Source organism: Paraburkholderia sediminicola (assembly GCF_046026855.1).
GTDB classification, from domain to species: domain Bacteria; phylum Pseudomonadota; class Gammaproteobacteria; order Burkholderiales; family Burkholderiaceae; genus Paraburkholderia; species Paraburkholderia sediminicola_A.
Map to the genome: position 1 here is coordinate 1 of NZ_JAQQET010000002.1, position 385,831 is coordinate 385,831.

The window sequence follows — 385,831 nt, forward strand, 5'->3', positions numbered from 1 at the left end:
CGGTTCGTCGGATTCACTGGTTTGTATCTGGTTCATGACTGGTATACCAGCATGGCAAAAACTGTCTTGCAAGGATTTTTTCAATATTTGCTCCGGGTCGTGTGGATCAGCGACGACCCGGCACCAAGCAGCAGTGCGGTTGCAACCAGCATTGCTGTGGGCGCATCTTGATTCCGAATTACGTCGGAGCAACGCTGTGGCGGAACACTTACGCCGACACGGCGACATTGCGGACCTTACTGCGTCGGAGGCTCGGCCGTGGGGTCCGGGAACTTCGTGCCGAAATGCGGCAAGAAGAAGGCAATGGATGTTGGTTTCGGCTTTGCACAATGGTCAGAGGCCGGCACAGACTATCGGCAAATCGTGTCCCAGTCTGCCAGGTCGCGGGAAGGCTCCCGCTGAGCTACCAGGCATGGCAGAGCGCTTCTGTCACAATAGCGCTCTGCCGTTTCGCTGGCGTACCGGCAGCAACGCCCCACTACTGACCTTCTCGTCAATGCGCATCTTCGGAATCAGCCTTTACGTCATCATCGCCCTGTTCTTTGCGGTGCATGCCGTGCGCAACCAGCAGAACATGTACTGGTTGCTGATCCTGTTTCTTTTCCCTGGCCTTGGCAGTGCTGTCTACTTCTTTGTCATTTACTTGCCCTCACTACGCCAGTCGCGTGGGGCAAGGGCGGCAACGAGGGCCATCTCGCAGCTTGTCGATCCCAACCGAGCGGTGCGCGAGGCGCGCACGGATTTCGATCGCGCGCCGACCGTCGCGCATCGCATGCGGTTGGCTGCAGCACTGCTCGATGCAGGAAATACCGCCGAAGCCCTGGAGCATTACCAAGCGGCGACCAGCGGGCCGTTCTCATCCGATCCGGCTTTACTCCAAGGGCTCGCGCGTGCGCAGTTTGCCAACGGCAATGCTTCGGCCACGCAGGACGCGCTGGAAAAACTGTTCGCCGCCCATCCTCTCACCCGCCGGCAGCCGGAGCCTGCGTTGCTGTATGCACGCGCCTTGGCCGCGATTGGCGCGCCAGGCACACGCGCCGCGTTCGAGATTGCGCTCGCGAGCGCAAGCGACGCTGCACCGCGTTGCCTGTACGCCGATTGGCTAGCGGCACAGCCCGACGAGGCCGACCGCCAGCGTGCGCGCGAACTTTACGCTGAGATTGTGCAGGATGCCAGGCATTGGCCACGCCACGCCCGCGAACATAACAGCGAGTGGCTGCAACGGGCCCAGGCCGCCCTAAGCCGATAATCCACGGGCGACCGCTGCAGAGCGGCAGACCTTGGCTGCGGGGCCAATCCGGGCCGAAGTCTGCCGAAGGCCGCATTGATCCGGGCGGATTCGAAACGACCGGGTCATACGGTCTGCGCGCAAGCCGCTGTTCGCGGTACATCGCAAACGTCAAGGAACGGACGACCGCTATCTGGCATTGCCACGTGGGGCAGCAGCCGGCCAGGAGCGGACCATCGACCCTAAGGCGAGGATCGTGTCACCATAGACCAACCGGTCGGCGCGATTAAGGCAACTCTGGGCGGCTATTTTTGAGTGGAAATACTCGTACGATTGCAGGCACATTCAACTTGGGCAATCGTCTATTCCGGGAAGGAACCGATGGTTTGGCCCTTCCCGAGGCCGCGTTGAGCGAGTGAACATGCGGGCGCCCTATGCAATTGTCCGAACGACACCGCCGTCGACACGCAATGAAGTGCCTGTTGTCGCCGACGCCTGCTCCGAGCAGACATAGACGACCAGGTTTGCGACTTCTTCGGTTGTCGCGAAGCGATTGAGGAGCGTGGTCGGGCGATTCGTTTTCAGGAACTGCTGCTCGGCTTCCTCACGCGTAATGCCTTGCGCATCTGCGTTCGCCTGCGCCCAACCACCCATGATCTCCGAATTCGTCGGACCAGGGAGAACCGAATTAACGGTGACCCCCGTTCCGCCGACCACCTCGGCCAAGCCCCTCGCAATGGCGAGTTGAGCGGTCTTGGTCGTGGCGTAGTCGATCATGTCCTTGGGGATGGCAAGCGCGGACTCGCTACTGATGAAGACGACGCGCCCCCAGCCGCGCTTTGTCATGTTTGGCACATAGTGGCGGGAGGCGCGAATACCGCTCATGACGTTAAGTTCGAAGAGATCGATCCACTCGCTGTCCTCAATTTCGAAGAAGGACTTCGGACGCCCAGTACCCACATTGTTGACGAGAATGTCCGCATCCGGCGCCTGCGCAAACAAGTCCGCCGCGCCTTTCGGGGTCGCAAGATCTGCGATGACGCCGGTAAACTCCGCCTTTGGCAAGAGTTCGCGAAGCTCCCGAAGCGCCGTGGAGACGCGCTTCTCTGTGCGGCCGTTGATCACGACCGCGGCGCCTGCACGCCCCAGCCCTTCTGCAATGGCTCGGCCGATACCTGCTGTAGACCCAGTAACGACGGCCTTGCGGCCAGTGAGATCAATATTCATGACACCATTCCTTCAGCCGTGGAGAGAGCTGCATTGTGAGTGATGTCGGAACCAATGATAATAGCCAAATTTTCCATAATATTAATTCCCAGGGGGAATGAAAGTGGATCGATTCCACGAATTAAACGCCTTCATAGCTGTGGTTGAAGCCGGCGGTTTTACAGCTGCCGCGCATCGAACCGGCGATTCACAGTCGGCAATCAGTAAGGCTATCGGCGCGCTCGAGAGGCGCCTCGGCGTGGTGTTATTTAACCGAAGTACGCGCCGCGTGACCCTGACGGATCAGGGGCAGAGATACTACGATCGGGCAAAACCGCTGCTTGACGAGATGGATGACGCCGACAGCGAGCTGACCAGCAGTACGCATAAAGTCTCGGGTTTGATCAGGATTGCTGCATCAGGTACTTTTGGCCGTCTTCATATTTTGCCGCTTATTCCCGACCTGCTATCACTCAATCCTGGCCTTCAGGTGGATCTCATTCTCTCGGACTTCGTGCGAGATATGGTGGAAGATGGGATTGATCTGGCGATCCGAGTGGGGCCCGTGAACGATCCTGACGCGATCGTCAGGCGCGTGGCCAGCACTCCTCTCGTCTGCGTCGGATCCCGTCGCTACTTCGAGCAACGCGGAATGCCAAAGACTCCTGTCGAGCTCGTTGATCACAATTGCCTTTTATATCGCGGCTTGACGGAGTCAACGCATTGGCCTTTTGTAGGGCCAGAAGGTCGATTTAGCGTGTCCGTGCGCGGAAATCTCACGTCCAACAGTATCGAAACGATCCGGGCTGGTGTTCTAGCCGGTGTGGGAATCGGCCTGTTTGCGAAGATCTCTCTTGCCGATGATCTCCGACATCCGGACGTCATCACCGTTCTCGACGAATTTATAGGCGACGCCAGAGACATAAGCCTCATCTGGCCAAGACGCCGGTTTGTACCGGCGCGTGTGCGACAAGTCACCGATTTTTTCGCAGAGGCTATACCGCGGCGTATTTAGTTGCCCGAACTTAGGAAAAATGGTCAGCGATGGCGGAGGGGGATCAGTCAAGTGGACTTCCTATTGATCGCGCGAGCCATGAAAGCTCAAGAAGCAGAGCACGAACACGGTCCAGTCCCCTGAAACATGGTTGGTATCGCGAAAATCGACGGTCTCTTCAGGGTCGACCCGAGACGGTCATCATCTGGCTGAGTACGGCCAGGAGCGGTCATCCCGTCTCGCTGTCTGATGGTCATTCCAACGTCGGCTCCGTCCTCGGAAGCCGCCGTTCACGTCGCACTGGTATAGGTAACAAAATCGAGAAAACCGTGTCTGATTGCCAATTGCCTGGGGAATTTGCTCCTCAAACGGGGCACTGCGATCAACGTATCGGGAAAGTCTCAGTCCGCTTTTACCGTATCGAGAAAAGCTCGCAGTTCGCGCTGCATAGTCGGTGCATCCAGAATGATACTTCCGCCATGTCCGGCGAACACACCACTGAAGCTTTCGTGAACGAGTCGCTCGAGGGAGCGAAGTTGGGTGGACCAGTCGTACCAGCAGGCGTCTCGAAAGGCATGCAGAGCGTGCCTACTGAAATCCCAATACAGTGAGTCTCCAGAGAAAAGGGCGTGGCTGATGAGGAACATGACGCTTCCCCGCGTGTGTCCCGCCATCGGAATGACCCGAACGCCCGGCAACATCTCATGCGCCAGATCACCCGTGATTACGTCAGTGACGAACGGAGCGCCATCGGCGTCGTTTGCATGGATCCAGACGCGGGCGCCAAAGCGCTTCGCATAGATGCCCGCGTCCGCGACATCGTCGCGGTGGGTCAGCAAGATATGATCCAATCCTCCGGCTTCGGCGATCCAGCGCTCGAGGTGGCCGGACCAGCGCGGCCCGTCGATCATCAGACGCAGGCCGCCTGCAAGCGTGATGTAGCTGTGAGCACCGTACGAAGAGCGGGCGTTATACCCGAGCCTCCACACGCCGGGAGCCAGAGCTTGCGGGAAGAGGCCTGTCGGCATCTTCAAACCTTTTGGCGGCCGAACGGCAGCCACCGGACAGATGAGGACGCCTCGCCACGCATCTTCTATTTCTTGTTCACTGGCAGGCTGGTGAGCAAACGCCGAAGCGCCGTTTCGCTCGATGAACAGATTGGGAGCGGCCGTTCGAACCGCGCCGCAGTTGAAGCAAGCTGCGCTTACGTGCCAATGATCGTCGACATCACCTTTGTCCTCCGCCATAGCGCGCTCCCGGCTGATATTTGGGTAGACGGTTCAAAGATAGCATCTTTGCGCTATTGAGAATTGAGGTGCGTTTAGTTTGCCCTCGCGACGACACGCGTTCTGGATTCGCTCCACCAGCAGCGCGGTTCTTGCTAACGCCGATACCCCATCAAGCACCGCCATGGCCGTTTGAATGACCGCTGGACCTCGGGACCGGTCCGGTGCCAACACCAGCGCGTTGGGCCGCTATATCGGGTCGATTGCTGCTCTAGACGCGGCCGAGGGAGCAATGCATCTTACGAGGCTTCATCACATAAGTTTTTCGCACCAATCGACGATAAAACGATTCTCACCGCAATCTGCTTGATCCGCCTATTTCTCGAACGCCGAGAACTGCTCATCGACCTGGTTGTCGAGTAAAAAATCCCTATGTCCGCCGAACATTGATTCGCTCTGCCGTTAGCGATACCCTTAAATCGTTCGTGATCGTCGAATGCTAGTCAACTCGGAGACAACCGTATCGTGAAGCGAGCGTGGGCTTTCTCCTGCATCCTCGCCTTGAGCGCTATCCTCGGCGGATGCGGCAAGGACGGGTCGCGAAACGCTACTCAGGAACCGGGCGCATCCGCGAGCCAGGCACCGGTTCAGCTCGGGCAGGCCGCGAGCGGCACACCCGCCGCATCGGGCGCGCAGGAGCGGAGCGCGCCGGCCGCCGTCACTAAGGCGCAGTTGCCGGGGGAAGCAGCCGAAACCCTGCGTCTGATCAAAGCAGGCGGCCCTTTCCCTTTTGGCGAGGACGGTGTCTTGTTCCGCAACAGCGCAGTATTGCTGCCGCAGCATCCGCGCGGCTATTACCACGCATACACAGTTCGCACGCCTGGCTCGGCGGATCGCGCGCAGCGCCGCATCGTATGTGGTGGACCGCGCAGGCAGACCGGCGACTGCTACTACACAGACGATTACTACGCCAGTTTCAAACGCATTGCACAATAACTTGAACCAATTAAAAACGCCCCAGGCCTCCTATAAAGCAGACGCCGGGGCGTTGTGTTTTCAGAAGGCCTGCCGCGATGGCACGATCAGTGGCGTTTGCCCTAGCCGCAACCTGCCATCTGCTGCGATGGTGTCGTGAGCGACAGGTAAGAGGCTTCCGACGGACCTATCACGGTTGGCCATCGAACGGCAGGAAATGCCGTTCGATGGCAGTCGACCCGCGCGAGCGAATGTCCGTTGGACATTGGAAACAGCCGTTGCTCTCGCGGTGGCCCGAAGGACGGCAAGGGGTCGCGTGCTGTCCGTGGCGCCCCCTGAGATCCGATGGCCAATGCTATTTGCATGAGACAGAGGGCGGCGACGAGCGGTCAACGGACGATGGTTTTTGGCGTTGCCACAATGGTCAGGGGCCGGCACAGACTATCGGCGGAACGTCCAGCCGGCCAACCGCATGAGAGTTGGGTTCGGAATATATACGGACGGGCTCGACACAGCTAGATGGCAGTAAACGCTGCTTTATGCGAGAGCAATCAGTTGGCATACTCCCCGAGCATGCGAACCCGTCAGCAGTGAGCGTATCTATTGCAGATGACATTGGCATCCCGACCTCTACCCGCCCCATAATTCCTATCGGACAGAAGTTGCAGCGATGCATTCGATGTGCGAACCGATGAGCATATGCTGGCCGACTGCCGCATCCAGTGTGTATGCTCCGAAAAGCATCGCAGTGAAACAGTCGCCAGCAATAAAAGAAAACCGTAGCACTCACACTCTTGGGAGATTGGCATGCTTTCCTTCATTGGTACTGTGATTGTAGGGCTGGTCGTCGGATTGATTGCGCGGGCGGTGAAGCCCGGAGACGACAGCATGGGCCTCATTATGACCATCATCCTCGGCATTGCCGGCTCGCTGATTGCCGGCTATGTCGGGCGTGCGCTGGGCTGGTATCAACCAGGCCAGGCGGCGGGCTGGGTCGCGTCGGTAATTGGCGCGATCGTCCTGCTGATCATTTACGGACTGGTGCGCCGGCGGAGTTAATCTGCGTACCGTGACACGCCTACGGTGGCGATAGAAAAGTGGCGCACTCGCATGAAAGTAGACCCGGTACTTTAATCGGCTCAAAGATATTCGCCATCTGATTGAAGTTCGCTGGCATTCCCTTCTGGGACTGAAACGCGACGTTCGCGCGATCGTCACGGCTGGACGGCACGGGTCGCCTACTGCCGATCGCTACCTTGCGAGAATCGGGCGAAGCATGCCGCTTGCATTGGGCGGTATCCGCCAGTTTCGGACGGTCATGAAGCCCCACCAGCAGCTGCGCTGAAGTGGCATTTTCGCGCAAGAATTCAGCTTCCTTCTCACGGATTTCGTATGAGCCTACCTGCAGATAGCTTCTACGACGATATGGCCTCTTCCTATCATTTGATTTTCGATGATTGGGAGCAGGCAATAGAGCGTCAACGGGCGATCTTGGCGCGACTTTTACCATCGCCTGACAGGATCGGTACGGTTCTTGATTGCGCGTGTGGGATTGGAACGCAAGCACTAGGTCTTGCCCGTGCAGGCTACGATGTCGAAGGGACAGACTTATCGAAATTGGAAATCGAGCGGGCGTCTCGGGAGGCTGTAAAACGGAATCTCAAGATTCAATTTCGTGTTGACGATATGCGGCTGCTTGCCACGTGCGAAGCGCACCGGTACGGGGCGATCGTCGCTTTCGACAACGCCATTCCACATCTTGATAGCGACGAGGACGTGGCTCGCGCGTTTGCTGCAATGCGCAGGAGCCTGCGACGCGGCGGCCAGATATTTATCAGTTTGCGTGACTACAGCGCGCTGATGGTCCAACGGCCCAGTGTGATGCCCCCCGCAATGTTCATGGACAACGGCCTTCGCCGTATTGTCCATCAGATCTGGGACTGGCACGACGACCGACGTTATTCCGTTCACCTCCACATCACTCGCCAGACAAGCGATCTCGACTGGCAGTCAAAGCATTTTGTCGGTCGTTATCGGGCTATCACGCCTGACGAGATAGCGTCTCATGCCTCGAAAGCCGGACTCGATAACGTTCGCGTTCTCTCGCCGGCTGCCACCGGTTATTACTAACCAATCGTCACAGCCTCAACGGCCTAGCCGTCTTTGTGTTTGCTTAGTGCGGGAATTTCGTGCCGGCCGTGATTTAAGGTCAACCGGGAGCGGTCATCGGACCTGCGTGTTGCACGAGATGAATGGCCGAAACGGGTCAAACCGAGCCGATCAGCGTAGGGCCGGGTTCGGCCACGAGCGGACCTTCGACAATCACATCAAGATCGTCGACAATTCGCATGCTCGACGTGAGCGCGAAGTTTGAGCGCTCGTTAGCCGCGGGGGCAGACGTCGACGCTGCAACCTTCCTGGCGTTTATGAAAGCTACCCGTCTGGCCTTCGCTTCGGCTTTATTCTGCATGGTAGGAGTTGGTACGGCAGCCGAGCCTTCACCCTCGATCACACTCGAGGGAACCTTGGAGATCGGAGAGTTTTATGGGCCGCCCAACTACGGCGAGAAGCCAGGTGGCGACCGCATCGAATCTTCGCTGTATCTGCAGTTGCCCGCTACGCCTACCACACAGCTTTCCGATTCTGCGGCATTGGCCACGTTTGGCCCCGACGCACAGAGGACGTATTTCGTTCAAGTCGTTGTTCACGATTCAGAACGGGCTGCGGCCGAAAAAGCGATTGGTCACAGGGTGCAAATCGTAGGCGATCCGCTTGAACCTACGACAGGTCACCACCGATTACCCTTGCTGATAGATGTGAAATCGCTCAAGCCAATTGACGCGTGGAATTGGTAGCGCTTTCGGTTGAGGGTCGCGAGTGCCCCCCTCGAAGCAGTGCATGTAATTCGAATGAGGCATCACCCGGCCAAAATGCGACGTTCACGCATGCAAGTAGAATCGTCAACAATCGGCTGAACACGCCCGATGGCCCTTCCAATTTCGCGAGGTATACCGATGAAGGTAGCAATTGCTTATATTGAGGAGCCGCCGTTCGGCTGGACGGACGCGGGAGGTATGGCTACTGGCGCCGACATTGATCTTGCCGACGCGGTTCTTCGTGCGATCGGTGTCACCCAGATCGAGCATAACCGAACGACGTTCAGTGAACTGCTGTCCGGAGTCGAAGCCGGCCGGTGGGATATGAACGTTCCGCTCTTCGTTACGCCTGAACGCGCTAACCTGGTTGCGTTCAGTGTGCCCGTGTGGGCGATAGGAGACGGGTTTCTGGTTCGCGCTGGAAACCCGAGAGCGCTCGACAGTTATGCGTCATTGGCCGAACAACACGATGCGCGCCTCGGCGTCATTGCCGGGCAGATACAGCATGACTCAGCAAAAACGTCAGGCATAGGTGAGCACCAGATTTCCGTTTTCGCGGACCAGGCCGAAGCTATCGAAGCGGTTCGTTCGGGGGAGATCGATGCGTATGCAAGCACCGCACTGGGAAATCGCATATTGGCGGATCGAATCGGCGGTTCGGTGCTAGAAGCTGTTGAGCACCAGCTGGGAACGAATGGCAAGCAACAAAAACTCCCATTCGGAGCATTTTCCTTTAACAGAAGAAACAGCGATCTGCGCAATGCAGTCAACGCGCAACTTCGTTTGTATCTCGGCTCACCAAATCATCGTGCTCGCATGGCACGATTTGGCCTGACGCATAACGAGATCAATCCCGCGCTCGACCAGTAAGCAGGGGATGACCTTCGGCCACTTTGCGTCATTGGGGTCAACGACCAAGATCGTCGACGATTACCATCGAGTTCTTTCAATCCGCCTGTTCCTGACGGAATAGATGCGAAAAATGGGGGAGACGCATGCCGACGAACGACACAGTTGCACTCATCGTAGATCCCGATTTCGGCTCTCGTATTCAAGAAGTGGCGGCGAGAATGCGACACACATGGGTCGTTGCTACTCCTGCGAATATTGCCGCTGCCGGGCAAATCTGGAAAGCCTCTCCGAACTGGCCTGGCCTCAACATGGAGGGTGGCGTTACCACGTTCATTCAATATGGGGCGGATCGAGAAAGCTGGTGCGAGGTGATTCTCGATTCCGTAGATGATCACCACAACTGTCACTCACACGATCCGAGCTATCCGCACCTTGCGGCCGATGCGCCCTTGTACCCGCGTCGTCGCCGCGACCGATCGGATGAATCCATACTGGCTTCCTTTACGCGCGGTAACCTGATTCCTGCATCAAGTTCGTCAAGTACGGGCGAGCGCTGCTTCACTGCTTCGCCTCCATTGGCTGGCCAAGCACGAATTGGCCGCCCTGGAAGCGTTGTGCGGGATCGTCGCGCGAGTCGCCAGGTGCGGTCGCGGGGAAACGCTCCGCGAACTTCGCAGCGCTGTCGCGCGGGTTGAAACCGAGGAAGCTGGCTTTCGTGTTGTCCCACCACTTGACCGGATTGTTCGACGCGCCGTACACGACCACGTGCCCGACGCAGTGCGTGAACAGCGAGCAGCGCACCAGTTCAATAAAGTCGCGATAGCTCAGATACGTGACAAGCATGCGCGGGTTCTTCGGCTCTTCGAACGACGAGCCGATTCGCAGGCACACCGTTTCGATGCCGAAACGATCGTAGTAATAGCGCGAGAGCGCTTCGCCGAAGCACTTGGTCACGCCGTAGAGACTGTCCGGGCGCTGCGGTGCATCGGCGTCGAGCATTTCTGTGACCGGATGAAAACCGATCGCATGATTGGAGCTCGCGAACACGACGCGCTTCACGCCGTGCTTGCGCGCTGCCTCATACACGTTGTATGTGCCGGCAATGTTCGCTCCGAGCAGATCCTCGAACGGGGCGTCGACGGAGATACCGCCGAGATGCACGATCGCATCGACGCCCTCGACAAGTTGCATCACCGCCGGCCGGTCCGCCAGATCGACGACGCTCGTTTCCTCGTGCGGCGCAGGTTCGTCGAGCTTCGCGATGTCGCTCACGCGCACGACATCGGCCCAATTGGCGAGCGCGCCGCGCAGCTGGCGGCCCAGGTTGCCGGCGGCGCCGGTAAGAAGCAGACGCCGGAACGGCTTGAACGACGGTACGACTGTTTGGTTCATAAAAAACTCCTGAAAAATGACTGGTGGAAAACGTTTTCTAAACGAGAACGATGGAGGAGATTCAGCATCAATTTCCCGATACGCGGCTATCAGACGGCGATTACGCCAAATGGCATTCGCCCGCCTGACCGCGCTTTCTGCGACAATCGGTAAACAAAAGAGAAAACGTTACCTTTCGCATGAAAAAACTTTCCCCAACTATTCGCGACGTCGCTGCAGCTGCCGGCGTGTCGGTCGCCACGGTGTCGAAGTACATGAACGGTGCGCAGCGCTTCTCCGCACCGGTCGAGGCGCGCCTGAAGGCTGCGATCGAGGAACTCGGCTACCGCTCGAATCCGCTGGCGCGATCAATGATCACCGGCCGCTCCCGCACCATTGGGCTGACCATTCTTGACATCAGCAATCCGCACTTCACGAACGTCGTGAAAGGCGCCAACCGCGTCGCGCTGCGGCACGACTACACGCTGCTGCTCGTCGACACCGACGAAAACCAGACGCGTGAGCGCACGCTGATCGAAGCGCTCGCGCAGCGGGTCGACGGCCTGATCGTCAGTTCGCGGATGCCCGACAATGACGCGCAGTGGTTGCTCGATCTCGGCAAGCCAGTCGTGCTGTTGAGACGTAGCGACGCGCTGCAGATCCCGAGCGTCGGCATCGACAACCGGCTCGCAACCTACATGCTCGCGCGGCATCTGCTCAACCTCGGGCATCGTCACATCGCCTACCTCGGTTTTGGGAAGGCACGCATCAACGACGAGCGCATTCGCGGCGCGCGCGAATGTCTGGAGGAGGCGGGCCTCACGCTCGACGTGTACGACGCTCACGCGCCGACGGCGCAGGCAGGCGAGGACGCGTGCTCGCGCGTGATGCTCGGTCCGCGCAGGCCGCAGGCGGTGATCTGCTACAACGACCTGATCGCGCTCGGCTTCATGAAAGAGGCGGCGTCGCTCGGCATCAAGGTGCCGCAGGATCTCTCGGTGACTGGCGTCGACAACGTCCCGTACGGCGAGTACGCAGCGCCCGCGCTCACGACCGTCGATATCCAGAGCGAGAAGATGGGCGAGCTCGCGATGCAAAAGCTTATCGACGCGCTCGCGGGCCATGCGGAGGCTGGGCATTCGACGTTCGAGCCGAGGCTCATCGTCCGTGAGTCGACAGCGGCCCGCGGCTGACGCGCCTCGCGCTTTCACGCGTCAAGCTTCGCGGGCGTCATGCGCGGCGTCAGCATCTGCATGACGGCAAGCGCGACGAGATAGGCGAGCGCGCCGATCGCGAACAGTACCCAGTAGTGGCCCGTGCGTTGCAGGACCTGTCCGATCACTTCCGAGAACAGCACCGCGCCGATCGAACCCGCCATCCCGCCGATCCCCACAACCGCGCCCAGCGCGCGCTTCGGAAAGAGATCGGACGCCGTGGTGAAAAGATTCGCGGACCAGCCTTGATGTGCGGCTGCGGCCAGTCCGACGATCGCGACGGCACCCCAAAGATTATCGACCTGTGAGACGAACGCGATCGGCAGCACGCAGCACGCGCAGATCAACATCGCCGTCTTGCGCGCGGTGTTCACGCTCCATCCGGAACGCAAGAGCGCCGAAGAGAGCCAGCCGCCGCCGATGCTGCCGACGGTCGTCATCGCATAGATGCAGACGAGCGGCAGGCCGATGTGCTGCATGTCCATGCCGCGCGACTCGTTAAGCCACTTCGGTAGCCAGAACAGATAGAACCACCACACCGGGTCCGTCAGGAACTTGCCGATCAGGAACGCCCACGTCTCGCGCTTTCTGATCAACGCGCCCCAGCCCGGCGCGCGGGCGTTCACGTTGACGGCATCGAGCGCCTCGACTTCGTCCTGTCCGTCCTCCACCGAACTCGTGTCTGCGGACCGGTAGAGCACGAGCCATACGGCCAGCCAGACGAGGCCCACCGCCCCGATGATCACGAACGCCGCGCGCCAGCCGAACGCCAGCGCAAGCGGCGGGATGATTGCGGGCGCGAACACTGCACCGATATTCGCGCCAGAGTTGAAGATGCCGGTCGCAAGCGCACGCTCGCGCGGCGGGAACCATTCTGCCGTCGTCTTGATGGCGGCCGGGAAGTTACCGCCCTCGCCGATGCCGAGCAGCGCACGCACCATGGCAAAGCCGGCCACCGAGCCGACCGCCGCATGCAACACCGCAGCCGCGCTCCAGATCAGCATTGCAAGCGCGTATGAAATGCGCGTGCCCAGCCAGTCGACGATCCGGCCGAAGCACAGAAGGCCGACCGCGTAGAACGCCGAGAAGGCGATCACGATGCGGCCGTACTGCACCTGGGTCCAGCCAATGTCGTGCTGCAGCACCGGCGCGAGCAGACCGAGAATCTGGCGGTCCATGTAGTTGATTACGGTGGCGAAGAAAAGCAGCGCGCAGACCGTCCAGCGGTAACCGCTGGCAGCGGTGCGTGCGCGTCTGATGACGGCGGTTTGCATGTGAGTCTCCGTTGCGCGGCGGCGCTCGTCGCGTCGCGCTATATGTCATTGAAGGCGGGGAGCACCGAGGTCGCTACGCGCGCCGAAGCAGGTGTGCTACATCACGAGCACGTCAATGTAGGAAAACGTTTTTCTAGAATAGAAGTATTGTTACTCTCTGTCTAGTCCTTAGTTTACCTAGTCTTGCGCACTGTGACTCAGTGATGGGACCATTTAGCCCCGAAGTCGAGTTAATCGTTTTCGTTCTCATGCGCAGCGGCCTCGGCAGATCGGGACGGCGCGGAGATCAGGCGGACTGGCGGGGCACGGTTGGGTCGTGTCGGCGCGAACAGATTGAAACGACGGCGAGCGGATTTTTCTTAGGGTTTTTACTGGCTTCCGTCGAGCCAATGCCTGACGAACAGCCGGACACGCTTGTGAAGTTGCTAGTTTCAGCATCGATCCACTTACAATCAGGAGACAAAAAATGCATTCGTCAAGAAAATCATCCGTTATTTTTGCGGCCAGTACACTGACGTTCCTTCTCGTCAGTGCTTGCGGAGGCGGCCTGGATGATGGTCCGAAAAATCCAGTTTCTTCTGCGTCCACCGTGTCTCTTCACGGAATAGTTTATGGAGCGACGGATACGAGCGTCCCGTCAGGAGCAGGCGTATCCATAACCATGATGGGGCAGATGAGAGCGCTCTTCGATCTCATCAAGAAAGCGCCTGATTTCACACAAGTGGTGATGGATCTGGGCGACGGCAGCCCGGTCCATGTGCTCGATACCAATACGGGCGATAAATTTCTGCCTGGCAAACTGGCGCTCGGCCTGTCGTACATATTGATCGATATGAAAGCGAAAGGGGATCCGAAATATGCGGATTACCTCGCGACGTATCAGAAAATAACGACCGCCATGATGGCGCAGACGAGCAGCGCCAACTACACGTACGCAAATACATCCTGGGGCGAGTACTACTACCTCGTTGCGCTCAATAATTTCAAAGCGCACGGCATGCTTAACGAAGTCTTCAGTGACGCAATGCTAGCTACGCTGCAAAATCGCCTGACCTTCTGTGACATGTTCGGCGCGGATGCGAGCGGCACGAAGAACACGTGCCCCGCCACAGGTGTGCCGGTCAACGTTGCATCGCTCAATACGGCACAGAATTACTATGCCGTCTCTTACGGTATCGCAGGGCTGAGACAGAAACTCGGATGGAGCAATCCGGCTTTCTTTTCCGCCACCGACCCGGCTGTGGCATCGATGGGCGCGCGCGACGCGCTGCTGTACACGCTCACGAATCACATTAGAAAGGACTCGTCCGGCGGCTTTTCCGACGAGGCCTCGAACACCCATACAACCTATTATGATCAGGCACGCTTCGATCGGTACAGCACGTTGCTAATTGGCGAAGTCGTTGAGCGAACGTTCGAAATGGGCAATGAGGCCAATCTCACGCCCGAATTGAAATCCTATCTGCGCAAGTCAGTCGATCTCATTCTTCCGCAGCTCAACGCAGACGGCCAGGGTTTCAACTATGGCAGGTCCATCGGGCCGTACGGGGACTCAGCCTTTATGGAAATCCTGACTGCTGCTGCAAATGCTGGCGTACTGTCCGCTCAGGAAATGGAGGTGGCCTATTCGTTCATCTACAAGGCGGCCTATCGTTTCGACACGTTCTGGTACGACCCGACCTTGCCGACTCCGTCCGTGAACATGTGGGTCAAGGGCCGCGGCACCGACGCGTATCGCGGCAAGCCCCGCGTGATGGGCGAGAACTTCAGCCTGCTGCACCAGTACATGTATGTGAACGCGTGGTGGGACAAGCTCGGTTTCAACGGCAAAGCGCCGATGTCCGATTCCGACCTGCAAGCGTGGCTGAATACAAAGCCGCATTACACGCTCACCTGGTACAACTTGCCCACCGATACCGCGCATCCGTATAGCGCCGCGCTCATCACCGTGCGCGACGGCAAGCGGGTCATCAATCTGAATCTGAGCCAGGCACCCGACTACAATTCGTACACGCCCTATTACCCGACGCCGTTCTCCGACAACCTGATTTATGGCACAACGGATCTGGGCTATGCGTTGCTGATTCCGCAAGTTTCATATAACGGGAAAACCTACATTCCGGTCACGTATTATAAGAACCTGAATGTTCAGGAAAACAACGGCCAGGTGGTCGTCTCTTTCGACACGACCAAGTTCCGGCAGGCCGTTAAGAATGCAACCTATGCCACGGATATCGACCTGCAGGTCCACACGGTTCTAACGTTTGGTCAAGGCACACTGACGCGAGCCGATACGCTGAGTTCTGGGACGTTGACCGGCGCCATCGCGGTCGAGACGGACTTCACGTCCTTTGCGGATTTCCAGAACACCATGAATAGCGATGGTTTCTCGGTTAAGTACGCCAATAGTAATGCCACCAGTTATGGCACGACGGGTTTTGACGGTTGCGTCCTGTCTAACTTCGAAATGGCGGCCGGGGTAACCAATCCGTTGTCGACCACTCCGATCGGGCAGCTGCATTCGAACTTTGCCTGTACGACACGCCCCTTCGCGCTCAACGCGGGAAGTAATCGTACGTTCAGCTGGACTCTGAAGTACGCCGGTTCGAATTGATCCTATGAAGTGCGCCGGCCTTTTAAGGGCCGGCGTTGCCTCGCAAAGCTCGAAGAAGGACTGTTCGTTACTCAAAAGCGGTCAGCGGTTCGATCGGTTGGTGCGGGGCGACAAGAGGCGGTCATGCCTGCCCGGGACAACGGCCCCTCACGTCAAACCGCTAGAATCTGGCATCGGCACCCTTCAAGTGCGCACACCTCCCCCTCAATCCCGACCTTCACGCCATGGCCCGCATTCAGCTGCAGTTTCCCGAAGACCAGTTTTACTACTCGACGCATCTCACGGTGCGCGTCACCGACATCAACGGCGCGAACCACCTCGCGAACGATTCGATGATCTCGATGATTTCCGAAGCCCGCGCACGCTTCCTGTTCGACGCCGGCATCGAGGACATGAAGGACGTGCACACGAGCATCATCGTGACCGATCTCGCCACGACCTATCGCGCTGAAGCCTACGCGCGAGACCAACTGTGCTTCGAAGTCGGCATCATGGATTTCAACAAGTATGGCGGCGACATCATCTTCCGCATCACGCGGCCGGTAGATGGCGCGCTTATCGCGATGGCGAAGTCGGGTTTCGTGTTCTTCAACTACGAGATGAAAAAGGTCGTGCCGATGCCGCAGGCGTTCCGCGGCAAGTTTCCGAACGTGAACACCGTCGACTGACGTTTCCGGTTCGCTCCGGTGTGGCTGGAGGGTCGGTCATAGATAAGGTTGCGCAAGAGAATAAAATCAGGACCTGGTCGAGTTCAGCCTTTGATCAGTTTCGCCGTGATACCGCCAATCAGGGTATTGAAAGCAAACACATTGCCTCTCAAAACCACATGAAAACGTTCATATCGGCCGTTCTGTTGTGCCTATCTACGACAATCGCGCACGCCGCGGGATTAAAGTTCGTTCAGATTCCGCCGGATGCCAACGGCCCGGCGTTAAGAGCGATAGTGTGGACGCCGTGCGCAGAGCCTGCCCAAGAGGTACCGATCGGGCCATATGTTCTGAAGGGGCGGCGCGACTGTCCGACCGTTGGCGAAAAGCTTCCCCTGGTTGTCATTTCACATGGCCATGGCGGATCGTTCCTTGGCCACCATGACCTTGCCGAGACGCTTGCCGACGCGGGCTTTGTCGTCGCAGCAATCAATCATCCAGGCGATACATTCTCTGATTCGAGTCGCGCGGGCGAGATGTCCGAGTTCGTCGAGCGACCGACCGACATAAAACGTCTTATCGATTACATGTTGAACGCTGCGCCCGACGCGGCCAGAATCGATCCGGAACGGATAGGGTTTTTTGGCTTTTCGCGTGGCGGCTACACGGGCCTGGTGTTGGCCGGCGGCAACCCGGATTTCCTGCACGCCGATGTTCCATGCACGGACCCGAAAGCTCCGATTTGCGAACAGATCCGACGTCGAGAGGTATCCGCCGATCCCTTGACTCATGACGCGCGGATCAAAGCCTTTGTCCTGGCGGACCCGCTCAATGTATTCCCAACCTCGGAGAGCCTGAAGAATGTGAAAGCGCCCATTCAGCTTTGGGCGTCTCAGTTCGGCGGCGATGGCGTGCTGCCCCGCAACGCTCCCGCACTCGCCAACGCCCTTCCTCACCGACCTGAATATCATCTTGTTTCCAACGCAGCGCATTTTGCCTTTCTTGCGCCATGCTCCGCGACAATGAAGAACGATGCGCCCGGGCTCTGCGTAGATGCGAACGGCTTCGATCGCACAGCCTTTCACAAGCAGCTTGACGAAATGGCGCTTACGTTTTTTCAAGCGAATGTTCGGTAGATCCCAACGTGGCCCGCGCTGACCGCGCGTGTCGGATAAGTCCACTCGGCGCACTGCTTCGGGCTCAGCGCTGCCTGCTTCGCTGGTTTGACGTTTGCGCTGCCGGCGCGCTCGCATGCCGCAAGCGTAACGGCAGGCTTCGTTGATACGCGTCCGATCCGTACCAGGCGCGCGCGGCGGCGAGATCAGATTGCCATGCCGTCCGTTTCCGCGAATGGAGATCGCAAGACAATCGCGTCATCACGTTCAGGGCCAGTGGTAACCATTGACACCGGAATGCCGACTTCCTGCTGAATCGCTTCAATCAGCGCCACGGCCTGGCGGGGCAACTCGCCATAAGACCGGATGCCCCGGGTCGAACCGTCCCAGCCATCAAAGCGCTTGAGAACCGGCTGCAGCCGCTGCTGCTCGGCGTGGGTAGACGGCATGTAGTCGATGCGCTTCCCATCAAGCTCGTAGCCTACACATACGTAGATCGAATCGAAGCCGTCGAGTACATCCAGCTTGGTCAGCGCTAGCAGGTTGATGCCGGCGACCTTGGTGCTCTGCCGCAATTGCACAGTGTCCAGCCAACCGCAGCGACGCGGGCGGCCGGTATTGACGCCATACTCGCCGCCGCGCTGCCGGAGCACGTCACCGAGTGTTCCGTCCACTTCGGACGTGAACGGGCCTTCGCCAACACGCGTTGCATAGACCTTGCTGACGCCAAGTACCTGCCCAAGGTGCGAGGGGGCGATGCCGGTGCCACTGGCCGCGCCAGCGGCGACGGTGCTCGACGACGTCACATAGGGATAGCTACCCCAGTCCACGTCAAGCATCACGGCTTGCGAGCCTTCGAATACCGTGTGCTTGCCCGATGAATGGGCGTGGTCGAGCTGTTCCCAGACGCGTCCCATGAACGGCAGGATTCTTGGCGCCATGGCAAGCAGGTCGTTCAGCATCCCGTCTCGCTGGAAAGCTTCCAGACCGAGGCCGCGGAACCACGCGTTATGGTACTCAAGCAGTACATCGAGCTTTTGAGCGAGCAGTTCCGGTTCAGCAAGGTCGCAGACGCGCAAGCCTCGGCGCCCAACCTTGTCTTCGTATGCCGGACCGATACCGCGTAGCGTGGTGCCGATCGGCTTGGCCCGCAAGCGTTCCTGAGCGGCGTCGATCGCGCGATGGACCGGTAGGACAAGCGTGGCCGTCTCAGCGATCTGCAGCACCTCCGGCGTTACGCGGATGCCCAGCGCGGCCATGCGGTCAATCTCCGCAAGCAGCGCCTCAGGGTCAAGGGCGACGCCGTTGCCGATCAGACCAAGCTTGCCGCGCACGATCCCGCTGGGAAGCAGCGCCAGTTTGTAGGTCTGACCATTCACCACAAGCGTGTGGCCGGCGTTGTGGCCACCGTTGTAGCGGGCAACGATGTCCGCTTTCTCGGCAAGCCAATCCACAATCCGGCCTTTTCCCTCATCGCCCCACTGCGCGCCAACCACAACAACATTCGACATACGGTAATCTTCCTGGTGACTTTATCGAACAGATCGAAAACCAGATCTGCTGCCAACCAACTCAATATAATGGTCGACGGTGATCGCGAAAATCGATATAAACTCATCATAATTGTCAGGAAAACTCACATAGAGATTCGCCGCATGCCACGTCGTCTGCCACCGTTGAACGCACTGCGCGTGTTTGAAGCCGCCGCCCGGGTCGAGAGCTTTTCAGCCGCAGCCGACGAGCTTTGCGTCACTCACGGGGCCGTGAGCCGGCAGGTGGGACAACTGGAAGCCTGGCTTGGACACGACCTGTTTGAACGCCGCGGCCGAAGGGTCGTACTGACCGCGCCGGGGCGCGCTTACTTGTCGGAGATATCGGCGGCGCTCGACCGCATCGCGCTGGCCACCAATGAACAGCTCCGGGTCACGCGACAGCAGATCATCCGAGTCAATGCACCGACTACTTTCGCGTTGCGATGGCTACTGCCGCAGCTCTCCAACTTCCAACTGACCAATCCGGCGGTGGAAGTCCGGCTGACTACTTCGGATGAACCGATCGAAAAGCTCCGCGACGAATGCGACGTGGCGATTCGCGGCAGTGAGCAGAAACCGGCAGGGTATGTAGTCAACGAATTTCTTTCGGAAGTCCGGCTGCCGGTGTGCTCGCCCAAGGTGTTGGAATCTCATCCGATACACCATGTCTCGGACCTGACGCATCACACCCTGCTGCACACGGCGACCTATCCCGGCCTTTGGGCCGAATGGCTGGCGGCGTGCGGCAACCCTCGGCTGGCCGCACGCAATTCCCAGCAACTGGACCACTTTTATTTGACCCTGCAGGCCGCCATTGATGGCCTGGGTATTGCGATGGGCCCGACCGCGCTTGTGGCGCTCGATGTCAAGGAGGGTCGGCTCGTGTTTCCGTTCGACGGGCCGGCTCTGCCGGCATGGCGCTACTGCAGCTACGTCCACAATGCACGCCTTGGGGATCCCGCCATCAATATCTTTCTGATGTGGTTGCGCGAGCTGGGGCAGCGTTTCTCACGCAATGCGTAGTGAATGGAACCAGTCTATGGACGACCTCGTAGAAATCGCTTCCGACTAAATCCCGTTTTTCCTGACCGAACTAGCGCGGAGATCTCGCTCTATGCCGCGTTAATCGACAGCTATCAAGTGGCGGCCCTCCTGCCGCTACTCACCAGGGAACAACTCTTCCCAGGTAGTCCAGATAATGCAGCCCGGAGCGCCCTTCATAAGCCTCTATCGTGCTCAGCAAGTTCGGGATGCTTTCCTCGATACTCAGACGCGCGTCAGGACCGCCCATGTCCGTCTTGACCCATCCAGGCGCCATCAACAGCAAGGTTTTCGGATCGTCCTGATGACGCGCCGCAAAGCTGCGCATGAACATGTTGAGAGCCGCCTTACTGCCCCGGTAGACCTCGTAATTGCCGTTAGTGTTGTTGGTGAGACTACCCTGCCCGGACGACATGACACCGATCGTTCCGGTCAGCCGCACAAGGTCCTGGAACGCCTCGATGATCCTCATCGGGCTCAACGCGTTCGTCACCATGACGCGCACAAATTCATCGGTCGAGACATCGGCGATCGTTTCACGATCGTCGTTTTTTACGCCGGCATTCACAAAAAGCACATCCACTCGTCGATCTTCAAGACGATCGTGTAACGCAGCGACCTGGTCGGGAATCGTGATATCGACTGCTTCAACTTCCAGCGCACCCTGGGTGCTTTCCGAGAGTTGGCGCAGCTTTTCTGTTGAGCCCTCCCTCCCAGTGGCAATCACTCGCCAGCCACGCTTGAGGTATTCCTCGACCATGGCGAATCCGAGCCCGCGGGATGCACCGATGAGGAAGACGGTTTTCTGCGAAGAGTTGTCGTTCATTAGTAGCTCCCTGTAGTGAGACCCGTGTGAAACCGATAGAACGTGGATTTGAAGTACCACGCGACCGGTCACGAGTCGATACATGGAATATATCGATGACCGAGACATGGCGGAAGACGCAGCAGTTGCACTTATAACCTGCACCAAACGCCATGTATTGACCGATGATGCTACGATCAGGCATGCCCGAACCCGATCTGAATTTACTCATTGCGCTCGACGTATTGCTTGCCGATGGCAGCGTAGCCGGTGCTGCGCGTCGCCTGGGGCTGAGTGCCTCCGCAATGAGCCGAACCCTCACCCGGCTTCGCGAAGCAACTGGTGACCCGTTACTGGTTCGAGCAGGACGTCGTATGGTGCTGACACCCCATGCGGAGGCACTGCGTCAACGCACGCCCAATGCGGTTCATGAGGCACGTGCCGTACTGCGTCCCTCAACAACGGAACCGGATTTTTCAACGTTGCAGCGGACCTTTACCATTCGCGCCAACGACGGTTTTGTGGAAGCCTTCGGCGCTTCACTGATCGCTGCGGCGACCGCGGCCGCGCCGCTCGTGCGTCTGCGTTTTGCGCCCAAGCTTGAGAAGACGGCGGCGTATCTGCGCGAGGGCTCCGCTGATCTTGAGATCGGTGTATTGGGCGAAATGGGTCCGGAAGTCCGCGTGCAGGCACTATTCCGGGACCGCTTTCTTGGTGTGGTCAGACAGGGCCACCCGCTCGCCATGGAGCGCGAGGTGACGGCCGAACGGTACATCGCGTTCGGCCATGTCGTCGCCTCACGACGCGGTCGCACAAGCGGACCGGTTGATGAGGCGCTGGCCGCTTTAGGACTGGAGCGAACGATTGTCGCCGTCGTTCCAGGTTTTCCCGCCGCGCTCGCGGTGGCGCGAGCCTCCGACTTGATCGCGCTGGTGCCGGCATCGCTTCTGGGCAAGCAGCCTGAACAGCAAGCATCGCCTGCATCCGCCACCACGTACTACGCCTTCGAGCTTCCCGTGACGACCGGGGAAATCACGGTGTCGCAGATGTGGCATCCTCGTTTAGAAGTCGATCCTGTGCATCGTTGGCTCCGGCAACTGACGCTAGCTGTATGTCGGGAACGGCTGTGAAGGCTTAGTGCGGCCTTCGGCTTAAGCAAGCGCTCAGACAGAAATCGAAACAACTTCCGTGAATACCAGCTTGCCGGGAATATCGAGGAATCCAAACCAATTCCCGAATCACGTCCCGGTTCCGGAAGCCTGATCCTCGATGTCCTCGGCGAATTTCTGCAGCAGACGCACAAGGTCATCGATTTCTTTCTGATCCCATCGGATGAACAACGCCCGGCCCAGCCGGTCGCGTGCTGCATCCACTGCGTCAGTCATCGCCTTGCCCTTCGGCGTAACGACAGCTTGCCGAACGCGACCGTCCTCGATGCCCGCTTGCCGCTCGACCAAGCGGTGGCTCTCAAGTTTCGCCACCTGCCGACTGACCGTGGTGTGATCACGCCCCACCCTGCCGGCGAGATCGACCACGCCAATGGGTCCCAACCGCTCAACGATAACCAGCAGCGGGAACAAGGCGCGATCGAGCGAAATGCCCGCTTCCCGGACCATTTTCTCGTCCAGTTCGGGGCGGTTCATCACGCTGACGATGCTGATCAACGCCAGATGCAATTCCCGAATACGCTCGGATATGCGTGTATCTTGCACATTTTTTCTGGGTGGCATACCATCCCTCCTATTGCGTGCATATTACACATATTGAGGTGGGTGATGGCGAAAAATTCGGCTGTAGACGTACTGATCTGCGGGGCGGGTGCCGCCGGCCTGACTCTTGCCATTGAGCTGGCGCGGCGAGGCGTATCGTTCCGCCTGCTGGACAAGATGGACGGCCCCTTCCGGGGCTCGCGCGGCAAGGGCATCCAGCCGCGAACGCAGGAGATCTTCGAGGATATCGGCATCATCGACCGTGTGGTCGCGGCGGGGGGCATGTATCCGCCGCAACGCGAGTATCGCGAGGACGGCAGCTACACCGAGTCAGACGTCGTAGAACAGGCATCAGCAACGCCGGCTGAACCCTATCGCCTGCCGCTGCTCGTTCCTCAGTTTCTAACCGAGTCGGTCATGCGCGAGCGTCTCGCTGAGCTCGGCCATCGGGTGGAGTATGGATGCGAGCTGGCCGGCGTAGAACAGGGAAAAGACGGTGTAGCGGCGCGGATTGCTGCTCAGACAGGCGAACAGATCATTCAAGCTCGCTATCTGGTCGGCGCTGATGGCGGTCGCAGCTTTGTGCGCACGGCACTCGGGATTGACTTTCCAGGCAAGACACTTGGTGTGCGTGCCGTCGTGGCCGATATCTTCCTGACGGGACTAAAGCGTGACGCCTGGCATCGCTTCAACGAGGGTTCGATGGAGCAGCAACTTGCGCTATGCCCGCTCGCAGGAACAGAACTTTTCCAGCTACAAGCTCCCATTCCACTAGAAGGCGACGTCGATCTCTCCGCTGCGGGTCTCGCGACCATGGTGGCCGAACGCACCAGCCGCGACAATATCCACGTCCACTCGGTATCCTGGGCATCTGCCTACACCATGAATGCACGCCTCGCCGATCGCTACCGTGACGGCCGCGTGTTTCTCGTTGGCGACGCCGCGCACATTCATCCGCCAACGGGTGGCCAGGGGCTCAACACCAGCGTCCAGGATGCATACAATCTCGGCTGGAAGCTGGCAGCGGTGATCGCCGGTGCCCCTGATGGGCTTCTTGATAGCTACGAGGAAGAACGCAGGCCCGTCGCGGCCGACATACTCGGTCTTTCCACCAAGCTTCTCGACGCCATGAAGCGGGGGGAGCTTCGGCGCGGCCGCGAAGTTCAGCAACTCGACATCGGCTACCCCGAGTCCTCGCTCGCGATGGAGTGTCCTGAACGCTCTACCGGCCTGCTCGCGGGCGACCGTGCGCCTGATGCGCCGATTCGTCGCGCGGCCGGCCAGTCAGCACGTATCTTCGAGTTGCTCAAGGGCACTCACTGGACTCTGCTCGGCTACGAAGTCGAGCGCGATCTGGTCGCACCGCGCGCAGGCCTGCACATCCATACCTTTGGTGCACGCGGCGATGTCATTGACGAGGGCGGTCATTTCCGTGACGCCTACGCGCTAAAGTCCGGCGATTGGGTGCTCGTGCGTCCCGACGGCTATGTCGGTGCGATCGTCGCGACTGAGCAGATAACGTCGCTGGAGAATTACTTCCGCATGGTGGGCCAAGGCTAAAGAACAGCCGTAGTCGGCTGCTTTGCGCCGAGACGATCCCTTGGAATCGTTACAATGGCCCTCATGAATCACCCTCTCCATAGCATCGAATTTCAGACATGCTGACCTCCTATTTCTGGAGCGGCGACGCTATCCGCAGTCGGCGCGTGAGCGACATCGTGCTATCTGGCACGGTAGACGTGCCTGTGCCCCCCGCACGTCTGCTTGCAGATTGGGAAAGGGAAATAGCGTCGCACATGGTCCTGGAGCCCGGTGACGTCGAACCCATGCCTTTGCCGCGAGCGCGGGCGCGCTGGCCGGACTACACGCGCTGCGTGCAGGCAATGTCCGATTGGACTGGCGCGCTTGGACTTCCCGCGGTACTTGCCGCCAGCGACGTCGCCCTCATGGCCTGCCGCGGCGCGAGGTACCACCATGACGGTGCGCAATATGGCAGTGCGGCCTTTTGCAATCTCTTCATGAGCGAGGACAAGGGGCTGGACTTGCATTTTCCCTCTTTGGGTCGGCGCATTCCTTTGACTCGGGGAACGGCGGTGATATTCGATACTGGCCAGCCCCATGGCGTCATTCAGCGCGGCAGCAGCGGTTTTAATGTGGCTGACTTCGCGCCGGACCAGGATTGCGTCCAGATATTCCTGACCTGGGAGCTTCCCATCGAAGATGCCCATGTTGCGCACGCACTGAAAGTTGCCTTCGACATCGCCCCTTCGACCTCATTGCAACTGGATGCAGAGCAAGTCCGCCTGAACGGCGACCCGGTCATTGTGTGTCCGGATTCTGGTCGTTGGTGCCGGGTAGATTAATCAATCGTCAGGGTCACACCGCAGCGCTGCGCCGAGAGACGACAGGCTCATGTTCAGCGCATAGGTGCATGCAACCAGCGCCATCGCACGGGAGCCACTGACCGGCACCGGCCGCCTGTATGATTGCGGGTTTGCGCCCAGCGAAAGTCCGCGCGGGCAGTTCACGCAGATCGTGCACCGCCCGCTGCCTACGCGGCGCCACCGTATCCATTCACGACGACCCAAAGGAAGACCGCCATGACGGCCACAACGCAATTCGATCAGGTTTCCGTTATCAAACGCGCCAACGTCTACTTCGACGGCAAGTGTGTCTCGCACACCGTGCTTTTCGGCGACGGCTCGCGCAAAACGCTGGGCGTAATCCTGCCCGGCCCGCTCAACTTCGGCACCGACGCGCCGGAACTCATGGAAGTGCAAGCCGGCCAATGCCGCATCCGCCTCGAAGGCAGTGACGAGTGGAAGACGTATGGCGCAGGCGAGTCGTTTTCGGTGCCCGGCAAGAGTCGCTTCGATATCGACGTAATCGAAACGCTCGACTACATCTGCAGCTATCTGTAAAGACGGCCGGGCACATGGTGCCCGGCAATCCACGCGACTTCGCGCGCGCGGCAGGACAGGCGTGTAAGCTTGCCTTTGCCTTTGTCGCCAGGGACTTCACGTCAATGCCCTCTTCCATCCGCAACTCGCTCGTCTGGATCTTCGATGCATTCGAGCGCGATTCAACTTTTATCAGCAAACGGATGTTCGGCTGCGATGCCGCCTATATCGACGGCCTGTTGTGTCTGGTTGCCGCCGATCGCGACAAGCCGTGGAATGGTTTACTGGTGTGCACATCGCAAGAGCGCCACGCCGCACTCATTGATGAAATGCCCGCCTTGCGGCCACATCCGGTGCTTGGAAAATGGCTTTATGTCCCACAAGACGATCCGGCATTCGAAACCGTCGTGGAAAGGATGACGGCACTCGTGCTCGCACGCGACTCGCGCGTGGGTGTCGAGCCGAAGCCGCGCAAACGTGGCGGCAAATCCACCTTGCCAAAGACATAGCGTATCGCGCTGCCGGCCGCCTTCTTGCGTTGTCAGATTTCCACGCGTGCGCCCAGCTCGATCACCCGATTGGCGGGCAGCTTGAGATACGCCGCAACGTTACCGACGTTGTGCAGCATGACCGAGAACAAACGCTCGCGCCACATCGCCATGCCGCTATCACGTGTGGGCACCAAGGTCGCGCGGCTGAGGAAATAGGACGTCTCCGCTGGTTCGAAGGTCAGGCCATGCGCCTCGCAAATTTTAAGCGCGCATGGCAGATCGACTACGTCCATGAAACCATATGTGATCGTGATCTGGTAGCAGCCCGAATCGAGCGGGCGCACGCTCACGCGCTGATTCGCGGGAACCCACGGTATCTCCTCATTGTTCACCGTCACGAAAACGACGCGTTTGTGTAGCACGTGGTTATGCATCAGGTTGTTGATCAACGAATGCGGCACGCCATCCGCATCGGGCGACAGAAAGATTGCCGTACCGCCGACCCTCGTCGGCGAACGGGCCAGCAGCGTCGTCAGAAAGGACTTGAGCGGCATCGTCCCGGCCCTCACGCGTGCTTCGGCCCGCATCATCTCCCAGCCTCGTCCCCAGGTCGCCATGATCGTGTAGATGATCAGCCCGACCAGAAGCGGGAACCAGCCGCCCTGCATAAGCTTCAGCAAGTTCGCGGAGAAGAACGCCGCGTCGATAATGAAGAAGAATACGGTCGCAGAGACGCAGAGGAACCAGTTGTAATGCCACGCGTAACGAATGACAAAGAACGTCAGGACCGTCGTGATCAGCATCGTGCCGGTGACGGCGATACCGTACGCGGAGCCGAGCGCCGTAGAGGAACCGAAGCCGATCACAGCGGCCACGACGGCAGCCAGTAACGTCCAGTTGATTCCTGGTACGTAGATTTGCCCCATTTCCTTTTCCGACGTGTAGACGACATTCATGCGCGGCAGGAAGCCAAGTTGCATCGCCTGCTTGGTCATCGAATACGTACCCGAAATGACGGCCTGGGACGCGATCACGGTCGCGACCGTCGACAGCGCGATCATCGGAAACAGCGCCCATTGCGGGAACAGCTTGTAGAACGGATTCTGTAGCGCCCCCGGATCGGCAAGCAGCAAGGCGCCCTGTCCCAGATAGTTCAAGGCGAGCGCGGGAAACACCAGGCCGAACCACGTCAGCCGGATCGGCCGCGCGCCGAAATGTCCCATGTCGGCATAGAGCGCTTCCGCGCCGGTCAACGACAAAACGACAGCGCCCAGCGCAACGAACGCCAGCACGCGGTGATGGAGGCAAAATGCCAGCCCCGTGAGTGGATTGAGCGCAACCAGAATCGCGGGCGCCCGCATCACGTTGATGACGCCCACCACGGCAAGCACGATGAACCAGAGCACCATCACCGGTCCGAACACGATACCGATACCGGACGTGCCGCGCTTCTGCATCACGAACAGGGTGACCAGCGCAATCAGCGTCACTGGAATCACACAGGTCTTGAGAAACGGTGCCGCGACCTCCAGACCTTCGACCGCGCTCAGCACCGAGATCGCCGGCGTAATCACACTGTCGCCGTAGAAGAGCGCCGCCCCCATGATGCCGACGGCCAGCAACGTACGGCGCAATCGCGGCCGCGCAGCGACCGACGACGCGGCCAGCGCCAGCAACGCCATGATGCCGCCCTCGCCATGATTATTCGCGCGGAGAATCAACGTGACGTACTTGAGCGAGACGACGACAATCAGCGACCAGACGATCAGCGACACGATGCCGACCACGTTCAGCGCATTGAGCGACAGCCCATTGGCCGAATCGAACACGGTCTGTAGCGTATATAGGGGGCTGGTGCCGATGTCGCCATACACGACACCCAGAGCAGCAAGAGCGAGTGCAGGCATCGCCGGCCGGTTATGCCCACGCCCGCCGGAATGCCCCGCATGGGGCACGGCGGATACTGACTGGCTCATGTCTCGCTCCAGTTTCGCGCTCTCGCAGTGCAACACACCGGATAGGCGGTTGCGTGCGGAACGGATTAACGCTTTTATCGGGCCTCGTTTATATCGACGAGTCGCCTGTGCGCCTGTACAACGGCCGGCATCGCCGATACAGCGCCCTGTGATGAACCTGCATCTCATTGCCCAGCATGCTTAACGCGACGCCAAATTATTCTGATTGTTCCGATGTTCTGCGTACCCTGCCTTCTGCGGACGTAAATTGCGTCCTCATCTGAAAGACGGGGAGCCACTCATTCAAAATACACCATTGGCCAGTGCGTATAGAAGGAATTGAGCATCAGGTCCGCAGCATGCGGCGCGCGATTTTTATTACACCAACCTTTCGTCGCGGTAAGTTCGCACCTGAAAGATCGCTCTCCAGGACGGAAAGCGATCGATTCCGCTCCGGTTGCTTAGTGCCCGGACAGCAGAACGTTTGCAATGACGCCCGTCGCGATCGCTGCGAGCACATAATCCCCGTTCACGCCCACCCACTGATACCCGCGCGGCGGTGCTTGCAGGCCGTGATCGTGCCAGTTGTCGACAACGTAGTTACGATCTCGGTACTCCGTCGGCAGCCGCTCACCCTTGTGCCAATCGTTGTGGGGAACGGGACCGCCCGGCCCACCCAGAGACGCATCGCGCGGCCCAGGTCCGCGACCGTGTCCATGCTGATCGCCGTGTCCCGGATTGGGTCTGCCGTGCGAAGGCTGGCCGTTGCCGTGATTGTCGTGATTGTCGTCGTGTTGCTGCGCAAACGCGGCAACCGGCGCGCCGAGTAACGACATGATCAACAGCGGTGCGACGAATGTCGATTTCATGACTTTGCCTCCCAAAGAATGGCTCGATAACTGTGTGGTATTCGAAGGTGTATCTGCTGCGAAGCGCCTGCTGCGTGTTGATTGCCTGGCTATGCGACGTGCCTCGCTCATCAACATCCGCAACGTCAGCGCTGGCAAATAATGTCACAAGAACGGCTGTTCGCCAAAACCGCCGTGATTGCTTCACTGACTCAAGTCACGTGACACGGTTTTCCATGATCTTCAGTCGCGGATGTGTGGCCTATCGGTACGCGAGGTGTTCAGTGCGCAAAGCTGATCGGCATGCCGCCGTGCGGATGCGGCACCGTGCCCATCGTGATGCCGTAGATCGCACTCAGCGTGTCGGCGCGCATCATCTCGGCAGCAGCGCCGCTCGCCAGCAGGCGGCCACCTTTCAGCGCGATCATATCGTCGCAGAAACGGCCTGCCATATTGACGTCATGCAGCACGACCACAACACCGAGGCCCCGCTCTTCACTGAGTTTGCGCACAAGGCCGAGCACCTCAACCTGATGCGCAATGTCGAGCGCTGAGATCGGTTCATCGAGCAGAAGCCATTCGCTATCCTGGGCAACGAGCATCGCCAGCCATACGCGCTGACGCTCACCGCCGGAGAGGCTGTCGACCGCGCGGTCGGCAAACCCAGTCACCTCGGTCAGCTCCATCGCCTCGCGCACCTTGTCCGAGTCTTGCGCCGAAAAACGGCCCAGCGCGCCATGCCACGGATAACGGCCCAGCGCGACTAGTTCTCGTACCGTCATGCCGTCTGCTGCCGGTAGCTGCTGCGGCAGGTAGGCAATTTTGCGCGCGAGTTCGCGGTTGTCCCAATCGGCCAGCCGTTGGCCCGCGAGGTGTATCGTGCCGCCCGTCGGCCGCTGCTGACGCGCAAGCAGCTTGATCAACGTGGACTTGCCCGACCCGTTGTGGCCAATCAGTCCGCACACGCGATGCTTCGGCAAGCTGAGGGAAAGCGGTTGCAACAACGTGCGATTGCCGAGCGCGAACGAGACGTTCTGCAGCGAGAACATAGCGCCCGCGTCAGCTTCGTGCGCGTGATCAGCGGGGGAGAATTTGACATTCATGGTGTAGGGGAAAGAGGTGATGCTGCATTGGCCACGCTCCAGCCTCAAGCCTGGTTTGCCGGTGCGGACGCGGCCATGCCGCTGTCCGGCGCCGCGCCCGCGCCGGCTTCCACGACCTGTCCGTAATCGAGCTTGATGTAACGGTCGGCGAGATGAAAGTAGCGATCGTCATGGGTAATCACCAGAACGGTCTTGCCCTTCGCCTTCAGCTCGGGCAGCAACTGCCGGTAGAACACGTCCTTGAACAGCGGGTCCTGGTCGGCGGCCCACTCGTCAAACACATAGAACGGCCTGTCCTCGAGATACGCCACCAGCAGCGCGAGACGTTTGCGCTGTCCTTGCGAGAGATCGAGTGTCGAGAATGCCGCGTCCTTGATGCTCACCTTGTGGTCGAGCTGCAGGTGTTTCAAATACGCACGCGCCTTGCCGTCGAGATCGTCGCCGCGCAGGCCCACCAGACTGTCGAACAGGAAGAAGTCGTTGAAGACCACGGAGAAATGCTGCCGATAGACGTCCCACTCCCCTTCGCCGACAGTCTTGCCGTTCAGCAGGATACGACCGCTTTCCGGTGTGTAGAGACCGACCAGCATCTTGGCAAGCGTCGTCTTGCCGCTACCGTTCCCACCGATGAGGTAAACAATTTCACCCGGCCTGAACGACAGATCGACCGGCCCAAGCGTGAACATGCTGTTCTCTTTTTCGCGGAAATAACGATGCGTCACGCCCTCGAGCACAATGCGCTCGAACGAAGTCGCGGCCGCTACCGGATGCGCGCGCTCTAACGGCAAGTCGGCGTTGATCTGTTCGATGCGTTCGAGCGCGACGCGCGCCGAACTGACATTCGGAATCGCGGAAAGCAGTGCCTCGATCGGCATGATCATGTACAGGAACACCATCGCGTAACCAGACGCCACATGCAGGTCCACCGGATACAGCCGCGCGACTACGAACAGGGTGATGCCGATGAACGCCAGCAGAATGAAACTCCCCCAGCTCGCCGCGGCTGCATACAGCACGTAGCCGCGGGTGCGTTGCACACGCACCGCTTCAACGTTGGTGGCCAGCGTATCGTCGATGAAAGTCCGCCGGCGTTCGCGATGCAGCTTCAATTCCTTCGCACCGTCGAATAGCGCGCGGAAGTGTTTGACGAGATCGTCTTCACGACGCCGCGAGGCACGCAGGTGAAAGAGCGCGCGGCCGTTCGCGAACCGGAAACCGAGCGAACCGATAAAAATGGTAAGCAATGCGAATAGCATGATCTTCCACGACAGATAGCCGAGATACGCGAGGCATCCGGTGATCACCGCGCCTTGCATCGCCAGCGCCGGCATGCTGACGAAGAACACCACGATCTGATCCAGATCGCCCGTGAGCACGGAAATGGAACGGGCCGCGCCTTGCTGCTCCAGATGCCGATAGGACGCGTCACCGATACGGTGGATCGTACGCATGCGCAACGAGGCCTTGGCGCGCTGGCCGAGGTACATGAAAAGCGTTTGTGAGAGCGTGCGCGTGAGCAGCACCACAATGCCGAGCACCAGGAACTGCAGCCCGAGCTCGCCGAGTCGCGTGGGCGATGCACCGAGCGCCTGGTTGATAAGCGCGACGAGCCCGGCATTGCCGAAACCGCTGATCAGACTCGTCACCAGCGCGATAAACAGAATCCCGCGCGAGTGACGGGCGAGTTGCAAAAGCAAAGACATGGAACTCCTGAAAGTAGTGCATCAAGAAGCAGAGTGATTGCGCGTGCCGCGCCTGAGCATCGCGACAATCAGATACGCGCCGCCCAGCAAGGTCGCCATCATGCCTGCCGGCATTTCCTGCGGAAACAGGATCCAGCGCCCGAGCCAGTCGGACGCGACCATGAGCGCCGCGCCGAATGCGGCCGATACGAACAGCAGCGGCATGGCGCGCCGCACGCCGAGCAAACGCGTCATATGCGGCGCCATCAGGCCGACGAACGAGAGCGGTCCGATCACGAGGGTAGCGGCTGCGGTCAGCAACGCGCTCATCAACAGCAACGCAAAGCGGGCGGTGCCGACGTCGACACCGAGGCCATGCGACACCGCGCCGCCGAGCGGCAAGATATCCAGCCAGCGCCGGCAGAACGGCACCGCGACCAGCGCCGCGAGCGCAACCGTGGCGACGATGCCGGCGGCCGTCGCGCTGACGTTATAGGTGGACCCGGCAAGCAGGTTATAGAGCACGATGACGCGAGGGTCGTCGCTCGCCATGGCAATAGTCGATACCGACTGAAACACTGCGCTGATCGTCACGCCGGCCAGCACCAGCGCGTCGGGCGCGTACGCGGACGAACGCACGAACAGGATCAACGCGCCCAGCGTCGCCATCGCCCCGCTCGCGCACCACGCCAGGTAAGTGGGCAGTCCCGGCTGCGCGGTGAGAAAGAGCGCGCCGATCAAACCGAACGCGCCACCGGCGGTAATGCCGAGCAGGTCGGGACTCGCCATCGGATTGCCCGTCATGCGCTGGATGATGCCGCCCGCGAGCGCGAGCAGAACGCCGATCCCTGCCGCGGCGACAACGTGCGGCAGACGCAGAAACAGCAATCCGCCGATTTCGCCGGCGTTGCCGAGGTGCCAGCCGCTCAAGTCCCGTCCCACGCTGAGCGATAGGCCGGACACCAGCAACAGAAGCAACACGCTGCCGCCGAGCGCCGCGCGCGTCGCACGGGGCGAGAGCGTGCCCGACTGCAGCATCGGTGCGGGCGTGAGGTCCGGGCGCCCCTTTACACTCCGCAGCAGCACCAGCAGCAGGGGTGCCCCCAGCAGAGTAGTCACGGCGCCGGTCGGCACCGTCATGCCGTACCGACCGGAAATCTGCTGCGTGAGCTGATCTGCCAGCCACAGCAACGCAGCGCCGAACAAAGGCGCCCATAGCATCCGGTCGCGCAGGCGGCGCGCACCGGCCAGCCGTGCAAGCGCCGGCGCGGCGAGCCCGATGAAACCGACTACGCCGACCGCGCTCACGACGAACGCCGTCACGAGCAGCGTCAGGAAGAGCGCCGCGCCGCGCGTCGCGCGTAGCGATACGCCGAGACTGCCAGCAACGGCGTCGCCCGCTTCGAACACGGCCATCGGACGCAGACATAACAGCAACAAACCCGCGCACGGCACAAGCCGCACGAGCAGTGCCAGCGCGATGTCCCAGTTCTGCTGCGAGAACGAGCCGCCGCCCCAGATCATGAGTCCGCTCAACAGGTCGTAGTGCGAGATGGCCAGCGCGAGACTCAATGCGCCACAACACAGGTTGACGATCATCCCGCCTAATATCAGCGCGAGCGGTGAAATCCCCCGCCGCGCCGCGAGCAGGAAAACGATCGCCAGCGCGGCGGCGCCACCCACGAGCGCCACGCCGTCCCGCCCCGAACTCAGCAGGCCCGGCGCGTAAATGCCCGCGAGCGCAAGTGCGAGATAGGCGCCCGGAAAAATACCGAGGGTCATCGGCTCGGCGAGCGGATTGCGCAGCACCTGCTGGGCCGCCACGCCGGTGATGCCGAGTGCGGCGCCGCATAGCCAGATGACGGCGATGCGCGGCAAGTCGCTGTAATGCATCAGCATTTGCCGCACGTCCGCTGGCTCAGGGGCGATCAACGCCTGCCACCACAGCGTAAGCGGCAAGCGGGCATCCAGCCGATGCAGCGTCAGCAGCACGGCTAGCGCCATCAGGAGACAAACCGGCAGCCACGGCGTGCGCCGCAGCGGCGTGACAGGTGCCGTCGCGACGCGCATCACGTTCGGTCCTCCTGCGCGCCGTCGCGTGCATCGGCCCGTGGCGGCATGCCGGCAAGACTGCGGTGCGGCGTCGCCTGTTCGAGCGCATTGACCAGCATACGCACGAAATAGATCGCCGATACCACGCTGCCCTCGGCCGGCACGCCCGGCATACCGATCAGACGGCCACTCCTCACGAGCGGCAACGCGGCCCACAATGGACTGGTGTTCATCATATTCACTACGGATAGAGGCAAGGGCTTTTGATAAAGCAAGGTCGCGCCGGACGCAGGCGCCAGCGCTTCGAACGCGATCGTTGCGTAGGCCCCCGAATTGGTTGCACCCTGCCATGCGTTCTGGAGGCCGAGAATCGCAAGCATTTCACCGAACATACTGTGCAAGCCATACACACGCAGATGCGTTTCGTCGAGAAAGCGCACCACGTAAAGCGGCGTACCGCGTACACCAGGCAAAGCGGCCAGCCTCGCACGCGCCTCGTCGAGCATGCGTGCGGCGCGTGCAAGCAACGCGGCCGCGCGTGGTGCGCAGTCGAGCATCCGGGCGAGTTGCAGCGTTTCGGCACACGCGGCGGTGTAGGGCGTCGGGCTCGACCGATAGCGGCCGAACGTGACAGTCGGCGCGATCCGTCCGAGCGATGCAAGCAGCGTCGCATGAGCCGGCGCGACGACGATGAGATCCGGTTTCAACGAGAGCAGCAATTCCAAGTTCGGCTGGAACATCAGCCCAAGGTCGACCACGGGGCGCGGCAGGTCGCTCGCCGGAAAGCTGCGCCGAAAGCCGGCGATATTAGCCGCGCCGACCGGCACCACGCCGATCGACAGCAGCATCTCCGTCAACGCCCAGTCGAGCACGACGATGCGTTTCGGCGGCGACGTCGCAAGACTGCCGCCGGCTCCGGCGACAGCCACCGTCGACACCGCCCCCAGCAACGCGGCAAGCCAGGCGCGCCGGTTCATCGTTTGAGCCCCGCAAGGGCTGAATGCATGATGACGATCACCACTGATACTTCAACCCTGCGAGCACGAGCCGCCCTTCGCCCCAGTTGCACGAGCCGTTATTGCAGGACGCCACGTAATGGCGATCGAGCAGGTTGCTCGCGTTGAGTGACGCGGTCCATCCGTGCAGGTAAGCGAACGAGCGGCCGAGGTCGTAACGCACCGCGAGATCGATCAGCGTTGCCGACGAAGTCAGCAGCGTGTTCGCCGTATCGCCATACGAACCGCCGATGAAGCGCACGCCGCCGCCGAGTTGCAATCCGGCGAACGGCCCTGCCCCGAGCGTGTAGTCCGCCCACAGCGACGCGGTGTTACGTGGAATGCCGATCGGCACCTTGTTGAGATTGGCCGAGTTGCTCTTCGTGTTGAGCAGATTCGTGTATGTGTAGCTCGCGATCAATTGCAGGTTGTTGGTCAGGCTCGCGTGCCCTTCCACTTCGAAGCCCTGCGAGCGCACTTCGCCGGTCTGGATCTGGAAGCCGGTGTGAACCGGATCGGTAGTCGGCACGTTTTGCTGCGTCAGGTGAAACGCCGACACCGTGACGAAGCTGTTGTAGCCGGACGGCTGGAATTTCACGCCGACTTCGTACTGCTCGCCGGTGGTCGGATCGAACGACTTGCCGGTGAAATCAGAGCCAACCTGCGGCTGGAACGATTTCGAATAGCTCGCATACGGCGCAATGCCGTTATCGAAGCGATACACGCCACCCGCCCGCCACGTAAACGCGCGATTGAACTGGCTCGTCGTCGCACCGGTCTTGTACGAAGTCACGTCTTCGTTGGTCCAGTCTTCACGCACGCCGAGCAGGAACGACCAGCGGCCAATGTCGAACTGATCCTGCGCATACGTGCCGAGTTGCTTGATCGACTGCGCGTTAGACGTCGCGAACATGAACGTCGGATAAGGAATCGCGACACCGTATTGCGGATTCGTAATGCTGAGCGACGGCGTGCTGTCGTCTGCGGAACCGAAGAAATAGTGGTTGAACTGGGTGTTCTGGTAATCGAGCCCCACCGTGACCTGATGCGCGACGGGGCCTGTGCCGAAGCGGGCCGTTGCCTGGTTGTCCACGGTATTCGAATTCACCATGCCGCGGTTCAGGTACGCTTCGCGCGCCAGCGCCGTCCCGTTGTTCACGTAGCCGAGATCGTCGGCCACGTACTGCACCGTCTGGCTGTTGTGCAGGAAACGATAGCTCTGTTTGAACGACCAGATGTCGTTCAAACGATGGTCCAGTTGATACCCGATCGACTCCTGGGTTTTGCGGAAGCTGTCGAAGGTCGGCTCGCCGGGATAGAAACTGCGCGGCAGTTGGGCCACACCGGTCTGGATCGTGCCGACCACCGGCACAAAGTTGTAGATGCCCGCCTCGGGATCGGCCTGGTAGTTGGCGAACACCGTCAGCGTCGTGTCTTTGGTCGGACGCCACGTGATGGTCGGCGCAATGGCGAAACGCTGCTGGTTCACGTAGTCGGTTTGCGTGCCGGTATTGAAGCCGTCGGCTGTCAACCGGTAAAGCACTTTGCCGTCCTGATCGATCGGACCGCTGAAATCGAAGAAACCTTGCAGACGCCCATAGCTGCCGGTCTGAATGCCGATCTCGTGAAGCGGCTCGGCGGTCGGCATCTTGCTCACAAGATTCACCATCCCGCCGGGCGATCCCTGGCCGTAGAGCACGGACGCCGGCCCATGCACCAGCTCGATCCGCTCGAACATATACGGGTCGAAGCTGGTGACGTTATAGCCAAAGCCGCCCGCCGGCCCCGGCGTGCGCAAACCGTTCCAGAATTCGTCGACGAGGAAACCGCGCGCGTACAGATACTCCAGCGAATCCGTGTTCGTGCCGCGTTGCTCCGGGCTGATCCCCGACGTATAACGCAACGCCTGCGCCACGCTTTGCACGTTCTGGATGTCCATCTGGTCACGCGTCACCACGGAGACCGATTGCGGCGTCTTGATGAGCGGCGTGTCTGTCTTGGTCCCCGCTGTGCTCTGATGCGCTACATAGCCGATCACCGGACCCGTGCCGGTTTCGCTGGCTCGCGTATCGGTCACGCTGACGGCGGGCAGTTGCGTCGTCCCCGGCGCGGCAGCGGACGCAGACGCGGCACGCGGCTCAGACGCGCCCGTCGCCCCCGTGGTATCGGCCGCACCGGCCGGCAGCGACTGCGCATAGCCGGCCTGAGCGAACAACAGGCCGGCCGCGATCGGCATCAACCGCAAGCGTGTGAAGCGCTTCGCCTGCTCGCGACGAGCCAATCCCGTTTGGCGCGTGGGTTCCGTTCCCCGATTCATATCTTGTTGTTCCAGGTCAATTAAAGAAAGCTTCCCGAAGCCGAAGAACGCTATTAAGAATCATTACTATTCTCATTGCCAGCTTGTTCTCGTGAAGTGCAAAATAAGATAGCTGACGAGGTAGCGCGAGGTATCGCCAACAAACTTCGTGAAACAGACAAATTTTGACGGTCAATGAGGGCGGAGAAGGTGGAACAAACGTGGCGCTTATCCCCTGGTTCCCAGTACCAGCGGCAATCTCGCGCGATCATAGCAAGTTGCTATGATTATCGAGACGGCGATAGACAAACATGGCATTCGCATGAGCAGGCGCAATTTGTGTACACCGTGCGCGGCGTGCTGCGGGTGGTGACGCCAACCGGCATGTGGACACTTGGCCCTCACCGCGGCTTGTGGATTGCGCCGCGCATCGGACATGAATTGTGGGCAACCGGCGACGTCTCGATGCACAGCGTCTACTTCGAACCGGAGGCCTCGCCATGGCCGTCGGCCGGCTGCAAGGTGCTGGCGATTTCGCCGCTGCTGCGCGAACTCGTGGCCGCCATGATCGAAGACAAAAAGGTCGACCCCGAACGCCGCGCGGCATTGATCACGCCGCTTCTACTGAAGGAAATGCTGGATGCGCCGGAGGCGACGGAAGGCGGCCTGCCCTTGCCGCAGGATCGCCGGTTGCGGCAGATTTGCGAATCGCTGCTGAGCGAGCCCGCGAATGGCGATTCGCTAGGCACATGGGGCGACCGTGCCGGTGCAAGCGAGCGCACGCTCGCGAGACTCTTCCGTGATGAAACCGGGTTGACCTTCGGTCAATGGCGGCAACAGCTGCGGCTCGTCGAGGCGGTCTCCTTGCTCGCACAAGGCACAGCCGTCGCGACCATTGCCAACCAACTCGGCTATACCAACTCGAGTGCGTTCATCACCATGTTCAAGCGAACGATGGGTGAAACACCACAGCGCTATCTGAGATGAGCAGGCGGTAAGTCAGGCGATTTTTGAGTTTTTTTGCATATATGACAATGATTCTCATTTGCAGTACTATCCGGTAACTCCACGCTTGCGTCAGCTTTCGTCTATGCGGTCCGATCCGTCCCCTCCCATGGCAGCCGGCCTGTACGCGGCACATCACGCATGGCTGGTCGGCTGGCTGACCCGTCGCGTACGCGATACCGCCGACGCCGCCGACCTCGCGCAGGACACCTTTGTGCGCGTGATCTGCCGCGCCGCATCCGAACTGCACGCCGTGCAGGAACCACGCGCCTATCTGACTTCGATCGCGAAAGGGCTGGTTGTCGATCATTGGCGCCGCCGCGACATCGAGCAGGCCTGGCTCGATGCGCTCGCGTTGATGCCCGAGCCGCAGGTACCGTCGCCCGAGGTGAGGCTGATCGTGCTGGAAACGCTGGTGCGGATCGACGCCATGCTCGACGGGCTCGCCCCCGCCATGCGCTCGGCACTCTTATGGGCGCGGCTCGACGGAGCGACGGTGCCCGACATCGCCCAGCGCCTGGGTGTCTCAGTCGCGACCGCCGAGCGATACCTCGCCCGTGCGCTGCGTCACTGCTACGACCTGGTCTACGGAACCTGACCGCCTTGCGCGCGCCGCCCGCCCGTCGCTCATGACCCACGACATCGACTCCTCTATCGTCGACGCGGCAATCGCGTGGTCGGTGCGATTGCAGTTCAATCGCGCCGATCCAGGGCAGACCGCCGCGTTCGAGCGCTGGCGCGCCGAGCGGCCGGAACACGAAGCCGCCTGGCAACGGGTCAACTCACTCGATGAACCGTTTGGCAAGCTCCCGTCGAAGCTCGCGCTCGAAACACTCGACGAAGCCGCCCGGCGCAACCGCAGCCGCGGGCAGCGCCGCAAGGCATTGAAGGCGCTCGGCTGGTTCGGCGTGGCAGGCCTGGCCGGCTGGTTCGCGCACGACAGCGCGCCGTGGCAACGTGCCACCGCCGACTACGCCAGCGCGACCGGCGAGCGCAAGACCGTCCGACTCATCGACGGCACGACGCTCGTGCTCAACACCGATACCGCGTTGAACGTGCGCTTTGACGACATGCGGCGCGTGATCGACCTGTTGCGCGGCGAAATCTATGTGCAAACCGGCCAGGATTCCGGCGCCGTGGCGCGGCGGCCGTTCTATGTGCAGACGGGTTTTGCACGTCTGCAGGCGCTCGGCACGCGTTTCGCGGTGCGGCTCGACACGCAGAACGCACGCGTGAGCGTCGACGAGGGCGCAGTCGAAATCGCACCGCCGGACGGCGTGCGCGCCGTCGCGCACGCGGGCGACGTGTACCGGTTCGACCGCACCCGCGCGTACCGCATCGAGGCATCGCTCGCCGAGGCGACAGGCTGGCTCGACGGCGTGATCGTCGCGCACCAGATGCCGCTCGTGCAGTTCCTCGCCGAACTGTCCCGTTACCGCCCCGGCGTGCTGCGCTGCGACCCCGCGATAGCGGCGTTACCCGTCTCGGGCGCCTTCCAGACCGCCGATACGGAACGCACACTCGCCTTCCTCGCGGACAACCTGCATCTGTCGGTCACGTCGCGCACACGCTACTGGGTCACCTTGCACGCGGCCGGCACGTCGTAAATTTTTTGCAGAACGTGAGGGGTTTTCCATTCTCGTCCGGCAACAAGGGAAAGGCGCTTTGCTGCTCCGCCCAACCACACCGTCCGACGAGGAAGACCAACGTGAATTTCAGCCGTACTCCGCGCCCTTGTTCTTCAGGCGCCAATGCAGGGCGGCGTGGGCATGCCGCCCACCGCGTGCGCCGCGCGCTCGCGCCGACCGTACTTGCACTGGGTATTGCCGCTGCGTCGTCCACGCTTCAGGCGCAGAGCGCGGCGCCCGTCAACGCCGCGGCGAGCCGTTCTTTCGACATCGCCCCGGGAAGCGTCGACACCGCACTCGATATGTTCGCCCGTCGCGCCGGCGTCAGCGTGTCGTACGACGCCGCCGAGGTGCACGGCAAGATCACCCAAGGCGTGCGCGGCACCTACCCGGTCGCGACCGCACTGGAAAAACTGCTCGACGGCACCGGACTCGCTGCTGTCGCGAAGATGGACGGCGCATGGCTGGTGCAGGCCGCGACGCCATCGGCCGGACCGGCTGTGCCGGGTGCCACGTCGAACACCCTGCCCGCGCTCACGGTCGAATCGACACGCGAACGGGAAACGGCCACCGGTCCGTTCGCCGGCTACGCGGCAAAGCGAAGTGCGACCGCCACGAAAACCGATACGTCACTGCTCGAAACACCGCAGGCGGTGTCCGTGATCGGCCAGAATCAGATACAGGAGCAGGGCGCGCTCAGTCTCGTCGACGCGGTCAAGTACACGCCCGGCGTGCAAGCCGGCACCGATCCGGTCGACAATCGTTTCGACTCGCTGCGTATCCGGGGTTTCGAGCCGACGCTGTTTCTCGACGGCATGCAATTGCCGTACGGCGCGAGCCTCTACGGGCGGCCCAAGGTGGATCCGTTCACGCTCGAACGTATCGAGATTCTGCGTGGACCATCGTCATCGCTGTATGGGTCGATTCCGCCAGGCGGCCTCGTCAACTTCGTGAGCCTGCGTCCGCCCGAGCAGGCCGTGCACACCGTGCAGGTCCAGACCAATACGTTCGGCCGTTATGAAGGCGCGTTCGACGTCGGCGGTCCGGTCGACAAGGACGGCACCGTGCTCTACCGGCTGACCGCCCTCGGTTTCGACGGTGGCACGCAGATCGATCACACAAAGGAAAGCCGCGTGCTCGTGGCGCCTTCGGTGACGCTGCGCCCGGATCGCGACACGAGCCTCACCTTCTCCGCCGAATATCAGCGCGACAACGGCGAACCCCAGATCCAGTTTCTTCCCGCGCAAGGCACGCTGCTCGGCAATCCAAACGGCAACGTGCCGTACGGCAAGTATGTCGGCGAACCCGGCGTCGACGAATACTCGCGCACGCAGGCGTGGCTCGGCTACGAATTCGAGCATCGTTTCAATGAAACGTGGAAGGTCAGCCAGAAACTGCGTTACGCCTATCTCGACACGAACCTGTTCGCGGTCGCCGGCGCGGGCTTGCAACCCGACCTGCGCACACTGAACCGGCAGGTGCTGTCCGCTCCTGAACACGCCGAAAACTTCACGCTCGACAATCAGGCGCAAGCGCAATTCCAGACCGGCGCGATCGCGCATACCGTGCTGGTCGGTCTCGACTATCGCTGGGCGTCGAGCCGCATCGCGCTCGGCTTCGGCACCGCGCCGCCGATCGATCTGTATGACACCGTCTACGGTGCGTCCATCGTCCACCCGCCCGTCGTGCAGAGCACCTCGCAGATCCAGAACCAGGTCGGCGTCTATCTGCAGGATCAGCTTGCGTATGAACGCTGGCGTCTTACGTTGAGCGGCCGTCACGACTGGGTCGACACGTCGACGACCAACCGCCTCGCGAACACTACGGCAACGCAAAACGAAGGCGCGTTCTCCGGCCGCGTCGGCCTGAGCTATGTGTTCGATGCGGGCGTCGCGCCGTATGTCGCGTATTCACGCTCATTCCAGCCGACCATCGGCACCTCGTTCGACGGCACGCCGTTCCAGTCGACGACCGGTACGCAGTACGAAGTCGGCATCAAGTACCAGCCCGCGCGCTCGGCAATCGCGGCCAATGCCGCCGTGTACACGCTGACGCAAAGCAATGCGTTGACTGTCGATCCCGCGCATCCGCAGTTCCAGACGCAGTCGGGCAAAGTGCGCTCGCAGGGCTTCGAACTCGAAGCGAACGCGGAGATCGCCGAAGGTCTGAAAGTGATCGCGTCGTACACGTATACCGACGCAACAGTCACGCAGAGCAACGGTGCCGATCTCGATAAGCGCGTGATCGTCGTGCCCCGCAATCAGGCTTCGCTGTGGGCCGACTACACGGTGCAGCGCGGTCCGTTGCGCACGCTCAATTTCGGGCTCGGTGTCCGTTACTTCGGCCAGACCTACGGCAACTCGGCCAATACCGTCAGCATTCCGTCGAACACGCTGGTCGACCTCGCGTTCGGTTACGAGCTCGGCCAGTTGAGTCCGAAGCTCGACGGCGTGCGCTTTTCGTTGAACGTGAACAACCTGTTCGATCGCCGGTACGTGGCCACCTGCACGAGTCTGAACGCCTGCTATTACGGCACGAGCCGTGTGGCGATGGCGACGCTGCGCTACGACTGGTAACGACACGAGTCATTCAACATGAGTCATTCGCACTTTCAGGTGTGGTACCGGATTCACCGCTGGACGAGTCTGGTCTGCACGTTGTCGTTGCTGCTGCTCTGCGTGACCGGTGCGCCCTTGATCCTCAAGGACGAGATCGGCGTGTGGACGGGCTCGACCGTGGAACCGCCCGCACTTCCCGGCGTAACGACGCGCGCGAGCATCGATACGATGGTCGCCGACGCGCGTCTGCGTCGACCCGGTGACGCGGTGCGTTTCGTATCGCAGAGCGACGACTCGCCGGCCTGGTTCGTCTCGCTAGGCAAGCGGGCCGATTCGAACGACGCCACCGCGGTCTACAAATACGACGCCCGCACGGGGCATCTGGTCCACGACATCGCGCAGCGCAGCGGCGTGATGTACCTGATCCGCACGCTCCACGTCGATCTGTTCGCCGGCCTGCCGGGTACGCTGTTCATCGGTCTGATGGGGCTCGTGTTCATCATGTCGATCGTATCGGGCATCGTCGTGTACGGTGTCTTCATGCGACGACTGCCGTTCGCGACCGTGCGTCACGAACGCGCCTCGCGGCTCAAATGGCTCGATCTGCACAATCTTCTGGGTATCGCCACGGCCGCGTGGCTGCTTGTGGTCGGCTTGACGGGGGCGATCAACACGCTGGCCATCCCGCTGCTCGGTCACTGGCAGTCGACCGAACTTGCGGCCATGACTGCCACGTGGCGCGGTCAGTCCGCTATCACGTCGCCGCCGGGTGGCGCGCAGAAAGCAATCGACACCGCGATGCAAGCGGTTCCGGGCATGAAGGTCGCGTTCGTCGGTTATCCTGGCAGCCGCTTCTCGACGCCTCATCACTTCATGGTATTCCTGCGTGGCGACACGACGCTGACCTCGCGTCTGCTGCAGCCGGTGTTGATCGATGCGCAGACCGACAAACTGTCGGCGACTGCCCATCTGCCGTGGTATTTGACAGCGATCCTGATCGCGCAGCCACTGCATTTCGGCGACTACGGCGGTTTGCCGCTGAAGCTGCTGTGGATCGCATTCGATCTGACCGCCATTGTCGTGCTCGTGAGCGGTCTTTATCTGTGGTGGAAGCGGCGCGACGCCGTGCGTGCGCGCATCGGCGCATTGGAAGCACAAGCCGTCCCGTTACGCAGAAGAACTCATGAGGCCGGTGCTTATGACTGAAACGCGCGTGCGGCGATGGCGAATGCCAGCCATCATCAATGTTGCGATTCTGGCTGGCCTGGCGCTCGCACTGTTGGTCGATGCGGGTACGGCACGGGCGTTTGCATGGCTGCTACTTTGCTTGCCCCTGGGCGCAATCGCGTATGGATGTCTCAGGGGCAAACGCGGTGAGGCGCACCGCGGCGATTGATAAGCCGCAGGAAGCCACGCCACAGACCACTCAACAATGCGTGACTCACCCAGCCCGCAACAACGCGTTACCGCGTCAACCCGCGTGACCGTCACTGCCCTTTTCGCTGTCGAGATGCGCCATCTGCGCCGCCGCGTAACGTTCGCCTGCGGCCGCCCCGTTCGGTACTGCCTGCGCGATCGCAGCCAGATCCTCCGCCGTGAGCGTCACGTCAAGCGCACCGAGCGCTTCGGCAAGACGATCGCGCCGGCGTGCGCCAACGAGCGGCACGATATCGCTGCCTTGAGCGGCAACCCACGCAATCGCGATCTGCGCCACGGAGACGCCCTTTGCATCGGCCACCTTGCGAAGCGCATCCACAAGCGCGAGATTGTGATCGACATTGTCCCCCTGAAAACGCGGACTCATGGCGCGAAAATCCCCTTTTCCCGCCGACTCCTTGCTCCAGTGACCGCTGATCAACCCACGGGATAACACGCCGTATGCCGTCACGCCAATCCCGAGCTCGCGGCACACCGGCAGTATCTCGTCTTCTATGCCGCGAGAAATCAGCGAGTACTCGATCTGCAGATCGCTCACCGGGTGCACCGCCGCCGCACGGCGAATGGTCGTTGCGCCCACTTCGGACAAGCCGACGTACCGCACATAGCCGGCTTTGATCATGTCGGCAATCGCCCCGACCGTGTCCTCGACAGGCACGGTGGAATCGAGCCGCGCAGGACGGTAGATGTCGATATGATCGACGCCCAGCCGCTGCAGCGAGTAGGCGAGAAAGTTTTTGACCGCCGCGGGCCGCGCATCGTTAAGCGACCACCCCCTGCGGGGTCACGCATCGCCCCGAATTTCACGCTGATGATCGCGGCGTCGCGACGTGACGGCGGCGCGCTTCTCAACGCCTCGCCGATCAGGATTTCGTTGTGGCCGGAGCCGTAGAAATCGCCGGTATCGAGTAAGGTGATGCCGGCTTCGAGCGCGGCGTGAATCGTCGCGATGCTTTCAGCGCGGTCGGATGGACCATACATCCCGGACATACCCATGCATCCAAGACCGATGGCGGAGCTTTGCGGACCCGTCTTACCCAGTTGAAGATGTTTCATCATGTTCCTTGGTGGTTACGCCGCAAGACAGGCGCTTGACCTGAAGTATCAGCCGAATTTCAGCGTGCGATAATCCCCCTCAATCCGGATGACCCGTGCGGAAAAGCGAACAATGCAGGAACCTGACCTTTCCGATCTGAAGGCATTCGTCGCCGTTACGCGGGCACGCGGATTCCGCCATGCTGCGCTAACGGGCGGCGTGTCGGCCTCATCGCTTAGCGAAGCGGTTCGACGGCTCGAGCAGCAGCTCGGCGTCAGGCTGCTCAACCGCACGACGCGCAGCGTCACGCCAACGGAGGCTGGGCGGCGTCTTTTCGAGCGGCTGGCGCCGGCATTCGGGGAAATCGCCATCGCACTGGATGCGGTGAACCTCTTTCGTGAAAGTCCCACCGGAACGCTGAGGTTGAACGTTCCGTCGATCGCGGCACGAGAAATCCTGCCCGCGCTCCTCTCCCGCTTCCTGGCCGCTCACCCGGGCATTACGGTGGACGTCGGGACCAACGACACGTTTATCGATATCCTCGCGGCGGGCTTCGATGCCGGCATCCGCTACGACGAACGGCTCGAGCGCGACATGATCGCCGTACCGATCGGCCCGCGCGTTCAACATTTCGTCGCGGCGGCCTCGCCGTCCTACCTCGCGGCTCGCGGGATACCGCAGCATCCAGGCGAACTGCTAAACCACGCGTGTATCGGACACCGCTTCGACAGCGGGGTGCTTGCGACATGGCAATTCGAGCGGGGGGACGACATCGTACGGATCGAGCCAAACGGGCCGATGATCGCATCCCTGATCGAACTGCAAAGAAGGGCGGCCATCGACGGACTGGGGATCGTCTATTCGTTTGACGAGTTTCTGCGGCTGGCCATAGAGCGAGGCGAGCTCGTACCGGTGCTCGATGAGTGGTGCCAATCCTTCTCTGGACCGTTTTTGTACTACCCGGGCCGCACGCATATGCCGGCGCCGCTCCGGGCGTTCGTTGACTTTATTCTTGCCGCTGACGAACCGAGCACTCATCCGCAGGACGGAACGCCAACGTGAACCGATGCGGGTTACGGCATGGCGTACTCATCAAGTTCTGACAACAACCTCGATACGCAACGCTTCCCCGCCGGCCACGATTGCGAGCAAATGGTCGACGTTCGGATGGGCTCCCGGACGGTTGCGCGCGTCGGCCGTATGCTCCGCGAACACCGCGAGGCCGTGTTCGGCCGCTTTGGCGTCCAGCGTGCCGAACGCCTGCTGCAGATAGTGGTACACCGCCAGCGAGCCCTGCTTACCCGGCTTGTTCTCGATGCTTGCCACCACGGCGCCCTTGTTGTCGACCAGATCGATACGTTCGATACCGTCAATGGCAGGCAGTTGGGCGAGGTTGTCCTTAAACACGTTGCTCGGCTGAATCACTGAAAACACTCCTTCAATTCGAAAAATAGCGGCGAGCCGTATCTTATCCGATAGGGTGTTGTGCATCGCACCGGACGATGACACCTCGCGCAGTCCGTTGCGGACGGTTCGGTTTTTGCGAACCTTCGCTCCCGGATTAGCAGATTTATCCGATTCACAACCTGCTGCAGACTCAGGCTCATTATCACTGCGGACATTGTCCGCGACAGGAGCCCGAACATGCGAACCTATCCGCGCAACAGTCCTCAAGCCGCCGCGCGTATCGTCGCGCTGGCCCTTACTTCCGACGGGCACGTCAGCAGCGCGGAAGAGCGTGCGCTTGAAAGCCTCGATATCGCCGGTGAACTCGGTCTCGCACCCGCGCAATTCGCGCAGATCGTGCAGGCGCTGTGCGAGGATCAGTCGCTCGCGAACACGCCGTTCACGCCGCCAGTCGGCCAGGTCGACGCGGCCCTGCTCGTCACGTTGATCGACGAGATCGACGACCCCGCGCTGCGCCGCAAGGTGATTCGGCTGTGCATCGCTGTCACGATTGCGGACAACTATCTGGCGGATGGCGAAATCGCCCTGCTCGCTGCGGTGTTCAACGCGTGGGGACCCAAGCCAAACCAGACCGCAAGCCGGCACATCACGCTGCCGGGCACACTGCACGCTCACCCACGTACGGCCGCAACCACCTGAGAAGCGAGCGCATGATGTTGCCCGCGCCGCGAGCGGATCGCGTGGATCTCTTCCACCACGCCTTCCGCCCGGCCGAGCCAGCGCAGCCCGCGCAACAGCGCCACGTCTTCCGCGCCCAGTTCCGCGAGCGGAAACACGCCGAGCCCACGCGCGGCGAACACCGCCATCAGCGCGCTGTCTTCGAATTCCCCGACGATCCGCGGCCGGATACCTTCGGCTTCGAACCAGCGATCGAGCCGCGCGCGCAACGCGCTGTGCCCGGTGGGCAGCAGGACGGGCAGATCGGCGAGGCACTGCGGAAAACCGGCACGGGCGGCCTTGCGGATGATCTCCGCGGGTCCATACCAGTCGACCGGCGAACCGACGAGCCGCTGGCTCACGACGCGCAGGTCCGCGTTGTGCGGCGCAGGCTGGCACGCCAGAACGAGATCGAGCCGGTGCAGCGCGAGTTCGGACAACAACTGCGCATGTTCACCCTCATGACATAGCAGCCTGAGCGATGGCGTATCCAGCACCGGCGCGAGCAGCGCATGTGCGGCGAGCTTGGAAATGCCGTCGGAAAGACCCACCGCGAGCCGCGCAACCCGTTCGCCACCGGCCTCGCGCATCTCATCGAGCAGCGCCTCGCCGATCTGAAAAATCTGCTCCGCGCGATTGAATGCCGTCTCACCGGCTTCGGTCATGGTGACGCCGCGCCCTGCCGGTTTCAGCAATTGACGCCCGATCGATTTCTCCAGCTCGCGCACCTGTGCGCTGATGGTCTGAACGGCCATGTCGAGACGCTCGGCCGCGCGCGCGAAACCGCCCTCCTTCACGACGATCCAGAAATAGTAGAGATGGCGGTAGTTGAGCATGCTGTGAATACTTCGAAAAAAACGATATGTCGTTCAGATTATCACTGATTTATCCGAACCATGAAGACGGCGATGATAACGGCATACCGACGTTACCCGTCACCCTTTGCTTACGGACCTCATGGACTCCCTACTCATTCTCGCTGCCGACCCCGCCGTATGGGCTGCGCTTCTCACGCTGGTCGTGATGGAAATCGTGCTCGGCATCGACAACCTGATCTTCATCTCGATCCTCAGCAACAAGCTGCCGGAAGCGCAACGCGCGCGCACCCAGCGCCTCGGCATCATGCTCGCACTCGTGTTGCGGCTCGGCCTGCTTGGCACCGTCGCGTGGATTGCGCAACTGACCGCGCCCGCCGTGACGCTCCTCGGCCACGCGTTTTCGTGGCGCGACCTGATCCTGCTCGGCGGCGGCCTGTTCCTCGTCTGGAAGGCGACTAGTGAAATTCGCCACCACGTCGTCAATGCGGATGAGGCACGCGACAAGGCGAGCACAACCGTGCAGTTGACCACCATGGCTGCGATTGGACAAATCCTGGTGCTCGATATCGTGTTTTCGGTCGACAGCATCATCACCGCGGTCGGGATGACCGAGCACATGCCGATCATGTTCATTGCCGTGATCGCCGCGGTCACGGTGATGCTGTTCGCCGCCGGTCCGCTGTCGCGCTTCATCGAGCGTAATCCGACCATCGTCATGCTTGCGCTCGGCTTCCTGCTCGTCATCGGCATGACGCTAATCGCAGAGGGTTTTGGTTCGCACATCCCGAAGGCCTACATCTACGCGGCCATGGCGTTCTCCGCGTTTGTCGAAGCACTGAACATGCTCGCGCGCCGGGCGAAATCGAAGCGCACGGTTGCCGCGAGTCAATGAGCGCCCAGGTGACGGCCGCGCACGAAAAGAGCGGTTCGACGTGCTTGAACGAAGTAGCGCTGGATAGTTTTTTCGTCTGGATCGGGCGGCTCACCACATTGAGCGTTCGATATCTTTTTACCCATGAGGAGCAACGAAATGAAATGCCCCGTTTGCAAGACCACTGACTTGCTGATGACCGAGCGCCGCTCGATCGAAATCGACTACTGCCCGGTCTGCCGGGGCATATGGCTCGATCGCGGCGAACTCGACAAGCTGATCGCGCAGGACGCCGCGAGCGACGACACGTCGGTGAACGCCGCACGCCCAATCCGCGACGGCCACCACGCGGATCGGGATCGGGATCGGGATCGGGATCGGGATCGTGCGTACGACAACAACCGCACGTATGACAACCGCACCTACGACAATCACCGAACGGACTATCGAGGGCAGAAAAAGAAACGCTCGCTTTTCGACATGTTCGATTTCGACTGAGCGTGTCCGCGAGCAGAAGAACCAGGCAGTTGTTATCAAATCAAGGGCGCGCGCTATTGTCAGCCGCGCCCTTTTACTTTCCCCTCTGACATGGCCTCATGCCATCGTCGAACCCTTCATATAAATAACAACGTGTCGCGTGTCATCGACAGAGCGAACTGGCGCGTTAAGCCGTTAACGCGTTAACCGTAGCCTACGCACGCTGAATCCCCTTGCGCCCACCTCCGTGATGTTCCCCCCAATTTTTTCGCGCCCGTCTATCGTTCAGATGCCAATTTCCATCGTTTCGATTAAAAAAACCGGCGCTCTTGTCGCGCTAACTTACTGCACGCTAACCATGGCGATGCCGGCGCGGGCCGCCGACAACGTGATCGTGCTCGACTCAGGCGAAGCCCAACTGACGCTGATCGATCCCGCTACGCGTAAGGTCATTGGTACGGAGCCGACCGGTAAGGAACCGCATCATCTGATGATTACGCCCGACGGCCACTCGCTCATCGTCGCGGATTCGATCTCGAACGACCTGATGTTTCTCGATCCGCACACCGGAAAGGTGCAGCGCAAGGTCGAGGATATTGAAGACCCCTATCAGCTCGGTTTCTCGCCCGATCACAAATGGTTCGTCACCGCTGGCCTGCGGCTGGATCGCGTCGACGTGTACCACTACGACGGCCAGAACATGACGCTCGCCAAACGTGTCCCGCTCTCGAAGACACCGAGCCACATGACGTTCTCGTCCGATAGCAAGACCGTGTTCGTCACGCTGCAAGACACGGGCGAACTTGCAGCGATCGATCTGGCAACGCAGACGGTGCTCTGGAAACTGCATGTCGGCAATACGCCCGCCGGCCTCTGGATGACGCCCGGCGACCGCTATCTGTTGATCGGCATGACGGGTGAAGACGACGTCGCCGTGGTCGACTGGCACAAACAGCAAGTCGTGAAACGAATCCAGACGGGGCGCGGCGCGCACAACTTCCGCAACCTCGACGACGGGCAGCACGTGGCACTAACGAACCGCGTGGAAAGCACGATCAGCATTCTCGATTACAACACGCTGACGAAAACCGCCGACATCACCGGACTCATGCCCGGCCCTGACGACATGGAACTGTCCGCCGATCGCCGCTACCTGTGGGTCACTTTCCGTTTTTCGCGGCATGTCGGCATCATTGATCTGACAACGCATAAACTTATCGACGCGATCGCGGTCGGACGTTCACCGCACGGTTTGTATTTTGCCAACCGCGCTCCCGTGTATGCGCCCAATCCAGACTGAACAGGCTTTCGTTTCGATGACAGAACCCGCAATTTCAAGAGGCTTTCGATGATCCACGAAATCATCGCGCAACTCGACAATGGCATCTCGACGCTGCAGACGCTCCTGTACGTCGACGTGGTGCAGCCGTTTTTCTATCGCTTCGGTCTGATGGGATACGACGAGGACACCTACGACGCACTCTATTGGGTGATCGTCGGCGTGCTGGAAATACTGGTCACGTATATCGCCTTGCGACCGCTGGAAGCACTGCGGCCTATCGAAGCGTGGTCCGATCGAAAAGCGCTGCGCGCCGACGTGATCTACACGTGGATCGCCAAGCTCGGCATTATCAATATCGCGTTCTTCTTCATGCTGCAGCCGCTGTTCGATCACTGGCAAAGTCTGATGGCGATCTACAACGTGCCGAACATCGACATCGACGGAGTGTGGCCCGGCGTTACCGATCAGCCGGTTGTGTCGTTCCTCATCTATCTGATCGTGCTCGATTTCTTCGGGTACTGGTATCACCGCTGGCAGCACCGCTTCGGCGTGTGGTGGGAACTGCACGCCGTGCACCACAGCCAGCAGCAGATGTCGTTGTGGGCCGACGACCGCAATCACTTTCTCGACGACATCATTCAGGCCGCGTTTTTTGCCGCGATTTCGCTGTTCATCGGCGTGCAGCCGACGCAGTTCGTCGTGCTGGTCGCAGTCGGTAACTTCATGCAAAGCGTGCAGCACGTGAACGCGCGCTTGCCATATGGATGGCTGCTCGAACGCGTGATCGTGAGCCCGATTTTTCATCGGCGTCATCACGCAGTCGGCTACGGCCATGAAGGTACGCGCTACGGCTGTAACTTCGGCGTGCTGTTTCCATGGTGGGACATGATGTTCAGGACCGTGTCGTGGGACCGCACCGTCGAGCCGACCGGCATTCGTGACCAGTTGCCCGTACCGCACGGCGCGGCGCGCTCCTATGGCGACGGTTTGATCGCGCAGCAATGGCGCGCATTCGGCCGCATCGCCATGCGCCTGCGGGGGCAACGCAATTACAGCGGCGTGACAGACTGATTGTCATTGCGACAAGCGGTGGCCTCATCCCAACCCCACTGCTCGCGCGATCAGCAACACCCCTGCGCCGACGATGACCACCCCAATGACGCGCGCCACACGCTCACCATGCGGTGCAAGACGTTCGATGGTGATAGCTGCAGTCACGACGGTCATCACCCGCCAATCCATGACTCCGACAACGAGAAGGACCATCGTCAGACCGGCACAGCAGTAGCTGCAGTGGAGGCCGAGGCGCAGGCCGTGCCGCCATGCCGTGGCGGCGTCCGTGGGCAACGCGGGCACCGTCAGGCAGCGCCCCGGTGTCTCGCGGCAGCAAGCAAGGTGACGCGCCTTCCAGGCGGTGAACTGCAGCGCTCCGGCGATCAGCACAATCACACCGACCGCGAGCGGAACGGCACGCGCTAGCGCCGGCAGTTCCATCTCGAGCGCCGCCAGCGCAGCGCCCAGCGGAAATACAGCCACGCCGAATGCCGTCCACACGAAGAAATACCCGGCTCCCACCCACACCGTCAGCGGGCCCAGGCGCTTCTCGCTGGTCCCGCTGACTGCCTCGCGGTAGCGCAACAGCATGGGCATCAGAGATGGCAGCATCATCGCGACCATCATCGCCACCCACATGCCGAGGAAGGACGCCGCGACGCCGGGCCATGTCTGCCCGCACATTCGCATCCACGCCGCCGACATCGTCCAGCCGCCGGCCATCGGCATCTCGCCCATCGCCGACATGGACGCGGCGCCAATGATCGTCACCGCCGCGCTGACGGCGAAGAGCAGCGCCGAGACGCCGAAGAAAACCCGTTGCGAAACTCGCGCTTCGATCGGGCGCCCCGACATCTGCCGTCCTCCGATTGCACTCACGTGTCCCATGGCCTGGTTCAGCGCTTCTCGTACTCGTCGTGCCGCTTCCACCAGACGCCGGTCTCGTTGCGTCCCTTTGGCGCACGGTCGAGCCACTGGTACATGCCCCAGATGCCGTCCACGCCGCGTGCATAGGTGGAATACGTGTGATAGACGACGCCATCTTCAAGGACGAACGAACTTAAGCCCGGCCGGTCGCGCGTGTACGTCGCCGCGTCGGTTCCACACGTGGCCGCGAACTGGGCGACGGGCTCCGGGACCTGTGTCGTCTCGTCCATCGCGTGGCCGCCGCGCTCGTAGTTGTACTCGATGCTTCCTTCACGCTGTTGCGCCTCGCTGAACGCGATGTTGAAGTCGAAGTTGAAGTCGCTTCCGTACGAAGACGCCCAGGGAAACGTCCACCCCATCCGGCGCTGATAGGTCTTCAGTTTCTCGAGCGGCGCGCGCGACACGGCGGACAGCGTAACGTCGTGATTCGCCAGATGAACGACGAGGCCGTCGAAACCATCCGCAATCGCCGAGCACGACGGGCACCCCGCCTTGTAGTCGGGCCCGAACATGAAGTGGTACACGAGGAGCTGCGAGCGTCCCTTGAACAGGTCGGCCAGCGAGGCGCTTCCCGCATCGGTTTCGAACCGGTACGTCTTGTCGATTCGCACCCAGGGCAGTGCCTGCCGCTGCCGCACCAGCTCGTCGCTCTGCCGCGTCAGCGCCTTCTCCGCCTTAAGCAGATCGAGCCGCGCCGCCAGCCACGCGTCACGTGTTCCGGTCGTATGTGTCGTGGTCATGCTTCCCTCCTTGGGACTCCTTCGTCGTTCGTGCAGTTAGGTCGATACGACGAACTGGTTGGTGGTCGTGCTAGATTAGTCACGGGCACCGAACGGTGGGAGTGACAAGTGTGGCGGGATTCGAATCGACCATGGACTCGCTGGTAACGGCCGCGGCGCGGGCACTCGCGGCAGGGGACCCGCTCGGCGCACTGAACCGGGTCGCTTTGCGCGACGACGCGCCTGCGCTCGCTCTGCGAGGCATCGCGATGGCGCAGCTCGGCGATCTCGTTCGAGCGAAGGCGCTTGTGCGAAGCGCAGCGCGCGCCTTCGGCTCCAAAGCGCCTGTGGCCCGCGCAAGGTGCGTGGTCGCCGAGGCCGAAATCGCGCTCGCCTCGCGCGATCTGGGCTGGCCCGCGAAGGCGCTCGACGCCGCGCGGGCGACGCTGGAAGCCCACGGCGACCGGCTGAACGCCGCGCATGCGCGGTATCTCGAAGTCCGGCGCCTGCTGTTGATCGGACGCCTCGACGAGGCCGAGCGCCTGCTCGCCAAACTCGACCCCACGCCATTCCCTCCTGCATCGAGAGCCGCCCACGAACTGGCCGTCGCGGGAATCGCAATGCGCCGCCTCGACACGAAGACGGCGCGCGCGGCGCTCGCACGGGCCGAGCGCGCCGCACGTCACGCCGGCATTCCGTCGCTGACGGCGGAGGTCGAAAGCGCACACCTTCTCCTGAACACGCCCGTGGCGCGTCTGATTGCGCATGGCGAGGAGCGGCCCCTCCTGCTCGAGGAAGTTGAAGCGTTACTGGCGTCGAAGGCGCTCGTCGTCGACGCGTGCCGTTATGTCGTACGTGAAACAAACATAGTGGTCCCGCTCGCGAGGCGGCCGGTGCTGTTCGCGCTCGCACGCGCACTGGCCGAGGCATGGCCCGAAGACGTCTCGAGAGACACACTCATCGCCCGGGCATTCCGGACGAAGCACGCCGATGAATCGCATCGCGCGCGGCTGCGAGTCGAAATCGGACGGCTTCGCGCGTTGCTTGGAACGCTGGCCGGCGTGAGCGCGACGAAGCGCGGCTTTGCGCTAGTGCCGCACGGCGCACGCGAGGTTGTCGTGCTCGCGCGGCCCGTCGAAGAACCGCACGCGATGGTGCTCGCCTTCCTCGCCGACGGTGAGTCGTGGTCGAGCTCCGCCCTCGCAATTGCACTGGACGCCAGCCAGCGCACCATGCAGCGGGCACTCGACTCACTGGCGGCGGCCGGCAAGGTGCAGTCGTTCGGTCGCGGGCGGGCGCGACGCTGGATGACGCCACCTATGCCCGGATTCACGACGACTTTGTTACTCCCCGCTCCTCTCCCGAGTGATTAGGATGGAAACATGAACCGATCAGCCGCCAAAATCGTACGTGAATATGGACCCTTTCCGGGTGTCGACAGTGTGCATGGCGTCACGTATGACGGCCAGCACGTCTGGATTGCTACCGGAGACAAGCTGAACGCCTTCGATCCGGCGAGCGGAGAAACGCGGCGCTCGATCGATATCACCGCGCAGGCAGGAACGGCCTTCGACGGCCAGCACCTGTTCCAGATCGCCGGCGATCGCATCCAGAAGATCGATCCGGATACGGGCCACGTGCTCGCCACGATCCCGGCACCTGGCGGCGGCGGTAACTCGGGGCTCGCGTGGGCCGAAGGATCGCTCTGGGTGGGACGGTATCGAGACCGGAAGATCCATCAGGTCGATCCCCAAACCGGCGCGATTCTTCGCACCATCGAGTCCAACCGCTTCGTCACCGGGGTGACCTGGAACGAAGGCGAGCTCTGGCACGGCACCTGGGAAGATGAAGAGAGCGAATTGAGGCGAATCGACCCTCGTACGGGAGAAGTCCTGGAGAGCCTTGAGATGCCGACCGGCACATACGTGTCGGGGCTCGAATCCGATGGTCACGATCAGTTCTTCTGCGGCGGCGGAACCAGCGGGAAGGTGAGAGCCGTGCGCCGCCCAAGACCGGACGCCGACATTCCCACCGAGGCCGAATCTACGAGCGAGTAGTCGAACCCGAGTGGTCCCGCTGGGGACTGCCGGCGGCGTTTCGCGCGGATTGGGGCAGATGGCCTCCTTCGTCCATGCGCAGCAAGCGGCCCGCGTTGGCGATCACAATGAAGGTGCCCAGGTTGTGCAACAGCGCGACCCAAACGGCGCTGAGCACACCGGTTGCGGCCAGCGCGATCACAGCGACAGTCCACGCCAAACCGATCGCGGCATTGATCGCCGCGGTATGCAGGCAGCGCCGCCCGAGGCGGATACACGTCGGGATGCGACGTAAGTCGTCGCCGAGCAGCACGACATCCGCCGACGCCACCGCGATGTCGATGCCCCGTTCGCCCATCGCAATGCTGGTGGGGCCGGCCTTGATGGCAAGCACATCGTTCAGCCCGTCACCCACGACGAGAGGATGATAGCCAGCCGCCATTTCCCGCACGACGTAATCGAGTTTGTCGTGCGGCAGCGCCTGCGCGACGACGATGGCAATGCCGGTGTCCGCTGCCAGTTTGCGCGCCACCGGCTCGCGGTCGCCGGTCAGCAGCGTCTGGCGCGTCAACCCGAGCTCCCGCAACTCCGCTAACGCATCTTTCGCTTCCGTACGCAATGCATCGGCAAATCCGAACCACGCGAGCAAGCGGCCGTTCAATGCAAGACCGACGCACGGTCCTTCGATCTCGCGGCGCGGTTGCGGTAACGCCGGCACGTAGTCCGTAAGCAAGCCGTAGCGGCCCAGCACCGCGACACCTTCCGGCGTCTCCGCCAGAACGCCCAACCCGCGTAGTTCGCGAGCGTGTTCGAACGGCGTCCGTTCGAAGCCGACCGGTCCGGCTTCAGTCGCATAACGCAGCAGTGCGCGGCTCACCGGATGCGCACTGCTGCCACCAAGCCGCGCCGCGAGTTCGAGAACCTGCGCCGCGTCGGCGCCGGGTTCCAGCATCACGTCTTCGACACGCAATTCGCCGTAGGTCAAGGTGCCGGTCTTGTCGATCACCAGCGAATCGATCTGCGCAAACTTGTCGAGAAACGCGGCGCTTCTGAACAGGATGCCGTGGCGCGCGCCGACGGCAATGCCGGCAATGGCTGTCGATGGCGCGGCGAGCACCAGCGCGCACGGACACGCCGCGACAATCACGGCCAGCATCGCCGATGCATTCGCCGAGACGAACCACACAATCGCCGCAATCAGCAGGACGAGGCACAGATAACCGCCCATGTAGCGCTCAAGCATCTGCGTAATCGGCGGCTTGGCCTGCTCGGCGCGTTGCATCAACTCGATGATCTTGCCGAGCGTCGACTGCTTGCCCGCGTGAGTGACTTCGATACGCAGCGGACCGTCGAGATTCATCGCGCCGCCGAATACGGTCGTGCCCGGTTCGACATCGAGCGGCACCGACTCGCCGGTAATCGGACCATTGTCGACACTGGACGCGCCATGCTGAACGACACCGTCGGCAGGAATCCGCGCACCGGCTACGACTTCGACGTGGTCGCCCGCCCGTACCGCGTCATATGGCACTTCTTCGATCGAGCCGTCCGTCTTCACACGCCGCACCTTGCCCGAGGTCAGCCTGCCGAGCGCCCGGATCGCCTCCTGCGATCCGAGCACGCTGCGCTCTTCGAGTGCATGTCCGAATGTCATGACGATCGGCAACAAGGCCGCCGTCGCCATGTCGCCCACCGCCCACGCCGCCAGCATGGCGAGTGCGATCAGCCGGTCAGTCACACCGTGCAGACTGGGAGACTTCAGGCTGTGCCATGCGCCGGCGAACACCGGTCCGGCGACGACGAGCGAAGCGAGCCCGGCAAGCACCTGCGCGAGCGCTTCATCTGCCGGAGCGAAGTAGTGCCATGCCGTCGACAGAATCAGCAAACCGCCGGCCAGCAACGCAAGCGCGACTTGCTGCGTGACACCCCGTTGCTCGGAGGCCGACAAAACAATCGCACGCCCCTGCTCGATGCGGTTCGCTTCGTCCGCGTGCGAGGTGTGATCGCCCGTGTGCACTGCGTGCTCGCCCGTCGTGCTCATCGCGCGTTCCCCGGCAGGATCAGATTCGATGTGTCGTGCGGTTCGACCGTTGTCACGCTGGCCGCTTTCGCGAGGATCGACCGGACGCGCTCCCGATACACGCGCGCCAGAAGCCCGGGATCGCTGTTGGTACGCAGCGGCACTTCCAGTTGCTGAATGGTCATCGTTTTAGCCTGCGCGGTGGCGACGCGCTCAACGGCGTTCGCTTGTGCGTTCTGCACGATCCGGTCGGCATCCTGTTGCGCGTCCTGCCGGGTCTTTTCAGCGGACGTGCGCGCCTCGGCCATGCTGCGCTCGGCCACCTGCAACGAGGTCAGCACCGAATTGAACGCACTCACGGCCGGCGCCGGAAATGCCACCTCGACGTCGACACGCGTGACTTCCACGCCGAGTCCCGCGTGTTGCGCATCGAGCTGGCGCAAGTGGCGTTGGATTTCCTGCGCGAGATCGCCGCGCAAACGCTCACGCTTCACGGCGACCTGCTGATCCGCCGACATCAACTCGGGACGCGCGACGAGAATCGCATCCAGATCGCGCTGGGCAACGACATCGACCGCCGATGCGGACACGATCCGCTCCAGCGCTGCGGCAAGCTGATCTTGTTGCAGGACATAGGCATAGGGATCCACCACCCGGTAGTACAGCGTGGCGCGTAACTGCAACACGCCTTTGTCGCCCGTGAGCACATAGCCGGAGCCGGCCAGCGCATCGGGCAACCGCGCAGCCAGCGGCGCGATGCCGGGGCCGGCCACGTCATCCGGCGCGGGCGGTGGGCCGGGTGGCATATCCTGCGGCCCGATCACAGTCCCGGCGGCGGCTTGTTCCTGAGCCGGCAGGGGGGCTTCCGGCACATTCATATCCGCCGAGCGCGCGCGCGGATCGCGTTCGAGCGACTGGATACGTTGCGCCAGGACCCGTGCACTGCCTGGCACCAGCAACGTCGATTCGAAGGGACGCGGCCACGCAATCAGCAGGCCCGCATCCTGGGTGCGCACGAACGAGCCAAACCGCAACACGACCGCCCGGCTATCAGGCGGAATGCGCCGTATGTTCGACCCGGCCCATGCGCAAGCGGCGAGCACGACCAGGGCGGCGACAAACCAGAACGAAAGTCGCACTGCCTGGGCGCCCGGGCCGAGCGGCGGCAAGCCGGCGTCAGACCTCATCGCGCGGACCTGACTTTTTTCGATGCGGACGCCGAACCTGGTCCGGACTGCGTCACAGGGTCCGCCCTCAATTCGGTGGGGCCCTGCACCAGGGCCTGGAACGGCGCGGCATCGGTGCGCAGAATCAGATTCGTATTGGCGCTGACCACCGCGTCGAGTGTGTCGAGCGAGCGCAGCATCGTGTAGAGCCGCGGATTGCCCGCATAGGTGTTGCCATAGATCGCGGCAGCGTCCTTGCGGGACTGCGCCTCGATCTCCGCCGCTTTCACATTCGCATCGGCAACGGCAAGCCGCGCATCGCGGTCCGCATCCGAGCGAATCTGCGCCGCCTCGCGATTGCCGTCGGCGGTACGCTGCGCGGCCACCGTCTCGCGCTCGGCGCTCATCCGGCTGACGGTGGCCGCGAGCGTCACGGCCGGCAGCGTCAGGCGCTCCAGTCCCACCTGAACGACATGCACGCCGTAAGCCGAGTACAGTTGCGCGTCGATCTGAGCGCGCAACGCGTCTTCAAAAGCGGCGATGCGGACCTGGGACGGATCCGTGTTGACCAGCGACGCAAGGTCGAAACCCGCCGACGTGGTTTGCAGCGACGAGCCGAGCAATGAGCGGATTTGCTGCGCGGCTTCGTCGGGCTGGTTGCCCACCGCCCGCACGAAACGGCGCACGTCGTTCGGGTCCGCGGCAACGCGCCACGCAACATACGCCTGCACGATGATGCGCAAGCCGTCACGCGTGCCCACGTCCTGCAAACCGCTCGACGTCGTATGCAAGCGCAGGTCGACCGGCACCACCGCTTCGATGGGCGCCGGCAGATGCCACGCGAGGCCAGGCTCGAGCAGCACGCGCACGGGTTGACCGAAGCGCGTGATCACCGAGGCTTCGCCTGCCCGCACGGAGATGAAACTCGCCACAGCGATCGCCACGACCACACAGAGCAACGCAAGCAGAACCCGGATATAGAACGGACCGCCGCCCGCGGCCTGCGCATCGCCGCCATCGTGATGATGGTGGTGCCCATGGTCGTGACCGTGACCGTGACCGTCTGCATGCGAATGGAACAAACTCATATCGTCACCTTAAAAACAGCTTCGCCGACAGTTGGCGTGCGTATCTACGCGATGCGCGTACGACGCAACCAGGACGTCAATTGCCGTGAGGAATCCCGGCGAGATCGCCCGCGGTGAACGAGCGCAAGTCGATGGTTGCCCGGCGGTCGGCGGTCAGCCGGTCGTCGATCACCGTGATGCGCGCGTTCTGCAATCCTTGCTGCAACTTGCTCAGGTAGTACTCGAAAGGGAAAGCCGGTCCGCCGAGCCGGTATGCGATCGTGTCGGCTTCGAAATTGATTTGCTGCACGCGCGCCGCCGCCATCGTGTCCGCGGCCCGGGCGCTCGCCTGGGCGACGCCCGCCAGTGCCTGTTGCTGCGCATTGCCGAGCACGCCCGCTGCAAAGCCGTGCGCCTCGGCGACACTCGCCTGCGCGCGAATCTGCGCTGCCTGCACGTCGTGATAGGCTGCGGCCGCGCCCGTCGGCGGATGCACGCTCTCGATCACCACTGCCACGACTTCGATGCCACTGGAAAGCTGGTCGAGTTGCTGCTGAACGGCACGGCGCACGCTCTCGGCCATGACGGTTTGGCTCGTTTCGAGCAAAGCCTGCAGCGTATGCGAAGCGAGGTAATGCACCACCTCGCGATTGGCGATCGAGCGGACGGTGCTCTCCGGGTCGACCGACCGGTACAGTGCCGCCCGCGCCGCCGTATCGCTTAAGCCCACGCGGTAATCGAGCCGCACGTCAGCATTCACGATCTGAAAACTCTGCTGCTCGCCGGTTGCGCCCGCAATCACCTGGCTCGTATCCCAGGGGTGCTGGACGTCCCAGAGACGATTCAGCTGTTCGGGCGCCGGGCCGTCGGCGGAAGTGGACGGCGCTGCAACGCTGCTGTCGTCGGCGCCGCCCGACACGATGATCTGATGCACGGCGCCGTTGTCGACAACGCGAGCCTTGCCGAACGGCCAGGGCATACCGAAGTGAAGGCCCGGCGGCCAAACCGCTACCGGCGCACCGAACCTTTCGTACACCGCACGCTGCGACGGGCCTAACACGACAATGGACGTCAGCAACCACGCGCACGCCACCATCGCCACGACGGTGACAGGCAATAGCCGCACAAAACTGCGCAGCACCCAGTTCTGGCGCAGATCGATACCGTAGCGATCATGCAACTCGGCGCCGATCGACGAGAACGGCGAGCGGCGATAACGCAACATTCCGGCGATGATGCTCGACGGCACATGAGCCGCATTTGCAGCGGTGCGCGGTGTGAAGAACCACAGAAGCGTGGCGCGAATCATCATTTCGACGGCAATCGCAGCGGTGAACACCGCCGCGACATGCACCACCAGATCGAGCGCCGTATGCAGGTAGACGAGCCACGCTGCCGACAGCGCCGCAGCGAGAGCGCACACCACCAGAACGCGCAGCATCCCGGCGAGCGACGCCGATAGCGAGGCATGGGATTGCTCCGCATCCTGTGCATAGAAGCGCTCGGCAACAAGCGTGAGAAAAGCAAGCGTGAGCGCCGCAGCACCGCTAACGATCACAAGCGACGATGAGACCATCGCGTGAACTAACGCGGCGGGTGAGAGGGGTTGAAATGCCGTCGCGGCGATCGCCACGGAAAGGCAGCCGCAAATGGCCACGCCCCACGGTTGCCAGTGGAAAGCCCGCATCGCGAGGCTCAGTGACGGTGCCTCGGCATCTTGCCGGACAAGGTGTCTGACGAAGCTTACGCCCCGCTTCCAGCCTGATTCCTCTGCCGGATCAGGTGGCGTGCGTGTCATTGCCGCCTGCCATATCGTGACGACAAACACGTTCAGGCAGGCGCTCGCCAGCACTGCGCTCCAGCGCAGATCGACGGGTAGCGTTTTCAGAAGGCTCAGCGCGCCGAGCAGGCCTGCAAGTCCCACGGCCACCCATCCAGTCAGCGAAGTTTCGCTACGCCCGGACGGTCGCTCGTACCAATCGTTGCCTTCGCCGGCAGGCCGATCCGACATCAGTATTCCTTGCGAACACGTTACAAACCGGGTGACGGGGTGACGGACAGCGTCCCGAGGACAACCGCGATGATCCGCGAGCCGCAATTTAGCGCGCCAGGATAGGAAACTCAAGGTTATCCCGCACGGTCACGCCGGACGTTTGAAACCGTCGTCACGATCGCGCCGCCAGAACAGGAAATCAAAATCCGCAAAAAATCAGAATCCGGCGACGGATTGCGGCTGCTTGCTCCGTTAAAGAAGCTGGAGCACAACGTTCGCGAGTCACGAGCAGCCTGACGGCACTGAAAGCCGGCGCGGCAAACCCGGTAACCGTGATGCGGCAGCCAACGTTACTGCAACCCTGTTTGCCGACCCATGCGTTCGATTTCCCTACTATGACAACTCAAATACTGGTCGTTGACGACGACGTCGAACTACTTGGCTCGCTGGCCGATTTTCTCGGACGAGAGGGCATGGCGGTATCCGTCCTGCATGAGATGCGATCGCTCGGGGAACAGATCAAGCGGGAGCCGCCCGATCTGATTGTCCTCGACCAGATCATGCACGGCGTGAATGGCCTCACAGCGCTGAGCACACTACGCGCCGCGGGCAACACGGTCCCCGTGATTCTCGCCTCGGGACCCGACGACATGGACCGGATCGTAGGACTCGAAATGGGCGCCGACGACTGCATCGGCAAACCATTCAATCCTCGCGAACTCCTCGCGCGCATGCGGGCCGTATTGCGGCGGCGAACTCTCTCTGCGTCGGCCGCCGCGCGGGTCGAACCTGAAGTTGTCGGAATTGGCCCGTTCACGCTGGACCTTCAGCTGCGAACGCTCAACATGGAGAACAAACGGGTCACGCTATCGGGGGGAGAATTCGCGCTGCTTAAGGTCTTCGTCAACAACCCGATGCGGACACTTACCCGGGAACGCCTGCTCGAGTTACTGCACGGCCCGGAAGACGATCATACCGACCGCGGGGTCGACGTCCAGGTGTGGCGGTTGCGCAGGCTACTCGAGGCAAACCCCTCCTCTCCGCGGTTCATCCAGACCGTTCGCAGTCATGGTTACGTATTCGTGCCTGACGGCGCGCATCCTTGAGCGGATGTGGACAAGGCGTTCAAGGCGCTGCATTATCCATGCTGGCTGTCAGGCAGTTAGACACCACCAGCGGCGCGGCAAAGCCCGCGCTTCACGTGACGAGCTTCGCGGCGCCGTCTGCCAATTTTGACAACGCTGCCGTCTCGACGCTTTCCGCGCGTCGATTAAGCGCGTGGCATAGACCTGGCAAGCAGCGCCGAACAAGAGAGGCGAACAATGCCCAGGCACAACCCAGCGCTTCATCGCAACGAAAAACCCGCCATGACACCGGGTCGCCGGCGGCTTCTCATTGCCGGCGCGATACTGCTGATGGCCGTGCTCGGTTGGGGAATAGCGGTCATACTCGAACCCGCCTTCCGGCATACGATCGTCATTACAACCGGAGCAGACAACGGAATCTATCGCGGCTTTGCAGATCGCTATGCGCCCATCCTGAAGCGTGACGGCATCAAACTCGATATCCGCAGTTCGTCGGGTTCGAGCGAAAACTATCAGCGGTTGACGGATCCGAACAGCGACTACGAAGTGGGCTTTATCCAGTCCGGCACCACCAACCCCAAAGAAACCGATCACCTGAAGACGATCGCCGCCGTCTCCTATGAACCGATCTGGGTGTTCTACCGGGGCGAGTCCACTATCAACCGGCTGGCGCAACTACGCGGCAAGAGAGTTTCAATCGGTGTTCCTGGCAGCGGCCTCTTGAACGTCTCCCAAGTATTGCTCGGGTACAGCGGCATCACGCGGGACAATACGGCGTTGCTGCAAATGGACGCAACCCAGTCCTACAAGGCGCTTGAAAACGGGCAACTGGATGCCGCTTTCTTTATCGGCAGGCCCGATGCACCCATGCAGACAACGCTGTTGAACAGCGATCTCAAACTGATGAGTTTTGCGCAGGCCGATGCGCTGGTGCAGAAATTCCCGTCGCTATCCAAGGTTATTTTCCCGCGTGCCGCGACCAGCATCGCCAACGATCTGCCGCAAACCGACGTCACGCTACTCGCCGCCACCGCTTTGCTCGTCGCCAAAGACACGCTGCATCCCGCGCTGGTCTACCTGCTGTTGGACGCGGCCAAAACCGTTCATGGCGGCGAAGATTACTTCACGCCGCTTGGCGTGTTTCCGAATCTGAACACTGAGGAATTTCCTCTTTCCGAAGAGAGCGAGCGTTACTTCAAAACGGGGCGCCCCTTCCTGCAGCGTTACCTGCCATTCTGGCTGGCCAGCTTTATCGAAAGACGTCTATTGATCCTGCTCCCCTTCATGGCTTTACTGCTGGGGTTGCTACAGGCACTGCCGCGCATGGCGGCGGCTCGGATAAAAAAACGCCTGGTGGTCTGGTATCGCGAGATCAAAGCACTCGAAGATGAGATATGGAAAAACAGCCATCCCACCCCGGACCAGATTGCGCAATGGCGGGATGAGATCGAGCACATCGACGCGCATGCCAATCAGATCCGGATGCCGCAGCGTTATTTCCAGGACGTCTACGCGCTCAAACAGGCGATAGGCGTAGTCCGGGACCGAATTTCCCGCGCAGCAAGGGAGCAATAGCGGCGCAGTGAGGGTGTGCCTTCAGGTCGGGCGCAGCGGTCCCGACACAGCGAAGCGAAGCCAGGCACCGCGCTAACTGCGAACTGAGCGCGGCGGCCTCATACGCCGGCCAGCATCAGCCCACCGGCGCGGCGGCATCGTCGACGATCGGTTGGCGGGCCATGAACCAGTAGAACAGCGCCGCGCATCCGGCAATGATGCCGCCGGAGATGAACGCGAGCGCATAGGAGCCGGTGCGGTCGACGATAAAGCCCGCGACGACGGGAGAGAACGCCCCACCAAAGTAGCCGCCGAAATTCTGGATCGCGCTCACTGACGCAATCATCGACGACGGCGCGATATCCGCCGCGAGCGCCCATGCCGATCCAACCACGGCCGCAATGAAGGCGAGGCCGACGGTAAACAGTACGAGCGTCACGCTGAGTGCATGAGTGAACGGCAACGCGATCGCGCACACAGCCGCGCCTGCCGAGCAGCACGCGATCAATAGCCGCTTCGCATCGATCGCCGACGCGAGATGACGATCCACGATCTTCTTCGCCAGATAGCCGACCGCGATTTCACCCAGCGCGCCGCCAGCCCAGGGAATGCCCGCGACCACGCCAAGTTGCGCGAACGAAATGTGAAAACGGTCGAGCAGGTAGAGCGGCAAGAACACCAGGAATATGTTCCAGAGCCAGATCGTGCAAAAGTAGCCGAGGATCATGCCCCACACGCTGCGGCGGCCGAACAGCGAACGCCATTTGAGTGAGGAGGTCGCGAGCGACCGTTCGTGACCGCCGCCGCCCGCTTCGATGTAGGCGAACTCGTCCTTCGACAGACGTTTGCTGTCGACCGGATTGCGATACAGCAACAGGAACAGGAGGGCGAACGCGATCCCAACTGCGCCAGTCACATGAAATAGCGAGCGCCAGCCGAACGCAACCATTAACGCAACCAGCATGGCGGGCGCGAGCGCCGGTCCCCACTTGGACGACGAATCCCACACGCCCGTCGCGAACCCGCGCTCCTTGGCCGGAAACCAAGCCGCGGTGATTTTCGCCGAGGTCGGCCAGCACGGTGCCTCGCCCACCGCGAGCAAAGCGCGCATCACGAGCAAGCCGGAGATCGAACCCACTACGCCGGTCAGCCACGTCGCAACACTCCACCAGATCATGCCGAGCGCATACGCACGCTTCGCACCGAAACGGTCGATCAACCAACCTGCAGGTAATTGCATCACCGCATAGGTCCACGCGAACACGCTCCCCAGCAGACCAATCTGCGTGCGTGTCAGACCAAGCTCGTGAATCATGCCGGGCGCGGCGATCGAAAGACTTGCGCGGTCCATGTAATTGATGATCCCGCCGATCATCAGCCAGATCAGAACGTGCCAGCGATAATTGAAGCGAGCGGGCTGCGCCGCGGCTGCCGATACGGGAATGATGTCTTTGTCCAAATCGTGTCTCCGTCCAGATGGCCTTAGGTGGCCACTCATCATCGTCGGTGGCGTCTTGTAGCAGTGCGCCACGCAATGCTCGCTTGCACGCACCGAGCGACAAGTGTACGGACGGGCATGCACCGACTCCAATGAGGAAACCGGATGGGCCGATAGCGTTTACGTTATCGGCGCAAGCCTGTAGAGACGAAAACCGGGCGCGGCGTCACCCGGGTTAATCAGCTTACCCAGGCTATGAAGGGCGCAGCATGAGCTTCTGTACTCGCCAGTTCAGAAGCTCGGCGACATACAGCACATTCTCAGACGGACAGGCCATTTGATGAATCCAGCCGAACTGCTTCAGTTGCTTGCCGGATTGACCCAGCACGCCAAGCAGTTTCCCTTCGAGCGTCAGTTTGTAGATGCGTCCCGGAAACGCATCGGAACTGTAAAGCACCTGATTCGGGCCCGGAGAAATGCAGATCGCCCAGGGTGAGCCTGGTGCAAAAGTGCCGGCGGCTATCGTCGCTTCGTCCGGCACGTTGCCGATCGCGGGTTGAGCGCCGGAGGGTACCGGTACGTCGATAGTGAACTGCCGCTGGAAATTGCCTTCGCCGTCGAAAACCTGAATGCGGCGGTTGCTGCGATCGGCGACGTAGACGAGACCTTTGGCATCGACGGCGATGCTGTGCGGCGTATGGAACTGACCCGGACCGGTGCCACGGTCGCCCCACGATTTGAGCCAGTTGCCGTCCTTGTCGACTTTCGCCACACGGGAGTTGATGTATCCGTCGCTGATATAGGTGTTGTCCGCACTGTCCCACGCGACATCCGTAACCTGTCTGAAGCGACCCGGCTCCGACGGCAAAGGCGGATTCGGATGCTTAAGCGGACCGGTTTCCTCGTCTGCCGCCTCCTGCTTGCGGCCAAAAACCATGGCTACGCGTCCCTCCGGGGTGAACTTGATCACCATGTCGGAACCCTTGTCGGTCACCCAGATATTGTCGTGACGGTCGACCTTGACCGTGTGTGCGAACGACCAGGCGTACAGGTTGTGGCCGATCTCGCGGACGAACCGACCGTCCGGCGCGAACTCGAGAAGCTGGGCCGCAGCCGCACCGTAGGCCGGCCCGATCGAGTTGCCGCGCGAGAGCACAAAAATATGCCCCTTCGAGTTGAAACTCACGCCGGAACACTCGCCGAGATAGACGTCGTTTGGGAGACGCAGCAGATTGGGAACCGACTCGTAAGCGATGCTCGGGACAGACTCTGCGTAGGCGAGACCGGGGAAGAGGGCAAGCGCCGCAGCGCTTTCGGCCGCCAGGGTGAGAAAGCGGCGCCGGCTTAGAACAGCGCTCGGGGAATCGCTACAGCATAGACAGGAGTACGACTGCTGGTCGTTCATTGGCTTGCCTCCCTTTCGCTCGCTGTGCGGGACAGCGACGTTGTCGGTTTTCGCGCCGATGTACACGGCATGTCCGAATAACAGGCGCAGTAGGTCTTACACGCGGAGGATACACCGAGTGGGTGTGGCTGAGGTCTTACACGCGGAGGATACACCGAGTGGGTGTGGCTGATCGGCTTCGGGCTAACCGAGTAGATGCACGCGCAGATTTCCGGCGCGCATAAGATCACGCGTACTATCCTGACTATCCGGTTCACCGGCCGCACTCAACGGCCGAAACCGCCACGCGCCGCGCGTCACTCGAGGTGATATCCATGCTCAGGAATGTTTCGCAAGCAAGCTTCGCAACCATCGCCGTATCAATGCTAGCCGCGTGTGCAATGCCACCCACGAGTTCGTCGAGTGCATCCATCGACCCACCCCAAGCCGAGCGCGTAATGACACTCGCAGCGTCCGGCGTGCAGAACTATTCGTGCGAATTCGATGCGCAGCATCGTCTGGCATGGGTGTTCAAGAGTCCGCAAGCAACACTTTACGACGCGAGCGGCCATGCTGCGGTCCGGCATGGCGCAGGGCCGTCCTGGGAAGCGGAAGACGGCAGCCGGATCGTGGGCCGCGTGCTTGCCCAGCAGCCCAGCGAAACCCGGGCGAGCATACCGCAGCTGTTGCTCGAAACGCATAGCGCGTCCGGTAGCGGCACGCTTTCAGCGGTGCGATATGTGCAGCGCGTGCATACCGTCGGCGGCTTAGCGCCAACGGCACCGTGTTCGACGGAACATGAAGCCGGCAGCTCGCCCTATCTCGCGGACTACGTGTTCTACCGGTAGCAAGCAGTCCACGCTTCGCGTCGTGCACTTACTTCACGTTGGGCTGGTTCGGTGGCGGCAGTGCCGGATCGAGTTTCGCCGACTCTTTGACTAGCTGGTCCGTCATGGCAGCCGCAACCGGATTCAAGCCCTGACGGTACACGTCGTTACGGCTGCTCTGGACCGGCGGGGGCGGCAATGCCGGGTCGAGTCCGGCGGACTCTTTGACCAGCTCATCCGTCATCGCGGAGGCGGCCGGATTCAAGCCATGACGATGCAGACTGTCGCCCCTGCTTTCGGCTCGCAGGGCTGGGTCGGTCTTCGATTCAATGTAACCATGAGCGGCGACCGGTTCGTGTGGCCGCGTGACCGGCCGCGGCACTTGTTCGACGCCTTTAACTGGCGAGTCGGATGCCGTCACCACAGCCCCGCTCGTCGACTGCCCGGAGCCGGTCGCCGCGTTGCCGGAGAGCGGCGCTGCGCCAACCACACTTCCCGCGCTCACATGGGTGTCACCCAATTGTGGGGAAGCCGAGGCCAATTCCACTGAGCCGTTTGTCGTGACGTCAGTGTCGGCTGCCGACCGATGGCTTTTTTGTAACAGTAAAAAAGCGCCGAATACCAACTCGACAAAAAGCACTCCGACTATCAATGATGTGCGTACATTCCTCATATTAACCAACGACTCGTTCAATCGAAATGATTGGATTAATGACAGCCGTTCGCCCTGAAAACACGTCAAACGGCAGGTTCGCAGTCTGAGCCTGCGATAGGTTGATGTGGGGATGACTGCGTAGTCCGCACACATTGATCGTCCAGCGGCAATGGTCCGGGGATTCACTCCGCCGAACGGCACTGGGCATCCTTCGTATGCTAATGCGAAAAAACAATCCGTGCTGAACGGCCGCGAAATACGGGCGGGAAGGTCCGAACGCCGCGGGCTTTCTCTGCGCCCGCAGCCACGCGGGATTACAGTGCGATGTGATGGAACATTCGCCTCGGGAGAGGCAATTTTCTCGTCCGGAGTTGTCAGCTTTTTGTCGGCAACGAGCTAGTTCCCTTTGCGATCGAGGCGGACGCGATTCATCCGATGATCCACGCGCGGTGAGGCGCAGCTACGACGCGATCCTCGCGGGTCACGCCTTCAGATAGCGTCTTCGCCCTTTCCCGAAACAAGCCGAGCGGCCAGAAAATCGATCAAGGTGCGAATGCGCCGCGGAACCGTGCGCCCCGCCGTCCACACCAGATGCACAGGTACGGGTTCAGGCTCGAACGAATCCAGCACCGTCACCACTTGCCCCGCATCGAGCAGTGTCTGCACCTGAAAGATCGGCGCCCGGCCGATGCCCGCTCCGGCCGCGGCCGCCGCGTTGCACGCCAGCGCGCTTGTGGACCGGAACCGCCCCGTGACCTCAACAGCGCCCCCTGCCCGATTGAATGTCCACGTCTCGTGCTGGGCGTGCTGGCGCAGGATGCAGTCGTGTGCGGCGAGTTCGGACGGATGGGCCGGATAGCCGCGCGCGGCGAAATAGTCTGGCGTGCCGAACACCACCCGCCGCAACGTACCCACCTGTTTCGCGCGTAAGTTCGAATCCGGCAGACGTCCAAGGCGGACCGCGAGATCGATGTCGGCTTTCGCAAGGTCGAGATGCTGCTCGGCAAGCACCAGTTCGGCCCTGACATACTCGTGAATCGCCAAAAACTTCGCAAGAATCGGCGAGACGAATTCAGCGCCGAATGCCGTTGGCGCACCGACGCGAATACTGCCGCGTAACTGCGTGACCTGGTCGACAAGTTCGTCACGTGCTGCGTTGATTTCTCCCAGTGCGGGTCGAATTCGCGCGGCGAATTTCAGGCATGCCGCAGTGGGTTGCACACGGCGTGTCGTCCGGTGAAACAAGGTCACGTTCAACTCACGCTCGAGCGCTGCAATGGCGCGGCTCACCGACTGTAACGTCCGGCCCAGCGATCGCGCTGCCGCTGTCAGACTTCCTTCGTCAAGAATCGCTAACAGCACTTCGTATTCGTCTTTGTTCATGCCAGTGATTCTCTCGTTTTCTGGAAGAATGTCTGACGGCTCGTGCAGCTATGCGGGAGCGAATCGTCGCCGTACATTCTAGCCATGTTGATATCCAACAGGTTCCCATAGGAGGCGACACATGACACAACGAAACGAGAATGGCATGCCCATGAAATACAGCGACCGGTTCAATCTCGCCGATGCACGCCAGGTCGCGCACGCGGCCGAAGAAGAGGCCATACGTCACGGCTGGCCTATGGTCATATCCGTTGTGGATAGCGGCGGGCACCTGGTGCTTCAGCAGCGGCTCGATGGCGCGCAACTCGGCAGTAACGACGTCGCGAGGCAAAAGGCCGAAACAGCCGTGCTATTCCGGCGTCCCACGCGCGTTTTCGAAGATGCAATCGCGCAAGGCGGCCTTCACCTGCGCCTGCTCGGCATGAATAATCTCGTACCGTTGGATGGGGGCATTCCGCTGATTCGCAACGGCGCCGTGGTCGGCGCGATAGGTGTGTCGGGAATGCGTTCTGACCAGGACGCGCAGGTCGCCCAGGTCGGCGCGGATGCGCTGGCACTGGCCGAGCCGGCTACCGGATTTTAAGGCTTGCCTTTAAGGGTAAATGGCGCCAACAGCGACTGCACGTCGACCTGTTGCCCCTGGAGCAGCAGCAGCCTCGCGTGAAGCACCGTGTTCTCGAGAACAAGCTTGGCGGTGCTCAGCAGATACAGCGCATGAATGTCGGAGATCGACATGTTGCCTGCTTCGACCAGGTGGTGACGCTCAACGAGTGAACTCATGACAAGGCGCCTGAGTTCCTGCTCTCCAAAGGGAAGGTCTGCGTAGTCGATCGGGTCGTCGGCTTCGACTTCCCGCAGCAGTTCGACCAGCGTTTCCGTGCTCACGTCCATGTGCAGGCTCCACGTTGTCGTTTAAGACCGGTATAGCCAAACAGAGTCACCAGCACTAACAGCGTACCGCGTCTGTTCGCGGGAGTCCAGCCTGGGCGTGGAGCCCCGAAGCCCGGACGCTGCCGGGCTTCGGATTACGACTGCTGAAATAGCGTTGAGCTTAGCCGCGCCGTTTCTTCTTCAACTCAATCGTTTCGAACAACTCATAGTTCTGCGTCGGGGTCTGGTCCGCTCCCGGCGCATGATAGTAGTTCATCGTAACCGTGGTCTCGCCACCTGGATGCCCCGGATCATGATCGAACACCGCGATACCGTAGCCCGTCCCGGTGTCCCGTTGCGCTGACCAGACCGCATCTTCAACAGCATCCGCGCTTGCACGCACGAAAGTACCCGCAGCCGTCCCGGCAACCGGACGGTTAGGCCGCGTGAAAATGCGCGCCTGCGGCAAGCCGGTACCGATATCCACGCCATACACGTCGAGCGGCGCACTCGTCCCGCCACCGCCGAGAATCAGGTGAATGGTGCCGTGACTCGTATCGAACGTGGACGCACCCGACGACACCGCCGACATCACCGGCCGCGGCTGCAACGTATCGACCACCCGTCCCGTGGCGATATCGGTGCCCTTGTTGTGATTACAGCCGCGCACGGGATAGCTGCGTTCGTAGTCGTGGTCGTGCCCGCACAGCACCAGGTCGACACCATAGCGGTCGAACAGCGGCAGCCAGGCTTCGCGAATGCCCTTGTCGGAACCGTTGCCGGTTTTCGATGAACTCAGCGCGTCCTGATGCATCTGCACGATGATCCAGTCGACTTCGTCGTCTTCCGCCGCCCGGCGCAAGATCCGCTCGAGCCAGCGGGTCTGCTCGCCCTCGCTATAGCCGCGCACATAGAGCGATGTGCCCGGCTGAATCGGCGGATTGCCGGTGCTCGCCACCGGCACGAGAGGACTCGGGCCGGCAACGAACGCGGCCGCATCCTGATAGACCACGTCGTCTGCATCGAGCGAAATGAAGAGCACCGAACTCACGCGGAAGCTGTACCAGCGTCCCTGAAAGCGTGTGTGATTCTCGGGCAACGTATAGCGAGAAAGATACGACGCGAGGCCTTGTTCGCCGTTGTGAAATTCGAGTTCGTGATTGCCCGGGCAAGGCATCCACGGCCGGTTCGACGCCGAGGTCTGGCAGTTGTTGCCGAAATCGCGCCACACGTCCGGCTGATGCGTCGGGTTCAGATTGGCGTAGCAGAGATCGCCGTTGAGCAGGTGGAACAGCGGCTGAAACCGCTCGACGGCCTGAACCGCGAAGCGGCTCTGCGGCGACGACAGAACCCAGCCGGTATTGGGTGTCGCGAGATCGCCGTAGCTGGTCCAGCGAAATGGCGCGCGGCCACGGGGCGCTGTGCGGAAGCTCGCGGTAAAGGGTTGAGCCGCGTTGCTGTCGTTGTCGGCGCTCACGTCGTACTCGTAGCTCGTGTCGGCCTTCAGGCCACGCAGACGCGCGTGGTAGGTGAACACGACCTCGCCGTTGATGCCATCGGTATACGTGTTTTGAACGCCGTGCACCGTCTCTTTCGTCGCGCCCGCACCGCCGAAGCGCACCTTCGGATTGACAGCCGGCGTCGGCGACGCCCATGAAACGGTGACCTCGCTCGTCGGATCGTTGCCCCAGGTCAGGTGGACCTGCTCCGGCGTGCCGTCGGGCGCACTATTCGCGGCCCGCGCCGCCGACGCGAGCGTGCCAGCGGCTGTTGCCAGGCTCGATGCGCCGGCAAACTTCAAGAACCCGCGGCGCGAGACGATACTGGCGCCCTGATCGGCCGGCAAATCTTTAGCGATTTTCTTGTTCGACATGTCTGGTGTTTTTGTATGGGGGTGGAAGGTCGCCAATGCGGACGGCAGGCTCACAGTGCGACGTGGGCCGCGATTGCCGTGCCGGACCGGGGCGCGGCAGAAGTGATGGGGCATCCTAGTCGGGAAGCTATGACAGCCAGATGAAATCGCCGGAGGTGGGAGGATGGCGGCCGAAATCGAGGCATCGCAAGTGTCCTGCCGATCACGCCGAAATCCCATGTTCGGCAGCCCCATTCATTAAGGGGCTGCATCCCCCACCCCTTCGCCGTGTAAACTGCTGACTTTTTTGACTCTGGTGGTATGGTGCAAGCCCCACAGCGCACAGCTTTCAGTGGCCCGGCGCTCATTCGTTTGCTGGCTCGCCTGACGGACGTCGACGTTCCCGAATCCAGCCAGTCGCTCTCGGACCGGTTAAGCCAATGGCTCGGCTGGACCGACGCGATCGCGTTGTCCTCGGCGCTGAACAACAATCCGCCTGCGGTCGCCGCCGGCGCGCGAGCCTTCGGCGACGCTGAAGAGAGCGAGTACGCCCGCGCGCGCGCGTCCCTGGCGAGTGCCATCGTCGGCGATAGCGTGTTTGCTGCCGCGAGGCGTCGCGGGTCTGCGGCGCCAGCACTCCCCCACGGAGCGCCTGCGGAGGCGCCGGTCGACTATGCGGTTTTTCGTCAGCGCTACCTCTCCATGCAGCAGTCGATGGAAACGGGCGTGGGCAACCTGCGCGGCCGTCTACGGGCCATGCTGGCCACCAGAACGCCGGCCATGGCCCGGCTCGCGGTGGTGGATGCCGTGATGGAGCGAGCGCTCAGCGAGCGCGAGCGAAGCCTGCTGGCTGCTGTGCCCGGGCTGCTTGCGGGGCACTTCGAGCGTTTGCGCCAGGCGGAGCACCAGACACTGCCCGACGCCGAAGCCCCGGAGGACGCCGCAATGGCTGCACCCGCCACGCCCGGCGCCTGGCTGGACGCGTTCCGCAAGGATATGCAGAGCGTGTTGCTGGCCGAACTGGATGTTCGTTTACAACCGGTCGAAGGGTTGCTCGCGGCCCTTCGCACCCGCTAACTGGGACACTATGTCCAGATATCTCAATCTTGTTGTTTTCCTGGTAGGTCTGGCCGCGGTGTGCTGGATCGGTGCCGGCTACGTCGGCCCGAATCCGCTGGCCTTCGCGGTCACGATGCTGATCGGCGCCTGCTACGTAGCAGGCGCACTTGAACTGCAACGCTACAGCCAGGCCACGTCCACGCTGACGCGGGCGGTCGCGGGCCTGTCCGCGCCGCCGCCCAGCCTGGGCGCCTGGCTTGACCCGCTGCATCCCAGCTTGCGCCACGCGGTGCGCCTGCGCGTCGAGGGCGAGCGTGTGGCCTTGCCGGGGCCGGCGCTAACGCCGTATCTGGTCGGCTTGCTCGTGTTGCTGGGCATGCTCGGCACGCTCCTCGGCATGGTCGCGACCCTGCGAGGCACGGGCATGGCGCTGGAAAGCGCGACGGACCTGCAGGCTATCCGCGATTCGCTCGCCGCGCCGGTCAAGGGGCTGGGCTTCGCGTTCGGCACGTCGATTGCCGGCGTGGCCACCTCCGCGATGCTGGGCTTGCTGTCGGCGTTGAGCCGGCGCGAGCGGATCGATGCCGCGCAGATGCTCGACGTGAAGATCGCGACGACCTTGCGCATCTACTCGCAAACCCATCAGCGCGAGGAAAGCTTCAAGCTCCTGCAGCGGCAGGCCGAGGTCATGCCCACCCTGGTCGATCGTCTGCAGACGATGATGACGGCCATCGAGCAGCAAAGTCTCGCCTTGAACGAGCGGCAGATCGCCAGCCAGGAGGTTTTCCACGGCAAGGCCGAGGCCGCCTACACGCGCCTCGCGGCCTCCGTGGAGCAGTCGTTGAAGGAGAGCGTCGCCGAAAGCACGCGCGCCGCCAGCGCGGCGCTGCAGCCGGTCATGGAAGCCACGATGGCGGGTCTCGCACGCGAGACGGCCTCGCTGCACAACACCGTCACCCACGCCGTGCAACAACAGCTGGATGGGCTCTCGAGCGGATTCGAGGCGACCACCACCACCGTCGCGGACATCTGGAACAAAGCACTGGAGGGGCAGCAGCGGTCGAGCGAGGCGCTCACCCAGCATCTGGGCACGTCGCTGGATCGATTCACCGAGACCTTCGAGCAACGCTCGGCCGGTCTGCTGGATGGCGTGTCGGCGCGCCTCGACGCAACGGCCGGCAGCGTGTCGGCAGCATGGAACGAGGCGCTGTCACGGCAAGAACAAGTCGGCGAGAAGCTGGCAGGACACAATCAGCAAGCCTTGGCGGCGGCCGCTGCAACCTTCGAACAGCACTCGGCATCACTGCTACGCACGGTGGGCCAGTCGCATACCGGCTTGCAGGCGGAATTGGCCTCGCGAGACCAGCAACGATTGGCGATCTGGACCGAGACGCTCGGTTCGATGGCCGCTACGTTGAGCAGGGAGTGGGAGCAGGCCGGCGCGCACAGTGCGAGCCGGCAGCAGGAGATCTGCGACGTGCTGGCACAAACGGCACGCGACATCTCCGCTCAGACACAGGCGCACGCGAGCAGCACGATCGCCGAAATCGACCGGCTCGTACAAGCGGCAGCGGAAGCCCCCAAGGCCGCAGCGGACTTGCAGGCAGAACTCGCCGCGCGGGACCAGCAGCGGCTGGCGGCCTGGACCGAGACGCTGGGTTCGATGGCCACGACGTTGAGCCGGGAGTGGGAGCAGGCGGGCACGCGCACCGCGAGCCGGCAGCAAGAGATCTGCGAGACGCTGGCGCAAACCGCGCGCGACATCTCAGCCCAGACACAGGCGCACGCGAGCAGCACGATCGCCGAAATCGCCCAACTCGTACAAGCCGCATCGGAAGCCCCCAAGGCCGCGGCGGAAGTCGTCGCCGAATTGCGTCAGAAGCTCTCCGACAGCATGGTCCGCGACACCGCGATGCTGGAGGAGCGCAGCCGCCTGCTGGCGACGCTGGAAACGCTGCTCGATGCCGTGAACCATGCCTCCACCGAGCAGCGCTCTGCTGTCGACGCGCTGGTCGCCACGTCGGCGGATCTGCTGGATCGTGTCGGCACGCGTTTCACCGATAAGGTCGAGCTCGAGACCGGGAAGCTGGGCGCCGTGGCCGCACAGGTCACCGGCAGCGCCGTCGAAGTGGCGAGCCTGGGCGAAGCATTCGGCGCGGCCGTCCAGTTGTTCGGCGAATCGAACACCACGCTGGTCGCGCATCTGCAGCGTATCGAAGCCGCGCTGGACAAATCCCTCGCGCGCAGTGACGAGCAGTTGGCGTATTACGTGGCCCAGGCAAGAGAAGTGATCGACCTGAGCATGATGTCGCAGAAGCAGATCGTTGAAGACCTGCAACAGCTCGCGGGCAAGCGGGCGGCCGCAGGAGTTGAAGCGGCATGAGCGAGGACATCGACGGCGGCGTGGAAACGGCAGCGCCGATATGGCCCGTCTTCGGCGACCTGATGTCGGTGCTGCTGGGCGCCTTCGTGCTGATCCTGGTGGGCGTCATCGGCGTGCAACTGGAACTCTCGACCAGGCTGGAGCACGAGGTCAAGCAACGTCAGCTGGAAACGCAGCGCCGCAAGACCCTGGAGCAGGCGCTGGCAGGACCGCTTGCAGCGGGACGGGTGACACTGGTCAACGGGCGCATCGGCATCAACGGCAACGTGTTGTTCGCGCTGAACTCCGATCAATTGCAGCCCGAAGGCCGGGATGTTCTGAAGAGTCTCGCGGGGCCGCTGTCCGCTTACCTCAGGGCCAACGACCAGATCCTGATGGTAAGCGGCTTTACCGATGACCGGCAGGTGCGGGAGGCTAACCGTCGCTTTGCCGACAACTGGGAGCTATCGGCCCAGCGCGCGCTGACGGTGACCCGTGCATTGATCGATGAAGGCGTTCCCTCCTCGTCCGTATTTGCAGCCGCGTTCGGTTCCCAGCAACCCGTCAGTTCGAATGCCGACGACCAGGGCCGGGCCAGAAACCGGCGCGTGGAAATAGCACCGGTTCCGAGACCTTCGACCGCAACGGTGAAGTCCGGTGAGTAGTGTGACTAGCGTGGGTAGTGCGAGCCATGGCGCCAGCGGTGTGGCAAGCGACGCCCGGGCAACGCTCGACGCGTGGCGCGAGCGCGGCGCCGATCGCATGGATCCCATCCGCTTTCATTTCATCGAGGCGCTGGCTCGGCGGGCAGCAGGCCACAGCGGCGAGACACGACGCATCCTGGATAACAGGCTGTCCAAGCTGATCGAGGCTTATGCCGGCGATCTCGAACATGCTGCGTCTGAGGCTGCCGATGCTCGCAAGGGCATCGACATCACTGGCAACGGCAACGGCAACGGCAACGGCAACGCAGCATCATCCGGCGAGGCCGTTCGCGGAGCGCTGGCCGAACTGATCGACTACATCGCCCACGCGCCGGCAGACGGAAACGACTCCGCAGCAGGTAACGTCGCGCCCCGGCGCCCTTCTTATCCAGAACTGGAGGCGCTCGACTACTTCAGGGAGACCTGGTCCAAGGTCCGCTCCGAAAAACAGTTGCGGCAGTCGTTGAAGAAAGCGCCGGGTAACGCCGGTCCGCTCAACTCGAGCAGCCTCGTGCATCGGTCGCTCTCGCTGATGCGCGAACTGTCGCCTGGGTATCTCCAGCAGTTCCTGTCGTACGTCGACGCCTTGTCGTGGATGGAGCAGATGAATGGCGGCGGCGCCTCGCCGGCTAAAGACGCGCCTCGCACCACAAGCGTGAGAAAAAGTGCCCGGAGCAAACCGCGCTAACGCCCTGGGGACGGATCAGCCGAAGCTTAAGCCATCACAGTCGGACCAGAAACCATCCTCCGGTCTGCGCCGTTTTCACACCCGATATCGCGATCTAGACACAGACCTCTATCTGGGACAATCAGATTGTACTAGCTGGTTAAAATCTGAAAATGTTCGAATCCCTGCTGTCCGACGAAGATTGGCAACGCATTGCCCACCTGTTCCACCATGACGCCACGCCGCGAGTCGGCCGACCACGGCGAGATCCGCGCGAGATCGTGAACGCCATACTGTGGATCGTTCGCAATGACGAAAAGTGGCAGCGCCTCCCCGCAAGCTTTCCACCGTCGCAAACCTGTTACATCAAATGGCTGGAATGGCGACGCTCCGGGATGATGTCGAAGGTTTTCGCCGAACTTGGCATGTGCGAGCAGTTAGAACATTGATCGTTCAGGGTGCGATGACTGCAGGATAAAACGCACCGCTTTGTTTGTCGGCCGCAGGCAGGCTGGCAATCGATTGACGATGCCGGCGGTATCTAAGCAGCCGTACGCCCATGTCTGATCCTGCGGTTTAGCGGCTCGGAATAAAGCCGTGCAATGCCGGCACTTAATGCCGCCGACAGCACCAAAAACCCAGCCAATAGCAGCAGTTTTGTATCACCGTCCACAATGCGCGGCGGCCACATTGTCCGCATCGCGCCAAGCACGATGAGATGGAACAGGTAAAGCTCATAGCTAATACACCCGAACCACTCGAAGCCCAGCAGAACCCGGACACCTCCAACGCCAGGCGCGGCCGGTCGACAGTACGCACCCAGCAATAACACAGCAGTGCCTGATGCCATTCCCGTCACACCGAGGACGTTGGTTTCTGCAATGGGCCCAACCAGGTACAGAAACGTCATGGCAACCACCGCAATGCATTGCAGGAGCGTGGCCGCGCGAGCGCGCAGCGCTGTCCGTTTCGCGAGTACGGCCGTGCAGCAACCGATCGCGATGCCGTCGAACGAAGCAAAATAAGCGTAGAGAAAGCCGCCTTCGTCACCCTGATGGACAAAGCGGTAAAACGGGCCAACGAGGATGATCGCAGCCCAGAAAACCAGCAGGCGTGACTCCCGCTTCAGGACGAGGCAGAGAATCGGGAAGAACAGGTAAAACACCTCCTCCACCGACAACGACCACAGCACACCCAAAGGGTAGTTGACCCACCCGTGCAAGCCGACGAGCACATTCATCCAGAAGGTCAACGACGCCAGATTGACGAGCCAGAAAGAGACCGGTGTGCCGGCCGGCGCGTGATTCTGAAAGATGGCGACACCCGCCAGCGCGAGCAGATTGACCGTGCCGAGCAACAGCAGCAGACACGGAATGATCCGCGCGACACGCAATCGATAAAATGCCCGCGCGTTGATGCCGCTGAGACCAGACCAACGATGTTGCGCGTTCGACGTAATCAGATAGCCCGAGATCACGAAGAACATCGTCACCCCATAATTACCATTTCGAGCGACAGCGCGCACCGCTTCCCATCCGAATGCTTTCGCCAGCCATGTATCGTTCAGACGGTACGCGATGTTGAAGTGATGAAACAGGACAAGAAGAATCGAGACGCCGCGGATCACATCGATCCGCGAGTTACGCTGGCCAACCGTCATCATGTCCGATCCGAAGTCCACTTCACGAATGCCGCACCGACCTCGCGCAAGACGGCCTCCCTGGCGGGCATGCCGAGCGCCGGCGCATCGTAATAGGCGGCGATGAGAAGTGGCGCGCGTTGCGGTGGGCGCACGATCGCATAGTCGTTGGTTTCTTCTTCTACGCTTGTTCCGGGTCTGTCACCCGCTATCCAGTCCGGCGGTAACGCCGCGCGGAGCCGGTTCAAACCCGGCTTGCAGGCAATCATCCAGTTTTCCAGTTGCGCGCGCGATTGGGGACTCAGAACGTTCCTCAGCAGAATTCTGCTCGCCGACTTCGTGATCGATCGAGGTGTGGTGGTGTCGAGCACCCCGCTATATTTGTTCGACTCGGGCTCGTACCGATCGGAGCGGGTAACGGTGTCGCCGAGACCGCGAACGAATTGCGTCAGGCCAGCGGGACCGCCGGCGCTTTTCATCAACAACACGGCCGCCGTGTTGTCGCTCACTTCGACGACGGCCTGGCACAACGCGCCGACCGACATCGCACCTTCCGCGACGTGTGCCTTCGTCACAGGCGACGTAAAGATGAGGTCTTTCCCGGTGTAGGGCACAAGGCGGGCAAGATCCTCCTTGCCGGCATCGACGCGGGCGAGCACCAGCGCGGCGAGCAAACCCTTAAAGGTGCTACACATCAGAAAGCGCTCGTCAGCGCGATGCGCCAGGGTTCGGCCTGAACCGGTATCGATAGCGAACACGCCAAGGCGTCCACCATTGCGGCGTTCGATATCGGCTAACGGAGAGGCATTTGCGGCCAGCGTGGCTGTGGCGCCAAGGCCGAGGAGTATGGGCAACCCGAGCGTCAAGCTCCGGCGTGTTGCAGAGATGCTCAAAGAATCGTCCTCACATTCAATTCGCTCACGAGGACCACGCGATGGATGGCAAAGGTCAGGAATATCGCGCTGCTATCTGACATCCGGCCGACTGGTTTCCATGCTTGCGTTGCGGCGGGCGCCGGTCCCGGTTCAACATAAAAAACGGGCCAGCCCTGTGTAGGGCTGGCCCGCTCACTGCGCAAAAATCACGTCTGAGGATTCGCGTCGTCTGTGGTTTGAGCATTGTCGGCGTCGTCCTGCTTCTCGCCGTCTTTCTTCTGGACCAACGACTCCAATGCGCCGGCGCCTTCAAAGCCTGCAACCGCTGCAATGCCCTTTGTTAGCAAGCCTGCATCCGGATCGACTTTCTCTGCTGCCTCAACGGCTGCTACTGCCCCTGCGATCTTGCCTACTTCGTCCAAGAGTCCCATTTCGCCCTCCGCGAGAAAAAGTGAAATGCCATCCTCTCACGAACTCGACGCCTTGTCGTCAAATGTAAAATTGACTTACCAGTTTGCCGCCAGCCCGAAATGACATTGAAAGAAATCGTTCATACGCGTGCTTAAATCGCCTTCGTCACCGCACGGTTGCAGCCGGATCGGTCATGCTGGCGTGGCCCGTTTATAACCGTTCGGGGTACGTGGCCCAGTTGAAGGGCTGCAGCTTCCTGGTGTCGAATCGCCGTTTGTGACACGCGAGAGTCGTGCTGGAAAGCAGGTGCACTGCTTTTGACCTCTAGCGCCTGGGTGGCTGCGGGTTATTCGCCGGATTGGTATCGAACCGTGCGACGCTTCTGACGCCATCGTCACTGACGATTGCCTCCAGTTCGGCTTCCAGCACGTCGGTGATTTCCCTGCCGTATATCTCGTCGCCATTCACGTAGACAGTGAACGACTGCAAGTACTTCGCCTTTTTCTCCGGGTTCTCAATCGTCTGCCGGGTCCATTGATAAAGCGGATAGTTTTCCGGATCCTGCTTTTCTGCTTCACTCACATAGTCGGCGAAAGCGTCAAATTGACACTTCAAGGTCGCGTTGTGCCTGCTCAAAACATCACGAAGCGAGGCATGCGAGGCGCTCGCCGGTTCTGCACGCAGATCGCTTGCAAGGTCAGGCGAGACGGAGATTCTTAGCTGGAATTGCCATGTGGTGAGTTCCATGTCTACCTCGGTATCGAATCACGAGCGCGCGCTCGCGGACGTGAGAGAAGGTAGCACGACCGCGATCCATCGGCGCTTCGAACCAAAGCGCAGATTCTGAGCCTCGTCACCCGCGTCAGCCAGAAACGCATCCACCTCAAGCTGCTTTCTGGCAAGCAGTCCATCAGCACGCTGCTCTCAATCCAGCAGCAGGAAATCCCTTTCCTGTCTGTCGATCAGTAACAGGGGCCGCTCGCCCCGATGGCATAGCTCGTGCTTTGTAGTCCATCGGGTCAAGAGCCTGGCCGCTCTGGCTTACTCCACCTATCGACTCAAGAGCAGGCGCATGACATCACAAAACCAGCGTGAAAAATTGCCACTTTCATACGGCACCGACTATGAACAGTTGGCCGCCAGATTCAGGCCGATCTTCGACAGGATCGCGGCAGGCGCGCTCGAACGCGAGCGCAATCGAGCGCTTCCCTACGAGCAGATTGTCTGGTTGAAGGAGGCCGGATTCGGCGCCGTCAGGGTGCCGCGCGAATACGGCGGCGCGGGTGCGTCACTCCCGCAACTCGTGCGACTTCTAATCGAACTGGCCGAGGCCGATTCGAGTTTGCCGCAAGCATTGCGCGGCCACTTCGCCTTCGTCGAAGACAGGATCAATACGACACCCGGCGCTGCGCGCGAAAAATGGCTGCAACGCTTCGTGGCGGGTGAAATCGTCGGCAATGCGTGGACCGAAGTCGGTGCAGTCAAGATTGGAGACGTAATCACGCGTGTATCGCGTAGCGACAACCAGTGGGTCGTCAACGGAACGAAGTACTACAGCACGGGTAGCATCTTTGCCGACTGGATCGACGTCTACGCGCAGCGCGACGACAATGGCGCCGACGTCATCGCGGCGGTGAGCACGCATCAGGTTGGCGTCAAACAAAGCGATGACTGGGACGGTTTCGGCCAACGTACCACCGGAAGCGGGACGTCTGTTTTCGACAACGCCGTGGTCGAGGAAGAGAACATTATCGATTTCTCCACGCGCTTCAAATACCAGACGGCGTTCTATCAACTCGTGTTGATCGCCGTGATCGCAGGTACGGGGCGCGCCGCATTGCGTGACATTTCGCATGAAGTACGCAAACGTACCCGGGTTTACAGCCACGGTAACGCGCCGCGCGTCAGTGAAGACGCTCAGGTGCAGCAGGTGGTGGGACAAATAGCGGCACGCGTGTACGCGGCAGAGGCCGCCGCCGTGCGAGCCGCGGAGCCATCACAAAGCGCGTACGAAGCGCGCTTCGGCGCGGACCGCGATGCTGAACACGCTGCGAACGTGGCGGCCGAAATTGAATCGGCAAAGGCGCAGGTCGCCGTAGCCGGTTTGATTCTGCAGGCCACCACCGACCTGTTCAATGCACTCGGCGCTTCGGGCATTAGCGAAAACAAACTATTGGATCGTCACTGGCGAAACGCGCGCACCGCTGCGTCACACAACCCGCTGATCTACAAGGAGCGGATCGTGGGTGATTGGGAAATCAACGGCACTCAACCACCGTTTGTCTGGCAGATCGGCAACAGCAGATCGGTAGAGTAATCCACTTGCGTCGCAGTGTGCTGCGTCGAGCGTGGGCCGATTTCGCAAGCGGCCCATGCTCGCGCCTCACCGCATGCGGATGGATAGTGCACATCCGGCGTGGCCGGATCGTGTCTACTTTTGCGCGGAAATCTGCTTGGCCCGAATCAGTCGTGCGCGCAACACATTGCGGCTAATGCCGAGCAGCCTCGCAGCCTGAATCTGGTTCCGGTAGCAGAAGTCGAACGCCACGCGCATCACCGTGTCTTCGATCTGTTCGAACAGATTGCCCTCTGCGTTATCGAAGAGATGACGCAACGCCCCCTCCAACCCTTCCAGCGGTGTGGACGCAACAGGTTCACTCGCCGCGCGTCGCGCCGCGTGAATCCCGAACGACGACATCTGCAGATCGCCCTCGCCCAGTGAATCGCTGCGGCACACCAGCAACGCATAGTGGATAACGTTTTCGAGTTCGCGAATATTGCCGGGCCAACTATGTTCCAGCAACTTTCGCTCCGCGCGCGGCTCAATGCCAACGGGGCCGTAGCCCAGCCGGTTCCGGTACTCTTCAATGAAGTAGCGGGCCAGCGGCAAGATATCGCCAGGCCGATCGCGCAGTGTCGGCACGGCCAGATGCACAACGTTCAGTCGATAAAACAGGTCCTCGCGGAAATGGCCCGCCGCCACCGCGTCCTGCAAGTGCACATTGGTGGCCGCCAGCACGCGCACGTCGATGGGAATGCTCCTGCGCGAGCCGAGCCGCACGATCTCACGTTCCTGCAATACGCGCAGCAGCTTGACCTGCATCGACAGCGGCAGATCGCCGATCTCGTCCAGAAACAGCGTCCCGCCATTAGCGGCTTCGAACCAGCCGGGTTTGGCACAGAACGCTCCCGTAAACGCGCCTTTCTCGTGGCCGAACAACTCGCTCTCCACCAGCGATTCGGAGAACGCCCCGCAATTGACCGCGACAAACGGGCCGTTCTTGCGAGCACTCAGGTTATGCACATGGCGTGCGACCAGCTCTTTACCCGTTCCTGTCTCGCCGATCACGAGCACGTTAGCGTCGCTCGGCGCCACCATGCGAATGCGTTCGAGCAACGCCAGCGATTGCGGGTCGGAGAAGACCTGGGCGGTCGCGCGAATGGACGTGGTCAGCGTGCGCTTGTCGGGCATCGTCAACACAGGCAGTGCTTCCGTTCGCTCGATGACCGACCGGTCCGGTAACGCGTGATTGAGTGAATAGTTCATGAGTAGAAGCTCGGCGTCGGATATCGTTGCGTCAGAGCCCATTCGCCGATTTCTCGAAGCTTATAGGCAAGCGGATCGTGAAGCGTATGGGTGCGCAGATTTCGCCAGTGGCGGTCCAGTCGCAGCGCGCCATGCGTCGCGCGCGCGCCGGCCACATCGAACATACGGGTACAGATGGTGAGCCCGATTTCGGTGGCGGCAACTTTGGCCGTTGCGATCGCCAACGCCACCTCGCCGCGCTCGGTGTCGGTCAGCGCATCCGCTCTGTTCCAGGCCGCATCGAAACGGTCTGCCGCGCGATCGGTCAACAGCCGCGCCGCCTCGAGGCCCGCCCAAAACTCGCCGTACTGACCGAGGATATAGGGATCCGCCGCGGTGGTTTGCACGCCAGACGTATGCCACGGACGCGCTTCATGAAGCGTGTAATGGCGAGCATCGTTGAATGCGCTTTCGCCGATGCTGAGATAGACATTCGTCAGAATCAGTTGCGCGAGCAAGGGACGCAGACAGGCAAAAGGCGTCGAGAGCGGCCCGGGGTCGGTCAGAATCTCGTGATTCTCCACACGCACCTTTTCCAACGTCACGGTGCCGCTGTCCGTTTGGCGCTGGCCGATGTTGTTCCAATCCTCCGCAACGGAAATACCCGTGCGCCCGGTCGGTATGGCCGCGACCAGCAACGTTCCGGTGCCGACGTCTCGCGCGGAAGCAATCAGCATTTCAGAATCGAGGGCGCCGGAACAGAAACTCTTCTGCCCGCTGAACTCGCGCCAATCCGCGTGCGAGTGGCTGACAGCCCGCTCATCGAGTGGGTTTAACGCATTGCCCCAGAACCACTGGCGGCGGGCAGTCTGTTCGAACCAGGCGCGCCACTGCGCCGGCGAACCGAACAGACGCACGGTTGCCAGCATCAGATGATGGAAGCCAAACACATGGCCGAGCGAACTGTCGGCCCGCCCGAGTGTGCGAACCACGTCCAACGTCTGCTGCCAGTTGGCGCCGAGCCCGCCATGCACTTCGGGAATACTCATCGCCAGAAGACCGCTGGCGCGCAATGCGTCGCGCTCGGCTTTCGGTGTTCCGCCCCGCGCGTCACGCTCAGCGGCGGTGAGCGCAAAAGTGGTCGCGAGCCGCTGCGCGATCTGCAGTGGCGGTTCAGTTGCCGATGCAGTCGCCGCGCCCGGTAGCACGGAAGCCGGAGCATCCGGCAGTACGTAGGTCGAATTCATATGGGCAAAGACACTCACCCCGCTACGTGCGGGTGGGACCGTTATCTGTCGGTTGACGGGTGTTGAATGGCGTCGATCAGGATTGCTTCCTGAGAGACATATTCTGACCATCTACCGCGACTTCCGATGCATTTTGTTGTGGTAACCAAAGTCAAATTGCTGCTTACGCAGCAACATCGTTATGGATGCTGCCTCTGCATCAGCATCACCTCCTCCCCACGCCTCCCTGGCAGCAGACCTACTGGAATTCTGAAAGCCTGCACGTCCATCGCCGGAACACAGAACTGCTGCTCCAGCAGCAGCGTTGAGGCCATATTGCTTCGTCAGCTTCATACGTCAGCCTGCAATGGTTCTATGCCAGCGCGATATGCACGGAGGCAAAAACCTCAAACGGTTATGCCGTTTGACTTGGCGCGCGATCGCCGTGGGTCCGTAGATTCCCTCCATGCCAGTCCTGTCCCCGCAAAACCGGATGGCACGGTATTCGCTAGATAAGCTGCACTCCCGATTAATTTTCTTTCGCTTGAAAGGATCGTTCGAATGAGCAACAGATTGAAAGTGGTCGCCGTCTCCGGCGGATTGCAACGGCCGTCGCGCACTCTCGTCGTGGTCGAACGCCTGCTTGCCTCGCTCGGCGACACGCTGCCGATCGACGCGCATCTCGTCGAATTGGGACAGATCGCCTCTCGCCTCGCCAGCGCGGTTCAACGCTCGCAGGTCCCGGCCGACGTGGAAGCACATATCAAGGCGATCGAATCGGCAGACCTGCTGGTCGTCGCAAGCCCGGTTTATCGCGCGTCGTATACGGGCCTCTTCAAGCATCTGTTCGATCTCGTGCATCACGAGGCGCTGTTCGACGTGCCGGTTCTGCTGGCCGCAACAGGCGGCAGCGATCGTCACGCGCTCGTCATCGATCATCAACTGCGTCCGCTGTTCAGCTTCTTTCAGGCTCGCACGTTGCCGGTCGGCGTCTATGCGTCGGAAGCGGATTTCAGTGGCTACGCGATCTCGAACCCGGCACTGGAAGAGCGCATTGCGCTCGCCGTGACGCGCGCGCGCCCATGGCTGCATGCCGGCCGCATCCCTGCTTCTTTCCCGCAAGCCGCAACGCTCGCGGCATAGCCCTTTCATCCCATCCTCAGGAACATCATGAGCCAGAACCCCTCTCACGACGACGCCGTCAAGTTCGCCTACTGGGTGCCCAACGTCAGCGGCGGTTTGGTCGTCAGCACGATCGAGCAGCGCACCGACTGGAGTCTCGAGTACAACGAGAAGCTCGCACAAACCGCGGAGAAAGCGGGTTTCGACTACGCGCTGAGCCAGATCCGCTTTACCGCCGGATACGGCGCGGAATATCAACACGAATCGGTTTCGTTCAGCCAGGCGCTGTTGCACGCGACAACCAAACTCAAGGTGCTGGCCGCGATTCTGCCGGGTCCGTGGCACCCCGCTGTCGTTGCCAAACAACTGGCCACAATCGACCATATTTCGAATGGCCGCATTGCGATCAACGTAGTGAGTGGCTGGTTCAAAGGCGAATTCACCGCACTCGGCGAACCGTGGCTCGAACACGACGAACGCTATCGCCGCTCGAAGGAATTCATTCAGGCACTCAAGGGCATCTGGACGCAGGACAATTTCACCTTCAAGGGTGACTTCTACCGCTTCAACGATTACACGTTGAGTCCCAAACCGGTACAAAAACCGCATCCGGAAATCTTCCAGGGCGGCAGTTCGCGCGCCGCGCGTGATAACGCGGCCAGTGTCTCCGACTGGTACTTCACTAACGGCAATACGCCGGAGAATCTGAAAGCGCAAATCGACGATATTCAGACCAAGGCAGCGAAAAACAATCACAAGGTACGTATCGGTGTGAATGCCTTCGTGATTGCCCGCGATACCGAAGAAGAGGCCAAGGCCGTGCTCGCCGACATCATCAAACATGCGCACGTCGAAGCCGTGCATGCTTTCGGCGACGCCGTCAAACAGGCCGGCCAGGCTTCACCGGAAGGGGAAGGCAACTGGGCCAAGTCGAGTTTCGAAGACCTCGTGCAATACAACGACGGTTTCCGCACCAATCTCATCGGTACGCCGCAGCAGATCGCCGAGCGCATCGTCGAATTGAAATCGATCGGCGTGGATCTCGTGCTGACGGGCTTTCTCCATTTCATCGAAGAGGTGGAGTATTTCGGCAAACGGGTTCTGCCGCTGGTGCGCAAACTCGAACTCAAGCAGCAGACCAAGGCCGCTTGAACATGACCCAGGCACCGCCGTCCACGCTACCGGACTGGCTGCGCCATCAGGCGCAGCACCGGCCGCACGCCATCGCATTGCGGCACAAGCGGCTGGGCACATGGCACGCGTTGTCGTGGCAAGACGTCGCAACGGCGGTCGAGCAGTTAGCCGGCGGCCTCGCACAACGTGGCTTTGCGACGGGCGACGCGCTGCTGCTCGTCAGTCATCCGCGCGAAGAGGCGCTGCTACTGTCGCTGGCGGCGCAGTGGAACGGTGGCGTCGCGATACCGCTCGACCCACACCTCGCTGACGACGCGTTGCGCTCGGTACTCACGCTGATTGCGCCATGCTTCGTGTTTGCCGAAGACGACAGTCAGATAGATCGTCTGTTGACGCACGAGGGATTGCACGTGATTGACGCCAATCCGCGCAACTTGACTCCGCATCCGCATCCCGCCGTAACCGACTACCGTGCATTGCCACTCCACAACGAGAACGGTTTGCCACCCGCTGTCCGGCCCCATGACGACGCATTCGCCTTCGTGCGCCACGATGCCGATGGGCAACTCGTTGAACAGCGTTTCCCGCATGCAACGCTGGTGCGTGAAGCACAGCAACTCGTCGCCACAGAGAAACTGAACGCAGACGACGAAGCGTTTGCCGCACGCGCATTCGCCGCCGCATCTCAGGCGCGCTATCTGATTGCGCCCTGGCTACTGAGCGGCTTTCGCCTCAATTTCCCGGAGTCGCTCGCAACCCGCGACAACGATCGCCGCGAACTCGCACCGACACTGGTTGCCGGCACTCGCGAAACTTACGCCCGCGTGGCACAACTCGTCGACGAGCGTTTGCCTGGCACGCGCTCGTGGCGACGCCGTCTGATCAATCGTGCGCAACGCAGACAGGGAGGTCCGTTGGCCCGTGCGTTGACCTGGTGGCTCGTCACCCGTCCGCTACGCGAAGTGATCGGGTTCTCACGCACCCATGCGGCGCTCGTCATCGGGCCGCCGCTCGACGACAAAACTGCGGCGCTATTCGAGGCATTACGCGTCGACGTGCGCGCCTGGCCCGATACCGGCGACTGGCAACGTGTCGAACATAAGCGTCAGGCGGCGGCACCGCAACGCTATGCGGCAGACGGTGCGTCTGAACAACCGGCCTATTGATTATTGATGCATGACTCAACGTTCAATGACTTCACCCTCGAACCCGCTCCTCTCGCTCGACCATATCTCACTGTCGTTCAAAGGCGTGAAAGCAGTCACGGATATCAGTTTCGCTGTCCGTGCGGGTGAAATCTGCGCGCTGATCGGCCCGAATGGCGCTGGCAAAAGCTCATTGCTCAACGTGATCAACGGCGTCTATGAACCGCAGCACGGCAGCGTGCATTTCGACGGCCACGCCTATCGGCGCATGAATCCGTATCACGCGGCACACAGCGGTATTGCCCGCACGTTTCAGAACATCGCGCTGTTTCGCCGGATGAGCGTACTGGACAACGTGCTCACAGGCCGCAATCTGCATCGGCGCAGCACGTGGTTCGAGCAGACTTTTGGCATCGGCCGCGCGCGCAGCGATGAAACGGCGCAACGCCGCTATGCCGAAGTCGTGATCGAGGCGCTCGACTTGCAGCGCTATCGGCACACCACCGTCGGCACCTTGCCATACGGCGTTCAAAAGCGCATTGAACTGGCCCGCGCCCTCGCCGCCGAGCCACGTCTCTTACTGCTCGACGAACCGATGGCCGGCATGAATGCCGACGAAAAACGTGCAATGGCCGGCTATGTGCTCGACGCCAACACGCAATTCGGCGTGACCGTCGTACTCATCGAGCACGACATCGGCGTGGTGATGGACCTGTCGGATCACGTCGTGGTGCTCGACTACGGCAAGAAGATCGCCGACGGCGCCCCAGCCGATGTGCGCACCAACCCGGACGTGCTGGCCGCTTATCTCGGCACCCGTCACTGAGAGAATGAACGACATGGGATTTTTCCTTGAGGTACTCGTTGGCGGCTTGCTGGCGGGCGTGATGTATTCGATGGTCGCGATCGGTTTCGTGCTGATTTACAAAGCATCCGGCGTATTCAATTTCGCGCAGGGTTCGATGGTTCTGTTTGGCGCGCTCACGTACGTGAGTCTGGTCGAACGGCATGTCAATCCCGTGCTTGCATTCGGCTTGACGCTAGCGGCACTGGTGCTGATTGCATTGCTGATCGGCCGCCTCGTATTGCGGCCGCTGGTCAATCGGCCACCCATTGTCCTGTTCATGGCGACGCTCGGCCTGAGCTTCATTCTTGAAGGCGCGGCGCAATTATTCTGGGGTGCCCAGGTGCACGGTCTGGATCTGGGCATCGACGACAAACCGCTGAACGTGGCCGGCGTCATGATCAGCCAGTTCGACGTCTTTGCCGCGGCGACCGCCGGCGCGCTGGTGATCGGCCTGTCGCTTCTGACCAATCGCACGCGACTCGGCTTGTCGCTGCGGGCCGTCGCCGACGATCCGCTCGCTGCGCTCGCCATCGGCATACGGCTGCCGCGCGTGTGGGCGATCGTATGGGCGCTGGCAGGCTTTGTCAGCCTCGTGGCGGGGCTCCTGTGGGGCGCGCGCCTCGGCGTGCAGTTCTCGTTGTCGCTGATCGTGCTGAAGGCGCTGCCGGTGCTGATCATCGGCGGATTTTCGTCAATCGGCGGAGCGATTGTGGGTGGTTTATTGATCGGCGCATCGGAGAAGCTTGCCGAGGTCTATGTCGGCAGCCTGCTCGGCGGCGGCATCGAAAACTGGTTTCCCTATCTGCTCGCGATGCTGTTTCTGCTCGCGCGGCCTGTTGGCCTGTTCGGCGAACCCGCCGTCGAACGCGTGTGAGGCTGGCTATGTCATCTCCTCACGCCACCGTCAACGCACCGCGCAAGTTCAAACCGTACTCGGTGCAATTGCCGCGGCTGAAGTTATCGCTCACAGCAATTCTCGCGCTGATCGCGTTCATCGCCGTGCCCGTATTCGGCAACGACTATTGGCTCAACGCGATTCTGATTCCGTTCCTCGTGCTGTCTCTCGCGGGACTCGGGCTGAACCTGGTCACGGGCTACGCGGGCCAGCTCTCGCTCGGCTCCGCTGCATTCATGTCGGTGGGCGCCTATGCCACCTACAACCTGATGGTGCGGGTGCCGGGCTTGCCGCTGGTTGTCGATCTGCTGCTCGGGGGATTGATCACGGCCGTGGTCGGCGCCGTGTTCGGTTTGCCGAGCTTGCGCATTAAGGGGTTCTACCTGATCGTCTCGACGCTGGCTGCCCAGTTCTTTGTCGAATGGATCTTTACGCGAGTCAGCTGGTTTTCCAACGACGACACCTCAGGCGTGCTCAGCGCGCCGCGCCTCACAGCGTTCGGCTGGAAAATCGACACGCCGGCCGCACGTTATCTGCTCGTACTTGGCGTCACCACGATCCTGTTCCTGCTCGCAACCCGCCTCGTACGCAGCGAACTCGGCCGACGCTGGATGGCCGTGCGCGACATGGACACTGCCGCGCGCGTGATCGGCATTCCGATCGGCCGCACCAAACTGCTCGCGTTCGCGCTGAGCTCATTCGTGATCGGCATTGCGGGCGCATTGTGGGCGTTTGCTTATCTGGGCACGGTCGAGCCGCACGGCTTCGATCTCAATCTGTCGTTTCAGGTGTTGTTCATCATCATCATTGGCGGCATGGGGAGCATCGGCGGGAATTTTCTGGGCGCAGCGTTCATCGTGCTGTTGCCGATCCTTCTCTCGAATGCGGCAGGCGCGCTCGCCAGCGTCGGCATCGAAGCCGGTCAGTTGCAGAACCTGCAGAAGATCCTCTTCGGCACATTGATCATTGTTTTTCTCATCAAGGAGCCAGACGGGCTCGCAAGGCTGCTTCAGACCGCGCGCAACCGTCTGCGCGACTGGCCGCTGCGCGCATGAATCCGGTTTCATCCATCGCTCTTTTAACCATCGTTTATCTATTCAAGGTCTATCCAGTATGAATTTCATTGACTCCCTCAAGAGGCGTGGGACGGCTTCGCGCGTTGCTGCTGTCGCAAGCCTCATGCTTGCCCTCGCCGCCGCATTTGCGTCCAACGCGCAGGCCGCGGGCGAAGAATACTTCCCGCTGCAAAGCTACCGCGTCGGGCCGTATGCGGCAGGCGGCAGCGGCTTCTTCGGCGGCTTCATCGACTATATGAACCTGATCAACAAGCGCGACGGCGGCGTCAACGGAGTCAAGCTGACGTGGAGCGAATGCGAAACCGAATACGTCGTGGAAAAAGGCGTGGAATGCTATGAGCGGCTCAAGGGTGGCCTGAACGGCGCGCCGGCTGCGGCGACCAATCCGCTTTCAGTCGGGATCGCCTACGCGACACTCGACCGCTCAACCGCCGACAAGATCCCGCTGGTCACGATCAATCACGGTCGCACGGATTCCACCGACGGCGCCGTGTTTCCGTACGTGTTTCCGCTTCAACTCAACCCGTATAGCGAAGTCTCGGCGATCATCAATTACATCGGTCAGCAGTCAGGCGGCCTGAATCAGCTCAAGGGCAAGAAGATCGTGGTGCTCTACCATGGTTCGCCCTATGGCCGTGAGACGATTCCCGTGCTCGATGCGCTCGCCAAAAAGTATGGCTTTGAACTCACGCAGATCGAAGTCCCGCACCCGGGTAACGAACAGGGCTCTCAGTGGCTCACCATCCACCGGATCAATCCGGACTGGGTGATTCTGCGTGGCTGGGGCGTGATGAATCCGGTCGCGTTGAAGTCGGCGCAGAAGGTGGGCTTTCCGGCGAATCACATTATCGGCAACATCTGGAGCAATTCGGAAGAAGATGCGCGTCCGGCGGGCGACGCCGCGAAGGGCTTCATTTCGATCACTACGCATCCGTCGGGTACCGGGTTCCCGGTGCTTCAGGCGATCAATCAGTACGTGATCAAACCCGGCAACGGCAACCTGAAGGACCCGGCGCGCTTCGGCACGGTGTACTACAACCTGGGCGTCGTGAACGGCATTCTCAATGTCGAAGCGTTGCGCGTGGCTCAGGCGAAGTACGGCAACAAACCGCTTACTGGCGAACAGGTGCGTTGGGGATTCGAGCATTTGAATCTCGACGACGCGCGTCTTAAACAGCTGGGTGCGTACGGCCTGGTTCAACCGCTGAAGTTGTCGTGCTCCGATCACGAGGGCGGCGGCGCCGTGCGCTTCCAGCAATGGGACGGACAGCAATGGAAAGTGATCAGCGGCTGGGTTCAGGCGGATCGTGCCCTGCTGCGCCCCATCATCGAGAAGTCGGCGAACGCGTACGCGAAAGAAAAGGGTATTACGCCGCGCGATTGCAGCAAGGATCTCTGAGCATGGGCGCCGCCCCGATCCTGCAGGTCGAGGACATTGCCGTGACGTATAGCCAGCTCATTCCGGCATTGCGCGGCGTTTCACTGACAGTGCCGTCCGGCGCCATCGTCGCGCTGCTGGGCGGCAATGGCGCGGGCAAGACGACCACGCTGAAGGCCATCTCGAACCTGATTCGTGCCGAGCGGGGCGAGCTGACGTCGGGCCGCATCGCGTATCGCGGCGATGCCACTACCCACGTGGACCCGTGGACGCTCGCCGAACGTGGGCTCGTCCAGGTGCTGGAAGGGCGGCGTTGTTTTGCTCATTTGTCCGTCGAAGAAAATCTGCGGCTCGGCGCGTTTGTGCGCCGGCCTCAACGCGCTGAGCTCGAAGCGGATCTCCAACGCATCTACGGGATCTTTCCGCGGCTCAAAGAACGCCGCAAGACGCTCGCGGGATATACGTCCGGCGGAGAACAGCAGATGGTTGCGATCGGCCGCGCATTGATGGCGCGGCCCTCGCTGGTGTTGCTCGACGAACCTTCTATGGGACTGGCCCCGCAAGTCGTCGAAGAAATCTTCGAGACCGTGGCTGCACTCAATCGCAACGACGGCGTCAGCTTTTTGCTGGCTGAGCAGAATGCGGCGATCGCGTTGCGGTATGCGCAGTCGGGATATGTGCTCGAAGGCGGACGCGTGGTTGCGCATGGGAAGGCAGACACGTTGCTGGAACTGGATGCGCTGCGCGATGCCTATCTTGGGCGTGGCACACCCGTCACGAGTAGCACGCGCCGGGGATCACGCCACGCTGCCCTGCGAGCGAGCGGCTAACGCCACGGACGCCTCAACATTTCAACGCTGCTGCTCAATCCTTATCCACGGAATGCGCGGCAAGTCCTTTTTCGAAGTGCGGGATCTCCTCGCCGCGGACCGGCTTGCCGAGAAGAAAACCCTGAGCATGCGTGCATCCGCAGACGCGCACAAAATTCAGCTGCTCCTGCGTCTCGATGCCTTCCGCCGTAGTCGGCATACCGATTTCTCGCGCCAAAGCCACAATCCCGCGAACCATGGCCGCGGATTCGCGCCGGTACGCGGATTCCTTCACGAACGAACTGTCGATCTTGAGCTTGTCGAACGAGAAGCGCACAAGCGTCGACATGGTGGAAAAACCGGTGCCGAAGTCATCGAGCGCCAGACCGATTCCCAATGCGCGAAGCTTTTCGATGTTGTGCCGGGTGATGACGTCGTCGCTCAACAACACCGTCTCCGTGACTTCGATATTCAGACGCGCCGGCGGCAATCCCGTCTTGCCAAGGATCGCCGCAACAGTCGACGCGAACGACTCCTCCCGCAATTGCACCGGCGACACATTCACGGCGACGCTCACTGCATCACGCCAGGTGGCAGCTTCCGCGCATGATTGCAGCAAGACCCACTCGCCGAGGGCAAGGATGAGCCCCGTACGTTCGGCAGTGGGAATAAATGCGGAGGGAGAAAGCTCGCCGCGAGTCGGGTGGGTCCAGCGAAGCAGCGCCTCGCGGCCGGAAATCGTGTCGTCGCTGAGATCGACGATCGGCTGGTACTCCATGCGCAAATCGCTGTAAGACTGCATCGCGCCTTCCAGATCGCTGCGCAGGAGACTCAAACTTTCGTCGGATGCGTGCGTGGCCGCGTCGAAGATAGCGAAGGCACTTTTGCCGCTGCGTTTGACTGCGTACAACGCGCGGTCCGCGCAAATCAGCAGTTGTGGCCCTGTATTGGCATGCTCCGGATAGAGTGAGATGCCCACACTCGCACCGATATGCACCAACGCTTCGCTCAACACGAAAGGACGCGCCAGTGTTTTGACGATGCGTTCAGCCAGCAAACGAACATCGCGGGTGGATGCCGTGCCGTCGGAAATGGCGACGAACTCGTCGCCGGCCAGGCGTCCGACAAGGTCGCCGGCCGGCAGCACTTCACGCAATCGCGTCGCCGCCTCCTGAAGGATCTGATCGCCGGCGGCATGGCCCAGGCTGTCATTGATTGCCTTGAAGCCGTCGAGGTCGATCAGTAGAACCGCGAATAAATGATCCTGCCGTAACGAGCCCGCCGCCGTGCGCTCCAACAGAAGTTCGGTAATGCGAGCGCGGTTGGGCAAGCCCGTGAGACTGTCCTGGTGAGCGAGCCGGTGACTGCTTTCACGCGCCAACAGTAACGCAACGGTGTCGCGATTGCTGCGCAACGCCACGGTGAAGAAACCGGCCGCACAAAACGGCGCCTGAAACAGCAGCACGAGTTTGCCGGAGCCGGGAGAAAGCGCCGCCCCCCACCCCAACAGCCCGAGAATGAGCGAAATCTGAAGAAGCACGAGCCGGGGTGTGCCTGCATTGCGTCCGGCCAATCCGCCGATTACGCCCACAGCGCAAACGTTACCGAGCAGAAAGAGCGTCTGGTTTCCGCTGGTATTGCACAAGAAACTGCCGAACCCGAATAAGACGGCCCAGAGAAGGCTCGCAAAGAGGAAAGCTGAGGTAGGGGTCGGCAGATTCTGGGCGCTGCGCCGGCAGCACAGCCGGATCAACGCAAGACGCGCAACCAGCAGCACGACCACGGCGCTGCTCCACCAGGCGTAAAGGGCTCTTGGGTACAGGTAGTAGGCGGTCGCGCAGACACTGATTTCGCAGATCGACGCAAACACGATCGATGCGGTTCGCGTGAACAGGTTGGCAAGCAATACCTGCCGGTTGTCGGCACTCAGGTCCTGAGCGGAGGACACCACCCACTTGAAAAATGGAGACCTTGGTTCGCTGAAAGCCATGACCTGCACATTTTCACTGGTTAGTGGATCGAATCGGACGCGCCTCGCGATTATTACGTAAACACAAAACAAAATGTCCAAAGCAACGCTACAGCCCTGCTTTGGACGCTATCACGCCGGTATATACTCGCAATGTTGTGCCGCATCCTGGCCGAACACGCGAATATGCCTTACGGATTGCCTCGCATTTGCCTCACACTCCAGCGAGAAAGAAAGTCGTTCAGTCGACTTCTACCGGCACCCGCTTTGCCAGCGCGCACATCAGTTCATACCCGATCGTGCCCGAAGCGTGAGCAACGTCATCGATCCTGACCTGCTCGCCCCACAACTCGACCTTTGAACCGATCTGCGCTTGCGGACATGACGTCAGGTCGACGGTGAGCATGTCCATCGAAACGCGGCCCACCACTTGCGTCATGACTCCATCGACAGCGATTGGCGTACCCGTCGATGCGTGCCGGGGATATCCGTCCGCATATCCGCATGCCACCACACCAATGCGCATCTCACGATTCGCAGCGAAGGCACGGCCATAACCGACCGTTTCCTGTGCCGACAATGACTGCACACCGATCACTTCGCTCCTGAGCGTCATCGAAGCACGCAAGCCCACGTCGTCAATGTGGCGCGACTGACCGGTGGGCGAACCGCCGTACAGCACAACGCCCGGACGCACCCAGTCACGATGCGCCTGGGGGTGCCACAGAACGGCCGCTGAATTCGCGAGACTTCGTTGACCCGGTATGTCGTGAGTCACCGCATCGAAACGATCCATCTGCCATGCCACGTCGCCATCGTCAGCATTCGCGAAATGGCTCATCAACGTAATGTCCGCGATGGCCGGAATCGATCTGGCTTGCTCCCACGCGGCACGGTACGCGTCGGGTCGGAAGCCGAGGCGATTCATTCCGGAGTTCATCTTCAGATGCACGTTGACGCGCTGACCTGACGAAGACAGACGCAACAGATCGAGTTGCTCATGGCAATGCACGGCCATGGAAAGATCGAATTGTTGGGCGATTTGCACGTCACCAGATCTGAACACACCTTCCAGAAGAAGAATCGGTTTGGACCAGCCCAACTCACGCACGCGGACCGCTTCATCGAGATCAAGCAGCGCGATGCCATCTGCACTCGCGAGCGCCGGGAAAACGCGGTCGATTCCATGTCCATATGCGTTGGCTTTGACTACGGCCCAGGCCCGTGATCGAGACGCGCGCTGCTTGACGAGGGAGAGGTTGTGGCTGACTGCGCCAGGGTGAATCTGTGCAACGATCGGGCGTGGCATGGGAGGTGTTGGGGACTTGTTTAGAAGGAAGGGATGCCTGTTGCTAAAAGCCGGCGCTACCGCCAACAGGCAGGCTTTCCCACTATCGTATCTAGCCTCAACCAGTTTTTGTTACTGTATTGTTTTAATTTTTTGGGTTTATTTGTCGATTCGCCCGACCGGGTATCCGTCTACCCCAATACCCTTTCCGCGGCAGAACCGTCCCATACCGGGACGGTTCCTCATTTCACAAAGGCAATACTGACGGGAGTCGGTACGCCCACCGATTGCCCCGTGTCCGACACCATGCCAGACGTAGGGTCAATGCTGAACACATTCACCTTCCCGCTACGTTGATTGGCGACCAGCATCCATTTTCCCGACGGATCGATTGCAAATCCCCACGGTCTTTCACCGCCCGAGGACGTGCGCTGAACCAGCGAAAGCTCTCCCGAATCAGAGCTAATGCGATAGACGACTAGCGCATTTTCTCCCCGGTCCTCGACATAGACAAAACGCCCATCATGGCTCACCGCAACCTCCGCGCCGCTTTTCACGCCCTGAAAATTCTGGCTGCTTGTCGGCACCGATTGCACCGGTGTCAAACGCCCCTGCGATGCATCCCAGCGTAGCACCATGATCTCTGCGGTCAGTTCGGTTAGCAGATAAACGTACCGACCGTTCGAACCGAAAGCAAGGTGACGGGGACCACTGCCGGGCGGAACAATGAAGGACCGCGGATCGGTCCCGTCGTCCGGTGACAACGAATGGGCGGCGCGGTCAAAGCCATAAACAAACACACGATCGGCGCCCAGATCGGGAACGAGTGCGTATCGACCTGACGGGTCGACTGTGGCGCTGTGTGCATGCGCGCTCGCCTGCCGGCGGTTCGGTCCGGAACCTGTCTCCTTGATCGTGGACACAAGCGAGCCCAGGCTTCCGTCGCGATTGACCGCAATGCTCGACACGGACCCGCCGCCGTAGTTGGCAGCGAGTAAGGTCATCGAGGGTGTGTCCAGGCCCAGATTCGTGGTTCCACTGCCTCGTGTGGCGACCTCGTTCAATCGGGTGAGCGCACCGGTCCCGCGATCCACCGCGTAGGCGGTGACACTTCCTTCTCTTGTATTGTCGTCATCGACCGAATAGAGAATGGGCAAGCGGGGGTGCGCTGCGACCCACGTGGATTTCGGTCCCTCGGCAACCGGGCCGATCACCGTCAGCTTGCCGGTAGACGTGTCGAAGCGTAGCGCGTGAATCTGGCGTTCCTGCGTGCCAACGTAGGCGAGTTCCGTGTGTGCATCTTCCGGTAACGTAGCGGCGTTGCTGCGCGTGCCGTACATTCCAGCTAACAACGTAAGTGCGATAAATACCGCCACGGCTCCGTACCGTGTCAACCTGTTTTTCTGGTGGGGCCGTGTCATAGTCCGCTAGCTTGAAGGTCAGATAGTGTGGGAAGAATGCACGCCGCCTGCCTCCATACGGCTCAAAGGACGCAAGCGGGCAATCATCCGTTATTCCCGACCCCGGCTCACCACGGCGCAATTCTGGTGAAAGCGATCAACGGTCTCCGCATTGTCTACGGGGTGAACTCCTTAACCAGTCTCTTCTGTCGGAAATCAGAGCCGTCTCTGTACGCCGTGAGCACACGGCGCATCCACGATGACGGCGTAATTATTTAATATTCCTTATTTATATGATGGACTTTCGCCTCCTGTTTGATATACGCCCTATTCCGAAATTTATAATCGGAATATATATAGTATTTCTAATTAATATTAAAAATGAATAGCGCGGCACGCATTGCGTCGATACCGTGCGTTTTTCCTTACCTCACGCCGGCTCCATTCCGTGAGCAAGCTTGGCCGAAGCCGCTTGAGGCGAGACCAGGAACGAGATGAGTGCCTGCGCTTCGGCCCGCTGTTCAGACGTCGTACAGACCGCAGCCGAGAAAATAGTGACAACCTGGATGTCAGGCGGCAATGTCCCGACAACATCGATGCCAGGCAAATGCATCAGCTCGCTCAATTGCTGGAAACCGAGCTCAACATCCCCACTCGCGACAAGCGAGCCCACCGGAATGCCGGGGGGAGCCTGCACGATGCGCGGTGCGATCGTCTCGGCGATGCCCCAGCGCTCGAATAGGCGAACCAGGTGCGAACCGCTAGGACCCGTTGAGTAGCCGATGCTGCGCGCCGCCAGAATGGCGTCGCGAACCGCCGCTTCACTAGCGATCTCGGGTTGCGTCGCCCCAGCCGCCACGGCAATCGCCACGCCCGAGCGTGCCAGATCTGCCCGCGTGCCCGCAACGACCCGGCCGGCCGCTACCAGCCGGTCGATCGCGTCGGCCGACAGCACGACAATATCGAACGGCTCGCCGTCCAGAACGCGCCGGGCCGCCTCGACACCGCCGACCGATTCGACCACGACGCGTTGCCGCGAATGTCGCGCGTATTGTTCGACGAGATCGGCCAGCACGTTGCGGGTAGCCATCGAGGAGATACCAGTGATCGCCTGGCTCAGGGTTGGATCGAAGACCATGCTCGCTGCCCTTTCAGTCGATGTAGCGCAGTCCGGCCTGCCGCAACGGCTCGCGCATGTTGTACATATCCAGCCCCAGCACGCCAGAGGCCAGCTTCGCGCGCTTCTCGCCTTCGTTGGCTTCGCGCGCCGCCGCTTTTTCGAGAACCTTTTGCGCCGCCGCTGCAGGCACCACGACCACACCGTCGTCATCAGCCACGACGACATCGCCGGGATTCACCAGCGCACCTGCGCATATCACGGGTATGTTCACCGAACCAAGCGTCGCCTTGACCGTTCCTTTGGCCGAGATTGCCTTGCTCCATACCGGGAACTTCATGTCGGCCAGCACGCGCACGTCACGCACGCCACCGTCGATGACAAGTCCACGTGCTCCGCGAGCCTGGAAGCTCGTCACCAGCAGGTCGCCGAAATAACCGTCCGTGCAATCCGTCGTGATCGCGGCAATGACGATATCGCCCGGCTGGATCTGTTCCGCCGCGACATGCAGCATCCAGTTGTCGCCCGGTTGCAGCAGGACCGTGACGGCGGTTCCGCTAGCCTGCGTGCCCACATGGATCGGCCGCATGTAGGGTTTCATCAGCCCGGTACGTCCCATTGCCTCGTGCACCGTGGCAGTCCCGAGCGCACCGAGCTTCGCAGCGACGTCGCCGTCTGCCCGCTGAATGTTGCGATACACGACTCCAAGTTCATACATGATCAATGCCCCTTCGCTTTCAATGTTGCATCCAGACGCGGGTAGACACGCCGCGCGTTACCCTCGTAAATCTTGTACCGTTCGTCTGCGTCGATATGCGCCGCCTCGATGTAGCGCTTCGTGTCGTCGAAATAGTGCTGCGTGTAGGGATCGATACCGCGGACCGCGCCAATCATCTCGCTCGCGAACAGGATGTTGTCGACGGGAATCACTTCGGTTAGCAGATTGATGCCGGGCTGGTGATACACGCAGGTGTCGAAGAAAACGTTGTTCAGCAGGTGGTCTTCGAGTGGCGGTTTTTTCATCTCTTGAGCGAGGCCGCGGAAACGTCCCCAGTGATAGGGCACTGCGCCGCCGCCATGCGGAATCACGAAACGCAGCGTGGGGAAGTCATGGAACAGGTCCGACGTCAGGCACTGCATGAACGCAGTCGTATCGGCGTTCAGATAGTGCGCGCCAGTGGTGTGGAAGCACGCGTTGCAACTCGTGCTCACGTGAATCATTGCGGGAATGTCGTACTCGACCATCTTCTCGTAGATCGGGTACCAGTAGCGGTCGGACAGCGGCGGGCTGGTCCAGTGGCCGCCCGAGGGGTCCGGATTCAGATTGATCGCCACGTTGCCGTATTGCTCAACACACTTCACCAGTTCGGGAATGCAGGTGGCAACGTCCACGCCCGGGCTCTGAGGCAGCATCGCAGCCGGAATGAAATGGTCGGGAAAGAGCTGGCTCACCCGGTAGCAGAGTTCGTTACAGATCGCCGCCCACGTGTTCGACACGTCGAAGTCGCCGATGTGATGCGCCATGAAGCTCGCACGCGGGCTGAAAATGGTCAGATCGAGCCCGCGCTCGCGCATCAACCGCAACTGGTTGCTTTCGATCGACTCCCGCAACTCGTCGTCGCCGATATGCAATTCGGAAGGCTTCGGCATGTCCGACGGATTGTTGATACCTGCGATCTGCCGGTTGCGCCACATCTCCAGCGCCTTTGGCGCCGTCGTGTAGTGGCCGTGGATATCGATGATCATCGTTGTTCCAAATAGCTGATTTGATGTTACCGCGATGCCACGCGTGACGAGTGGCATCGCCCCATTACTTCGTCAGTGTGCCGTGTTGGGCTGCGGCGCCAGTTCACCGGCCCTCGCCCGTTGAGCCAACAAAATAGCGACCGCAGCCAGCGTTGCGGGCACTGCCAGCATCGCAAGAATCGCCCCGAACAGCAGACCGAATCCAAGCAACGCACCACCTATTGCCGAGCCGAAGATGCTGCCAAAACGGCCCATACCAAGCATCCAGCTGACCCCGGTTGCGCGCGCAACTGTCGGGTAACGGCTCGGTGCAAACGCGTTCAGTCCGGTCTGCGCGCCGCTCATGCAAAAACCCGCAGCAAACACTAGCAACGTTAGCGAGGACGACAATGCCCCGATCCACGCCAGCGCCAGCACGCACAGACCACCGCCAAGGTAGGCCGCGCTGATAACGGGCGCCGGCCGTACCTTGTCCATCATCCAGCCGACAAGGATGGCGCCGATCGTTCCACCGATCTGGAACATCGCCGTCACATTAGCGGCCGTCGTGACTGTCAATCCGGCATCTTTCATGAGCGTCGGCAACCAGCCCGTCAACAGATAGATGACGAGCAGACCCATGAAATAGGTCACCCAAAGCGCCGCCGTCATGAAGCCATACCCCTGCGAAAAGAGTACGCCGATCGGTTTGCGCGTTGGCAAAGGCGGTTCGCTGGAAACGAAAACCTCGTCACCGGAAAAGCGCGTGCCGCACACCCGGCCCAGAACCGCACCGATACGTGCGGGCGATGCTCCGCGCACCGCGAGCAGGCGAGCCGACTCCGGCAGCAGCCACATTTGCAACGGAATCAAAGCCAGCGGCAGCGCGCCACCGAAGATCAACACCGAACGCCAGCCGTGTTCAGGAATCAGCCAGCCGGCCGCAAAACCGATCAGGGCTGAACCCAGATTGAAGCCCGTGAACATGATGGTGATCAACAGCGAACGCTTGCGCTGAGGTGCGTACTCGGACAGCAGCGTCGTCGAGTTAGGCATTGCGGCGCCGAGGCCAATGCCCGTCAGCAAACGCAGAGTGGCCATTTCCATAGGCGACTGAGTAAAGGCCGTCGCGATCGTGAACACACCGAAAAGGAAAACGGAGGTAATCAGCACCCACTTACGGCCGATGCGGTCCGAAGCAGGTCCTGCTCCCAGTGCACCGATCACGAGACCCAGCGGCGCCGCGCTCATCACCAGACCGAATGCGGGGCGCGAAATCCCCCAGTCATGGATGATCGAAGGCGCCACAAAACCCATGATGGCCACGTCCATGCCATCGGCAGTCACGATGAGAAAACACAGCGCCACCAGTAGCCACTGGTAAGGCGAGATGGGTCGCTCGTCGATAAAAGCCTTGATATCAATTGTCTTTCCGCTTGTCATTTGTTTCTCCTGTCTCCTTACCGCCTGTTTGATATAGCGCGACGATCGTGATCTGGTCCGCAACCGCGTCTATCAGAAGCGGGTGTGAATACCGACTCGCGCAATCGCCTGAGTGGCACTACTGGATGCGCCGTCCGAACTGTTCAGGCCGTTGATCTGAGCGAGCGCTCCAGAATTGGCACGTTGATAAAGCCTCAGAACGTAGACGCTCGTTCGCTTGGATAGCGCGTAGTCGACGTTGACGGAGTTATGAACCGTTGTGAAAAGTGCATTCGCGGTCCATGAGCCAAATTTGCTGACGTAAGTAATGCCCGTGTCGATCAGGCCAAATAGCGTAACGCTGCTCTGCGCCTGAGCCCCCGTAGCAGCAAAAGCGGCGCTCAACAATGCCAGGGTGATTTTTTCGGTCTTCTTCACAAAGTCTCCTTACGTCTTAGTTAGTTTTACTAATTTCATGGAAAGTTAACGACTTCCATATCTGAAGCAAAGCTAGCAACTCACTTCGACTTGATGAAGCAGACCTGATCCGGGTGCAACGCGAAACAGTTACACCGGATCAATATAGCCACCTCACCCAGCTTTCGAAATAGGTCCATGCATACTGAACAGGGCAGAACGAACGTGCGGAACATCGGTTTCGATATAAGGGTTTTTACTTATCTCACATTCTTGCTCGTGGTACGACATAAACGCCATATCTCGCAAACCTTTGAAAAATATGATCTTTTCCATAGTTTCAGTAAGGGACTCAGCGGTCTGCCGTTGAGCCTCGAGGATGAGTGCGCGTCCTGACCATGAGGCCGGTCACTCAGACTCGATAAACAAAACAGATGGCATGCAGTAGCACTTGGCAAAATGGTCGGTGACGGAAGGCAGCGCGTTGGTATCACGCCGGTCCCATCCGTTTCTCAACTCTTTCCTTTTTCCGCACTGTCCCAGTCGAGCTTTCCAGCACTCTTTCCCGCCACCGAATACAAAGCGCCGGGCGCATTGCGAGTGCGTTGGAAAGCCTCCAGCGTTTCTCCGCGCATTGCGGCGTAGATGTGAAGATTCGACACGCCCGTCACCGCGCCTAGCTTCTCGAGCATGAAGAAAATGACGCCGTAGTGCAGCAGGCCGCGCCAATCTCGACGGCGGATCAGGTCCCGCTCTTCCTCAGTCAAGCCCGCTGCCTCGAAACTCGCCTCCGGATCATTCATGAAGGCTTCGCGATGAACAGGCTCTACCATCCGGTGAAGGTAATCGTTGATCCGATAGGCCCTCACGGCGACCTCGATCGTGAACGGATAGGTGCCCTCAAGTGTCTCGACACCGGTGAGTTGAGCCGCCATCCGCTGCCGGTGGCGCTCTGCGATGGAAGGCGCCGCTTCACTCTCTTCGCCTTCGTAGATCGCAGTCGCGATGCCGGCCATCGACGGCAGGTAGTAGCTACGGTGCTTGCATACGACGTTGGACGACAACGCGCCTCGCATCGTGAGCCACATGATCACTTCCGCACCCTCGAACCCGCCCAGCGCTGCATATTCGGCAATCGTCATCTCAGCCAATTGCTCTGGATCGCGCTCGAAAAGATCGAGAAAACGCTGGTCCCATTCCGTATTGTTGAAACCCGCGCGTTCCCCATGCACCTGGTGTGACAGCCCACCCGTTGCGACGATCGCGACTTTGAGATCCTCCGGGTAACTCTCGATCGCGCGTCTCAATGCTTGCCCGAGCTTATAAAAGCGCCGCGCACTCGGAACTGGCAGTTGCAGCACGCCCATCTGCAGCGGCACAAGTTTCACCGGCCATTCGGGCGTGTGTGGGCAGAGCATCGATAGGGGCGAAAAGCAGCCGTGATCGAGCGCCTTGTTCTGAAAAAAAGACATGTCGAATTCATCGGTCATGAGCGAGGTGCCGATGTGCGCAGCCAGGGCCGGATGCCCTTTGATAGGCGGCAGGTCCCGTGCGCCGCCACCCTCGTCAGCGACATGCCACTCGGGCCCCACGCCCAGCGTGAATGCCGAATAGTGGTCGAAGAAGAACGAGGTGACATGATCGTTGTAGATGACCAGTAGCACGTCCGGACGCTTCTCCGCGAGCCAATGGGCCAACGGTGCGAAATTTTCGAAGATCGGTGCCCACACTGGATCGTCGCGCTTGTTCTTATCGAACGCAAAGCCGATCGTGGGTGTGTGCGAGGCAGCGATGCCGCCGATGATCCGTGCCATGCCAATACTCCTCAAAACTCATGTAACCGCCAATCGAGGCCCCAGGCCTCGCGAGTGCGGGGAAAATGCCTACCAATGAACCGGCGATGGTGGGACCCGCCATAAGTCACGGCAATTGTCGGACAGTCTGCCGTTCCAACCCCGCCGCCCATGACTCCCGCCAGATTCTGGCCTTCCTCACTTTGCGCCGCGCATTTTCGTGCGCGGATTGGATGGGTACGGCGACCGGTGACACTATTTATTGTCCCTGTTTGGGATACAAATATAGAAACAACGGAGATTTTCAGTAATGGAGGGTAAACCACATTGTGGCGCTGCCATATAGCCTACGAAAGCCTACAAAACGGCATTTTGTCGATTTTAGATCGTTCAGCAATCGCCGCAAACCGTGCGGCATCAGGTACATTTGGGATCCCAAGCGGGTATAGTCAATCCATGACGCCTGCTCGCATTCGTTCACGGTCCATAAATAGAACAGATGGCTCATAAACTAAATCGCAATCCGGTTTGCATACGTAGTGGCGGCGATAGCACGTCGCTATACTGATATCGACAAATGAGTCAGCCCCGCCATTCATGAGCAACAACGAACTTCTCAACCTATCGCGACTGCGCGCGTTCCGGCTTGTCGCCGATACGGGCAGCGCGACGCGTGCAGCCGCTACGCTCTTTCGCGCCCAGTCTGCCATCACGCGTTCCGTGCAGGAGTTGGAAGCAGCGCTCGGCGAGCCGCTTTTCGACCGTAGCCCTTCGGGCATGCTTCCGACTCCGGTCGGCCGTGCTGTTCTGAAACGTTGCGAGCGGATCTTCGCCGAGTTGGAAGAGCTCGCGCAGTGGTGCTCGGCAAAGCAGGCACGCCGCCGGCCTGCAGCGGAAGGTGCGTTGCCGGCGTATCTGCTCAACACGCGGCGGCTTCAGTTGTTTACCGCGCTGGCCCGCCATCGGCACATGCCGAGCGCGGCCAAGACCTTCGGTATCAGCCAGCCGGCAGTGAGTACGGCGATTCGCGTGCTGGAAAGCGGCGCCGGCCTGACTCTGTTTCATCGCAGTCCGCGCGGTATCCTACTCACAACGGAAGGTGAAACGTTTCTGCTGCGTGTGCGCCGTGCGTTAAACGAGTTAAGGCATGTACCCGACGATATCGCGGCAACGCACGGCAAGATCCAGGGCACGGTGACGGTCGGCGCGTTGCCGCTCGGTCGCACATTGATCCTGCCCAGAGCGATTGCGCGGATGACCAAAGAGAATCCGGGCGTGCGTACGGTCACGAACGAAAGCGCCTACGAGGCACTCGTCGCAGACCTGCGCGCGGGCGACATCGACTTTATCCTCGGCGCCCTACGGGATAATGACGCCTCGAGTGGCCTGAAAAACGAGCGTCTGATGTCGTCAGATATGGCGCTGCTGGTGCGCTGCGATCATCCGCTCGCGCATATGGGCAATCTCACCATCGTGGATTTGCGCGGCGCGCAATGGGTGCTGCCGCGGAGCAATGCACCGGCTCGTGCGCTCCTCGAAGCGCAGTTCAAGCGGATAAAAGTGAAGCCGCCCATGCCGACTGTCGAGACAGCGGACCTTGCCGTGATTCGCGGGCTGCTATTCGACACGGACATGATCGCTGCACTGTCGGCCCATCAATTACACCTGGAGATCGAATCCGGACAATTAGCGGTTCTCGATGTCAAGTTGCACAATACCCGGCGCGACATCGGTCTGACCATGCGCTCGACGGGCAACCCGTCTCCCGCGGCGCGAGCGTTGATCGATGCGATTCGCCTCTCCGTTGTCGACGTTACGCGCACAATCAGCGGCTGAAGTTCGTTCACTCGCGCCCAGAGGCGCCGGCTCCCGCTCAATTCCTGATCAATTGCACGAACCATTCGCGCGGTAGCGGCACGCCAAGCTTCTCGCGCACCGCTTCCCGGTAGACATGGCCGCCGACCGCCGCGAACTGCACGCCCCAGTTGCCGACCGTATAGTAAAACGTGATCTGCCGGTCATCGGTTCGCCCTGGTGCGCGGCCCGAAATCACATCGGTATAGATCGGCCAGTGCGTCGTATCGACACGCGCGCCATGCGACACCGGCAAGCGCGCGCGCTCCTCAGCCGAACCGCCGACAAACGCATTCGGGCTCCCCGAAATACGCTGGCTGAAGCGCTCGCTCTCCGCCATCGGCAGCGGTTCGCGGCCTTGTGCAATCGTGACGTCGAAACGGGCCGCAACTTGCGCGTCGAACTCGCGCGGCGTCAGCGCAACAACGTGCATGCCCGGTTCGAGCCACGCGGCATCGAGCACGGGTGTCATGCTGTCGGTACAGGTCGCGACGATATCGGCGCCGCGCACCGCGGCTTCGGGGCCATCGACTGCCGTGACCTGAATGCCGAGACGCTCGCTCATCCGCTGCGCAAAACGGTTGCGATTATCCGCACTGCGGCTGAACACGCGCACGCTTTGCAGATCACGCACGGCCGTCAACGCTTCGAGAAAGGTTTCGGCCATGCCGCCCGAGCCGATCATGCCGACCGAATGCGCGTCCGCGCGTGCCAGCAGCCGCGTGCCGAGCCCCGCCGCACCACCGACGCGCATATGCTGCAGATGGCCATCGTTGAGGATCGCGAGAGGCGCGCCGTCCTCGGTGCTGAACAGCACGACGAGCCCGCAATAGGTGCCCGGCTCGACGCAATACTTCTGCTCGCTGCCACCGCGCGGCCAGACCATCACGTCCGATTTGAGCCGCACGGCAAGCACGCCGTCGGTCGCACCGTCAACGGAACCGAAACGGTAGTAGCCATCATCGCGCGCGGATGGCATGTACGTGTCGATACGCGGCCGGCCAATCGACGCACCGGTCAGGAGGCCTGCAAACGCGCGTTCCTGCACATCGATGCAGTCTCGCATTGTCAGCAGACGCGCGACGCATTCGTTATCGATCAGCAGCATCGTTAGCGCGCTCCACGTATGAGCGCAGCCGCGCCGGCGCCCGCGCGTCTACCGAACACGACGCCTGCCACGAGACCCGTGCCGCTGCCATAGTTGTGATAGTACAAACCGCCGACAATCTCGCCGGCTGCATACAAGCCGCGCACCGGCTGGCCGGACACATCGAGCACTTCCGCGGCGGTAGACACTTTCAGTCCGCCGAACGTAAAGGTCACGCCAGTCGTCACACCATAGGCTTCATAAGGCGGTGTATCGAGCCTGTTGGCCCAGTTGGTCTTGTCGATCGCAAGCCCTTGCGTGCGCAAGCCATCGTGCACATTCGGATTGAACGGCACATCGGGGCGCGCGGCGTCGTTGTACGCGCGCACCGTACGCAGAAAACCTTCTGGATCGACACCGGTCAGCCTGGTCGACAGTTCTTCGAGCGTATTCGCCGTTTCTTTCGTGATGCGCGCAATCCGATATTCGTCGCGCAGCAGTTTCACCACTTTCTGATCGAACACCTGCCATGCGAAAAGGCCCGGTTGCTTCAGCACTTCGTGGCCGTATTTCGCGTAGGTAAAACTATGGAAATCCAGCCCTTCGTCGAGGAAGCGTTCGCCCTTTGCATTGACGAGAATGCCGAACGGATAATTGTGTTTCTGGAAACGGTCACCGATCGTCAGATCGCCATACTCGGGCGCGTTCATATCCCACTGCACCGCGTGTGCACCGGACCAGTGGCCGGTCACCGCCGCACCCACGTCCATCGCCATACGATGACCCCAGCCGGTGTTGTAACGCGTGCCGCGCACTTTCGCGAGGTCCCAGTTCGGCCCGAGATAGCGAGCCCGCATTTCCGCATTCGATTCGAAGCCCCCGCATGCAAGCACAACAGCTTTTGCACGGATCTCGATCTGCTTGCCCTGATGCAGCGCACGCACGCCCTGAATGCCGCCGCCGTCGTACAACAGGCTCATCGCCTGAGTTTGATACACGACGCCGATGCCGGCATTCTCCAGCGCCTTATGCAGCATCTCGACCAGATGCGTGCCGCCGCCGAGGATATGGCACGCGAGTCCACCCCAGAAACGGAACTTGCCTTCAACGCGAAACGCCTGCCGTCCCAACGCTGGCTGGAAGCGCACACCGTGTTTTTTGAGCCATAGCGCAGCGTCGTAGCTGTTTTCGATCAACACGTCGGTGAGTTCGGGATCGGCGCGGTATTCGGTGAGGCGGCCAATGTCATCGAAATATTGCTCGCGCGTATAAGTCCCGAAGTCGATGTTCGGGAGATCGAGTTCCGCAATATCGGGCGCGAGCTTCAACAGATCGTCGACGGAATCGTAGACGAAGCGGAACGCGCCGCCGGTAAATGCGGAATTGCCGCCGCGTGCATCGGCTGGCGCACTTTCGAGCAATGCGACGCTCGCGCCGCCTTCGCGCGCGGCAAGCGCCGCATTCGCGGCTGCGTTGCCGGCGCCGATCACGAGTACGTCGATACCGTTGAGTTCTTCAGGTGTCATCGGATGAATCTCCTTGAAATGAAAGCGGTCAGTGGCGCGGATAGTCGGCAAGCGGCGGCATCGATGCTGCCTGGCTGCCCGCCGCATCGACGGCCGGATTGAGGGTTTCGAGGCTGCGGCCGGTCGTACGCGGACCAAACGCGAGTGTGATCAGCGCGGTGAGGAACCACGCGCCAGCGATATACATGAACACCGTCACGTAACCGTAGTTCGTATAGATCGCCGCGATGATGAACGCATTCGCGACGTTCGCGAGGCGCCCTGCGCCATAAGTCAGGCCGGTCGCGCTGGTGCGCACTCCGGTCGGAAATTGTTCGGGCGTGTACGAGTAAAGCAGCGTGGCGAAGGTTTGCGTCAGCATGCCGACCGCGAAACCAAACGTGACGATCAGGACCGGCGTGAAGCTCAGGCCGTATAACAGCCCAAAGCCCGCGATCAGCAACGCGACCACGGCGATCAGATGCTTGCGCTCGAAGCGGTCCGCCGGATACACGGCGAGCAATGCGCCCAGCGGCGCGCCGACATTGATCAATGTGAAATATGTGAGGCTGCGCGCGATCGTGATGCCGTGATGCACGAGCAGCGTCGGCACCCACGCTTCGAAGCCATAGAAGCCGATTGTCTGCAGCAGCCAGATCGCGCACAGCGTCAGCGTGCGGCGTCGGTAGACACGATTGAACATCGTGGTCCACGGCTCGCGCACTTCCCGCGGACGCGCGACGACGTCGGGCACACTCAGTGTGTGGCCGTCGGCCACCGCGCGCGCTTCCATTGCGGAAAGCGCCTGTTCGGCTTCATCGAAACGGCCCGCACGCGCGCTCCAGCGCGGCGACTCGGGCAAGCGCCGCGCGAGCAACGGAAACACAATACCGAGCGCGCCCCACACAAACACCCAGCGCCAGCCATGTGGACCGTACGGCACGAGAAGCCGCGCGACCAGGTTCGTCATTGGAATGGCACACAGGTTGACCACCATCGCCCACGATTGCCAGGTGCCGCGCGAGCGCGCCGGAAACACTTCGGCGATATAGACCATGACCGTCACCATGCCGGCCGAAATGCCGAAACCGGTCACCACCCGCGCCGCAAACAGATAGGCCACGCTTGGCACCGCCGCGGTCGCAAGCGAGCCGAGCGACGAAATCATCACGAACAGGATCAGCGAACGTTTGCGCCCCAGCCGGTCCGACAGCATGCCGCCGAGCGTCGCGCCGAAGAACATGCCAATGAAACTCGCCGACGTGATCAACGCGATTTCGTTGATCGCGATATGCCAGTGCGCGATCAACGCGGGCGCGGCGGACGCGAACGTGTTGATGTCGCAGCTTTCGAAGAACAGCGGAATCGCGAACAGGAACATCCATTCGCGGTGCATTCGCGAGGTCGGCAACCGGTCGACGCGCGCGGCGACGAGTGAATCGTTCATGGCTTGTCTCCTTCGTTCCCAGCGGTCGTTGCCGCTGGTTTGATGTCGATGCCTAGTTGCGCAGGCCCGCTTCCAGCAACCCCGACAGCGTGGCGAGATCGTCCAGTTCGTCGATTCGCCACAGCATCGCGAGTGCATCGGTGCTGGCCGCATCGGTCAGCACATGCTGTGCGCAATCGAGAAACTTCGCTTCGATACGCGAGTTCGGCAACGGGTTAGCGGACGTGCGCCCTGCGGCACTCGCAACACGTTTTGCAAAGCGCCGGCCATCGCGCATTTCGACGACAATCTCGGCGCCGAAGTGGTCGGGCTGCCGGTCGGCTTGCGGATCGGGCTCGGCAATCACGCGCTTCATCAGGGCACGGATCGCCGCCTCGGCATACGCCTCACCTTCAAAATCCGATAGCACCACACGTCTCTTCGTCAACGCACGCGCGACGCAATACTGCACGCTGAATTTCGCGTCGAGCGCGCTATTCGGTTCGGGACGGTTCGTGTGCTGCAACCGGCGCGGATGCGTATACGACAACACGCGCTCGACATTCTGCGGTTTCAGATCATGTTCGGCGGCCAGTATCAGCATCGCGTCGATCGCAGGATGCGTGCTGCCGCAGCATGGGTACTGCTTGATCGCGATGCCAGGCTCGACGATATCTAGCGGATCGGCCCAATGGTTCACTGCCGCATCCGCGTCGTAGTTGCCCGCGCCGTTGTAGACGTTGAGAAACCCTTGCCGGTGTTCGAACGTTGCATCGCCTGCGGTGAAGCCTTCGCGCGCTAGCAATGCCGCAACGAGGCCGTTACGTGAAGCGTGTCCGACATGCAGCGGTTTGGTCATGGTGCCGAAATTGGCTTTCACACCTGATGCAAACGACGCGGCAATCGACAATGCGCTCGCCGTCTGCGCCGCATCGAGTCCAAGCAGGCGCGCCGATCCTGCGCAGGCGCCGAATACGCCGAGCGTCGCTGTCGGATGCCAGCCTTTGTCGTAGTGGTGAAAATTCACCGCGCGAGCCAGCCGCGCCTGTGCTTCAAAAGCCGCGACGTACGCCGTCAACAGTTCGTGTCCGCTCGCATGCCGTTCGTCGGCGAGCGCGAACAGCGCGGGCAGGATCGGTGCCGACGGATGGCCGCCGAGTGTGTTGCTGCAATCGTCGAAATCGAGCGCATGCGCGGCGGTGCCGTTGACGAACGCGGCATCGGTCGGGCGGATGCGTTCGCGGCGGCCGAACAGCAGCGCGTCGCCAGTAGACGGCGTGGCCACGGCGCGGGCCATTCGGGCACATGGTTCAGGCGCCCCCGCGAGTGTCACGCCAACCGTATCGATGATGCCGATGCGTGCCCAGTGCCGCGCTGCGTCGGGCACATCGGCAAACGAAAAGGCGGCGATTCGCGCGCCGAGTATTTGCGCGATGCTCATGTACGAACTCCTTGAGGCGCGGCGTCGAGCCACTGCAAATCGGTTTCGTGTTCGAGCGCATCGAGCCGCTCGAACAACGTGGCGGCGCGATCACCGAGCCGGCGGGTCAGCCGCACGAATTTGGCGCGAAGTTGGTCGAGCTCTAGCGGATCGCTCGGGCAGCCGGGGAAATCGGCCTGCGCCTGTTCATACGCCGTGCCGTTGTCGAGCGTGATACGCGTTAACGTAGAAAGACCCGTCTTGTCAGTCGGCACGATTTCGACGCGTTGGGCGAGTTCGCGCACGGCTGGATCGTCAAGCAAGGCCGCACCGAACGTGGCCGGATCGTCGGCGTCGTACAGCAACGCTGCGGCGACGCAGAATGGCACGCTGTACTGCGCGAGCACCTGGTCTTGCGGTGCCTTGATGTCGTGATTCGCCGCGAGCCGCGCCGCGCCTTCGATACGAATCGACGCGATGCGGCGCCCATCGCTGCGTCGTGCATCGATATCGTGCCCGGCGCGCAATCTTTGCGCGGCAAACACCGGCGTATGCGCGACGATGTGACAGGCGTAGCGTTTGAGGCACAGCGTCAGCGTTTCATACTGCTCGCCGAGTCCGGCAGTCAAACGCGATGCGTCCGCACTTTCGCAATAGCCATGCAAAAACCCATACTTTCCTTCGAGCACACTGGACGGCCCATCGAAACCAGCCTTCACGAGTCGTGCGGCCGTCACGCCGGCTTGTGCCGCGCGTCCGAGATGGATCCGCTTGACCAGACCGCCGTCACCACTCTTCGCAAACTCCAGCAAGCCGCCGCCGAGCGACCCGGCAATGCCTAACGCACGGCGCAGTTCGCCGGCATTCAACCCTGCAAGCCGGCCAGCGACAATCGCCGCGCCGAACGGCCCCGTCAATCCCGGCGCGTGAAAGCCACGCGCCTCGGCGGAATGTCTCGTCGCATTGCCGATCCGGAACAGCACTTCAATGCCCGCGACCAGCGCGGTCAGCAATTCACTGCCCGATGCACCCGCCGCCTGTGCCGCCGCCAATGCCGCCGGTACGAGCGCCGCGCCGGGATGCACGCCGCTGCCAGGCTGCCGCAGACTGTCGAGTTCGGCGGCATGCGTGAGGACACCGCCCGCAAACGCCGCCGCTTCCGGTGTGACCCGTCTCGCACTTCCCAGGATCGCGCAAGGTCCAGCCGCCGCGTCTTCGCTATAACGTATCGCGGCCTGGCCTGCCGCGACTTCATGTCCGTAAACCGCCGCGCCGATCGCGTCGATCAGACAGTCTTTCGCGCGCCGCACCACCTGTTCGGGCAACTGCCCGAAACGCAGTGCACTCGCATACTCCGACAGCACTTGCGCTGCGAAAGGCGCGTCGTGCGAACTGGACGGCATAAGCAACGGTCTCCTTTTTTCTAGTGCGCTTCTTCGTCGATGATCGAGCGATGCCGCGTTTCCGGCATCAGCAGATAAGTGACGAGCGATACGGCCGCGCACGCGCTGACGTAATAGAAAAACCACGCTTCGTGTCCGGCGTTTTTCAGCCGCAACGCGAGAAATTCAGTGGTGCCGCCCATCACCGACGACACCACCGCGAACGGCAACCCGACACCGAGCGCACGCACTTTGGCGGGAAACAGTTCGGATTTGACAAGCCAGTGAATCGACGAGAAACCGCTCAGAATCGCGAGCGCGCCCAGGTTCAAGGCAAATGCGGTGAGCGCGCTGTGCGTGGCGCCAAGCGCATGCATCAACGGCACGGTGAGGAACGTCCCGCCAATGCCGAAGATCAGCATCACCGGCCGCCGTCCGATAAGATCGGACAGCAAGCCGAAGAGCGGTTGAAAAAACATGTAAATCACGAGCGCAATCGTCGTAATCAGCGTCGCCTCGTTGCGGCTAAAACCGGTCGTATTGACCATGAACTTCTGCAGATAGATCGTGAACGTATAGAACGCAACCGTGCCGCCCACACTGATGCCGATCGACCAGAACGTTTGCCGCCGATGCTTGACCAGCAGCACGAGCAGGCTGCCGCGCTCAGCCTGTTGTGTGGCGCCGCCGGTGTCGTGTCGTTCGAACGCATCGGTTTCCGCAATACCGCGGCGCAGATACAGAGCAAACACCGCCAGCACGCCGCCGATCGCAAATGGAATGCGCCAGCCCCACTCTTCGAGTTGCGTCGGCGTCAGTACGAGCCTCTGCAGCACCAGCATCAACGCAAGCGCCACCAGTTGTCCCATCACCACCGTGACCTGCACGAAACCGACAAAGAAACCACGCCGCCCGGTTGGCGCCATTTCGCTCAGATAGGTCGCGCTCGTGCCTGCCTCGCCGCCCATGCTGAAGCCTTGCAACAGGCGCGCGCAGACGAGCACTGCGGGCGCGGCGACGCCGATCGTCGCGTAGGTGGGCGTCAGCGCGACGATCAGCGAACCGACGCTCATCATCGCCACCGACATGCTCAACGCGACGCGCCGCCCACGCCGGTCCGCGAGCGCGCCGATCGCCCAGCTGCCGAGCGGCCGCACCACATAGCCGATAGCCGCGACGGCTGCGGCGTTCAGCAGTTGCGCGGTCTGGCTGCCACCCGGAAAAAACGCCTTGCTGAAATAGATCGAGAAGATTGAGTACGCAAGAAAGTCGTACCACTCGATCACATTGCCCGCGCTGCCGCCGATGATCGACCGCAGCCGCGTGCGACGTTCGCTTTTCGACGCGGGCAGGTTCAACGTACGAGGCGTCGCGGACATGGTTCGCGCCTTATGCGGTAACAGTCGTGACAGGGGCGACGGCGATATCGGTGGCAAGCAGGCGCGCCAGCTCGCTCGCATCCGGCATCGTCTCGGCATGCAGCACCCAGTCGACGATACGTTGCACGTGCGCGGCGTCGATTCGATGGCCGGCCAGCTTTTTCATTTTGTCGATGATCTCCTCAGCACTCGCAAACGCATGCTCGCTGCCGCGCTGCGCTTCAACCGTTTGCTCCAGATGCGTGCCGTCGCGCAGGAACGCTTCGACGCGTACCATATGCCTGAATGTCGAACCGCGCGCCGTGATCGCTGGATCCTCGATCACCTGCACGCGCTCGGCTAGCGCCATGCGCTGCGGGTCCGCGACTTTGTCTTCGGTGAACTGGTCGACGAATACGTCACCTTCGAGCAGTAGTGTGGCGACGCAATACGGCAGGTTCAGTTGCGCCGACGTCAGCCCTTGCGGCGCATATTTCCAGCCGACGTGATCGACCGTCACGCGCGAGCCGTGCACGACAATGCGTTCGATATCGGACGCGCCGAACGGATGGCGTCCCTGCATCACGCGGATCGCATCGAGTGTCGTGTGGTTGCTGCCGACGCATGAATAGAACTTCAGCGCAATGCGCATCGTCTCGAAGCGCTCGCCAAGGCCATCGACGAGTTGCGACAGATCGAAGCGATCGTCCGAGCGCGAAAACGTACTGCAAAAACCGCCGTAAGGATTTTCGAAAACATCGACGATGCCGGTAAAGCCGTTCTGCGCGAGCAACGCGCCGTACAAACCGCTTTGCGACGCACGTCCCGCATGCATCCGTTTGACCATCGCACCGAACTGCGCGGCCATCAGCCCCGCCGCTTGCGTCCCACCTATGCCGAGCGCGTGCACGGTCTGCTCCACATTCAGCTTCAGCGCCGCCGCCGCGCCCGCCGCCGCGGAAAACACGCCGACCGTCGCGCCCGAGTGCCAGCCTTGCGCGATATGCTCCGGTCCCATGCACATGCCCACGCGTGGACCGATTTCGTAGCCCGCCACACAGGCGCGCAGAAAGTCGCGACCGCTCATGCGGTGCTGTTCGGCAACCGCCAGCACCGCCGGCAACGTCACCGCGCCGACATGCAGCACGCCGACGCGATGCACGTCATCCAGTTCGAAACTCTGCACCAGCGTGCCGTTGACGAGCGCCGCATGCGGCGCCGACAGCTTCAGCGACGTGCCCCACACCGTACTCCCCTGGGTACTGTCGACGCGGCTCAGCGTGTCGGCAAGAATCCGGCTCCACGGCAACGCGGCGCCATAGATCGCGCACCCGAGCGAATCGAGTATCAGTAGTTTGATGCGCTCAAGCACAGGCGCGGGGATCGCATCGTACTGCAAGCCTGCGACGAAAGCGGCGACCCCGCCGGTATAAGGGTTTGTGCCAATGTCGTTGTGCTGGTTCATCACGGGTTCGCTGTAGTCATGTCGTGTGTTCAGTATCCGCAGCATCGACGGATTTGTGAATTGCACAGCACGTGATTATTATTGCGTCACACGCAATAGTTGGCGGACTACGATGAACCAGTTTCCCGGGGTCGATCTGGATGCACTGCGAGCGTTTGTGGCGGTCGCAGTGCACGGCTCGTTTCACGATGCCGCGATCGAATTGAGCCTGTCTGCATCGGCCTTGACGCGGCGCATCAAACGGCTGGAAGAAGCGCTCGACGTGATCCTGTTCGAACGCACCACGCGCAACGTCGTGATGACGCAGGCAGGCCAACTGTTCCTGCCGCGCGCGCAAAGCGTGCTGCGCGAACTGGAAGCGTCGCTGCAGCTCGTCACCGAAGCGAGCCGCCGCCACTCAGGGCAATTGACAATCGCGTGCATCCCGACGGTCGCCAAATTCCTGCTACCGAAGATCATTGGCAACTATCACCGCCGGCGCCCCGAAGTGCGTTTGCGGCTGATCGAAACAAATCTGGCGACCGTGACGCGCCGCGTATCGGATGGCGACGCGGAATTCGGCATTGCCTTTCTGGTAAACGAAACGCCTGAACTCGCAATCGACGAACTGCTCACCGATCCCTATGTGCTCGCCTGCCCCATCGATCATCCGCTTGCCGCGCGCGAAACCGTTGCATGGCGGGAGTTGCGGCCATGGCCGTTGATCGTGTCCGGCACGACGAGCGGCAATCGCCGGATGCTCGACGCGGCACTCAGGGATATCGACTGGCGGCCCGACCGGCTGATCGAGATAGAGCATCTGACCACGTCGTTGGGCCTGGTCGAAGCCGGCCTGGGCATTTCGATCATCCCGCGCTGCGCGATGCCGCGCGACACGCAAGCGCGTATCGCAATCCGCCCGCTCGTCGAACCGACGGTGGCGCGCACCATCGGTCTGATCCGCCGGCGCGAGGGCACGCTGTCGCCGGTAGCCCGGGATTTCAGGTTGACGTTGCGGCGGATGGCGCCGCTTGATGCGTCCTACCTGTCTGGTGAATAGACCGGACGCGCTTTGTCCTGCGCGTTCTCACGCGCACCTCGCCGCGATAACGCCCGACGCGCGTTGTTCAGGTTTCGAGTGCGCAGCAAAATGCCCGGCCATCAGCGTTAGCAGGCGGGGGATCAGGGCCAGCGGCAAGTCATGGCCCATGCCATCAATGGCCTCCAGACGCGCCCCCGGAATCCGCCTCGCAAGGTCTTCGCCGCAGGCAAAAGGTATCAGTGGATCGGCCTTGCCGTGAATCACCAGAGTGGGCGCACGCAACCCTGCCAGTGCTGCTGTGCGGTCGCCGTCGGCCCGCGCCGCAGCCACTTGGCGCAGCACGCCCTGCGGGTAGCGGCAGCGCGCGGCCGCTGCGGTCACGTTATCGCGCACCCGGGACATATCGGGTGGGAAGCCCGGGCTGGAGGTGGCTTGCACCAGCTTGACCGCATGCTCCAGGGTAGCTTGCAAGTCCGTGCCATCGGCCCCGCGTAGCATAGCCTGCATGATCTCTGGTTTGCCGCGGGGCAAATCTGTTGCGCCGCTTGAGCTCATGATGCAAGTCAGGCTTAGCAAACGGCTGCGCGCATTCAGTGCCATGCGCTGGGCGATCATACCGCCCATGCTGACTCCGACCACGTGCGCCTTTTGAATCTGCAAAGCATCCAGTACGCCCACCGCATCGGCAGCCATGTCATTCAAGGTATAGGGTGGCGGTCGCGTCGCTCCATTGGCGCCGAGTATCGTATTCAATGACAGAGTGGCGGCGTCGAAACGAGTGCTCAGACCGATATCGCGATTATCAAAACGTACTACTCGATACCCCGCATTCACAAAGCCTTGTACCAGCTCGGGAGGCCAGGCGATCAGTTGCATTCCAAGCCCCATGATGAGCAGGACCGCCGGCCCGGGATCGGCCGCGGCATTCAGAACATGGCCTGAGTCTTCGACTTCGATGTCCAGACCGTTGGCTTTGATTTTCATGAGGTCTTTAAGCGGTTCCGACCGATTGCAGGTCGAGGGTCAATTGTGCGACGGAGACGAAAAGGGCCACTCCGCGCAAGCGATGTCATGTTCATGCAGACAAATTCAGACCCATCAGATAAACCGCAGCTCGTTGCGGCTGAAGGACCTCGCACCCGGCGCGGTAAACGGGCCGCTGTCGGTTGGCGCCGCCGGCGCCGGTTCGGCAGCGCAACGGGTCTCCTCGAAAATTGACGCGACTCGTTGCACGTCCATCCTTTCCCGCGTCGCGCCGAGCTGTTGCGCGCTTCGCCCCGTGCGTCCTAGAACAGGCCACCCAGCATTTTGTCCATGCCGCCCATCATGGGCATGGCCGATCCTAGCATCGATCCTATCGGATTGAGCATGCTGAAGGCCGAGCCCATAACGCTGCTGAACGAGTGGCTGACGGTCGGATCGAGCAGCGTGCTGATCGGATTCTTTAGTAAGCCCCCGAGGGACAGCACCTGCGACGCGTCATACTCGCGGCCGTACTTCTTCGGATCCGACGAACCGCCGTCGAGCGGTCCCCCGGTCTGATTCGCAATCGCATAGGCGCCCGCAGACGTACCGGTGTGACCTTTCGAGTTGAAGTTGTATTCGCCCGCCGCCGGTCCCTTGGTCAACAGGATGGAGGCTTGCTGCCTGGTAATTTCTCCCTTGTTGATCGCCATTTGCAGGTTATTGATCGTCGCCTTCTTGTCCTTGGAATTGCTGGCGTTCGAGTTGAACTGGTTCGCGGCACTCGGATCGGTCTTCTGCCATTGACTGAGCGCGCTCTGGTAGGCCGAGTTATTCTCGCCGGCCGGTTGCAGCATGCCCAACCAGCTGCTGCCACCACCGCCGCCGCCGCCGAACATCTGGCTTACCCATCCCTGGATTTCGCTTTCGTCCGGGAAGGACCCTGAGCCGCCCTGGGTTCCCGAGAACGGCGTCGATTCCGGCGTGTACGCTCCGCCTGACGGTGGCGGTTCGTAAGTGGTGTTGACTATATCCATAGTATGGCTCACTAGCGGTTCAGAATTTGAAAATGCAGGCGCAATCCGGCCCGCGGCTTGATTTGCACCTCCTACTCTATTCGTCGCCCACCGCTGTCGACTGCGCCGAAGCGAAGCCGGTGCGGCGCAAACGAAACGGCACCCGCCAGCACCGGTTCGATTTCAAAGCCCCAGATAGTGCTCAGCCAGCGACCGCCGTTCGGCGCTGGCGGGGGTGTCAGCATTCGCGCCGATAGTTTCGCGGCGCAGCCGCTGCATCGATTCGGGTTCGACAAGGATGCCGGTCCTCAGCGACCGCTTGTGCGCCTCGGCCATGTCGTAGTGCGCAACGACGGACATGACGAACAGGCGAGCCTCGCGGGCAAGACTCTCCACACTCAGCATGTCGTCCGACAGCGCTCGCCATTGCGCGTCCCCGTTAGCCGCGACGCAATAGATCAGCATCGCCGCGTTGCCCGGCAGGCCTATCGACTTGTCGGTCAGCGCAGCGAAAATATCGATTGCGGCATGCCAGTCGCGGCGCGCAGCGTGCACGAAGCCGTCGAACGCATAGAATTCGAGCAGTGCAGGACGCAGCGCGTGCAGCGCCTCGAGTAACGCGTCGACATCGCCGGGATCGCAGCGGATCGACGGAAACGGTGCGACGAGCGACAGGCGCAACAGTTCCGCAAGCGCGCATGTCAGCTCCTCGCTACAGTCTGTGTATTCGTGATCTTGAGCCATATCGGGTCTCGAAACGCCTGGATCAATAGGCGTTAAAACCATCATTGCGCGATGAGGTCCGCCATGGCTTTGGGAATGATCTTTTCGCCGGCTCCATTCTCACGAGCGGAAAGCGGGCAACAATCCGTGGATGCGCAGTGCTGTCGCGCAATGCGAACCGGCATACATTGTGGATCGTTACGCGTTAGCCATAGGGGCGCAGGTTGTCGCCGCCCAGCACCCGCGAGGAGATCGCAAGATCGTGGGCCTGCTTCGCGAACGGGCCGCCGGTTGCATCCATTTCGCCTTCAGCACGTTCTTCGCATAGTTGGCGAGAGCCGGGCCTTGCTGCGCATCCGTTGCGACTCAGCCTGGATACAGTGCAATCCGGTCTCTTTGGCGAGCACCACGGTCTCTCCCAGATCGAAGGTCGCACCGCCCTCGCCCGGTGTTCTGCTTTGGGACACCGGGAATTCTTTTTTCATCGACGCGCGCGTCCGCGTACAGGCGCGATGGAGAAGCACCCCCTTCGTTTCTTTGCGACACACTTCGCTGCATCGCTGCGTTGATCCGGTGAACGAAGCATATTGGCGACATGCGTTTGCTCGAACGCCGAACCGGCACGGGTAGCCCAGTCCATTTTCCACACGGAGCGCCGATATGCGATACGAACTCAGTCAGAAATTTTTCTTCGAAGCCGCCCATACGCTCGATCGGGACATCGGGACCGACAGCAGCCGCCGGATCCACGGTCACACCTATCATGCGCAAGTGGTATTGAGCGGCACACCGGATACGACCTCCAGCATGATCGTCGATCTAGGGGTACTCAAGGAACACATCGAGACGGTGCGCGATCAACTCGATCACCGCTTTCTGGACGAAGTTCCGGATCTGGGTCCGGCAACGCTCGAAAACCTCTGCGCCTACATCTATAAAAAGCTGGCGGCCGTGCTGCCGAACGTGGTCCGGGTCGGCATCGAACGTCCGGCGAGTGGCGACCGTTGCCAGTTGATCTGCCATCCCGGTTGACGCAACAGGGACACCGCGGGTCCATGTCTGTTCCCGCGCGCCGTCGGACACCCTTTCACCTGCCACGCTATGCTGGAGCCTGAACCCTGACGTTACGACCGGCAGGATGCCATCGTGCCCTGCGGCACGGCTGCGCGTGCGCCACAGTACGTGTGCTCCCCCGACCCGTAATGCACCAGCCGTGTCTTTCCCGTCAGAGGATCGGCAAATGACGCAGTCGATTCATCCAGCCAGAACGACACCTTTGTCATGCTTTTCATTTTCAGCATCGCCATCAGATCGTCGCGCACTTTCGCCCGCAATTTCCGCTTCTGCGTTTCCTGCAGCGAATCCGCAAGAGAGAACCTGAAACGTATCGTCCGCTCTCCCTCAACCACGACCTGGCACTGCGACATGCCGTCGATACCGAGCGACAAACCGATGATCGCCAGTGCGTTCAGCTCGTCCATGCGTCCCTCGTCGTTGAGCAGGCGAACCGCCTCTTCCGCCCGGCCGAAGTGCGAAGAAATTACCGTATAGGGACCGGCACTACGGTCGAACCGCCTCGCCAGCGCGTCGTGAAGCGTGTAGCGGATAAGCGGCATCGTGTACTGGTTCAAGCTTGTCACATTGACGTAATTGCCCATGAACTCATAGATCAGATCGTCTTCCAGCAACAGCATATGCTCGCCCTGGCCGATCCCCATCACGCCGAATTCGGTTGTGCCATAGACATTCGTTACCGGGCATGCAAAAGCCTTTTCGATCTCTCTGCCGACCGGCGCGAGCATCACTTCGCCGACGCAATTGATCGAAGAAGGCCGACAGGCCGTCCGTTGGGCCTCGGGCACTCTCGCCAGCGCCAGAATTGCCGACGTGTATCCACACAGCACGTTCGGCCTGAAGTCGTTCAACTGTTCGACGATGGTCGGCAACGGCATCCCGACGTCGATCGGCAGGAATTCGTGCGGAGCGTGCGCGGGAAAAAGATGTGATACGCCGATATAGCTCGCCGCATAGCGATTGGTGACGCCGATGAACGCGAACCTCGCCCCGCTGCTGTCGTCGGGCTCGAAGCGTCGCATCTGGGCGGCGAGACCCGCGCATTCGTCGAGCGACGACACCACGGGCAAGCGCTCGCCCGAGGTTCCGGACGTTTCCCGCACGATGTAACGGCCGTGCAACAGTTCGGTCGGCCCGGTCGCGGTAGCAAGAAAGCGCCGCACGCTCTTCTTGTCGAGCGAACGATCCGTAACGATTTCATCGAAATGCGCGATCAGCAGCGCTTTGGTCAAAACCGGAAAGTCCTGTGGCGTGCAACTGTCCAGTCGAATCGCGCGCTCGTCGATGAGCCGCCGGTAGTAGGGCGAACATCGATATGCGTGGGCGACCAGTGCGCGGAATCTGGTTAGCTGAACCCGTTCGAACGAGCTTCTGTCGAGCGTCTGGTTCGATCGATACTGCATCAGTTTCCGGTGAACGATATCCGCTGGCAAGATGTCTTGTTTCATGCTGGCCTCCGAACCAGGTCAACGCGACCGGCGCGCCTTCCGCACGCAGCCGTACGCGGCACATACCGGTTTATTCAAACTCACGCATCCACGCCGACGTCGGCGCCTTCACGCAAAGTTGAGCCTGACGAAAAACGGTCGGCTCAGGCGGAAAGAACGGGCCGCCTGTTATGCGGGCCGCTGCGACCCGTCGCCATATGACCAGATCGACGATTCCGCTGGATCTTGCGACGGCTGTTGCGGTGCCGGTGGATAGGGATACTGCGAGGGAGGGTACTGCGGGTATTGCGACGGCAAGTACGTGGATTGCGGCTGCGCCGGCAACACCGTGTCAGACGACGCGCCTACGGACGGGGTGCGGGACAGCGATGACAGGAACGCGGGCGACGACGGTGGCACCTGCGGCGATTGCGGCCACACTATCCGGCCGAGTTCCATCGCGTTGTCGTCTTGCGGTACCGACCCATAGCTGGCTCGCAACTGATCGCGACATTCGAGCACCGCCTTGGCAAAATTTCCGGCGACTTCATCGACGTCGTCCTTGAACGTCTTGTCTTTCCTGTAACGCGCGAACGCACCCGCCCCCAGAATATGCGCAGCGAGCAGGGAAGAAACCGCCGTGCTGACAATTTCCTGGTTGATCGATACCTCGTCGAAACCCTGTTTCAGCATCGCCATCGCAGCAAACTGGAGGGCCAATTTCATCATCGGGTTGCTGCCGCCCGCCAGGCTGATTCCCATCGCCGTCAGCCGAACCCGTTTAACCGCATCCTTACGTGATTCGTTTTTCGAATGCATCTTCGCACTGATTTTCTTCCCCGGCTCTGTGAACTTGAAGACGGCCGTCGTCGCCGCATGTATCAGGGTATCGAAGCTGCACTCGAGAAGACTCGCAACCAGTGAACCCTCGAGGCCCGACGCGATGCTGTTTCTGCCGATCATGGCGGAGTTCGTCACGATCGACACCAACGAATCGGTCACTACACTGACAGTCCAGACCGACGCCGAGCCGTGCGTCTTCGCCGCCATCGTGGGCCAATAGTCCAGACCGGAATACGCGTGGGGATCCTGCTGCGGCACCAGCGCGGCCATGGAGTCCTCTCTCTGGAGCGCCGTTCCGGTAGTCGAGCGCGACAGCGTCGACTGATCGTCGTCGACGAACTGTGTCGGCATGTCCACATGATAAAAGGTCGGCTCGGGCGCACGCGGTATCCCGGGCGGTTCGGAACCCTGGCTTGTCCAACCTTCCCTCGGCGAAACCGGTGAGTAGGTCACCGACAGAGGCCCAAAACGGTCGCCTATCCGGAGCGCGTCGAGATCACGCGCAAGTTGTTCCTGGTCGCGCGACGACCGATTCGTTGTTCCCGACCTGCGCCGCGAAGGCGCCAGCGTCTGCGGAACGTAGCCCTCGGCGGGCGTCTCGACGACCAGCGACGAGTACCGCGACTCCGTGCGGCGCTGCCGTATGCGCACCGTCCCGCCCGCATGGGAAGACTCGCGCGACGTCGTGAGCGGCTGCATCGATCCGAATGGCCCTTCCACCCACCCTTGCCTGCGAGTGGACTCCACGCGCACTGTGGAACGTGCCCGGGTGTGCTGATCATCGTCGTCATCGCGATGACTCGAATCTGACCGTCTAACCCCGTCACCGTGACCCATGCTCTCGTTCCACCCGTAATCGCATACTCGATTCTTCCATGTACTGGAGCAAACCCTTAGGCACAGCGCGAAGTTCTGTCGCTGCAAGCGCAGCTTCATCTGTGCCGCACGTCGCACCCGATCACGCCCGCCGCCGTCTGTTTTTTCAGCACGCCTCGCCACTGCTTCGCCAACAGGACAGGAGCAGTCCCGAACCGTAGCGAATCGCCCACGATCCGCTACTTCTTGCCCGCGACCGCGCGAATCTGCTCGCCCACATGCAACAGCGCGACCTGGTCGCGCACTTGCCCGATGAACATGCCCGTCAGCAGCGCCAGCATCAGCACCGCCATCGCGCCTTTAATAGGTTGCGAGAGGGAAACGAGGTCCAGCTTCTGAGCCGCTCTCGATATCAGGCCGAGACCCAGGTCGACCAGCAGCAACAGCAGCATCGCGGGCGTCGCGAGCTTGGCGGTCGACTGCATCAGCGAGTCTGTTTGCCTCAGCACGAATGCCTGAATCAGTTCGCCCGGTATCGGCGCCGCACTCATGAGCGGCCATAGCCGATACGACTCGAACAGCGCGCCGAGCAGATACGTCATCCCGCCGAGCGTCCAGAAAGCGATCATTGCGCACTGGCTCATCAGCGTCGACGTGAGCGAAGTCTCACGCCCCTGGCTAGGGTTGGTCATCTGGACATTGTTGTAGCCGGTCAGGTCGTCGACATAGGCGCCGACCGCTTCGGCCACCCAGAACACCGGCGAAGCAATGAAGGCCATCACCAGCCCGACCGCCGCTTCTTTCGCGCAGACGTAAACCAGAAAGAAACCGTGCAGCTGCGGCAGCGACGCCTGCTGGCCCAGCGCGACGTACGCGGCCCACACCGCCACGATCGCCGAGCGGGTGGTGCCGTGCAGAACGTTGTCGCCGGTCGGCGGAAAGATGACCATGATGACCAGCAGCCGGATACTGCAGATTCCGCAAAGCAGCAGCATCTCCCTCAAGGTAACGCCATACTGCAGGAGACCGAACTGATACTGGTTCATCGCGCGATGTCTCCCGCGTCGCGTCGCGCCTGCGCACGGCGCGCGATCTGCCGGTTGACGACACCCTCTTCGGCCTCTTCGTCCTGGATATCGTCGGCCCGGGTTTGCGCCTGCGCGTGCAGCTTCGCGATGCGCTCCTTACAGTGATCGAGGCGCACGTCGTTGCGCATGATCTCGGTGCGTGCCTGCGCGATCTTCAGATCGATTTGCGTGACCGCGTCGCGCAACTGGGCAAGCACCCCGACCTGCGTCGCACGCCGCTCCACCGCCTGGGCACGGTGGTCCTCCCAGCTCAGCAGGTCGTCGATGCGAACCGCCCGGCTGCCGTTGAGCAGCGCGTCGATGCGCGCCTCGTGCGTCCGCAGTTCGTCGGCCGCGCGAGCGACCTCCTGGGTCTGGCGCTCTACCTCGGCAATCGCTTTGTCGCGTTGTTTCTGCTGCGCCGCCAGCGTCTCGCGCAAGCCTGACTGCAGGCGGTCCAGCCGCCGCGTCACCATTGCAAATGCCTTCAGGCGGGGATCGGCCATGCCGTTACTCCTGCGTTGTATGCGGTTAAGCCAGACCGTCACGGCCGTTGCAACGCCTGCAGCGCCGTCAGCGTATCGGCACGCGAGCTGAACTCGTCGGTACGTTGAGAAAGGAACTCGCGGATCGCATCGTGCTTGCGCACGGCCTCGTCGGCAACCGGGTCGCCGCCCGCGCGATACTCGCCCAGTTGCAGCAGGGTTTCGATCTCGCGATGCCTGGCAAGCAGGCGCCGAACGTGGCCCGCCGCGCCCATATGCGCGGCGTCGGTCACCTGCGGCATCACCCGCGACAGACTCGCCATCACGTCGATTGCCGGATACTGGTTGCGCGCGGCAATCTCGCGCGACAGGATCATGTGGCCGTCGAGAATGCCTCGCACCTCTTCCGCGATCGGATCGCTGCCCGATTCGTCTTCCACCAGCACGGTGTAGAGCGCCGTGATCGAGCCGTGCGCGGACAGACCGGCGCGCTCCAGCAAACGCGGCAGTTCGGCGAAGATGGACGGAGGAAAACCGCGCCTTGCCGGCGGCTCGCCCGCGGCAAGGCCGATCTCGCGCTGCGCGCGGGCAAAGCGCGTGAGCGAATCCATCATCAGCAGCACGCGCTTGCCGGCATCGCGGAAATGTTCCGCGATCGCGGTCGCGGCGTAGGCCGCCTTGACGCGTTCGATCGACGAGCGATCCGAGGTCGCGCACACGACGATCGAACGCGCCATGCCCTCCGGACCGAGAATCTGCTCGACGAACTCGCGCACTTCCCGCCCGCGCTCGCCGATTAATGCAATCACGTTCAGATCGCAGGCAGTGCCGCGTGCGAACATGCCCATCAACGTGCTCTTGCCGACGCCGGCCGGCGCGAAAATTCCGACCCGCTGGCCTTCGCCGAGCGTGAGCATGCCGTCCACCACCCGCACGCCGGTGTCGAGCGGCCGATCCAGCAGCGGACGGCTCATCGCGTTGGGGGGCGCCGCATAGATCGGCGCGGTGTCGAGCGTCTCGATCGCAGCGAGCCCGTCGATCGGCCGCCCCGTGCTGTCGATCACGCGCCCAAACAGCTCTGGTCCGACCGGAATCGCGAGCGGCTTGCCCAAGGCAATGACCTGCGTGTCGCGCGACAAACCGTCGAACCGGCCGAACGGCGACAGCAACGCCGTGTCGCGCGAAAAGCCGACAACCTCGGCGAGTTGCATCAGCGCTCCCTGCGGCGTGCGCAGCTCGCACAGTTCGCCGTAGCGCACGTCGATCCCGCTGACTCGGATCAGCGTACCGATCGCCTCGAGTACCTTGCCGCGCGTCGACGGTTGCGCGCCAGTCGCAAGTTCCACTTCGATCGAATCCGCCAGCACATTGAGCTGCGCCAGATCCTCGACGACGGCATCGGCTGCGATAGACGAGGTCATGCGAGCTCCAGCACGCGCGCGTCGGCGGCGGGTGGATCGCTCCGCGTGAGCGTGTCGGGAAGGTTCCGTTCAAGCGAGGCGAGCTCGGCATGAGCGGCGTGCGGTGCCTGCGCGTCGTCGGTGTCTTGCGGTGTATCGCCGGCGTCCTGCGCATCGCCGGCCGCGGGTTCTGCACCGGTCGTCTTACGATCCTGCGCGAGCGCACGGCGCAGTGCCGCATTGACCGCGCCGCGCACCGCTTCGATCTGCACGCCGAGACTTGCGTCCATCGAGCCGATATCCGTTTCGCAAACGCATGCGCCAACGTCCAGCGCGCGGTCGGCAGTCACGGTGATCTGCACCGGCCGACCGTTCTCGCGCCAGCCGGCGGCGGCACGCGCAAACTCCTCGGCGGCCGCGTCGCGCTGGTCGGGGTTGACGCGCACGCGCAGATAGCTGCTGCCATCGACAATGCGCTCGACCGCAGTCGCGGCCCTTGCGAACATCGCGGCGGGATGCTCATTGACGACGATCCGCTCCACCGCCGACACCACCAGCCCCGCGATGCGGTTGCGCATCGACATCTGTATTTCACGCCGCTGCGCCAGCAGTTCGGCGGTGCGCGCATACCACTGCGCCGCGGCCTCGAGGCGTCCCGCTTCGAAGCCGCGCTCCTGGGCCGCGTCAAATTCACGCTGCGTCAGCAAACGCAGCGCAGCGGCGTCCGCCGCCGCCGTCGCGACGATCTCCGCCGCCTCGGCGCGAGCTCGCGCCAGTATTTCGGCGTGCTGGTTCTGCAGCGCGATAAAGCCGTCGTCCAGTTCGACGAGTTGGGCCAGCGCCTCGCGCGGCACAATGTCGTCGTTCGTCCCCACGCCCAGTTGCAGCGTGGCGCCTGCGCCTGCGATAACCGGTTCTCTCAGCCAGATCATCATGTATCGCTCCCAAAAAAATCGCCAAGTCGGCGGATGACCCTGTCGCTGTCATCCACATGTAGTCGTGCCCCGTGCGCGGACAGCCATTGCGGCTCCATGACGCCCTGCGCCCACACAAAGCGCAGCAGCGCCGCCGGCATCGACGGTTCGCACAGCCCGCTGTCGGCGAACAGGCAATAGCCTTCCCACGCGAGGTCCAGATCGTCGAGCTCGTCGAGCGGCCGCATGTCGTGATCACGCATCAGCCGGTCGAGCGACGGTGCATTCGGCGTCTCGATCAGCCAGCGCAGCGCCGCGGAGCCGTGGCGGCCGAGCCAGCGCAGCACCAGTTCGCGGCTTTCGCGATCGACCCAGTAGCGCAGTTCCGCCCGGCGCAGATACAGCGCGCGCAGGCGCAGCGCGCCCAGTGCGTCCTCGAGGGGCAGCGCGCCGAGCAGCGCGTGCTCGCCGCGAAAAGCCTCGAGCGACGGCACCGCGGCACCCATCGTGCTCAGCCAGGCATCGACCCCGCGCGCAAGCCGCCAATGCGTACCCCGCGAGCCCTCGGGCGGCAGTCGAAACAGCTCCGTGTCGAGCCAACCGGGATGAATCCAGTCGAACAGCGCGAGGCGGTTGCGCTGATACTTCAGAAGCCGGTCAGCAAGCTGTGCCGCAACGCTTCCATGCCGTTCCGTATCGGTCATATGCGGTCCTTGTGCCGGTGTCGGCAATGCGCGTCAATGCACCGGTTCCACTTGCTTGCGGCGCTTGAGCAAAGCCGCCGGCAGACCACCGCCGCCCGCCCCGCCCGGCTTCGTGCGGCGCACCAGCACCAGCAGGCCGAGCGCGCCCAGACCGAACGCAAATAGCGCGAGCCAGCGCAGCGGGAAGCCACCGGACGAGCGGCTCGCCTCGAGCGCCAGAGGGTCGGCGGGCACCGAGGTCACGCTAACCTGGTCGTACGTCAGCCCTTCGACGCCGTGCACCACGAGGTTCTTGATCTGCGGCGTGAGCGTCGCCAGGTTGGCGCTCGGCTGATATTTGATGAACACCGACGCGGACGACGGCTTGATCGTCAGTGCAAGCGGATCGTTATCGGGCAGCACGATATGCACGCGCGCCACCACTACGCCGTCGATCTTCGAAAGGGTATCGGACAGTTCCTGCGAGACGCCGTAAATGAAGCGCACGCGCTCCTCCGTCGGCGTGGAGACCAGACCGTCCTTCTTGAACAGATCGCCGAGATCGTCGTACTTGCGTGCGGGCAGACCGCGCTCACGCAGGACTTCCATCGAGCGCACGATGTCGTTTTCGTCGACCTTCGCGCTCCAGGTCTTGCCGCCATCGGCGCTGACCTTCTGCGCGTCGATGCCCGCCTGCATCAGCGCGGCAACGATCTCGTTGCAGTCGCGCTCGCTCAGGTTGCCGTACAACTCCTTCTGGCAACCAGCGAGCAGCAAGGAAAGCACGAGCACGATGCACAACACCACGCTGCGATGTTTGGTTTCGGTCAGGACGTTCATGTCATTGGTTCTTCATCAGGGTTTCGAGGGCTTCCTTCGAAGAGTTCACCACCGCCATCTTGGTCTGCATATCTACCTGCATGCTGGTCGACTCGATCTGGATCGCCATGGACGCGGTAGTCAGCTCCTGCATCGACATCGAGCTGGAGTTCTGCAGCATGAACAGCATGTCGTTGGACACCGACTGCAACGCGGTGTCCTCGCCGCGCACGACCTCCGAGACCAGGGTGCCGGCCGGGTCCGAACCGTGTGTCGCCGGTCCCATTACACCGTTTTGCATCATCGCTTCGAAGCTGCTGGACAACTGCGGCGACACGGGCTGGCCGACCGTGCCGGCGGCCGACGCCTGCGCCGCCTGCGCGGCGGCGGCCTGCATTTGCAGCATCGACAAGGTGATTTCCATTGCGCTCTCCAGATAGACGGGGTGAATCAGAGGCGGAGGTAGCCGTTGAACGGCACCTCCATGTTCATCAGGGGGACCTCATCGAGCGGCGCGGCATGGGACGTTGCGGGGAGCGGACGCAGCGATTCGGGAATCACGAATTTCCCCGAAACGGCGGCCTCCGCACGCGCCTGCCTGATGTCCTGAAGGACGGTAATCGACCTGATCAGCAGACTCGCGTCCGCCGAAAGCGGTTCGTCGAGTGCCTGATTCGCGACGATGCGCCAGTCGGAATTGTTGCTGGCGCTCAAACAGTAAACCAGCATGGCCCGGCTGCCGGGCAGGCACAGCGAGCGGGCGACAAGCGCCTCGAACACCGCGATGGCGTCGTGCCAATGGCCTTTGACGATATAGGCGAAGCCGTCGAACAACGATAGTTCGCCGAGTTTCGGCCGCATGGTGTGGAGGGCTTCGAGCAGATGCTCGGTATCGCCGATCTCCACGCGCGGCGCCGGAAACTGGTCGACCAGCGCCATCCTGAGCAACTCTGTCAGCGCCCCGATCAGCTCGTGACTGCAATTCGTTGCGTCGATTTGCTTGTTCATTTTCAGTCCTGTCCATGAAGTTGACGGTTCTTTCGTACTGACGGTTAGACGGTAGCAAACAGCCCCTCCCCAGGCCGTGCCGCCAGACGAAGCGAGCGGCAGATTCGCGAAGTCGCCCCAGCGGCGACATCGAAGTGCGTCGTCCGCGCGCCGCGCACTCTGCTTCGCGTGGACCGGCGACCCTTCGCGCCCGGGCCCCGGCAAACCGGCAGCAACGGCTATCGTGCAATGCAGACCCGAGCGAGCGGACAGAACGTCCGCCCGCCGGGCCCGTACGGGACTCGACCATGAGCGAAGAAAAGACCGAAGCACCAACACCTAAAAAACTGCGGGATGCCCGGAAGAAAGGCACGGTGGTGAAAAGCGCGGATCTGATTTCCGCGGCGCTGCTGCTCGCCATGATCGGCGTGTTCCAGTTCGGCAGTCGCTGGCTGCTCGACTCGTTGCATCAGGCAATCACGATCGCCCTCGGCTTCTGCACGTCCGACCGCTCGCCTCAGGCACTGTCGTCCGCGCTGATGCATATGCTCGGCGTCTGCGCGATGGTCTGCGGACCGATCAGCCTGGTCGGACTGCTCGCCGCGGCGGTCGCGACCCTGGGCCAGGTCGGCGTCGAGGTGACCTTTACGCCGGTGATCCCGAAGCTGAGCGCGATCAGTCCCGGGTCCGGCATGAAGCGGATTTTCTCGAAGAAATCGATGATCGATCTCGTCAAGATGACACTCAAGGCGATCGTACTGGCGATCGTGCTCTGGCAGACCATCGCCTCGCTGTTTCCGCTCATCACCGGCGCGCTGTATGAGCCGCTGCCACAGCTCGCGGTGATTCTATGGAGTTCGGTCGTCAGGCTGCTGATGGTGGCGTGTCTGCTCTACCTGTTGCTCGGCGCGGTCGACTGGAAGATCCAGCACTGGCTGATGATGAAGTCGCAGCGGATGTCGAAGGACGAGCTCAAGCGCGAGCGCAAGAGCCACGACGGCGATCCGAAGATCAAGAGCGAGCGGAAAAAACGCGCCAAGGAACTGATCAAGGGCGATACGCGGCCGGCTGCCGTGTCGCGTTCGAGCGTCGTGGTGGTCAACCCGACGCATTACGCCGTGGCGCTGCGTTATGCGCCGCACGAGCATGCGCTGCCAGTGGTCCTCGCCAAGGGCGTGGACGCCGACGCACTGGAGATACGCCGCCTCGCCGCCGCCTATGGCATTCCGATCGTAGCCAATCCGCCGGTCGCACGCGCGCTACACCGCGTCGAACTCGACAGCAACGTTCCGGAGGATCTGTTCGAAGTGGTCGCCGCCATTCTGCGCTGGGTTCAGTCGATCGGCGCGCCGCGCGGCGAACCCGGCGCGATCGGCGTAGTCGGCGCGGTCGCAGCGGACCCGCCGCGGCCGGTCGAACCCACCGCGATGGCCAGATTGCCGTAGCCCCGCTTTTCACTGCATTTTCCTGGAGCCTTTCATGCTTAAGACGCTCAAAATACCCGCCAGCGGGGAAGTAGGCATCGCGGTACTGGTGATCGCGATCATCTCGCTGATGATCCTGCCGCTGCCGCCCGAAGTGATCGACGTGCTGCTGTCGATCAATATCTGCATCAGTGTGACGCTGCTGATGGTCACGATGTATGTGCCGACCATCACGTCGCTGTCGTCGTTCCCGTCGATGCTGCTGTTCACGACGCTGTACCGTCTGTCGCTGAACATCGCGTCGACCAAGTCGATCCTGCTGCACGCAGACGCCGGTCACATCATCGAAAGCTTCGGGGAGCTGGTGGTCGGCGGCAATCTGGTAGTCGGTCTGGTGGTGTTCGTGATTATCTCGACGGTCCAGTTCATCGTGATCGCCAAAGGCTCGGAGCGGGTCGCCGAAGTCGGCGCGCGCTTCACGCTCGACGCGCTGCCGGGCAAGCAGATGAGCATCGACGCGGATTTGCGCGCCAACATCCTCACGCCCGAGGAAGCGCGCCGCAAGCGTAGCCGCCTCGCCGTCGAAAGCCAGCTCTACGGCGGGATGGACGGCGCGATGAAGTTCGTCAAGGGCGACGCGATCGCGGGCCTCATCATCACGCTGGTCAACATGGTGGCCGGTATCGCGGTCGGCATGGCCTATCACGAGATGACCGCGGCCGATGCCGCCAACCGCTTCTCAATTCTGTCGGTCGGCGACGCGATGGTCTCGCAGATTCCCTCGCTGCTGATTTCCGTCGCGGCCGGCGTAATGATTACGCGGGTGTCCGACGAATCCAACGACGGCGGCCGGTCGCTCGGCGACGAAATGATGCGCCAGCTCGGCGGCAACGCGCGCGCGTTGTGGTTCTCCTCGCTGCTGCTGCTGGGCTTCGCGGCCGTGCCGGGTTTTCCGTGGCCGCTGTTCCTGCTGCTGTCCGGGACTCTCGCGTTCGCGGGTTATCGTCTGCAACGCAAAACGGTTCACAAGGTGGAGGTCGGCGAGCAAGTCATGTCGCTACAGCGCGCCGGTGCCAAAGGCGACGCGCCGAGCATCCTCAAGCATGCGCCGCAGTTCACCAGCGCGCTCGGCGTGCGGCTTGCAGTGGATCTTGGCGCCCGCCTCGTGCCCTCCGTGCTCGACAGCGCGTTCGAGGTGCAACGCACGCGCCTGCAGGAAGAAATCGGCCTGCCGTTCCCCGGCATCACGATGTGGACCAGCGACGAACTACCCGCGGGCACCTATGAAATCCTCGTCCAGGACGTGCCGTGCGCGCGCACGCAGATACCCACCGGCAAGGTCATGCTGCCCGGCGCGGCTACGGACCCCGCATTAGCACAACTGTGCGAAGCCGCCGGACCTGCGGGCGGCATGCCGGTCAGCCACTGGATCGGCGAACGCCAGGCGCCCCCGAACGCGACCGTGTGGCAGGCCGAACAGGTCATCGCCAACGAAACGCTCAGCGCGCTTCGTCAGCGCTCCAAACTGTTCGTCGGCATCCAGGAAACGCAGTGGGTGCTCGACCAGCTAGGCGCGGACTATCCGGGCCTCGTCGCCGAAGTGCAGAAGGCACTGCCTTTGCAGCGCATCGCCGATGTGCTGCGGCGCCTGCTGGAGGAACACGTGCCGATCCGCAATGCCCGCAGCATCATGGAGAGTCTCGTGAGCTGGGGGCCGAAGGAAAAAGACATGCTGATGCTCGCCGAGTATGTGCGCGGCGACCTCGCGCGCTTTATCGCCTACCGCGCCACCGGCGGCGCACGGACCCTCGAAGCAGTGCTGTTCACCAACGAAGTCGAGCAGCATATCCGCCAGTCGATCAAGCAGACTCCTACCGGCAATTTCCTCGCGCTGCAGCCCGACCAGATCCGGCAAATCTGCGAGCGCATCCTGTCCTACACCGGCAACGGTCAGCGAGACGGCGTCGCGCTGGTCACTTCAATGGATATCCGGCGCTACGTGCGCCGCATGGTCGAAGCGCATATCGCATGGCTGCCGGTGTATTCGTACCAGGAACTGGGCGAGCACGTCGAACTGCGCCCACTTGGCCGCGTGTCGCTCTGACGGGTCCCCTCCATGTGCAGCACCAACGTTCACCCGCGCATCATTCCGGTCGAATCCGCCGACCCGGATGAGGCGCCCGCGCGCCCGCCGGTGCGCCACGGCGGTTTCAACTATGCCACCTTGCTGCGCCAGGCGCGTTTGCGCAGCGAGCGGACCCTGCTGCGCAAGCTGCGCGACACCGATGCGCACAGCGTGTCCGACGCAGGACGCGACGATGCAGTGCTGCCGACGCTGCCCAACGAGACCGTGCCGGTCGACGAAGACACCGGGGACGACGTCGCCGAGCAGGAATCGATCCGGGCGCGAGAGCGCCGCCAGGAGGAACACACGACGCCGTTCGTCGCCGAGCTCGCAAAACAGCAGGCGCGTATCGCGGGACTCATGCAGTTTCTCGCCACCCGTGTGGTCGATTTCTGCAGCGACGACGCGATCGTCGAGCATGGCAACTGGACGATCCGCATCAAGCTCGATCCCGCTTTGCTGCCCGAATGCACACTCGAGCTGGGCCTTTCGCATTTTGATTTGACGCTTCGCTTCGAGACCGAACACGAGCCCACGAGAAAGTTAATCTGCCGGCATGAAGACGTCTTAAAGGAACAACTGGTCACGCTACTGCAACAAATGGATACCCCTCGCGAAGTCTCTATCGACGTGTCATAGCGACGATCCGGATAACGCGAAACTGAACCAACCGAGTTCGAACCCAGATCAACAGCAAAAACCCTCGGGGTCTACACAATATGGACCGGATAGTCCCAATCGCCAGCATCAAGGTCAAACGGCTGGCCGAACACGCCGACGCGCTGCCCAGCATCGATCACGAAACCGCGCGTCTTACGCGGCTATTGTGCGACGCGCGGCTCGTGGCCAGGTTAGCCCAACTCGGAATCACCGACTGGCGCGTCTCGCACGATACCAGGACGGCGCCGCTGCGCACGGGCTGGATCGACCTGCAACACGGCAGCGCGCACACCAGCTTCGCCGTCGACCTCGCGGTCTACCCAGCTCTCGCAAGCGCCGTCGCGGAATCGATCACGGTCGACAACGTCGAGGCCGGCGCTTCGCTGCGCTGCGCCGTGATCGCCCTGCTGCTCGAACCGCTGCTCGCCGCACTCGACCGCCTGGGCGCATCGAACGTCGACGTCAGCGGATCGCGCCGCTACGAATCGATGAAGCCGACGCTCAGCCTGAGCTTCACGCACGGTGGACGTCTCATCGAATGCCGGCTCGGCGCGGTGGACAGCGGCTGGAAAGCGCTGCTCGAACGGCACGTCAACCAGCATCGCGTACCGTTCACGAATCGCGTCAGCGAAATCAACGTGCCCGGCTACATCTGTGTCGGCGAAAAGACGCTGAGCATTCAGGCGCTCAACGGCTTGCGTCCCGGCGACGTGATCCTGCGCGCCGCGCCGCAGGATTGGCGCACGCTGCTCGACGGCTCAGGCTCGACCATCAATACCCAGATCGTGTGGGGCCCACCCGGCGCCCACCAACTTCTCGCGAGCGTCACGCTCGCCGGCAAACGGCTTGTCATCACTACGGACCCTTCCATGACCCACAACAATGAACGTACCGACGGCGCCCATATGGACGTCGACACCGCGGGCTCGCTCGACGACCTCGACCTGCCGGTCAAGTTCGAAATCGAAACCGTCACCCTGCCACTCGTCCAGCTCTCCGCGTTGCGCGCGGGCTACGTGCTGGAATTGCCCGGCACGCTGCGAGACGCGCGCATCCGGCTCGTCTCGTACGGCCAGCTTATCGGCTTCGGCGAGCTGGTCACCGTGGGGGAGCAACTGGGCGTACGTGTCATTCAGATGTTCAGCGGCCATGACTCAGTTTAGCGACTTCACGGGGCTGATGATCGCGGTCGTCGCGATCGGTCTGGTCCCTTTCGTCGCGATGGTGGTGACCTCGTACGCCAAGATCACCGTTGTTCTCGGCCTGCTGCGCAACGCGCTCGGGGTGCAGCAGGTGCCGTCGAACATGGTGCTCAACGGCATCGCCATCCTCGTGTCGATGTACGTGATGGCGCCGATCGGCATGAGTGCGATGCAGACGCTCAGCCATGAGCAGGTGTCGCCAGAACCGTCACAGGCCATGATTCAAGCATTCGGCGCCGCGCGCGAGCCGTTCCGCAACTTTCTCAAGAAGCACGCGCGCGAACGCGAGAAACTGTTCTTCCTGCGCTCGGCGCACGTCGTCTGGCCGGTCGAGATGGCCAACCAGTTGCATGAAGATGACCTGATCGTACTGGCTCCAGCCTTCACGCTGTCCGAATTGAGCGACGCGTTCAAGATCGGTTTCCTGCTGTACATCGCCTTCATCGTCATCGACCTCGTGATCGCGAACGTGCTGCTGGCGATGGGGCTCAACCAGATACAACCCGTCAACGTCGCGATTCCGTTCAAGCTGCTGCTGTTCGTCGCGATGGACGGCTGGTCGACCCTGATTCACGGCCTCATTCTGACCTACAGGTGACGCATCATGAATACCGACGACCTGATCGGGCTGACCACGCAGGGCATGCTGCTGTGTCTGTACGTGTCGCTACCGGTGATCATCGTATCTGCGCTGTCCGGCCTGATGATCTCGTTCATCCAGGCGATCACATCGCTGCAGGACCAGACCATCTCGCATAGCGTCAAGCTGATCGCCGTCACCGCGACCATCGCGCTGAGCGGCGCATGGGCCGGTTCGGCGATTCTGCACTTTGCCACGCGGCTGCTGACGCTGGCCGTACCGACATGAGCGTGCATCGCACCGTCCCGGACGCGACCACGGTCCACGAATCCCACATCGAGGACGCTCACGAGGAGATTCGCTCGCACCACCGGCGCAAGCTGATGCGGCAGGCGAAGCAGTATCGCCAGACCACGTTTCGCCATGCGGCGAAGATCGCGCCCGAGCATGGCTCGCCCAACACCGGCCGGCTCCCGCAGCGCCTGCTGCAAGGCCGCCGGGTATCCGCGCTGCACGGGGACGGACGCGGTGGCGGCAAGCAACAGGGCGGCAGGCAGGACGGGAAACAGCAAGGCGGTCAACAACAGGGTCGCCAGCAGCAGGGCCGCCAGCAACAGCAGGACAGACGCGAGCGCCGTGGCCCGCCGCTACCCGACGAGCAGCGGGCGACAGCCGCGACGGCGAGGTACGGCACCGCCGGGACCGCGCCCCGCGTACGCAGCATCGCCGTCGACACGGCAAGCGCGCGCCCTGCTGCAGCGCCGCGCACCGACCTGCAGAATCTCGCGGACCAGCTACACGATCGCCCCATGCTGCTCGATCCGACACTACGCGTCGAATGGATCCGCCAATGTTTTCTCGCCAACGAGGAACACCGGACGCATCCCGATCGGCGCGGCTCCCATCAGCGTTATGCGATCACCCTCGATATGCTGAAAGCGCGCCAGCGAACTGGCGATTTTTCCCGCTCGTCCCCCGACGATATGAGCGGTGTGCGCCAGGACCTCATCAACGCAAGCAGCGCGTTGCGCGCTTCACCGATCGGACCGCCGCGCGACGAGAAAGAAGAAACCGATAACGCGTTGCTACCGCTCATGGCATTTCATGGAACTCGCTCGTTGAGCCCTGGCATGCTCGATCGTGCGATTCGCCACCTGTCGACCATGCTCAATACGCTGGCCATGAGCGGCAGAAGCCGGACCGACGACGATGCTTCGGACCCGTCGTAACGACTTCGCAGCATGCGCGGCACGAAGCAGGCAACTCGTTAGACTTGATTCAACGCCACACATTTATGCCGCACTCCTTAAACTGCTGATCAACCGGAAGAGAGCGGTATGAAAATCCTGCGCATCTTGACTGGAACCCATGCGGGCATCCAGGCGAGGCTCACGCCGGGCCGCTATCGGATCGGCAAGGCCGACGACACCGACATCTGCATCACGGACTGGGACGATCACGAGGTGATCGTCGAGATGGACGAGGCCGGGGTCGTGAGCGTTCGCCGTTTCGCCGATACCGCCGCGGGCGGGGCTCAAGGGGACGATGCCGATCCGGTGGTCGTGCTGGTGCCGGATTTCGTGCCGTTCCCCTTCGGCACGACGGTCCTGTGCTTCGGCACCGAAGACGCCCAATGGCCACCCGACATCCAGTTGCTGGCCAGTATGTACAACGGCAACAGCAACGGTGCCGCCGATGCGCGGCCGGACCAGAACGCCGGAGCCGGCGTGCTGCCTGATCTGACTACCGGCAGGACGCGCATACTGCGCACGCTCTGCATCGCCACGATGGTCGGCGCGGTGCTGGTGATCGCGGTTTCGCTGGCGTCCGGCATGGTGCGCCGTCCGCAGGCGGCGACCAGCGCGGCGCAGAACAAACACGACCTGTCGACGCTCAGCGAGCGCGAGATCAGCGCGCTTACCGACCAGCTAAACCGGGCACTGCAGCAAACCCGGCTCGGCGATCTGCATGCGCAGCAGCGCGGCAATACGATCGCGGTCGACGGCATGGCGCTGAATGCCTCGGAAGACATCGCCGCACGCGCCATCCTCGATCGCTACGGGCGCGACAGCATCGCGCACCACTACGATGTGGCGCAGGACGACGTCGCGAGCATTACCGACTCGCTGGGGATCGACGGCGTGCGTGTTGCTTACTCGGGAAACGGCGTGTTCGCGATAAGCGGCAACGTCCCGTCGCTGACGTCGCTCCACGACCAGCTGGAACGGTTGCGGAGCGACCTCGACGGCAACATCAAGCGAATCGACGTAGACGTTACCGAAGTTCCCACGAACATTTCGATGAATGTGTACACCGAAATGATTTCGGTCGGCGATACTCGTTACGTGCAAACAGCGGACGGCGTCAAGCATCTGTTTCCCGGCACGACAACCGGCTCGGCGAACAACGTGCGCACGCTGCACGAGTCGATCACCCCGCTGCGTGCGCAGGCGCAGTAACGCACTCGCGCTGCTTTCAATCATGCTCAGGAGAAGCACCATGTACGACGCACTCGAAACAGTTCGCACCGATATCAAGGGACTCGAGACAACGCTCAAGACACCCGATGCAAAAGAGCGCGTGGCGCGCATCGCGCAGGCGTTCGAGCAGTGCGCTCAAGACGTCAGCGATGCCACACGCCGGGCGTTGCAGGAAGACGAGCGCGCAGCGCTGCAGAAGATCTATCGCGGCATGGTCGCCGCGCGCCGGATGATGCTGCGCCTGCACGAACTGGCAGGAATGGAATCCAGTGGTTTGTAGTGTGGTGGTTGCAGGAAGCTGCAGGAAGTGGAGGGTAGGGGGTACATCAGTATCGTAGGCGAACAGGCAGCAATTACAACTAGCTGGTTTGCGTTTTCTTAATCTCAACTGTAAAGGAGTCGAGCATGTCTTTTGGTTCAATGGCCTCTGAGGCAATGAGTTCGATGAGCAGCATGATGTCGTCGATGGTCCCGGACATGATTCAAACGACTGAGGATCAGTTCGGACTGTCAATGGTGCAAGGTGTGATGAACATCGCAAAGACCATTGGCAACGACATCGAGGACGATTCGAAGAAGCAGTGACGGCTTGTCTCGCAGCACGGCACGTCGTCGGCGTCTTGTCCGCAAAAAGGACCCGGGGCCTCGCGCTCCGGGTCCTCTATTTTCGCAGCGGGATCAGTCATGAGCATCGAACGATTTGCGGAGGTGGTACGCGACGTCTGCACGGTTGTCGATCTTCCCGATCCGGAACATGTGCTGCAAACACGCACCATCGAGGTCGAAGGTTTCGACGTCCGGCTCGATCACTTCGAGAACGATCAGGAAGCGATGTATGTGAACTTCCACTACGGTACGGTCACCGCAGGCCGCACCCTGGTGGTGTTCCGGCTGATGCTCGAAGCCAATCTGCTGATCTACGCGCAAGACCAGGCACAACTCGGTCTCGATACCGACACGGGCGGCATCATCCTGATCCTGCGACTACCGTTGACACCGGACGTCGACGGCACGGTAGTCGCCGACCTGCTGTCACACTACGCCGAGCACGGCCGCTACTGGCGCAGCAACATCATCGAATCGACCGACGAAATGTTCATGGGCATCGTCAGCGGCGATTACTTCTGGCTGCGCGCCTGAACCTCGCCGCGTATCCGCTTCGCATCCGGCACCTGCGTTGCGTCGCCGGCACTGCGCTCAATCACGTGCGGCACGAGCATCACCAGCCAGATCGTCGGCGGGTCCTGCGCAGTGGCTTGCGCACTTCCTGACGCCCGACTCTCGTCAGGCACCACCAGCACCATCCCCTCGTGCGGCGCCAGCGTCATACGCGCGACGTCGATCTCCACCGGGCTGCGCAGTTCGACTGCCAGCGTAATGCCGGGCGGGCTCGTGCGTTGCTCGACGGACGGCACGATGCGCAGTGACATGGCCGCGGGCGCGACGGCCGGCGGCCGGACGTGGCCGCTGATCGCGACCGGTTGATCGAGGCGCTGCTCGAGCGCGGCCGCCACGCGATCGACCGTGGACAATTCGCTCTCGGTGCGAACGTGTGCGGTCTGTGTCGCCTCCAGTTTGTGCAACCGGTCGCGCAACGCCGCGCCATCGCCGCCAACCTTGACCTGTCCGCCGGCGCCACCGGTCGAACCGGCCTGCACGCGCCCCAGCAACAGAAGCGGCAGCGCCGCCGTCTGCACGTCGGCGATCAGCACGTCCAGCTCGACCAGCGGCGCACTGTTGTCGAGCGCGGTGACCGCGCGCACGTCGGCGTCGAGTTGTTGCGGGCGATCGCGAATCAGGACGGTGTTGGTGCGGGCGTCGGCGGCGATGATCGGCAGCGGCGCTTCGTATTCGGCCACATCGATATACCGGTTGCCCGGCGGATCGAGCAATCGCCTCGCCTCGCTCGCCACCCCTTCCACCGGACCCGTACGACCGTTGGTCAGCGCGATCCGATCCGCCGCCTGGCTGTAATGCAGGCCGACGATGCGCACCGCCGTGGCGACTTTCATCCTTGCCGCGCCGTCGACCTGGCGCGCGGACCTGTCCACCAGCGCAAGGTAGGCGGCCGGCCCCCTGACGGTGATGAGCCCCGGCATCGGCGTGTCGTCGACGAGCGGAAAACGCGGGTCGGCACTAGCGGTGCCGTTCAGCAGCGCGTGTAACTCGGCGGGTTTCGCATAGTTGAGGCGCAGCGTCAGCGAGCGTTCGTCGCCGGTTGGGTCTACGTGCAGCACCGTGCCGTCGTAGTACCAGACGAGCCCGTAGGCATTCGCCAGTACTTCCAGGAAACGCTGCGGCGGAAGATCGAAACGCCCTTCGACGGAGCCCGCAAGCTGCGCACCGACGGCAATCGGCACGCCTGTGGCGGACGACAGGTCGCGCAGCACGTCGGCCACGCTGGCGCCGCTAGTCGAGAGGTAGTAGCGCGCGATGCCCCAACGCGGCATCGCGGCAGTGAGGCGCGCGTGCAGCGTTGCGTCCGTGTGCCGTACGACCGCTTGCCTGCCCTCGCCTTGCGCGACGCAAGCGTGGACGCACACAATCGTCAAGCAGAGATGCGCGAGCGCGCTGCGCATCCTGAAGCGACACGGCATGAAGTTCAATAAAGCGAGGCGACGGTCTCGTTCGCGTGGATGCCAGCCGGGCTCGCCGCCTGCCGCGCCTCCGCTTCGCTGAGATTGAGCCGGTAGCCCTTCGCATAGACCGACTGGATCGTCCATTCGATATCGAGCGACTTGAGGCTCGCCCGCAAACGGCTCACATACATGTCGACCGAACGGCTCTGAACGCCGCCATCCCAGCCCCACACCACGGAATGCAGATCTTGACGCTGCACCACCGTGCCCCGGTGCGTGGCCAGATGCCACAGCAAGTCGAATTCCTTCGTGCCGAGCGTGTGCACGTCGTCGCCGCGCGAGACGGTCAGGTTCGCCCGATCGAGCTGATATTCGCCGACGATCATCCGGCGGCTGTCGCTGCCCGGCGTGTGAAAACGCCTGAATAACGCGCGGATGCGCGCGAGCAGCACCATCCGGTCAAGCGGCTTGACGAGAAAATCGTCGGCGCCCGTGTCAAGAATCCTCACGATATCCGCTTCCTCGGAACGGATGGTCTGGAAGATCACCGGCACCGTCGTGCGGGAGCGGCTGCGCACCCAGCTCAGCAGCTTGTCGCCCGACATGCCGGGGAGATCCCAGTCGAGGATCATCAAATCGGCCCAATGGTCCGACAGGTGATTGCGGGCGTCCAGTCCATTCTTGAACGCATCGACCTGGTACCCTTCCGCCTTGAGCCATGTCACGAGCAGCGACTGCTGGATCAGGTCGTCCTCGGCTATAAGAATCCTTGCTTGATTTCGCATGCTCACATTCCGGCTTTTGGCCGGAGTTCCCATTCTTGTTTTGCGCCTTGTATCACGGGGGATGCGTTCACAACGGGCGCCTTGTCGTTGCGAAACTGCCGTATTCACGCACCAGATCTGATGTTTCCTGGTTGCCTCGTTGTACAGCAAGGCACGGCAAACGAATGGCGAAATCGGTACCGCCTTTTGCATTACGATCAGCGTTCAGGGTGCCGTCATGAAGCCGAACGATACGTGCTGCCAGCTTCAGCCCCAAGCCAAAACCGCTGGCCGAGCGCTGCGCGAGCGCGTCAAAATCGTAGATGGCTTCGTCCACCAGACCCGGGAGTCCGCCGGCTTCGTCACTGACCGTGATAACGGCAGAATCGCCCATGACCTTTAGCGATACGGTGACCGGCGCGCCGGCGGGGGAAGCCTGAATGGCGTTGTCAATCAGATTCTGCAGCGCTCGGATGACAAATACTCTCACTCCGCTCACCCAGACCGCCGAGCCTTCCGCAAGCCACAGGCGCAACGGCACGTTCCGGTAGACCGCGGCGACGTCGAGCTGCGGGATCAGATTGCGCACCGCGCCGCGCAGATCGAAACGGGCGAAATCACCGCGCTGCAGCGCACCGGCAACCGACGTGAAGATGAACTGATCGCCGAGCGAGAGCGCGTAGCGCGCAAGGTCGGCGACGCGCTGAATGCCGCCGCACTCTTCGAAAGCGTTGGGGTCGTGTTCGTGCAGTTGCGTCAGTGCGACGATCGAATTGGTGGGCGAGCGCAGGTCGTGCGACAGGAAGCGCAATGACTCCACCCGGTCGTCCACGGCGCGCCGCATGTCGGTGACGTCGAACAGCGACAGCGTTGCCGCGATCCGCTCCGAGCCCACGACCGTGGTCTGCTTGAGCCACAGCCAACGGTCATCGATCTGCAGTTCGACGCCTTGCTCGAGCGCCTCCCTCAGGCCGGCGTCGTGGTTGTCGTCCGCCAGTTGCGGCAACAGTTCGGCAAGCGGCACACCTGCCACTACGCGCCGCCGCAACAGCCTTGCCGCACCCGGTGTCGCAAACAGCACATCATGCCGCGCGTCGAGCGCAATCGTGCCCCACGGCTGGCTGTCCAGCAGTGCGTCGAACTCATCGTCGGGCGCGACCGCAGCACTCGAACGTTGAGGTCTGAAGCCATCGTCAAATGACATCGACATAGGACGCCTTCTCGCATAGGTCATCACATGATAGTGTGAAAAACATATATTTGTTCGCGTTTTGCAATTTTGCTCGTGCCTCGCGAATGACTGGCCTCCGGATTGCCTCGCCACACTTGCGTGACAGCGATGCGAACGGACGTGCGCGTGGATCCGCATGAATGCGCATCGAACAACTAAGCGTCCTCTCTTACAGTATCTTTCCTATCGACTTACTTTACCCCTACCTTTCGATCAAGCGCCGCTGCGTCATCGGCTCGAAGTCGCCGGCGGTTGACGTCCACGCCGGTGCGCCTCCCGACAGCGCCGGAGTCGCTGCGATCGCGGCTTGTTCGGTGTGGATCGACGTACCGGTTTCAAGGCGCGATGGCATTGTTCTGAAAATATTTCACCTTCTGATTGTCCCGATAGATCAGCGATCGTTTCACGTTGCCGGCACACCAAGATCGATAATGCGGGGCGTCAGCAGGAACAGACGTTCCATGTGGCTCTCCTCCTTGTCGGTGCTCTTGAACAAGTTGCCGAGCACCGGGATTTTCGACAGATACGGCACGGCGGTGCCGTCGTTGGTGCGGGTATTGGTCTTGTAGCCGGCCACCAGCAGCGATTCGCCTTCGTTCACGAAAGCCGACGTATTGATATTGCTGCTGGAGATCACCGGAATATTGTCGACCGTCTGGCCGCTCAACTGCCCGTCGCGGATGGCGACGTCGAGCTTGATCTGGGTATGGCCGCTTTCGTCGACCACCATCGGCAGCACCCGCAGCGACACGCCGGTCGACACGCTATACAGGTCCGCCGACGTGTAGCCGGACACGCGCACGAAGAACTGCGTGTCGTTGGTCATGTCGGCCTCGATATTGTCGAGCGTCGTTACCTTCGGGCTCGCATCGATTTTTGCCTGATTGCGCTCTTCGAGTGCCGATACGTTCGCCATCAGATAGCGGCCCGCGTTGCCGATCACCGCACTCAGCGCTCCACCGACCGGCGTCGCAGCCGCGGTCACGCTGCCTGCCAGCGTGGTACTGCCGAAATTCTGGCTCAACGTGCCGTTATAGGTGTTCTGCGCGGCCTGACCATTGCCGGTCTGGAAATCGACACGGCTGTTATGTGCGGTCCAGCTCACGCCGAGCTGCCTCATCGCCGTCTCGTCGACTTCGAAAATCTGCGCTTCGATTTCGATCAGGCGCGGCCGGACATCGAGCCGGGCGATCAATTCCGGGTACTGGTACATGCGGTCCGGCGTGTCGCGTATCAGAACCGAGTTGGTACGCTGGTCCGCCTCGATGACGGGCAACATCTGGTCGTCCGAACTCGCAGCGCCCGACGCTCCGCCCGGCCCGCCGTTCAATGCGGCGGTCAGTTGCGACGAGGCATGCCCGGTCAATCCTGCCAGCAGACCCGTCGCCTGACCGCCGGAGAGACCCCCGCTACTCCCGATGCCCCTGCCGCTCTGGTTGGGCAGAGGCGGCATCACCGCCTGGCCGCTGGAACCGCCGGAGACGTCGCTCATCGGTTGGACCCGCTGCACGTTCTGGGCCGAACCAGTGGCTGCGCCCGACGCAGTCCCGCTGCCCTGATTCGGGTGATACATGTTGTTGAGCACGGTCGCGACGCCCTGCAACGTGATCGACGTGCCGTCGGCGTCCGCGTTACGGTCCATGGCCCACGCGTGATGCAGCGGGTACACCCGGATCACGGTGCCGGCCCGGTGCTGCGTCGTCGAGTCCAGCCGCGCGGCGATGTCCGTGACCATCTGCACGTAGTTCGGCGGCCCGTTGACGATCGCCGCGCCCTGCGCATCGTCGTAAGTGATATGGAAACGCGGATCCGTCACGCCCATCGACATCAGCGTGTCGCGCAGTTCGGCTGCGCTGCCGTGATCGAGTTTGATCAGCGTGCTCTTCATCTCTTCCGGCGTCACGATGTCGAGCACCTGGCCATCGAAGTACCAGACAAAGCCGAACGACGAGGCAAGCGTATCGAGAAAGCGTCTCGGCGCCATGTGGAACTTGCCGGTCACGCTGCCCGACACGTCCTTCGAGATGTTCGCCGGAATCCCCTGGCTCGCGGCGAAATCGCGCAGGACGTCCTTCACGTCCTTGGAGTCCGCCGAGTAGTCGATCCCGTTGATCTTCCAGTGTACGGGTGCGGCCAGCACGTCCACGGCACACAATGTCAGGAGGGTGAACAGGATGGCGCGTGCAAGTGGGTTCATGGCGGTCATCGAAGAAGGATTGAACAGAACGTATGACTCATGATTCGTTCTGGACGCCTTCCGGTCAATCAGGATCCACGACGCTTGCGCGCTTGCTTCCGGTTCCCGCACGGAGGTTCGCACCGACACGCGGCCGCGCAGCGCGACATGCGGCGCGCCGGCGCAGCGGGCGAGCGCCGCCGCCCGCGACATCGGGTTGCCGGTTCGGATCCGAAACGACACAGCGAGCGGTCATGTCAGTAGTAACTGTTGAGGGTCCATCCCGTCGCAACCGGTGTGTTCGCGATCACCTGCCCCTGCTGTCCGCAGTAGCTGCTGGCCCAGGGCGTCGTGATGACTGCGTAGCTCGCCCAGTTCGTCACCATGACCACTTTATAGGTGCCGATGGCGAGCGCCTGGGTCAGGCTATTTTCGATCCCGCCGGAATCGTCGGTCAGCGTCGGGCTTTGCGATTCGGCGTGAGCGAGGGATGCACTCGAACCGGACAGATAGATGTCGATGCTCTGCGAGATCTGCGCACGTGCACCGGCCGAGGGATTGCTACAGTTCCCGTCGTTCATGTGCGACCACGTCGAGACGGCTATGATCCCGGACTTGGTCAGTTGTACCGACTGCGTCTGCGAGTATGAATAAGTGCCGTTGGTGGCGTTGTACGAATACGGCCCCGCCGAATATGCGCCGCCGGGTTGTCCGTTGCACTCCGTGTAGTCGGCCGCCCCGGAAGAAGGCATCAGGATCGTGCAGCCTACGGACGTGCTGGCTGGCAGTATCTCCGACTGGGTCTGCCACTGGCCGTTCTGGCACGACAGCACGCGCCCGGTGGAATCGGTCGTGACCGGTGTCGTGCTGGCGGCATCCGGCGCGCAGGCGCTGCCCACGGTCTGCTGGTTGCCGAGGTTCAGGTTGCCCAGTTCGTCGACCGCGATGGCCTGCCACGCAGTGCCGTTGTACGTATAGCCGCGGCCCGTGTTGGTCGTCATCGACACATCGCCGCGTTGCGGATTGGGCAGCGTGCTCAAATCGGCCGCGGCCGCCACCGGGTCGCGCCAGTGCGCCGACGAAATCGGTTCCCACTCGCCGTCGATGCAACTGACGACGTTGCTGTTGGTATCGGCGGCAATCGATCCCACCGTCGCCGTGCACGCGGTGTAATCTGTCTGCTGCGCGAGAATGATCGGCACCTGCATCGCGTTCGCGCTTACATCTCCCGGCACGCTGACGCGATAGAGATAGTCGGTGTTCTGCGCCTGGTTCGCACCCGCAAAAATCTCGCTTGCCAGATGACCTACGCCGGTCACCGTGCCCGAACAGGACACGTTCGACGGATTCGGCGTCGCGACGCTCCATGAGTCGTATGCGCCGAATGCTGCGCCGCTCGCATTGTTGGTCTTCGGAATCGAGCCGCCGCCCGAACCCGAGTTCGACGCGATATAACCGAGCTGCGGATCAGGAATGACCATGCCGCCCTCGGTCACGAGCAGGCCCTGCAGCCCGCCGAGATCGTTCTTGTACACCAGCAGACACGAAGTCTGACCGTAAGCGTTCCGCGCCTGCACGCTGGTCGGCAGGAAAGTGGCAAGTTGATACGGCGAACCCTTGAGCGGCACCACCACCGGCACGGTAAGCGTCGCCGCGTCCAGCAGCGCCGCCGAATTCTGCGCGATCAGTTGCGTGGCCGCCTGCGCCATCTGCGACTGGTAGAGCGCAGCCTGCTGACCGCGCGCGTCTTCCATCGACGTGTTGATCATCGCCGCCATCCCGACGATCATCAGCGTCGCGATTGCCAGCGCTGCCAGCATTTCGATCATCGTAAATCCGGCTTGCCGCGCCGTGCGCCTGTACATGGAAACTCCTGCCTCTTTCAGCATGGGTCGACTGGGTTACCGTCTGCAAACTCGCATGGCTCAGGGCTGATACGCCTGCGCCATCCAGACCGGCGTGCCGTTCGGGACCACGGCCGCGATCGCCGTGGGTAGCGGCACCGCCGGATTACCCGGCGACAGCACGGTGCCGTTCAACGCGACCCCGGCCAGCGCCGAACCGCCGGACAACTGCTCGATGCCGGTGAGCGCCGCCGCGGCGCTAGCCGAGGTCGTGTAGACGACGACCAGACTGCCCGCCGACGAGGTATTCGGCACCACATAGTTCAACCACGATCCGCTTGTCGTACCGGCACTCAGATACGGTTGCAGCGCCGCCGCCGACACCGCGCCCACGAACGTCGGATTGGCAAGCGCATAGGCGACCAGCGCCTGCCGGTACGCGCTCATGCTCTGCGCGGTGGTGACATTCACCATCGTCGGCGTCGCCTGCATGTAATTCGCATCCACCAACGCATAGACCCCGGTGATGCATGCGATCGCGAACACCATCCAGAGCGCTGTCATTTACGTCCGCCCCAGTCGCTCGGCCAGCGCGTCGGAATGGATCATCGATCTCATTTGCTGGCGTATCTCGAATGCCAGTTCGCTGTAGTGACCCTGCCGCACGTGATGGCGCGCCGTCTCCCCATCACGCAGCATGAACAGCTGCGTCTCCAGCTTGCGCGTCGAACCCGTTGAACCGATACCCGTCGCGAGTCGCTGGTGCAGCACGCCTGCGAGACCATCGGCTATCAGTGCCTGCACGCTCGCCACATCCAGCGATTGCGAGACGAGTGCATGAAGCCGTCCCACCACCGCGCTGATATCTTCGGCCCGCATGGTGGTGACGAGCAGATGACCGTCGCGTCCCGCCAGCAACATTTCCAGCGCCAACGCGGGCTCGTCCATCGCGCCGACGAAGATCATCCGCGCACCCCAGCTCAGCATCGAGCGCAGCCCGGCCACGGCGTCCGCGCAGGCCGCGGTCTGGAAACAGATGCCGTCGCCGTGCCGACCTTCGAGCGGCAGTTCGATCGGGTTCTCGGACGTCAGCCCGATGCCGCCGTGCGTGAACAACTGCTCGCGCACCAAGGCGCCGGCGGTGGTCGTCTTGCCCGCTTTCGCCGCGCCCGATACGATCAGCAGGCCCGACAGGTCCGCACACATCAGCCGCCTCGCATACGCGAGCGGCACGCCGAGTTCGGCCAGCGACGCGACGGTATTGTCGAGCCGGCGCAGCACGAAAACTTCGCCCTCCGCGGAGTCCATCGTCGACACGCGATAGGACACGCCTTCGCATTCGACCTTGAACACCGGCGTACCCCGCTGCGCGTCACGACAGGCCATCTTCAGTCGATACAGCTCGTTTTGCAGCCGCGGATGCTCCGGCACGGGATACACTGCCGAACCGGGTCCATCCGAAAAGCGGTCGCCGATGCTTGCGTGACCCAGGTAGAGGTACGAGAAGTCGAAGCGGTGCAACAGCGTATTGGTGTCGTAGGTCATCGCACCGTCCAGGTCCATTCAGGTCGAGGTCCAGACGATCGTGTTGGCACTGGTGCTCGAGCAATTCGTCGATGCATCGGCCGGGGTAGCCGGCAACGTAAGCGCCGTGCCATTGACCGAGATCGCCATCCAGCTCCCGCCCGCGGACACCGCATTGACGCATACGTTTTGCGGCACATCCGTGTACGTGATCGTGAACTCGTCGGGCGAGCTCGCCACGGCCACCGTCACGGTACCGTTCCACGTATTTGTCACCGTGCCGTCCGAGGCCGGAGAGAAGCTTGCCGGAAACACCCCCGCACTCGCCAGCACCGGGTTTGTGAGGCCGCTGTAGCTAGCGTTCTGCCCGGAGTACAGCTTCTTCACACCGGTCTGAATCGCACTGATCTGCTCGCTCACCGCATTCGTGTTCGCACTACTGAACGCACTGGTAAGCAATGCAATTGCACCGATCACCACCAGTGCCGCAATCCCGAGATACGCGATCGCTTCGAGCAGAGACGCACCCCGTTGCCGGGTAGCCGCACTACTGCGCCAGCGAGCCCGCGTCGGTTTCATAACGGCCTTTTCTACACCGTCCACATCTTTCATTTCGACACCCCCAAAGCGTTGAACATGCACACCTGTCAATGCAGCGATCGGGCCATCGCCGCGATCTCCTGCTGAATCCCGAAGAAGCCGGTAATCAGCAACCCCAATAAAGATGCGAGTAAAAGAATCGCCATGCCATTTAGCAAGCGCATCTGCACCGAAACCCTCTCCACCCCTGTTTCGACCCATTCGTCCGCGATTGTTTTCAACGCCTCGCCGAACCCTTTGTATTGCGCATACACGCAGAGATCTTCGACGATTTCCCGCGACGGAAAGTGATAGCCGGCATTCCGCATTGCCTCACCGACATTTAAGCCCGACTTCACGCCGAACAGCATGTCTTCGATTCGTTCGCGCAGCCACGGCTTCGCATTGCCGGACAATCGCGTGAGCGACTTTTCGACCGTGAAACCCGCCGTCTGCATCGACGCGAATGCGGTCAGAAAACTGGCGCCCACCATCAGCCGGTAGATCGAATAAGGCGGAAAATCGTCGAGCCAATTGCGCGCCCGGCCGCGCCAGCGCGGCAGCGAATAGATCAACAAGGCAGCGAACGCGACCAGCACGAGCACACACTGCACCATCCAGTGCTGGACGAACTGCGACATCAGGTAAAGCATCCGCGCCGCACCGTGCCAGCGTTCCGGATCTTCGATCGCGGCGAACTGGGGAATCAGCCGTGTGCCGAACAGATACAGATAAGCCAGCGTCATCGCGAACAATGCGATCGGATAGGCCAGACCGCCGATCACCGCATTGCGGATCCTGCGTCCCGACATGACGATGCCGGTCACCGCGCGCAGCGCCACTTCGGTGCGGCCCGACTGTTCGCCGGCCATCACGATCATCTGCTCCGCGTTCGGCACCCATCCTTCCATCCCCTCGGCCAGCGCGCCGCCGTTTTGCACGACCCGGCGCCACTCGCCAAGCAGAATCGCTTCGGGCTGGTTCGGCTGACGGCCGTCGCGCGATGCGCGCAGTTCGAGTTCCTCGAGAACCTTCAACAGCGGCAGACCGTTCGAGAGCATCTTCTCGATCTTGCGGTAAAGTCGTAGACGCTGTTGCGGACCGGCATTCAGCTTGGCCCAGCGACGATTCAAATCAAGACCCATAGTCCCCGCCCATGCCATTGCCGCTCCTCAGATCGTTGCCCGGCGCCTCGACGGTGTCCACCGGGCGCAGCCGCACCGGTTCGCTGCGCGCCATCAGCGGCCCGACGATGCGCTCGGCGCCGCGCGGGTCGACCAGCCCCGCGGCGACTTTCTCGATCGCATGTTCGACCAGCGTGCTGCCACCCAGTTGATCGAGCCAGTACGCGGTAGCCGCCGCCTTGTTACCGTCGCGCAGCAGCGCGAAAAACTGCGCGTCGGTATGCACGACCTCGGCGACCACCGTGCGGCCCGTCGTGCCACGCCCCACGCAATGCGGACAACCCGGGCCTTGGGCGAAGACGTTTTCGAAAGCCGCGCCGACCGCGCGGCGCACCCGGGCGATCAGCGCTGGCTCGCATTCGTTGGCGATACTGGTAAGGGGTTGTTTGCAATGCGGGCACAGCAGCTTGACGAGCCGCTGGCTGATCAGCCCCGTCACGACCGTCTCGTCGGTCACCATGCGCAGCGGCAGCCCGAGGTCGATCAGCCGGTCGACGATCGAGAGCGCGCCGTTCGCATGCACCGTCGTCCACACCTGGTGACCGGTCATCGACGCGCGCAACGCGCTTTGCGCCGAGGCCCGGTCACGCACTTCGCCGATCATGATCGTGTCGGGGTCGAGTCGCATCGCATTGGAGATCGCCGCGGCAAACGCGAGCGAGCGCGCTTCTTCGGTGGCCGCATTGGTCACCGGTGTTTGCACCGCGCCGGCGATCGGATACTCGACCGGATCCTCCACCGTGATCACGTTGATGCTGCCGTTGCACTCGGCGATCTGGCCGAGCAGCACGCGCTGCAGCGTGGTCGATTTGCCGGAGCCGGTCGGTCCGCTGATGATGTTCATCCCATGCGGCAGGCGTTGCAGTTCGTCCACCTCCGCCGCTTGCGAGCCGGAAAAACCGAGCCGTTGCAGATCAGTGGTTTCGCCCGCATCGTTGTAGAGCAGCCGCATCACCATGATGTTGCCGACACTGGTCGGCGCCGTGGCGATACGCACGCCGAACAGTTGCTCGGGCAGCTTGTCGCGATCGCCAATGCTGGCGTCCTGGCGCTCGCTAGGCTTATACGTGTTGTCGGACACGCTCGCCATCGCCGAATACAGCGTGGCCAGAAGCCGCGCGCCCTGTTCTCGGGTCTGTTCGCTGACACGCACCAGCTCGTTGTGGATGCGAAACAGAATTTCCGTGCTATGGCGTTTGATGCGGATATGGATGTCCGATGCGCGTTCGCGGCAGGCCTGCGCAATCAGTTCTTTTGCCAGCACCTGCATTGCGGTGTGGTCGACGCGCTCACCGGTGCCGTCCCGACGCATGCCCTCGTACGCGCGATGCACAACGTCGAGACTGACCGGGCACGGCTGGTGGCCGAACTTCAAGCGATCCAGACGGGCCCGATACGACAGCACATACGGATTCATCTCGTGGCCTTCGGCGATCAGCAGCCGGCCGTCGTCGAGCAGACAGAGCAGCTTGCGCTCCTCGACGCTGGCGGCCCACGGACCGTCGCCCGACAACGGATGCGCAAGACCGACGTCGCCCGCTGCCTTTGCCAGTTTTGCCGCGGCCGCGGACAAGGCTCGCGCGCTCAATGAAGAGGGGTTCATGGCAACACTCCTATTGAGACCGCGGATAACCGGGCGGCAACCCTGGCACGCCGTTGGCGACCGGCGCGCCCCCTGCCGTGCCCAGTGCGGCGTTCGAGCCGCTCCCCGAAGTCACGCCGGGGTTGAGCACCGCGCCGCTGCGCGAAGCCAGCACCGGCATCAGGCGAAGCGTTTGTCCGCTGCTCCAGCGGCCGACCACCTCGTTCGAGGCAATCGACACGATGTGCAGCCCGTTGGGCAGCACATCGCCCGCGCTGACATCGAACTGCGCGCCATCGGTACTCTGCAGCGTCGCGGAGAAACGGTGCCCGAGGCCTTCGATCGCCACCACCCGCACGGCATCGGAACCTGCGTCCACCGAGCCAGCGCTGCCAAGCCGGGTTAGCGCAGCTGTGCGTTGTGCGACTTCGGCTTGTGCATCGAGCTTCTTGATCTCGGCCTTCAGCAGGACTGTCTGCTCCTGCAGGCGAGTCAGTTCCGCCGCCGCGTTCGGCATCCACGCGCCATTTGGTGCTTCAGCCGACGGCGGCGGATTCGCGATCGCGACCGGCTCGGCCGCGTGTGCGCAGACAACCCACGTCAGCGCGGCGACCAGCGCCGCCCCATGGGGCCAGGAGAAATTAGTTTGCATAGACGACTCCCTCGACGGACCACGCGCCCGCTTGATAGGTCAATTTCACGAACCGCACGCCGGCTTCGTTCAGATAGGAAGCAAGCTGGTCCGGCGACAACCCGCCGAAATTCGCTTGCAGACGCCATTGCCGCCACGGCGGCGGCGGCGGTTTCTTTGCGCCCACCGGCGTCATGGCGCTGCCGGGCGTATACACGACCGGCGTCAGCGTCAGCGGCACGTCGAGGGTCTGGAAACGCGAGAACAGTCGCGTGTTCACGGTCTTGCCCGGCAGCAGTGTGTCGTCGGCAACCGCGCCCATCGGGAAGGGCCGCGTCAGCGACGCGTAATCGCCGCTACGATCGAGCTGCGCGAGCGGGACGCGTTCCAGCAGCAGCGAAACCGCCGAACCGTTGCGCGACCATTGGTAGTCGACGCCGGTCGGTTGACAGGTATAGCGTTCGAGCTGCCAGCCGCCCGGCGCCAGTTCGGTGAAATGCTGCAGGCAGGCCCGCGCGAATTGTGCGGGTAGCGGCAGCGTGGCCCATGGATGCAGGTTCTGGTCCTTCTGCTGCGTACGCTGCAACAGCGCCCGCGCAAGCTCCAGTTGATGCTCCTGCTGCGCGGCCAACATAGCGCGGTAGTGCTGCACCCACAGGGCCCCGCCGAGCAACGCGACGGCAACGCCCGCCGCCGCCGCTGCGAGGCGCGGCGACACGCGCCGCGTCACCGGGCGCAGCCGGGCCCAGTTCGGGACGCGCAGGCGGCCATGCCGCTTGCCAAGCATGTCTTCGATGCGGCGGGGATAGAAGTTGTGAAACCCCATCGCCTCGATTTCGCTGTCGCCGATCACCGCGTTCCAGCCACCCAGGCCGTAGTCGGAATTCAGGCGCTCGAACACTTCGTCGCTGGTGCCGATCCAGTCGCCATTCGGCAGAAACGCGCCGTCGCGTACGGCGAAGTATGCCCAGCGGCCGTCCGGCAATTTGAATGCGCCGAGCCAATTGGGTGCCGATTGCTGACGACCTTCGTAGAAAGCGCCTTGCTGCGCGACCGCCTTCGAAACTATCACGCCGAGCGAGGCGAGGCCCGCTTGCGCGCCTTCGCGCGCGCTGGTGAAGCCGACCGCGGCGACGCCGCGATCGGCACGCAGCACCATCAGGTCGAAGTTCAGCTTCTTCGCGAGTTCGACGGCCTCTTTCTGCAATTCGTGCCGCCGCGACAGCGACTGCCAGAACAGCCCGCAAATGAAACGCTGCCGCTCGATCTGAACGATATGGGTAGCCATGGCGCGGTGTCCAGTTCGCTCGTTTCGCTCAAGCACCGTTCATCATCACGGGCGTGATCAGGATGACGATCACCTCCCGGTCGTGCGTGCCCTGATAGCCACCGCCAAAGGCGTAGTTATCCGGTTTGCCCACGCCCTGCTTGGTGAGGTCGTCGTCGGTGCCTTCGTAGCCGCTCAGCACCAGTGTCTCGCCGGACTTCATCGAGACGCGCTGCAGGAAGTTGCGCGTATTCACGTTCGGCGTCTGGATCTCCTGGCCGCCGCTCGACACGGTCTGTAGCGACAGCAGCGACGAGATGTTCGTATAGAACTGCAGCAGCACCGTCCCGTTGTCGAGCACATGCGGCAGCAAGGTCATGTTGAAGCCGGTCGTGATGGTGCCCGGCGTCAGTGCCGTTTCGGAGCCGACATTGGCGGTGTTGGTGGTCGACACCGAGGCGAGATAGCCCTGCTCCGACGCAACCTGAACCGGCACCGGCTGGTCGTTGAGCGTGGTGACCGACGCCGAGGTCTTGCGGCGCACCTTGCCTTGCTCGGACAGCGCGCTGATCATCGCAGTGGTTCCCGAAGCGCGGCTGTTCGGCGTAATCACCTGGGCGGCAAGCGAAACCGGATTGGTTGCCGTCGTCGCAAAGGTGCTGGCGAGCGAGAACTTCGTGCCGAGCGCCTGGTAGACCGCGCTCCAGTTGATGCCGTAGCTGTCGTCCGCGGACAGTTGGACCGACAGCACCGTCACGTTGATCAACACCTGCTTGGACAGCGAGCGGTTTTGCTCGTCCATGAAGGCGGCGACGCTGTCGAGTACATCCGGCGTATCGGTCACGGTAATCGAGCCGGTGGCCGGTGACGACACCACGCTGCCATAGCGCGACAGCATCGCCTGAATCGACGCATGCAGACTGTCGAAGACCGACAACTGCGAATTGACGACGGTGTTCGCCGTGTTGTTGGACGTGACGGTCGGCGTGCTGCCTGTACCCGAGCCGCCCGAACCGCTGGAGGAACCGCCGCCCGAACCGCCGCTGCCGGAACTGTCGTTGGTCGCGCCGCTCGTCACGGTCGCATTGAGCTTCGCATCGCCGGGAATCGCACTGACCTGGAAGGTGCGCGTGTCGGTAAAGAAGAACACGATGGCGCCGCCCGCGAGCTTCCACGACACGCCGAAACGGGTCGCCGCGGCATCGAGCAGACCGCGCAGATCGCCGTTGCGGTATGAAATGTGCGTGGGCGTCGGCAAGCCTTCAGTCGCGGCGATGCCGCGCGACGAGGCGGTGCTCGAGAGGCCCGGCAAGGTCGGCAGCGGCGGTTGCACGGCGCCAAGCACCGGCACGCTCTGCGCCGCACCGCCGCCCGTCGTGCGCGAATTGGCGAGCGCATTGGGCGACACGCGGGTGGGAATGTGAGTGAGCCGCGAGATGTGCTCGGCAAACTCCGGCAGCGAATTCACCTCGCTGTCGAAGGTGGCCGGCTGCGAGAACACCGCCGGCAGCACACTTTCGCGATCCAGCTTGATCGCGGTGCCGGACAACCACAGTCCGTCCTTGACGATCACGCCATCGGTCGATGTGGCAGGATGCGCATTGCCCTCGCGGGCGGCGTCGAGCGTCTGCTTCGATTCCGCATTGTCGTGATCGACCGAATCGGACAAACGCTGAGACAGACCGGTGCAACCCGCCAGCAGCAGCACGGAGAGTGCAAACATTGAAATGGTGTTGCGCATCAGCCTGCCCCTTTCTCAACAATACGGAGTACTTTGTTGCCGCGATACAGAATCGCCTGCACGGGCGCGTTGGAACTCGCAAGCGCCGCGACCACCGACTGCAGCGCCTGATCGAAGGTGCCCGTGACGACTGCGGGAGCGTCGACGCTGAAATCCACCGGCGCTTCCCAGATCAACTGCCATCCGGCCTGCTGTGCCCAGCGCGTCAACGCGGCCCGCACGGTGCGATCCGACAGTTCGATGCGCCACGTAGGCAGCGGCGGTGGAGGCGGCACAGCCGGTGCACTCGATGCACTCGATGCACTCGGCACGGTAGCAGCCAGCGCGGGTACGGCGCCACGTGCGGTAGCGGACGGCGTGCCTGCACGGGAGGTCGAGCCGTGGGCGGCCGCAGCAGTCGACGACGCCGCATCGGCGTAGCGATCCGCCTGGGTCGCCGTGCCGGTTCCGGCGGACGGTCCGGCAACGCCTGCGGCAAAATCTTTCGAGGTGATGCGTGGTTGGGCGGGCGTCGGACTCGCGGTGCTGTTATCCGTGCGAGCCGCGGTCGCGCTCTGGGCACCGGCGCGCGAAGCCGGTGAGTGCGCCGCTTTAGCTGCGGGCTGCGCTGCCGCGCCGGCGGTATCGCCGAGCGGCGCAGCGCTCACGTTGGTGGCCAGCGGACCGCCGACCACGGCGGCACCGCCCGCTTCCGAGTTGGAAGCCGATGCGGAAGGAGTCACCGAATTCCAGGCTGGCGGCAGCGTGCCAACCGTGTCGGTGCCAAACGGCTGCCGGTAACGCACCGTCACCAGTTGAAAATCTGTATCGACCTGGGCCGCCAGTTCCGGATGTCCAGCCAGCATGTCGCGCAGCGTCTGCACCAGCGAATGGCCAGCCCCCCAGCTCACCGGCGTCGCGGCCCACACACCTGCGTTCGGGAGATTGATGCTGTAATCGATCGGTACGACGAGACGCAGCGCATTACGCAACGGCATGTTGGTGCCGCTCGTCGTCACGCGCGGACTTTCACGCGCCTCGCCGGTCAGGGTCACCTGTCCATCGTGCTGGGCGTCCGGCATCGCAGTTGCGCACGCGCAGCTCGACCATCCGCCGCCCAGCACCAACAGTGTCACCATGCATGTAATGACCGTGCGCATCTGCGACCTTCCTCGTATTCGTTCGTGGCGTCTGATAGCGCCAACCATGTTTTCACCGCCAGTCGTGCGCCGATTCTTTAGCATCGTTCGCCGACCTCGTTGCCTCTGCGCTGGACAATCGACTACTGGCCTGAGACGATTGCAGCACTCCATCCTTACCCGACGACACAACCGTGAAAAATCCCAGCCAACTCCGTGATCTGACTCGCGAGATACTCGACCTCGTCGATCAGCGCCGCTTCTTTACCGACCTGCACATCGAGCAGGACCGGCCCATCATGATCAAGACGCCACGCGGCTGGATCGAAGCGGACGGCGGTCCGGCCATGATCGAGGAGATGGAACCGCTGCTCGCAGCGATCGACGACGACTGGCGCGACCGGCTTCAGGAAGGCGCGCTCGACAGGCCGTTCGTCCTGACCCGCTGCCGTCTGCGCTGCCACGTTTACCGCGTCTCGGGCGGCCGGAAAACGGTCATCTCGATCCGCCGCCTGCCACTCGAACCACTGTCGCTCGACAAGCTCGGCCTGCCCGCTTACATCAAGACGATGCTCGAGAGCAACAAAGGCATCGTGCTCGTGACCGGCCCCACCGGTTCCGGAAAAACGACCACGATGGCGTCGCTGCTCGATCACATCAACCATACGCGCAACTGCCACATCGTCACGATCGAACAACCCATCGAATACGCATTGGAAGCACACCAGGCCATCATTTCGCAGCGCGAAGTGCCGACCGACACGCGGAGCTTTTCTGCAGGCATGCGCGAAGTGCTACGCGAGCGCCCCGACGTCATCATGGTCGGCGAGATCCGCGACCAGGAAACCGCCGAAGCCGTGCTCCAGGCCGGCGAATCGGGACACCTGGTTTTCGCTAGCATGCACACCAGCAGCGCGCTCAACACGCTGACCCGTCTGCTGTCCTTCTTTCCGCCCGAGCAGCGCGACCGCCATGCCGCATCGCTCGCGAATTCGCTGATCGGCGTGATCTGCCAGAGCCTCGTTCCGAGCGAAGATGGCGCACAGCTCGTGCTGGCCAGCGAACTCCTTTTCAACCACAACCAGCAGGTCAGCAAACTTCTGGTCGACCCTGCCAAAATCCATTTCCTCGCAGACTTTGTCCGGCGCAAGGAAGACAACATGTCACGCTCGCTGAACGAAAATCTCAGTCAGCTCGTGACCAAAGATTCCATCACCGCCCGCGACGCGCTTCGCGCCGCCTATAACCGCATGGAGCTGCATGAACTGCTGCAGTCGTCCGCCACTCGTTGAAGCCATTTTCTCCTGCAAATATTGCAGGCCTCGAGTTTTTGACAATCTGTTACGGTTGACGCCTAAACGAATCGCCAGGCACCGGCCAGCAACGACATTGACGCGGCGAACGCATGCATGCATGCGTCATTCGACGTGTGACAGCGCAGGCTGGCGAGTGCAACAGATCGGGAGAGTTAGCCGGAGAATCGGCGCGATAGGGAATGCATGGACGCAATAAAGCGCCGCCGTGCACACGTCGTCAATCCGCTTGAAGCAAGCGGGCCACCAGCATGAGCAGTTCGCCGCATCAGCGACTCATACTTTGGGATTTCGCATAGCAGCCCATATCATTCGCCCGCTATGCGATCAGGACAATACCGTCACAATCATTGCAACGAGCTTACTGCTCTCGCACGACGCGCTGCGCGTAGAAGATTATTGGCGTCCAGAACGAAATCGTCGCAGCCAGTTGCGGGGTGACGGTTTCAGTGCAGGCGGCCTTCCCCGAAGTCCGCCAATTCGACTACGTGGTCGTGATCGGCGGCTTGCTGCCGCATCTCGACATGCGTTCATGGGCCAGGGGCTTTCACCAAGCCGAGCTTGTCCATTGCTTCATGTGCATCGATCACCATCGTCGCGATTTCGCCCACGGTGACCCGCAGGCTCGTGGCGCGTGAACGCATGTGTTCGTACGCATCGTTCTCGCTGAGCCGATGCGCCTCCATCAGGATGCGGCTTGCCTTCTCGATATGGCGTCGTGCCTTGAACGCCTCTTCAAGCTTGCCGATCTTGTGGTGCAGCCGTTGCTGGTAGCCAGACGATGCGCGCGCCAGCATCAGCGTGCTGAGAATGCCGTTGGAACGATAGGGCTTGGTGATCACGCCGTGCGCCTGGCTATCGACGAGCATTTTCAGGGCCGTAGGATTTTCGTAATCGGACAGCGCGATCAACGTTGCTTCGGTATCGGCCGCACACCAGTTGCCAGCGCTTCGAAGTTCCTGCCCCACCAGAAAGAAAATCACGTCGACATCCACCGGCAGTTGCGAAGGAAACGGCCAGAGGACGCGAACCGGGCAACCGATCCGGCGCAACTGTTCCTCGAGGACGCGGCGGTCGTCTCCGGGCGGATGGATCACGACCACGCGCAGCGTGCGCAGATCGTCAAACAGCCGGCGCGCGCCCGTACTCATGGCCGTTCTCCATCCAGCCAGAACTCCGCGAAACCATAGGAAGTCAGATACGGGTCCGGCTTGATCGGACTGCGACCTTCCCACACCACGTCGAACACACCGTCTGGCCGGCAAATGGCGATGCGTGGAGTCAGGACGGCATGGTTGTTATCGGGGTCGATTTTCAGTAGACCTTCTGGAGAATCAAACTCAACATCACAGGCCGCCTCGACTATTTTAGCGGTGTCCAGACTCCCGGTGCGTGCCAGCGCGAGTGCGAACAGATGCACCTGGTTGTACGCCATCTCAGACCACATGCTGGCCGGTTGCGGGCCGAAGCGTGCGTGCCACGATTTCAGGAAACGCCGGTTGCTCTCGTTGCTCAGAGAATTGACATAGCTTGCAGAGACGATATGGCCGCCGCACAGTTGCGTGCCGATCATGCGCGTCTCGCCTTCTGTCATGGTCAGGCTGGCAATCGGGATGCGCGCGGGGTCGATGCCGTGTTCGCGGTACAACTGATAGAACGCACGCGCACCGCGGCCAATCAGCGTGGAGAACACTACATCGGGTTCGATCGCCCTGATCTGCTTCACCACTTCCTGCAGTGCGGCGGGATCGGCATCGCTCGGCAAATAGACTTCGTCGATAATCTCGCCGCCATGCTCCTCGACCATATCGCGCATGATCCGGTTCGATTCGCGCGGATAGATATAGTCGGCGCCGACCAGAAAGAAACGGCGGCCGTGATTACGCAGCAGATAGGCGGCCAGTTGCATGCTGTTCTGGTTGGGCACCGCCCCGGTATAGATCACGTTCGGCGAATACTCAAAGCCCTCGTAGATCGAGCAGTACCACAGCAAGGCGTTGTTTCGTTCGATCACCGGCAACACCGCCTTGCGGCTCGATGAGGTCGAACAGCCGAAGATCACCGTCGCGTCGTCTTCCTGCAACAGGCGTGTGGCGAGCCGCCGATATTCGTCAGGGTCGCTCTTCGGATCATAAGCGACCGGTTCGAGCAGACGCCCGTTGACGCCCCCCGCCGCGTTGATCTCTTCGATTGCAAGGGCGGTGCCGAAGAAATGTTCGGATTCGGTTGCCGCGGTCACGCCGGTTCGCGAGTACAGCACGCCAATGCGCCAGCCATCGCCCGCGCGCAACGCCGGATCGTCGTACGCACTACTGCTCGTCATGGTGTTGCTCCATCCCTTGTCCTGGAGGCCGCCACCGGATCATGGCGACGCCGTCTTGTCCTGCTGCCGCGTTACAAGACGACAATCGTACTTGAATCCCGCTGATCGATCCGTTTCGCAGCATTGAAAAGTGCATTCGAGTTCACCACGTCCCACTTATAGGGAGGAGTCAAACGCGAAGGTGTTCGAAAATTGTACCCGCGGCGCCAGCGTCTTTCGCATTGCCGTGATCGATGATTTCGCCCTGCTTCAGGACCGCATAACGATCGGCAACCTTCAATGCGAACGGCACGTTCTGCTCGATCAACAGAAGCGTGGTGCCGTGACGCTTGCGTTCCCAAAGGAGTGCTTCGGCCAGCCGGTCGATCACCGAGGGCTGCAGGCCTTCGGTGATTTCATCCAGCAGGATAATCGACGGACGCATCATGAGCGCACGGGCCACCAGCAGCATCTTCTGCTCGCCGCCCGAGAGCGTGCCGGCGAATTGTCTCAACCGGCTCTTGAACACCGGAAAAACCGGTTCAATCCCGGCAAAGCGTTCGTCGAAAACCGACGCCTTGGCAAGTCCCAGGCACAGGTTGTCACGAACGCTGAGATCCTGAAACAGCGCATGCTCCTGAGGCGCATAGGCGATCCCTGCTTGCGCGATCCGATGCGGCGCCAGACGGGTGATATCTTGCCCGATCGCACGAATCGCACCGCTTTTCTTCGGCAGATAACCCATGATCGTCTTGACCAAGGTGGTCTTGCCCATGCCGTTCTTGCCCAGCAAGGCGACAGCCTCGCCGCTCGCCACGGTCAACGACAGCTTGCGAAGTACCACCGAGGTCTTGTATCCGCTGGTGACGTCCTGCAGATCCAAAGCAATCTCGCTCATGACGCCTCCTGACGGATGGTGCCGCCATCAGATCCCGCGCTCTGCGCGGTTCCGGCGTAAATAGTTCTGACCAGTTCCGAATTCACCACTTCGTCGAAGTTGCCTTGCATCACGATGCGGCCCTGATGCAGCACCACAATGCGGGTCGCAATCTCGGCGACGAAATCGAGGTCGTGCTCGACCAGCACGCAACAAAGCTGATACTGGTGAGCCAGTGCCGCCAGCACGTTTCCGATCTGCGTGCGCTCCGTCTTGGTCAATCCCGCAGTCGGTTCGTCGAGCAGCACGATGCGCGGCTCCAGGCCGAGCACCATCGCCAGTTCCAGCGCCTGCTGTTCGCCGTGCGAAAGATCCTTTGCCACCGCACTCAGCTTCTGGTCGAGGCCCGTGGTCCGAATCACCTCGAGTGCATACGGCGGTAACGCAAGCGTCGGCGCACGCCGCAACAGCGACGGCCGTTCGATGATCGTGCCCGCGATGCGTAGACATTCGGCCACGGTCAGCGTGTCGAAGATGTTCGCGTTCTGGAACTTGCGCCCCAGTCCGAAATGCACGCATCGGTCTGGCGGCAGTTGCCGGATATCGTTACCGCACAGCAACACCGAACCCGCCGAGCGTTCCGCGCCGTCACTCATGCAGCGCATCAGCGTCGTCTTGCCCGCGCCGTTCGGACCAATCAGGCCAACCAGTTCGCCGGCGTCGGCGTTCAGGTCGATGCCCTGCAACACCTTGAGACTGCCGAAATGTCTGGCCACACCGGTCATCGCCAGCGCCGGCTTCGAGGCGTCCTGCGTGTGCCCCATCCGGACAGCCCGCTCCACCAGTTCGGGTTCGGCGCCCTGGCCCGCCAGGTGGCGCAATGGCTTCAGCAGCAACGGCACCAGACCTTGCGGCAGCAAGACAATCACGGCCACGAACGCGGCGCCCAGGATGAGCTGCCACGCAAACGGCATGCTGCCGCTGAGATACGACGTTCCAACGTTGATCAGCAGTGCACCGATGACCGGTCCCCACAGGGTTCCGCGACCGCCCAGCGCGACCCAGATAATGAGTTGCGTACCAAGCACGAAGCCGGTCAGTTCCGGGGCGACGACGCCGCTAAACGCGCCATAACCGAAGCCCGCGAGGCCGGCGACGATCGCCGTCGCAACCAGCAGCGCTATCTTGATCAGCGATGTATTGATACCGAGGTACGAACAGCGTGACTCGTTGTCGCGAATCGCCGCCAGCACCCGGCCACCGTCGCTGCGCACGAAAAACCACGCAAGCGTTGCGATGAGCAGCAAGGCGCCTCCGGCGATCCAGTACCACGTGCCGAGCGACAGATCGAACGTCTCGTAGCCGGTCAGCCCCGAACTCGAGCCGGTCCATTCGCCGCCGGAGAGCAGGAGCTGGCTGAGTACGATCGGCAGCACAAGCGACATCACGGTCGCGAAGAACGGTGAGGCGCCGCGATAAAAAGACAGCCAGCCGAGCAGTGCCGCGACCGCGGCCGTCGCCGCGATCGCCGCGCCTAACGCCAGCACCGCATAACCGGCGGAAAAGCCGCCGTGCGTGAAGACGAGGCCCGTCGCGTATGCGCCGATACCGAAGAAGGCCGATTGCCCGAACGTTAGATAGCCGGTGTATCCCCAGAGAATATCGACCGTCACGGCGACGATCGCAAAGAAGAATGCCTGGATCAGGATGTTCAACAGATACGTGCCGAACAGCAACGGACCGAGCGCCAGCAGCAGGACGACGCAACCGCCGAGCATCAACGATCCGCGTCCGGACAGCTTGCGCCGGTTGGAAACCGGTTCGTCCCGAAACGACGGATTGCCCATGGTCGCACGGTCCGGCGGCGTGCTGATTTTAGCCATGTGAGAACCCCTTCGGACGAATCCGCAATGTGAGCGCCGCCAGCACGGCGATAGTCAGGCCACCCAGGACCGGGCTGACGAACGTGCTGACGAGAACCTGGCAAGCGCCGAATACGAAGCAGGTGATCAGCAGACTGACCATCGAATAACCCGAGACCATCACCAGCATGAAGGCGCTCACCAGCCAGGGCAATCCCATGTCGGGATCGACGCTCGACAACGGCGTAACGAGCGTGCCGGCAAGCGAACCCAAAGCCGCGCCGAGACTGAATGTGATGAAGCGGATACGGCCCGAATGAATGCCGAGCCCGCGCGCCAGGTCCTCATTCATGATGACGGCACGCGTCTTGACGCCGAAGCGCGTGCCCGTGAGCAGCGCGGTCATGAGCGCGCACAAGCCGAGCGCAACCGGAATCAGCAGCAGGCGATATGCCGAATAGTCGGTCCCCGCAATGGAGACGGCTCCTTTGAGCGGCGTTTCCACGAACTGGACCTCGCGGCCAAAGGCCATCACGATGAGTTGCCCGATCACGATGCCGAGTCCCCAGGTGGCGAGGATCGCGTCGAGCGGGCGTTTGTAGAGCGGGCGCACGATCACCTGCTCGACCAGCATGCCGACCACGGTGCCGACCACGACTGCGAGCAGCGGGCTGATCCATGGGTTGAGCTTCAGTTGCGTCACAACGAAGCTCGCATACGCGCCCATCGTCAGTAAGGCGCCATGGGCAAAATTGACGATTTTCATCACACCGAAAATCACCATCAATCCCGCGGTCACGATGAACAGTACGGCCGCGGTTGTGAAAATATCCAATGCCAGAACCATTGTCTTCTCCTGTCACATCCGCCTTCACGCAGGCGAGGCCCGGCGCTCAGGCGGATGCTGCCATCCTCAGCCAGCCTACTTGATATTCGGGCACTGTTCGCCCGGGTCTACGTCCGGAAAGGATTGCAGGATCTTCACCGAGCCGTCTGCCTGAATCTGGCCCAGGCGCATGGCGAGCGGCGTATGCCGGCTCTTGTCCATCGTCACCGGACCGCGCGGGCCGTCGAACGACACCTGGCCCAGTGCCTTGATTACCTTGGCGGGATCTGTGGAACCGGCTTTCTCGACGGCCGCCTTGTACAGGTAGAACGCTTCGTATTGCGGCTCCGACAACTCGTTCGGCGTCTTCATATCCTTGCCGAAGCGTTTGTCCAACGCGGCGAGGAATTTCTCGTTCTCGGGCGTGCTGATGCTCGTCAGGTAGGAGCCCGACATATAGATGCCCGTTGCAACATCACCCATGCTGTGGGCCGTGCCTTCGTCAATGGCCAGGTTGCCGTACGGCAGTGTGAGTCCCGATCCCTTCAACTGCTTGGCAAGCGATACGTTGGGCGCGCCGCCCGCCGTCGCGCTGATCAGTGCGTCAGGATGCGCCGAGCGGATCTTGGAGAGAATCGGCGTCCAGTCGGTGCCGTCGATCGGCAGGTATTCCTCGCCCACGACCTTGCCGCCATGCTGCGCGATATATTTTTTCGTGAACTCAAGCATGCCTCTACCGAAAGCATAGTCGTTGCCGACCAGATAGAACGTCTTGGCACCCTTGCTCTTCGCGAAGTAATCGACCACCGGCGCCACCTGCTGCTCCGGTACCCAGCCGTTCACGTACATCCACGGGCTGCATGAGCGGCCTTCGTAGAACGAAGTATAGATAAACGGCTTCTTGCCGCGCGCGACGATCGGAAGCGCCGCGTTGCGGGCAGCACTGGTTTCCATCGAAATGATGGCATCCACGTTCTTCTGAAACACCAGCGTGTCGTACGCCTTTTGTGCACCGACCGCGCCGGACGCGTCGTCGGTGATTTCGAGTTCGATCGGTCGGCCCAGGATACCCCCGGAGGCGTTGATTTCGTCCACCGCAAGCTGCGAGGACTGCACCACGGCCGGCGCAACCACGCTATTGGCGCCGGACAACCCGACGGCAACACCGATCTTGATGGGCTCAGCGGCTAACACATTGACACAGGTGCTAACGCTCACAATGGCCGTGATCGCGGCAACAAGAAACTGCTTGTCGAACTGGGTCATGACTTTTCCTTTTTTGGTGATCGTGTGGTGTTTTGAGGAGCATGCAGGCGCCCGCCAATATCTCAACAGGGAGACAACGGCCAGCCGGTGCCGAGCATTGGGTCGTACACGTCGGCACGCCGGTCGCGCAGAACGTGATTGAAAGCGTTGAGCGTGCGCTCGGCGCGCGTGCGCTGCACATCGATCGCGGCGTACAGCACTTCCTCGCGGTCGACGCTTGCAGGCCCTGCGACAGGCCACCCGTTGCCTCCTACAATCAGGCTCTGGCCGACGAACGGTTGCCCGCGCTCGGTCCCGATCCGGTTGGCGCAGGCGATCATCACGCCGTTGCTGTGCGCGGCGGCCATGGTGAGGGTCGTGGCCATCGCAGGACAATCGGCCGGCTGTCCCGCCATCGGCACCCAGTTCGTCGGCACGCACACGATGTCCGCACCTTGCGCGGCCGCCAGCCGATAGGTTTCGGGGAACCACCCGTCATAGCAGATCACAATCGCGACGCGTCCCAACGGGGTGTCGAAAACCGGTACGCCACGGTCACCGGGTTCGAAGAAGCGGTGTTCATTGTTCCAGAGATGCAGTTTCCGGTATATGCCGACGTGCCCCGAAGGACCGGTCAGGATGGCCGAGTTGTACAGACGCCTGCCCGCCCGCTCGGCAATGCCGGCGACAATATAAATGCCCAGGCGCTGCGCCGTTTCGGTAAAGGTCTGCGCGGTTTCTCCGTCCGGCAACCCTTCTGCCAGAGCAAAAACCTCTTCGCGATCCTTAAAGACGTAACCGGTATTGGCCAGCTCGGGCAACACCACCAGCGAGGCGCCTCGTGAGGCCGCGGTTTCGATGTGCTGGACCGCACGCGCCACGTTATCGAGCTTCGCGCCGACCTGCGGCTGCATCTGGACGCAGGCAACGACGGGGCCTTTGAAGCCTGGTTCTTTCGGGTTGTGCTGCAACATCCCTTTTCGTCTCCCAAAACAAAAAGCCCCCTCACCAGCGTTGGACGCAAGTCAGGGGGCTGCATAGCCTTCCATATGTGGCACGGCATCGTTGCCGTGGAGCCGCCAGACAACATGACGGCTCAGTGGACGCGAATTTAAGAAGCCAAATTCAGGATGTCAAGTGCTTTAGCGGGAAGAGATTGAGGCTTCTTCCAGGCTGGATGGCGACAAACGGATGGTGAACGGGTAGCAAACTGTAATTCGTGGCGGTAGAAAATGGCAGCGCTCGCCTCCTGGGTACACGCGCTTCGCGCGTCGCGTCCTTGCTTCGCGGAGCCGGCAAAAACGCAGCGTACCGGATTCTATTCTCGTGTCATTAACTGACCCGAACCACGAGGATAGCGATGGCGCACGTCACGAACGACAGCAGTACTCCAGCAGCAGATCTCCCTCACGATAACGATTCGATCACGGAAACGCGTGGAGAAACCAGTCGCGGCAATCCGCTGCGTTCCACTCCGATGGGCTCCTCAGGCAGGGACATGCCGCCAGCTCGCACGAGCACCTCGGGGCGCCCCGTGCAGGAGCAAAGCGTGGCGCTTCGCCGACGAAACGCGTCGCTGGCGACACGCAACGCGCAGGAAGCGGAGACAGGCGCACCCACGGCCGAAAACCGGCTCCGGCATCTCGCCGGCGCCAATGTGTCTGAATCCGCGATTCAGGTCGCACACACGGCGGGACGGGTTCTCTACCCGAAGACCTTCGACAAGATGCCCGACGACGTGCTCGTCAGCCTGATCGAGCGAGCGCCAGTGTACGAAAGTCATGGCATTACAACGCGTAAAGACTTCGAGGGATTTTTTGCGAGGTCGCTCGCCGAGACATTTGCGCCGGTGCTCGGGCGCCTCGGCTATCTGCCGACGCTTCCGCTCGCGGCCAATTACATTGCGCCGCATCTCGAACTCCCGTTGACCGGCTATTCGACCGGCGGCCCGACGATGTTCATGACGGTCAATACGATGGCGTTCGAGGAAGGGCTCAGGAAGTACTACATCGGCCAGCTCGATACGCAGCACCTGCCCTTGTCGGTCCAGTCGCGCTATGACGACTTCAGGAAGAACGCCGTGCCGCCGGAGGTGCTTACCGAAATGTACCGGCAGATCCCCCGCGTAATGACGACGTTGATCCCCGCTTTCAATGCGATGCGCAAGGGTGAACTCCTGAATCAGAAAGCGGTGGTTCTCAACGACGTTTATGCCGATTCCGCGAGTTTCGCGTTTGCCGACCTGATTCCCGTCGTCGCGACGGCGGTCAGCGAAACCATGTTCAAGAATCATGCAGACGCCGGTAGAGGCCTCGAGGCGCCGACGCATGGCGAATTGATCGCGCATCAGCCCATCGATATCCTCGAACATCGGCTGAGCAACCATGAAAAAGGGTGGTTCAAGTCAATCGGCGAAGCGGGCAATGCAATGACCAAGGGATTGGGAGAGCTCTGGACGACGCGGGAACGCCTGCCAAGGACCGTGCTCGTGCCGGCCAATGCTGGATCGCTGATTTCGGTCGCGCTTGTCGTGACGGCATTCACGCTCGACAAGTTCAAGAATCCGAACCACCCCGCAGGAGAGATCGATCCGAAACTCGCGGCGGCCGTGCCCTTGCCGCTTGTGTACATGGAAGTCCTCGCGACCCTCGCTTTCGGCAAGCTGCTCGAGGTCTGCGACAACGCGATCACGAAAGGCGCCCCGCGCAGGGAATACGACACGCCGGCGATGATCGAAGAAGTGACCGGACACCGCACGGATGCAGACAGCACTGACGGGCACGACGTCGCTGTAACCGAAGCGCGCCGCGAATCGTCACGATCCGAAGCGCACCCCGAACCTTTGATGACCGCGGCGGCAACGTCGTTCGAAACGCCCGGGAGCAGAACCGCCAGACCCAGTGCGCATCTGGGCGACGCAAGTTGAGCGGAGCATCGAGGTGACTCACGAGCGCCCCCCGAGACTGTCAGTCTCTGGGGGCATCGTATCTACCTGACTACCTTGAAATCGAAAAGGATACTTCTTCATGTCTGACCTCAATATCAATCGCACCGTTGGCGGCGATCATCCGGACCTGCCGGTGATCGCCGAACCCAGTACCACTTCGGCGCGCCGCAATACGACTGCGAGCTCGCGGCTGCCCCGCCCGGCCAACGTACCGTCATCTTCATTGACGGTGCCTTCCAGCGGCACGCGTCAACCTGTTCGCCCAGCGCCGTCCGGCAGCGCAAGTCGGACCGCGGCGGCTAGCGCCGAAGCAAGCCTGATTCCGGGCGAGATCGACACGGCGAAGCTCGACAAGTTAACGGACGCCAAGAATAAGAGCCGACCCTATCGGGCGAAGCTCAGTACGATCGGGCTCACGCTGCCCGCGATGGTTCCGCAAATGATCGGACACTATGCGCCCGCTGTGATCGGCGCCTGGCCCGCCACGGACCGCACCAGGAAAATGGATTGTGTCCTGATGAACCTGAAGACGCTGGCCGAGATGCCAGCAGGAACCGATAAGGCAAAGCAGTTACATCGCGAAATCACGGTGCACTGGCACGGTCTCTCGCTGGCGGAAATGAGCGACGTGCTCAACAAGGTCGGCCCCACGATCACCAGCAAGGCGAACGGCAAGCGGTGGCTCGAGCATACAGCCGCGCACATGGCGGCAGACGACGTGACGGATCTGCTCAAAGCGTGCGACCCAGGGCAACAAGTCGGCCTGGCTGCGACTTTCGGCCTGGCCGGCACCGATGCCGCGCGCAAGGCCCAGGTCAAGAGCGACACCGCAGACATGCGCATGACACTGCCGATGGACCACCTGTTCGATTACACGGGTCTCATGGAGAAGCACGGCTGGAATCTCGTGAGGTTTCCGGAAGGCTCCAACAAGCCCAAATCGATCGGCGTGATAGCCGGCGGACCCGCAGGCCTCACGATCGCGACGCTTGCCAATCACGCCGGCATCAAGGTGACCGTGCTCGAGGCCGAAGATCATATTGGCGGCCGGCTCGCAACGCATCGGCGCGACCTCGAGGACGGCACCAAGAGCCCAACGGAAACGCACCCGGGCGGCATGCGATTCCATACCACGCACGGCAACCTCTACTGGCATCTCGTGGAGAAATTCGAACTGGAGCACATTGATTTCGTGAACCCGAGCCAGGTCGGCGCGACGCTCCTGGTCGGTAACGACGTCCTCAGGATGGAACCCGGCAGAGAACCCGACAGCGAGGTGCTTCGGAAGGTCAGGGACGATTTCAACCACGCGATCGGGTCGCTGACGCAGCCGTTGCGCGACGCACGCGACGCAGGCAATGTGCCACGGTTCCTCATGCTCTCCCAGGCGGCGAAAGAAAAGTTCGACGGGCACACGTTCGAGACCGGTGTGAAGCTGCTGCTCAAGGAAAACGGCCACGAATGGACTGACGAACATTGGGAAAAATTCGGTGCGGTCGGTATTGGCGTCGGCGGCTACAAGGGTTACTTCAACACCGGTTTCCTCGAGGAGTTCCGCTTCCTCGTCGACCAGCGCCTCGAAGGACACCAGTTGCTCGTCAAGGGTGCCGACGAGCCGCTGCGCCGCATGGTCGCTGAAATCCCGCAAGGCGGGAAGTCACTCGGCGAACTCGGGGCTATCCAGCTCAACACGCGCGCCACCGGGGTCGACAAGGTCGATGGTCAGTACGTCGTCAAGGCGCAGGGCCCGGATGGCGAGCAGGAGCATAAGTTCGACGAGCTGTTCTTCGCGGCCCCTCCTGGCGTCGCTGTCAAACTCGGGCTGACGGAGGAAGTTGAAGGCAAGCCGCGGCTCGTGTCGCCGGAGATCGCGACGGCGCTCAAGCGCGCCAACATCGTCGGTGCAACGAAGATGACGATGACGGTGCCGGCAGCGGACTTCCATCCAGGCATGTTGCCGAAGAATGTTCAAACGACCGCGCTGTTCCAGCAACTTTATCTGCAGCCACCGGCCGAAGTGGGCAAGAACGCGGTGATCTACCTGAGCTATACGCTCGGCGAAAACGCGAAGAAGGTTGAAGGCATGTCGAAGGACGAGCAGATCGACCTGTTGCTAAAAGATCTGGAACAAGCGCAAAAGGACGCGACCAACCCTACGGACAAGGCAGAGCTGGGCGCCCTTGCCACGGTGATCACGAACTATCGTGACCGGACCGACTACACGCACTGGAGCGAAAAAAACGGTGCGTTCAAGATGGACGGCCCGGGCGATCTTGCCAACTCGCGCGTTCTGTACGGTCAAACGCTCAAGCCGAGAGACGAGCCGTACTTCGTCAACGAAATGACGACCTACGAGGCCGGCTTCGCGAGCGGCGCCATCGCTGCCAGCATCAATGCATTCCAGGCCATGGCTAGGCGGCGCGGGGCCATTCTTCCTGCGAACTCTCCGCTTGCGCAGAAGCTCCTCTGATCGGGCACGGCTGCCGCGTCCGTTGCACAGCGCGCGGCGGCATTTGTCCTGCTGACAGAGACAAGGCCGGTACATCGATTTGTACCGGCCTTTTTTATCGTTTGCGGCGGACTCAAACCTTGTACGCGTGGGATATTTGATCGTGAGCCGATCCGAAGTGTCGGTTACTTCGGATTGCTTTTGATTTATTTTAATTGCTTTTGACGTCCAGAATAACGGAACCGTCCGCGTTGCTGGATCGACAAGTTGACAACGCCCGCCCGGCGTCGGCTGCGAGACGCGCTGTGCGGAGCCGACTGGTCAAGCGTGCGCGAGCTGCTCGCCGGGTGCGGCACGCAGCGCCGGTGTCGCGCTGCGGCGGGTGCGTGCAAGCCGGTCCACAAGCCGCGCCAGCGGCTCGCCCGGCGCCCGCGTGATCGCGAACAGCAGGGCGTCGTCGGCCGCCAGTCCGCGGTTCGGTCGCGGTTCCCAATTCGTCAGTTGCCCTTCGAGCGTGAAGCCGAGCCGCGTCATCGTGCTGACGGCACGGCCTTGCGGCGCGCAGTACGCATGCAGGCGGCACATCTGCGGTTGGGCCATCAGCCAGTCGATCAATTTGAGCAGCGCGGCGAGGCTCGCGCGGCGCCGGCGATGCCCGTCGCGCCGGCTGATGATCACGCCCAGTTCGGCGCGCGGCAGGTTCGGCACCAGTTCGACGGCCGCCAGCAGGTGTCCGCTTGCGCTGTCTTCGAGCGCCCAGGTGAAGCGCGTCGCACTGGTCCAACCGAGTTCGCAGACGCGGATGAAGGCGCGCGATTCGTCGATGCTGCGATGCGTACGCAGCGGCAACCACTCGGTGACGGCCGGGTCGCCTAGCAGCACATAGAAGAGGGAGCCGGCGTCGGCATCGACGAACGGACGTAACCGTATCTCGCCGGTTTCGATGACACGCGGGGGGAAGAAACTGTTCATATCGCCTCCTTGCAGGATCGGCTTGCGCGTACGCATGCGCTCAGCGCGACAGGGTTTCCGACGGGGCTTCGTTGTACAGCTTGCGATAGCCATTGAGGAGAGTCGAGCGATGCTGCACGCCCCAGCGATTGGCAACCTGCAATACGCTGGAGGCATGGGTATCGTCCGCGAGCAGTTCGTCGCGGATGTGTTCCATGCGGCGGCTACGGATCAACTGGCTCGGCGAATAACCGAGATTGGCCTTGAAGGCGGCCTGCAGCGCGCGCTCGGTGACGCCGATATGGTTTGCCACTTCGCGCACCGACAGATCGGGACGTTCGAGGTGCTCGATCAGATAGCGGTAGGCGCGCCGGTATTTGCCGGGCAGCCGCGCGCTGATATCGTCGGCCGGGGCCGCGGCACGTTCGGCGGGAGCGGTGGGCATGGCGACGCTGTCCGCGCGCACGTGCTTGATCGACATCAGCGCGTACCGGGCGTACATCTGCGAATGGTCTTGCAGGCGACCCTGCTGCTGGCGCATTTTCGACTGGCAGTACAGATACTCGAGGTACCAGTGAGCGTGCTGGTTGCCGTGCATCGCGCCGTCGCCGAACATGCGCAGCATCGTGTCGGCCACATTGGAGGCACTGCCGGCCAGTGCCGCGAGCGCGACCTCGAGGCGCAGCTCGCGGTGGTAGTCGTCGAGTCCGGCGCTCTGGCTCCAGCGCAGATGCGCGTCGATCTGCGTGAGCCCGGCATGGCTGCCGCGCGACAGCGCCAGCAGGTGGTTCAGATAGTCGGCGCGGCGCGCGAGCGCGGCGATCGTCGGGGTGTCCTCGGGCAGCGGAGGCGACGCTTCGCAGAGATCGGCGGCACGCAGTTCGAGAATTGCCGAGTGCCAGTAGATATGGTCGGCGAGCTGGGCAGACGAACGCATCCGGTATTGCGCGAGCAGATCGGCGCGCAGCACTTCGGCGAGACGGCGCCAGCGGCTGTCGGCGGCCTCGCGGGCCATCTCGCTGAGCAATTCGAGGCGACTGCGCACGCCGTCGAGGCGGCCGAGCTGGAACAGCACCAGCACCGAACCCACCAGGCTCTCGAGGCGCAGTCCGGGACTCGCGTCGGCGTCGTCGTCGACCCGCTTGAAGCACTTCAGCGCGGTGCTGAGATGACTCTGAAAGAGTGCTTGCCAGCCGGCGTTGCGCGACAGTGCGGCGCGCATGGTGCCGTGTTCGCTGCGGATGGATTTTTTCGCGCGCCGGTAGATCTCTTCTGCGTCTTCGTAACAGCCCAGCACAAGCTGCACGTCGGCATAGTTCTGCAGGCTGGCATAGTTCGGCGCGGCCCCCCCTTGCTCGCGCTCGGCACGCGCCGCGGCGACCGAGGCGGCATCACGGAACTGGCCGGCGAGCATCTTGGCGAAGAAGGTCGACGTGGCGTCGGCCGACGATAGCGTGGAGGCAACGGCAAAGTAGATCGAGACAGACATGATGCAACTCCCGCAAAGAACCTGGTAGAAAACGAAAACGTCGTTGGCTGGACGTATCGTTGCACCAGGGTCCGTTGCGCAATTCGCTTTGTGACGTTCTGTTACTGTTGTTTGGCAGTTGGGTTTGGCAGTTGATAGGACGGCGTTCGCACATCGCCCCGTTACGCTGCCGGCGAGGGGCTGCGAGCATTGGTCAGCCACAGTTCCCGATAACCCCGGAAGCAGCCTTCCTGCAGATACGGATTTGCGTCACGCTCGAGCGCGACATTCGGCATGCGCTCGATCAGCGCGGCGAACAAGGCTTCCAGCTGCATTCTGGCGAGCGCCACACCGATGCAGCCGTGCATGCCCGCGCCGAAAGCAAGCGAGTTGCCGCTTGTGCGATCGAGCCGCACTTCGCCTGGTGCTTCGAACTCGGCCGGGTCCCGATTGGCGGCGGCGATCAGCAAGGCCACCCGTTCGCCTGCCTTGACGGACAGACCGTCGAGCATCGCGTCGCGCACCGCGTAGCGAATCAGGATATGGACCACCGGCTCCACCCGCATCAGTTCGCGTATGACGCCGGAGACGCTGGCCGGCTCGGCCACCAGAGAACGCCATAAGCCGGGACGTCGCAATGCTTCGGAGACGGTATTGCCGATCGACAGCATCGTGGTTCCGTAGCCAGCGATGAACATCAGCAGCACGTTGACCAGCAGTTCGCGGTACGTTGCCGTCGCGCCCTGCTGCGCGGCGGCGGGCGAGGCCGGCGTATCGCCCGCGCGGATCAGCGACAGCACGCCGGGCATGTAGCCGTTCAGTTCGCCCATGAACGCCATCGTCTGCGTCACGGCCTGGGCGTGCTCGTGCGGTCGAAGCGGTGCGAAGCTGATAAGCCTGATCGCCGATAGCGATGCGGCGACCAGTCTGCTGGTGTCGGTCACGTCGATGCCGAGCAGCCGGCAGATCGTCAGCACGGGTAGCCGTTGCGCGACCTGGGCCACGAGATCGAAGCGCGCCGGATCGGGGATCTGCGCGAACAGCGCGGCGAGATCCGCCTGCACGAGTTCGCGCAAGCTCGCCATGCGGGTCCTTGAAAAGAGCGGCGCGAAGACCTGCCGCAAACGATGATGATGGTCCTCGGACTGAAACAGCATCATGTCGAGAATGCCTGCCGTGTCCTGCAGCGCGCCGGTTTCGGCAGACGGCGTGCGGTTGGAAAAGTCGGGGCTGTTCAGCACCTCCTTGGCGAGCCGGTACGAACTGACCATCCAGGTGCCGCTGGCATCGCGGTAGACCGGATGCTCGACGGGTAGCGCGTCGTACAGCGGCCGGCGGTCGTCGGTGTCGTTCGTCAGCAGATAGAAAAGTGCCCTGCGCGCAGTGGCGCTGGCATCCAGCGTTGACATAAGGCTTCCTCGCAAGCGGTGTGCGCCGAAGTGCGTGGTGATGGGCTCAGGCAGCGACGGTATCGCGGCGGGCAGAGCCCGTCGCGATACCGTACGTGAACCCGCGCGGCCGGGCGGCTACGCGGGCTGCGGACTCAGGTCGAGTGCTTCGATAACTCCTCGATGTCTTTCCCGGCTTCTTTCTGCAGGTTCAGATAGCCGGTGAGGAGGCTCAGGCCGGTGCTGATGATGGTCATGCCCATCTGCCCGAATTGACCGACCCAATTGCTGACCGTCGACACCACGTTCGTCCAGCGGCTCTGCTGCGGATAGCCCGGGTAGCCGCCGGGTTGGTTATACATCGGCGGTTGTGGTTGGAGCGGCTGCGACCACGGCGTCTGGTTCATCGGATTCATGCGACTGAACCCGCTCGGATACTGTTGTTGCGGATAGCCATGCGGCCCGCCGACCCCCGGGAACGGCGGCTGTGGACCGTGCGAGGGTGGCATTGCCTGGAACCCTGGGTTTTGCAGCGGTACACCGTGCGAGGCCGGCGGTGCGCCGAACCCGGTCGGCTGCGCACCGGACTCCGGGCGCTGACCCGGTGGCAGGCTGAACTCGATCGGCGCTCCGGACATCCGCCCGGATTCGCTGGACGTGCCAGGATGATTCAGGTCCGAGTCGCCCGGCTGCGGATTGCCAATGAACGCTTCTTCATGAGCCGTGCCAGGACGCCTGGGGCTGCTGTGCCCAAATACCGGAGTCGAGCCGCGTGAAGACAGTAGTGGCGATACGGTGCTGGCACGGCTGGGGATGTCCCGCTCCGGGTGCCCAAAGTAGCTTCCTCCCGGACGGAAGGCGGGCGTCTCCGGCTGCCCTCCCCTATCGTCCGACCCGAAACTTCCAAGACGCCGCGCGCGCGAGAAGCCTGGCGAAATCGGCGTGCCTTCGAACGGCCTTCCATGAACGATGTTTGCGTTCTCGGGCGTCGAAGGACGGCTCAAACCCGGCATCCGGTTCCGGCTAATCGCGGGCGCGGGCGAGCGCGGGCGGTTCAATCCCTCGAACTGTGGGATGCTGCCGAGCGTGGATGATCTTAGCTCAGGCTCCTGTTGCGGTATGTCGTGTTCCGCGGGTGAGCCTGATGGCAGCCCGTCGATGTGCGACGACTCGTGGTGGCCTAATCTCTCTGCGCCTGGCATAGGAATCTCCGTCAATCGATGCGGCCGCATCCAACGGCCGCGCCGCAGGCATGTCAATGGCCAATAGGGTGCGTTATAGCGTCGTTCGCGCACGCGTCAGGCGTCTTGCGCGAAGCGACGCCGCGCGATGCGAAGTCGGCGGTGCGCAGCGGGTTCGACCGCGGCCCGGTGCCGAAGCGGTGAACGCCGATGCGAACCTGTGGCCCGTTGCTGGCGCTGCGCCATGGACTTCCCTCAAACGCCCGACTACCTTGAATCCGGAATCGAGACGCTCCCGTCTGCGCCTCACGTGGTCTGCCACGAGGCGTGGCGCGCGTCTCGCCACGCCGCAACGTTCCTTCCAACCCTACAGAGCCGACGATGACTGATCCATTCAACGGTAATGCGGGATGCGATGACCGCATACGCGCATCCCATCGAGACCATCGCGTAACCACCAGCCGCAGGTCCGGCCGTGTCGTGCCGCGGGCGTTTGCCGCCGTCGCGCTGGCGTTGTGTTTCAGCCAGCCGGCTCGCGCGGATTGCTTCGATAGCGCGGGCACGTATCAGGGCGTCAATCCGCTCGTGCTGCGCGCGATCGCATGGGTCGAGTCGCGCGGCAACCCGGCCGCCGTGCATCACAACGCGAACGGTTCGACCGATATCGGCGAACTGCAGATCAACTCGGTCCATCTGCGCGAACTGGCGACCTACGGTATCAATGCCCAAGGGCTGCGCGACGAGTGCGTCAACATCTACGTCGCCGCATGGCACCTGAAGAAACAGATGGTCAAGTACGGCAATACGTGGGACGCGGTGGGCGCGTACCACTCGGAAAGCCCGCCGCTGCGCGACGCCTATGCACAGATGGTCAAGACGACGCTGGTCCGCCGGGGTTTGATGGCATCGTCGCCCTTGTCTCCCAACCAGTGAGATCGCCATGTCTCCCACCCTTGACTTCCTGCGGCTGGTCGGCAGCAACCCCGGCACCCCCTCGCGCGTCGACCGGATTCTGGCGGCGCTGGCGGACGGCTGCGCCGTGTACCGCGCCAGTTGATCTTCATGTGTTGTGTCAGAAACAGGAATACTCCATGACCCCTCTGCTGCTGAGTTTCTGCTATGCGAAGCCGGTCGGCCATGCGCTGGCGTTGTTCGATTGCGATACCGACGCGTTCGAATGGATCGACCTGAGTGATGTGCCGCTGCCGGTGTACGGCGCGACCGGCGTGTGCCGCGTCGGCGACGTGTATTACGCGGCGCTGCAGGTCCGCGCACCCGGTACCTTGGGGACGTTGCTCGCGCAGTTCGACGGTGCGGGCCGGTTGCAGCGTACCGCCGCGCTTGCGCAAGTGCAGGACGCGCATTCGCTGCTGTGGTGGAACGGCGAGCTGTTGCTGGTCAGCAGCGGCACCAACCAGGTCTTCGCGATCGACTGGGCGCCGGACAGTGAGCCGCGCACGCGGGTGTTTTTCGAGCGCGATCCGGGCGCGGATACGCTCCATATGAATTCGCTACAGGCGTTCGACGGCCGCGTCTATCTGTCGATGTTCGGCTGCAAGCCGAGTGCATCGGGGCAAGAGGCGGCCGACGGCCAGGTGCTCGATCTGAACGCCGGCGGTGCGGTTGTACGGCGCGGTCTGCAGCATCCGCATTCGCTGTTCGTCGACGGCATGTCCCTGTGCTGCGTGAATTCGCGCACCTCGACGCTGATTCACGTCGCCGGCCCGACCCCGCCGCGCGAGATATCGCTGCACGGCTATGTGCGCGGCGCGCGGGTGGAGGGTGAGCGTCTGTTCGTCGGCACCAGCATGCTGCGCACCGGCAGCAAGAGCCGTGGCACGACCGAGGTCGTCGACAATGCGTCGGCAGTGCGCAACGGCGGTGGCTGCGGGCTGCAAGAGGTCGAGATGGCATCGGGTGTGCAGCGTTGGCACGATCTGAGCGCCTTCGGCGCGGAGCTTTACGACGTGCTGCCGTGGGCGGGCCGTGCGGTCGAGGGCACGCGCGGTGAGGCGATGGTGCGGCGCCTGCATGCGGTGAACAGCGAATTCAACAGTGTGATGAACGCGCTCTATCGCCTGCGGCAGCAATACGCCTCGATCGAGCGGATGCTGCACGAAACGATCGACACCGGGCAGGACATTGGCCCCGCGCAGCGTTTGCTGGAACGGTTGTACGCGGATCAGCCCGACCTGCCGGAATGGAATCTGTTGAAGGGCCGTCTGCTGCTCGCGAGCGGTGCCGAACCGCTTGCGGCGCTGTCTTACTTCAGCAAGGCCCTCGAAGCAAACTATCGCTGCTTCGACGCGCACTGCCAGATGAGCCGGGCCTACGCGCTGGCCGACGATGCTTTCAGCGCGGCGCAACATGCCCAATCCGCCTTGAAGCTGGCGCCGGCCGCTGCCGGCGCTCACGTGCTGGCGCAGCTCGCGCGCGCGGCAGTACCCGCACCGGCGTTGATCAGGTAAGGATCGCCGCGCAACGTCACCAATACTTCGTCAAGGTGTCACGTGCCGGGCTTGCAACGCGCCGCTTTCACACGGTATGCGAAACACGCACCGGATTTATCGCACCAGCGTCAGACAGTTTCGTAGCCGACGATAACCCCACGCTCGAACAGCAGCTCTTCGATCATCGGACCACACCATGTCAGTCATTCCTAGCGTCAAAAGATTTCTCGATCGCCGGGCTGCGGCAGGCGCGGCGGTAACCGGCATCAACCAGTTGGATCCTCGGACAGCACGCGATTATTTCGATTTCAACATGCAGCTCGGCAGCATCCCGGCCCGCCAGCTCGAAGACGTCGAAGCCGTGCGTATCGGGATGCGCGACGGCGCTCAATTGAATGGTCGCATCTATTACCCCCGTCAACCGTGCTGGGCCGATCCGCTTCCCGCGCTGCTGTATTTCCATTCCGGCGGCTACGTGGTCGGCAGCCTGGCATCCGCCGACTCGATCTGCCGGATGTTCGCCGCGGACACGCAATGCGCGGTCGTGTCGGTCGATTATCGGCTCGCGCCGGAGCACAAGTTTCCGTATGCGGTCAACGACGCGGTCGACGCGCTGTCATGGCTGCATCGGGAAGCGGGGTCGCTCGCGCTCGACGGCGAGCGGCTCGCCGTTGGCGGCGAAAGTTCGGGCGCGACGCTCGCGGCGGTCTGCGCGGTCCACGCGCGCGATGCGGGCATTCCGCTGGCCCTGCAGATGCTGATCTACCCAGCGCTCTCGGCCCGCACCGATACGCAGGCCCACCACCGCTATGGCGAAGGATATTTCCTGACCCTCCCCGTGATCCAATGGATTCAGGAGACCTATCTGACGGGTGAGGACGACACCCACGACTGGCGTTTCGCACCGCTCGACGGTCATCGCAATGCGCCGTCGAGCTGGACGGACCTGGCGCCCGCCTGGCTCGTGTCGGCCGAATACGATCCGCTACAGGAGGAACATGCAGGCTATGCGGCCCGCTTGCGCAGTCATGGCAACCAGGTCGAGATTCGCTTTTATCCAGGCATGATTCACGGCTTCTTTTCGATGGGCGGCCTGATCCCCGAGGCCGCCGTCGCGCATCGGGAGACGGTCGGCGCGCTACGCGAGGCGTTTGGTATCCCGGCTTGACTCGCGCTGCCCGCGCCACGTTGCGGTCCGCGAAATTCCCGGGACGACCCGAAGCAGCGCGCGGTTTTGCGAAGCCTCGGGCCGCTCCGCGGATCGCTCGCCTTGCATCGCGCGACGAGCGCATCCAGGCTGCTCAAATGGAACGCAGTCCGGCCTGAACCGGTATGCAACCGGCAGTACAAAGGATGAACCGCGGCAATCTCGACGACGGCCTGTGAGCGTATCGATGCCGCACCGGAGATCGACTATGCGGTTGGAACACATTCTCTACACACTGGCGCACAGCATGTTCGGCGATGAGCCGATGCCGGCAGGCCCCCAAAACGGCATGCACCCCGGCTATCCGCATTCAATGCCGGGTGTGCTGGGCGGCCTGCCTTCATGGGGAACGCGCCCATATGGCCAGTTCCATCCTGCGCCGCCCGCCTTCGGCGTCGGCGCGCATCCCGCTCCCGGCGCGTGGGCACCCGGCAGCCATGGGCCGGGCGCCCACGCACCCTGGATGGGTCAGCCGGGCACGCGCCCCGACCGCTTCGACACGCGCCCCCCGCCGGCCCCGTCTCGGCACCAGCCTGCGCAGTCAATGCCCGAACAAGCGCCGATGGGTGTACCCCACGTTCATCAGTATGGGCAAAACGGCACGCAAGGTATGCGTCGCGAGCCGCCACGCGCTGGCGTCGAAGCGGAGCCAGCGTCGTATGAGTCGCAATGGTCGCCGGCAATCATTCGGGATTTCAGGCCGCCGAAGAACGAACAGGAAGAAAAGAAGCAACTGGATCTGACCATCGAGCGAAGCCTCCGCGACGTTCGCCGACAGCCCGTCGAGGCTCTTGTCAGTCATCTGAAAACCATTGCGAAATCGACACCGCCTCTCGACCCGATCGCTTTCAACGACCTGCCCAGCCGCATGCGTCGCCACTACAAGGACGAGGGCGAATACCTCAAGGCGTTGCAGGCCGAGTCGATGGCACCCTTCGAAAAAGCGTTGCAGCAAGCCGGTATGGAGACGGTGCACAACACCATCCCTGAAAATGACACCAAAAGTAGTTTCCTGATCTGCCTCGAGCAACTGAAGCGCAACGACTACACATCGTTGCATCTGGACGCGGCCAGGCTCACGAGGGGCGCGATGGAAGGCAATCCGCAAGCCGTGGCCGCCATCAACGAACGGTCGCCCGAACATAAGACTGTCCTGGCCGATGCGCTGCCTTTCCGTCTTTCCAGCGATACCAGGCTCTCTTCGCGCAGCACGGGTGCCCATCTGGCGCTCGGCCTGATCAACGCCGGACAGGCGGAAGACGACAGGATCGACGTGTTGGTAATCAGGATCATCAACGGCGGACCGCACATCACCATGCTGGAATCAGGCTCGCCGTCTGCACGCGTCGTCTCCATGTGGGACAAAGGCGACGGCCACTTCGAACCGATCCGGCCGAAGCGGGAAGGACCCGCATACTACGGGTATAACAGGTATGCGTAACCAGGCAGCAGCGCAGGCACCAGCGCAGGCCGCAGATGCAGAGGATTCCAGAACTATTCATCGATTATTCACACCAACCGGTCGATTGCCGGCAAGTCGAGACCGAAGACCCGACGGTCACGCAGCATCGTTACGTCCCGGATGAATACGGGTACGGTATCCAGTGCAGTGCGGCGTGCAGCGGAGTCGCCGCCAGCATAAGAGCGCTCGGACGGACATCCGTCCGAGCGTCGATCCGCACGCTACTTCGACCCATGCGAAGCGCTTGCCCGTTATGCGAACTTTTCGCGGCGAATCCCGCGCACCTGCGCAATCAGCAAATGCGCAATGCACAGGCAGGCACTACACTCAGCAACACTGCAATCGCCAACGAATCGCCACGGACAAGCGCATGGCCCCTGCTACTCTCGACCTGACAAGCGCGCAATTTCGCAGCAACCCGTATCCCACTTACGAAACGCTCCGGCAAGCGGGCGGCGTGCACTGGTTGCCGCACGGCGGCCCCACCGGCGGCATGTGGCTAATAAGCCGCTACGACGACGTCGCGGAACTACTGAAGACCAGAAAGACGTCCAAGCATGTCAACGGCGTACCGGTGCGACGCTGTCCGTACGATCACAATCTGCTGTCGCAGGACGCGCCGGACCATACCCGCATCCGTTCGCTCGTGGTGCGCGCGTTCAGCTCGGAGCGCATCGCCGCGCTCGAACCAGCGATCCGCACGATCGTCGATGAACTGCTCGATCCGATGATCGAGCGCGGCAGCGGCGATTTCATCGAGGAATTCGCTGGCGTGCTGCCCGCTTACGTAATCGCCGATCTGATGGGTGTGCCGCGCAGCGATCATGTCCGCTTCAGCGCATGGGCGCGCGACCTGCTGACGGGCCCCGATGTGTCGAACCCACGCATGTCGCAGGTCATGGCCAGCATCGGCAACCTGACGGAATTCTTCCGGACTCTCGTCGCCCAGCGACGCCGGACCCCCACCGACGACTTCATCAGCGCGCTGACGAGGGAATGCGACGTGCACGACCGGGTGTCGAACGACGAGATGCTCGCCGCTCTGATCCTGATCCTGGTCGCCGGGCACGAAACGGTCGTCAACATGCTTGCCAACGGCATGTGGATACTGCTGGATCAAAACGAACCCTATCGGCTTTTGCAGCGCAATCCCGATCTTGTGCCGGGTGCGATCGAAGAGATCATGCGTTTCGAGAGCCCCGTGCAGCGGGCCACCTTTCGCACCACGACAGAATCGATGACAATCAGCGGAGTCGACATCGGAAAGAATCAGCAGATCAGTGCCGTCATCGGTTCGGCCAACCGTGACGCGGAATACTTCAACCAGCCCGAACAGTTCGATATCGAGCGTCGTCCCAACCGGCATCTGGGGTTCGGCTCCGGCATCCATGCCTGCCTGGGCCCGGCGCTGGCAAGGCTCGAGGGCAAAGTGGCGTTTCAGCGACTGTTCGAACGCACGCGTGAACTGCGGCTCGCCGACCCACAGCCGCACTGGAATATATCGACGGGCGCCATGAGAGGACTGACGTCGCTGCCTGTCTTGCTGTCGTAGTCCCAACTGGCAGTCGAATCGAAGTCCCAATTGAAGTCCTGCGCAAGCGTTGCGGGAATTGAGTCGCCATCTTTCTTTTGAGGGTGTTATGAACCCAGTGTGGATTATCGTCATCGGGGTTGCGTTAATCGGTCTGTGCGGCGCCTTGTTCGTTCAGGCAAAGCGCCGCGCAGGCGGACCAGTCGATTATCTCTTACGCCCGTTGCTGACGGCTCGAGAGACGGCATTCCTCGCCGATTTGTGGGCGGCGTTGCCCGAAGCGGTCATTCATGTTCAGGTGGCCATGTCCGCCCTCATCGAGGTGAAAGGCGGTAATCGCGCGGCACGCAATAAACTCGACCGCAAGGTATTCGATTTTGCGGTTTGTTCAGCCAACGGCGACGTGCTGTACGTCGTCGAACTCGACGATTGCCACCACTCGCCACACTCTGCGCGCGGACGGGATGCGACCAAGGACGCGATCGCCTCGGCGGCGGGACTGCGGTTGATCCGCTACGAAAGCGGCAAGGTGGATGCGGCGACACTGCGCAGCGATTTCGAACTGATTCTCACTGTGCGCCGCTACGCGGGAGCTCCATCCACCCGCGATGTACAGGATGGTGCGCTGGAGGGTCGTTCGTCGGATATGCGTTCCACCTGGCTATGAAAGCTACCAGAGCATGGGTTGGTCCGGAGTGGTTAAGCAAAACCCGCATTACACTGCGTAGATGTCTAGTCCCGTCGGTGCACCGCGCCGCACACTTTGGAGCTAGTCGTTGCGCCGGCCGCCCGCGCTACTCGTCAACTCGTTCGTCGAACGCATTCGGTCGTTCGCGAGCGAGCGGCTAGATCCATGCCTCGTGGCGACCTGCGGCTATGCCAGCATGTGTGATACGTTCGAATCCGCGTCGAGATTTGCGACTGGCACCATTGGGCGAAACGCCGCCGTTGCCGGCGTATTTCCGTTACATGGGGTAGCCAGGTGATTCTCGACATCCGGACGCTTTACGTTGTCACTGCGGTTGCCTGTCTCGTGCTCGGTGCGCTGCAACTGGTCGCGTACTGCACGCAGCGGTTCGAGCGCTGGCCGGCATGGTGGGGCCTCTCCCGCCGCGCTGCGCCAGCAGCACCGTCGAACCGCTGACGATGCGCGGTGACAACAGGCCGCACTCCGCAGCATGGCATTCTCTCATCACGCCTCGCAACCGGGCGGATGGAATCGAACGTCCCGCATGCATCGCAGGCATGCTCATAGATTGGCATGGCGTTCTACCAGTGACCGCCAAGTTCGCCGCGCGCGACAAACTTTCCCTGACCGGTCCGTCCGACCCAGTCGCCGTTGTCGATCAGCAATTCCCCTCGTAGCAGCACTTTCTTCACCCGGCCCGTGACCTCGCGGCCCTCGAACAACGTGAAATCGCAATCGCTGTGCTGCGTGTCCGCGCTGATCGTGTGCGACTCGTGCGGATCGAACAGGACGATGTCGGCGTCGCTGCCGATCGCAAGCGTTCCCTTCTTCGGGAACAGGCCGAAGAGCTTGGCCGGCGCAGTCGACATCAACTCGACGAAGCGATTGAGCGTTATGCGGCCGCCGCGTACGCCGCCGTCGTAGACCACCGTCATGCGCGTTTCGACGCCAGGCACACCGTTCGGGATCTTCGAAAAATCGTCGCGTCCAAGCGGCTTCTGGTTGACCTTGCCTTGATGGCCTTCCTTCATGCAATACGGACAGTGATCGGTTGAGATCAATTGCAGATCGTCGGTCTTGAGCGCGGTCCATAGCGCGTTCTGCGCCTCCTTCGAGCGCAGTGGCGAGTTCGGCGAGCCTGATGCCGCGATGCGTCGCTTCGCCCTCCATGATCGCAGGTCGCGTCAGCGCGTGATAACGCGGCGCGGTATGGCCCTGCGCGAGCGCCTCGCGAATCAGCAGGTCGATGACCGTGCCGTTCTCGGCATGCAACGCGATCATGCCGCCGTGCTGGCCGACCATCCGCATCGCCTGAAAAATGGCGGCGTCGTCCGACATGACCGTGCCGGGATAAGTGTAGACGATCACGCCGAGCCTGGTCGCGCGGCAGATCCGAATCGCGTGCTCCGCAACGCCGGCGGAATCGCATTCGGTCAGATACGGCGAAAACAGCAGGATGCCGTCGGCGCCATTCACTTCCGCCGCCTGCGCCTGCTCGATCGCCTGCGCGGTGCCGCCACCGGCCGGCGCGATGACGGGCAGCTTGCCCGCCACCTGCTCGACAGCGGCCTTAAGGACGTCAGCGAGAAGAACTCGCCCGTGCCGCCAGCGGCGAACAGACCCGCGACGGGATAGTTCGACAGCCATTCGAGATTGCTGCGATACGCGGCTTCGTCGAATGCGTAATCGCGGTCGAAATGGGTAACGGGGAAGGAAAGCAGGCCTGCGCTCAAAGCGCTGTGCAGTTCCTGTAACGTGTAGCGGCTCATCAGCGATCACTCCATCAAGAATGGTGATTACTTTAGGAAGTAGATCGATTCACGTAAATTCCAAACAGTGAATCGATCAATACCTTTTCTGGATCGATCGCTTACCGTCGCAAGCAGCCAGGCGCACCGAACTTCTCGATAGTCCTCTGCAGATTGCCGTTGCTGCCGATATCCGCACGCCGGCTTCGCCCATCATTTACTTGACATCTAAACTATCGAAGCCTAAATTACATTCCAGAGCAAAGTCCACGTGGGAGAGTCAGCATGCGCATCGTCTGTATCGGCGGCGGCCCGGCCGGGTTGTACTTCGGCCTGTTAATGAAGGGCCGGAACCCAGCGTATGACGTCACGGTGGTCGAACGCAACCGCCCGTATGACACGTTCGGCTGGGGCGTCGTATTCTCCGACCAGACGCTCGGCAACTTGCGCGCCGCCGACGCCCCAAGCGCGGACGCAATCCTCGACGCCTTCAATCACTGGGACGACATCGAGATCAATTTCCGCGGCAGGCAGATTCGCTCGTCGGGCCACGGTTTCTGCGGCATCGGCCGCAAACGTCTGCTGAATATCCTGCAGGCGCGCTGCGAAGAACTGGGCGTCAAACTGGTTTTCGAAACCCAGGTCACGGACGACACAACTTACGAAGCCGACCTGATCGTCGCCTGCGACGGCGCCAACAGCGCAATCCGTCAGAAGCACACCGTGACCTACCAGCCCGCCATCGACATGCGCGATTGCCGTTTTGTCTGGCTCGGCACCAAAAAGCTCTTCGACGCTTTCACCTTCGCCTTCGAAGAAACCGAGTTCGGCTGGTTCCAGGCCCACGCCTATCGTTTCGACGATCAAACATCCACGTTCATTGTGGAAACACCTGAGCGCGTGTGGCGCGCCGCCGGTCTCGACGAAATGAGCAAGGAAGACAGCATCGCGTTCTGCGAGAAGCTGTTCGCCAAGTATCTGGACGGCAACGCGTTGTTATCGAATGCAGCGCATTTGCGCGGTTCGTCGCAATGGATTCGCTTCCCGCGTGTTGTCAACGAGGAATGGGTGCATTGGCGCGGCAACGCCGACGGCACGCGAACACCGATCGTGCTGATGGGTGACGCGGCGCACACCGCGCATTTCTCGATCGGCTCGGGCACCAAGCTCGCGCTCGAAGATTCGATCGAACTCGCCAACAGCATTGGCGCGCATCCGGGCGATTTGCCCGCCGCGTTGAAGCATTACACGGATGTCCGCAGCATCGACGTATTGCGCATTCAGAACGCCGCACGTAATTCGACGGAGTGGTTCGAGAACGTCGATCGCTATACATCGTTCGAGCCGGAACAGTTCGCCTATTCGCTGCTGACGCGCTCGCAGCGCATTTCGCACGAGAATTTGCGTGAGCGTGATGCCGGCTATCTCTCGACGTTCGAAGACTGGCTCGCACACCGCTCAGGCGTTGACCGCGCGCCTGAAAAACACTCCGTTCCGCCGATGTTCACGCCCTTCACGTTGCGTGGCATCACGCTGAAAAATCGCGTGGTCGTCTCGCCGATGGCGCAATACTCCGCCGTCGACGGCATTGCCGGTGACTATCACCTGATGCATCTCGGTGCCCGCGCAATGGGTGGCGCGGGGCTCGTCATGACGGAAATGACCTGCGTGTCGCCCGAAGCGCGCATCACGCCCGCCTGCCCCGGCATGTACGCGCCGGAGCATCTCACGGCGTGGAAACGCATCGTCGACCTCGTGCACAGTCAGTCGGATGCGAAAATCGGTATCCAGTTGGGGCATTCCGGCGCGAAAGGATCGACACGTGTCGCGTGGGAAGGCATCGACCAGCCGCTTGACGAAGATAACTGGCCACTCGCGTCCGCTTCGCCGCAGCAATACTTGAGTGGTGTCAGCCAGTACTCGCACGAAGCCACTCGTGACGAACTCCAGGAAATCGAAGCGCAGTTCGTACGTGCCACGCAAATGTCTGCAGAAGCAGGCTTCGACTGGCTCGAACTGCACTGTGCACACGGCTACTTTCTGTCGAGCTTCCTGTCGCCGTTGACCAACCAACGCACCGACGAATACGGCGGTTCGCTCGAAAATCGTCTGCGTTACCCGCTGCAGGTCTTCAAAGCGATCCGCGCAGTCTGGCCGCAAGACAAGCCGATTTCCGTGCGTATTTCCGCTAACGACTGGGTCGAAGGCGGCACCACGCCCGACGACGCGGTGCAGATCGCGAGTGCCTTCAAAGCGGCAGGCGCCGACATGATCGACGTCTCGTCGGGCCAGGTCAGCAAGCAGGAAAAACCCGTGTATGGCCGTATGTTCCAGACGCCATTCGCCGACCGTGTCCGCAACGAAGCCGGCATCGCAACGATCGCCGTTGGTGCGATCTCAGAAGCGGATCACGTGAACAGCATCATCGCGGCGGGCCGTGCGGATCTCTGCGCGATTGCGCGGCCGCATCTGGCGAATCCGTCGTGGACGTTGAATGAAGCCGCAAAAATCGGCTATTTCGACGTGATGTGGCCGAAGCCTTATACAGCGGCCAAGTCGCAACTTGAACGCAATCTCGAACGTGAGCGTGCGCAGGTTGCAGCGAATGCCGGTCTGTCGCCACAAGAACGCGCGCAACATGCGGAGGGAACCACGTGAATACGCCCACCAGAACGCTCGCAGGACAGCATGCTGTCGTCACAGGTGGTGGCAGCGGCATTGGCGCGGCAGTAGCCGAAGCGCTGTTGCGTGCCGGTGCTCGCGTCACCTTGATGGGGCGCAATGCACAACGTCTTGATGCGCAGCGGGAAAGTTTCAGCGGGTTCGGCGAGGTCGCTTGCATCAGCGTCGACGTCACCAGCGAGGAATCGGTCGAAAAAGCATTCGCACAAGCCGGTGCAATCGACATTCTCGTCAACAACGCTGGCCAGGCGCAAGCTGCACCCTTCGCTCACACCGACATGGCGCTCTGGCAGCGCATGCTCGATGTGAACCTCACGGGCGTGTTCCTTGGCACGCGCGCCGTATTGCCCGGCATGCTCGAACGCGGCCACGGACGCATCGTCAATGTCGCGAGCACGGCAGGGCAAATCGGCTATGCCTACGTCGCGGCGTACTGCGCGGCGAAACACGGTGTGATCGGCCTGACGCGTTCGCTCGCTCTGGAGGTCGCGACGAAAGGCGTCACCGTCAATGCCGTATGTCCCGGCTACACGGAGACCGAACTGCTGCACGCATCGCTCGAACAGATCACAAGCAAGACCTCGCGCACCGAACAGCAGGCGCGCGAAACCTTGCTTCGCTCGAATCCGCAACATCGCTTCGTGAGCCCGGAACAGGTCGCCAACGCAGTGCTTTGGCTCTGCCAACCTGGTTCGGACGCGATCACGGGCCAATCCATTTCCATCTCCGGTGGAGAAGTAATGTGACCAAAGCGCCGAACATCAAGAAGCCCTCAACGGTCGAAGTCAAGCCGCCGCGCAAAGGCGTTGCCAAACCAGCGGAGAACGTCGTGGATCTGGAAATGAGCACGGGCGCCGATAGTCACATGGGCCTGCGCCTATGGCTGCGCATGCTGACCACGACCAACCTCGTGCAAGCCGAGCTGCGCAAGCGGCTGCGCAACGAATTCGACACCACGCTGCCGCGCTTCGATTTGATGGCGCAGCTCGAACGTCATCCGGAAGGTCTGAAGATGACCGAACTGTCGCGCCGTTTGATGGTGACGGGCGGCAACGTGACCGGCATCACGGATCAACTCGAAAAAGAAGGCCTGGTTTCGCGCGACACCGATCCGAACGACCGCCGTTCGATCAGCGTGTGTCTGACGCCCACTGGTCGAAAGGCGTTCGACAAGATGGCAGTCGCGCATGAGCAATGGGTCGTCGAACTGTTTGGCGGCCTGAGTCTCGATGAAAAATCGCGGACCCATCAGCGTCTCGGCAAGCTTAAGAAACATCTGCTCGACAGTCTGAAAGACTGACCGAACCGAACTGCGCAACGAAATTGCACGAGACCTGAGTAACGCGCTAAAGCGCGAACTCTGGTCGACCGCTTTGCATGGGACCCGAGTAACGCGCTAAAGCGCGAACTCTGGTCGACCGCTTTGCATGGGACCCGAGTAACGCGCTAAAGCGCGAACTCTGGTCGACATAGGAGAGACTCATGACACGACCCAACGCCGACGCGCTACTGGCCGGCAACCGCCTGACGCTCGCCGGTTACGAGGCGCGACATTTCGGCTGGTCGGTCGCCGACAAAGTCGCGACGATCACGCTGAACCGCCCCGAACGCAAAAACCCGCTGACGTTCGAATCGTATGCGGAGTTGCGCGATCTGTTCCGCCAACTCACCTATGCGACTGACGTCAAGGCTGTAGTGATTCACGGCGCAGGCGAAAACTTCTGCTCCGGCGGCGACGTGCACGACATCATCGCGCCGCTGATCGATCTGCCGATGCCGGAACTGTTGCTGTTCACGCGCATGACCGGCGATCTGGTCAAAGCAATGCGCCATTGCCCGCAGCCCATCATTGCCGCAGTCGACGGCGTATGCGCCGGCGCCGGCGCGATTCTGGCGATGTCGTCCGACATGCGCCTGGCCACTGCGCGCAGCAAGCTCGCGTTTCTGTTCTCGCGGGTCGGTCTCGCAGGTTGCGATATGGGCGCGTGCGCGATCCTGCCACGCATCATCGGTCAGGGACGTGCCGCCGAATTGTTGTTCACCGGCCGCTCGGCGAGTGGTGACGAAGGCCACGCCTGGGGTTTCTACAACCGCCTGTGCGAACCGGCAACCCTCCTCGCGGACGCACAAAAGCTTGCCGCCGATCTCGTCGCCGGTCCGACTTTCGCGCACGGTATCACGAAGAAGATGCTGCACCAGGAATGGAGCATGAGCATCGACGAGGCGATCGAATCGGAAGCGCAAGCACAGGCAATCTGTATGAGCACGCGCGATTTCGAACGCGCGTATAGCGCGTTTGCCGCGAAGTCGCGCCCGGTGTTCGAAGGAGATTGAATTGAGCACTCCCAGCGATAAAAACGATATGGATCTGCACAGCGCGCTGGCCTGGCCGTTCTTCGAACCGCACCATCGCGAACTGGCTGCGGGTATCGAAGCATGGTGCCGCGCGAATCTTTCGCACGTAAAACACGATGACGTCGATGCAGCCTGCCGTCATCTGGTCCGTGAACTCGGCGCGGCAGGCTGGCTGAAATACGGTGTCGGCGGCGTTGCTTATGGCGGCCACGGTGACACGATCGACACACGCGCGGTGTGCCTGCTGCGTGAAATCCTCGCCAGGCATTCCGGTCTCGCGGATTTCGCGTTGGCGATGCAAGGACTCGGCTCAGGCGCGATCTCGCTCGGCGGCACACATGAGCAAAAGACGCGCTATTTGCCACGCGTGGCGAACGGCACCGCCATCGCCGCATTCGCCTTGTCGGAACCGGAAGCGGGATCGGACGTCGCGGCAATGGCATTGAGCGCACGCGAAGACGGCGACGCCTACGTACTCGACGGCGACAAGACGTGGATCTCCAACGGCGGCATCGCCGATTTCTACGTGGTGTTCGCCAGAACCGGTGAAGCGCCGGGCGCACGCGGCATCACCGCCTTCATCGTCGATGCCGACACGCCGGGTCTGGAAATCGCGGAACGTATCGACGTGATCGCACCGCATCCGCTAGCGCGTTTACATTTTTCCGGCGCACGCGTGCCGCGCAGCCAGATGCTCGGCGCGCCCGGCGAAGGTTTCAAACTCGCCATGCGTACGCTGGATATTTTCCGCACGTCGGTGGCGGCTGCGTCGTTGGGATTCGCGCGTCATGCCATGGCTGAAGGTCTCTCGCGTGCGTCGTCGCGCAAGATGTTCGGACAGACTCTCGGCGATTTTCAGCTGACGCAAGCCAAGCTCGCACAGATGGCATTGACGATCGACAGCAGCGCATTGCTGGTCTACCGCGCGGCCTGGCTGCGCGACCAGGGCGAAAACGTCACGCGTGAAGCCGCGATGGCCAAGTGGCACGCAAGCGAAGGCGCACAACAGGTGATCGACTCCGCCGTACAACTCTATGGCGGCATGGGCGTGCAAAGCGGCACGGCCGTCGAGATGCTGTACCGCGAAATTCGTGCGTTGCGGATCTATGAAGGCGCGACTGAAGTGCAGCAGTTGATTGTCGGCCGCGATCTTTTGAAAGCTCACGCGGCGGAAGTCATCAAGGACGCGGCGAAATGAATACGACCTTCGAAAGACCGATCCGCATCCGCTTCCAGCACTGCGATCCTGCCGGCATCGTGTTCTTTCCGCAATATCTGGTGATGACCAACGCACTGGTCGAAGACTGGTTCAACGAAGCCCTGCATATCGACTATGCGCAGATGATCGCGCAACGCCGTATCGGCTTGCCGATCGTCAAACTCGATTGCGAGTTTTCGCGACCGAGCCAGATGGGTGAAACGATCACGCTGGTACTCAACGTTACGAAGGTGGGGCGCCGCTCGATCAGCATCGAGATCGTCGGCCAGCACGGCGACGAAACCCGCTTCAGCGCGAAACAGGTGCTAGTTACGACATCGCTCGAAAGCGGCACATCCATCGACATTCCCGACGATATCGCGAGCGCGCTCGCGATATTCGCCACACAGCCCGAATCTATTGAGGCGCATCGCTCATGAAAAAAGCTCTCCTCCCGGCCGGTTGGATCAAGCCGCGCGGCTACGCGAACGGCGTCGCGGCAACCGGTACGCAAGTGTTTATCGCCGGCCAGATTGGCTGGGACAAACAGGCGCGTTTTCAGACCACCGACTTCGCGCAGCAAGCCATTCAGGCGCTCAAGAACGTACTCGCCGTATTGCATGAAGCGGGCGGCACACCCGAGCATCTGGTCCGCATGACGTGGTACGTCACGGACAAGCGCGAATACCTCGGCGCGCTGAAAGACATCGGCCGTGCGTTTCGCGAACTGATCGGCGACTACGACATCGCGATGAGCGCGGTACAGGTCGTCGCGTTGATCGAAGACGAAGCCAAGGTCGAAATCGAAGCCACGGCAGTGGTTCCCCAGTAAGCACACGAAACACGAAACCCACCAAGCCAACCGAAGCGCATTCATCCGGCTCAACGCCCGGGAGACCATGATGGAACCGTCAGCACACGTCGATACCTTCGCGCGCGACAATCTTCCGCCGCAGGATCAGTGGCCTGTCTTTCTGCTCGACAACCCGGACGTGGCTTACCCGGCGCGCTTCAATTGCGCGACGGAATTGCTCGACACGACTATCGCAGCCGGCCATCGCGATCATCCGGCGATCTGGTCGGACGCAGAGGGAACGCCTCAGGCAACCACTTATGGCGAGCTGCTTGCGCTCGTCAATCGCAGCGCGCATGTACTGGTCGACGAAATGGGTTTGCAGCCGGGCAACCGCGTGCTGCTGCGTGGACCGAATACCTTGCACATGGCAGTGACAGCGCTCGCCGCGCTGAAGGCCGGCCTCGTGGTAGTGCCCACCATGCCGCTGCTGCGCGCGAAAGAACTCAAGCAGATCATCGAGAAGGCACAGGTCAGCGCCGCGCTATGCGACGCGCGCCTAACCGATGAACTCGCACGCTGCAACAACCCGCAAGACGAGTTCTACTGCGCGGGCCTGAAACAGACGCGCCTGTTTCATGACGATTCCGCCGATTCGCTCGACACGCTCGCGATCAACAAACCGGACCACTTCACCGCCTGCGACACCGCCGCTGACGACGTCTGCCTGATCGCCTTCACCAGTGGCACGACGGGTGCGCCGAAGGGCTGCATGCATTTTCATCGCGACGTCCTGGCGATGTGCGATCTGTTTCCGCGTCATGTTCTAAAACCTTCATCGAGCGATATCTTTTGTGGCACGCCGCCGCTCGCCTTCACATTCGGCCTCGGCGGCCTGCTGTGCTTTCCGCTGCGAGTGGGTGCGTCGACGGTATTGATCGAGCGGCTCACGCCCGAAACCTTGCTGCAAACGGTCGAGCGCTTTCACGCGACGATCATGTTCACCGCGCCGACGTTCTATCGGCAAATGGCGCCGCTCGTTGCGCATCACGACGTTTCAAGCCTGAAGAAAACGGTCTCGGCGGGAGAAGCGCTGCCGGATTCGACGCGCCGTCTTTGGCACGACGCAAGCGGCATCGACATGATCGACGGAATCGGCGGCACGGAACTGATCCATATTTTCATCTCGGCGCAAGGCGGCGAGATTCGTCCGCATGCCATCGGCCGCGCGGTGTCGGGCTACGTCGTGCAAGCCGTGGACGATGCCATGCAACCCGTTGCGCCCGGCACGATCGGCAAACTCGCGGTACGCGGGCCGACCGGCTGCCGCTATCTGGCCGACGAACGGCAAAGCCGGTTTGTCCGCGACGGCTGGAACCTTCCCGGCGACTCGGTCTATCTCGACGAAGACGGTTACGTGTTTTATCAGGCGCGCGCCGACGACATGATCGTCTCCGCCGGCTACAACATCTCCGGGCCGGAAGTGGAAAGCGTGCTGCTGCAACACGACGCGGTGGCCGAATGCGGCGTGATCGGCGTGGCCGACGAAACGCGCGGGCAGATCGTCAAAGCCTTCGTGGTGCTGAACCCAGGTTTTGCGCCGGATGACAAACTGGTCGCGCAACTGCAGGATTTCGTGAAAAATAGCGTAGCGCCGTACAAATACCCACGCGTCATCGCTTTCGTCGGCTCACTGCCACGCACCGAAACCGGCAAGCTCAAACGCTTTGAATTGCGTACACTCGCGTAGCCCCTCGAATAGCCCCTCTTTCCTGTCGGAGACATATCGCATGGCCGCCTCTTTCGTCGAAGTCGTCGCCCAGGATGGCGGCCGTTTCAATGCCTACGTCGCGCGTCCGGCGCAAGGGTCGGGCCCGGGGCTCGTCCTGCTGCAGGAAATTTTCGGCATCAACGAAACGATGAAGTCGATGGCCGACCGATTCGCAGAAGAAGGTTATGTGGTGCTGGTGCCGGATCTGTTCTGGCGGATCAAGCCGGGTATCTCGCTCGGCTATGGCGAGGCCGATATGAAGCAGGCGCTCGACTATCTCGGACGCTTCAATGTCGATCTCGCCGTCGACGATATCGCGGCAACAGTCGCGACATTGCGCACTTTGCCCGAGCAGGCCGGCAAGGTGGGGACAGTCGGTTACTGTCTCGGCGGCAAACTCGCGTTCCTGAGCGCGGCACGCACTGACGTGGACTGCGCAGTCAGCTACTACGGCGTCGGTCTCGAAGCGTATCTGGATGAAGTGCCGGCCGTGCGCTGCCCAATGGTGTTTCATTTCCCCGAAAACGACGCGCACTGTCCGCCCGAAACGCGCGAGCGAATCAGCACGGCATTGCGTACGCGTCTGCAGATCGAGCAATACGTGTACCCGGGCTGCGATCACGCTTTCGCCGCGCCATCGCGCCCGCAGTACGATAAACCCGCCGCGATGATGGCCTATTCGCGCACGCTCGCGTTGCTGCGCAAAGTGCTGGGTCCGGTCTTCGATCTGAACGCGTTGTGGGAAGCACATTGCTATTACGAGTTCGCCACGCGCGACGTGGATGCCGTCATGCCGACCATGGTCGCGCAACCCTACGTCAATCACGTCCCCACCATGACGGGCGGCGTGGGACATGACAACCTCAAGCGTTTCTATACGCATCATTTCGTCAATTCGAATCCCGCCGATACGAAACTGATTCCAATCTCGCGCACAATCGGCGCGGATCGTATCGTCGACGAATTCATTTTCAGCTGCACGCATAGCTGCGAAATCGACTGGTTGCTGCCCGGCGTCGCACCGACCGGTAAATACTTCGAAGTGCCGATGCTGGCAGTGGTGTGCTTTCGCGGCGACAAGCTGTACAACGAGCACATCTATTGGGATCAGGCGTCCGTGCTCGTGCAGGTCGGCTTGCTGAATCCTGAGGGACTGCCGGTGGCCGGCATCGAAAGCGCGCGTAAGCTGCTCGATGAAACATTGCCGTCCAATCAGCTAATGGGCGCGAAGTCGCGGGTGTGACGCGCGGGTGCGATGTTTAAGATGTTTAGCCAGGGGCGAGCAACTAGAGCCACTCCTCAGCACAACATCCCTATGATGTGACTCTCCACAGCCCACCGTCCTTCGACCCATGCTGATCGTCCATCATCTGAACAACTCCCGCTCGCAACGCGTGTTGTGGCTGCTCGAAGAACTCGGCGTTCCGTACGAGATCAAGCGCTACGAGCGCGACCCGAAAACGATGCTGGCGCCGCCCGAATTGCGCGCGGTGCATCCGCTCGGCAAGTCGCCCGTCATTACCGACGACGGCCAGACCCTCGCCGAATCCGGTGCGATCATCGAGTATCTGGTCGACAAGTACGGTCAAGGCCGTTTAGCGCCCACGGCGGGCACGCCTGAGCGTCTGCGTTACACCTACTGGCTGCATTATGCGGAAGGCTCGGCGATGCCGCCGCTGCTGCTCAAACTGGTCGCGCTGCGCATTGCCGGCGCGCCGATGCCGTTCTTCGCCAAGCCGATCGCCCGCAAGATCGCGTCGACGCTGCAATCGAGCTTCGTCGATCCGCAGTTGAAGTTGCACCTCGGCTACATCAATAAGGAATTGAGCGCGACCGGCTGGTTCGTCGGCAACGACTTCACGGCGGCCGACGTTCAGATGAGTTTTCCGCTCGAAGCCGCCACCGCCCGCGGCGGCATGGAAGGGCAGATTCCCGCGGTAGTCGATTTCCTGAAGCGCATTCACGCGCGGCCGACTTATCAGCGGGCATTGGAGCGCGGCGGCAAGTACGAACTACTGGGTGGCGATTGACTGCATACGCCGCCCAGGAATTCGTAGTTGTGGGTCGAAAGTCGCGGGTGCTAGACTAAAATTCCCCATTGCCTTCAACGGGTTGCCGACCGGGTTTCCGACTTCGTGTCGAGCGGCGGCACGTCCGGCATCCGCTTGCGCCCGACTGACCACGGCAAAGGAGTCCCCGCATGACCCATTCCATCCACGGCAACAGACGCTGGCTGGCGCTGATCGTTCTGTGCCTCGGCGTGCTCATGATCGTGCTCGACACGACGATCGTGAACGTTGCATTGCCGTCTATCGCCGCGGACCTCGGCTTTACCGAGACCTCGCTGGTGTGGGTGGTCAATGCGTACATGCTCACCTTCGGCGGCTGCCTGCTGCTTGGCGGGCGGCTCGGTGATCTTTACGGACACCGCAAACTGTTCCTCGGCGGCATCACCTTGTTCACGCTGGCGTCGCTCGCATGCGGCATGGCGAATTCGCAAGTGCTGCTGGTGAGCGCGCGTGCCGTGCAGGGTCTGGGCGGCGCGGTCGTCTCCGCTGTTTCGTTATCGCTGATCATGAATCTGTTCACCGAGACCGGTGAACGGGCGAAAGCGATGGGCGTATACGGCTTCGTCTGCGCAGGTGGGGGCAGCATCGGCGTATTGCTCGGCGGGCTGCTGACCAACCTGCTGAGCTGGCACTGGATCTTTCTCGTCAACCTGCCTATTGGCGTCGCCGTCTACGCGCTGTGCCTCGCGCTCTTGCCGTCGGCACGCGGTCACGCGCATGGCGAACGGCTCGACGTGGCCGGCGCGGTCACGGTGACTGCGTCGCTGATGCTGGCCGTGTACGCCGTTGTGAACGGCAATGAAGCGGGCTGGACCTCGGTGCAGACGCTGGGCATGTTGTTCGCCGCGCTCGCACTGCTGGCCGTGTTTCTCATTATCGAAGCGCGCGTGCAGCATCCGTTGATGCCGCTCGGTCTGTTCCGCTTGCGCAATGTCGCGACGGCGAACGTGGTCGGCGTACTGTGGGCGGCTGCGATGTTCGCGTGGTTCTTTATCTCCGCGCTGTATCTGCAACGCGTGCTCGGTTATCGGCCGTTGCAGGTCGGGCTCGCGTTTTTACCCGCCAATCTGATCATGGCGTTCTTTTCGTTGGGCCTGTCGGCGCGCGTGGTGATGCGCTTCGGTCTGCGTCTTCCGCTTGCCGCCGGGTTGCTGGTCGCCGCGTGTGGCCTCGCGCTGTTTGCGCGCGCACCGGTCAATGGCAGCTTCGTGCTCGATGTGCTTCCCGGCATGATTCTGCTTGGCTTCGGCGCGGGCATCGCGTTCAATCCCCTGCTACTGGCTGCCATGAGCGACGTCGATCCGAGCGATTCGGGCCTCGCGTCCGGTATCGTCAATACGTCGTTCATGATGGGGGGCGCACTCGGCCTCGCAGTGCTAGCGAGTCTCGCAGCCGCGCGCAGCGACGCCATGCAGGCTTCTGAAAACGCAGTGACAGCGCTCAACAGCGGCTATCACGTGGCGTTTCTGTTCGGTGCGATCTTCGCGGCGGCGGCGGGTGTGCTGGGCGGTTTGCTGTTGCGCCCGGGGCAAGCTGGCGGCGCATCCGCATCGGAACAGTCTCGCTCCCCGGGCAACGAGGCAACGACGGAAAACTATTGACCTGCGGTGTATTGCGGCTCACCGGTCGAAGACGTTTCACCTGCTTGAACGCGAACCACTCGCCACACATAGCTCGCTGAGCGCGGCAAAACCGCAAGCGCGATCAAATGCGCCGCATCGCGCCTGGCTATGCTGGTTTCATGCAGACATGAGAGCCGATATGAACCCCGTTGGAAAAGCGCTCTGGTTTATCGAAAGCCATTTTGCCCGCGAGCTGACGCTCGACGACATCGCCAATTGTGGATGCGTATCGCGCTTTCATCTGGCGCGTGCTTTCGAAGCAGCCACCGGGTTTTCGGTGATGCGCTATGTTCGTGCGCGGCGCTTGAGCGAAGCAGCACGGCGTCTCGCCGATGGCGCGCCCGACATCCTGACGGTCGCCATCGACGCGGGCTACGGTTCTCATGAAGCATTCACGCGTGCGTTTCGCGAGCAATTCGGACTCACCCCCGAAGCGCTGCGCGCGCGTGGTCATCTCGACAATATTGCCATCATGGAGCCGATCAAAATGGACGAAACCCTTCTCACGCATCTGGAACCGCCGCGTTTCGAAGACGGCAAACCGTTTCTCGTCGCGGGCCTGAGTGAACGCTACACCTGCGACACCAGCACCGCCATTCCGTCGCAATGGCAGCGCTTTGGCGACTTCTTCGGCAAGGTGCCGGGACAAGTGGGCGGCGTGGCCTACGGCGTTTGCTACAACGCCGACGACGCGGGAAATTTCGACTACCTGTGCGGCGTCGAGGTCGGCGACTTCTCGGCACTGCCCGCCGAGTTGAACCGCTTGCGCATTGTCGCGCAACGCTATGCGGTATTCAGCCACCGCGAGCACATCTCGTCGATCCGGCGCACCGTCAACACGATATGGAATCAATGGCTGCCGGCGTCGGGACATGTGCCTGCGGACGCGCCGAATTTCGAGCGCTATAGCGAACAGTTCGACCCGGTCAGTGGCATGGGTGGACTCGAAATCTGGCTGCCATTGAAGGCCTGATCACCGGCGCGTTGAATATTCCCTACTTCCTGCCGGGTATCTCCCGCCCGCGTATCGAACAGCCCGATGTCTCCGTCACGAAGATCAGCGCGAACGCGCCGATCGCGCAAGCGCCCATCATGTAGTACGCCGGCATAAGCGTATTGCCGGTATGCGCGATAAGCCATTCGTTCACCATCGGCGCTGTTCCACCGAAGATTGACGTGGAGATGTTGTAGGCGATCGCCATCCCGGCATAACGTACCTGTGTGGGGAACATCGCTGGGAACATGGCCGAGATACTTGCAAGTTGTGGAACGTACAGCAAGCCCAGCAGGGAGAAACCTACGATTGCTCCGGGCACGCCATGCTTCATCAGGAGGAACATCGGAATGGCTGCGACAAAGAGCCCAACCAGCGAAAACCACCAGACGTTCTTGCGGCCAACCCGATCCGAGAATGTCCCGGCAAAAGGAAGAAAGACCATCATCGCCAACATACCGATTAGCGGAACGAGCAAGGACATGTTGTCGCTCATGCCGAGCTGTTTCTGCATGAAAGTCGGCATATAAGCCAGCAACACGTAATTGACGACGTTCAACGCCACCACCAGGCCGCCCAGCAACAGCAGCGGCTTCCAGTACTCCGTCAGCAAGGCTTTCAGCGGCACGCGGGTACGCTGTTCCTTGTGGCTCGATTGTTCCAGTTCGAGGAAGACGGGCGTGTCCTCCAGCTTCGAACGCAGATAGAAACCAATCAGACCAAGCGGTGCCGCGATCAGAAACGGCAATCGCCAGCCCCAGGCATGCATGGCTGTATTCCCCAGTACGACGGAACAACCGAGCATCAGGAACGCGCCGAGTGAGAAACCCGCAAGGGTGGCGAATTCAAGGAAACTGCCGCAAAAACCGCGCTTCCTGTCAGGGGCATATTCGGCCATGAAAGTAGCCGCGCCGCCATACTCCCCGCCAGTCGAAAACCCCTGGATCATCCGCAAGACGATCAGCAGCGCTGGTGCCCACCATTCGATGCGCGCGTAAGTCGGCACGAGCCCGACCAGCAGCGTTGCCACCGACATCATGATGATCGTCAGCGCCAGCACGTGCTTGCGACCCAGCCGGTCACCGAGCGGCCCCCAGAACAGCCCGCCGAGCGGACGAACCAGAAACGAAATGGCAAAGGTGGCAAGTGCGAATAAGGTGGCCTGTGCCGTGCTGCCGGGGAAAAGCGCTGCCGATATGTAGGTCAGACCGTATGCGTAGATTCCATAGTCGAACCACTCCGTGGCGTTGCCCAGCGCCGACGCGGCGATGGCGCGCCGCAACAGGCTCGGTGATTGGGGCTGCAGGGCCTCGCTGTCCCATGGCTGTACGTAGCTCATCGTTCCTCCTGAATTTCGAGCGATCCGACATATTCAGCACCGCCCCGAGTCCACAATACCGCTGAGGCGATATTTGAAAGATGTTCTAGGACGATGCAGTTGTTGGGGTTTTCCATGACGTCCGGTTGCCCGGCGCTAACCTATTTGGCTTAACTGACAGGCAGCGGCAGCGTCATCAATCGTCCCTGCGCAGGTTTGGCCGTGGTCTCGCCGCAAAGACGCAGACACATCCAGGCAGTGGCGAAATTGCTGCTCACGACCGGCTTGCCAATGGCGGCTTCGATTCGCGTGATAACCGCCGCCGCCCGCACCGCCGTGCAGGAAATAAAGAGCGCGTCGGATTCTTCCGCCATCGCGTCACGCGCGAATGCGACGATATCGTCGTAGGAAATCCGCGCCATCTCCCGGTCATCGGTCAAGCCGATGCACGTGAAGCGGTCGATGATGAAACCTTGTGCGGCGAAGTACTCGACCATCGGCCGGCTGGTTTCAACCGTATAGGGCGTCAGCACGCTAATACGGCGCGCGCCGAGCGCTTTAAGGGCGGTGACCGCGGCGGCCGTCGGCGTGACAACTTGTGCCTCGGGTTTCACCGCATGAATAGCCCGCTCGATCTCCGCATCTCCGATCACGACGGACGCCGACGTGCACGAATACATCACCACGTCGAGCGCTTCGCCGGGCAAGATCAACGCGGCGCCGGCGGTCAACGAAGGCTGCATGGCGAGCAGATTCTCCGGCGTCACCGGGTTGGCGTACGGCACGCGATTCACGTAGATGCCGATACGCTCGTTCGCGACGAGCGTCGCGAAGTCCGGTTCGGTGGTGTGATCGGTTGCGAGGATCACGAGGCCGATACGTCTGGCGAAGGCGCGATCGTCCAGACGCGGCACCCGGCTGAGCAGATGGATGAAATTCAGCATCGCCTAGTGCCCAAGGTTGGGAAAGCGTTTTTCGAGCAGCCTTACGCCGACCACCGCAATAAGACTGATACACAGGAACAGCACGCCGACGAGCGTCATCGGTTCGAGGTAACGGTAGTCCGTGTTCGCGACGATCTTCGCCTCGTTCATCAATTCGAGGACCGTAATCGCCGACAGCAACGGCGTTTCCTTGAACATGGAAATCAGATAGTTCGCGAGCGCGGGCAGCATCGGCGGGACCGCTTCGGGCAAGATGATGTGCTGCCACATCTGCACCGGACTCAGGTTGCACGCCTTGGCGGCTTCCCATTGCCCACGGGGTACGTTTTCGATGCCGGTCCGATAGACTTCAGCCGTATACGTCGCGTAATGAACACCCAACGCGAGTACACCGGCAGCGAGCGCGGGCATCCGGATGCCGATATCGGGCAGCACATAGAAAACAAAGTAAAGCTGCACAAGCAACGGTGTGCCGCGAATAAAGCTCGCCACGGCCGTAGTGGTACGCGATACCGCACGATTCGGCGAAAGCCGCAAGATCGCGAACGCCATGCCGACCACAGCCGCCACCACGGCGCCGAGCAAGGTCGCAAGCACAGTGATCTTCAAGCCTTGCAGCAAGATCGGCATAATCCCGCGCGCGAAACTCCAGTCCCATTCCATACGGTTATCTCCTCATCCCGTCGAGACCAAAGGTCATCCGGCGTTCGAGCTTGCGCACGCCGAACGAAATCAGGCAGGCCATTGCGAAGTACAGTGCGAGAATCGTCGCGAACGGTATCAACGTATTGCCGGTTTGCGAGCGGACGACCTGCGCCTGAAATGTCATGTCTCCAAGAGAAATCAGCGATACGACCGCCGTGCCTTTGAGCAACTCGATCGCGTTGTTGCCGAAGGTGGGCAGCATCAGCGGCAAGGCTTGAGGCAAGATCACGTGACGCATGCGTTGATACGTGGACAGATTCAGCGCAATGCATGCGCTCCTCTGCTCCTGACCGATCGCGACAACCGCGCCACGTACCACTTCCGCGCCGTACGCGCCCACATTCAAGCCGAGAGCGAGCACACCGGCCTGCAGCGGCGTGAGGGTAAGCCCGACCATCGGCAACACGAAATACGCCCAGAACAACTGGACAAATACCGACGTGCCGCGGAAAAACTCGATATACGACGTGGCGAGCGCGCGTACCGCAAAGAACCGCGACAGCCGTCCGAGCCCTGCGACGAACGCCATCACGAGCGCAAGCACCGTGCCCATCACAGTCAGTTCAACGGTTGCCTCGGCGCCTTTCAGAATCAGCAGCAGATAACCGGACCAGTCGTTCATCAACGCACCTCGCAGGCAACGGAATGGCCGTTTAGCGTGCTACTACGTAGCGTGCCAAACGGCTCGGGCAGATTCAGTTCTTCGCCGCGCACAGTTTTTCGCGGCTTGTCGACATCGCTGCCTTTGCCGAGAAACCGTACGGCTCGACGATCTTCGCGAACTCACCGGATTCCTTCATCTTCTTCAGTTCGACGTCGAAAGCGTCACGCAGCGCGGTGTCCTGCTTGCGGAACGCCACGCCATCGCATTGCACCGGCGTGCCTTGCACCGGTGCGATCGATTCGAGATTGGCGTCCTTCGCTTTCGAGAGCAGATCGCTGATCGACAGCAGCGGCAGCGCGAACGCGTCGATGCGCCCGTCCTGGAGCATCTTCAGGCCACTCTGACCGTCCGGCACGATAACAACGCGTTCGGTCGGAATCTGCGCGGCGGTCGCGAGTTTCTGTTCGGTCGTGCCGCCTTCGACGCCAATCACAGCTTTAGGATCCTTGGCGATCTCTTCGTAGGTCTTGATGCTTTTGGTGTTGCCTTTCTTGACGGCAAACGCCTCCACCGCGCACAGCACCGGCTCCGAGTAAGCGACCGCGGCGCAGCGCTGCGGCGTCATGAAAAGACCGGCTGCGATCGCATCGTGCCGCCCCACCGCGAGACCCGGAATCATTGCGCCATACTCGGAGATAGAAGCGACGATATCGTTGACGCCCAGCCTCTTGAAGACAGCTCGCGCTACATCAGGCGCGGCGCCCGTCACCTTGCCGTCGGCCCCGACTGCGGTAAACGGCGGTTCGTTGGCAATCGCAATGCGTGCAAAACCCTGCTCCCTGAGTTGTGCAAGTTTGTCCTGTGCCGCGACTGCGAGACCGGTCAAGGTCAGCAACGACAACGTCCCCGTGATCAGAATCCCCTTCAGTTTCATGATTTCTGGCTCCTAAAGCGTGGTGGCGTGCAACGTTAAGGGTGTCTGGTTGTGTGATGCGGGCGATCAGATCCGGTGTCCCGCGGCGATGATCTTGCGGAGAAATGCCTGAGTTCGCTCATGCTCTGGATGACTGAAGATATCTTCCGGCTTGCCTTCCTCCACGATCCTGCCGCGGTCGAAAAACAGCACACGGTCTGCAAAATCGTGGGCAAAACCCATTTCATGCGTGACGAGCAGCATCGTCATATCGGTTTCTTTGGCGAGCCGATGCATCACGTTCAATACTTCTTCAACGAGTTCGGGGTCGAGCGCGGAGGTCACTTCGTCGAAAAGCATGATCTTGGGTGCGAGGGCCAGCGCCCTCGCGATCGCCACGCGTTGCTTCTGGCCGCCGGAAAGTTGCGCCGGGCGGCTCTTTGCCTTGTCGGCCATACCGACCATGTCGAGTAGTTCCAGTGCGCGTTTTTCCGCCGACTCGCGGCTCTCACCTTTGGTCAGCATTGGCGCGAGCGTCACGTTATCGAGCACGCTCTTGTGCGGAAACAGATTGAAGTGCTGAAAGACCATGCCGATCTTCTCGCGCATCTTCTGCAGGTGGCGCTCGTTCGCGGGCACCATCTGGCCGCCGTGCGGCATATGAAACAGTTGTTCGCCGTCCACTTCGATGCGGCCGCCATCGATCGATTCGAGCGTCATCAGAATGCGCAGGATCGTGGTCTTGCCGGAACCCGACGGGCCGATTAGCGCGAGCTTTTCGCCCGGCATCACATCGAGCGAGAGTTCGTCGAGCACGGTCAGCGCGCCGTAACGCTTCGTGATGCGATCGATGCTGATCAACGGCTTCATCATCGGTGCCTCCCGGCGTGGCGGAAAGGTGCCGGCAGAGGCCGACGGAAGCGTCGCCGGGCCGATGGCTGAAGCACTCAGCATGTCGGCGACTCGCGCGGTTTTCATATCGATTCGGTTCCCGTTCGTCATACCTGGCTCGATGGAAGGTGATGCGGCGGTGATGCCCGGCAAAGAACTATGCAAACCAGAATACAAAGCCATATTTGCGTTCCGATTGCCCTAGAACAATTCTTTTTCCATGGAGATCCGGGCCGCGCTATGAGGCGAAAGGCCGACAGGGCAAGAAACCGGCATACGCGTCAGGGACAACACCTATGAGCAGAGCGCGAAACAGATCACGGCGACGTCGCCGAGTTGCGCCCCCCCGGTTCAGGCCCGCGATGAAGATTGAACTAGCACATTAAAAGCCGCTTTTCGCGGCATTAGACTGCGGCCAGAAATGCCTACAGGTGTCTCACTGCGTTCATGGGTCACCACTTTCCGCAAGGACGTCACGCCAGAGAGAGGGGAAGATGTCAGATACAACGCAACAGGAACCGCGAACCACGGCACCCGTCGTACGCCTGCCGTTTGAACGTGCCGAATACGCCGCCCGTATCGGCAAAACGCGTAAAGCGATGCAGGCTGCAGGGATCGAACTGCTGATCGTGTCCGATCCGACCAACATGGCGTGGCTCACCGGTTACGACGGTTGGTCGTTCTACGTGCATCAGTGCGTGCTGCTCGCGCTAGACGGCGAACCGGTCTGGTTTGGCCGCGGCCAGGACGCGAATGGTGCAAAGCGCACCGTGTTCATGGAGCACGAGCAGATCGTCGGCTATCCGGATCATTACGTGCAATCTCCCGTGCGGCATCCGATGGATTACCTCGCCCGCGAGGTGATCGAGGCGCGCAGCTGGGGCGCACTGAAGATCGGCGTGGAAATGGACAACTACTATTTCAGCGCCGCGGCCTATCGTTCGCTCGTCGCTCATCTTCCCAAGGCGAAATGGCAGGACGCGACCAGTCTCGTGAACTGGCAGCGCGCCGTTAAATCGCCGCGTGAAATCGAATACATGCGCGTGGCTGCTCGCATTGTTGAGAAGATGCACGCGCATATCGTCGAGCGGATCGAACCCGGCATGCGCAAAAACGACCTGGTCGCCGAGATCTACGCGGCAGGCATTACCGGCGTAGACGGTTACGGCGGCGACTACCCGGCAATTGTGCCGCTGTTGCCCACCGGCGCCGATGCCGCCGCTCCGCATCTGACCTGGGACGACACGCCCTTCGCCAAAGATGCCGGCACGTTCTTCGAAATCGCCGGCTGCTTCAAGCGCTATCACTGCCCGCAGTCACGCACCGTTTACCTCGGTAAGCCGCCAAAGCATTTCGTCGACGGCGAGCGCGCGGTGGTGGAAGGCATTGAAGCGGGTCTCGCCGCAGCCAAACCCGGCAACACGTGCGAAGACATCGCCCACGCGTTCTTCGCGGTGCTGCACAAATACGGCATCGAGAAAAACAGCCGCTGCGGCTATCCGATCGGCGCAAGCTATCCGCCGGACTGGGGCGAACGCACGATGAGCCTTCGGCCGGGGGACAAAACGGTCCTCGAACCGGGCATGACGTTTCACTTCATGCCGGGCCTGTGGCTCGACGACTGGGGACTCGAAATCACCGAAAGCATCCTGATTACCGAAACCGGCGTCGAGACCTTCTGCGACACACCGCGCAAACTGTTCGTCAAACCGTAAGCCCGTCAACCCCTGTGCCGCCGCGACCGCGACGCGCACAGGAATACGTAAGGGGAAACATGCTTCCGAAGACAATGAAGGCTGTCGTGCTGACGGCCCACGGCGGCCTCGACAAACTCGTCTATCGCGACGACGTGCCGGTTCCCATGTGCAAAGCAGGCGAAGTGTTGCTCGAAGTAACCGCTTGTGGGCTGAACAATACCGACGTCTGGGTTCGCGAGGGGGCATATGGCACGGATGACGACCCGCAAGCCGTCTCCACGTGGCGGCGGGGCCGCTCGACGCTGTCGTTTCCGCGCGTTCAGGGTGCGGATATTGTCGGGCGCGTGGTCGCAGTGGGCAGCGGAGTCAGCGATGCACGTGTCGGCGAACGCGTGATCGTCGATGCATCGATCTATAACCGCGACGACGACAGCCTCGCCGATATCGACTACATCGGCCACGGCCGAGATGGCGGTTACGCCGAATACACAGCAGTACCCGCGGAGAACGCACATCGCGTCGATTCCACTTACTCCGATGCCGAGCTAGCGACGTTCTGGTGTGCCTATCACACCGGCGAACAGATGATCGAACGCGCCGCCGTCAAGAGTGGGGAAACCGTGCTGATTACGGGCGCTTCCGGCGGCGTCGGTTCGGGAATCATTCAGCTATGCCGCGCGCGTGGTGCAATTCCGTATGCGGTGGTTAGCAAAGGCAAGGAAGCTGCGGTGCTCAAGCTCGGTGCAGAAGGCGCGATGCTTCGCGACAGCGAGAATTTTGTCGCGGATGTCGAACGGATGACAGGCGGCCGGCCGGTCGACGTGGTGGCCGACCTGGTCGGCGGCGCGCTGTTCGGCAAGCTGCTGAACGTGCTAAGGCCGGAAGGCCGCTACACCACGGCGGGTGCTATTGGCGGACCTGTAGTCCAACTGGATTTGCGCACGATGTATTTGAAGCAGTTACAGCTAAACGGGTCTTCGCAAGGGACACGCGCGGCTTTCAAACGCGTGCTCGACTATATCCAGGCCGGTACGATCAAGCCGGTTCTGGCCGCGACCTATCCTTTGTCGAAGTTTCATGAAGCGCAAACGCAATTCATGGCCAAGCGCTTCGTGGGCAACATCGTCGTGATTCCGGACCGGCATTGCACACCGGCAGCAAAACGAGCTTGAAAAAACGGTCTGCATGACATTGCAACCGGAACAGCGATCATCCGCTGTTCCGGCTGTTTTCTATCCACCGCACGACACCACCTCACGATCGATCACTGATCAGCAGCGCCGGCGCCGCACCGCATTCGCTGCGGCACACGAACCGGCGCGCCATTTAGCTACGCGGAAGCGGCCGGCGCAAAAACCTGCGACGCAACTTCATCCACCGCCTCACGTGCCAGCTTCACGATCTCGTCAACGTCGTTGCGCGACGTAACCAACGGCGGCGCGAAGCCGAGAATATCGCCGTGCGGCATGGCGCGCGCAATCAATCCACGCTGCAACGCCGCAGCGGAGACGCGCGGTCCGACCTTCAGCGCTGCATCGAACGGTTGACGGCCGTCCTTGTCGGCCATGAACTCAAGCGCGGCCAGCATGCCGGCACCCCGCACTTCGCCAACCAGCGGATGCGAATCAAACGCCGCATGCAACTGTTCGAGCAGATACGCACCGGTTTGCGCCGCGTTCTGCGTAAGGTTTTCGCGTTCGAGAATATCGAGGTTCGCAAGTGCCGCCGCGGCGCAGATCGGGTGACCGGAGTAGGTCCAGCCATGACCCATCGCGCCGAATTCCTGCGACGCCTTGTCGATCACGTCCCACACGCCTTCGCTGACAATCACGCCCGACAGCGGCGCATACGCGCTGGTCAAACCCTTCGCCACGGTGATCAGGTCCGGCGTGATGCCGTAGTGTTGCGCGCCCATCTTCGAGCCGAGGCGGCCGAAACCGCACACCACTTCATCGCAGATCATCAGGATGTCGTGCTTCTTCAGCACCTGCTGGATCGCGGACCAGTAACCGGCCGGCGGCGGCAGGATGCCGCCCGTGCCCATCACCGGTTCAGCGATGAAGGCGGCGATCGTATCGGCGCCTTCCTGTGCAATGAGCTTTTCCAGTTCTTCCACACAGTACGCGACAAATTGCGCCTCGCTCATGCCGGCCGGCGCCTGCCGATACCAGTGCGGACACACCGTATGTTTGACACGCTCGATCGGCAAGTCGAAATACTGATGGAAGCTGGGCAAGCCAGTCAGACTGCCGGTAACGATTCCCGAACCGTGATACCCACGCTGGCGCGAGATGATCTTCTTCTTGTTCGGGCGCCCCTTCACGTTGTTGTAATACCAGACGAGCTTGATCTGCGTTTCGTTCGCATCCGAACCGGACATGCCGTAGTACACCTTCTTCATGCCCTTCGGCGCCCAGTCGATAATGCGCGACGACAATTCGATAATCGTATCCGTCGAGTGGCCGACATACGTGTGGTAGTAAGCAAGCTTCTTGGCCTGCTCGTAGATCGCTTCGGCTACTTCGGTGCGGCCATAGCCGATATTCACGCAATACAGACCCGCGAAGGCGTCGATATACGATTTGCCTTGATGGTCCTCGATGCGGATGCCTTTTGCGCCGGTCACGATACGGCCCGGCAGCGCCCCGCTAGCATGGTCGTGAGCGTGCGTCGAAGGGTGCATGAAGTGCGCGCGGTCGGCGTCGAAGAGTTGGTCGAGTTGGGTCATCGGAAGCTCCTTCGTGTGATCGTTGAATGGGTTGGGTTGACTCAGGCCGCCGCGTCAGCCGTCGCGGCAGCCGCCGTTGCAGCCGCCAGACGGTGAGCGGGAAGACTGTCAGTCACCGGCAAGCCAAGCTGGCCGAGGCAGAAATAGCGGGTTTCGACAAACGGCTCAAAACCTTCAACCCCGCCTTCGCGGCCGAGTCCGGACGATTTGATGCCGCCGAATGGAATCGGCGCACCAGTGAATTTCGCGCCATTCACGGACACCATGGCGAAGTCGAGACGGCGGATCAGTTGAAACACCGTGTTGAGGTCTTTCGCGCAGACATAGGCGACGAGGCCGTATTCGGTGTCGTTCGCGCGCTCAATGGCTTCATCGAGCGAATCGAATGGCGAGACTGCGGAGATAGGCGCGAAGTTTTCTTCGTCGTAGATGCGCATGCCGGGCGCGGCGTCCGCAACCACGGTCGGCTCGAAGAACCAGCCGCCGCGCTCATGGGCCGCGCCGCCGGTGGTGATGCGCGCGCCCTTCGCTTTGGCCTCGGCGACGCGCTGCGCCGTGGTGTCGAACGCGGCTTGATGCATCAGCGGACCGACATCCACGTCTGCTTCGAATGCGGCACCCACCCTCAGCGCTTTCACGGCCTCGCTATATTGCGCAACGAACGCTTCGTACAGCGGCCGGGCAACGAAGATGCGATTCGCCGCGCAGCAGTCCTGACCCGAAGTCTGAAACTTCGCCGCGATCGCCACGCTTACGGCCTGATCGAGATCAGCGTCTTCGGTCACAATGAATGGCGCGTTGCCGCCGAGTTCCAGTGCCGTCTTCTTGATGCCGGCCTGGACCGCGGTCTGCATGACCGACGCACCGACGCGCGTTGAACCGGTGAAGCTCACCGAGCGCACCCGGGTATCGCGTACCAGCGTTTCCATCGCCATTTGCGGTTCGCCGAGCACAACATTGAATACGCCCGCGGGAAAACCCGCTTCTTCCGCCAGTTGTGCGAGGGCGAGTGCGGAGAACGGCGTTTCATGCGCCGGCTTCACCACCACAGTACAACCTGCGGCGAGCGCGGCGGCGGCCTTGCGCGTGATCATCGCGCAGGGGAAATTCCATGGCGTGATCAGCGCTGCCACGCCGACGGGCTCGATCACCGTGCCCAGATGCGCGCCGTCGATATGCGTGGGAATTGTGCGGCCGTTCAGGCGTCGCCCTTCATGCGCAAACCATTCGACGAAACTCGCACCATAGGCGATTTCTCCGCGTGCTTCGGCGAGAGGCTTGCCCTGTTCGAGCGACAGAATCGCAGCCAGATCATGTTGATGGCGCAGAATCAGCTCATGCCAGCGCAACAGCAGTGCTGAGCGTTTGGCAACAGGCAGCCAGCGCCACGTAGAGAACGCGCGCTGCGCCGCGTCGACTGCTTCGGTGATTTGTGAGGCGTCGAGCATTGGCACGTGGCCGAGTACTTGCTGGTCGGCGGGATTCTGCACGGCGATACTCGCGGCGCTCGCGCTGTGTATCCAGCGTCCGTCGACGTAGCACAGCGATTTGAATAGGACCGGATGACCCAGCAACATGACGACCTCCTGTATGCGATGTATGTCTGTTACTGTACGACCGGCAGCGATATGGTTTTTTTGGTTGAAGCGTCGCAAAGTCAGCGTTTTTTCTGGATTTTGCCGTGACACATGGCGATTTTCTGGCGCGATCGCCATGCGCTTCAACCGTCGTCGCCGATCGTTTGTTCTGCCCAGTCCGGCAACCCTTCCGCGCTGCTCTTCACCACCTTCGTGACGATGTACGTAAAGTACTTTTCGATACCCAGTTCGTCGGTCAGGAGTGAATCGATAAACCGCTGATAGTGGTCGATGTCGCGCGACATCACGTGCATCACATAGTCAACGCCGCCGCCCGTTGCGTGGCATTGCACAACCTCCGGTGCCGCGGCGATCCGCTCTTCGAAGCGCCGCATGTCCTGCGCGGTGTGACGTGCGAGCGTCACCTCGACCACGACGCGGCTGCCCTTGAAGGCGCGTATCCAGTCGATATCCGCGCGATAGCCGCGAATCACACCGCCTTCTTCCAGACGCTTGACGCGCTCCCACGCCGGCGAGATCGACAGATTGATCTCCTCAGCGAGACGCGACTTGGTGATGCGTCCGTCGCGCGCGAGGATGCGCAGAATCGCCAGGTCGAAACGGTCGAGTTTCATTGTGCGCTCAGACTCCCACCGGTATGCCGCGCTCGACGACATCGGCCACCACCGCCACCGTATCGCCGATCCGCACGAGGCCCGGAAAATGCCGGGCCGCGAGCAGGCCACCGCGGCGCGCGCGATATTCGACGGGTGCGCCGCCGGTACGCGATGCGTCGTGAATCCGTGCGATCACTTCGCCGCTTTCAACCGTTTCGCCAAGGTCCTTGCACAATTCCAGTAGACCGTCGTGTTCGCTCGTCGTAAAACAGGTGCCATCGGGCATGTCGAGCAGCGTCGTGGTACGCGAGGTCGGGTGCCCGGAATGACGCCCAGCTTCGTCTCGCCCAAGGATGCCCGCATACTGCAGGAAGCCTCGCACGCCGCGCTCCGCCACCGCTACGCTTTGCACCGTCGCCGTGCCGCCGCCGCCAAGTTCGGTCGACACAAACACCTTGCCCGCTTCTTCGACCGCTGTGTCGTACAGGCCGACACTATCGAGTTCGAGCATCCGCATCGAATACGGCGCGCCGAATGCGCGCATCGCCGCTTCGCACCGGGCCTGCTGACTGGCATCGGGCAGCAGGTGAATCGCAGCGAGCGGCACGAAATCGAGCGTTCGCCCGCCAGCGTGCAGATCGAGCACGTAATCGGCGAGCGGCAACAGATAGCGCTGAAAATAATCGGCGATCTTCTCGGTGATCGTGCCATCCGGTTTGCCGGGGAAGCTGCGGTTCAGATTGCCGCGATCGATCGGCGACGTGCGGCTGCCCGCGCGGAACGCGGGAAAATTCATGAATGGCACGATGATCACGCGCCCTTTCACGTCGTTGGCTTTCAAGGTTGCGGCCAGCTTCGACAACGCGATCGGGCCTTCGTATTCATCGCCGTGATTGCCGCCGGTGAGGAGCGCCGTCGGTCCCTCTCCGTTGCGGACCACCGTGACCGGAATCATCTCCGCGCCCCACGCGGATGTGTCGTGCGAGTGTGGCAGCTTCAGAAAGCCGTGTTGTTCGCCGTCAGCGTTGAAATCGACCGTCGGCTGAATAGGTGATGCCCGCATATGCATTACTCCCTCACGAACAGCTTGTGCGGCGTGTTGTAGACCGTTTCGACGCCGGAACACTGATGCTCGTATCCTGTTCCGGTCGTGTTGTTTCAGACATAGGCCGCTCTTAGCGCTTCACGTCATTGCGAAAGATCGTCCCTGCGCCTGCGGCACGCGCTCGCTTCAATGCCAGCGAGGCAATTGCGGTGTCCTGCGCGCCGGTGCCGGTCAGGTCGCAGATCGTCACGTCGCTCTTATTGGCGCGGCCCACGGCCTGTTCGGCAATCACCTGACCCAGTTCCGCTATCGCGGCACCGGCGTGCATCACGCCGGCATTCAGCGCGTGATGCAACTCGCCCAGCACGCGCGTTTGTTGCGCACGGTCGCATACATAGCGCGCCGCGGCGAGCGCTGCCGGCGCGATTTCGTTCTTGTGCTCGGCGTCCGAACCCATCGCGGTAATGTGCAAACCTGGATGCAGGTCGGTGACATCGATCAGCGGTGTGCGGCTTGGCGTCGTGGTGATCGCGATGTCCGCTTCGGCGAGCGCATGGTGGACATCACGCGCAACATCGCATTGCACGCCGAGCGAGGCGCTCATCTCCGCAGCGAAACGTTGCGCATTGCCCGGATCGCGCGCCCATACGCGCACGTGTTCGACGCGACGCACCAGCTTCAATGCGCGCAATTGCAAACGTGCCTGCTCGCCGGCGCCCAGCACCGCGACTTGCGGCGTGTGCTGTTTCGCCAGCCAACGCGCCGCGACCGCGCCGGCCGCCGCCGTGCGCACGGCCGTCAGATAACCGTTGTCGAGCAGCACTGCTTCGGTCAGCCCCGTCTTTGCCGATAACACCAGCATCAGGCCATTCAGACTCGGTAAGCCGAGCGACGGATTGTTGAAGAACCCCGGACTCACCTTGATCGCGAAACTATCGAAACTCGGCAGCCACGCTGTCTTGACGTCGACTTCGCCGTTATGTTCCGGCAGATCGAGCCGCAGGATCGGTGGCATCGCAACAGCTTCGGTAGCGAGCGCGAGAAAGGCGGCTTCCACCTGGTCGACGGCGGCAAGGTCGAGCGGCACGAGTTCGCGAAGCTCAGCTTCGCCAAGGAGCGTGATCGAGGTCATAGAATGGTGTGTGAATCAGCTTGGGGCGACGCGGTGTCTACGATCTGGCGATGCAGGTCCATATCGATGTTGGCGCCCGTCACGACGAGCACGAGCGGCCCACGTTTGATGCGCTCGGCAGGCAGCACGCCATCAAGCAAGGCGGCGATGCCTACAGCCGCCGCGCCTTCCACAACGAGGCGCTCATGCCGGTATGCATGTGCGATGCCGCGTGCAATCGACGCCTCGCTGAGCAGCACGGTGTCGTCGATCAGATCGCGCGTGAGCGCATAGGTATAGCGGTTTTCGAGTCCGATGCCGCCGCCCAGCGAATCTGCGAGCGTTTCGACTTCTTCGACCAGCACCGGCTGGCCGGCCGCGAGACTCGCATGCATCGCGGCGCCACGTGCCATCGTCACACCGATCAGGCCGATCGCGCGATTCGCGCTTTTAGCCGCGAACGCAATGCCCGCAAACAGGCCACCGCCGGACAGCGGCACGACGATGTTCGCGACATCCGGCAACGCCTCGACGATTTCCAGTCCGATGGTCGCCTGACCGGCGATCACATGCAGATCGTCGAATGGCGGGACGTAGGCGAAACCTTCTTCGCGTACCAGTCTCAACGCTTCATGTTCGGCCTCATCCTGGCTCTTGCCGACAATCCGCGCCTGCGCGCCGAGTGCGCGCACGGCTTGCACTTTATTCGCCGGTACGAGCGCGGACATGCAGACGGTCGCGTCGATACCCAGCGCGCGGGCCGCATGCGCCACCGCGCGGCCGTGATTGCCCGTCGAGGCAGTCACGACTTTCCGGCAACCCTGTTCGGCAAGGCGAGCGAGTGCATTGGTGGCGCCGCGCAGCTTGAAGCTGCCGGTCGGCTGCACGGTTTCGAGTTTCAGAAAAACCGCTGTGCCCGCCTTCTCCGACAGACTCTGCGATTCGATGAGCGGCGTATGACAAACGCGCCCCGCGATACGGCGACGCGCGCGATAGACATCGGCTAACGACAGAACGGACATGAACGCGGCCCTGCACGAAAGGGTTCAATTCCGATGCTGTCGCGCCTGCGTTGTCACGCTGATTGCGGCCGCATCGTTTTTCAATGCAGTCCAGTCTAATGTTCTAAAAAACGATTTCCATTGTCCTAGTTCATTTCACGCGAGCAGTGCGAAATCCGGATCGAAGTCAGGTGAAATCGTGCACCTGCGGGTACTGCTCGAACACGTCGCGCATTGTTTCCAGTGCGCCTTTATAGGTTTCCTCGCTGACCTCGGCGCCGACGCAGATACGCACCGCATTCGGCCGGTCCGCGTCGCGCACCAGAAATGGATCAGGCGAAGTCACGGCAATATCGCGGTTGCGCAGTTCCCTCACCAGACGGTCGGTATGCCAGTGGTCGGGCACGCGCAGCCAGGCGGACAGTGCCTGTGGATGCGCGCCAAGCACGTATTTACCCAACGTTTGCTGCAATTGCGCCTGACGCCGTCCCAGACGTTCGCGCTGTATTTCCACGAGCCGTTCGGCAGTCCCGTCGACGATCCAGCGCGTCGCCACTTCGGCCATCGGCGAAGTCGCCATCCAGCTGCTCACACGCAACACGCTTTCAGCGCGCAGCGCGAGCCGCCGCGGGGTAGCGAGGTAGCCGATCCGCAAACCGGTCATCACCGACTTCGTCAGGCTCGTGCAATAGAACGACAGATCGGGAATCAGACTCGAAATCGGCGTGCCATGCTTCGCAGGCAAAGGACCATAGACATCGTCCTCGATCACGTAAACGCCGTAGCGTTCGGCGATTTTCGCAATCGCGCGGCGCCGCGAATCGGGCATGAGCGCCACGGTGGGATTGTTCAGCGTGGGCGTGCAGACAAGGGCCGTGATGCGTTCGCTATCGCACATCTCCTCGAAGTGTTCGGGATGAATACCGTATTCGTCGATCTCGAGGCCTTTCAGCGTAAAGCCCAGCACATTCGCCGAGCCGATCACGCCATGATCCGTGAGGCTTTCGCACAGTACCGTGTCACCCGGCCCCACGAGCGAAGCCAGTGCCAGAAAGATGCCGTGCGCCGCACCATTCGTGACTAGCAGCGTATCCGCCGAAGCCGGCATGCCCAGCGACGCGAGCCACGCGATCCCCGCCTGCCGATGATGCTCGAAGCCCGCAATAGGCCGGAACGCGCGAATCCAGGGTTGGTCGTCGAGCGTCGAGAGTGTCGCGCAGACCTTGCGCCACATAGCGTCGTGCTCCGGCGTATGGATAATGCGCGCGATCGAAAAATCGACCACCGAACGCTCGGCCGTGTCGAGCATATAGCTCGACATGGTTTCCGTGACGCGCGCCGCCACGAAGCTGCCGCGCCCCACCTCACAGCGGATCAGCCCCTGCCGCTCCAGTTCCTTGTAGGCATTGGTCACCGTCTGCACGCTGATCGCCAGTTCCGAGGCGACGTCGCGCTGCGGCGGCAGGCGCGCGCCCGCAGGCAACGACTCGCTTTCGATGTCGCCCGCGATCGCCTTGACCAGCCGTTTATATTTCGATTCCACGCCATGCACCGCGCGCACGGCATCCCGCCACTGCTCGATCACCGCTGCCCTCCGTTGTCGTCGGACCCCGCCTATGTCCACTCCACCTCAATAGTGAGGCCAAACACTGCACAAAAATAATTGTCCTAGTGCATTGACGAGCAAAAATAGGGGTTTGTATCGTGCAATTTGCGGGGGCGGGGGCGGTTGGTCAGATCGATCGGAATCGGTTCGCATCAGCTTGCGTCCGGTTCTTCGTCCATGATGAGCAGAAACAGCGTCGACTGGGATGAGATATCCAGTTTCCTGTAGAGATTGCGCCGGTGAACCTTGGCGGTGGCGGGTGACACGCCGAGCTGCCTCGCCATATTTTTGGTCGAGTGACCCGCCAGAATCAGCAGGGCGATTTCAATTTCGCGATTGGTCAGCGACGCATTGGACCGCTTGCGCAACGCCTGTTCGAAGTGAATACGCCGGTCGTTTACGGCGGTAGAACTCACCGCCGGGGGGAGTACCGCTTTCTGCGCCGCCAGGGTATGGCGCATCAACGGAAGCAGCCATGCGCCATAGAGACAGAGGGTGCCGATTTCAGTCGAACTAAAGCGGCGTTCACTCCCTATCGATACAGACAGCGTTCCACCCGCGGGCAACGGTGCTAAAAACTGCACCTCGTCTTCCAGCACGTTCACTGAAAAATAACGACGAAAATATTCGGTTTCCCGAAAGTGATCGGGCGCAACTTCGTCGAGGCAATACACGCCCGGACTGATCGCGCCCAGGCTGAATTGATAGAAAGGGTCCAGCAAATAGACGTTGTTCAGATACCCCTTGAACAGTTCGTCGTTCGACGTGCGAGCCTGGATCTCCGCAATCAGCTGCGGCTTCCCGGCGGGCCAGAAAACCATCACCACCCAGTTGTCAAAGTGGACCACTCTGCGCAATAGATCGATCAGCGCAGGCCAGAACTGCCTGTCGTCGAGTTTTTCGACCAGACGCCCGAGCCGCTGATGAAATGCAACGTCCGCTACTTCAAGCTGCATGCCAGTTTCCTCCATTACCCCTAACGGGGTAGTTCGCTCCATCGTTCTAGCCCTTCGGCCTGATTTTCACCGGCTACGCCCCACCCTACCATCGCAATACCCCGACGCATGCGCGCCGGCAGGCTTGCTCGCAACGAGCAACACAGGAGACAGGTATGCGTATCAGAGACATCGGTGTTCGAGTTGGCCACGGCACGCCCGGTCCATTTAATAGCATCACCGACGTGCAAGGCGTAAGAGTGGGGCATCGTACCTTGGTCGAAAATCGGGCAGAAGTATCGATTCGAACCGGCGTGACCATCATCGAGCCACGCGCCGGCATCGCGCGGTTTGATCCATGTTTTGCCGGCTGTCACGTGCTCAACGGAAACGGCGATGCCACCGGTCTGGAATGGATACGCGAATCCGGCTTGTTGAGTACGCCCATTGCCTACACCAACACACACAGCGTCGGCGTGGTTCGCGATGCACTGGTCGCCGCCGAACGCGAATGGGTCGGCGACAGCCAGTACTGGTGTATGCCGGTGGTGCTGGAAACTTTTGATGGCGTACTGAACGACATCTGGGGACAGCACGTCACCGCAACACATGTCCACGAAGCACAGGCGCAGGCCCGCAGCGGCCCTGTCGCCGAGGGCTCGGTGGGCGGCGGCACCGGCATGATTTGCCACGAATTCAAAGGAGGTATTGGCACAGCCTCACGCAAGCTCGCAGCGGACGACGGCGGCTGGTGCGTGGGCGCTTTGGTCCAGGCCAACTACGGCCGTCGTGACGCGCTGCGGGTAGCGGGCTATCCCGTTGGCGTGGCGCTGCGAAATCTGCCGTCGCCATTCGACCGGCGTCAGGCAGGTGTCCCCGGAATGGGATCGATTGTGGTGACGCTTGCGACCGACGCGCCGCTTCTTCCGCATCAATGTGAGCAGCTTGCACGACGCGCAAGCATTGGCTTGGCGCGTGTGGGCGGCGGCACCGAATACTCCAGTGGCGATATCTTCGTCGCCTTCTCGGTAGGTAACCGCGGCATACCGCCGGCGGATTACGGCAAAGCGGGCGAGCCGGTCATCAGCGTGCGCAGTGTCAGCCAGGATTTCATGTCTGCGCTATTCGTCGCGGCTGCGGAAGCGGTCGAAGAGGCCATTCTCAACGCACTGGTTGCTGCGGAGGATATGGACGGACGAGGCGTTCATGTCACCGCGCTCGGAACTCCCCGACTACTAAAAGCACTGGAGCAAGTCGGCTGGCGTCGCGGTGCAGATCACGCAAACCGCCCATTCGCTGACTGACTCCTCTCCCCTTGCTTGAGATCCTTCAATAAAACCGAAAGGCCATATATGACTTCTCGCCATCTCATCACTGTTGTCACAGGAATTCTCGCAGCGTCGGGGATGCTTGCTGCGACGACAAACCATGCTAAAGCCGAAGAACTGAACCTCTACAACTGGTCGGACAATATTGCCGACGACACGGTGTCGAGCTTCGAAAAGGAAACGGGGATTCATACGCGATACGACGTCTATGACGGCGACGATACCTTGCAGGCAAAGTTGCTAAGCGGTTCATCGGGCTATGACGTGGTGGTGCCGTCGTCCTCCTACGCCGGCAAACAGATCCAGGCGGGCGTCTATCGGAAACTCGACAAAAGCAGGATTCCAAATCTGGCTAATCTGGATCCCATGCTCATGAAAATGCTTGCGTCAGCCGATCCCGGCAATCAATACACGGTGCCGTGGTCATGGGGAACGGACGGCATCGGTTACAACGTCACGAAGGTGACGCAGATTTTGGGCAAGGACGCGCCCTACGATAGCTGGAACCTGCTGTTTGATCCGCAATACGTATCCAGGCTGAAAAGCTGCGGCGTTTCAGTGCTCGACTCTCCGGAAGACGCATTCTCGGTTGGGCTGATATACCTGCATAAGGATTCCAATAGCACCAACCCCGCGGATTATCAGGCGGTGTACCAGCTATTCAAAACGATTCGCCCCTACATCACCCAGTTCAATTCTTCCGGTTACATCAACGACCTGGCCAATAACGATGTCTGCATCGCGCTAGCGTGGTCGGGCGATGTCGGCATCGCGAAGCGCCGTGCAGAAGAAGCACATCGCGCTTATGAGATTCGTTATGTGATTCCAAAAGGCGACGGCGTGCTGTGGTTCGATCTGATGGGTGTTCCAAAAGACGCGCCGCATCCGGAAGCGGCGATGCAATGGATCAATTACATCCTTCAACCCAAGGTGAGCGCGGCGATCACCAATCAGGTTTTCTATCCAAACGCTAACGCCGCTGCGCGTGTTTATGTGAAGCCGGCCATCCTCGATAACGAAGCGGTCTATCCACGCGGTGAAAGGATGAAATCGCTCACACTGTCGTTGCCTTTGCCGGCCGATATCCTTCGCCTTGAAAACAGGCTGTGGACGCAACTCAAGGCAGGGCGCTGACCTGAGGTTGCCAAGGCGCACAGGGTTCCCGCGAAATCCTCAGCGCGGGATGGCCGGCGAACACCGCGCAGTAGCGATTACGACGCCCGGCGATGCACGTACCCGGTGCGTCGCCGTTCATCGTCAGTCATGATTGCACCATGACATGCTTCGCCAAACGTTTGCGGCATGCACGATAGCGCCCGCAATGCCCGTGGAGTCGACCCGGCCCGATGCTTGCTTTTATGCAGGTACAACATTTCCACGCTACCGGGGCCAAGCCATGTCGAATCCGCTCGAAATCGTCGAACTGACGCATCACGTCAGGAAGCTGGCGACGGGGAAAATCTCCGATATCAACGACATCAATCGCGAGACCACGTTCCTCGCACTCAACGCCTTGATCGAAGCGGCGCGCGCCGGTAATGCAGGCCGTGGCTTCGCGGTCGTGGCGAATCAGGTCAAGCATGTGTCCGCGCGAATCGGCGAAATCACTACGGTGCTCAATCGCGAACTCGCCGGCTCGCTGACCAAGCTGACTGATCTCGGCGACAGCATGATCGAACGGCTGCGCTCACATGAGGGCCAACGTTGCGCCGATCTCGCGCTGAACATGATCGATGTAATCGACCGCAATCTGTACGAGCGCTCATGCGACGTGCGCTGGTGGGCGACCGATTCCGCGGTGGTCGATTGCCTCGCCCATAAGAGTGCGGAGACACGGGCGTATGCGTCGCGCCGTCTGTCGGTGATTCTCGACAGCTACACCGTGTACCGCGATTTATGGATCATCGACGCGGCGGGCAACGTAGTCGCAAACGGCCGGCCGGATATGTATGCGGTGCACGACCGCAATGTCGCCGAAGCCGGGTGGTTTCGCGAGGCGATGAAAACACCTTCGGGCGCGGACTTTATTGCGGGAGACATTGAGGCGCTGCCGCTTCTGAAGCACGCGCACGTCGCGACCTATGCAACGGCAATCCGCGAAAACGGCGCGGTCGACGGCAAACCGCTCGGTGCACTGGTAATCTTTTTCGACTGGGCGCCACAGGCGTCGGCCGTCGTTAAAGGCGTGCGGCTCACGGAAGAGGAATGGCGACGCACGCGCTGCATGATCGTCAACGCGTCGCATCGCGTGATTGCGAGTTCGGACGATAAGGGCGTGCTCGACGAACAGTTCCATCTGAATACCAACGGCCGTCCAGCAGGCTTTTATCAACTGGCAGACGGCCGTACCATATCGTTCGCCGCCACCCCAGGCTATGAGAGCTATCGCGGTTTGGGGTGGTACGGCGTGATTGTGCAGTCACCGCCGTGAGGCGATCACGCAAGGCGGCAGCTCTACCCATCGCGCGTTGCGGCTTGCGGCTTGCGGAAAGATCAGCAAAGCCGATGCAACGCGCGGTGACAATTGAATGCGTTTTCCCTGCCTGCTTTCGCGACTAACCCACCATCGCACGCAAGTGCGCAGCGAAGTCATGAGCAGCGCTCTGCTGATCGGCCGTCGCGCGCTCGACGATCCCAACGTCGCGGTAGAACGTGTCGTCGCCCAGAGTCAGCGTTCGCACCGTCGGCGGAATATGTAGCGCCGCCGCCTGCGGGACGATGGCAATGCCCACGCCCGCCGCCACCAGCCCAACGATTCCCTGCAGCTCGTCCAACTCCGCCACGTCGTCCACGTTGATCCGCACGCGTTTCAGGAAGCGGTCCACGAGCCGCCCGCCAAACGAATTACGGTCGTAGCGGATCAGCGGCTCACGGGCGAGCAGCACGCGCCACGATTCTTTCGCAAGCTTGCGCGGCACCAGCAGTACGAATGGTTCGCTAACGAGCAAATGCCATTTCAGCTCGGGCGGCAATGCGAACGGCGGCTTGATAATCACCGCGAGATCCAGTTCGCCCGAGTCGACCTGCGCGAGCAGATTCAGCGATACCCCCGGCAGCACGCGAATCCGCCAGCCTGGCGACGCCGCGCGAAACCGCTGGATTGCACCGACGAGCAACGAACTCTGCACCGACGCGATCGCGCCGACCCGCAAGAGCCCTGCATTCTCGCCTGCAGCGCCCTGCAATGCGAGGCGTGCATACACCGCGAGCAATTCCTGCGCAACTTCCACTGTCCGCTTGCCCGCTGCGTTGAGGCTGGCGGACCGGCCGGTACGATCGAACAAGGCGAAGCCGAGTTCGTCTTCCAGACGTTGGATCTGCGCACTCACCGCCGACTGCGTCAACCCGGTCTGCGCGCCGGCACGCGCAAAAGTGCCATGACGCACGACGGCGAGGAACGTTCTGAGCTCTCGTAGCATGGTTCAATTCATCGATAAATTTGGCTCTCAGATCTGAAATATATCGTTATTCATTAAAACACGTTGTATTTAATATGTTGTCTGAACGCTCGATGAAGCGCACATTCCTTCAACTTCTGGAAGCCCCATTGCGATGAATACCCCACTCCTCCCGTTCCACATTGCATTTCCGGTCCACAGCATCGAGGCGGCGCGCGCGTTCTACGGCGACCTGCTTGGCTGTCCCGAAGGCCGTAGCGCGCCCGACTGGGTCGACTTCAACTTCTATGGCCATCAGATCGTCGCGCATCTCGCGCCGGGTGAAACGGGCGTGAGCTCGACCAATGCCGTCGATGGACACGGTGTCCCTGTGCGCCATTTCGGCGCGCTGCTGACAATGCCGCAGTGGACCGCGCTCGCGGAAAAGCTCAAGGCGGTCGGCATGCAATTTGTGATCGAACCATACATCCGCTTTAAGGGTGAGCCTGGCGAACAGGCCACCATGTTCTTTCTGGACCCGAGCGGCAATGCGCTCGAATTCAAGTCGTTCGCGAACCTCGATATGCTGTTCGCGAAGTAAGGTCGCGGGAAAATCGTCAGGCAACGGTGGAGTGTCGCGATTACCGGCTTCGGTGCGATCGGCCGCACAGTTGCCGGATTACTTCGGCAGCGCTCAAGGATTTCGAACGCATTCTGATGAAGAAAAAATGGCTGAACGTGCCTGTACCGCAGCACGCGTCATCGACTAGAGGTCAATAACCAGTTCGTCTGATTTAGCCCGCGACACGCAGATCATGAGGGATTTGCCAGCCACCTGCTCCTCTTCACTCAACACGTAGTCACGATGTTCTACTTCGCCCGACAAAACCTCAACCTCGCAACTGCGGCACAGTCCTTCCCTGCAAGAGAACGGCGGGGAGACCCCCTGACGCTCAAGGCTCTCGAGAATCGACTCCGTGGGCTTAACGGCGCATCGCAAGCCCTGCTTTGCGAGAACAACAGTAAACGGTCGATCGCTGTTATCAGAGATTTGCGTGGGTGGAGCAGTAAAGCGCTCAAAGTGTAGATTTTCGCGCGGTATGCCGCTTTGCTGACCGTGACGGGATACAGCATCCATCAGTCCAGCAGGGCCGCAGCAATAGATGTGCTCGCCCATCTTTACGTCGCTTACCAATGTTTGAATGTCAGCCGCCTGGCCGCCCCACTCGTCGTTTGCGTGCACATGAACGCAGTCACTGAAAGCAGATAATTCATCGAAATACGCGGCGCACATCCGTGAGCGCACACAGTAGTGCAATTGCCAGGGGATGGAATGGCGGACACACCATCTGATCATACTGAGGATCGGTGTGATGCCTATTCCACCCGCAATGAAACGATGACACGTCGCGTCACGTGAGAGCCTGAATAGCGTGCGGGGCTCGCTGATGGTCAGAGCGTCGCCTTCGCGAAGCGACATGTGCAGATAATGCGATCCGCCGCGCGATACGGCGGCAAGTCCGACGCCAAGACAGTAACGGTTCGTTTCGGACGCGTCGTTGCACAGTGAATACTGCCGTGTAAGACCGTCAGCCAGATAGACATCAATGTGCGCGCCAGGCTCGAACCCGGCGAGCCTGGCGCCATCCGCTGCCTGCAGTTCGACGCCGAGTATCCCTTCTGCCTCGCGCTTCAACCGCGTCACTTTCACCTCGATCATCTCAGTCTCCCCGGGCCGCTGCCGACGCCTGCGCTCGCTCTTCTTCAAGCCGTTGATTCACGGCCCAGCGGAACTGGGACAGCGCGGCATCGATACCAAACGGCATCATCCTGAAGCTTGGGTCCAGTGAAAGATTCCTCTGCTGAGCGGTGATGATGTCGCGGTCCTCATCGAACGCATCGACTACTGCCTGATGGATCGCGCGCGTGACATCGGGCTGGTCAATCGCAAAGTTGTGCGGGTGACCGAAGAAATAATGCGTTGAGTTTTCTGTTTCAGGCGTGAGCGCCTGGCAGCCGCGAAATTCGGCGGCATCAACACGAACTCCCTCTTGCGCGCCTGTGCCGACTGGCGCCATGCCGGAATCCATCCGCAGGATCGCGGGAACGGTGAAGTCATAAACGTTCCAGCGATCGACCTTACCCGGCCAGTCCTTCACGGCAGCAGCAAACGGCGGAGCGTCCGTGTTCAAAGTCCAGCGCGTGATGCGTACGCCGCCCTCGATCCGCTCGACTTTGGGCTGTACCTTCGCATAGTCCTCAGGGCCGCCCAGCGTGGTCGGATGCACAAACGGCAAATGCGAGAAGTCCAGCAGGTTGTCGCAGATCAGCAGGTAGTTCACGTCATAGTGAATGTAGCCAGGCAGGCTACGCCACACCGGATCATCGAGCCAGTGGGTATCAGGAATAGCTTCCGGGTCTGCCAGTGATGGGTCTCCCATCCAGATCCAGATCCAGCGATGCCGCTCGACAACCGGGAAGCTTCGCACCTTCGCCTGCGGCGGAATGCGCTGCTGGGCCGGCGCTTCAATACAGGTCCCGGCGCTGTCGAACTTCAGGCCGTGATACATGCACCGCACACAATCGCCCTCACGCCGGCCAACCGACAGTGGCGCGCCGCGATGACAGCAACGGTCCTCGAGCGCCACCACGCCGCCGCTTTCCTCGCGATACAGCAAAACCGGGATGTTGGTAATGACGCGATTGAAAAGCGCTTCGCCTGCCACCTCATGCGACCAGGCGGCCACGTACCACGTATTCCTGATGAACATAGTTGTCTCCTCCATTTGCCTGCGCCCTGTCGGGAGGACGCTTGACCTCACGATAGATTTGGGACCATCATGCGTCAAGACAATGGAGCTAATGCAGGGAATGCACCGCGTGCATATACGTGATCTCGATCTCAACCTGCTGGTCGTATTCGACGCGCTGCTTCGTGAACGAAGCGTGACTCGCGCGGCATCGGAAGTGGGGCTCTCACAGGGCGCAATGAGCCATGCGCTGAACCGTTTACGGGCATTTTTCGAAGACCCGCTGTTCGTCAAGACGCCGGCTGGCATGGAACCGACGCCGAAAGCAACCATGCTCGGCGTATCGATCATTGAAATCATGACGACCTTGCGTCAGGACGTCGTCTCGCAGGCACGCTTTGATCCTTCGACAGCGCGGCGCACATTCGTTCTGTGTATGACCGACATGGGGGAACTGGTCTTCCTGCCGCCGCTGATCCGGCGGCTGCGCAAGGAAGCGCCGAACTGCACGCTGCGATCCGTGCAGGTTCCAATTGAACAGATCGAAGGGCTGCTCGCGTCTGGTGAAGCGGATCTTGCGTTGGGCTCGATCCGTGCCGCGCCCGACGATCTATTCCAGCAGCAGTTGTTTTTGCATTCGTTTGTGACCATGGCCAGCGTGCGGAACACGGCCATCGGCGAATCGATTACGCGCGAACAGTTCGAAACGATGCCACAGATTGTGGTTTCGCTGACTGGGCGAGCCAGCGCGGCGTATGACAGCGCATTCGACGAATACGGAATCACGCGCAACGTATATTTGACGACACCACACTTCCTCGTCGTTCCTCTGTTGATCGCCGAACATCCCGAACTGATCGCAACGGTACCGCTGGAACTTGGAAATACTTTCGCCAGACTCGGTACCGTCAGAATCCTGCCGCCGCCCGTGGCGCTGCCACCCTTTGCGCTCCGTCAACACTGGCATCCACGCTTTCACGACGAACCAGCGAACATCTGGCTTCGCCAACTCATCAAGCGGACTTTCGAGCGTTATCCCGACTTACCGGACGAATAGCGGCCGTTCGCTTTCAAGCCCCTTTAGCAAGATGCCATTACAATTCAGCACTTCGATCTGACGACGGTGATTTGCGCCATGAGATATCTCCTTGCATCGGCACTCGCGGTGGTCGTCGTGGCCGCAAGCACGGCTGCGACAGCCCAAACATCCGGGAGCGGCAATGCACCCACACTGCAGTGCGCCATTGGATATGTCACTGGCGTCGGTGGAGCCGCGCAGAGTTTTCGTGAGTACCTTGCGGCCCCTGACAGAGACAAATATCGCTACCTTGCAGACAATCCGATCCAATGCAAAGTCTCCGACGAGGGTCGCGCGTCTGCCTGTACCGGCGTCACCAACCTTCGGAATGAAAAGGTCAGCGTGTACGACGACGTCGACAGCGAGACGATGGCCGTGGTCGCGCGCGTGGAACTCGACCACGGGACATACCCGGTGATTATCGTCGTGCGAAAGCAGGACGTGAAATGTGAAGAGTGATTGCGGAGCTCGCGGCAGCCTTGCGGTAAAGTTCTGAAGCGAATCGCTTCGCGGCTACGCGGCCACGTTCACTCACTCACGCACAATCACAAATGGCTCCCTTGCTCCCCTCTGCTGGTGCCGTCCTTTTGCTGGTGGATCTTCAGAAAGCGATCGATCATCCAAGCTGGGGGAAGAGAAACAACCCACTTGCCGAGACTCAAATTGCACGTTTGCTCGCCCACTGGCGCAGTAACGGCTGGCCGGTGTGGCACGTTCGGCACGACTCGAAAGAACCCGGCTCACATTATCGGCCGGGGCAAGCCGGACATGACTTCAAGTCAGAGACCGCTCCGGCTGCCGGCGAGCCGGTCATCCCGAAACAGACCAACAATGCCTTTATAGGTACGGATCTGGAAACGAGACTTCGCGCGCAAGGCCATGACACACTCGTAGTAGTCGGCGTCATCACCAATAACTCTGTCGAAGCAACCGTTCGTATGGCCGGCAACCTCGGTTTCTCTACCTACCTCGCGGCCGATTGCTGCTTCACGTTTGATCGAAAGGACTGGAACGGCAACCTGAGAAGCGCGGAAGACGTGCACGCGATGTCGCTTGCCAATCTGGACACGGAATACTGCACCGTTATCACCGCCGCGGCGCTGCTGGACGTGGGCACGTAAACCAGTAATCCGCTCGCGCCCAACGTGGTGCTGGTCGAACGCGAGCGGCGCCGGCATGTCCACGGTCTGAATCCGTGTTGAACGAAACTGTTGGCGTTATCCTCAGTCGGTGAACTCATGAGCACAATGAAATTCGATACCGTCGTACTCGGCGCGGGCATTGTCGGGGTATGCGTCGCCGTCCATCTTCAGAAACGCGGGCACCAGGTTGCGTTGGTCGATCGCAAACTGCCCGGCAACGAGACGTCGTTTGGCAACGCGGGGCTGATCCAGCGTGAAGGCGTGTACCCGTATGCATTTCCGCGCGACCTCGGCACCTTGCTTCGATACGCACGTAACCAGTCGCCTGACGTTCGATACCACGCCAACGCGATGCTCGAGGCCATGCCGTTTCTGTGGCAATACTGGCGCAATTCTCATCCGGCGAAGCATGCGGCGATCGCGAGGTCCTATTCGACGCTGATCGAACATTGTGTGAGCGAACATCGCGCGCTAGCCGCCGATGCCGGCGCGAGCGCGTTATTGCGTCCAATCGGCTGGCTGAAAGTGTTCCGCACCGAAGCGGTCCGCGACAGGGAAACGCGGATTGCCGGGCAGTGGCATCAGGAATACGGCGTCGAGTTCGAGTCGCTCGACGCGGCGCGTCTGCAACAGATGGAGCCCGATCTCGAGCGCAGCTTGATCGGCGGCCTGCGCTACACAGCATCCGATTCCGTGAGCGATCCGAATGCACTGGTGACGGCTTACGCAAAATACTTCGAACAGCTCGGCGGACGTTTTTTCATCGGCGACGCGAATACGTTGCGCGATCATTGGCAGGTCGATACGAACGCGGGCACGACCTCGGCTTCGTCAGCTGTAATCGCGCTGGGGCCGTGGTCGGATCAGGTGAGTTCACGGCTGGGCTATCGCCTGCCGCTGGCTTCCAAGCGCGGTTATCACATGCACTATGGCTCACAGCCAGGAGCGCGTCTGAATCATCCGGTGCTCGATGTCGAAAGCGGATTCTTGCTGGCGCCGATGGCAAAAGGTATCCGGCTGACGACAGGCGCCGAAATCGCGCGGCACGACGCGCCGAAAACACCCAACCAGCTCGCCGCCGTCGAACCGGTTGCACGCAGGCTGTTCCCGTTGGCCGAGCGTCTGGACGCCGAACCGTGGATGGGTCGGCGCCCCTGCACGCCCGACATGATGCCGATCATCGGACCGGCAGAAAATCACAAGGATTTGTGGTTCGCGTTTGGTCACGCGCACCACGGGCTGACGTTAGGTCCCGTGACGGGCCGGTTGATCGCCGAGATGATGACCGGCGAGGAGACGCTTGTGGATCCCCGGCCGTTCAGGGTCGACCGGTTTTAGCGCTGCCCGGTCAAAGCACACAACGCCCGGTGGCACGCAACTCATTTTCAGCGGACGCAAGCGGCAGCATTCGAGTCCTAATTAGAGGTCTTGCCGCTCTTCAAGACTAATCCCGAGCGCTCGCCACATCTGCCAGTGCAAGCCGACAAAAGGATGATCGCGAGTCACAAAGAAATAAATAGCAGCCGCAAGACATAGCGCTGCCACGCTCACGAAGAGTCAGGATCGCCCTGCCAGCACGAATTCGGCCGGTGGTGAATCAGCCACCTGCGGTTGCATCGTCGCCATTGGAGGTTATTCCTAAAGTAGATCGACAGGCATACTGCAATGCGGCACGTCTCAGGTCTACCCACAAGGGGTCTTTGTCTTTCCGAATACCGGTAGACGTCGTCAATGATCAGGCCAGGTGCTTGACCATGAATACCCGCTTTAGACCTTTTTCCTCGGCCCGGTGCGTCTCGGTATAGCCGATGCGAGAGTAAAGCGCGATATTTTCCGTCATGGTCTCGTGGGTGTAGAGCCTGATGACGCGGTAGCCCGCCGCTCTGGCTGAGTACTCAGCGTATTCCAGCAGGCTGCGGCCTAGTCCTGTTCCCTTGGCAGAAGGTGCGACGGCCACGTTGGCCAGCAGCATCGCATCCTGCTCCGGGACGAGTACAAGAATGCCTTGTATGGTGCCTTCCAACTCGACAACATAGACCCTTCCCTCGCCGATCAAGACTTCATAGTCATCCAGCATCGGCCCCGGCGGCCGCCCGATACGGCAGATATAAGGCGAGTAGGCGTCTCGAACGATTTCCTCGATAGCTTGACGGTCGGCAAGAATGGCGGGGCGAGGATCGGGATGCATTGTAATGCTTCGCAAGTATTCGGCTGAAGGCGCGGTCGTGAATATAGTAGCGCTTCCATGTCGAAGGACTCAAGTTGGCCGCATGCTGCCTAAGACGACAACCTGGCGGGTTCTGTCAGATAATCTGCCGTGGAGTATCCGCTTGAAATCCTAACGAGGACGTTGCCATGAGAGTCATTTTCGGCTTGCTCGGTGTCGCTGCATTCGGTGCAGCACTCGGTCCGCTAGGCTGGTTGGCATGGCTTGCCCATACCCATGCGCTAACCACCATCCTGACATATCAACTCGTGATTGCGATCCTGGTTGCCTTACTGATAGGGGCTTTCTGTCTGGCGGCCAATTGCTCCTTGAATCGCCGCTCCCCCCTGTTTCCTGTCGCCCAAACGTCACAGCGCGGGTAGGCAACACGCAGCGAGATAACGGTCACCGACGCAGTTCGCGTGCTGTCACGCAAAGGACGTTGCAAAGGTTTCTGGATCTTCAGTACAGGACGTGTGTCCAGTTCAAATAGCCGTCGTGCGCGGAGGGAGGCACGTCGCTCACTCAATTCGCTCGACAAACTGCGCGCGATCAAATGGCGCCTCGTAGGGATCTGGCCAGAATTCGACCATGCGGGTGATTTTGCCGTGTTCGACCGTAAAGAACGAGATTGCTCTGGCATGCTGGACGCCATCGGTGACAGACACATCCGACACAGCCTCTTTTCCACTCCCGACGATACGATTGATCGTGAAAACCCACGGACCTTGCGCCGGGTATTCTGTGTTGAGTTGAGCAAAATTGGCCGCGCCCCGAATCCGCTCTTTCGATTGGGGCCACTCAAGAACAAAGTCCTGCGCCAGAACCGCCGCGACGGCGTGAAAGTTGTTTGTGGCCATGAGACGCCAGAACTCCTGAACCACATGAGACGCGATCCCAGGAGGAGTAGTCATGATGTTGGATGAAGTCACCGACCGTCTACTCCCATTGCTTTCAACCCCGGAGCGAAAATGCGCCCCCATTGCTTTTGCATTTGTCGCGCCCTTTCCAGCTGAGCACGACTGGCCCACAAATTCGGCAGCAGATCTCGCGTTAAGTCCGGAGAGTGTTCGACGCCCAGATCGGTAAACTTTTGTGCGAGCGCCGGATCACCAAGCGGATCTTTGCGCCCAGTCATATGAGCGATAGAAGCCTGCAGGCCAAGAAGAATCATAGCCGCCGGGTATCCCTGATCGGCCGCCTGCACAGTATCCTTCGGTACTCCACGCCCCATCAGGTAAAAGGTTGAGAGTACTAATTGCGCATCGGCATACCCGTGGTTAGCTGCGTTCTGACAAAGGTCGGCGGCATGCTTCATTTCGGCCGGTATGGCCCAGCCATCGTCGGAAGCTGAGATAGCAGCGAAAAAACACTGAGCTTCGGTCTGTCCTTGCTCGGCAGCTTGCCGAAATAGCCAGGCCGCCTGAGTCCGGTCTTTGGGTGTCCCAACGCCGATCAGGTAAGCGACGCCGAGATCCATTTCCGCATCCGCATCGCCTTGGGCCGCAGCAGCGTAAGCGTGATAGAACGATTGTGACTCATCAGCTGCCTGCCCCACGAGCCCCTGCCACCATTGTCCGCCTTGGGCATCGCTGACAGGCATGATCTGGCGGCTAACAAACATTGTCCTAAGACGTGACCGGGCTGCGGGAAGATTTTGCTCTGCAGCTTTCCGGTACCAGACCACTGCTTCGGTCTCGTTTTTTTTCACACCCCGACCAGCCTCGTAGCTCTGTCCGACCTGGTATTCGCCAAGCGCATTACCCTGGTCAGCCGCTTTACGGAACCACACAAACGCCTGAGCGAAGTCCCTGGATGGGCCGATCACGTAAAGGAGCCCACGCATAACCTGGCTGTTGGCATCGTCCTGCTTTACCTGCTGACGCATTGACGAATTACCCGCGTTGTTCGTGTGAAGTTGGGCACAGCCGCCCGCCATAGCAACCGCAATCACCAGTCCCGCAATCGTGCGGCAAGAATTCCACATGTCTCTTTGCGCCATTGAAATCACGATCTGGAATCTGCGTTAATCCACTTATTGTCGCCGATTCGTCCGGCGAGGTCGCCTTCTAAAGCGCGAACATTCTGCTGTGCCCATGACGCGGCCGATATGATCGTAAGACGCTCATTAAGCAATGCCCCGTCAGGGAGTGGGCGACTCACAGAGGCTACGTGTCCCTGTTCGCTCATCAATGCCCCTCATGCCTGTCCAGCACGCGCACATAAGATGCAGCCAACAGCGCAACCAGAGAGGAAAGCAGCATCAGGCAAAGCGGTGCGTAAGCCGCGTTGTTCTCTGTCAGCACGGCTCCCGTCATTGAAGAAAGAGCAGAACCGCCAGCAATGGTCATCGCGCCGGCCAAACCAGAAGCACTTCCCGCCAGATCCGGCCGCACCGAGACTGCGCCGGCATGGGCGCAAGGATTTGATAGGCCATTGCCAACGCCGACCAGCATGCAAGGGCCGAACAGCGCTATCGCATGTTTGGCTCCGGCGAGGAACAGCACCAATCCGATCACGGGACCGGCGCAAGCAACAATGCGTCCTGCCGTCATGGTCGTGGCGAGCCGATAGCGTCCGGCGTAACGACCGGACAGGAAGCTGCCAAGCATGAAACCGGCAGTGATGGAGCCCATGTACAAGCCGAGCGTTGCCGGAGGCACCTCGAACGCCTCTTTCGCGGCCAATGGCGCACCGGCCAAAAAGGCATAGAACGTACCCGTTGAGAACGCCATGCACAACGCATAGGCCCAGAAACGACGCTCGCGGAAAAGCGCCGGATAGGCCCGAAGCTGCTGCCTGATGGTGTTCGATGGATACTTGTTAGTCTCGCCGAGGCCAAACCAGCACACGGCAAACAGTGCGATGCCGGCAAGGGCGAGGCCCCAGAAGATCGTACGCCAGCCGCTGGTTTCATCGAGAATGCCGCCGACCGTCGGGCCGAGCATCGGGGCGAGCGCCGCTGCCATCGCAGCGTAGCCGATCCGACTCGCTGCCCGCTCCTTCCCGGTCATATCCCTGATAGCGGCCATCGACACCGGATAACAGGATGTGATTGGAGCCTGAAGCAAGCGGAAAGCCAGAAAAGCCCAGATATTGGCCGCCAGCGCGCAGCCGAGTGACCCGACCACGAATACGACCAGGCTCGTCAGTACAATCGGCCGCCGCCCGAAGCGATCCGACAGCGGCCCCATGATCAATTCCAGCGTGGCGGCGACGGTTGCGTATCCTGCCAACGATAAGCTCACGAGCGCGTAGTCGGCGTGAAAGTCCAAAGCAATGTTCGGCAGCGAAGGCAGGAATATGCTCAATGGCAGCACGGAGAGTGCGCACAGCAGAATCAGGGTGGAGAGCCTGGGAGGCGATGGTGTGGAAGTCATCGGCATTTCCGATCGAAAGCAACGTTGCTTAGGACAAAAAAAGCCCCCGAACGTGTCGGGGGCGCATGGGGGCGGCCAGGTGCCGCTATCGGACCATGCGCCAACTTCCTACTACGATGGTAAATCTCGCATTCATGCTGGAATTCTCCTAGTCATCATCGGTGATATCAGGCGGCATGCTTTGGCCATGTCAACGGCTCGTAGTCGACACTCATTCGCTGCTGGTCCACTCCACGTTTGCGCCCACTGAGCGCAAATTTTCCACAAAATTTGGATGTGCACGGCGGATCGGCAGCGCATTCATGATTTCCGAACGCCCCTCGATACTCGCGGCGACCATGAGCAGCGCGATTGCCACGCGAATAATGTACGGACTCTCGACTTTCGCGGCGCTCAACGGAAGCCCGCCGAACGTGATCAGACGATGAGGGTCCGACAGGAACACATGCGCGCCGAACTTGGACAGTTCAACGGACCAGCCCATTGCCCCGTCATATACCTTGTTCCAGAACATCGCACTGCCTTCGGCCTTAACGCCAAGCGCAATGAAAATGGGCAGCAGATCGACAGGTAGATAGGGCCACGGCGCCGCTTCCACCTTGGTGAGAATATTCTGGGTAAAAGGCCGCCGCACTCGCAGCGGACCTTCCCGAACGGCGTGCGACCAGCCATCCCGGTGCACCACCTCCACGCCGAACTTCGCGAAGGTTCGGTCGATAAGCGGGAACTGCTCAGGCGCGGTGTTTTTGACCGCGATGTCGCCACCGGTGATTGCACCAAGCGCGAGAAAAGTTGCGATCTCGTGGAAATCCTCGCTGAAACGAAATTCGCCGCCACTGAGTTTGTGGCCGCCCTCTACGCTCAGGCGCGATGTGCCAATGCCGTCAATCGGGACGCCCAGCTTTGCCAGAAAACGGCAAAACTCCTGCACGTGCGGTTCCGATGCTGCATTAACTAACGTCGACGTGCCATGGGCCGACGCCGCGCATAGCACGAAGTTCTCGGTGGTGGTGACCGATGCATAGTCCAGCCAATGCTGATTTGCGACCAATTGAGTGGCTGCGCGCACGATGAGCGAGTCGGCAGTGCGCTCAATGCCCGCGCCGAAGCGCTCGAAGACCTCAACGTGCGGATCTATCTCGCGTACGCCTAGCGTACAACCCTTTACATCGTTTTCCAGACGTGCAACGCCGAAACGCGCCAGCAACGGTGGCACCAGCATGATCGAAGAGCGCATCTCCTCGGGCAACCTGTGCGCGACCGGATCGAATGCAGTCGCGTGGTGATGCAGATCGAGGATACCGGTGGTGAAATCCATCGACACGCGGCTGCCGAGCATGCGAAAGATCTCAAGGATCTTCTTGACGTCGGTGATATCAGGTACGCCGATGAGACGTAGCGGCTGATCGGTAAGCAGCGTGGCACAAAGCACGGGCAGCACAGCATTCTTGTTGGCGGATGGCACGATCTGGCCGCGTAACGGCAGGCCGCCATGTACGATCAGGTTGGACATGTTGGGCGAAGGCGCATGAATTAGGGAGCGAGGTTAACATCATGCCATTGGACAGCATACGGAAGATAGTTCGAGATTACGTCTCTTTTCCTCGATCCAGGACAGCGCTGACACAGCAATGCGTTAGCGGCAGAAAAGCGCCGGCGCATCGCTGTGCAACCGCGAACCCTTACTGTTTCAGCAGCTTCACAATGGTCAGCGTTCCATCCACATTTTCGACTCGTACCTTGACCTTTTCACCCTCCTTCGCCTCTTTGACCATCGACGCATCCTTGGCCTTGTAGGCCATCGTCATCGCCGACATCCCGATGTTCTTCAGCTCGCCGTGCTGAAGCGTCACCATGCCGGTCGACGGGTTCACCTTCTTGACGACCGCGTCGGTGAGCGCGGCGTTGTTCTGTGCCCCGGCATCCGTTGCACTGCTGTTCATCTTCATGCCGGCCATATCGTCCGCCGCTATCGCCGCGCCGGCGAACGTAAGACCGGTACAGACCATAGCCGTCAGGGTGATCAACTTCTTCATCGGTTTTCTCCAGAGTGAGTGTGCGGCACAAGCGTGCCATGGGGTACTACATGAGGTTGAAGCGTTTCTTGCGTGTCTGCTTTCATGCGCGTAACGCGGCGGCGCTGCAGCAACAGCCAGGCGGCCGGAATGATGAGCATGGACAGGAGCGGCGCGGTCACCATGCCGCCAACCATCGGCGCGGCGATGCGTTGCATGACTTCGGAGCCGGAACCATGGCCCAGCATGATCGGGATGAGGCCCGCCAGGACAACCGCGACCGTCATCGCCTTGGGTCTCACCCGCAGAACCGCGCCTTCGCGGATAGCATCGACAAGCGTCTCCTCGGTAAAGGGCTCCCCTTCCTCAAGCCGACGGTTAAGTGCGCCCTTCAGATACAGCAGCATCACGACACCGAATTCGGCCGCCACACCGGACAACGCGATGAATCCCACTGCCGTGGCAACGGACACTGCGTGTCCGAGCATCCAGATCAACCAGAACCCTCCCACGAGGGCAAATGGCACCGTCGACATCAGCAATAGCGCGTCGGCCGCCGAGTTGAAGGTCAGGAAGAGCAATACAAAAATGACGACGAGCGTCACAGGAATCACCGTTCGCAGCTTCGCAGCCGCGCGCTCCAGATACTCGAACTGACCCGACCACGCGATGGAATAGCCGGGTGGCAGGACAACCTGTTGCGCAACCGCGATCTGCATCGCCTTCACAGCCGATTGCAAGTCGGTATCGCGAATGTCAACGTAGACGTAGCCTGATAGCCGGGCGTTCTCGCTGCGAATCATCGGCGGGCCATCGGAGATTCTGACCGTGGCCACATCTCCCAGCGTGATCTGCGCGCCGCGGTCCGTGACGACCGGCAACTGGCGTATGTTGTCGACCGAGTCCCGGATCTCCCGTGGATAGCGGATGTTGATTGGAAAGCGCTCGCGACCCGCGATCACCTCGCCAACGTTATCGCCACCCACGGCAGTCGACACGACGGACTGGATGTCGGTCACCGACAGACCATAGCGGGCAGCCGCGAGGCGGTCGATGTCGACGTCGATGTAGTGACCGCCGTTCAGGCGTTCCGCCAAGGCTGACGTGACACCCGGCACGTTCTTCAGGACGGACTCGACCTGCGTGGCGATCCTGTCGATCTGCCCGAGGTCCGCGCCGGAGATTTTCACCCCGACGGGCGTCTTGATGCCGGTCGACAACATGTCCAGGCGATTGCGAATCGGCGGCACCCAAACGTTCGACAGGCCCGGAATCTTTACCCGCGCGTCGAGTTCATCCACCAGCTTCTCCGGCGTCATGCCCGGCCGCCATTCGCTGCGCGGTTTGAACTGGATGGTGGTTTCGAACATTTCGAACGGCGCGGGATCGGTCGCGGTATCGGCACGTCCCGATTTGCCGAACACGGTCTTCACTTCAGGAACCGTCTTGATGAGGCGGTCCGTTTGCTGCAGCAGTTCGGCGGCTTTATCTGCGGAGATGCCGGGTAACGCAGTCGGCATGTAAAGCAGGTCGCCTTCATCGAGCGGCGGCATGAATTCGCCCCCGAGCCGCGACACGGGAATCACCGTGATGGCGAGCGCTAGCACTGCCAGCCCGATTGCCACCCACGGCCGGCGCAGCGTCGCTTCGAGCAATGGACGGTAAAGCCGGATCAGCACCCGGTTGATTGGATTCGCATTCTCATGCGGGATCCGGCCGCGGATCAGATAGCCCATCAGGACCGGCACGAGCGTGACGGACAACCCGGCGGCAGCGGCAATCGTGTAGGTCTTGGTGAACGCGAGTGGCGCAAACAGCTTGCCTTCCTGGCCTTCGAGCGAGAACACCGGAATGAACGACAGGGTGATGATCAGCAGCGAAAAGAACAGCGCCGGCCCAACCTCGGCGGCAGACTGCGCGATCAGTTCCCACCGCTGGGCGGTCGTAATCGGCGTATCGGGGTGCTTGTGGTCGTACGCCTCCAGATGCTTGTGAGCGTTCTCGATCATCACAATGGCTGCATCGATCATCGCGCCTATCGCGATCGCAATACCGCCCAACGACATCAGGTTTGCATTGACGCCCTGATAGCGCATCACGATGAATGCGGCCAGCACGCCGAGCGGCAGTGACAGGATCGCGACGAACGCACTGCGCAGGTGAAACAGGAAAACCGCGCAGACTAATCCGACAATGATGAACTCCTCGATGAGTTTGTCCTTGAGGTTGTCGACTGCGCGTTCGATGAGTTGCGAGCGGTCATAGGTGGTAACGACCTCGACGCCCGGCGGCAGAGACTTCTTCAGATCGGCGAGCTTCGCCTTGACCGCTTCGATGGTCGTCAGCGCGTTCTTTCCCGAGCGCATCACGATCACCCCGCCAGCCACTTCGCCTTCACCATTCAGTTCGGCAATGCCACGGCGCATTTCAGGCCCAATCTGAATGCGGGCGACGTCGCCAAGCAATACGGGGGTCCCGGCGCCGTTCGTGCGCAACACGATGTTGCGGAAATCATCGAGCGAGTGCAGATAGCCCGATGACCGGACCATGTATTCGGACTCGGCCAGTTCAACCACTGAACCGCCCGATTCCTGGTTCGCCTTGCCGATCGCATCCGCGACGGTAGCCTGTGTGATGCCGTAGGCGCGCAGCTTGTCCGGATCCAGAACGACCTGGTATTGCTGCACCATGCCGCCGATGCTGGCCACCTCCGAAACGTCCGGCACCGATTTCAGCTCGAACTTCAGAAACCAGTCGTTCAAGGCGCGGAGCTGCCCAAGGTCGTGCTTGCCCGTGCGATCGACCAGTGCGTATTCGTAGACCCAGCCAACACCGGTTGCATCAGGTCCGAGTGAGACAGTCGCGCCCGGGGGCAAACGGCTCTGCACCTGGTTCAGGTATTCGAGCACGCGCGAGCGGGCCCAATACTGGTCCGTCTTGTCATCGAATAGCACATAGACGAACGCATCCCCGAACGACGAATAGGCGCGGATGGTGGTGGCGCCCGGCACGCCGAGCAATGTTGTCGTAAGCGGGTACGTCACCTGGTCTTCGACGACCTGGGGCGCCTTGCCTGGATACGATGCCTTGATGATGACCTGCGTGTCGGACAGATCCGGCAGTGCGTCGAGCGGCGTCTGGGTCAGCGAATACACGCCCCACGCGGTGACGAGCACCGTCGCGAGCAGCACAAGGAAGCGGTTGTAAATCGACCAGCGAATGACGCGTGCAATCATTTCGCGCCTCCGACCGGTTCGACCTGCGTCAACTGGTAGCCGTCATCGGACGGCTTGAAGACGAAATGCACGGACTCGCCCACCTTGACGTCCGGAAAGGCCTTCGGAGACGGCTTGCCGAAGGTCATGGTCATTGCACCCCAGCCCAGCGCCGGCACGGGCTGATGCGAGAACGTGATGTCGCTGGCGGTGACTTGTTCGACCTTGCCGGTCGTTTCGTAGGTCTGCGCAACAGCGGGGGCGGAAGCAGAAGAAGGTACAGATGCCGATACCCCAGATGCCACGCTTCCGTCGAGTTTCGGCAGCACGGATGTCAGGCTCGCTTCCGAGTCGATCAGGAACTGGCCCGATGCGACAACCTGCTGACCCGCGGTCAGCCCGCTTGTCACTTCGGTGTTGTCACCGCTATCGTTACCGACGGTGACCTGAACAGGCTGCAGCCGGCCATCGCCATTCCTGACGATGACGATCGAGCGCTTGCCGGTGGTGATCACCGCTTCGGACGGCACAAGCAGCCGCGAGACCGGCTTCGCTCCGCTGACCCGTGCACGCATCAGCATGCCGGGCGTCAGCTTCAGCCCGGCGTTATCGATTTCGAGGCGCGCCTGCAGCGTCCGGCTGTCCGCACTGATGCCCGGCAGAATTTCACGGATGTGGCCGCTAAAGTGTTGTGAAGCGTCGCCAGCGAACGTCGCGTCGACCATCATGCCGGGCTGCACCTGCAATGCGAGCGACTCAGGTATCTCGACGATCAGCCACAGCTTCGAAAGACCCGCGATCTTGGCGAGCGTTTGTCCCGGCGACACCATCGCGCCATCGCGAACATTGAGTTCCGTCAGCACGCCGGCTTCCTGGGCGAATAACGTAACGTGGGTCTGCGCCTTGCCGGTTCGCTCGAGGCTCGCAATGAGGCCGTCCGGAATCGACAACGCCTGCATGCGCGCGCGGGCTGCAGCAAGCAGGCCGGCATCCATGCCCCCACGTTTGAGCGCAAGGTACTCTTCCTGGGGCGCCAGCCAGTCGGGAACGAACAGCGACGCAATCGGCGCTCCCTTCGCGACACGTTGCATCGGCGCGCTGGCGTACAGGCGGTCGATATAGCCGGTCACCCGCGACTGGACGACATCTGCCATCGACTCATCGAACTGGGTGGTTCCGATCGCGTCGAAACCTTCGGCGGTGTCCCGCCGGACCACCGTCGCGTATCGGATGCCAAGATTCTGTTGAAGCGTGGCGTCGACCTTGATCCCGTTTGAACCGCCTTCGTCAGCGAAAACGGGCTGAAGCGCCATGTTCATGAAGGGCGATTTGCCGGGCTTGTCGAAGTGCTGGTTGGGCACCATCGGATCGTGCCAATAGAGCACTTTGCGACCCGTCTTTGCGTCGACCTTATCTCCGGGTGCGGATGGCGTCGCGGCCGCGGCTGACGCCATGGGTGCATCCGTTGCCGCGCGACGGGTGCCGATCACGTAGCCGGCGCCTAGCAGCACGGCCGCAGCGAACACTGCTGCAGCCGCGCGTACGATCAGTTTCTGGTTCATGTTTTTCTCTTTACTGGCCGGAGGTCAGATCGGGCGGCAAAACCTGGTATTCCAGCTGCGCCCAGACGAGGGAAACGTCGCGTTCAAGGTTCAACACCTGAAGGTCCGCTTCGAGCTGTGTGTGTCTCGCGTCCAACGCATCAGCGAGCGTGCCGGCACCCGATCGGTACGCGGCATTGGCCAGTTGCACTTTCTGTTCGGCCGAGGGAAGAACGGCTTGTTTCGCATTGGCCAGACGTTCCCGGCCACTGGCGAGCTTTGCCGTCAGACTCTGGATATCAGCCACCACCTGCCGCTCGGTGTCTTCATAAGTCAGCCGCGCTTGCGTACCCATCTCGGACTTTTGCTCGACGTCGCGGTCTTCGACGTTCCTGCGATGGATCGGCAACGGAATGGAGACACCTACCGAGACATAATCCGGAAACTGGCCGCCGCTCTTGAAGTAGGTCAGCCCCCAGGTCCAGTTCGGGTTCCTGTTGCTTCGGGTAACGTCCGTGTCGGCGTCGGCCAGCGAGATGGCTGCACGCGCCGCGATCAACGCTGGCTGGACCTGGGCAAGTTGCTCGACGCTCAAACTGGACACGTTTGACTGGAGCTCCGGCAGGGTACCGGCAACTTCCAGCACGTTGCCCGCCGCCGTCCAGCGCGACAGCGCAATCAACGCGGTCTTCTCGTCTTGCCGCGCATTGATCAGTTCATCACGCGCATTCCCGAGCGTCAGGTTGGCCTGAGCGACATCGACCGCCGTCCCTTTTGCACCACGATAAGACGCCTGCCTTGCCGTCAGTTCCTCGCTCAGATGGTCAACCAGTGCCTGGCTCAGGGCGACGGCCTTTTTTGCATAGATGGCGTTCAGCCACGCCATGGCCGCTTGCTGACGGACCTCGGCCACCTTTTCAAGGTACGTCGATTTGTCCCGCTCTACAGCACGATTGGCGAGCGTTGTCTGCAGCCGGCGCTTTTCCGGCGACACCCATTCCTGCTGGATGCCGATGCCGCGCATCGTGAAATTGTCCTGGCCGATGGTGAAGGCATTGGGTCCATTGATGGGCAGGTCCTGGACACTCAGATTCAGCGTGGGGTTGGGCAGTTGCCCGGCTTTGACAACCACGTCCGAACTTCCGCGGATCGAGGCTTGCGCAGCCTGGATCGAGGACGAGCGGCTAGTGGCAATTTGCAGTGCCTCGTCGAGCGTCAAACCCGCATTCTGGGCGTGCGCCGCGCGGCCAGCCAACAGGCCGAATGCGAAAAAGACGGCACATGAGCGAGCCCAGGCGCGCCGGGATGCCGGCGTGCCGATGATGGAAAGCATGTTCTAACCTCGAATGGTCGAGCCGCGTATAGCCGCGCGAGCGGACACACGAACTCACGCCCCGGAACGGGACGACATCACCGCGCAAAAGCGGTGAACCAGAACGATAGAGTTAGAGGGACTGCGGTGGACGCCAGAGGCCATCCGGCTCGCGGATGGAGAGCGACTGCGCGTAGTGGAAGCTGACGGGGACAAACGACCCGGCGGGTCGAGTCACGGTGGGAGAAGAAACGGGGTGATAGAGGCTACCCATCTGACACTGGGCGCTCACCTTGCACAGCGATACCTTCGACTTGCCGTGTTCGCTGGACGTTGGGCTCATTGAATCGCAGCCGGGCATATCAGCCGACATGGCCGCCGTGTCACCGGCCATGGTGGATTCCATCGGGCACGGTCCAGTCGTGCCGCTCGCTGCCAGCCCACTCAGGGGCAGCATCGCACACAGCAGCAAGACGAGGAGTGTCCGCAGAATTTTCATCGCAGCAAGTATAGCGCAGCCATTTCAATCTGATTGGCGGCTTTTTTTCGCTCAGGGGTTGGTTCTTGCCTGGATGATTGACCTTCCCATTGGGGGAAGGTCAAGTCTTTTATGGAAAAGGTCGTGATGAGTAGAAGGGCCATTTAAAGACATCTTCTTATGCGCACCTTCAGGTTTACTTCATGTCGTGCTCGACGAGAAAAATCGACATCGCCTCACGCAACGTCCGCGCTTTCTCCCGCAAGCTTGCCGACGCCGAAGCGACACCCCTTACGTGCTGAACATCGCGCTCCAGCATCGCATCCATCTTGCCCATGCCCTGACTGAACCGGTCGACATCGTGGCTCTGGGCGTCACTTGATGCGCTGATATTTTCGATCAACCTGGCGACGTCTCCCACATTGCCGACAACGTGCCGCATGGCCGTACCGGCCCGTGTTGCGAGCGTCGAGCCATGCTCGACGCGCTGCAAAGAATCGCCAATCAGGGTTTTGATTTCGCGCGCGGCGCTGGCGCTCCGATGGGCGAGCGTACGCACCTCCTCGGCCACTACCGAGAAACCCCGTCCGTGGCTACCCGCACGCGCCGCTTCGACAGACGCGTTGAGCGCGAGGAGGTTGGTCTGAAATGCGATGCTCTCGATCATCGCGATCATGTCGCCCATCCGATGCACAGCCTGATTGATCTCGTTCATCTTGTCGACGACTTCGCCGACAACCTGTTCACTTTGCTGTACCGAGGTTGAGGTCTGCCGCGCAAGGCTATTCGCGGATGCCGCATGTTCCGCGCTTTCTCTGACCCGTTGCGCGATCTGCTCCATCGCCATATTGGTTGCGTTGAGCGTTTCGGCTTGCGTGGTGAATTCCTGCGACAAGGTGTGGTTTTCGGCTGCGATGTTGTCCGATGAAGCCGCCATCTGGTCGATCGTCATGGTGATTTCGCGCATCGCATCGTGGATGGCGCTGAGTGTGTCCTTGAAGGTGCGGCTGCTGCTCCCCTTGAGCGTCATGGGCGGAAGGCGCAGGTCGAATTGACCCGCTTGCCGTGAAAGGTTCTCGCCAAGAACGGCGAGTTCCCGGCCCGTTTGTGCATCGGCTTTCATATGCCGCGCAATGAAGATCAGCAAGCCGGCCTGAGCAACCACGTAAGCCGCATGCAGCAACACGGTCGACCACGCGGGCGTGGTGAAGCAATAGGCATCCAATCCGGCAAGCTGGAGATAGTTGAACGTGAAGTGGTGCACCGCGATGACGCAGGCGGCACAGAGGATCGGTCGCCAGTCGCGATAGGCCAGCAGGAACGACATCAGCACAAAGATGCCAAAGTGCAATTCGGTGAGGCCGTGCTCCTGATGAATCTGCAACGCAGCGAATGTCATCAGACTGGCGGCCAGGAAAAGGCGCGTCACCAGTGCGCCTGCACGCCAGTAAGTCAGCATCGACGCGACGGCGACAGTAGGCAATCCGACCCACAGTACGGCGTGCAAATTGTAGTCGCGTGTCGCCAACAGGCAGGAGATCGCGAACAGTCCCCATACGACAACAATCATGAGCCTGTCGGCCTTCACATAAACCGTGTGCAACAACTCGTCTGGCTGTTTCATGCGGGGTCTCTCTCAGGTATCTTTTTTTATTGATCTGGTGCGGATGCGTCGTCTCTGCGTCGCTGGATCCGCGTCTCACCCGATCTGCAGTCGGTGATGAGAATCGGCGGCGAGCTCTCCGAAGACCTTGCGGACAACGGTTTGAGCGCACGCGATTGCTGACGTGGGGCCTCGTCCACACGCCATGCACCTGCATAACGGCATGCCTGGCCGATTCTTTAGATCAATAAAAAGGGCACGGGACGGCCCGGCACGCGAGCTCCACTGATAACAGTTCGAGCACGTAACGTTGCGCTTGTTATTCGCCAGCCTTCACTCGGTGCATCGGCTCCTCGCCGGAGATTGCCGACGCGCTCCTCGTCGATCTCCATGCAAGGCACAATGCGATCGCGACCACACCGCAGCCTGCCCACGGCGTACTGAGCAGCGCGCCGTTGTCCACCAGAAGCCCCCCCAGACCCGCGCCCAAGGCCACACCAAGATGCATTGCGGAAACGTTGATGCCGATGCTGACGTCGGCCTGATCCGGCGCGCTGCGTATCAGGTAGTTCTGGACGATCGGCGAAATGGACCAGCTCAGGCATCCCCACAGCATCATGACGGGCAGGAAGAGGAGGGGCGCGCGGCTTGTCGCGGGGAGTACAGCCATTGCCAACAAAAAGACCGCAGGGCAACAGATCAGCGCACGCGATGCGCCTGCCCGATCGGAAAACCAGCCGCCCAGCCACGCGCCTATGACACCCGCCACGCCGAAGGCGACATAGAGCAGCGTCAAGGTGGCCGCGCCCGGCGAATAAACGGCCTGCACATACGGTGTCAGATAGGCGAACAGCGTAAAGTGGCCGCCGATCATCGCAACAGATACCAGTTGCCCGGTGAGCATTCGCGGATGTGTGAGCTGGGTCCAGTATGTTCGAACGGACATCGATTTGCGCGATGCGGACAGCGGCAGCCGGCAAGCGAGATAGCCCGTGAGCGGCAATGCCAGAATAGCGATGCAGCCGAATACCGCACGCCAGCCAGCCCAGTTATTGATGACCATGCCGACTGGCACGCCCAGCACCAGTGAGCCGCTGATGCCCATGAAAACAATCCCGATAGCGCGTCCGCGACGGGCGGGAGGCGTGAGTTCGGTGGCAAGCGTCGTGGCCAACAGGATCACCGTTGCGCAGCTGGCGGCCATCGCCACGCGCGCTGCGAACAGTACGCCGTAGCCCGGACTCATGGCTGCCAGCAGATTGCTGAGCGCGAAAGCGCCCAAGGCGTACAGCAGCAGGCGTTTGCGCTCCCGATGCGATAACCACGCGGACACGCAGAACGCAGTCAGTGCGAAGACGCAGGAAAAGATGGTGGTGAGTTGCCCAGCAGACGCAAGCGAGACATGAAGGTCCGTTGCGATGGACGGCAGGATGCCGATGCAGATGTTTTCGTCGATGCCGGCCAGAAATACCGTTGCTGCCAGCAAGTACACACGCGTGTCCATGAAATCCCGTCCGATGTGATGGATGACGTGGCGAACAGGCCTGATGCGTCATCGTCAGTCAGTTGGGTTTCGAGGCGTGACCTTCGGTTATCCCTGAAGGCTGGACATTACCGAAGTTAAGTGGAGGATGCAACCAGCAGGGGATCACGTAGGCGGTAGTGCAGGACGAAAATCCGAATTGTGCCCCCCCGAACGCAGTGTGCGAGTCCGGAAGTCGCGTCGTTATCGCACGCTGTCCCGGTGTATCACAAACGTTTCCGTGCGGGAACCGTAGTGCTTCGTGACTTCGGCGTCGGTCATCAGCCTGGACGATTTCAGGATTGGACCTGTCACCACATAGAGTCGATCGGGATCGGGGCCGTACATATACAAATAGCCATCATTGCCGTCAACATGAAACTCAGTCTCGCCAAGTTCGCCAGCGCCCGCACGCTTTATCGCGCTTTCTAGCCGATGTTCCAGAACGCGAATTCGCGGCCGGTCCTTGGGGTAGTAATCGAAATGGACCATCATTACCGGTCCTGGTGGCCTCTGTGACTGCTCCAAAGCCGCTGCGCTGCCCGTAGACAAAGCGATGCACAGACAAGTGACGACTGCTCTTCTTCTTAACATGGGCACGATATCGCAGGCGAAATGAAGATCAATTGTCGACGATGTGGACAGTCCCGTCGAGTGCCCCTTTGTGGCCGCACGCGGTCCAATGAACTCATCGCGCTACCGTTCATTGAAGCGATTAGCCCCCGGCCCGCTTCGCGTGGTGGATCAGTCAGCCGCGCCACCGAAGCTCAATGGAAGGGTGCTTTCTCCGGATCGGCTGCGTATTTGTCCCGGATTGCATTCACGCAACTGGTGAACCGCGTGCGGAAAGCGACGGGATCGGCGCTTGGCGGTGTGAGTCCATCCGAAGTAACGTTCCATCCGTCTGACGTGCGGGTGACATCCAGATCGAAGGGGGTCCCCGCCTCGTCCTCGAGAATCACCGTCTCGCGCACCTCGCGGCCCTCGGCGCTGATGATCGCCAGGCATCCCTGATGAAGCTTACCAGGGGCATGTGTGTTACGACTGCCCGTAGCGACGCTTTCCGGGGCGGCGCCGTACATCCGTAGCGATTCGAATTGGGGCGGCGTCGCGGCAATAACAAATGCGACATCGGCATCCGCTATTTCGTCGCTACAGCCCGTGAGCAAGGTGGAAATCGCAGCCAGCAGGATGCCGGCGAGCGCGTGTCGGAGACTCGATGTGTGGTGGCGTAGCATGGCTGGTCCAGGAATTTGCGGCACGTGGCCGTAAGTGTCATGTCAGGTGCTGGCTCTAATGAGGGTCTCTCGACTACACCCCGGCCATCGCAACTGTAAGGATATCCGATTAGCATGACAGCGATTAAGTCGCCGATATCGAATGACCGGATGGGGTCGAACACGGTTCGACTGCGCTGACGAGCCGCGAGTCCGCACCTACACGCGGCACATTCACCCCGCGAAAGTTCGTGGCTACTTGCGCTCGCCTTCCAGCACCGCATCGGCGCAAGCGAGAAAGCCCCCGATCAGACGCCCGCGCGGCGACGCCCGATGCCATAGCACGCCAAACCGGCGCGGCTCCGTCTGCACCGGCAGCGGGAGCTTCGCGACGTTCAGATGGGTTGTCAGCGGCGAAACGATGTCCGGCACAAGCGACACGCCGAGTCCGCGATCGACCATCATCGCGATTGCCATCAACGAGTTCAGTTCGAACAGTTCATGCGGCACGATCTTCGCCGCGCGCAGGTATTGATCCGCCTGCTTGCCGCCGCCGAGCGAGCGGTCATAGCGAATGAACGGCTCGCGCGCCAGCAGGTCGTGAGGCGCGTGCGCGGCGAGACGCGACGGCGCGAGCACGACGATCGGTTCTTCGCGCAGCAGATGCCAGTCGTACGCCTTCGGCAACGCGAACGCGGGGTGCAGGCAGACAGCGACATCCACGTCGCCACGCTGCAGCGCCTCGTAGAGTTCCATCGACGTTCCCGCGCGAATCAGCACGTTCGCGTGCGGAAACGACGCCGCGAAACCGGACAGCACATCAGGCACGAGACTCAGCAGCGCGGTCGTGATCGTGCCGATCCGCAATTCCCCCGCCGCTTCACCTTCCAGAGCAAACGCCTTCAGTTCCGAGAATTCGCGTACCAGGCCGCGCGCGCGTTCGATCACGCGATGGCCCGCTTCGGTCGGCATCACGGTACGCCCCGAGCGCACCAGCAACTCGACGCCGAGTTCGCGCTCCAGCGCCTGAACCTGCTGCGCCACGGCGGCTGGCGTCACGCCAATCCGGCGCGCGGCCTCCGCCATCGAGCCACTATCGACGACCAGTAAAAGATTGGCGAGAAAGGCGACGTCCATAAAGATAGTTTATGTACCGTTTGAAGATAGGTCTGGATAGTTTATCTAAATTCAACCCGGAATTAGACTGGCTTCCGATAAATCGAGAACTGGAAGCGGAGACATGAGAAGCAAACTGTTCGTGCCAGCCTCGCGCCCCGAGCTGTTCGCGAAGGCATTCGCGAGCGCCGCCGATGCGCTGTCTTTCGACCTGGAAGACTCCGTCGCTGCCGACCGCAAGCCGCAAGCACGCGTGGAGCTGCGCGAGTTGCTGGGCTCCGATCTCGTCGCCGGCAAGCAAAAGGTGCTGATCGTCCGCGTCAACGCGCTCGACACGCCGCATTTCAGCGCGGATATCAACGCCGTCGCACAACGCGGCCTCGACCTGATCAATCTGCCGAAACCCGAATCCGTCGACGACGTGCACGCGGCCGTAGCCGCGCTCGAACGCGCCGAAGCTGTCAACGGCGTAATGACTCCGATCCGGTTGCTGCTCAACATCGAATCGCCGAAAGCGTTCCACCTTGCGGCCGAACTCGCCGCTGCGCATCCGCGCGTTGCGGGTTTACAGCTCGGGCTTGGCGATCTGTTCGAGCCGCTCGGCATCGCGCGTCGCGAACCGTCGGCCATTCAGCAAGCCATGTTCGGCCTGCGCATCGCGGCTGGCGAGGCAGGCGTGTTCGCGTACGACTCGGCCTTCGCCAATATCAAGGACGAAGCAGGTTTTCGTGCCGAAGCGCAACTCGCCCGGTCGATGGGTTTTCTCGGCAAGAGCTGCATCCATCCAAGCCAGATCACCCTCGCGAATGAAGTCTTCCGCCCTTCCGACGATGAAATCACGCATGCGCTGCGTGTCGTCGAAGCGGCCCGCGAAGCCGACGCGAACGGCGTCGGCGCTTACGTGGTGGACGGCAAAATGATCGATCCGCCGTTCGTCGAACGGGCGCGCGTGCTGGTTCGCGATGCCGCGCGCCTCGGGCTGCTGAACCGCCCACCCGGTGGCCGCTGAACGCCTTGCACTGCCGAGCCGCCCCCAATCCGATCCGATGGAGCCAATCATGGAACGTTCGTCCCATACAGCCGAAGCCGGCGCAACAGGCCCGCTGGCGGGGATTCGCGTGCTGGACCTGAGCGCGTACATCGCCGGTCCGTACGGCTGTACGCTGCTTGCCGATCAAGGTGCCGAAGTCATCAAGATCGAGCCACCCAGCGGCGACAACCTGCGCAAATATCCGTCCACGCTCGAAACCGAAAGCCGTGCTTTTCTCGGCGTGAATCGCGGCAAGCGCGGTCTCGTGCTGGACCTGAAACAGCCTGAAGCGCTCGACGTGCTAATGCAACTCGTCAAGACCGCCGACGTGCTCGTCCATAACTTCCGCCCCAGCGTGCCTGCGCGCCTCGGTATTGCTTACGAGCAGCTTCGCGAGGTCAATCCGCGCCTGATCTATTGCTCGGTCACCGGTTACGGCGAAACCGGTCCGAACAAGGACAAGGCCGGCTACGACCAGGTCCTGCAAACGATGAGCGGTATGTGCATGCTGCAAGGCAAGCGTGGCGGGCCGCCGGAGATCCTGTACGGCTCAGTGGTCGACTACTACGCTGCGGCGCTGGTCGCGGCGGGCGTGTCGTCGGCGCTGTTCGAGCGCGAGCGCAAAGGCACGGGACAGTACGTTGGCGTGTCGCTGCTGCGCAGTGCGCTGACGATGCAATCCGCGCGGATGATCTGGGCCGAAGGTGAACCGAAGGACATCGGCCGCGATATGCGCTCAGGCGGCATTACCGGCATTCATCCGACCCGCGAAGGCTACCTCTACATCTCCGCGAACACGCCGCATTTCTGGCAGGCACTCTGCGAGAAAACCGGTCTCGACGCACTCGCGAGCAACGAACGCTACGACTCCGTTAAGAAGCGTGCGTTGTACTGCGACGAAATCGTGCCGCAACTGCACGCGGCACTCGCGGCGCGTAGCGCGCTCGAATGGGAGACGTTGTTCGGCGACGCGGTGCCATGTGCCGCTGCACGCGGCATCGAAGATATGTTCGACGATCCGCAGGTGCTGGCCGAAGACATGATCGCAACCTACGCTTATCCGGGCGTCGGACATTACCGTGGTTTCCGTCAACCGATCCGCTTTGGCGACACAACCGGCCCCACGCCGCTCGCCGCGCCCGCATTCGGTCAACATTCCGATGCCGTGCTGCGCGAGTCCGGCTGGAGCGACGACGGGATCGCCGCGTTGCGTGCAAAACGCGCGGTGCTGTAAGCGGACTTTCGATGACGCATGAGCGCCGCGCGACATAAAACGGAGACCACAATGGACACGCAACAGCGCAACGACAACGTGCAACTGCCACGGAACCGGGCGCCCGCTGGTGCGTGCGATTCGCACATGCACATCTACGACCGCCGCTTCCTCGCGGCTGGCGCGAATCACGCGAGCGTCCCCGAGCACGCCACCGTCACCGACTATCTCGACGTGCAGCGCAGAACCGGCACCCAACGCACGGTTGTCGTGACGCCACGCAATTACGGCACGGACAACCGCGTCACGCTCGATGCGATCCAGCAACTCGGCCAGGACCGGACGCGCGGGGTCGCGGTGCTCACGCCGACGGTCACCGATAAGCAACTCGCCGAGCTTCACGACGGCGGCGTTCGCGGCATCCGTTTCACGCTGTACACATCCGCCCATGCTGCCGTCAACTTCGAGATGGTCGAGCCGCTCGCGCGACGTATCGCGGAGCTCGGCTGGCACGTGCAACTGCACTGGACCGCCGCGCAGATCGTCGAGCATCGGGCGATGCTGGCGCGCCTGCCTTCGACGATCGTGTTCGATCATCTCGCGCGTCTGCCGATGCCCGACGGCGCGTCGCATCCGGCGTTCGGCATCGTGCGCGATCTGGCCGATTCCGGTCGTGTCTGGGTCAAGCTGTCCGGGCCGTATCTCGACTCCGTTGCAGGCATCGCCAAAGACTACGGGGACATCGCATCGACCGCGCACGCGTGGATCGACGCGCTGCCTGAGCGCCTCGTGTGGGGCAGCGACTGGCCGCACACGACCGAGTCGCACAAGCCCGACGACGCCCGGCTGTTCGATCTGCTCGGCATATGGACCGGCGACGATGCGATCCGCGACCGCATTCTGATCGACAACGCCGCGACGCTGTACGGCTTTCCCACCCAGGCGAACTCGGCCACAACAGCCTGAATTCCCGGCACCTCAGCGCGCATAGAACGCGTAACCCACAAGATTCTTCGGAGACACCAGATGAAACCCGCAGCCGCTGCCCCACCCACCATACGCAAGACACGCTTCACCGAAGCAACTATCCGGCTTTTCGAACGGACCATCCCGGACCCGTTCGTGCTCGCGATCCTGATTACCATCGTGGTCGCCGTGCTGTCGGCCGCGTTCGCGCCGCATGCATCGGCCTCGCACCTGATCGGCGGCTGGTACAAGGGTTTCTTCGACATTCTGACCTTCGCTTTTCAGATCACGCTGGTGCTCGTGACCGGCCATGCGTTCGCGCACGCGCCGCTCGTGCAGCGTATGTTCAAGGCGCTGGTGTCGGTCGCGCGCACGCCCGTGCAGGCGGCGGCGCTTACGTTCGTACTCGTCGCAATTGCGTCGTTCTGCAACTGGGGCCTGGGGCTCGTTGTCAGCGCATTGCTCGCACGTGAAGTGGCCAAACGGATGCGTGTGGATTTCGCGTGGATCGTCGCAGCGGGTTTTTCCGGCTGGGTCGTGTGGGCAAGCGGCATTTCGAGCTCGATCGCGCTCGCACAATCCACGCCCGGCAGCGCGATGAATATCGTGCAGAAACTGACCGGCCAGGTTCTGCCGTTCAGCAGCACGGTGTTCACCAGCTTCAACCTGGTGCCGACGATCATCATGCTGATCGCGATGCCGTTTGTGTTCGCGTGGCTCAAGCCCTCCGACGAAGATGCAGTCGTGCTCGACACGGAGAAGCATCCCGATGCACCACCGCGCGAGCGCCCGACCGGCAAGCTGAGTTTCGCGCGCTGGATCGAACATTCGTGGCTTGGTAGCGCCTTCATCGGTGCGGCGGGAATTGCATTTCTGATTCTCGCGCGCGTCGAACATCTGGCGTTTTCAGGCGTGAACGCGGTGATCTTCGTGATGTTCATCGCCGGCGTGATTCTGCATGGCTATCCGCTCGCCTATGCGGACGCCGTCAAGAACGCGGCAAAGCAGACTGGTTCGATGATGCTTCAGTATCCGTTGTACGGCGGGATCATGGGGATGATGGACGCGACTGGATTGCCGGACGTGATCTCGCACTTCTTCATCGCCATTTCGAATCCGCACACGCTGCCGTTCTGGAGCTATGTGTGCTCGCTTATCGTTACGTTCTTCATTCCGAGCGGTGGCGGTCACTGGGCCGTCCAGGGACCGTTCGTCGTGCCTGCCGCAGTCGCGCTGCACGCGTCGGTGCCGGCGACCACGATGGCTGTCGCGATGGGTGAACAGGTGTCGAACATGCTGCAGCCGTTCTGGGCCGCCCCAGTCGTCGCGATGGCGGGTATTGGCGTGCAGCGCGTGCTCGGCTTCACCGTCATGACCTTCGTGGTAGGCGCGCTCGTGTACGGCGCCGCGTTGCTGCTACTCGTTTGACGATCGGCGGCGCACCCACCGACAACAGATATGAACGGAGACGATTCGATGAAAGCAGTCACGACGCAGCAGGCCACTCCCGGGTCGAATTTAACGGCTGCACAGGCGGCGGATTCGCCAGCCGGTCACGCAACATTGAAGGATCGCTGGTGGGCGATCTTCGACGCACGTATCGGATCGTTGCCGGCGCCAGTCTACTTCGTGCTGCTTGCGGTGCTCGCGGCGATGACCCTGCGCGGCAAGCTGGCCTCCGATCTGCCGACCGGTATCGCACTCGTCGCGGTCGGTGGCTTCACATGCGCCGAGCTCGCGAAGCGCATCCCCTGGATTCGCCATATCGGCGCGACGTCGATCTTCGCGGCGTTCATTCCGTCGATGCTCATCTACTACAAGCTGATGCCGGTTCCGGTCGTCAAAGCCGTCACTGACTTCACCAGAACATCGAATTTTCTCTATCTGTTCATCGCCGCGATCATCGTCGGCAGTGTGCTCAGCATGGACCGCGAGACGCTGATCAAAGGCTTCGTGCGCATCTTCATTCCGGTCGCGGCGGGTTCCGCTGCGGCGGCATGCGTCGGCACCGGGGTGGGCGTCGCGCTCGGCATGGACCTCCGGCACGCGTTGTTCATGGTCGTGGTCCCGATCATGGCCGGCGGCGTGGGCGAAGGCGCACTGCCGTTGTCGGCGGGCTACGCGCAGATCATGGGTGTCGAACAGGGGCCGCTGTTCGCGCAAGCACTGTCCGCCGTGATGCTCGGCAATATCGCCGCGATCTGCTGCGCAGGCCTGTTGAGCTACCTCGGCGCGCGCAAGCCGCGTTGGACCGGCAATGGCCGTCTGACCGTCGCGAGCCACGCCGACGACGAAGCCATGCGCAACGCGCCGCAGTCGTTCGAATTCGACGTGAGTTCGGTTGCCGCCGCGGGTGCTACCGCGATTGCGCTGTATCTGCTTGGCGTGCTCAGTCATCAACTGTTCGACTGGCCGGCGCCGGTCGTGATGCTGATTCTGGTGGTCGCGGCGCAACTGTTCCAGGTCGTGTCGCCGCGCGTTCGCGGTGGCGCACGCTTCATGTATGGCTTCTTCTCGACCGCCGTTACGTATCCGCTCATGTTCGCGATCAGCGTCGCAATGACGCCTTGGGGCGAAATCGTCACAGCGTTTCACTGGGTCAATATCGTCACCGCTGTTTCTACGGTGCTGACGCTCGTCGTAACGGGTTTTGTCGTCGGCAAACTGGTCGGCATGTATCCGGTCGAGGCCGCGATCGTCAATGCTACGCATAGCGGCCTGGGCGGCACCGGCGATGTCGCGATTCTGACCGCCGCCAATCGAATGGAATTGATGCCGTTTGCGCAGATTGCGACACGTATCGGCGGCGCCATCACGGTGATGATGGCGCTTGCCGCTTTTGCGTGGATTCACTGACCTGGTTCGAAATGGCCGCGCCGGTCGTCATCGCGCGTTCATCTCCAACTGTTTTCTTCCGTCCACTTATAAGCGGACGACATCGACGATGGCATCGGCAAATGCCTTCGGCGCTTCCTGTGGCAAGTTATGTCCGATACCGCCGTCGACGTTCCGGTGCACATACTTGCCGGTGAACTTCTTCGCGTAGGCTGCCGGCTCGGGATGTGGTGCGCCGTTGGCGTCGCCCTCCATCGTGATGGTCGGAACGGAGATGACCGGTGCCTTCGCCAGGCGTGCTTCGAGCTCATCGTATTGCGGCTCGCCCGTGACTAACCCCAAACGCCAGCGGTAGTTATGAATCACCACCGCGACGTGATCCGGATTGTTGAACGACTCAGCCGAACGGTCGTACGTCGTATCGTCGAAATTCCATTTTGGCGACGCGAGACGCCAGATCAGCTTGTTGAAGTCGTGGCGGTTCGCTTCATACCCCGCATGGCCACGCTCCGTGGCGAAATAGAACTGATACCACCAGGCCAGCTCCGCCTTCGGCGGCAGCGGCGCCCGGTTGGCTTCCTGGCTGCCGATCAGATAACCGCTTACCGACACCATCGCCTTGCATCGTTGCGGCCACAGCGCCGCAATGATATTCGCCGTGCGCGCGCCCCAGTCGAAGCCCCCGAAGATCGCCTTATCGATCTTCAATGCATCCATCAATGCAATGATGTCGACGGCAACCACGGCCTGCTGACCGTTGCGAGGCGTATCCGCGGACAGGAACCGCGTTGAACCATAGCCGCGCAGATACGGCACGATGACCCGATAGCCCGCAGCGGCAAGCAATGGCGTGACCTCGGCAAAGCTGTAGATATCGTAGGGCCAGCCGTGCAGCAGAATGACCACCGGTCCATTCTGCGGACCCGCTTCCGCATAACCCATGCTGAGCGTTCCCGCATTGACCTGACGAAGATTGTCGAACGAAGCAACACGCGTTGCCGCTTTCGTGTCGGGTGGCGTGCCGTTCGACTGTGCCTGGGCGAGGCCGCTCAAACCCAGCTCCATCAAACTGATACCAGCAACTGTCGTCCTCAGCAGACGACGACGTCGAGTATTGATCTGGTCCGGCATCACTGATACTCCTCAAAGATTAGCCACACAAGCGCAGTGCATGTCCGGCTTGCGAAGCCAGACGATCTGGCCTGGAAGTATTTAAACCCGTGGACGTATCTGGCATGTGTCTATCAGGAGCGCCAGTGAAACGTTATGTATTTATCGACGATGGAGATACATTGAGATACAGAGACAGCGTGGCGAGCATTCACGCTCATTGACGAAAAGCTGCGACATACCACGCAATCAGTGAGCAACAGGAATCTGGCTGACGCCTTTCAGCACAAGCCTGGCTTCCAGACCGCCATCGGGCCGGTTATGCAACGACAGCGCCGCGCCCATCGCCAACGCGAGTTGCCGCGCAATCGCGAGGCCCAGCCCGGTACCGCCGGTTCCGCGGTTGCGCGATCCTTCCAGCCGATAGAATGGTTCAAACACCGCTTCCAGCGACTCAGCCGGAATGCCCGGCCCGCGATCGAGCACGGAGACCATCACGTGCCCGTTCTGCAAAGTCGCGACCTTGATCTCGGCCGCCCCGCCGAACTTCAGCGCGTTATCGACGAGATTGCCCACGATCCGGCGCAACGCCTGAGGACGCGTCACCAGTGCGGTGTCGATACGCCCGTGCAGCGAAACGTCCTTGCCGGCATCGACATAGTCGAACACGAGGCTGTCGAACAGCGCATCCGGATCGATACGCAGGGGCGCCTCACTGGCGCCGTGCATGGTGCGTGCGTACGTGACGCCTTCCTTGACCATCGTTTCCATTTCCTGCAGGTCCTGCTGCAGCCTGGTCCCCTGCGCGCTCTCGTCCATCACGTCGAGGCGCAAACGCATGCGGGTAATCGGCGTTTGCAGGTCGTGCGAAATCGCCGCGAGGATCTGCAAGCGCTCGGTCATGTAGAGCCTGATACGGTCCTGCATGGCGTTGAACGCCCGCGCCGCGCGCGCCACTTCGTCCGGCCCGTCTTCGGGCAGGCGTTCCACCTTCAGGTCGGGCCCCAAGGTATCGGCCGCTCGCGCCAACACGCTCAGCGGGCGCGTCGCCAGCCGCACCGCCAGCCAGCAGCATGCGGCCAGCACCACCAGTTGCAGCACCAGCACCCACGACAACCATGGCGACAGCGGCGCGCCAGGCATGGGGTGGTAGTCGATCGTCAGCGGTGTGCCGTCACTCAACTGCAGATGGACTTGCAGACGGTCCGGGTCGCCAGGGACAGCGTTAGCCGTTAACGGATAGCGCTTGCCGATACCGTCTGCGATAGATTGAGCCACCCTCGCTGAGAGCTTCGCATCGGGAGGTGCGCCGGCAACGCCGGGCCCCAGATTGAAGGTATAGGTACGCCGCGCCAATCTTGGCAGCCATTCGGCGCGTTCGTTGGCGGGCAAATGATCGAGCAGCGCGACGGAACTGGTGACCTCGCGTTCGATGTAACCCATCATCACGTTCGTCATGGTCTGGTCCCGTTCCGTCATGGTGAGCCAGACCGAAAGCGTTTGCACCAGCGCAAGGCTGACAAAGAGAATCAGGGCGAGCCGCGCGAACAACGTACGCGGCCAACGCAGCAAGGCATTCAGCTTCATGGATTGCCTTCGATCATGGTCACGGCCGCCGAAAATACATAGCCTTCGCTGCGCAGTGTCTTGATGTAACGCGGCTCGCGCGCCACGTCCTGCAGGCGCTGCCGCAAGCGGCTGACCAGCAGATCGATCGAACGGTCGAACGGATCGGCCTGGCGGCCCTGAGTCAGATTGAGCAATTGATCCCGCGTAAGCACGCGTTGTGGATGATCGAGAAACACGCGCAGCAAGCGGTACTCCGCACCGCTCAGCGCCACCATGGTGCCCTCGGCGTCGAGCAGATGGCGCGCAGTGGTGTCGAGCCGCCAGTCGCCGAAGCCGATCATCGGTGCGGTTTCCGTCACCTGCATGCCCGGCGGCAGCATGCGCGCGCGGCGCAACACGGAGCGGATGCGCGCCAGGAGTTCGCGCACCGCAAACGGTTTGGAGAGGTAATCGTCCGCGCCCATTTCCAGCCCAACGATGCGATCCGCCTCTTCGCTGCGGGCGGTCAGCATTAATACCGGTACCGAACGGAACTTGCCGGCACGCAGTTCCCGGCACAGCACGAGACCGTCTTCGCCGGGCAGCATCAGGTCAAGCACGATCAGATCAGGGGCGCCCTGCTCGAGGACGGTGCGCATCTGCCGGCCGTTGGCGGCCAGCGAAACGCGCATGCCGTTCTTCTCGAGATAGGTTGCGAGCAATTCGCGAATGCCCCGATCGTCGTCGACGATCAGCACGTGGTCGGTATTTTCCATCAACGGATCAATCCTTTCGACGATTGACGCGCACCCGGTTTACGTTGACCAACGAACAGTGCACGGGGTGCGCCAGTTCTGCTGCCAATCCACCCGCCAGGAAGGCGAGAATCGCCATGAACCGTCTCATGCATCCTCCACGACCGACAGGCTGGCGCCATTGGCAACAGTGGCCTCCAGCGTATACGGGTCGATGCCCTCCAGGCAACCGATGTTGACCCGCCACAACTGTGGATCCCTACGCGTCTGGTGAAACGGATAAATGCCGCAATGCTTGCAGAAGTAGTGCTTAGCCGTGTGCGTATTGAACTGATAGAGCGTCAGCGCTTCCTCACCGTCCAGGATCTTCAGTTCGCCCGCGGCGAACGGCGGCGTCATTAGCGCACCCTTGCGTCGGCACAGGCTGCAATTGCAACGCGCAGCAGGCAGGACGTCGGTACGGACTTCAAATTTCACGGTCCCGCAATGACAGGATCCTTGCAGCAGTTCGGTACTCATGGGGTGCTCCGCAGTAGGCATGGCTGCTTTATAGCCCAGTACGCCCCACGCTTTGTATCGCAATGTATCTGGGCACTCCCCTGACACAAAACGTTGCACCCGCGCCGCCTCGGCGACAACCGTGGCAGCCGGCGCCGCCGCAATCGCTACGCTCGTTGCAAGTCCTGCGGCCAGCGCTGCCACAAGTCCCGCTGCAAATCCGGTCAACGACAGCACTACCGCGCCGGAATTCACCGGCATCGATAAATGGCTCAATAGCGATCCCCTGACCATACAGCAGTTGCGGGGCAAGGTTGTACTGGTCGATTTCTGGACCTACACGTGCATTAACTGCATCCACGTGCTGCCCTACGTGAAGACCTGGAATCAGAAATATAAGGATCAGGGCCTGGTGGTGGTCGGTGTCCACACGCCCGAGTTTCCGTTCGAACGCGACACGGACAACGTCAAGACGGCGATCAAGCGCTTCGACATTACGTTTCCTGTAGCGCAGGACAACCGCTACGCCACGTGGCGTGCCTACGACAACCAGTATTGGCCTGCGTTCTATCTGGTCAACAAGAAAGGGCACGTGGTCTACACGCACTTTGGCGAAGGTGACTACGAACGGACCGAGGCGAAGATCAAGGCGTTGCTGGCGGAAAACCCGTGATTCGTATCGCGATGTATCTTGGCATCGAGGTGATCCAGAACATTGCAATTGAGCTGGTTTCTCGACACAAGCCAGATACGTCGGCACGTTTCAATGCATCAACGCCGAATGCAAGACGCAAGACGCAAGACGCATCGCAGATGTGTGCCTACTCTCCGCCATCCGGCTACGATCTTCGGTCGTCCGTTCGCGTCAGTACCGAACGCTGCTTGCGGTGACCAACGGCAACGCTTGCGTCGCCTGTCCGTCAACCGTGGCGCCGGCGAAGATAAAACTCGGCGAAAGATGCGCGTTGAGGTCCGCGGGGAAGTTGAGTGCAGGCTTCGACACTTCGTCGAGCATTGCGATCTGCGCGGCGGTGAGTTCGAGGTCCAGTGCACTCAGGTTGGTCCGCAGTTGATCGATACGCCGCGCGCCGATGATCGTCGAGGTCACGCCGCGCCGTTTGTAAACCCATGCGAGAGCGGCCGCGGCGGGGCTCACCTCAAGCTCGGCTGCGACCGCCATAAGCACGTCGATCACCGGAAACTCCTTGTCGCCCGGCACGCCGACAAGCGCCGAACGCTCGGACTTCACCGCTTGAGTGTTTTCGCGCGTGTATTTGCCCGACAACCAGCCGTTCTTCAACGGGCTCCACGGCATGACGCCAATGCCGAGTTCTTCGGCCATCGGTATCAGTTCGCCTTCCGCCGTCCGCTCCAGCAGCGAATACTCGACTTGCATCGCAATGATGCGGTTCCAGCCGCGAAACTGCGCCATGGTCTGCGCTTGCGCGATCTTCCAGGCCGGTGTGTCGGATATCCCGATGTAACGAATCTTGCCGGAGGCGACCAGGTCGTCGAGCGCGCGCATCGTCTCGTCGATCGGCGTGTTTCTGTCCCAGTTGTGAATCCAGTAGAGGTCGATGTAATCCGTTTGCAGCCGGCGTAGCGACGCTTCGCATTGTTCGACGATCGCCTTGCGTCCGGCGCCGCCGCCGTTCGGATCGCCAACGTGCAGGTTGCCGACAAACTTCGTCGCAATGACGCTGCGATGCCGGCGGTCCTTGCGCGCCGCAAAGAAGTCCCCGATGATTTTTTCCGAGTGGCCCAGCGTATAGATGTTGGCCGTGTCGATGAAATTTCCGCCACGCTCCAGGTACTCCGAAAGTATGGCTTCGGATTCTGCGGGACTCGTGCCCCAACCCCAGTCTTCACCGAAGGTCATCGTTCCAAGGCAAAATGGACTCACGCGCAGACCAGAGCATCCGAGCGTGACGTATGAATCGAGCGGCATAATGTTTCTCCTGGAAAATGAGCCGACTGGCTAGCTCCAATGAGACCATCGCGCGAGTGCGGCGCGGTAGACTGAAACTCGCAAGCTCTTGCACAATCCTCTCAGATTGAGCGGGTTCGGGCAGATCCGCTTGCGCTTTCACGGTCGGCCAGGATACGTTTGAGTTATGGACACGCTCGCTGAACTTCGCACCCTGATTGGCCGCCATGCTGTCGACGATGTGACGGCAACAAGCCTGCCCGGGGTCGTCCTGTCGGTGTCGACCACACACACGCAGTCGATTCATCGCGTCTACGAGCCGGTATTCGCTCTGGTCGCTCAGGGCGCAAAACGCGCGACCCTCGGTGACAAGCTTCTCGAATATCACGCGGGACAATGTCTGGTCGTGACCGTCGATCTCCCGATGTGCGGGCACGTGATCGAAGCGAGCGCGAACAAGCCGTTTCTGGCAGTCGGCCTGATGTTGAAACCCGCGACTATCGCTTCGTTATTGCTGGACACCGCTTCAGACGCGCCCACTATGGTGAACCCGTTCGGTGCGGCGGTCGGCGACGCGACGCCCGAACTGCTTGATCCGTTTGTGCGGTTGTTGCGGCTGCTGGAGCATCCGGAAGACCTGCCCGTTCTCGCGCCGATGATCGAGCGCGAAATCTTGTGGCGGATACTCACGGGAAGCCAGGGCGCGCTGCTGCGGCAGGTCGGTCTTGCCGACAGCCGTCTGTCGCACGTCGGACGCGCGATTCGCTGGATCCGCATGCACTATGCGGAGATGCTGCACACTGAAGAGCTCGCGGAGCTGGCGGCGATGAGCGTGTCCTCATTCCATCGGCACTTTCGCGCCGTCACCGCCATGAGTCCGCTGCAGTATCAGAAGCAGATCAGGCTTCAGGAAGCCCGCACACAACTGCTGACCACGTCGAAGGACATTGCCAGTGTGGGGCTGAGCGTTGGCTATGACAGTGCCTCGCAATTCAGCCGTGAGTACAGCCGGCTGTTCGGGAGGCCACCGGGGCAGGATGCGCAGAGGCTGCGATCGTCTGCCATGCAGGCACGCAGCAGTGCAACTGCGCGATCCTGAGCGACTTCAGCACCGGCTCGACCAGACACCGAACACTATGACCGCTCGACGAAGTGGGGTTGAGCGCGTCCTGGGCAAGCTAAAGCACTAGATCTCTTCGGTTATGCTCGATCACTGCGACGCTTCTACCAGCACTCTTTCAAGCTCGGCATGCGCCTCGTCGACTTTGCGTTGGCGCTCGGCGATTTTCTTCGCGCTCTTACCGTTGGCCTTCGCTTCCTGCAAGTCATGCTGGCGTTCAGAGAGCTTCCTCTCGGCCGCAGTCACCTTCCGTTGCGCGTCGCTGCGCAGCACGGCATCCGTGCAATTCGCGTTCATTTGAGCGAGCGCGGTTTCGAGACCATCGATGCGCTTCGCATTGCCGTGCGCTTGCGCGTAGGCGATTTCTCTCTCTATCGAGCTGCGTTTAGCGTCGCAACCGCTTGTTTGAGCTGAACACAGCATCGGATAGATCGCTATACCGAGCAAGAATGCCTTGATCGACGTATTCATGAGAGACCTCACAATAGTGGAGTGTTGTTCGTTCGTTGTGCGTTTTGCAGCGATTCCGGAACATTTGTAATCGGCCACCCGTGGCCCGGAATAGGTCCGTAAGAGACCATCACGCAGCTTGGCAGCGGACATTCGCCGGACGCTCACACGACCTCGACCGATTTAGAATCGCAGTTCATGCCACGCTAAACGAATTGAATGACTCGGCGCGCTGCTGACGCGGACATCTCGACAGCCGGAATCAAAGAATACGCGATAGCTACCAATTTATAAACAAGCGGCAATACGAATTAGCCGACGACAAAAGGAAAGGCCGATGACAACAACTCAAAGAAGAATGGGGTTCAGTCTTTATGTTTTGCAGGCCGTGGGAATCCTCGGCGTCCTGGTTTCGCTTGCGAACCATAGAACCGCTGGAATTTTTCTTTCTGCCCTGCTGACCGGGATTAGCGCCATGCTCATTAATCGTATTGTGCGCCGGCATCCGGGCGTGCTTCAACGGTCCACATTTATCACCAGGATTCATCTTCTATTTTTGTGGTGCGTCATAGGATGCATAGGTTTGCTTTTGATTGGGCCGTCCTTGCTCCAGCTCCTGAATGTGCGTCATTGATCGCCCTGACCCATTCCTTCGATCACACGCGCAACGCTGCATCACCATGGAATCGTTTCGTTTTCCCAGCGCGTGAACGTCCCTGTCGGGCCGTCCGGGCCCAGCAGCGCGACGCGCACTGCCTCGCGAGCGCCCTCCACGACAGTCTCCGTGCCCGCGTATCCGTTGAGGTTCGTCCTGGTGAAACCCGGGGAGACAGCGTTGACCTTGATCCCATCCGGCTCCAGCTCGATTGCCATGGCGACCGTCAATGCGTTGAGAGCCGTCTTGGACGCTGGATAGACCGGGCCGAAGATCGCGCGGTAAGCGAAGGCCGGGTCCAGGTTCGTCGCCAGCGACCCGACGCCGCTCGACACGTTGACGATGCGCGCGCCCGGTGTCTTGCGCAGGAGCGGCACCATCGCCTGGTAGACGGCAAGAACGCCAAACACATTGGTGTCCCACACCGCACGCATTTCATCGAGGGACACGTTGCTCGGGCGGGTCGTCTTCGCATACTCCTCGACTGCCTGACCGGGCCGCTTTTTCGTATTCGAGATTGCCGCGTTCTGGATGAGCACGTCGAGGCGGCCAAACTCATTGCGGACACGCTGCGCCGCGGCTGTGATCGAAGCCTGATTCGTCACGTCGAGCTGGAGCGCGTAGGCGTGCCGCCCGACCTCCGTTGCCGCAGCCTCGCCGCGCTCGAGATTGCGCGACCCGACCAGCACGGTGAAGCCGTGTGCCGCGAGATCCTTTGCGATCTGAAGACCGATTCCTTGATTAGCCCCGGTGACCAGGGCGACGGGTTTGTCCTGCATAGCAACCTCCTTGTCGTATTGCGCTGTTGCGCAAAGAAGCCATTTCCGATTTCAGTTCAGGGCGGTGGCACCGGCCACTTAGCTAACCTCGGCCGCCCATGCTTCAGCGTCGGCGCCGGCCGGGATACGCATCGGGGATGACGGATCGGTCGCCGCGCGCCATACGGCCTCGGCGACGTCCTGTGCCCGGGTGACAGGAGAAGATGTATCCGCGAACCTCGCGAAGACGCTTTTGACGAGATCGGCATAGGCTTCATGGTCTAAGCCGTGCATATGGGCGCGCGCGTTGTCTCCGAAGCGGGTCTCGGGCGCACGGCCCGGCAGCACCAGGCGCACCCGCACGCCGAACTGTTCGAGCTCCAGCGCAATCGACTCGGTGAATGCGTTCACCGCCGCCTTGCTCGCGCGGTACGCTGCGATCAGGGGGAGCGCCTTTAGCGTCACGCTCGACGTAACGTTCACGACGACGCCGGCCTTGCGCTGCCGAAACTGCGGCAACACCGCTTGCGTCAATGCGATCGTGCCGATCGTGTTGGTCTCGAAAATCTCGCGCACCGTCGCGATCGGGACGAGTTCGCCCGGAGAAGCCGCGCCGAAGCCCGCGTTGTTGACGAGGACGTCGATCGGGCCTGCGGCCTCGACAGCCTCGCGGATGCTCTCCGGATTCGTGACGTCGAGCGCCAGCACGCGCAAGCGGTCTGAAGGCGGTAGCACGTCGGCACGCGGTGTGCGCATCGTGGCGATGACCTGCCAGTCGCGTGCCAGAAAGAAGCGGGCGGTCTCGAGGCCGAATCCGGAAGAAGAACCGGTGATCAGAACAGTTTTCATAGGAATTCCTGTGTCGACCGGAGTTGGCGCTTTAGCTGTCGACCAGAGTTGGCGCTTTAGCGCGCTACTCGGGTCCCATGCAGAGCACTTACTCCGGTCCCATGCAACCTGGTTGCTGGGATGGTTTGTGTGCCCATACGATAGATCGCCGCGACCGTACTTGCTACAATCAATCATCCGAATTTCATTTGCAGGAGTCCGGCGATGATTGATCCGTTGGCCGAAGTAGTGACGCTGCTGCAGCCGAATGCCCGGTTTTCCAAACTCGTCCACGGCGCCAGCCCTTGGCGCATCAGCCGCTCGGATGCCGGCCAGCCGTTCTATTGCGTGATCCTTGAAGGCGGGTGCCGCCTCGCGATTGACGGACACGAGCCCATCGAGCTGCTGTCGGGTGACTTCGTCCTGATTCCCGCGGCGTATGGCGTCGCGATGTCCAGCCTCGCGCCGCCACCGCCGGGCGTCGAGACAGCGGCGCCAATCGCGCTGGGCAACGGTGAATTCAGAATCGGCGCCCCGGACACTCCGATCGACTTACGAATGGTGGCGGGCCACTGCAGCTTCGGGTCACCGGATGCGACCCTGCTGGTCTCGCTGCTGCCGCAACTCGTGCATGTCCGCGGCGAACAGCGGCTAGCCACGCTTGTGCAACTTGTGCGAGAGGAAACACGCGAGCAGCGGCCCGCGCGCGAGGTCGTGCTCTCGCGACTGCTGGAAGTGCTGCTGATCGAGGCGCTGCGGTCCACGGCAGGAACGAGCGCGTCACCGGGCCTGGTGCGCGGGCTCGCCGACGGCCGCCTCGCCGCCGCGATCCGCACAATGCACGAACACCCGACGCGCGCGTGGACGGTTGCTGAACTCGCGAAGGAGGCCGCGCTTTCGCGTTCTACCTTTTTCGAGCGCTTCAGCCGCGCGGTCGGTGTCGCGCCGATGGAATATCTGCTCACCTGGCGCATGGCCCTCGCGAAAGACCTGCTACGTCGCAATGAAGGGCGTGTCGCCGAGATTGCGCAGCGCGTCGGCTACAGCTCTGCCAGCACCTTCAGCGTCGCCTTCACACGGCACGTCGGCCGACCGCCTACGCAGTACGCGCGCGAGGAGCAAGCGGCCGCGAACAGCGCGTAAGACGACGCAAAGAAGTTGTTCTCCGATCTGGACACGCGTCACTGCCTCATGCACTACCCACACGCATGGGAGGCGCGATCACTGACGGAGCCAGTTGCGGGTCCGCTTTTCGAAGACGCGGGTCAACTGCTCGACGCCGCTACCGATGGAGACGGCATTGCATTGGCTCGTCGCTCACTGATCCGATCCGGCGTCGTCGGGCTGCTTAACCAGAAAATCGTTGTAGCTTCGGTTCCGGATCCAGGACGGCGCGCGTCCACGGCCGCTCCAGGTCGCACCGGTGACGGGGTCCTGATACTTCATCTGAAGCGGTTTGGTGCTGTACGTGCCTCGCCGGTCGACACGTAACTGGTTAGGCACAAGGTTGAAGAAGTTCATGACCTGGCGGACGTGTTCAATAGCGGCTTTCTGCTCCTGCTGCCAGGCGACTGATATCCGTTCATCGAGTTGCGCGAGTTGCTGCTTCAACATCTTTACCCTGCTGCTCATGCTCTCTTTCCGTCGTACATGACCAGGTTGTTGCATCGCGTTCCCGGTCTTTGCGGTTACATCCCGCACTGACTTCGCAGGCACGCCCTCATCCCGTTCCGTAAGAACCCTCAGAGGCGCAGCCCACGCCTTACACTCTCGCATATCAAGTGAGATATGAAATGCAATCGTAATAATATCCAGTTGAATTTTAAATATCAACTGATATCCTTCCGGCCATGAACACGGTGACCAAACCCCCGCGACTGAGCCGCGAAGAAAGTCGATTGCAGACCCGGGCCCATTTGCTTGCTGCGGCCAAGCGGCTGTTTGTCGAGAGAGGTTTCGGCGCCACGTCTCTCAGGGATATTGCGGCCGAGGCAGGTTATACGCAGGGTGCTTTCTATTCGAATTTCGCGAGCAAAGAAGAGCTGTTTGTGGAACTGATGCGAGAGCGGTCGAAGACGCAGGTGACCGACATTGCCCGGGCGTTGAGTGACCCATCTGCGTCTGCGGACGACATATTGAACGCGTTGGAGGTCTGGGCGCAGACACTTGATGCCGAGCCTGAGTGGTCTGTGTTGGGCGTTGAATTCAAGCTTCAGGGGCGCCGCAACCCCGTTTTTGCAACAGCCTCACAGGCGTTGCTGGACGCCCACCGTGATGGCCTCGCATATTGCATCGGGCAGATTTTCGCCAGACTGGAAAGAGTGCCGCCCGAATCGCCGACCGTATTGGCCGCGTCCTTCATGGGGCTCTCACAAGGCCTCGCGCTTCAGCGGTCGATGCTGTCCGAGGTGCCCATTGGACATATGATCATGGTGTTCCTGCGCAGCCTGGTAGCCGCGGCGCCGCGCGTACGCTGATCTGCGATGTTGCTCTGCCGATAATGGATGCGGTCGGCTCCGCGATGCCGGCTCGATGCTGAAACAGCGGCTTAGGGAGAAGTCGTCAAGACCAGTTGCTTATCAGTACCGCTCGCCCCACTAGATGAATTCCGCGACGCGAACAATGATCAATGCCGCTGGCACGAGCACCGCCTGTGCGCATAGCGTTCCGAGAACGCGCGCGCCCACGAGGGTCGTGATCGCACGCCGGAAGTTGTTTTCCGAAACCCGGCCTTCAATCACGTCGTCTGTCATTACCGAAACTTGCGGGTCGATGACGACTGCCAATACCACAGTCGCGAAGCCATTGATAACCGACGATAGATTCGCACATGTCACTCGCAAGTCGGGCTTCAGGTATCCCGCATAAAGGGATGCAAAAACGCCGACTGTCCAGATCGCCATCGCAAGAACATTCAGCCCTATAACGGTCCAGGACACGCCTGCTCCAGTTGCCAGTTGGGTGACGTTCTGTCGCAAAGGGAGCCGCGCTCCATCCCGAATGTAGTTGACGCCCCCACGACTGAAGATATGGAGTAGCAGACGGCCGCTGCGCAACGTCTATCCCGTTTTGTCGACCGTTCGCGTCGCTGAGGCACCGATCGGACAGAAAGCGGCTGGAGCATTGCCTAGCCGCTTTGCGGACGAATCGCGATCGGACTGCGAACGGCTCGGCGTAAGAGTGGACACGGGCTTTACTCTCGTTGACCGGCAAAGCACTTGAGATCGCACGGTTCGACGAACCAGCGACAGAGTGCGTCCTCCAATCCGTCCGTGCTGTTCTGCTCACCGGCCCAGGCAATGCATGCATCGGGACGGATCAGCATCGAAGGCCCGGTGTCGACGGCGACACAACGTATCCGCTGCGTGATGGCTGCAACAAGCCTGGACGCCTTCCCGTCGGTTGAGGCGTCGAGAAAAACGCCCATGCCATCCTGCATGACGTCGTAGAGCGAGACATCGGCATCGCCGTGGCTGATCGGCTTGTCGCCAATCAGCCGTCCGACGTCGTCCAATTCCGATCCGAGATCGTAACGGGTGGCAAGGCCGCTCATCATCTCGCCGATGAGTCGATTGACGTCATCGAGTTGCATGAGGTTTGCGAGGAGGTCCCGCATCGCACCCGATTGTGGATCGGGCCGCAGAATGGCGATCTGGGCAAGGGTGTTGGCCAGAACGGCTTTGGCGACCGGCCGCCGCTCGACCGTGTAGGTGTCGAGCAGACTCTCTGGCATCTCGCCGCGAATGACCGTGGCGAGCTTCCAGCCGAGGTTTGCTGCGTCCGCAAACCCAAGGTTCAAGCCCTGACCACCGAACGGCGAGTGAACATGCGCCGCATCACCGGCAAGCAGCACTCTACCTCGCCGGTAGGTATCGACAAGCCGCGTGTTGTCCGCCCACCGGCTCCCGCTTTCGAGCGCCTTCACACGGACGTCCGCGCCGCTGATGCGGCGTAGTACGGCTTCGATCTCCTCGCGTGTAACCGGAGCCTGCCGGTCTTTCGGCGGCCCGATGAAGTCCAGCATGAACAATCGACCGGGGACGGGCCCGTAGCAGAACACGCCACCCGACGTGCGATTCCAGCCAATAGGCAACAGGCGGTCGGGATGGTCGATCTCCGCGACGACCTGGTAGAACGTCGACGTTGGAGCGGTGCCGGGGAAGTCAAAACCGGCCATCTTGCGAATGAGACTGCGCCCTCCGTCGCAACCAACGAGGTAGGCGCAGCGGATACGGCCTCCGTCTGCCGGAGATGCCCACTCCAGCTCAACGCCGTTCACCTGCTGGACGACATTGGTGACGTCGCACTCGCGACGTACCTCGATCCCAAGAGCGCGCGCGCGATCGGCCAGCATGGTTTCGACGTCATGCTGACGCACCAGGCGGGGACGCCGTTCCGGCTCTTTCTGCGCGCTCTTTCGGATCAGAGACAGGCCACCGAAATGGCCACTGTACTTCGATGCCCGACCACGCAGCTCCGCTCCGGTCTGCTTTGTGAACTCATCCATCGCCGCGAAGCTGCGCGCCTCCGCGGCGGCGATGGCCGCCGCCATCCCGCGCCGTGTCAACGATTCGATTCCAAGCGGTCCGACCGACATTGCCTTCATGGCCATGCTCGCCGCAGCCAGGCGGTCCAGCACGAGGACCCGCACGCCGCCCAAAGCCAGTTCAATGGCGGTCAGCAGTCCAACCGGCCCGGCTCCCACTACTACAACATCAACCGATGTTTTCATATACCAAGTCTCAATGTGTACTCAGTACATAAAATATACGATAAGATGGCAACATGTCAATGCCACCCGACCGCCGATCCCGTAAACGCCTCGCCACGCGCGAAGGCATCTCCAATGCCGCCACGCGCCTCTTCCTGGAGCGGGGCTTCGATAATGTGACGGTGGACGAGATCGCGGCAGCCGCCGACGTCGGACGGATGACCGTGTTCAATCACTTCCCCCGCAAGGAGGACATGTTCTTTGATCGCGACGAAGAGGGTCGCGAGATGCTGCGCGAGGCTTTGCGGCAACGCGATCCGCGCGTTGCTCCGATCGAGACGTTACGTCTGCTCGCGCATCGGCTGGTTGCGGAACAGAGCCCTTACGTCAGATTTTCTGCTGGGAGCCAAGGCTTCATAGAGACGATCGAGGGCAGCGAAACCCTCAAGGCTCGGGCGAGAGCGATACGTGACGAGATCGCGCAAGTCGTAACGGTGGCGCTATCCGAATGCGTAGGGCGAAAACCTGCCGATCCCGACGCCCATCTGGCAGCCGATCTGCTCCTGGCGACGTGGACCGTGGCCCTCATCCAGGCTCACCGGACCTTTCGACAAACGCAAGATACAGAGGACGCGAAAGCCACCTTTCTCGCGATTGTTGATAAGGGAGCCATCGGCCTAAAAGCTGCAATGGCAGGCACGCCTTACGCCTGAGCACGCGCTTGCCTACGCAGCGATCCATGATCGGACCTGTGTCGCGAACGGTCGTACGACGATTTCGTTCACGTCAACATCGCCGGGTTGCTCAATCGCATACAGGATCGCGCGCACGGCAAACCTGGTAGCCGCGTAGACGGCAGCAGTGGGCTGAACGACGAAACCGCCGATCGTGGACGCCATCTTTTCCGGGGTATTACCTCTATTACGCTTCCCGCAAACAGATCCCGCCTACCTTGCAGGCTTTTATTGCGACGATTCGCGAACATGGAGCCGCAGCCACACAAACCGAACCTACGACGTAAGCCCGGCAGCGTACATCATCACGGCGCGCGCCGGGTCTAAACACCAGCCAGGGCCGGCAGTTCTGCCTCGTACGACAAGAGCTCGCGCCGGTTGCTCATCAGCGGCTGACGTTCCACGTGGTTCAGAGGCGGCGCGCTCCCGACGCGCACCGGAACGGGCGCTGGATAGCGAGCGTTTTTCCTCTCGAGAATGGCCCGGCTCAGAAACCCGGCGCTATACGCTTTCAGCAAGTGCGGATGGTGCGCTTCGATATACGCAGCAATCTGCGCCTCCGCACTGTCGATCCTGCCTAGTAACGCCAGCGTGCTCGCATCCCAACGGAAGCGCAGGCCGAGTTCATCGAATACGCTGTTATAGGCGCACAGTTGCGCCTCGACTTCCGCATCATGCGCGCTGTCGCAAGCGTCGAACTGGGACGGGTTCATGGTCGTCTCCTTGAGGAAAAGGGCATGACCAAGAATAGGCTGATGCATCGATAAACAATAGTTAAAGTTATTTCGAAAAACGATAACTATTTACTTATACATCCGCTCCCCAGAGACGACGGCAACAAAATCTGGTGCCTGGACAGCCGCGTTGCCCTCTCGCACAACCCCACAGCCAGAAGCAGCAGACCCATCTATTAGGTATGCCTAATGCAAACCATAAAATGTTTTAACTTTCCCTTATTGCTGTTCTCGCGCAGCATCCCTCAGACGCGCTCTACGCCAAACACCTTTTATCCAGTTGTCGTGCGATCGACGGATAAGGGTTTTCGTTAGCGCAATTTCGTCTGGCCGACCATTGGTGCTTCATTGCCCACAGGCAAACCGGCTATGAAGCGATTCGATCACGTAGGTCCAACGCGCCGTTCGAGCGCGACGGAATATACAGGAGACGAAAGACATGGGACATTCCAACGTACCCGGGCAAAGCAGCACGGCGTTCTGGCATCACCGCTGGGTACAACTGGCGATCGGTATCGTGTGCATGGGGCTCGTCGCGAATCTGCAATATGCGTGGACACTGTTCGTTGTACCGATGGACAACGCTCACCATTGGGGGCAGGCGGCGATCCAGACCGCGTTCACCGTCTTCATCGTCACTGAAACCTGGCTCGTGCCCGTCGAAGGCTGGCTCGTCGACAAGTTCGGGCCGCGCCCGGTTGTGATCGGCGGTTCGCTGTGTGCGGCGCTCGGCTGGATCATCAATGCGCATGCGAGCAGTCTCGCTGAGCTATACGTCGCGGCAGTGATCGCCGGCATCGGTGCGGGTTGCGTATACGGCACCTGCGTCGGCACGGCACTCAAATGGTTTCCGGACAAGCGCGGTCTCGCAGCCGGTTTGACCGCGGCAGGTTTCGGCGCCGGCGCGGCCGTCACCGTCATTCCAATTGCCAACATGATCCAGCGCTCAGGCTACGAGCACACGTTCATGTTCTTCGGCATTTTCCAGGGCGTCTGCATTCTGCTGCTCGCCACCATGCTGGTACGGCCAAAGCCGCCCGCAACCGCGGTCGCCGCCAAACGCGTGGTCGCCAGCAAGATCGACTACACGCCCGGCGAGATGATCCGTTCGCCGCTCTTCTGGGTGCTGTATCTGATGTTCGTGTTCGTCGCGGCCGGCGGCATCATTGCGACCGCGCAGCTTGGGCCGATCGCGAAGGAATACGGCTTTGCCAAGCTGCCGGTGAGTCTGCTGGGCGTCACGCTGCCGCTGCTCACGATGACGCTCTCGATCGACAATCTGTGCAACGGCTTCACGCGTCCCCTGTGCGGTTTTCTGTCGGATCGCATCGGCCGCGAAAACACGATGTTCATGATCTTTCTCGGCGAAGGCGTCGCGCTGCTGGGACTCATGCAGTTCGGCCACAACCCGTACGCATTCATGTTCTTCGCAGCCGCCGTGTTCCTGTGCTGGGGCGAAATCTTCTCGATCTTCCCGGCGACCTGCGCGGACACGTTCGGCAGCAAATACGCCGCGGCCAATGCCGGGACGCTCTATACCGCGAAGGGTACCGCGTCGATGCTGGTGCCGATCGCATCGGTGCTGTCGGCGAACGGTGGCTGGAGCACCGTGTTCATCTCGGCGGCGGTGGTGTCGATCGCTGCAGCCGTGTCCGCGAAGTTCATCCTCGCACCCATGAGAAAGCGCTGGATCGAGAACTCGGGCGCGCCGGCCGGCGTAGTCGTCGCTGAAGCGCGGCTGCAGCCGTCGCCCGGCGGCTCGCCTGAATAAACAACAACGCGAGCGCGCAGCTCACGACAAACCCCATAACGTCCCGCGACCAAGGAGAGACATCATGGCAGAAGCCGACAGCCCTACAGCAGAAAACAGCCAGAAACAACAGGCAGCCGAGACGACCGACGGATTCCATCTCGTCATCGATGCGCTGAAACTGAACGACATCAACACCATCTTTGGACTGGTCGGGATTCCCATCACGGACCTTGCGCGGCTCGCACAAGCGGAAGGGATGCGGTTCATCGGCTTTCGTCATGAACAGCACGCGGGCAACGCAGCGGCCATCTCCGGCTTCATGACGCAAAAGCCAGGCATCTGCCTGACGGTATCGGCACCGGGCTTTCTCAACGGCCTGACGGCGCTCGCCAACGCGACCACCAACTGCTTCCCGATGATCCTGATCAGCGGTTCGAGCGAGCGCGAAATCGTCGATCTGCAGCAGGGCGATTACGAAGAAATGGATCAGTTGAATGCGGCCAAGCCGTATGCGAAGGCCGCGTATCGCGTGCTGCATGCGGAAGACATCGGCATCGGCGTGGCGCGTGCGATTCGTGCCGCGGTGTCGGGCCGCCCGGGTGGTGTGTATCTCGACTTGCCGGCCAAGCTGCTCGCGCAAACGCTGGACGCCGTGAAGGCCCAACAGTCGCTGGTTAAAGTGGTCGACGCCGCGCCGCGTCAGTTGCCAGCGCCCGAATCGGTCAAGCGTGCGATCGATGTGCTAAAGAGTGCGAAGCGCCCGCTGATCCTGCTCGGCAAGGGGGCGGCGTATGCGCAGGCTGACGCCGAGATTCGCGCGTTCGTCGAGCAAAGCGGCATTCCCTATCTGCCGATGTCGATGGCCAAGGGCCTGTTGCCCGATACGCACGAGCAATCGGCGTCGGCGGCGCGCTCGTTCGTGCTGCAGGAAGCCGACGTTGTCGTGCTGATCGGCGCGCGTCTGAACTGGCTGCTCTCGCATGGCAAGGGCAACACATGGGGTGCGGAGCCGAAGAAGTTCGTCCAGGTTGATATTTCGCCGACCGAAATCGACAGCAACGTCGCGATTGCCGCGCCGGTGATCGGCGATATCGGCTCGTGCGTGGCGGCATTGCGCGCAAGTCTCGATGCGGAATTTCCGAAGCCGAGCGCCGAATGGACCGGCGCGATCGCCGAGCGCAAGAGCAAGAACCTCGCAAAGATGGCCGCCACGCTCGACAAGAACCCGTCGCCGATGAATTTCCACAGTGCGTTGCGCGCGATCCGCGATGTGCTGAAGACCCGCCCGGACATCAACGTCGTCAACGAAGGCGCGAACACGCTCGACTACGCGCGCAGCATCATCGACATGTATGAGCCGCGCAAACGCTTCGATTCGGGCACATGGGGAATCATGGGCATCGGCATGGGCTTCGCGATCGGCGCGGCGGTGACGAGCGGCAAACCGGTTGTCGCGATCGAAGGTGACAGCGCCTTCGGTTTCAGCGGCATGGAACTCGAAACCATCTGCCGTTACGACCTGCCGGTTTGCACGATCGTATTCAACAACAACGGCGTGTATCGCGGCACCGACGTGAACCCGACGGGCGGCAAGGACGTCGCGCCGACCGTGTTCGTGAAGGGCGCGCGCTACGACAAGATGATCGAGGCATTCGGCGGTGTCGGCCACCACGCGACCACACCGGAAGAACTGACCAAGGCGCTGCTCGAAGCGATCGCATCGGGCAAGCCGACCCTGATCAATGCCGTCATCGATGAAGCGGCCGGCACCGAAAGCGGCCGCCTGACCAATCTGAATCCGCAAAGTGCGGCGATGAAAAAGTGATCCAGAGTAACTACGGAGATACCAAAGTGACCAAACCTCTCGAAGGCATCAAGATCATCGACTTCACCCACGTTCAAGCCGGCCCCGCGTGCACCCAGTTGCTCGCCTGGTTCGGTGCCGACGTGATCAAGGTTGAAAGACCGGGTTCGGGCGACGTGACGCGCAACCAGTTGCGCGACATCCCCGACGCCGACGCACTGTACTTCACGATGCTCAACAGCAACAAGAAGTCGCTGACGTTGGACACGAAAAAGCCCGAAGGCAAGGAAGTACTCGAAAAGCTGATTCGCGAATCAGACGTGCTGGTCGAAAATTTTGGCCCGGGCGCATTGGACCGGATGGGCTTTTCGTGGGAACGCCTGAACGAACTCAATCCGAAGATGATCGTCGCTTCGGTGAAGGGCTTCAGCGACGGCCATCACTACGACGACCTGAAGGTTTATGAAAACGTCGCGCAATGCGCAGGCGGCGCGGCGTCCACCACCGGCTTCTGGGACGGCCCGCCAACCATCAGCGCCGCGGCGCTCGGCGACAGCAACACTGGCATGCATCTGGCGATCGGCATTCTGACCGCACTGATTGGACGCGGCAAAACCGGCAAAGGCCAGAAGGTCGCGGTGTCGATGCAGGACAGCGTGCTGAACCTGTGCCGCGTGAAGCTGCGGGACCAGCAGCGGCTGGAGCGTGTGGGTTATCTCGAGGAATATCCGCAGTATCCGCACGGCGAATTCAGCGATGTCGTGCCGCGTGGCGGCAACGCGGGCGGCGGCGGTCAGCCGGGCTGGGTGCTCAAGTGCAAAGGCTGGGAAACGGATCCGAACGCGTACATTTACTTCACGATCCAGGGTCACGCGTGGGAGCCGATCTGCAAGGCACTCGGCAAACCCGAGTGGATCGATGACCCCGCCTACAAGACCGCTGAAGCACGTCAACCGCATATCTTCGAGATCTTCGGAACCATCGAAGGCTGGCTCGCCGACAAGACCAAATTCGAAGCGGTCGACATTTTGCGTAAGTTCGACATTCCGTGCGCGCCGGTGCTGACGATGAAGGAACTCGCCAACGATCCGTCGTTGCGCGCGAGCGGCACGATCGTCGAAGTACAGCACAAGAAACGCGGCTCGTATCTGACGGTCGGCAGTCCGATCAAGTTCTCGGATATGAAGCCGGAAGTCACGGCGTCGCCGCTGCTCGGCGAACACACGGACGAAGTGCTGACGAGCCTTGGCTACAGCCGGCAGGACATCTTTAACCTGCACGAAATCAAAGCGGTTTAACGCCGTTACGCCGCAGGCCTGTTTGCATACCCGGCTTTTGGGTACGGCGTCGCTCGCGGGCGCCGTACCCAATCCAGGGATCTGCGTTTTTACATTCGGGGAGCGTCATGCAAAGCGCTATCGACTTCGAGCAACTCGCCAATGTTATCGGCGACGCGATCATTATCTCCGATGCCGACGGCAGCATCACACTGTGGAACCCCGCGGCCGAACGCATGTTCGGTTTTACGCGAAGCGAAGCGCTGGGAAACTCACTGGACCTGATCATTCCGGAACGTTTGCGCGGCCGCCATTGGGACGGCTATCACAAGACCATGGCAACGGGCGAAACCCGTTATGGCAACGACGTGCTGCGTGTCCCCGCTGCGCACAAGGATGGGCGGGCACTCTCGATTGCTTTTACGGTTGCGTTGCTGCATTCGCCGCAGAACGAACTCACCGGCATCGTTGCAGTGATCCGCGACGAAACCAGCCGCTTCCAGGAGGATCGCTTGCTGCGCAAGCGTCTTGCGGAACTGGAGACGGCCGCAGGCGCGTGACCGGCCACACCGCAAACGCTAACACGAGCTGCGCGTCACACGCGAGCAGGCGAACCCGTATGCGTCGACGCATCGTCGTCGGCGCGAGTGCGGCCAAGAATCACGAACACCGCGATCGCGCATAGCAGCGTAACAACAGTCAATCCCCCGAGCAAAAGATCGAACGCGTCGGTATAGATATGCAGCAATGTCGCACGGGTGACGTCCGGGAGAAGCGCCGATGCACGATCGAGATCGCCTGCAGCAAGTCGCGCCGCGGCTTCGGATACTTCGGCGGATACGGCATGCGGTCCCATGGTCGACTGCACACGCGCCTGCGTGAGCAGGGCCAGAATTGCGCTGACCGTTGCGAGCGCAATGCATTCGCCTGCAACGCGCGTGGTGCTGAAGATACCCGTCGCCATGCCGGCACGCTCCTTCGGCACCACGCTCACCGATAGACCGTCCATCAATCCCCAAGGCATCCCTGCGCCAACACCGATTGTGAGCAATGGCGCGATCACTGCCTCGCTCGCGCCGCCGCGTAGCACAATGGTCAGCCAGTACAAGCCGGCTGCGGCGATCAACAAACCGATCCCCGAGATAACGCCGGCGGACATCCAGCGCGTTAGCGTCGCGGCGACGAGCGGCACGATGAGCATCGGTGCAGACAGCGCGAGCATCAGCAAGCCAGCGTCGATCTCGCTATAGCCGTCGACACCGACGAAACGCAGCGGCAACACGACGAGCAGCACGATGTAGCAGTAGCAGGTCGCAATCGGCAGCACTTGCACGCCGACAAAACGCGGATAGCGGAACAAAGACACATCAAGCATTGGCCGCGCGACTCGCGTTTCGATTGCCCAGAACGCGGCGGCCAGCAGTGCCGCGCCCAGCAGGAATCCGACGACGAGCGGGCTCGACCAGCCGCTCTCTGACGACTGGATCACACCGAACGTGAAGCACGACAATGCGCCCGTGAACGTCGCGATTCCCGCCCAGTCGATACGCCGCGCGTCCGGGTCGCGCGACTCACGCATCTGCGGCACGCCGAACAGCAGCGAAAGGACGCCCACGACGGCACCCGTCGCGAAGATCGCTCGCCAGCCGAAGCGCTCGATCATGAAGCCGGCTAGCACGGGCCCGAATGCAAGCCCGAGCCCGAAGGTCGTACCCAGCAGACTGAATGCCCGGGTACGCCCGCGGCCATCGAACTCCTGCGCGAGAGCCGCAGTCCCCCCGGCCAGCGCGGCCGCGGCGGCAACGCCCTGGATAGCGCGCAGCAGATCGACAACCAGGATCGACGGCGCGAAGCCGAGCATCAGCGAGACCAGCGTGAATCCGCTTACGCCGATCGCAAATAAGCGCTTGCGGCCATACCGGTCCGCGAGCGCCCCGGCCGCCATCAGCAGGCTCCCAAAGGTCAGCATGAACGCATTCGTGATCCAGTTCATCTCGACCGGGCCACCCGCGAGTTCCCGCCCGATCGCGGGCGTTGCCAGCGCACCCGCCGAAAAACTGAGCGGCAACGCAAGCGCTGCGAGACAAACGGCCGTGAGAATTGCGACCGGCCGCCCCAATGAAACGGAAGAAAAAGTGTTGCTCATCGACGCTCCCCAAAGGAAGCCGGTCTGCGCAACGCCTCGCGGACGCGCACACCCCGGCAGAGCGATCAACGATAATTCGGATTCAATCAGATAAAAACCATGTGGAATTCCGCTTATAACGGAGTTAAATTCCTGAATTCAATCGACTTTACGGGGATCGGACCGGGATGGACAACCTCAACGGAATCGTCGCGTTCGTGCGCACGGCGGAAGCGCTTAGCTTCGTCGCCGCCGGCCACAAGCTCGGCATCTCGGCGTCAGCGGTCGGCAAGGCGATTGCAAAGCTGGAGCAATCGCTCGGCGTGCGGCTCTTTCAACGCACCACACGAAAGGTCACGCTCACCGATGAGGGACGTCACTTCTACGATCGCTGTCACCGGATACTGGAAGACCTGCGCGATGCCGAGGCGATGCTGTCGGAGGCCGCGCAAACGCCACGCGGCAGGCTGCGCGTGAGCCTGCCCGCGATCGGCTATCGATTCCTGTTGCCCGTGCTGCCAGAATTCACGCGACGCTATCCCGATGTCGAACTCGATCTGGATTTCAACGACCGGCTCGTGGACGTCGTCGAAGGCGGTTTCGACGCAGTCATCCGCAGCGGTACGCTGACAGATTCGAGTCTGATGTCACGCCGTCTCGGCACGTTCCGTTTCGCGCTGTGCGCGTCGCCCGGCTATCTCGCGCAAGCTGGTGTGCCGCGCACGCTGCGCGACCTGGACGTGCACGCGTGCGTGCGCTACCGTTTTCCGACAACGGGCAAGCTTCAGCCGTGGGAACTGTTGGCGGATGGCAGTGAGCCTGCGAACCTGCGCACGGCGATAACCTGCAACAACATGGAGGCGCTGCGCGAGGCTGTCATCGCGGACTTTGGCATTGGGTACATGCCGGATTTTCTGGTACGCGACGCGCTCGCGACGGGCATGCTCACAACGTTGCTCGACGAGCACCAGATCGCCCCAGGACAGTTCTCGATCCTATGGCCATCGAGCCGGCAGTTGTCGCCGAAGCTTAGGGTGTTCGTCGATTTCATGTGCGCGAAGCTGTTCAAGCTCCCGTGAACCGACAATTCACGACGTTCTGCGTCACGTACCACGCGACCTAAACCACTGGATCACCCGAGTTCGCACGCTGTATACCGGTCTCGCGTGCCGTACGCCGTTGCCTGCGCTCCAGCCGGTCTTCCTGCAACACCCGCCGCCCAGTGCGCGTAATGAGCACCAGCGCGATCGCTAGCAACCCAGTACCGAACAGGTAGCTCGACGGAATGAAGCGCGCGTTCGTGAAGCGCGCCACCAGCGAGATATAGAACGGCGCCAGCCCGCCGAAAAGCATGACCGAAGTGTTATACGAAATCGCCACGCCGGTGGAGCGACCCTGCACGGTGAAGATCTTGACCAGCATCCCTGGATGCGCGGCACCTTGCAGCGTCAGGAATAGTATGCCGACAACCCGTACGATCATCAGACGGCTCTCAGTGGGGTCGGCCAGCAAATACGAGAACAACGGAAAGACGCAGATCAGCCAGCCCACGATAAAGAAGAAGAACAGCCGATACGCGCCGACACGGTCCGCCAGCAAGCCGAACACCGGCGACAGAACGCACATCACGATACTCGTGACGAATATCCCTTGCAGCGACGAACTGAGTGACAGATGCAACTGAACCTGCGCGTAGGTTGGCAGATACGCATTCCAGACATAATTCAGCGACGTGCCGGCGATCATCACGCCCATCGCGCACACCACGGCATCGCCGTTCTCACGCACAAAATCGCGAAGACGCTCGCGCATGGGCGCCCGTGCCGCGGCGCGTGCCTGCATCCGGTTGAATTCATCCGATTCGTCGACATGATGGCGGATGTAGAAGCCGATTGGCCCGACCAGCGCGCCGATCAGGAACGGCACGCGCCATCCCCAGGCCGACAGATCCGCATGCGACAGGTGACGCGACAGCAGGTAACTGCATCCCGAAGACAACATCGCGGCGATCCCGATCGACAGCATATTGAAGCTGCCGTAAAACATCTTCCGGTTGGGCGGCGCGACCTCGTAAATCGTCACCGACGACAGCGCGAATTGCGCACCCACCGCGAAGCCTTGCACCAGGCGGCCGATCACCACCAGCAGCGGCGCGACGAGCCCAAGGGTCGCGAAGCCCGGGGTCAGCCCCAGGATCAGCGAGCCCACCGACATCAGCACCATGATCCACGACAGTACCTTTACCCGTCCGACCCGGTCCGCGGCCGCTCCCATTACCACGCCGCCGATCGGACGGACCAGGAAGCCGACCGCGAAGGTCGCGAACGTCAGCAGCAACGCCCCGCTGCGATCAACGGTAGGAAAAAACACCCGCGCGATCATGCTCGAAAAATAGGAGTACACCATGAAGTCGAACCACTCGAAAGTGCCTCCTATCACCGTCGATACAATGGTTTTCCAGACCTTCCCTGAATCGCTTTGGGCGTCCATGTGTTTATCCTCCGGCCCGCAGGGTGCGCAACGCCTGCGCAAAAAAATCCTGAACCACCTCGACAACCTGCATGCCGTTGTGGGCGATATTGGCCATCTCGTCGAAGCACACGCGAACGCCGGCAGCCTCGAACGAGGCCTTCAGCGTGCGTAGCCGCTCCGGGCGCGTCGCCCCGGCATCGTTGATACCTGGCAGATACATCGGGCTATCTTCGGACACCGTGATTTCCCAGGTTTCCAGATCTGCCCGGCCCACCACCATCTGCACCGGCACACGCTGCAAGGCGGCCAGATCGAATGGCTTGCCGAAGTGTCGCTCGAAACCGCCCGTGCCCAGCCACCAGTCCTTCGTGTCGTCGAGCACGGTGACGTTGCCGGGCGCACCGATCGACGCGGCCCACAGCCGCTCCGGATGCGCGTACGCAAAGCGGTTCACATACTGCCCGCCGCCCGAATAGCCGAACAATGCGAACTTGTCGAAGCGCTTGCCATAACGCTCGCCCACTTCGGTCACCATGTCGAGCAGCACTTTGTCGTAGCGGATATCGCCTTCGATGAGTCGCTTGAAACCACTGCGCTCGCCATCGCCGCGCACGCCCACCGGAAACAGCGGGCACAGCACGATGCAGCGGTTCCAGCGGCCGAACGGCGCGAACGCATCGCGATACTGCGTGAACTGACGCCCGGTGCCATGCATCACGACGACCAGTTCGACATCATTGCCGGGTGTCAGTACTTCAGGCGGCACGTACAGCACATACGGAAAGCGTGGATCGTGACGACTCGCGTACACGGTGGTCGAACCCAGGTCGTACAGCGCTTGCGCTTTCTCATGACCCGGAGTGGATCGCTTCTCTGCATCGAACATCTGTCGTTCCTCTCTGACGATTCCAACGGTCTCGTGCATGCCCCGCGTTGCGTGGCACACGGCTTATTCACAACTCACGCCGCTTCGGCGAGCGGTTCGTGGTGCAGGCTGTAGCGGGTGAAAACGCGGTTGAGCGCGGGCATCGGTGCGACATCCATTTCGCCTGCGCCCGGCAGCATGACGATCATCGCGACTGTCGCGGTCATCGTGTGACGTGTGCCCGGGCGCGGCGGACGGCATACCGAAAACGGCGTGCCGAACGCATCGAACAACGCGGCCTTGACCGCGTCGCGATCGACCTTCGGTGCGGCTTTCAGCAACTGACGCACGCGCCAGTCGCGGTAATAGCTGTCCGGCGAGCTATCGCAACCGGTATCCAGCAGCTTGGCGCGGGCGACCGGGCTGAGCCAATGGTTCGCGTGCACGATCATCTGGTCGTCGTCCGGATAGATCGGGAAAGCTTCGTTCGGCGCGCATTCGAAATCGATGCCGAAGCCTTCGGCCATCCCGAGCATGATGTTGTTCGAACACGATTTCGGCGTGGTGACGATCACTCGCAACGCATTCGAGAACACCGGCTCTTCCAGCACGCGCCGGCGCAGCAGCGACAGCGGCACGCCCAGTTGCGTGAAGTCGCGCTCGGACTCGAGATAATTCGCGGTGATGGACACGCCCGCGGCATTGAGCCCGCTACGCGCGAGGCCACCCGCCTCGACAAAGGTCAGAAAGTCGGGGCCGTCGTCGCTGCGTACGCGCAAGACGATGCCGGTATCGACGCAATCGGCCTTCCAGTCCCAGTTCTGCGCATGGATCAACTGCCCGGTCGACGAGCGCGACGGCAGCACCAGTACACCGGTACAACCGTCTTCGTCGTCGGCCTGCAGCGCCATTTCGACGCGCGCCTTGGCCAGCACTTCGGTCCGGGCATTGATCATCACGATGTCTTCGAACGGCACTTCCGCTCCGGTGGCAATGCCACGCATCTCGTCCAGGTACGCAGGTTGAAACTCGCCGATGACCTGTTCGAGCGAGCGGATCAGCGCCGTCTGCGACGCTTCGCTGTAGCCAAGATTGCGCAGCGTCTGACCATAGCGGGATGCGCTCAGGCGCACACGCGCCGCCGCCGCACGGCCATATTGCAAGCCGCGTTCATACGGTTTGCCGGACACGCTGACGAATGGAAACTGCGGAAACTGCTGGATTTGCGACATGTGTGGGACTCCTCACCCTGGCTGCCGCCGACGGCATAAAGCGGGAGTAAGCCCGCGCTGACGCCATCGGCCTGATTTGTGACAAATCGATTCTCATTGGCCACAAACAAAATAAAAAGCGTTATTTTCTTTATCGAAAGGAAAGAGATTTTTCCGTTTTGTGCGATCATGGGACGCGCGGAGACAGGGGGAAATCGTGCAATCCGTGCACGTCCCGGAGGCTTTGGAGGAGATCCCGCATGAGTGAAATTCGAATGCTGCGGACGTTTCTCGCGATCGAGAAACATGGAACGATGGCGGCGGCCGCCGATCGCATGGCGCTCACGCACGCCGCTGTCGGCGCGCAGATGCGCACACTGGAGCGCGTATGCCAGCGCCAGTTGTTCGACCGCAGCGGGCGCAGCATCCAGTTGAACGATGCCGGCCGATCGATCATCCAGCAGGCGCGCACGGTGGTGGCCGCGTATGACTCGCTGTTGCGCGGCGTGGCCGACGAACTCAGCATCGAAGGCTCGATCACGATCGGCTCGACGGTGTCGTCAATGGGTTTTCTGGCGGCTAACGTGATCCGGCTGAGGGTCCCCTACCCCGGGCTGAAGGTGCGCCTCGCGCACGGCAGCAGCGCCGAACTGGACCGCCAGGTGCGTGCCGGGGAAATCGATGCGGCGGTGATCGTCAGTGAACCCCGGGCAACCACGCTACCCGAGTCGTGGGAGCGCCTTTACGATGAACCACTGGTACTGCTGGTCAATCCGGCGATCGCCCCGGCCGAGGCGCCGGTGAGCTCACTGCTGAAGCGTCATCCGTTCATCGCCTTCGAAGCCGCATCGCTGACAGGCACCCATGTGGCGAGCCTGCTTCGGCGGCTGCGCGTCGAGGTCAACCCCATTCTGGAAATGAACTCGATCGCCGCGATTGCCGATCTGGTGCGGCAGAACGTGGGCGTGTCGATCGTGCCGCGTCTGCGGCATGCCGCCTGGGACGAAGACCCGCTACTGTCGGTGAGGCCGATTCCGGGCACCGCGTGGCGCCGGCACATCGGCTGGTATGAATTCGGGCGGCAGCCGCTGGCCACCGCGATCGTCAAGAACCAATTGCTCGCGGCGCTGGCCGAGTAAGGCCCCCGCCTTCAGGCTCCTTGCGATCCACCAGCGCCTGCGCTTGACGCAGCGTTTTCGCGCACGGGATTGTCGACGACTCGCGCCGCGATGTCGAACGGCCGAAACTGGGGGCAGCGCCTGGATCCTTGGCATACTGGTCGATGTGCTGACTCCCGAGGATTGACTCAGGAAAATCGAGCACACTCCAACCAAAATATCAGGAGACACAGACCCATGAGTGATCAGCCGTTCGGACGCTCCCGCCGTGATTTCATGCGTATTGCCGTGACAGCAGGCACCACCGCAGCGCTGCCGTGGATGAAAGACGCCAACGCGCAGTCACCGGCCAGCTCCGCAACCCCTGCACCCGCCACCGGACACGCCACAAAAGGCACACAGCTGATCCTGCTCGGCACCAAGGGGGGCCCGACGCCGTCCGACCTGCGCGCGGCACCGGCGAACGTGCTGGTGGTCGACGGTCAGCCCTACGTGGTCGATTGCGGCAACGGCGTGGCGCTGCAATTGACCAAAGCGGGTATCAAACTGCCGGGCATCCGTGACATTTTCCTGACCCACCATCATTCGGACCACAACGCCGATCTCGGCAACCTCGTGTTCCTCGCCTGGGCCACCGGCCTGCGCACGCCCGTCAACCTGTACGGGCCGCCGCGCATGACAAAGATGATCGACGACTTTGTCGACATGAACGCGATCGACCTCGACGTGCGGATGCGCGAAGAAGGCCGCCCGCCATTCCGGCCACTGATCAACATTCATGAATTCGACGGCCCACGCCTCGTGATGGAAGACGACCGCGTGCGCGTCACCTCGACACTGGTCGACCACTACACGATCAAGCCGGCATTCGCTTACCGCTTCGAGACTCGCGACCGCACCGTGGTCTTCTCCGGCGACACGACCTACTACCCGGCGCTTGCCGAGTTCGCGAAAGGCGCTGACGTGCTGGTGCATGAAGTGATGTACCTGCCCGCGCTCGAGAAGCTGATGAAGACCGTCGACAACGCGCCGACACTGCTCGATCACCTCACGAAGAGCCACACCACCACGGAGCAGGTCGGCAAGATCGCCGCGGCGGCCGGCGTCAAGACACTGGTGCTGAGCCATTTCGTGCCCGGCGGCGATCCCGCGATTACCGACGAGATGTGGGCCGCCGATACGCGCAGGCATTTCGACGGACAGATCATCGTCGGAAAAGATCTGCAGGTTATCTGAGTGTCAGGGCACGCCACCATGCAATCCGCTGCGATTCCCCTGACGTTGCTGACTGGCTTTCTCGGGTCGGGTAAAACCACGTTGCTTAATCGCCTGCTGCCGCAACCGGCGCTGGGCCGGTGTGCAGTGGTGATCAACGAACTGGGCGCGATCGGTCTCGATCATCTGTTCGTCAGCACCTCGCGCGACGAGACCATCGCGCTTCTGGCAAACGGCTGCCTGTGTTGCGGCGTGCGCGACGAGCTGGCCGCGACCGTGGCCAATTTGCTGGAGCGCCGCACGCGCGGCGAGATTCCCGCGTTCGAGCGGATTTTGATCGAGACCACGGGGCTTGCGCGGCCTGGCCCGGTGATCTCGTTGCTGCTGGGTGACCCGGCGCTTGAAGGTCGCTTGCAACTCGACGGCATCGTGACGACCGTGGACGCGAAACACGGCGCCACGCAACTTGCCCGGCATGAGGAATCGCGTCAGCAGGTGGCCGTGGCGGACCGGCTGTTGCTGACCAAGGCTGAACTGGTCGATGCGCCCGCGCTTGCCGAGCTCGAGGCAGCGCTTGAGGCGCTGAATCCGGGTGCGACTCGCATCCCGGTGCGCAACGGCGAGATTGACGCACACCATCTGCTCGACATCCTGACACCGCGTGCCCTGCGGCCCTGGTTACGCGCCGAGCCTGCGCCGCGCAAGTTGCTGATGCGTGGCGCGACGGCGTCACGCGCGGCCCATCCGGACATCGACAGCTTCTGCCTGACTTACTCGCAGCCATTGCCGATGCAGGCATTCGAAACCGCGCTGACGGTACTGCTCGGCTATCACGGCGAGCACATCTTGCGGGTCAAGGGGATTGGCAATTTCATCGGCGAATCGCGGCCAGTTGTGTTCCATGGCGTGCAGCAGTTGCTACATGAACCCTTGCGGCTTGAAGCGTGGCCTGATGAGGATCATACGACGCGGCTTGTGTTTATCGTGCAGGGGCTTGCGAGGTCGGTGATTGAGGAGACGATTGCGCATTTTCTGCGCGAAGCGGGAGTGGAGGAAGTGACGTAATCGACAAATATTTATATGAATTATGCAATTTGGGTATTTTCGTCAACTAATAGCCTAACTATGCCCAGATTCACCTGGCATAACATATTCGAATGAATCCAGGCTTTTGCATTTAGCCCGCCACCTGAAAACCTGGTGGGCGTCGTGTTCCTCATTAAATGGGAGATTAACGACATAGGCCACAGTCTTGGTCACATCAGCTGCAACGAACTCAAAACAGTCTGTTTGCCCGGAAGGCGCGGTACTTGCGTTGTACGCCGCACCAACTTGAATATCCGCACAGCCTGTAACAGGCGGCGCTACCGTCGCGGCGGTAAATGTAGTATCACGCGTTGTTCGCAATGATTGGAAACGGGCCGTTGGAAGACTCCACGGCCTGACGGTAATAGGTTTCGCAGTTGCGGACTTTAGGCGGGCAATGGCCGGAGTGTCGTCGTTGACGCTAATTCCCGAAGTGTGGGACTGTGCATTAATAGTTTCGGCCCAACTGAGTTGCGGCATATAAATCGCCGTACCAACGAGCACACTCAAGAACAAAGCTTTTGTTTTCATATTTTTCAAGCGGAATGAGTTGAGAACGGGGTGCGGACAACGGCGCTCATGTTAAAGCTAATTTTCGATTAATTATTCAGATATATTGGTTGCCGGACATGTGTATGCTATTCAGATACATGGATTCGACATGCACCACTCAAAGCTTTGTCTCACACTGCTTCAACAGGAAGAGAGAGGCCTGGTTTGGCCGGCTCCGAATTACAGGCGTCGATAATGCTTTCTGCGCGTCGCACGAGCATCTAATCGCTTCTGCCGCCATGCTGCTTTCGCTGTTCCTCAGCGAAAGCAGCATGCATTGATCGTAGTCTGGATTGTCGTTGCCGAGCGCTAGAGCCGGGAGCGGCGAGGCGAGGCGAGCGTGATCGAGAGAAGCAGATAGGCAAGCTTGCGCATGGATTCTGGGCGAGATGCAGGGATGAAGACGGGCAATCGTACCGTGTCGCATTTCGATGTTCTTGATGCAATGGCCGGCTGAAATCGACCTTATCGGACGTACGAATTCCCCGGAAATCGTCATTCGTTATCAGCTGCAAATCCATTGGTAGAACTGGCTGCTCAAGAATCGGAATACGGTGTGCCGTCTTTATGCAGGAACCGGCCGTCGACACTTGGGCTCATCATGTCGATGTCGGAGCAGGTGATGACATCCGCAGGTGAGCGCGAGCCGACTTCGAGATAAACGGCCATCACGTTCGACTTGTTAATCATGTGATGGCCGTTGCCGGTGTTTTTTGGAAAGGCAGCACAGTCGCCGGCCTGGAGCGTCGTTTCGCCGTCGTCTTCGATCAAAGTAAGCTCGCCTTCAAGGACGTAGACGAATTCGTCTTCTGCGGAGTGCCAATGGCGTTGGCTCGACCAATTGCCCGGTGGTAAGCGCATAAGATTGACCCCAAAATCACTGAGGCCTCCGGCGTTGGCCAGTCGCTGGCGTATACGATCGGCGCAGGGGGCATCGAACGGTGACGGATACCCCGTACCTTGACGTTCCGGTACGTCGGCGATGTTGATCTTGGGCATGTGAGGCTCCGTAATTCCACGCTGACAAATTGAGTCGGCAAAGTTCGGCGGGCATGTTCCAGGACACGAATAGCCTTCCAACTGTCCGAGCTGCGGGAACCTATTGGAAGAGCCAGACAAGTATCCCGTGAAGTCAATTTTTTTGCACTACGTGGAGGCGGCCAAATCGCTTGAGGAATATGTCTTTGAGCTATGACGTTGTGATTGCCGGTGCCGGCCCTGTCGGCTTGTTTCTCGCCTGCGAACTGCGCCTCGCTGACCTCTCAGTGCTGGTGCTGGAACAAGCCGAGGACTCGCGCTCTCCCTTGAAGCGGCTTCCGTTTGGCATGCGCGGCCTTTCGGTGCCCACCATCGAAGCCTTCTATCGCCGGGGATTGCTGAACGACATCGCGATGCCGCAACGCGCGAGAAATGACTCAGGCAGCAACAACGCTTCGACTGCCACGCAACGGGCGCAACAGCCACGCCGCCAATCGAAAATTCGACCGCAATTCGCATTGGAAATAACCGACCGCCGAGCGAGTTTTTGCCATTGCCTCAGAACTTGTGTACCAAGCCGACTCCAATGCCGCGCGTATCGGTGCCGGGCGTGACCGCAAGGCCCGAATACGCGGTGCCGGAGAGCGTGTATAGCGCCTGATTCCTGTTCTGGATAAAACCGGCCGCGGTATAGAGCTCGGTCGATTTAGACAGCGAGTACTCGAAAAGCAGGCCCAATTGCTGTGCATTGTTGCCCTCACCCGTGCGGTCGTACAGGTAACCGTACATCAGCGAAAGCAAAGCAAATGGTGAGAGTTGATACGAATCCGATATCTGGTAGACATCGTGCTGCTTGTATTTCGGCGTGTTGGTCAGGTTCTCCGTGTGATAGGCCAGCCAGATGCGGTTGGCACCGATCGCATACGAAGCCCCCGCGTTGAACACGCTAAATACCGCGCCAGGACCCGCGGCACCACCGCCCGCCAGCGTGTAGCTGCCACCCGCCCCAACGCCAGGTTCGTCTCCCCGCTCGTAGCCGGCCGCCACATTCAACGGCCCGTTGATGTACTGGACGATAACGTTATAGAACCCTATGCCGTTGCCCGACCCGGTCGTCGAATCGCGCAATGCCACCATGAATTTAGCGTTCAGCCCATCAAACGTGGGCGTGTAGTAGGAAATACCATTGTTCACACGGATGATCAGACCGTTGAAATTATTCATGGGCGACGCGATGCTTTTGACCCAGGACGGATCCATTGCCGCCTGAAGGACGTCGTATTGCGGCGAGTTCTGCAAGCCGAAGCGGACTTCGCCGAATCCGCCGGACAGGCCAACATACGCTAGACGATTAAAGGCTTCGGCCGCGTTTGTTACCGCACCCGTCTGACCGGAGAAGGCTTGCTCCAACTGGAAATTGACGTGCAGGCCGCCACCGATATCCTCGCTGCCCTTAAAACCGTAACGTGTCGCGAAGAGTCCACCGGGTACCGCACGGATCGCCGAATTGTTGCCGCTCGAACTTTGATAGACAAAGCCATTGTCGAGCACGCCATAGAGTGTGACCGTCGACTGCGCGAACACGGGGGAGGCGGACGCACAGGAAAAGACTGCGCCGGATGCGAGAATGATAAACCTTTTCATACAGGATCTCCGTTCTTATTCACATCGGAATGCCGACGCTTTTATGAATTGTTATTAGTTTGTACAGCTAATATAAATGCCATCCAGTGAGCGATCGAGCGCACCCAATACGCCCGGATATGCCGCGGTCTTTCGGATGGGGAGCCGGTTTCGGGGCGGCCCCGGGTTCTTGTCTGTCGGATCGGAGGACGGTAACGGCGGGGCAAGCTAACAGCCTTAAGTAGTTTCGCTGCTCAATCCGATCTCCTTTGATTGAATGTATTTTTTGCTTTGGTCGATTTCGATTCCGGCGAAAACGTATCGAACATCATTCGACAAGGTTAATTGCGCGGCAGGCGATGGGTCCATGTATAAAACTTCGATTGAATGGCATTTTTTTACTCGCAACCGGACGGGGTAAACCAGTAACGATCCGGCGAACCATGTGCGGTCTGTGCAGCTCACCGCATGGTCTATGCGTGATAAACCGCACTCGCGAAGGACTGTAGCGCCGAGTTTGTGCGAAACACTGGATCGCATCAGTTGGATGGCCGGACAGTGCCCGCTTTCCAGTTCAGCGTCTGCCGGCCACCCTCCTCGCTCGGTTCAACCCTCAATAGCGTGGGCATGCGAACTCCGTTTTGCTGCGCGGGTGCAGCCATCGGATGGAGTAGTAATGGAGTAATGGGGCCATTCGCCCCTGAATCTTTAGGCTGCCAGGGAATATGTTTAATCGACACGGCATCTGAAGGAACCAGCGGTGCGCGTCGCCAATTCGCCGCATTTGAAGCGGCTGTTCGACATCAAGTCATGCGTTTTGGCTGCCGTAATCAAGTCATCGGGGCCGGTTGCACCGGTAACTACGCCGGGCAGACCCTTTCTTGGAGTCGATCATGAGCTATGTACGCGCCGCGGGTAAGGCCACGCGCAGCCTTTGCCTCTTTCTCTTTTCCAGCGCCGTGTTTCTGCTATGGGTATCACTCGCAGCTGGAGCCGGATTCATCCTGCTCCAACTGCCCGATGTATGGGCGACGCACAGCAACGACGAGAATACTCGCTATGCGGTCATGTCTGTCACCGCGTATGCGCTGATTATCGGTGCGCTGTTCCTCGTCTTCATTGCGGGTTCCATCGCGCGGTTATCCGACGCGGTGATAGCGGCACGAACGGCGGTTCGACACCTTCGCGAGATACGTGCAGTCCGGCGCACACAAAGTGAGCGCGTCGCCGCAGTTGCGCTGCATCCGGCCCGGAACACGCTTTAACGCCGAATGCTTTCGCGACCCCTTGGCTCACGAACGTGGGCCTTTTCAGTTCCATATTCCCCGGCGCATTGGCGACCGCACTGCAACGGACGACGGCCGGCACATCTCGACCCGTTGCGCTCTGTCGACCCAATGCGACATTTAGGCGGCTTTCAAAGTACAACGCCCGTTCATTGATTCGCGACGGTCGATTCGAAGCGAGGCGGCCGCCTGGCGAGGGAAACTGCAGAGGGAGGGCCGTTTTGTCATGAGCGTCAGGCGCTGCTTTAAGCCGCCAAGCCCCCGGCTTCGTGAAGAATCCATTTCGCAAATGCCTGTAGTGGACCTTCACTCAACTCGATCGGATCAGGAAGAACGAGGCAGAAGGTTTTGGTGATCGCTTTGCCGTCCGGCCAAGGCGCGACCAAACGGCCTTGTTCAAGCTCTGCCCCGACGTAAAGACGCGGCACCAATGCAACACCCAAGCCGGCTAGCGCCGCCTCTATCAGCATGGAATGCAGATCGTAACGCGCGCCAACCGCGGAATTGGTCAGTACGATGCCAGCCTCTTGTGCATAAAGCTGCCACGCGTCCGGATTTTGTCGCCTGTGAAGGCGTGGCAGCTCATCTAGCGATATGTTCGCATCGGCGTCTGCGAGAAGCGCCGGACTACAGACGGGCACAAGCACCTCCTCCAGCAGGCGATGTAGATGCATACCCGCCCATGCTGGATGCTCAAAATGGATTGCTGCGTCGAAACCGCTACCGGCAAGAATGAAGGGTTCCATACGTTCGGCGATATGCACGGTAATGTTCGGATGCTTGTTTTGAAAGCGTTTCAGTCGAGGGATAAGCCAGCGGGTGGCGAAGGTCGGAATTGCGGCGATATCAATGCTCGCGCCCGCGATGGGCTGTCCCATCAGATATAGGCTGTCCCGTTCCAGCCGATCCAGAATCTCGCGAACCTGCACCGCGTATCGTGTGCCGCTGGCCGCAAGCCGTACCCGATTTCCAACGCGCTCGAACAGCGCGACGCCCAAAAACGCCTCCAATCGACCGATCTGACGACTGACCGCGCCCTCAGTCAGCGCTAACTCCTCGGCCGCGCGGGCGAAGCTGCCGTGTCGAGCCGCGGCCTCAAAAGCCAGGAGCGCGGAATTGCTTGGAATCTTACGTCGCATTGAAGTCTCGCCAATTGGTATGCGTTCGACGTCAGCTTGAGTAAACGTCACTGAAGGCTGACTTTATATCGCTATATACGCTGAAAATCTCAGATTAGCATTACCTTACTGCAATGAGCATGGATCATTTACTGCAATATGCTCGCCCGTCACGAAGGACAATCTGATGATCTACACCGTGGAATGCAGCTTCGCCGATCCCAACTGCGAAGCCGAATGGAACGACTTCTACAGCCTTGAAAAACTGCCCGCCCTCATCTCGGTCACTGGCTTCCACACGTCGCAGCGCTTCAAGTCGTTAAGCGATGGCTGCCCGGTCTACCTCGCCGTCCACACGATTGACAGTCTCGACGTCCTGACGGGCGAGGAATATCGCCAGAAAGGCGGTGGCAATTTTGCAAGGTGGCAGCAACACATCATCGACTGGCACCGAAATCTCTACAGCGATATCGGCCTCGCGCCGGCAGTCGATGCAGATGAACTCCTCGTGCTTTGCGCAGGCGGCCCCGAACCTCTGATCCAGATGGGCCTCACACCGTTGGCAATGCAAGCAGTTGCACTGGAGAAGTTTCCGGACCGCCGTTGGCTCGCAAGACTGCCCCGGCGAAACGCTCAGCTTGTCGAGAGCATGTCGGAAGGCATCCACCTTTACTCGCCGATGACGGAACAACTAACGTGTTCCCGCACCCTTTCGACCGAACAGGGAAAATAGGTCCGCGATGCCCAATGTCACCTTCTATATTCCTACGGGGCAAATGCCGTCTGACGAGAGGCTTACCGAGCTTTCCAGCGACTGCATCAAACTCTGTACGCGTGTCCTTGAAGCGGCACTCGAAAACGTTCATGTCGTCTATGTCGACGTTCGGCATGGGCACGGACATCCCGTCTTCGCAGAAGTCCAATATCGCTTTGAGACGTTCCGCACGCCCCCAGTAATGAACCAGTTCATGGAAGCCCTGGACGACGCCATCGCGCGCTGCACTGGTCTCACGGCGCGCATCCGTTGTTTTGGGTATGCCGCATCGAACATTCACGCCCGAAATTAGAAAGTCTTCCGGAGAAGAATTGTGTCCACCTTTACCTTTCCAAGTCAGCAAGTCGGGGATTTCACGATCACCGCAATCAGCGACGGCTACCTCACCGCTAGCCTGGACTTCCTCTCGAACATCGACCCGTCCGACGCCTCCAGAATGCAAAGTGATGCAGGGCAGAAGGAGCCTTCCGCCGTGCATATCAACTGCTATGTAGTACGCGAAGCGGGCCGCACCATTCTCATTGACGGTGGGGCTGGAGGCATCAAGCACTGGGGTGGCCGCCTGAAAACGAATTTATCGCTTGCTGGCGTCGAACCATCTGAGATAGACACAATCCTGCTCACACACGCCCATCCCGACCATGTCGGAGGGCTAGTGGACACAGCCGGACAAATTGCTTTTCCGAATGCCGAGCTTGTTGCTCATCAGCGAGAGGTTGAATTCTGGCAGGATGATGGAAATTTAAGTCATGCTAACGAACGTTCCCGAGGTAACTTCCTGATAGCGCGACAAGTGTTTGACGGCTATCGCAACAAGCTCCGCACTTTCGATGAGGGGGAAGTGCTTCCTGGTATCAGAGCGATGTCGCTACCGGGACACACAGCTGGACACTCCGGATATCTTCTCGAATCCCATGATCAGGGCCTGCTTGTCTGGGGAGATATTGTTCATTTTCCTCACATCCAGATTGAACGGCCAGACGTATCGATTGCATTCGATCAAGACCCTTCTCTGGCAGCCACCACACGATCACGGCTTCTCGACCTGGTCAGTTCGGAAGGACTTTTGATCGCCGGTATGCATTTGGGGGAACTCGGTTTCGCGCGAATAAAGCGAACGAGCGGGAGCTACGGTCTGCTTTACGAGAACGAAGCATGAGGCCGCGAACAGAAGCAACCATCTTCGACCGCCGCTTACGAAGGTCCGTACCTCGATAAGCAGCATCCAGGCTGCAGCGATCATGCCGGTCCAATCGCCTGTGTGGCTTAACACATCTGGCTCACTGAACTCCTTCACGTCGCGCAGAGCCGGCAAAATCCGCAGCGCGAAATTGCGGCTGACATGTCGCCACCACGTCTACGGAAGCTTCAGATTCATTACGGGTATAGCGTCCACGTAATGCAGACCATAAATAAGTTTTACTTTCCGATTTACCGTCGCGCCGCCATTGTGTGAGCCAGACAGCCAGTCTATAGCCACAATTCATGCGCTGCGCAGCCGCATTCATGGGAAACGTGGCTATCTCTTCAGATGACCATTTCTTAAGATTCCTTAAGGAATCGTTCATTGATCGTCGTCGTTCAGGGGCGGGATAGATTTCAGTACTCAAGCCGATCCCTGGACCGACGGTCAGACCAAAAAATGGAAAGGAGACAAATCGATGGAAAAGCGCATGATGACCTTGATGTTGCTCGCTGCGGCCGCATTGGCCGGCTGCGGAGGTGGAGATAACGTCAGCGCACCGACACCGCCAAAGCTACTGACGAACATCGCCGTGCCTAATGCTTCGAGCCCACCATTCAGTTTCGACATCGGCTACGTCGAGGCCGGCAAGTACTTTCTCGCCGACCGCAATAACAAAGCAGTCGATGTCGTGGACACCGGATCGAACACGTTGATCGCGCAGATCCCAGGGCCGTTCATCGGTGCCGGCGCCACGACAGACGAGTCCGGTCCAGACGGAATTGTAGGTATCACCGGCACGAACACGATCTATGTAGGCGACGTCGACTCAGTGAAGGTGATCGATACGGCTGCGCAAAAGACAGTCAACACAATCGTCATCAGTAATTCCGGATCGCGCGTCGACGAGGGCTGCTACGATCCTGATGACCACCTTGTGATGTTCGCAAGCCCCGGAGACTCGCCGCCGTTTGTCACGTTGATTTCCACGCTGACACAAAAGGCAGTGGCAAAGCTTCCATTCAACGGTTCGTCGGGGCTCGAAGCGTGCGCATATGATTCTGCCTCGAAGAGCTTTTTGATCAACAATGATGGGACTTCTGCCAATCCCGATGGCGAACTCGATGTCATTACCGCCAGTTCTGCAGTGGCAGGCAGTCCTTCTGTCAGCAAATCGTTTCCACTAGGGAAATGCGGACCGGCGGGAATCGTGCTTGGCCCGAATAACGACGTGCTCGTGGGATGCGATCCACCCGCGGGCGACCCGCTCATCACGCTGATCCTCGATCGTACGAGTGGCGCAATTCAAGCCAGCCTGCCATTTGGCGGGGTGGACCAGGCCAGTTACGATCCGGCTTCCAACCGCTATTTCCTCCCGGCCCGGCACTACGTCACGAGCGGTGTCGCTGCAGCGTCGGGATTTAGCCCGCAGATGGGCGTAATCGATGGCGCGTCACGGCAGTTGCTCTTCAAGATTCCGGTGGGCACAGGCGCGCACTCTGTCGCGATCGACAGCACGCTTGGGCAAGTGTATGTGCCGTTCCAGCCCGGCGCGGCAGGATTCCCGAACGGGGGGATCTCAGTGTTCTCGACTCATTAGTCTTTCCGATGTGGGTCATCGCCTAGCGGGATGGATTGAATGACGATTGCCGCAGACCGGTCAAAACCACAACTGCGTGCCACGCGATTGAAGCGCTTTGCCGCTCTGCGCTTATTTGCGCCGGGTTGTCATCTTTAACAACTGTTATTGGCCGGCGGCCGGCGACACTACGCTCGGGGTCGCCAGCGTGTTGTGGCTCCCGGGAACGTTGGTGAGGGACGTTGAGCTATTGCTCGGGCTATTCGGCAGGCCCGAGTTCGGCGACATGGCGCCCATGCCGCTGTCCGAGTTGGTGACACCAGGCGCGCCGTAGCCGCTCGTTGTAGTGGCCGGGGACACGGCGGCCGGCGACACGGTGCTCGGGGTCGCCAGCGTGTTGTTGCTCTGTGCATAAGCGCCGCCCGACAGCGTGAGTGCGGCGACGGCCGCAATTAATGTGCTGGTTGCCTTGTTCATGACCCGTTCCTCCTTGATTGGACTCTAATTTAAATACAAACGATATGCCCACAGTGCCCTCTATGTCCCAATCGGCTCAAGCCACGTGCGATAAGGCTTCTGAGGCCGGTATTGCACAGTATTGATGATTACAATGCGCCGACAGCGCGAAATCGGGTCCATAGCAGGTGATACAAAGTTTAGGAAAGCGGCCGCTGATAATTAAGCGCATTGTTCGCAAGGGTGAATTTCAATTTCCGGAATTACGCCTAATGCGTCCCGGTCCCCAAGCTCAGGCCGGCGTGGTTCGGCATTGCGCGTAGCACGCTACGTGACCCGCGAGGAAACTGATTGGGCTGTGTGGATAGCGAACAGCCACGCATGTCATTGCTGACGAGCACGTAGTTGAGGTGCGCGCGTAGTTAATGGTACGTCGTCGTAGACGACTGCAGCTTGGTCAGCGCGCCGCGTTTAAATCGGAACCAGCCTTGCGAGCTTTGCATCACGACTTCATCGCCTTGCCAGAAAACGCGCTTGACTGTCATGCGCTCACCCAAATGCTGGACAAGTGGCGGACGGCGGCGGAAGTCGTACAGCACCGGGCCGGAATCAGTCTGCACGAGCGTGCGCGTGACGGTGTCATTTGCGTTGTCGACGTCATCGAAATGCATGAGTGTGTTCGCGCCGAAGCGATCGAAAATTTCCTTGTCAAGCATCCCCACGAAATCGCGGTCAATGCGCACGAATTGCAGATTGCCCGAGGGGGTGACGAGCGGGCCGGACGCGTTGCTTTGCGCATGAACGCAAGTCGCGAAAGAGGTGGCTGCGATCGCAGCGAGGAATAGTCGTCTCATGTTTCCTTTTAGATGCAGCGGCGTCTCCGACGACGGAGCACGACCTGTAATCGCTCCGTGGGAACATTGTCGTCAATTTTGGTCGGCATGTCGAAGGCCTGCAAATGACTCCCTTAGCGGGATGGTGAAACGCGCGAAGGGACTGGCGAGATCAATACGCCTTGAAGCTTTCGGTGCGTGCCATCAATGCCAGTCCAATAACGGCAATACCCGCGAAGAGCGCTGGCAGCAGGAAAACATTGGGAAGACCCAGGAATGCGACCCCGAAACCGCCTGCAATGCCTCCTAACGCCGAGGAGAGAGCCGTCGAGCTCATGAAGATTGCCGACGCCGTTGCTACCGCGTTGGGAAGCAGGCGTTGAGCAACGATGATGCCCAGAACCATAAATATGCCCCAAACACCACCCATGAGGATCTGTCCGGCGAACATACCTGCTGCGGACGACCAGAGCACAAAGCAAAGATTGGCAAACACCCCCATGGCAGCCGCGATACACATCAACCAGACGTTGCCAAGCTTGCGGCCCAGCCCGATGCTGAAGGGCATGATGAGTAGCTCGATGAATGGCTGTATGCCGATGACCGCTCCCCGTACGGCCGGGCCTAGCTTGAGGTGTTCTTCCATGTAGATCAGCAGGAAGCCGTACTTCACAGGCTCCCCTGCGTAGACCATGACGAAGAGTCCTGTGAACGTCAGCAGTGGAAGCATGGCACGTAGGCTGGAGTGACGCGCGGGCTCACTCGCCGACTCCGGCTTGAGCCTGGCGGTCGGGTTCAGCGTTCCGAGAGGTGCGATCTGTAAAAGCATGCAGATGGCGGTCATCCAAAGCATGGAGCGCAGGCCATAGGCAGCCGCCACCCACGCGCCCAGGACAGGCCCGATGATCCATCCGCCGGTAAGCGCCATACGGATGATGGCAACGACACTTTCATTTGCGTCGCCGGGCTTGTCGCTGAGTTCATCGTGGACCGCCGCAAAAATTTGCGAGGCGGTAGCACCGGAAACGGCCAGCAAAGCGACGGCGATGATGAAGGGCATCCAGATCGAACTAGAGAGGGCCAGCCCCGCCCAGCCCACAAAGCCCGCCGCTGCACACATGCGAAAAAGACCGAGGCGATTCCCTGTGCGATCGGAGTAGCGGCCGACGAAATACCCCGCGACTGGAGCCGCAAGGCTGGTCAGGTAATAAAATCCCGCCAACGGCAGCGAGGCGCCGAGTTCCCTCACCAGGAACAGAACGATCTGTGGTGCAGCCGCCGACGCGCCGAGACCCGACAGAAACATCGCAATCGTTGCGCCGAGAAAAAGCCTCGAAGCTGCAACTTGACGCAATGCAGATTGGCTACCGGTTCGGTCAGACATCGTGACAGATTGACTATCGCTTTGGTCAGACATTGTGAAACGCCCCCCGGTTGTGGTCCTGAACCTGTTCGGCAGCGACGGTCCGTCCGGCGCGCACGCTGCAGATTATCGCGATCGCTTCCCGATTGCTATGATCAGGTCGAACTGGTCACTTCCACATTACCGAAACAACGGGCTGAGGCTTGAAGTTGCAAACGCTCGAGCAGTCCGCGTTCTCGTTAATAGCCGTCATCCGATCCGATGGTCGCGATGGCAGCAAATGGCTGAAGCCGGCAGTTCATTGTCGAACCGGGCCGGGGGAGTCCCGAGTTTGCTTCGGATTTCCGTAGTCGCCCCCTGAGCAGATCGTCGGGTATGGTGAAAGCGGCCCGTTGCGGCCTATCTGCAGCAGACGCAGCCATGCTCGGCTCGAGCGTCGGTCCTATAGACTTTTTAAATGGATCTAGCCGTATCGCTCAGCCATTTCTTTCAGTTAGATAATGCTCGCGACCTCGTCAAGCATTGCGTTAAGCGCGCAGGCCGCTACTGAACGCAGTTTTTTTCAGGGCGGCCCACAATATTCGCATTCCTGAAACGTCTTCAGACGCATGGAACCGCCACGCACCACGGACACGATGACCGATCGAGACAGCGACATCACCGCGACCGTGGTGCGTGAGCGCACGAAGCTCGTCAATTTTATCCGGCGTCGCATCCGCGATCCAAACGACGCCGAGGACATCCTGCAGGATGTTTTCCACGAATTCGTGCAGGCTTACCGCCTTCCCGCTCCGATTGAACAAGCGAGCGCGTGGCTGTTCCGTGCCGCACGCAACCGCATCATCGACCGTTTTCGCAAGAAGAAAGAGCAGCCGTTGCCGGAGCTGTCACAGGATGACGATGACACCGGAAGTGAGTATCGCCTCGATCTCGCCCTACCAGCACACGACGCAGGTCCCGAAGCCCTCTACGCTCGCACTGTACTGCTCAAGGCCTTGCAGGATGCGCTCGATGAATTACCGCCCAATCAGAGCGAAGTGTTTATTGCGCACGAGCTGGAGGGGCGGTCCTTCAAAGACATGGCGGCGGAAAGCGGTGTCACGCTCAATACGCTGCTCGCGCGCAAACGCTACGCGGTCTTGCATCTGCGTGTCCGACTGCAGGCCATTTATGACGAACTGGATATTTAGAGGACTCGACGGATGAATTATCGAATCAGATGTGCCGGTAAAGCACTGCTCGTGGTGGTCGGCATAGGCGTGCTCGGGTGCGCGGTCACGCTTCTATGGAATTGGGTGATTCCGGCGTTATTCGTTGGCGCCCGTACCATCGACTTCGCACATGCACTTGGCTTGCTGGTTCTGAGCCGCATCCTGTTTGGCGGATTCCGCGGACACGGTGGCTGGCGCGGTCGACGGCATTGGCGCAAATGGGATGCGATGACACCAGAAGAACGGGAACGATTCCAGGCGGCGAGAGGGTCACGTCCGACCCGGCCGGCGGAAGATTGAGCATGCGCGAGAATTGAAGACCGGCCACAACCGGAACAAGCCCGTCACGGCGCATGTCGCGCGGCGGTGTGCCCTGCACGGGCGATCAGTTACCTGGGAGAGCGTATGACATTACCTGCCACAATGCTTCTGCAGCGGCTTCACGAACAGAGCCAGACAGAAGTGATTGCCCGCGCACGGGCGCAGTTCCAGGGATCGAGCGAGGAGTTCCTGACTCTCGCAGAGGAATACGACACGCTCGCACCTCGACTACGCGGACGGTTTCTCGAAACGCTCGGACTATCCAGCGAAGATTTCGAATCCTCGCAAGGCACGCCTCTGTCGTTAGCCGTGTCAGCAGAGACGGGACGATTTTTGCGCAACATGGTGCTTTCGCACAAGCCGGCTCGAATTCTCGAACTCGGCAGCTCCTGCGGCGTATCCACGCTGTATTTCGCCGAAGCCCTTCACACGTTGGGCAACGGCACGGTTGTCGCAACTGAACTCGACCCTGCAAAGTGCGCACAACTCCGGGCTCACGTCAGAACGGCGGGCGTAGACGCCTATGTCGACCTTCGGGAGGGTGATGTCTTCCAGACCGTTTCCGAATTAGACGGCGCTTTCGACATGGTATTTATCGACGTATGGGCCAACACGTATCTGAATCTGTTCAAGCAGATTGAGCGGCTGCTACGCCCGGGATCCATCGTTCTCGCCGACAACATGTACACCGCTGAGGACGCCGTTCGACCATACAAGCAGTACCTCGACGACAATCCGCGCTTTTCAAGCACGACGCTGGACTTTGAATCGGGGATCGAATTTACAGTCGTCGTTTCCTAAGCTGATGTGCGGCGGACGCCAGTCGGAAGTCCTCGATTCCTGGAAATCGCAATCACCTGCCCCTCAATGCGACGAGACGAACCTTGACTCCGGAAAGGCTGGAGGCAGCGCGAAGCTCTCGCGAAGGCGTTTCGTCTCCGCGGCAGGCGTTCGGCCAAAGAGCCGCTTGAATTCCCGATTGAATTGAGAAGGGCTGGCATAGCCGACGGCATGACATGCCGCCTCAGCAGTCATGCTTTGGCGCACCATTAGCAAGCGAGCCTGATGCAATCGAGTGGATTTCACGTACTGCATCGGCGACGTACTCGTGATAGCCTTGAAGTGGCTGTGGAACGTAGGAACGCTCATCCCGGCCTGGTTTGCCAAGCTGGGAAGATCTAGCGGCTCTGCATAGGTCGCATGGATACGCTCCAGCGCTTTCCCAATCTTCCCGAATTGACCTTGCATCGCTAAAGCCGCACGCATTGTGTTGCCTTGTCCGCCGGTAAGAACACGGAAATACAATTCACGCACCAGTCCCGGACCAAGGATTGCGGCGTCAAGTGGCCGGTTCATTGCCTCCAGAAAGCGCAGTACAGACTCTCGCATCGGCGCATTCATTGGACTCGACATCATGGTCTGCGGCACGTCGCCTGACGATGACAAACCATGACGATCTATCTGAATCATGAGCTCGGCCGCTACCTGAAAGTCCAGATGCAGATACAGGGCCAGTAGCGGACGCTCGGGCGTCGCATCGGTCTCCATCGTGAAAGGGACCGGCACCGCAACAGCCAGATAGTGCTGCTCGTCATACACATAAACCTGGTCACCCAGATATCCCCGCTTTCTACCCTGGCAGACGATCACAATGCCGGGATCGTATAGCACCGGCGTGCGAGACAACGCCCGATCCGAGCGCAGGATTCGCACATCGTGCAACGCAGTCAGGTTGTAGCCTTCCTGCGGAGCCAGCGCAGTCAGCAAGGCCACCATCCGGCGCTGTTCACGTGCACTGGCAGAGGGAACACGTTGCTCGACGCGCTCTTTGCGGGCCGCTTTGTTCATAGAAATAGGCAATAAATACAGAAAATCTGGTCTGATTTCCAGGGAATTTTCAGAATAACATGCAACTCTCCCAACCAGCGCAGGAGTGTTTGCAATGCCATCAACCAAAACCATGCTTATCACGGGCGTCAGTAGCGGCTTCGGACGCGCATTGGCCGAAGAAGCGCTCGCCGCAGGGCATCGGGTCGTCGGCACGGTACGAAGCGAGCAGGCAAAACAGCGCTTTGAATCGCTTGACTCTGCAAGCGCATTCGGTCGAGTCCTTGACGTTACTGATTTCGATTCAATCGAAGGTGTCGTCAACGGAATTGAAGCTAGCGTGGGACCGCTGGACGTACTGGTGAACAACGCCGGTTACGGTCACGAGGGCGTCATGGAAGAGTCGCCGCTTGCTGAAATGCGTCGGCAATTCGACGTGAACGTGTTCGGTGCTGTTGCCGTCATGAAGAGCGTATTGCCGTATATGCGCGAACGGCGACGCGGACATATTCTCAACATCACATCGATGGGCGGCTTCACCACCATGCCGGGAATCGCCTACTACTGCGGCAGCAAATTCGCATTGGAGGGAATCTCCGAGGTCCTCGGTAAAGAAGTCAAGCCGTTCGGCATCCACGTGACCGCAGTGGCACCTGGGTCTTTTCGCACTGAGTGGGCCGGTCGTTCGATGGTTCGAACGCAGCGCTCGATCCCGGACTACGATTCTCTGTTCGACCCGATCAGAAAAGGGCGGGAAGAGAAAAGCGGCAGGCAACTCGGGGATCCTGTGAAAGCTGCACGTGCCATGTTGTCCGTTATCGAAAGCGACGAGCCGCCATCGCATCTTCTGCTAGGAAGTGATGCGCTCGGTTTGGTCCGGGAAAAGCTATCGTCGCTCAGTGCAGAATTTGACGCGTGGGAAGCTGTTACTAGATCGACGGACGGATGAGTACGCGTAGCGCCCGTATTTGGGAACGGTCTGAAGCGGCGCATTAGCAATGAACAGCGTCGGATGGCCGGTTGCGGATACGCCGCCGATGCCCGGCCGTCTTACCGACGACGTATTTGAATGACGGGTTGCGGCCGAACCAGGAAGTTCACCGTTGATCGAAACGCGGACTGACTGGTTATTGCCCAATACCGCCATCCGTCTGCAATTTATGAAGTACCTGCATCGCCGTCTCTGCCGATTCGAGCGGAACAAAAATATGATCGTGGTACGCACCCGCCACCACGTTACAGCTGATGCCGGCATACCCCAATGCACTGGCGAATGCCGCGGTCAACCCCACCGCATCCAAGGCTGAATTCACGGTCAACGTAATCCAGGCACATTTGAACAAGGCATTCAAACCGCTCCTCGCCGCGTCCGTCTCACTCGTAATGACCGACAACCCCTCAGGCTCCCGGATTGACGCAACGATGACGGACGGGTCAATGGCATGACCGTCCTTGACCGAAGCAAACACAAACACGCCCGGGTTAAGCACCGGCTTCAACGTTTTTAATAGAACAGACAGATCGGAAACCGGGTTCATTTAACCTCCTGCACAGCATCGCTCCATGTCACTCATGGCTTCGTTGAGTTTAGGGCTCGGCGTCTAAACCGTATAGGGGGAAGATTCGGATGACCGATTGTCGATGATTTAGCCGGTCCCGCTCAAACCGTTCCCAACTGCCTGGGTCCCGCCGATTCATGCCAGGCGGATCCATAACGATTTTGGGGTCTCGCTACCCAGAACGATTGTTTGTCACTGGGTAGGGACAGGTATGAAATACGGCCTGTGATAACCCATGCAACGGGAAAAACGTGGACACGGTGAAAATTCTCGACGAAGGGAAAGCGGTTTCGCTTACTTTTCGCGGCGGCAGGGAGCGGCGCTTTCACGCGATCTGGCTACGAGACAATGCGCGCGATGAATCGACCCGGGCACCGGGTAACGGCCAACGGCTGATCACGCTCGGAGAGATTTCGGCGGACGTTCGTATTGCCGCTGCCTCGGTGGACGAGCGAACGCTGCGCGTGACATTCCAGCCCGACGGCAGGGAGATCGTCTACGACATCCACTGGCTCGCCGAACATGCCTATGACGGCGTGCATTCTCGCGCGCCAGGCTGGGTCTCGACAGAAATCGAAACATGGGACGCGGGTTTGGGCCAGCGCGTGCCGTGTGCGGATTTCTCGACAGTCAGCCGCACCGACGGTGCGCTTGGCGACTGGCTTTACGATATTCGGCGTTTCGGTTTCGCAAAGTTGACCGGAGGGCCCGTGAAAATCGGCGCGCTTCTCGAGGTTGTCGCCTTGTTCGGCTATGTCCGCGAAACCAACTACGGCAAGGTCTTCGAAGTGCGTACCGAAGTGAACCCGAACAATCTCGCGTTCACAGGGCTTGGCCTGCAAGCCCATACCGACAACCCCTATCGCGACCCTGTGCCTACCCTGCAGGTGCTTTACTGCCTGGAAAATTCAGCCATCGGCGGCGAGAACATGGTGGTGGATGGTTTTCGCGCGGCCGAGCGACTCAGGCAGGAAAGCCCGCGAGGCTTCGATCTGCTGTCGCGCTACTGTGCACGCTTCGAATACACCGGCAGTGCTGGCGTTCATCTTCGCTCACGCCGCCCGATGATCGAACTGATGCCCGATGGCGAACTCGTCGGCGTGCGGTTCAACAACCGGTCGGCCAGCGCGATCGTCGATGTGCCTTACAACGACATGGACGACTACTACCGCGCATACCGTCGGATGAGCGACCTGATCGACGAGGAGGATATGCAGGTGACATTCAAGCTGCAACCCGGCGAATGTTTCATCGTCGACAACACCCGCGTGCTTCACGCGCGCAGAGGGTACTCGGGGGCCGGTTCCCGCTGGTTGCAAGGATGCTATGCAGACAAGGACGGCTTGCTGTCGAAACTGGCAGTCGTGGAAAAGCAACGGGAACGGGCGTGATGACAGCATCGATCAGACAGTCGCTGAGCGCCGACAACATTGTTGCCTTCATCGGCGATATCTTTGCGCGTCGCGGCGGCGAGGAATATCTCGGCGAAGGCGTCACGATGGCGGAACACATGCTGCAGGCCGCGCATCTTGCCGAACAGAGTGGCGGGAGCGACACGATTATCGTGGCGGCACTACTACACGATATTGGTCACTTCACCAGCGAGTTTGGTGCGTTCTCGATGAACGATACGCAGGACCGTTATCACGATGCGGCGGGTGCAGTGATAGTTGAGCGGTTTTTTCCCCGTGTCGTGACCGACTGCGTTCGCCTGCATGTCGCGGCAAAGCGCTATCTCTGTGCCGTCGATCCGCACTATTTCGCGAAACTGTCCCCTGCGTCCGTCCATTCGCTTCGGCTCCAGGGCGGTCCAATGACGGATGAGGAGATTGCCCGCTTCAGCCAGAACCCTAATCTCGAGGATGTGATCAAGGTTCGTCGGGTGGACGATGCGGGGAAGATCGCTGGAGCACACACACCCGACTTCGCACATTACGCGCCCTTGGTCCAACGAATCGTGGACGCGCATTGTATGAAATGAATACAGCCGGTTCGACCGGGAGCCCGATGGCAGCGTGACGCGGCTTCCCATCCTGCCTTATCGTTTTTCCGGTTCTTTCGTATCGACATTTCAACGAACCCAGTTTAACGATAAAAGACTCAACCCCATTGATTTCGGGTAACTCAGAATCAATGGGGTAATCGTGTTTTATATTAATTTATTTATTCAACGACAATAAAATTCATTTCGATGTCATGGATATGACACGAGATCTGAATAATATAGATGGCACCCGGCATGAATGTTTTGAAATTTATTTATATTCATTGCGGCAAGAATTTTTTAGTGTTCCATTGATACTGTTCCGATGCGCCAAAGAGGTCCGAGGGCATGTATCGCGCTCACCTCCATGTCCTCGACCGAGGCCATGCCGCGTCGAGACGCAGGAGATTGGGTTACTGCTTTCTGCTCATCTGACGCAATTGGGCACACGTCAAATCAGGCTCTGAATCTATACCATGCGCCAGTTGGAATGGCGGGATTCTTTTAACGTATTCATTAACGCGTGCTTTTTAAAATTGGAAGGCGGAATCAGATGGCGTCAATCCATTGGCTTCGTCATTTCGTGTGCTCTGGCATGAATTCGGAAAATGAGAAAACGACAGGTCGCAAGGATAAACGAGGTGCAATTCCCCAAATATAGGATCAACGCATGTGGAGATTGCCGTTTCTCCGCCTGCCGCGCCCTGCTATAGGGATACGGCATTCGTTCTAGCCAACGCACCGTGCGGTGATCCTGCTGGATGCAATCGGGAAGAATCCTTCCCTTATCAGGAGAAAAATCATGAAGCTCTATTGGACGAACAGTCTGAGGTTGAGGGTCGCGTGTCTTTCGGCGCTTGGCATAGCGAATGTGTTCGGAATCAGTGCGGCGTGGGCCGAGCCTTCCGCGCAGCTGGTTGCTGCCGCGAAGGCGGAAGGGCAACTGACGTTGATGGGGCTTCCGCGCGACTGGTGCAACTACGGCGAGCTTCTAGATGATTTCAAGGCGAAGTACGGTCTCAAAGTCAGCGTGCTGAATCCGGACGCCGGGTCAGGCGACGAAGTCGAGGCGATCCGCGCCAACAAAGGCAATAACGGTCCGCAGGCACCGGACGCGATCGACGTCGGTCTGTCCTTCGCGCCCAAAGCGAAAGCAGAGGGCCTGCTAGCACCGTACAAGGTGTCGACGTGGGACACCATTCCCGTGGAAGCAAAGGATGCCGACGGTTACTGGGCCGGCGACTACTATGGCGTGCTGTCATTCGAGGTGAACGCCGATCTCGTCAGCAAGGTTCCGACCGACTGGGCCGATCTGCAGAAGTCCGACTACTCCAGCTCGGTGTCGCTGGCAGGCGATGCGCGCGTATCTAATCAGGCAATTCTTAGCGTATTCGCCGCAGGTCTGTCGCGTGCGCACGGCGACGTTGCGAAGGCCGGTGAGGCAGGCCTGCAATACTTCGCAGAGTTGAACAAATCTGGCAACTTCGTCCCCGTGATCGGGAAAGAATCGACGCTCGCGCAAGGCACCACGCCGATTCTCGTTCGCTGGGACTACAACGCGCTCGCGGATCGCGATTCGCTGAAGGGCAATCCGAAGGTGCTGGTCGTGGTGCCGAAGAGCGGTGTGGTCGCCGGTATGTACGCGCAGGCGATCAGCGCGTATGCGCCGCACCCGAATGCAGCGAAGCTCTGGATGGAATACCTCTATTCCGACAAGGGCCAGTTGACCTGGCTGAAGGGCTATTGTCATCCGGTTCGCTTCAAGGATCTGACCGCAAATCACAAGGTTCCTGCGGATACGCTGGCGAAGCTGCCACCGAGTTCCGCGTATGAAAAAGCGGTATTCCCGACTCTCGATCAGCAGGACGCGTTCAACGCCGTCATCACCAAGCGCTGGGACAAAGCGGTTGGCGCGAACATCAAGTGATGGGGGGAAGCGACGGGTTGGCGTTATCCTTAGCCGTCGCAGATGCACGCGCCGGCCGCATTCGTGCGCCGTTCATTCGTGCATTGGTGACAGCTCGGCACGAATATCTTTCAGGTAACGGGACTTCGATCCACTCATGAACAAGCCGACTAACGGACTTCCGCCCCTGGAATGGGTCCGCGTGTTCGAAGCGGCAGGCCGCCTCGGCAGCTTTACCGCGGCGGCGAACGAACTGGGGCTGACCCAGGCGGCGGTCAGTCAACGCATCAGGAATCTGGAAACGCGACTTGGTGCCCCGCTGTTTGACCGGCAGGCTCGGGGAGTTGCATTGTCGATGCAGGGCGAAGCCTGGCTGCCGCACATCCAGGCGGCGTTCGGGCAGTTGCTCGGCAGTACCGCCAATCTGTTCGAGTCGCCGCGTCAGAAGATTACCGTTGCAGCGTCCGCGTCGGTAATCGAACTCTGGATTGCGCCGCGGCTGCCGGCAATCACTGCCGCGTTGCCGAATGTCCAGCTCACGTTCGAAACCGTGCAGCGTCTTCCTGACTACGGAATGGCTGATGCGGACTTCGAAATCCGCTTCGGTGACGGCCTTTGGCCCGAACGCAGGGCGAAGCGGCTCTTCACGGAAGAGCTCGCGCCGCTTGCCGCGCCGGCCTTCCTGGGGAAAAGAAAGAGCGGCTGGGAGCATCTGCCGCTGATCGCGACTTCCGGTCCACGTGTGGGCTGGCGCGACTGGCATGCCGCCAACGGTACGTCGCTGCCGCCCGTACCCTCGTTCCGGTTCGATACGTTCGTACTGGCGCTGCGTGCTGCCGAAGCCGGCGCGGGTGTGTTGCTCGGTTCGCTTCCGTTATGTGAGCTTGCGCTCGCCTCCGGTAACCTCAAGCGTCTGACGAAAAACACACTCGCGATGGAACACACCTACTGGATCACCTGGCCGGCGACCGTGCCGGATTATGCCGAACATCAGAAATTGATCGACTGTTTGACTGAACCGTCGTAGCCAGTGTTTATGGCGTTCCGTGCGCAATAGGAATGTTTGCCAGATGCAAGTGCGATGCGCGAGGCAGGACTCGTCAAACGTGGCGCAGACCACCGCACTCACCAGCAGAAGAAGCAATGCACCGCCTCATTGATCTTTCCCACGAGTTGTCTTACGAGGCTCTCGAGTCGAGTTTTATCCCGACGGTGTCGATTTGATCAGCCTGTCATAGTCGACTGGCATGATGCATGGTCGCCTGTCCGGCGCGTACTGCGCCCAGACCGGGCAAAAAAACCGCCTCCACGAATTTTGCCCGGATAGCCTATGTGCAGGCGGCACCGCGCGCTTGCATCGCAGATCCACTAGGACAACAAGGAATCGAGTACATGAGCTTCGTGCACTTTATTGGCGGGGAAAAAGGCGGGGTGGGAAAATCGCTCGTCGCCCGCGTTCTGGCGCAGTACTTCATCGACCGCAATTTGCCGTTTCTTGGCTTCGACACTGACCGCTCGCACGGAGCGCTGCTGCGCTACTACGCCGATTTCACCGCGCCAGCCACGCTCGACGGCCACGACAGTCTCGACCCGGTTATCGAGCATGCTCTCGAACAGCCCGAACGCCGCATCCTTGTCGACCTCGCAGCGCAGACCCAGCAATCGGTCTCGAGGTGGTTCGACAACTCTGACGTGCTCGGTATTGCGCAGGAAAACGGTATTGCACTCACGTGGTGGCAGGTCATGGATGCGGGCCGCGATTCGGTCGACCTGTTACGGCAATGGCTCGATCAGTTCGGTGGCAAGTTGCCCCTCGTGATCGTGCTGAACGAAATCCGGGGCGAGCGCTTCGAATTGCTGGAAACATCAGGCCAACGTCAGCGCGCGGAAGCGCTTGGTGCGAAGGTCGTTTCGCTGCGCCATCTTCCCGACACGACGATGCAGAAAATCGACCAGAAAAATTCGAGCTTCTGGGCCGCGGCACATCATCCGGATCGCGCGAGCACCGGTCTTGGCATGCTTGAGCGCCAACGGGTCAAGGTCTGGCTCAACCGCGTTTATGAGGAAATCGACAAGGTCGCGCCCTAACCCTGACAGGAAGCATCACAGTCGCTCGTGAGTGGCCGCTTTCGCGCCGCCTCAAACTGGCGAAGCCGACCCGCTGCCGTCATGCTCACCGTGGCGTTGATGATGCCCGCTCTCAAAGTTGAGCTGCCAGGGCATAACTCAGGCGATGACCTTCTCCCCGGCAGCCTGCTCGCGCAGGCTACGGGCTTCGTCGCGCAGGAACTGCTGGTAATCGTCCAGATCGCCGTCGAAGGGCTCGACGCCACCCTTGGTGACGAGCCAGAACTCGTCACATACCGCGCGCAGCAGTGACCGGTCGTGACTGACCAGCAACACTGTGCCTTCGAATTCGTTGAGTGCCATGCCTAGCGCTTCGCGTGTGGCCAGGTCGAGGTGGTTGGTAGGCTCGTCGAGCAGCAGCAGGTTAGGACGCTGCCACACGATCATGCACAACACGAGCCGCGCCTTTTCGCCGCCGCTCATGGTGCCGACCGCCTGATGGACCATGTCGCCACTGAAGTTGAAGGTGCCGAGGAAGGTGCGAAGCGATTGTTCGGTGCCACTCTGGCCGGGGGCACGCATGTGCGCCGGCGTGTCCTTCGCAAGGCGGATCATGTGTTCCAACGGCGTGTCGAGAGGACGCAGCACGTCGAGTTCCTGCTGTGCGAAGTAGCCGATGTTCAGGCCTTTGCCTTCGCTGATTTCGCCGGCAATCGGCGCCAGCTCGTGCGCCACCGTCTTCACCAGCGTGGACTTGCCCTGGCCGTTGGCACCGAGAATGCCGATGCGCTGCCCGGCCAGCACGGATCGGCTGATGCCCCGCACGATGACCGTGGGCGGCGTGCCCGGCGGTGCGTCGGTCGGTGCCGGGTAGCCGAAGCTAGCGTCCAGCATCGACAACAGCGGGTTCGGGACGTTAAGCGGCTCCTTGAACTCGAAGGTGAACTCTGCGTCGGCAAGCACGGGTGCGATCTTCTCCATGCGTTCGAGCGCCTTGACCCGGCTCTGCGCCTGCTTCGCCTTCGAGGCCGTGGCCTTGAAACGGTCAATGAATTTCTGCAGGTGGGCGATCTTGTCCGCCTGCTTGGCCATCGAGGCCTGCTGCAACAGCATCTGCTCAGCGCGCATGTCTTCGAACTTGCTGTAGTTGCCGCCATAACGCACGAGCTTGGCGTTGTCGACGTGCACCGTCACCTGCGTCACCGCGTCGAGGAATTCGCGATCGTGGCTGATCACGACCAGGGTTCCTTGATAGCGCTTGAGCCAGGCTTCCAGCCAGACCAGCGCGTCGAGGTCGAGGTGATTGGTCGGCTCGTCGAGCAACAGCAGGTCGGACGGGCACATGAGCGCGCGCGCCAGCTGCAGTCGCATGCGCCAGCCGCCGGAGAAGCTGTTGACTGGCTGGCTAAGCTGCGCAGCACTGAAGCCAAGGCCCTGGATCAGCGCTTGGGCACGCGCGGGGGCATCATGTGCACCAGCGTCGTGCAGGGCCATGTAGGCGTGCGCCATGCGCATGCCATCGTCGCTGGCCTCAGCGGCGGCTACTTCGGCCTGCGCGGCCAGCAGTATGGTGTCGCCCTCGATGACGAAGTCGGTCGCACTCTGCTCGGTCTCCGGCATCTCCTGCGCAACCTGGCCCATCTTCCATGCAGCGGGAATCGAGAACTCGCCGCCGTCTTCGTGCAGCGTGCCGTTGAGAAGGCCGAAGAAGGACGACTTGCCGGCGCCATTGCGGCCGACGAGACCAATCTTTTCGCCGGGGGTGAAGGTGACGGACGCGCTGTCGAGTACGACATTGACGCCACGGCGCAGCGTGACATTACGGACGGAAATCATAAGGAGCTACTTCGAAGAGGACAGGCATGATAGCCGACCGGACGCGCAAGGCTGTCTCTTTTCTGGCCGCACGAGTAAAGAGCCACCTGCGCTTTGCGGCGCCCACCGGCCACAAAGCAAGGCGGGCTCTGGCGCACCGGGCGTTCCGGCGCGGGGCCAGCGAACATCCGGTGAATGACGGCTCCTGGCCGAATTTTGCCTGTCAGCGATCGGCAGCATCCGACCCGTTTGAGACATTCACTCAATGTCAGTCGAACGACTGCTTAAGCGCGCGAGTGAGACATTCGGACGACCGTATATTCAAGGACATCACGAACGCTATTGGCGACGCGGCAGGCGCACAGCAAACACGGTTTCTGTCTCATCGGACTGTGCCTCGATCTCGCCCCCATGGGCTTTGGCAATCTCGCGGGCGATATACAGACCGAGCCCCAGGTTGCCGTCGGCGTTATATGAGTCTGTTTGATTCAGGCCACGCTGAAGCGGGTCGAAGATCCGTTGCAGAGTCGTTCGATCGATGGCAGGTCCCTGGTTTCTGACCTCGAAACGAACTTTCCGCTCTTCGCCGGTCACTACCACCCGTACGGGCGCGCCCGGCGCCCCGTATTTGATCGCATTCAACACCAGGTTGCCGAGCAGCTGCTGCAAACGGCGGCCGTCCCAAACTCCCCGACAATCCCCTTCCACTTCCAGATCGATCTGACAGTCTGGGTGCGCTGCCCGCAACTGGTCGAGCTCGTCGGCAAGCAGTTTCTCCAGGTCGCCATCTGTCGGCACGATATTGATCCCCAAACCCAGCCTGGTTCGATTGAAATCAAGCATGTCGTTCAGAAGGGCCTGCATGCGAGCGCCGCTCCTGATCAAGCGGGATGCGGCTACGGAAACCTGCTCCCCAGCGTTGAGTGCCGACAGATATTGCGCCGTCATCAGGATGGTCTGAAGCGGGCTACGCATATCGTGCCCGAGCATGCCAAGTAAAAGATTGCGAGCCTGATCGACCTGCGCGCTGAAATATCCGACCGATTCGGCAAGCGCCTGGTCGATGGCCTCGTTGAACCGGATGACATCCTCCGGATGTGGGGCTTCGGGCCAACATTCGTCGATCCAAAGGCGCAGGACGCTCGCGCGCAAGGCGCGGTACTCCGCAGCCAGCTGGTTGATGTCGAACCCGCCTCGCGCGCGCAGAAGCGCATGCGTCTGCGCAGCCGTCTCGGGAGCCCCAATCAGTACGGGGGCTCGCCCCATCGACTTTTCGGCTTGCGCTTTCCTTGTCTGGGCGGTCGACAGATCCTTCGCTACGGCGTGCAGAATCTGTTGCGCATGGTCTCGCAGAGCGAGCGATTTCATGTCCCCGGTTGCCGGCAACAGCGTAGCGGCGAAGGTCTCCCACTGCACCAGAATCGTTTCAATCTCGCGTAGGATGAAGTCAGCCAATCGCATGTTTACCCTCAAAGAAACGGAAAAAATCAGTAGGGGCAGATCCCTGAATCTATATTACGCCCAAGTAGCTGTTCTGATTCTATCGGGTCCCTAAATTGCGTGACATCAGGGCAACCTACAGGAACCCAATGTCCACTGCGAAAGCCGAGCGCTTACTCATCGCGGACGACGACCCGGATTTGCTCGATGCCTACGTGCTGTTCTTCGAGGCTTACGGTTACACCATCCAAACGGCTGTAGACGGTGTCAGCGTACTCGCAGCGTATTACGCGTGGCGTCCTGACGTGGTGATGCTCGATATCCAGATGCCCCGAATGGACGGTCACGCGGTGGCGAGAGAAATCCGGCGTATGAGCGTCATCCCCCGCCCGTTGCTGTTGGCGGTAACCGGACTGCGTGCGGCCGCCGAAAGGGTCGAATCGTTCAAGGCTGGTTTCGATCATCATTTTGTAAAACCGGCCCAACTGCCGGCCATTCTGGCTGCAATAGCGTCGCGCCCTACCATTTGAGACCGGACGTTTTACGGGAAATCGAAAGTAGCGTTGGGCGGCTGTTTCCGTGGGGCGCCTGACCGATCGCATGGCCGGCTCAAGCATTTCGCAAGCGCCATAGTCGGTCCGGGTGATGGTGGCTGCAAGTGAGAATGTTCCTGCGTGCAACCGTGCGAAAAATTTGGATAACTGACGGTACCTTGTACCGGTGATAGTGATTTATTGAAATAGAGCGGGAGAGCTGGAATGCCGAAGAAAACTATCTCCGGCACCGCGATGGCGCAGGGCCGTGTGACATACATGCTGGAACTGGTGAGGGGTAGTTCGCATATCGCCAGTACGCGCAAACCAGAGACGTTAAACCACGCCATCGCAGAGGTGCTCGAAGGGTTCCACCAGGTGCACGGCATGCCGGGATTGGGTGTTTTCCGGGAACTCCTCGCACAGGACGTCGAGCGACGGGGGCATCGGGGGGCCGCTTCCGCTGTACGCAGTTTTAGTCCGGGGGGAGTGGACGAAGCGGACATCCGCCTCCTGACCTTGACCGACTCTTGATGGCCGAATGTCGTCGGATGAGCGTGTGCGAACTTCGTCGTAAAGATTGCTCGAGTCGTTCATCTCACGTTAGGTGCCGAGTTGGATGGGTCCAGAGCCAACAGTCTTTGGCATTGGGTTGGGCCGTAGGCCGTCCCAATGTCGGGGGCGAGAAAGCGTAAACTGCTGGTCAGTAAGCTAGACACTACAGTCACGCGGACAATCGGATGTAGCCTACTTGCAGACGATGGACTGCGGACGTTCGGCTAGGGAACCGCGTCCCGATCCCGTCGGCGCTAACGTTGCACACGGGATCGGCCAGCAGCGGACTTCGCCCTGCCCGACCTGCCGAGTGTCGTGGAGGGAAGTTCGCCAAATTGGCACAAGTAATCTTGCGCGAATCTAGCAAAATGAAAGAATCCCCAGTGCATAGCGATGGCCGTCACCGTGGCGTTTGTACCGCGCGCCGCTTTCAGGGCGCGCCGCGCGCAATTGAGCCGGCGCATCCTCAAGTAGGCAAGCGGCGCGACACCATGAATCTGCAAGAAGGAGCGCTGAAGCGAGGCACGGCTGACTCCCAGCCCCTGACACAAAGTCATTACCGTCAACGGCTCTTCGGGACTGCTTTCAAGCAATGCTTGCGCGGCTTGGGTGATTCGATACGCACTACCCGACGGCATCTGAGAGGATCTGGCGGTCGAGTTGGAAAGGATGCGGAGCGTGCGCTCCAGCACGACCTTTTCCAGGTATTCGTGATTCAATGCCTCAAGCTGGCTTGAATCAGGCGAATGTCGAAGCGACATCAAGGTCTCGAGCATGTCGTTCAGATCACTGGAATCAATGCTATCGAACATCAGCGCTTGGCCCCCGTCTCCTGCCAAGTCGTAACCCAAGGTGTCTGCTGCTTGTAAAAAGCGATCCTGGCGGATCCGAAAATAGGCTATCTCGCTTGGCGGCAAAAGCACTTCGTACTCGTTGTTCGCCGGTAGGTAGGCGACAGTCCCTTGCGAAATCGCATCGAGGTCGCAGCGTGCCTGACCTGAGACCGAACGGACGAAGCACACCGAGCAATAATCGGGCGGGAAATGTAGCCGCTTCAGCACGGTGCGATTCTGTCGTTCAGCAGCCACGAGTGTGTCTTGAAAACCCAGTTGCTGAAACCGGCCGGCAAACGCGCCTCCATCCACCTGGTCGTACTCGGTTGGCATCCATCGACGCTGAACGCCTGCCGCGTCCTCTACATCGGTCGTCGCAAGGTCCAGCCATGAGAACCCGCCATCGATATCCGCCGCGTGCTCGTCCGACGCGCCTTGGGCAGCCACATTCACTGATCGGTCTGGCAGATCCATGCGTAAATTTCCATGCGTGACTAATTTCGGATAGCCGAGGGGCAAACAATCAAGTAATTTTCTCTTGCGTCACGAATTATAAGAAAAAGACAAAGTCTTCAAAAGGAGCATCACAGGCTCAAAAAAGTCCGAGGAAAAACAATTGGAGCTGGTACCTTCTCTGCCGCGCTGGTCGCGGCATTCTTTCGTGGCGACGCAAACGAGCGAGATGACTCGTGTCGACATCGCGTTGTTCAATGGCTTTGAGCTGCCAAAGATTGCAGCGCTTATCGAGATCTTCCAGAAGGCAAACGCGCTCATCGTATCGCAACGATCGGGTCGCGCACACTATGACGTTTCGCTGCTTTCGGCTGGGGGTGGCCGCATCGCAAGCTCGTCGTCGGTGTTTGTCTGGACGGAGAGCGTCGAGTCGCACCGAGGTACGAATGACAGGCACCTGCTGTTCATTGCAGGTGGCGCGGGCGTGCAGCAGGCGTGCTGCCGTAAGCACGGCACTACGCATCGTCGAAGAGGATATTGGGCCCGAGCTGGCGCGGCAAGTCGCAGAAACGATTGCGCCGCAACGCGAGACGACCTTCAACTCATCCATGACGCGCGGCGTGGCGCCTCGGGTGAGCGAGAAGATTATGGCGTCGGCGCGCTGGCTGGAGGCAAACGTCGATCGTCCCATCTCTATCGACGACGCCGCGCAGGTCGCAGCGATGAGCGAGCGCAACTTCCTGCGGCGCTTCAAGAGCGAAATCGGCATGACACCCTCCAACTATCTGCTTCGCGCGCGCCTGAACATAAGCTGTCGGATGCTCGTCGAATCACGTTTGCCGGTCGACAAAATCGCCCGGCGCTGCGGGATCGGCAGCGGCGGTCAGTTGTCCAGGCTGTTCAGAAAATATCTGGCGACGACACCCACCGACTACCGGATGCGCGAGGAGGCGCCTCCGAGCAGCATCCTGATGCGTGCGCAGCGCGGCTCGACAAAGAAGTCTGAGACGGAAGCCGAGCGGTAGTCACCGCGATTCCTGTCGACTCAGTCGCTGGCCATTGGAACAGCAGCGATGGCCGAGGACTCGCCGGATCAGCTTGTAGTGAATGTCTCCTATCCCGGCGTGGCCGACGTTCGAATGTCCGACCGACGGCGCTGACTAACGTCTGTTGCTGGCCGATGCTGTTGAAAAAGTCGCTATTCGTCTCTGTCGCGAGGTTTTCGGGGGTCTTCTTACCCTTGACGACTGTTCGCGAACGGTTTGCAGGCCGATCTGAGAGGTCGGTTTTCTTGCGAGCGAACTGAAAAAGCCACGCGGCGACTTTTTCAACAGTATCGGCCAGTCCCGACCTTTCGAAATGGCGATAGTCCCGGGACTGATGGTTCGTTTTTCGCCGGAGTGATTTCGGGCGCGATCATGAGTAAATTGCGATTGCAGACGGAACCGTGTGCCGGCGAAAGCGATTTATAAAAAAACAGAAAGAGAGGGCCTGAATGCTGAAGAAAAATATTACCGGCGCCGCGAAGGCGCAAGGCCGGGTGAGTTACATGCTGGAGCTGGCAAGGGGTAGTTCGCATATCGCCAGCACGCGGACGCCGCAGACGTTGAACCGTGCCATCACAGAAGTCCTGGACGGCTTTTGTCAGGTGCACGGCCTGCACGCACTGGACGTCTTCCTTGAACTTCTCGCCCTGGATGTCGGGCAACGCGGCAACCGAGATGCCGCACTGGCGGTAAGTTCGTTCGCGTCGGGAGTTGACGGGCGAAAAGAAGCCGGTCCCGTGCGGGACCGGCCGGGAAAAGCCCGGACCGTTCCGAGGGGGAAGATTCCGGCCGGCACCTGAGCGCGCGGTCCAGGTGCGTCGGCACGCGCTCGCGGCCGGCGTCCATACCCGGATCGGCAACCAAACGTTCCGCGCGACCGGGATCACCGCGTACCTGAAAAACGGCGGGACCTGGAGAACGCCGCCGTGATGGCGAACCATGCATCGACGCGTACCACGCAGCGGTATGACCGGCGGCATGACGACATCAGCCCGGACGAGGTGGAGCGGATCCACATCTAATGTCTAAAGACGAAAAATCTGGAAAGGAAAATTCAGGTTTGGCAGGCGCCTGCGAGACGCGCGGTTCGAATGTCGCTGATCGACCCTGAAGAGACCATGGCGGTTCTCCAAAACAGCCATTCGCGAGGGTAATGCTGGAGAGACCCGAGCATACCTTTTAAGTACGGCGGCGTAGCTTGCGCTGCTGTAGCGACACCATCCGTTCGATAATTTCTTCCGGCAGTTTGCGTTCCCGAGCGATCGCTACGCTGTCGCGACCTACCGAATCTGGAATCGACGGGTCCGCTCCGGCGTCGATCAATAGGGCCAACGTAGCAAGCCGCTGGAGCCTCGCCGCATAGAAAATGGGTGTCTCGCCATGCGCCCTGAGATTCAGTTCCGGTTTGGACTTCAACAGCGCACGACATACATCGTCGTCGTCGCGCCACACGGCCGCCCAAAGCGAATAGCTGGCGTTGGCGCCACGCTGCAAAAGAAACTCGACCAAAGGAAAGTTTTCTCCACGGGCGACCGCATACCATAGCGGCGTAGCTCGAAAATCCCCTTCGCCCTCACCCATTGGCACGGCCCGTTCGAGGTCCGCACCTGCTTCGAGCAACGTTGTGATGGTTCTTACGCCGTGCGGCTCGACCAGTTGTGGACTACTGCCAGGCTTGACCGCGCATGCCCGATGCAGGGCGGTGTGCCCCTGCGGGTCGCTCGCCGCGACGAGTTCGGGGGCTGCAACCAATAATGCGGCGACTGTCGGCCAGTCCCACATGCGGGATGCAGAGAATAGCGCTGTTCTGGAAGGTTTACCCATTTACGCCTCCTTGATCGCGACCGCTCCGATTCAAGCAGTGCCAATTGTCACAAAGTTTAGACTATTAGATTGTCGTCAATTCGGGGCAGGCAGTCCAATGACCGCTGATGGCCGGACTCTGCCTGATGCGATTGGCTCAGTTCGACCTTGAGGAGACATTCAGCTTCCTCAATAAGAGACGTTCGTGCGGAGCTATCAAGGGTTACGCCTCGTCGCAATCTTATATCCAGGGCAACATCGGTTGGAGCGACCACGCAACGGCACGTTGCGTGGTAACGGGCAACCTCCGCGGGGACTAGCCCTGTTTAAGCAATTCCAAGGGCAATGTAGTCTTCGAAGCAGGAAGGCCTGTTACGATCAAATCGGGCAGGCGGTATGGATCAACCCACTGCGCGCCCGATCAGGCAAAGTCGCGACACCCCTCCGTCCGGCAGAATATTGAAGCGCACATGGGTAACCGGCATGATCTGTTCAGGCGTGAACGAATGCACGCAGTCCATTTCCAGCTTCTGCTCGTCGAGCAACACGGGCCAGAACATCGATTGGGTGATGAGCGATTCGTCGGTGCCTGCCGTGACGAATGCGCCTTGCAGCGAGCAACGGTCCGCGAAATTGCCTTTGAAATGCGCAGTGTCGACATCGATCCTGCTGATTTCACCTGGCACCGCAAGTTCGACGATGCACCAGTCACAGCCCGGTTCGCGACGTCGGCGGGTTTCCCAGCCTTCGCCCATGTTGGCCGCGCGCGTGGGCAAAAGCAGATTTGACGCAAGGCCGTAATGTTGGTTGTTTGCCGCGACGATCCGCGCGCCATTCGTCGCTGACGCGAGATCGAGTTCGGCGTCAGGCGCGAGTTCGCGGCGCGGCCGGCCGAACACGCGCAATCGCGCGATACCGCCGTCCGGATAGATATTCAGGCGTACGTGGGTGTAAACCGCGCCCTCGGCCGCTTCGATTGCGCGAAAGTGATGCGCGTTGCCGCTCAGCGCCACCGCGGGCAGCACTTCGGTCCATTGCGCATCTGCGGGCGGAATGTCGTCATCCGAGCGGCATGCGTCTATCGATGCCGCCGGAGGAAAGTTGCCGGTGAAATGGCTCGTGTCGATATCGACGCCCATCAGATCACCCGCCGTGCCCAGCTTGACGATACAGAAATCGTGGCCGGTCACGCGCTTGCGACGCGATTCCCAGCCGTCCATCCATTTGCCGTTGTCATCGTATTTGCCGGGAATGAACACGGCCGGCTCCGGATCCAGCATGCGAGCCATCGGCGCGAAAAAATCATCACTGGTAAGCACAGCATGTGCGCCCAGACGCGGGTCCGCGAGGTTGATGCCCGTGCGCGTAAAGGCAGGCGCGTTCGGGTCGAAAGTGGGAATCGCCATGTGTGTGAGCGTCTGTCCGAGATTGTTGAAATGATGAACGCTCAGGCGTCCGGAACCCACGATTGCGTGCCTTGCAGATCGGATGAAAAGTCGTCGAGCACGGCGATGTCAACCGGTTTCGGCGTGTTGTCGCCTTGCCCCTGAATTTTGACGATGTCCTGTGGACACGCAGAAAACGCAACGAAGCAATCCATCTCAGCGCGCAGCGTGATGTACTCACCAGGCTTCGTCACGGTAGGCAACGTATGCAGCGTAATGCCGTCCGGTTGCACGCGGATATTCATGAAGATATTGAACGAAGCGAGGTTCTGGCGCGGCGGCGTCACGCCGAGTTCGAACATCCCTTCAAACATGTTGTCGCAACAGTTGCGGTGATAGCCGCGCACGCCGAGCAGTTCATAGCGTTTGCGATCGCAGGCCGCCATGAAGGTGTCATGGACGCCGGGCGTCGTGTCTTCCACGACGGTCAGCACCGCATTACGCTGGTTGGTCACAAAGCTGTCTCCAACCACCGGATTGAGCCGCTGGTTCCACACGCGCGTGGTCTCCATGCACATGTATTCGTTCAGGTCGTACGCGTTCCAGGCCCAGCAGTCCACGACTTGCGTACCATGGGTATTGATGACGCGCACGACCTGGCCCGCTTTCAGTCGGACTGCCTTGCCGTGGCCGGCGGGAATGGTTACTGTAGGGTGATCTGTATAGCTCATGAGCGTGAATTTTCCGGGGTAAAACGATAGAGAAATTGCTGGAGTCGCGGCGACGAGGGTGTATCGAGAACTTGTGCTGGCGGACCCTGCTCGACGATGCGTCCACCGTCCATAAAGATCACGCGATCCGCGACATCGCGCGCAAAGCCGATTTCGTGCGTGACGACGATCATCGTCGTATCGTTCGCGGCGAGTCCGCGCATCACGGCCAGGACTTCGCCGACCAGTTCGGGATCGAGCGCGCTGGTCGGTTCGTCGAACAGGATGACTTCCGGCGCCATCGCGAGCGTGCGGGCAATGCCGACACGCTGCTGCTGACCGCCCGACAGGTTCGCGGGCATCGACGTGTGCTTGCCGCCCAGGCCGACCTGGCGCAGCGCTTCGACCGCGAGATCAGTGGCGGCGAGACGGTTCATCCGTTTGACCGACAGCAGTCCTTCCATCACGTTTTCGAGCGCCGTCATATGCGGCCACAGATTGAAACTCTGAAACACCATGCCGATGCGGCTGCGCTGCGCGCGTATCTCGCGCTCAGGACGCGGGCTGGTCGCGCCGTTCGGGTTCTCGCGCAGGCCGATCCGCTGGTCGCCGATCCAGATGGCGCCTTCGTCGGGCGGTGAAAGCCAGTTCAGGCAGCGCAGCAGTGTCGATTTTCCAGAGCCCGAAGGACCCAATACGCAGACCGTTTCGCCGCGCGCTACGGTTAGGTCGACGCCATTGAGGATGCGGTTCGCGCCGAACGACTTGACGATACCGCTCGCCTTCAACGTTACGGGGGGCGTGCTGTCGGATAGGTTCATGCTGATCACCGGGGCCGGGCGACCCGATGGGCGCGACCGAGACGGCGCTCCCAATGACGGGTCGAAAAGTGGATGACGGATGTCGCGGCCCAGTAGACCATCGCGACGACGAAATAGACTTCGAGGGGCGCGTACGTGTCCGACACGACCGCCTTCGCGGCGAACATGAATTCGTGCACAGAGATCACCGATAGCAACGCGGAATCTTTGACGAGGCCGATCAGCAGACCCGTCAGCGTTGGCAGCAGCAACGGCAGCGCTTGCGGCGCGATGATGCGGCGCGCGATCGCAACCGGCGACATGCCGATCGCGACGCCTGCTTCGACGGTTCCAGCGGGCACGGCGGCAACAGCAGCCTGAATCACTTCTGCGACGTACGGGCCGTAATAGACCGCGAGCGTGAGCGTGCCGACCAGCGGCGCGGGCAGCAGCACGCCGAAATCCGGCAATACGAAGAACATGACATACAGCAGCACGAGCAGCGGCAAGCCGAGCGTCAATGCCGTGTAGCCGCGAATCACCGCGGCCAGCCACGGACCGCCACGTCGCTGGCCGACTGTCAGCAGCACGCCGAGCACGCCCGACATGACTGCGCCGGCCGCACACAACCAGACCGTGCTGCCGAGTCCTGCTGCAAGCTCCGGCCAGTAGCCGGACAGAACGCCGAGATCGAAGGTCATCGCGCAACTCCGGTCGCGACCTGCTCGACGCCTGGCACGCGCGGCGAACGCTGTGCGCGGCGCGCGGCATAGATGACCGGCAACGCGACCGCCAGATAGCCGGCGCTGACCAGCAGCATCACTTGCGTCGACGTGTAGGTTCGCGCGATCACCATCTGTCCCGCGTACGTTAGTTCGGTGACGGCGACGACCGATGCGAGCGGCGTGGTTTTCAACAGGATCGTGAATTCGTTGATGAGTGCGGGCAGACTGGCCTTCAGCATCTGTGGGAGCGCGATCCTCAATGCGATGCGCCACGGCGCCATACCGAGCGCAATCGCGGCTTCGTATTGACCAGGCGTGATCACCCGCAGATTGCCTCGCAGGATCTCAGCCGTGTAGGCGCCGCTATTCAGGCCGAGCGTGAGCGCGGCGGCCAGCATCGGACGGCCGCCCAGCCCGATCAGCGGCAACGCGAAGAACAGCACGAACAGTTGCACGAGGGCGGGTGTGCCACGCATGAAGCTGATATAGAGTCGCGCGGCCCAGCGCAACGGCGCAACGCGCGTAAGTTGCATCGCGAGCGCGAGATGACCGAACACGAGACTGCCGGTTGCGCCGAACAGCGTCAGTTCCACGGTCAGCAGCCAGCCGTCGATGAGTGTCGGCAGGCTGTGGATCACTTGCGGGTCAAAGCCCATCACGGCGGATTCCCGAAAATCAGAGTTGGTCGAGTTCTTCGACCGCCGACAGTTCGAGCGCGCCAGGCGCGTCGTTGCCGGGAATGCCGGTGCAGCAGGCCGACACAATGAACACCATGTCCGTCACCACCCGGCACGCGACGAAATCGCCGGCTCGCGTGACGTTGGGCAGCGGTTCGATACGGCCATCCTGATGCAATGCCACGTGCATGAAAAGGTTGATCGGGTCGGGCATTTTGGGCGGCTTCAGGCCCAGCGTTTGAATCACCGCGCCGACCGATTCGACGCAGCCGGTCTGTCCCGCGTGGCCCTGGTCCGCGAGATACGCGGTTGTCGATGCCGGGAGTAGCAGATCGTGTTTGCCGCTCGAATCCTTACCGAGCACCATCAGCGCGCGGCGGCGATTGCTGACGATCCGCATGCCTGCCTGCAGCACGTACGAATTGCTGAACACGCGTGTGTGATGAACCGACATGTACACGTCGTCGTTGATCCGGCTGAAGCCGAACATCGACGCGACCGCGCCCGGTTGTTTCGCCTCGATACGCAGGATCTGGCCTGCCTTGACGTCGATCGCGCGCGATTCGCCCGCAGGCACGGCGACGGTTTGCGGGGACAGCGGTGCGCGCGAAGGCGGTTCTTTGAGAAGCAGCATGTTGAGTCCGTTCAGGCGGCGACAGGCGTCGCGGGCAGGATGGAAATAGCGATGTCGGTAACCTTCAGGCCGTTGCCGGGAATGATGTCCTGAGGACACGACGACACTGCGCACACCAGATCTTCGAGCACGTCGAACGTAATGTAGTCGCCGGGCTTGCTGGTCGGATCGGTGACCTGCATCCGGCAATCCCGTGTGACCGGGCCGTTCTGAAACAGGTTGAACGGCTCCGGCACATCGAACGGCGACATCCCGTACAGCGCCAGACCCGCGTGCATGTTGTCGAGGCAGTTGCGATGCCCGGTCACGTTGAAATCGACCGTGAAACGCGTATCGTCACAGGCGGGCACGTTGGCATCGTGAATGCCGACGGTGTCTTCGACTACCCGCAACAAGGGGCGTCCCAGCGATGAATACAGCGCGTCGCCGACGTTGAAAAACAGCGTCCGAAGCTGGCGGCGCGTATGCGTCGGCGACAGCTTCTCGCCATGGTTCGACTTGACCACCGCGACAAAGTCGGCGGCCTGCTGCCCCTCGACGTCCATGATGGTCAACCGTTGGCCCGCCTTCACTTCGAAGGTACGTCCGTGTCCTGCCTTGACGGTGAGAGTCTGTACTGGTTCTGTCATATGATTCGGTCTGCTCGATTTACTGCGCGGGGATGAAATCGGACGTCGGCGTATCGAAGGTCACGCCCAGGTTGGCCTTTTGCAGGCGCGCGAGTTCGCCGGACTTTTTCATTGCGAGGATCTGATCGCCGATCGCCTTGTTCAGACGCGTATCGTCCGGGCGGGTCGCCCAGGCAATCCATTGCGACGGGCCCAGCTCACCGGTCGATTTCAGCTTGCCCGGATTCTGTTTGATGACGCCCGCGAGCACGGTCATATCGTCGAACACGAAATCGGCGCGACGCGTCATCAGCGCAGCCACTGTCTGATCGACGCTATCCACGCTGATCAGCTGGATTGGTGCAAGACCTTTGGCCTTCAGCGTCTCGTTGAACTGCTTGAGAATCTGTTCGGGCGCGCTCGCGCTCTTGACCGCAGCCGTCAGGCCAGCGAGAGACTCAATGGTGGCTGGCTGCGGAATCTTCCTGAAATCGGCGCGCACCAGAGCGCCGTTTACGGTCTTGCTGGTCGGCACTACGTACGCGAGACGCTTTGCGCGTTCGGAAGTTACGTTCAGCGCGGAACCTTCGACATCGAACGAATGCGCGAGCAGGCCCGGGATGATCCCGCTGAATGCCATGCGCTGATATTCGATCTTTACGCCCAGATGCTTAGCGACCGCAGCCATGACGGCCGGATCGAAGCCGACGATGTTGTTGCTGGCGTCGGTGTATTCGTACGGCGCAAAGGTCGGATCGATCGCGACGGTCATCGTGCCGCGACTCTTGATGTCGTCGAGCGTATCGGCGTTCGCGGCTACCGAGTGGATCAATGCGCCGAACGGAAACAACGTGGCGAGGACAATGCTGGAGAGGCGGCGTTTTGACATCAGGGAACTCCCGTTGAGAGGTGCACGAAACCACCGGAACGCATGATCCATGCCAACCGTCGATGCGAGAAACATAGGTTTCACGAATCTAAGCTCAAAAACACATGTTTCTATGGTGATTCACAAGAAACACGCATTTCACATTCCACAGTCCGATTTATAATGACGTCATCGCGGGATGACAACTGACTGCACCTGCTGCGTGCAAGAGAACGGCAATGCACGTTCGCGGTGCCGACGTTGCACCACGGCGGGCGCTCCACTTACTCACAAGCATCGAAATGTCAAAAGCTCAAACGAAACAGGAAAAGCGCGCACCGCAGTCGATCGAAAGTCGCATCGCCGAATGCTATGACGAACTGTCCGAGATCGATCAACGGTTGGCCGATGTCATTCTGAGTGCGCCGGGGCAACTGGCGATGCAAACCGCCACGGAACTAGCGGCGACCGCGCAGGTGTCGAAAGCGACCACGACGCGTTTTTTTCAGAAGCTCGGATATACGTCTTATGACGACGCGCGTGCGATTGCACGCGCGGCGCAGGTCGGCGGTTCGCCGTTGTATCTACAGGATAGGGGCCGCAAGAGCGCGAGTACGAAACTCGACGACGTGATTCAGGCGCATTTGCAGCACGAGGTCGAGAATCTGGCGAGCACGTATCGGTCGCTCGATACGCGCGTGCTGAGCGAGGTGGTCGAAGCAGTTGCGTACGCGCGGCGCGTGGTGATCATTGGGTATCGGCATAGTCATACGGTGGCCACAATGATCAGGCGCGAACTGATTCAGGTGCGCTCCGACGTGGTGTTGTTGCCTGCGCCGGGCGACACCATGGGCGAATATCTCGGCGACCTCGCCGCGAAGGATGTCGCAATCATCGTCGGTTTGCGGCGCCGTGTGCCGGCGGTCGGTCTTGCCGCAGTTGCACTCGCCGAGGCCGGCGTACCGATTGTGTATATGTCGGACGTCATTGCGGGGAAGCCGGCGCGATTGGCGCGCTGGGTGATCCGTTGCCACACGGATGGCCTGATGCTGTTCGACAGCAACGTCGGCATGACGGCGGTGGTCAATCTGATCTGCTCACTGGTTGCCGAACGCCTGCTCGAACGGGGCAGCAGCCATTTACAGCGGGTCGAAATATTGCACGAGAGTTTGCGCGAGTTCGAGTGAAAACGTAGAGATTTTTCTAAAGAGCCTGACGCACCTGGTAGGCAGAGGTGATGCTCGAGCAATGTTGGAGGGATGAACACCGATTGTTGACGATTTTCGTAGCTTGTCGAACGTCTCAAGCTGGCCGAACCCGGAAGTACGCGGTCAGGCTAAGCAGCAGTGGCCGCGGCCGAATGCCAAACTTCCGTACCCGACCCTGAGCCGTCATTCGGGTCACCTTGTCGGCAACGACCGCTTTCCAATTCCGAACGGACATCCGCCCCCATCACGTCTGCCGTACGGGCGCTCGCAGCCGGCGGGTCGCTACCGGCCATCATGCCCTCGCTCAGAAGCACCAACTGAATCTCGATCAGATCACCAGCACGCGTTCAGCGATGCGCGTGGCCGCTGTGACTTTGTCGTGACGCGCCGCTATTTGAACTTGACGAGATCCTTGAAGATCAGTTCAGCCCAGGTATTCCCCTTGGCCTGGACGAGCAAGCCGCCATCTTTGAGCGGTCCTAGCGCAATCGGCGCGAAACCGAGTTGTTCGGCCAGAACCGCGACCGGTGCCATCGCATTTTTGTCATCGCTCGACAAAAACACGACGCGGCTGCCGCCATTCACGCTCGGATCAGCGGCCAGAACGGCAGCGGGCAGATGGTTAAAGCCCTTTACGAACCTGGCGCCGGCAAACGCTTTGGCGACAACTACGGACGACGGTTGCCCCTCCAGGTCTTCAACGGGAACACCAAAAGCATTTGTCGTGTCGATGATCGTCTTGCCCTGCCAGGTTGTGATCTGCTTCGCGACTTCGCGATGTTCCCAAAACGGAACCGCCAGGAAGATCGTGTCGGACGCGATTGCATCCTGCAACGTCCTGGGGACAACGGTGGGGCCGATCGCTCGTGCCTGCTGCATCAACGTCTCGGGAGGGCGCCGGCTGGCGACGGTCACATCGATGTTCTTTCTTGCAAACGCTTGGGCGAGTGCCTGGCCTACCGCGCCAAAGCCAATAATCGAATAGCTCATGCGAACTCTCCATTCAGTATTTGTAAGGAATCCATATTTATCGATACAGATCGGATCATTTTCGTCGAGTTGACAGGTCCTTCTACACGCTTTTCGGCGCGATTTCAGATGGCCGAGAAGCCGCCGTCGACAGACAACTCCACCCCATTCACGAAGCTCGAATCGTCTGAAGCAAGAAACAGCGCGACCGTCGCAATTTCCTCAGGACGACCCATCTTTCCCCGCGGTATCAGGGATTCGAACATCCGCTTCGCCTCCTCGGTAAGAACCTGGTCCTGCATCGGTGTGGCGATCGGCCCCGGGCTCAGCACGTTCACCCGGATATTCCTGCCCCTCAGTTCGTTAAGCCAGGTGCGTGCGAATGAGCGCAACGCCGCCTTGCTCGCCGAATACACGCCATAACCAGGAAAACCTTTCACCGAAGCAACTGACCCGGTCATGAAGATCGATCCACCATCGTTGAACAGCGGCAACGCCTTCTGAACCGCAAACAGCGTTCCGCGCGTATTCAGACTGAAGGTCGCATCGAAGTGCTGCTCGGTAATCTCGCCCAGAGGGACGGCTTCGCCCGTGCCTGCGCTCGCGAACAGGATGTCGATCTTGCCCTTTTCCCGCTTGACTGTATCGAACAGGCGGTCGAGGTCGCCTAGATTGGCCGCGTCGCCGCGCACCCCCGTCACGTTCCGGCCAATCAGCTTGACGGCCTCGTCGAGCGCCTCCTGCCTCCGGCCCGTGATGAAAACATAGGCGCCTTCTTCAACGAACCGCTTGGCGCTCGCCAGTGCCATGCCGCTCGATCCACCCGTGATGACTGCAACCTTACCCTCAAGCTTTCCCATGACTTCTCCTTTCGTGGTGTCGGACTGCGTCCCTGTTCCAATTTGCACACATGTGCGGTATCTTGTGGATCACTGATCCAGATACGAATTCATTATATACGGATCACCGATCCGTTTGTCAAGGAAAACCCGTGCGAGCCGACGCCAGAAAAAATTACAGCCATCTACTTGCGGTCGCGCGCGACGTCGTCACAGAGCATGGTGCCGACGCGTCCATGCGAGATATCGCCCGCCGGGCCAACGTCGGGTTGGCCACGCTGTTTCGCCATTTCCCGACACGAGAAGCCTTGTTCGAAGCGTTGCTGCGCATGAACGTGGACGAACTGATACAGCAGGCAGCCGAACTCGAAACGTCGAATCCACCTGACGAAGCGCTGGTGTCCTGGTTTCGCGAAGGGCTTGCATTCGTTCATACCTATAACGGTATTTGCGCCTTGTTTGCGACCGCGCACGCGGACCCGGACTCCGCGCTTCACGCTTCGAGCACAGCGCTGCGTTCAGCGGGCGCGCGACTACTGCTCCGCGCTCAAGCCGAGGGAACGGCGCGCGCCGATATGGATGGGGTCGACCTGTTCGCCCTGATGTCGGCGCTCGGCTGGCTCGCCGGCCAGCCCGCATTCGCGTCACGGGGGGATCATCTCTTTCATGTTATTACGAGCGCCATCCTGACAAATCGGCCTGGCAACGATATCAAGAAGGCAACGTAACAGCGTGCAACGCATTGTTGTCTGCACTGCGCCGGATGGCGTCCGCTATGACCGGCGCCGGCGATCCTATGCACAAAAGTCTTGGCAAAGGTGACGAATGCAGTTGATCGTGTCGGGAGTTTTGAGCGGCTGTTGACGAAGGCGATGAGACGTTGGAGCGGCTGATCTGTCTCACTACCCAGCGACCGCGCATGGCCGATCAGGGATCGGCACAACCCTACGGTGAAATAGGCTCGCTATGTTGCTTCGTCGCCGTCGTCCACACGCAACCGCTCATATTGCATGCGATGGCATGCAATATGAGCGGCCGATGTGAGTCGCCAGTAGCCCAGAGCCTCCTGTCACGACCGGCTACTTTCCGGTTTAACGGATAACCCGCTTGACGATCTGCTTCGCGAACGCATCTGTCAGGGGCTCCCGCGAAAACCAGCGGCGATAAAAAAGCGAGCCCGTAAGCGCCGCGATCAGCATGGCAGCATCCGTGTTCTTCGGCAGTTCTCCCTTGCGCACCGCCCGCTGGATGACGACCTCAAAAGGCATCGAATAACCCCGTTGAAGTTTGCTGTACATATCGGCGATGTCGGGGTCCCGCTCGGCGGCATCAATGATCGAAGGCAGCACTGAGGTCCATTTGGCTGACCGCAGCAGCTTCGCGAGACTTGTCATCAGCGCCGTGACGTCGCTCTCGAAGTCTCCGGTGTCTGGTACGTCTTGAGGCGTGCTGAGCGTCGAGCAGGCATCTCGCAGCAGGTCAGCCCGGGTTGGCCAGTGCCGATAGATCGTGGTCTTCGCGACGCCCGAGCGACGCGAGATTTCATCGACGCTCGCGCCACTAAGGCCACGTTCGAAGAGTAATTCTGCCGTGACGCCAAGCACGGTCGCCCGCGAGCGGCGGACCCTTTCGTCGAGCGCCTCGACGTCAGGCTCAGCAACAGCCGGCGCACCTGGTTCGGTGACTGTGGTTTTCTTTCGCATGAGCAGAAATAAGGTAGACAAGATACGATACGCTACTGTAGCGTATCGTACGTTCATGGGCAATCACACCCTTGTTCAATTTTCCCACTTCACGCAAAAGGTGGTTGTTATGAAATTCGCTTCCACGCGGCTCATTGCCCGCGACATCAAAACCCTCGTCAGCTTTTACGAGAAGGTGACGGGCCAACAGGCGGAATGGCTGGCGCCCGTATTCGCAGAAATCGTCACTCCGGCGGCAACGCTTGCGATCGGCGCCGCCGAGACCGTGGCGTTATTCAAGGAAGGAAGCGCTGAGCCCGCCTCCAATCGCACCGCTATCGTGGAGTTCCAGGTCGAAGACGTAGATGCCGAGTTCGCAAGGCTGAAAGATGAAGTGCCCGTGGTGCACGAGCCGAAGATGATGCCTTGGGGCAATCGCGCGGCTCAGTTCCGCGACCCCGAAGGGACGCTCGTGGGCATGTACACGCCCGTGACCGACGCCGCGAAGCAGCGGTTCGGCGCCCGCTGAGCGAATGTGAAAGGGAATTGGCGTCCGCCTCCGGCCTGCCCTCGTTACCTTATCGTGCCCCCCGCCGCGAGGCTGCGGTGGCCGCTTCTGAGTCAGGAGCCACACCGCGATCGCTACTGCGGCGCCAGCGATCCGAACCAGCAGGATACGGTAACGCCCCCAACCATCAGATAGTCACCGCCAGTAATGAAGGCAATTTTTCCTGCGATGCTTTCTGACATGACGGTCCTTCCCCGTGCCAACTGGCATGTTGTATAGATGGGAGTTATTTACCGACGCGCGCCTGCAGATGTGCGGGTGCTGTCCGACTGGTGCCCGTCGTTCTCTGGTTTTCATCTGTACTATCCCAGCCGCCACCAGCCGACTCCTGCGTTCGTCGTCGTTGCTAATGCGCTGCGTCATCCGACGCATTCTGCACATCGGTGACTTCAAGCTTCATTCAGATTATCAGCGATTGAGGATGGGCAATTGAAAGGCTGCTTTGGACCGCTCACAGCCTGACTGCGATCGACGGCAGCGGACCCATAGCTGGGCGCTCGAAACGCCCAGCAGACCGCCGAATACGGACGCTCAACGTTTGACATGAGACGCGGCCAGCCTCGCGCGTCCGCTCGATGGAAGGGTTAGGCCTCGGGCTGGTGGCAAACCACTTCGATGTTGTGCCCGTCCGGCGCAATGACAAAAGCTGCATAGTAGTTCGCGTGGTAGTGCGGGCGCAGACCAGGCGCACCATTGTCTTTGCCGCCCGCCTCCAGAGCCGCGCGATAGAAAGCGTCGACTTGCTGGCGATTCCCGGCCGTAAACGCCAGGTGCAGATGCGCCGGCTTCTCCTCGGTCTGGTACAGGCACAATGACGCCTTGCCCTGTGGGCTAAGCTCGACACCGTACGTCGGCGACCCCTCCGAGACAACAGCTACGCCAAGCGGTTCGAGTGCCTTGAGGAAAAACGCTTTGCTCGCTGCATAGTCGCTGACTCCGAATTTGACGTGGTCAAACATGAGTTCTCCTGAGGTGTATGGACCTGTGCAAGTCCTAACGTGATTTAGAGATCACCGCGATGTTGCCACACGTAGCCACAAGTAGCCACCGGTGGCAGTCGGGCTATGGCATCCGCACGATGCAGTTCGGTCTGGCGAAGACAGGGTCGCCAAGCGGTCGATGCACTAGACGAGCCGGCCGCAAGAACCAGGACGACACTCTTGACTTTCCTTGGAATCGACCTTGGGACCTCCGAGGTAAAAGCGCTACTCACTGACGACGAATCGCACACGATCGCCACCGGCAATGCACGACTTGAAGTCGAGCAAATTCACCCCCACGGGTCCGAACAGAGCCCGCAGGCATGGTGGCACGCCACACTCGATGCCATCGCGCAGGTACGGGCGTCCAATCCCGCTGGCTTTTCGGCGCTACGCGGCATTGGGCTATCCGGACAGAGGCATGGCGCGACCCTGCTTGATCGCGCCGGTCAGGTGTTACGCCCGGCGATCCTGTGGAACGGCACTCGGGCGTTTGCCGAATATGTGGAGCTCGAAGCACTGGTGCCCGAATCGCGCTCGATTACCGGCAACCTCGCGATGCCGGGTTTCACCGCGCCGAAACTGCTCTGGCTGTCTAAATACGAACCGGCCGTGTTCCGCGCCGCGCACAAGGTCCTGTTGCCGAAGGACTACGTGGCGTGGCGGCTAACTGGCGAGTTCGTCTCCGACATGTCTGATGCGTCGGGCATGCTGTGGCTCGACGTTGCAAAGCGTGACTGGTCGGACAGGATGCTCTCCGCAACCGGCCTTTCGCGTGAGCACATGCCGAGGCTGGCCGTGACGAAGGAGAAGGTCGCGCAGGTGTGTACGTCTCCGGCAACGATCGAGGTATGCGAGCCCGACGCAGGACAGTGGTCGCTGATCGGGGATCGGCTTGCGCGATATCGCAGGCTATATGCGGCGCTTAAAGACGAGTTTTCCAGATGAGTGACCGCTGTCTGGGCGGCCAAAGTAGTCATTCAACCTATGGATGCTGCGACTGGTTTCGGATGTCCGCCTTCGACAGACGCGATCAACCGGTTGAATCCAAGACCCTGAGCGGTCGGTCGCGCTCCGGTGAAGCCGCCATTCACACTCGGTGACGGGTGTACCGGTTCGCCACTGGCTACGCTTCCGGAGCGTGGATGCGCTCCATTTTCAATGCCAGCCCTCCTGTATCACGCGGGTGAATGCAACTGTGTTGGTAACAGAAAAGTCACTGTACATATCAAACGAAGGGCCTCGCCGTCAGAAGGTTCGATGGACCTATTGAGCCTGGAGTCGGGTTGATTCACGGTGGGGGCGCCACTAACCGGCGATGGCGCACCTCGATGCGGCTTGATAGTTACCTGACGAAGCTCGTCGCCCATCGCCAGCTCCCCGAGAACGGCACGGTGGCCATAACTATCGCTGGATACGACATTTCGACTGATGCAGGGCGCCTCGACCCGCAGTCGTCACCCTAGTCGCCGCGAAGCGACCCTTATCCATGCCCTGTCACGACCTTTTTCGTCGCGTGATAGCCGTGCCTTGTTGCATCGGCAACGGCATGGCCGGCCTTCTTCGTACCGCGGCCGACCGCGTGCGCGGCATCGCGCACAGCATGCCCGCTCTTCTTGCCTGCCGTCTTGACATCGTTCTTGAACTCGTGGGCGCCTGTAGCCACGCTCGCATGCGCCAGCGGGCTGAGAACCGCCAGCATGAGCAGAATGATCGAAATTCTCGTCTTCTTCATCATTTTGATTTTCCCACATAAGATTGGTACGCACGATAGCCAGCCGTACGGCTTGAGAACGCCGCTCGCACCCAGTATGACGCCGCCACGCCGGCGGGTCATCAGACGCCCACTAATGAATGGCGAGAAACTAAACGCACCTCAATTCCCGAATCGGCCGCACGCGCCCCTGAGTGAACGAACAAACGTGCGCCAAAGCAGCCGGTCGGTCGTCACGCGCTTGCTACGTAAGATTCAATCCCCCATCCGAGAGCAGAATTTCACCCGTCAGATAATTTGAGGCGACCAGGAATGCAACAGCCTGAGCAATATCCTCGGGACTAGCGGCCCGGCGCATAGGCGCCCGCTCTTTCCAAAGTTGCTGCGCCTGTGTCCACTCCGCCGTGAGAGGCGTATCTACCAAGCCAGGGGCGACAGCATTTACGCGGATATCCGGGGCAAGCGAAAGAGCGAGCAGGCGGGTCACGTGGTTTAACGCTGCCTTGGTCGCTGCGTAAGGAATGGACGCCCCCTTTGGTCGGACGCCCGCATGTGAACTTACGTTTACGACGCAACCCGGACTTCCTCGTGCGGCGGCTTCACGGAGCGCGGATTGCGCTTCGGCTACCAGGTGAAACGGGGCAATGACATTGACTTCATGCAGCTCCCGCCATACGTCCGGCGTCGCCGCTGCCAGATCTGCATGAGGGATAACGCGGCTGATCCCGGCGTTATTGACCAGGACGTCGAGTCGGCCCCATACGGCAATCGCTTCGCGGATGAGCCTCACTCTGTCCGCGTCATCGGACAAATCCGCTTGCACGTATGCTGCCGATCCGAGTTCACGCGCCAACGCATGACCCGCTTCGGCCGAACTTCGCGAATGCAGGACGATTGAGAATCCGTCCATGGAGAGTCGCCGCGCGATCGCGGCACCAATGCCAGAAGTCGAGCCAGTGACAAGAGCGACAGGGGACGGATTTTTCATGGAGCCGCTGAGATGCCGTGTAAGGTTTGTTTGGACTGGCGGAGGTTGTACGCATGGCCCTGGACCGGATGACCGTAAAGGTCGATCGATGACGGGTCCGCCGATTGTCGACGATATAGGCGGCTGTGTCGAACAGCTCAAACTGGCCGCACTCTGCCTGATGCGATTGGCTCAGTTCGACCCGGAGCGCCCAATCGACCCGCCTCAAAGCCGCCGTTCGCTCGCAGACGGACTCGACGCATATTTCCAGATCGTCCACAATCTTGCCAATTCGTTTATATGAATTCCTCCAGACAACCTGACAACATGTATATCCCGACCAAATGGCGTGAGAAATTCGCCGGGGCACTTATCGAGCGGCAGGTCATTGGAGAATCTGGAGCGGAGGTTTTTCGCATCCGTTGTGACAGTGGGGAGGCGCTATTTCTAAAGTCCGAGCCCGTTGGTTTGCTAGATGAGCTTCCTGACGAGGTTGAGCGCCTTCGCTGGATGAAACGACTCGATCTGCCTGGACCTACAGTACTCGGCGATACGACGGAATACAACCGCCACTGGCTGCTCATGACGGCAGTCCCCGGGCTCGATTTGGCCAGTAATAACGATTTATCTCCGTCTCAAGTCGTCGGCATTCTGGCGATGGCACTACGTAGCCTGCATCAGGTGTCTATTGCGGAATGCCCCTTCGACCATCGCCTCGAAGAGCGCATAGTAGTCGCCAAGAATCGTGTAAGCGCCGGGCTCGTTGACGAGGCAGACTTCGACAATGAGCGGCTAGGACAAAATGCTACGGATGTGCTCGCTGAGCTGCTGTCGACGCTCCCTGAAACGTCTGACCTTGTAGTGACCCACGGGGACGCATGTTTGCCAAATTTCATGGCTGAAGGAAGTAACTTCACTGGCTTCATCGACTGCGGTCGCCTAGGTGTCAGTGACCGCTATCAAGATCTTGCACTGACCGCGCGAAGCATTGCCCGCAATCTCGGGGAGATGTGGGTGGAGCCTTTCTTTCGCGATTACGGTGTAAAACCTGATCACCGGCGCATAGCGTTCTACTGCTTGTTGGATGAGTTCTTCTGATCGTCGTAACGACGTCAAATAACTACATCAAGCGTCAATCCCGATCGCCCGACATCGCCACCAAGCGGCGCTTTCTTCGATACCGTGATATCCAGCATATGCGATTGATGTCCGGTGATCTGTTCGGATCAGTAATTGCCAACGAATTTGACCGCCAGATCGACTGACCGAATTTGGCCGATTCTATTGAAAAGTCGTGGTGCGTCGTCCTGACAACACGAGCGAATAATTCAACATCTCAGATCACCGCACGGGTTTCCGCAGTCTATCGATGATCCCTTCAGACGCTCAACGGGTACCCATTTTATGCTGGCTCATGGGCATGACAGCTTGTTTCTCCACCACCGCCGGCGCGGTTTCGCGCATGGACAACGCGCACAGGCTGGAGATGATGCCAAGCAGCGAAAACATGATTGCAGGTCCCATCCAGCCAACGACGCCAAACAGTCCGGTGGCGATGAACGGCAACAATCCTGCCACGACCGACGCCCCGTTGTAGCCAAGCGAAATCCCTGACGAGCGCACATTGGCAGGAAACTGCTCGGAGAACCAGCTGGATTCGACCGCAAAAATAGGATCGTGACTGAACAGAAGCGACAGCGACACCGCTGTAATGACCATGACGCCTGCGCCAGTGTTGATCAACAGGAACATCGGCACACCGAAGATTATCGTGAACAGCGAGCCAAACAGGAAAAGTGGGCGTCGTCCCAGTCTGTCACTTAGCGCGCCGTACAACAGATGGCTGCCAAGACCCAAGGCCGAGCCGATCATCGTCCCCCACAGCACGTTCTCCTTGCTCGTCACATGCGCCAGCATTACGTAGGACAGCATGAAACTGGTCGTGATGTAATAGCCCCCCGTTTCCGCCAGGCGCAATCCGATAATCTTCAGGATCATCCGCCAGTCGCTGCGAATCACCTGCAGCGCAGGCTGCTTGACGATCGTGTCACTGGCCTTGATGGCCTCGAATGCAGGTGACTCTTTCACGCTCAAACGGATGAAAATGCCAATCGCTACCATCACGAATGACACAAGGAATGGCGCGCGCCATACCCAGTTTCCTTCGAACAGATGTGACGACAGCAGGAATGCACCGTTGGCGAGCAACAGGCCCAACGGGATGCCGACCTGTGGCACCGCGCCGAAAAAGCCCCGACGTTTTGCCGGAGCGTGCTCGCACGCCATCAACACCGCACCGCCCCATTCAGCGCCGAAACCGATACCTTGCACCATCCGCAACACGATCAGCAGGACCGGCGCCAGCACCCCGACCTGCTCGTAGGTTGGCAACGCGCCGATCAGCACCGTGGCGGCTCCCATGGCGAGCAGTGACCAGAACAGCACAGTCTTGCGGCCCAGGCGATCGCCGAAATGACCGGCGAGGTAGCCGCCGAACGGGCGCATCAGGAAGCCGACTGCAAGCGTGGCGAACGCCGCGAGAATGCCGATGATCGGATCGTTCGTATGAAAAAATATCTTTCCGAACCATCCGGCGGCGGCCGTGCCGTAGATGAAGAAGTCATAGCTCTCCACCGCCGAACCGATCATCGAAGCAACGGAGACCTTGACCGGGTTGTCCTTCGCGGCAAGCGTCGTAGATGAGGTACTCATGGCATTTGTCTCCGAATCGTTTTATTAAGTCAGAATCGTGCCGCACCGTGGCGACGATCGTTGTGCGCCAGTCGCTCAGCGCCAGGTTTCGATCACGCGGCTATCGTCCCGTGCGCCGAGTCCGGCGTCAGCTGCCTGGTGGTATCGGGTGTTGGCCACTGCGAGTAGCGGTACGTCTGCGCCGCAACCTTCAGCCGCGGCTGCCACCAGATCGCTGTCCTTCACGAAAATATTGATTGCGCTTGTCACGTTGACGTCGGTGCCGGCCAGCATCCTCGGCCCGCGATCGGACAACATCCACGAACCCGCCGCACCTTTCTCGATCAGTTCGAGCACCGTGGCAGGCTCGAGGCCGAGCGAGCTGGCGAGATTCAACGCCTCGGCGGCGGCAACGATGTGCACGGAGCACAAATGCTGATTCACCACCTTGATGCTCTGGCCGTCGCCGAGGTTCTCGCCCGTGATGCGCACGCTGCCCATTGCGTCGAGCACCGGACACGACGCGTTGATATCGTCCCGGTTGCCGGCCGCAAATATCACCAGTTCGCCCGTCCTGGCTCGCGCGACGCCGCCCGTCACGGGCGCATCGACCACCCGCGCACCCGCCTCTCGCAAACGCGCCCCCTGTTCCCGCACGCTCGCCGGGCCGACAGTCGACATAATGATCCAGCGCTGCCCGGCCACCGCTTCACCCACACCGTCGATCAACGAAGCCAGTTGCGCGGGCGTGGCGACCATCGCAACGACGACCTCCGCGGCGGGCGCCGCATCGAACGAGCCGACAGCGTCGAGGCTGCTCGCCTGCGCGATTTCACGCGCGTGGCTCGACAGGTCGACGCCCGTTACGCTATGACCCGCCTTCTTGACTTGTAGCGCCATCGGCAGACCGATCGCACCGATACCCACAAAAGTTACCTTCATGATGTCCGCCTACTTGAGCCAGTGTTTGATGTTCTCGACGATCGATGAAGTCGAAATGCCGTAACGGTCGTGGAGCGTCGGAAGAGCGCCCGCATCGAGGAACTGATCGGGGAGCGCGACTTGCCGGAACTCGGGCATGACACGCGCACGCATGAGCGCGGTGGCGACGGCTTCGCCAAGGCCGCCGATACAGCTGTGGTTCTCCGCGACGATGACGAGCCGGCCCGGACGTTTGCATTGTTCGATGATGGTGGTTTCATCGAGTGGCTTGATGGTCGGCACGTGCAGCACGGCGACGCTGGCTGATCCGTCATCCAGCGCCTGCGCGGCTTCGAGCGCACGCATCGTCATGATGCCGGACGAGACGATCAGCACATCGGCGCCATCGCGCAGCAGTTTGGCCTTACCCAGTTCGAACGTGTAGTCGTAGTCGTCGAGCACGACGGGCACCTTGCCGCGCAACAGGCGCATATACACGGGGCCGTTGTGGGCCGCGATCGCGGCAACGGCCTGCTCGGTATCGAGCGCATCGCACGGATCGACGATGGTCAGTCCCGGAATGCCGCGCATCAGCGCGATATCCTCGGTGGCCTGATGGCTTGGACCGTAGCCTGTCGTCAGTCCTGGCAAGGCGGCGCAGATTTTGACGTTGAGGTTTTCCTCGGCGATCACCTGGTGGATGAAATCGTAGGCGCGGCGCGTCGCGAACACCGCGTAGGTGGTGGCGAACGGAATGAAGCCTTCCTTGGCCATGCCGCCAGCCGCGCCCATCAGAAGCTGCTCAGCCATTCCCATCTGAAAGAAGCGCTTGGGGAACGCATTCCCGAAGATGTGCAGGTCCGTGTACTTCGACAGATCGGCGGACATGCCGACAATGTTCTGACGCTTCTCAGCCTCGGCCACGAGCGCGTGTCCAAACGGCGCCGGGCGTGTGCGTTGCCCTTCCGATGCGATCGACGCAATCATCGCCGATGTGGTCAGACGGGGCTTTTTTTCAGTGACGGCGCTCATGCGCGATCTCCCTGCGTATGGTTCTGATCGAGCACGGCAATCGCTTGCTGCCACTCTTCCTGATCGACGCGGATGAAGTGGTTCTTCTCACGTGCTTCAAGAAACGGCACGCCTTTACCCATCAGCGTGTCGCAGAGGATTACCCGCGGCTTCTCATCAGCGAGCGCGCGCGCCCGATCGAATGCGGTGATCACAGCGTCGAGATCGTTGCCGTCGACACGTTCAACGTGCCAGCCGAACGCCAGCCATTTGTCCGCGAGCGGTTCAAACGCGAGGATGTCGTGCGAGGGACCGTCCGCCTGCTGACGGTTGATGTCGACGAGGACGATCAGGTTGGAGAGTCGATGATGTGCAGCGGAGAGCGCCGCTTCCCAGGTCGCACCTTCGTCGAGTTCGCCGTCGGACATCGAGTTGTAGACGAAGGCAGGATTGCCTTTGAGGCGCAGGCCCAGTGCCATGCCCACGGCGATCGTCAGACCCTGCCCAAGCGAGCCGCCCGAGATTTCCATCCCAGGTGTGTAGGTCGCCATTCCCGACATTGGCAGGCGACTGTCGTCCGAGCCGTAGGTTTCGAGTTCGGCTTCCGGGATGATGCCGGCTTCGATCAGCGCGGCGTAGAGCGCGATCGCATAGTGTCCGTGCGAGAGCAGGAAGCGGTCGCGGTCTTCCCATTCGGGATCGTCCGGACGAATCTTCATGGCGTGGCACCAGGCGACGGCAAGCACGTCGGCGAGGCCGAGCGCCTGACCGATATAGCCTTGCCCCTGGACTTCGCCCATACGCAGAGCAAAGCGGCGAATCCGGTATGCGTGGTACGCGAGCCTCGTGTGGGGGCCGGCAGGCGTGTCGGCGGCCGGCCGCATTGAGGCGGTGATGGGTGTCATGTCTCCGTCCTGGTATTTTGCGGAATGTCTGTGCCCGGTGCGCCGCGGTATCTGGCGACGACAGGTGCACTTCATTCATCAGTAGTCGATCAATTCAACGCAGTGCCAGAGTATCATTGGGAAAAACGGCCTGACAAAAGAAAGGATTGCACCCAATCATGAATGGAATTCACGCATGAAGTCGATCCGCAAGCTACCGCTGCCCTTCCTGCGCGTCTTCGAGGCGGCCGGCCGCACCGCGTCGTTCGCGACAGCCGCAGAGGAACTCGATCTGTCGCCGAGCGCGGTGAGCCATTCGATCCGCAAACTTGAAGAGACGTTGAATCTGCGACTGTTTCAGCGCAGTACACGTGAGGTGAAACTTACCCGCGAGGGGGCGATCCTGCTTGAGCACGTACAGCGAGGCATGGATGAGATGCGACGCGGACTCGCGCTCGTCGCGACCGACGGACCCAGTCCGCTGCGCCTGCATACGGCGCCTAGTTTCGCGACGCAGTGGCTGCTGCCCAGGCTATCGGGTTTTGTCCGCGAAAATCCGAACATCGATTTGCGTTTTTCCGCGAGCACCGATTACGCGCGCTTCGAAAACGATGATTTCGATCTCGACATCGTGTACGGTGAGCCGAAGCCATCGCCGCACGAAAAGATTCCGCTAGCGCTGGAGAAGCTCACGCCGTTGTGCGCGCCAGACGTGGCCGTGCAGATCCGCGGCCCCGAAGACCTCTATGCGCATACGCTCATCCAATGCGACGTTCAAATGTTTCAGTGGAGGGGCTGGTTCGAAGCGAACGATCTGAGTCCGCCTGGTCACTACGGCCTGCACTTCGACCGCAGTTCAATGGCCATCGCAGCCGCGGTCGACGGACTCGGCGTCGTGCTCGAATCGACGCTGCTGGCCGACCGTGAACTGAAGAACGGGACGTTGGCGTGCCCGCTGCTCGGGCGTACGCGCGAAGTGCCCTATATCGGGCACTACCTCGTTTATCCGAAACGGCTTCATTATCACCAGGCGTTTGACACCTTCAAGACCTGGCTGCTTCGGGAGTTGAGAGTCCATCATCCGGTTCCGGACGGCGAGATCGACGAGGCAGAATTTTGAGTGTCCGCTTCGTCGCGCGCTTCCGCCGTTCAACGCCATAGTGGTCAGTGTCTCTTCATAGCCGGCGAGCGTCCATTCGCTCGCCGGGGTCGGCTCACACTTCGCCTTGTTCAGCCATTTCATGCCCTGCCACGGTTCATGATTTCCCCTCGTCGTAACAACTAGTACAAGTGGGTCCTTAAATGGGTTCTGAAATCGAAAGGCCCAAACCAAAACAACCACAGGTCAGGGCGTCCAGCGATAAACGGTGATACTGGAACCCTTGACGTTGTTCTTCGTGACCACGTACTCGCCCGTCGATCGAAGGTATGCCCTGATGCCGTACATCGAATCGATGGCGCTGCTGGCGTCGACGGTACCGGTACTGGTGTTGACCAGCGTGGTGTCGAGATTTCCTGTAGCCAGATTGAATGCGTCGATGTTCGGCAAAGCTTGGCCGCCGCTGAACCAGTAACCGACAAATAGATAGCTGCCGGCCGCGTCAATCGATTTGGCGCCGGCGTGGGCGAGCTTGATCACCGGATTGGGTGCCGTGGTATTGCCCGCACTCCAGCCGTGATACACCTCGATCCGCGAGCCTATCGACGTCCAGTCCGTACTCCCAACCATGCCCTGTCCGAGAATCATGGTGTCGCTGTCCGCGAGGTAGACGATGCGCGTCAACGGCTTGATGCTGTCGGGAATGCGGATGGGAATACCGGGTCCCCATGTTGGCTTGCCGCTGGCGTCGAAGCCGATCAGCGGATAGTGGTAGATGTAACCGGTCTTGTCGAGGCCGGCCCACACGCCCCCCTTGCTGTCGATGCAGAATCCGTCCCTGACCGACGCGGTCGCCTTGAACGCCGGACCGGGAAGCGTGGCGTCCGGTATCGCGATGTAGCCATTCGCAGCATTGAAGTGGAAGAAGTAGTAGGTATCGGGGTTCTGGCCGGACGCCACGAGAATCCGGTTGGCGCCGACGGTGGCAAGTTGACCGAAGTGCTCATCCCGTGAGCGATCGTTGATGTTGATGCGTGGATCAGATGGATAGGCAATCGGATCGACCGTGTTCGCTACGAAGGTTCCCCCTGCGGGGCCGGTATAGATGTTGGTGCCTCCATAGAAGTAGACACCGTCAGTACCCGGGTCTGGAGCGGCGATCCCCTCAAAGTTGAGAGACTGAAGCTTCCATTGCAGGCGACCAGAACTGTTGTAGGAGTGAATGTCGGTGCCGCCGTCGCGGCCGAGGTCCCAACTGCCGCCCCACGGGTTGTTGAGCACATAGAGGTTGCCTGCGGTGTCCTTGCCGATGCCTACGACGCGAGTGAACCGCTTGTCGCCAACCTGGCCTTTGATTCCCGTCGTGGTGTCGAGATAACCGCCCTGAATGCCGAATGTGCCGGCCAGCGTCGGCGTGCCCGAGAGCTTGTAGCGCTTGATGTTCATGTCGGGACCTTCGTCCCCGACCACGAGCTGCCCCGACAACGCATCGAAATAAAGCGCCGATGGCAGCGACCCACCTGGCATCCGGATGGTGTTCAACAGGCCGCCGGTTGGACTGAACCCGACGATCGAGCCCTCACTCTTCTGTGCGACCCAGATGTTGCCTGCGCCATCCAGTGCGAGAGCGCCCGGGCCTGTGACGTTGATGTCCCGCTTCCAGACGCCGTCGGTAGTGAAGATCCGAACACGATTGCCATAGAAGTCGCTCGCATAGAGGAGCGAGCCCGCCGTGGCGAGCCCGGTGACGACATCGACCCGAGGCTGGTTGTTCAACGCGCTGATCTGAATCAAAAGATCGCGAGCCTTGGTGGTGCGGTTGTATCGTCCTACCGCTCCGCTTCCGTACGTCCCGCCAGGCTGCAGTGCCACGTAGATCGACGTCGCGTTACCCGTGATCGCGCTGCCCTGAAACTCGCCGTGTGCGCCGATCGAGCCGAGGCTCTTGCCGGCCTGGTAGATAGCCACGCCACCCTCGTATTCGTCCCACATGGAGGCCGTATAGATGACACCTTCGGGCGCGACCCACATGGAACGCGCGGTGTTACCCACATGGGCGGCGAGGGTGCCATAGGTGTTCGCCAGCCAGTCGGTGGTGTTTTCCGCCTGACACGCCGGCGCGATCGTGGCGATCGCTACGGCGAGTAGCACAGCATGAATTCGTTTTTTCTCGACCATGACTGATGCTCTCCAGAATGTAGTGATCATTCACGTGAATAGTCGGCCAGTCAGATTTCAAATTCGTGATCGGTGACCCACGTATGACCATATGCAACTCATTGCGCCTTTACAAGCCGCTCTGCGACTTTGCAAGCGAACGTGAATGGGTCTCTCCTCTCCTTCTCGCGCAACAGGTAATATTTCGCCTTGTCCCGGCGTATCGCTATGCATAGCGAATGAATCAGGGTGTTTTGACCGTTACCAAAAAACATAGGGATGGAGTCAATGAATCGAAAAGAAATCAAAGCTCAGGTCTTGCAGCTTCTATCGGATGGCGTTGCGAAATCCGAAGTGTTCACCAGGCTGGCGGGACAAGGCGTCAAGGATCGTCTGCTTGCATATTTCATCGCAGCGCACGGCAGCCGCGAGACGCCGTCTTTTTGGACGGCGAAATTTCTACCGATATGTGACGCGTTTCATTCGTCTCAGAACGGTTGATTTTGCAAATGGTCGAATTCGATTCGCGCCTGTTCAACCCGAATCCGTCCACACGAGGGCTAGACATGAAAGCAATCGAAAGCAAGCGCTCTTCCATGCATATTGGCTCGCGGGCGGTCGCGTGCCTGCTGGTGGCGGGGTTTGCTGCATCAACCAGTGCCGCGTCCGGCGCAGAATCCATCCTTCTGCCTCAGGATGCGCCGCACTACAGGACCGGAGACAACTGGACCTATCTGTGGTCCGACCTGCTGTCCGGAAAGAGTAAGACCATCACCCAAACCGTGACATCCGTCCATGCCGATGGGAGTGCCTCTCTTCTGATAGGCCCCGGAGGCGGGCGTGTAAAACTGACCTCTGAAGCAAACGTGATTCCCAACGAAGCTGCCCAGCACGCCTGCGGTATCGCGCTTCATTTTCCGCTGGGAGCCGGAACGCGCTACGAGGCGGATTGCCAGGCCTCCGGCGAAGCGGGCACGACTGTGCTACGGCGAGCCCAGTGCGAAGTGCAAGGTGTTGAAGAGATCAAGACAAAGGCCGGCTCATTCTCCGCGATCAGGATCAGGATGACGGGAGTCTGGTCGCCGCAAGCTGGCGCCGGAGGTGGGCCGATGGAGGAGACACTGTGGTACGCCCCGAGCGTCAAGCGTGTTGTCAGGGAGGAGTTTCAAGGCCGCATGGCCGGAAAGGGCGCACCCGCGACGACCGCAATGGAACTGGTGCGTTACGCGGTGAAACCGTAGCCTCGATCATGCGCACCGCTCCGTCCCCAGACCCGTGCGGTGCCTTCGGCACTTCCTGACTGGCAAAGCAGTCCAACGATGCAACGGCCGGTAGCCACGTGTCAGACTGGAGCCAGGGCATCCCCCGATGGAGCGTGTCGCTAGTCATCTGCCGGCTCGTCTTCCTCCATTGTGTCGAGCGTGTCGCCATCCTCGGAACGCGTCAGGACAAACTCGGCAATCGCGTTCCAGTGCCGCAACGCCTTGACGCGATCACCGTCCATTACAAACTCGAACGTCGTTTTCGGGCTCAGGTAACTGCGGAACTGAAGGTCTTTGAACGGCACCAGAACTTCAACAGGTCCGTTTTGCAAAGCGCAGCGTGAGCTTCTGTCTACGATTTAGCCGCACCGCCGCTTTGATCCCAATCGCCGTCACATAGGTTCCGGTGATTTTGTCGAGGACGGACTGGGGCACTGCATCGGGCATCCGTTTGAATACCGCCTCGGCCTGATCAAGCCACAGCAACGCCCGGCTCCAGCGTTGCCTTGAGAATACGCTCGGGAATCACCTGCTTGCCCGACACCCGGCCGTGATTCATCAGCATCAGCAACCAGCGGGACATATCATCCATTGTGGCGACAATGCTGCCAGCGGGGCTCGACTCTTCGGTGTCCATGTACGGCGGCTGCCACAATTCATCGCTGTCGCGCCTCTCCAGAAACGGTACCGCAGGTTCTGGTCGCGTGAGCATGTCAGCTATGGTGAATTCCGCGTCTGTCATGCCGAGCGGTGTAAGTATCTCGTCGCGCACGAAGCAGTCCCAGCGCTGCCGCTCATTCCAGAGTCTTTCGGCGGTTCAGATGCGTTCGGCATAAGCCCAATTCCGCTCGGAAAGGGGTTTCATCAAGCGCTTTCACTTCGTGCCGCCGATGCAGTCTGGGTAGTTGATCATTTTCAACGCGGCCATCGTTTGCGAGAGACGACGGCGAAGCTCACGGCGATCGCGCCCGTCTGAACGTGGCCATCGTCTGCCGAGGATACGCTGGCGAAGCGAGGGCGACGAGGGCGGCGTGCTCGACTAACCAAAGGATCCGGCACAGGTTCAGGATCGCCGATGTGTTCGTCAACCGAGATATCTCTGCGACCCAGCCGGTGTGGATGACGCTTAGGGTTTGTTGAGGCCATGGGTAATCGCGTGTAAAAAGACATATCCGTATTGAACAACTCGACCATCGATTAGTAAAATGAATGATTTGATCAATACGATAACCAGACGGAATGGAACTCAAACTGCTGCGAACGTTTTTGTCGGTCGTCGAGCTGCGTCATTTCGGGCGCGCGGCGGACGCCCTGCACATGAGTCAGCCGGCGTTGAGCAAACAGGTTGGCGCGCTGGAGGCGAGCCTGGGCGCGAAGCTGTTCGAGCGAGGCCGGCATGGCGCGGAACTGACGCGGTTCGGGGAAATTTTCCTGCCCGATGCGCAAGCGCTCGTCTACGACGCGGACGAGATTCTCGCGCGTGCGCGAGAGGCAAGCAGCGGCAGGCGTGGGCATTTGCGGATCGGCATTTGTCTGTCCGTGCTGACGATCGCGCCGCAGATCATTGCCGACTTCCGTCAGCAGTATCCGGGCATTGCCGTCGCGTTGAGTGACCTGTCTTCCGCTGAGCAAACTCGCCGCCTGCTGGCGGGGAAGCTGGATGTCGGCTTTATGCGGGCACCCTCGGTCGACGGTCTCTCGTCGCTTCGTGTGGTCGACGAGACACTGGCGCTGGCGTTACCCCCGCGCCTTGAGCACGTACGTCTTCCTTCCGATTTCGGCAAGCTGAATGAAATGGGTTTCCTGGCCTTGCGGCGTGCGCGTGGGCCCGGGCTCGCTGCCCAAGTCGAAAGCTGGTGTCGCGAACAGGGCTTTGTACCAAACGTGATGCAACAGGCTGATGATATGCAGTCTGTCCTGACATCTGTCGCTGCTGGAGTCGGTGTCGCGTTCGTTCCCTCGCGCGCGCAGCATCTTCTTCGAGACGCTACCGTCCTGCCGCTTCGCGGAAAGTACGCGAAGTGGCGCGTAGGGCTTGTCTGGGCAGATGCGCAGAAAAACCCAGTTACATCACGGTTTGTCTCGTTTGTGCGCGCCGCGCTGAAAGGCGTCTGACTCTTCTTTTCGACGTCGAGCGTTGTTTCTTCATAGGCGACATCATCGACCAACGGCAATTGGCCGGCCAGCGCCTGTCGTCGATCGGCGGCACGCGACCCTGAGCAGCCAATGAGCAGCAATCCCTTCTGACCATCCGCCCGAAGGTCATCGAACGAGGCCGATGATCAACTCAACCAAACGAATTGGCCCCCGGCCCTTCTGGCAGTAGCCATCAATCTCGTCACTCCTGAGTTGCCGACGCACCTCCGTTTCGTCTAATGCCGTGAAGGCGATGATTGCAATCACGCGCGTGCGCTACAACACACAAATACGACACTCATAAGTCAATTTTTTGCGCATGGAGTTACCATCAGCAATCAGATCCTCAGGACCACCAGGACAACGGCAGGAGGATCCTGATTGCCGCGGAAGAACGAAGGACCGGTACCCACTCGAAGCGCTGGCGCGAAAAATCAGGCGGCGTTGAGGTCGCGATGAGCGATGGCCGACAGCGTGATCCAGGAGGATGACGGGAGCACGCCGGCAGCATGAAATTCGAGGCACCGGGCGTTTTTTCTCCACACCCTGCGAGCGACTACGTCGAGGAGATCCGCAATGAACGGATTCGATCTAACAATTCTAACTTTCCTGACCCAACACGCTTTTAGCGCTGGATTGATAACCAAGGCGATAAGAGCCATCGCCGGCTTCTACACGTTCAAGGGCCTGGTGTTCATCCCCATATTGTGTTGGATATGGTTTAAACCCCATCAGCACGGCGAATGGGATCGCGAGGTCGTCATCGCGACCCTTGCGAGCGGCCTTATGGCACTCGTGCTAGGCAGACTTCTTGCGCATTACCTGCCATTTCGCGTGCGACCGATCTATAACCCGGATTTGCACCTTCACTTTCCCGCGACCGAGGGGGAGCATGAGTTGCGATTCTGGAGTTCTTTTCCGAGCGACCACGCGATGATGTGGATGTCGGTCGCCACTGGAATTTTTCTCGTCTCATGCCGCGTAGGGATACTCGCGATTCTCTACACGGCGATCTTCATATGCGCGCCACGGGTTTATCTCGGTTTGCACTATCCGACCGATGTCATCGCGGGAGCGCTGATCGGCGTTGTGGTCACCTATGTGATGACGAGTGATTTCGTCAGAAGGCCTCTTGCAGCCCCCATCCTCCGATGGATCGACAAAAGGCCAGGACTCGGTTACGCGATGGCATTCGTGCTGTGTTTCGAGTTGGTAACCCAGCTGGACGAAGTCCGGATACTCGCGCAATCTGTTTCAAAGGTCGTCGGGCATTCGTAGAGATTACGAATACCGATGGCGGCCAAATCCCTGTTCGGCGATTCTCTGGCTCCGCCGTTGACCTCCACTTCACTCAGGCGAAGCCGCACGGATTCGTCGACTGCCCGCGCCCGTGATCCCCGCACATCCGCTCAATGCCGAACCAACAACGGCGGGGATTTGACTCCTTCTCTGCGGCACCTCGCGTAAAAAGCCTTGCTGGTCACTCTGGGGGTGACGCGTTTCCGGGGACGGTTGGCAATTGACTTCCGCCTGGGCGAGTTTCCTCCGTCTGACGTGACGTTGGCATTACCGTGGAGACTGATCATGCATTTTCAATAGCGGACGTGCGACCTTGATGTTTTTCCTTCGGCTGCGCAGCGCGAACGCGGCAAACGTACATCCCAACATCGCGATGCCGGCTACGAAGAACGTATCGCTGTAAGCCATAAGAAGCGCTTCACGTCCAATCACTTTGTCGACGATCCCGAGTGCCACCTCGCGGGTACCATCAAGCCCTGACACTGCCAGCGCATGCGCCCTGTCAATGTGGCTCTGTGTCAACACCCTGACCATGCCGATCATGCGCTCCTGAAACGCGCCATTGAACGGGGTGATCGCCTCGCCAATGCGCGAAGCATGCAGTTTTTCCCGTTCGACCACGATCTGGCTGGCGATCGCAATGCCGATCGCACCGCCCAGGTTGCGCACCATACTGAACAGTCCCGAGGCTGATCCAAGCTGACTCTTTTCGATGCCGTCCACGGCCATCACACCGAGCGCGACGACCACCAGCGACTGTCCGATCCCGCGCACGATCAACGACGGCACGACCACATTCGCCGATGCATCCACGTTGAGATGAATGTTCATCAGACAGCCGATTGCCACCAGCAAAAAGCCGGCGATGATGGCTGTGCGGGCACTCGTGTGACGCATCAGCGGCGGCGTCAGGAACGACATCACGAACTGAACGAGCCCGTACGGCACCATCATGACGCCGATATCACGCGCACTGTAGCCCTGCAATTCGGCAAAGTAGTTCGGCACGAGAAACACCACCGCGAACACTACGCTTCCGAACAGGAACTGCATCAGACTGGCTATGCCGAAGTTGTAGCGGCCGAGCAATCTCAGATTGATGAACGGGTCCTCGCGACGAAGCTGCACGACCACGAAAATAGTCAGTCCAACGGCCGCGATCAGAAACATGTTCACAATGAAGCTCGAGCCGAACCAATCCTTGCGGCCACCTTCCTCCAGCACGATCTGCAGCGCACTGAGTCCGATTGCCATTGTCGTGATACCCAGCCAGTCTGCGTTGCGCAACCTGTCCAGATGCACGGGCTCCGGTTTGATCGCCCAACCGATTGCGCCCAGCAGCACCAGCGCGGGTGGGATCTGCAGATAGAAGATCCAGCGCCACGAATACATGTCGGTTAGCCAGCCTCCAAGAGAAGGCCCAGCCGCCTGCGCAACGTTGTTGGCCACGGCGAACAACGCCATCCCGAGGGGATGCCGTGACGCGGGCAACTCCGTCAGGATCAGCTGAAACGACAGCGGAATCAGCACACCGCCGAACGCCCCCTGAAATGCCCGGGCGACGATCATCGCGTCGATCGTTGGTGCCACCGAACACACCAGCGAGAAGATCAGGAATCCGCTTGTGCCGGCCAGCATCACACGGCGGATGGAAAACACCCGCACGAGCCAACCGGTCAACGGAATGATGATGATTTCCGCCACCAGGTACGCCGTGGTAATCCACGAACCTTCCTCGAAACTCGCGCCGAGCGAACCGCGGATATCGGGCAGCGACGCATTGGTGACGTGCACGTTCATGCCGGCCATAAAGCAGCCGAACACGCCGCCAAGCACCGCCACCCATGCGCGCAGCGACACCGATTCATGAGTATGGGACAAGGCGTTCGTCGTGCTCATGAGCGGCTCGCGGAGGGCTGCACAACGGTGGTGCCGGTGTGAACGCGCGCGACGACTGACATGCCTGGCCGCAGGCTGATGGACTCACGCTGCCCAGCGTCCAGCCGGATCTTGACGGGAATGCGCTGCACGACCTTGGTGAAGTTGCCAGTCGCGTTATCGGGCGGCAGCAACGCGAACTGCGCGCCCGAGCCTGGCGCGATGCTCAGCACGCGCCCATGCAAGGAATGCCCCGCATAGGTGTCGACGTCGATCTCGACCGGCTGGCCGGTGCTCATTGCGGCGACCTCCGTTTCCTTGAAGTTGGCGATCACGTAGACATCCTGGAGCGGCACCACGGCGAGCAGAGGTTGGCCGGTCTCGACGTATTGACCCGGCCTCACGGCGCGCTGGCCGACCGTGCCGTCGTTCGCCGCGCGAATCGTCGTGTGGTCGAGATCGATCTGTGCGAGCGACAACGCTGCGCGCGCAACACCGAGCTGGGCTTGCGCCTGCTCGATCGCCGCCATGCCTTGACTCCGGCGCTTCTCCAGCACGATTTGCTGGCCGCGCTGGGCTTGTACGGTCGCATTGGCCTTGGCCAGCGCGGCGTCGGCAGTGAGTGCGTCGGCATGCGCCTGTTCCCAGCGCTGCGCGCTAGAGGCCTGCTCAGCCGCCAACTGCCGGTAGCGCTCAGCGTCTGCCTTGCTGCGGTTCGCGCCTGCCCGCGCCGCGGCGACGTCCGCCTGCGCCGCGTTCATCACACTGCCTTGCTGGGCAATCTGCGCATCGAGCGTGGCGACGTTCGCCTGCTCCGCGTGCAGGGTCGCAAGCCCGGCATCGACCGTTGCCTGAGCCCGCGCGACCTTGGCCGCGTAGTCGGCGCGGTCGATATGCGCGAGCACGTCGCCCTGGTGCACCGGCTGATTGTCTTCGACATCGACGCTCGTTACATAGCCCGGCACGCGCGAACTGACCGTCACCACGTCCGCGCGCACATAGGCGTCATCGGTACTTTCGATAAAACGGCCGACGGTCCACCAGCGGATGCCCACCACGACAATCCCGGCGACGGCTATCGCCGTGCCCGCAAGCACAAGGTTTTTTCTGCTAAACGGCAATGTCTTTCCTGGAACGACAGTGGTACTCATATCAAGACCTTGATGAGAAAGTAATGGACGTGCGGCGCGGCGACACGATGCGCTAGTGTTGCCAGCCGCCACCGAGTGCCTTGAACACGGCGATCTGATCGGACGCGAGTGCTTCAGTCGATACAGCAAGCGCTGCATCGCCGGCAACGAGACTCCGCTCGGCATCGAGCACATCGAGAAAGTCCAGTGCACCCGCCTGGTAATTCAGTTCGGCGAGATGGAAGGCGCGGGCATCGTTCGCGCGGGCGGCCTGCAACGCACGTTGGCGTTCCCACTGCGCACCGTAGAACGTCAGCGCCTGTTCGGTTTCCTTCAACGCCGTGAGCACGTTGCGTTCGAACTGGGCGAGCGCTTCCGTGTTGCCGGCCTTGGCCTGTGCAAGCCGCGCGCGGCTCACCGCCATGTTGGGAAAGCGCCAGCTGATCAACGGCCCCACGCCCCAGGCCACCGCGTACTGATCCCCGAGCGATGCGAGGCTGCCGGTGGTCGACAGGAAGTTCACCGAGCCGCCCAACACGATCGACGGATACAGATCGGCACGCGCGACGCCGACCCGGGCGTCGGCGGCGGCCAGCTTGCGTTCCGCCTCACGCAGGTCAGGACGGCGGCGCAGCAGGGCGGCGCCATCGCCAACCGGGAACGGCGCATTGAGCACCGGCGCGAGACGGCACTGCCCGGCCGCCTGGGGAAACTCGCCAGGCGGGCGGCCCAGCAGCACGGCCAGTTCGAACAGGGCTGCGCGACGCTTGCCCTCGAGCGTCGGAAGTGTCGCGCGCGTTTCATCAAGAAAGCCGCTCGCGCGCGTGACCTCGAGGTCGGACACCAGCCCGCGATTGCGTTGCCGGGTGGTCAGATCCACCAGGCGTTGAGCGATCCCGAGCGAGCGGTTGGCCACGTCGATCTGTTCGCCGTAAGCACACACGTGCATGTACGCGTCAGTTGTCGACGCGACGACGGCGACGCGGACCGCGTCCGTGGCCGCCTGCATCGCGTCGGCATCGGCTTGCGACGCTTCGACGAGATGGCGCACGCGCCCCCACAGATCCACTTCGTACGAAACCGCCAGCGAGGGCGCGTAAGCCCAGCGCGTGTCAGCCGACTCGCGCCGCGCTGCCGCGACGATCTGATCAGCACTCTGCTTGCCGTAGTTGCCGCCGAGTGCAAGCTGCGCTTCGGGTAGCCTGGCGCCCGTGGCTTCGTTCAGCACCGCTTGCGAACGCGCCAGACGCGCAACCGCGACCGCGAGATCACGATTCTGCTCGAGTGCCTGCTGGATGAGACCGTCAAGCACCGGGTCCTGGTAGAGACGCCACCAGTCGTCAGGTAATGGCTGTTGCGCAACAGGCGCACGTTCCGCCGACATGAACGGCGCGGACGCTGCAGCCGACCACTGCGGCGCGCGGTACGGCGCCTCAAGAGAACACGCCGAGCCAAGCAGCGCGAACGCCGCAATGCAGACCAGGCGCAGAGGCGATCGTGTGAAGCGACGTGGCACGCGTGGCTGCCGCCTCGGGCCACGACGAACAAGAAAATGAACGGTGCGAAAAGCGCCCGAAGGAACCATGACAGATGCTCGGCTGTGGAATCGAAGGACTGATGGTAGAGTCCTGTGATTCGTTCATCTCTCGAAGAATTGCCATGCATCATCGCGAAATGGACAGCTTCGGTTTTTTCGAAAGCCAGAAGGCGCTTGAAGTCGCGCCCGTCACCGTGCTCGCCACGGATCAGCCCGCCGGCACCGCGTTCCCGCCACACGCGCACAGCAGCGGTCAATTGATCTACGCCATTTCGGGCGTGATGATCGTGCGTTCGGCCGCCGGCAGTTGGATCGTGCCGACCGGGCGCGCGGTGTGGGTGCCGGGCGGTGTGCGCCATGAAATCGAAATCGCCAGCGACGTGCAGATGCGCACGGTCTACGTGGCGGCCGACGCTCGCGACACATTGCCAGACAGCTGCAGGGTGATCCTGGTAGGCGCGCTGCTGCGTGAGCTGATCGTGACCGCAGTCGGCATCCGGCCGGTCGCCGGGCACGGTGGACGAGAACGGCGCGTGCTGGAGTTGATCCTCGATGAGATCTGCGCCGCCGAACCACTGCTATTGCATGTGCCGATGCCACGTCATCCGGCGCTCGTCGAACTGTGCGCTGAACTGATTGCACAGCCGTCGCTCGACGCTACATTGCAAGCTTGGGCGCACCGGGCCAACATGAATGCGCGTACGTTCGCACGGGCATTTCAGCGCGAGACCGGCATGACGCATGGTTCATGGTGCCGTCACACGCGGGTCCTGCTAAGCCTTCCGCAACTGGCAACCGGCGCATCGGTGCTCGACGTCGCACTTGAACACGGCTACGACAGCCCGAGCGCGTTCACAGCAATGTTTCGCAAGATCCTCGGAGTCGCACCCAGCGAGTACTTCAAATGAGGCTCATCCCGTACAGCACGACGACATCGGAGGCTGTCCGATTCGCGACGATCAGTTGAAGATTTGCGTGCGCGGCGATCCAGGCTTCTCAAATAGACTGCTAGCGCCGAAGCGCGCTATTCAATGCAACGACAATCCCGCCCGGCGCCTTATCACCATTGCTCGGGGAATTCCACTGGACCTGATTCATTGCATGCGCGTTTTTTCTGTGCTCGCCGACACCGGCAGTTTTACCCGCAGCGCGGGACAACTCGGCGTCTCCACGCCTCATGCGTCGCGCGCTATAGCCCAGTTGGAGAGCCATCTTGGTACTCGTCTTCTGCATCGTACGACGCGTTCGATTGCGCTTACCGAGCCAGGGTTGCGCTATCTCGCCCGGGTGCACGAAATTCTAAGTGTGCTGGACGCATCTGAACGTGAAGTGAGGTTTGCATCCGCAGAGCCACGCGGCACCTTGCGGATGCATTGCAGTGCAAGTCTGGCCGATCATTTCGTGTTGCCACTTGCCGCAGGATTTCAACGTCAATACCCGCATGTGAATTTTGATCTGACGGTGGCGTCGCAAATGCCCGATCTGGTTCGGGCACGTTATGACATTGCATTGATGGCCGCCAACCACCTCCCAGAGTCCAATCTGGTCGCATTAAAGGTCGGCGCTATTCGAAGCGTGCTGTGCGCGTCTGCTGACTACGTTGAGGAATACGGAATTCCTTGCACACTCGGCGATCTCGCAGCACACCGCTGCCTGCAAATTGGGGGGCCGGCATTTCGCGAACGTGAGTGGCAGATGAGATGCGGCAGGGAAACCGCGACGGTGCCCATCGATCCACAGCTAATTGTCGATGCCGGACGTTCCCTGGCAATCGCCATCCGCCAAGGCATGGGTGTCGGGCCGCTGCCGTCGTATATCGCGTCGCAAGAGATACAACTCGGCGACGTTATCGCCGTACTGCCGGAATACACGGTCAACGAAACTGACCTGTATTTGCTGTATGCGTCCCGGCAATACCTCGATACAAAAATACGGGCATGGATCGATTTCATGAAGGCGCACATGCGACCGGGCAGTCCCGAGGACTTTGACGTGAGCCTATGAGGGTTCGGCACGCTTGCGGTTTTCCTGACCGGTCGCAGGTTTGACCTTTCTCGCCTCAGTCGTCAGGGCGCCGCTGCATATCTAAGGGCGGTTCATCTGCCGTAAGCAGTCGTTCGCGGATCGATTGTGTGGGGCCGCTCCCGGCCGAACTCGGAAGTTCGATAACGGACCGAGGGTGACCCATAGTGGACTCTCGCGTCGCTCATCAGCGGGACTGGCGGCAGCGCAGAAAGTGGGTTGCGAAATGGCAAGCATGACCGCCCGGCATGACAACACTAGCGCTCATAGTGCAGAACAGGCCTAGTTTAGTCTTGCTTATAACAAAGCGACGTTTGTTAAGCGCTGTTCCCCCGCTGTGCTACGGTGACTCTTTGCCACTAACCGGAAACTATCGTGAACGCTGAGAAGACTCGGACCCGTTCAGGAACGTGTTGTGCGCGACCGGAACCGGATAACGGGTGCAGGTATCACGTCCGGAATCGATTTTGCATTGACCGTAGTGGCCGATCTTATGGGACACGAAGTTGCGCAGGAGATACAACTTCAGATGAAGTATGACCCCGAGCCTCCTTATCAAACCGGGTCGCCGCGTACCGCACCCGTTGCACTGGTCGAAGCGACCCGCCAAAAGATCACGTCATTCATCGAACATCGCAGGATAGCTACCGAGCGCGCGGCTGGACGCCTTGCGGCCCTCCCATAGTGGCCGCACGCTGCCCGACGCATGTGACTCAGTGCCCCCTGAGCGGTCCTCCGCCCTTCTCGTTAGCGGACGGACCGCAGCAGGCCGGATTGCCGACTTTGTCGCCGGTGTGTCCACACAACGAGCGGCCGGTCGGACTTCTCGAAAACAGCCGTTCGAAACATAGACCGCCTTACGGCGCGCCATGGCTTTACGGTCATCCTCGATAAATATAAAAGCAGGACCACCGATCTGGCCGGCCCCGCTCCGCCGATCCTGCTGTAACTGCTAGCGCGCCCGAGCGCTACGTATCATCGCCGCCAGGATATATCCGGCAATTCGCGGATTCTCCTTGATTCGCCGGGTGCTGTAACCATACCAATCATGACCGTACGGCACATAGACGCGCACGTTAAATCCTTGCGCAAGCAGAGCATCACGCAGCGGTTCGCATACCCCAAGCAACATCTGAAACTCGAATCGTGACCTGTCAATCCGCTCGCATTGCAGCCAATTGATCAGCACATCGATCAGTTGCGCATCGTGCGTTGCAATGCCCACGAACGATCCGGCCTGTATTGCACTCGAAACATGCCGAACGAAATGCGTGTTGATCGCTGCCCGATCCCTCGATGCACGGTCGACGAGATGCTCGGTTGCCTCTGCATAAATTCCCTTGCAAATGCGCATGCGGCTCTTGCGTGCCTGCAGCGGAACGATGTCACCGTTCGTGCGCGTCAAATACGCTTGCAGTGCAATTCCAACTGGAAATCCGTCGGCTTCGAGCTTTACGAACGAGTCCAGCGTTTTCTGGGTGCAACTGATGTCTTCCATGTCGATGCACGCGCTGATTCCGTGCGATGCTGCCGCTCGCAGAATCGCCGTGACCCGCGCCATGCACGCGTCTTCGTCGAGATGCAACCCCAGCGCGGTCAATTTTATCGACAGCTCGGTGGACTCATTTTGCGCGCCAAGCGCCTGAACGAGATCGAGATAATCGCGAGTCATCGACTCTGCCTGATCCGGCGACGACGCGGTCTCGCCCAACACATCGACGGTCGTTCGGAAGCCTGCTGCATGGAGCGCGTGAATGCGCGTGCAAGCATCGCAAAGCGTTTCGCCAGCAATATAGCGGAGGGAGATCTGACGGATCAGCGAACGGGGAACGAGCGGGATGGCGTGAGCCGCCATCGTATTGAGAATACGCATGTTGTGGTCTCGTGAAAATGCAGTCGCGCGAATCTGAATGCGATAAGTCGATTCGAGCGACATCTCCGGACCGTTATTGACAATAGGTCCGGGACGAACGCCAAGGTAGATGCAATCGCTGCATCAACACAGGCTTTCAGTGCGTTTTCGAGGGAGGCCAGGCAGCTGCGTACATTGTTCGCGGGAGTCTTTATCAGTTCATTACGGGGTGAGTCAAGCCTGCTTTCGTTATGTCAGTCAGGCAACGTGAATCGTAGCACGAAGGAACGGTGGTCATGATCCAGTGCGCGTTGCATCGGGGCAGTTAAGTTTCGACGTCGACCTTGCGCAACCTGACCCATTCGTCTGCCACCTCGCCCATGTTTCTGGGTACTCCACTTTTAATCCAGGCCATGAAGGATCGATCGAACCTGAACGTCTCACCACACTCACTCGTCAGAAACCGGCGAACGTTCTGGGTGTTCTTGTAAGTCTCGTCAATTTTAGTGGCCCGGTTAATCGGGCCTCGGTGCCAGTCAAATTTCATAGAGACTCCCCCTCTTAAGGGTTGCTGTGGAAGAGACCAGTTATTTGTTAGCGATCTACGTCACAGCATCGAGTGGATGAAAATTCTCCGTCAACGGAACATCATCCTGGATCACATTTCGTCTACGTTCGTTGACGCGCGCTGGTTCCGCTTGCCGATCACGTCGCTGTCATGAGCGACGGCAAGATCGTCTACAAAAGACCCATCAACGAACGCGACCAGCAGGAAACTGGCCGCGCCATGGCAGGTGATTTGCGCGTCCATGCGGAAGCCTCGCGAGCAGCGAGCACGATTCCGCTTTGATAACAGCGCGTTTTTTGACGCGTTGACGACAAAAAAATTTTCCTTTAACTTCGAAACCGTTAAAGGCAGCGCTCCTCTGATCTCACAGAGGATATCGGGTTGGCGTGCCCGTCCAGCAAAAAGGTGATCGCGATGAGCGACAACCCTGTTGGGCCGGCGAACACTTCTTCGGCCCAGACAAGCGACGGTGTGGCACCCCTGACCGTCATCAGGAATGCCTGCGTACTGACGATGGATCCCACGTGCCCGCAGCATGCATGTGCGGACATCGTCATCGAGCACGGCAGGATCCGCGAAATTGCCCCAGATGCCTCTCTAGGCATAGGCGATGCGCACGTCGTGATAGACGGCGCCGGGCACCTCGTCATGCCGGGTCTGATCAACGCACATTTCCATTCGCCCACCAATTTTCTGAAGGGCGCGCTGGACAGTCTGCCGCTCGAGCTCTTCATGCTCTATGAAGTGCCTGCGACGCCTGACGCAGCGGTATCGGCCCGCGGCGCCTACGTCCGCACGCAGATTGGCGCCGCCGAAATGCTGAAGCTCGGCGTCACGTCGGTGCAGGACGATGCGTTCTTCCTGCCGGCACCGAGCCACGCCGAAATCGACGCGGTAATGAGCGCCTACCGCGATATCGGTATTCGGGCGACTGTGGCACTCGACCAGCCTAATCTGCCTGAAATCGCCAAACTCCCGTTTCTCCGCGACCTCGTTCCGGATGAACTCAGAGCGCGGCTCGAAGCTCCCGCGCCCATGCAGACGGACGACCTGCTGCGCCACTATCGCTATCTGATCGATACGTGGCATCAATCCAGCGATGGACGCCTGCGCGCCGCTGTTTCCTGTTCAGCACCGCAGCGCGTCAGCGTCGATTATCTGCGAGAACTGGACACGCTCAGCCGTGCTCACGATCTGCCGTTTTACATCCACATGCTCGAGACTCGCCTTCAGCGCGTTTTTGGCGAAGTGTGTCTGAATGGCCGCTCGCTGATCCAGTATGTCGACGACCTCTCGCTTCTGTCTGAACGCATGAATGTCATCCACGCCGTGTGGATCGACGACGACGACATTGCTCTGCTAGCGCGCGCCCGTGCCCAGGTGATTCACAACCCGATCAGCAACCTGCGACTCGGCAGCGGCGTCATGCCGTTCCGGCGGCTCGCACAAGCGGGCGTTCCGATTGCGCTGGGATCCGACGAAATCATCGCGGACGACGCGGTCAACCTGTGGTCGGTCATGAAAACGGCCGCGCTGATCCACACGATCGGCGATCCGGACCCCCAACGCTGGCCCGTGGCTGACGAAATCCTTCAGTGCATGTTCGACGGCGGCGCCACGGCGATGCGTCAGCGTCATCAGCTCGGGCGTATCGCGTCGGGGTTTCAGGCCGATCTGGTCATGCTCGATCTGGATACGCTGCCGTTCACCCCGCTCAACGATATCGCCCGCCAGCTTGTGTATGCGGATGCAAGCCGCGCAGTCGTCATGACGATGGTTGCGGGTCGCGTGGTGATGCGGGACGGCAAGCTTCTGACCATCGATGAACCCGCGCTGCGGCAGGAAGCACGCGCCATCATGGCGGCCGCCGCCGGTCAGCGCGAAACCTTGACGCGCGAAGCCGCCGAATGGCTTCCGTACTATCGCGCCATGTACCAGAAGTCACTCGCTGTCGATGTCCGCATGAACCGATGGGTTGGCGACGCCAATCCCGCTCGTAGCTGATTCTTCCTCGTCGCAGTTTCAATCTTGATCATTCGTTAGGGGTGCATTCTATGTCACATCGTCTCAACTATAGAACCGCCGCTCGGGCGGCCATGTTTGCGTTCGGTCTGATCGCAACCACCCAGGCCGCCCACGCGGAAGACAAAGCGATTCGCGTGATATGTAACAACTGGTCCGGATTCGCACCGGTCTTCGTAGCGGGCGACCTTGGTTACTTCAAACAGCTCGGGCTGAAGGTCACCGTCAAGTTTGACGACGAGCAGGCGGACGCGCTGGCAGGGATTGCCCATGGCGATATTGAAGTAGACATGCGTACAGTCGACGACTATCAGCGTCGCCCGCGCAGCCCCTCGACGCCGGGGGTCATGATCGGCACCATCGACGAGTCCAATGGTGGAGACGGCGTGGTAGCGGACGGTTCGATCCAGAAGGTCAGCGATCTGAAGGGAAAGGTGGTGGCAATGGAGACGGATATTCCTGCCTACCTCCTCCTGCAACTTGAACTGAGCAAAGCCGGGCTCAGCTATAAGGACATGACGATCAAGCAAACTGCGGGATCTGACGCGCTATCGGTGTTCTCAGACCATAACGTTGCGGCGATCGGGACGTTCCAGCCGTTCATGAACAAGGCAATCACGCTAGACGCGAAACGCGGCGCTCATATTCTGGTTTCATCGGCAAGCTACCCGGGTACGATTGTGGACGCAATCATCGTCAACCAGTCAAAACTCAAAGCCGACCCGCTCGCCTACAAGAACTTCCTGATCGGCGTGTACAAGGCGATTGCGTATTACAACGCCGAGCCGGCTGACTTCATCCGTCTTGCCGCGCCTCACTTCAACCAGAGCGGCAAGGACTTCAAGGCAAGCATCGATGGAAGCCTTTCCTACACGTCGCTCGACACGGCGAAGCACTATCTTGGCGCCACTGACAAGCCCGGCTCCATCTACAAGACCTTCGATACGCTGATGAAGCTAAATCTGGCGAACGGTGCATCGGACCATACGCTGTCGGCCGCCGGCTCATTCGACGGTTCGCTTTTGCAATCCATCTCGGCTACCGACCTCAAGTGATCAAACCGCTTCCAAACGCCTTCTCCTTTCGCGGAAGCATCAGTCGCCGGGCCAATATTCTCATTGGCTTCGGCGCCAGCTTCGCAGTCTTGCTGGCGTGGCAGATGTCGTCATGGAGCGGGTGGGTCGATCCGACCTTTCTGCCGTCGCCCGTCGAGATCGCCCACAGCCTCTTGACCATGACCCTCGAAGGGCAAATCATCGGCAATGCAATGGTCTCGATCGGGCGCATTCTCACTGCATTTGCGCTGTCGGCGGCGATGGCGATTCCCATCGGCCTGTTGATGAGCAGCTATCGTCCGGTTAACGCCGCGCTCGAACCGATCGTGGATTTCATCCGGTACTTGCCGACGCCGGCGCTGGTGCCGATCAGTATCATCTGGTTCGGTGTCGGAGAGGAAACAAAGATCTTCCTGCTGTGGCTAGGAACGTTCTTCCAGCTAGTCTTGCTTGTAGTCGACGACGCTAATCGCGTTCCAAACGAGTACATCGAGATCGCGCGTACGCTCGGTGGCCGCCCGTTCCAGATTCTTACGGATATCGCCTGGCGATCGATGCTGCCCAATCTGGTCGACAATTTGCGCATTACACTCGGCTGGTGCTGGACCTACCTGATCATTGCTGAAATCGTGGCCTCCGACAGCGGTTTGGGCTTCGTCATATGGAACGCGCGCCGTTACATGCAGACAGACCAGGTCATGGCTGGAGTATTTGTGATCGGCATGATTGGACTTGTCAGCGACCAGGTTATTCGCGCGCTTCATCGGCGGCTGTTCCGCTACCTCAAGAGTACTGATTGATGAACATTCGAACTACCGAGTATCTTGTTTTCGACGGGGTCACCAAGCTCTTTGGCGGGTTGCCCGTCGTGGAAAAGCCCTTTGATCTGACTATCCCACGAGGCCAGTTCGTCGTATTTCTAGGGCCCTCCGGTTGCGGCAAGACGACACTGATGCGAATGTCAGGTGGGCTCGATACGCCGAGCGCCGGCGAAATCCGGCTTGAGGGCGAGCCGGTCGGCAAGCCCGACCAGCGACGTGGCATGGTGTTTCAATCGTACTCGTCGTTTCCCTGGCTGACCGTCAGCCAGAATGTGGCCTTTGGCATGCGCTACCGGGCCGACCTTGGCAAGGACGAAAAGCGCCGTCGCACCGATCACTATCTTCGCCTTGTCGGCCTTCATGAATTCGCAGGCACTTACCCGAACCGGATATCGGGAGGCATGCGCCAACGCGTCGCAATCGCACGAACGCTTGCTGCGGGTTCCGAAGTGCTTCTGATGGATGAGCCATTCGGCGCTCTCGACGCACAGCGGCGCGAGCAGCTCCAGGTGGAGTTGCGCCGCATTCAAAGTGAGGAGTTGCGCACTGTCATCTTCGTCACTCACGATGTCGAAGAAGCAGTCTTCCTTGCTGACAGGATCATCGTGTTTTCACGACGACCCGCACGGGTGCTCGAGGACATCGATGTCACGTCCCATTTGGGTACCACACGCACACTGGCGTTGAGGGATAGCGAAACATTCTTCCATATGAAGACGAAGATCATTCAGACGGTTCGCGAGATGGCGGAAAACACATAGTAGAGCAATATTTTCGTTCGAACGCGGCCATCGATGGACGCATCGTTGGCCATGTATGATTCCGGGCGACACCCCGTTAAAGGAGTTCGGCAATGACAGATGCAGTGAACCCGATGGAAGTTTGGGCACCGTTCGGCACGTTCTCGATGGCGGTCATTCAAGGCGATGGGCATATCGTGCACCTGAAAGGCCAGGTGTCACTCGATCGGCACGGGCAAGTCGTAGGGCAACACGACATCCGGGTGCAGGTACGACAGGTTCTGGAGAATATTCGCCGTGTCGTAGCGGCGATGGGCGGACAGATGGCTGATGTGATTTCAGTGGTTCAATATGCAACGGACATTGAGGCCTTCATGACCACCGGAGACATCCGGCAAGAATTTTTTGCCGCGCCGTATCCTGTCACCACGACCGTCCAGGTCGAACGTCTATACCGACCTGAACTGATGATCGAGATCGCGGCGATCGCCGAAATTCCTCGCTCACGGTTTCGCCACCCCGAACGAGACGAATAGCCGTTACGTGAGTGGCCTCCTTGGGCGACTGGTTCTAGCCCGGTCACTGCCCTGTGCGAGTGGCGAATCCCAACCCACAAGACACAGATGTGCCGCTCCAAAGCGGTCGTCGAGACCATCGCCTGATTCAGAAGAAACTCAAGGAACCGAGTTTGTTCGCTCACTAAAGCATTCGAGTCAACGGACGCGAAATCGACGGGCAATACATAAATGTCTAGACAGACTGCGCTATCGAGACGGTAGCGGCGCCGATCACGACGCGCTGTCAGATCGACTACCGCCCGCTGACTCGATCCCGCGAAGCATGAGATCGATTCCGGCGAGAAAATCGACACGGTCGTCGTGAACGCGCAACTGTCTGGCTACGTTGCGGGTGAACGGGTACTCATCCGGATCGAGCTGAGACCACGCAGTCGACACCTCGTTTAGAAAGTTGGATCTATCGAGGCCTTGCTCCCGAGCGAAATGCGAGTTCGCCGCGTTCTGTCCTCCGACGCCAAGAATGTAGCTCAGCAACGCAGACGCCGTTGCCCATTCTTCTTCGGCCCGCACACCAAGAGCGCGCAGTTGCTGGCCAATGCGTTCGAGAACCCGCACCGTCGGCAACTGCCCGGGGGCACGTGTCAGCGCTGAGCCAACCCACGGATGCTCGTCGATCGCGTCGAACATGGCCAGAGCGAGCGCGCGAATGGTTGCTTTCGGCGTCGAGCCGTCCACGGGCGCGCTCATCGTGCGAGCGACGATGGCGTCGCACGCGGCAGTCAGAAGATCGCTCTTGCTGGAGATGTGCCAGTAAATAGCACCAGGACCGGTGGCGAGCCGCTCGGACAGAGCGCGGAAAGTCAGCCCCCTCTCTCCGCCGCAATCGAGGAGCTCGATCGATGCCGCAACGATTTGATCGGGCGAGAGCGATTCCTCCCGGCGTTGAATGCTACGTACTTTTTTTGCCATGCTTCATCTTGACATTTATGGAATGTTGTTCCAATATTACCATGGAACGACGTTCCAAACCGCTGCCTGCAGTACAGACATGTAGCGATCTCCGATCACCAGGGAAACAGGATGAATACTTCAGTAGCGATCATCGGTGCGGGGCTGGGTGGATTGACTCTCGCGCGGGTGCTTCACGTCCATGGCATCTCTGCGACGGTCTACGAAGCAGACGCCTCGGCAAACGCGCGAGCGCAAGGGGGTATGCTGGATATCCACGAAAACAACGGACAGCTCGCACTTAAGGCAGCGGGACTCTTCGATCAATTCCTTGAGATCATTCATGCTGGCGGCCAGGCAACGCGGGTACTCGACAAGGATGGCAACGTCCTGTTTGAAGATGCCGACGATGGCACAGGCGGTCGACCTGAGGTACCCAGAGGAGAGCTTCGCCGGATTCTGCTCGACTCACTGCCTGTCGGCACGGTCCGCTGGGGACACAAAGTCACGGAGGTGTCTGCGCTCAGCGGCGGACGGCACGTGTTGACCTTTGCTAACGGCGCAGCCGTGACTGCCGATCTCCTCGTCGGGGCCGACGGTGCCTGGTCGAGAGTTCGTCCACTTCTTTCCGAGGCGAAGCCGGTGTATGTCGGCACCTCATTCATCGAGACATGCCTGTTTGACAGCGACACCCGTCACAAGGCGAGCGCGGAAGCTGTTGGCGATGGCGCCTTGTTTGCGCTGGCGCCGGGAAAAGGCATCGCCGCGCACCGCGAGCCCAATGGCGTGCTGCACACGTACGTGGAGTTGAACAAGTCCAGGGACTGGATTGACAGCATCGACTTCTCCGATCCGGCAATTGCGCTGGCCCGTGTTGCCGAGGAATTCGACGGCTGGGCTCCGGAGCTGACAGCGCTCATCACCGACGGTGAGACTGACCCTGTGCCTCGTCCTATTCATGCGCTCCCGGTCGAGCACCGATGGGCTCGCGTGCCCGGGGTGACTCTGCTCGGCGATGCGGCGCACCTGATGATCCCGTCAGGCGAAGGGGCCAATCTCGCAATGTTCGACGGCGCCGAACTTGGGAAGGCCATCGCAGCCAACCCAGGTGACTTTGAGGCCGCACTGATCGCGTATGAAAGGGACCTTTTTCCCCGCAGCGCGTCCGAAGCCGCGGAGTCAGAAAGAATCCTCAACGTGTGTCTCGGCCCCAACGCGCCTCAGAGTCTGGTTGATTTCTTCAGCGAAAACCAGCCCATCAAGTAGTTGTCCTGCCGGCTTAATCGTTTTCTCAGGAGGGTGTCGGAAGGCAACACAGACACACGCGATTGGGACCAGCCCGCTAACACATTGGGGCCCTGAGCCGAGTGCCAACGATTTTAGCGTCCGCGACGATTGTCCGGAGATGGCCGCGTGCGGCCCGAGAGCGGCCCGAGAGCGGCCCGAGAGCGGCCAGGTCGATCGTAACGCTGAAGACCCATAGCGGTCGAGCAGCGCTCCGAATTTCTCTTGCGGGAAGCCGCCGGTCGCTAACGTTCGACATGAGCGGCGGCCGAAAGCAAGCGAAGCTTGCTGTTGGACGTCCGCTCGATGGAGCGGTTAGGCGCCATGCCCGAGTTCTTGAGCGAGCCCGATGAGGATTCCTTCGGGACCCCGGATGTAGCAGAGCCGATACGTGTTTTCGTACTGAGCCACTGTGCCGACGAGTTCCGCGCCGCGTTTACCGAGGCGGGCGAGCGTATCGTCGATGTCCTCCACGGCAAACATGACGCGTAGGTAACCAAGGGCGTTCACCGGGGTGCGACGGTGATCGGCGACCACAGGTGGCGCAAGGAATCGGGACAACTCGAGCCGGCTGTGACCGTCCGGCGTACGCATCATGGCAATTTCGACGCGCATGCCGCGCAATCCAGTGACCCCATCTGCCCAGTCTCCTTCGATTGGGGCGCGCCCCTCGAGCTCAAGGCCAAGTTCGACAAAAAACTCAATGGCGGCATTGATGTCTTCAACCACGATGCCGACATTGTCCATACGCTTCACCGTCATGATGTCTCCTTGGCGCCTGGCTGAAGCGCCGATCGTCACGCTGCCGACCTGAGCTATCGCTCAAGCTCAGGGTTATCCACGCGAGTAGCCGCACAAGAGATTCAGACCTCACCAGGGGCACAGGATAACTACCATCCGCGATCGTTCGCTCCTGGCCAAACTCTGTCCGATGATGACCGACCTAGTTCGACCCAATTTAGATGGCTGGTGATTGGAAAAGCGGACACTCAACGTCCAGGCTAAGGCCGCGTCCCGTCAGTGACGTCGACCTTCAGCGAGTGATTAGGCGCCCGTGTGCCCCTGGCGCCGTAGGACGACATGCGTGGCCTTCTCCGACGCTACGAATTCAACGCATTCGTATCCCAGAGCCCGCAAGTCAACCCCTCCAAACAGCGATTCTCCCCTGCCGAGCAGGACCGGCGCGATAGCAATGTGCAGTTCATCAATAAGGCCCTCTCGAAGATACTGCTGGATTGTGGCCGGGCCACCGCCGATCCGCACGTCCATTCCGGCAGCAGCCTCGCGTGCACGGTCGAGCGCCTCGCGAAAGCCTCCGGTTATGAAGTGGAACGTCGTGCCGCCTTCCATCTCGATGGGCGGGCGAGCATGATGGGTCAAGATGAAGACTGGAACGTGATACGGTGGATTGTCTCCCCACCAGCCTTTCCAGTTTGTGTCCGGCCAGTCCCCACGAATGGGTCCGAACATGTTCCTCCCAAGAATCCAGGCCCCAACATTCTGAAAGCTACGGGCGGCGAAATCATCGTCAATCCCGGTCGTACCGCCGTCCTTGCCGAACAAGGTCTGCTGGAACGTGCGTGTTGGGACAAGCCACTGGTGCAGTTCCGTCCCGCCAACGCCGAGCGGATTGTTGATGTCTTGATTCGGGCCTGCTCCATATCCGTCGAGCGAGATGGTGAAGCCCTTAACGCGAACTCGTGTCATCGTTTGCCTCCGTTTAGACGCCTGACGTAATATGGACAGAAAATCTGCATGGTTTGCCGGAACTACGCGAAATATTCTGGCAGCATATTTTTGCTTAACCGTATGTCTTTAAGCGAAATTTTCCGAATTTGTAAGCTGGCATACGGCAGTAAGCATCCACCCAAACACTGCAAGCACTCTGATTGTGTCCATGGCATTGCACGACCGCTTTTTTGGCCGCACTGAGACGACTAGCGACTGCTGCAGTTCGACCGAATCCAATCCACAGTGGCGTCTGAATCGGCCGACAATCGAGCGGCTCACGTTAGAAAGAAAGGCTGCGGCTTTGGCCACATGCTTCCTTTGCCACCGCTGCTACCGGCTATATGTCGACTTGCCGGTCAATTGCACCGGCGGATCGATGCGACAACCTTCGTCATGCGGTCGGTCTCTGCGGCCTGGCAGGCGGCAATTTCCATCGGCACGATGGAACCACCTCCGTTTTCCGCCTCGGCTGACTTTTTGCAACTCGCGTCGCGGCGCTTCTTCCATGCGGTGATTTTCTTTTCCAGACGCGCCTTGCAGTCTGGAGAATTTGAGGTCTTATCGTCGATGGCGTCCTGCAGCTTCTGCTCGGCAACCACTCTGTCACGCCATGCGCAGAAGTTCAGGCTCATCTGGTTCTCGTCGCAGTTCGCGAGCATGGCTTGTACTTCACTCGCAGGCAATCCGCTTTGCTGCGAGATGACGTCGGCGGGATCAAGGGTGCCGGCAATGGCGGACGAACACGTGAGGGCAAGTGCCAGGAGAACTCGTTTCATCATATCCCCTAGTTGAATGGCGTATTTGCTGCGTCGCAATAGTAGCAAATGCTGAAAGAAGCTCAGGAGGATCAGCAAACATTCTTGCAGTGCAACTAGAAGGCGAACGATTAAGGTTGGTGCGCCGTTCGTTTTTTTTTGACGCCACCTGTCCGTCAGCATGCGGCCCGAGCGTCATTGTAATGGCGGCCCAATGCAATTCACCCGCCTTAACCCCATGACGGAGGCTCATATGCAATACCTATTGATGATCTATTCGGAAGAAAACGGCTGGAACCAGTTGACCGACAGCGAGCGGCAGCAAGGGGTTGCCGCATATCAGGCGTACACCGAATCGTTGAAAAAAGCGGAGGCGCTGATGGGCGCCAACCGGCTGCAGAACACGAGCACAGCCACTACGGTGCGGCTCGTCGACGGCAAGCCGCAGGTGCTTGACGGACCGTATTCCGATTCGAAGGAGCAGCTCGCCGGCTACTACCTGATCGACGTGCCCAACCTGGACGCGGCGATAGCGTGGGCGTCGCGTTGTCCCGGCGCGGCGCACGGCCTCATGGAAGTGCGCCCGGTCTGGACTGCCCCCTACGACGCGCCATCTGCTGCATGAGCCCGTCCGGCGGCGAACGTGACATTGACGGCGCCGCGCATTCGATTGCCGAGGCGGTCGCGCGCCGCAGTTACGGCAAGCTCGTCGCGCTGCTGGCGATGCGCACGCGCGACGTCGCCGCGGCCGAAGACGCGCTGGCCGACGCGTTTGCGGCCGCGCTCGCGGACTGGCCGAAGCGAGGCTGCCCCGCGAATCCCGAAGCGTGGCTGATGACGGTTGCGCGCCGCCGGGCGCTCGACGGCGTGCGTCATCGTCGTGTCGGCGACGAAGTGGTGAACCAGCTCTCGATCCTCGCCGACGAGATCGACGAGCGTGAAGCAGGCATGTTGCCCGACCGGCGGCTTGCGCTACTGTTCGCGTGCACGCACCCTGCGCTTGAGGCCGCGATTCGCACGCCGCTGATGCTGCAGGTGGTGCTGGGGCTCGAAGCGAAGACGATTGCGTCTGCCTTCCTGATGTCGCCCGCCGCGATGAGCAAGCGTCTCGTGCGGGCGAAGAATAAGATCCGTGAAGCTGGCATTCCGTTCAGCGTACCGGAGCGCGAGGAGTTGCCCGGCCGGCTCGCTGCGGTGCTGGAAGCGGTCTATGCGGCGTATGCGGAAGGGTGGACCGATCCTGTCGGCGGCGATGCCGGGCAGCGCGATCTCGCCGACGAGGCGTTGTTTCTTGCACAACTGCTCGTCGAACTGCTGCCCGAGGAGCCAGAGACGCTTGGTCTGCTCGCGCTGATGTTGTATGCACAGTCGCGGCGCGATTCGCGACGCGATGCGGCCGGCGACTACGTGCCGCTGTCGGCTCAGGATCCGGCGAGATGGAACGCACCGATGATCGACGCAGCCAACGCATTGCTGCGGCGCGCAAGCACATTCAACGCAATTGGACGCTTTCAGCTCGAGGCCGCGCTGCAGTCGGCGCACGTTCACCGCTGCCGGACGCATCGCCCGAACTGGGACGAGATTGTGCAGCTCTACGATGCGCTGCTCGCGATCGCGCCGTCGCCGGTGGTCGCGGTGAACCGCGCTCTCGCGCAGGCGGAACGGGACGGTCCGCAGGCGGCGCTCGACGCGCTCGAGCCGTATGTGGACGATCCGCGGCTGGCCGACTACCAGCCGTACTGGGCTGCGCGTGCTGATCTGCTCGCGCGTGCCGGCGCGACGGCCGAAGCGCTCAGCGCGTACGATCTCGCCATCGGACTCGAGCGCGATCCGGCCGTGCGCCGGTTCCTGCAGCGCAAGCGCATCGAACTGTCATCGGCGAGAAGTTAGATTGGTGCGTTGCGTTTGCCGCGCGAGGTTGCAAGCCTCGCGCTGACGCGGCTCAGACCCCGCGCTGCGCGGCCAGGACCGTTCCCCCCGCTTAATGAACGTGCCAGCTGAGGAGCAATGTAGCGCAATGCCAGATGCGTCTGCGGATAGCCGTGCAACAGGAGTACTAGTGGTCCAGAGCCGCTAATCACGCCGTTAAAGGAGACATCTCCTGCGTCGACCTGGAGACCGCAGAAACCCGGGAAATGGTCACGCGATTCATGACGGAGGGTATCAGTTGACATATGTTCCTCTCGTTTCGGAAGTCGACTCAGTGCGCCACGGCGGTATCAATGAAAGCGGCCAGATCGTGATTGAAACGATCCGGCTCTTCAATGAAAGGCGCGTGACCCGAATTCGCGTACAGCTTGGTTTGAATGTGTGGATCAAGTTCCTTCGCCCGGGCAATCGCACCGCTAGTATTCACAAGCGCGTCGTGTTCGCCATAGAGCAGCAACACAGGCGCTCTGGTTTTGCTCAAGCCCTCGGAAGCGGCGACAGTCATCGACTGAACTGCGCTCTGCATGTCCCACGACGCCATCGCTGCATTTGCAAGCAGACGCTCCGTTGTGGACTTGCCGGGCTGCGTATGGAAACACAGGCCGAGAAATCTGCGCTCGCCATCGAGGTGTGTCTTGGCAGATTCAGCGCATGATCGCAACCGGTTTCAGTTTGGCTGATATCCGCTCTTTTCCCGACTGCATGCGCATGATCGAAGGCGCGGGTTCATGTCCCGAAACCTCCGATGCGCAGCGCAAACGGCTGGCCTCGATCGAACGCCAGATAGCGGACCTCGAACGCCGTCGCGCGCGCCTGCTTAAGATGCTGGCCGACGGGGCGGTTCCATCCTTAGACTAATTTCCGCGAAACGGACCGGGTAAAGCGCGATATAACGACGCGAACGGCCGTTGTACCCTCGGCAACAGTCATTCACGACGGAGCACGTCGATCGGCCGTTGTGGTTGCGAGGACGACGAACCATGCGCACATGCTCCGGAAAAGCGCCCTAAACGATACCGTCCAACGCCTTGGCAAGCCTGGCGACCGCGCCTTCGACGTCATGCAGTTTGTCCAGGCCAAATAATCCGACTCGGAAGGTCTTGAAGTCTTCAGGCTCGTCGCATTGAAGGGGAACGCCGGCCGCGATCTGCAAGCCGGCATCAGCAAATTTCTTGCCGGATCGTATGCCGTCATCGTCGGTATAGCTGACCACGACGCCCGGAGCCTGAAAACCTTCAGCCGCCACGCTTTTGAAACCCTTGGCAACCAGGAGTGAGCGAACGCGCGTGCCGAGTTCAGCCTGCTCCGCTCTCACTTTGTCGAAGCCGTATGCCTCGGTTTCCTTCATGACGTCGCGCAGCGTCGCGAGACTATCCGTGGGCATCGTGGCGTGGTACGCGAACCCACCGTTCTCGTAGGCTTCCATAACCTGCAGCCACTTGCGAAGATCGCAAGCGAAACTGGTGCTGGCTGTTGCGTCGATTCTTTCGCGGGCGAGAGGACTGAGCATGACCAGTGCGCAGCAGGGTGATGCGCTCCATCCCTTTTGCGGTGCGCTGATCAGGACATCAATGCCACTGGCCTGCATGTCCACCCAGATCGTACCGGAGGCGATGCAATCCAGTACAAACATGCCGCCGACGGCATGAACAGCGTCGGCCACCGCGCGCAAATAGGCATCAGGCAACATCATCCCGGATGCGGTTTCGACATGCGGCGCAAAGACCAGATCCGGCTTGTTTTCCCTGATCGCAGCGACCACTTCTTCAATCGGCGGCGGTGCATACGCGGCCTGCCTTCCTTGTTCGACCGGACGCGCCTTCAACACCATCGATTCAGACGGAATGCCGCCCATGTCGAAAATCTGCGACCAGCGGAAACTGAACCAGCCATTGCGAATCACCAGACACTTCTTGTTCGTCGCGAACTGCCGGGCGACAGCTTCCATGCCAAATGTCCCGCTGCCCGGGACGATAATGGCCGACTTCGCGTTGTAGACTTTTTTCAGCGCGCTGGAAATATCCCGTACGACTCCCTGAAAAAGCTGCGACATATGGTTGATGGATCGGTCGGTGTAAACGACTGAGTATTCGAGGAGTCCCTCGCGGTCGACATCGGGGAGTAACCCTGGCACGTTCGCCTCCGGTAATAGACAAATAAAAGAATCGAAAACAGATTCTAACGAAAGCCACCTGCACCGGCATCGGCCGAGACGCCCCGTCCAATTTGAGCTGACTGAGCCGGCCCGGTCGGCAGTCCACGCGTGGCTTGAGAAGGCCGCCCTGAGGCCAGAGCAGTACCTTTCCCAAGTCGACTATCCGCATTCCCACATCTTTCAACCAGGCAATATGCCCGGATGATACGCCGATGGGCGGGCGTAGCTGGACTTGATCCCACAGTCTATGGCACACATTCGACGCGCCGCACAAATCGATGTTGCAAACGGGTTCGCGAGACCGCTTTCCGCCGCGGCTATCTTCGTGCGAAGCGGGCAAGTTATTGCCGTTCGCCCATCTTGCGAAGCCGTCACCCGAATGACTGGAGCGTCCGAGACCCGCCCGATAACCGTCGAGCGCAGTTCGGCTATTTCCGACGGTGTGGCGGCTTGGGTTGTAGGTCAGCGATGGGCGGATTGTTGACGGTGACGGCGTCGAGCAGCCGGACGGCCGCTTCCTGTATCGGTGAACTCATACTCTCGATCCTGAGCGGTCAGACGACGCGTCATTCTGAATAGTCGATGCTCCGTTCATCGCCACGTAGTACCCGTTACAGGCGTCACGCATCACGAACGACCAATAGCTTCTACGGAGCAGGTTGGCCGAAATATGGAGCTGAAAACCTTCCTCACCCATGAACCGGCTTCCGGTTCCACTTCGTTGCACCTACACTCACTGAAAGTTTTCCGATTACTTAATCATGCCAAGCGATGACCGCGCTACGGGCGGGTCATCAAATATTCTGCCACTGCCTGGTAGGCGGGCAAGGAAGTCGGATCGTTCGCCGCATTGCTTGCGCTCGGATGTGAGCTGAAACGCGCGATCACCATTTGCGCAGCAGGATCGACGTAGATCGCCTGCCCGTGGACGCCGCGCGCCATGAACGCGCCGTGATCATTGTGCGTGATCCACCACATGCCGCTGTAGCTCCATCCCTTGAGCAGCCCATAGCCTGCCTTTGCAAATGCGACTTTGTCACCACCCGCACGGATGTGGTCAATCGCAGTCTTTGGCACCAGCCGCTTACCGTTGATCGTGCCCCCTTCCAGCATCAGGTCACCGATCCGCGCCATGTCGCGCAAGCCGGCATTGAAGCCTCCGCCGGCATAGGGTGTTCCAAGGGAGTCAACGGTGTAGTAGCCGTCCTGTTCGGCACCCATGCGGCTCCAGATTCGCTCCGCAAGCAACTGGGCAACCGACTTTCCGGTCTTGCGTGCGATGATCCATCCCAGCGTGTCGGTATTGACTGTCTTATAGGCAAAGGCCGCTCCGTGCTCACCCTGTTTGCGGACGGTCTCGAGATATTCCAAATAGGTTCGCGGCCCCTTGTAATCGCCAGGCCGGGGAAGCGGGCTTCCGGCCGCCGAATAGCTCCAGACTTCCGCCTTGGGATCGGCATAGTCCTCGCTGTATTGAAGTCCGGTCGTCATATCCAGCACCTCGCGAACGGTGGCGTCGCCAAAGGCACTCTGTCGCAATTCGGGCACGATGGTGTCGACGTGTGCATTGTCATCAATCACGCCTTCTGCGACGAGCATTTCGCCGAGCAATCCGGTCAGCGATTTTGTCACCGACATCGCTCCATGCTGTCCGGTCGCGTCGAGACAGCCGGCATAGCGCTCATAAACCACCGCGCCCTTGTGCAGCACGATGATCCCGTCCGTGTAGTTGGCGTCGTCAGTAGGTGGACGCCGAACCTGGCCTTTAGTATGCCACTGAAGGCTCGAGGAGTTGCCGCGGCGGCAAGGGATCGTCGATGACCCGGTTGCGCGAGAGGCTGACCGCAAAATGACCGCACCTGGCAAGCTAAGTACGAGTGTTCTTATGCGATCGCCTTGCGCAACGATTCAGTGGGCGATCAACGTCGATCTTTTTGACCCTTGATCCGCGCGGCGCAATCAGGCGGTAACCGCTAGAATTGCGGCTTTAGCCCGGAATACGCCAATGTCTTTTGCCTCGCTTGGCCTGATCGATCGCTTGCTGCGTAATCTGCAGGACCTCAATTACCAGACACCTACGCCGGTGCAGGCCAAGGCGATTCCTGCTGTGCTCAGTGGCCGCGACGTCATGGCTGCGGCACAGACCGGCACTGGCAAAACGGCGGGTTTTGCGCTGCCGCTGTTGCAACGGCTAGTGCAACACGGCCCGGCGGTCCCCAGCAACCGCGCGCGCGTTCTGGTGCTGGTGCCCACGCGTGAGCTGGCCGAACAAGTGCTGCAAAGCTTTATCGATTACGGCAAAGGCCTCGACTTACGATTTCTGGCCGCCTACGGCGGTGTGAGTATCAACCCGCAGATGATGACGTTGCGCAAAGGCGTGGATGTGCTCGTTGCCACGCCGGGCCGTTTGCTGGATCTCAATCGCCAGAACGCAGTGCAGTTTGATCAAGTACAAACGCTGGTGCTGGATGAAGCCGACCGCATGCTGGATCTGGGCTTTGCGCGCGAACTCAACGCCGTCTTTGCCGCCTTGCCCGTTCAGCGCCAGACCCTGCTGTTCTCTGCCACGTTTACCGATGATATCCGCGCCATGGCGGCGGGCATTCTGCGCGGCCCGGTCAATATCAGCGTCAGCCCGCCCAATGCCACGGCCAGCAAGATCAAGCAGTGGGTGGTGCTGGTGGATAAAAAGAACAAGCCGGACCTCTTCATGCACCTTGTGGCTGAGAACAACTGGGAGCACGCGCTGGTGTTCGTCAAAACCCGCAATGGCGTGGATTACCTGGCGGCCATCCTGGATGAAGCCGGCTATTCGGTCGACACCATCCACGGCGACAAACCGCAACCCGCGCGCCTGCGTGCGCTGGAGCGCTTCAAGACGGGCGAAGTACGTATGCTGGTAGCCACCGATGTGGCTGCGCGCGGGCTGGATATCGACGACCTGCCGCTGGTGATCAACGTTGATCTGCCGATCGTGGCGCAAGACTACGTGCACCGTATTGGCCGTACCGGCCGCGCGGGCGCCAGCGGCGTGGCGGTGTCCCTTGTGTGTGCCGATGAAGCGCCGCAACTGGCCGCGATTGAAGCGCTGATCCGGCAAACGCTGCCCCGTGAAGAAGAGCCGGGTTTTGAAGCCGAACACCGTGTGCCGCAAACTAGCGCGACGGGCCAGATCATCAAGAAACCCAAGAAGCCTAAGAAGCCCAAAGTGCCGCAAGTTGCGCCGGGCGCCGCGCAGGTGCTCAGCAAAAAACCGCGCCCGCAAAGTGGCGAAAACAAACGCAAGCCTGCAGCGCAACGCGCTGTGGCCGCGGGTAAAGGCACAAGCTTGTCCAGCGGTAACCCATTCAGCGTGCAAAAGCCACGCAGCAAACCCGCCAGCAAGCCAGTTGCGGGTTCAGGTAAGCCGGCTGGCAAACCTGCTGGTGGCCGCGGCAAACGCCAACCCTGATCCGTGAGCACCCGCTTGCGCCACCTTCTCAAGATCAAACGGCGTATCCCTCACCCTCTTCCCCGTCAACCTGAACACCGCATTAGCCACAGCCGGCGCCACCGAAGGACTCGACAACTCCCCCACTCCACCCGGTTTCGCCGGATCGCCTTGCACGATCAAAATATCAACCTCCGGCATATCACTCATCCGCATCACGCGATACGTATCGAAGTTCTTCTGCTCAACCTGCCCATGCCGAATATCGATGCGATCCGCCGTCGCATGCCCTAACCCCCACATCAGCCCGCCATACAGTTGTTCTTCAACCCCACCCGGCGACACAGCCAGCCCGCAATCCGCGACACACGTCAGCTTCTCAACCACCACCGCATCGCCCTTGCGCACCACCCGCGCCACCACCGCAACATAGCTGCTATACGCCTGATTCGTCGCAACACCCAACGCCGTACCAGCAGGCAACGCCTTCCCCCACCCCGCCCGCGCCGCTGCCTCGCGCAGCACTGCCTGATGCCGCGGGTCCTTCATATGCGCAAGCCGAAACTCAACCGGATCGCGCTGCCCAGCATGCGCAGCCTCATCCATAAACGACTCCACCGCGAACACGTTCGGGATATAACTCACCGCGCGATACCAACCCGTCGGCACACCCGTCTCATGCCGAACCCAACCAAGATCGACATGCGGCGCATCGTAAGCGAACTCATATTTGCTGATCGCTTCAGTCGTGCTGTAGTCCATCCGATCCGGGCGATCAAAATACCCCGGCTCCCATTGTTCCGGCGAGGCAGGCATCACCGCGCGCAATTGCAACGTGGTGAGATTGCCGTGCGCATCGAGTGCAGCTTTGCCACGGTGATAACTCGCCGAGTGATAGAACAGCGCGCGCATTTCGTCTTCGCGGCTATTCATCAGCTTGACGGGTTTGCCAACTTTCAGCGCAAGCCACGTTGCCTCAAATAGCCAGTACTTCGATTCCCGCGAACCAAAGCTGCCGCCCGAAACAAGTTCATGCAACACCACACGATCAGCAGGAATCCCGCCGATCACCTCGGCCGCTTCCTGCACCGTGGAAGGCACTTGCAATCCGCCCCAGTACTCGATACCACCATCCTTCGCCCACGCGGTGACATTGATCGGCTCGAGCGCATTCTGTGCCTTGTATGGCATCGAATACGACGCCTCGATCACGCGTGCGCCGTGCGGCCACGCAGTTTTAGCGTCGCCATGCTGAACGGTCGGCACGACATGCGAAGCGGGATCGTCGAGCCACGCGGCCTGGCGCGCGGCGAGCGTGGTGCTGTCGAACGTTTCGAACGGACTATCTTCCCATTCGACCTGCAGCGCGGCCTGACCCTTGTGCGCTGACCAGTAGTCGTCAGCCAGCACGGCCACGCCAGCCTGATTGCCGCCGAGAAGGTCCGGACGGCCAGGAATCTGCAACACCTGCCGCACGCCCGGCACCGCCAACGCGGCTTTGGCATCGACGCTGCGCACGCGTGCGTCGATAACCGGCGCACGCGTGACGACGGCAACCAGCATCCCCGGCAACGAGACATCGATGCTGTACGGAAACGCGCCCCTCGCTTTCAGATCGGCACCGCGCTTTTTCTGCAGCTTACCGATGTATTTGAACTGCGAAGGGTCTTTCAACACGACGTCTTTCGGCGCAGGCAATTGCGCCGCCACGCTCGCCAACGATCCGTAGTTCGCGCGCTTGCCGCTCGCCTTGTCAATAACAAAGCCGTTTTCCGTCGAACACGCGGACGGCGCCACGTTCCATTGTTTCGCGGCCGCTTCGATCAACATGGCACGTGCGGTTGCGCCCGCGCGCCGCAAGCGATCGTACTCAAGCGAGACGCTGGTACTGCCGCCTGTCGAAAACACTTTCCACAGCGGATGAATGTAATCCCCGTAGAACGGATTCTCCGGCGTAATCACATCCACGCGAAACGGATCGACATCGAGTTCTTCAGCAACAACCGCAGCCAATGCCGTGCGCGTGCCCGTGCCGGAGTCGTGCTTGTGAACCACCAGTTTGATCGTGTCGTCGGGCAGCACGCGCACCCATGCGTTCGGTTCGAACTCGCCTGCTTGCGGTTTCGGATCGCCGCTTACGTTGGCGTCTTTCGCAAAAGCCTCGGGCAGTTGAAAACCGATCGCGAGGCCCGAAGCCAGCAATGCCGAACTCTGTTTGATGAAACGTCTACGCGCCGCACCGTGTGCGCTGCCCAGCGCTTGCTTATCGTTGCGCATTCAAGCCTCCTCTTTCGTGGAGGTGCAGGCGGAAGCGCACATGGGCTCGACCCACGTGACCGACGCGAGCGCCGGATCGCCGGAAGCCGCGCGTTTAATCGCCTTGCGAATGCGTGAATAGGTGCCGCAGCGGCAGATGTTGCCCGACATGGCGGTGGCAATCGTTTCATCGTTGACGGTCGGCTTGTCCTTCAGAAACGCCGCGGCCTGCATCAACTGCCCCGATTGACAGTAGCCGCATTGCGGCACGTCTTCCGCGACCCACGCGAGTTGCAGCGGATGCCTGCCGTCTTTCGACAATCCTTCGATCGTCGTGATGTGCTTGCCCGCCACGGCTGCAATCGGCAGCAAACAGGAGCGCACGGCCTCGCCTTCCAGATGCACCGTACACGCGCCGCAGAATCCGCCGCCGCAGCCGAATTTCGTACCGGTCAATTTGAGCCGGTCGCGCAACACCCACAACAGGGGCATGTCTTCCGGTACATTGTCGAGCGAGTGCCGCGTGTCGTTGACCACGATCTCGATCATGCGCTGTCTCCTGAATGTTGTTGTGCAGCGCGGCGTGTGGTGCATGCTACGAAGGCCGCGTGCTTGCGGCCATTATTGAAAGCCGTTAAGCACAACGCCAGCGACGATTTCTTCCATCATCCGTAAGTCCGGCTAACACCTATGTTGAAACGCTACCCTTCGATCCAGTCGATGCAGGCTTTCCTGCAAGCGGCACGCGTCGGCAGCTTTTCGAGCGCGGCGCGTCAGTTGTCGCTCACGCATAGCGCAATCAGCCAGCAGATCCGCACGCTCGAAGAGTTCGTCGGCCAGCCTCTATTCGTGCGCGAAGGCGGCGGCGTGGTGCTGACGGACGCCGGCGTGCTGTTTGCAAATCAGTTGACCGATGGTTTCGAGCAGATCGATCGTGCGTTGTCGTCGGTGAAAGAGCGCACTGTCAAGCAGTCGATTACGCTCGATGTCGACCCCGAACTCGCGCAGAGCTGGCTGGTGGCGCGCTTGCCTGCTTTGCTCGGCGCGTTGACCGGCACGTCGTTGACGGTGCTGTCTACGCCGCGTCACGACCGCAGCGCGTTCGAGCGCGTGGATATTGCGTTGCGGTATGGGTATGGAGAATGGGACGGCCTCGAGAACGCGCTGATTTGCGGCGATCGATTGACTGCCGTGGGTTCGCCCGCGCTTCTTGAGGCACGCGGGCTGAGCGTGCCGCTCACGCCGGAACAGGTGCTCGATTTACCATTGCTCGGCTATACGAAACGCTCGTGGATTCCGTGGCTCACGGCGGCAGGCATGCCCGCCGTCGAACCGGACGCAATCGCGGTGTTCGACAACGCTGCCGGGTTGATTGCAGCGGCAAGCGCAGGAATAGGCGCCGGTCTGGCGCGCGGCCTGCTCGCTGCGGACGCGCGGCGCGACGGGCGCCTGGTCGAACTCACGGAAGTAGAAATTCCGACGCATTACAACCTGTATGCGGTGTGGCCTCGGGAGAAAGCAGCGCGCGTGGCGCCACTGATCGGAGTGATTCGCGAACTGGTCGCGCAGACGGTCGGTGCGCCTTAGCGCTCACCGCTCATGGCACCCTTCGCGCCCATGCTGACTCTCGCGCATCGCCCAAACGATCAGCACGCGAACGTTACCGCTCGCCCCCCTCCGCATCCACGTTCACGCGAGCGGCCACTTCCCGCACGGTATCGAGAAACAGCGAAAGCACCGGCGACGCATCCTCAGCACGATAGCGCGCGTGCAGCGACACCTCGGGACGCGGCGCAGCCAGCGGCACGAAGGCCACACCGCCGGTCGTCAACTGCCGCGCCGACGAAGGCAGCAACGCCACGCCCAGCCCTTCGCGCACGAGGCACAGCAGCGTATGCACCTCGACCACCTCCTGATCGATCTGCGGTGTAAACCCTGCTTCGACACAACAGTCCTGTAAAAAGCGCGCCAGTTGCGAATGCTGCAAACCGAACGACACGAAACGCTCCGTCTCCAGCTCGCGCAACGCAATCTCCTCGCGCGCCGCAAGCCGATGCCCGAATGGCAGCGCCACTACCGCCGATTCGCGCATCACGACTTCACTGCGAATCTCCGGGTCCTCATGCGAAACCCGGAAGAAACACACATCCAGGCGCCGTTCCTTGAGCGCGAGAATCTGCGCAGCGGGTGTCATCTCATGCAGCGTCCACTGCACTTGCGGATGCTTCTCCGCAAATACCCGTAGTGCACGCGGAATCGGTTCGACCATCGCCGAGCTGATGATGCCGATCTCAAGACTCCCCACTTCGCCCCGCCCCGCACAACGTGTCAGATCGATCGCGCGTTCGAACTGCGCGAAGATCAGCGGCACCTGCTCCTTAAGTGTTTTCCCTGCATCCGTGAGTTCGACACGGTGTTGCGAGCGTGTGAACAACGCGGTGCCCATCTCCTCTTCGAGGATGCGAATCTGCTGACTCAAAGGGGGCTGCGAAATGTGCAGCCGTGCGGCTGCCCGGCCGAAATGCAGTTCGTCGGCAAGTACCGCGAAGTAACGCAACAGCCGGATGTCCATATCGCAAACGTATCAAGATCGTGGTTAAAAAATATTGTACAGAGCGTTTTTATCTTGTGAGACTGCATCGCAAGCAGCAGTGCACATCAGTGTGACACTCGATGCCGGCGAGGGGAAGGCGCATAAACACTGCGTCTTGCAAAGGGCCGCATGGGCAAGCCTAACTGGGCTCCGTTCCATCGATGCGCCTGCCCGCGATCCGGCAACTGGATACACCAGTTCCTCTCAAGGAGATCGAGTACATGATCATCGACACTAGCTGTTACCCGACCAATCTGGTCGACCTCGCCTGGCGCCACGACGGCGAGCCATTTACCGGCGAGCGTCTGATCGCAACGATGGACGGCCCGTACATCATCAACGGCAAGCCGCGCCGCATCGACAAGGCATTCATTCAACCGCCGCAAGGCAACACTATCTATACGTGGACCGACGGCAACCGCTCGGGCCGCGAGTCGATCGACGACTACATGGCCTACACCGTCGAAATGACGCAGAAGTATCCGGACCGTCTGATCGGTTGCTTCGTCTACAACCCGCGTTGCGGCCCGGAGAACGGCGCTGAAGCCATCGAGTTCTATGCGAAGGAACACGGCTTCAAGATGGTGCAGTTGCAGGCCAACATGCATGCGTATCGTCCCGATCGCGCGCTCGACTGGCTGCGCCCTGCATTGCGCAAATGCGCGGACCTCGGCCTGCTTGTGAAGCTGCACACCGGCGACGGCCCGTACAGTATTCCGACCGAGTGGTATCCGCTGATTCGCGAATTCCCTTCGGTGAATTTCATCATGGCGCACTTCGGTGTGCAGACCGGTGGTGTGTACTGCTTCGAGCCGTATCAGATGGCGCTCGATACGCCGAACGTGTATTGCGAATCGAGCTGGTGCCTGCAATCGCGGATCGTCGAATTCGCGAAGGTGCTGCCGACCCACAAGATTCTCTACGGCTCCGACACGCCGCCGAACGAGCCCGGCATGTGGCTGCGTTTGCTCGAAGTGTTATGCCACGAGCCACCGCAAGGCCTGAATCTCGACGAAGACACGCTCGAGGACTACCTCGGCAACAACCTCGCCCGCATGATCGGCATCGAGCCGACCGCGCGGCCGAAAAGCGTCGAAGAAGCCCAAGCCTATTTGAAGCAACACGCCGGCGCGTCGCAGAAGCATGCCGCGAGTGCAACACAAGCCGCCTACGCAGGAGCCCGTTCATGATCATCGATACCCATCTGCACCCGACCAATCTCGTCGACGAAGCGTGGCGCCACACCGGCGAGCCGTTCACTGGCGAACGCCTGCTGAAGATGATGGACGGTCCGTACATCATCAACGGCAAGCCGCGCCGTATCGACATGGGCTTCATTCAGCCGCCGCCGGGCAACACCGGCTATCGCGACGGCAATCGCCGCGGTCGTGAAGGCATTCGCGACTACATGTCGTATATCGCCGAATTGACACAGAAGTACCCGGATCGCTTTATCGGCAACTTCACATACAACCCGCGTTGGGGCCCGGAGAACGGTGCCGCCGAACTCGAATTCCACGTGAAGGAATACGGCTTCAAGATGCTCAAGCTGCACGCGAACATGCACGGCTATCGGCCGGATCGCGCGCTCGACTGGTTGCGCCCCGCGATGAAGAAGTGCGCAGAACTCGGCGTGGTCGTGCTGATTCACACCGGCGACGGACCGTACACGATTCCGACGCAGTTCTATCCGATCATCCGCGAATTCCCGATGGTGAATTTCATCATTGGTCACTTCGGGATTCAAACGGGCGGTAACTACTCGTTCGAATCGTTCTGGATGGCGATGGATACGCCCAACGTGTATTGCGAATCGGGCTGGTGCTATCAGTCGCGCATCGTCGAATTTGCTCGCGAATTGCCGCGCAGCAAGATCGTGTTCGGCACGGATTCGCCGCCGAATGAGCCGGGCATGTGGCTGCGTGAACTCGAAATGTTGTGCGGTCCGGCGCCGCAAGGCATGGATCTGGACGAAGACGGTCTCGAAGACTATATGGGCAACAACATCGCCCGTCTGGTCGGCATCGAACCGACCAAGCCGCCGAAAGATCTGGCCGAAGCGGAAAAGCGTTTGAAGGCGACTTACGTGAATGACGTAACGCAGCCTGCTTAACGCTTCCTAGTGGTGTATTGCAGGCGCGGCTGACGGTTCGCGCCGCGCCTGCCCTTCTTGACGGTCCGCTTTCGTTATCGCGTTCGACGGAGTTCACTATGGCGGATAACCTCTTCCGCGCCACGCAGGATTTTCACCGCTTCGCGCAAGCGTATCGCGAGCAGTTCCCCGATGATGTATTGACGATCAAGCAACCGTTGGCTGCGGATCAGGACGTCACCGCGGTAGTGGCCGAACTGGCCGCGCGCGGACGCCATGAAATGTTGATCTGCGAAAAGGTCGACGGCATTGCGACACCGCTGGTGACCAATTTCTTTGCTTCGCGAACACGCATTGGGCGTTTGTTCGACGTCGATGCGTCAGGGCTGTTCGACGCTTACCAACAGCGTGCGAACGCGCCAATCGCGCCGGTTTACGTTCCGTCCGGCCCCGTTCTCGACCAGGTTATCGAAGGCGACGCCGTCGATCTCGCGCAACTGCCGATGATCCGCCACTTCGATACCGACCGTGGTCCGTACATCACCAACGCGGTGATCATTGCCGAAGACCCAGTGACCGGCGTCGCGAATATGAGTTATCACCGTTCGATGCGACATGCCCGCAATGCGCTGGCAACCAGCCTGCATTCGCGCGGCCATCTCTGGCGCATGCTGCAAACCGCTCAAGCACGCGGCGACACGTTGAAGGTCGCGATGGTGATCGGCGCGCACCCGTTGTTCATGCTGGCCGCCGCGGCGCGCGTGCCCTTCGGCACAGATGAACGCACGATTGCAGGCGGATTGTTCGGTGCGCCGCTGGAATTAGTGCGCACGCCGCGATACGGTATCGGCGTTCCCGCTTCCGCTGAGTTCGTCCTTGAAGGCACGATCGATCCGGACGCCCACGCCGAAGAGGGCCCGTTCGGCGAATTCACCGGCTATTCATCGGACCGGTCCACCAACAACGTGCTACGCGTCGACACGTCGATGCGGCGTAACGATGCATGGCTGGTCGATGTCGTCGGCGGGCCGTATGCTGAGCATCTGACGCTGGCTCGCTTGCCTCGCGAAGCGGAAATGAGCGAGAAGTTGAAGGCGCGCTTTCCTTCCGTCACCGCGCTGCACTACCCGAACTCGGGTACGCACTTCCACTGCTACGTCGCGCTGAACCAGACACGCGACGGCGAAGCGCGCCAGATCATGCTCGCGTTGCTCGGCTGGGACCCGTATCTGAAGAACGTCGTAGCGGTGGATAGCGATATCGACATCACCAACGATTCGCAAGTGCTGTGGGCCATCGCCACGCATTTCCAGCCGCATCAGGACGTATTTATCGTCGATGGTTTACCGGGCAGCCCGCTCGATCCCTCATCGTCCGCTGCGGGCACCACGTCGCGCATGGGTATCGATGCGACACGCGGTTCCCACTTCGACGGCATTCGAGCGAAGATCAGCGAACGTGCCTCGCAGCAAGCGATTGAAATTCTGGCTCGCGCCGCCAACGGAGCCCAGCGATGACCCCGCGGCGACTCGTAGTCGGCATCAGCGGCGCGTCCGGCTTCACGTACGGCGTGCGCCTGCTGCAACTGCTGCGTGAACTCGACATCGAAACGCATCTGACCGTCTCGCGCAGCGCGCTGCTGACGATGACGCACGAAACCGACTACAAGTTCGCCGAGGTCAGCGCCCTCGCCCGCTTCACCTACCGCTGCGACGACATGGCCGCGGCTATTTCCAGTGGCTCGTTCCGCTCACTGGGCATGATCGTCGCGCCCTGTTCGATGAAGACGCTTGCCGAAATTGCCAGCGGCATGTCGTCGAGCCTGATCTCGCGCGCCGCCGACGTTACGTTGAAAGAGCGCCGCCCTCTGGTGTTGCTGGCGCGTGAAACCCCTTACACGCTGGCGCATCTGCGCAACATGATCGCCGTCACCGAAATGGGCGCGATCGTCGCTCCACCCGTCCCGGCGTTTTACGCGCGCCCTGTTTCGCTCGACCAGATGATCGACCACACGCTAGGTCGCGTGCTCGATCTGTTCGGTCTCGAAGCGGGCACCGTCAAACGCTGGCGAGAAGGTGCAGTAGAAACCGCACTGCAAGAAGCGGCACAAGCACCGCATATCGCCTGAAAGTCGAATCGCAACAACCGCACAAATCGCACGAAACGCACGAACCGCAGTACGAACGAAGAAACGGAGACGAGCCATGAATCACATTCACACCACCCACAACGAAATCGAGAAAATCCCCGTCACGGTGCTGACCGGCTTTCTCGGCGCAGGCAAAACGACGCTGCTCAACTACATTCTGCGCGAGAAGCACGGCCGCAAGATCGCGGTGATCGAGAACGAGTTCGGTGAAATCGGCATCGACGGTGGCCTCGTGCTCGAATCGACCGAAGAGATCTACGAGATGACGAATGGTTGCGTGTGCTGCGTCGGCGCGGTGCGCGAAGACCTGGTGCGAATCGTGCGCATGCTGGTGGAAAGGCCGGACCGGCTCGATCACATCATTGTTGAAACGAGTGGACTCGCCGATCCGTATCCGGTCGCCCAAACGTTCTTCCTCGACGATCCGATCGCGAAACAGGTGACGTTGGACGCAGTCGTCACGATGGTGGATGCGAAGCATATCGCCGCGCACCTGGACGATCTGGTGCTCGACGGTAGCGATAACCAGGCGGTCGATCAGATCGTCTGTGCGGATCGTATCGTGATCAACAAGGTCGATCTGGTGACCGCGGAAGATATCGCTTCGCTGACGCAGCGCATTCGCGGGTTGAACGCGACGGCGGAAATCGTCGAATCGAGCTATGCCCAGATCGACCTCGACAAGATTCTCGGTATTGGTGCAAATGAGTTCTCGCAGATTCTCGTGGAAACCGACGGTTTGCATGAAGAAGAGCATTCGCGGGCCAACGAACACGATCACGAGCATCACCACGACGAGCACGAAGCGCATCACGATCATGAACACGCCCATCATGACGACGATCACGCCGACCACCAGCACGACGAAAGCGTGTCCTCAGTCGGTATCGAAGTCGATGCGGACATCGATCTCGACGCGCTGCAAGCCTGGCTCACTGAACTGCGCGAGTCCGACGCCGCCAAACTGTTCCGCATGAAAGGCATTCTCGCTGTGCAAGGCCAGTCGCATCGCTATGTGCTGCAAGGCGTGCACAACGTCATCGAACTGCGCGCGGCGCAAGTGTGGGGCGTTGAACCGCGCTCGTGCCGCATCGTATTCATCGGACGCGATCTCGATCGCGCCGCGCTGACCGACCGCTTCCATGCCTGTCTTGCCGTGCCGGTTGCGGCCTGACGGGAGATCCGGTCGGCGCGCGAAGTGATGCTGCACGGCCAGGCCGTGCGGCGCGCTCCGATCGAAAACGACAATTTGGAGACACGTCATGAACACCGCCATACATCCCGTCGATCGGATTCTGCCGAAGCGCCAGATGATCACGCTCGGTTTGCAGCACATGCTAGTGGCTTATATCGGCGCGATTGCTGTTCCGTTGATCGTCGCGTCGGCACTGAAGATGTCGCCGGCCGACACCACCGTGCTGATCAGTACCGCTTTGTTTTGCTCTGGCATCTCGACGATCTTGCAGACCGTCGGCATCTGGAAGTTCGGCGTGCGTCTGCCGATTCTGCAAGGCGTGGCATTCAGCAGCGTCGGACCGGTCATCGCGATCGGCCTGAGTCCGGGTGTCGGCTTCGCCGGTGTGTGCGGCGCGGTGATTGGCGCGGGTCTCTTCACGATGTTCGCCGCGCCTCTCGTCGGACGCTTGCGAAGGTTCTTCCCACCTGTGGTGACCGGCTGCATCGTGACGGTGATTGGTTTGCAACTGTTCCCCGTTGCGTATCAATGGGCCGGTGGCGGAGAAGCCGCTCAGCAACAGTTCGGCGCACCACCCTTCCTGGGCGTCACGTTGTTCGTCGCGCTGGTGATTCTCGGGATCAACCGCTTTGCCGGCCCGTTCTTGCGCAATCTCTCGGTGCTGATCGGTTTGATTGCCGGTGGCATTCTCGCCTGCTCGCTCGGCATGGGCAACTTCTCGAGCGTGGGGGCCGCGCCGTGGTTCACGCTGCCGATGCCGTTCCACTTCGGTACGCCTGTGTTTTCAGTGGTGCCGGTACTGACGATGATCGTCGTGATGGTGGTGCAGATGGTCGAATCGATGGGCCTGTTCGTCGCCATCGGTGACATCGTCGGCAAGGACGTGAGCGAAGAAGACGTGGTGCGCGGGATGCGTGCGAATGGTCTTGCCAGCGCGATTGCCGGCATGTTCGCGGCGTTCCCGTTCATCGCCTTCATGGAGAACGTCGGCCTCGTCATCCTGACGGGTGTCCGCAGCCGCTGGGTGGTGGCGATTAGCGGCGTGCTGATGTGCGTGGTGGCGCTGGTGCCGAAGATCGGTGCGATAGTAGCCTCCACGCCCGCAGCGGCGCTTGGCGGTGCCGGTATCGCCATGTTCGGTGTGGTGGTGGCCGCCGGCGTGCAGACGCTGGCGAAGGTGGACTTCGAGCGCAATCGCTACAACGTGCTGATCGTCGGTTTCACGATCGCCACCGCGCTGATTCCGGTGATGTCGCCGCAAGTCTTCAAGCACATGCCCGACTGGACGCAACCTTTCTTGCATAGCGGTGTGGTGTTGGCGTGCCTGGTATCGGTCGTGCTGAACGCGGTACTGAACGGCGCGCATGAAGAAGAAAAAAAGATCGTCGAGACGCACAACCTCGTGCGTGAGTAAGCGACCCACGCAGTAAGACGAGCGCGGTCGTCGCGCCCCCTGGACCGGCGGCCGCTTCGCAGTAACTGAAAGGACATTGAATCGTGAGCATGCAAACTGAAGCGTTGCTGATCAAGAACCCTGTCGCGGTGATGAGCGGCCGAAGCGGCGACGGCGCGCGCCTGGGCCAGGTCGATCTGCGGATTCGCAACGGCCGTATCGAGAACATTGCGCCTAACCTCGAACCGCGCGCCGATGAACGCGTCATCGACGCGCGTTCATGCGTTGTTTATCCGGGCTGGGTGAATACTCACCACCATTTGTTCCAGAACCTGCTGAAAGCGGTACCGTCCGGCATCAACGCCGATTTGCAGGAATGGCTGGCCGCTGTACCGTATCCGCGACTCGCACGCTTTACGCCGGACCTGGCGCGCGTCGCTGCACGTTTGGGTCTTGCCGAACTACTTCTGTCCGGCGTGACCACCTGTGCCGATCACCACTACCTGTATCACGCGGAGGGCACTACCGAAACGGGCGATCTGCTGTTCGACGAAGCGGCTTCGTTCGGCATGCGTTTCGTCCTGTGCCGTGGCGGCGCATTGCAAGCGGCGGGTGATCATCCGGGGTTTTCCAAAGTGGCGTTGAAACCCGAAACGCTCGATCAGATGCTCGCGGATATCGAACGCCTGAAGTCGCGCTATCACGATTCAGGCGACGCTTCGATGCGGCGCGTTGTCGTGGCGCCGACTACGCCGACGTTTTCGCTGCCGCCGGAACTGCTGCCCGAAGTCGCGCGCGCGGCGCGGCGCATGGGCTTGCGATTGCACACGCATCTTTCCGAAACGACCCGCTACGTCGACTTCTGTAAAGAGCGTTTCAACCAGTTGCCGGTCGAGTTCGTCGCCGATCATGAATGGCTCGGGCCAGATGTCTGGTTCGCCCACCTCGTGCATCTGCAGCCCAGCGAAATCGCGATGCTTGCGGAAACCGGTAGCGGCTGCTCGCACTGCCCCGTGAGCAACGCGCGCCTTGGCAGCGGTATTGCGCCGGCGCCGCAGATGGCGGCAGCAGGTGTGCCAATGTCGCTGGCCGTAGACGGCGTCGCCTCGAACGAATCCGGCAGCATGACCAATGAAGCGCACTTCGCATGGTTAGTGCATCGCGCGGCTCAGGGCGCGTCGGCGACGACTGTCGAAGAGATAATTCATTGGGGCAGCGCGGGCGGTGCAGGCGTGCTCGGCCTGGATGCGGTCGGCACGCTCGAAGTCGGCAAGGCAGCGGATTTCGTGCTTTACGACGTCAGCGATCTGCGCTTCAATGGCTTCCACGATGTGGCGGTGGCGCCGGTAGCCGCAGGCGAACCGGCGCGTGTGCGCTACAACGTGGTGAATGGCCGCGTGGTGGTGGACAACGGCGTGATTCCGGGACTCGATCTCGAACGGCTCCGTTATGAAGCGGCCGAGGGTGTGAAACAACTGCTCGCCGATTAAACCACTAACGCACGCAAGTACAAACAGGACACGCCCCGATGCAACACAGAAGAATCCGGCTCGGCATTCTCACGCCTTCGTCGAACACGGCGTTGGAGCCGATGACCTCGGCGATGCTCAGCGAACTGCTGCACGTCAGCGCGCACTTCGCTCGCTTCACGGTGACGGAGATCGCACTATCGGAGCAGGCGCTCGGTCAATTCGACGCGAGCCGGATTCTCGCCGCAGCGCGTCAACTGGCTGATGCGCGCGTGGATGTGATCGGGTGGAGCGGTACATCTGCCGGCTGGCTCGGCTTCGAGCGCGACCAGACGTTGTGCCGCCAGATCACCGAAGAGACCGGAATTCCTGCGACGACCTCAGTGCTGGCGCTCAACGAGATCTTCGCCAAAACGGAGGTGCGACGCTTGGGTTTGGTCTCGCCATATATTGACGACGTTCAGCAGCGGATCGTGCGCAACTACGAGAAGCTCGGCATTGAATGCGTTTCGGAACGACACCTTGGCTTGCAGGACAATTTCAGTTTTGCGGAGGTGCCGGACGCGCAATTGGCGATCATGATGCGTGAGGCTGCATTTGCCAGGCCTGATGCGGTAACCACCTTTTGCACGAATCTGCATGCGGCGCATCTGGTGCGGGCGTTTGAGATGGCTACCGATATTCCGGCCTATGACACGGTAGCCACCGTCGTTTGGAAGTCTTTAAGAATGCTTGGGGTGGATACAAAGCCATTGGCAAGCTGGGGCAGCTTGTTTACCAACGTGGCGTAACGTCAAGAGATCACGGGTCGCGGCGATTCCTGCAGTCTTCGTCGGAGTCCACCGCCGTCTGCCTGTTGAGGGGCGACTCATCGAACCGCCCCTCTTTGCTCCATCATACGAGCCGTTTGCTTTCGGAACGATCCCTCAAGCACTTCCCGTCAGACCAGCCGCGTCTGCGATCCACTCCTGCAGCGTCACCTCGATGGTGATGAATGACAGATTCATGCCGCGTACCACGCGCCCGGCAAACACCTGGCTATCCGTGCCGGACAGAATCGCGGTGAGCTCGGTCGTACCCATATCGTCGCGACCCGGCACAATGCCCGCGACTTCACCGAACAGCCCGACAATCTCGACGCCCGGCCCCTTGACGATCTGCGTGGCCAGCGCGGCACCCGCGCCGCTCGCCAGATGCCCGTCGATCAGACTGCCGACCGCGCTGCGCACCACGGCGCGGCCGATCCCATATTGCGCGCACAGCCGCTCGAGTGATTCGACGATGTCCTCATTCGGCTTCAACCGTGCAATCACCGTACGTCCGTAGCTACCGGCTTCGAGTTTGACCTCGGATGAGTTGGATAGCGCAGTCATGCAGCGTCCTCCGCCGTCGGCCCAAATAACGTGTAGCGGGTTTCCTCGTCGATGTACTGCGTGAAGCCACCGTGTGCAAACGCGCAAAGCCGCAACACCAGCGATTCGCGGCCCACTTCGAGGCGATCGAGGATCACATGCCCGCCGTGCAATCGCCCGTTGCCGCCGACGAACGCGCCGTGACAATGCAACGCGACGCTGCCCGCACTATCTTTGCCGATCGTGACCGCTCCGTGCAGCAACGCGACTTCGTCATTCTCCACGGTAGGGGCGCCGTAGATATAAGGCCGCTCGCCTTGCGCCGCCTTGATGACGACGTGGTACTGCAATGCACGCGCCGAACCGCTGCAAATCCGGCCGGTCGCGCCGCAAAAACCGTGGCGCATCATCAGGTCGCGCAGGACCTTGCCGGCATTGCGTCCGCTGGGTATTTCAACGCGCAGTTCGCGCGGCTCCCGCACGACCATGGCGAGCACCCGCGGGTGAGCGGCTGCGCCAGGATGGCGGAAAGCTTCTGTCTTCGACGTCATAGGAGGGTCAGGTAAATTACGACACCTCATATGAGCAACTTCAATGCCATCCGCACGCGATGCAGGGAGCGCCAGGCGCAGCAAGCCTCGGCGCGCGTCACTCAGCCATTGCGAGCGAGACATCTGTCGCGTGCAGTGCTACAGGTGTAGTGCGGGAGCCGTGCAGATTCAACGCGGATCGGAACCGCTCCCATGTGCAACGCAAGCGCCGATAACGGCACTCGGCCATCCGGGCGCGCGTTAACTTTCGTGCCGCGTGCCGGCAAGACCAATTTGCGCGGCGATATCGACAAACCGCGCGACGCACGGATTCAACGTATCGGGACTCCACACCAACGCGACATCGACATAGGGCGCATGCTGCAGCGGCACGAACTTGACGTTATCCGCATGCGTGCTGCGCATCGAGCTATGCACGAGCGCAACACCGAGCTGCTGCGCGACGAGATTCACGATGGTCTGCTGGAAATTGGTTTCGAGGCGGATACGTGGCGTAAACCCCGAGCGACGGCAGTGCTCGACGATCGTGTTGTAGATGAATGGCGATGCCGCATGCGGCGAGATGATGAACCATTCGTCGCGCAACTCCGCAATCGAAATCTCCGCCCGCATGGCGAGCCGGTGTCCTTCGGGCAGCACCGCCACCAGTTGCTCGCTGAAGATCGTGCGGGTCTCCAGTTCGACCGCCGAATCGGACGGATACATGATGCCGACGTCGGCCTTGCCGGCGCGGATCTCGGCCACCAATAACGTAGGGATGCTTTCGCTCAGCTTCAGTTCGACGCGTGGAAACGCCGACGCATACGCACGCGTCAGCGCCGGCACGATGCTGTACGCGGCGGCGAACATGAAGCCCGCCATCAGCGTGCCCTCCTCGCCGAGGTCGGCGGCTCGCGCATGGCCGCGTGCCTGGTCGACCGTAGCCATCACGGTCTTGGCATCGCGATAGAAGCGATGCCCTGCTGCCGAGAGCCGCACGCTGCGACGCGTGCGATCCAGCAGCACGACGCCCAGTTCCGCTTCGAGCAACGCGATCTGCCGCGACAACGGCGGCTGCGAAATATTAAGGAGCGCCGCCGCCCGTCCGAAGTGCAGGGTCTCCGCAAGCACGACGAAATAGCGTAATTGCCTCAGCTCCATGCCTGCCCCAGGGTCTGCAAATAGAAGTCCGACTTATACCTTATCGGTATCAGTCGTCGCATCATAATGTATTGGAGACTATTAATGAATCGCACTATGCTTGGTTTCGGAGACAAACCGCTGGCAGCTTTTTCGATTCGCCGGGCCACAAGCCGGGCCGATCCTGCCAATCAAATAGACCAAGAGAGATGCCATGACCGCCCACGACCCGTTGGACCGCGCCCGTGCAGACTCAACTCGCTCATCCGGGCTACCGCTTAGCCGACTATGTGGCGACGATCCGACAATGCTGGCCACGCTATCGCGTGCCCGTCTGCTTATCGACCGGCAACTTCCCATTCTCATCCTCGGTGAAACCGGCACCGGTAAGGAATATCTCGCCCGTGCGCTGCACAACTACAGCAGCCGCCGGCAGGCGGCGCTGGTGTCGGTGAATTGCGGCTCGATTCCCGAGAATCTGATCGAGAGCGAACTGTTCGGCTACGCACGCGGCGCGTTCTCCGGCGCGCTCTCGACCGGCATGAAAGGCAAGGTCGTGCTCGCTCATCGCGGCACACTATTCCTCGACGAAATCGGCGATATGCCCGCCGCCCAGCAAACCCGCTTGCTGCGCGCGCTGTCCGAACGCGAAGTGACGCCGATCGGCTCGGCCGAACCGATTGCGGTCGATCTGCAACTGATCTGCGCAACGCACCAGAACATCGAATCGCATGTCGAAGCGGGGACCTTCCGTGAAGATCTCTATTACCGGATCGCCGTGGGCATCGTGCATCTGCCGCCGGTGCGCGAACGGCATGACCGCGAATGGCTGCTGCAATCGATCCTCGAATGCGAAGCGCCGGGCATGACGCTCGACGCCAACGTCGACCGCGAAGCCCGTGAGATTCTGTTGCACTGCAAATGGCCGGGCAATCTGCGGCAGATGCGTGCGGCACTCCAATATGCCTGCGCCGTAAAGAACGGTGACCTGATCCGCGCCGGCGATCTGCCGGCCAATGTGCATCCGGGTAAAGGCGTGAGTGCACATGCCGGTCTGCGTTCGACGCTTCATGCCGCGTTGCAGGCGCCACCGTATCCGCACACCGCATCACATGACACCCGATACGCGCCCATGCACGACGCCATGAACAGCGCATCGCACCCTGCGCGTCATGCTGAAGCGGCGCGCCTGCCGGTCGCGCCGCCGAGCGAACGCGATAACATTCTGCGGGCGCTGTCCGCGAGCCGCTGGAATATCTCGGCCGCGTCGCGTGACCTCGGTATTTGCCGCGCGTCGTTGTATCGCAAGCTCAGGCAGTTTCGCATTCCGCACGTACGCGATCTTGGTAGCAATATGTTGATGACGGATCACGGCTGAACTCATGCTTCGACGCGGCGACGTACTGGCCAGGGCACGTGCCGCATCGGTATCGCTATCCATCGATGGTGGCTGATTCCTGCACCGTGGCCGCTGGCGCCGCGGGCCGTTTGAATATTTACGCGTAGTTCGACATCCACGTTCGGTGCGCGGCCGGCAAACGGCCGCG

352 protein-coding genes and 13 pseudogenes are annotated in these 385,831 nt (G+C 61.0%); 168 read left to right on the plus strand and 197 right to left on the minus strand.

What is annotated here, in order from left to right:
* Positions 1–496: 496 nt before the first annotated feature.
* Positions 497–1,249: a hypothetical protein gene (locus PQR40_RS02170; RefSeq protein ID WP_408394693.1), complete on the plus strand. Its 753-nt coding sequence runs from the start codon at positions 497–499 to the stop codon at positions 1,247–1,249.
* Between the two features lie 411 nt (positions 1,250–1,660).
* Here the strand turns inward: PQR40_RS02170 and PQR40_RS02175 are convergent, their stop codons facing one another.
* Entirely contained in the window at positions 1,661–2,455 is a 795-nt protein-coding gene (locus PQR40_RS02175; RefSeq protein WP_031356643.1) for an SDR family NAD(P)-dependent oxidoreductase, read from the minus strand.
* A 103-nt stretch (positions 2,456–2,558) separates the two neighbouring features.
* On the opposite strand from PQR40_RS02175, the gene PQR40_RS02180 reads away from it, so the two are divergent.
* Positions 2,559–3,449 carry a LysR family transcriptional regulator gene (locus PQR40_RS02180; RefSeq protein ID WP_408242218.1) on the plus strand — a complete coding sequence of 297 codons (891 nt, stop codon included), beginning with the start codon at positions 2,559–2,561 and terminating at the stop codon, positions 3,447–3,449.
* A 380-nt stretch (positions 3,450–3,829) separates the two neighbouring features.
* Here PQR40_RS02180 and PQR40_RS02185 read toward each other — a convergent pair whose 3' ends face one another.
* A complete protein-coding gene (locus PQR40_RS02185; RefSeq protein WP_408508340.1) occupies positions 3,830–4,675 on the minus strand; it encodes an MBL fold metallo-hydrolase in 846 nt (281 codons plus the stop codon).
* A 504-nt stretch (positions 4,676–5,179) separates the two neighbouring features.
* Between PQR40_RS02185 and PQR40_RS02190 the strand changes: the two genes are divergently transcribed.
* The 5 genes from PQR40_RS02190 (at position 5,180) to PQR40_RS02210 (ending at position 9,375) form a co-directional block, all read left to right on the plus strand.
* Positions 5,180–5,650, plus strand: a complete 471-nt coding sequence (locus PQR40_RS02190; RefSeq protein WP_408223866.1) for a ribonuclease — start codon at positions 5,180–5,182, stop codon at positions 5,648–5,650.
* A 786-nt stretch (positions 5,651–6,436) separates the two neighbouring features.
* Positions 6,437–6,688: a GlsB/YeaQ/YmgE family stress response membrane protein gene (locus PQR40_RS02195; RefSeq protein ID WP_408223869.1), complete on the plus strand. Its 252-nt coding sequence runs from the start codon at positions 6,437–6,439 to the stop codon at positions 6,686–6,688.
* A 333-nt stretch (positions 6,689–7,021) separates the two neighbouring features.
* On the plus strand, positions 7,022–7,759 hold the full coding sequence (locus PQR40_RS02200; RefSeq protein ID WP_408508341.1) for a class I SAM-dependent methyltransferase: 738 nt from the start codon (positions 7,022–7,024) through the stop codon (positions 7,757–7,759).
* Positions 7,760–7,977: 218 nt separating this feature from the next.
* Complete coding sequence (locus PQR40_RS02205) at positions 7,978–8,484, plus strand: DUF4431 domain-containing protein (protein ID WP_408223875.1); 507 nt, start codon at positions 7,978–7,980, stop codon at positions 8,482–8,484.
* Positions 8,485–8,643: 159 nt separating this feature from the next.
* Positions 8,644–9,375 carry a transporter substrate-binding domain-containing protein gene (locus tag PQR40_RS02210; RefSeq protein WP_408223878.1) on the plus strand — a complete coding sequence of 244 codons (732 nt, stop codon included), beginning with the start codon at positions 8,644–8,646 and terminating at the stop codon, positions 9,373–9,375.
* A gap of 540 nt (positions 9,376–9,915) precedes the next feature.
* Here the strand turns inward: PQR40_RS02210 and PQR40_RS02215 are convergent.
* Entirely contained in the window at positions 9,916–10,749 is an 834-nt protein-coding gene (locus PQR40_RS02215; protein WP_408223884.1) for an NAD-dependent epimerase/dehydratase family protein, read from the minus strand.
* 179 nt (positions 10,750–10,928) lie between these two features.
* Here PQR40_RS02215 and PQR40_RS02220 point away from each other — a divergent pair, with 179 nt between their 5' ends.
* Positions 10,929–11,921 carry a LacI family DNA-binding transcriptional regulator gene (locus tag PQR40_RS02220; RefSeq protein WP_408223887.1) on the plus strand — a complete coding sequence of 331 codons (993 nt, stop codon included), beginning with the start codon at positions 10,929–10,931 and terminating at the stop codon, positions 11,919–11,921.
* Between the two features lie 14 nt (positions 11,922–11,935).
* Here the strand turns inward: PQR40_RS02220 and PQR40_RS02225 are convergent, their stop codons facing one another.
* Positions 11,936–13,216, minus strand: coding sequence for an MFS transporter (locus PQR40_RS02225; RefSeq protein WP_408223890.1), 1,281 nt, complete (start codon positions 13,214–13,216; stop codon positions 11,936–11,938).
* Positions 13,217–13,682: 466 nt separating this feature from the next.
* Between PQR40_RS02225 and PQR40_RS02230 the strand changes: the two genes are divergently transcribed.
* The 3 genes from PQR40_RS02230 to PQR40_RS02240 all read left to right on the plus strand — a co-directional run bounded on the left by PQR40_RS02230 (position 13,683) and on the right by PQR40_RS02240 (position 17,613).
* Positions 13,683–15,830 (plus strand): hypothetical protein, encoded by a 2,148-nt coding sequence (locus tag PQR40_RS02230; protein WP_408389488.1) that lies wholly within the window; start codon positions 13,683–13,685, stop codon positions 15,828–15,830.
* A gap of 224 nt (positions 15,831–16,054) precedes the next feature.
* Positions 16,055–16,498 (plus strand): thioesterase family protein, encoded by a 444-nt coding sequence (locus PQR40_RS02235; RefSeq protein WP_408223895.1) that lies wholly within the window; start codon positions 16,055–16,057, stop codon positions 16,496–16,498.
* A gap of 158 nt (positions 16,499–16,656) precedes the next feature.
* On the plus strand, positions 16,657–17,613 hold the full coding sequence (locus tag PQR40_RS02240) for an alpha/beta hydrolase family protein (RefSeq protein WP_408223898.1): 957 nt from the start codon (positions 16,657–16,659) through the stop codon (positions 17,611–17,613).
* A gap of 185 nt (positions 17,614–17,798) precedes the next feature.
* Here PQR40_RS02240 and PQR40_RS02245 read toward each other — a convergent pair whose 3' ends face one another.
* Positions 17,799–19,103, minus strand: coding sequence for an adenylosuccinate synthase (locus PQR40_RS02245; protein ID WP_408508342.1), 1,305 nt, complete (start codon positions 19,101–19,103; stop codon positions 17,799–17,801).
* A 144-nt stretch (positions 19,104–19,247) separates the two neighbouring features.
* Between PQR40_RS02245 and gcvA the strand changes: the two genes are divergently transcribed.
* Positions 19,248–20,147: a transcriptional regulator GcvA gene (gcvA, locus tag PQR40_RS02250; protein WP_408508343.1), complete on the plus strand. Its 900-nt coding sequence runs from the start codon at positions 19,248–19,250 to the stop codon at positions 20,145–20,147.
* 139 nt (positions 20,148–20,286) lie between these two features.
* Here gcvA and PQR40_RS02255 read toward each other — a convergent pair whose 3' ends face one another.
* Positions 20,287–20,991 carry an SDR family NAD(P)-dependent oxidoreductase gene (locus PQR40_RS02255; RefSeq protein ID WP_408334124.1) on the minus strand — a complete coding sequence of 235 codons (705 nt, stop codon included), beginning with the start codon at positions 20,989–20,991 and terminating at the stop codon, positions 20,287–20,289.
* Between the two features lie 182 nt (positions 20,992–21,173).
* On the opposite strand from PQR40_RS02255, the gene PQR40_RS02260 reads away from it, so the two are divergent.
* Positions 21,174–22,100, plus strand: coding sequence for a LysR family transcriptional regulator (locus tag PQR40_RS02260; protein ID WP_408334127.1), 927 nt, complete (start codon positions 21,174–21,176; stop codon positions 22,098–22,100).
* 108 nt (positions 22,101–22,208) lie between these two features.
* Here PQR40_RS02260 and PQR40_RS02265 read toward each other — a convergent pair whose 3' ends face one another.
* The gene (locus PQR40_RS02265; RefSeq protein WP_408508344.1) at positions 22,209–22,700 is read right to left on the minus strand and encodes a MarR family winged helix-turn-helix transcriptional regulator; all 492 of its coding nucleotides are present in this window, start codon (positions 22,698–22,700) and stop codon (positions 22,209–22,211) included.
* 45 nt (positions 22,701–22,745) lie between these two features.
* On the opposite strand from PQR40_RS02265, the gene PQR40_RS02270 reads away from it, so the two are divergent.
* The 4 genes from PQR40_RS02270 (at position 22,746) to PQR40_RS02285 (ending at position 26,088) form a co-directional block, all read left to right on the plus strand.
* Complete coding sequence (locus PQR40_RS02270) at positions 22,746–24,239, plus strand: FAD-dependent oxidoreductase (RefSeq protein WP_408508345.1); 1,494 nt, start codon at positions 22,746–22,748, stop codon at positions 24,237–24,239.
* Positions 24,240–24,337: 98 nt separating this feature from the next.
* The gene (locus PQR40_RS02275) at positions 24,338–25,042 is read left to right on the plus strand and encodes a hypothetical protein (RefSeq protein WP_408223918.1); all 705 of its coding nucleotides are present in this window, start codon (positions 24,338–24,340) and stop codon (positions 25,040–25,042) included.
* A 237-nt stretch (positions 25,043–25,279) separates the two neighbouring features.
* A complete protein-coding gene (ppnP, locus tag PQR40_RS02280; protein ID WP_408508346.1) occupies positions 25,280–25,600 on the plus strand; it encodes a pyrimidine/purine nucleoside phosphorylase in 321 nt (106 codons plus the stop codon).
* Between the two features lie 104 nt (positions 25,601–25,704).
* Positions 25,705–26,088: a hypothetical protein gene (locus PQR40_RS02285; protein WP_408223924.1), complete on the plus strand. Its 384-nt coding sequence runs from the start codon at positions 25,705–25,707 to the stop codon at positions 26,086–26,088.
* A gap of 32 nt (positions 26,089–26,120) precedes the next feature.
* Here PQR40_RS02285 and PQR40_RS02290 read toward each other — a convergent pair whose 3' ends face one another.
* The 7 genes from PQR40_RS02290 to PQR40_RS02320 form a co-directional block, all read right to left on the minus strand.
* On the minus strand, positions 26,121–28,046 hold the full coding sequence (locus PQR40_RS02290; protein ID WP_408508347.1) for a potassium transporter Kup: 1,926 nt from the start codon (positions 28,044–28,046) through the stop codon (positions 26,121–26,123).
* Positions 28,047–28,486: 440 nt separating this feature from the next.
* A complete protein-coding gene (locus PQR40_RS02295) occupies positions 28,487–28,894 on the minus strand; it encodes an RcnB family protein (RefSeq protein WP_408334141.1) in 408 nt (135 codons plus the stop codon).
* 260 nt (positions 28,895–29,154) lie between these two features.
* Positions 29,155–29,922: an ATP-binding cassette domain-containing protein gene (locus PQR40_RS02300; protein ID WP_408508348.1), complete on the minus strand. Its 768-nt coding sequence runs from the start codon at positions 29,920–29,922 to the stop codon at positions 29,155–29,157.
* 98 nt (positions 29,923–30,020) lie between these two features.
* On the minus strand, positions 30,021–31,679 hold the full coding sequence (locus tag PQR40_RS02305; protein WP_408508349.1) for a cyclic peptide export ABC transporter: 1,659 nt from the start codon (positions 31,677–31,679) through the stop codon (positions 30,021–30,023).
* Between the two features lie 21 nt (positions 31,680–31,700).
* Positions 31,701–33,728 carry a Fe(3+)-hydroxamate ABC transporter permease FhuB gene (gene fhuB, locus PQR40_RS02310; protein ID WP_408508449.1) on the minus strand — a complete coding sequence of 676 codons (2,028 nt, stop codon included), beginning with the start codon at positions 33,726–33,728 and terminating at the stop codon, positions 31,701–31,703.
* A complete protein-coding gene (locus tag PQR40_RS02315; RefSeq protein WP_408508350.1) occupies positions 33,728–34,687 on the minus strand; it encodes an iron-siderophore ABC transporter substrate-binding protein in 960 nt (319 codons plus the stop codon). The genes fhuB and PQR40_RS02315 overlap by 1 nt, the downstream gene beginning before the upstream one ends.
* A 37-nt stretch (positions 34,688–34,724) precedes the next feature.
* Positions 34,725–37,022 carry a TonB-dependent siderophore receptor gene (locus PQR40_RS02320; protein WP_408223945.1) on the minus strand — a complete coding sequence of 766 codons (2,298 nt, stop codon included), beginning with the start codon at positions 37,020–37,022 and terminating at the stop codon, positions 34,725–34,727.
* A 174-nt stretch (positions 37,023–37,196) separates the two neighbouring features.
* Between PQR40_RS02320 and PQR40_RS02325 the strand changes: the two genes are divergently transcribed.
* The 5 genes from PQR40_RS02325 (at position 37,197) to PQR40_RS02345 (ending at position 43,398) form a co-directional block, all read left to right on the plus strand.
* Positions 37,197–37,988 (plus strand): AraC family transcriptional regulator, encoded by a 792-nt coding sequence (locus tag PQR40_RS02325; protein WP_408508351.1) that lies wholly within the window; start codon positions 37,197–37,199, stop codon positions 37,986–37,988.
* A 127-nt stretch (positions 37,989–38,115) separates the two neighbouring features.
* On the plus strand, positions 38,116–38,604 hold the full coding sequence (locus PQR40_RS02330; protein ID WP_408223951.1) for a sigma-70 family RNA polymerase sigma factor: 489 nt from the start codon (positions 38,116–38,118) through the stop codon (positions 38,602–38,604).
* A gap of 31 nt (positions 38,605–38,635) precedes the next feature.
* Positions 38,636–39,613, plus strand: coding sequence for a FecR domain-containing protein (locus PQR40_RS02335; protein ID WP_408223954.1), 978 nt, complete (start codon positions 38,636–38,638; stop codon positions 39,611–39,613).
* Positions 39,614–39,714: 101 nt separating this feature from the next.
* Positions 39,715–42,210, plus strand: a complete 2,496-nt coding sequence (locus PQR40_RS02340; protein ID WP_408223957.1) for a TonB-dependent siderophore receptor — start codon at positions 39,715–39,717, stop codon at positions 42,208–42,210.
* 18 nt (positions 42,211–42,228) lie between these two features.
* On the plus strand, positions 42,229–43,398 hold the full coding sequence (locus PQR40_RS02345; protein WP_408334165.1) for a PepSY-associated TM helix domain-containing protein: 1,170 nt from the start codon (positions 42,229–42,231) through the stop codon (positions 43,396–43,398).
* A 265-nt stretch (positions 43,399–43,663) separates the two neighbouring features.
* Here PQR40_RS02345 and PQR40_RS02350 read toward each other — a convergent pair.
* Positions 43,664–44,685, minus strand: a pseudogene (locus tag PQR40_RS02350) (aldo/keto reductase).
* Between the two features lie 112 nt (positions 44,686–44,797).
* Between PQR40_RS02350 and PQR40_RS02355 the strand changes: the two are divergent.
* Positions 44,798–45,727: a LysR family transcriptional regulator gene (locus PQR40_RS02355; RefSeq protein ID WP_408508450.1), complete on the plus strand. Its 930-nt coding sequence runs from the start codon at positions 44,798–44,800 to the stop codon at positions 45,725–45,727.
* A gap of 30 nt (positions 45,728–45,757) precedes the next feature.
* Here PQR40_RS02355 and PQR40_RS02360 read toward each other — a convergent pair whose 3' ends face one another.
* Positions 45,758–46,090 (minus strand): DUF2322 family protein, encoded by a 333-nt coding sequence (locus tag PQR40_RS02360; RefSeq protein ID WP_408334168.1) that lies wholly within the window; start codon positions 46,088–46,090, stop codon positions 45,758–45,760.
* A gap of 219 nt (positions 46,091–46,309) precedes the next feature.
* Here PQR40_RS02360 and PQR40_RS02365 point away from each other — a divergent pair, with 219 nt between their 5' ends.
* On the plus strand, positions 46,310–46,771 hold the full coding sequence (locus tag PQR40_RS02365) for a TerB family tellurite resistance protein (protein WP_408223972.1): 462 nt from the start codon (positions 46,310–46,312) through the stop codon (positions 46,769–46,771).
* Here the strand turns inward: PQR40_RS02365 and PQR40_RS02370 are convergent.
* Positions 46,744–47,625, minus strand: coding sequence for a LysR family transcriptional regulator (locus PQR40_RS02370; RefSeq protein WP_408508352.1), 882 nt, complete (start codon positions 47,623–47,625; stop codon positions 46,744–46,746). The two genes, PQR40_RS02365 and PQR40_RS02370, sit on opposite strands and share 28 nt — an antisense overlap.
* A gap of 121 nt (positions 47,626–47,746) precedes the next feature.
* Between PQR40_RS02370 and PQR40_RS02375 the strand changes: the two genes are divergently transcribed.
* From PQR40_RS02375 to PQR40_RS02390, 4 genes are all read left to right on the plus strand, one after another.
* Positions 47,747–48,499, plus strand: coding sequence for a TerC family protein (locus PQR40_RS02375; protein ID WP_408508353.1), 753 nt, complete (start codon positions 47,747–47,749; stop codon positions 48,497–48,499).
* Positions 48,500–48,637: 138 nt separating this feature from the next.
* Positions 48,638–48,976: a TFIIB-type zinc ribbon-containing protein gene (locus tag PQR40_RS02380; RefSeq protein WP_408508354.1), complete on the plus strand. Its 339-nt coding sequence runs from the start codon at positions 48,638–48,640 to the stop codon at positions 48,974–48,976.
* Between the two features lie 268 nt (positions 48,977–49,244).
* Positions 49,245–50,255 (plus strand): YVTN family beta-propeller repeat protein, encoded by a 1,011-nt coding sequence (locus tag PQR40_RS02385; protein WP_494478193.1) that lies wholly within the window; start codon positions 49,245–49,247, stop codon positions 50,253–50,255.
* Between the two features lie 48 nt (positions 50,256–50,303).
* On the plus strand, positions 50,304–51,308 hold the full coding sequence (locus PQR40_RS02390; protein WP_408223987.1) for a sterol desaturase family protein: 1,005 nt from the start codon (positions 50,304–50,306) through the stop codon (positions 51,306–51,308).
* 24 nt (positions 51,309–51,332) lie between these two features.
* Here the strand turns inward: PQR40_RS02390 and PQR40_RS02395 are convergent, their stop codons facing one another.
* Positions 51,333–52,145 carry a DUF2182 domain-containing protein gene (locus PQR40_RS02395; RefSeq protein WP_408508356.1) on the minus strand — a complete coding sequence of 271 codons (813 nt, stop codon included), beginning with the start codon at positions 52,143–52,145 and terminating at the stop codon, positions 51,333–51,335.
* A 41-nt stretch (positions 52,146–52,186) separates the two neighbouring features.
* The gene (locus tag PQR40_RS02400; RefSeq protein WP_408223993.1) at positions 52,187–52,957 is read right to left on the minus strand and encodes a DUF899 domain-containing protein; all 771 of its coding nucleotides are present in this window, start codon (positions 52,955–52,957) and stop codon (positions 52,187–52,189) included.
* Between the two features lie 131 nt (positions 52,958–53,088).
* Between PQR40_RS02400 and PQR40_RS02405 the strand changes: the two genes are divergently transcribed.
* Together PQR40_RS02405 and PQR40_RS02410 are read left to right on the plus strand one after the other, a co-directional pair.
* A complete protein-coding gene (locus PQR40_RS02405; protein ID WP_408223996.1) occupies positions 53,089–54,309 on the plus strand; it encodes a winged helix-turn-helix domain-containing protein in 1,221 nt (406 codons plus the stop codon).
* A gap of 9 nt (positions 54,310–54,318) precedes the next feature.
* A complete protein-coding gene (locus PQR40_RS02410; RefSeq protein WP_408508357.1) occupies positions 54,319–54,993 on the plus strand; it encodes a Vgb family protein in 675 nt (224 codons plus the stop codon).
* On the opposite strand, the gene PQR40_RS02415 is transcribed toward PQR40_RS02410, so the two are convergent.
* The 4 genes from PQR40_RS02415 to hflK form a co-directional block, all read right to left on the minus strand.
* Positions 54,980–57,013 carry a heavy metal translocating P-type ATPase gene (locus PQR40_RS02415; protein WP_408508358.1) on the minus strand — a complete coding sequence of 678 codons (2,034 nt, stop codon included), beginning with the start codon at positions 57,011–57,013 and terminating at the stop codon, positions 54,980–54,982. The genes PQR40_RS02410 and PQR40_RS02415 overlap by 14 nt on opposite strands.
* Positions 57,010–58,179, minus strand: a complete 1,170-nt coding sequence (locus PQR40_RS02420; RefSeq protein WP_408508359.1) for an SPFH domain-containing protein — start codon at positions 58,177–58,179, stop codon at positions 57,010–57,012. Before PQR40_RS02420 ends, PQR40_RS02415 begins: the two co-directional genes overlap by 4 nt.
* Positions 58,176–59,246, minus strand: a complete 1,071-nt coding sequence (gene hflC / locus PQR40_RS02425; protein WP_408508360.1) for a protease modulator HflC — start codon at positions 59,244–59,246, stop codon at positions 58,176–58,178. The genes PQR40_RS02420 and hflC overlap by 4 nt, the downstream gene beginning before the upstream one ends.
* Positions 59,247–59,322: 76 nt before the next feature.
* Positions 59,323–61,236 carry a protease modulator HflK gene (hflK, locus tag PQR40_RS02430; protein ID WP_408508361.1) on the minus strand — a complete coding sequence of 638 codons (1,914 nt, stop codon included), beginning with the start codon at positions 61,234–61,236 and terminating at the stop codon, positions 59,323–59,325.
* A 377-nt stretch (positions 61,237–61,613) separates the two neighbouring features.
* On the opposite strand from hflK, the gene PQR40_RS02435 reads away from it, so the two are divergent.
* Positions 61,614–62,324, plus strand: coding sequence for a response regulator (locus PQR40_RS02435; protein WP_408224014.1), 711 nt, complete (start codon positions 61,614–61,616; stop codon positions 62,322–62,324).
* A gap of 216 nt (positions 62,325–62,540) precedes the next feature.
* The gene (locus tag PQR40_RS02440) at positions 62,541–63,878 is read left to right on the plus strand and encodes a TAXI family TRAP transporter solute-binding subunit (protein ID WP_408508362.1); all 1,338 of its coding nucleotides are present in this window, start codon (positions 62,541–62,543) and stop codon (positions 63,876–63,878) included.
* Between the two features lie 115 nt (positions 63,879–63,993).
* On the opposite strand, the gene PQR40_RS02445 is transcribed toward PQR40_RS02440, so the two are convergent.
* Both PQR40_RS02445 and PQR40_RS02450 read right to left on the minus strand, forming a co-directional pair.
* Positions 63,994–65,316 carry an MFS transporter gene (locus tag PQR40_RS02445; RefSeq protein WP_408334212.1) on the minus strand — a complete coding sequence of 441 codons (1,323 nt, stop codon included), beginning with the start codon at positions 65,314–65,316 and terminating at the stop codon, positions 63,994–63,996.
* 232 nt (positions 65,317–65,548) lie between these two features.
* Positions 65,549–66,700, minus strand: coding sequence for a peptidyl-alpha-hydroxyglycine alpha-amidating lyase family protein (locus PQR40_RS02450; protein ID WP_408224023.1), 1,152 nt, complete (start codon positions 66,698–66,700; stop codon positions 65,549–65,551).
* Positions 66,701–67,014: 314 nt separating this feature from the next.
* Between PQR40_RS02450 and PQR40_RS02455 the strand changes: the two genes are divergently transcribed.
* Positions 67,015–67,527, plus strand: a complete 513-nt coding sequence (locus PQR40_RS02455) for a DUF3455 domain-containing protein (RefSeq protein ID WP_408224026.1) — start codon at positions 67,015–67,017, stop codon at positions 67,525–67,527.
* 28 nt (positions 67,528–67,555) lie between these two features.
* Here the strand turns inward: PQR40_RS02455 and PQR40_RS02460 are convergent, their stop codons facing one another.
* Positions 67,556–68,011 carry a hypothetical protein gene (locus tag PQR40_RS02460; protein ID WP_408508363.1) on the minus strand — a complete coding sequence of 152 codons (456 nt, stop codon included), beginning with the start codon at positions 68,009–68,011 and terminating at the stop codon, positions 67,556–67,558.
* Between the two features lie 639 nt (positions 68,012–68,650).
* A complete protein-coding gene (locus PQR40_RS02465; protein ID WP_408224032.1) occupies positions 68,651–69,544 on the minus strand; it encodes a LysR family transcriptional regulator in 894 nt (297 codons plus the stop codon).
* Positions 69,545–69,665: 121 nt separating this feature from the next.
* On the opposite strand from PQR40_RS02465, the gene PQR40_RS02470 reads away from it, so the two are divergent.
* Positions 69,666–70,127 (plus strand): GlcG/HbpS family heme-binding protein, encoded by a 462-nt coding sequence (locus PQR40_RS02470; RefSeq protein WP_408508364.1) that lies wholly within the window; start codon positions 69,666–69,668, stop codon positions 70,125–70,127.
* On the opposite strand, the gene PQR40_RS02475 is transcribed toward PQR40_RS02470, so the two are convergent.
* Together PQR40_RS02475 and PQR40_RS02480 are read right to left on the minus strand one after the other, a co-directional pair.
* On the minus strand, positions 70,124–70,435 hold the full coding sequence (locus PQR40_RS02475; protein WP_063500369.1) for a hypothetical protein: 312 nt from the start codon (positions 70,433–70,435) through the stop codon (positions 70,124–70,126). The two genes, PQR40_RS02470 and PQR40_RS02475, sit on opposite strands and share 4 nt — an antisense overlap.
* Positions 70,436–70,595: 160 nt before the next feature.
* Positions 70,596–72,287 (minus strand): purple acid phosphatase family protein, encoded by a 1,692-nt coding sequence (locus tag PQR40_RS02480; protein WP_408508365.1) that lies wholly within the window; start codon positions 72,285–72,287, stop codon positions 70,596–70,598.
* A 300-nt stretch (positions 72,288–72,587) separates the two neighbouring features.
* Here PQR40_RS02480 and PQR40_RS02485 point away from each other — a divergent pair, with 300 nt between their 5' ends.
* The 5 genes from PQR40_RS02485 (at position 72,588) to PQR40_RS02505 (ending at position 77,507) form a co-directional block, all read left to right on the plus strand.
* Entirely contained in the window at positions 72,588–73,343 is a 756-nt protein-coding gene (locus PQR40_RS02485) for a DUF3348 domain-containing protein (protein ID WP_408224044.1), read from the plus strand.
* 10 nt (positions 73,344–73,353) lie between these two features.
* Entirely contained in the window at positions 73,354–75,708 is a 2,355-nt protein-coding gene (locus tag PQR40_RS02490; protein ID WP_408508366.1) for a DUF802 domain-containing protein, read from the plus strand.
* Complete coding sequence (locus PQR40_RS02495; RefSeq protein WP_408224046.1) at positions 75,705–76,352, plus strand: OmpA family protein; 648 nt, start codon at positions 75,705–75,707, stop codon at positions 76,350–76,352. The genes PQR40_RS02490 and PQR40_RS02495 overlap by 4 nt, the downstream gene beginning before the upstream one ends.
* On the plus strand, positions 76,345–77,079 hold the full coding sequence (locus PQR40_RS02500; RefSeq protein ID WP_408508367.1) for a DUF2894 domain-containing protein: 735 nt from the start codon (positions 76,345–76,347) through the stop codon (positions 77,077–77,079). Before PQR40_RS02495 ends, PQR40_RS02500 begins: the two co-directional genes overlap by 8 nt.
* 152 nt (positions 77,080–77,231) lie before the next feature.
* Positions 77,232–77,507: a transposase gene (locus tag PQR40_RS02505; protein ID WP_408508368.1), complete on the plus strand. Its 276-nt coding sequence runs from the start codon at positions 77,232–77,234 to the stop codon at positions 77,505–77,507.
* A gap of 92 nt (positions 77,508–77,599) precedes the next feature.
* Here PQR40_RS02505 and PQR40_RS02510 read toward each other — a convergent pair whose 3' ends face one another.
* The 4 genes from PQR40_RS02510 to PQR40_RS02525 all read right to left on the minus strand — a co-directional run bounded on the left by PQR40_RS02510 (position 77,600) and on the right by PQR40_RS02525 (position 80,730).
* Complete coding sequence (locus tag PQR40_RS02510) at positions 77,600–78,718, minus strand: acyltransferase family protein (RefSeq protein ID WP_408508451.1); 1,119 nt, start codon at positions 78,716–78,718, stop codon at positions 77,600–77,602.
* On the minus strand, positions 78,718–79,590 hold the full coding sequence (gene bla / locus PQR40_RS02515) for a class A beta-lactamase (protein WP_408508369.1): 873 nt from the start codon (positions 79,588–79,590) through the stop codon (positions 78,718–78,720). The genes PQR40_RS02510 and bla overlap by 1 nt, the downstream gene beginning before the upstream one ends.
* Positions 79,591–79,778: 188 nt before the next feature.
* Positions 79,779–80,003, minus strand: a complete 225-nt coding sequence (locus PQR40_RS02520; protein WP_408334243.1) for a hypothetical protein — start codon at positions 80,001–80,003, stop codon at positions 79,779–79,781.
* 304 nt (positions 80,004–80,307) lie between these two features.
* On the minus strand, positions 80,308–80,730 hold the full coding sequence (locus tag PQR40_RS02525) for a hypothetical protein (RefSeq protein ID WP_408508370.1): 423 nt from the start codon (positions 80,728–80,730) through the stop codon (positions 80,308–80,310).
* Positions 80,731–81,055: 325 nt separating this feature from the next.
* Between PQR40_RS02525 and PQR40_RS02530 the strand changes: the two genes are divergently transcribed.
* Complete coding sequence (locus PQR40_RS02530; protein WP_408508371.1) at positions 81,056–82,300, plus strand: acyl-CoA dehydrogenase family protein; 1,245 nt, start codon at positions 81,056–81,058, stop codon at positions 82,298–82,300.
* A gap of 114 nt (positions 82,301–82,414) precedes the next feature.
* Here PQR40_RS02530 and PQR40_RS02535 read toward each other — a convergent pair whose 3' ends face one another.
* Both PQR40_RS02535 and PQR40_RS02540 read right to left on the minus strand, forming a co-directional pair.
* Positions 82,415–83,530 carry a sigma-54 interaction domain-containing protein gene (locus PQR40_RS02535; RefSeq protein WP_408389532.1) on the minus strand — a complete coding sequence of 372 codons (1,116 nt, stop codon included), beginning with the start codon at positions 83,528–83,530 and terminating at the stop codon, positions 82,415–82,417.
* A complete protein-coding gene (locus PQR40_RS02540) occupies positions 83,527–84,756 on the minus strand; it encodes an acyl-CoA dehydrogenase family protein (RefSeq protein ID WP_408389534.1) in 1,230 nt (409 codons plus the stop codon). The genes PQR40_RS02535 and PQR40_RS02540 overlap by 4 nt, the downstream gene beginning before the upstream one ends.
* A gap of 540 nt (positions 84,757–85,296) precedes the next feature.
* Here PQR40_RS02540 and msuE point away from each other — a divergent pair.
* From msuE to PQR40_RS02580, 8 genes are all read left to right on the plus strand, one after another.
* Positions 85,297–85,878 carry an FMN reductase gene (msuE, locus tag PQR40_RS02545; protein WP_408334255.1) on the plus strand — a complete coding sequence of 194 codons (582 nt, stop codon included), beginning with the start codon at positions 85,297–85,299 and terminating at the stop codon, positions 85,876–85,878.
* A gap of 27 nt (positions 85,879–85,905) precedes the next feature.
* Entirely contained in the window at positions 85,906–87,009 is a 1,104-nt protein-coding gene (sfnG, locus tag PQR40_RS02550) for a dimethylsulfone monooxygenase SfnG (protein WP_408508372.1), read from the plus strand.
* Positions 87,010–87,011: 2 nt separating this feature from the next.
* On the plus strand, positions 87,012–88,157 hold the full coding sequence (locus PQR40_RS02555) for an AMP-binding protein (protein WP_408224076.1): 1,146 nt from the start codon (positions 87,012–87,014) through the stop codon (positions 88,155–88,157).
* Between the two features lie 25 nt (positions 88,158–88,182).
* Positions 88,183–88,962, plus strand: coding sequence for an ABC transporter ATP-binding protein (locus PQR40_RS02560; protein WP_408508452.1), 780 nt, complete (start codon positions 88,183–88,185; stop codon positions 88,960–88,962).
* A gap of 13 nt (positions 88,963–88,975) precedes the next feature.
* Positions 88,976–89,857: a branched-chain amino acid ABC transporter permease gene (locus PQR40_RS02565; RefSeq protein WP_408224082.1), complete on the plus strand. Its 882-nt coding sequence runs from the start codon at positions 88,976–88,978 to the stop codon at positions 89,855–89,857.
* Positions 89,858–89,865: 8 nt separating this feature from the next.
* Positions 89,866–90,933 carry a branched-chain amino acid ABC transporter permease gene (locus tag PQR40_RS02570; RefSeq protein ID WP_408508373.1) on the plus strand — a complete coding sequence of 356 codons (1,068 nt, stop codon included), beginning with the start codon at positions 89,866–89,868 and terminating at the stop codon, positions 90,931–90,933.
* Positions 90,934–91,057: 124 nt separating this feature from the next.
* On the plus strand, positions 91,058–92,353 hold the full coding sequence (locus PQR40_RS02575) for an ABC transporter substrate-binding protein (protein ID WP_408334267.1): 1,296 nt from the start codon (positions 91,058–91,060) through the stop codon (positions 92,351–92,353).
* Between the two features lie 2 nt (positions 92,354–92,355).
* Positions 92,356–93,162, plus strand: coding sequence for an ABC transporter ATP-binding protein (locus PQR40_RS02580; RefSeq protein WP_408389544.1), 807 nt, complete (start codon positions 92,356–92,358; stop codon positions 93,160–93,162).
* A gap of 34 nt (positions 93,163–93,196) precedes the next feature.
* Here the strand turns inward: PQR40_RS02580 and PQR40_RS02585 are convergent, their stop codons facing one another.
* The 9 genes from PQR40_RS02585 to PQR40_RS02625 all read right to left on the minus strand — a co-directional run bounded on the left by PQR40_RS02585 (position 93,197) and on the right by PQR40_RS02625 (position 104,293).
* Positions 93,197–95,131, minus strand: coding sequence for a putative bifunctional diguanylate cyclase/phosphodiesterase (locus PQR40_RS02585; protein ID WP_408334273.1), 1,935 nt, complete (start codon positions 95,129–95,131; stop codon positions 93,197–93,199).
* 220 nt (positions 95,132–95,351) lie between these two features.
* The gene (gene alr, locus PQR40_RS02590) at positions 95,352–96,419 is read right to left on the minus strand and encodes an alanine racemase (RefSeq protein ID WP_408334276.1); all 1,068 of its coding nucleotides are present in this window, start codon (positions 96,417–96,419) and stop codon (positions 95,352–95,354) included.
* Between the two features lie 221 nt (positions 96,420–96,640).
* Entirely contained in the window at positions 96,641–97,774 is a 1,134-nt protein-coding gene (locus PQR40_RS02595) for a lactonase family protein (RefSeq protein ID WP_408508374.1), read from the minus strand.
* A 454-nt stretch (positions 97,775–98,228) separates the two neighbouring features.
* Positions 98,229–98,936 (minus strand): substrate-binding domain-containing protein, encoded by a 708-nt coding sequence (locus PQR40_RS02600; protein ID WP_408508375.1) that lies wholly within the window; start codon positions 98,934–98,936, stop codon positions 98,229–98,231.
* 13 nt (positions 98,937–98,949) lie between these two features.
* Positions 98,950–99,633 (minus strand): 4-carboxy-4-hydroxy-2-oxoadipate aldolase/oxaloacetate decarboxylase, encoded by a 684-nt coding sequence (gene ligK / locus PQR40_RS02605; RefSeq protein ID WP_408508377.1) that lies wholly within the window; start codon positions 99,631–99,633, stop codon positions 98,950–98,952.
* Positions 99,634–99,635: 2 nt separating this feature from the next.
* Positions 99,636–100,661, minus strand: coding sequence for an amidohydrolase family protein (locus PQR40_RS02610; RefSeq protein WP_408224106.1), 1,026 nt, complete (start codon positions 100,659–100,661; stop codon positions 99,636–99,638).
* A gap of 72 nt (positions 100,662–100,733) precedes the next feature.
* The gene (locus PQR40_RS02615; protein WP_408508378.1) at positions 100,734–102,083 is read right to left on the minus strand and encodes an MFS transporter; all 1,350 of its coding nucleotides are present in this window, start codon (positions 102,081–102,083) and stop codon (positions 100,734–100,736) included.
* A gap of 72 nt (positions 102,084–102,155) precedes the next feature.
* A complete protein-coding gene (locus PQR40_RS02620) occupies positions 102,156–102,500 on the minus strand; it encodes a porin (RefSeq protein WP_408224112.1) in 345 nt (114 codons plus the stop codon).
* A gap of 491 nt (positions 102,501–102,991) precedes the next feature.
* Entirely contained in the window at positions 102,992–104,293 is a 1,302-nt protein-coding gene (locus PQR40_RS02625) for a gallate dioxygenase (RefSeq protein WP_408508379.1), read from the minus strand.
* Positions 104,294–104,869: 576 nt separating this feature from the next.
* Between PQR40_RS02625 and PQR40_RS02630 the strand changes: the two genes are divergently transcribed.
* Entirely contained in the window at positions 104,870–106,108 is a 1,239-nt protein-coding gene (locus tag PQR40_RS02630) for a LysR family transcriptional regulator (protein ID WP_408508380.1), read from the plus strand.
* Between the two features lie 37 nt (positions 106,109–106,145).
* Here the strand turns inward: PQR40_RS02630 and PQR40_RS02635 are convergent, their stop codons facing one another.
* The 7 genes from PQR40_RS02635 to PQR40_RS02665 are packed head-to-tail and all read right to left on the minus strand — an operon-like array spanning position 106,146 to position 115,769.
* Positions 106,146–107,234 carry an ornithine cyclodeaminase family protein gene (locus PQR40_RS02635; protein WP_408508381.1) on the minus strand — a complete coding sequence of 363 codons (1,089 nt, stop codon included), beginning with the start codon at positions 107,232–107,234 and terminating at the stop codon, positions 106,146–106,148.
* A 2-nt stretch (positions 107,235–107,236) separates the two neighbouring features.
* Positions 107,237–108,739, minus strand: coding sequence for an FAD-dependent tricarballylate dehydrogenase TcuA (gene tcuA / locus PQR40_RS02640; protein ID WP_408508382.1), 1,503 nt, complete (start codon positions 108,737–108,739; stop codon positions 107,237–107,239).
* A gap of 28 nt (positions 108,740–108,767) precedes the next feature.
* Positions 108,768–110,165 (minus strand): MFS transporter, encoded by a 1,398-nt coding sequence (locus PQR40_RS02645; RefSeq protein WP_408224126.1) that lies wholly within the window; start codon positions 110,163–110,165, stop codon positions 108,768–108,770.
* A 52-nt stretch (positions 110,166–110,217) separates the two neighbouring features.
* A complete protein-coding gene (locus PQR40_RS02650; RefSeq protein ID WP_408389558.1) occupies positions 110,218–111,585 on the minus strand; it encodes an MmgE/PrpD family protein in 1,368 nt (455 codons plus the stop codon).
* Entirely contained in the window at positions 111,582–112,967 is a 1,386-nt protein-coding gene (locus PQR40_RS02655) for an MmgE/PrpD family protein (protein WP_408224132.1), read from the minus strand. Before PQR40_RS02655 ends, PQR40_RS02650 begins: the two co-directional genes overlap by 4 nt.
* A 20-nt stretch (positions 112,968–112,987) precedes the next feature.
* A complete protein-coding gene (locus tag PQR40_RS02660) occupies positions 112,988–114,325 on the minus strand; it encodes an MFS transporter (RefSeq protein ID WP_408389560.1) in 1,338 nt (445 codons plus the stop codon).
* 10 nt (positions 114,326–114,335) lie between these two features.
* The gene (locus PQR40_RS02665; RefSeq protein ID WP_408224138.1) at positions 114,336–115,769 is read right to left on the minus strand and encodes an MmgE/PrpD family protein; all 1,434 of its coding nucleotides are present in this window, start codon (positions 115,767–115,769) and stop codon (positions 114,336–114,338) included.
* A 112-nt stretch (positions 115,770–115,881) separates the two neighbouring features.
* Between PQR40_RS02665 and PQR40_RS02670 the strand changes: the two genes are divergently transcribed.
* The gene (locus PQR40_RS02670; protein WP_408224141.1) at positions 115,882–116,808 is read left to right on the plus strand and encodes a LysR family transcriptional regulator; all 927 of its coding nucleotides are present in this window, start codon (positions 115,882–115,884) and stop codon (positions 116,806–116,808) included.
* Positions 116,809–116,835: 27 nt separating this feature from the next.
* Here PQR40_RS02670 and PQR40_RS02675 read toward each other — a convergent pair whose 3' ends face one another.
* From PQR40_RS02675 to PQR40_RS02685, 3 genes are all read right to left on the minus strand, one after another.
* On the minus strand, positions 116,836–117,774 hold the full coding sequence (locus PQR40_RS02675; RefSeq protein ID WP_408508383.1) for an alpha/beta fold hydrolase: 939 nt from the start codon (positions 117,772–117,774) through the stop codon (positions 116,836–116,838).
* Between the two features lie 302 nt (positions 117,775–118,076).
* Complete coding sequence (locus tag PQR40_RS02680) at positions 118,077–118,790, minus strand: hypothetical protein (protein ID WP_408484118.1); 714 nt, start codon at positions 118,788–118,790, stop codon at positions 118,077–118,079.
* 162 nt (positions 118,791–118,952) lie between these two features.
* The gene (locus PQR40_RS02685; RefSeq protein WP_408224150.1) at positions 118,953–119,513 is read right to left on the minus strand and encodes an HrpB1 family type III secretion system apparatus protein; all 561 of its coding nucleotides are present in this window, start codon (positions 119,511–119,513) and stop codon (positions 118,953–118,955) included.
* Between the two features lie 639 nt (positions 119,514–120,152).
* Here PQR40_RS02685 and PQR40_RS02690 point away from each other — a divergent pair.
* A complete protein-coding gene (locus tag PQR40_RS02690) occupies positions 120,153–120,524 on the plus strand; it encodes a 6-pyruvoyl trahydropterin synthase family protein (protein ID WP_408224153.1) in 372 nt (123 codons plus the stop codon).
* A 92-nt stretch (positions 120,525–120,616) separates the two neighbouring features.
* On the opposite strand, the gene PQR40_RS02695 is transcribed toward PQR40_RS02690, so the two are convergent.
* The 10 genes from PQR40_RS02695 to PQR40_RS02740 all read right to left on the minus strand — a co-directional run bounded on the left by PQR40_RS02695 (position 120,617) and on the right by PQR40_RS02740 (position 130,028).
* A complete protein-coding gene (locus PQR40_RS02695; protein ID WP_408334321.1) occupies positions 120,617–122,014 on the minus strand; it encodes a phenylacetate--CoA ligase family protein in 1,398 nt (465 codons plus the stop codon).
* A 168-nt stretch (positions 122,015–122,182) separates the two neighbouring features.
* Positions 122,183–123,772, minus strand: coding sequence for a hypothetical protein (locus tag PQR40_RS02700; RefSeq protein ID WP_408508384.1), 1,590 nt, complete (start codon positions 123,770–123,772; stop codon positions 122,183–122,185).
* Between the two features lie 119 nt (positions 123,773–123,891).
* The gene (gene sctT, locus PQR40_RS02705) at positions 123,892–124,698 is read right to left on the minus strand and encodes a type III secretion system export apparatus subunit SctT (protein WP_408389568.1); all 807 of its coding nucleotides are present in this window, start codon (positions 124,696–124,698) and stop codon (positions 123,892–123,894) included.
* The gene (locus tag PQR40_RS02710) at positions 124,695–125,225 is read right to left on the minus strand and encodes a hypothetical protein (RefSeq protein ID WP_408334329.1); all 531 of its coding nucleotides are present in this window, start codon (positions 125,223–125,225) and stop codon (positions 124,695–124,697) included. Before PQR40_RS02710 ends, sctT begins: the two co-directional genes overlap by 4 nt.
* A 38-nt stretch (positions 125,226–125,263) precedes the next feature.
* The gene (gene sctN, locus PQR40_RS02715; protein WP_408334332.1) at positions 125,264–126,625 is read right to left on the minus strand and encodes a type III secretion system ATPase SctN; all 1,362 of its coding nucleotides are present in this window, start codon (positions 126,623–126,625) and stop codon (positions 125,264–125,266) included.
* Positions 126,622–127,539, minus strand: a complete 918-nt coding sequence (sctL, locus tag PQR40_RS02720) for a type III secretion system stator protein SctL (RefSeq protein WP_408508385.1) — start codon at positions 127,537–127,539, stop codon at positions 126,622–126,624. Before sctL ends, sctN begins: the two co-directional genes overlap by 4 nt.
* A complete protein-coding gene (locus tag PQR40_RS02725) occupies positions 127,536–128,222 on the minus strand; it encodes a type III secretion protein HrpB4 (protein ID WP_408224174.1) in 687 nt (228 codons plus the stop codon). The genes sctL and PQR40_RS02725 overlap by 4 nt, the downstream gene beginning before the upstream one ends.
* A 33-nt stretch (positions 128,223–128,255) precedes the next feature.
* The gene (sctJ, locus tag PQR40_RS02730) at positions 128,256–129,041 is read right to left on the minus strand and encodes a type III secretion system inner membrane ring lipoprotein SctJ (RefSeq protein WP_408224177.1); all 786 of its coding nucleotides are present in this window, start codon (positions 129,039–129,041) and stop codon (positions 128,256–128,258) included.
* 1 nt (position 129,042) lies between these two features.
* Positions 129,043–129,444, minus strand: coding sequence for a type III secretion protein HrpB2 (locus PQR40_RS02735; protein ID WP_408224180.1), 402 nt, complete (start codon positions 129,442–129,444; stop codon positions 129,043–129,045).
* Positions 129,445–129,470: 26 nt separating this feature from the next.
* A complete protein-coding gene (locus PQR40_RS02740) occupies positions 129,471–130,028 on the minus strand; it encodes an HrpB1 family type III secretion system apparatus protein (RefSeq protein ID WP_408224183.1) in 558 nt (185 codons plus the stop codon).
* Positions 130,029–130,315: 287 nt separating this feature from the next.
* Between PQR40_RS02740 and sctU the strand changes: the two genes are divergently transcribed.
* From sctU to PQR40_RS02795, 11 genes are all read left to right on the plus strand, one after another.
* On the plus strand, positions 130,316–131,452 hold the full coding sequence (gene sctU / locus PQR40_RS02745; RefSeq protein ID WP_408224186.1) for a type III secretion system export apparatus subunit SctU: 1,137 nt from the start codon (positions 130,316–130,318) through the stop codon (positions 131,450–131,452).
* Between the two features lie 34 nt (positions 131,453–131,486).
* The gene (gene sctV / locus PQR40_RS02750) at positions 131,487–133,535 is read left to right on the plus strand and encodes a type III secretion system export apparatus subunit SctV (protein WP_408224189.1); all 2,049 of its coding nucleotides are present in this window, start codon (positions 131,487–131,489) and stop codon (positions 133,533–133,535) included.
* A gap of 12 nt (positions 133,536–133,547) precedes the next feature.
* Positions 133,548–134,195, plus strand: a complete 648-nt coding sequence (gene sctP / locus PQR40_RS02755) for a type III secretion system protein SctP (RefSeq protein ID WP_408389572.1) — start codon at positions 133,548–133,550, stop codon at positions 134,193–134,195.
* An 80-nt stretch (positions 134,196–134,275) separates the two neighbouring features.
* On the plus strand, positions 134,276–135,379 hold the full coding sequence (gene sctQ, locus PQR40_RS02760) for a type III secretion system cytoplasmic ring protein SctQ (protein ID WP_408224195.1): 1,104 nt from the start codon (positions 134,276–134,278) through the stop codon (positions 135,377–135,379).
* A complete protein-coding gene (gene sctR / locus PQR40_RS02765; RefSeq protein WP_408224198.1) occupies positions 135,366–136,016 on the plus strand; it encodes a type III secretion system export apparatus subunit SctR in 651 nt (216 codons plus the stop codon). The genes sctQ and sctR overlap by 14 nt, the downstream gene beginning before the upstream one ends.
* 6 nt (positions 136,017–136,022) lie before the next feature.
* A complete protein-coding gene (gene sctS / locus PQR40_RS02770; protein ID WP_408224201.1) occupies positions 136,023–136,286 on the plus strand; it encodes a type III secretion system export apparatus subunit SctS in 264 nt (87 codons plus the stop codon).
* Positions 136,287–136,288: 2 nt separating this feature from the next.
* Entirely contained in the window at positions 136,289–137,227 is a 939-nt protein-coding gene (locus PQR40_RS02775) for a hypothetical protein (RefSeq protein WP_408224204.1), read from the plus strand.
* 108 nt (positions 137,228–137,335) lie between these two features.
* Positions 137,336–138,457, plus strand: coding sequence for a hypothetical protein (locus PQR40_RS02780; RefSeq protein ID WP_408508386.1), 1,122 nt, complete (start codon positions 137,336–137,338; stop codon positions 138,455–138,457).
* A 40-nt stretch (positions 138,458–138,497) separates the two neighbouring features.
* Complete coding sequence (locus PQR40_RS02785) at positions 138,498–138,758, plus strand: type III secretion system protein (RefSeq protein WP_408224210.1); 261 nt, start codon at positions 138,498–138,500, stop codon at positions 138,756–138,758.
* A gap of 125 nt (positions 138,759–138,883) precedes the next feature.
* On the plus strand, positions 138,884–139,063 hold the full coding sequence (locus PQR40_RS02790; protein WP_408224213.1) for a hypothetical protein: 180 nt from the start codon (positions 138,884–138,886) through the stop codon (positions 139,061–139,063).
* A 99-nt stretch (positions 139,064–139,162) separates the two neighbouring features.
* Complete coding sequence (locus PQR40_RS02795; protein ID WP_408224216.1) at positions 139,163–139,618, plus strand: CesT family type III secretion system chaperone; 456 nt, start codon at positions 139,163–139,165, stop codon at positions 139,616–139,618.
* On the opposite strand, the gene PQR40_RS02800 is transcribed toward PQR40_RS02795, so the two are convergent.
* The 14 genes from PQR40_RS02800 to PQR40_RS02865 all read right to left on the minus strand — a co-directional run bounded on the left by PQR40_RS02800 (position 139,597) and on the right by PQR40_RS02865 (position 156,719).
* A complete protein-coding gene (locus tag PQR40_RS02800; RefSeq protein WP_408508453.1) occupies positions 139,597–141,021 on the minus strand; it encodes an EscC/YscC/HrcC family type III secretion system outer membrane ring protein in 1,425 nt (474 codons plus the stop codon). The genes PQR40_RS02795 and PQR40_RS02800 overlap by 22 nt on opposite strands.
* Positions 141,022–141,080: 59 nt before the next feature.
* Entirely contained in the window at positions 141,081–141,875 is a 795-nt protein-coding gene (locus tag PQR40_RS02805) for a response regulator transcription factor (protein ID WP_408224219.1), read from the minus strand.
* Between the two features lie 34 nt (positions 141,876–141,909).
* Positions 141,910–143,031 (minus strand): sensor histidine kinase, encoded by a 1,122-nt coding sequence (locus PQR40_RS02810; RefSeq protein ID WP_408224222.1) that lies wholly within the window; start codon positions 143,029–143,031, stop codon positions 141,910–141,912.
* Between the two features lie 424 nt (positions 143,032–143,455).
* On the minus strand, positions 143,456–145,258 hold the full coding sequence (gene sctC, locus PQR40_RS02815) for a type III secretion system outer membrane ring subunit SctC (RefSeq protein ID WP_408508454.1): 1,803 nt from the start codon (positions 145,256–145,258) through the stop codon (positions 143,456–143,458).
* 227 nt (positions 145,259–145,485) lie between these two features.
* On the minus strand, positions 145,486–147,093 hold the full coding sequence (locus tag PQR40_RS02820; RefSeq protein WP_408224225.1) for a prepilin-type N-terminal cleavage/methylation domain-containing protein: 1,608 nt from the start codon (positions 147,091–147,093) through the stop codon (positions 145,486–145,488).
* Between the two features lie 60 nt (positions 147,094–147,153).
* Entirely contained in the window at positions 147,154–147,636 is a 483-nt protein-coding gene (pilM, locus tag PQR40_RS02825; RefSeq protein WP_408224228.1) for a type IV pilus biogenesis protein PilM, read from the minus strand.
* A complete protein-coding gene (locus PQR40_RS02830; RefSeq protein ID WP_408224231.1) occupies positions 147,637–148,635 on the minus strand; it encodes an ATPase, T2SS/T4P/T4SS family in 999 nt (332 codons plus the stop codon).
* The gene (locus PQR40_RS02835; RefSeq protein ID WP_408334352.1) at positions 148,636–149,175 is read right to left on the minus strand and encodes a type 4 pilus major pilin; all 540 of its coding nucleotides are present in this window, start codon (positions 149,173–149,175) and stop codon (positions 148,636–148,638) included.
* 68 nt (positions 149,176–149,243) lie between these two features.
* On the minus strand, positions 149,244–150,320 hold the full coding sequence (locus PQR40_RS02840; protein WP_408334355.1) for a type II secretion system F family protein: 1,077 nt from the start codon (positions 150,318–150,320) through the stop codon (positions 149,244–149,246).
* Entirely contained in the window at positions 150,310–151,962 is a 1,653-nt protein-coding gene (locus PQR40_RS02845; protein WP_408224240.1) for a GspE/PulE family protein, read from the minus strand. Before PQR40_RS02845 ends, PQR40_RS02840 begins: the two co-directional genes overlap by 11 nt.
* A gap of 10 nt (positions 151,963–151,972) precedes the next feature.
* Positions 151,973–152,593 carry a type IV pilus biogenesis protein PilP gene (gene pilP / locus PQR40_RS02850; RefSeq protein ID WP_408224243.1) on the minus strand — a complete coding sequence of 207 codons (621 nt, stop codon included), beginning with the start codon at positions 152,591–152,593 and terminating at the stop codon, positions 151,973–151,975.
* Positions 152,583–153,860: a type 4b pilus protein PilO2 gene (gene pilO2 / locus PQR40_RS02855; protein ID WP_408224246.1), complete on the minus strand. Its 1,278-nt coding sequence runs from the start codon at positions 153,858–153,860 to the stop codon at positions 152,583–152,585. Before pilO2 ends, pilP begins: the two co-directional genes overlap by 11 nt.
* A gap of 28 nt (positions 153,861–153,888) precedes the next feature.
* Entirely contained in the window at positions 153,889–155,580 is a 1,692-nt protein-coding gene (gene pilN, locus PQR40_RS02860) for a PilN family type IVB pilus formation outer membrane protein (RefSeq protein WP_408224249.1), read from the minus strand.
* A complete protein-coding gene (locus PQR40_RS02865; RefSeq protein WP_408508387.1) occupies positions 155,580–156,719 on the minus strand; it encodes a toxin co-regulated pilus biosynthesis Q family protein in 1,140 nt (379 codons plus the stop codon). Before PQR40_RS02865 ends, pilN begins: the two co-directional genes overlap by 1 nt.
* Before the next feature lie 173 nt (positions 156,720–156,892).
* On the opposite strand from PQR40_RS02865, the gene PQR40_RS02870 reads away from it, so the two are divergent.
* Positions 156,893–157,990, plus strand: coding sequence for a type IV pilus twitching motility protein PilT (locus PQR40_RS02870; RefSeq protein ID WP_408389586.1), 1,098 nt, complete (start codon positions 156,893–156,895; stop codon positions 157,988–157,990).
* A gap of 551 nt (positions 157,991–158,541) precedes the next feature.
* On the opposite strand, the gene PQR40_RS02875 is transcribed toward PQR40_RS02870, so the two are convergent.
* The 7 genes from PQR40_RS02875 to PQR40_RS02905 all read right to left on the minus strand — a co-directional run bounded on the left by PQR40_RS02875 (position 158,542) and on the right by PQR40_RS02905 (position 166,037).
* The gene (locus tag PQR40_RS02875; protein WP_408224258.1) at positions 158,542–159,162 is read right to left on the minus strand and encodes an ANTAR domain-containing response regulator; all 621 of its coding nucleotides are present in this window, start codon (positions 159,160–159,162) and stop codon (positions 158,542–158,544) included.
* Positions 159,159–160,334 (minus strand): transporter substrate-binding domain-containing protein, encoded by a 1,176-nt coding sequence (locus PQR40_RS02880; protein WP_408224261.1) that lies wholly within the window; start codon positions 160,332–160,334, stop codon positions 159,159–159,161. Before PQR40_RS02880 ends, PQR40_RS02875 begins: the two co-directional genes overlap by 4 nt.
* A gap of 169 nt (positions 160,335–160,503) precedes the next feature.
* Positions 160,504–161,211, minus strand: coding sequence for a branched-chain amino acid ABC transporter ATP-binding protein (locus PQR40_RS02885; RefSeq protein WP_408224264.1), 708 nt, complete (start codon positions 161,209–161,211; stop codon positions 160,504–160,506).
* Positions 161,208–162,968: an ABC transporter permease subunit gene (locus PQR40_RS02890; RefSeq protein WP_408224623.1), complete on the minus strand. Its 1,761-nt coding sequence runs from the start codon at positions 162,966–162,968 to the stop codon at positions 161,208–161,210. The genes PQR40_RS02885 and PQR40_RS02890 overlap by 4 nt, the downstream gene beginning before the upstream one ends.
* 97 nt (positions 162,969–163,065) lie before the next feature.
* Positions 163,066–163,899: a branched-chain amino acid ABC transporter permease gene (locus tag PQR40_RS02895; RefSeq protein WP_408224267.1), complete on the minus strand. Its 834-nt coding sequence runs from the start codon at positions 163,897–163,899 to the stop codon at positions 163,066–163,068.
* Between the two features lie 75 nt (positions 163,900–163,974).
* Positions 163,975–165,144: a substrate-binding protein gene (locus PQR40_RS02900; RefSeq protein WP_408224270.1), complete on the minus strand. Its 1,170-nt coding sequence runs from the start codon at positions 165,142–165,144 to the stop codon at positions 163,975–163,977.
* A gap of 62 nt (positions 165,145–165,206) precedes the next feature.
* Positions 165,207–166,037 (minus strand): nitrilase family protein, encoded by an 831-nt coding sequence (locus tag PQR40_RS02905; protein WP_408508388.1) that lies wholly within the window; start codon positions 166,035–166,037, stop codon positions 165,207–165,209.
* A 635-nt stretch (positions 166,038–166,672) separates the two neighbouring features.
* Here PQR40_RS02905 and PQR40_RS02910 point away from each other — a divergent pair.
* Positions 166,673–168,049: a hypothetical protein gene (locus tag PQR40_RS02910; RefSeq protein WP_408389588.1), complete on the plus strand. Its 1,377-nt coding sequence runs from the start codon at positions 166,673–166,675 to the stop codon at positions 168,047–168,049.
* Between the two features lie 100 nt (positions 168,050–168,149).
* Positions 168,150–170,540, plus strand: coding sequence for a flavin monoamine oxidase family protein (locus PQR40_RS02915; protein ID WP_408334370.1), 2,391 nt, complete (start codon positions 168,150–168,152; stop codon positions 170,538–170,540).
* Between the two features lie 300 nt (positions 170,541–170,840).
* Here PQR40_RS02915 and PQR40_RS02920 read toward each other — a convergent pair whose 3' ends face one another.
* From PQR40_RS02920 to PQR40_RS02935, 4 genes are all read right to left on the minus strand, one after another.
* On the minus strand, positions 170,841–171,491 hold the full coding sequence (locus PQR40_RS02920) for a GNAT family N-acetyltransferase (RefSeq protein WP_408224282.1): 651 nt from the start codon (positions 171,489–171,491) through the stop codon (positions 170,841–170,843).
* Positions 171,492–171,531: 40 nt separating this feature from the next.
* Entirely contained in the window at positions 171,532–172,959 is a 1,428-nt protein-coding gene (locus PQR40_RS02925; protein ID WP_408334373.1) for a helix-turn-helix transcriptional regulator, read from the minus strand.
* 161 nt (positions 172,960–173,120) lie between these two features.
* On the minus strand, positions 173,121–174,347 hold the full coding sequence (locus PQR40_RS02930; RefSeq protein ID WP_408334376.1) for a cytochrome P450: 1,227 nt from the start codon (positions 174,345–174,347) through the stop codon (positions 173,121–173,123).
* Between the two features lie 134 nt (positions 174,348–174,481).
* Positions 174,482–175,528 (minus strand): hypothetical protein, encoded by a 1,047-nt coding sequence (locus tag PQR40_RS02935; RefSeq protein ID WP_408508389.1) that lies wholly within the window; start codon positions 175,526–175,528, stop codon positions 174,482–174,484.
* 360 nt (positions 175,529–175,888) lie between these two features.
* Here PQR40_RS02935 and PQR40_RS02940 point away from each other — a divergent pair, with 360 nt between their 5' ends.
* On the plus strand, positions 175,889–176,440 hold the full coding sequence (locus tag PQR40_RS02940; RefSeq protein ID WP_408224294.1) for a lytic transglycosylase domain-containing protein: 552 nt from the start codon (positions 175,889–175,891) through the stop codon (positions 176,438–176,440).
* Positions 176,441–176,598: 158 nt separating this feature from the next.
* Positions 176,599–177,975 (plus strand): DUF4915 domain-containing protein, encoded by a 1,377-nt coding sequence (locus tag PQR40_RS02945; RefSeq protein WP_408389592.1) that lies wholly within the window; start codon positions 176,599–176,601, stop codon positions 177,973–177,975.
* A 41-nt stretch (positions 177,976–178,016) separates the two neighbouring features.
* Here the strand turns inward: PQR40_RS02945 and PQR40_RS02950 are convergent.
* Positions 178,017–178,139, minus strand: a pseudogene (locus PQR40_RS02950) (IS6 family transposase); the annotation flags it as partial.
* A 14-nt stretch (positions 178,140–178,153) separates the two neighbouring features.
* Between PQR40_RS02950 and PQR40_RS02955 the strand changes: the two are divergent.
* The 5 genes from PQR40_RS02955 (at position 178,154) to PQR40_RS02975 (ending at position 183,301) form a co-directional block, all read left to right on the plus strand.
* Complete coding sequence (locus PQR40_RS02955) at positions 178,154–179,125, plus strand: alpha/beta hydrolase (protein WP_408389594.1); 972 nt, start codon at positions 178,154–178,156, stop codon at positions 179,123–179,125.
* A gap of 247 nt (positions 179,126–179,372) precedes the next feature.
* Positions 179,373–180,605: a hypothetical protein gene (locus PQR40_RS02960; RefSeq protein ID WP_408508390.1), complete on the plus strand. Its 1,233-nt coding sequence runs from the start codon at positions 179,373–179,375 to the stop codon at positions 180,603–180,605.
* A 391-nt stretch (positions 180,606–180,996) separates the two neighbouring features.
* A complete protein-coding gene (locus PQR40_RS02965) occupies positions 180,997–182,178 on the plus strand; it encodes a cytochrome P450 (protein WP_408224306.1) in 1,182 nt (393 codons plus the stop codon).
* Positions 182,179–182,236: 58 nt separating this feature from the next.
* The gene (locus PQR40_RS02970; RefSeq protein WP_408334390.1) at positions 182,237–182,824 is read left to right on the plus strand and encodes a DUF2726 domain-containing protein; all 588 of its coding nucleotides are present in this window, start codon (positions 182,237–182,239) and stop codon (positions 182,822–182,824) included.
* Positions 182,825–183,139: 315 nt separating this feature from the next.
* Positions 183,140–183,301: a hypothetical protein gene (locus PQR40_RS02975; RefSeq protein WP_408224661.1), complete on the plus strand. Its 162-nt coding sequence runs from the start codon at positions 183,140–183,142 to the stop codon at positions 183,299–183,301.
* Between the two features lie 125 nt (positions 183,302–183,426).
* On the opposite strand, the pseudogene PQR40_RS02980 reads toward PQR40_RS02975, so the two are convergent.
* Positions 183,427–184,614: pseudogene (locus PQR40_RS02980) on the minus strand (dihydrodipicolinate synthase family protein).
* Positions 184,615–184,878: 264 nt separating this feature from the next.
* Here PQR40_RS02980 and PQR40_RS02985 point away from each other — a divergent pair.
* The 12 genes from PQR40_RS02985 (at position 184,879) to PQR40_RS03040 (ending at position 198,056) form a co-directional block, all read left to right on the plus strand.
* On the plus strand, positions 184,879–187,251 hold the full coding sequence (locus tag PQR40_RS02985; RefSeq protein ID WP_408389596.1) for a bifunctional salicylyl-CoA 5-hydroxylase/oxidoreductase: 2,373 nt from the start codon (positions 184,879–184,881) through the stop codon (positions 187,249–187,251).
* Positions 187,248–188,021, plus strand: a complete 774-nt coding sequence (locus tag PQR40_RS02990) for an SDR family NAD(P)-dependent oxidoreductase (protein ID WP_408389598.1) — start codon at positions 187,248–187,250, stop codon at positions 188,019–188,021. Before PQR40_RS02985 ends, PQR40_RS02990 begins: the two co-directional genes overlap by 4 nt.
* Entirely contained in the window at positions 188,018–188,575 is a 558-nt protein-coding gene (locus PQR40_RS02995) for a MarR family winged helix-turn-helix transcriptional regulator (RefSeq protein ID WP_408224317.1), read from the plus strand. The genes PQR40_RS02990 and PQR40_RS02995 overlap by 4 nt, the downstream gene beginning before the upstream one ends.
* 182 nt (positions 188,576–188,757) lie before the next feature.
* The gene (locus tag PQR40_RS03000) at positions 188,758–189,609 is read left to right on the plus strand and encodes an enoyl-CoA hydratase family protein (protein ID WP_408484122.1); all 852 of its coding nucleotides are present in this window, start codon (positions 188,758–188,760) and stop codon (positions 189,607–189,609) included.
* Between the two features lie 28 nt (positions 189,610–189,637).
* Complete coding sequence (locus PQR40_RS03005; protein ID WP_408389637.1) at positions 189,638–190,828, plus strand: acyl-CoA dehydrogenase family protein; 1,191 nt, start codon at positions 189,638–189,640, stop codon at positions 190,826–190,828.
* On the plus strand, positions 190,825–191,268 hold the full coding sequence (locus PQR40_RS03010) for an acyl-CoA thioesterase (RefSeq protein WP_408389602.1): 444 nt from the start codon (positions 190,825–190,827) through the stop codon (positions 191,266–191,268). Before PQR40_RS03005 ends, PQR40_RS03010 begins: the two co-directional genes overlap by 4 nt.
* A complete protein-coding gene (locus tag PQR40_RS03015) occupies positions 191,265–191,660 on the plus strand; it encodes a RidA family protein (protein WP_408389604.1) in 396 nt (131 codons plus the stop codon). The genes PQR40_RS03010 and PQR40_RS03015 overlap by 4 nt, the downstream gene beginning before the upstream one ends.
* A 70-nt stretch (positions 191,661–191,730) precedes the next feature.
* Positions 191,731–193,371, plus strand: a complete 1,641-nt coding sequence (locus tag PQR40_RS03020) for an AMP-binding protein (protein ID WP_408389639.1) — start codon at positions 191,731–191,733, stop codon at positions 193,369–193,371.
* A gap of 40 nt (positions 193,372–193,411) precedes the next feature.
* Complete coding sequence (locus PQR40_RS03025) at positions 193,412–194,635, plus strand: dienelactone hydrolase family protein (protein ID WP_408334395.1); 1,224 nt, start codon at positions 193,412–193,414, stop codon at positions 194,633–194,635.
* A gap of 109 nt (positions 194,636–194,744) precedes the next feature.
* Positions 194,745–195,422, plus strand: coding sequence for a glutathione S-transferase family protein (locus PQR40_RS03030; protein WP_408334398.1), 678 nt, complete (start codon positions 194,745–194,747; stop codon positions 195,420–195,422).
* A 170-nt stretch (positions 195,423–195,592) separates the two neighbouring features.
* Positions 195,593–197,062, plus strand: coding sequence for a DHA2 family efflux MFS transporter permease subunit (locus PQR40_RS03035; protein ID WP_408224332.1), 1,470 nt, complete (start codon positions 195,593–195,595; stop codon positions 197,060–197,062).
* A 160-nt stretch (positions 197,063–197,222) separates the two neighbouring features.
* Positions 197,223–198,056, plus strand: coding sequence for an AraC family transcriptional regulator (locus PQR40_RS03040; RefSeq protein WP_408389606.1), 834 nt, complete (start codon positions 197,223–197,225; stop codon positions 198,054–198,056).
* A 22-nt stretch (positions 198,057–198,078) separates the two neighbouring features.
* Here the strand turns inward: PQR40_RS03040 and PQR40_RS03045 are convergent, their stop codons facing one another.
* From PQR40_RS03045 to ehuA, 6 genes are all read right to left on the minus strand, one after another.
* Entirely contained in the window at positions 198,079–199,416 is a 1,338-nt protein-coding gene (locus PQR40_RS03045; RefSeq protein WP_408389608.1) for an MFS transporter, read from the minus strand.
* A 149-nt stretch (positions 199,417–199,565) separates the two neighbouring features.
* Positions 199,566–200,339, minus strand: coding sequence for an ectoine utilization protein EutA (gene eutA, locus PQR40_RS03050; RefSeq protein ID WP_408389610.1), 774 nt, complete (start codon positions 200,337–200,339; stop codon positions 199,566–199,568).
* Between the two features lie 3 nt (positions 200,340–200,342).
* On the minus strand, positions 200,343–201,002 hold the full coding sequence (gene ehuD, locus PQR40_RS03055) for an ectoine/hydroxyectoine ABC transporter permease subunit EhuD (RefSeq protein WP_408389612.1): 660 nt from the start codon (positions 201,000–201,002) through the stop codon (positions 200,343–200,345).
* A 4-nt stretch (positions 201,003–201,006) separates the two neighbouring features.
* Positions 201,007–201,666 carry an ectoine/hydroxyectoine ABC transporter permease subunit EhuC gene (gene ehuC, locus PQR40_RS03060; protein ID WP_408389614.1) on the minus strand — a complete coding sequence of 220 codons (660 nt, stop codon included), beginning with the start codon at positions 201,664–201,666 and terminating at the stop codon, positions 201,007–201,009.
* 73 nt (positions 201,667–201,739) lie between these two features.
* The gene (gene ehuB / locus PQR40_RS03065) at positions 201,740–202,582 is read right to left on the minus strand and encodes an ectoine/hydroxyectoine ABC transporter substrate-binding protein EhuB (RefSeq protein WP_408389616.1); all 843 of its coding nucleotides are present in this window, start codon (positions 202,580–202,582) and stop codon (positions 201,740–201,742) included.
* Between the two features lie 66 nt (positions 202,583–202,648).
* Positions 202,649–203,515, minus strand: a complete 867-nt coding sequence (gene ehuA / locus PQR40_RS03070; protein WP_408508455.1) for an ectoine/hydroxyectoine ABC transporter ATP-binding protein EhuA — start codon at positions 203,513–203,515, stop codon at positions 202,649–202,651.
* On the opposite strand from ehuA, the gene PQR40_RS03075 reads away from it, so the two are divergent.
* The 3 genes from PQR40_RS03075 (at position 203,412) to PQR40_RS03085 (ending at position 206,321) form a co-directional block, all read left to right on the plus strand.
* On the plus strand, positions 203,412–203,657 hold the full coding sequence (locus tag PQR40_RS03075; RefSeq protein ID WP_408508462.1) for a hypothetical protein: 246 nt from the start codon (positions 203,412–203,414) through the stop codon (positions 203,655–203,657). The genes ehuA and PQR40_RS03075 overlap by 104 nt on opposite strands.
* Before the next feature lie 289 nt (positions 203,658–203,946).
* On the plus strand, positions 203,947–205,167 hold the full coding sequence (gene doeA, locus PQR40_RS03080; protein WP_408508391.1) for an ectoine hydrolase DoeA: 1,221 nt from the start codon (positions 203,947–203,949) through the stop codon (positions 205,165–205,167).
* Positions 205,168–205,226: 59 nt separating this feature from the next.
* Positions 205,227–206,321: an alcohol dehydrogenase family protein gene (locus PQR40_RS03085; protein ID WP_408224356.1), complete on the plus strand. Its 1,095-nt coding sequence runs from the start codon at positions 205,227–205,229 to the stop codon at positions 206,319–206,321.
* A 158-nt stretch (positions 206,322–206,479) separates the two neighbouring features.
* Here the strand turns inward: PQR40_RS03085 and PQR40_RS03090 are convergent, their stop codons facing one another.
* The 8 genes from PQR40_RS03090 to PQR40_RS03125 all read right to left on the minus strand — a co-directional run bounded on the left by PQR40_RS03090 (position 206,480) and on the right by PQR40_RS03125 (position 215,790).
* The gene (locus PQR40_RS03090; protein ID WP_408508392.1) at positions 206,480–207,877 is read right to left on the minus strand and encodes an aspartate aminotransferase family protein; all 1,398 of its coding nucleotides are present in this window, start codon (positions 207,875–207,877) and stop codon (positions 206,480–206,482) included.
* Between the two features lie 41 nt (positions 207,878–207,918).
* A complete protein-coding gene (locus PQR40_RS03095) occupies positions 207,919–209,454 on the minus strand; it encodes an NAD-dependent succinate-semialdehyde dehydrogenase (protein WP_408508393.1) in 1,536 nt (511 codons plus the stop codon).
* A gap of 143 nt (positions 209,455–209,597) precedes the next feature.
* Positions 209,598–210,089 carry an Lrp/AsnC family transcriptional regulator gene (locus tag PQR40_RS03100; RefSeq protein WP_408224365.1) on the minus strand — a complete coding sequence of 164 codons (492 nt, stop codon included), beginning with the start codon at positions 210,087–210,089 and terminating at the stop codon, positions 209,598–209,600.
* A gap of 7 nt (positions 210,090–210,096) precedes the next feature.
* On the minus strand, positions 210,097–211,134 hold the full coding sequence (gene doeB, locus PQR40_RS03105; protein WP_408508394.1) for a N(2)-acetyl-L-2,4-diaminobutanoate deacetylase DoeB: 1,038 nt from the start codon (positions 211,132–211,134) through the stop codon (positions 210,097–210,099).
* Positions 211,135–211,246: 112 nt separating this feature from the next.
* Positions 211,247–212,248, minus strand: coding sequence for a cyclodeaminase (locus tag PQR40_RS03110; RefSeq protein WP_408508395.1), 1,002 nt, complete (start codon positions 212,246–212,248; stop codon positions 211,247–211,249).
* The gene (gene eutB, locus PQR40_RS03115; RefSeq protein ID WP_408508396.1) at positions 212,245–213,249 is read right to left on the minus strand and encodes a hydroxyectoine utilization dehydratase EutB; all 1,005 of its coding nucleotides are present in this window, start codon (positions 213,247–213,249) and stop codon (positions 212,245–212,247) included. The genes PQR40_RS03110 and eutB overlap by 4 nt, the downstream gene beginning before the upstream one ends.
* 166 nt (positions 213,250–213,415) lie before the next feature.
* Positions 213,416–214,813, minus strand: a complete 1,398-nt coding sequence (ehuR, locus tag PQR40_RS03120) for a MocR-like ectoine utilization transcription factor EhuR (RefSeq protein WP_408224377.1) — start codon at positions 214,811–214,813, stop codon at positions 213,416–213,418.
* 173 nt (positions 214,814–214,986) lie between these two features.
* On the minus strand, positions 214,987–215,790 hold the full coding sequence (locus PQR40_RS03125) for a helix-turn-helix transcriptional regulator (RefSeq protein ID WP_408389626.1): 804 nt from the start codon (positions 215,788–215,790) through the stop codon (positions 214,987–214,989).
* Between the two features lie 155 nt (positions 215,791–215,945).
* Here PQR40_RS03125 and PQR40_RS03130 point away from each other — a divergent pair, with 155 nt between their 5' ends.
* The 3 genes from PQR40_RS03130 to PQR40_RS03140 all read left to right on the plus strand — a co-directional run bounded on the left by PQR40_RS03130 (position 215,946) and on the right by PQR40_RS03140 (position 219,528).
* On the plus strand, positions 215,946–217,073 hold the full coding sequence (locus PQR40_RS03130) for a DmpA family aminopeptidase (protein ID WP_408508397.1): 1,128 nt from the start codon (positions 215,946–215,948) through the stop codon (positions 217,071–217,073).
* A 48-nt stretch (positions 217,074–217,121) separates the two neighbouring features.
* Complete coding sequence (locus PQR40_RS03135) at positions 217,122–218,231, plus strand: polyamine ABC transporter substrate-binding protein (protein WP_408508398.1); 1,110 nt, start codon at positions 217,122–217,124, stop codon at positions 218,229–218,231.
* 262 nt (positions 218,232–218,493) lie between these two features.
* On the plus strand, positions 218,494–219,528 hold the full coding sequence (locus tag PQR40_RS03140) for a methyl-accepting chemotaxis protein (RefSeq protein WP_408224389.1): 1,035 nt from the start codon (positions 218,494–218,496) through the stop codon (positions 219,526–219,528).
* Between the two features lie 124 nt (positions 219,529–219,652).
* On the opposite strand, the gene PQR40_RS03145 is transcribed toward PQR40_RS03140, so the two are convergent.
* Complete coding sequence (locus PQR40_RS03145) at positions 219,653–220,516, minus strand: LysR family transcriptional regulator (RefSeq protein ID WP_408224392.1); 864 nt, start codon at positions 220,514–220,516, stop codon at positions 219,653–219,655.
* A gap of 133 nt (positions 220,517–220,649) precedes the next feature.
* Here PQR40_RS03145 and PQR40_RS03150 point away from each other — a divergent pair, with 133 nt between their 5' ends.
* The gene (locus PQR40_RS03150) at positions 220,650–221,075 is read left to right on the plus strand and encodes a VOC family protein (RefSeq protein ID WP_408334445.1); all 426 of its coding nucleotides are present in this window, start codon (positions 220,650–220,652) and stop codon (positions 221,073–221,075) included.
* A 165-nt stretch (positions 221,076–221,240) separates the two neighbouring features.
* On the opposite strand, the gene PQR40_RS03155 is transcribed toward PQR40_RS03150, so the two are convergent.
* Together PQR40_RS03155 and PQR40_RS03160 are read right to left on the minus strand one after the other, a co-directional pair.
* Entirely contained in the window at positions 221,241–222,194 is a 954-nt protein-coding gene (locus PQR40_RS03155) for a PDR/VanB family oxidoreductase (protein WP_408508399.1), read from the minus strand.
* A 1-nt stretch (position 222,195) separates the two neighbouring features.
* Positions 222,196–223,245, minus strand: a complete 1,050-nt coding sequence (locus tag PQR40_RS03160; RefSeq protein WP_408508456.1) for an aromatic ring-hydroxylating dioxygenase subunit alpha — start codon at positions 223,243–223,245, stop codon at positions 222,196–222,198.
* Between the two features lie 100 nt (positions 223,246–223,345).
* Here PQR40_RS03160 and PQR40_RS03165 point away from each other — a divergent pair, with 100 nt between their 5' ends.
* From PQR40_RS03165 to PQR40_RS03180, 4 genes are all read left to right on the plus strand, one after another.
* Positions 223,346–224,281: a LysR family transcriptional regulator gene (locus PQR40_RS03165; protein WP_408224401.1), complete on the plus strand. Its 936-nt coding sequence runs from the start codon at positions 223,346–223,348 to the stop codon at positions 224,279–224,281.
* A 78-nt stretch (positions 224,282–224,359) separates the two neighbouring features.
* Entirely contained in the window at positions 224,360–224,761 is a 402-nt protein-coding gene (locus tag PQR40_RS03170; protein WP_408334451.1) for a hypothetical protein, read from the plus strand.
* A gap of 92 nt (positions 224,762–224,853) precedes the next feature.
* Complete coding sequence (locus PQR40_RS03175) at positions 224,854–225,423, plus strand: cysteine hydrolase family protein (protein ID WP_408224407.1); 570 nt, start codon at positions 224,854–224,856, stop codon at positions 225,421–225,423.
* A gap of 126 nt (positions 225,424–225,549) precedes the next feature.
* Positions 225,550–226,782 (plus strand): NAD(P)/FAD-dependent oxidoreductase, encoded by a 1,233-nt coding sequence (locus PQR40_RS03180; RefSeq protein WP_408334598.1) that lies wholly within the window; start codon positions 225,550–225,552, stop codon positions 226,780–226,782.
* 397 nt (positions 226,783–227,179) lie between these two features.
* On the opposite strand, the gene PQR40_RS03185 is transcribed toward PQR40_RS03180, so the two are convergent.
* Positions 227,180–227,632 carry a GNAT family N-acetyltransferase gene (locus tag PQR40_RS03185; RefSeq protein ID WP_408224410.1) on the minus strand — a complete coding sequence of 151 codons (453 nt, stop codon included), beginning with the start codon at positions 227,630–227,632 and terminating at the stop codon, positions 227,180–227,182.
* A 167-nt stretch (positions 227,633–227,799) separates the two neighbouring features.
* Between PQR40_RS03185 and PQR40_RS03190 the strand changes: the two genes are divergently transcribed.
* On the plus strand, positions 227,800–228,033 hold the full coding sequence (locus PQR40_RS03190; RefSeq protein WP_408224413.1) for a hypothetical protein: 234 nt from the start codon (positions 227,800–227,802) through the stop codon (positions 228,031–228,033).
* Positions 228,034–228,171: 138 nt separating this feature from the next.
* Here PQR40_RS03190 and PQR40_RS03195 read toward each other — a convergent pair whose 3' ends face one another.
* The 14 genes from PQR40_RS03195 to PQR40_RS03260 all read right to left on the minus strand — a co-directional run bounded on the left by PQR40_RS03195 (position 228,172) and on the right by PQR40_RS03260 (position 245,070).
* Positions 228,172–228,564: a nuclear transport factor 2 family protein gene (locus tag PQR40_RS03195; RefSeq protein WP_408388480.1), complete on the minus strand. Its 393-nt coding sequence runs from the start codon at positions 228,562–228,564 to the stop codon at positions 228,172–228,174.
* 14 nt (positions 228,565–228,578) lie between these two features.
* Entirely contained in the window at positions 228,579–229,652 is a 1,074-nt protein-coding gene (locus PQR40_RS03200) for a tetratricopeptide repeat protein (RefSeq protein ID WP_408508400.1), read from the minus strand.
* Positions 229,653–229,839: 187 nt separating this feature from the next.
* A complete protein-coding gene (locus PQR40_RS03205) occupies positions 229,840–231,030 on the minus strand; it encodes a multidrug effflux MFS transporter (RefSeq protein WP_408508457.1) in 1,191 nt (396 codons plus the stop codon).
* Positions 231,031–231,241: 211 nt separating this feature from the next.
* The gene (locus PQR40_RS03210) at positions 231,242–232,543 is read right to left on the minus strand and encodes a UDP-N-acetylglucosamine 1-carboxyvinyltransferase (RefSeq protein WP_408224416.1); all 1,302 of its coding nucleotides are present in this window, start codon (positions 232,541–232,543) and stop codon (positions 231,242–231,244) included.
* Between the two features lie 169 nt (positions 232,544–232,712).
* The gene (locus tag PQR40_RS03215; protein WP_408508401.1) at positions 232,713–233,066 is read right to left on the minus strand and encodes a copper-binding protein; all 354 of its coding nucleotides are present in this window, start codon (positions 233,064–233,066) and stop codon (positions 232,713–232,715) included.
* Entirely contained in the window at positions 233,063–236,281 is a 3,219-nt protein-coding gene (locus tag PQR40_RS03220; RefSeq protein ID WP_408508402.1) for an efflux RND transporter permease subunit, read from the minus strand. Before PQR40_RS03220 ends, PQR40_RS03215 begins: the two co-directional genes overlap by 4 nt.
* Positions 236,278–237,822, minus strand: coding sequence for an efflux RND transporter periplasmic adaptor subunit (locus tag PQR40_RS03225; RefSeq protein WP_408334460.1), 1,545 nt, complete (start codon positions 237,820–237,822; stop codon positions 236,278–236,280). The genes PQR40_RS03220 and PQR40_RS03225 overlap by 4 nt, the downstream gene beginning before the upstream one ends.
* Before the next feature lie 10 nt (positions 237,823–237,832).
* The gene (locus PQR40_RS03230; protein ID WP_408334463.1) at positions 237,833–239,134 is read right to left on the minus strand and encodes a TolC family protein; all 1,302 of its coding nucleotides are present in this window, start codon (positions 239,132–239,134) and stop codon (positions 237,833–237,835) included.
* Positions 239,135–239,246: 112 nt separating this feature from the next.
* Positions 239,247–239,612, minus strand: coding sequence for a hypothetical protein (locus PQR40_RS03235; RefSeq protein WP_408224431.1), 366 nt, complete (start codon positions 239,610–239,612; stop codon positions 239,247–239,249).
* A 175-nt stretch (positions 239,613–239,787) separates the two neighbouring features.
* Positions 239,788–241,215 carry a methyl-accepting chemotaxis protein gene (locus tag PQR40_RS03240; protein WP_408224434.1) on the minus strand — a complete coding sequence of 476 codons (1,428 nt, stop codon included), beginning with the start codon at positions 241,213–241,215 and terminating at the stop codon, positions 239,788–239,790.
* Positions 241,216–241,513: 298 nt separating this feature from the next.
* Positions 241,514–242,698 (minus strand): MFS transporter, encoded by a 1,185-nt coding sequence (locus PQR40_RS03245; RefSeq protein WP_408224437.1) that lies wholly within the window; start codon positions 242,696–242,698, stop codon positions 241,514–241,516.
* A gap of 222 nt (positions 242,699–242,920) precedes the next feature.
* Positions 242,921–243,211 carry a hypothetical protein gene (locus PQR40_RS03250; RefSeq protein WP_408224440.1) on the minus strand — a complete coding sequence of 97 codons (291 nt, stop codon included), beginning with the start codon at positions 243,209–243,211 and terminating at the stop codon, positions 242,921–242,923.
* A gap of 272 nt (positions 243,212–243,483) precedes the next feature.
* Positions 243,484–243,954, minus strand: a complete 471-nt coding sequence (locus tag PQR40_RS03255) for a hypothetical protein (protein ID WP_408334469.1) — start codon at positions 243,952–243,954, stop codon at positions 243,484–243,486.
* Between the two features lie 234 nt (positions 243,955–244,188).
* Positions 244,189–245,070 carry a LysR substrate-binding domain-containing protein gene (locus PQR40_RS03260; RefSeq protein WP_408224446.1) on the minus strand — a complete coding sequence of 294 codons (882 nt, stop codon included), beginning with the start codon at positions 245,068–245,070 and terminating at the stop codon, positions 244,189–244,191.
* Positions 245,071–245,173: 103 nt separating this feature from the next.
* On the opposite strand from PQR40_RS03260, the gene PQR40_RS03265 reads away from it, so the two are divergent.
* Genes PQR40_RS03265 through PQR40_RS03285 form a run of 5 tightly spaced genes read left to right on the plus strand, consistent with a single transcriptional unit; the run spans position 245,174 to position 251,114 of the window.
* Complete coding sequence (locus PQR40_RS03265) at positions 245,174–246,058, plus strand: HpcH/HpaI aldolase/citrate lyase family protein (protein ID WP_408224449.1); 885 nt, start codon at positions 245,174–245,176, stop codon at positions 246,056–246,058.
* A gap of 49 nt (positions 246,059–246,107) precedes the next feature.
* Positions 246,108–247,313 (plus strand): CaiB/BaiF CoA transferase family protein, encoded by a 1,206-nt coding sequence (locus tag PQR40_RS03270; protein ID WP_408508403.1) that lies wholly within the window; start codon positions 246,108–246,110, stop codon positions 247,311–247,313.
* A gap of 51 nt (positions 247,314–247,364) precedes the next feature.
* Positions 247,365–248,258, plus strand: a complete 894-nt coding sequence (locus tag PQR40_RS03275) for an amidohydrolase family protein (RefSeq protein ID WP_408508404.1) — start codon at positions 247,365–247,367, stop codon at positions 248,256–248,258.
* A 60-nt stretch (positions 248,259–248,318) separates the two neighbouring features.
* A complete protein-coding gene (locus tag PQR40_RS03280; protein WP_408224458.1) occupies positions 248,319–249,686 on the plus strand; it encodes a short-chain fatty acid transporter in 1,368 nt (455 codons plus the stop codon).
* A 48-nt stretch (positions 249,687–249,734) separates the two neighbouring features.
* Entirely contained in the window at positions 249,735–251,114 is a 1,380-nt protein-coding gene (locus tag PQR40_RS03285) for a 2-hydroxycarboxylate transporter family protein (protein WP_408508405.1), read from the plus strand.
* 66 nt (positions 251,115–251,180) lie between these two features.
* Here the strand turns inward: PQR40_RS03285 and PQR40_RS03290 are convergent, their stop codons facing one another.
* The 4 genes from PQR40_RS03290 to PQR40_RS03305 all read right to left on the minus strand — a co-directional run bounded on the left by PQR40_RS03290 (position 251,181) and on the right by PQR40_RS03305 (position 255,025).
* Positions 251,181–252,224, minus strand: a complete 1,044-nt coding sequence (locus PQR40_RS03290) for an alpha/beta fold hydrolase (RefSeq protein ID WP_408224464.1) — start codon at positions 252,222–252,224, stop codon at positions 251,181–251,183.
* Between the two features lie 228 nt (positions 252,225–252,452).
* Positions 252,453–253,790: an ATP-binding protein gene (locus PQR40_RS03295; RefSeq protein ID WP_408508406.1), complete on the minus strand. Its 1,338-nt coding sequence runs from the start codon at positions 253,788–253,790 to the stop codon at positions 252,453–252,455.
* Positions 253,787–254,527: a response regulator gene (locus PQR40_RS03300; RefSeq protein WP_408224470.1), complete on the minus strand. Its 741-nt coding sequence runs from the start codon at positions 254,525–254,527 to the stop codon at positions 253,787–253,789. The genes PQR40_RS03295 and PQR40_RS03300 overlap by 4 nt, the downstream gene beginning before the upstream one ends.
* 126 nt (positions 254,528–254,653) lie before the next feature.
* The gene (locus PQR40_RS03305) at positions 254,654–255,025 is read right to left on the minus strand and encodes a GFA family protein (RefSeq protein WP_408224649.1); all 372 of its coding nucleotides are present in this window, start codon (positions 255,023–255,025) and stop codon (positions 254,654–254,656) included.
* A gap of 121 nt (positions 255,026–255,146) precedes the next feature.
* Between PQR40_RS03305 and PQR40_RS03310 the strand changes: the two genes are divergently transcribed.
* Positions 255,147–255,677 carry a thioredoxin family protein gene (locus PQR40_RS03310; RefSeq protein WP_408508407.1) on the plus strand — a complete coding sequence of 177 codons (531 nt, stop codon included), beginning with the start codon at positions 255,147–255,149 and terminating at the stop codon, positions 255,675–255,677.
* 192 nt (positions 255,678–255,869) lie between these two features.
* On the opposite strand, the gene PQR40_RS03315 is transcribed toward PQR40_RS03310, so the two are convergent.
* Positions 255,870–256,952 (minus strand): aldo/keto reductase, encoded by a 1,083-nt coding sequence (locus tag PQR40_RS03315; protein WP_408224475.1) that lies wholly within the window; start codon positions 256,950–256,952, stop codon positions 255,870–255,872.
* Between the two features lie 166 nt (positions 256,953–257,118).
* On the opposite strand from PQR40_RS03315, the gene PQR40_RS03320 reads away from it, so the two are divergent.
* On the plus strand, positions 257,119–258,030 hold the full coding sequence (locus PQR40_RS03320; RefSeq protein WP_408334492.1) for an AraC family transcriptional regulator: 912 nt from the start codon (positions 257,119–257,121) through the stop codon (positions 258,028–258,030).
* 111 nt (positions 258,031–258,141) lie between these two features.
* Here PQR40_RS03320 and PQR40_RS03325 read toward each other — a convergent pair whose 3' ends face one another.
* Positions 258,142–258,654 (minus strand): DUF1090 domain-containing protein, encoded by a 513-nt coding sequence (locus PQR40_RS03325; RefSeq protein WP_408508408.1) that lies wholly within the window; start codon positions 258,652–258,654, stop codon positions 258,142–258,144.
* A 184-nt stretch (positions 258,655–258,838) separates the two neighbouring features.
* Between PQR40_RS03325 and PQR40_RS03330 the strand changes: the two genes are divergently transcribed.
* Entirely contained in the window at positions 258,839–259,135 is a 297-nt protein-coding gene (locus PQR40_RS03330; protein ID WP_408508409.1) for a hypothetical protein, read from the plus strand.
* Positions 259,136–259,176: 41 nt separating this feature from the next.
* Here the strand turns inward: PQR40_RS03330 and PQR40_RS03335 are convergent, their stop codons facing one another.
* Positions 259,177–259,935, minus strand: coding sequence for an SDR family oxidoreductase (locus PQR40_RS03335; RefSeq protein ID WP_408224484.1), 759 nt, complete (start codon positions 259,933–259,935; stop codon positions 259,177–259,179).
* A gap of 78 nt (positions 259,936–260,013) precedes the next feature.
* Positions 260,014–260,763 carry an SDR family oxidoreductase gene (locus PQR40_RS03340; RefSeq protein WP_408224487.1) on the minus strand — a complete coding sequence of 250 codons (750 nt, stop codon included), beginning with the start codon at positions 260,761–260,763 and terminating at the stop codon, positions 260,014–260,016.
* Between the two features lie 204 nt (positions 260,764–260,967).
* Between PQR40_RS03340 and PQR40_RS03345 the strand changes: the two genes are divergently transcribed.
* Positions 260,968–261,885, plus strand: coding sequence for an AraC family transcriptional regulator (locus PQR40_RS03345; protein ID WP_408388263.1), 918 nt, complete (start codon positions 260,968–260,970; stop codon positions 261,883–261,885).
* A 174-nt stretch (positions 261,886–262,059) separates the two neighbouring features.
* Here the strand turns inward: PQR40_RS03345 and PQR40_RS03350 are convergent, their stop codons facing one another.
* Positions 262,060–262,374 (minus strand): H-NS histone family protein, encoded by a 315-nt coding sequence (locus PQR40_RS03350; RefSeq protein WP_408388265.1) that lies wholly within the window; start codon positions 262,372–262,374, stop codon positions 262,060–262,062.
* A 218-nt stretch (positions 262,375–262,592) separates the two neighbouring features.
* Here PQR40_RS03350 and PQR40_RS03355 point away from each other — a divergent pair, with 218 nt between their 5' ends.
* Positions 262,593–263,219 (plus strand): TetR/AcrR family transcriptional regulator, encoded by a 627-nt coding sequence (locus PQR40_RS03355; RefSeq protein WP_408224496.1) that lies wholly within the window; start codon positions 262,593–262,595, stop codon positions 263,217–263,219.
* A 120-nt stretch (positions 263,220–263,339) separates the two neighbouring features.
* On the opposite strand, the pseudogene PQR40_RS03360 reads toward PQR40_RS03355, so the two are convergent.
* Positions 263,340–263,786: pseudogene (locus tag PQR40_RS03360) on the minus strand (lipid II flippase family protein); the annotation flags it as partial.
* 149 nt (positions 263,787–263,935) lie between these two features.
* Complete coding sequence (locus PQR40_RS03365; RefSeq protein WP_408508410.1) at positions 263,936–265,474, minus strand: FAD-dependent monooxygenase; 1,539 nt, start codon at positions 265,472–265,474, stop codon at positions 263,936–263,938.
* Positions 265,475–265,533: 59 nt separating this feature from the next.
* On the opposite strand from PQR40_RS03365, the gene PQR40_RS03370 reads away from it, so the two are divergent.
* Positions 265,534–266,166, plus strand: a complete 633-nt coding sequence (locus tag PQR40_RS03370; RefSeq protein ID WP_408224502.1) for a TetR/AcrR family transcriptional regulator — start codon at positions 265,534–265,536, stop codon at positions 266,164–266,166.
* Between the two features lie 12 nt (positions 266,167–266,178).
* On the opposite strand, the gene PQR40_RS03375 is transcribed toward PQR40_RS03370, so the two are convergent.
* Positions 266,179–266,352 (minus strand): hypothetical protein, encoded by a 174-nt coding sequence (locus PQR40_RS03375; RefSeq protein ID WP_408224505.1) that lies wholly within the window; start codon positions 266,350–266,352, stop codon positions 266,179–266,181.
* 158 nt (positions 266,353–266,510) lie between these two features.
* Positions 266,511–266,900, minus strand: coding sequence for a hypothetical protein (locus PQR40_RS03380; protein ID WP_408388269.1), 390 nt, complete (start codon positions 266,898–266,900; stop codon positions 266,511–266,513).
* Between the two features lie 460 nt (positions 266,901–267,360).
* On the opposite strand from PQR40_RS03380, the gene oxlT reads away from it, so the two are divergent.
* The 4 genes from oxlT (at position 267,361) to PQR40_RS03400 (ending at position 272,315) form a co-directional block, all read left to right on the plus strand.
* Positions 267,361–268,692 carry an oxalate/formate MFS antiporter gene (gene oxlT / locus PQR40_RS03385; RefSeq protein ID WP_408508411.1) on the plus strand — a complete coding sequence of 444 codons (1,332 nt, stop codon included), beginning with the start codon at positions 267,361–267,363 and terminating at the stop codon, positions 268,690–268,692.
* 64 nt (positions 268,693–268,756) lie between these two features.
* Positions 268,757–270,499 carry an oxalyl-CoA decarboxylase gene (gene oxc, locus PQR40_RS03390; protein WP_408508412.1) on the plus strand — a complete coding sequence of 581 codons (1,743 nt, stop codon included), beginning with the start codon at positions 268,757–268,759 and terminating at the stop codon, positions 270,497–270,499.
* 26 nt (positions 270,500–270,525) lie between these two features.
* Complete coding sequence (frc, locus tag PQR40_RS03395; protein WP_408224517.1) at positions 270,526–271,776, plus strand: formyl-CoA transferase; 1,251 nt, start codon at positions 270,526–270,528, stop codon at positions 271,774–271,776.
* 107 nt (positions 271,777–271,883) lie between these two features.
* Positions 271,884–272,315: a PAS domain-containing protein gene (locus PQR40_RS03400; RefSeq protein WP_408224520.1), complete on the plus strand. Its 432-nt coding sequence runs from the start codon at positions 271,884–271,886 to the stop codon at positions 272,313–272,315.
* A gap of 35 nt (positions 272,316–272,350) precedes the next feature.
* On the opposite strand, the gene PQR40_RS03405 is transcribed toward PQR40_RS03400, so the two are convergent.
* Positions 272,351–273,901, minus strand: coding sequence for an MFS transporter (locus PQR40_RS03405; RefSeq protein ID WP_408508413.1), 1,551 nt, complete (start codon positions 273,899–273,901; stop codon positions 272,351–272,353).
* A 167-nt stretch (positions 273,902–274,068) separates the two neighbouring features.
* Here PQR40_RS03405 and PQR40_RS03410 point away from each other — a divergent pair, with 167 nt between their 5' ends.
* Complete coding sequence (locus PQR40_RS03410; RefSeq protein WP_408508414.1) at positions 274,069–274,959, plus strand: LysR family transcriptional regulator; 891 nt, start codon at positions 274,069–274,071, stop codon at positions 274,957–274,959.
* Positions 274,960–274,999: 40 nt separating this feature from the next.
* On the opposite strand, the gene PQR40_RS03415 is transcribed toward PQR40_RS03410, so the two are convergent.
* The 3 genes from PQR40_RS03415 to PQR40_RS03425 all read right to left on the minus strand — a co-directional run bounded on the left by PQR40_RS03415 (position 275,000) and on the right by PQR40_RS03425 (position 278,449).
* Complete coding sequence (locus tag PQR40_RS03415) at positions 275,000–276,370, minus strand: MFS transporter (RefSeq protein ID WP_408508415.1); 1,371 nt, start codon at positions 276,368–276,370, stop codon at positions 275,000–275,002.
* A gap of 4 nt (positions 276,371–276,374) precedes the next feature.
* Positions 276,375–277,127, minus strand: a complete 753-nt coding sequence (locus PQR40_RS03420; RefSeq protein WP_408224652.1) for an alpha/beta hydrolase — start codon at positions 277,125–277,127, stop codon at positions 276,375–276,377.
* Between the two features lie 185 nt (positions 277,128–277,312).
* Complete coding sequence (locus PQR40_RS03425; protein WP_408334534.1) at positions 277,313–278,449, minus strand: C45 family autoproteolytic acyltransferase/hydrolase; 1,137 nt, start codon at positions 278,447–278,449, stop codon at positions 277,313–277,315.
* A 239-nt stretch (positions 278,450–278,688) separates the two neighbouring features.
* Here PQR40_RS03425 and PQR40_RS03430 point away from each other — a divergent pair, with 239 nt between their 5' ends.
* The 3 genes from PQR40_RS03430 to PQR40_RS03440 all read left to right on the plus strand — a co-directional run bounded on the left by PQR40_RS03430 (position 278,689) and on the right by PQR40_RS03440 (position 281,826).
* Positions 278,689–279,567: a LysR family transcriptional regulator gene (locus PQR40_RS03430; protein WP_408508416.1), complete on the plus strand. Its 879-nt coding sequence runs from the start codon at positions 278,689–278,691 to the stop codon at positions 279,565–279,567.
* A gap of 255 nt (positions 279,568–279,822) precedes the next feature.
* The gene (locus PQR40_RS03435; protein WP_408224655.1) at positions 279,823–280,782 is read left to right on the plus strand and encodes an MBL fold metallo-hydrolase; all 960 of its coding nucleotides are present in this window, start codon (positions 279,823–279,825) and stop codon (positions 280,780–280,782) included.
* Between the two features lie 18 nt (positions 280,783–280,800).
* On the plus strand, positions 280,801–281,826 hold the full coding sequence (locus PQR40_RS03440; RefSeq protein ID WP_408508417.1) for a CobW family GTP-binding protein: 1,026 nt from the start codon (positions 280,801–280,803) through the stop codon (positions 281,824–281,826).
* Positions 281,827–281,955: 129 nt separating this feature from the next.
* Here the strand turns inward: PQR40_RS03440 and PQR40_RS03445 are convergent.
* From PQR40_RS03445 to PQR40_RS03450, 3 genes and pseudogenes are all read right to left on the minus strand, one after another.
* Positions 281,956–282,378: pseudogene (locus PQR40_RS03445) on the minus strand (hypothetical protein); the annotation flags it as partial.
* A gap of 139 nt (positions 282,379–282,517) precedes the next feature.
* Entirely contained in the window at positions 282,518–282,898 is a 381-nt protein-coding gene (locus PQR40_RS39105; RefSeq protein WP_494478194.1) for a hypothetical protein, read from the minus strand.
* Positions 282,899–282,936: 38 nt separating this feature from the next.
* The gene (locus tag PQR40_RS03450) at positions 282,937–283,398 is read right to left on the minus strand and encodes a cupin domain-containing protein (RefSeq protein ID WP_408224540.1); all 462 of its coding nucleotides are present in this window, start codon (positions 283,396–283,398) and stop codon (positions 282,937–282,939) included.
* 179 nt (positions 283,399–283,577) lie between these two features.
* On the opposite strand from PQR40_RS03450, the pseudogene PQR40_RS03455 reads away from it, so the two are divergent.
* Positions 283,578–283,865 (plus strand): annotated as a pseudogene (locus PQR40_RS03455) (FAD-dependent oxidoreductase); the annotation flags it as partial.
* Positions 283,866–283,935: 70 nt separating this feature from the next.
* Here the strand turns inward: PQR40_RS03455 and PQR40_RS03460 are convergent.
* On the minus strand, positions 283,936–285,021 hold the full coding sequence (locus PQR40_RS03460; RefSeq protein ID WP_408508418.1) for a porin: 1,086 nt from the start codon (positions 285,019–285,021) through the stop codon (positions 283,936–283,938).
* Positions 285,022–285,893: 872 nt separating this feature from the next.
* Here PQR40_RS03460 and PQR40_RS03465 point away from each other — a divergent pair.
* Positions 285,894–286,265 (plus strand): hypothetical protein, encoded by a 372-nt coding sequence (locus tag PQR40_RS03465; RefSeq protein ID WP_408508419.1) that lies wholly within the window; start codon positions 285,894–285,896, stop codon positions 286,263–286,265.
* Positions 286,266–286,531: 266 nt separating this feature from the next.
* Here PQR40_RS03465 and PQR40_RS03470 read toward each other — a convergent pair whose 3' ends face one another.
* Positions 286,532–287,425: a LysR substrate-binding domain-containing protein gene (locus PQR40_RS03470; RefSeq protein ID WP_408508420.1), complete on the minus strand. Its 894-nt coding sequence runs from the start codon at positions 287,423–287,425 to the stop codon at positions 286,532–286,534.
* A gap of 166 nt (positions 287,426–287,591) precedes the next feature.
* Between PQR40_RS03470 and PQR40_RS03475 the strand changes: the two genes are divergently transcribed.
* From PQR40_RS03475 to PQR40_RS03485, 3 genes are read left to right on the plus strand one after another with little or no spacing between them, the layout of a single operon-like run.
* Positions 287,592–288,137, plus strand: a complete 546-nt coding sequence (locus PQR40_RS03475) for a sugar ABC transporter (protein ID WP_408224549.1) — start codon at positions 287,592–287,594, stop codon at positions 288,135–288,137.
* Positions 288,138–288,144: 7 nt separating this feature from the next.
* Positions 288,145–288,471 (plus strand): hypothetical protein, encoded by a 327-nt coding sequence (locus PQR40_RS03480; RefSeq protein WP_408508421.1) that lies wholly within the window; start codon positions 288,145–288,147, stop codon positions 288,469–288,471.
* Between the two features lie 21 nt (positions 288,472–288,492).
* Entirely contained in the window at positions 288,493–289,338 is an 846-nt protein-coding gene (locus PQR40_RS03485) for an MBL fold metallo-hydrolase (protein WP_408334546.1), read from the plus strand.
* A gap of 121 nt (positions 289,339–289,459) precedes the next feature.
* Here the strand turns inward: PQR40_RS03485 and PQR40_RS03490 are convergent, their stop codons facing one another.
* Positions 289,460–289,747: a hypothetical protein gene (locus tag PQR40_RS03490; RefSeq protein ID WP_408224558.1), complete on the minus strand. Its 288-nt coding sequence runs from the start codon at positions 289,745–289,747 to the stop codon at positions 289,460–289,462.
* A 93-nt stretch (positions 289,748–289,840) separates the two neighbouring features.
* Between PQR40_RS03490 and PQR40_RS03495 the strand changes: the two genes are divergently transcribed.
* Positions 289,841–290,962 (plus strand): YncE family protein, encoded by a 1,122-nt coding sequence (locus PQR40_RS03495; protein WP_408388287.1) that lies wholly within the window; start codon positions 289,841–289,843, stop codon positions 290,960–290,962.
* Between the two features lie 144 nt (positions 290,963–291,106).
* Here the strand turns inward: PQR40_RS03495 and PQR40_RS03500 are convergent, their stop codons facing one another.
* The 3 genes from PQR40_RS03500 to PQR40_RS03510 all read right to left on the minus strand — a co-directional run bounded on the left by PQR40_RS03500 (position 291,107) and on the right by PQR40_RS03510 (position 293,647).
* The gene (locus PQR40_RS03500) at positions 291,107–291,418 is read right to left on the minus strand and encodes a hypothetical protein (protein ID WP_408224564.1); all 312 of its coding nucleotides are present in this window, start codon (positions 291,416–291,418) and stop codon (positions 291,107–291,109) included.
* Positions 291,419–291,819: 401 nt separating this feature from the next.
* Entirely contained in the window at positions 291,820–292,251 is a 432-nt protein-coding gene (locus tag PQR40_RS03505; RefSeq protein ID WP_408224567.1) for a hypothetical protein, read from the minus strand.
* Positions 292,252–292,402: 151 nt separating this feature from the next.
* Positions 292,403–293,647 carry an MFS transporter gene (locus PQR40_RS03510; protein ID WP_408508422.1) on the minus strand — a complete coding sequence of 415 codons (1,245 nt, stop codon included), beginning with the start codon at positions 293,645–293,647 and terminating at the stop codon, positions 292,403–292,405.
* A 554-nt stretch (positions 293,648–294,201) separates the two neighbouring features.
* Between PQR40_RS03510 and PQR40_RS03515 the strand changes: the two genes are divergently transcribed.
* The 3 genes from PQR40_RS03515 (at position 294,202) to PQR40_RS03525 (ending at position 295,926) form a co-directional block, all read left to right on the plus strand.
* A complete protein-coding gene (locus PQR40_RS03515) occupies positions 294,202–294,783 on the plus strand; it encodes an RNA polymerase sigma factor (protein ID WP_408224573.1) in 582 nt (193 codons plus the stop codon).
* 12 nt (positions 294,784–294,795) lie between these two features.
* Positions 294,796–295,104: a hypothetical protein gene (locus PQR40_RS03520; RefSeq protein WP_408224576.1), complete on the plus strand. Its 309-nt coding sequence runs from the start codon at positions 294,796–294,798 to the stop codon at positions 295,102–295,104.
* Between the two features lie 105 nt (positions 295,105–295,209).
* Positions 295,210–295,926 carry an O-methyltransferase gene (locus PQR40_RS03525; RefSeq protein WP_408224578.1) on the plus strand — a complete coding sequence of 239 codons (717 nt, stop codon included), beginning with the start codon at positions 295,210–295,212 and terminating at the stop codon, positions 295,924–295,926.
* Between the two features lie 63 nt (positions 295,927–295,989).
* Here PQR40_RS03525 and PQR40_RS03530 read toward each other — a convergent pair whose 3' ends face one another.
* Complete coding sequence (locus tag PQR40_RS03530; protein ID WP_408508458.1) at positions 295,990–296,973, minus strand: AraC family transcriptional regulator; 984 nt, start codon at positions 296,971–296,973, stop codon at positions 295,990–295,992.
* 94 nt (positions 296,974–297,067) lie between these two features.
* On the opposite strand from PQR40_RS03530, the gene PQR40_RS03535 reads away from it, so the two are divergent.
* Positions 297,068–297,901, plus strand: a complete 834-nt coding sequence (locus PQR40_RS03535) for an oxidoreductase (protein WP_408224581.1) — start codon at positions 297,068–297,070, stop codon at positions 297,899–297,901.
* Positions 297,902–298,079: 178 nt separating this feature from the next.
* On the opposite strand, the gene PQR40_RS03540 is transcribed toward PQR40_RS03535, so the two are convergent.
* Entirely contained in the window at positions 298,080–298,490 is a 411-nt protein-coding gene (locus PQR40_RS03540; protein ID WP_408388293.1) for an ACT domain-containing protein, read from the minus strand.
* A gap of 272 nt (positions 298,491–298,762) precedes the next feature.
* Here PQR40_RS03540 and tmpA point away from each other — a divergent pair, with 272 nt between their 5' ends.
* The 5 genes from tmpA (at position 298,763) to PQR40_RS03565 (ending at position 304,489) form a co-directional block, all read left to right on the plus strand.
* The gene (gene tmpA / locus PQR40_RS03545) at positions 298,763–299,902 is read left to right on the plus strand and encodes a 2-trimethylaminoethylphosphonate dioxygenase (protein WP_408334557.1); all 1,140 of its coding nucleotides are present in this window, start codon (positions 298,763–298,765) and stop codon (positions 299,900–299,902) included.
* Positions 299,902–300,492: a (R)-1-hydroxy-2-trimethylaminoethylphosphonate oxygenase gene (gene tmpB, locus PQR40_RS03550; RefSeq protein WP_408334560.1), complete on the plus strand. Its 591-nt coding sequence runs from the start codon at positions 299,902–299,904 to the stop codon at positions 300,490–300,492. The genes tmpA and tmpB overlap by 1 nt, the downstream gene beginning before the upstream one ends.
* Before the next feature lie 805 nt (positions 300,493–301,297).
* Entirely contained in the window at positions 301,298–302,422 is a 1,125-nt protein-coding gene (locus tag PQR40_RS03555) for an ABC transporter substrate-binding protein (RefSeq protein WP_408224593.1), read from the plus strand.
* A 136-nt stretch (positions 302,423–302,558) separates the two neighbouring features.
* Positions 302,559–303,428, plus strand: a complete 870-nt coding sequence (locus PQR40_RS03560) for a LysR family transcriptional regulator (RefSeq protein WP_408508423.1) — start codon at positions 302,559–302,561, stop codon at positions 303,426–303,428.
* Positions 303,429–303,793: 365 nt separating this feature from the next.
* Positions 303,794–304,489 carry a nucleotide-binding protein gene (locus PQR40_RS03565; protein WP_408508424.1) on the plus strand — a complete coding sequence of 232 codons (696 nt, stop codon included), beginning with the start codon at positions 303,794–303,796 and terminating at the stop codon, positions 304,487–304,489.
* A gap of 138 nt (positions 304,490–304,627) precedes the next feature.
* On the opposite strand, the gene PQR40_RS03570 is transcribed toward PQR40_RS03565, so the two are convergent.
* Together PQR40_RS03570 and PQR40_RS03575 are read right to left on the minus strand one after the other, a co-directional pair.
* A complete protein-coding gene (locus PQR40_RS03570; RefSeq protein WP_408224602.1) occupies positions 304,628–306,304 on the minus strand; it encodes an ABC-F family ATP-binding cassette domain-containing protein in 1,677 nt (558 codons plus the stop codon).
* 318 nt (positions 306,305–306,622) lie between these two features.
* A complete protein-coding gene (locus PQR40_RS03575) occupies positions 306,623–307,744 on the minus strand; it encodes an ATP-binding protein (protein WP_408334568.1) in 1,122 nt (373 codons plus the stop codon).
* Positions 307,745–307,872: 128 nt separating this feature from the next.
* Here PQR40_RS03575 and PQR40_RS03580 point away from each other — a divergent pair, with 128 nt between their 5' ends.
* Together PQR40_RS03580 and PQR40_RS03585 are read left to right on the plus strand one after the other, a co-directional pair.
* Complete coding sequence (locus tag PQR40_RS03580) at positions 307,873–308,253, plus strand: response regulator (RefSeq protein WP_408334571.1); 381 nt, start codon at positions 307,873–307,875, stop codon at positions 308,251–308,253.
* A gap of 228 nt (positions 308,254–308,481) precedes the next feature.
* Positions 308,482–308,790: a hypothetical protein gene (locus PQR40_RS03585; protein ID WP_408334574.1), complete on the plus strand. Its 309-nt coding sequence runs from the start codon at positions 308,482–308,484 to the stop codon at positions 308,788–308,790.
* Between the two features lie 275 nt (positions 308,791–309,065).
* Here the strand turns inward: PQR40_RS03585 and PQR40_RS03590 are convergent, their stop codons facing one another.
* On the minus strand, positions 309,066–310,118 hold the full coding sequence (locus PQR40_RS03590) for a helix-turn-helix domain-containing protein (RefSeq protein WP_408388297.1): 1,053 nt from the start codon (positions 310,116–310,118) through the stop codon (positions 309,066–309,068).
* Positions 310,119–310,260: 142 nt separating this feature from the next.
* Here PQR40_RS03590 and PQR40_RS03595 point away from each other — a divergent pair.
* Positions 310,261–311,122, plus strand: a pseudogene (locus PQR40_RS03595) (helix-turn-helix domain-containing protein).
* Positions 311,123–311,592: 470 nt separating this feature from the next.
* The gene (locus tag PQR40_RS03600) at positions 311,593–311,943 is read left to right on the plus strand and encodes a hypothetical protein (RefSeq protein ID WP_408242413.1); all 351 of its coding nucleotides are present in this window, start codon (positions 311,593–311,595) and stop codon (positions 311,941–311,943) included.
* A 379-nt stretch (positions 311,944–312,322) separates the two neighbouring features.
* Here the strand turns inward: PQR40_RS03600 and PQR40_RS03610 are convergent, their stop codons facing one another.
* From PQR40_RS03610 to PQR40_RS03650, 9 genes are all read right to left on the minus strand, one after another.
* Positions 312,323–312,967 carry an ankyrin repeat domain-containing protein gene (locus PQR40_RS03610; RefSeq protein WP_408508425.1) on the minus strand — a complete coding sequence of 215 codons (645 nt, stop codon included), beginning with the start codon at positions 312,965–312,967 and terminating at the stop codon, positions 312,323–312,325.
* Between the two features lie 380 nt (positions 312,968–313,347).
* Positions 313,348–314,352, minus strand: coding sequence for an allantoicase (alc, locus tag PQR40_RS03615; RefSeq protein ID WP_408241544.1), 1,005 nt, complete (start codon positions 314,350–314,352; stop codon positions 313,348–313,350).
* A gap of 41 nt (positions 314,353–314,393) precedes the next feature.
* Positions 314,394–315,062: a DUF1989 domain-containing protein gene (locus tag PQR40_RS03620; RefSeq protein ID WP_408241456.1), complete on the minus strand. Its 669-nt coding sequence runs from the start codon at positions 315,060–315,062 to the stop codon at positions 314,394–314,396.
* Positions 315,059–315,862: an amino acid ABC transporter ATP-binding protein gene (locus PQR40_RS03625; RefSeq protein WP_408241459.1), complete on the minus strand. Its 804-nt coding sequence runs from the start codon at positions 315,860–315,862 to the stop codon at positions 315,059–315,061. The genes PQR40_RS03620 and PQR40_RS03625 overlap by 4 nt, the downstream gene beginning before the upstream one ends.
* A 5-nt stretch (positions 315,863–315,867) precedes the next feature.
* Positions 315,868–316,542 (minus strand): amino acid ABC transporter permease, encoded by a 675-nt coding sequence (locus PQR40_RS03630; protein ID WP_408241462.1) that lies wholly within the window; start codon positions 316,540–316,542, stop codon positions 315,868–315,870.
* On the minus strand, positions 316,539–317,222 hold the full coding sequence (locus PQR40_RS03635; protein WP_408196685.1) for an amino acid ABC transporter permease: 684 nt from the start codon (positions 317,220–317,222) through the stop codon (positions 316,539–316,541). The genes PQR40_RS03630 and PQR40_RS03635 overlap by 4 nt, the downstream gene beginning before the upstream one ends.
* Positions 317,223–317,241: 19 nt before the next feature.
* Entirely contained in the window at positions 317,242–317,877 is a 636-nt protein-coding gene (locus PQR40_RS03640) for an urea carboxylase-associated family protein (RefSeq protein WP_408196445.1), read from the minus strand.
* Positions 317,878–317,888: 11 nt separating this feature from the next.
* The gene (locus PQR40_RS03645) at positions 317,889–318,506 is read right to left on the minus strand and encodes a DUF1989 domain-containing protein (RefSeq protein ID WP_408241465.1); all 618 of its coding nucleotides are present in this window, start codon (positions 318,504–318,506) and stop codon (positions 317,889–317,891) included.
* Between the two features lie 19 nt (positions 318,507–318,525).
* Complete coding sequence (locus tag PQR40_RS03650) at positions 318,526–319,374, minus strand: transporter substrate-binding domain-containing protein (protein ID WP_408508426.1); 849 nt, start codon at positions 319,372–319,374, stop codon at positions 318,526–318,528.
* 281 nt (positions 319,375–319,655) lie between these two features.
* Between PQR40_RS03650 and PQR40_RS03655 the strand changes: the two genes are divergently transcribed.
* Positions 319,656–320,540, plus strand: coding sequence for a MurR/RpiR family transcriptional regulator (locus tag PQR40_RS03655; protein WP_408241471.1), 885 nt, complete (start codon positions 319,656–319,658; stop codon positions 320,538–320,540).
* Between the two features lie 411 nt (positions 320,541–320,951).
* Here the strand turns inward: PQR40_RS03655 and PQR40_RS03660 are convergent, their stop codons facing one another.
* The gene (locus PQR40_RS03660) at positions 320,952–321,551 is read right to left on the minus strand and encodes an NADPH-dependent F420 reductase (RefSeq protein WP_408337748.1); all 600 of its coding nucleotides are present in this window, start codon (positions 321,549–321,551) and stop codon (positions 320,952–320,954) included.
* 104 nt (positions 321,552–321,655) lie between these two features.
* Positions 321,656–322,390, minus strand: a complete 735-nt coding sequence (locus PQR40_RS03665; RefSeq protein WP_408508427.1) for an SDR family NAD(P)-dependent oxidoreductase — start codon at positions 322,388–322,390, stop codon at positions 321,656–321,658.
* 131 nt (positions 322,391–322,521) lie between these two features.
* Here PQR40_RS03665 and PQR40_RS03670 point away from each other — a divergent pair, with 131 nt between their 5' ends.
* Positions 322,522–323,097 (plus strand): TetR/AcrR family transcriptional regulator, encoded by a 576-nt coding sequence (locus tag PQR40_RS03670; RefSeq protein WP_408388305.1) that lies wholly within the window; start codon positions 322,522–322,524, stop codon positions 323,095–323,097.
* Positions 323,098–323,460: 363 nt separating this feature from the next.
* Here PQR40_RS03670 and PQR40_RS03675 read toward each other — a convergent pair whose 3' ends face one another.
* Positions 323,461–324,072: a TetR/AcrR family transcriptional regulator gene (locus tag PQR40_RS03675; protein WP_408241483.1), complete on the minus strand. Its 612-nt coding sequence runs from the start codon at positions 324,070–324,072 to the stop codon at positions 323,461–323,463.
* Between the two features lie 109 nt (positions 324,073–324,181).
* Between PQR40_RS03675 and PQR40_RS03680 the strand changes: the two genes are divergently transcribed.
* Entirely contained in the window at positions 324,182–324,580 is a 399-nt protein-coding gene (locus PQR40_RS03680; protein ID WP_408241486.1) for a VOC family protein, read from the plus strand.
* Between the two features lie 291 nt (positions 324,581–324,871).
* Positions 324,872–325,006 (plus strand): annotated as a pseudogene (locus PQR40_RS03685) (LysR substrate-binding domain-containing protein); the annotation flags it as partial.
* 197 nt (positions 325,007–325,203) lie between these two features.
* Here the strand turns inward: PQR40_RS03685 and PQR40_RS03690 are convergent.
* Positions 325,204–325,578 carry a VOC family protein gene (locus tag PQR40_RS03690; RefSeq protein ID WP_408337756.1) on the minus strand — a complete coding sequence of 125 codons (375 nt, stop codon included), beginning with the start codon at positions 325,576–325,578 and terminating at the stop codon, positions 325,204–325,206.
* 201 nt (positions 325,579–325,779) lie between these two features.
* Here PQR40_RS03690 and PQR40_RS03695 point away from each other — a divergent pair.
* Positions 325,780–326,424 (plus strand): annotated as a pseudogene (locus PQR40_RS03695) (FGGY family carbohydrate kinase); the annotation flags it as partial.
* Between the two features lie 658 nt (positions 326,425–327,082).
* Here PQR40_RS03695 and PQR40_RS03700 read toward each other — a convergent pair.
* Positions 327,083–327,334, minus strand: a complete 252-nt coding sequence (locus tag PQR40_RS03700; RefSeq protein ID WP_408508459.1) for a hypothetical protein — start codon at positions 327,332–327,334, stop codon at positions 327,083–327,085.
* Positions 327,335–327,557: 223 nt separating this feature from the next.
* Positions 327,558–328,301 (minus strand): SDR family NAD(P)-dependent oxidoreductase, encoded by a 744-nt coding sequence (locus PQR40_RS03705; protein ID WP_408241492.1) that lies wholly within the window; start codon positions 328,299–328,301, stop codon positions 327,558–327,560.
* Positions 328,302–328,389: 88 nt separating this feature from the next.
* On the opposite strand from PQR40_RS03705, the gene PQR40_RS03710 reads away from it, so the two are divergent.
* Positions 328,390–328,584, plus strand: coding sequence for a hypothetical protein (locus tag PQR40_RS03710; RefSeq protein ID WP_408508428.1), 195 nt, complete (start codon positions 328,390–328,392; stop codon positions 328,582–328,584).
* 23 nt (positions 328,585–328,607) lie between these two features.
* Positions 328,608–329,378 carry an APH(3')-II family aminoglycoside O-phosphotransferase gene (locus PQR40_RS03715; protein WP_408508429.1) on the plus strand — a complete coding sequence of 257 codons (771 nt, stop codon included), beginning with the start codon at positions 328,608–328,610 and terminating at the stop codon, positions 329,376–329,378.
* A 288-nt stretch (positions 329,379–329,666) separates the two neighbouring features.
* On the opposite strand, the gene PQR40_RS03720 is transcribed toward PQR40_RS03715, so the two are convergent.
* The 4 genes from PQR40_RS03720 to PQR40_RS03735 form a co-directional block, all read right to left on the minus strand.
* Positions 329,667–330,992 (minus strand): MFS transporter, encoded by a 1,326-nt coding sequence (locus tag PQR40_RS03720; RefSeq protein WP_408337760.1) that lies wholly within the window; start codon positions 330,990–330,992, stop codon positions 329,667–329,669.
* Between the two features lie 75 nt (positions 330,993–331,067).
* Positions 331,068–331,913, minus strand: a complete 846-nt coding sequence (locus tag PQR40_RS03725; RefSeq protein ID WP_408337762.1) for an NAD(P)-dependent oxidoreductase — start codon at positions 331,911–331,913, stop codon at positions 331,068–331,070.
* 9 nt (positions 331,914–331,922) lie between these two features.
* A complete protein-coding gene (locus PQR40_RS03730; protein ID WP_408388315.1) occupies positions 331,923–332,924 on the minus strand; it encodes a transketolase family protein in 1,002 nt (333 codons plus the stop codon).
* Complete coding sequence (locus PQR40_RS03735) at positions 332,921–333,787, minus strand: transketolase (protein ID WP_408508460.1); 867 nt, start codon at positions 333,785–333,787, stop codon at positions 332,921–332,923. The genes PQR40_RS03730 and PQR40_RS03735 overlap by 4 nt, the downstream gene beginning before the upstream one ends.
* Positions 333,788–333,983: 196 nt before the next feature.
* On the opposite strand from PQR40_RS03735, the gene PQR40_RS03740 reads away from it, so the two are divergent.
* Positions 333,984–334,907 carry a LysR substrate-binding domain-containing protein gene (locus PQR40_RS03740; protein WP_408388317.1) on the plus strand — a complete coding sequence of 308 codons (924 nt, stop codon included), beginning with the start codon at positions 333,984–333,986 and terminating at the stop codon, positions 334,905–334,907.
* Positions 334,908–335,132: 225 nt separating this feature from the next.
* Here the strand turns inward: PQR40_RS03740 and PQR40_RS03745 are convergent, their stop codons facing one another.
* Entirely contained in the window at positions 335,133–337,064 is a 1,932-nt protein-coding gene (locus PQR40_RS03745; RefSeq protein ID WP_408508430.1) for an NHL repeat-containing protein, read from the minus strand.
* 267 nt (positions 337,065–337,331) lie between these two features.
* Here PQR40_RS03745 and PQR40_RS03750 point away from each other — a divergent pair, with 267 nt between their 5' ends.
* Positions 337,332–337,544: a hypothetical protein gene (locus PQR40_RS03750; protein WP_408508431.1), complete on the plus strand. Its 213-nt coding sequence runs from the start codon at positions 337,332–337,334 to the stop codon at positions 337,542–337,544.
* A 65-nt stretch (positions 337,545–337,609) separates the two neighbouring features.
* Complete coding sequence (locus PQR40_RS03755; protein ID WP_408508432.1) at positions 337,610–338,284, plus strand: hypothetical protein; 675 nt, start codon at positions 337,610–337,612, stop codon at positions 338,282–338,284.
* Positions 338,285–338,424: 140 nt separating this feature from the next.
* On the opposite strand, the gene PQR40_RS03760 is transcribed toward PQR40_RS03755, so the two are convergent.
* From PQR40_RS03760 to PQR40_RS03770, 3 genes are all read right to left on the minus strand, one after another.
* Positions 338,425–338,547: a hypothetical protein gene (locus PQR40_RS03760; RefSeq protein ID WP_408508433.1), complete on the minus strand. Its 123-nt coding sequence runs from the start codon at positions 338,545–338,547 to the stop codon at positions 338,425–338,427.
* A gap of 70 nt (positions 338,548–338,617) precedes the next feature.
* The gene (locus tag PQR40_RS03765; protein WP_408484690.1) at positions 338,618–338,791 is read right to left on the minus strand and encodes a hypothetical protein; all 174 of its coding nucleotides are present in this window, start codon (positions 338,789–338,791) and stop codon (positions 338,618–338,620) included.
* Positions 338,778–339,077: a serine hydrolase gene (locus tag PQR40_RS03770; protein ID WP_408388327.1), complete on the minus strand. Its 300-nt coding sequence runs from the start codon at positions 339,075–339,077 to the stop codon at positions 338,778–338,780. The genes PQR40_RS03765 and PQR40_RS03770 overlap by 14 nt, the downstream gene beginning before the upstream one ends.
* Before the next feature lie 467 nt (positions 339,078–339,544).
* Between PQR40_RS03770 and PQR40_RS03775 the strand changes: the two genes are divergently transcribed.
* Together PQR40_RS03775 and PQR40_RS03780 are read left to right on the plus strand one after the other, a co-directional pair.
* Positions 339,545–340,420: a LysR family transcriptional regulator gene (locus PQR40_RS03775; RefSeq protein ID WP_408388329.1), complete on the plus strand. Its 876-nt coding sequence runs from the start codon at positions 339,545–339,547 to the stop codon at positions 340,418–340,420.
* Positions 340,421–341,017: 597 nt separating this feature from the next.
* Complete coding sequence (locus tag PQR40_RS03780; RefSeq protein ID WP_408388331.1) at positions 341,018–341,719, plus strand: phosphatase PAP2 family protein; 702 nt, start codon at positions 341,018–341,020, stop codon at positions 341,717–341,719.
* 288 nt (positions 341,720–342,007) lie between these two features.
* Here PQR40_RS03780 and PQR40_RS03785 read toward each other — a convergent pair whose 3' ends face one another.
* From PQR40_RS03785 to PQR40_RS03795, 3 genes are read right to left on the minus strand one after another with little or no spacing between them, the layout of a single operon-like run.
* The gene (locus PQR40_RS03785) at positions 342,008–343,639 is read right to left on the minus strand and encodes a DHA2 family efflux MFS transporter permease subunit (RefSeq protein ID WP_408337770.1); all 1,632 of its coding nucleotides are present in this window, start codon (positions 343,637–343,639) and stop codon (positions 342,008–342,010) included.
* On the minus strand, positions 343,636–344,769 hold the full coding sequence (locus PQR40_RS03790) for an HlyD family secretion protein (protein ID WP_408300605.1): 1,134 nt from the start codon (positions 344,767–344,769) through the stop codon (positions 343,636–343,638). The genes PQR40_RS03785 and PQR40_RS03790 overlap by 4 nt, the downstream gene beginning before the upstream one ends.
* A gap of 52 nt (positions 344,770–344,821) precedes the next feature.
* Positions 344,822–346,333, minus strand: a complete 1,512-nt coding sequence (locus PQR40_RS03795) for an efflux transporter outer membrane subunit (RefSeq protein WP_408508434.1) — start codon at positions 346,331–346,333, stop codon at positions 344,822–344,824.
* A gap of 89 nt (positions 346,334–346,422) precedes the next feature.
* Here PQR40_RS03795 and PQR40_RS03800 point away from each other — a divergent pair, with 89 nt between their 5' ends.
* A complete protein-coding gene (locus PQR40_RS03800) occupies positions 346,423–347,193 on the plus strand; it encodes an AraC family transcriptional regulator (protein WP_408388490.1) in 771 nt (256 codons plus the stop codon).
* 67 nt (positions 347,194–347,260) lie between these two features.
* Positions 347,261–348,289 (plus strand): LysR family transcriptional regulator, encoded by a 1,029-nt coding sequence (locus PQR40_RS03805; protein ID WP_408337774.1) that lies wholly within the window; start codon positions 347,261–347,263, stop codon positions 348,287–348,289.
* A gap of 970 nt (positions 348,290–349,259) precedes the next feature.
* On the opposite strand, the gene PQR40_RS03810 is transcribed toward PQR40_RS03805, so the two are convergent.
* From PQR40_RS03810 to PQR40_RS03820, 3 genes are all read right to left on the minus strand, one after another.
* Positions 349,260–350,180, minus strand: a complete 921-nt coding sequence (locus PQR40_RS03810; RefSeq protein WP_408508435.1) for a proline dehydrogenase family protein — start codon at positions 350,178–350,180, stop codon at positions 349,260–349,262.
* A 304-nt stretch (positions 350,181–350,484) separates the two neighbouring features.
* The gene (locus tag PQR40_RS03815) at positions 350,485–350,706 is read right to left on the minus strand and encodes a DUF6434 domain-containing protein (protein ID WP_408234128.1); all 222 of its coding nucleotides are present in this window, start codon (positions 350,704–350,706) and stop codon (positions 350,485–350,487) included.
* A gap of 111 nt (positions 350,707–350,817) precedes the next feature.
* Positions 350,818–350,970 (minus strand): hypothetical protein, encoded by a 153-nt coding sequence (locus tag PQR40_RS03820; protein WP_408234125.1) that lies wholly within the window; start codon positions 350,968–350,970, stop codon positions 350,818–350,820.
* Between the two features lie 171 nt (positions 350,971–351,141).
* Here PQR40_RS03820 and PQR40_RS03825 point away from each other — a divergent pair, with 171 nt between their 5' ends.
* The 5 genes from PQR40_RS03825 to PQR40_RS03845 all read left to right on the plus strand — a co-directional run bounded on the left by PQR40_RS03825 (position 351,142) and on the right by PQR40_RS03845 (position 355,901).
* Positions 351,142–352,731, plus strand: a complete 1,590-nt coding sequence (locus tag PQR40_RS03825; RefSeq protein ID WP_408388337.1) for an amidohydrolase family protein — start codon at positions 351,142–351,144, stop codon at positions 352,729–352,731.
* A gap of 50 nt (positions 352,732–352,781) precedes the next feature.
* Entirely contained in the window at positions 352,782–353,804 is a 1,023-nt protein-coding gene (locus tag PQR40_RS03830) for an ABC transporter substrate-binding protein (protein WP_408234119.1), read from the plus strand.
* Positions 353,801–354,604 carry an ABC transporter permease gene (locus PQR40_RS03835; protein ID WP_408388339.1) on the plus strand — a complete coding sequence of 268 codons (804 nt, stop codon included), beginning with the start codon at positions 353,801–353,803 and terminating at the stop codon, positions 354,602–354,604. The genes PQR40_RS03830 and PQR40_RS03835 overlap by 4 nt, the downstream gene beginning before the upstream one ends.
* Entirely contained in the window at positions 354,604–355,386 is a 783-nt protein-coding gene (locus tag PQR40_RS03840; protein WP_408234113.1) for an ABC transporter ATP-binding protein, read from the plus strand. Before PQR40_RS03835 ends, PQR40_RS03840 begins: the two co-directional genes overlap by 1 nt.
* Before the next feature lie 92 nt (positions 355,387–355,478).
* Positions 355,479–355,901, plus strand: a complete 423-nt coding sequence (locus PQR40_RS03845; RefSeq protein WP_408234110.1) for a RidA family protein — start codon at positions 355,479–355,481, stop codon at positions 355,899–355,901.
* Positions 355,902–356,153: 252 nt separating this feature from the next.
* On the opposite strand, the gene PQR40_RS03850 is transcribed toward PQR40_RS03845, so the two are convergent.
* Positions 356,154–356,852: a TetR/AcrR family transcriptional regulator gene (locus PQR40_RS03850; RefSeq protein ID WP_408337783.1), complete on the minus strand. Its 699-nt coding sequence runs from the start codon at positions 356,850–356,852 to the stop codon at positions 356,154–356,156.
* Between the two features lie 111 nt (positions 356,853–356,963).
* Here PQR40_RS03850 and PQR40_RS03855 point away from each other — a divergent pair, with 111 nt between their 5' ends.
* Entirely contained in the window at positions 356,964–358,097 is a 1,134-nt protein-coding gene (locus PQR40_RS03855; protein ID WP_408508436.1) for an FAD-dependent oxidoreductase, read from the plus strand.
* A 333-nt stretch (positions 358,098–358,430) separates the two neighbouring features.
* Here the strand turns inward: PQR40_RS03855 and PQR40_RS03860 are convergent, their stop codons facing one another.
* The 3 genes from PQR40_RS03860 to PQR40_RS03870 form a co-directional block, all read right to left on the minus strand.
* Positions 358,431–358,877: a VOC family protein gene (locus tag PQR40_RS03860; RefSeq protein ID WP_408234101.1), complete on the minus strand. Its 447-nt coding sequence runs from the start codon at positions 358,875–358,877 to the stop codon at positions 358,431–358,433.
* A gap of 282 nt (positions 358,878–359,159) precedes the next feature.
* Positions 359,160–359,822: a dihydrofolate reductase family protein gene (locus tag PQR40_RS03865; RefSeq protein ID WP_408388343.1), complete on the minus strand. Its 663-nt coding sequence runs from the start codon at positions 359,820–359,822 to the stop codon at positions 359,160–359,162.
* 380 nt (positions 359,823–360,202) lie between these two features.
* On the minus strand, positions 360,203–360,700 hold the full coding sequence (locus PQR40_RS03870) for a lysozyme inhibitor LprI family protein (protein ID WP_408234095.1): 498 nt from the start codon (positions 360,698–360,700) through the stop codon (positions 360,203–360,205).
* A 154-nt stretch (positions 360,701–360,854) separates the two neighbouring features.
* On the opposite strand from PQR40_RS03870, the gene PQR40_RS03875 reads away from it, so the two are divergent.
* Both PQR40_RS03875 and PQR40_RS03880 read left to right on the plus strand, forming a co-directional pair.
* Positions 360,855–361,226: a YciI family protein gene (locus tag PQR40_RS03875; protein WP_408337788.1), complete on the plus strand. Its 372-nt coding sequence runs from the start codon at positions 360,855–360,857 to the stop codon at positions 361,224–361,226.
* Complete coding sequence (locus PQR40_RS03880; protein WP_408234089.1) at positions 361,223–362,491, plus strand: RNA polymerase sigma factor; 1,269 nt, start codon at positions 361,223–361,225, stop codon at positions 362,489–362,491. Before PQR40_RS03875 ends, PQR40_RS03880 begins: the two co-directional genes overlap by 4 nt.
* Positions 362,492–362,586: 95 nt before the next feature.
* Here PQR40_RS03880 and PQR40_RS03885 read toward each other — a convergent pair.
* Together PQR40_RS03885 and PQR40_RS03890 are read right to left on the minus strand one after the other, a co-directional pair.
* A pseudogene (locus PQR40_RS03885) lies at positions 362,587–362,775 on the minus strand (alpha/beta hydrolase); the annotation flags it as partial.
* Between the two features lie 26 nt (positions 362,776–362,801).
* A pseudogene (locus PQR40_RS03890) lies at positions 362,802–363,167 on the minus strand (alpha/beta fold hydrolase); the annotation flags it as partial.
* A 2-nt stretch (positions 363,168–363,169) separates the two neighbouring features.
* Here PQR40_RS03890 and PQR40_RS03895 point away from each other — a divergent pair.
* Positions 363,170–363,388: pseudogene (locus tag PQR40_RS03895) on the plus strand (MerR family DNA-binding protein); the annotation flags it as partial.
* Positions 363,389–363,536: 148 nt separating this feature from the next.
* Here the strand turns inward: PQR40_RS03895 and PQR40_RS03900 are convergent.
* Positions 363,537–364,664 (minus strand): aminotransferase class V-fold PLP-dependent enzyme, encoded by a 1,128-nt coding sequence (locus PQR40_RS03900; protein ID WP_408234086.1) that lies wholly within the window; start codon positions 364,662–364,664, stop codon positions 363,537–363,539.
* 801 nt (positions 364,665–365,465) lie between these two features.
* Positions 365,466–366,419, minus strand: a pseudogene (locus PQR40_RS03905) (serine hydrolase domain-containing protein); the annotation flags it as partial.
* A 271-nt stretch (positions 366,420–366,690) separates the two neighbouring features.
* On the opposite strand from PQR40_RS03905, the gene PQR40_RS03910 reads away from it, so the two are divergent.
* Positions 366,691–368,136, plus strand: coding sequence for a DEAD/DEAH box helicase (locus PQR40_RS03910; RefSeq protein WP_408508437.1), 1,446 nt, complete (start codon positions 366,691–366,693; stop codon positions 368,134–368,136).
* Here the strand turns inward: PQR40_RS03910 and PQR40_RS03915 are convergent.
* Both PQR40_RS03915 and PQR40_RS03920 read right to left on the minus strand, forming a co-directional pair.
* A complete protein-coding gene (locus PQR40_RS03915; protein WP_408388347.1) occupies positions 368,083–370,392 on the minus strand; it encodes a xanthine dehydrogenase family protein molybdopterin-binding subunit in 2,310 nt (769 codons plus the stop codon). The two genes, PQR40_RS03910 and PQR40_RS03915, sit on opposite strands and share 54 nt — an antisense overlap.
* A complete protein-coding gene (locus PQR40_RS03920) occupies positions 370,393–370,920 on the minus strand; it encodes a (2Fe-2S)-binding protein (RefSeq protein WP_408388349.1) in 528 nt (175 codons plus the stop codon).
* Positions 370,921–371,061: 141 nt separating this feature from the next.
* On the opposite strand from PQR40_RS03920, the gene PQR40_RS03925 reads away from it, so the two are divergent.
* A complete protein-coding gene (locus PQR40_RS03925; RefSeq protein ID WP_408508438.1) occupies positions 371,062–371,958 on the plus strand; it encodes a LysR substrate-binding domain-containing protein in 897 nt (298 codons plus the stop codon).
* A 73-nt stretch (positions 371,959–372,031) separates the two neighbouring features.
* On the opposite strand, the gene PQR40_RS03930 is transcribed toward PQR40_RS03925, so the two are convergent.
* Positions 372,032–372,943 (minus strand): LysR substrate-binding domain-containing protein, encoded by a 912-nt coding sequence (locus PQR40_RS03930; protein ID WP_408234071.1) that lies wholly within the window; start codon positions 372,941–372,943, stop codon positions 372,032–372,034.
* Between the two features lie 242 nt (positions 372,944–373,185).
* Between PQR40_RS03930 and PQR40_RS03935 the strand changes: the two genes are divergently transcribed.
* The 8 genes from PQR40_RS03935 (at position 373,186) to PQR40_RS03970 (ending at position 382,053) form a co-directional block, all read left to right on the plus strand.
* The gene (locus PQR40_RS03935; protein WP_408508439.1) at positions 373,186–374,154 is read left to right on the plus strand and encodes an amidohydrolase family protein; all 969 of its coding nucleotides are present in this window, start codon (positions 373,186–373,188) and stop codon (positions 374,152–374,154) included.
* Complete coding sequence (locus PQR40_RS03940; RefSeq protein WP_408508440.1) at positions 374,151–375,077, plus strand: amidohydrolase family protein; 927 nt, start codon at positions 374,151–374,153, stop codon at positions 375,075–375,077. Before PQR40_RS03935 ends, PQR40_RS03940 begins: the two co-directional genes overlap by 4 nt.
* Before the next feature lie 98 nt (positions 375,078–375,175).
* Positions 375,176–376,573 carry a UbiD family decarboxylase gene (locus tag PQR40_RS03945; protein ID WP_408508441.1) on the plus strand — a complete coding sequence of 466 codons (1,398 nt, stop codon included), beginning with the start codon at positions 375,176–375,178 and terminating at the stop codon, positions 376,571–376,573.
* Positions 376,570–377,184 (plus strand): UbiX family flavin prenyltransferase, encoded by a 615-nt coding sequence (locus tag PQR40_RS03950; protein ID WP_408508442.1) that lies wholly within the window; start codon positions 376,570–376,572, stop codon positions 377,182–377,184. The genes PQR40_RS03945 and PQR40_RS03950 overlap by 4 nt, the downstream gene beginning before the upstream one ends.
* 76 nt (positions 377,185–377,260) lie before the next feature.
* Positions 377,261–378,379 carry a CobW family GTP-binding protein gene (locus PQR40_RS03955; RefSeq protein ID WP_408508443.1) on the plus strand — a complete coding sequence of 373 codons (1,119 nt, stop codon included), beginning with the start codon at positions 377,261–377,263 and terminating at the stop codon, positions 378,377–378,379.
* An 88-nt stretch (positions 378,380–378,467) separates the two neighbouring features.
* Positions 378,468–379,814 carry a nucleobase:cation symporter-2 family protein gene (locus tag PQR40_RS03960; protein WP_408234053.1) on the plus strand — a complete coding sequence of 449 codons (1,347 nt, stop codon included), beginning with the start codon at positions 378,468–378,470 and terminating at the stop codon, positions 379,812–379,814.
* A gap of 89 nt (positions 379,815–379,903) precedes the next feature.
* Positions 379,904–381,283, plus strand: a complete 1,380-nt coding sequence (locus PQR40_RS03965; protein ID WP_408508461.1) for an isoxanthopterin deaminase — start codon at positions 379,904–379,906, stop codon at positions 381,281–381,283.
* 38 nt (positions 381,284–381,321) lie between these two features.
* Positions 381,322–382,053 (plus strand): maleate cis-trans isomerase family protein, encoded by a 732-nt coding sequence (locus PQR40_RS03970; RefSeq protein WP_408508444.1) that lies wholly within the window; start codon positions 381,322–381,324, stop codon positions 382,051–382,053.
* 135 nt (positions 382,054–382,188) lie between these two features.
* Here PQR40_RS03970 and PQR40_RS03975 read toward each other — a convergent pair whose 3' ends face one another.
* The 3 genes from PQR40_RS03975 to PQR40_RS03985 form a co-directional block, all read right to left on the minus strand.
* Positions 382,189–382,635 (minus strand): PPC domain-containing DNA-binding protein, encoded by a 447-nt coding sequence (locus PQR40_RS03975; RefSeq protein WP_408508445.1) that lies wholly within the window; start codon positions 382,633–382,635, stop codon positions 382,189–382,191.
* Positions 382,632–383,165 (minus strand): hypothetical protein, encoded by a 534-nt coding sequence (locus PQR40_RS03980; protein ID WP_408508446.1) that lies wholly within the window; start codon positions 383,163–383,165, stop codon positions 382,632–382,634. Before PQR40_RS03980 ends, PQR40_RS03975 begins: the two co-directional genes overlap by 4 nt.
* Before the next feature lie 240 nt (positions 383,166–383,405).
* Positions 383,406–384,305: a LysR family transcriptional regulator gene (locus tag PQR40_RS03985; protein ID WP_408508447.1), complete on the minus strand. Its 900-nt coding sequence runs from the start codon at positions 384,303–384,305 to the stop codon at positions 383,406–383,408.
* Between the two features lie 193 nt (positions 384,306–384,498).
* Between PQR40_RS03985 and PQR40_RS03990 the strand changes: the two genes are divergently transcribed.
* On the plus strand, positions 384,499–385,662 hold the full coding sequence (locus PQR40_RS03990) for a sigma-54-dependent Fis family transcriptional regulator (protein ID WP_408508448.1): 1,164 nt from the start codon (positions 384,499–384,501) through the stop codon (positions 385,660–385,662).
* The last annotated feature ends 169 nt before the right edge of the window (positions 385,663–385,831 follow it).

Coding starts and splice junctions, on each gene's coding strand:
- PQR40_RS02170 (WP_408394693.1), top strand. CDS start 497: ATGCGCATCTTCGGAATCAGCCTTTACGTCATCATCGCCCTGTTCTTT.
- PQR40_RS02175 (WP_031356643.1), bottom strand. CDS start 2,455: ATGAATATTGATCTCACTGGCCGCAAGGCCGTCGTTACTGGGTCTACA.
- PQR40_RS02185 (WP_408508340.1), bottom strand. CDS start 4,675: ATGGCGGAGGACAAAGGTGATGTCGACGATCATTGGCACGTAAGCGCA.
- PQR40_RS02195 (WP_408223869.1), top strand. CDS start 6,437: ATGCTTTCCTTCATTGGTACTGTGATTGTAGGGCTGGTCGTCGGATTG.
- PQR40_RS02200 (WP_408508341.1), top strand. CDS start 7,022: ATGAGCCTACCTGCAGATAGCTTCTACGACGATATGGCCTCTTCCTAT.
- PQR40_RS02205 (WP_408223875.1), top strand. CDS start 7,978: ATGCTCGACGTGAGCGCGAAGTTTGAGCGCTCGTTAGCCGCGGGGGCA.
- PQR40_RS02210 (WP_408223878.1), top strand. CDS start 8,644: ATGAAGGTAGCAATTGCTTATATTGAGGAGCCGCCGTTCGGCTGGACG.
- PQR40_RS02215 (WP_408223884.1), bottom strand. CDS start 10,749: ATGAACCAAACAGTCGTACCGTCGTTCAAGCCGTTCCGGCGTCTGCTT.
- PQR40_RS02220 (WP_408223887.1), top strand. CDS start 10,929: ATGAAAAAACTTTCCCCAACTATTCGCGACGTCGCTGCAGCTGCCGGC.
- PQR40_RS02225 (WP_408223890.1), bottom strand. CDS start 13,216: ATGCAAACCGCCGTCATCAGACGCGCACGCACCGCTGCCAGCGGTTAC.
- PQR40_RS02230 (WP_408389488.1), top strand. CDS start 13,683: ATGCATTCGTCAAGAAAATCATCCGTTATTTTTGCGGCCAGTACACTG.
- PQR40_RS02235 (WP_408223895.1), top strand. CDS start 16,055: ATGGCCCGCATTCAGCTGCAGTTTCCCGAAGACCAGTTTTACTACTCG.
- PQR40_RS02240 (WP_408223898.1), top strand. CDS start 16,657: ATGAAAACGTTCATATCGGCCGTTCTGTTGTGCCTATCTACGACAATC.
- PQR40_RS02245 (WP_408508342.1), bottom strand. CDS start 19,103: ATGTCGAATGTTGTTGTGGTTGGCGCGCAGTGGGGCGATGAGGGAAAA.
- gcvA (WP_408508343.1), top strand. CDS start 19,248: ATGCCACGTCGTCTGCCACCGTTGAACGCACTGCGCGTGTTTGAAGCC.
- PQR40_RS02255 (WP_408334124.1), bottom strand. CDS start 20,991: ATGAACGACAACTCTTCGCAGAAAACCGTCTTCCTCATCGGTGCATCC.
- PQR40_RS02260 (WP_408334127.1), top strand. CDS start 21,174: ATGCCCGAACCCGATCTGAATTTACTCATTGCGCTCGACGTATTGCTT.
- PQR40_RS02265 (WP_408508344.1), bottom strand. CDS start 22,700: ATGCCACCCAGAAAAAATGTGCAAGATACACGCATATCCGAGCGTATT.
- PQR40_RS02270 (WP_408508345.1), top strand. CDS start 22,746: ATGGCGAAAAATTCGGCTGTAGACGTACTGATCTGCGGGGCGGGTGCC.
- PQR40_RS02275 (WP_408223918.1), top strand. CDS start 24,338: ATGCTGACCTCCTATTTCTGGAGCGGCGACGCTATCCGCAGTCGGCGC.
- ppnP (WP_408508346.1), top strand. CDS start 25,280: ATGACGGCCACAACGCAATTCGATCAGGTTTCCGTTATCAAACGCGCC.
- PQR40_RS02285 (WP_408223924.1), top strand. CDS start 25,705: ATGCCCTCTTCCATCCGCAACTCGCTCGTCTGGATCTTCGATGCATTC.
- PQR40_RS02290 (WP_408508347.1), bottom strand. CDS start 28,046: ATGAGCCAGTCAGTATCCGCCGTGCCCCATGCGGGGCATTCCGGCGGG.
- PQR40_RS02295 (WP_408334141.1), bottom strand. CDS start 28,894: ATGAAATCGACATTCGTCGCACCGCTGTTGATCATGTCGTTACTCGGC.
- PQR40_RS02300 (WP_408508348.1), bottom strand. CDS start 29,922: ATGTTCTCGCTGCAGAACGTCTCGTTCGCGCTCGGCAATCGCACGTTG.
- PQR40_RS02305 (WP_408508349.1), bottom strand. CDS start 31,679: ATGTCTTTGCTTTTGCAACTCGCCCGTCACTCGCGCGGGATTCTGTTT.
- fhuB (WP_408508449.1), bottom strand. CDS start 33,728: ATGCGCGTCGCGACGGCACCTGTCACGCCGCTGCGGCGCACGCCGTGG.
- PQR40_RS02315 (WP_408508350.1), bottom strand. CDS start 34,687: ATGAACCGGCGCGCCTGGCTTGCCGCGTTGCTGGGGGCGGTGTCGACG.
- PQR40_RS02320 (WP_408223945.1), bottom strand. CDS start 37,022: ATGAATCGGGGAACGGAACCCACGCGCCAAACGGGATTGGCTCGTCGC.
- PQR40_RS02325 (WP_408508351.1), top strand. CDS start 37,197: ATGAGGGCGGAGAAGGTGGAACAAACGTGGCGCTTATCCCCTGGTTCC.
- PQR40_RS02330 (WP_408223951.1), top strand. CDS start 38,116: ATGGCAGCCGGCCTGTACGCGGCACATCACGCATGGCTGGTCGGCTGG.
- PQR40_RS02335 (WP_408223954.1), top strand. CDS start 38,636: ATGACCCACGACATCGACTCCTCTATCGTCGACGCGGCAATCGCGTGG.
- PQR40_RS02345 (WP_408334165.1), top strand. CDS start 42,229: ATGAGTCATTCGCACTTTCAGGTGTGGTACCGGATTCACCGCTGGACG.
- PQR40_RS02355 (WP_408508450.1), top strand. CDS start 44,798: ATGCAGGAACCTGACCTTTCCGATCTGAAGGCATTCGTCGCCGTTACG.
- PQR40_RS02365 (WP_408223972.1), top strand. CDS start 46,310: ATGCGAACCTATCCGCGCAACAGTCCTCAAGCCGCCGCGCGTATCGTC.
- PQR40_RS02370 (WP_408508352.1), bottom strand. CDS start 47,625: ATGCTCAACTACCGCCATCTCTACTATTTCTGGATCGTCGTGAAGGAG.
- PQR40_RS02375 (WP_408508353.1), top strand. CDS start 47,747: ATGGACTCCCTACTCATTCTCGCTGCCGACCCCGCCGTATGGGCTGCG.
- PQR40_RS02380 (WP_408508354.1), top strand. CDS start 48,638: ATGAAATGCCCCGTTTGCAAGACCACTGACTTGCTGATGACCGAGCGC.
- PQR40_RS02385 (WP_494478193.1), top strand. CDS start 49,245: ATGCCAATTTCCATCGTTTCGATTAAAAAAACCGGCGCTCTTGTCGCG.
- PQR40_RS02390 (WP_408223987.1), top strand. CDS start 50,304: ATGATCCACGAAATCATCGCGCAACTCGACAATGGCATCTCGACGCTG.
- PQR40_RS02395 (WP_408508356.1), bottom strand. CDS start 52,145: ATGTCGGGGCGCCCGATCGAAGCGCGAGTTTCGCAACGGGTTTTCTTC.
- PQR40_RS02400 (WP_408223993.1), bottom strand. CDS start 52,957: ATGACCACGACACATACGACCGGAACACGTGACGCGTGGCTGGCGGCG.
- PQR40_RS02405 (WP_408223996.1), top strand. CDS start 53,089: ATGGACTCGCTGGTAACGGCCGCGGCGCGGGCACTCGCGGCAGGGGAC.
- PQR40_RS02410 (WP_408508357.1), top strand. CDS start 54,319: ATGAACCGATCAGCCGCCAAAATCGTACGTGAATATGGACCCTTTCCG.
- PQR40_RS02415 (WP_408508358.1), bottom strand. CDS start 57,013: ATGAGCACGACGGGCGAGCACGCAGTGCACACGGGCGATCACACCTCG.
- PQR40_RS02420 (WP_408508359.1), bottom strand. CDS start 58,179: ATGAGGTCTGACGCCGGCTTGCCGCCGCTCGGCCCGGGCGCCCAGGCA.
- hflC (WP_408508360.1), bottom strand. CDS start 59,246: ATGAGTTTGTTCCATTCGCATGCAGACGGTCACGGTCACGGTCACGAC.
- hflK (WP_408508361.1), bottom strand. CDS start 61,236: ATGTCGGATCGGCCTGCCGGCGAAGGCAACGATTGGTACGAGCGACCG.
- PQR40_RS02435 (WP_408224014.1), top strand. CDS start 61,614: ATGACAACTCAAATACTGGTCGTTGACGACGACGTCGAACTACTTGGC.
- PQR40_RS02440 (WP_408508362.1), top strand. CDS start 62,541: ATGCCCAGGCACAACCCAGCGCTTCATCGCAACGAAAAACCCGCCATG.
- PQR40_RS02450 (WP_408224023.1), bottom strand. CDS start 66,700: ATGAACGACCAGCAGTCGTACTCCTGTCTATGCTGTAGCGATTCCCCG.
- PQR40_RS02455 (WP_408224026.1), top strand. CDS start 67,015: ATGCTCAGGAATGTTTCGCAAGCAAGCTTCGCAACCATCGCCGTATCA.
- PQR40_RS02465 (WP_408224032.1), bottom strand. CDS start 69,544: ATGAACAAAGACGAATACGAAGTGCTGTTAGCGATTCTTGACGAAGGA.
- PQR40_RS02470 (WP_408508364.1), top strand. CDS start 69,666: ATGACACAACGAAACGAGAATGGCATGCCCATGAAATACAGCGACCGG.
- PQR40_RS02475 (WP_063500369.1), bottom strand. CDS start 70,435: ATGGACGTGAGCACGGAAACGCTGGTCGAACTGCTGCGGGAAGTCGAA.
- PQR40_RS02480 (WP_408508365.1), bottom strand. CDS start 72,287: ATGTCGAACAAGAAAATCGCTAAAGATTTGCCGGCCGATCAGGGCGCC.
- PQR40_RS02485 (WP_408224044.1), top strand. CDS start 72,588: ATGGTGCAAGCCCCACAGCGCACAGCTTTCAGTGGCCCGGCGCTCATT.
- PQR40_RS02490 (WP_408508366.1), top strand. CDS start 73,354: ATGTCCAGATATCTCAATCTTGTTGTTTTCCTGGTAGGTCTGGCCGCG.
- PQR40_RS02495 (WP_408224046.1), top strand. CDS start 75,705: ATGAGCGAGGACATCGACGGCGGCGTGGAAACGGCAGCGCCGATATGG.
- PQR40_RS02505 (WP_408508368.1), top strand. CDS start 77,232: ATGTTCGAATCCCTGCTGTCCGACGAAGATTGGCAACGCATTGCCCAC.
- PQR40_RS02510 (WP_408508451.1), bottom strand. CDS start 78,718: ATGACGGTTGGCCAGCGTAACTCGCGGATCGATGTGATCCGCGGCGTC.
- PQR40_RS02520 (WP_408334243.1), bottom strand. CDS start 80,003: ATGGGACTCTTGGACGAAGTAGGCAAGATCGCAGGGGCAGTAGCAGCC.
- PQR40_RS02525 (WP_408508370.1), bottom strand. CDS start 80,730: ATGGAACTCACCACATGGCAATTCCAGCTAAGAATCTCCGTCTCGCCT.
- PQR40_RS02530 (WP_408508371.1), top strand. CDS start 81,056: ATGACATCACAAAACCAGCGTGAAAAATTGCCACTTTCATACGGCACC.
- PQR40_RS02535 (WP_408389532.1), bottom strand. CDS start 83,530: ATGAACTATTCACTCAATCACGCGTTACCGGACCGGTCGGTCATCGAG.
- PQR40_RS02540 (WP_408389534.1), bottom strand. CDS start 84,756: ATGAATTCGACCTACGTACTGCCGGATGCTCCGGCTTCCGTGCTACCG.
- msuE (WP_408334255.1), top strand. CDS start 85,297: ATGAGCAACAGATTGAAAGTGGTCGCCGTCTCCGGCGGATTGCAACGG.
- sfnG (WP_408508372.1), top strand. CDS start 85,906: ATGAGCCAGAACCCCTCTCACGACGACGCCGTCAAGTTCGCCTACTGG.
- PQR40_RS02555 (WP_408224076.1), top strand. CDS start 87,012: ATGACCCAGGCACCGCCGTCCACGCTACCGGACTGGCTGCGCCATCAG.
- PQR40_RS02560 (WP_408508452.1), top strand. CDS start 88,183: ATGACTTCACCCTCGAACCCGCTCCTCTCGCTCGACCATATCTCACTG.
- PQR40_RS02565 (WP_408224082.1), top strand. CDS start 88,976: ATGGGATTTTTCCTTGAGGTACTCGTTGGCGGCTTGCTGGCGGGCGTG.
- PQR40_RS02570 (WP_408508373.1), top strand. CDS start 89,866: ATGTCATCTCCTCACGCCACCGTCAACGCACCGCGCAAGTTCAAACCG.
- PQR40_RS02575 (WP_408334267.1), top strand. CDS start 91,058: ATGCTTGCCCTCGCCGCCGCATTTGCGTCCAACGCGCAGGCCGCGGGC.
- PQR40_RS02580 (WP_408389544.1), top strand. CDS start 92,356: ATGGGCGCCGCCCCGATCCTGCAGGTCGAGGACATTGCCGTGACGTAT.
- PQR40_RS02585 (WP_408334273.1), bottom strand. CDS start 95,131: ATGGCTTTCAGCGAACCAAGGTCTCCATTTTTCAAGTGGGTGGTGTCC.
- alr (WP_408334276.1), bottom strand. CDS start 96,419: ATGCCACGCCCGATCGTTGCACAGATTCACCCTGGCGCAGTCAGCCAC.
- PQR40_RS02600 (WP_408508375.1), bottom strand. CDS start 98,936: ATGGTCTTCGATCCAACCCTGAGCCAGGCGATCACTGGTATCTCCTCG.
- ligK (WP_408508377.1), bottom strand. CDS start 99,633: ATGTATGAACTTGGAGTCGTGTATCGCAACATTCAGCGGGCAGACGGC.
- PQR40_RS02610 (WP_408224106.1), bottom strand. CDS start 100,661: ATGATCATCGATATCCACGGCCACTACACGACGGCGCCAAAGGCGCTG.
- PQR40_RS02615 (WP_408508378.1), bottom strand. CDS start 102,083: ATGACAAGCGGAAAGACAATTGATATCAAGGCTTTTATCGACGAGCGA.
- PQR40_RS02625 (WP_408508379.1), bottom strand. CDS start 104,293: ATGGCACGGATCATCGGCGGCATCGCTGCCTCGCACACACCCACGATC.
- PQR40_RS02630 (WP_408508380.1), top strand. CDS start 104,870: ATGAGCAACAACGAACTTCTCAACCTATCGCGACTGCGCGCGTTCCGG.
- PQR40_RS02635 (WP_408508381.1), bottom strand. CDS start 107,234: ATGCTGCTGATCGATAACGAATGCGTCGCGCGTCTGCTGACAATGCGA.
- tcuA (WP_408508382.1), bottom strand. CDS start 108,739: ATGACACCTGAAGAACTCAACGGTATCGACGTACTCGTGATCGGCGCC.
- PQR40_RS02645 (WP_408224126.1), bottom strand. CDS start 110,165: ATGAACGATTCACTCGTCGCCGCGCGCGTCGACCGGTTGCCGACCTCG.
- PQR40_RS02650 (WP_408389558.1), bottom strand. CDS start 111,585: ATGAGCATCGCGCAAATACTCGGCGCGCGAATCGCCGCCTTTTCGTTT.
- PQR40_RS02655 (WP_408224132.1), bottom strand. CDS start 112,967: ATGCCGTCCAGTTCGCACGACGCGCCTTTCGCAGCGCAAGTGCTGTCG.
- PQR40_RS02660 (WP_408389560.1), bottom strand. CDS start 114,325: ATGTCCGCGACGCCTCGTACGTTGAACCTGCCCGCGTCGAAAAGCGAA.
- PQR40_RS02665 (WP_408224138.1), bottom strand. CDS start 115,769: ATGAACCAGCACAACGACATTGGCACAAACCCTTATACCGGCGGGGTC.
- PQR40_RS02670 (WP_408224141.1), top strand. CDS start 115,882: ATGAACCAGTTTCCCGGGGTCGATCTGGATGCACTGCGAGCGTTTGTG.
- PQR40_RS02675 (WP_408508383.1), bottom strand. CDS start 117,774: ATGAAAATCAAAGCCAACGGTCTGGACATCGAAGTCGAAGACTCAGGC.
- PQR40_RS02680 (WP_408484118.1), bottom strand. CDS start 118,790: ATGGATATAGTCAACACCACTTACGAACCGCCACCGTCAGGCGGAGCG.
- PQR40_RS02685 (WP_408224150.1), bottom strand. CDS start 119,513: ATGGCTCAAGATCACGAATACACAGACTGTAGCGAGGAGCTGACATGC.
- PQR40_RS02690 (WP_408224153.1), top strand. CDS start 120,153: ATGCGATACGAACTCAGTCAGAAATTTTTCTTCGAAGCCGCCCATACG.
- PQR40_RS02695 (WP_408334321.1), bottom strand. CDS start 122,014: ATGAAACAAGACATCTTGCCAGCGGATATCGTTCACCGGAAACTGATG.
- PQR40_RS02700 (WP_408508384.1), bottom strand. CDS start 123,772: ATGAAGCTGCGCTTGCAGCGACAGAACTTCGCGCTGTGCCTAAGGGTT.
- sctT (WP_408389568.1), bottom strand. CDS start 124,698: ATGAACCAGTATCAGTTCGGTCTCCTGCAGTATGGCGTTACCTTGAGG.
- PQR40_RS02710 (WP_408334329.1), bottom strand. CDS start 125,225: ATGGCCGATCCCCGCCTGAAGGCATTTGCAATGGTGACGCGGCGGCTG.
- sctN (WP_408334332.1), bottom strand. CDS start 126,625: ATGACCTCGTCTATCGCAGCCGATGCCGTCGTCGAGGATCTGGCGCAG.
- sctL (WP_408508385.1), bottom strand. CDS start 127,539: ATGATGATCTGGCTGAGAGAACCGGTTATCGCAGGCGCAGGCGCCACG.
- PQR40_RS02725 (WP_408224174.1), bottom strand. CDS start 128,222: ATGACCGATACGGAACGGCATGGAAGCGTTGCGGCACAGCTTGCTGAC.
- sctJ (WP_408224177.1), bottom strand. CDS start 129,041: ATGAACGTCCTGACCGAAACCAAACATCGCAGCGTGGTGTTGTGCATC.
- PQR40_RS02735 (WP_408224180.1), bottom strand. CDS start 129,444: ATGGAAATCACCTTGTCGATGCTGCAAATGCAGGCCGCCGCCGCGCAG.
- PQR40_RS02740 (WP_408224183.1), bottom strand. CDS start 130,028: ATGAACAAGCAAATCGACGCAACGAATTGCAGTCACGAGCTGATCGGG.
- sctU (WP_408224186.1), top strand. CDS start 130,316: ATGAGCGAAGAAAAGACCGAAGCACCAACACCTAAAAAACTGCGGGAT.
- sctV (WP_408224189.1), top strand. CDS start 131,487: ATGCTTAAGACGCTCAAAATACCCGCCAGCGGGGAAGTAGGCATCGCG.
- sctP (WP_408389572.1), top strand. CDS start 133,548: ATGTGCAGCACCAACGTTCACCCGCGCATCATTCCGGTCGAATCCGCC.
- sctQ (WP_408224195.1), top strand. CDS start 134,276: ATGGACCGGATAGTCCCAATCGCCAGCATCAAGGTCAAACGGCTGGCC.
- sctR (WP_408224198.1), top strand. CDS start 135,366: ATGACTCAGTTTAGCGACTTCACGGGGCTGATGATCGCGGTCGTCGCG.
- sctS (WP_408224201.1), top strand. CDS start 136,023: ATGAATACCGACGACCTGATCGGGCTGACCACGCAGGGCATGCTGCTG.
- PQR40_RS02780 (WP_408508386.1), top strand. CDS start 137,336: ATGAAAATCCTGCGCATCTTGACTGGAACCCATGCGGGCATCCAGGCG.
- PQR40_RS02785 (WP_408224210.1), top strand. CDS start 138,498: ATGTACGACGCACTCGAAACAGTTCGCACCGATATCAAGGGACTCGAG.
- PQR40_RS02790 (WP_408224213.1), top strand. CDS start 138,884: ATGTCTTTTGGTTCAATGGCCTCTGAGGCAATGAGTTCGATGAGCAGC.
- PQR40_RS02795 (WP_408224216.1), top strand. CDS start 139,163: ATGAGCATCGAACGATTTGCGGAGGTGGTACGCGACGTCTGCACGGTT.
- PQR40_RS02805 (WP_408224219.1), bottom strand. CDS start 141,875: ATGGGAACTCCGGCCAAAAGCCGGAATGTGAGCATGCGAAATCAAGCA.
- PQR40_RS02810 (WP_408224222.1), bottom strand. CDS start 143,031: ATGTCGATGTCATTTGACGATGGCTTCAGACCTCAACGTTCGAGTGCT.
- sctC (WP_408508454.1), bottom strand. CDS start 145,258: ATGACCGCCATGAACCCACTTGCACGCGCCATCCTGTTCACCCTCCTG.
- PQR40_RS02820 (WP_408224225.1), bottom strand. CDS start 147,093: ATGTACAGGCGCACGGCGCGGCAAGCCGGATTTACGATGATCGAAATG.
- pilM (WP_408224228.1), bottom strand. CDS start 147,636: ATGACAGCGCTCTGGATGGTGTTCGCGATCGCATGCATCACCGGGGTC.
- PQR40_RS02830 (WP_408224231.1), bottom strand. CDS start 148,635: ATGGACCTGGACGGTGCGATGACCTACGACACCAATACGCTGTTGCAC.
- PQR40_RS02835 (WP_408334352.1), bottom strand. CDS start 149,175: ATGAAACCGACGCGGGCTCGCTGGCGCAGTAGTGCGGCTACCCGGCAA.
- PQR40_RS02840 (WP_408334355.1), bottom strand. CDS start 150,320: ATGGGTCTTGATTTGAATCGTCGCTGGGCCAAGCTGAATGCCGGTCCG.
- PQR40_RS02845 (WP_408224240.1), bottom strand. CDS start 151,962: ATGAACCCCTCTTCATTGAGCGCGCGAGCCTTGTCCGCGGCCGCGGCA.
- pilP (WP_408224243.1), bottom strand. CDS start 152,593: ATGCAAACTAATTTCTCCTGGCCCCATGGGGCGGCGCTGGTCGCCGCG.
- pilO2 (WP_408224246.1), bottom strand. CDS start 153,860: ATGGCTACCCATATCGTTCAGATCGAGCGGCAGCGTTTCATTTGCGGG.
- pilN (WP_408224249.1), bottom strand. CDS start 155,580: ATGCGCAACACCATTTCAATGTTTGCACTCTCCGTGCTGCTGCTGGCG.
- PQR40_RS02865 (WP_408508387.1), bottom strand. CDS start 156,719: ATGCGCACGGTCATTACATGCATGGTGACACTGTTGGTGCTGGGCGGC.
- PQR40_RS02875 (WP_408224258.1), bottom strand. CDS start 159,162: ATGAGTACGGGCGCGCGCCGGCTGTTTGACGATCTGCGCACGCTGCGC.
- PQR40_RS02880 (WP_408224261.1), bottom strand. CDS start 160,334: ATGACGAGCAGTAGTGCGTACGACGATCCGGCGTTGCGCGCGGGCGAT.
- PQR40_RS02885 (WP_408224264.1), bottom strand. CDS start 161,211: ATGAGCGAGATTGCTTTGGATCTGCAGGACGTCACCAGCGGATACAAG.
- PQR40_RS02890 (WP_408224623.1), bottom strand. CDS start 162,968: ATGCTCGGCGGTTGCGTCGTCCTGCTGCTGGCGCTCGGTCCGTTGCTG.
- PQR40_RS02895 (WP_408224267.1), bottom strand. CDS start 163,899: ATGGTTCTGGCATTGGATATTTTCACAACCGCGGCCGTACTGTTCATC.
- PQR40_RS02900 (WP_408224270.1), bottom strand. CDS start 165,144: ATGACCCAGTTCGACAAGCAGTTTCTTGTTGCCGCGATCACGGCCATT.
- PQR40_RS02905 (WP_408508388.1), bottom strand. CDS start 166,037: ATGCAGCCGCAGGTCGGCGCGAAGCTCGATAACGTGGCGCGTGCGGTC.
- PQR40_RS02915 (WP_408334370.1), top strand. CDS start 168,150: ATGTCTGACCTCAATATCAATCGCACCGTTGGCGGCGATCATCCGGAC.
- PQR40_RS02920 (WP_408224282.1), bottom strand. CDS start 171,491: ATGAACAGTTTCTTCCCCCCGCGTGTCATCGAAACCGGCGAGATACGG.
- PQR40_RS02925 (WP_408334373.1), bottom strand. CDS start 172,959: ATGTCTGTCTCGATCTACTTTGCCGTTGCCTCCACGCTATCGTCGGCC.
- PQR40_RS02930 (WP_408334376.1), bottom strand. CDS start 174,347: ATGTCAACGCTGGATGCCAGCGCCACTGCGCGCAGGGCACTTTTCTAT.
- PQR40_RS02935 (WP_408508389.1), bottom strand. CDS start 175,528: ATGCCAGGCGCAGAGAGATTAGGCCACCACGAGTCGTCGCACATCGAC.
- PQR40_RS02940 (WP_408224294.1), top strand. CDS start 175,889: ATGACTGATCCATTCAACGGTAATGCGGGATGCGATGACCGCATACGC.
- PQR40_RS02945 (WP_408389592.1), top strand. CDS start 176,599: ATGACCCCTCTGCTGCTGAGTTTCTGCTATGCGAAGCCGGTCGGCCAT.
- PQR40_RS02955 (WP_408389594.1), top strand. CDS start 178,154: ATGTCAGTCATTCCTAGCGTCAAAAGATTTCTCGATCGCCGGGCTGCG.
- PQR40_RS02960 (WP_408508390.1), top strand. CDS start 179,373: ATGCGGTTGGAACACATTCTCTACACACTGGCGCACAGCATGTTCGGC.
- PQR40_RS02965 (WP_408224306.1), top strand. CDS start 180,997: ATGGCCCCTGCTACTCTCGACCTGACAAGCGCGCAATTTCGCAGCAAC.
- PQR40_RS02985 (WP_408389596.1), top strand. CDS start 184,879: ATGCGCATCGTCTGTATCGGCGGCGGCCCGGCCGGGTTGTACTTCGGC.
- PQR40_RS03000 (WP_408484122.1), top strand. CDS start 188,758: ATGACACGACCCAACGCCGACGCGCTACTGGCCGGCAACCGCCTGACG.
- PQR40_RS03005 (WP_408389637.1), top strand. CDS start 189,638: ATGGATCTGCACAGCGCGCTGGCCTGGCCGTTCTTCGAACCGCACCAT.
- PQR40_RS03010 (WP_408389602.1), top strand. CDS start 190,825: ATGAATACGACCTTCGAAAGACCGATCCGCATCCGCTTCCAGCACTGC.
- PQR40_RS03015 (WP_408389604.1), top strand. CDS start 191,265: ATGAAAAAAGCTCTCCTCCCGGCCGGTTGGATCAAGCCGCGCGGCTAC.
- PQR40_RS03020 (WP_408389639.1), top strand. CDS start 191,731: ATGGAACCGTCAGCACACGTCGATACCTTCGCGCGCGACAATCTTCCG.
- PQR40_RS03025 (WP_408334395.1), top strand. CDS start 193,412: ATGGCCGCCTCTTTCGTCGAAGTCGTCGCCCAGGATGGCGGCCGTTTC.
- PQR40_RS03030 (WP_408334398.1), top strand. CDS start 194,745: ATGCTGATCGTCCATCATCTGAACAACTCCCGCTCGCAACGCGTGTTG.
- PQR40_RS03035 (WP_408224332.1), top strand. CDS start 195,593: ATGACCCATTCCATCCACGGCAACAGACGCTGGCTGGCGCTGATCGTT.
- PQR40_RS03040 (WP_408389606.1), top strand. CDS start 197,223: ATGAACCCCGTTGGAAAAGCGCTCTGGTTTATCGAAAGCCATTTTGCC.
- PQR40_RS03045 (WP_408389608.1), bottom strand. CDS start 199,416: ATGAGCTACGTACAGCCATGGGACAGCGAGGCCCTGCAGCCCCAATCA.
- eutA (WP_408389610.1), bottom strand. CDS start 200,339: ATGCTGAATTTCATCCATCTGCTCAGCCGGGTGCCGCGTCTGGACGAT.
- ehuD (WP_408389612.1), bottom strand. CDS start 201,002: ATGGAATGGGACTGGAGTTTCGCGCGCGGGATTATGCCGATCTTGCTG.
- ehuC (WP_408389614.1), bottom strand. CDS start 201,666: ATGAACGACTGGTCCGGTTATCTGCTGCTGATTCTGAAAGGCGCCGAG.
- ehuB (WP_408389616.1), bottom strand. CDS start 202,582: ATGAAACTGAAGGGGATTCTGATCACGGGGACGTTGTCGTTGCTGACC.
- PQR40_RS03075 (WP_408508462.1), top strand. CDS start 203,412: ATGCTGATCAACGGCTTCATCATCGGTGCCTCCCGGCGTGGCGGAAAG.
- ehuA (WP_408508455.1), bottom strand. CDS start 203,515: ATGCTGAGTGCTTCAGCCATCGGCCCGGCGACGCTTCCGTCGGCCTCT.
- doeA (WP_408508391.1), top strand. CDS start 203,947: ATGTCAGATACAACGCAACAGGAACCGCGAACCACGGCACCCGTCGTA.
- PQR40_RS03085 (WP_408224356.1), top strand. CDS start 205,227: ATGCTTCCGAAGACAATGAAGGCTGTCGTGCTGACGGCCCACGGCGGC.
- PQR40_RS03090 (WP_408508392.1), bottom strand. CDS start 207,877: ATGACCCAACTCGACCAACTCTTCGACGCCGACCGCGCGCACTTCATG.
- PQR40_RS03095 (WP_408508393.1), bottom strand. CDS start 209,454: ATGTTGCTGGGTCATCCGGTCCTATTCAAATCGCTGTGCTACGTCGAC.
- PQR40_RS03100 (WP_408224365.1), bottom strand. CDS start 210,089: ATGAAACTCGACCGTTTCGACCTGGCGATTCTGCGCATCCTCGCGCGC.
- doeB (WP_408508394.1), bottom strand. CDS start 211,134: ATGCGGGCATCACCTATTCAGCCGACGGTCGATTTCAACGCTGACGGC.
- PQR40_RS03110 (WP_408508395.1), bottom strand. CDS start 212,248: ATGACCTCGATCACGCTCCTTGGCGAAGCTGAGCTTCGCGAACTCGTG.
- eutB (WP_408508396.1), bottom strand. CDS start 213,249: ATGTCCGTTCTGTCGTTAGCCGATGTCTATCGCGCGCGTCGCCGTATC.
- PQR40_RS03125 (WP_408389626.1), bottom strand. CDS start 215,790: ATGCAGCTTGAAGTAGCGGACGTTGCATTTCATCAGCGGCTCGGGCGT.
- PQR40_RS03130 (WP_408508397.1), top strand. CDS start 215,946: ATGCGTATCAGAGACATCGGTGTTCGAGTTGGCCACGGCACGCCCGGT.
- PQR40_RS03135 (WP_408508398.1), top strand. CDS start 217,122: ATGACTTCTCGCCATCTCATCACTGTTGTCACAGGAATTCTCGCAGCG.
- PQR40_RS03140 (WP_408224389.1), top strand. CDS start 218,494: ATGTCGAATCCGCTCGAAATCGTCGAACTGACGCATCACGTCAGGAAG.
- PQR40_RS03145 (WP_408224392.1), bottom strand. CDS start 220,516: ATGCTACGAGAGCTCAGAACGTTCCTCGCCGTCGTGCGTCATGGCACT.
- PQR40_RS03150 (WP_408334445.1), top strand. CDS start 220,650: ATGAATACCCCACTCCTCCCGTTCCACATTGCATTTCCGGTCCACAGC.
- PQR40_RS03155 (WP_408508399.1), bottom strand. CDS start 222,194: ATGATCGAGGTGAAAGTGACGCGGTTGAAGCGCGAGGCAGAAGGGATA.
- PQR40_RS03160 (WP_408508456.1), bottom strand. CDS start 223,245: ATGTTCATCAGGAATACGTGGTACGTGGCCGCCTGGTCGCATGAGGTG.
- PQR40_RS03165 (WP_408224401.1), top strand. CDS start 223,346: ATGCACCGCGTGCATATACGTGATCTCGATCTCAACCTGCTGGTCGTA.
- PQR40_RS03170 (WP_408334451.1), top strand. CDS start 224,360: ATGAGATATCTCCTTGCATCGGCACTCGCGGTGGTCGTCGTGGCCGCA.
- PQR40_RS03175 (WP_408224407.1), top strand. CDS start 224,854: ATGGCTCCCTTGCTCCCCTCTGCTGGTGCCGTCCTTTTGCTGGTGGAT.
- PQR40_RS03180 (WP_408334598.1), top strand. CDS start 225,550: ATGAAATTCGATACCGTCGTACTCGGCGCGGGCATTGTCGGGGTATGC.
- PQR40_RS03185 (WP_408224410.1), bottom strand. CDS start 227,632: ATGCATCCCGATCCTCGCCCCGCCATTCTTGCCGACCGTCAAGCTATC.
- PQR40_RS03190 (WP_408224413.1), top strand. CDS start 227,800: ATGAGAGTCATTTTCGGCTTGCTCGGTGTCGCTGCATTCGGTGCAGCA.
- PQR40_RS03195 (WP_408388480.1), bottom strand. CDS start 228,564: ATGACTACTCCTCCTGGGATCGCGTCTCATGTGGTTCAGGAGTTCTGG.
- PQR40_RS03200 (WP_408508400.1), bottom strand. CDS start 229,652: ATGGCGCAAAGAGACATGTGGAATTCTTGCCGCACGATTGCGGGACTG.
- PQR40_RS03205 (WP_408508457.1), bottom strand. CDS start 231,030: ATGACTTCCACACCATCGCCTCCCAGGCTCTCCACCCTGATTCTGCTG.
- PQR40_RS03210 (WP_408224416.1), bottom strand. CDS start 232,543: ATGTCCAACCTGATCGTACATGGCGGCCTGCCGTTACGCGGCCAGATC.
- PQR40_RS03215 (WP_408508401.1), bottom strand. CDS start 233,066: ATGAAGAAGTTGATCACCCTGACGGCTATGGTCTGTACCGGTCTTACG.
- PQR40_RS03220 (WP_408508402.1), bottom strand. CDS start 236,281: ATGATTGCACGCGTCATTCGCTGGTCGATTTACAACCGCTTCCTTGTG.
- PQR40_RS03225 (WP_408334460.1), bottom strand. CDS start 237,822: ATGAACCAGAAACTGATCGTACGCGCGGCTGCAGCAGTGTTCGCTGCG.
- PQR40_RS03230 (WP_408334463.1), bottom strand. CDS start 239,134: ATGCTTTCCATCATCGGCACGCCGGCATCCCGGCGCGCCTGGGCTCGC.
- PQR40_RS03235 (WP_408224431.1), bottom strand. CDS start 239,612: ATGAAAATTCTGCGGACACTCCTCGTCTTGCTGCTGTGTGCGATGCTG.
- PQR40_RS03240 (WP_408224434.1), bottom strand. CDS start 241,215: ATGAAACAGCCAGACGAGTTGTTGCACACGGTTTATGTGAAGGCCGAC.
- PQR40_RS03245 (WP_408224437.1), bottom strand. CDS start 242,698: ATGGACACGCGTGTGTACTTGCTGGCAGCAACGGTATTTCTGGCCGGC.
- PQR40_RS03250 (WP_408224440.1), bottom strand. CDS start 243,211: ATGATGGTCCATTTCGATTACTACCCCAAGGACCGGCCGCGAATTCGC.
- PQR40_RS03255 (WP_408334469.1), bottom strand. CDS start 243,954: ATGCTACGCCACCACACATCGAGTCTCCGACACGCGCTCGCCGGCATC.
- PQR40_RS03260 (WP_408224446.1), bottom strand. CDS start 245,070: ATGGACGTCGCCTTTCTCGCCAATCTTTTACTGGTCGTCGATAGTGGC.
- PQR40_RS03265 (WP_408224449.1), top strand. CDS start 245,174: ATGAGAAGCAAACTGTTCGTGCCAGCCTCGCGCCCCGAGCTGTTCGCG.
- PQR40_RS03270 (WP_408508403.1), top strand. CDS start 246,108: ATGGAACGTTCGTCCCATACAGCCGAAGCCGGCGCAACAGGCCCGCTG.
- PQR40_RS03275 (WP_408508404.1), top strand. CDS start 247,365: ATGGACACGCAACAGCGCAACGACAACGTGCAACTGCCACGGAACCGG.
- PQR40_RS03280 (WP_408224458.1), top strand. CDS start 248,319: ATGAAACCCGCAGCCGCTGCCCCACCCACCATACGCAAGACACGCTTC.
- PQR40_RS03285 (WP_408508405.1), top strand. CDS start 249,735: ATGAAAGCAGTCACGACGCAGCAGGCCACTCCCGGGTCGAATTTAACG.
- PQR40_RS03290 (WP_408224464.1), bottom strand. CDS start 252,224: ATGCCGGACCAGATCAATACTCGACGTCGTCGTCTGCTGAGGACGACA.
- PQR40_RS03295 (WP_408508406.1), bottom strand. CDS start 253,790: ATGAAGCTGAATGCCTTGCTGCGTTGGCCGCGTACGTTGTTCGCGCGG.
- PQR40_RS03300 (WP_408224470.1), bottom strand. CDS start 254,527: ATGGAAAATACCGACCACGTGCTGATCGTCGACGACGATCGGGGCATT.
- PQR40_RS03305 (WP_408224649.1), bottom strand. CDS start 255,025: ATGAGTACCGAACTGCTGCAAGGATCCTGTCATTGCGGGACCGTGAAA.
- PQR40_RS03315 (WP_408224475.1), bottom strand. CDS start 256,952: ATGCCGCTCGATTCATACGTCACGCTCGGATGCTCTGGTCTGCGCGTG.
- PQR40_RS03320 (WP_408334492.1), top strand. CDS start 257,119: ATGGACACGCTCGCTGAACTTCGCACCCTGATTGGCCGCCATGCTGTC.
- PQR40_RS03325 (WP_408508408.1), bottom strand. CDS start 258,654: ATGTCCGCTGCCAAGCTGCGTGATGGTCTCTTACGGACCTATTCCGGG.
- PQR40_RS03330 (WP_408508409.1), top strand. CDS start 258,839: ATGACAACAACTCAAAGAAGAATGGGGTTCAGTCTTTATGTTTTGCAG.
- PQR40_RS03335 (WP_408224484.1), bottom strand. CDS start 259,935: ATGCAGGACAAACCCGTCGCCCTGGTCACCGGGGCTAATCAAGGAATC.
- PQR40_RS03340 (WP_408224487.1), bottom strand. CDS start 260,763: ATGAAAACTGTTCTGATCACCGGTTCTTCTTCCGGATTCGGCCTCGAG.
- PQR40_RS03345 (WP_408388263.1), top strand. CDS start 260,968: ATGATTGATCCGTTGGCCGAAGTAGTGACGCTGCTGCAGCCGAATGCC.
- PQR40_RS03350 (WP_408388265.1), bottom strand. CDS start 262,374: ATGAGCAGCAGGGTAAAGATGTTGAAGCAGCAACTCGCGCAACTCGAT.
- PQR40_RS03355 (WP_408224496.1), top strand. CDS start 262,593: ATGAACACGGTGACCAAACCCCCGCGACTGAGCCGCGAAGAAAGTCGA.
- PQR40_RS03365 (WP_408508410.1), bottom strand. CDS start 265,474: ATGAAAACATCGGTTGATGTTGTAGTAGTGGGAGCCGGGCCGGTTGGA.
- PQR40_RS03370 (WP_408224502.1), top strand. CDS start 265,534: ATGCCACCCGACCGCCGATCCCGTAAACGCCTCGCCACGCGCGAAGGC.
- PQR40_RS03375 (WP_408224505.1), bottom strand. CDS start 266,352: ATGGCGTCCACGATCGGCGGTTTCGTCGTTCAGCCCACTGCTGCCGTC.
- PQR40_RS03380 (WP_408388269.1), bottom strand. CDS start 266,900: ATGAACCCGTCCCAGTTCGACGCTTGCGACAGCGCGCATGATGCGGAA.
- oxlT (WP_408508411.1), top strand. CDS start 267,361: ATGGGACATTCCAACGTACCCGGGCAAAGCAGCACGGCGTTCTGGCAT.
- oxc (WP_408508412.1), top strand. CDS start 268,757: ATGGCAGAAGCCGACAGCCCTACAGCAGAAAACAGCCAGAAACAACAG.
- PQR40_RS03400 (WP_408224520.1), top strand. CDS start 271,884: ATGCAAAGCGCTATCGACTTCGAGCAACTCGCCAATGTTATCGGCGAC.
- PQR40_RS03405 (WP_408508413.1), bottom strand. CDS start 273,901: ATGAGCAACACTTTTTCTTCCGTTTCATTGGGGCGGCCGGTCGCAATT.
- PQR40_RS03410 (WP_408508414.1), top strand. CDS start 274,069: ATGGACAACCTCAACGGAATCGTCGCGTTCGTGCGCACGGCGGAAGCG.
- PQR40_RS03415 (WP_408508415.1), bottom strand. CDS start 276,370: ATGGACGCCCAAAGCGATTCAGGGAAGGTCTGGAAAACCATTGTATCG.
- PQR40_RS03425 (WP_408334534.1), bottom strand. CDS start 278,449: ATGTCGCAAATCCAGCAGTTTCCGCAGTTTCCATTCGTCAGCGTGTCC.
- PQR40_RS03430 (WP_408508416.1), top strand. CDS start 278,689: ATGAGTGAAATTCGAATGCTGCGGACGTTTCTCGCGATCGAGAAACAT.
- PQR40_RS03435 (WP_408224655.1), top strand. CDS start 279,823: ATGCGTATTGCCGTGACAGCAGGCACCACCGCAGCGCTGCCGTGGATG.
- PQR40_RS03440 (WP_408508417.1), top strand. CDS start 280,801: ATGCAATCCGCTGCGATTCCCCTGACGTTGCTGACTGGCTTTCTCGGG.
- PQR40_RS39105 (WP_494478194.1), bottom strand. CDS start 282,898: ATGACGATTTCCGGGGAATTCGTACGTCCGATAAGGTCGATTTCAGCC.
- PQR40_RS03450 (WP_408224540.1), bottom strand. CDS start 283,398: ATGCCCAAGATCAACATCGCCGACGTACCGGAACGTCAAGGTACGGGG.
- PQR40_RS03460 (WP_408508418.1), bottom strand. CDS start 285,021: ATGAAAAGGTTTATCATTCTCGCATCCGGCGCAGTCTTTTCCTGTGCG.
- PQR40_RS03465 (WP_408508419.1), top strand. CDS start 285,894: ATGAGCTATGTACGCGCCGCGGGTAAGGCCACGCGCAGCCTTTGCCTC.
- PQR40_RS03470 (WP_408508420.1), bottom strand. CDS start 287,425: ATGCGACGTAAGATTCCAAGCAATTCCGCGCTCCTGGCTTTTGAGGCC.
- PQR40_RS03475 (WP_408224549.1), top strand. CDS start 287,592: ATGATCTACACCGTGGAATGCAGCTTCGCCGATCCCAACTGCGAAGCC.
- PQR40_RS03480 (WP_408508421.1), top strand. CDS start 288,145: ATGCCCAATGTCACCTTCTATATTCCTACGGGGCAAATGCCGTCTGAC.
- PQR40_RS03490 (WP_408224558.1), bottom strand. CDS start 289,747: ATGAACGATTCCTTAAGGAATCTTAAGAAATGGTCATCTGAAGAGATA.
- PQR40_RS03495 (WP_408388287.1), top strand. CDS start 289,841: ATGGAAAAGCGCATGATGACCTTGATGTTGCTCGCTGCGGCCGCATTG.
- PQR40_RS03500 (WP_408224564.1), bottom strand. CDS start 291,418: ATGAACAAGGCAACCAGCACATTAATTGCGGCCGTCGCCGCACTCACG.
- PQR40_RS03505 (WP_408224567.1), bottom strand. CDS start 292,251: ATGAGACGACTATTCCTCGCTGCGATCGCAGCCACCTCTTTCGCGACT.
- PQR40_RS03510 (WP_408508422.1), bottom strand. CDS start 293,647: ATGTCTGACCAAAGCGATAGTCAATCTGTCACGATGTCTGACCGAACC.
- PQR40_RS03515 (WP_408224573.1), top strand. CDS start 294,202: ATGGAACCGCCACGCACCACGGACACGATGACCGATCGAGACAGCGAC.
- PQR40_RS03520 (WP_408224576.1), top strand. CDS start 294,796: ATGAATTATCGAATCAGATGTGCCGGTAAAGCACTGCTCGTGGTGGTC.
- PQR40_RS03525 (WP_408224578.1), top strand. CDS start 295,210: ATGACATTACCTGCCACAATGCTTCTGCAGCGGCTTCACGAACAGAGC.
- PQR40_RS03530 (WP_408508458.1), bottom strand. CDS start 296,973: ATGAACAAAGCGGCCCGCAAAGAGCGCGTCGAGCAACGTGTTCCCTCT.
- PQR40_RS03535 (WP_408224581.1), top strand. CDS start 297,068: ATGCCATCAACCAAAACCATGCTTATCACGGGCGTCAGTAGCGGCTTC.
- PQR40_RS03540 (WP_408388293.1), bottom strand. CDS start 298,490: ATGAACCCGGTTTCCGATCTGTCTGTTCTATTAAAAACGTTGAAGCCG.
- tmpB (WP_408334560.1), top strand. CDS start 299,902: ATGACAGCATCGATCAGACAGTCGCTGAGCGCCGACAACATTGTTGCC.
- PQR40_RS03555 (WP_408224593.1), top strand. CDS start 301,298: ATGAAGCTCTATTGGACGAACAGTCTGAGGTTGAGGGTCGCGTGTCTT.
- PQR40_RS03560 (WP_408508423.1), top strand. CDS start 302,559: ATGAACAAGCCGACTAACGGACTTCCGCCCCTGGAATGGGTCCGCGTG.
- PQR40_RS03565 (WP_408508424.1), top strand. CDS start 303,794: ATGAGCTTCGTGCACTTTATTGGCGGGGAAAAAGGCGGGGTGGGAAAA.
- PQR40_RS03570 (WP_408224602.1), bottom strand. CDS start 306,304: ATGATTTCCGTCCGTAATGTCACGCTGCGCCGTGGCGTCAATGTCGTA.
- PQR40_RS03575 (WP_408334568.1), bottom strand. CDS start 307,744: ATGCGATTGGCTGACTTCATCCTACGCGAGATTGAAACGATTCTGGTG.
- PQR40_RS03580 (WP_408334571.1), top strand. CDS start 307,873: ATGTCCACTGCGAAAGCCGAGCGCTTACTCATCGCGGACGACGACCCG.
- PQR40_RS03585 (WP_408334574.1), top strand. CDS start 308,482: ATGCCGAAGAAAACTATCTCCGGCACCGCGATGGCGCAGGGCCGTGTG.
- PQR40_RS03590 (WP_408388297.1), bottom strand. CDS start 310,118: ATGGATCTGCCAGACCGATCAGTGAATGTGGCTGCCCAAGGCGCGTCG.
- PQR40_RS03600 (WP_408242413.1), top strand. CDS start 311,593: ATGCTGAAGAAAAATATTACCGGCGCCGCGAAGGCGCAAGGCCGGGTG.
- PQR40_RS03610 (WP_408508425.1), bottom strand. CDS start 312,967: ATGGGTAAACCTTCCAGAACAGCGCTATTCTCTGCATCCCGCATGTGG.
- alc (WP_408241544.1), bottom strand. CDS start 314,352: ATGGCGATTCCCACTTTCGACCCGAACGCGCCTGCCTTTACGCGCACG.
- PQR40_RS03620 (WP_408241456.1), bottom strand. CDS start 315,062: ATGAGCTATACAGATCACCCTACAGTAACCATTCCCGCCGGCCACGGC.
- PQR40_RS03625 (WP_408241459.1), bottom strand. CDS start 315,862: ATGAACCTATCCGACAGCACGCCCCCCGTAACGTTGAAGGCGAGCGGT.
- PQR40_RS03630 (WP_408241462.1), bottom strand. CDS start 316,542: ATGACCTTCGATCTCGGCGTTCTGTCCGGCTACTGGCCGGAGCTTGCA.
- PQR40_RS03635 (WP_408196685.1), bottom strand. CDS start 317,222: ATGGGCTTTGACCCGCAAGTGATCCACAGCCTGCCGACACTCATCGAC.
- PQR40_RS03640 (WP_408196445.1), bottom strand. CDS start 317,877: ATGCTGCTTCTCAAAGAACCGCCTTCGCGCGCACCGCTGTCCCCGCAA.
- PQR40_RS03645 (WP_408241465.1), bottom strand. CDS start 318,506: ATGACAGAACCAGTACAGACTCTCACCGTCAAGGCAGGACACGGACGT.
- PQR40_RS03650 (WP_408508426.1), bottom strand. CDS start 319,374: ATGTCAAAACGCCGCCTCTCCAGCATTGTCCTCGCCACGTTGTTTCCG.
- PQR40_RS03655 (WP_408241471.1), top strand. CDS start 319,656: ATGTCAAAAGCTCAAACGAAACAGGAAAAGCGCGCACCGCAGTCGATC.
- PQR40_RS03660 (WP_408337748.1), bottom strand. CDS start 321,551: ATGAGCTATTCGATTATTGGCTTTGGCGCGGTAGGCCAGGCACTCGCC.
- PQR40_RS03665 (WP_408508427.1), bottom strand. CDS start 322,390: ATGGGAAAGCTTGAGGGTAAGGTTGCAGTCATCACGGGTGGATCGAGC.
- PQR40_RS03675 (WP_408241483.1), bottom strand. CDS start 324,072: ATGCGAAAGAAAACCACAGTCACCGAACCAGGTGCGCCGGCTGTTGCT.
- PQR40_RS03680 (WP_408241486.1), top strand. CDS start 324,182: ATGAAATTCGCTTCCACGCGGCTCATTGCCCGCGACATCAAAACCCTC.
- PQR40_RS03690 (WP_408337756.1), bottom strand. CDS start 325,578: ATGTTTGACCACGTCAAATTCGGAGTCAGCGACTATGCAGCGAGCAAA.
- PQR40_RS03700 (WP_408508459.1), bottom strand. CDS start 327,334: ATGAAGAAGACGAGAATTTCGATCATTCTGCTCATGCTGGCGGTTCTC.
- PQR40_RS03705 (WP_408241492.1), bottom strand. CDS start 328,301: ATGAAAAATCCGTCCCCTGTCGCTCTTGTCACTGGCTCGACTTCTGGC.
- PQR40_RS03710 (WP_408508428.1), top strand. CDS start 328,390: ATGACGGGTCCGCCGATTGTCGACGATATAGGCGGCTGTGTCGAACAG.
- PQR40_RS03715 (WP_408508429.1), top strand. CDS start 328,608: ATGTATATCCCGACCAAATGGCGTGAGAAATTCGCCGGGGCACTTATC.
- PQR40_RS03720 (WP_408337760.1), bottom strand. CDS start 330,992: ATGAGTACCTCATCTACGACGCTTGCCGCGAAGGACAACCCGGTCAAG.
- PQR40_RS03725 (WP_408337762.1), bottom strand. CDS start 331,913: ATGAAGGTAACTTTTGTGGGTATCGGTGCGATCGGTCTGCCGATGGCG.
- PQR40_RS03730 (WP_408388315.1), bottom strand. CDS start 332,924: ATGAGCGCCGTCACTGAAAAAAAGCCCCGTCTGACCACATCGGCGATG.
- PQR40_RS03735 (WP_408508460.1), bottom strand. CDS start 333,787: ATGCGGCCGGCCGCCGACACGCCTGCCGGCCCCCACACGAGGCTCGCG.
- PQR40_RS03740 (WP_408388317.1), top strand. CDS start 333,984: ATGAAGTCGATCCGCAAGCTACCGCTGCCCTTCCTGCGCGTCTTCGAG.
- PQR40_RS03745 (WP_408508430.1), bottom strand. CDS start 337,064: ATGGTCGAGAAAAAACGAATTCATGCTGTGCTACTCGCCGTAGCGATC.
- PQR40_RS03750 (WP_408508431.1), top strand. CDS start 337,332: ATGAATCGAAAAGAAATCAAAGCTCAGGTCTTGCAGCTTCTATCGGAT.
- PQR40_RS03755 (WP_408508432.1), top strand. CDS start 337,610: ATGAAAGCAATCGAAAGCAAGCGCTCTTCCATGCATATTGGCTCGCGG.
- PQR40_RS03760 (WP_408508433.1), bottom strand. CDS start 338,547: ATGGACGGTGATCGCGTCAAGGCGTTGCGGCACTGGAACGCGATTGCC.
- PQR40_RS03775 (WP_408388329.1), top strand. CDS start 339,545: ATGGAACTCAAACTGCTGCGAACGTTTTTGTCGGTCGTCGAGCTGCGT.
- PQR40_RS03780 (WP_408388331.1), top strand. CDS start 341,018: ATGAACGGATTCGATCTAACAATTCTAACTTTCCTGACCCAACACGCT.
- PQR40_RS03785 (WP_408337770.1), bottom strand. CDS start 343,639: ATGAGCACGACGAACGCCTTGTCCCATACTCATGAATCGGTGTCGCTG.
- PQR40_RS03790 (WP_408300605.1), bottom strand. CDS start 344,769: ATGAGTACCACTGTCGTTCCAGGAAAGACATTGCCGTTTAGCAGAAAA.
- PQR40_RS03795 (WP_408508434.1), bottom strand. CDS start 346,333: ATGGTTCCTTCGGGCGCTTTTCGCACCGTTCATTTTCTTGTTCGTCGT.
- PQR40_RS03800 (WP_408388490.1), top strand. CDS start 346,423: ATGGACAGCTTCGGTTTTTTCGAAAGCCAGAAGGCGCTTGAAGTCGCG.
- PQR40_RS03810 (WP_408508435.1), bottom strand. CDS start 350,180: ATGCGTATTCTCAATACGATGGCGGCTCACGCCATCCCGCTCGTTCCC.
- PQR40_RS03815 (WP_408234128.1), bottom strand. CDS start 350,706: ATGAAATTTGACTGGCACCGAGGCCCGATTAACCGGGCCACTAAAATT.
- PQR40_RS03820 (WP_408234125.1), bottom strand. CDS start 350,970: ATGGACGCGCAAATCACCTGCCATGGCGCGGCCAGTTTCCTGCTGGTC.
- PQR40_RS03825 (WP_408388337.1), top strand. CDS start 351,142: ATGAGCGACAACCCTGTTGGGCCGGCGAACACTTCTTCGGCCCAGACA.
- PQR40_RS03830 (WP_408234119.1), top strand. CDS start 352,782: ATGTCACATCGTCTCAACTATAGAACCGCCGCTCGGGCGGCCATGTTT.
- PQR40_RS03840 (WP_408234113.1), top strand. CDS start 354,604: ATGAACATTCGAACTACCGAGTATCTTGTTTTCGACGGGGTCACCAAG.
- PQR40_RS03845 (WP_408234110.1), top strand. CDS start 355,479: ATGACAGATGCAGTGAACCCGATGGAAGTTTGGGCACCGTTCGGCACG.
- PQR40_RS03850 (WP_408337783.1), bottom strand. CDS start 356,852: ATGGCAAAAAAAGTACGTAGCATTCAACGCCGGGAGGAATCGCTCTCG.
- PQR40_RS03855 (WP_408508436.1), top strand. CDS start 356,964: ATGAATACTTCAGTAGCGATCATCGGTGCGGGGCTGGGTGGATTGACT.
- PQR40_RS03860 (WP_408234101.1), bottom strand. CDS start 358,877: ATGACGGTGAAGCGTATGGACAATGTCGGCATCGTGGTTGAAGACATC.
- PQR40_RS03865 (WP_408388343.1), bottom strand. CDS start 359,822: ATGACACGAGTTCGCGTTAAGGGCTTCACCATCTCGCTCGACGGATAT.
- PQR40_RS03875 (WP_408337788.1), top strand. CDS start 360,855: ATGCAATACCTATTGATGATCTATTCGGAAGAAAACGGCTGGAACCAG.
- PQR40_RS03880 (WP_408234089.1), top strand. CDS start 361,223: ATGAGCCCGTCCGGCGGCGAACGTGACATTGACGGCGCCGCGCATTCG.
- PQR40_RS03910 (WP_408508437.1), top strand. CDS start 366,691: ATGTCTTTTGCCTCGCTTGGCCTGATCGATCGCTTGCTGCGTAATCTG.
- PQR40_RS03915 (WP_408388347.1), bottom strand. CDS start 370,392: ATGCGCAACGATAAGCAAGCGCTGGGCAGCGCACACGGTGCGGCGCGT.
- PQR40_RS03920 (WP_408388349.1), bottom strand. CDS start 370,920: ATGATCGAGATCGTGGTCAACGACACGCGGCACTCGCTCGACAATGTA.
- PQR40_RS03925 (WP_408508438.1), top strand. CDS start 371,062: ATGTTGAAACGCTACCCTTCGATCCAGTCGATGCAGGCTTTCCTGCAA.
- PQR40_RS03930 (WP_408234071.1), bottom strand. CDS start 372,943: ATGGACATCCGGCTGTTGCGTTACTTCGCGGTACTTGCCGACGAACTG.
- PQR40_RS03935 (WP_408508439.1), top strand. CDS start 373,186: ATGATCATCGACACTAGCTGTTACCCGACCAATCTGGTCGACCTCGCC.
- PQR40_RS03940 (WP_408508440.1), top strand. CDS start 374,151: ATGATCATCGATACCCATCTGCACCCGACCAATCTCGTCGACGAAGCG.
- PQR40_RS03945 (WP_408508441.1), top strand. CDS start 375,176: ATGGCGGATAACCTCTTCCGCGCCACGCAGGATTTTCACCGCTTCGCG.
- PQR40_RS03950 (WP_408508442.1), top strand. CDS start 376,570: ATGACCCCGCGGCGACTCGTAGTCGGCATCAGCGGCGCGTCCGGCTTC.
- PQR40_RS03955 (WP_408508443.1), top strand. CDS start 377,261: ATGAATCACATTCACACCACCCACAACGAAATCGAGAAAATCCCCGTC.
- PQR40_RS03960 (WP_408234053.1), top strand. CDS start 378,468: ATGAACACCGCCATACATCCCGTCGATCGGATTCTGCCGAAGCGCCAG.
- PQR40_RS03965 (WP_408508461.1), top strand. CDS start 379,904: ATGCAAACTGAAGCGTTGCTGATCAAGAACCCTGTCGCGGTGATGAGC.
- PQR40_RS03970 (WP_408508444.1), top strand. CDS start 381,322: ATGCAACACAGAAGAATCCGGCTCGGCATTCTCACGCCTTCGTCGAAC.
- PQR40_RS03975 (WP_408508445.1), bottom strand. CDS start 382,635: ATGACTGCGCTATCCAACTCATCCGAGGTCAAACTCGAAGCCGGTAGC.
- PQR40_RS03980 (WP_408508446.1), bottom strand. CDS start 383,165: ATGACGTCGAAGACAGAAGCTTTCCGCCATCCTGGCGCAGCCGCTCAC.
- PQR40_RS03985 (WP_408508447.1), bottom strand. CDS start 384,305: ATGGAGCTGAGGCAATTACGCTATTTCGTCGTGCTTGCGGAGACCCTG.
- PQR40_RS03990 (WP_408508448.1), top strand. CDS start 384,499: ATGACCGCCCACGACCCGTTGGACCGCGCCCGTGCAGACTCAACTCGC.